Source organism: Streptomyces sp. NPDC001410 (assembly GCF_042895235.1).
Taxonomy (GTDB): domain Bacteria; phylum Actinomycetota; class Actinomycetes; order Streptomycetales; family Streptomycetaceae; genus Streptomyces.
In genome coordinates this window covers 54,237-503,625 of the sequence record NZ_JBIAWE010000003.1, presented here as the reverse complement: position 1 = coordinate 503,625, position 449,389 = coordinate 54,237, and the positions used below count along the sequence as shown (strand labels likewise).

Here is a 449,389-nt window from a genome sequence, read left to right as displayed (position 1 = left end):
GTCTTCCGCGGCGGGCAGGGCAGCTGACTCGGTGACGAGCAGTGCTGTCGTGGTGCCGAGGGCCGGGAAGCTGACCTCGGCGGGTGACGGCTTCGGGATGTGCGTGGTCATGACGCCCCCGTGGTGGTGTGCGGCTTCTGCTGGGTGGAGGCGGGCGGCTGGGCCGGGGCCTGCAGCGCGGGCCCCGTGACGGCCGCTGCCTCCTCGTCGTCCGAAGCGCCCTCCTCGTCGTCTTCCCTGGTTGTGACGGACGTCGTCGGCGGGCTCTGCCCGGATGGGGTGGAGGGCGCTGGGGAGGGTGAACTCCCGGGAATCAGGTGGGTGTAGAGGCCGCCGAGGGCGGCCGTCGCGGCCACGGCGGTGACGGCGAGCCACCGGGTGAGGCGGCGGGTCCGTCGCAGTCCGCGATCACGCGCGCGGGGTGAACCGTCCAGGGGAAGGGAGTGGTCGAAGTCGTCGGGTGAGGGTGCCATGGCAGCGGCTCCTGGTGATTCGGCGGCCCGGATCGGCTGCGTGCACTTCCAGGCTGTGACCGCGGCACCCAGGAACTCGCTCACGTCTCTTTCAGGACTGGTAAAGATCTCGGGGCACCGGGGCGCCGGCCCGAGTCAGTCCTCCGGCCACGGCGGCAGGTCCAGTACGACGGTCAGCCCGCCGCCCGGGGTGTCCTCCAGCCGGGCCGTACCGCCGTTGGAGGTGACCAGCCGGTGCACGATGGCGAGCCCCAGACCGGTGCCCCTGGCCTCCGGATTGCCGAACCGGCGGAAGGCGACCGCCTTGGCCCGGGCGCTCATCCCGGGGCCGTCGTCCTGCACGCGCACTCGGACCAGTCCGTCGGTCGCCCGGTGGCCGAGCGTCACGTTCCCGCCCTCCGGCACGGCGTCCACGGCGTTGGCGATCAGGTTGTCGAGGATCTGCTCCAGGTGGCCCGCGCCGAGCGCGGCGGACAGGGCAGGCCCGGCCGAGGCGGTCAGCCGTACGCCGCGTTCCTCGGCCACCGGCGACCAGGCCGCCACCCGCTCGGCCACCACCTCGTCGACCCGGACGGCGACCGGCCGGGGCGTGGCCTGCTCGGCGCGCGCGACCGCGAGCAGCCCGTCGACCAGCCGGGACAGCCGGGCGATCTCCTCCTGCGCGGCGGCCAGCTCGGTGGCGGTGTCGTCCTCCGCCCCGGCGGCGAGGACGTCGAGCCGCAGCCGCAGCGCCGCCAGCGGGGTTCGCAGCTGGTGGGACACGTCGGCGAGCACGGCCCGGTGACCATGCACGAGGGCCTCGGTGCGGGCCGCCATGGTGTTGAAGGTGGCCGCAAGCCGGCGTACCTCCGGCGGTCCGCCGCCGACCTCGGCCCGCTCGTCGAGGGCGCCCTCGCCCAGCCGCCGGGCAGCGGCATCGAGCCTCGACACGGGTCGGCTCACCCAGCGGGCGAGGCGGACGGACAGCAGCACGGAAGCGGCAAGGCCCGCCGCGCCGATCGCGGCGGACCAGCCCCAGATCGCTGCGATCCGGGCGTTGAGCGGGGCTGCGGAGCGGGCGAGGACGACCGCGCCGGAGGGTGCGCGGACCTCACCGGCCGGTTCCGCGGTCAGCAGTCGGCCCTCGTTCTCCGGTGGTTCTGGCTCCTGCCCGGCCAGCACCCGCTCCACCAGTTCCTCCGCCTCCTCGCCCTGCGCCGCCGTACAGGGTGTAGCGGCGACCAGGCGCGCGGATGCGTCGTACACGGCTGCGCAGTCCCCCGCGCGGGCCGCGGCAGCCAGCTCCTGGCGCATCGTGGTGGCGGGCTTGCGGTCGGAGAGGTGTTCCTCGGCCGCCGCGGCGATCACCCGGGTGGCCGCCCGCTGGCTGTCGCGGAAGGCGACGCGCTCGCGGGCCGTCATCGACACCGCGAGCGGTACGACCGCCAGCACCAGCAGTACGGAGGTGAGGACCAGGAGCGTCCAGGTGATCCGGCGGGTCACGGCCGCTCCCGGGACTCCTGGCCCGCACCGAGCCGGAACCCGTGCCCGTAGACGGTCTCGATCAGCCCCGGCACGGCGAGCTTGCGGCGCAGCGCCGCGATGTGCACGTCCACCACCTTGGTGGGGCCGTACCAGTGGGCGTCCCAGGCTCGCTCCAGGATCTGCTGCCGGCTCAGCACCCGGCCGGGGTCGGCGGCCAGGCATTCCAGGATGCCGAACTCCTTCGGCGTCAGCGCGACCGGGCGGCCGTCGACCGAGACCTGCCGGGTGCGCAGGTCGAGGGTCAGCGGGCCGTGCCGTGCGGTCTCCGGCTCCGCCGGGCGCCTGCGGCGCAGCACGGCCCGGATCCGCGCGAGCAGCTCTGCCAGCCCGAACGGTTTGACCAGGTAGTCGTCGGCTCCCTCGTCCAGGGCCACCACCCGGTCCGCCTCCTCGCTCCGCGCGGTGACGGCGATGATCGCGGCGTCCGACCGCGCCCGCAGCCTGCGGCACACCTCGACGCCGTCGATGTCGGGCAGCCCCAGATCGAGCAGCACGACATCGGGGGTGGGTGCCGACAGCGCCGCCCGCCCGGTCCGGACGCCCTCGGCCGCGTAGCCGGCCTGCCGCAGACCACGCACCAGGGATTCCGCGATGCCCCGGTCGTCCTCGACGACCAGCACCCGCGTCTCCTCGGCCACCCCCGTAGCCTCGGTACTCATGCCTGCCACCCGTCTCCTCGGCGGTGAGGTCATTTGTCCGTACCCCACATCCAGCCTGCTCCGCCCGCCGGATCCGATGGCAGGGCCGTTCGTCCCTGGGCTGAGCTGCTCGAACCACCTCGTTGCGGACATGTCAGTGGTGGCTGCGATGCTGCCGGAATGATCCCCTGGAACCTGCTTGATCTTGACAAGGCCCTGCGAACCAGCTGGGCCGCCGACACCTGCTCGCCCGACAACCAGGCGGACTGGCAGCCAGGCAACCCGGCCTGGGGGCACTGCGACATCACAGCCTTGATCGTCAACGACGTCTTCGGCGGCGACCTCATGGTCGGCGAGGTGCATCTCGACGGGACCCAGTACGGCTTCCACTGGTGGAACAGGCTGCCCAACGGTGTTGAACTCGACCTGACGCGCGAGCAGTTCGAGGACGGCCAGAGCATCACCGCTGCCCGTGTCGTCGAGCGCCCGCCGGGCCCTCTGCCCCGCCGCTGGGAGGAGTACCTCCTGCTGCGTGAGCGCGTCATCAAGCACCTCGGTCATCTCCCGGAGCCCAGCTGAGGGGCCGGGGCAGCCCGGCCGAGGGAAACGTTCGAGGTGCAGGCCCGGATACGCTGGTGGGGTGAACGAGAATCTTCCCCCCTGCCCGAAGTGCTCCTGTGAGTACACGTACGAGATGAACGCCCTGGTGGTGTGCCCCGAGTGTGGCCACGAATGGGTTCCCGCCGAGGCCGCCACCGAGGGTGGCGAGGCCGCCGGAGAGCGTGTCGTCAAGGACGCCGTCGGCAATGTGCTGCAGGACGGCGACTCCGTGGTGGTCGTGAAGGCGCTCAAGGTCAAGGGCAGCCCCTCGGGGATCAAGGCCGGGACCAAGGTGCGCAACATCCGGCTGGTCGACGGAGTCGACGGTCATGACATCGACTGCAAGGTCGACGGTTTTGGAGCGATGCAGCTCAAGTCGAGCGTGGTCAAGAAGGCCTGACCCCGCAGGCACCCCCCTCCGTGGACGGGTTGTCCGGGGTGCAGCAGGATGCTGAATTGCAAAATTTCGCAATTGGTTAGATGCTGTGTTGGCTGTGCCTGCAGGTAGCCGCAGGCACAGCCTTTCGCGTCTGCCCCGGGTGGGCCTTGTATGGAAGTCGAGGGGTCGTGTCGGTTCCGCTGTATCAGGCGAAGGCCGAGTTCTTCCGGATGCTGGGGCATCCCGTACGGATCCGGGTGCTGGAGCTGTTGCAGGACGGGCCGATGCCGGTGCGGGACCTGCTGGCCGCAATAGAGGTGGAGCCTTCCAGCCTGTCCCAGCAGCTGGCGGTGCTGCGCCGCTCGGGGATCGTCGGCTCCACCCGCGAGGGCTCGACCGTCGTCTACGAACTCGCGGGTGGCGACGTCGCCGACCTGATGAAGGCTGCTCGGCGGATCCTGACCGAGATGCTCGCGGGGCGGAACGAGCTGCTGGCCGAGCTGCGGGAAGCCGAGGGTGTCGCGCGATGACCAGGGCATTCAGCCAGGTGTGGGCCTGGATCGTGTCGCTGCTGCCCGGTCGCTCCGACCTCGCGGAGATCCGGCGCGACCCGCGCCGGGACCTGCTCGCCGGCCTCACCGTGGCAATCGTCGCGCTGCCCCTCGCACTCGGCTTCGGTGTCTCCTCCGGGCTCGGCGCCGAGGCGGGCCTGGCCACCGCGGTGGTCGCGGGAGCGCTCGCCGCAGTGTTCGGCGGGTCCAATCTGCAGGTGTCCGGCCCGACCGGCGCCATGACGGTCGTCCTGGTGCCGATCGTGGGCCAGTACGGGCCCACCGGTGTGCTCACCGTCGGGCTGATGGCGGGCGTCATGCTCGTCGGCCTGGCCGTGCTCAGGGCCGGAAAGTACATGCAGTACGTGCCCGCGCCCGTGGTCGAGGGCTTCACTCTCGGCATCGCCTGCGTGATCGGTCTGCAGCAGATCCCGAACGCGCTCGGCGTACCCAAGCCCGAGGGCGACCGCGTGCTCGTCGTCACCTGGCGGGCCGTCGAGGAGTTCGCGAAGAATCCGAACTGGACGGCGGCCGGCTTCGCGGTCGCCGTGGCCGCGATCGTGTTGCTCGGCGCCCGGTGGCGGCCGACCGTGCCGTTCTCGATCGTCGCCGTGATCGCGGCGACGATCGTGGCACAGCTGCCCCACCTGGGCGCGGCCAAGCCGATCGGCGACCTGCCGTCGGGACTGCCCGCACCGTCGCTGTCCTTCCTCGACCTCGGCCCGCTCGGCTCCCTGCTCGCCCCCGCCGTGGCGGTCGCCGCGCTCGCCGCCCTGGAGTCCCTGCTGTCCGCCTCGGTCGCGGACGGCATGACGGTCGGGCAGAAGCACGACCCGGACCGGGAGCTGTTCGGCCAGGGCCTCGCGAACATCGCCGCCCCGCTGTTCGGCGGCGTACCGGCCACCGGCGCGATCGCCCGCACCGCGGTCAACGTCCGCACGGGCGCAAGCTCCCGGCTCGCCGCCCTCACCCACGCCGCCATCCTCGCCATGGTCGTCTTCGCCGCGGCACCCCTCGTCTCGAAGATCCCGCTGGCCGCCCTCGCCGGCGTCCTGCTGGCCACCGCCATCCGCATGGTCGAGGTCGGCTCACTGAAGGCGATGGCCAAGGCCACGCGCTCCGACGCCGTGATACTCGTGCTGACCGCGGTCGCGACCCTCGCCCTCGACCTCGTCTACGCCGTCATCATCGGCCTGGTCGTCGCCGGCGCCCTCGCCCTGCGCGCCGTGGCCAAGCAGGCCCGCCTGGACCAGATGCCCCTCGACCGGGGCGACCACAGCGCCGAGGAACACGCGCTGCTCGCCGAGCACATCGTGGCGTACCGCATCGACGGCCCCCTGTTCTTCGCCGCCGCCCACCGCTTCCTGCTGGAACTGACCGAGGTCGCCGACGTACGCGTCGTGATCCTGCGCATGTCACGGGTGTCGACGATGGACGCCACCGGCGCCCTCGTCCTGAAGGACGCGGTGGAGAAGCTGCGGCGGCGCGGCATCGTCGTCCTCGCCTCCGGCATACGCGAAGGCCAGCGCCAGGTCCTCGAATCCGTCGGCGCCCTTGAACTGCTGCGCCACGAGGGCCGGGAGTACGCCACCACCCCCGAGGCCATCCGCGCCGCCCGCGACCATCTGGAGACGGCCGGAGTCCTGCCCGTCCTTCCCGCCCAGATGCACCGAACCTCCGACGAGAAAGCCCTGCGATGAGCACTTCCCCCGCCTCGCTTCGTATGGTCGAGGTCTCCGGCGCGGAGGCCCTCTGGCTGCTGGAGGGCAGCACGCTGGGTCGGCTGGTGTACGCGCAACGGGATCTGACGGTGATGCGGCCCGCCCGGCACGTGTGGGAGTACGGCCGCCTGGTCGTCCGTACGCCTGCCCCGGCCGCGGCGGTTCCGGCGACGGCGACGTACCACGTCGACGACATCCGCGCCGTGACCGGCACCGGCTGGACGGTCACCGTCTCCGGACCGGCCGAGGTGATCACCGACCCCGACGAGGCCGCCCACTACCGGCGCACCCTCGCGGGTTGGACCCACGGCCCGCACGACACCCTGCTGCGCCTGCACCCCAAGACCGTCACCGGTTTCCGCCTCGCCCGCGCGGAGGCGTGATGTCCACGCAGCTCGAAACCCTGCCCCACCGGCATGTGCTCACACTGCCCACCGAACCGTCCGCCGTACGCACAGCCCGCGAGACGGCCGAGCAGGCCCTGGTCGAGTGGGGCATCGGGCTGCGTCACCCGACGGTGGATCCAGCCCTGCTGATACTCGCCGAGCTGGTCACCAACAGCGTCCGGCACGCCGCGGTCCTCTCCCCGACCGTGACCGTGATCTACGCGGCGGGCCCGGACTGCCTGGCCCTCGCCGTCCATGACCGCCACCCCTACCAGCCACCGCTGTACGGGACGGTCACCGACACCGGCACCAGGACAAGCGGCCTGGCCACCGTCATGGAACTCACGCTCGCCCTGGGCGGAACAGCGGTGGTCCGCGGCGACGCCGACGGCGGTGGCAAGAGCATCTGGATCACCCTCCCTCTCTGAACCAGACGGCAGACCCGACCGGCAACCCGCGCAAGGAAGTTCACCAGCATGACAATCGACTGGCGCTACACCGTCGAGGACAACCTCGGCATCCTGTCCGTCGCCGGCTACCTGGGCCCGGAAGCGGTACGTCGTTTCGGCGGCGCCGTCGGCTGGGTCGTCGCCCGCGGCACCGGACCGGTCGTCGTCGACCTGACCGAGCTGCGCAGCTGGTCCGCCGAAGGCCAGCTGGCCATCACCGAGGCCGCCCGCCGCCTCGCCGATGCCGGCCGCAGCCTGGAGCTGGCCGCCATACCCGCCGACGGGTCCCTCGTCCCCAGCGGGGACTGCCCGCCCATCCCGGTCCACGCCGATCTGGCCGCCGCGCTTGCCGCACACGGCACAGAGGACGGGGAAGAGGCGGAGGGGCGCCAAGAGTGGCGCACCACAGGATGGCCGACCGGAGATCAGGCGGAGTGATCCTCGCGTAAAGCCCCCTCACGACCTCACCAATTGCTAATCTTGGCAATTCCTGAGGTCGTCACCGCTGGATTCGGCCCGGCAGTTGCCGCACGCGAGGATGAGCCGCATGTTCGTGATGAGTGGGTGGATGCGATGCGCCGAGGCCCGGCCGGTGGGGCCGTGCTGCTGTACCGGGGAGGGGACGGCACGGTGAGTACGCCGCTGTACCAACTGAAGGCCGAGTTCTTCAAAACCCTCGGCCACCCGGCCCGCATCCGCGTCCTGGAGCTGCTGAGCGAGCGCGAGCACGCGGTCGCCGAGATGCTCCCCGAGGTGGGCATCGAGCCTGCGCATCTCTCGCAGCAGCTGGCCGTGCTGCGGCGAGCGAACCTGGTGCGGACCCGCAAGGAGGGGTCGAACGTGTACTACTCGCTGGCCACCCCGGAAGTGGCGGAACTGCTGCGGGTGGCGCGCACGATCCTGTCGGGCGTGCTGGCGGGCCAGGCGGAGCTGCTCGCCGACCTGCAGGCGGCCCAGTCGGAGGGGAAGCCGCCGTCGTAGCGACGGCCGTCGGACGGCGATCGCCTCCCGGGAATTGGACAGCGCGCTCTGCGCACCGAGAGGCGATCGCCTTCACCTGCGGTGATATTCCGCAAGCCCAGGCAGTACAGGAAGCGCAGTAACTCCACTCGCGGGCGGTCCGTTGGCCACCTGCAGACACGTCCTCACCGTTTCGGGGAGAGGGTTCATGGGCCTGTTGCGCAAGATCCGCGAGACCGGGCGGGTGGCTGAGCCCGCGCCGCCACTCCCCCAGGGCGACGTGCCGGAGAAGGCACGGGAGTTCGGCGGCTCGGTGCAGGTGCGCTGCGTGGACGCGGGCTCCTGCAACGGCTGCGAGATCGAGATCGCCGCGTCGTTCAACCCGATGTACGACGCCGAGCGGTACGGGGCACGCTTGGTGGCATCGCCCCGGCACGCGGACGTGGCGCTGGTGACCGGGCCGGTGACCCGGAACATGGCCGAGCCGCTGCGCCGCACCGTGGCGGCGATGGGCGAGCCGCGGCTGGTGGTGGCGGTGGGAGACTGCGCCATCGACTGCGGGGAGTTCGCCGACGGGTACGGCGTCGAAGGCGCGGTCGCCGACGTCGTACCGGTGGATCTGGCCGTACCGGGGTGCCCACCCGAGCCGGAAGCGATCGTGGCGGCACTCAGGAGGGTGACCGGGCGGTGAGCGTGATTCCGGCCGCCCTCGCGACGGCCACCGGGCTGGGCGGCGCGGGGGCGCTGGCCGGGTTCGGGCTGTCGTACCGGCTGCGCGTGCCGGTCGTGGGAGTGCTGACGGCAGGCGTGGGGGTCAGTGGTGGTACGGCGGGCGTGGCTGCACTGGGAGGCAGCCGCTGGGCAGCCTCCTTCCCGCGGTTGCTTCCGCTGGCCGGGACGCATGTGGCGGTGGATGCGCTGGCGGGCCTCTTCATGGCGGTGGCGGGGGCCGTCGTGGTCGCGGTCGCGGTGTACGGCATCGGCTACGCGGCCGGGCACGGTCCGCACGGGCTCGGCTCGCGTACGGCGCAGGCGGTGCTGCCGCTGTTCACACTCACCCTGGTGCTGGTGCCGTTGGCCGCGTCGGTGTCCACATTCCTGGTGCTCTGGGAGTTGATGGCGCTCGGCTCGCTGTTGCTGGTCCTCGCTGAACACCGCGAGCGGGCCCCGGTACGGCAGGCGGGCGTCTGGTACGCGGTGATGACGCATCTCGGCCTGGTGCTGCTGCTCGCTGGGCTCGCGCTGTTCGCCGCGCAGGCCGGCGGCGAGACCTTCGCCGCACTGCGGGCGGGTGCGCACACCGTGTCGCCGACGGTGCGCGGGCTCGTGTTCGTGCTGGTTGCGGCGGCGTTCACGTCCAAGGCGGGTGCGGTGCCGCTGCACGCCTGGCTGCCCAGGGCCCATCCCGAAGCACCCAGCCCGGTCTCGGCGCTGATGAGCGCCGCCATGGTCAACCTCGGCGTCTACGGCCTCGTCCGCACGGGCCTCGACCTGCTCGGCGGCGGTCCGGCGTGGTGGTGGCTGGGCGTGATGACGGTCGGCGGGGCCAGTGCCGTGTACGGGATCCTCCAGGCGGCGATGGCCTCCGACCTGAAGCGGCTGCTGGCGTACTCGACGAGCGAGAACATGGGCCTGGTGCTGATCGGCGTCGGGGCGTCCGGGCTGTTCGCCGCCCACGGCAACCGGCCGCTGGCCGCGCTGGCTCTGGCGGCTGCGCTGCTGCACGTGGTCAACCACGCGGCGTTCAAGGCCCTGTTGTTCTGCGCGGCCGGGTCGGTGCTGCGGGCCACCGGCCTCAGGGACCTCGACCGCCTTGGCGGTCTGCGCCCCCGGATGCCCGTCACCGCCGCACTGTTCACCGTGGCCGCTCTCGGCGCAGTGGCACTGCCACCGGGCAACGGGTTCATCAGTGAGTGGCTGCTGCTGCAGTCCCTGATCCACGGACTCCAGGTACCGGGCGTCGCGGTGGCGGTCGTCCTGCCCCTGTCGGTGGCGCTGATCGCGCTGTCGGCCGGTATCGCCGCGGCCGTCTTCGTGAAGGCGCTCGGGGTCGGCTTCTTCGCCCGGCCGCGCAGCTCACAGGCGGCCGCCGCGCGGGAGGCACCACCGCTGATGATCGCCGGGATGGGGTTGCTCGCCGCCGCGTGCGGGGCGCTCGCGCTGGTGCCGGGGCTGCTGGGCGACGGCCTGGACCGGGCGGTGAGCGCGGTCGGGCTTCCGGGCACCGGCGCGGTGTCGGGCGGCGGGGTGCGGGTGCGGCTCGCCGACATCTCCGCGTCGCTGTCCCCGGTGTGGGTCGTCGCCGCTCTCACTGCGGCACTCACCCTGGCCGTCGGGCTGCCCCGGCTGTACGCACGCCGTCGGCGCCGGGCGAACGCCCGGTTGTGGGACTGCGGCGGCGGGGCGCCGACCCCGCGCATGGCCTATACGGCGACCTCGTTCGCGGAACCGCTGCAGCGGGTCTTCGACGACGTCCTCGCACCCGAGCAGGACGTGGACGTCACGCCGGTGCGGGAGTCGACGTATCTGGTGGAGCGGGTGCGCTTCCAGCACCGGGTGCCCGACCGGTTCGAACACCGGCTGTACGAACCGGTGTTGCGGGCGCTGGACAGAGCCGGGCAGGCGGCCCGGCGGCTGGCGGGCGGCAGCGTCCATCTCTATCTCGGCTACGGCTTCGTCGGCCTGGTCGTCCTGCTCTTGGCGTTGACGGTGGGCTGGTGAGAGCGAACAGATGAGTACCGCTGTCGAATACGCGGCCGTGGCCGGCCAGATCGTCGTGGTCGGAGCCGGGGCGCCCCTGGTGACGGGGTGGATGCGGCAGGTACGGGCCCGCCTGGAGGGCCGGGCCGGGGCCGGGGTGCTCCAGCCCTGGCGGGACGCCCGCAAGCTGCTGCGCAAGGAGCCCATCACTCCGGTGGGGACCGGGCCCGCCTTCCGTACGGCCCCCGCGCTGCTGGTCGCCACCACCGTCGTGGCCGCCGCCCTCGTGCCGCTGCTGTCCACCGTCACCCCGGTCAGCTCCCACGCGGACCTCATCCTGGTGGTGGCGCTGATCGCCCTGGGCACCCTGGCGCTCGCGCTGGCCGGCCTGGACACCGGTACCGCGTTCGGCGGGATGGGCGCCTCCCGGGAGATGACGGTGGCCGCGCTGGTGGAGCCGACCATCCTGCTGTCGGTGTTCGCCCTGTCGATACCGGCCGGAACGACCAACATCCCGGCGATCGTCTCCGGCGCGGCCCACGAACCGGCCCGCCTTGCCTCCCCGGCCGGGCTGCTGGCCACGGCCGCGCTCGCGGTGGCGGTGCTCGCGGAGACCGGGCGGATCCCGGTGGACAACCCCTCCACCCATCTTGAACTGACCATGATTCATGAGGCGATGGTGCTGGAGTACGCGGGACCCGACCTGGCTCTGGTCGAACTCGGCGCCCAGATGCGGCTGACCCTGCTGCTCGGCCTGCTGTCCTCCCTGGTCGTGCCCTGGGGCATCGCCACCGGCGCCTCCTGGGCGGCCCTCGCCGTCGCGCTGGTGCTGTTCGCGGCGAAGGTCTGTCTGCTGGGCGCGGTGCTCGCGGCGGCCGAGGTGTTCTGGGCCAAGGTCCGGCTGTTCAGGGTGCCCGAACTGCTCGCCGGGTCCTTCCTGCTGGCGCTGCTCGCGGTGACCGCCTCCTACTTCCTGAGCGGAGCGTCATGAGCAGCGACCTGTACACCCAGCTCCTCGACCTTGCCTGCGGTGCCTTCCTGCTCGCGGCCGTGATCGTGCTGTGGCGGCGCGAGCTGGCCTCGATCGTTCGCGTCTTCGCGCTGCAGGGCTTCGCTCTGGCGGCGATCGCCGTCCTGCTCGGCGCGCACGAGGAACGCTGGGACCTGGTCGCCGTGGGTCTCGGCATCGGGGCCCTCAGGGCCGGCGTCCTGCCGTATCTGATGCGGCGAGCCCTGGCCGCGCTCAGCAGGGACAGGCAGCGGTACGGTGACGAGGGAGCGGAGACACGGGAGACGCAGCCCCTCGTCAACGTGGCCGCATCCCTGTTGACCGCCGCGCTGCTGACGCTGCTGGCCTATGCGGTGGCCCGCCCCCTGACCGAGTTGAACCCGACCCCCGCCACCCGCGCCCTGCCGGTCGGCCTCGCCGTCGTCCTGATCGGTTTCTTCGTCCTCGTCACGCGCAGGCGCGCGCTGGCTCAGGTGGTCGGCTTCCTGCTGCTGGACAACGGCATCACCGCCACCGCGTTCCTCGCCACCTCCGGGGTGCCGCTGATCGTCGAGCTCGGCGTCTCCTTCGACGTACTGCTGGCGGTGCTGGTGCTGCAGATCCTCACCACCAGGATGCGGGAGGCGTTCGGCACCACCGACATCGACGACCTGCGGGAGCTGCACGACTGATGAGCCCTACTGCTTCCGCCCTGCTGCTCACCGCGCCCGCCGCCGTCCCGTTGGCGGTGGCCGGCGCGTATGCACTTGCCGCACTGCGCACCCGCTCGACCGCAGCAGCCCGCGCCGCAGTGCCGTCCGAGGCCCGGCAGCGAGTGTCCGCACGGGGCTCCGTCCTGACGGCGGAGGCGCCCGAGCCGGGCGAGGTGCCCAAGCGGCATTGGCCGGACTGGGTCGGGCTCGTCTCCCCCGCAGTGATCCTCACGTGCGGGAGCCTGCTGGCGAAAGACGTGGTCGACGGCGGGGCTCGGCGGGCGTACTCGGGCCTGCTGCGCGCGGACGCGCTGACCGTGTGGATGCTGCTGGTGGTCGGCGCCGTCGCGCTGATCGCCTGCGGCTCCGCCCCCGCGTATCTGAGAGGCGAGCGCGTCGCCGGGCGTGCGACGGATCAGACGGTGTGGCGCTACCACGTCCTGGTCCAGGCGTTCCTGGGCGCGATGGGCCTGGCCGTCGTCACCGCGAACCTCGGCGTGCTCTGGGTCGCTGTCGAGGCCACCACCATCGTCACGGCCTTCCTCGTAGGCCACCGCCGTACTCGAACGTCGGTGGAGGCGGCCTGGAAATACGTGGTGATCTGCTCGGCCGGGATCGCGCTCGCCTTCCTCGGCACCGTCCTGATCTACTACGCCGCCCGGCAGGCCGGCATCGCCGAGGCATGGGCGCTCGACTGGCCCACCCTCGGCGCGCACGCCGACCGCCTGGACCCGGCGGTCACCCGGCTCGGCATCACCCTCATCGTCCTCGGCTTCGGCGCCAAGGCCGGCCTGATCCCGCTCCACGCCTGGCTGCCGGACGCCCACAGCCAGGCGCCCGCGCCGGTCTCCGCGCTGATGTCCGGGGTACTGCTCTCCGTCGCCTTCGCCGCGATCCTGCGCTACCGGGTCATCGCCGACGCCGCCCTCGGCCCGGACTTCACCCGCGTCCTGCTCGCCGGGATCGCCCTGCTCACCCTTGCCCTCGCCGCCGGACTGCTGCTCGCCCAGCGCGACTACAAGCGGATGCTGGCCTACTCCAGCATGGAGCACATGAGCCTGATCGCCCTGGCCGCGGCGATCGGCAGCCCGCTGGCTCTGTCTGCTGCCCTGCTGCACATCGCAGGCCACGGGCTCGCCAAGTCGGTCGCCTTCTGTGCCTCCGGCCGGATCCTCCAGCTGACCGGCACCGCGAAGATCGGCCGTGTGCGGGGGCTGCTCGCCTGCGCACCCTCTCTGGCGGGCATGTTCGGGTTCGCGGTGGTAGCGCTGATGGCGTTCCCGCCGTTCAGCCTCTTCGCCTCCGAACTCGGCATCGTCCGCGCCGGTTTCCTCGCCGGCAGCGGGCTCTCCTGGGTCACGGCGGCGGCCCTGCTGCTCGTCCTCGTGGCCTTCGCCGCGCTCGCCCTGCGCACCGCCCGGATGCTGCTCGGCCCGGCGTCGGCCCCGCCCGAAGGCCCGGAGGGTACCGCCGTCTGGCCGCTCGCTCTGGGCCTGATCGCCTGCGCCGTCCTCGGCGTGACCCTCGGACCGCTCACCGACCTGCTGCACGCCGCCGCCCAGGCGATCGGAGGCTGAAGCGATGCGCACCACCCACGAAGTCGACGTCACCGAACTGCCGCAGCGGGCCGAGCGGCTGCTGGCCGACGGGCACCGTCTCGCGCTGGTGGCCGCCCACCTCGACGAGGCCGGACCGCGCGTGGTGTACCTGTTCGTGGCCGGCCCGCCCGACACCCGCACCGAACTGCACGTCCGCCTCGACACCGACAGACCGGAAGTGCCCACACTCGCCCATCTGTCCTTCCCCGCCGGCCGGTTCGAGCGCGAGATGCGCGACCTGTTCGGCATCGTCCCCCTCGGCCACCCCCAGCCCCGCCGTCTCGTCCGTCACTTTCACTGGCCGCGCGGCTGGTACCCCATGCACCCCGACGCCGGACCACCGCCGCAGTTCGGCGAACAGGAAGGCCCGTACCCCTTCCTGGAGGTCGAGGGCGAGGGTGTGTACGAGATCCCCGTCGGGCCCGTGCACGCCGGCCTGATCGAACCCGGCCACTTCCGCTTCTCCGTCGTCGGCGAGACCATCCTCAAACTCAAGGCCCGCCTCTGGTTCGTCCACCGAGGCGTGGAAAAGCTGTTCCAGGGACGCTCGGCGGCCGCGGGCCTCCCGCTCGCCGAACGCATCAGCGGCGACACGGCCGTTGGCCATGCCCTGGCCTACTGCCTGGCCGTGGAGGAGGCCACCGGCACCGGGGTCCCGGCTCGGGCGCAGCGCGCCCGCGCTCTCCTCCTGGAGCTGGAGCGGATCCACAATCACGTCGCCGACCTCGGCATGCTCTGCAACGATGTCGGACACGGCATCCTCAACGCCCATGCCCAGCGGGTACGCGAGCAACTCCTGCGCCTCAACAAGGAAGTCACCGGGCACCGGCTGCTGCGCGGAGGCGTCGTTCCCGGCGGCGCGGCCCTGCGCGCGCTGCCCGATCCGGCCCGGCTGAAGGCGATCCGCGAGGACGTCGGAGAGATCGCCGACCTCGCCCTCGGCCACTCCACCGTCCGCGACCGCTTCACCGGAACGGCCATTCTGCACGCCGGCGCGGCCAGGGAGATCGGCTGCCTCGGCTACGTCGCCCGCGCCAGCGGCATCGCCGACGACGCCCGCGTGGCGCATCCGTTCACCGGATACGGTGCGCAGTTCGACGTGCCCGTCCACGACAGCGGCGACGTCCTGGCCCGCTTCCTCGTCCGCGCCGAGGAAATCGAGACCTCTTTCGCCCTGATCGAGGAGTTCGCCGACGGACTGGCTGCCCCCAGGGCGATGGTCGCGGCCCAGCCGCCACCCGGCGCGGGCCCCGGCACGGGCGTGGGCCTGGTGGAGGGCTGGCGCGGCACCATCGCCACCCGTGTCGAACTCGCCCCCGACGCCACCCTTGCCCGGGTCAAGCCGGTCGACCCGTCGTTCTTCAACTGGCCGGCCCTGCCGGTCGCGTTGGCGGACACGATCGTCCCGGACTTCCCGCTGACCAACAAGAGCTTCAACCTCTCCTACGCGGGCAACGACCTGTGACGCGTCAGGGCGTTCTCGTCCCGTGTCATGCGGCCGGCTCCTTCGGGCCACAGGACCTCGACGTCCATGCCGCTGCTGCGGGCGAAGGCCACGAGATGGGCTGTCGCGTCCCGGCCGTCGGTCGGGGAGCCGTCCCACACCGCCAGCAGCCGGGCGCACGAGCGCAGCAGACTCTCGTCCGCGACCACACAGGCACCGCGGTCGGTCGGGTCGTACTCCAGCAGCCGCACCTGCTCCGAGAGCAACAACAGTTCTCCAGCTGCCCTGCGATCGCACGACTCCAGTACGTCGGGCACGCCGTTCCTGGAGGGCAGGACGGTCACCAGCGCCAGTCCCGCGGCGCGGGCAGCCCTTCCGAAGGCGACCGGCAGCCCCTGCCCGACACGCACCAACCCTGCCTTGCCCGCCAGCGCGAACTCGGCCAGACGCCGGCGCAGCTCCTCCTCCAGCATCGCCAGAGTGGGCGCGGTGAGGTCAGGGTGTCCCACAACAGCGATCACTTCAGGCAATCCTTTCTCCGCGCCCATCCACCGGCAGTGGGCCGCTCCGAGGAACGGTCATTCGAGAGGGGCGGAGACAGGGCGCAGCCGCCCGCCCGGACAGCTGATCTTCCCCGGCCGGACGGAGCCGGGTCCTGGTCCGGCCGGGCCGACTTCAGGGCCGGTCGGCCCTTTTCGCATCTACGACGGCATGCCGAACCGCACGAGGACGACCTTGCCGTCATGGTCGACGGCGGGCTCCGCGCTGACGTCGCCGTCGTAGTCGGCGGCCAGTTCGGCCACCATCCGCAACCCCGCTCCCATGGCCTCGTCGCTGAGATCCGGCAGCCTCGGCTCGGCGTCCGCGACGCTGACGACCAGTTGCCCGGCAGCGACCGTGATCCCCACGTCCATCACCGGCGACCGAGGAGCGTGCCGCAGCACGTTGGTGACCAGCTCGCTGGTCACCAACAGCACTGCATCCGCGAACGCGGACCCAGGTGAGACGCCGGCCGCGGGGAGGTACTCAGTCACCGCTTCCCGGGCTCGCCGCACCGCCTCGGGCCCCAATCCGAACGAGGCGATGTGCCGTTGCACCACGGGAGGCACATGCTCGATCGCTGCGGCCGGCTGCCTGGCACGCCGCCACGGCACCCGGAACCCGCCGCCGGTCAACGCGTCGCCTCCGCCGCGCGCAGCTCGTCCAGCATGTCCTGCCGGCCGATCAGCAGGTTGGCCAGGATCCGCCGTGCGGCGGCGAGCAGCTCGGCCACATCGCCCCCGGCCAGCTCGTACACCACCGTCGAACCGGTGCGCGTCGCGGTCACGATGCCCGAGCGGCGCAGCACGGCGAGCTGCTGGGACAGGTTCGACGGCTCGACCTCGATCGCGGCCAGCAGCTCGCGCACCGGCTTGGGGCCGTCCTGCAGCAGCTCAAGTACGCGGATGCGTACCGGGTGGCCGAGCATCCGGAAGAACTCGGCCTTCGCCTCATACAGCGGAACCGGCATCCCGATCACCTCTCGTCCGCCCCTGTTGCCTCGACGTCGAGCCCATGCCGACGTGCCAGTCGTACCGCGTCGTCCAGCTCGTCCTGGGCCACCGCGACGTCGTAGGCGTCCTCGGTGCTCAGGGCGGCCGCCAGCCGGGCCCGCGCGGCGCGTACCCGCGCCGGGAGCGCCTCGGCGACTTCGTTCACTGCGACCTCCGGACGGTCTCTCACTTAGAAACCATGGCAACTAACCAATTGAAGAACTCTTCAATTGAATTGTAGGGCGAAGGAAGGCCGCGACAGACCTTACGGGACCGGGCCGTTGAAGTCGCAGAGGTCACGCATCGGCAAGAAGCTGCGCGCAGAGGCAGAACTCGCGCAGCTCGGCACCGCCGGCGCACTGGCGGAGGAAGCCGGGAACATCGCCCCGCTGCAGCGAGTCCTGGCACAGATCGTCGGTCAGTTCCAGAGCCCGTAGTGCCACCGACCCCAGACTGCTGACCGGCCCGGTCTCCGCTTCACGGCGCAGCTGCGCGAGTTCGCGTACAGCCGGTGAATCAGCGCCGGACGCCTGGAGCTGCGCGAGGAGCACGGACGCCTCTCCGACGAGGTATTGCTGCGTCATTGCGACCACCGCCCCACCGACCTGGGCCCTTCCAGTCTCCCCCTTCGGAACGTTTCAGCGCTTCCGCTGCCGGAGGAGGCGGAAGCCACGCCCGAACGTGCGCCACGGGCAGCTCAGTCCGGCTCCATGTAGGGGCGACGGAACACCGGGGCCTGGCCGGCGCCCCATGGGCGTACGGCTGCGAGGGCCCGGGCGACCGCGGACTCCAAGGAGCCGCTGGTGTCGACCGCGACGGCCTCGGGCCATGGTGGTTCCCTGGCCGCCATGGCGGCGGCGATGTCGGGGCCGGCGTCGGACGGGCCGACGGCGCGCGTGGCCAGGCGGGCGGTCGACACGTCGTCCGGCGCATGGCAGTGCAGGGCCACCAGGTCGGCACTGGTGCGTTCGGCCACGCGCAGGGCCGCCTCGCGCTGTCCCGCATCGGACCAGGTGGCGTCCAGGACGACGGACTCGCCGCAGGACATCAGTGCGGCTGCGCGGCCGAGGAGGGCGGCGTAGGTCTTGGCCGTCCACTCCGGCGTGTAGAGGCCCTCGCCGTAGGCGGCCGCGGCGGACTGTTCCGCGGGGATGCCGGCCAGCTCCTTGCGGAGGCGGTCGCTGCTGAGCAGGGTGACCCCCAGCCGGTCGGCCAGCGCTCCGGAGAGGGTCGACTTCCCGCTGCCGGGCAGTCCGCCGACGAGGGTGAGCGAGACGGCAGAGGTGCGCAGGTGGCGCAGTGCCGTCGAGGCCAGCCGCCGCGACGCCGCCTCCGCGCCGGGCGCGCCCTGCCGGGCCTGGATCAGGGAGACCTTGGCGCGGACGAACGCCCGGTAGGCGACGTAGTGGTGCCTCAGGGAAGAGGGCGCGGGATCGCCGGAGTACTCGCCGTACTGGGCGAGGAAGTACGCGGCTTCCTCCGGGGCGCCGAGCTGTTCCAGGTCCATGGCGAGGAAGGCGGCGTCGTCCAGGCCGTCGACGTAGCGGAGACGGTCGTCGAACTCCAGGCAGTCGAGGACGCGGGGGCCGTCGTCGAGGCAGAAGATGTCCTCGGCGAGGAGGTCGCCGTGGCCGTCGACCACCCGCCCCTGCTCGATACGGGAGTCGAAGAGCCGCTTGCGGCCGGCGAGGTAGCGGCGGACCAGCCGCTCGACCTCGGTCACCTGGTCCGGGACGAAACCCTCGGCGGCGAGTGCGCGGACCTGCGCGAAGCCAGCCTCCCATCGGGCCGAGAGCGCATCCCGCGTGCCCTGTTCGTTCACTTCGCCGCCACGGGGCGCGTCCGCGTGCCAGGCGGCAAGGTGTCGGGCGACGGCCCGCAGGACGTCGTCGACGGCGGCTCCTTCACGTACCAGGTGGGAGAGACGACGGTCCGCCGGCATGCGGCGCATCACCACCAGGGGTTCGGGGGCCTCCGCGTCCGGGCTGCTGAACTCGCCCAGACCCAGGTAGACGTCGGGGGCGAAGCGGCGGTTGAGAGCGACTTCGCGCTCGCAGGCGGCCCGGCGAGCCGCCACTGTGGTGTAGTCCAAGAACTCCAGATCGACGGGTTTCTTGACCTTGTAGGCGCGGTCGCAGGCGAAGAACACGATCGCGGTGTGGGTCTCGAACACCTCAGCGCGTGGCAGCGGCTCACCACCGTGCCCCGCACCGGACCGGAGGACGGACGCATCGGTGGCCCCAGGCACCGGCCGCGCCGATGTCCCGCCGGGGCCGGGCTCAGTCATGAGGGACGACCGCGACGGGGCAGCGCCCGTGATGAACGGCGGCCTGCGCCACGGGCCCCAGGTGCGGCACCAGACCATGGCGATGCCGGCGACGGCCCACAACCAGCAGCGCGGCGCCCTCGGCGGCCTGTACGACGGCCTTGGCGGGGCTTGCCAGACGGACGCTCTCGCTCACATCCACCCGCGGGTACTTCCCCCGCCACAGGTGGAGCGCCTCGCTCAGCTGCCTGTACGCATCCCGGGTGATCTCCTCGGTGACCTCGTGGTCCACGCCCCAGGGCACCCGTGCATGGAGCGGCACGCTGCTGCCGTGGACCGCCAGGAGAGGAAGGCCCCTGGCCGCAGCGGTGTGGAAGGCGAAGTCGAGCAGGGTGTCGGAGGATCCGTGCAGTTTCAGGGCCACGACCACCCGGCTCGCGGGTGCCGGGGGCATTCCTTGCTCCGCGGGTTCGGCACGGACCAGCACCACCGGCCGCTCCGCCCGTGCCACGACGGGCATGCTGATGTCACCCAGGAAGTAGCTCTCGACGGGCTCCAGCCCACGCGAGCCCAGCACCGTCATCTCCGACTCCGACGCGGCCTGGAGCAAGGCGCTCTGGGCGTCGTCGGCAACCAGGTTCCCGACGATGGACAGGCCCGGGTGGCGCGCCTGGAGCTCCGCTCGCGCGGTGTGGACGAGGCGCTTCGCCCAGTAGTTCTGATCGACTTCCGCGGGGACGCGGGCCGGTTCAGGGGCCAGCAGCGGCCACGCGTGCAGCAAGCGCAGGGGCAGCCTGCGCTTCTCGGCCTCGTCGGCGGCCCAGCGGGCAGCGGCAAGGCTCTCGGGTGAACCGTCGAGGCCCACGGTGACGGCTGGTTGCATGGCGGCGGCCTCCGTCTCGTAAGAAGCTGGAAATGACCGGTAGACGTCCGATCCGGTGGCCGGCTCGGACACCACCTGGATGCCGATCGCGGTGCTTCTCTCATTCGAGGATCACCCCGATCCCCTCCGAGACGCATGTGGACCTGTGGAGGCGTGGAATCCCCACGAGAGGAGACACGGTGACGATTCCCGTGGTGGTCGGCGTCGACGGATCCGAGGCGAGCCTGGAGGCGGTCGACTGGGCGGCCGACGAGGCGGTCCGGCACGGGGTACCGCTCCTCATCCTGCACGCGGCCCCCGGGAGCCACGAGGCGTCGGACCTTCTCACCGCAGCCTCGGAACGGGCGAGGCGGGGCGCCCCCACGGTGCGGCTGTCGAGCGAGGTGTCGCGTGAAGACGCGCCCTCCGCCCTGATCGACAGGGGGCGCAACGCCTTCGCTCTGGTGCTCGGGTCCAGAGGGCTCGGAGATCTCGCCGACATGCTTCTGGGCTCGGTCAGCCTCGCCGTGGCCGCGCGAGCCGACTGCCCGGTCGTCGTGGTCCGCGGCGACGCGGCTCACCGGGAGGCGCGGTTCGGGAACATCGTCGTCGGCATCGAGGACGAGCAGAACAGCGGCACGGCCCTGGAGTTCGCGTTCCGCGAGGCCCAGGCGCGGCGCTGCCGGCTGGTGGCGGTGCACGCCTGGGTCGCGCCACCGGGCACTTTCAGTACACCTCAGGCCCCGTCGTGGCCTCTGGAGGCGCACCTCCGGCCACCGGCTCAGGTGCTCGACGACGCCCTGCGTGGGCCGGCGGCGCGGTACGCCGACACCCTGGTCGAGCGGCGGCTGATCGAGGCACCGGCACGACAGGCACTGCTGGAAGCGGCGTCGGAGGCGGATCTTCTGGTCATCGGTGCCCGCCCGCGACGTGTGCGTCAGGGCCTGCAACTGGGCCTGATCAATCATGCGCTCCTGCATCACGCCCCGTGTCCCACCGCGGTCGTACCCCACAGATGAGGGCCGGATGACGGCCAGCGGCTGAGAGGGCCCGTGCCGACCGCCCCCCTTTGGGACCGGACGCCGGTCGGCAGGGACTTTCGGCCCTGTGACCGAGGCGGCCGTTGTCCGATGGTGGACAAGGCGGGGGAATCGAGGCAGGGGAATCGGACCAGCGACGTGCTGGAGGCCGCATCATGAGCACACACGGTTCGCCGTCCGCATCCGGTCCGCCCCGGCCGCACAAGGGGGACGTGCCACGCGAGGCCAACCCGCTCAGGCGTACGTCCGACAGGTACGAATCCTGGTTCCGCCGTGTGCTGATGCTCGTACTCGTCCTCGGGCTGCCGGTGGCCGCGCTCAGCGCGGGGCTGACGGCGTACGAGTCATCCATGCGCACCGTGCATGCCCAGGCCGCGGCACGACACGAGGTCACCGCCCGACTGACGTCCGACGTGCTGGGCGACGGCCTGGTGTCGAAGCGACCGGCGCCGATCCGCTGGACCGAGCGGAACGGCACCGTGCGAACGGGAACGGCCCTCGTGAAAGCAGGCACGCCCAAGGGCGCCGCCGTGCGGGTGTGGGTGGACCGGGACGGGACCGTCACCACTCCGCCTATGAACACGGCCGGCGCGCAGGCCAACGGCTGGTTCGTGGCCGGTATGGCGGCACTCGGTGTGGCCCTCGGGGCGCACGCGGCACGGGCAGCCACGCGCCTGGCGCTGGACCGGAGAAGGTACGCGCAGTGGGAGGCCGAGTGGGACCTGGTGGAACCGCTGTGGTCCGGGCGCTTCCGCCGCTGACCGACGGGCACCCGTGACCCCGCCGGACGGCCCGTCCGAGACCCTGCGGACTCAGGAAGTGGTGGGGAAACGCCCGGCATCGTCCGTCCGGTACGCGATGTGGCAGGCGACCGAGACAACGCCGTCGACACCACGGCACAGCTGCTCGATGACCGGGATCAGGCTCCGGAACTCCACGGAGCCGCCGAGGTCGACCCGCCCGTCGTGGACCTCGACCGTCACCGCCGAGGGATCGAGCCCCATCGTGCGCCGCAGCAACTCCTGAGTGATCTCCTCGCGGATGGCGTCGTCACGGCGCAGGAAGATGCGCAGCAGATCACCACGGCTGACGATGCCCAGGAGCCGGTCCGCCTCGTCCACCACGGGCAGCCGCTTGACGTGCTGTGCCTCCATGAGCCGAGCGGCCTCGACCACGTTCCACTCCGGACGTGCGCACACCGCGGGAGCCGACATCAGTTCCTCGGCGCGGGCCCCTTCGGCCTTGGCCCGCTCCCAGGCCTCCAGGTTCGGGACCGGGACCCTGCCCGACGGATCGGCCTGGTCGGCGCTCTTGCGGAGCAGGTCGGCCTCGGACACCACACCGATGGGACGCTCCAGGTCGTCCACCACGGGCACTGCCGTGACGTCGTTGTCCGTCAGTAGCCTGACCAGCTCCTTGAACGGCGTGTCACGCCGTGCCCGGACGACGTCCCGGGTCATGAGCTCCTCGACCGTTCGGTGGTGCATGTCGCCTCCCTGAGACGGGCAGCCCGCCTCGTGGGTACCGGGTCTCGTCCCGTGCGGCGGTGCGTCCCGCGTGGCAGGTTGGAATACAGCACCATTCTGAGCAGAGGGCGGCGATCATGCGAGCTCACCTCGGCGACCAACTCGTCATCGAAAGTCCGACAACCGGCGGCGCCAAGCGCGACGGCGAGATCGTCGGGCTCCACCACGCGGACGGAACCCCTCCGTACGACGTGCGCTGGTCGGACACGGACGAGGTGACGCTTGTCTTCCCCGGGCCCGACGCGCACATTCACCATCTCGAGCACGAACAGCCCGGGACCACCCATGAGACATGGCCGGGCACGGCCGGGGCAGAGTCTGTGTCCGTGGCCGGCGCTCCGACCGGGACGCGCAACCCCGGCGACATCGGCCGGCGCGTGGGCACCGAACGCCGCAGACGGGGACTCAGCCTGGAGGAAGCGGCCCGCCGCGCGCGCATGTCGCCCCGCTACCTGTCATACCTGGAGGAACAGCCCGCCGACCCCACGATGCCGGCTCTCCTCAGGCTGGCCGACGCGCTGGGTACTTCGGCCACGGCACTGCTCGGCGGCGGCATGGATCTCCCGCCGGGCCAGGGCTACGCACTCCTGCACCCTCAACTGCGGGACCTCAGCCCCGACGAATGCCGCGCTCTGCTCTCCACGCACGGCATCGGGCGCGTCGCGGTGTCGGCGTCCGACGGCCGCCCGGCGGTCGTCCCGGTCAACTACGACGTCGTCGATGACGCCATCGTCTTCCGGACCGCGCCCGACTCCATGGCCGCAGCGGCCGCGGAAACGGAGGTCGCCTTCGAGGTCGACCACGTGGACGAGGCTCTGAGCCAGGGCTGGAGCGTGCTCGCCGTCGGCCGTGCAAGCATCGTGACCGAGCCGGAGGCCGTGCGCAGGCTCGTCCAACTCGCCCACAGCACGCCATGGGCCGGCGGCGAACGCGCGATCTGGGTGTCGATCCGCCCCACGAGCCTCACGGGCCGTCGCATCACTCCGGCCGACCAGTAGACACGGAGCGCTGTTGAGGGGCGCAGCTGCCGCCACTTACCGCGTGGTCTCTGATCCGTCCTGAGCGGCTCCCTCGGGTACGAGCCGTGTCTCGACGCCCACCACACCCTCCAGAGCACGGACGAGGCGCTCGGCGACCCAGATGAGCGAGGTGTCGGGGACGCGCCCGCGGAGCGTGACGACCCCGTCCCGCACGGACACGTGGATGGCGTGAGCGACCGCGGGGAACAGGTACGACACCACGGTGCGGCGGACTTCCTCCTCGATGTCCTCGTCCGAGCGCAGGAAGACCCTCAACAGGTCGCCTCGGCTGACGATGCCCGAAAGCCTGTCCTCGTCATCGACCACGGGAAGCCGCTTGACGTGCTCCTTCGCCATGATCCGGGCTGCCTGGGCCAAGGTGACGTCGGGGCGGACCGTGACAGCGGGCGTACTCATGAGCTCCTCAGCGGTCAGCGCCTCAGCCTTGGCCAGGACCGACCGGTGACGGATCCGGTCACGCCGGGTGAGTCCGTCGTCCCGGAACTCCTCCTTGGGCAGCAGGTCGGCCTCCGAGACGACACCGACCACACGCCCTTGCCCTGCCACGACCGGCACGGCACTGACCTGCCGCTGCTCCATGACCCGCACGATCTCCTTGAACCGCGCATCGCGCCCGACAGCCACCACGGAACGGGTCATCACATCGCTCACGATGTGCGGAGCATCAGGCATGGCATGGTCCTTCAGGGGCGCACCAGAGGAACTGCTCGGCCGCATGCCTCCAGCATCACCGCGCCCCAGCATGCCGCAATCCGGCCGAACGCCGCCCGATCCGGGGCCGTACGGGTAGGTCGCGGCGGTTCTCGGTCGATGCGACGGTATTCACAGGGGGTCTTTCGGTAGCGGCGCGCGCCGCGTGCCCGGTCGCCGTCGTCCCCCAACCGGTCCGAGGCCCGGCCGACGGGCTCGGTCCCGCTGCGGCCCCGGAGGAGAGGTGAGGGCGGCGGATGTCGGACTGGACGTGGGAGTGGACGGGCTACGACCCCGCTGCCGAGCGGTTGCGTGAATCGCTGTGCACGCTCGGAAACGGCTACTTCGCCACGCGGGGCGCGGTGCCCGAGTGCCGGGCGGGCCTGACGCATTACCCGGGAACCTACGCGGCCGGCTGCTACAACCGCCTGGAGTCGGCCCTGGCAGGACGCCAGGTGATCAACGAGGACCTGGTCAACCTCCCGAACTGGTTACTTCTCCGGTTCCGTCTGCGCCGCGCCGAGGGAGCGTGGGGCCCGTGGCTCTCCCCGGACGCACACGCCCTCCTGGACCACCGGCACACCCTGGACCTGCGCCGCGCCACGCTCACCCGTGCCTTCCGCCATCGCGGCGACGGGGCGGGCGTGCTCGGCGTCGAGCAGACCCGCCTGGTGCACATGGGGGACCCTCACCTGGGCGCGCTGCGGACGGTCTTCACCGTCGAGGACTGGTCGGGAGAGGTCGAGATCGAGTCCTGTCTCGACGGCGAGGTGATCAACGGCAATGTGCACCGTTATCGCGCTCTCAACCGCCGTCATGTGACCCATGTGCGGACGGGGGCGCAGGAGCCTCACACGGTCTGGCTGAGCTGCCGGACCAGCACATCGGACATCGCTGTGGCCCTGGCCGCCCGAACGACGGTCACAGCCGGCCCGGCTCCGGTCTCGTCGATGCTTCGCCCAGCCCGCCACCGCGCCGTCCACCGCCTGGTGGTCCCGATCGCTCCCCATTGTCCCGTCACCGTGGACAAGACCGTGGCGCTGCACACCTCGCGCGACACGGCCATCAGCGACCCACTGGGCGAAGCGGTCGACCGGGTGTCCACGGCAGCGGACTTCCCAGGCCTGCTGGACTCCCACGTCGCCGTGTGGGAGCGGTTGTGGCGACGGGCGGACATCCAGGTGCCCGGCGAAGCCGGTCGCATCCTGCGCTTCCACCTCTTCCACGTCCTGCAGACGCTGTCACCGCACACGGCGGACCTGGACGTGGGCGTCCCCGCGCGAGGACTCCACGGCGAGGCGTATCGCGGTCATGTCTTCTGGGACGAGCTCTTCGTCCTGCCGTATCTGAACCTGCACTTCCCGGAGGTCTCCAGGGGGCTGCTGGACTACCGCCACCGGCGTCTCCCGCGGGCCTGCCGGGCGGCGGCCGCGGTCGGCCGGGCCGGGGCGATGTATCCCTGGCAGAGCGGCAGCAACGGCCGCGAGGAGACCCAGGAGTGGCACCTCAATCCCCACTCGGGTCACTGGCTGCCCGACAACTCCCGGCTCCAGCACCACGTGGGCTCCGCGATCGCCTACAACGTGTGGCAGTACTGCGAGGCCACCGGTGACACCGAGTACCTGCACACCAAGGGCGCGGAGATGCTGCTGCAGATCGCCCGTTTCTGGGCGGACCTGGCCGTCTTCGACCCCGGCCTGGGACGCTACCGGATCCGCGGTGTCGTCGGCCCCGACGAGTACCACGACGGCTACCCGGATGCCGCCGTGCCGGGGCTGGACGACAACGCGTACACCAACGTCACCGCGGCCTGGGTCCTGACCCGCACCTTGGACCTCCTGCGCCGCCTCCCCGTGTGGCGCCGTGAGGAACTTTTCGAGCGCGTCCGGCTGGACGGCGGCGAGCTGCCCATGTGGGAGGAGATCTCACGTCGCCTGCGTGTGCCGTTCCACCAGGGGGTCATCAGCCAGTTCGAGGGCTACGACGGCCTCGCCGAACTCGACTGGGACGCCTACCGAACGCGCTACGGCGGCATCCGCCGACTGGACCGCATCCTCGAGGCCGAGGGCGACACGGTCAACCGCTACAAAGCGTCCAAGCAAGCCGACGTCCTCATGCTCGGCTACCTGTTCTCGCCCACCGAGCTGCGGCAGCTGTTCCTGCGCCTCGGATACGAGCTGGACGACGAGGTGTGGCGCAGAACCGTCGACTACTACCTGCAGCGCACCAGCCACGGCTCCACACTCAGCGGACTCGTCCACGGCCTGGTCCTGGCCAGGGCCAGACGAGCCGAGGCATGGCAGTACGTCCATGAGGCGCTGGAAGCGGACATCGCCGATATCCAGGGCGGTACGACCGGTGAGGGCATCCACCTCGGAGCCATGGGGGGCACCCTCGACCTGGTCCAGCGCGGCTTGACGGGTCTGGAGACACGCGAGGACGCTCTGTGGCTGGACCCGGTGCCTCTCCCTGCTCTCTCCGAGTACGGGTTCTCCCTTCGCTACCGCGGTCACTGGGGTGTCGGTGTACGACGCAGAAGCGAGCACCTGGAGATCTGTGTGCCCGAGTCGGAGGAGTCACCGATCCGTGTGGCGCTGGCCGACCGCACCGTGACCATCGCTCCTGGGGAGACGTGCACGCTCGTGCTGCCGTAATGAAGCGGAAGTATGGATTTGCGTGGATTATGACGACAGGGGGCTTGGCTGTACGGAGGAACGGCATGCTTGACAGAGCCCAGGACGCGCCACCAGGGGTCGACGCCGTCAAGGCGATCGGCACCGTGTCGAAGCACGACTACGAAACCGTGATCGAGCCGATCGTCGACGCCGCACGCAGGGAAGGCCGCCGTATCCGGCTCCTGTACGAGTTCGGCCCGGAATTCCGGTCGTTCACCCCCGCAGCCGGGTGGGAGGATTTCAAGGTCGGCATCGGCGCCCTGCGGCTGTTCGAGGGGTGCGCCGTCGTCACCGACATCGGCTGGATCCGGGAGTCGACGCGGTTCGCGAGTTTCCTGATGCCCTGCCCTGTACGCGTCTTCGGCGTACAGGATCGCGAGGAGGCCCTGAGCTGGCTCGTCTCACTGCCTGAAGGACCCGGGGTGTCCCACCAGCTCCTGTCCGACTCCAACGTGCTCGTGATCGAGGTCGAACAACCCCTGCGCACACCGGACTTCGAGGCACTGGCGCAGACAGCCGACAGTTGGCTCGAAAGCCACGACACGCTGGCCGGTGTCGTGGTGCACGCCCGCGCATTCCCGGGATGGGAGAACATCGGAAGCCTGCTCCGGCATGTACGTTTCGTCCGCGACCATCATCGGAAGGTCAGGAGGGTCGCGCTGGCGGCCGACAGCAAGTTCGCCGAGCTGGCACCGCACTTCGCGAAGCACTTCGTCCAAGCCGAAGTAAGGCAGTTCGGATACGCCGAGCTCGACGACGCCGTCGCCTGGGCCGCGAGCCCACCCGACCCCAGCCATGCCGACGCGGGCTGATCCTGGAGTGGCGGGAAGCCGTCAGCGATCCGCAAGCACATCAACCGCAGCGATGATGGCCTGCGACTCGCCCCAAGAGGCAAAGAGCACCAGCCCTCGCGGGTGGGAGGTGGGGCGGCCGTCCTTGAGGGCCCGGGCAGCGAGCGCGACGAGTGTGTGTGTCCGCCATAGCCCGGTCGGCGGATGCGATGATGTCGAACGGCGCCGGCGTCGATATGTTTCGCCAGACCTCGGGTCACCCTATCCGGCTGGGGTATCCGGAAGCCGACGAGCGACCCGGTAGGCGGCGATGAGAGCCGTGAGCTGAGGGTTGAACCCCTCGGCCTCTTGGAGGGCTGCGTCCGGCAGCGGATCGTCGGCGGCACAGCCGAGAGCCGGGCGACCGGCGAGGTGCCCGCACAGGGCGTCCAGGCGGTCGAGGAGGACGGCCATGCGCGCCTGCTCAGGGCTCAGCGACCGCAGCCAGGCAAGGCGTTCCACAGCCGTCTCAGGGCGCGGGGGCAGGCAGCGGCGGATCGCGTCGGCCCGCGCGGCAAGGGTGTTCCACACGGGCACGCGCAGCGTCGCGACCAGCACGTCGGGGACGGCTTCCACGGTAGGGGGCGTCATGTCCCCCACAATCGCAGCGGGCACTGACAACACGGCGCAGCCATGACACCACGTCAGCCGTCCGGGCAACGCGCTGTGATGCAGACGGGTCAGTCCGTGCGGTCAGGCGGGCTGCCACAGCTCGACCCGATTGCCTTCAGGATCGATGACCCAGCCGAATCGACCGACACCGTCCATGTCCTGCGTTTCTTCGGCCACGTCCGCTCCCTTGGCACGCAGTTGCGCGAGCATCGCATCCAGGTCGCGGACCCGGAAGTTGAGCATGGTTTGCTGGGCGCGGGATCCGAAGTAGTCGGTCTCGGACTCGAACGTCGCGAACACCGTCGGGTCGGCGGCCCGCATCAAGTAACCACCGATTCCAAGCACACGTTCCATGCCGCCATCTTGCCGGGACGGCAATCGGGCGGGCCGGCACCACACCATCGTCCGCTTCACCGCCGTCTGCGGCTGAGCGCTCTGGCTCGAAATGCTCAGTCGGACTCCGGCAGCACGAGCCAGATCTCGGAGAGGGAGAGGCCGTGCTCTCGACTCACCACCCCGCAGGGGCAGCCCAACGTGGCTCGACGCCAATCGCAGATCACGGTCCAGGGACCGTCCTTGCCTCCGCATTCTGGGCACTCGATGGTTACGGCTGTCCATACGCCCGTCGCAGGCCTGGTGTGGCGACGGAATCTACCCACGTATCGGGCCTGCCAGGGCTCAACCGGCGGCGTGAGCGGGACAGCGCCGGGCACGCACGTCGCGGCAAGGACGGTGAACAGTATGGTCAGGTCGGGAAGCAGGGCTTCGCCCGCTTCGGTCGGCGGCGCCGCGCCTTCCGTTGTCCCCGGCACGGTCACGTACCTCGGTGCTGCGGCTGCAACGGGTGGGTTCGGGGCAGCGTGCCAGGGCAGCAGGGCGCGGGCGACGGCGGCCAGGAGCGCGGCGGCAGGCGGGCTGACAGCACCGGCGTCCAGGTGGTGGACGGTAGTCCGCAGTATGCGTTGAAGCCGTCTGTCCCGGTCTGTCGCCCGGGTCCGCGCCGCTGTGCCCCGCCGGGCCGGGAGCGGGGCGGTGAGGCGGGCAAGGACAGCCACCGCCGCCTCGGCATCGGCCGACGACAGGCGCCACTCCTCTGCGCCTAGGAGCTGCCGGGCTCGCCCGACCTCCAGGGTGAGAGCGCGTGTCAACAAAGGGAGAGGGCTCGATGCTGCTGCCGGCCGACCGTACATACCTGCCACGCACCCCCTTCTCAACATTGAGCACGATGGCGTACGCGACGTCGGACGGATCAGCCCCACCCGCCCGGCGATTCTCCCAGTTCGCGACCGTTCCGATTCCCCTCCGGGACCAGCCTCGTGGAGGGGCTCATGTCGCTGTCCGTGCCGTAGAAGCGGCCCTGCTCGCACAGGGCGTCGATCTCGGCGCTCTCTTCCTCGCTCAGTTGCGCATCCAGCGCGACGCTGATGACGCGTCGGGCGCTCGCCAATCGCCGAGCGACATCCCAGTCGACGATGAATTGGCCGACGGTGTACTCGTCGGCGGTTCCGGATGCCTGACGGGATCCGAGTCGGTCGAGGGAAACCACGAACTCGTTCAAGTCCTGCAGGACTGCGACGACCTCATGGAGGGGCATGCGGATCTCTCGGGAGGACATGTCCATCGGCCGATTCAACTCCAGTGGTCGCACTCGGGCCCAGATCCTGACCCCGATCAGGCAGTGGCCGCAGGTCACAGCATAGGTCCTGCCCTCTGGCAGGACCTGTTCGATCTGTTGATGAGCAAGGGCGCTGGTGCTCGGGTTGGCAGCCTGTCGACGATCAAAGGCGGTCCTTCAACGCCGCGTATGCTCGCTCGACCTCGCCCAGGTACTGCCCGAGGCGGAAGCGAACCTCGTCGATGGCCCTGCCGTCGAGGCCCGGGTACATCAGGCTGGACCAGATGACTGTCTCGCCCCGGAGCTGGACCCGGATGGTCAGCCTGCCCGGCCCTGGGTCGGGCTGCTCCTCGGCCGCCACATCCACCATGCGCGGCATGTCCGCTGGATAGAGCGGTCCGCCTGGGCGGAGCAGCCACCTCGGGCCGAGGCCCGCCATGCTGCTGTCGCTGCGCGCTACCAAGTCGAGGCCATCGACGAAGAGGTACGTGTGCACGGCAGCACACACCGACGGCCCAGGACACGCGCTGATGAGCAGCGTACTCACCGCACCGTCGCTCTGCTTGTCGGGCACGGTGATCCTCAGCTCGCGCGGGGATCTACGTGGCATCCGCCTGATGTGACGTCATGGGCCGATCGTAGCGGCTTCGCCGCACCACTTCGGAAGACCGCTCATACGGATGATCGGATGAGAGTACCCGCCGGGAGGCTGAGCTCAACTCTTGGTGGGGTCGCGTGGCACCGTCGGGGCCCGACGGGACCGGTCGTGTGCGCCCCATTCCAGGGCTTCGGCGCAGTCGGGTGACGTCCGATTCGTGCTCAAGCGAGGCCGACTTCGACAAGATCAAGACGGTTCACGCAACCGTCATGCCAAGGGAGGCGGCGGCGTCCCGCCACGGTGCGAAACCGCCGCTCACCCTCCGTCCCAGCCCTTGTTTAACCTATCGAATATCGATAGATTCTAATCGCAACTCGATGGAAGGATGGGGTCGTGGGAAAGCTGACAGTGCGTGCGCTCCGCGCCGTGCTCGTGGTGGTGCTCGCCGGCACCGTGTTCGTACAGGCAGGGATGGTGTGGGCGTTGGCCGCCGACCCGGAGGACGGGTCGCTCCCGCTGACCCCGCTGCGCGTGATCACGATTTTGGGCATGGTGTCGGCCCAGGTCGCCCTGGTTTGCGTATGGCGGCTGGTGACGATGGTGCAACGCGGAACCGTGTTCTCCCACGCCGCCTTCCGGTACGTGGACGGCGTGATCGGCGCCTTCGTGGCGGCTGCCCTCCTGTGGTTCGCGGTCACGGCCATCAATGCGCCCGGCCAGCGGGACGACCCGGGCGTCACCGTCATCATGGGCGGGGTCGGCGTGGCCATCCTGGGGGTCGCGCTCATCGTGCTCGTGCTGCGGATGTTGCTCGCCCAGGCCGTCGCGCGCGATGTCGAAGCGGCGCAGATGCAGGCCGAGCTGGACGAGGTGATCTGATGCCGATCGTCGTCGACATCGACGTGATGCTGGCCAGGCGGAAAATGTCCGTGGGCGAACTCGCGGACCGCGTGGGGATCACGCCCGCCAACCTTGCGGTACTCAAGAACGGCCGCGCCAAGGCGGTGCGCTTCGCGACGCTCGCCGCGCTCTGCGAGGTACTCACGTGCCAGCCGGGCGACCTGCTGCGCTGGGAGGCCGAGGACGCCGCGGGCGGATGACGTGCCCCAGGGCGGGCGTGAAAGCGCCTGGCACCACATCGCTTCTTCAGGTGGTAGTCGCGGTTGGGGCCTTCGCGGAAGATGCTGGTCCGGGCGGACTGATGGAAGACTCGACGTAGGCGTCGGCTGTAGCGCTTGGGTCGGTGGAGGTTGTCGGTGCGGCGTCCGGAGTCCCGAGCAACGGGCACGAGGCCGACGACGGAGGCGAGGTGGCCTGCGTCGACGTAGGAGCCTAGATCACCGGCCGCGACGATGAACGCGGCGCCCAAGATGGGTCCACTCCCGCCAAGGATTCGATGAAGTGCGCCTGGGAGTGACGGCAGAAAGTCTGCCGGATCTGCCGGTCTATAAGCTTGATCCGATCGTCCAGGGTGAGTACCTGCGTGGCGATGTCCGCAACGTCCCGGCGGCGACATCTTGGCCCGTCAGCGTGGCGTGCTGAGTTCTGGCGGCCTGCCTGCATGGCTGTGACGGCAGCCGCCTCGGGGGTGCGGACGTTGCGTCCCTTGAGCCAGTGGGTGAGACGGGCTTGGCCGTGGCCGCGTAGGCTGCCACCGCCCGCCGAGCAGATCGCCGAGCGGACGGTCAGCAGCGTCGGCGGGTTCATGGTCGCCGGACAGCGCATCCAGCTCGGCCGCGGCTATGACCACCAGGTCGTCACCGCCCACCTGGACGAGAAAACGATCCGGGTCTTCCACGGCCAAGACCTGATCACCACCGTCCCGCGCGTGACCAGGAAGGAGGTGGTCGTCCGCAAGTCCGGCGAACACAACCGCCGGAAGATCGTCTAGGACAAGTGACCACCCGTGTTGATGTCAGCTGGTGATGTCAGACCGTGGGGTACTTCGTTCGGCAGAGGAGCGCGTACGAACTTGGTGCGTCGCTCGTCGCTCGCCCCCAGAGCACGGAAATTCCTTCGGGCTTCCGTGAGGCTCAGCCGGCCGTTGGGACCGCCCCGAACCCGGTCAGCATCGTCGTCGTCCTGGCCGTCATCCTCCCAGAAGCACACAGGGCAGATCTCGAAGCAGCCACGCTCATCGAGCGTCAGGAAGCCGCAGCAGGGACAGGGGCATGGGCCGTCCTCGGGCTTCCCATGGATGTTGACGAACGGAGTGACCACCACGGCATCCTGCCCTGCTGTGCGGCCAATCGCGAGCCAGTAGTGGGGGCTGTGTCTTGGGCTGGTATGCCTTTCGGCTGCGCTGATGGTCCGCGGATGTCCGTACTCGTCCGTGGCTGTGCTTCGGCGTTGCCACGCAGTCAGACACTCACTGCCGCCGCTGTTCATCGGCTTGCAGGAGCTTCGGAGATCTGTCGTGCCAACTCCTCGACGACCTGGGGCACAACATTCCGAGCGTCCTCGTCTTGCAGGGCTTCGGCGAGTGCCTGATGGACCTCCGCAAACGGCTGCCCCGCATGTGAGGTGCGGGTCCGGTCGACGGCCCGCTCGATCTTCGCAAGGTGGGCTGCTAGGAGTGGAATTGCCTTCTCGTACTCGCTGGGGTCCGTGGCCATGGGGTCAGCCGATCAGGACGGGGCGATGAGGTCAAGCGGCGGTGGGCCAGTAGCTTGGGAAGCTTGGGTTCTCTGACGGGGGTTGCTGCGCTGACCTTCAGCGGGGCGGTGTTGGAGCCCTGGGGGTACGCGTGGCCGGCGAACCCCAGAGGCGAGCTAACCCATTCGACACCGTCCGAGATCGTGGCACGATGTACGGCATGACGACGAACCGAAAGGTCCATGCCGCGTAGACGGCCAGGACGCATCCGGGCCGGCATTCCCCGCCACCGGACGCAAGAAGCAAGGCCGGACATCGACGGCTTGTCCTCGCGTGCAATGTCCGAGATCCTCCGTCTCGAACGCACCCGCAACTATCTGCAGTCAGGAGACGTCGGCGCGGCCATGCGCCTGTGGAAGGACTACGTCCACCGCCCTGAGCGTCAGCTGTGGCATGACTACGAGTGGGGCAACGTGCACTGGTACTGCTGCGGTAGTCCCCTCGAGGCCCGTGCTCTCCTCGATACCGTGATGCAGGCCATGTCACCTCGAAACGCGCGCGAACTTCGCCAGGTCGTCAGCCGGTTCGACGCCGTCTGGAACCAACCGTCACTGCCGTACGACCCGGGCGAAGGTTGAAGAACAAGCTACTAAGCTTGTAGTTGAGCTCTGTTTGGCGGCGGTACCTGCGGATGTCGTTGCAGAGCGGTGCATAGGATCGCCGCATGGCACTGCGACCTGTTCAGGTGAACATAAAGGCCCTTGATGGCTCGGCGGTCGGCCGGTTCTGGGCGGAGGCGCTCGGCTGGAGTGCGTACAGCCCCGGCGTGACCACCTACGTCGGACCCGCCGGCGGCCTCGTTTGGCCGGATCCGGTCGCCGTCTGCATCGACGTCGTTCCCGTCCCGGAACCCAAGACAACAACAAAGAACCGTGTGCACCTCGATCTCGCCACCACCTCTGCGGCCCATCAGGCGGAGTTGGTCGCACGCCTGAAGGCTCGTGGTGCGACGCCGGCCCAGGTGGGCCAGGGCAAAGTGCCGTGGACGGTCCTCGCCGACCCCGAGGGCAATGAGTTCTGCGTGCTGGAGCCTCGGGAGGTCTACCGGGACACCGGGCCGATCGCCGCGGTGGTGGTCGACTGCGCGGACCCGCGGGCCATGGCCCGGTTCTGGGGTGAGGCGATGGACTGGACGCTGCATGAGGTGACTGACGATCATGCGGTGTTGCGCTCCGCCAAGGGTGTCGGCCCGTACCTCGAGTTCCTCCGCACGCCCGACGTGAAGACCGTGCCGGACCGCGTCCATCTTGACCTGCTGCCGTACCCCGGTGACGACAAAGCAGCGGAAGTGGCCCGGCTGCGGGCCCTCGGTGCCACCGACCTCGACCTCGGCCAGGGCGATGTCCCGTGGACGTGCCTGGCCGATCCGGAGGGCCACGAGTTCTGCGTCCTCGCCCCGTCCTGACGCGGAGCCTTGGGCGACACCCCGACCCGTGAGCCGTGTGCGCTCATACGCCGTGTAGCCGGGTGGGTTGGGCTGCGGCGTCTCGGTCGATTCGGGCGGCGAGAGCTTGCGTGTCGGGGGCGAGATCAGCTCGCTCGCCGACCACAACACTCAACTCGCCTACCCAAGCGCTGAGTCACACTGACAACTGGTCGTGCCAGGTCTCAAGAGCACGCACTCATAGGACTTCGTCCCAGACGTCGCCGCCGTCAGCCCACGTCCGCAGCCATTTTCGTAGTGAGGCGGTCGCATGACGCAGGCCCTCGTGAGGGTTTTCACCAAAGGTGTAGCCGTCGGTGTCGTAAAGAAGCACTGGGTTGTCGACCGCGGTCAATGAGACATGCCACTCCATCGTGCAGCCTCCGTAGGTCAGGAAAAGCCATGACGGCGGCATGCCTTCTGACAGGCTGCGTTCGTGGACGCCGGCCGCGCACGGCCAGTCGCGGACGTGCCCTGGAGCCCGGTTGCCGTCGGTCAGGGAGGCAAGGCCGCTATCGGGTCCGAATCCTCCGTTGCCGACCTCGGTGTAGACACGCCGAAGCAGTTCGGGAAGGCGGCGTCCGATTCTGCGCTCTGCCTTATCGACCTCTGACAGGGAGATCGGCGGGAACAGCGGCCCGCGAGGAGCGTCGGCGTAGTAGTCGGTCACCTCCTCGGTCCCGGCCTTGAGCTGGACCGTCCCGTCACTGCCGTACGACACTATGTCGTCTCGATCCCGCGCCAACCGGAGCTTGCCATAACGCTCGACGATCCACGCGACAGGGACGTCCGCGTGGTCGAATCGCAGGCCCGGATCCCATGCGCGAGCCTGCAGCGCTTTGATCAACGCGTCGTCGTCCGCTTCTTCCCTGGGCTCAGGGTCGGGCTCTTGGCAGAGTGGCGCAGGTATGCGCTGAGGAGCAAGGGTCACGCGTCAGGAGCCTACAGCTGCACTTCGGCTTTCAGACGTGTGTGAGGAGGCGTTCCAGCGGCCGGGGAACGCTGTCAAGGCGCAGGTGCGTGACCAGCGCCTGCGCGTAGAGCGCCTTGCGGCCGCTGTGCGTACCCATGAAGCGGCGCAGCTGGTGTTCCACGGGCCGTTCCCGCTGTGCCGGCTGGCCCTGGAAAGTGCGGAAGGGGCGCATCTCGCCCTGGGCCTCGATCACCTGCTGCACGCCGTCGGCCCCGGCAGCGCGGATCAGCTCGTCCTCCAGGTCGGCGACGCACACATGGAACCCGAGTGTCTCCAGTTCGCCGTGCGGGAGATCGGACCCGAGCCCGACCCGCTCGAGATGACGCCGGAAATGCCGCTCCTCGCCGATGTCGTAAAGACCGGCCAGTGGAAGGCCGAGCCCAGGAGGGCCGCACACGTCCAGGAATCGCCCGATGTTCGTCGCGCCGCCGAGCGAAACCACCACGACGCCCTCTGCATCGAGGTCGCGGCCGTAGCGCGTGGCCAGCGCTTCGAGCGCTACCTGATCACTGGTCCCCTCGACGAGTACGATCGTCCGCACACCGCCACCGGCCAGTTCCCGTGCCACCTCGGCGGCCGCATCCGCCTCCGCTCCGCCGGCCGCCCACGCGGTCAGCGCCAGGCGGAATCGCCTCAACTCGTCCACGAGACCTCGCTTCACGTCGCCATCCTGGCACGGCCGAGATCCCGTTCGCACACACGTTTTTCCATCACACGTTTTCCGGGGGCGATGAGTCAAGACGTCGGAGGAGGTGCGGCTTCGGGTGAACGGTCAGGTTCGGATCAGGTTCGAGTGATCTGGTCCGTGGGGGGCACGCCCGCGCGTCACATGGATGACGGATCAGACCCTGCGCCAGGGCTGCGCCGTAGCCGATGTCGATCGCGCGCACGGCGTCGCCGCCCTGCCGGGCTGCCAGGGTTCCGGTGAGGACGCCGGGGACATAGTCGTAGCCGAAGGCGGGCAGCAGCACCGACCCCGTCTCGCGGGCACGGTCGTGGCAGCGGTCGTGCAGTGCGCGGACGAAGCCGACTTCGCCGGTCGAGTCGATGTAGTGTGCGCCGGCGTCGACGGCCGCCCGCGCCACGGGATGGCCGTAGCGTTCGAAGCGGCCGCCCCCCACCTGGCTCTCGCCCCGCACGTCCAGGGCTGGAGTCCTCGGCATGGACGGAGCCGATGCCGACCATGCCGTCGCGTCGGCGCAACGACTCCTTGCGACCTTGCTGCGACCGTACCGGGACAACGGCTGATCAAGCCCAGCGGCGCAGGCTTTCCGACGGCTCGGCGGGACGGCGTTTCCCGCGCCGTCCGGTCCCGTCCGAGGTCTAGGCTCGGCTCGTGGGGCAGCCGGAGCAGCGCGCCGAGGGCGCGGGACCGTTCACTACCAGGCTTTCTTGGCACCCTCCCGGTGGCGGCACCGCGGTGTGGGAATCTCGGATCGCGCGCCGGCGCGGAATGCTCGCCGTCCGTCAGCCCGGTGCGGCGGAGAGTCGGCCCACACGTGCGGATGCCGTTGCCATCGGCCGGCTGCGCAGACTCAATGTCATCGCGGCGACAGCCTTCGTCATCGGCGGGGCCCTCTTCGCCGCCGGCGCGGCCGTAGCCCAGTTCGGCTCAGGCGACGCCACCGAGTGCTCCTCCATCTACTTCGCGGGCGGCTTGTTCTTCAGCACCGGCGGCTACGTCTCGCTGCTTCAGGTGATCAACTCACCCCGCCACGTCGCTGGCGGCGAAGGCCGGCTGGTCACCTGTCGCTGGCGCTGGTGGAGCTACGAGCCGATGCGGGTGGACTGGCTGAGCGCGTTCGTCCTCTTCGCGGGCACGCTCGTCTTCGGCGTCTCGCTGCTGGACTCCTTCCTGCGGGGTCTGAGCGTCCAGCAGGTCAACCGGCTGATCTGGGCACCCGACCTGGTCGGCTGTGTGCTCTTCCTGGTCTCCGGGCACCTGGGCTTCGTCGAGATCTGCCACGGCCGGCTCTGTGCCCGCCCGCACAGCCTCGGCTGGTGGATCGTCGCCGTGAACCAGTTCGGGTCCGTCCTGTTCATGGTCTCGGCAATCGCCGCCTTCACCCGCCCCGCCACCGGAAGCCTGGTCAACGCCGGCATCGCCAACTGGGGCACCCTCATCGGCGCCCTGTGCTTCTCAATCGGCGGCCTCCTCCAACTCTGCGAACACCCTTAGGTGTCGGTGATCGGCGTCGGGACTGGTGAGCTCAGAGGTTGAGGTGTCGGGTATTCGCTGTCGGACAGCGCGTCGAGTAACTCAGAGCAGGGTCACGAGGTGCGTTTCTGCACTGTCGAAGCACACACTTCGCACGAGCCCGGCGAGGTCATGCGCGTGGTGGACGCGCAGGAGACCGCCGAGCAGGTGCGGCCCGCCGCGCCGTAGGCGGCCCGACCGGAGGTTCTGCCGACCCGACAGAGTGTCAGGTCCACTACGTCCGTGCCGAGGCCGCCGACGAAGGTGCGTCAGTGGTGGTGGCCGTGTCGGCCGAGGGTCTCCACAGGGGTCGCGCCGGGGCGGGTCCACTGCGGTACGGGTCGGCTGGTCGGGCCCCAGGTGGCGTTCCCCTCCGCGTCCGAGCGCCAGGACCAGCACGCGTTGCCGCCTTCGGGCCATCCCTCGGGGTTGTCCTCCCACGCCTCGCCGCGGCCGTAGGGCGTCATGTCGAGCAGGCCGAGGGCCCCGTTGACCCGCTCGTTGCCGCGGCCCGTCGTGGAGTAGGTGAGGAACACGCGGTCGCCCGCGCGCAGGAAGCAGGTGAGATGGCCCATGTCGCCGCCGACCGGCGCCTCCACGTCGCGCACCGAGTACCAGGGCTGGGTGTAGCCCATGAACTCGACGTAGGAGGCCACCTCGTCCCACCGGCCTGTGGTCAGGATGGCGAACGAGACGCCGCGGGCGTTGAGGTAGACGGCGTCCTTCAGGTGCCAGGCCGTGGTGGTGCAGCCCTCGCACTGCCCCTGGTGCGGCGCGCCGTCGTACCACATGTGCTTGTAGACCACGAGCTCGTCGCGGCCCTGGAACAGGTCCAGGAACGGGACCGGGCCGTCGGGTCCGACGACCTCGACCGTTCCGTCGAACTCCACCATCGGCAGTCGGCGGCGGGCCGCGGCGAGGGCGTCGCCCTCGTGGGTGTAAGCCTTCTCGCGGACCAGGAGCTCGTCACGGGCGGCCTGCCAGGTGCCCAGGTCGACGACGGGCGGGCGGCCGGGCAGCGCGGTGGTCGGGTCACTGGGCGTGGTCGTCATGGTGTCCTCCGTGGTGTCTCGTGCCGGGCAGCGTCGTACGCCGTCCTAAGACGGTCACCAGAAGAGACTTGCGACCCGGCCGGAACTCATCGCGGCAGGGGGCGTCCTCGGCCGAGCCTGTACGGATCACGTCGGGCTGACGAGTTCACGGACGCGCTCTGACCATGCGGTCGGGGTCCCCGCCGCGAAGCTGAGAGCCCGTATTACGTGCTCTCTCAGCCGGCGTGGAGGATCCGAAAGCGATCGGGTTCCGCCGGATCTCGGTCGACGACTTGGACCGGCGTCCAAGCCCATTGCCAAACGCTGATGCCTGGCGTGCGGGAGAACCGGATCTGCCCGCGGGTGCCCTCGACTGCAACGCGCGGCCAGGATTCGGCAGTGTGCGCCCGGTCCGGGCCGTGAGAACGCAGCACATCGGCGAGGACGGCGACCGTGTCGTACCCCTCGAAGGCGACGAAGGAGGGCGCTTCGGCCAGCCGCTCGCGGAGGGCCGTCTCGACTCGTGCGCCGAGTGGGCTGAGGCGCTCGGGCAGGTAGCGCAAGAACGGGATCGCGGTGCCGTCGTCGCCCAGCAACGTCGCCCATTCGGCGAACTCCGGTTGCCCGGCCGGAGCACCGATCATGATGTCGGCGAGGCGCTGGTCGCGGCGGACGGACTGGACGATCGGCACGGCCGGCTCCGGGTGGCCGACCAGAAGAAGGAGGGCTGTCGCGCGATGGTCGACGAGTTCGTCGCACACGGCCGCGGGGGCGAGCGCGCGCATGTCGAGTTCGATGACGGTGCCGCCGCGTGGAGCGAGGTAGTCCCGCAGAATGCGGGCCCCCGATGCCCAGTAGACACTCGGCTCGGCCGCTACGGCGATTCGGCTGTGGCCCGCACTGAGGAGGAAGTCCGCGTAGATCTGCCAGCCGTGGGATTGCGCCGGGGCGAGGCGCGCAACCCATTCCGTCGACTGTTCGGTGAGCGCGTCGAGGACCGCTGACGAGCAGAGGAACGGCAGACCGAGGGCGTCGGCCCTGGAGGCAGCGGCGCGAGCGACCACGCTGTGATACTCCCCCGCCAAGGCAGCCACGCCCAGGCGAGCCAATTCGTCTACGGCCGCCGCGGCCCTCCGAGGATCAGCCGCGGTGTCTCGGACCACCAGTTCGAGTGGTCTTCCGACGATCCCGCCGGCGTCATTGACTTCGCGAACGGCCAACTCCAGTCCAGCGAGCAAGTGTCGACCCGCCTCGACCCAGCCAGGCCGAGTCAGGGGAACGAGAGCGCCGATCTGGACCATGCCGGACATTGCATCCGCCACCATCGCCGACAGGCAACCGATTATTCCCGGTTGACTGGCACCACCGTACGGAGCCTGGGCGATGGCTCACCTACGGGAAAGCGCTCCCCCGAGTCGAGTGCATCAGGGATCATGAAGCATGCGCCCGGATGACTGGCACCTCACCGAAGACCTTGATGACTTTCTCGCCCGAGCCGGAGACTTCCTGCGTTCGCGACCCGCCCTGCACAACACGCCGCTGACGGTGATCGAGAGACTGAGAACGCGTGGGGCGGACGCATACGGCGCCGAAGCCACAGTCTTCGGCCACCTCGAGCACTCGGGCGAGGTTCGCGCAATCTTCTACCGCCTTGCGACCCGCCGCCTGACCCTCACCCCCCTCTCCCCCGAGCAGGCCGACACCCTCGCCGCCCACCTGGCCGGCCTCGGCCACTCCTTCTCCGGCGTCACCGCGGACCACGACACCGCCACCGCTTTCGCCGAGGCATGGCAGCGGCACACGGGCACAACGCCGGTACGTGACTGGCGAGGACGTCTCTACCGACTCGGCACGCTCACCCCGCCGGAGCCGCGCCCAGACGGCCGGGGTCGCGTCCTGGGCACGCAGCACCATGGGCAACTCATCCACTGGTGCAACGAGTTCGCCGCCGACGTCGGAGAGGCCCCCACCCTGGACACCGACACCTGGGCCAATTCGCGCTTCGCCGACAAGCACTTCACGTTCTGGGAGACCCCGGACGGCACTCCCGTCTCCATGGCCGGCTCGACTTCGATGGTCTGCGGCATGATCCGGGTCGACCCCGTCTACACCCCGGCCCACCTCCGGGGTCGCGGCTACGCGGGCGCCGTGACGGTCGAGGTGACCCGGGCCGCGCTGGCCGCAGGCGCGACGGACGTCGTCCTGTTCACGAACCCGGCCAACGCCACCAGCAACGCCCTCTACCAGCGCATCGGATACGTCCCGGTCGCCTACTTCACCGGGTACAACCTCTCCGACAACGCACCGGAAGCCGGTTAGGAGCACGACCGAGTCAGTGGTCGGCCACGAGTAACCGGTACCCGACGTCGAGGGTGTCGAGCGCGAGCAGCTCGGCGTGCTGTGTGTGCCAGCGGCCGGTCGCCAGGTCCTCCGCGAGGCGGGTCAGGCCGGGCGCGAGGGTGTCTTCGCCGGTCTGGGCGAGCATGGAGATTCCCGCGCGCACCCGCGGGTCGAGGTAGGCGCTGGGGCGGCGCCAATAGGCGGCGCCGAATCCGTCCGTGCAGTCATGGGGGATCCGGACCGGCTCTTGGCGCGCCCCGCCGAGCCGGTCGACCAGCTGGTCGGTCGGGGTGGCGCGGGTGTCGTCGAACGCGGCTGCCTGCGGGAGGTAGTCCCGCACGAGCCAGAACCGTTCACGGAAGATGTGCTGGTCCCACGTCAGGATGACGATGCGGCGGCGGGCGACCCTGCGCAGCTCGCCGATTCCGGCTGCGAGGTCGGACCAGTGGTGGACGGTCAGCAGGGCCATCACGGCATCGGCGGCATTGTCGCGCAGCGGGAGGTGTTCTGCGACCGCCTGCACGGCAGGCGCGGATCCCGACGGGCGCTGGGCGATCATGACCTGGCTGGGTTCGACCGCGAGGGCCGTCTGCGGCGGTTCGTAAGAGCCGGTACCCGCACCGACGTTGATCACGTCGGTCACGTTCCCGAGTGCGGCGTGAACCTGCGCGGCGATCCGCGGATCAGGCTGTCGTGTCCGGGCGTACGTTGCGCCGATCGAGTCATAGGTGGCCATGCCGACCAGTATGCGAAACAGGTACGGTTCCACGCCTGTCCGTCTGCGCGTGAAGTCGCCTTCCTTCCAGGGAAGTTCGAAGATGCTCGTTGGATCCGCGGCTTGGTGCCGACTTCTACTTCTACAAACAGGGATCAACTCGCGTCCCTGCACGGTAATCTCGGCGTGGTGAACGCTCCCGCCCCCATTGGTCCACCGGAGGTCCTCGCGGCGCTTGGTGTGTCCTTCTGGCTGCATGAGCATCCTGACGTGATCAGGCCCGTGGAAGTGTGCACTGCGTTGGGCGTTCCACTGGAGCGGACCGTCAAGACACTGGCATTCGTCACATCCGAGGACCGCCTGCTGCTGGCAGCGCTGCCCGGACATGCACGGCTCCGGTACGGCGCCCTCGCCCGCGCGGCCGGGATCCGCCGGGGCGACCTGTCCCCCGCCGACGCCGGGCGGCTGGCGCGGGCAGGAATGCAGCCGGGCGGGGTGTGCCCGGTGTCCGCGGACCGGGCTGCGGTGGTGGTGTTCGACGAGTCCGTCAGCAGCCTGGGGCGTGTGCACTGCGGCAGCGGCCGGCCCGACAGCAGTATCGAGATCGAAGCGGCGGAGCTCATGGCCGCCGTTCCGGCAGCCAGGACGGCACCGATCGCCGACCTCCCGGCGGACAAACCGGCATGACATGACCATCCGCGACGCCACGCTCTCGGACTCCGACGACATCTACCGTCTGCTCAGCGGCTTCGTGACGAGCTACGCGCCCGACCGGGCCGTCTTCGACGACGTCACGTTCCCCCGGATCATCGAGGCCGCCGCCGGCGGCAGAGCCGAGTTCCTCGTCGCCGAGCAGGACTCGAGCGTGGTCGGGTACCTGCTCGCACTGCGCACGCCCACCCTCTTCGCCGGTGGAACGATCCTCGAACTGCTGGAACTCACCGTGGACACGCCCGCGCGTGGCCGCGGTACGGGTTCCGCGCTGATCCGGGCAGCGCAGGCAAGGGCCCGAGAGGCAAAGGACGTCGAGGTGACCGTGCCGACCCGCAGGGCGGCCGACTTCTATCGCGGTCTGGGGTTCCACGAGACCGCCGTTCATCTCAAGTGGTCCACCACATGCTGGTCAACAACGCCTGAGTCCTGACTGACAGCCACCTGCGATCCCGCCCGACACCGGCGCGTCGGGCGGAAAGCCGGGCTGCACCGCTGTCAGGAGCCGACACTGGAGACGTGGCGGGCCAACTCGGCGGCCAGCCGTCGCATGACCGTGCGGTTGGTGCGCCGCATCGTGGCCCGGACGACTGGTGCCAGCAGACGGTCGGCGAGAGGGGCGCGTACCCAGGCGTACGTGAACGAGACGCGGCTCCCACCGGTTTGCAGCGGTTCGATGGTGTAGGTGCCGTGCGCCAGGCGCCGACCGGCCGCGCTGACGTTGCGTTCGACGATGCGCAGCGGTGGGTCGGCTTCGACGACCTCGATGATGACGTCGGTCTTCGTGCCGGCCAGCGCGGCGGTGACCGTGGCACCCGATCCGACGCCGCGGCTGGGGCCGCTGTAGCGCCAGTGGGTCAGGTAGTGGCTGGTGAATCGCTCGTGGTGAGCCATGACATCGAGGAAGTCGTAGACCTGCTCGGGCGTCTGCGGTACGTCGATGGACACGGTGACAGACTGCATGTACCACACGGTACATTCGTCATGTACCGATCGGTACACTCGCGACGTGGTGAATGACGCGGTGGATGACGTGGTGAATGCGGATGACTCGCGCCCTGCAGACCAGGCCGCGCACGGCACGGGTGGGGACCGACGTGCACGGCTGGTGGACGCGGCCGTCGACCACGTCGCAGCACACGGCATCGCGGACCTGAGCCTGCGCCGCCTGGGCGCCGCGATCGGCGTCAGTCACCGCATGCTGATCCACTACTTCGGCTCCAAGGAACAGCTGCTCGTCGAGATCGTCAGGACGTCGGAGCGGCGCCAGCGCGATCTGCTGTCCCAGCTTCGACTGGAACCCGGTCTCTCACCCGCCGATGCCGCGCGGCGACTGTGGCAGCAGCTGACAGACCCCGGGCTGGCCGGTCAGGAGCGGCTGTTCTTCGAGATCTGCGGCCACGCGCTGCGGGGCCGCCCCGAGGCCGTCCCGGTGCTCGAAGGGCTCGTGACGGACTGGCTGGAGCCGCTCGCGGCCGCCGAGATGGCCGCTGGGGCGAATCCTGCCACGGCCCGCAATCGCGCCAGGCTGGGGCTTGCCACCGTCCGCGGCCTGTTGCTCGACCTGCTCGCCACCGGTGACCGCGCCGGCGTCGACGCGGCGATGGAGGAGTTCCTCCGGCTGTGCTACGGCTCGGAGTCCTCAGTAGCGACGTGAAGGCAATGCGATCCCGCTCACCAGTCGTCCCGACCATGACGACGCTCGTCGACCACCCAGAAGCTGGCCAAGGTGCGGGGGGGCGTGAGTGTCACGGGCACGCCGAAGGCTTCGTCATGGGGCCCAACCACGGCGACGGGAGCACCGCTGTCGCAGACGGAACCGTCGAACACCTCGACGGCACGACGGCTGTCGTTGCGGACGTTCAAGGACGTGGCGTCGTTCAGAAGGACCACGGTGATGCAGTCACCCGGGTGGCTGCTGTACGTCCGCTCGTTGATCTGGATCCGGCCTTCCTCCTCCTCGTGGCCCCTGTTGCGCTCGTTGTTACGGCCGGCGTTACCCACATTGCCGGCAATCCCCCCGACGCCGATGACGCCCTCATTGCCCTTTCCGGCACTGGTGCCGCCAACGACACCGGCGCCACCGATGACGCCGGTGCCGCCAATGACGCCAGTGCCGCCAACATTGCCGGTGCCGCCAACATTGCCGGTGCCGCCAACGTTGCCGGTGCCGCCAACATTGCCAGTGCCGGTGCCACCGCCGGCGATGACGCCGGGAGCGCCGCCAGTGCCGGTGTCGGGGCCGGGAACGCCGCCAGTACCAGCGTCGGTGTCCGTGTCCGTGCCCGTGCCCGCGCCCGTGCCGAGGAAAGACTCGGTGGGGGTATCCGGTTGCTGGGCCGCCGGCGCATGGGCGATCGGAGGGTGGGCGGCCGGCGCGTGGGCTGCCGGTGCATGGGTGGTCGGCCCGGAGTAGGCCGAGGCGTAGGTGATGCCGCCCGCGGCCAGGGCCACGGCGGCCGCGGTGACAGCGGTGGACCGGGTCTTGCGCATGCAACTTCTCCCGTCTGAGAAGGGTCGGCCGGGGCAGTCGGCACGGGACTCAACGCACTCACTATCTCCATGGCCGCCCTATCGCACATACCGGAAAAATGCGCCCAGGGGGCCGAACGAGGGATCGGGGCCTACCCACCCGCCCCGTTGAATGCACATCAAATTCCATGAAAGGAAGGGGAGTTACGCCGAAATGAATCCGGATCATGATTATCTGATTTATCGTCACCCATTCGGCAGCGAACGGCTGCGCAAGGAGCTGAGCGGCTGTCAGAGAACGAGACGCCTCGCGGACACGGTCATGCCCCGATCAGCGGCGACCAGACGCTTCGCAACCGGGCCATTGCCGCAAGGCGCTACCAGATCAGGCACCAGTAAGGGCCGGCCTGCCCGGTGCCCACCGCTGCTAGGCCTCCTGGTAGCAATGCCGGATCCGGCTGGCCGACGGCCGACAGCGAGCAGGCAGGGTCGCCGACCACTTTGGCGGCAGCCATGCGCTGAGCAGCGGCCACTGCGACCGGACTCGTGTACCACCGTGTCGACGGCGCCGTCAGCCGTGCCGGAGGCGATGAGGACGCTGAGGGGGACGGCGGTGACGAGGGTGTCGGCCGTACCGGAGGTGATGACGGTGGTGACGGGGACAGCGGCGATGACGGCGGTGACGCGGGTGTGGTCTTCGGTGCTGTCGTCGCCGACGGCCTGGGGGCCGAGGGCTGCCTCCGTGTCGCCTCCGGCTTGGGTGGGGGCGACGGGGCGGCTGTCGTCGTGCCCGGCGTCGGCTGGGGCCGGCTGGGCGACGGCGCCGACTGCCGGGGCGTGGGGCTCGCCGTAGGCGTCGGCGTGGGTGTAGGCGTCGGCGTAGGTGTCGGCGTGGGCTGTGTCATGCCCGACGGCGGCGGGCGGGACGTGCCGTGGTCCGGCGTCACCAACGCCCAGACGCCGATGCCGCCGAGGATGAGTACGGCGGCACCGCCCGCGATCCACGGGGCCCGACGGCGCCGGCGTCGATGACGGTTCATGGTTCCTACTGTCCGAAAGCGGCCGCAGTACCGCCACTCGGGCTCCGGCCTTCGGCCTTCCGGGTGATGCCGGCAAAACGACCCCCGAGCCGGTCACCGGCCAGGAAGCGTGTTGATGTCGATGACGGCGCGCTGGAGGTCGCCCTGCGGCCGGTGGCCCAGGTCGTCGATCGACACGATGTTCATGTTGCGGGCGAGTTCAGGCGCCCGCCAGTCCGTCCTCAGCTTGGTGACCAGCTGGGGGTTCAGACCATTGGCGAGGTACATGAGGTAGTTGTCCCGGACAGAAGCCGGGAAGAACGGCGAGAGCAACCTGATCAGGAAGAGCTGGGGTATCTGCAGGTCCGGCTGGACGATGCTCGACAGCACGAAGAACCGGCCGGCGTCCGTCCCGGGGTCACGGGCGAGGGCCGCCTGGTTGAGGGACAGCGTCTGGTCGTAGATCTGCTGGGGCGGGCTGCCGTTGAAGAACGCCTTGAGGATCTCCCACCAGGACGGGTCTCCTGCCGGGTAGCTGCCGCGGTCGGAGACGCTGTCCGCGTGCCAGGCCCAGGGCTGGTCGACCACCGCCGAGGAGTCGACGAGCACGACGTTCTTCCTGGCCTTCACGAAGTCACGGTAGGTGGAAGCCGGGGACAGCTCGGTCCGCAGGGCGACACGGGAGCCGAACAGGTCCCGCAACCTGGTCACCGGCTCCGCGGCGTCGGTGCCCGCCGGAACGGCCGCCGACACACTGATGATGACGACTTCCGAAAGGTGCTCGTCGATCCAGCGCTTGAGGGAGGCCGCCTCGCCCGAGGCATCGTCGAAGAACAGTCCTCCCATCGGGGCACTGTGGAAGGTCCTCCACTGCCCACCCTCGAAGCACAGCCGCAGATCGAGGTAGCGGGCGCCCTCGTTGAGCTGGTCGGTGAGGCTGTCGCTCTGGGCTCGCGAGATGCTGGCGGCCAGCCGCGAGTCGAGCTTGGCGACGTTGTAGGACCAGCCGCTGGTGCACAGGGCGGGGTCGGCCGGGATGCTCCAGCTGCCGGAGTCGTGGCTGCCGGGCATCGCGATCCGGTTGAGCGGCTGGTTGTCGAGGTAGCCGTGCATGTCGCCCATCCATCGCGACAGGTCCACCGTCGCGGCCGAGGCCCGACCGGCCGGGGCCGCCTGTGCGGGGCCGCTGCCGGTCACCATGGCCGCGACAGCAAGGATCAGGGCAACCGGACCGGCCGCCGAACGCCGTAAGCCAGTGCCGTCCGTTCCACGTCTCATCTTCGTACGCCCTCCTTGGGGGAAGAGGCCGAGGTCGGGCACAGAGGGTAGAGGGCGGCCGATGCGATGCCCAGTCAGCGGTTGTCACAGATGACCGCGAGAGGCGGCGTGGAGGGCATCTGATCCGATCTGATCCGATCAGGCGACCGTAAGGACGATCTTGCCGGTAGTGCGACCCTGCTCGCCGATCTCGTGCGCCTTCATGGCCTCCTCCAGCGGCAGGACCGTCTCGACCACCGGCCGCAGCGCACCCTGCTCCACCAGAGCGGCGATCTCGCGCAGGCCCAGGTGGTCCGGCTCGACCAGGACCCACGCCGCCTGTACCCCGGCCTGGGCGGCGGGTACGTCGTCCGGGCCGGGCAGGGTGATCAGCCGGCCGCCGGCCCTGAGCACCTTCAGGGAGCGCTCGGCCGTCTCGCCGCCGAGCCCGTCCAGCACCACGTCGATGTCGCCCACGACGTCCTCGAACCGGACCGACCGGTAGTCGACCACCTCATCCGCGCCCAGCCGGCGCACCAGGTCGTGCTTGCCGGCGCTGGCCGTGCCGATCACGTACGCGCCGCGGGCCTTGGCGATCTGCACCGCGAGGTGGCCCACTCCGCCGGCCGCGGCGTGCACGAGCACCCGCTCGCCGGGACGCACGTGGGCCGCGTCCACCAGGGCCTGCCAGGCGGTCAGCGCGGCGAGCGGCAGCGCCGCCGCCTCCACGTGGGACAGGCCCGCCGGCTTCGGGGCGAGATGCCGGGCCGGTGCCACCACGTACTCGGCGTAGCCGCCCGCCTGGCGCGGGAACAGCGGCATCCCGAAGACCTCGTCACCGACCTGGAACACCCCCACGCCGGGCCCGACGGCCTCGACCGTGCCGGACACGTCCCAGCCCACCACCGGCACGGCGCCCCACTCGATCAGGGCACCGCTGGCACGGGTCTTCCAGTCCACCGGGTTCACCCCGGCCGCGTGCACCCGCACCAGGACCTCACCCAGTCCCGGCGCGGGGCGCTCGACCTCGCGCTCGACCAGGCTCTCGGGTCCGCCCCACTGCTCCACGACCACCGCACGCATGCTGTCCGCCTCGCTCTTTCGTCTCGATCGGCTCGTCGCCGGGACGTCCCCGGCGCGACGCAGTCCACGATCCGGCACCCCGGCCCGCCATGGTGTTGGCCGTTTGGCCACTATGTGACAGGATCTGGCCATGAGCGATGTGCGGGGGCCGATCATGGAGGACGAGCGGAACCGGTCGGAGCAGACGCCCCGGCGGCACCGGATCGCCGTCCTCGCCCTGCCCGGCGTCCCGCCCTTCGAGCTCGGCATCCCCTCCCGTGTCTTCGGCAGCGTGCAGGACGCCGAGGGTCGCCCGCTCTACGACGTCACCGTCTGCACCGCCGACGGCGCCCCCGTGCCCAGTGACGCCGGTTTCACCGTGCAGCCCGCCGCCGGACCCGAGGCGCTGGCCGCCGCGGACACCGTGATCCTCCCGCCCACCCACGCCATGCCCGAACTGGGCCAGGGTGGCCCCCTGCCCCCCGAGGTGACCGCCGCCATCGCCGGCATCCGCCCCGGCACCCGACTCGTGTCCATCTGCACCGGGTCCTACGTGCTCGCCGCAGCCGGACTCCTCGACGGCCGGCCGGCCACCACCCACTGGAACCTGGCCCCGGAGTTCCGCCGCGCCTACCCCAACGTCAAGGTCGACGAGGACGTCCTCTTCGTCGACGACGGCGACGTACTCACCTCCGCCGGAGTCGCCGCCGGCGTCGACCTGTGCCTGCACATGATCCGCCGCGACCACGGTGCCGCCGCCGCCAACCGGGCCGCCCGCATGTGCGTCGTACCTCCCTGGAGAGACGGCGGACAAGCCCAGTACATCGATCGCCCCGTCCCCGAGCCCACCACCGCCAGCACCACCGCCACCCGCGCCTGGGCCCTCGAACACCTCGACGAACCACTGCCCCTCACCCAGCTCGCCGAGCACGCCCGGATGAGCCTGCGCACCTTCACCCGCCGGTTCCGCGACGAGGTCGGTATGACGCCGGTGCAATGGCTCACCGCACAACGCCTGGAACTCGCCAAGCAACTGCTGGAAACCACCGACCTGCCGATCGACCTGATCGCGCACCGGGCCGGCTTCGGCACCGCCAACTCCCTGCGTGCGCACATGAGAACGGCCTTCGGGGTCTCACCCGCCACCTATCGCCGCACCTTCAATGCCAACGATCCCGACCCGGCACCCGTGCTTCGGCCTCGAGCGCAGGGGCGACAGCCCTGAAACGCCACGGGTTTCGACTCTCCAGCCGACCCGCAAGCACCATGCCGGTCCAGATCTTCCAGGGCGACCTTGGTCGCGGGGTTGGGTGACGGGCTCTCAGGCGTCGCTGGAAACATCGTCATCCACGCGTACCCGCAACCGTCCTTTCGCCTCCAGCCGCTCCAGCCGTCGCTGCTCCTTCACCACCCACCGCCGCACCCGGTCGGGATCAAGCATGCCGCCGTGGCCCGCGTGCAGCCGCTCGGGTCCCAGGTCGAGCATGCTCCGGAGACTGGCCAGGTTGGCGAGCGGGTCGTCATGGAACGGCGGGTTCCAGGGCCGGCGGGGCAGCAGTCCCAGCAGCGGTGTCGCGATCAGGTCTCCCGCGACGAGGTCGCCCGCCTCGGTGAGGACTGACACCGACCCGGCGGTGTGGCCCGGGGTGGGGACGATGCGTGCGTCGATACCGTAGTCCGCCAGCGGCGTCTCCCCGCGGACGAGGACCTGCGGGGTGAACGGCTCGGCTCGGACATGGAACGGCGGAAGCGGGGCCAAAAGCCTGCCCAGCCTCCCGGTCGGCAGGTAGGGCTCGCGCACCCGGCCGCTGGTGTACTGCCAAAGATCGCCCACGTGCGCGGCGATCGGTGCCCCGGTCAGACGGCTCAGTTCGGCGGCTCCGCCGAAGTGGTCGATGTGGCCGTGGGTGACGACGATCATGGAAATGTCGTTCGGGTCCACCCCCTGCTCGGCGACGCGTTCGCAGACCTTGCGGCCGCTGCCGGGAACACCGGAGTCGACGACGACCGGCCGGCGGCCGAGGAGCAGATAGGCGTTGACGTTCCGCTTCCCGAGGAGCGGGAGGGGGATGACCTTCGTGCCGGGCACGGAGTACTCCGTTCAGAGTGAACAGGTTCGGACATCTCGACGCTACGAGCACCGATTGAGCCGATCCATGCTTGTGATGCGCAGATTCATTGCCGTTCGTCTCATGCGTTCGAGTACGCTGCCGACATGGACACGCTCGCGGATGTCCTCACCGCAGCCAAGGTCGGCGGCACCGTGCTCGCCCGGGTCGACGTGGCAGCGCCCTGGGGTATCGAGTTCCCGAAGCTGCCGATCGCGGTCTTCCACACCGTCATCAACGGCTCCTGCTGGCTGCGCCGCCCAGGGGCCGAGCCGATCCGGCTCGCCACCGGCGACCTGGTCCTGCTGCCCGTCGGCGCCGGCCACGTGATGTCCGGCGCCCCGAGCGGCCCGGCGACCCCCTATGACGACCTCGTGGCCGCACGCCCCGGACACCGGGAGTCGGAGGTCCACATCTCCGGCCCGGGGCCCCGTACCCGGATCATCTGCGGCGGCTACCGCTTCGACGGACGCGTCTCCCGCCCACTGCTCACCCTCCCACCGGTGCTGGTGCTGCGCGCTGTCAAGGGCGAAGCGCCCGAGCGGAGCGAGCTCGCCGACACTCTCCGGATGCTCACAGCCGAACTCGCCGAACCCAGGCCCGGTTCCCAGACGGTCATCGACCGACTGACCGACGTGCTCTTCGTCCACATCCTGCGCCGGTGGACCGCAGATCAGGGCGATCACGGCACCTCCTGGGTCCTGGGCCTGCGAGACCCGCAGGTCGCTGCCGCGATCTCACTCCTGCACGAGGACCCGGCCCGGCCCTGGACCGTCGAGGAACTGGCACACCGGGTCGGTGTCTCCCGCGCCACGCTCTCCCGACGCTTCACGGACCTCGTCGGCGAGCCGCCGCTGGCCTACCTCACCCGCTGGCGCCTGGAACTGGCCGGCCGGCGCCTCCGTGACACCGCCGACGCGCTGCCGGCCGTGGCCAGGAGCGTCGGCTACGGCTCGGTATCGGCGTTCTCCCGGGCCTTCACGCGTCAATGGGGAACCCCGCCGAGCCGCCACCGCACCGACCATCACCTGTGACGGGCGTCCGCGTACCAAGCCGCCTTCCCGCAGCGGGACATGGAGGCGAGAAACGGTTTGTACGACCACTTGAAACATGCCACGGCTACTGATGGGATGCGCGGCACCTCGAACCCGACGGCCCGGAGGTCTCCCGTGGTGCTGCGAACGACCCTGACGGCCGGCGCGGTTGTCGCCGCACTGCTCGCCCCCACGAGCGCCCACGCCGGGCAAGCCGCGGACGGCATTCCCGAACTCACCGACCGGCACGGACGTGTCCTCAGCCTGCGCGGCTGGAACGTCGAGGACAAGACGAACCGGGGCGAAAGAGCCCTGTCGGCCATCACCGAGAACCACTTCCGCGACATGCGGGCCAAGGGCTTCAACTTCGCCCGGCTGCTGGTCTTCTGGGACGACCTGGAACCGCGGCGCGGCCACTACAGCGAGACGTACCTGCGGAAGATCGAACGCATCCTGGACTGGGCCGAACGACACGACATGAAGGTCGTGATCGACGCCCACCAGGACGTCTTCGGACCCGCTTTCGGCCATCGCGGCATCCCCGAGTGGGCGACCAGGACCGATGGACTTCCCTTCACCGCCCACCCGGACGACTGGTTCGCCGAGTACTTCGAGCCCGCCGTCCAGCGCGCCTTCACCCACCTCTACCAGGACCGCGACCTCCAACGCGCCCAGGCCCGGGCGTGGCGGGTCCTCGCGGAACGCTTCGCTCACCACCCGGCTCTCCTCGGCTACGACCTCGTCAACGAACCCATGGGCGAGCTGCGCCAGGGGGAAGACCTGCCGACGGCCGCCCACCGGATCGAGCACGATCAGCTCACCCCCATGTACAACCGCCTGGCCGACTCGGTGCGTTCGGTCGACCCGGACTCCTGGGTCTTCGTCGAACCCACCCCGATCGTCGGCGAGGGCGTACCGACCGGCCTCGGACGCATCGACGATCCCAAGGTGGTGTATGCACCGCACTTCTACAACGCCGCCATGGAGGCGGGCGCCGACTACGATCCCGACGCCGGCTGGATCGAGGCCTACGAGCAGGCCGTCACCGAGTACCCCAAGCAGTACAAGGTCCCGATCGTGGTCGGGGAATGGGGTCCACTCAACAGCTCCCTGCCGAACATGAAGCGCTTCTACCACGACGCGATGGACTCGCTGCGCCGCTACAGCTCCGGCTGGGCGGGCTATGTCTGGTGCTACGGCAGCGGGTACTGCGCCGTCGACAACTCCGGCGCCTTCCGCACCAACAAGGAGCTGACCGCCGAACCGTACGCGGAGGCCGTGGCGGGCGCGATCCGCTCCGCTTCGTACAGCCCCGCCGATGCCGTGTACCGGCTGGCCTACACCGCGGCACGCCACGGCTCCCGGCTGACAGAGATATCCCTGCCTCCGGGCCCTTGGCGCATCACCACCGACGGCAATGCGGTCACGCTACGCAGGACCGCTGGCAAGGCATGGATCCTGGCCGCCCCGGGCAGCGAAGTGACGATCACCGTCGAACGCGACTGACAGGCCGACGGGCCTCGGACCTGTGGATCGTTGAAGTCATCGTCCGATGCTCCGGCGCCAGCGGATCTCGCCTTCGTGCCCGTCAGGCACGACTTGTCACGGTGCCGCCCGGGTCCGGCTACCCGGTCCGTTAACACGACGATCTCTCCTACGCTCGATCGTGTGGACTCCTCGGGGCGTCGGACGCGCCCGCCGAAACGGACCGTGGGCTTCGCAGAGCGCAAAGGTGCCGTTCTCGGGCCGTGTTCGCGCCCGTAGGCCAGAGCGCCAGGAGCGATGACGGGGAGCCTCATGTCCCTAGACTCCGCGCACATGTTGCTCTGGTTGCTCAACCGTTTCAGCACCTTCACCCTGGCCGTGATCACCGTCGGCGGGACCGTCGTCCTGGCCGTCGCCAACGACATGGTCGGAGTGACGCTGGGGATGTTCGGCGCGATCTACGGGATCATCCTGGCCTTCGTCATCGTCACCCTCTGGACGCAGCTGGAGAGTACGGAGACCATCGTCGCCACCGAGGCCACCGATGTCTCGCTCGTCGCCCGCGATGCCGCTGCTTTCCCGCCCACGGTCAGCACCCGCCTCGACGCCGCGCTCGGCGGCTACGTTCACGCGGTCGTGGAGCAGCAGTGGCCTCGGATGCGTGCGGGGCAGCCGAGTTACGGGACCACTGCCGGCAAGCTCACCCGCATCTACCGGCCACAGACGAACGGCAAGGTCGAACGCTTCAACCGCACCCTGCTCGACGAATGGGCCTACCTACGGCCCTACACCAGCAACACCGAACGCACCGCCGCCCTGGCAGACTTCCTCCACACCTACAACCACCACCGCTGCCACACCGCACTCGGCGGCCACCCACCCATCAGCCGCGTGAACAACGCTGCGGGTCAATACACCTAGCGCCCGCCGGCCGCCCGGACCACAGCCTCGACCAGATGATAGTTCTCCAGGCCCGCACCGAATCCTGACGGCATGCCGAAGCGGCGGCGCGTGTACGCGTAGGCCACACCGCTGTCCGGGTCGGCGAGGGCGAGTGAGCCTGTCGCCCCACTGTGGCCGAACGCGTCCGCGCCCAGGACGCGATAGCGGCCACTCAACTCCTCGAAGCCGAGGCCGAAGACGTCCTCGTTCCCGGTGACCAGATCGGTTCCGCGATAGTGGACCCGGGCGAACTCGGTGATGGTCTCCGGCTTCAGCAGCGGCGCCCGGCCGTCCACCTCGGTGATTGCCGCGGCGTACATCCCCGCCACACCCCGTGCGGTGCCGACCCCACCGGATGAGGTGGGCGCGAGCGCTCGCACGGCTCGGGTGTTCGCGAAGGCCACCAGGTCGGTCGGCGGGGTCGCGTTCTGGTTGAACGCGATGCCCCTGACGCTGTCCGGGGCTGCGGCCCTGGCCGCGAGTTGCTCGGCCTCTTCCGGCGTCGGCAGCAGCGGCAGCACCTCGGCATAGCGCGATTCGAGCGCCTCCGGCAGGCCCAGGTGGAAGTCGAGGCCGTACGGCGCCCGGATCCGCTGCTCGTAGATCTCCTGGATCGAGCGGCCGGTCACGCGCCGTACCACCTCGCCGGTCAGGGCGCCGATCACGAAACCGTGGTAGCCGTACGCCGTTCCAGGCTCCCAGAACGGCCGTTGACCGGCGAGTCGCGCGGCCATCAGTCGATCGTCGGCCAACTCGCAGGCGGTGAAGCCGCCATCGACGCCGACGACGCCGGAACGGTGTGCGAGCAGCTCGCGCAAGGTGAGCCGTTCCTTGCCCTCCGCGCCGAACTCGGGCCAGTACGCGGCCACTTCGCGGTCCAGGTCGAGGACGCCATCCTGGACCAGGAGTGCGACCACGAGGTGGGCGGCACCCTTCGTGATGGAGTAGAGGCCGGTCAGCGTGTCCGCCGTCGTACCGGGACCGGCCCACAGGTCGACCACCCGGTGGCCGCCGACGTGAACCACGAGCTGTGCCTCGGGCGCGTCGCGCATCGCGCCGAGCACCGCGGCGAACTCCTCCCGCACCCCCTCGAACCCCGCCCCCACGGTCCCGTGCACCCTGCCGTCGTCGTGCGCCATGACCTGCCCCCGTCGTTGATCATCTACTGTCGGGAGAACACAACAGCCGTACGCGGGCGGTCATTCCCGCGGTGACAGGAGCTTTACGACAGGAGCTCGACGACAGGACCTAAGGCGCTCTCAATCTCCTGGTCCGCGTCGACGTCAACGTCGGGGGGCGAAGCCGGGGGGACAGCTCCTCCGAGGTCCGGCCCAGAGCCTCAGGAACAGAAGTCGGCGATCGTGGCGGTGAGGATGTCGGTGAGGCGGTCCAGCGAGGCGAGGTCGACGTACTCGGTGGCCGCGTGGGCGCCCGCGCCGTCGGCGCCGAAGAGCAGGCAGGGGATGCCCGCCCGGTCCAGGAGAGCGCAGTCGGTCCAACAGGGCTCGGCACGCACTGCGGGGCGGCCCAGGGCTTGCTCGGCGTGGCGGGTGAGCGTGCGCACGATCGGGGCGTCGGGGTCGGCCTCGAAGGGTTCGCGGTGCAGGCCGTGGGTCAGCCGGTAGCGGAAGTCGGGGACTGTGGCGGCCAGGTGGTCGAGCACGGCGGTCAGCTCAGTCTGGACGGTGTCGGCGCTCTCGCCGGGGACGGTGCGGCGCTCCAGGGTGATACGGCAGTGCGCCGGGTAGGTGGAGGGCTCCTCGCCGCCGTGGATGACGGCGGCGTGCACGGTGCCGGTACCCAGGAGGGGGTGTGCCGGACCCTCGGCAAGCCGCCGGCCCAGTTCCTCCAGGGCCACGAGGAAGTGCCCGGCCTTGGCGATGGCGTCGACGCCGAGCTCGGGTCGCGAGCCGTGGGCCGCGCGGCCTTCGATCTCCACTTCGAACCAGGCGAAGCCCTTGTGGGCGAGGGTGACTTCGAGATGGCTCGACTCGGTGACGATCGCCGCGTCGGCCGAGAAGGACTCCAGCACCTCCTCGGTGCCCGCGCTGCCATGTTCCTCATCGGCGACACAGGCGAGGATGACATCGCCGCGCAGGGAGCCGTGGGCAGTGGCGCGGGCGGCGGCGGCCATCATGGCCGCGATGCCGCCCTTCATGTCGAAGGTGCCGCGTCCGTACATCCTGCCGCCGCGGATCTGCGGGTCGAGCGGGTCACCGTCGTAGTCGGCGAGGCTGACCGTGTCGAGGTGACCGTTGAGCATGAGGGAGCGGCCGCCGCCGGTGCCACGGGCGATCGCGACGAGCGAGGGGCGGCCCGGTCTCTTCTCCAGGCTGTGGACCTCGAAGCCGCGGGCGGCCAGCCACTCGCTGCAGAAGCCGACGATGACGGTCTCACCGACCCCGCCGGGAACGAGGTCCGGGTTGACGGAGTCGATGGAGACCAGCCGGGCCAGCAGGCGGCCCGGGGCGGGGTGGTGAGTGAGCACCACTCGGAGGTGGCGGTGGCTGCCGAGCGCTTGCTGTTGTGGGCCGCCGTCGGCGGTCAGTCCTGGTCGGCCAGGCGCAGGAGGGTGGTCGCCAGGACGTCGACGCCGTGCGCGCACACATCGGGGGTGGAGTACTCGCGGGGGTTGTGGCTGATGCCGTCGTACTCTCCACGTACGAAGATCATGGCGGTGGGGCAGAGCGCCGCGATCTCCTGGGCGTCGTGGCCGGCGCCGGAGAGCAGGGAGATGTGTTCCAGGCCGTGGTCGTCGGCAGACTGCGCGATGACCTTCTGCACGCCTTCGTCGAAGGGAACGTAGTCGGTCCTGGCCATCCGCCGGGTGGTCAGCGAGAGGCCCGGCCGGCTGTTCTCAAGGTCGCGCAAGAACGCGGCGAGTGCCTCCTCGGCTCGGGCCATCTGGGCGTCGTCGGGGTTGCGCAGGTCGACGGTCAGCTCGGCGCGGGCCGGGACGATGTTGGTCAGATCGGGGTGGACGATCAGGTGGCCGACGGTGGCCCGCAGGTCGCCGTAGGAGCCGGAGTCGACCAGGGACCGCAGGTGGACGATGACCTGGGCGGCTGCAAGGCCGGCGTCGGCGCGCAGGTGGGTGGGCGTGGTGCCGGCGTGGGCGGCGCGGCCGTGGATGGTGATCTCCTGCCAGGAGATGCCCTGCACGCCAGTGACGACGCCGATCTCGACATCGTTCTCGGCGAGGACGGGGCCCTGTTCGATGTGGCACTCGACGTAGGCGTGCGGCGGGGCGAGGCGTACGTCGGTGGGACCGTCGAAGCCGGTGCGGGCGAGTTCTCCGCCGAGGGTGCGGCCGTCGCGGTCGGTCAGGGCGTGGGCGTACTCCAGGGTGAGGCGGCCGGCGGCGACCGCACTGCCGAGCATGTCGGTGCCGAACCGGACGCCTTCCTCCTCGGTGAAGACGCCGACCTCGATCGGACGGCGGGTGGTGATGCCGCGTTCGTTCAGCGTGCGGACGACCTCGATGCCACCCAAGACACCGAGGCAGCCGTCGAAGGCGCCGGCGGTGGCGACGCTGTCGATGTGCGAGCCCGTCAGGACCGGGGCCGCGGTGGGATCGGTGCCCGCGCGGCGGCCGTAGATGTTGCCCATCCGGTCGACACGTACGGCCAGTCCGGCCTGATCCATCCACCCGATGACCTGGCGGCGGCCGGCCGCGTCCGCATCGGTGAGGGCCAGGCGGTTGACGCCGCGCAGGCCGGTGCGTTCGTCGTCGTACGCGCCGATCTCGGCGAGGTCCATCAGGGACTGCCACAGCCGGTCTGCGTTGACGGTGACCGTGTGGGGGGCGGGATTCGTCATGATCTGTCTCTCTGAGGGTTCCAGGTATTGCGGGTTCAGTGACCGGTGGTGGAGTGCGGGTTGGCAGCGGTGCCCTCGGTGCTCAGCAGCACGACCACCGAGGACGGCCCGAGCCCCAGCGCCGTACGGCGTTCCTCGGCGTCCGCGCCGGTGAGCGCCGCACGCAGACCGGCGAGCGACGCGGCCCCGCAGGGACCCGAGGAGATGCCGAGTGCGGCGAGATCACCGGCAGCGCGGGCGCTGTCGGCATCGGCGACGGCGACAGCGGCGTCCAGCCCGCCGCACAGGTAGGGCCAGGCGATGCTGGACGGGGTGCCGCAGTTCAGCCCGGCCATGGTGGTGTCCCCTGTCGTCACGCTGACGGGTGCGCCGAGGGTGAGGCTCTCCAGGACGCAGGCTGCGGACTCCGGTTCCACCGACAGCAGCGCCGAGGCGCGCCCGGACGGGCGGCTGCGGTAGTGGGTGACCACGGCTTGGGCCAAGGACCCCACGCCCACCGGTATGGAGACGAGGTCGGGGCCCGTGGTGACCCCTTCTGCCGCCAACTGCTCGTCGATCTCGGCGCAGAGGGTGGAGTAGCCCTCTACGATCCACCCGGGGATCTGCTCATAGCCCGGCCAGGCGGTGTCCTGGACCAGGACCGCGTCCGGCGCGGCAGCCTCCTCGGCCGCCAGGCGTACGGCCTCGTCGTAAGGCCCCGGGACCTCGGTGACCTTCGCCTGCTCGGCGACGATGGCCGCCACGGCCTGCGGATGCACACCCTGCGGTACGAAGACGTGGGCGTGCTGCCCGAGGCGGTGTGCCATGCGGGCCACGGCGCGGCCGTGATTGCCGTCGGTGGCGGTCACCAAGGTGACCGGGCCCGGCTCCCTTGCGCTCGCGGCCCGCTCGGCGAGGGCGCGGTGGATCGCCCAGGACGCGCCCAGCGCCTTGAAAGCGGGCAGCCCCAGACGGTACGACTCGTCCTTGACGAAGACCCGGCCGACCTCCAACTCCGCCGCCAGCGACGGGATTTCGGTCAGCGGGGTGGGCGCGTAGTCGGGCAGCGAGAAGTGGAAGCCGCGGACCTCGGCGGGCGCGGGTGCACACCGCCAGGCACGGGCAGCGGGCCGAACAAACCACGGCAACGTACGGGAGGGGCGATCGTTCTCAAACACACGACCAGGGTCCGATGCGCTCCTACGATCGGTCCAGCGAATGTTTTCGACCTATACTCGTCGGAGAAACCGACCATTCAGCCGTCGGGCCCGCGTCGGCGAGGAGAGCGGCTGTCCATGTTCGATCTGCACCGGCTGCGCCTGCTGCGCGAACTCAAGCACCGCGGCACCCTGGCAGCCGTCGCCCAGGCTCTGTCCTACGCTCCCTCTTCCGTCTCCCAACAGCTCTCGCAGCTGGAAGCCGAAGTCGGTGTGCCGCTGCTGGAACCGGTCGGGCGGCGGGTACGGCTGACCGAGCAGGCCGAGATCCTCGTCGCCCACACCGAGGCGATCCTCCAGCGCCTCGAACGAGCGGAGGCCGACATCGCCGCCTCCCTGACCGATCTGAACGGCACCCTGTGCATCGCCTCGTTCCAGACCGCGGCACTCACCCTGGTCCCGACCGCGCTCGGCCTGCTGCGGGAGGTCCACCCCCACCTACGCGTCCACGTCACCCACATGGAACCGGAAAAGGCCCTGCCCGCCCTGCAGGCCCGCGACTTCGACCTGATCGTCGCCGAGGAATACCCCGGCAACCCCAACCCACGGCCGGCCGAACTCCAGCAGGAAGACCTGCTCGACGACACCTTGCACCTCGCCCTGCCGAAACCGGCCGACAGCGCGGAGACCGACGGCCCGATGGCCACGCTGCGCTCACTCGCGGACCACCCCTGGGTGATGGAACCCGAAGGCACGGCCGCGCGGCACTGGGCCATGTCCCTGTGCCGCAACGCCGGCTTCGAACCCGACGTACGGTTCGAGACCACCGACCTCCTGCTCCACGTCCGCCTCGTCGAGCAACACCACGCCGCCGCCTTCCTCCCCGATCTGGTCTGGAGCGGCCGGCCTCCGACCGTCCCGCTCCGGCACCTGCCCCGTGGCCAGCGCACACGCCGCGTCTTCACCGTCGTACGCCGCGGCCGAACCCAACACCCCGCCATCCGGGCATGCCGTGATGCCCTCCGCCGAGCCGCCGCGCTCCACTCCCAGGAGGCATGAAGCAGCGCAGGCCCCATTCGCTCTACTTGACGGTTTGTGCCAACTGCGTGGCGAAACGGAGAAGCTGTTCCAGGGGACCGCGCCGGAACAGTCGGGTCCACACAGTCGCCAGGAGCATGGCGGCTGCGATGAAGCCGAGCAGCGCGGGCAGGGTGTCCCCATCGACCGCCGGCACGTACCACACGTCGCTGAAGAACCAGAGCGCGACGATGTGCAGGACGTACATGGTCAGCGCGGTCACGCCGACCGCGGCAACGGGTGTGGCCAGGCGTGTGAGGCGCGGCATCCGTTCGGCGACGGTCAGGCACGCGGCGACCACGGCGAGGGCGACTCCGGTGTTGCCGACGATGGAGAAGGTCGTCTGGCTGTGCGGTGCGGCCACCAGCAGCCAAGCGAACGGGGTGTGACCCTCGGGCTCGCCGACGGTGTCGGACCACCAGGCCGACGCTGCCGAGCCGCCGTCCGTGGCGGCGGCGACGGCGGACAGAGCGCCGGGGACCAGGCGTAGGGCGAGCCAGGAGCCGCCGTAACCCAGCAGGGCCAGTGCCCCGCCGACGAGTGCGAGCCGGGATCTGATGCCTGGGCGGCTGAGGTCCAGCCGGGCTGCTGCCATGCCCGCGATCAGGAACGGGATCCAGGTGAGCACCGGATACGCACCGGTGAACAAGAGTTCGATGACGCCGTCCGTGCCGGTGATCCGGGCCAAGGGGTCATGGGCGGTGACGGTGTCCGCCCATTTCCCGTCCTCGATGGACGTTCTGATCACGTACAGGACCGGGGGCAGGATCAGCGCACTCGCGGCAGCGACGAGGGCGAGCGTCCCTGCCCGCAGTCGGTGCAGCGGGAGGACGGCCAGGAAGAGCAGCCCGTAGAAGCTGAGGATCACGTCGACGTCGGTGTCCAGGGCGGTCAGCGCGTAGCCGAGCGCCAGCAGGACGACGGCGCGGATCACGATCCTGGCCACTGCTTGACGGCCCGCACGCCCGGTTCGGGGGTGCGGGCGGCCGGTGATGATGACGAGCGAGAAACCGGCGAGCAGCGCGAAGAGGGCGGAGGAGCGGCCACGCGCCGTCTCCAGCAGGAATCCCACCGGGCCGCCGACCGTCACATCGGGCCCGACGTGGGCGGAGTACATGCCGAAGACCGCGAGTCCGCGAGCCAGGTCGATACCGATCAGCCGCCCCGTCGAGGGCCTGTCGGCGGGGGCGCGGAATCGGTCGAGCCCCAGCGGCGGTGACACGTCCGCCGGCTCGGCCGAGAGTGCTTTCGGCGCCATGCCTGAGGGGTTCCCGATGAGCCGCCCGAGCCACCCCGGCGGCCTTCCGAAGGCACCCTGTTGCCCGGCCGGAACCACCCCGGCCGGTCGGCCTGGGCACCTCCGGCCGACCGGCCGGGATCATGCCGCCAACCGGCGGGTATTCCGTGTCGGTCGCTGGACGGGGCTCCCGCGGGGGTACGCATCGAACGGGGTACGCGACGAGCGGAGCGCACGTGATCCGGGTACTGGTGGTCGATGACGAAGCCTTGATCCGTACGGGTTTCACGCACATTCTCAACACCACGAACGACATCGAGGTCGTCGCGGCGGTACCCGGTGGCGAGGCCGTGCGCACGGTGCGGGAACTGCAGCCCGACGTCGTTCTGCTCGACATCCGGATGCCGGACGTGGACGGGCTCACCATTCTGGCCGAGCTGGGCCGCATGCCGCAGGCTCCGGTGGTCGCCATGCTCACCACGTTCGACGCCGACGAGTACGTGGCGACGGCGCTGCGCTCGGGCGCCGCCGGATTCCTGCTCAAGGACACCGACCCGGAGGAGCTTCCGCGCCTTGTGCGCACACTGGCGGAGGGCGGTACCGTCCTGTCGTCCCAGGTCACCCGCCGGGTCGTGGACGGCTACCTCGACCACGGCGTGCGCGAGCCCACCGCCGTCCGCCTCGTCGGCCGGCTGACCGAGCGCGAGCGTGCCGTGCTCGTTCTCATGGCCGAGGGACTCGCCAACACCGACATCGGCGAAAGGCTGCATCTGAGCACCGGCACGGTGAAAGGCCATGTCACCAACGTGCTCGGCAAACTGGAGGTCAGCAGCCGCGTCCAGGCGGTGCTGATCGCCGAGCGCGCGGGCCTGCTCACCGCGGAGCGGGACGAGGGCGCTCGGTGAGCCCCCGACGGCCGCCGGCACTGCTGCTCGACATCGCCCTCGTCGGGTTCGCGCTGGCGGACGCATGGGTCAACGTCATCGGCGTCGGGGATCCACCGGCGACCGCCTGCGCGCTGGTCGGCGCTCTCGCCCTCGCTCTGCGTCGCCGCCTGCCCTTCACGACCTTCGTCCTCACGCTCCCCACCGCCCTGGTCACCGACGCGGTGGTCGCCCCCATGGCCGCGCTGTACACGCTGTCCTCGCTCAGCCGCCACCGTCTCCTGCTGGCCGGTTGTGCGCTGGCATACGCGGTCATCGACTTTCTGCCCTGGCCGTGGTCGTCCATGGACGCCGCGGAGCTGGGCCAGACGAACAACCTGTTCCACCTCAGCTACACGCTGGCCACCGCCGCGGCTCCCGTCTTCCTGGGCCAACTCGTCCAGGCCCGACGCGAACTCTCCCTGCGGCTCGCCGACATCTCCGAGGCCCGTGAGCAGGAACGGCTGCTGACCGCCCAGAGCGTTCTGGCGAATGAGCGCGCCCAGCTCGCCAGGGAGATGCACGACGTGGTCTCCCACCAGGTCAGCCTCATCGCCGTACAGGCCGGAGCGCTCCAGGTGGGCAGCCAGGACGCCGAAACGAGAGAGGCCGCTGCCACGATCCGCCGTCTCAGCGTGCAGACCCTGGACGAGCTGCGGCACATGGTCAGCGTCCTGAGGGCCTCCGGCAGCCGTCCCACGGAACTCACCCCCCAGCCTTCCCTCGCCGACCTGCAGCGCCTGGTCGACGCCAGTGGCATCGAGGCGAAGCTGGAAACCGACCTGCCCGAGGAGCTTCCGCCCACGGTGCAGCGCGCCGTCTACCGCACCGTCCAGGAAGCGTTGACCAACGTCCGCAAACACGCCCCCGGCGCGACGGCAACCGTCCGCATCCGCCACAAGGACGGCGCCCTCCGCACCACCGTCACCAACACCGCCCCCACCCGACGCGCGTACGCCCTGCCGAGCGCCCACCACGGCCTGGTCGGCCTGGCCCAACGAGCCGAGCTCCTCGGCGGCACCGTCACCTCCGGCCCCACGGCCCAAGGGGGCTATGAGCTGTGCCTCGAACTGCCCGTCGAGCGGAACGGGTGAACGCTCCTCCACATCGAGCGACGTGCCACGGGTGACCGATGCCGAGTGCGGCCGGGTGGCGGGGCCGCGCCAGCCGGTCGGCAGGGTGCTTCCGGACACCTGACGGATGGTGCAGCGGGAGGCTTTTCGCCGACTCTGGAGCACATGAGGCACACGACATGGCGTCGGCAGTTTCATCCGCTGCCGGGCCGGTTGCTCCGCCTCGTGCTCGCCTTCGGCAGGGTGGCTGAACGGTGTCGATCCGGCACACGCTCTGACGCCCCCGGGCATGTCGGAGGCCCCTGTCGGTCCCGAGTCACCGGTGGGTGCCCCTCGGGGCTGGGTGATGGAGGTGGCTCGGGGCCGCTCCGCTGTCCTGTTCGCTCCGCCGACAGGGTTGTCAGCCCAACTGATCAAGCAACCGTCGCCTGGTCTCACACCATCCGGGGTCATGCCGGGCCAGAAGGAGGTCGGCCATATGACGATCCGCCTGACGTTTCTGTGCGCGCCCGGTGGTGACGCCACCCGGGATCCGCTCCTCGGCGACGTTCCCCTGAGTGAGCGCAGCCTGCGTATCGCAGCCGCAGCGGGACCAGCTCTCCCGCCCCACGGGGCGGCCGTCCGGGCGCCCTCGATCCGTTGCTCGCAGATCACTGACGCCCTCGGCCTGGTTGCAGTGTCCGAGCCCGCGTTGCGCGATCTCGACCTCGGTAGGTGGTGCGGTCGCACCGTCGACGACATCGCCGCAACCGAGCCCGACGGGTTCACCTCCTGGCTCACGGACCCGGATGCCGCGCCACACGGCGGTGAGTCCGTACGCCGGCTCTGCCGCCGGACTGCGGACTGGCTGAGCACCGTGGCGCCCGACAGCGGCCACACCGTAGCCATCACCGAAGCAGCCGTAATCCGAGCCGCGCTCATTCATGCCCTGGCGGCACCGGCAAGGGCCTTCTGGCATCTCGCTGTACCACCCCTGTCCGCGGTCTCCCTCACCCGGCAAGGCGGCTGCTGGGACATCCGGCTCGCCTCAGTCAGCCCCCGGGAGGGCCAGCGAATGCTCCTCTCGCGATCCGGCGACGGTTGTACGCCCGCGGAGGCCCATCTGGGCGGCTGGAAGCCATCAAGCTCGGTCCGGGAAACGATCTTCGCAGCAGGTCGCTGAGGAGGCGTCGCCGGGACAGGGGGCGGAAAGTTCGGTTCGGGGGTCACGGTCGCCGGCCGCCGGCCGCCGGGGCGAGACCTCCCCGGCCCGCGCGGCCGGCCGCGTCGATCGGCGCGCAGTCGCCGTCTCAGTTGTCTACGGCATCCGCGTCGCCGAGAGCGCGACGCAGGTCAGCGAGGCTCGGAGCCCCTTCGATGCGGCCGTCCGGCCCGCGGTAGAGACGGCAGGACAGAGACGCGGGAGCGCCCGGCACGGCGAAGGGGTCCACCCCGTCGATCAGCACGGTCGGTGATCCGGTCATCCCCAGACGCGTAGCCTGCTCCGGATCGTCGACCTCGATCCGTTCCACCTCCGCGTCGAGGCCGTCGAGCGCCTGGGTGAGCCGTTCGGCGACCACCGGCGCGTGGGGGCAGTCCGGCACGGTCAGCACAGTGATCCGCATGGAATCTCCTCCCAGCTCACGGCCTTCTGGACCGACTGTAGACGCTTCTACGAGCAGACCGGACTCCTGCCCGAGCAGCCGCGCACCCGGTCGGCCGCGGCGCTCACCATCAACGCGCAACGCTGGGGGCCGGAACATCGCGCATGTGGCGGAGCGGGGAGAAGAACACGAACCAGCCGGCCGCCCACGCACCGATGAAGGCCAGCCAGAGTGCGGGCCGGACCCCGATCAGCGTGCCAAGCAGCCCGCCGAGGATGCCGCCGAGCGGCAGTGTGCCCCACACGACCCAGCGCACGGCCGCGTTCATCCGGCCCATCAGCTCCGGCGGTGTCACCGATTGCCGGTAGCTGAGCTGCGCGACGTTGTACACCATCGCGGCGAACTCCGTGATGCCCCAGCCCAGCGGGAACAGCAGCACCCCCCAGCCTCGCCAGGCAGCCGACGCGATGACCTGAGGCGCGCTGAACACCAGCATCGACATCCAGATGATCCGCGCCGAGCCGATCTTCTTGGCGAGCCGGCCGGCGAACACTCCCCCGGCGATCCCGCCGATGGCCGAGACCGCCATGATCAGCCCGGTCAGCGCGGGACGCACGTGCAGCACCCGGATGAGGAAGACCATCGCCAGCGCCGAAGTCATGCCGGAGAACAGGTTCGCGGTGCCCGTGCACGCCACGACCCTCCGCAATATCTTGTGCCCGACGACGAATCTCAGTCCCTCGGCGATCTGGCTCCGCAACGTCTCGCCTTCGCGCCGCGCGGGCGGCGGCTCCTCGCGCGTCCTGATTGCGGATATCGAGAAGACCGAGACGGCGTAGGAGATCGCGTCGGCCGTCATCGCCCCAGCGGCGCCGAACGCCGCGACCAGTCCCCCGCCCAGGCTGGGGCCGCCGAGCTGCGCGAACGCCTGGGTGGACCCCAACTTGCCGTTGGCGTCCATCTGTTGACCGGCTCGGATCAGCGACGGCACATAGCTCTGGTACGAGACGTCGAAGAACACCGTGCACACGCCGGCCGCGACTGCGACGACGTAGAGCTGCGCCATCGTCACGGTGCCGAGGGCGGCCGCCAGCGGTACCGAGCCGATGATCAGCAGGCGGAGGATGTTGCAGACGATCATGATGGAACGTTTGGAGCCGCGGTCCACGAGCGCGCCCGCGGGCAGTGCGATCAGCGCGAACGCCGCCGTGGTGGCGGCGGTCAGCAACCCGACCTGGAACGTGCTCGCGTTGAGCGCGACGACCGCGAGCAGCGGCAGAGCGACCTGGGTGACCGCCGATCCCATCTCGCTGACCGTCTGGCCGCTCCACAGGAGCATGAAATCCCGCTGACGCCACAGACTCGGACCGTCGAACTCCGGCTCGACATCCTGCAGTTCCTTCGCTACTTCTGTCACAGCGTCAACTTAGAGGTCGTCTCGTGACTGCGGCCAAGAGGCCGGGCGAGAGTCGCGGAACGGCGGTAACGACACCCTTTGGAACGGTCGAGCGTACCGCCGTGCCATGGCGCACGCCGAGACCTCGATGCTCGCCCTGCACCTGGTCCAGTTCGCGCTCGTCCACGTCAACACCCTGATGGTCCAGCAGGTCCTGGCCGAACCGTCCTGGGCGAAGAAGTTGAGCGACGAGGACGGTCCGGCCGATCGCACAGCCTGCGGAATCGGCCCCTGATCGTGTGATTGCGCCCGCGCGTTTCCGGGCCGGGGTGACCGCGTGCCCGGATGATCCATCGGGGGCCGCGTCCTGCGGCCCGAGGAAGGATGGTTGCACGTCGATGAGCACAACCAGACGAGGGATTCTGGGCGCGGCCTTGGCTGGTCCGCTGCTGGGCCCGTTCGCCGGAGGGTCCTCCAACGCGGCTGCGGCCGGGTCGCTGGGCACGATCTCCGACGGCTGGATCGAGATCCGCTGGACCCCGCAGGCTCAGGCGTTGCTGGACAAGGTCCAGGGGGTGGTGGAGGCGGTGGCACCGGCGCAGCTGGTGACCGACGCCCGGGGTTCGGCGCTGCGGTTCCCGGTCCGCTCGGGTGAGGGCGATCCGTCGATGACCAACCTGGCGGAGGCTCACGGAGACGGGGCGCTGGACGGCGGGTTCGCGGTGCGCACGTCCAACGGGTACTTCCGGGTGACCGAGCTGCGCGGTGGGTTGCAGGACGGGCTGGTCTCCGGGAAGGCCCTGGTGAACGGCATGGAGGTCGGACACAGCGCGGCGTACCGGCCCGCGCTGGCCGAGGGCCGGTTGACGAACAACAGCGTGCCCCTGGGGCAGCCGATGAAGATCCGCTTGGCGGACGTGCCGCTACGGCCCACTCCCCAGGTCATGGACGCCTACACCGCCACGTTCGGCGAGGCGCCGCCGTTCACCGCCGACTCGGTGCTGGCCCACGTGACCGTCGAGGGCGTGTACACCCCGCCGAAGGGGTGAGCGAGGGCTGGCCCGAGTGGTGTGTCAGCCGGTCCGGGCCAGCTTCGCGGGGCGGGCCCGACCGGGCAGGTCGGCGCCGAAGCGGCGCTGCCGACCCGCGTAGACGGCGACGGCGTTGTACAGCTGGGACAGGCCGAAGTCCGGCCAGAGGACGGGGTCGAAGACGAGCTCGGCGTAGGCGAGCTGCCAGGGCAGGAAGTTGCTGATGCGCTGCTCGCCGGAGGTGCGGATCAGCAGGTCGACGTCGGGCAGCTCCGGGACGTACAGGTGGCGGGCGAGGTCGGCGGGACCGATGTCCTCGGGCCGGACGGTGCCGGCGACCACCTCGGCGGCCAGTGCCCGGGCGGCGGCGGCCAGCTCCTCCCGGCCGCCATAGTCGGCGCAGATGGTCAGCATCAGCGCGGAGTTGTTCGACGTCATGCTCTCCAGCAGCGCCAGTGCGGAGGCGATCGACGGATCGAACCGGTCGCGCTGCCCGCACCAGCGCACCTGCACACCCAGCCGCTGCAGCCTCTCCACGCTCTCGGTGAGGAAGCCGGCCATGGTGTCGAACAGGGGGGCCAGCTCCTCCAGCGAGCGGTTCCAGTTCTCGGTGGAGAACGCGTACACGCTCAGGTGCCGAATACCCAGCCGCAGCGCGGAGTAGATCAGGTGTCCCAGGGCCAACTCGCCGGATCGGTGGCCTTCCAAGGCGGGAAGGCCGCGCTGCTCGGCCCAGCGCCGGTTGCCGTCCATGATCACCGCAACGTGGCCGGGCGCCGGCCCGGCGTTCAGCGGCAGGGGCCGGATCCGTGCGGCACCGGCCGGAAGCATCGGGTCGAGGCCCTCGGCCAAGACCCGGGACCGAAGGATCTCGATCTCGTCGAACCGCAGCCGACCACCGACGAGCGCCTGCACCCCCATCCGGAACTCGGCCCCCACCATCTGCGTCACCAGTGCCGCCTGTGCCAGCAGCTCGCGGCCGCGGCCGACCTGGAGCCGCACCAGTTCGTCCAACGCCTCACTGCCTTTGCCGCTTCCAAGGTGGGCGATCTCCAGGCCGAGCCGCCGCAGATCCGCACGCGGCAGATAGCACCGGCCCTGAGCAAGATCCTCCGGGAGGTCCTCGAAGATATCCACCAGCGCGAGCGCTTCGGCCAGCACGGACAACAACCGCATTGCCTCCGAGTCACGAGCCTCGATCAGTGGGGCGATCAGCTCGAAGGTGGTCCGGAGGCACCCCGCAGGTAGCGGCGCAGGTCCTCGAATTCGGCGAATGCCAGCGGGCCCGCGGCATCGGCGTGAAGGGTTTCGAGACACTCTTCCAGCACCGCAACGTCGAGATCCCACCGCCTCATCGTGTCCACAAATGCCCTCCGCAGCGGGTGCTCGCTGCGGCCGGACCGGACCTCCGCCATGGTTTCGGCCCGCCAGCGGGCGAACGAGCGCTCACGATCGGCCGGCGGCCCCTCGTCGACGATGCGATCGGCCTCCGCCAGGACGGCGCTCACGGCCCAGAAGGGCGGCTGGAACGCGGCGGGCGCCCAGGTAGTCGCTGCCCACCACAAGTAGGAGCGCCGTTGCATCTCCTGCTCACACCGTTCGTACGACTCCCGCAGTTCAGGCGAGTCGGCGAACACCTCGTAGCTTCCCGCTACTCCCGGACCAACCCTTCGACCACACCACGCCAACCGGGCCCACGACCCAGGCCGCGCGGAAGGCAAGCAGCCGTCCCCAGCCTTGACCACCGGGAACCCACGCCCTCACCAACGACGCACCCGCCGACTGGTTGCGACCTCGGCGCCGGGGCAAGTGAAAGGTACGGTCCGGCCGTGGGCCATGGGTCGCTGCAGACAGCTGGACATCTGAAACACCCTCATGGAACAGCCCGGGGTCGTGCGCGACGACTTCAAGCGCGTGGAATCGCACGTGGTTCCGCCTCGTGCCCCAACTCGCCAAGGTGTTGAACGTGCCGACTCCGGCCGTGCCTCGACCACTCGGCAGTCCCTGGACGCGCAGCTCGACTCGCTTGCCGAGGCCGGGCTCACCCACGTCTTCTCGGAGAAGATCTCCACCCGCGCCACCAAGCGTCCCGAACTGGAGGCCACCGCAACGGCGAGCGCGTGACCATCCCGCTACTTTGCGGCTGGTGGCTGAGCCAGGACTCCGGGGCAGATTCGGGCCGTCGCCTCCGTCCAGCCCACAGCAGTGGCACAGGCCGTCAACCGCGCGAACACGCCGCGGGGTTCGGCCTCATCCGCCCCGATCTCACTCCACGGGCGCCATGGCGGACCGGAGGGGTCAGGGCTGACAGCGTACGTGCCGGCTTCCATGAGTACGGGGAGCTGCACCCCGTTGCCCGGTGGTCACCGGCCAACAGCTTTTCTCCACGGTGAACGACAAGCGCGTCGACGAGGCACCCCGCCGCAGTGGGAGCATGATCTGCTTCACCCCAGCACCCAGGAAGGCATGTGCCATGTCCGACCTCGACAGCCAGGTTCCCTACTGGGATGCCGCAGCGGCCACGAAGACGTTCACTCACCCTCTGCATCTGCCCTGGCTCGACGGGATCGGCACAGACGCCGCGATCCTCGACTACGGATGCGGATACGGACGCATCATGAAGGAGCTCGAACAGGGCGGCTTCGGCAACCTCACGGGCGTCGACGCCTCACCTGGAATGATCAATCGGGCACGCCGTCTGCACCCCACCCTGCGTTTTGCCGCCCTGGACGCACCACCGGCCTCGCCCTGCCCGGACGCAGGCTTCGACGTCGTTCTGCTCTTCGCCGTGCTGACCTGTGTCCCCGACGATGAGGCCCAACACCGGTTGATCGGCGAGTTGAACCGCGTCCTCAAGCCCGGCGGGATCCTCTACGTCAGCGACCTTCTGCTGCAGGACGACGAACGCAACCGCAACCGCTACAACCGCCATGCTGGTCACTACGCCGGCTATGGCGTGTTCGAGACCGGCGACGGTGCGGTCTGCCGCCATCATCCCCGCGAGTGGTTCTCCACCCTGCTTGCCGGGTTCCAGACCATCGCCACCCGGACCATCACGGTGCCCACCATGAACGGTCACGAGTCGACCGGGATCCAGATCCTCGCCCGCAAGCCCACGTCGGCATGAACGGAAACCCGGGCGCCAGTTACAGCCGGCCGCGCTGGACCTGCCCGCCCGGCGCATCGTGCACTCGGCACACCTGTGTCGTGATCGGCGAAGGTCTGTCGCCTGCTCGGCACCGACGGACTGACTCAGGCTGCGGCATTCCCGTGAGCGCTGGACGCGAAGGCCAGGATGTGCGGGACCGCCTCGCGCAGACTGACGAAGTGGCGGTGCACACCCTCCACCGCGGCAGCGGCGTTCACACCCCACACTGTCATCCCGGCGCGCAACCCGGACCGCACTCCGGACGGGGCGTCCTCGATGACCAGGCAGTCTCCCGGCTCGGCGCCGAGCTGTGCAGCGGCCTGCAGATACGGGACGGGAGAGGGCTTCCCCTCCGCGACGGCGGCCGCGTCCACGATCACGTCCGGCAGCGGCAAGCCCGTCCGCTCGAAACGGCCGCGCACGCGGTGTTCGTAGTTCGAGGTCACCAGTGCCCAGGACGCCGGTGGCAGGCCGTGCAGCAGCTCCGCCGCGCCCTCGAATGCCGTATAGACGCCGGACCGGACGTCCTCGTCCTCCAGTTCGTGCAGTGTGGCCAGGCACTCGTGCGGATCCTGGTCCGCAGCGACCTGGGCGAACGTCTCCAACGGCCGCGTTCGCAGGGCCACCTGGTAGACCTCGTCCGCATCCAGCCCGTACCGCTCCGCCCAAGTGCCCCAGACCCGGCGCTGGTTGCTCACCGCGTCGATCAACGTGCCGTCGACATCGAACAGGACGTACTTCGTGCGGCCGGACCGCGCAGATTCACTGATCACCCATTGATCATGCCAGGCGCCGAACAGGCCCATCCTCACCACACGGCGGCGCAGCTCGACGGGATCTTCGCCGGATGTGCCATGGCGTGCAGGAGGAGAGCCGGTCATGACTCCGTGTGGGACAGGTGCGAGGTTGGCGCAGCCGCCCCGCGATGCTTGATGTTGATGGCCGAAGCCTTGGCCAGTGCCACGGGGTTCAAGAAGCGCAACGGACCGATCAGGCGGGAACCGAACAGATGCATGTGCCGCGCCATCGACTCGTCGCGCGCTGCCGCGGAAAACATCAGCCGTTCCATGGGATTGAATGGACGGCCCTTGGCGAAGTCGGCAGCCAGGTACTGGTGACCGCGCAGTCGGCGCCGGTGTGTGCGTGCGTACACCACGAGTGACCTGTCGAGGTCGCCCCGACCGGTTGCCGCCGAGGCGACCGCCTCTGCCAACCATTGCGCGGACTGCAGAGCCCACCCGCATCCCACTCCCCACAGGGGATCGCCGGTCAGGGCGGCGTCGCCGATCAACGCGACGCCCGGTGCGGTCGGCTGGCGACTGAGAAGCGGGTAGTTGACAGTGCCGGTGATCTTCGTGATGCGCTCGCCGGAGTCGATGGGCGGCGCCTCGGGCAGGGCGCGGACGAATTCGAAGAAGCTGCCCTCCAGGTCTTCCCGGAAGGCCGGCAGCCGCTTCTTGTCCGGGAGCACCGCGAGGACCGTCACCCCGTCGTCGTTCGGAAGCGCGTACGCCATGTCGGGCTCGAGGAACCAGGCGTGACCGATCCCGCCGTGCAGCGGAAGATTGCGGAAGTGCGCGAGATAGCCGAAGCGCGCGTTCTCGTACAGCCGAGCAGGCACCCCGGCGAACTTCGCCACGGCCGAGTCCTTGCCATCGGCGCCGACCACCAGGCGGGCCCGGATCTCACGCTCGCCCTGTGGAGTCGACGCGCGCACCCCCAAGGTACGCCCGGCTTCCCGGATCAGCCCGGTCACCTGATGCCCGAGGAGCAGATCGACGCCGGGGGTCTTTGCCGCATGGGACCTGATCAACGGGTCGAGGATGCTGCGCCGAACGTTGTACGCGTACGGTAGCTCGGGGCCCGCCGGCGCGGCCTTCGGCTCGATCCATCCCCAGCGGGTGTACCAGCGGGCCTCGTTGCGGACAGCTCCCGCCTGCTCGAGAGCGGGGACGAGGCCGAGTTCGTCCAGCACCGGGTAGGCGCTGGCCTGGAGGGAGTGGGTGCACAGCACTTTGTACGCTTCGGGGTCCGAGCGGCGTTCCAGCAGGGCGACGCGGACACCGTGTCGAGCGAGCAAGATCGCGGCGGCGCTGCCGGCGAGGCTGGCTCCGCTGATGACGACGTCGTAGTCGTATCCCGCGCTCTCAGGCTTGGTCATGCGCTGATCGCCCCCTTCGAGGTGTGGTGCCGTTCGTGGAAGTGATGCAGTGCCACTGCTGTCAGGAACATGATCGGTTGTCAAGAGTTGCGGACCGGGTGGGAGTTCGGCGGGCGAAGGTGATGAAGCAGCGCGCCTGTCGTTGCTGCCAGGCTTCCCCGTCGGCAGCACGTGGTGCAGCTCGTCTCGACCAGCCCACCCGCTGTGGGGTCACGGCTCTGGCTGGGGGCAGGCCGCGCCGAGTCGTGCGGGAGTTCCGGGCCCGGCGTGTCAGCGTCCTCGGCGGGAGTTGAGCCGGGCGGCCTGGCGGGTCAGGTGGTCGCGTTCGGCGAGGTTCGGGGCCTTCTGGGCCGCCTCGGCGTACAGGCGTGCCGCCGTCGCCAGGTCGCCGTCGCGCTCGTGGAGGTACGCCGCCACCGCGGCGTAGCGGGGCAGTGAGGCGTCCAGCGCCGCGAGCGCTGCCAGGCCGGCTCGCGGTCCGTCGGCCTCGCCGACGGCGACCGCCCGGTTGAGCCGGACGACCGGGCTGTCGGTCAGGCGGGTGAGTTCGTCGTACCACTCGACGATCTGCACCCAGTCGGTCTCCTCGGCGGTGGGCGCGTCGGCGTGGAGGGCAGCGATGGCGGCCTCGGCCTGGTACTCGCCCAGCCGGTCGCGGGCCAGGGCCGCCTGCAGGATCTCGATGCCCTCGGCGATCGTGGCGGTGTCCCAGCAGGTGCGGTCCTGTTCGGCGAGCGGTACCAGGCTGCCGTCCGGCGCGGTCCGGGCGGCGCGCCGGGCGTGATGGAGCAGCATGAGGGCGAGCAGCCCTGCCACCTCGGGGTGGTCGATCGCGGCTGCGAGCTGCCGGGTGAGCCGGATGGCCTCCGCGGCGAGGTCGATGTCGCCGGAGTAGCCCTCGTTGAAGACCAGGTAGAGGACGCGCAGCACGGTGGCGACGTCGCCGGGCTGGTCGAAGCGGACGCCGGAGACGGTGCGTTTGGCCCGGCTGATGCGCTGCGCCATGGTCGCCTCGGGCACCAGGTAGGCCTGGGCGATCTGGCGGGTGGTGAGCCCGCCGACGGCACGCAGCGTGAGCGCGACCGCCGACGCCGGCGTCAGCGACGGGTGTGCGCACAGAAAGTAGAGCTGGAGCGTGTCGTCCACCGCGGGCGCGGGCCCGGGCGCCGGCTCCTCGTCGACGAGGTCCTCACGCCGGCGGCGGGCGGCGTCCGACCGGGTCGCGTCGAGAAACTTGCGCCAGGCAACGGTGACCAGCCAGCCCTTCGGGTCCCGCGGCGGGTCGGCCGGCCAGACGCGGAGCGCCTCGACCAGCGCTTCCTGCACGGCGTCCTCGGCCGCCGCGAAGTCGGCTCCGCGGCGGCCGAGGATGGCGAGCACGCTCGGCGTGAGGCTCCTCAGCAGGGCCTCGTTCATCAATGAGGGCACTCCGTGGTGGTGGGCGACGCGGCCAGGAACGGGCGCACCTCGAGCCACTCGTGGATCGGCTTCCCACCGGCCCCGGGGGCGGCCGACAGTTCCCCGGCCAGCTCGACGGCGCGCTCGTAGCTGTCGACGTCGATCACCATCCAGCCGGCGATGAGGTCCTTGGTCTCGGCGAACGGGCCGTCGGTGACCGGCGGGCGCCCCTCACCGTCGTACCGGACCCAGGTGCCCTCCGCGGCGAGCGCCTGACCGTCGACGAACTCGCCGGTCTTCTCGAGCCGGTCCGCGAAGTCCCGCATGTACTGCACGTGCGCCGAGATCTCCTGCGGCGTCCACTGGTCCATGGGCACGTCGTTGACCGCAGCCGGGGCGCCTCGGTAGTGCTTGAGCAGCAAGTACTTGGCCATCGTGTTTCTCCTCAGTGCTCGTGCGACCCATTGTGGTCGCGTTCACCACGGGGACGGAGCAGGTCACGGGTTCTCGACATCGCCGTCCGGATTTTTTTGAGATCTCGTGGATGAGCGCGGATCTTGAGGTCCGTGAAGGCTCACGAGAAACAGCAGCGCGGGCGGGGCTCAGCGTGCCGCGGGGTTGCCCTGGTGGGTGAAGGCGGCCCACAGGTGGATCTCCTGCAGGTCGGCGCGGGCGGCCTCGCGGTGCAGCGGGTCGCCCAGGCCGGGCGGGGGCCGGCGGTCCGGGTCGAGCATCCACAGCTGGGCGCGCGCAGCGCGTCGGCGGGAGCGAGGTCCTGGCTGGTGAGGAAGTGGTGGAAGGCGGCCATCATCAGGGCGGTCGCGCTGTCGTTGACGGCCCAGCGGGAGCCGACCACATCGGCCGCACCCTGGGCGACCAGGGCGGTGGAGAGGGGCAGTGCCTCGTCGTGGTCGCCCGTGCTCAGGTCGGTCTCGCAGGCGCTGAGCACGACCAGCGGGCCGTCCGGGCCGGGCGCGGCCGCGGCGTGGTCCAGTATCCGGGCGACGGTCAGCTCGCCGTCGGCCAGCGACAGCGCCGATCGCGTAGGACTCGGACCGGCCACGCCGTGGCAGGACACGTGCACGACCGCAGCCGGCTCACCGCCGCCGCCCGGCAGTACGGCCAACAGGTCCTCGCAACTCCCCGGCGCATCCGGCACGCCCTCGGCCGCCACGAACTCGCCGTAGCGCCGGGCGTCCGGGTAGCAGGCCGAACGCAGCGCCTCGGTCTCGACCTCGGCCCGTACCAGGCTGAGCCGCGGGTCGGTGACCAGCACCCGGCGCCCGGTGGCGGGCAGCCGGTCGCGGGCGACGGCCCGCAGTAACTGCGCCCCGGACGGGGCGTAGCTGAACACCGCGTCCTGACAGGCGTACCGGTGACCCCCCAGAGGGATGTGCATGCGCGCCGCATGCCAGGGGACGACGCCGAGGGGGCCGCAGGGAATCAGCACGATCCGCGGCGGCCGGCCCAGGGGTTCCGGGGAGTCGAGGACCGGCCCCACGGCAGCGGGCCAGGCCCAGTCGCACAGCTCGCTCAGCGCCGCCTGCCATTCCGTCTCGGCGGCCTCCCGCGACGCACGCGACGCGTCCGGGTCGGCCACCCTGCGGGAACGCTCGGCTGCGGAGCCGAGGTAACGCTCCAGCTGGTGGCTGCCGGGGGAGAGCAGCAGCGGAAGGTCGAGCACGGCGGGCTCGGCGCCGCCGGGGCGCAGGATCGGCGCGTGGCCGGGGATGTGGGGGCGGAAGCCCTCGCCGGGGACCATGTAGACCAGCGCGTCGGCTCCCGAGGCGGCCAGCGCGGCGGTCAGTGTGGCGGCGTCCGGAGTGCCGAGTAACTCCCGCGCGCCGGTGCCGTTTCCCGCCCCCAGCGCGGCGAGCGCCTTGCGCCGCAGGCTGCTCGGCAGCTCAGCGCCGGGGGGCCGGAGCCGCCTCCGCGGCCGCTCTGCTCGGCCGGAGCGGATCCCCTTCAGCCCGACGCCCCTCGCCGGCTTCCCCCTCAGCTGGACGTCCCTCGCCCGCGTCCCCTTCAGCCGGACGCCCCTCGCCCGCGAACCCCTCAACCGCACACCCCTCGCCCGCGACCCCCTCAACCCGATCCCCCTCGCGCGGGCCCGGCTGGAGTGGGTGCCACGGTGCCTGTGCCCGCCACCGCTCGGCCAGGTCGGAGTGACCCCGGTCCGCCAGTAGCCGGGGCACGCCGTGTGCGGCCGCGGCCGTCTGGAGCACGAGGGCCCGACCCAGCTCCAGCGCCTCCACGGCCTCGGCGGGGCGGCGGTCCTCGGCGCACCGCAGGGCCAGCCACAGGACGGTGTCCAGATGCTCGGTCACGAGCCGCAACTCGGCCAGCTGCGGATTCTTCCGCGCGTGGGGCCAGACCTCGTGAGCCTGGCGAACGGCGACGGCGGCCCAGGCCCGGAGCCCCGCGACGTCTCCCTCGCCGTGGTCCCGCTGCTTCTCGCCGGCCATGCATCCCCCTGGTGACCGATGATCCCACCCCCCTCCCCCGCGACGGTCCGCGGCCGGGCAGGGGTGGTCGCTGATCGAGAATCAGGTTAGTGCCCTGGTGGCCTGGCTGATGTCGGGAATCGGTCACGCGCCGTACGGGAAGGTGGGTCGGGCCTGGCAGAGTGTCCCTCATGAGCTCCCAGCCCGCGCACCCCGAACAGGTCCGCCACCACGACCACGGCACGTGGCTGGTCCGGTTCACCAGCCGGGTGCTCGTGGTCTGCCCGAGGTGCGGTGGTCGCGCGCTCGTCGTGCCCCGGCCCGGTCTCGCATCGCCGAAGTACTTCAGTGAACTGCTCTACCAGCCCCGCCGTCTGAGCTGCGCCGGCTGCGGCGCGGTGGCGGAATGGACTGCCGAGCAGCAGGGTGGCGGCCTGGTCGGCGCTGTGGTCGGCGGCACCGAGGACCCCTTCTTCCGGCGGCCGCTCTGGCTTCAGACCCACTGTGCGGGACGGATCCTGTGGGCCTACGACGTGGAGCACGTCGACGCTCTCGCCGCCTATGTGGCTGCCCGGCTGCGCCAGCGTCACGCCTCCCCCACCATGGCGATGTTCGCCCGGCTGCCCGTCTGGATGAAGTCCGCTCGCCTCCGTGACCAGGTGCTGGCCGGCCTGGCGACTCTCCGGGCCCTCGCCCAGCGCACGGCCCCGGCCGACCGCTCCGACGCGGCCCACGAACGTGGCGACCGCCCGCGCCACTACGGCAGCATCCGCTTCCGCGGCGGCGCCTACTAGGGCGTGTCCGACGGGTCGTCATCCGCGGGCCCGTCCAAGACGAGTTGGCGGCGGTGGAAGCAGTCCTGTGCCGCCAGCACGTCGTCTCCGTAGGCCGCTGCCCATGCGCCCAGGGCGCGGATCGGGGTGAGCAGGGCGGTGCCGGCCTCGGTCAGGGCGTAGTCGACGCGGGGCGGGGCCTCGGCGTAACGACGGCGCCGCACCAGGCCGTTGTACTCCAGCCGCCGCAGCGCCTCGTTGAGCACCTTGGGGCTGATCCCGCCGATCCGGGCCAGCAGCGCGCGCGGCCGCATCGGGCCCGACTCGCCGAGGACGTAGATGACCACGCTGTCCCAGCGGTTGGCCAGTACCTCGACGGCGATGCGCGCCCGGCAGTCCGCCGCGAACGGTTCCCCGCCCAGGTCGTCCCCGTCCCCATCCACCTGTCCCATGCGCACATCCTGCCCCGCCCGATGCCTACCAGACGGTGTGCATCGGCTCGCCTAGCGTCCGGGGCATGACATTCCAAGACACGAACGGGAGCAGGGCGATGCGCATCGGCATTCTCGGCACGGGCGGCATGGCAGCAGCATTGGGCGGGGCTTGGGTTCAGGCCGGACACCAGGTCATGGTGGGCGGCCGCAACGCCGCTTCCGCCGCCGCCGTGGCCGCCCGCATCGGGGCCGCCGCGCACGGCGGCCCCGCAGAGACGGCACGGTACGGCGAGGCGATACTGCTCGCCGTCCCCGCTGACGTCGCACCGCAACTGGCCAGGGAACTGGCAGCGGACCTCGCCGGACGGACCGTCCTCGACTGCACGGTGCCGATGCAGCCGTCCAGCGACGGCGGCCCGGTCCTGTCCACTGCCGGAGGTTCGGACTCGGCCGCCCTGCGCATCGCCGCTGCCGCGCCCGACGCCCGTGTCGCCAAGGTGTTCGGCATCTGCCACGAGAGCATCTGGACCCTGCCGCAACCGACTTTCGAGGGTGCTCCGCTGGCAGTGCCCTTCTGCACGGACGCCCCGCCCGCCGAGGCTGTGACCAGGGAGTTGATCACGTCGATGGGCTGCACCCCGCTGCCGTGCGGCGGTCTGGAGCGGGCGGCGCTCCTGGAGGCTGCAGCGGTCTTCGCCATCGGCGTGTGGTGGTCCGGCAGCGAAGTCCGCCACGCCTTCCCCGCTCCAGCACTGGCCCCCGGCGCCGTCGACGACTGAAGCGTGTCCGGCAGGTCGCGTGGCGCGACCTGCCGCCGCGGTAGCGCGGTGGGCACGTGGCGCTCCGGCCTCTGGTCTCTGGTCCCTGGTCCCTGGTTCTCTGGTCGCTTGGAACCGGGTCCTCCACCCGATCGGGCGGTCTTCACCAGGCCGGGTCGTGGGTGATCGGGTCGATGACGCAGCCCCCGTCGGAGGGCTCCGTCGGCGAGGGGCCGGAGCTGCTCCTCTGGATTCCCTGGATGGCTCGTCCGAGCCGGGCCGCGTGCGGATCCTCGCTGTGGAGCAGTTGGGTGACGAGTTCCGTGGGCACGTTGCGTGCGGAGGACACCAGCTCGGCGACTGCGGGATCGGTTTCGTCCATGGCACCTCCGGGACTGTTCGGCTGGGTGGGTTTCGACGCATCGATGTACCGGAGGCGCAAACCTCATCTCATCTGGCCCTCGGGAGGGCGTTACCGGTGGGCGGTTTCTGACAGAAGGTAACACTATGTGTTGTTGATCACATACTCTGCGTCACCATCCTGGAGGAGTGATGGGCAACATCCCGCACACCCCGTACGCCCCGTCCACCACGCGTCGCCGGACCGACCATCCTGGCGGCCCGCACACGTCACCCAGCGCCGGACGTATGCTGGTCGCCGACCTTGATGGCACCCTCTTGGGTGGTGATGACCGCGCGCGCCGAAGACTGCGTCACCTCCTGGGCCTCCACCCGTGCATCACCCTGGTCTTCGCCACCGGCCGGTCCTTGCACTCTGTCCGCTCGGTCCTGCAGAGCGATCCGCTCGTGCCGGCGCCGCGATGGATCGTCGCCGATGTCGGGGCCAGCGTCATCGACGCAGCCGACCTGAGCCATGTCGACGCTCTGGAGGCTCGGCTACGTGCCGGATGGCCCGGCGCGGACCGGGTGCTGTCTGCGTTGGAGAGATGTGACGGGCTGGTCCACCAGGACGGAGTCGTCCAAGAGGGACGATGCTCCTTCTACCTGGCCCCTGAGCACCTGACCGCAGGCCTCGAGGCGGCGGTGGCAGAGCTGGGCTGCTCGTGGACGTACTCCGCAGGGCGCTACTTCGATGTCCTGCCCACAAACGCGAGCAAGGGAGCAGCCGTACGGGAACTCGCACGGACGCTCGGCTGGCCCATCTCCGCCCTGCTCGTTGCGGGCGACTCTCTGAATGACCTCTCGCTGTTCGGCCTCGGCGCACACGGCGTGATCATGGGGAACGCCGAACCCGGCCTGGCCACCAGCGTGCCACTCGACGCACGCGTGCATCGCCCGGCACTGAACGGTGCGGCGGCCATCCTGTCGGCCATGGAGCAGCTCGGCTGGATCGAGCGGCCCTCGCGGGTGGTGGTCGGCTACCACCGCCCGCCCATGCAATGGAGCAACGGCAGATGGCAGGCCCCGGCCAGCCCCAACGGCATCCTTCCCACGCTCACTTCCGCCCTGGGTCCCCGCCGCCGCGACCAGGACGCCGTGTGGGCGGCCGCCCTCGTCACCGACCAGGACACCGCCCCGGCCCCCAGCCCGAACACCCGCTACACACACTGCGCATGTCCGGCGCCGCCCACCCCGCTCCCACTGGCGCTGCTTCCCGTGAGGTCCGACACCTGGGCGGGCTACTTCCACGGCGCGTGCAAGGAGACGCTGTGGCCGGCCCTGGTTTCCGAACCCCAGCTGATCCGTCACGATGCACGTCACTGGGCCGACTTCGAGGAAGTCAACGCCGCCTTCGCCGAGCACATCGACGCCCACGCCGCGCACGGGGCAACGATCTGGCTGCACGACTACAACCTGTGGCTCGTCCCCGGCCTGCTCAAGCCGCGCCGCCCCGACGTGAACATCGGCATCTTCCACCACACCCCGTTCCCCGCCCCGGACACCTTCGGTCGACTGCCCACGGCCGATCAACTGCGCGCCTCGCTCGCGCATCTGGACTGGGCCGGCTTCCACACCGCCGCCTGCGCCGACAACTTCGAACGGCTGCTGGAGGACGCCCCGTGCCCGCCACGTACCGGGGTGCATCCGCTCGGCATCGACCGCCAGGCGGTGGAGGCCCACGCCCGCACACGCTCAGCGCGGTGTCCTCCGCGAAGCGGTGGGCAACTGGTGCTCTCCGTCGAGCGACTGGACTACGCGAAGGCGCCCGTGCTCAAGATTCGCGCCTTGGCGGCTCTGCTGGATCAGGTGCCGGCGCTTCACGGCAACGTACGCTTCCGGCTGATCTGCCCGCCCCCCGAGCCGGGCATCCAGGCCTACGAAAAGACCCGGGTCGAACTGGAGGAGGCGATCAACGGTCTCAACTCCCTTTGGGGCTCCCCCGCCTGGCAACCCGTTGAATACGTGCCCCGGTCACTCCCCTTTCCGCACATCGTGGACAACTACCTTGCGGCGGACGTCTTCTGGGTGACGTCCCTGGCCGATGGCATGAACCTCACTGCGCAGGAATACGTCGCATGCCAGGCTGCGGCCGGACGCAACGGCGTCCTCGTGCTGTCCCGACGCGCCGGCGCCGCCGAACACCTGGGCAGGGCCGCCCTTCTCACCGACCCGGGCACACCGCAGAACCTGGTCGACACCCTCCACCAGGCCCTCACGATGAGCCCCGCCCAGCGTCGCCTCCATACCGCCCGCCTCGCCGCCTGCCTGACCACCCCGACCCCTGCCGACTGGACGCGCACCATCCTGAAAGCAATTCCCGGCGACAGATGAGTACTGCACGTGCCCGTTCTAACCTGGCCCGATGATGTACGAGGGGGACTTCCGGGTCGGTGACGTGCTGTCGGTCGCCTGCCCCTTCACGCCGGCCAGAGTCGAGCGAGGCGTGACGTGGGATCACGTCTCGGTGCGGTGGCCATGGTGGTGCATCGACACCGACAGCGATTTCATTCACTGGAACGGGATCGTCGCCCTGGGCGTGGACAAGATCGGGTGCGCTGCGCCTGAGGTGGAGGCGGAGCTGTTTCGGACCGAGCCGCCGCCCGAGCATCTGAAGGCGGGAGACATCTGCCGGGTAGGAGTGCCGCCGACCGTTGTCCACGTGACGGCTGTCGACCACCACGATCCTCCGCTGGAAACGGGCTGGCTACCACGTCCCCGGCTGACCGTGACCGTGCTGCGTCGCGGCCTGTCCTATCGGGAGTTTCCGGACGAGAGCCATCTCGACGGCTCGGGTTACACCATTCACCCAGGGGACGGGATCCCCTTCTCCTTCGAGCTGTTGATGCGGCCGTACGCGTTTCTCCGGCCGGGTGACGAGGTCGCCGACGCCGCAGGACGGGCATGGCGATTCGACGGACCCTGGGACTGGACCGCCTTCGACGGAGCCGGGACCGGCCCGGGCCCCGAGTGGCCGCTCATCCTTCTGACCCGCGCGGGGGCGCCGTGCTCCGTCCCGGACGCGGAGACAGTGGCCGCAGGCACGGCGACCGGTTCCCACCAGGACACAGTCCGGCACTGGACGTCCCTCACCGAGGCTTCGCCCACGCCCTGGCCGGACGGCGTGAACCGGACGGGCTGGCTCCGACAATGATCCGCTGGACGAACCTAGTCGTCCGAGCCCGCAGCCGACGACGGTACTTCGACGACGAAGAACAGGAAGGTGGTTTTGGTCGAAAGGTCGTGGAAGTCGTCGGGGAACAGGTCGCGGGCGGCCGGGTCGGGCTGCGGCTCGCTGATGGCGGCAATGCGGAAACCGGCGGTGGTGAAGGCATCGGTCATCGCGTGCAACGGCTTGCGCCAGAACCTCATCGGGACGGACCGCCCGTTGAACGTCCAGTCGAAGGTATAGCTGGTGGTCGCAAAGTAGTCGGGCCGAGGATCCTTGATCGTGTAAGCCACGAAAGGGTGGTCCACCGACGCGATCAGCCGGCCGCCGGGCCTGAGCACTCGCCGCAACTCGGCCAGTGTCGGCCCCCAGTCCTCCAGGTAGTGCAGCACCAGCGACGCGACCACGTCGTCGAACGCACCGTCGTCGAACGGCAACGGGTCACTCAGGTCGACCACGTGCAGGTCCGCGTCGTCACCGAGCCGCCGCCTGGCCAGCGCCAGCATCCCCGCGCTGGCGTCGACGCCGGTGACGACCGCGCCGCGGTCGCGTAATGCAGCGGACAAGGGGCCCGAGCCGCAACCGGCGTCCAGGATCCGACGGCCGGCCACGTCTCCGGCAAGCGCCAGCATCGCGGGCCGCTCGTAGTATGCGTTCACGAGGCTTTTCTCGCTCTCCGCCGAGTACGCCTCGGCGAAGCTGTCGTAGTCGTTCACCTGGGCCGGATCCGCAGAGTGGGCGAAGTTCTCGGGCACATCGGTCATCCGTTCCATCGTCGCAGCCTAGTGGTCACATGAGCCGCCGATCACCCCTCCCACCACGGCTCCATGCTCTCCTCGGCGACGAACTCGTGGAAGTCCATGTTGCCGATCTCCAGGTTGCATGCCATCGATCCGACCATGCGGCATGGCAGCACGGCGGTCTGCCCCGGGGTGTCGTACAGATCGACGACGGTCAGCGGTCGGCCGGGCTCGGCGAAGGTCCTGGCGTCGGCGAGCGCGACCAGCGTTGTGTGCTCCTCGGGCGGGATCAGTGCCGGGACCTGGCCCGGCAGGAGGTCCTCGAAGGTCCGATCGTCGACGACCAGCGCCTCCAACGGGTAGAGCTCCACGTCGATCTCGTCCGGGTCCAGATCCGCGCCGACCCAGCCGTCCTCGTCGGCCCCGCCCAACTCGTCGAGCAGGGCGCGCCATCCGTCCTCGTCTTCGAAGGAGGTTCGGACCAGCAGGGCCGCGGCGGTGGAGGGCAGTGCCGGGAAGGATCGGCGCGACGGCGTCGTCGGCGCGGTGAAGGCCGGCCGGCCACCGTCACCTTGGTACATGCCGTACTTGTCCATGTCGCGCACCAGGTCGTCGAACGCGAGCGTGCCGCCCAGCAGAGCGGCCAGGATCTCGCCGAGCCGAGCCGACGGCACCCGGACACCGCGCCCGGGTATCGCTGCCAGGTCCACCAGCAACGGCCCATCCCCGCCGTACACCACAGAGATGTCCGCCAGGACGACGACCGGCGGCACGAGGCCACCGCTCGGGACGAGCGCCGGTACGTTGCCGCCGTACAGGTGGTCCCATCCGTGGTTCTCGGCCAGGCGGAGCCGCACCCCACTGCCCCCGAGGACGAGCACGTCGCCTTCTCGGCGGCCCCCGATCTCGTTGAGCAGTCCGCCCCACAGGGCCTTGCCATCTTTGTGGTACGTGCAGACCAACAGCGTTTCACCGGGCGCGGGCTCGGGAAGCCCGGGAAAGGACATGACTCTCCTTCGAAGGACCGGCGGGGACCAGGACACTAGCCCACCAATCCCGAGCTGGAGCACTTGATTTGGCGGACAGTGCCAACTCAGGTCCTCCCCCGACCGCCGCGCCCTCCGCCGCACGGGGGAGACGGTCTGCCACAGCGGACGAAGCGCGGCTGCCCTGTCCGCGGCCAGCATGTGCGTCATGACGACGAAATCCGCTCCTCTCCCCGCCCCCGCACCTGTCTGGGCCCGTCGTGCCGCGCACGCCATCGCCCTGTGCGCCGTCCCGTCAGGCCTGTGGCGCATCGCCATGGCATCCGGCGTCTACGTCGGCTACAGCGACCAAGTCCTGCGGGACGTCTACGACATCCCGGGTTGGGGTGTGGCGTACGTCGTCGGTCTCTCCGTGCTCACCGAGTTGGTCGCTCTGTTTCCGCTGCTGCTCGTGAGCGACCGGTGGCGACCGCTGCGGCCCCGATCCCTCGCCACGCTGGCCTGGACCGCCTCGGCCGTCCTGGTCCTGGTGACACTGTGGCAACTCGTGGTCGCCTTCACGGTCGAGAGCCGGACGTACATGTCGAGCGGTGCGGCACAGACCGTCTGGGGCGTCGTCTACGCCCCGCTGTTCGCCGTCCCGGCCCTCATGACCGCGGTGACCTGGTCATATGCAAAGCGGTACCGGGGACTTCGCCATGTCACGCGGGTCTGCCCGACGGAAGGATCTGGCAGTCGGTTGCCGCACTCCCCGCCTCCAGGCCTGTGACCCTTGTCATGCACCGGCACGGAACGGAGTACGGCATCGAAGGCGTCTCCTCGCATGCATTTGCTGAACGCTCATTCAGGAAGGACTTCCATGCGAGTTCGTACCGCAGTCGCCGCCGCCACCATGCTCGTCGCCGGGCTGGCCCTCACCGCCTGTCAGGGAGACGACAGCAAGGCCGCCGACAGCCCGTCCAACGCCAGCACCGCCACGGCCACGAGCACGCCGGGCAAGTCCCAGGGCGACACCGCGAGCACCAGCACGGGCGGCAAGGGCACGTCTGGCGGCACGGCCGGCTCCGGCACCTCCGGCGGCAAGGGCACGTCGGGCGGCAAGGGCGGCACGATGGTCGCCTGCACCACGAAGACGACCAGCGTGACGTTCGTGGCGGCCACCAAGCACGCGACCGAGTCCGAGCCCGCTGCCGCCACCGTGAAGATCACCAACACGTCGGGCAAGGCGTGCACGATCGTCGGTGCCACGAGCCTGGTCGCCAAGGACGACCAGGGCAAGAGCGACCCGATCGAGGCCGACAACTCCGCGGCCGGAACCGACGCCGTCGACCTGGCGCCGGGTGCCACGGCGACCGCCGACGTGCTCTACGCCGACCTGAACTTCGAGGGCAGCCAGTCGGCCCGCGAGGTGTGCGGGGTCCAGGCTTCGAAGGTGGAGATCGCTCTGCCCAAGGATGTCGGCCGCACGGTCAAGGTCGTCAACGGCAGCGGCTCGGCAGCCACGTTCAACGTCTGCGGCCCCGACGTGAAGTTCGAGGCGTTCCACGCCTGATCGGGCAGGGCGCACGAGGGGGCTCGGAAAGCCGAGGGGTCAAGGTGGTCGAACAGGCCACGGCTCAAGGACCGCACCGCGCCCCCCATGATTGACGGCCGGGCTGGATTCCTTCCTTCGCATGGCTGCGAGCTGGGGTTCGGCCAGGGAGATGGTGGCGGTCTTGCCATGGCGGGTGGCCAGGCCGCGCCACTGCTTTTGAGCGCGGAGTCGGTACGGAGTGCTCGGTGGCGTCGGATCGCTCGCCGCGCAGCTCGCCCGCTGGGGCGGCGGCGCCGTCATCGGCACCGTGCGCCGAGGCAGCGACAGGTCGGCCGACCGTGTGACCACGGATGGCCTTCGCGCGGCACTCGTCGCTCGGGAACCTTCCTCGACCAAGGATCGTCTACAGTTACGTAGACCGTCTACTCTCCTGTAGTCATCCGCTGCCATCTACCTGCTCACACCAGCTGGGCCGCTCGGAAAGGCTCGTCCCGTATGACCTCTTCGTTGCCACGGACCGGTGGCTGCCCGAGTCCCTGCTTCATCGCAAGTACGAGCTCGGCCGGAGGACCGACGGAGGATCATGCGACCCAAGATCCTTGTTGTTGAGGACGATCACGCCCTGCGGGACGTGCTGCGGCGAGGCCTGCAGGAAGAGGAGTTCGAGCCGGTGCTCGCCGCCGACGGCGCCACCGCCCTGCGGTTGGCGACCGCCGACATCGCGGCGGCCGTCCTGGATGTCGGCCTGCCCGACTCGGACGGGCGGGACGTGTGCCAGGCGATGCGCGCCAATGGCTTCCTCGCTCCCGTGATCTTCCTGACCGCCCGGCACCAGCTCACCGACCGCCTGTCCGGCTTCTCCGCCGGGGGCGACGACTACCTGCCCAAGCCCTTCCATCTCGCCGAACTCGCCGCCAGGCTGCGTGCCGGGGTCAGACGGGCCGCCCCGCGGTCCTCCGCCACAACCGGTGATCTGGTCCTGGACGCGGTGGATCACAGTGCGATCGTGCACGGTACGCGCGTCGACCTCTCCCCCACGGAGTTCCGGCTGCTGGCCACGCTCGTCGCCGCGGACGGGAGCCTCGTGCGCCGTCGTGACCTGGTGCGGGCCGGCTGGCCCGAAGGCGCGCAGGTCAGTGACAACACCTTGGACCAGTACCTGAGCCGGTTGCGCCGCAAACTGCGCGAGGCGAGCAGCCGGCTGACGATCGACACGGCGCGCGGGGTCGGACACCGCCTGTCATGAACAGTGTCCTCCGCTGCTTTCGCCGCTTGGTTCCCCGCACCCTGCGAGGTCGGCTCTCCCTCGTCGCGCTGGCCACGGCCGCCCTGCTGATGACGGTCCTGACCGTGGCGTTCAACGCCGTGATGGACGAGCACCTGCGACACCAGGCGGACGACGAACTGCGCACCAGAGCGGCAGCGGTGACCACGACGGTCGACACCAGCGGTCCACGGGTGCACGTCCTGGAAACCGTCAACGACCACCTCCTCGACGCGAACGTGTGGATCTACGCCGGCACCCGTCTGCTGGAGAGGTCGCCGACCGCCACCGCCGGGAGCCCGCTGACCCGGGCCGCCGGCCGGCTGGCCGCAGAGCCGAAGCATGTGTGCGAGACGGTCGACGGTCGCAGGCCCGTCCGGATGTGCTCCCAGCCCATCCACGGTCGCAACGCCGTAGCCACTGTCGTCACCGCGCTGGACCTGGCTCCGTATCGCAGCTCGGCCGAGACCGTGCTGCTGGGGTCACTCGTCCTGGACGCCGTGATGCTCGGATGCACGTACGTACTTACGCGCCTGTCCGTCGGCCGGGCACTGCGCCCGGTGCGGACGATGACCGACCAGGCCACGCAGTGGAGCGCCGTGGGCTCCGACGACCGCTTCGGCACGGACGATCACCCGGCCGAACTCGCCCGGCTGGGTGGCTCGTTGGACGCGCTTCTTGATCGCATACGCACCGTACTGCGCCACGAACAGCAGCTGACGGGAGAGTTGTCCCACGAACTGCGCACGCCGCTCACCCGCATCATCATGGAACTCGACTGGTGGCGGACCCGCCCGCGCACGGACGCTCAGACCCGGGCCACCCACGAGGTGATCGCCGAGGCCGCGCAGTCCATGCGTACGATCTGCGACACGCTGCTCAACGACGCCCGCGAGAACGCGCTGAACCCGGCGACGGCTGCCGCGACGACGGACGTCGGGCCCGTCCTGAACCGCCTGCTCCAGCACGTCGACCCACCGGATCGGCTGAAAGCCACGGTGGAAACAGGCGTGCACGTGGTGGAGGCGGGCGTCGCACCCGCTCTTCTCGAACGGATCCTCAGCCCGCTGATCGCCAACGCCGTCCGCTACGCCCGCTCCAGTGTGATCGTGTCCGCGCGGCGCCTGCCCGGTTCCGTGCGGATCGATGTCGTGGACGACGGCCCCGGTGTCCCTGAGACGTTCGTGGACGATTTGTTCCAGCCGGGCCGACGCGCCGACACCGGCGACGGGCACGACGGCGCGGGCCTCGGGCTACCGCTCGCGCGACGCCTGGCCCGCGCCGTCGGTGGCGATGTCCACTACGACCCCGGACACGCGCCCGGGGCCAGATTCACGGTCAGTCTCCCTGCGGGGTGACCGGCTCCCGGCCCTCGCCCGCCGGCGCGCCGGCGGTCCGGCGCTCCCGCACCTGGGCGTACGCCATCAGGCCGAACAGCACGATGAGCAGGACGGCGGACGAGCCCGCCGTACCGAGGTTCAGACCGCCCTTGGCAACCGGCTTGGTGAGGAAGTCGCCCGCGGTGGCGCCCAGCGGGCGGGTGAGGACGAAGGCGATCCAGAACAGCAGGACGTTCGACACGGCCGGCACCTTCATCAGGGCCACGAGTACGGCGAGCAGTCCGGTCACGAGCAGCGCGCCACCTGCGTAGCCGAGGCCGGAGCTGTCGGACAGGAAGTCGCCCATCGAGGTGCCGAGGGTGTTCGACACGAGGATCGCCGACCAGAACAGGGCCTCGCCCTTGAAGGTGACGATGTCGCGGATCTGGAAGGTCATCCCGCTCAGCTTCCAGGCGAGGAAGATCGCCAGGAGGATCGAGATCAGGATCGCCGCTCCGGTGGGGTAGCCCAGTCCGAGGCCCTGCGGGCCCCAGCCCAGCTTGGTCGCGCCGTCCGAGAGGAACTTGGCGCTGGCGTCGCGGTTCATGAAGTCGGACATCGTGGTGCCGGCCATGCTGGTCGACAGGATCACGGTCCAGTAGAAGAACGGGTTGTAGCGGCTGGAACGCAGCTGGATCACCAGAGTCACCACGAAGATCACGAACAGCGCGATCGTGGTGAGGAAGTAACCCAGCTTCAGGGTCTGTGCGAAGAGGTCGCCCGCCGTCTCACCCAGGGTCGTCGCTGCGGTCTTCATGATCCAGAAGGCCAGCGTGACCTCAGGCAGTTTCTTCATCACCGACTTGGTCGTACTCGACGTGCTCGCCACGTCGAGGTCGGTGAGGACCTCGCTCTTGTCCAACTGAGCTTCTCCTGTTCGGTCCAACAGCAGGGCGCTCGTCCCCGGAATCGGGACGAGCGCCCTGTGAGATCAGTCGGCCGCCGGCGGCGGCCGTGATCAACGACCGTGGCACAGAGATCCTGAACGCATCCTGAACACGTCCCAAACGCGGACAGGTTGCAGGTCAGGCCGCGTATCGGGGGGCCTGCTCCGGCCCGGTGACGTCCTTTCGGGTCACGCTCAGGTACACGACCACACCGAGGATGACCGCCAGGAACAACGCGCTGGTGATCACGGTGCCCAGTCCCAGACCACCGGCTCCGGTCGGCTGGGAGAGGTAGTCGCCGATCGACGCGCCGAGCGGCCGGGTGAGGATGTACGCGATCCAGAAGCTCCCTACCGCGTTGAGACCGAGCGTGAAATGCGCGACGGCGACTGCGGCGATGCCCAGGGCGAACAGGACGACGGACAGCCAGTAACCGAGGTTCATGCGCTCGGAGACCAGGTCCCCGGCCGCGGTACCCAGGGCAAAGGTGAACAGGACGGCGAGCCAGTAGAAGGACTCGCGGCCAGTGCTGTCGATGCTGTGGATGGACAGCGTCCGCTCCCGGCGGTACCAGACGACGAAAACGACCGCCAGAACCAGGCTGAACACCGTGGTGCTCAGCTCCAGCGGCACACCCATGTTGTCGGTGAGGTTGTCGCTGATCAGGGTGCCTACGACGCTGATCAGGGCTACGGCGAGCCAGTACACGCCCGCCCGGTACGCGCTCGTGCGGAACTGCACCACCAGCACCACGGCCAGCAGGGCGCTCATCAGCACCGACACTCCCGTCAGGCCGAGGCCCGCCTTCTCGTTCAGCAGGTCGGCCGCGGTCTCGCCGACCGTCGTGCACAGCACCTTGATGAACCAGAAGTAGACGGTGACCTCGGGCACTTTGTTCCAGCGCAGCCGGTGCCGTGGAGGAGCGGCGGGCTGGTCGGCCGTGGGGAGGGCGGAATTCCCAGATGTTTCGTAGGTCATGGACAGCGACCGTGCCACCGGATGCCTGAACGCATCCTGAGTGCCGTGCGGCACCCAGGTTCACCGGACGCCGAACCCGGATCGCGGGCCCGAACGCGCTCCACCAATGCCTCCCAAGCCCCGTGCCACAACCCCACACGCGCTCGTTGACCTGCAAGAACACCGAGATCCGGGCATGTGTGGGAGACGACATGAAATCAGATCGCCCCTGGGGCAAGGCAGTTGTCATCGGCGGCAGCTACGCAGGCCTGGTCACCGCACGCGTACTGGCCGACTTCTTCACCGAGGTCGTCCTCGTGGAACGGGACGCCGTCGACGAGGACACCGGCACCCACCCCGGCGCCCCGCAGGGCTACCACGCCCACGCCATGCTGGCCAAGGGCGGCGAAATCCTGGAACGGCTCTTCCCCGGACTGCGCGGAGAACTCCAGGACGCGGGCGCACCGGTCTTCGACTACGGGGAAGGCATCGACTTCCTGCTGCCCGTCGGAATCGCACCCCGCAAACGCACCGGCGTCCGGATCCAGACCTTCACCCGCGACGAACTCGAACGCCGGCTGCGGCGCAAGGTACTGGCACTCCCCCAGGTCAGGCTCATGCCGTCCACCCCGTGCACCGGCCTGACCCGTGACCCCTCCGGTCGGGTCGACGGAGTGACCTGCCGCCCCCTCGGCGGCGACCCCACCGACATCAGCGCCGACCTCGTCGTCGACGCCTCCGGACGCTCCAGCGCACTGACCGACTGGCTGGCCGCGATGGGGGTCTCCGTACCGCCGAAGCGGACCGTGAAGGCCAAGGTCACCTACACGTCGATGAACTTCGACCGGCCCGAGGAGAGTCACCCCGGCCACCCGGACTTCTACATCGCCTACCAGATGCTGTTCGCCCCTCGCGTACCCCGGGCCGGAGTCCTCCTCGCCGTCGAACGCAACCGGTGGACCTGCTCCCTGTTCGCCTTCCAGGACCAGCCGCCCACCGACGACAAGGGCTACCTCGCCTTCGCCGAAGGCCTGGACAACCCCCGGCTGGCCCAGCAGATCGGCCGGCGCACCGTCCAGGAGCCCACCTACCGCTATACCAACGTCGACAACCAGTGGCGGCTCTACCACACCGTCAAGCAATGGCCCGACAGGCTCATCGCCCTCGGTGACGCCGTCTGCGTGTTCAACCCCGTCTACGGCCAGGGCCTGACCGTCGCCGCCATGGAAGCAGAACAGCTGCACAGGATGCTCGCCCGGCGCAGCACCTCCCGCCGGCTGGACGGCCTCGTCGGCGACTTCCAGAAGAAGCTGGGCCGCCTGCTGATCGGCCCCTGGGCACTGGCCACCAACTCCGACCTCATGTGGAACCCCGACCGCCAGCCCCTCGCCGCCCGCTTCGCCCACTGGTACAACACCCGCCTCTTCCACACCGCGGTCAAAGACGCGGCCGTATGGGCGAAGTTCGTCCGGGTGGTGAACATGATCGCTTCCCCCACCCTGCTGTTCCACCCTGCCGTGGTCCTGAAGGTTCTCACCACAACCCGAGCCACACCCACCACACGCCAGGCACAGAAGTGACCAGTCACAGCGACGACTTGGCCGGCACCGCCGAACGGCCCGGTTCCGCAGCCGGGTGCCTCAGCCGCGCGCGGCCACGTACAGGGTCTGGGTGCTGCGGCCGAGCGGTCCCTTCTCGTCGTGCAGGGCGGACTCGGCGAGGCCGATGCCCGCGCCGTCCACCATGGTCCGGGCGTCCAGGCAGACCCACTCGCCCTCGGGGTGGCGGTGCAGGCTGACGGTGAGATCGGCGTTGATGAAGACGTAACGGCGGAAGTCCAGCGCGGAGCTGACGCCGTTGCCCGAGTCGGCTGCCGTCAGCACCCGGCTGAGCGGGGTGATCTCCTCGCCCGCGACCAGGGGGACCCCCATGCGCATCCACGCCGTGGCCGGTCCGGACTCCAGGAACGAACCGGCGGCGAAGCGCACTTCCATGGCGGTGTGATAGCCCTGCTCCCACGGAACCGGGAAGAACGCCTTCGAACGTACGGCCTCAGGACCGGGCACCTGCGGTGCCGGCGACACCTCCGGGACCGAGTCCGGCGCCGTCTTCATCAGCAAGGCCGTCGCCCGCATCACTTCCTGGCCGCCGTCGGGTGTCAGACCGACCTCCACGAGCTCGACACTGCGCCCGGCGCGCAGCACGCGTGTGGTCACGGTCAGCGGCCGTATCGGGACAGGCCGCATGATCTCGTAAGTGAGCCGGGCGACCCGCATGTCCGGCCGGCCATCCGGTCGTTGTTCGACGGCCAGGCCGAGCAGCGCGGCCGGCGGACCGGCGTGCTGGGAGTCGACGTCCCAGGGCCCCCGTGTGTACCCGGTGGGGAGGAACCGGTCGTGAGCCTCCCGCTCGTAGAAGGCCTCGGCTTGAGACGTCGGCAAAGCGGTCCCTTCATGTCGTGCGTTCTACCCGTCGCCATACTACTAAGCGCTTGCTCATATGAACGGAGAGGCGGCCCACAGCGTTCCCGAGCTGCTCATAGGGGGCGAGGCGAAGACCCCAAAAACCCTTCGCACCCGCTCACTTCGCCAGGTACGGTCTCGAGCGTGTTCCCGCTGCGGGGAGTCCAATGGCTCCGCGCGCGACCGCCCCGGCAGTTCCCACGCTGAGAGTAGGTTTCGTCAATGGCATGTCGTATCAGTGAGCTCGTTCTCGGTTGCCGCGATCCCGAGGTGCTGGCGCGGTTCTGGTGCGAGGTCCTGGACTTCGTGGTGCTCGATCGCGAAGGGAACGACTGCATCGAGATCGGGGCGCGCGAAGGGTTCGGCGGCCCACAGCCGACGATCATCCTCAGCCGCAGGGACGAGCCGGAGCCCGGGAAGTCCCGGCTGCACATCGACGTCAATCCCACCGACCGCGATCAGGACGCCGAGCTCGAACGCCTCCTGAAGCTCGGGGCACGCCCGGCCGAAATCGGCCAGACCGGCGAGGAGCAGTGGCACGTTCTCGCCGACCCCGAGGGCAATGAGTTCTGCCTGCTCAAGGGACGCCTCAACCCGCTCTGACGGCTCTAGCCGAGCCCCAACAGCAGCACCCCGGGAATCGCCACGACAGCCGCGAGGCTCACGATCACCAGGCCCAGCAGAAGGGCAGGGACCAAGACCAGCAGGGTGAGCACGGCGTCCCCCCGCGAGAGGGCGCCGTGCTTCGTGCCGGGGACGACGGTGACCGTTCTGGTCTTCGGGGGCTGCGCGTTGCGTGTTGCGGAGCCGGTGGCGTACTCGTGCACCCCGCCGTCCATATCCGTGTACTCATACACCCACCTGTGCCACATCCGGCCGCTGGTGGAATGGCGCAGGTCGGACTTGACGTAGTGGGCCTCCACCTGAATGCCCCGGGCGATGGATGCCCAGGCGGGGCGCGCGAGGGAGACGATGTGGGCCGCCAGGTCGGCGGAGCCCCACCAGGCGAAGAACCCGAAACAGCTCAGAACGGCGGCCAGGTACCGCCCGGTCGCCACGATGGCCAGGAAGTTCAGCACGACAGCGACCAGCAGCACGCGCAGGCCCAGCTCCCCGCGGGTGTATCGCTTCCGCGGGGGCGACGTGCGACGCTCGGTTGTGACAGGCGGGATCGCGCCGGTCGCCGGGAGGATGGCGCGGTGCGCGAGCAGGGCGCGTACAAATGTCTGAGCGGCGCGGGCACCGCACACCAGCTCGTACCCCCCGGGCCGGCCATGGGTACGGTCGGCGACCTCGACATGCAGCCGGATCCGCCGCGCACCGACCGCCTCCGTGCTGGCGTCGAGGACGGCTCGGTAGGGGATGCGCGTGACGGTGGCACGCTCCTCCCACACGACGCCCTCCACCGTCAGCCGGGCCACGGCGTCCGGCGACCGTACGATCAGCGTCGGCGGTCCGCTCTGCTCCGCGATGGCCCCCGCCTCCTCCCCCTTACGGCACCGGCGTGGTGCGTTGGGCTGATGATGGACCGCCGGCGCGGGTGCGTCGATGCCAGGAACGGGCAGGGCCGAACACGGTCTTCCTGCCGGGGTTCGGAAGCGGCACTTCCCCGGTCCGGAGCGTGCGACCGGGAGTGGTTATTCCTGGGCGAGTTGGTCCAGGAACTGGCCGACCAGGTGCAGGCCGGTGCGCAGGATCTGGATGTCGTCGGCGAAGCCGATGCGCACGGTGTGTTCGATGCCGAACGCGGCGCCGGGGGTGAACATGACGCCGGTCTGCTCCAGCAGGCGGGTGCAGAAGTCGTACGAGCCGATCGGGGCGTCGTAGCGCAGGAGTGCGGTGGTGCCCGAGGCGGGCCGGACATAGCTGATGTCGTCGCGGCCGGTGATCCACTCGTCGAGGACGGCGAGGTTGGTGCGGGTGATGTGCCGGGAGCGGGCCAGGATCGCGTCCTTGTTCTCCAGGGCGACGCAGGCGAGCAGGTCGTCTATGCGTCCGACGCTGATCGTGGTGTAGTCCCGGTGTGTGGCGACGTCGGCGAGCAGTCCGGTGGGGCCGACGATCCAGCCGAGGCGCAGGCCGGCCAGGGAGTAGGGCTTGGACATGCTGCCGGTGGAGATGCCGCGTTCGTACAGGTCCGCCATCGAGGTGGTGAATCCGTCGCCGGCCTGGTCCACGCCCCGGTAGACCTCGTCGCACAGCACCCACGCCCCGGCGCGGTCGGCGATTTCGGCGATGCGGGTCAGGCCGGCCTCGTCGATGAGGGCGCCGGTCGGGTTGTTGGGGTTGTTGACGGCGATGAGCTTGGTGTCCGGGGTGACCAGGCGGTCGAGTTCGGTGAGATCGGGCAGCCAGCCGGTCTCCTCGCGCAGCGGCAGGTGGTCGACGCGCGCGCCGTAGCCGTCCGGGATGGAGTAGTGCTGCTGGTAGGTGGGGACCACGGCCACGACGTGGTCGCCCGGCTCGACGAGGGTGGCGTGCACAAGGGCGTTGGCGCCGATCGCCCCGTGGGTGATCAGCACGTTGTCCGGGCCCTGGGCCGTGTACAGGCCGGCGACCAGACCGCGCAGGCGCTGGCTGCCCGGGATCGGCCCGTAGGTGAGCGGGGTGGCGCCCAGCTCGGCCAGTACGTCCTCGCGCCGGCCGGACAGTGCCAGCAACTCGCCGGTGGTGAGCGAACGGACGCAGGTCTCGGCCAGGTTGTACCGGCAGGTCTCCTCGTAGTCGTTCATCCAGCGCTCGACCTCGAACTCGCGGATCTTCATCAGGACCGTCCCTCGGTGGTCTCGTTGTCGTACTCGTAGGCGGCCCAGGCGACAGCCGCGTCCTCGATGCCCAGCCCCACGGACCGGAAGTACACCGGGCGCTGTCCGCTGGGAAGTTGGGCCTTGTCGGCGACCAGGTCGGCCAGGTCACCGCGTACCGCGTCGGGGTCCCATCCGGATCCGGCGGCCTGCACCAGCTCGGTGGCCACGCCGAGGGTGGTGCGCGCGTCCACGTACACCTCGATGTCGGGTACCGCCGCGGGCGGGATCTCGCGCGCTCCGGGAGCGTTGGTCGAGATCGAGGTGACGACGACGCCGGGGGCCAGGTTCCGGGGGTCGATCACGTCGTCGGCTGCCGAGGTGCACAGCATCACCAGGTCCGCGCCTGCCAGGGCCTGCCGGATGTCGGCGACGGCCTCGACGCCGTCGTCCACGTGTTCGGGACGCTGCGGTGCGTATGCGCGAACGGCCATGCCGGGACGGACGTGGCGCAGATAGCGGGCGTGCGCGCGGCCGATGCGGCCGTACCCGATGACGGCCGCGGTGCGGGCGTCCGGCGGAAGCAGGTGGTCGGCGGCGAGCACGGTCGTGGCCGCGGTGCGCTCCACGGTCAGATCCGAGGCGTCGAGCAGGGCGACCGGCTGCCCGGAGGACAGGCTCACCAGCATCGTCCAGGCGGTGACCACGGCTGGGCCGGCCTCCTGTGGCAGGTACGGGGAGACCTTGACCGCGTAGACCCCGGCGCCGGGCAACACGGCCGGGTAGTGGATGACGTCACCGCCGTCGGGCAGGTCGACGACGAACTGGCCGGGACCGGCCACCTCACTGTGGGAAAGATCCCCGAATGCCTCGCGCAGCGCGGCCAGCATGGCCCGCTCGGGCACATGGGGAGTGGTGATCACTCGCATGGTGAGCAATATATTGCTCACATCGGGGGTCAGGCAAGCCTGTTTGTGCACTATAGTGCTCACCATGAGCAGTGAGGTCGCCGTCGGCCGCAGCGCCACGCAGGAGTTCGTCGCCCGTATCGGCGGGCGCATCCGGGCGCTGCGCAAACAGCGTGGTTGGAGCGTGCAGCAGTTGGCCGAGGCCGGCGGGCTCAGCCGGCGGATGCTCACCGATATCGAGCTGGGTCAGGCCAACCCGAGCCTGGCCACCGTCGACCGCGTCGCACGCGCCCTGGACACCGACTTCGCCGCCCTGGCCCTGCCGGAGCGTGACACGGAGGACGAGCAGGTCGAGGGAACGCTCGTATGGCAGGACGCCGACGGCAGCCACGCGCTGCTCCTCGCGGCGACGCAGGACCCGCGGGCCGAACTGTGGCGCTGGACCCTGGCCCCCGGGGGCCACTACGACGCCGAACCCGACCGACCCGGCGCGCAGGAGATCCACCATGTCCTCGCCGGCCGCCTGACCCTGTCGCTGGAGACCGGACCTCACGTGGTGGCACCCGGGCAGAGTGCCGTCATCGCCAGCGACCAGGAGTACGCCTACCGCAACGACGGCACCGAACCGGTCGTCTTCATGCGGGTCGTCACCGGCGCCTGACCCCTACGACACGCTTCAGGACTCCGGCGTGGCCGCCAGCAGCGTGTCGAGCACCGACGCCAGGTAGCGCTCGCCCTCCTCACCGGCCGGAAGCGTCTCCGGCACCGCGTGCACCAGCTGGGTGTGGCCGAGGTAGCCGGTGTACGCCAGCAGCGCGCGGCGGCGCGCATCGTCCGAAGGGAAGCCCAACTCGACGAAGAGCTGCGCCAGGTAGCCGACCCGACGCTCCGTCACCCGGCGCAGTGCGGCGGCGACTCGCGGGTGCCCGGCGGAGGCGGGAAGCGAGACCTCCAGCGGGTCTTCGGCGGCGAGTTCGGACGCCTCCACGAAGAGTCTGCGCAGCCGCACGGCCGGATCCGGCTCGGACTCCAGCCCGGCGATGACACTCTCGGTGGACTTCTGCTCCCAGCGGTCGAGCGCGGCCTCGATCAGCGCCTCACGGTTGGCGAAGTGCCAGTAGAAACTGCCTTTGGTGGTGCCGAGGCGCGTTGCGAGCGGCTCGATGGCGACCGCCGCAAGACCGCCTTCGCCCATCGCCGAAAGGGCCGCGTCCGCCCAGTCCTGCGCGGTCAGTCTCTTCCGCCCGCCCGCGCGGGACCCCTCCGCATGTCGCTGCACCATGTCCATACGCTACCGTATGGTCGACAACATACGGCAGCGTATGGAGGCGCGTTATGCGCAGGTTCCGCACGATCCGCAATGTCCATGAGCGCACCATCGAGGCACCCGCCCAGACGGTCGGGCCCCTCCTCGATCGGCTTGCCTCGCCCCACGACCCGGTCTGGCCAGCGCCGGCCTGGCCCCCGATGCGCTTCGACCGCCCCCTGGGCGTCGGTGCGGACGGCGGCCACGGCTTCGTCCGCTACCGCGTCTGCGCGTACGAGCCCGGCCGCCGCGCCCGCTTCGACTTCAACCCGCCCATGAGCGGCCACCACGAGTTCGTCATCGAGCCGCTGGGGCAGGACCGCTGCCGCGTGCGGCACACCCTGGAGCTGCAACGCCGTGGCCCGATGGTGCTGGGCTGGGCCCTGGCGGTGCGCTGGATGCACGACACGGTGATCGAAGAACTCTTCGACAACATCGAGCGGTCCGTCACCGGGACGGTGCCCAACCCCGTCCGCTGGTCGCCGTGGGTCCGGCTGCTCCACCGGTTGATGTGGGAAAGGGCAACCGGCGGCCCGCTCCCGACCGGCGCCCGCCTGGTCCGTGCCGCCTTCGAGCAGACCGACTACACCGACGCCTGGCGCATGACGATGCGTCCGGGCATGCCGCGGGACCCCGAGCCCTGGCGGGCTGTCCTGCGCGGCGCCTCCTTCCCGGTGGTGGGCAGCGAGGGCGGCGAAGTGCTCCTGGGCGAGGACGCCGGACACCTCGACTTCCGCGCCTCGATCCACGTCGACGACCGTCAGGTCACGCTCAGTACGGTCGTCCGGATCCACAACTGGCGTGGCAGGCTGTACTGGGCGGCGGTCAAGCGCGTCCACCCCTTCATGGCCCGCATGATGCTCCGCCGCATCCACCGCCGACTCGCCCTGACGACTCCGAGCGCTGCCGAACGCGCGCTGCGGGAACCCGCTTCTCGGTGAGCTTGCGGCCGTTGGGACAGGCGGTGTCGGTCTAGATTGGCCGGCATGGGAGTGCCGGGACGGGGATATCGCTATGTCGGGCCCAGTGACCTGAAGGGTCTTGTCCGGCCGGGCGGAGAGGGCGCGAGCATCCGCGCGGCAGCAGACTTCGCCCTGTGGGTGTCGGCCCGCAGCGTGGCGGAGTTGGCTGAACCGTTCACCTTCGTGGTCGATCCCGAGGGCATGCTCCGACTGGCCCCACGCCGCAGCGAGCATGTGGTCTGCGCGGGTGGAGGGACAGTGCTGAGCGCTGGTGAGATGAGTTTCCGCGAGGAGTCCGGGCGGTGGGTGGTCGACGAGGTCAGCAACCTGTCGACCGGATACTGCCCGGACGTCGGCTCGTGGTCGGCCGTTGCCGCTGCCCTTGGCCGAGCCGGCCTTCCTCACCCCGGCGGATTCACCCACGGGGTCGTGTTCCGTCGCTGCGTGTCATGTCAGCAGGTCAACATCGTGCGTGAGGACGACTTCGCCTGCGTCTTCTGCGATGAGAGCCTGCCGTTCGGCTGGAACGTCGATCAGCGCTTGCCGGGGCGGGGCTGATTGAGCGCGGCGGGGCCATCAGGGTGGTCCCAGGCCGTGTCGGGCGGCCGGGATGAGCCCGGTTGGCCATGCTGGGCGGGGTGTGCACCCCCTTCCCGGCGACAAGGAGCACGGTTATGCCGACGGACTCGGTCGAACGATTCCTGGCGGCCCTGGACCCGGAGCACCGGGAGTCCGTCGGCGCCGAACCGCGAGCGGAGCAGGAGCGGCTCGCGGCGGCCTGGGAACGGGAGCTGGAGTCGGACGACGAGCTCGACACCCTCGACGAACTCTCCCCGCCGGCCGCGGAAGCCGAGGCGGCCCGCCGCGTCCTGGAACGCGAAACCGACTGACTCCGTCGGGCGGTTCTTCTGACTGTCGGCGCCCGGCCAGGGCTCGTCCGGACATGACACGAGCTTCTCGCCCGGTCAGGGCCCCATGTGCACATAGGGGGCCCACAGCCATGGGCTGCGTGGATAGCGTTCGCGCAGGTCGCGGGTCACTCGGTGTATCGCCTCGGCCGGCGGGACTCCCTCCGCCAGGAGGCCGTACACGGTCGTGGTGAACTCGGTGGCGTCGCCGTCGGCGACCTCCCACAAGGTGGCTATCACATGGGTGAAGCCCGCCAGCTGGAAGGACGAGGCGACATGCTGGGCTTCGTCGGCAAGGTGGTGGGAGCCGGCAGCGGATCCGCACGAAGCGAGGAAGACCAGCTCGGCGTCGAGGGAGAGCGCCGTGATGTCCGGCAGCGACAGTGAACCGTCCTGCAGCACGAGCTTGTTGGCGGTCCTGCCGAGAATGTCGGCCTGCGTGTGGCAGGCGAAGTGGGCCCAGGAGTGCTGCGTGAGCTCGCGGAGCACAGCCTGCTTCGTTGCGGCATCGCCGGTCAGGACGGTGGTCCGGGGAAACAGCTCCGCCAGTCCCTGTGCGTCCCCGGCGGCGTGTCGCAGTGGTGCTGCTCCGGGCGCTTCTGGCGTGGCGACCACCAGCAGGCGCGGATCACGGTCGGCGCGGGAGCGGCTGGAGCTGTCGTGCGCGGCGGTCTTCGGGCGCAGTGCGTTGAGGGTTGTCGTGTACGACGACATGACGTAGTCGGCGATTCCCTCTGGGGCATCGCCGGTGTACCGCCCGGCCGCGTGCAGGGGCAGGAAGCTCAGGATGCCGGTTGGGCACCACCACAGCTGTGGCAGGTGGTCGACGCCGCGTTCGAGACCCAAGTGGCGGACGACTGGTTCGGCGATCGCCTCCCACAGCCAGGCGAGTGTGTCGAGGACGACGGTGCCTGCCTCCCAGCGGTGCTCCGCAGGCTCGTGCGGGTCGTGCAGCGCGCGGACCGCCGAGCTGAAGGCCATGAAGCGGTCCGACACGGACCTCAGGTCGGCCCGGGGCAACGGCACACATCTCGCCGTGTCCTCGGCGAGGACGATCGCGTCGCTGCGCAGGGTCGCGAGGTTGACGACCACCACGGGGCCGGCCCCGGTCAGTGCGCCGAGGTCAGGTACTCCCGGCCGCAGAAAGGTCTCGAAGCCGGGCAGGCCACGGATGTTGTCGCGTACGCGCTCCCAGGAGCGGACCGTCAGCCGGTGCTCGTCCCTGGTGGGACCGGGCGCGTGGGTCGAGGCACGGTCGGTGTTCGCGCCGAGGGAGGTCATGGCCTCGCTGAGCCGGGTGAACTCATCGGCCATTTCCGGTGCTTGGCGACGCAGGTCCGTCAGGTCGCGACGCGTCTCGGTGAGCTGTCCGAGCAGGATGCCCCGCCCGCGTTCGAGCAGGTCCAATGCCCTCTCGGAATCGCCCAGCTGCAGGGCGCAGGCCGCGGCCTGTGAGGCGAGCAGGAACTCGTCGGCGAGCAGCAGCTCGCGGTCGGAGCGTGCGAGCCGGTGCCCGACCAGGAGCGGCAAGAGGTCCACCGCGGCTTCGTAGTGTGCGGCCGCGGCTTCCCAGTCGCCGACACCGGCGGCCAGGCCACCAGCCGTCTTGGCAGCCTCGATGCGATCTGGGAGAGAGAAGTGGGGAGTTCGGTAGACCTTGCGTCTCAGTTCGAGCACGTCCGCGGCCGACTGCTCCGTGTCGTCGTCGCGTCGGGCCAGGACGTGGGACAGCACCAGCAGCGCTCGCACGTGCCGTACGTCGTCCGGGCTCGTGACGGCCATGGCTTCGCGCGTCGCGGCTTCGGCCTCGTCCAGGTGCGACGCATCCGTGTCGTACCGGTGGACGTCGAGCAGAGCGTTGGCCAGGTTGGTGCCCCAGACCGGCCGGTCCGGGTGGTCGGCAGGGCCTGTCCGGATCGCCTCACGCAGCAGTTCGACGGCTTCGCGGGCGTCCTGCGCCGATGTACGGTCCCGCGCGCGGCCCAGTAGCACCACGGCCAGGTAGGACAGCGAAACGGAGCGCTCCGGACTGCCCGGGGCGCGCAGTGCCAGGGACTTCCGGCAGAGGTCGACGATCGCGTCGAGTTCGCGCTCGTGCGCGGCGAAGGGCTGGGCGAAGAGGTCCGTGAAGATGCGGGGACTGCTCTCTCGGGCCCGGCGGGCCATGTCCATGAAGGGGGCGAACTGACGGGTGTGGTGCAGTCTCGCTTCCGCCAGCCTCGCCATGGCCTGCGGTGTCGTACGCCAGGCCTCGGGACCCGATGCCGCCTCTCCGAGTACGTCGATGGCCTCCAGCAGCGCCGAGCTGTCCCGGGACACCTCGTAGAGGGAGACCAGGCAGACACCCAACTCCAGCAGGGACTGAGCCCGGTCGAAGGAACCTTCCCGGGCGAACCTTACGGCGGCGCGGCAGACGGGAACCAGCTCGTCGAGGAGCCTTCTGTCCTGCGTGCTGTCGTAGGCGGCGGTGAGGGCACCCGCACATCTGCCGAGGAGCAGGCCGCGCTCGTCTTCGTCCAGCGTGGGGTCTTCCAGGTAGCTTCGGGCCAGCCTGAGGGACTCGTCCAGCGCTGCTTCTTCCCGGGTGAGTTGGAACTGGACGCGGTAGGAGTCGATGAGGTTGGACTTCGCGCGGCGCACCTCGGCGTGGTCGGCGGGGAGTTCGGCCACGACCGATTCGAGGAGACGTCTGCCCTCCGCCACGGCCTGCCGGTCCTTGCCCAGTTCGCCTCGCAGAGTCAGCGAGTGGCCCAACTCGACGCGCACAGGAATCTGTTGAGGGTGTCGAGCATTCAAGTGCTCGGCCGCCGTCCGCAGCACGGTCACCGCGTTGTCGGCGTCGGAGTGGTCGCCGGTGACTGTGGCCGACTCCTGGTGGGACAGTCCGGCGTTCATCAGCTGCGCCGCGTAGGCCGGATCGGCCGGATCCAACGCTTGTGCGGCCGCCTGGTTCAGGCGCGCCGACTCTCGCAGGGCCTCCACGTCGCGCAGCAGGAGCGCCTTCACCCGCAGCACATTGCCGAGACAGGACAGCGTTCCGGCTTCCTCCGGGGCCGCCTGACGGGCACGGCGCGCCCACAGTTCGGCCGCCGCGATGTCCTGCCGCGCGCTTTCGCCGGCCCTGGCGTCGACGTCCTCTCTCCGCCCTACGTGCGCACGCGACTTGAGGGCGTTGGCGAGACTGACCATCCGGCTCACGGCATCCGGACCCGACCCGGCCGAACCGGAGAGCGCAGCCTCCAGAACCTCCACCGCCTCGTCCAGCGCGTCGGCCTCGCCCGTGGCAGCGTGCGTCATCCGCAGACACATACCGAGGTCCGCCTGGTACGCGCGACGCTGAACGTCGCTCACCTCGGGGTGCGCGACGAGACGGCGCAGCACGAGGGCTCGTACGCGGAGCAGGACGGGCTCGCCCTGGGCGACGTGCAGCGGTACGACGGTGGTGAGGGTGTCGAGGACGCGACGCGAGCGGGGGTCGGCCGAGGCGTATTCGTCGGGCACACGCTCGATGTGAGCGCCGGCCTGTTGGAGCCACTCGGCGGACGGGGTGCGCAGGTGGCCCTCGATGAGAGCTGCGGCCAGTCGGAGCCGGACCTGTACCCGTGTCTCCTGGTCCGTGGCCTTCTCCTGGACACGGTCCCATGCCGCCACGGCCAGGGAGAGCAGCCGCGGATCGGGGCCCGTGGGGCCGGCCGCACCGTCGCGGTAGGCGTTCAGCAGGTTTGCCCCCAACGGGCCGAGCAGCGGTACGGCCTGTTCGTCGGGGACCGACGCGAGGGAGTCGATCGTGCGCGAGGCCCAGCCGACGGCCTCTTCCAGCGAGCCGGGATCATCGCCTCTCGCATCGCGCTGCAGAAGGACTTCCACCAGGTTGATCTGCAGTATCTCCGGCAGGGCGCCGATCTCCCGCAGCATGCCGATGCCGCGTCGGAGCAGACCGATGGCCTCGCTCAACTGCGCCGGATCGCCGGTGGTTCGGTAGGTGGCGGCGCGGTCGGCTGCCTCGTTGCCGAGTTGCAGGGCTTCTTCGAGCCGTCGAGGTGTGGCGGCCTCCCGCGCGAGTACGGCGCCGATCGCGTCCGGCACCGCGTCCGGCATCCGCGCCCACAGGGGCCGGAAGAGCTCCAGGGCGTGCTGGAAGTCCCTTCCGTCGTACGTCTGTTGGGCCAGGCAGCGGGACCAGTGGAACCAGCCCAGGGTGTGGGCGGCCTCGTCGCTCCAGGCCGTGTGCAGGGACTCGGCGAGGAGCCTGGCCGCCGTGTCGGCCTCGGGTCCGAGCACCTCCTGCGGATCGGCGGTGGACGCGAAACGTCCGAGCCGTGCCTGCAGAGTGGTGAGTGAAGAGTTCCTCATCTGCTCCGTCGCTCCCCCGCGGTGGCTGTTCGGCGTGTGGCGCCCGTACCATCATGCAGCGACGCTGACGCGTCTTCTCCATCAGGGACAAGGGGCAGCATGGAACGTCGGGGGGATGTCGCGGCTTGGTGTGAGGCCCTCCCTCTCCTGCGTCGGCTCGCCGCGGCGCAGGGCCGCGCGGACGAGGTCGCGGAGCTGGTGCACCGGATGCGGACGGATACCGGCATAGTGGCGCAACTCGACGAACTGGGCCGGGAGTTCGGGATTCCGGCCGTCGGTGCCAGGTCGGTGGTCGGGGTGCCCGGGGTGGCTCCGGGGGTGCCGGTCGACGGGCTGTTCGTCTGTCCCGCAGGGCGGTGCGACCGGGACTGGGTACGGGCGCCGGGTGTGGCGACGCCCGAATGCCACCTGTTCGGGGAGCCGTTGGCGCGGGCGACGTCGGAGCGGCGCGCTCGGTGAACTCCTTCCTCAACGAGCTCGCCAAGCAGCTGGCCGGCAAGTGGGTCTCCCTCCTCGTCGTGCCCGGGGCCCTCTTCGTCGCCTCCGTTGTGGTGGGCTGGCGGATGCACTTCGGGTCGTGGCCCGGTAGCGAACACTTCGTGGCGGCGCTTCAGCGGGGCAGGGCCTCGGGTGGTCAACTCGCCGCCGCCGCTCTGGGCGCCGTACTGTTGTCTACCTGGGCGGGGCTGCTGGCACAGGGCGCGGGGAGGGCCGTTCACCGGCTGTGGCTCGGACAGTGGCCCGGACGTACCGGCGAGGCACTGGCCGATCGGCGCCGTCGCCGCTGGGCTCGCGCCCAGGAGCGCTATGAACAGGCGTACCGCCAGGGGCAGTCGGACGAGACCCTGGCCGAGTTGGCGTACCGGCGCAATCGCATCGCGCTGGCACCTCCGACGAGGCCGACGCACATGGGTGACAGCATCGCGGCGCTGAGCACCCGCGTCGGGATCGAGTACGGTCTCGACCTCGAACACGGCTGGCCGCGACTGTGGTTGGTGCTGCCCGAGGAGGCCCGGGCGGTATTGGACGAGAGCAGGGATGCGGTCAACAGGTCGGCCGCGGTGGCTGGTTGGGGTGTTCTGTACATCCTCGCCGGAGCGGTCTGGTGGCCCCTCGGGCCGGCAGGGCTGGGAGCGCTCCTCACGGCCGTTGTCCGAGGCCGGTCGGCCGTCACGAACCTGGCCCAGCTGATGGAGTCGGCGGTCGACCTCCATGGAGCGAGCCTCGCCACCTCGCTCGGCATCCCCGTCCCGGACGGGCGCGTCACACCGGAGATCGGGCGCGAGGTGACTCGGGTGGTGCGCAAGGGAGCGTGACAGGCGGGGGACGACAAGCCCTGCCGCCGGGGAAGCCCCGTGCGAACACCGGCCGACGACGGCGGTTGGCATCGGGCCCGTGATGCACGCACGCTCGTTGTGTGGGTACTCGCGAGGTTGTCCTCCTCGTCTTCGGGCACGTCGGCGGCGGCGGTCCGGGGCGGAGAGCCAGTTCTGGGACGTGATTACGATGGGTTACTCGCACCGAGGCCGCACGGGGCACCGGGGCCACACGGGGCGCGCTGCAGTGGGCACGCTCCTGACCTGCGATGATCTCCACATCAAGATCAGCTGTTGGCGATGGGGGATCCGGCGACTGCAAGAGGCCGCCGCGTCACACGCCGTGACCGACCAGGCGATCGTCATGGCGCCGGTCGGTGGCCGAGCCGCGGTCCCATGGCAGGGCAAGCTCGCGGTGGCGTGAGCAGCAGGAGGGCGGTGTCAGGTGCGTACCGTGGGAGTGGAGGAGGAACTCCTTCTGGTCGACCCCGACAGCGGGGAGCCGAGGGCGGTGTCGGCCGCAGTCCTCGCCCATGCCGCCCAGGACGATCCCGGACAGGGCGTCTTCGAGAAGGAGCTGTTCGGGCAGATGCTGGAGTTCGCCACGCAGCCGCAGTCGGAGATGGTGGACCTCGGCGCCGAGCTCGTGAGCTGCCGCAAGGAGGCGGCACGGCACGCCGGCGAGATCGGATGCGCGGTCGCCGCGCTCGCCACCTCCCCGCTGCCGGTCAACCCGTCGCTGACTGTGAACGAGCGCTACCAGTGGATGGCCGAGCGGTACGGGATCGGTACCCGGGGCCATCTGACCTGCGGCTGTCATGTGCATGTATCGGTGGAGTCCGACGAGGAGGGGGTCGCCGTTCTCGACCGGATCCGGCCCTGGCTGCCCGTGCTCTGTGCGATCAGTGCCAACTCTCCTTACTGGCAGGGCCTCGACACCGGCTACGACAGCTACCGCACCCAGGTCTGGGGGCGCTGGCCGTCGGCCGGACCGGCCGAGCTGTTCGGGTCCGCCGAGCGGTACCACCGGCTGGTGGCGGACATGGTGGCCACCGGCGTCATCCTGGACGAGGCGATGGCGTACTTCGACGCCCGTCTGTGCGCGCACTTTCCGACGGTGGAGATCCGGGTGGCGGATGTGTGCCTGTGCGCGGACACCGCCGTGCTCGTCGCCACACTGGTCCGGGCCTTGGTCGAGACTGCCGCGCACGACTGGCGGGCGGGCAGGCCACCGCTCGATCACGGCGTCAGCCTGCTACGGCTGGCCGCCTGGCGGGCCGCCCGGTCGGGCCTCGGGCAGGATCTGCTCGATCCCGCGACCATGCGGCCACGCCCCGCCGCGGATGTACTGCGCCTGCTGCTGGAACACACCAGGGATGCGCTGATCGACAGCGGCGACGCGGCCCGCGCCGAAAAGGCCGTCGCCGAGCTGCTGAGCCGGGGGAACGGCGCGCGCGAACAGCGGGTGCTCATGCAACGCACGGGCAGCCTTCGGGGCGTCGTCACCGAGTGCGTACAGCGCACCCTGGCGTGAGCGACCAGCCACGCGTCGCTGCGCGGCTGATGGGCGCACAGCGAGGTGGATATCGCCTAACAATGTGGGCATATGCCACTTACAGGGCATCCTGCTGCAGGGATTCCGCCCGTTCCCGGGTGCAGGGAGGAGGCGTGCGTTGCCGTGGACGCTGAAGAGCGGGCACCGAATCATCACGCGATGGGCACAGGCCGACAACCTCGGCTCGTCGTGGAGATACGGCCCGAGGCCCGGACGGACACGGTTGTACTGGTCATGACCGGAGAGGTGGACCACGACTCGGCAGGGCCCCTGAAGGCGGCCCTGGAAGAGGGAAGCGGAGCACGGCGGATCATCGCCGACTGCTCCGGGCTGCAGTTCTGCGACTCGACCGGGCTGAACGTCCTGCTCAAGGCCCGGCTGCGCATGCTGAACCACGGAGGACGCCTGGATCTCGCCGGACTGCGCCCGCCAGTGGACCGCATGTTCGAGATCACCGGCGCTCACAACGTCTTCCGGGTGTTCCAGGACGTCGAGACGGCACTCATGGACGGCGAGGCAGGCACGTGACGCGCGGCGGTCGGAGCCGACGGAGGGATCATGACGACGACGGGCACCGACCATGAGCAGGTCAGACGACTCGCCCTGCGCGGCACAAGCGGGGCGGTGACCCGCTGCCGTGACTTCACCGCGGCGGCGTTGACCGACTGGGGCTGGCTGCCTGTCGCCACTCCGGAGGCACGCGAACAGGTCGAGGATGTGCTGCTGTTGGTGTCGGAGGTGGTCACCAACGCGTGTCTGCACGCCGGGGGCCCGGAGGAACTGGTCCTCCGGCACGCCGGCGAACGGCTGCGCATCGAGGTGTCCGACGCAAGCCCCGAGCATCCGCATGCCAAGGCTCCGCGTTCGCCCGCGCTTCCCGGTGGGCACGGCCTGATGATCTTCGATCGGCTGGCCCGCACGTGGGGATCCGAGGCCAAGCCGGATCACGCCCGCGGCAAGGTCGTATGGGTGGAGGTCACCCGCCCGCCCGAGCGGAAGCCCCTTCGGGCGCGGTCGGCTCGTCGTCGACCAAGCCCGCTCTGAGTTCGCCGAGAATCCGCTTGAGCAGACGCGAGATGTGCATCTGCGACAGTCCGAGACGCTCACCGATCTCCGCCTGAGTGAGTTCCTCGCCGAAGCGCAACGACAGCACGAGGCGATCCCGTTCGCCCAGTCGCGCGATCAGCGGCTTCAGCGACTCGAAGTCCTCGACGAGTTCGTACGACGGCTCCGATGTGGCCAGATGGCGCGTCACGAGACGCAGCGCATCGGCGTCGTCGTCCTCGACCGGCGCGTCGAGGGAGCGGGCGGCATAGCCGTTGGCAGCGCGTTCACCCTCGGCCACGCACTCCTCGGTGACATGCATCTGGGCGGCGAGTTCGCCGCGACTGGGCCGGTGCCCGAGGTGCTGCTCCAGGCGGTCGGCGGACTTCGCCATCTCGATCCGCAGTTCCTGGAGCCGTCGCGGAACCCGCACGGCCCAGGTCGTGTCACGGAAGAACCGCTTCATCTCGCCGACGATCGTCGGCAGGGCGAACGCCGAGAACTCGACGTCGCGGTCGGCATCGAAACGGTTGATCGCCTTGATCAGACCGATCGTGCCGACCTGGATGATGTCCTCCGCGTCCGCGTGGTCTCTGAACCGCCGGGCGGCGAACCTGACGAGACTGAGATTCAGTTCGACCAGGGTGTTGCGCACGTAGGAGTACTCGGGCGTGCCCTCGTCCAGTTCACGCAGGCGGAGGAAGAGGGCCGCGGAGAGGGACCGCGCGTCATCCGTCGAGACCTCGGTCGGCCGCGTGATCTCGGGCAGTCCGGCAAGGGCCGCGTGGCGCATCGCGGCGCTCGCGTCATGGGCGGAGGTCGCAGAGGTCTGGACGGTGGACATGAGGCTCCTTCGACGGTGGCGGTGGGCCTGCGCCGCGGTGAACGCGGTGGGGTCCGTCGGTCGAGCGTCCTGTAGCCATTCTTCCCCTATGGGATGGTTTAACGCGGTATATGCCGGAAAGGCGCAGCGCGTGGCCAGGACCACGGAGCAGCCGACCGGCGACCGCTCGTTGCGCTACGAACTCCCGGCGGAACCCGGAGTGGTCGCCCATTGCCGCGCCCTCACACAGCGGGCGCTGCTCAGATGGTTCGGATCCGCCGGCGGGCCCGGCAGGAAAGCCGCCGACGACGCCGTGCTGCTGGTGTCGGAGGTGGTCACGAACGCGTGCACGCACGGGGGTGCTCCGTCCGCGCTGCACCTCACGGCAACCGATCGGGCACTGTGGGTGCAGATCAGCGACACCAGCCCGGCGGCTCCTCATCCGCACGGCCGGCACAGTGCCTCTCACACCTCGGGGCACGGCCTGTATCTCGTCCAGCGGCTCGCGGCGCGCTGGGGGTGCGTACCCGGCTCTCACGGTGGCAAGACCGTCTGGTTCGAGGTGGACATCGTCCCGGAAGCCGCTGCTCCGGACCGGTCCTAGAGTGGAAACGCGGTGCGTGGCCACTCCGGAGTCAGGGCTGTCGGCCCACGCGTCGCCCGCTCGTACGAGGTGCTCTCATGGCTAAGCGCAGAGCAGCGCGCCTCGGCGCGGCCCCGGCCGCCGCCGGCTCGGATGAGGACGGCCTGCGTCGACTGCTCGCCGGACTCACCGCGGTACGGGACGGAGATCTCTCCGTCCAGCTCCCCGAGGACGCCGCCGGAACCCTCGGCGACATCGCCGTGGTCTACAACGACATGGTCGACCGGCTCTCCCTGCTCACGTCCGAGGTCACTCGGGTCGCCGGACAGGTGGGCGACGAAGGGGTGCTCGGCAGCCGCGTGCACGAACCGCGGACGAGCGGGGCCTGGCAGGAGCTCACCACCGGCGTCAACGCGATGGCGGACAACCTCACTCTGCAGGTGCGTTCCATCGCTCATGTGGCGACCGCCGTCGCCCGCGGCGATCTCACGCAGAAGATCCGGGTGGACGCACGCGGCGAGATCCTGGAGCTCAAGGAGACGATCAACACCATGGTCGACCGGCTGTCGTCGTTCGCGGAGGAGGTCACCCGTGTGGCGCGTGAGGTCGGTACGGACGGCAAGCTGGGCGGTCAGGCCACGGTCCGCGGGGTGTCCGGGACCTGGAAGGACCTCACCGACAACGTCAACTTCATGGCCGACAACCTGACCAACCAGGTTCGTAACATCGCCCAGGTCACCACCTCCGTCGCACAGGGCGACCTGACCAGCCGCATCGACGTCGCCGCACGCGGCGAGATCCTCGAACTCAAGACCACGATCAACACCATGGTGGACCGGCTGTCCTCGTTCGCCGCCGAGGTGACGCGCGTGGCACGCGAAGTGGGAACGGAGGGGAAGCTCGGCGGGCAGGCCACGGTCCACGGAGTGTCCGGGACCTGGAAGGACCTCACCGACAACGTCAACGAACTCGCCGGCAACCTGACCCGGCAGGTCCGGGCCATCGCGGAGGTCACGAGTGCCGTGGCCGAGGGGGATCTCACCCGCTCCATCACCGCCGACGCACCCGGCGAGGTGGGCGAACTGCGCGACAACATCAACGCCATGGTGGAGTCGCTGCGCGCGACGACCCGGGCCAACCAGGAGCAGGACTGGCTGCAGACGAATCTGGCCCGGGTCACCGGACTGCTCCAGGGCACCCGCAGCGTGCCCGAGATAGCCCAGCTGATCATGACGGAAGTGCCGCCGCTGGTCTCGGCCCAGTACGGCGCCTTCTTCGTCGTCGAAGAGGGCGAGCACGGCCCCGAGCTGGTCATGGCGGCCGGGTACGGGCTCGCCGAACCGCCCGAGTCCGGCACGCCACGCCGGTTCCGCGTCGGCCAGGGCCTCGTGGGCCAGGCCGCCCGCGACAGACGGGCCCTCCTCGTCGACACGGTGCCCCCGGGATACGTCACCATCTCCTCCGCCGTCGGATCGGCGGAGCCCACGGCACTCATCGTGCTGCCCATCGTGGTCGAGGACCTGGTGCTCGGCGCCGTCGAACTCGCCGCCCTCCACAGCTTCACCGCCCTGCACCGCGACTTCCTCGGCCGGTTCGTCGTGAGCGCCGGAGCCGTGCTCAGCTCGCTGGTGGCCAATCTGCGCACCGACGCGCTGCTCGCCCAGTCGAGGAATCTCGCCGACGAACTCGGTTCCAAGACGGAGGAGTTGCAGGCCCGGCAGCAGGAGCTCCAGCGGTCCAACGCGGAACTGCAGGAGCAGGCCGCCCTGCTCGCCGAACGCAACAAGGACATCGAGTCGAAGAACCGGGTCATCGAGCAGGCCCGGCAGGAACTGGAGGAACGCGCCCAGCAGTTGTCCCGTACCTCACGGTACAAGTCCGAGTTCCTGGCCAACATGAGTCACGAACTGCGGACACCGCTGAACAGTCTGCTCACCCTGGCCCGTCTCCTCGCCCAGAACCCCGAGGGCAACCTGACGAAGAAACAGGTCAACTACGCGGAGGTCATTCACTCGGCCGGTTCCGATCTGCTCCAGCTGATCAACGACATCCTGGATCTGTCCAAGGTGGAAGCGGGCAAGATGGACGTCCGGCACGAGCCCTTCCTCCTGTCGCATCTTCTGGAGCACCTGACGGCGGCGTTCGGTCCCGTGGCGAGCGAACGCGGGCTCGACTTCACCGTCTTTGTGGCGCGGGAGGTGCCCGAGTCCCTCACCACCGACGAGGCGCGGCTGCGTCAGGTGCTGGGCAACCTGCTCTCCAACGCGCTGAAGTTCACCGACGAAGGAAGCGTCACGCTGAGCGTCGAACCCGCCGACGCCGCCGAGACGCCCACCGATCTGCACGGTGCCGCACCGGTACTCGCCTTCCGCGTCACCGACACCGGAATCGGCATCGCCACCGAACGCCTCCGGCACATCTTCGAGGCCTTCCAGCAGGGCGACGGCACCACTGCGCGCCGCTACGGCGGCACCGGACTCGGTCTCTCCATCAGCCGGGAGGTCGCCACGCTCATCGGCGGCGCCATCGGGGTCGAGAGCACACAGGGACGCGGCAGCCGCTTCACGTTGTACCTCCCCGTGCACACGGAGCCACCCGCACCGGCCGCGCCTGCCACGGGCGAGGACGCCCGGCCCCGGGGGCACACGCTCCCGGAGCCCTCCGCTCCTGACGTCTGCGCGGCGGAGTCCGCCGCGGCCGTGCTGGTCGTGGACGACGACCAGCGCAACGTCTTCGCTCTCACGGAGGTTCTGAAGACCCATGGGCTGCGGGTCGTGACCGCCGACGGCGGACGCCGGGCCATAGAACTGCTGACCGAACGCGACGACATCGAGCTCGTGCTGATGGACGTCATGATGGCCGGGATGGACGGGTACGAGGCGATCGAGCAGATCCGCAGGCTCCCGGACCGCGCGAACCTCCCGATCATCGTGGTCACCGCGAAGGCGATGCCCGGCGATCGTGCCAGCGCCCTGGCGGCCGGCGCCGACGGCTACCTGGCCAAGCCCATCGACGAGACGGAGCTGCTCACCATGATCCATCACCGGCTGGCGAAGTGACGGCTCCCGGGCCCGGCCGGTCCCTCACCCTCGAAGCTCACCGGCGGGACGGGGCGCGCCCTCGCTCCGGTTCGCGGGTCACCGCACCCCGACGGCGACGATGCACGTGTCGTCGTCGGTGTCCCCCATGGCCAGGCCGAGCAGTCCGTCGACCAGCGGCCCCAGCTGCCCGCCGGTCGCGAGTTCGTCGGTCGCGAGTTCGTCCACCGCGGCGACGAGGTGGGCGAGCCCCACGCCCAGCCCGTCGTGCCGCCGCTCGATCAGCCCGTCCGTGTACAGCAGCAGCGTGTCTCCCGGCCGCAGCGCGATGCGGCGCTCCGCATAGCGGAACGACGGGACCGCGCCGAGCAGGATGTCCTCAGGGGTGTCCAACAGCCGCGCGCGACCGTCCCGGAGCAGCAGGAGGGGAAGGTGCCCGGCGCTCGACCAGACGAGGTCCCGCGCGTCCGGGTCGTACAGGGCGCACACCGCTGTCGCGCTGGTCCCGTCGCCGGTGCGCAGCGTGACCTCGTTGAGCCACTCCATCAGCTGCCCGGGCGGCCCACCGGTGAAGGCGAGCGCCCGCTGGGCGTTGCGCAGCGCGACCATGCCGGTGACGGAGTCGATTCCGTGCCCGGCGATGTCACCGACGGCCACCAGCAGCTTGCCGTCCGGCAGCGGCAGCACTTCGTACCAGTCGCCGCCGACCTGGTACTCCTCCGCCGCCGGACGGTATCGAGCGGCGACCACCAGGCCCCCGGGCAGCTCCTGGGGGGCGGGGGTCTCGGGAACGATGGCCTGCTGGAGCTGGAGAGCGAGTCGGTGCCGTAGCTCCGCCTGGCCGCGGACCACGGTCAGGCTGTCGAACGTCGCGTTGAGCGCGAGTTCCGTGCGATGGATCACCGACTCGTCCTGGTACACCCCGACGAAACCGGTGACCGTCTCCCCGTCGAGCAGCGGCTCCGCCGCCACCCGCACATGCCGCACGGATCCGTCCGGGCGCACGATCCGCAGCACGGACTGCGCGCCCGTCCTGCCGTCCATGAGTGAGCGCAGCAGTTCCGTGAGGGCGCCGTCGTCCCCTCGGTGGATCCGTCCTCGCAGCGCCAGCAGGGGCACCGGGGCCTCGTCCCGTCCCATCCCGAACATGTCGTAGGCCTGCTCGGACCACACGGTCTCGCCGCCGGTCAGACTGTCCTGGAAGGTGGCGACGCGCTGCAGCCGGGAAACGGCGCGACCGGTCGCGAGGCCGGAGTCGGTCACGGTGTTCCACAGGAGTACGTACCGAGCGTCCCCGGCCGGCAGGACCCGGACATCCAGCAGCGGTGCGGGCGCCCCGTGCGGCGCCGTGCGGGCGATGGCCGGCAGCCGGGCGGCCCGCTGCGGACGGCGGCTGTGCCGGGCTTGCCGGATCAGCCTGCCGAGGGCCTGGTGGGCCAGCGGGAAGACACGCGACAGGTGCCTGTCGCCTGGCGAGAGCGCTCCCCCGAGGGTGACGACGGCCTCTCCGTTGACGTGTTCGACCATCACGGCTCCGGTCGCGTCGCTCGTCTGCAGCAGTGCCGCAGGCTGGGTGAGAGCGTCGAGAAGGTCGACCATCACGGGCACGGCCGGCATGGGGCTGTCCGGGCGGTCCAGGATGGCTATCGCCATGCCCATCAAGTCGGTGACAGCGCGCCGTAGCGAGGCGTCGAACGGTGTGGGTCCCGGCCAGCCGACCAGCGCCAGGCCGATCAACTCCCCCTGACGCCTCAGGGGCAGCAGGGCCCTGGCCGCGTCCGCCCGTACTCCGGGCATCGGGCAGCCCTCGGCCGGACCGCTCTCCAGCCACAGGGGAACGCTGCCATCAAGGGCGGTGCGAAACGGCTCGGGACAGGCCGGCGAGATCCAGCGCCAGGCCGCGGCCTCCGAGGCCCCGACGCCGGCGTGCCCGGCGAGGCTCAGGCTGCCGGAGTCGGCCGACCGCCACAGCCACAGGCTGTCCGCCCCGAGCGGGCCGAGGGCGCCCTCGAGCAGCGTCCGGGCCGCGTCCCCGACGCTGTCCGTCGCCTCGGCGGCCGCGGCGGTGCGGCGCTGCTGCCGAGCCTGGAGCGGCGGGACCGGACTCGGGACGACGGGCTGGTCGCCCGGCGCCGCGACCGAGTTCACGACGTCCGCGGCGAGATCCGCGGGCGAGAGTCCGGTCGCCCGGGCCAGAGCGTCGAGGTGGGCGGCCGCGTCTGCGACGGAGACCCCGAGCTGCGCGGCGAGAACGCCCGTGGCCAGATCGGTCAGATGGCGGCGCGCGGACTCGGCCCGGAGCCGCTCGATCTCCGCGGCCAGGCCGGTGAATCCGGAATCGGCCCAGTCGGCGGACGCTCCGGCGGGCCCCGCAGACATGGTCAAGGCAACCTCCGTTCCGCCGTCACGCGGGCGTCCCGGAACATGCACTCGTACGTCTCCGGATTTTACCCGCCCATCCCGCAACCGAGGCCTTCCGCTGCCCCGCATGAACGGGGCCCACCGGGGCAGTCGCCAATGAGAGGGCGACGCCGGTGCCCTGTTGCCGGCGCCGGATCCTCGCCGGAGCGGAGGGCGGTCACCGTCGCGTCCCTGGGGCGATGCGGAACGCGAAGACCGCACGGCAGGCTGGAGGGCAGCGCTGGTGACGCGCACGGACGGGCAGCGCGATCGGGGCTCCACGGCCCGGGACGTACGCACTCGGGTCACCGTCCTGTTCGCTCTCGCAGCCAACCTCGTGATCGCCGCGGCCAAAACGGTCGCCGGGCTCTTCGCCGGGTCCCCCGCGCTGCTCTCGGAGGCGGCGCACTCGGTCGCGGACAGCCTGAACGAGGTGTTCCTGCTCATCGCGGTACGCCGCAGCAGGCGCCCCGCCGACGACCGTCATCCGTTCGGCTACGGCAAGGAGCGTTACTTCTGGGCGCTGCTGGCCGCGGTGGGGATCTTCGTCATGGGCGGCTGTTTCTCCGTGTACCAGGGCGTCCAGGCCCTGCGAGTGGACCAGCAGGAATCGTTGAAGGGCTACCTGGCGGGGCTCGCGGTGCTCGGGGTGGCGCTGCTCGCCGAAGGTGGATCCCTGGTCCGCGCCCTGTACCAGACGCGTCGGCACCGGGAGGGCGCGGCCGACCCGGCACTGCGCACGGTGATCGCGGAGGACTCGACGGCCGTGGCCGGTGTGCTCCTCGCGGCGGGCGGCATCTCGCTCCACCTGGCGACCGGCCAGGTGGCGTGGGAGGCGGGCGCGTCCATGGGGATCGGCCTCCTGCTGGTGTGCGTGGCCTATCGGCTGGCCCGGGAGACACGGGACCAGCTGATCGGCGAGGCGGTCGACACGGAACTGCGCGACCGGATCGGTGACTTCCTCGCGTCCCAGGACGAGATCGACAGGGTCGCGGCACTGCTGACGATGCGACTGGGACTGGACTCCGTACTGGTCGCCGCTCGCGTCGATCTCGCACCGGGGCTCGACAGCGAGGAGGTCGAGCTGGTCTGTGTCCGGATCAAGCGGCGGATCAGCGGCGAGTGGCCGCAGGCCGAGCATGTGTTCCTGGACATCACCGAGGCGCCCGGCCCCGACGAGAGCCCACCCTCATCGGCCGTCACCGCCCCTGTCACGGGCCGCCGGCTCTCCCGCGTCCTTGGACGCGGTGGCGCGAGCCCCGGCCCATAGCGGAATGGCGAACCAGCACAGCACGAACCAGAGGAGCATCGCGGTGACGATCCAGCCCGCCACCGCGCCCAGATGTGCCACCCGAAGGATCAGCAGCAGGGCACTCGCCATCGTGCACAACAGCAGGATCAGGCCCGTCATGGCCAGCCGTGCGGCCCAGTCCACGGTCTGCGGCTTGAGATGCCGACCTGCCAGGCTGCGATGCACCGCGACCGGCCCGATGAGAGCGCCGGTCGCGGCCGCTCCGAAGACCACCGTCACCACATAGATGGTCCGTTCGGCGTCCGACAGAGTCGTGAACCGGACTTGGAAGACCACGGTGAGCAGGAAGCCGAAGAGAATCTGGACGCCGGTCTGAGCCACTCGCAGCTCCTGGAGCAACTCGCTCCACCGCCGGTCCGCCCTCTCCTCTTCGGTCTCGTCGCGACCCCGTCCAACGGAATCCGTATGTTGATCCACCACGTTCCCTCCGTAATCACCGCGTCGTACATCCCGGAAGAACCGCAGATACAGGATGCGCCGTGACAGCACGGCGTGCGCCTTCCGGGTCGCCAGCCCCTTGCGTAACTCTTCCGTCCTCAGGTGGATACGCGCGGAGCGAGAGCGCCCTCGGCCAGTTCCTCCTGATGGCCGCTGTGGGCAGGTGGCGGTGGTGTCAGCACGGCAATCCGGCAGGTATGTCCAGTGCGGCTTGCGCTTGCCGTTGCGTCAACTCCTACGGTCACTCGTGTGGCCGGACAGACCGGCCCGGCGAGGAAAGGTGCGGCCATGGCCTGGTCGATTGCGGACGTGGCCCGGATGTCCGGGGTGACGTCCCGGACCCTGCGTCACTACGACGAGATCGGATTGCTTGCTCCCGCGTACATCGGCAGCAACGGCCACCGCTACTACGAGCAGGCTGGACTGCTGCGACTGCAGCAGATCCTGCTGATGCGGGAACTGGGCCTGGGGCTGCGGGAGATCGCGGCGGTCCTGGAGCGCCAGGTTGACCAGGTGGCCGCGCTGCGCGAGCACCAGCGCAGGCTGCTGGCCGAGCGGGACCGCCTGGAGGTGCTCGCCCGCACGGTCGCCCGCACCATCGCCGAACTGGAGGAGGACGAGGAGACACCCGACATGGGAAAGTTCAGCAGGCCGGAGAACATGTTCACTGGCTTCGACACCGCCCGATACGAGTCGCCCGCCCGCGAGCAGTGGCCCGACCAGGCGCAGCAGTCGGCGCAGTTCGCCGACACGCTCACCGAGGCGGAGATGGAGCGGCTACAGGGTGAGGCGACCGCGGCCATGGTCCGTATGGCCGAGTTCATGCAGGCCGCCACACCGGTGACCGACCCCGCCGTGCAGGCCGAGGTCGACGCCCACTACCAGGGCATCTGCCGGATGTGGACCCCGGACGCGGCCGCGTTCAAGGCCCTGGGGCAGAGCTACGTCGACGACGCGCAGTGGCGGGCCGCCTACGACCGGATCGCTGCCGGGCTGGCCGCATACCAGCGGGACGCCATGGTCGCCTACGCCGACGCCCGGCTGAGCTGACCGGTCACCGGTTGCTGGGGGCTGCAGACCTCAGCAACCTGGCGTCCGGGTCATGAACCCGGGGGCACCGGCGGCGTGTGGGGTGGGAACTCTCCATCTGTCTGTGCGCTGTACCGTCTCCGGAGGCGATCACCAGGAGGGGCGGGATGACGAGCGGTCTCCAGTTCAGTTGGGAACTGAGGGGCAGTGGTTGGGCAACCTGCCGCATCAAAGACGACTTCGCGGACCGGAAGGACGTCGTCAGCTACTGCACGGACGCCCCTTGCCGACGTGCTTCACGGTGTGGCCGGCCTCTACGGTCCCACTGCTGTCCAGCGCTTCTCCTTCGATCTTGAGCCAGCCGAAGTGAGGTGGGTACTGCGCGGCAGGGGTGTGGACGTCGACATGGCGATCTACCGCTTTCCTGACATGTCGTCGGCCTTCGATCTGCCCGACGAAGACGGCACGCTCGTCTGGGGTTCCACGCACCCCCGAACCGTCCTCGCTCACGCCGTCTTGGAGGCTGCTCAGTCAGTACTGCGCCTCCACGGTGAGGAGGGTTACCTGGCGAAGTGGGTACGCCACCCCTTTCCCGTCGCTGCACTGCAAGACCTCCGCCGACTGCACCTCCAGCACGACAAGTGTGAACGCCAACACGATGTGGCCTTCTCAGCTGTCGGTAAGTGATCAGGCAGCAGGCCGGCTTCAGGAACGGTTCGTGGATGTCGGTTCGCCGCTCCCAGACGACCTGCGGCCGAGTTCCTCGGTGCGCTCGCCGGCGGCCGTGCGTACGAGCACCCGGTCGTCCAGGTGTGGCTGGACGAAGTTCGCGGCCGTGGCCTCGCCGCGTGTGCCCACGACTCGACAGCTCATCTGCCACGTGTTGTACGCCATGTGGCAGCGGGCCGTGCCGGTGGCGCCGCCCGGGAACTCCAGGTCGGCATACAGCCACTCGTCGACTCCCGAGGCCCGGCTCGCTCTCCGCCGCACGCGGCCACCAGCCGAGGTGGGCCACCGGCCCAGGAAGCGAGCATCCGCAGCGCACGGTCGCCTCCTCGGCGTTGCTCGCGGACGGATTCTCGGTGAGGACGTGTTTTCCGGCCTGGAGTGCGGCCAGATTCCACGGCCCGTGCAGGCCGCTGGCCAGCAAGTTTCTAGACGACCTCGACCTCCGGGTCGGCGATCAGGTCGGCGTAGGAGGCGGTTACTCGTTCGACGCCGTGCTTGGCGGCGAACGCCTCGGCCCGGTCGCGGGCGCGGGCGGCCACCCCGACGAGGCGGTGGCCGCCCGCACGGGCAGGTCCCACGATGGAGAGTTCGGCGATCCGGGCCGCGCCCAGGACGCCGATCCGCAGGGGCTCGTCGGTCATGCCTTGCGTACCTGCACGCATGAGAATCCTGCTCCTTCGATCGAGGCTTCGGGCAACGGCGAGGGCGGCTCAGTCCTGGCCGCTGAAGACGATCTGATCCTCAAGCAGGCCCATGAGTGCTGTGTCCCCCTCAGCGGCACTTGGCGCCGGCCCGCAGTTCCTGGCGCAGCCGCTCGGGGGTCCAGCCCTCGGCCACTGCCTGCCGGACGGTGTCCGCCTGGGACGGCGGTGCGAGTCCGTCGACCGGCGGGTCGAGGTCCAGATTGGTGGGGAAGGGATAGCCCTCGGCGGTGGCGGCGACCACGCGGCGCAGCCAGTCCTCGGACGCACCTTCAGCCTTGCGGCGCAACAGCACCGGGAAGAGCGCGTTGGCCATCGCCTCGCGGTCCACCGTCTCCATCGCGCGCCCGAAGGCGGAGGAGATCTGCAGCAGGTTGGCCATGCGCCGGATGTCGGTCGTGCGGTTGTGTCCGGCGGCGTGGAAGAGCGCCGGGTTGAAGAACACCGCGTCGCCCTTCTCCAGCGGGAGTTGGACGTGGTGGGCGTCGAAGTACTGGACGAACCGCGGGAGTCGCCAGGCGAGATAGCCGGGCTCGTACTTCTGCGAGTGCGGGAGGTAGAGGGTCGGGCCGGACTCGACGGGCATGTCGCAGTGGGCCACGGCGCCCTGGAGGGTGAGCACGGGCGACAGGCGGTGGACGTGCGCCGGGTAGGCGGCGGCGCGGTCCTGGTCGATGAAGCCGAGGTGGTAGTCGCGGTGCACGCTCTGCGCGGCGCCGCCCGGGTTGACGACGTTGACCTGCGAGGTCACCTGGTAGGCGGGGCCGAGCCAGGCTTCGGCGATCAGCGCGAGCATGTCGTTGACGTAGTAGTCGGCGAACGCCTCCGGCGCCCGTACGGCCATCTTGTCCAGGGCGTTCCAGACGCGGTCGTTGGCGCCCGGCTCGGCGAAGTGGTCGCCGTGGACGGCACCGCTGGCGCGCTCCTCCTCGATCAGTGCGTTGAAGGCATCGGAGGCTCGGTCGACGACGTCCGTGTCGGCGAACGCGCCCTTGAGGACCACGATGCCGGGTCCGTCGAGCAGTGCCCGGACCAGTTCGGTCTGTACTGCGCGCCGGCCGCCGGCGGTGGCCGTGAGGCGGCGGAGCCGGTCGCTGTCGTAGAGCAGCACGTTCTGCTCCACACGCTCCGCCGAGGGGTGGTCGGCGGCGCCGGTCTCCTGCTCGACGAGCGAGCGGAACGCGCCGAGATCGCAGTCGGCCTCGGTCAGCCAAGTCCGCACTGGAGTGGCTTTGGAGGGCATCCGGGTCCCTTCGCCGTGCTTGCCTTTCTGCCAGTCTTGAGCCCCTCGAACCCATCATTCAACCCTCAGCACTACATCAAAAGTCCATCATCATTCCCCGGGATCCGTCATGCGCCACCCCTACACGATCAGGGAAATCGCCCGTCAGGCCGGGCTGAGCACGGCCACGGTCGACCGTGTCCTCAACAGCAGGGGCAACGTGCGGGAGAGCACCGTCCGGGAGGTGCACGAAGCCATCAAGGCGCTGGACCGTCAGCGGACCCAGGTCCGCATCGGCGGCCGCACCTTCATGGTCGACATCGTGATGCAGACACCGGAGCGGTTCTCCACCGCCGTACGCGAGGCGCTGGAGGCCGAACTGCCCTCCCTGCAACCCGCCGTCGTACGCTCACGCTTCCACTTCCGCGAGACCTGCCCGCCCGAAGACCTGGTCGGCATCCTGGACAAGATCGCCAAGCGCGGCACACAGGGCGTGATCCTCAAGGCCCCCGACCTGCCGGAGATCGCAGCCGCCGTCGGGCGACTGGTCGCGGCCGGCATCCCCGTCGTCACTCTGGTGACCGACCTCCCCCACAGTGCGCGCCTGGCCTACGTCGGCATCGACAACCGGGCGGCCGGTGCCACCGCCGCCTACCTCCTCGAACAGTGGCTCGGCGACCGGCCCGGCAACGTGCTCACCACCATCAGCCGGGGCTCCTTCCGCGGCGAGGAAGAACGTGACTTGGGCTTCCGCAGCGCGATGCGCCTCGCAGAACCCAGGCGAAACCTGGTCAGGACTTGTGCCGTCTTCATCGCACACGACCTCGACCACGACAACACCCGCCTGCTGCGCGAGCGTCGCCTCTCCGCAGTCCTCCACCACGACCTGCGCCAGGACGTGCGCCGCGCCTGCCAGACCATCATGCGGGCCAACAAAGCACTGCCGGACGACGGGCCGACCCTCCCGTCGGCGATCCAGGTGGTGACGCCGTTCAACCTGCCGCCCGACGTTTCGCCCGTGCCCTTCATGGGGTGAGTCGACCCTCCAGGGCTCTCCGTCGGCGAACTCAGTAGTCACCCATCACGTTGCTCGCCGAGTTCGCAGCGGCCGGATTGCCGTTGCGGCGGCCTTCCAGGTCGTCGAGGATCGCCGCGGTGGCCGTCGCGCCGAAGCGAGTCGCGCCGAGTCGGTGGAGTTCGAGTAGGGCGTCCAGGGTGCGAACACCGCCCGCGGCCTTCACCTGCACGCGGGAGGACACAGTGCGCCGCATCAGGGCAATGTCTGCGGCCGTCGCCCCGCCCGGGGCGAACCCGGTGCTGGTCTTCACGAATGCCGCGCCCGCGTTCTCGGCGGCCTTGTATCCGGCGGTCTTCTGCTGGTCGTCGAGGTAGGCGTTCTCGAAGATCACCTTCACGAGGCGGCCTTCGGCGGCTTGGACGACGGCGGCGATCTCGTCCTGGACGAACGCGACATCACCGTCGCGCAGGCGACCGATGTTGATCACCATGTCGATCTCCTCCGCACCCTGGGAGATCAGCTCGGTGGCCTCGAATACCTTCGCCCGCGCGGTGCCGCTGCCGTGTGGGAAGCCGACGACCGTGCCGACGGCGACCTGGCTGCCACGGAGCGCGTCGACTGCCACCGAGACGTCGGCGGGCCGTACGCACACCGCTGCCGTGCGGTGCTCCAGTGCGGTCGCCAGACCGTCCTGGACTTCGGCCAGGCTCAGTTCGGGTCGCAGCAGCGAGTGGTCGATCATCTTCGCCACTGCGTCGCGCGAGGGCAGGGGCCCCTCCCAGCGCGGGACGTCGATCGAGGCCACGGACATAGCTCTCTCCTTGCAGGTCACCTCGGGTAAGCCAGTAAGCTAGCAGTTGTATATACAGCCTATACAGCTGCGGCGCTGATGTCGATTGGCGTCACACTGGTACCTGCTGACCCACCCGTTCGACCAAGGAGGAACACACCCGCCATGGCCGCGTCGCAACCGCTGTACGAGCGCATCGAGAAGCAGCTGCGCCGACGTCTCGAAGCCGCCGCCGACGGCGACCCGTTCCCCTCGGAATCTCGCGTCGCAGAGGAGTTCGGCGTCTCCCGGATGACAGCGCGCGCCGCCCTGGTCCGGCTGGAACGCGACGGTCTGCTGGAACGAGTGCCCGGGCGGGGCAGCTTCGTGCGCCAGGCTCCCGCGGCCCGTCCCGTCGGCACCCTGCTGAGCTTTCACGATCAGGCCCTGGCCGACGGCCGGACGCCACGCTCCCGAGTCCTGGAGGCCGCGGTACGCACCGCCTCCTCCCAGGAATCCGCCGCCCTCTACCCGGCCGACACCACGCACCCCGCGTCCGTGGTCGCCATCAGCCGCGTCCGGTACTTCGACGACCTGCCCGTGGCCGTCGAACACGCGGTGTTCCCCGCCACCCTCGACGCGCTGCTCACCGCCGACCTGGAGACCGGCTCACTGCACCAGACCCTGCGCCGCCTCGGACTGCACCCGACCCTCGGCTCCTCCGTCCTCACCGCACGCACGGCCGACCAGGACGCACCCGAACTCGACGTCGACCCCACCACGCCGATGCTCGTAGAGACCCGCTCGATCGTCGACCAGCACGGCAACCCCCTCGAATTCACGGTCAGCTCCTACGTCGCCCACCGCTACGCACTCAAGGTCGACTTCTCCGTCGCCGCACCCAGCAGCTCCTCGCACCCGGCCGATGCGACGCCCGCAACGCCGTGATGCTCCTCGACTGAAGCGGGTGGTCCGGGTCCGGCTGTTGGTGTCAGCCCGAACTCAGCCGCCTTGGACTGCGTCGGGGTGCTCGGCGACGTAGTCCTGCACGACCGACAGGAAGCTCGGGTCGGGCTCCAGACCGAGTGCGGCGGCGCGTCTGTTGTCGAAGACGGCGGGCCACGAGGCAACGATGGCCTCGATGGCTGGGTCAGGAGCCAGGGTCACCAGGTCGGCGGCGGTATCGCCGGCCACCTTCCGCAGCGTGGCGAGCATCTCGGCGACCGTGACCGTGAGCGCGGGAAGATTGACAGGCGCTTGGCCTTCGAGCCGCCCCGGCCCGACGCCGCGCTCGGCCTCCGCGATGCGGAGGATTCCCTGGATGGTCCGTCGCGGTGAGGCGAGGGCCACGCGCAGGTCGGGCCGTACCGGGCAGGTCGCCGGGAGTCCGGCGAGCGGTTCGCTGACGATGCCGGAGAGGAAGCCGGAGGCGGCCGCGTTCGGGCGGCCCGGCCGCACCGCGACGGTCATCAGGCGGGCGACGCGTCCGTCGAGGAAGCCGCGGCGCGTGTAGTCCGCGATCAGATGCTCGCAGATGAGCTTCTGTGTTCCGTAACTCGACTGCGGCATGGGCATGGACGACTCGCTGACCACCGGAGGCAGGGGCAGCTCAGGACTCGAACCGTAGACGGCGAGGCTGCTGGCGAACACCACGCGGGGCGTCGGCCCGCCGGCGGCCGCCTGTGCACGGGCAGCGTCGAGGAGGGCGCGGGTGGTGTCCACATTGGCGCGCATGCCGAGGCCGAAGTCGGCCTCGCACTCGGCCGACACCGCGGCGGCGAGATGAAACAGCACATCGACCGGCTCAGCGAACAGGTCGTCGAGGCGGTTGATCAGGTCGCCGTGTACGACGTCCACGAGCGGGTCCGTCGCCGCCGGGACGTCGGGCTGCACGACGCGATCGGCAAGCACCAGTCGGGTTATCGGTGCGCCACGAAACGTGCGTGTCTGCAGCAGTGTGGCGGCCAGCCGGCGTCCCAGGAAGCCGAAGGCGCCCGTGATGACGACCCTCACTTGTCTTCTCCTCGCGTGCGTGCGGGGGCGTGGCACTGTCCAATGCAGCGTCACCCCGCGTCGCCGTACAGGGTGCCGAAGCGCGCGCCGGTCAGCCCCTTCCCGGAACGCGGGACCCGCAAAGCGTCGTAACGCCTGTTCCACCTCTGCGGGGCCGGCCGTCGCTTGTGCAACATCTGGCAAAGTCGAACTCATTTGACATGAAACGAAGTTGTCGGCAGGCCCCATGTGGCGTCGACAGCAGCCCCCGGACGCGGCGGACGGCTGCGGCTTGAGTGGTCGGCGGACGGCTGCGGCGCCGAGTTCGCCCGACGGTACTGTGACGCGCAAACCCAGGTGGACCACCTGCTCATATGACCGACGGCTCCGGCGATCCCGGGGGGCCGGTCGGGCAGGTCGGCTCCCTCCGCGTACGGAAGGTCACCGCCGATGCCCCAGCCCGCCATGGCCACTGCCGCCGCCATCGTCGCCACCCCGGTCCTCGCCGAGGTCGCCCGTTCCGGATTCGTCGAGGGGCGGCACCGCGGCAGCCTGGTGCTGCTCGCCGCGGACGGCTCGGTGGAACTGGCACTCGGTGACGTGACGTCCCCCGTCTTCCCGCGCTCCTCCAACAAGCCGATGCAGGCGGCCGGTGTCCTGCGGGCCGGCCTGGACCTCGCGGGCGAGCGGCTGGCGCTGGCGGCCGCGAGCCACTCCGGTGAGGCCTTCCACCGCGACCTGGTGCGCACGATGCTCGACGAACACGGACTGAGCCCTGAACACCTGCAGTGCCCGCCGTCGCTCCCCCTGGACCAGGAGGAGCAGGAGGCCTACCTGGCAGCGGGCGCACGCCGCGACCGGGTGGCCATGAACTGCTCCGGCAAGCACACGGCGATGCTGGCGGCCACCGCACTGCGGAACTGGCCGCTGGACTCGTACCTCGCCCCCGACCACCCGCTCCAGCAGCTCATCCGCACCGTGGTGGAGGAGGCGGCCGGCGAGCCGGTGGCCGCCGTCGGCACGGACGGCTGCGGGGCGCCGCTGATGGCGATCAGTCTGACCGGGCTTGCCCGGGCCTTCCGCTCCTTCGTCCTGGCCGCGCCCGGCACGCCCGAGCGGCGGGTCGCCGACGCCATGCGCGCCCACCCCGAGTACGTCGCCGGAACCCGCCGCCACGACACCTGGCTCATGCGGGGGATACCGGGCGCCCTGTCGAAGGTGGGCGCCGAGGCCGTGCAGGCCGTCGCCCTGCCCGACGGCCGCGCCCTGGCCCTCAAGATAGAGGACGGTGGCGCTCGGGCCCTGGGGCCGGTCCTGGCCCGTGCGCTTCGTCTGACCGGCCTGACCGCGCCCGTGATCGACCGCGTCGGCCGTATGCCGTTGCTGGGCGGAGGGCTGGAGGTGGGAGAAGTACGGGCCGTGTTCTGAGGCGTAGGCGTTGAGGGAGAAGCCTCTCATCGCCCGTCATCGCTCCTCATTGCTCCTCATCGAACCGCTCTGCTGCCCGGTCCCGGCGCGTTGTGCCGCGTTGGCCCTCGGGGGTCAGTTCACCGCTCGCTTCACCAGCTCGGCGATCCTCGCCTCGTCGGCGGCGGTCAGCTCCTTCAGGGCGTAGGCGGTCGGCCACATGGTGCCCTCGTCGAGGTTGGCCTTGTCGCTGAAGCCGAGTGTCGCGTACCGGGAGTTGAACTTCTGCGCGCTCTGGAAGAAGCAGACGACCTTGCCGTCCTTGGCGTACGCGGGCATGCCGTACCAGAGCTTCGGCGCGAGCTCCGGCGCGCCGGCCTTGATGACGGCGTGGAGCCGTTCGGCCATGACGCGGTCCGACTCCTGCATCTCGGCGATCTTCGCGAGTACGGCGGCCTCGTCCTCGGCAGCCTTGTCGGCACGCGATCCGCGGCGTGCGGACGCCTTCAGTTCCCGGGCGCGCTCCTTCATCGCGGCGCGTTCCTCGTCGGTGAACCCCTCGGACGTCTTGTCGGTCGTGGCGGTGCTCTTGGCGGGCTTCTGTGCGTCCTTCACAGCGGGTTCCTCCTGGTCTACGGATGGATGGGTACATCTTCATGCCGGAGAGGTGCCGCAGGGACAGCTTCTCCGAAGGTGCTGGTCACGGGGTTCACCCGTGAAGACATCGCGGTGTCCGTCAGCCCCGGGCGCCGGCGATCTGGCGGGTGGAGGCGTTGAGCCGGTTGAACAGGTTGGTGACGCCGATCATCAGGATGATCGCGGCCAGCCGCTGCTCGTCGAAGTAGGTGGCGGCCGTGTCCCAGACCTCGTCGCTCACCGCGTCGGGACGGTCGGCCAGTCGCGTCGCGGCCTCGGCCAGCGCGAGGGCGGCCCGCTCCGCCGCGGTGAAGTACGGGGCCTCCCGCCAGGCGGCGACCGTGGCCAGCCGCTCGTCGCTCACTCCGGCCTTACGGGCCGTCCTGGCGCCGCCGTCGACGCAGGCGCTGCAGCCGTTGATCTGGCTGACTCGCAGATGCACCAGCTCCAGCAGCCGGCCGTCGACGCCGGCGGAGTGCGCGGTCTCGAGGATCGCTTGGATGGGCTGCATCGCGTCGGGCAGTACGACGGCGGGGTTCCGCATGCGGGGCTGCATCTCGGTCCGCTCCTCCTCCGTGTCAGTGCCCCTTTCCGTCGGGGCGTGACTCCATGACAGCCGAGCCCGCGTGCCACGGCCACGGCGGTGGGACAGCGTGGGACAGCTGAAACAGCCTTGACCAGCGGCGACTTGACTCGCGAGACTTCAACCGGATCGGGACGGGGAGGCGGGGGAACGGGTGGACATGCACGAACGGACGGCGCAGGACGAGCTGGCGGCCCGGCTGCGCCTGCTGCAGGAACTGTCCGGGCTCGGCGTACGGGCCCTCGCTCGGGACACCGGACTCAGCTCGTCGTCGCTGTCGCGTTACCTCAACGGGCAGACGGTGCCGCCCTGGCCCGCGGTGGTCGCCCTGTGCCGCCTCGTCAAGCGCGACCCCCGCCCCCTGCGTCCTCTGTGGGAGCGGACCTCGAACCCCTTGCCGGCGCCCCCGAAGAGCAGCCGCCAGGTCCGGCCGCCTGCCCGCAACGATCTGCCGCGCGACGCACCCGACTTCACCGGGCGGGAGGCCCAACTCGCCGCCGTACTCGACGCGGTCGACAGCCATCGGGCAGTGTCCGTCGACGGCATGGCGGGCGTCGGCAAGACCTGTCTCGCGGTGCACGCCGCGCACCGGCTCGCCGCCGACTTCCCGGACGGCCAACTCTATGTGGATCTGCACGGGTTCACCGAGGGCCGGGAGCCGATGGACCCGGACTCCGTGCTGCGGATGCTGCTCGGCGCGCTCGACGTCCCCTCCGAGAAGGTCCCGCAGGAGGGAGTCGAGCAGCTCGCCGCCTGCTGGCGGTCGGAACTGGCCCGCCGACGGGTCGTCGTGGTCCTCGACAACGCCGCCGACGCCGACCAGGTACGCCCGCTGCTGCCCGGCGCCGGCGACTCCGTCGCCCTGATCACCAGCCGCAACCGGCTTCTCGGCCTGGACGAGGTGCCCCCGGTCTCGCTCGACGTGCTGAGCCCGCAGGAGAGCGCGGAGCTGCTGGCCCGGGCCAGCGGCGACCCCGGCGGCCCGGACGGCAGGCTGGCCCGTGATCCGGAGTCCGCCGCCGAGGTGCTGCGGCTGTGCGGCCATCTGCCGCTCGCCCTGCGGCTGGCGGCGGCACGGCTGCGGCACCGGCCGGGCTGGACCGTGGGCATCCTCGTCGAGCGGTTGGCCGAGGGTGCGAGCGAGTTCGACACCGCGTTCGCCATGTCGCTGCGGCAGCTGAGCCGGTCCCAGGCCCGCCTGTTCCGGATGCTGGGCCTGCTGCACGGGGCGTCCTTCGACGAGTACGTGGTGGCGGCGCTGGCGGACGTGCCGCTGCGCAGTGCCCGGGAGACGCTGGAGGACCTGGTCGACGCGCACCTCGTGCAGCAGCCGACGGCGGGCCGCTACCGGCTGCACGACCTCGTGCACCAGCACGCGCGCCGGGCCGCGGCGGAACAGGACTCGGCAGCCGAACGCGAGCGGGCCCTGGGCCGGGTGCTCGACTACTACGTGCACGCGGCGGCCGCCGCCGACGCCGCGATGCCGTTCCTCTCCCCCAGCCGTACGGCCTCGGCGGGCCGGCCTCCGGCCGAGCTGCCCCGGTTCCCGGACAAGAACGCGGCCATCGCCTGGCTCGTCACGGAGTACGGAAACCTCATCGCGGCCTTCGAGACGGCGGCCGCTGTCGGCTCCGACGTGCACGTGTCCGAACTGCCGCGCTTCCTGCGGGCGTACTTCGCGCGGCGTTGCGGCACGACGCATCTCAACGTCCTCTTCGAGCGGGCGCTGGCCGCCGCCGAGCGCCTGGGCGATCCTCTGCAACTGGCAGAGGCGCACAGCGACCTGGGCTTCGCGCGCTACAACGCGGGCCGGACGGCGGAGGCCGCGGCCGCGTACGAGGCGGCCGAACGCCACGTGTCCCAGGCCCAGGACACGCAGGTGGAGGCCGAACTGGCCATGCGGCGCGGCTATCTGAGCTGGGATGCGGGGCACGTCGAGGAGCCGCTCGAACTCTTCCGGCTGGCAGGAAAGTTGTACGAGCAGGCCGGAAGTCCGGCGGGCGTGGCCCACGCTGCCGCGTCGGAGGCCTGGGCGATGCTGCAGCTGGGGCACCGCGAGGAGGCGGCGCAGCGCGCCCGGGAGGTGCTCGGCGTTCCACACACCGACCCGGCGTGGCCGCCCGCTCTGACGGCCCGGATCACGCTCGGCGTCGCCATCGCCCACGAGGAACCGGACGAGGCGGCTGAACACCTGCGCCAGGCGCTGGCGCTGGCCCGCGACGACGGGCACCTGCACAACCAGGCGTGGTCTCTCAACTGCCTGGGCGTCGCGCTGCGCCAGATGGGCCGGTACGAGGAGGCACTGGCCAGCCACCGGGAGGCGTTCGCGCTGCTCGACGAGCTGTTCGAGGAGCACTGGAAGCTGCGTTTCCTCAACGGCTACGGCGAGACCTGCCGGCTTGCGGGCCTGCCCGAAGAGGCCCTACGGCTGCACCGGCAGGCGTTGGAGCTGGCGCCGAGGCTGGGAAACCGGTACGAGGAAGCGCTGGCCCACGAAGGCATCGCGATCGTCCTCGACGGGACCGATCCGGCCGGGGCCGCCGAGCACCGTGCCTCGGGGCAGGCCGTCCGGCAGGAACTCAGCCCCGGGGCTTACTGATCGGTCCAGCGAGAAGCCCTTCGCTCGTGCGGGGACCAGTGAACCTGCTCCGTCAGGTGGTACGTCTGCGTCGGCGGGCGGTGTCGATGAGGGTGTGCAGCACCGCCTGGGCCGTGGGAAGCCGGTTCGCCGCCTGGCGCCAGACCAGGGATCGGGGGCCGTCGAGCACCTCCGAGGCGATCTCCTGCCCGCGGACGGCCGGCAGGCAGTGCATGGCCACGGCATCGCGGGGCGCATGGGAGAGCAGGGCGTCGTCGACCCGGTAGGCGGCCAGCTGTTCGGTCCGTTCGGCGCGTTCGTGGTGTCTGTCCATGGGCACCCACACCTCGGCGTAGACGGCCTGCGCGGCGCCGACAGCCTCGATCGGCTCGGCGGTGAGCGTGACGGAACCGCCGGTCTGCGCCATCAGTTCACGGGCCTCGCCGAGGATGTCCTCCTCGGTCTCGTAGCCGGGCGGAGTAGCGACGACGAGGTGCATGCCGGAGGCCGCGCACGCCGCGAGGAACGAGTTGCACGTATTGCTCGTGCCGTCCCCGATGAAGGCGGCGGTCATGCCGGCCAGGGTGCCGAAGTGCTCGCGCAGCGCGAGGAGGTCGGCGAGGGACTGGCACGGGTGGTGGGTGTTGGACAGGGCATTGATGACCGGCACCGTCGAGGCGTCGGCCATCTGCTCCACCGTGGCGTGGTCGAAGGTGCGCACCGTGATCGCGTCGAGGTAGGACGACAGGACGCGGGCGGTGTCGCCGGCCGTCTCGCCATGGCCGAACTGCAGGTCCTCACGGTTCAGCACGATGGCCGCCATGCCGAGGCGCTGGGCAGCCGTGGCCAGGGACACCCGGGTCCGTGTGGACGGCTTCTCGAAGATGCACCCGATGGCGCCCCCTCGCAGATCCCGCTCCCACCCCAGCGGCTCCCGCTTCATGCCCTCCGCCAGGTCCAGCAGCCCCACCAGGGTCTGTGGGTCCAGGTCGCTCACCCGCAGCAGATCGCCGGGGACTTTGCCATTCACAGCCGGACGGTCGGCCTCACAGGTGGGGATCGGCTGGGTCATCGTGGCTCTCCCGCTCCGTTCACGCGGTCGGGGCTCTTTGTCGCCAGTGTGATCGACGGCTGCCATCGGCGCACACCGGCACCTTCCGACGGGTGAACTGCTGCCCGACCCTGGTCGCAATCAGGAAGGCACCGGCGGGCCGGGGGATCAGCCGGTGGCGACGCGCTGCACGACGGGGCGCCAGACCTCCAGATCCGCCACTCGCAGGCCCACCACCTTGCCCGCGTCGTCGGCGCGGCGCAGCGCGATCGCCCCGGAGAAGTCGGGGTCGGCCGCCGGCCCAACCGACCGGCTCCACCGGTGGCTCCTGGGCCTTCTGTCTGCCGAACCCCAATTCCCCTCCACGGCCCGCGCGCCCCACCCGACGGCTCGGCGCGGTCGGCGACTCAGCTCGTCTGGGACGAGGATCGGCGCGGCAGCTTCCAGTTCGGGCGCGGGAAGTGGCAGGTGTAGCCGTTCGGATAGCGCTCCAGGTAGTCCTGGTGCTCGGGCTCGGCCTCCCAGAAGTCGCCCACGGGCTCGACCTCCGTGACCACCTTCCCCGGCCACAGCCCGCTCGCCTCGACGTCCGCGATCGTGTCCACGGCGACGCGGTGCTGTTCCTCGCCGGTGTAGTAGATGGCGGACCGGTAGCTACGCCCGAGGTCGTTGCCCTGGCGGTCCCGCGTGGTCGGATCGTGGATCTGGAAGAAGAACTCCAGGATGTCGCGGTAGCTCGTGGCCGTGGGATCGAAGAGGATCTCGATGGCCTCGGCGTGGTCGCCGTGGTTACGGTACGTGGCGTTCGGCGTGTCACCCCCGCTGTACCCGACGCGGGTGGACTTCACGCCCGGCTGCTTGCGGATCAGGTCCTGCATGCCCCAGAAACAACCGCCCGCCAGTACGGCTCGCTCGGTTCCCACTGTCATCGGTCGCTCCCTCGTGTCGAGCCGCGCTCCGGCACGGCCGTTGACGTGCCGGTTCTCACGTTCATCCAGCTTACTTGCTCGTTCATTGAAACCTTGATCGAGTGGCTGCCCTGCGGTCATCCTCGCGATCGCGGTCAGCGTCTGCCGGCTCGGGCCAGCGCGGCCTCGGCCTCGGCGGCCAGGGTGGCGACCAGATCGGCTGCGGACGGCAGATCGTTGATGAGGTCGACGCCCTCGCCGGCCCACTGCGGCAGCGCGGGGATCTCCCCTGCTGCCACCGCGTCCTGGTACGCCTGCTGGGCATGCGGGTCAGCGGCGAGTGCGTCCTCCCGGCCCCGCCATCCGTCGAGGAACGGATGACCAAGGGTGCGCGCGGTGTACCGGGCCGGCCACCGCGAGCCGCGGGCGATGTCCAGCACCCTGTTGCGCTCTGTGTCCTCTCCGCGTCCCTCGACGATCGCCTTGGCCGTCGCGGGGGCGACCAGGGCTTCGGTCGTGGCTTGGAAGCGGGTGCCGAGCAGTGCTCCGGCAGCCCCCAGTGCCAGGGCGGCCGCCACGCCGCGGCCGTCTGCGATTCCGCCGGCCGCCAGCACGGGCACCGGTGCCGCCAGGTCCACCACGACGGGCACGAACGGCAGTGTGGACCGCCCGTGCCGGGCTCCGTGCCCGCCGGCTTCGGTGCCCTGCGCCACGATCACTTCGGCGCCCAGATCCACCGCCCGTCGGGCCTCTTCGAGGTCGGTGACCTGGAGGATCAGTGGTGTGCCCGCACTGCGGATGCGCTTCACGAACGGACTGGGGTCACCGAAGGACAACATCACCGCCGCCGGCTCGTGCTCCAGCGCCCGCGCGACCACACCGTCGTCGATCGCCCAGGCCTGAAAGCCGATGCCCCAAGGTTTCCCCGCGCTCTCGCCGACCAGGACGGGCAGCTCGCGGCTCAGCCACTCCTGGTCCCCGTTCCCGCTGCCCAGCAGACCAAGCCCACCGCCACGGGAGACCGCCCCGGTCAGGGCACCACCGGCCGACCCACCCATCGGAGCCAGGGCAATCGGATGCTCCACACCGAACAGATCCGTGAACGCCGTCGCCAATCCCATGACGGCAATCCTCACCTACCTGTCGTGCGGGTTGCAGCGAATTCGGCTCACGGACCGTTCACCCAATGGTGTCGACAGACCCGCCAACCAGGCGTCGTTCAGGACCGGTTGCGCCCGGAAGGGAACGCGGACCTCTTTTTTGCATCCGCTGTGTCCCTCGACCCAGCCCTGCAATCAGCTGCCGACCGTGGTCACGTCGTCGCTGTGCTCCGGTCCCGGCCCACCTCGTGCGATCCGCGACAGATCCGTCATCAGCGAGCCCAGCCAGGACACGGTGGAGTAGTACAGCCGCGGCGCGCCGGGCGGCTCCGTGGCGAATCCCGCCAGCGCCGGGTCGAGCGGTGGCAGTGGTGCGGTCGGGGTGTCACCGCCGGGGTCCAGCGCTGCCGAGACGAGCAGCATGCGTCCGGCCACCCGGTCGCCCAGCCCGTCGGCGGACTCGGCTGCCGCCGGCCCCAGGCCGGTGAGCGGCGGCTCCAGGAGCCGCTCCGAGCCCCACAGGGTGTGGTGACCGGCCATCAGCGTGGCCTGCCAGTCCACTTCGGGCAACGCCACCCCGCGCCGCCGCCCTCCGAAGGGTGTCGGCTCGCTCTGGAACTGCGCGTAGGCGGACTCCGCGAGGATGACCGCGTGCTGGAGTGACCGGTGGCAGGTCGCCGCGGGCGGCGCGGCCGTCGCCCCGCCTCCGGCCACCGAGGCGCTGGTCGCCACCACGATCTCGGCTGCCCGGCGCAGGAGCCCGGCCACCGCACGGCACAGTTCGTCGTGGGCACCGCGGGGCCAGGCCAGCAGGCCGAAGACCGCGCCGATGGCGCTGCCGACGAGGACGTCCAGCATCCGGACCTCCGCCAGCTGCCACGTCGGCGGCGCCAGCTGGGCGAAGACGAGGGCCACGAGCACGGTGAACATCCCCTGCGCCCAACCGACACCCTTGACCGGCCCGACCGTGAACGCGACCAGCATCCACAGCGGCAGGAGGACCGCGTACACCGTGGTGTCGGCACCCACCAGGACCAGTGTCCCGGCGGTCACCAGGGCGCCGGCCAGCGTGCCGGCGAGAGCCAGGCGGATGGTGCTCCAGGTCTCGTCCATGGTGGTCCGGGTGAGGGTGAGCGTCGCCAGCATGGCCCAGAACCCGTGGGGCAGCGTGTCCACCCCGGCCACCAGCCGGGCCGCCGTCAGAGCCATGGCGATGCGCACCGCGTTCTGGAAGAACACCGACCGGCGCTCGGCGTGGCCCCGGATCCGGTGCCACCACAGTGACGGGGCCCAGGCCGAGGCGTACCAGAAGCGCCTCGCCGCCACCTCCACCGAGGGCTGCCTGCCTCGTACGGCGAGATCGGCCGCCGTGGCCATGGTCAGTGCGGCGTCGGCGATCTCCAGTACGGCGGCGTGCCGGCGCAGTTCGGCGGGCGGGAAGTCTGCTCCGGGACCGGCCCCGTCGGTGGAGGCGGGAGCCGTCGCGGACGAGGCCGCCAGACGTGCGCGGGCAGTGACCAGTTCCTGGTACGGGGCCGCGGGCGACGTGCCCGCCCTCAGGCAGCTTTCGGTTGCCGTGGCCAGTCGCGCGACCGCGTTGAGTACGGCGATCACGGCTGGGCCCGGAGGGTCGCCCGGCGTCACGGGCAGTTGCGTCAGTCGGTTGAGCAGGGTGCGGGTGGCCAGACCGGTGTGGGTGAGGGCGCGGTCGCGCATCCCCGGTCCCGCCGGGCGCTCCGCCTCCGGCACGGTCAGGGACCGCAGTGCATGGCCGGCCTCGTGGATGGCGCGGATGTCCGCACCGGTCAGGGCATAGGGAGGAGCGGCGAGGAGGGCCGCGCGGCGTGCGGCGGTGTGCGCTGCCTGTGCCGCCCGCTCCTGGTAGGTCGGCGGAGCGGGCCCCGGGAGGATCAGCGCCTCGGCGGCGATGAACAGGGTCAGCCCGGTCGTCGTGCCGATCAGCCGCTCGCCGAGGGAGGCGGGATCGTACGGCGGGAAGGACGGCAGGATGTAGAGGAGTTGCAGGCCAGGCGCCGCTCCTGCCGGTCGCGGTCCGCCCACGGCGGAGAAGGCCAGCGCGAAGCCGACCACGAACATGCCGGTGACGGCGCTCCAGGTCCGCACCGACAGATAGGTGCCGATCACCACCAGCAGCCAGCACACCGGCAGCGCGTGCAGCACCACCGCGGCCCGCTGGCGCCCGGTCCCGGGGATCTTGGAGAGTCCGCCCAGCGCCACGGTGCCGAAGAGGGCGTAGGTGGCTGCGACGGGGCTGTCGAGGCCGTACCGGAAGAGGTAGAAACCGGCCGCGGCGACCACGGTCACGCGCAGCGCGCGGCGGCCCGGGGCGGCGTAGGCTGCCGGGATCCAACCGACTGACACACCACACACCCCTACAGGATCACGCACCACTCGACACCCGGCACCTAGGGCCTGTCCGGCCGGACCGTGGATCAGGTCGACTACGCAGCGCTGTTCGCCGCCACGCCCAGCCCGTATCTGGTGCTCAGTCCCTCTCTGATGATCGTCGGCGTCAACCAGGCCTACTGCCGGGCGACCGGCCGGACCTTCAGGATCTGCTCGGGCAGTACGTCTTCGATGCCTTTCCCGACAACCCCGCCGACCCTCAGGCCAACGGAGTCCGCAATCTCTCCGCCTCCCTGGAGCGGGTGTTGGCCACGAGGGAACCCGACACGATGGCCGTTCAGCGGTACGACATCCCGTCACCGGAGAACCGGGTGCCTTCGAGGAACGCTGGTGGTCCCCGGTCAACACCCCGGTCATCGGGCCGGACCGACAGGTTGCCTGGATCATTCACCGGGTCGAGGACGTGAGCGCCTTCATCTGTGCCCGTCGGCAGCGGCAGCGGGACACCACCGCGGCACCTGCGAACTGCTGGACCGCGCGACGGATCCGCCCCTGGGGGCCAGGCCGGCGCATGTCCCGCGCCCTCAGGCCGGTACCGCCTATCACCCTGGCGACGTTCTCGTCCTCTACACCGACGGCCTCATCGAACGCCGCGACGAGGACATCGACACCGGGCTGCAGCGCCTGACCGACGCCCTGGCCCAGTGCCTGGGGCTCGGCCCCGAGCGCCTGGCCGACACCCTGCTCGCGCGTCTCGGCGTCAGCCATGGTGCTCGGGACGACATCGCTCTGGTCGTCGTCGCGTTGTGAGCCCCGCCCCGTCGTCAGTCCGCAATTCCAACTCGGTCGATCCCACATAGGCTGACCATTGAAAGCTGAACAATACTCATCAGTAGTTGAGTATTGACTCCACAGGCGGCACTGGCGATCCTTGGGCGCACTTTGCAAAGAGCATGACAAACCGGTGTGCGCAAGGGTCTTCGGACCCCGGACGTCCTCGTCCGTCGACCGCGCATCCCGCCTACCGAGGGACGTGGGCCGTGGCCATATCCAGACGCCGGTACTACAGACGCAAGAACGTCACCATGGGGTCACTGCTCCTCCTCGTACTGGCCGTTCTCCTCGGCCCCACCCCGAGTTCGGCAGCCGGGAACGAGTGGTGGGTCCCGACGGCACGCCCCTCGCCGGACTCCCAGATCAACGTCACCGGTGAGCCGTTCACCGGCACCAACTCCAAGGGCGAGGTGCGCGGGTTCGTCGACGCCCACGACCACCTGTTCGCCAACGAGGCCTTCGGCGGGCGCCTGATCTGCGGCAAGACGTTCTCCGAGGCCGGGATCGCCGACGCGCTGAAGGACTGCCCCGAGCACTACCCCGACGGCTCGCTGGCCGTCTTCGACTTCATCACCAAGGGCGGTGACGGCCGACACGACCCGGTCGGCTGGCCCACGTTCAAGGACTGGCCCGCCCATGACTCGCTGACCCACCAGCAGAACTACTACGCGTGGGTGGAACGGGCCTGGCGCGGCGGCCAGCGGGTGCTGGTCAACGACCTCGTCACCAACGGCGTGATCTGCTCGGTGTACTTCTTCAAGGATCGCAGCTGCGACGAGATGACGTCGATCCGGCTGCAGGCGAAGATGACGTACGACCTGCAGGCGTACGTCGACAAGATGTACGGAGGTCCGGGCAAGGGCTGGTTCCGGATCGTCACCGACAGCGCGCAGGCCCGTGACGTCATCAAGCAGGGCAAGTTGGCGGTCATCCTGGGTGTGGAGACCTCCGAGCCCTTCGGCTGCAAGCAGATCCTGGATGTCGCGCAGTGCGACAAGAAGGACATCGACGCCGGCCTGGACGAGCTGTACTCGCTGGGTGTGCGCAGCATGTTCCTGTGCCACAAGTTCGACAACGCGTTGTGCGGAGTCCGCTTCGACTCGGGCGGGCTCGGAACGGCCATCAACGTCGGGCAGTTCCTGTCGACCGGCACCTTCTGGAAGACGGAGAAGTGCGCGGGGCCGCAGCACGACAACCCCATCGGCTCGGCCGCGGCGCCCGGGGCCGAGGCGAAACTCCCGGCGGGCGTGACGGTTCCGTCGTACGCCTCGGACGCGCAGTGCAACGTCCGTGGGCTCACCGACCTCGGTGAGTACGCCGTACGCGGCATGATGAAGCGCAAGATGATGCTGGAGATCGACCATATGAGCGTCAAGGCCGTCGGCCGCGCGCTCGACATCTTCGAGTCCGAGTCCTACCCCGGTGTGATCTCCTCGCACAGCTGGATGGACCTGAACTGGACCGAACGGGTCTACAGCCTCGGCGGCTTCATCGCCCAGTACATGCACGGCTCCGAGGGATTCGTGGCCGAGGCGAACCGCACCAAGGCGCTGCGGGACAAGTACGGCGTCGGCTACGGCTACGGAACGGACATGAACGGTGTGGGCGGCTGGCCCGGACCGCGGGGCGCCGACGCGCCCAACAAGGTCACGTACCCCTTCCGCAGTGTCGACGGCGGCTCCCTCATCGACCGGCAGACCACCGGTGAGCGCACCTGGGACCTGAACACCGACGGTGCCGCGCACTACGGCCTCGTCCCGGACTGGATCGAGGACATCAGGCTCGTCGGCGGCCAGGGCGTGGTGAACGACCTCTTCCGGGGCGCCGAGTCCTACCTCGGCACCTGGGGCGCGACCGAGCGGCACCAGGCGGGCGTCAATCTCGCCAACGGGACCTCGACCACGGCCAGTTCGACCGAGTGGAACCCGTTCGTCAGCTATGCGTCGAGCCGCGCCGTGGACGGCACCCGGGACACCCGCTGGGCCAGTGACTGGAGCGACGACCAGTGGCTGCGGATCGATCTGGGCTCGACCCACCGGGTCGGACGGGTCACGCTCGACTGGGAGCGCGCGTACGGGAAGTCGTACCGTATCGAGCTCTCGACGGACGGCGTGAACTGGAAGACGGCCTGGTCGACCACCACCGGTGACGGCGGCCTCGACACCGCACGCTTCACCGGAACGCCGGCCCGCTACGTCCGCGTCGTGGGCACGGAACGCGGGACGAAGTGGGGGTACTCGCTGTACGAGGTCGGCGTGCACAGCGACTGACGACGGCGCCGTCGGGCGGCTGCGTCCTCGTGTCGTCCACGAGGACGCAGCACAGCACTTCCTACTCGGTCACCTTCAGCAGCTTGTTGGGCGTTCCGCTGCTCGGGTTGGTGATCTTGTCACTGGTCGCCGCGCCGACCAGTGCGGAGGCGACCTGGTCGGGCGTGGCGTCCGGGTGTGCGGCCAGGTAGACGGCGGCGGCTCCGGTGACGTGCGGGGTCGCCATGGAGGTGCCGGAGATCGTCTTGGTCCCCTCGTCGCTGTCGTTCCAGTCGGAGGTGATGTCCGAGCCCGGCGCGTACAGGTCCACGATCTTGCCGAAGTTGGAGAAGTCCGACTGGGCGTCGTCCTTCGTGCTGGAGGCGACCGTGATGGCCTCGGGGACCCGGGCCGGTGAACCCTGCCCCGCGTCCGCCGACTCGTTGCCGGCGGCGACGGCGAACGTGACGCCCGAGGCGATGGCCTTCTTGACCGCCTCGTCGAGAGCGGGGTCGGCGCCACCACCGAGGCTCATGTTGGCCACCGAGGGCCCCTGGTGGTTCTTGGTCACCCAGTCGATGCCGGCGACGACCTGCTCGGTGGTTCCGGAGCCGTTGTTGTCGAGCACCCTGACCGCGACGATCTTGGCCTTCTTGGCCACACCGTGGGCGGTTCCGGCGATGGTTCCGGCCACGTGGGTGCCGTGCCCGTTGCCGTCGTCGGCGTTGTTGTCGTTGTCGACGGCGTCGAACCCGGAACTCGCGCGGCCGCCGAAGTCCTTGTGGCTGATGCGTACACCGGTGTCGATGACGTACGCGGTCACACCCTCCCCGGCCTTGTCCGGGTAGGTGTACTTGTGGTCGCCGGCCGTGTCCGTCTGGTCGATGCGGTCCAGGCCCCAGGACGGCGGGTTGTCCTGGGTGGCGTCGATGTGGAACTTCTTGTTCTGCACCACCGTGGCGACCGCGGGGTCGGCGGCGAGGCGCTTGGCCTCCGTCTCGGTGAGGCTGTCGGCGGAGAAACCGTTCACCGCCGAGCCGAAGGTACGGCTGATCTTGCCGCCGTACTCCGTGGCCAGGTCCTTCTTCTCGGCAGCGGAAGCCTTCTGGTCCAGAAGGACGACGAAGCTGCCGGACACGGCTCCTTCGGCGTGCAGGCCGTAGACCTTGCCTTCCGCGGGCTGTCCGGCCTGGGCGGCAGGGGACACGTACAGAGCCGTGCCTGCGACGGTTGCAACGGCCGCGATCGCGGTGACGGTCTTGGCCTTGCCTATGCGTTTGTGATGCGCCGTCAAGAGGGGTCTCCTCGCTTGCGTGTGGGGGGATTTGCGTTCAGGCGGCAAAGTTCTGCTCGCGCTCAGCGAGAGTGCCCACTTGACGCGGTCAGATCAATCCCCTGGCCGCAGCCCCGAGGCCCTCCGACGGCCGATCTTCACAGGGCTTACGCAGGTTCGAAGCAACCCGGATGCAAACGTGCAGCCCTTTGCGCTGGTTGAATCACCAAGGATCGGTCAAGAATTATCCGTGCCGATCTCTTCACCGACCGTTCACGCAGGTCGGCAGAAGGCGGCCGGAGCGATGGGTATCCGCCATCGCCCCGGCCTGTGAAAAACGCGCGGGCCCGCCCTCGGCCGGTCCGGTCAGGCCCCCTCGGGCAGCGCGAAGACCGCGCAGGTGGTGGTGGCGTGCGCGTAGAGCCTGCCGTCGGCGGTGCCGATGATCCTGGCCTCGGCGGTCGCGGTCGTGCGGCCCGCGTGGATCACGGCGCCCTCGCAGCGCAGGGTCGGGGTGTCCGCGAAGACGGGGCGCACCATGTGCACTCCGAGCTGGATCGTCGTGTACGCGCGCCCCACGGGGAGCGCCGACATCACCGCGCTGCCGAGCGCCGAGTCGAGGAGCGTGGCGAGGAATCCGCCGTGCACCGTGCCCATCGGGTTGAGCAGATGCTCGCCGGGCTCACCCTCGAAGACCGCCCGGCCGTGCTCCACCGCCACGACACGGAATCCGAGCGTCCCACCGATCGGCGCCTGGGGAAGACGGCCCTCGACAATCATCTGAAGCACCTCCAGACCCGAGCGGCCGGCACCGTCGGCATAACTGGTGGGCGGTGCCCACGTGTGGGTGCGGGAGCGGACGGCGGGCCCCGCGCCGCGCCAGGCCTCGGTGTCCGTCGCCGGCGCGGGGGTCGTGGATGTCATGGTCGGTGGATCTCCTGTGCTTCGGGGCTTGGGAGCGCGGTGTGGCGTGCAGGGCCGCGGTGTGGCGTGCGGGGCCGCTCAGGGCAGCTTGACCGCGAGCAGGTCGACGGGCCGGATGTCGGGGGCCGAGGCGAGCATCGTCTCCGCGGCACCCATGAGCGCGGCGGCGATCCGTCCGCGCAGGTGCTCGGTGCGGTCCTCGTCGTTCTCGAAGGTGTCGAAGACACCGAAGGTGGTGGCGTCCTCCCGGAAGGCGAACCAGGTGAGGGTCCGCTGCTCCTCCTCGGCGAGCTTCACGGCCTCGGTCAGCATCCGGGCGATCTCGTCGGCGTGCTCCGGCTTGGCCTCGATACGGGCCAGCAGACCGATCTTGTTCATGGTGGGCTCCTTCTACTCGGTCGTGTGTCCCCTCACCGGGGCACACCCTTCACGCTAGGTCGGTGAGCCCTCCGGCCCCAGTGTCGTAAACGACTCCTCTGATACCGTTTCCGACATGGACGTCTCGGTGCTGGTCTACGACGGCGTGTTCGACTCGGGGCTCTGTGCGGCGCTGGACGTCCTGGAGGCGGCCAACGCGATGCGCGGCGAACTCCCCCAGCCGCCACCGGCCTGGAACGTCACGACGATCGGTTTCAGTCCGCAGGTGCGCACCGGCGCCGGGCACATCGTCACCACCGAGCCCGCGACCACCGCGGATACCGCGGATCTACTGCTCGTTCCCGCACTCGCCGAGCGCCGGCCCGACGCCCTCCTGGAGCGGGTCGCGGGGCCCGATCTGTCCGACGTACGGGAGCTGATCGCCGGCCGGCGCGGCCGGGGCGCACCCGTCGCCTCGGCCTGTACGGGCACCTTCCTGCTGGCCGAGTCGGGCATCCTGGACGGCCACCGGGCGACGACCACGTGGTGGCTGGCGCCCGTCTTCCGCCGTCGCTATCCGGCCGTTGCGCTCGACGAGACGAGCATGGTCACCACATCGCAGGGGGTGACCACGGCGGGGGCCGCCTTCGGGCACGTCGATCTCGCCCTCGCCGTCGTCCGGATGGCAAGTCCGGCCCTGGCCGACCTGATCGCCCGCTACCTGGTCGTCGACGAGCGCCCCTCGCAGTCCGCGTACACGATCCCGAGCGCCCTCGCGCAGAGCGATCCACTCATCGCCGCGTTCGAGCGGTGGGCGCGCCGGCACCTCGACACGCCGAACAGCCTGGCCGAGGCGGCACGCGCGCTGGGTGTCAGTGAGCGCACGCTCCAGCGCACCGTCCGCCGGGTCCTGAACACCACGCCGGTGCGGTTCGTCCAGGACCTGCGCGTCGAGCAGGCGACGCATCTGCTGCGGACCACCGATCTGTCCCTGGAGACCATCGCCCGCAAGGTCGGCTACGAGCACGCCGCCACCCTGCGCACGCTGCTGCGCGATCGCACCGGCGCCACCACGACGGGGCTGCGCACGCGCTGAGCAGCCCCGGACATCCCTGACTCCGGCTCAGAAGGCCGTGTGGCCGAACCAGCGCTGCAGGCTCCCGACGTGCCAGGCGCGCCGTCCGCGGTCCCGCATCATGATCCGCCATCGTCGGCCAGGCCTGCCCAGGTGCCCTGACCAGCTCACCGCCTTCCGCAGCAGTCCACCGAGACGGAGTCTCGTGGACCCCAATCAGTCACCGAGGAAAATTGGTGCGCCATGTTCAACCGTTGTGGGCCACTTGGTGACATGTCCCTACGGATGTCTCCGGATTGCGCTGGGATGGCCGACTCATCGTGAGCCGCGGATCGGGGATGGACATGAGCGACTTGGCCGAGGCGGTGCCGCCCGGTTCCACCCACATGGCGGAGCGGGCGCCATGCGGATGCGGCGGCGGCATGCCCGTGGGCGGGCCCCGGGACGAGGAGGAGCGGTTCCGGGGACTGCTGGAGGCGGCACCGGACGCAATGGTCATCGTCGACGACACCGGCATCATCAGGCTCGTCAACGCCCAGACCGAAGCCCTCTTCGGCTACCGACGCGAGGAACTCCTCGGCCACCCCGTCGAACTCCTCGTCCCCGGCCGCTTCCGCACCCACCACACACAACACCGCAACGGCTACGCCCACAACCAGCAAGTACGCCCCATGGGCGCCGGACTCGACCTCTACGGCCTCCGCAAGGACGGCACCGAATTCCCCGTCGAGATCAGCCTCAGCCCCCTCGAAACCGCCGACGGACTCCTCGTCTCCGCCGCCGTACGCGACGTCAGCGAACGCAAAGCCGCAGAGGAACGTTTCCGGGGACTGCTGGAGGCGGCACCGGACGCAATGGTCATCGTGGACGACACCGGCATCATCAGGCTCGTCAACGCCCAGACCGAAGCCCTCTTCGGCTACCGACGCGAGGAACTCCTCGGCCACCCCGTCGAACTCCTCGTCCCCGGCCGCTTCCGCACCCACCACACACAACACCGCAACGGCTACGCCCACAACCAGCAAGTACGCCCCATGGGCGCCGGACTCGACCTCTACGGCCTCCGCAAGGACGGCACCGAATTCCCCGTCGAGATCAGCCTCAGCCCCCTCGAAACCGCCGACGGACTCCTCGTCTCCGCCGCCGTACGCGACGTCAGCGAACGCAAAGCCGCAGAGGAACGCATCAACGAACTCGCCGCGCTGGTCGAGTCGTCCCAGGACGCGATCCTCGCCAAGACCCTCGACGGCCGGATCACCTACTGGAACGCCGCCGCCCAGCGGCTGTACGGGTTCTCGGCCGCCGAGGCGGTCGGACAGCACGTGTCGATCCTCGCCCCGCCCGACCGGAAGGAGGAGATCCTGCTGCTCATGGACCGGTTGCGCCGGGGCGAGAAGGTCGAGCACTTCGAGACGCTGCGGGTGACCCGATCCGGCGCGATGCTCGACGTCGACGTCACCCTGTGGCCGACCCGGTCCCCGGACGGCACGGTCATCGGCGCCTGTGCGATCGTCCGCGACATCAGTGACCGCAAACGGGCCGAGGCGGAACTGACCGAACTGTACGAGCAGCAACGGCACATCGCGCTGACGCTGCAGCGCAGCCTGATGGGCACACCGCCCGCGATACCCGACCTGGTCACCGCGAGCCGCTACCTCCCCGCCACCCAGGGAGCCGGTGTGGGCGGCGACTGGTTCGACCTGATCCCCCTGGGTGCCGGCCGCGTCGGGGTGCTGATCGGTGACGTGATGGGCCGCGGCCTGGAGGCGGCCGCCGTGATGGGTCAGCTGCGGTCCGCCGCGCACGCGCTGGCCAAGACGGGTATGCGGCCCCGTCAGCTGATGCAGGCACTGGACACGGTCGTGGCCGACCTGAACGTCCCCGACCAGCTGGTCACCTGCTGCTATCTCGTCGTCGCCGCCGACTCCGGCGAAGTGGTCATCTGTTCCGCGGGGCATCTGCCGGTCCTGGTCGCCGTCCCCGGCGAGGGTGCCAGCACCCTGCCCACGCCGGTGAACGCGCCCCTCGGCGTCGGCGGTGTGATCTACGAGCAGCGGACCACGACCATCGCACGCGGCGCCACCCTCGTGCTCTACACCGACGGTCTCATCGAGACCCCGGGCACCGACATCGAGGACCAGCTCACCGAGCTGATCGGCACCCTGGACAAGCTGGTCAGCTCCGGCCTCGACCTGGAGGCCGCCGCCGACCACGTACTGACGACGCTGCTGCCCGACGCGAACGGGCACGACGACGTCACATTGCTGCTCACACAGGTGCCGGCCGCCCCGCTGGCCACGGCGGGGGCCGAACTGTGCGCGGAGCCGCGCGCTGTGCGTGACGGTCGCGGATTCCTCGCCGCGACCCTCTGCACGTGGGGCTTCGTCGAGCGGGCGGACGACGCGTGTCTGCTGCTGTCGGAGATCCTCACCAACGCGGTGCAGCACGCGCAGGGCCCGATCGGCCTGCGCGTGCGCCGCACGGACACCGAGCTGACGGTCGAGGTCAGCGACCCCAGCCCGCAGTTGCCCCAGCCCCGGGTCGCGGCCGAGGAGGAGGAGTCCGGCCGGGGCCTGCAGCTCGTACGGGCCCTCGCCGACGACTGGGGAGTCCGGCCGACCGACGAGGGCAAGACGACGTGGTTCAGCCTCCGGATGGGGCAGCCGGTCGCCCCACGGCCGACAAGGCCGTAGACCCAAGACCGTGGTGCGGGTTGTCGGGTGCCGAGGCAGGAGCGTCGGCACCCGGGGACGGTCAGAAGCGGTGGTCGCCGCGGTGGTTGCGGTCGTCGCCGCGGTAGTGACGGTCGTGGCCAGGGTAGTCGCGATGGTCGTCACGCCCGCCGTCACCCCAGGACGAGACGTCGACGATGCGGCCGTGGTCGTTGCGCAGGGTGGCGGTGTCGGCCTTGCTCCACACGGAGTAGTGGCGGTCCTGGTAGACGTCGGTCGAGCTGTCGCGGCCGACACCGGTGTGGACGCGGACGGTTGCTCCGCTCCCCAGCCAGTAGTTGCGGAAGGTGTAGGTGTTGCCGTCCCGGTCGGACAGGGTCCAGCCGCTCAGGTTCACGTTGCGACGGCTGGGGTTGGTGACGTCGACCCACTCCCGGTTGAGGGCCAGGTTGGATCGCTCGTAGCGGCCATGAACGCTGGACTGCACGTCACCGATGACCACCTGAGCGCGGTCCGGGTACGCGCTCGGTCGGTCCGCAGCGGAGGCGGGCAGCGCCACCGCTCCGACCAGGGCGGCCGCAACGGCGGCAGCTGCAGTCAGACGACGCGGGGTCACAGAAACGGAAGCGGACACAGGGTCCCCCTTGCAGGGTGTGGGCACGTCCGGGCTGCACGGCATCGGGCCGTGGACCGGGGGTGCGGCATGTGAAGAGCGGCCGTGCGGCCGCGCACCCACACCCTCCTGCCCCGGGGAAGAGAAGCGCGGCACACACGAGGCGTGTTACAGATCGTACACATATTGGTGACACTCATATGTATGGCTCACCTATGCGACGAATGCCCTTTTTATGGCCTTCTCAAGCCATTCCTCACATGAGCGCACACCGGCCTGTCACCCGAAAGTGAGCAACAGCCCTCAGGCGTCTGCCACGCGTACGCCGCCGACGGTCGGCCGTGAAGTGGCTGATTTCGAGCCTTACTTCAGGTAGGACTTGCAAGTCCGGTGGGACTATATGATCAAATCTCCCGATGCGTACCCCCCACATACCGACGCATCAACCTGCCCAGTCCGACGGGCATTCCGCCGAGCGGGTTCCATCCAGCCGCAATCCGTACGACGAACTCGCCGCGCTGGCGGACAATCCGCTGGAGGACTTCCTCACCGACGACACCACGCCGACCTCGCAGGACGACGACGCCGAGGAGCCCTGGGCACCGCCCAACCACCGGCGCGGCAGCCGCCGCCGCAACCGCGCCACCGGCCTGCCCACCGTGGTCAGAGTCCTCGCCTGGGCGCTCACCCTCGCCTGCCTCGTCACCCTCGCCGACCGCTGGGCGCTGCTGTATGCCGAGCACAAGGCCTCGGAGCGGCTCAAGGACCAACTGCATCTCGCCGCCGCCCCCGAGGTACGGATCGGCGGTTTCCCCTTCCTCACCCAGCTGGCCGCACAGCGCCTCGACTCGGTCCGGATCACCGTCCCCGGTGTCCCGGCCCGTCGGGTCACCCTCACCCAGGTCACCGCCACCGCACACGACATACGTATCGACGGCGACGGACCCACCGCCGTGCGCGGCGCACTCGTGCGGCAGGTGCACGGTCGGGTCCTGCTGTCCTTCGCCGACATGAACCGCGAACTCGGCGCCTCCCAGGTGTCCTTCACGGCCCGCGGACCGAGCCGCGTCCGGGCCCACGGCGATCTGCGCGTCGCGGGGAACGACCTGCGGGTACGAGCCGACGTCCGCATCCGGCGCGAAGGGGAGCGCGGCATCGCCACCTCCGTGGGCGGCATGCGCCTCGACATCGGTGACCTCGCGACGTATCGGCCCGGCACCGGCCCCGCCGAGGGCCTCCACCTGACCCGCACCTCGGCGCGCCGGCTCACCCGGGAGGCGGAGAAGATCAGGGCCTTTCTGGCCGTGCCGGAGATCGTGCGGCGCCTGGGCGTCCCCGACAGCGCGGTGCGCGCCGCGCTGCACGACGAGGACAGGCTCCATCAACTCACCGGCGCGCCGCGCTTCCTGCACGACCTGACCCGCATGAACCTCGTGGACGTGGCGCTCGCCCACCCGGGGCTCCTCAAGCGGCTGGGCCTCGACCTCTCTCTCCTCACCGCACTGACCAAGCTCACCCGCCCGCAGATCGCCGACCGCTTCTCCTTCTCCTTCCAGCTCCCGAAACCGCCTTCGGGCGCCCTGCGCCTACAGGGCGTGACGGTGCACAAGGACGGCATCCACGCCGACGTCACGGGGTCGGGGCTGCTCCTGGGGCACTGAGCATCCGTGCCGGAAGCACCGACGATGCCTCAATCCACGGGCTTTCCCACCCTGTTGACCCAGGAGCGGATCGCCTGTGCCGTGGTGGGTGCGTGTTCCTCGGCGATGGTCCAGTGGTCGCCGGGGACGTCCACGGTCTCGGACAGCTGGGGCCAGGAGACCCGCCAGTCGTGGCTTCCTGTCTCACGGCTGCCGTGGGTGCGCATCTCCGGCAGCTGGTCGGTGGCGCGTACCAGGAGTGTGGGTACGTCGACCGGTTCGGGGCGCCAGCCGCGGAGCATCCGGGTGTAAGCCCCGAGCGCGGCCAGCGCCATGTCCTCCACCGCGGTGTCGAACCCCTCCCCCATGGCCAGGGCCGCGCGGGCGGGCAGGGCGAGCAGCCATGGCTCGGCCTCCCGCTCGGGGGTCACGTGGTAGGTGTCGACGAGGACCAGGCCGGCGGGCGGGGTGCCGGTCTCCGCCAGCCGTGCGGCGACCGCGTGTGCCGGACAGCCGCCCATCGACCAGCCCAGCAGGACCGGCCGGCGGTCGCCCAGTTGCTCCCGCAGGCCGGCTGCGTGCAGGTCCACCAGTGTCTGCCAGTCGCGGGGCAGCGTGTCGCCGGAGGTGATCCCGGGGTGCCGCATCTCCAGGACGTCCCGGTCGCCTTCGAAGTGCCGCGCGAGCGCGTCGTACCAGGGCCGACCCAGGGCCGGGGAGAAGCCGGGGAAGCAGACCAGAGGTGGCCGGTCGTCAGCGCCCGTGGCCAGCTTGAGTGGTTGCAGGGCGTGCGCGGCACTGTCCTCGGGGCCGAAGCCGGGGACCGCCAGTGAGGCGGTCACGAGGAGGTGCATCGCCGAGACGACGTCGCCGGTACCGCACACGCGGCGGTAGAGGGAGGCCAGGGTCTGTGCGGGGCGTGACGACGGCGCACCGGTGCCCGCCTTCTGACGGGGCAGCTCCTCGTGCAGTTCGGCGAGCAGATGGCTTGTCAGTCGTTCGGTGGTGGGCAGGTCGAAGGTGAGGGTGGCGGGCAGTTCCAGTCCGGTGAGCAGACTCAGCCGGTTGCGCAGCAGAACGGCGGTCAGGGAGTCGAGACCCAGCTCCATGAAGGCGCGGTCGGCCGTCACGGCGGCCGCGCCGGGATGGCCGAGCACCTCGGCGACCGCTTCCCGGACCAGTGTGAGCAGGGCGGAGTGGCGCTCGTCGGCGGGCAGTTGCGCCAACCGCTGTCGCCACGCTCCCGGCGAGTCGTGGGTCGGCCGGGCGATTCCGGCCGCCGGTCCCCGGCCGCTACGGTCCGCGCCCGGGCCCGTTGCCGAGCCGGACGGGCGCAACAGGCCCTGCAGCGGCGGCGGAACCGGCCTGCGCTGCATACCGGCCTTCGGGTCCAACGGCAGCGGTGCCAGGACGGGTTCGTCCGCCGCCAGGGCGGCGTCGAACAGAGCCATGGCTTCGGCGGGTGTGACGGCGCTCAGCACGCCGTCACTGGTCCGGCCGGTGCGGGCCGCCATCCCCTCGGCTCCCGACCACGGGCCCCACACCAGGGAGAGCGCGGGCATTCCCAGGGCGGCTCGGTGCACCGCGAGGGCGTCGAGGAACGCGTTCGCGGCCGCGTAGCCCGCCTGACCGGGATTGCCGAGCAGGCCCGCCGCCGAGGAGAAGAGCACGAACTGCGACAGCGGCAGGTCCTTCGTCAGCTCGTGCAGGTGCCAGGCCGCGTCAGCCTTCGGTCGCATGACGGCCGCGATTCGCTCGGGCGTCTGCGCCTCCAGCACACCGTCGTCGAGGACACCCGCCGTATGCACCACGGCGGTCAGGTCCGCGGCGTACCGGTCGACCACCTCCGCCAGTGCGGACCGGTCGGCCGCGTCGCAGGCGACCACCTCCACCCGGCCTCCGGCCTGCTCGATCTCCGCCTGCAGTTGCCGGGCGCCGGGCGCCTTCGGGCCACTGCGACTGGTGAGCACCAGCCGGCGGACCTTGTGATGCTCCGTCAGGTGGCGGGCCAGCAGCGCTCCGAGAGCCCCGGTGCCCCCGGTGATCAGTACGGTGCCGTCCTCGCTGAACGGAGCCGACGGGGACGGTGTGGCGGGCGCCTGTGTCAGCCGTGGCACGAGCACCTTCCCGGCGTGGATGGCGAGTTGGGGTTCACCCGTCTCCAGGGCCGCCGTCAGCCGGCGCAGCGACTCGGGGTGGTCGTCGACGTCGACGAGGGTCAGGCGGCCGGGGTACTCCGACTGCGCACTGCGCGCCAGTCCCCAGACGGCTGCGGCGGGCAGGTCCGGGGCTGGACCAGTGGCACCGCGGGTCACCAGGACCATGCGCGATCCCGCAGCCAGGGCGGGCAGCCTCTTGTGCAGCAGCTCCAGGGCGCGCGTGACGAGGACACGCGTGTCGGCGGCCGGGGTGGTGGACGGGGTCGGAGCGGCCAGGGAGACGACGACGGCAGGGGCATCGCCTTCGAGGGAGCCGGAGTGCCGTGTCCCGGAGAGCGCGGCCCCCAGGTCCAGGTCGTCCGGGGATGCCACCGAGAGCGCGGAAACGGTGGAGTGGGCGGCGGCCACGGCGGTCCAACTCGGCCGGTACAGCGGTCCTGCCTGCACCCGGTCGGCGGTGCTCGGGACCGCCCGGGTGGTCAGCGCCTCCACCCGCAGCACCGGCCTGCCTGCCGGGTCGGTGAGGTCCACGGCGACCGTGTCCTCCCTGGTACGGCTCAGGCGTACCCGCAGCGCGGTGACGCCGGCCGCGTACCGGCTGACGCCCCGCCAGGCGAACGGTAGCCGGGGCGGGTCGGACTCTCCCTGGTCCCCGGGGACGAGCAGTGGGACGTGGATGGCGGCGTCGAGCAACGCGGGCTGGATGCCGTACCGCTGCGCCTCTGCTACGGCAGTGTCGGGGAGCCGCACATCGGCGAGGAGGTCGTCTCCCTGTCGCCAGACGGCCCGTACACAGCGGAAGGCCGGGCCGTAGGCGTAGCCTTCGCGCGCCAGCCGGTCGTAGGCTCCTGTCACGTCGACCGGTACGGCGTCCGGCGGCGGCCAGGATCCCTGCGGTCCGGGGTTCGGGGCGGGGTCGGTGGCCGACGGTGCCAGCCGGCCGGTGGCGTGGTGGGTCCACGTGCCTACCGGGCCGGAATCCTCGGGGCGCGCGTGGATGTCGACGGTCCTGCGGCCGGCCGGGTCCGGCTCGCCGAGCGCCACCTGGACCTCGACGCGCCCGCCGGAGCTGGACAGTTGGAGCGGCAGCAGCAGGGTCAGTTCTTCCAGGACGTCCAGCCCGCAGGTGCCGCCGGAGTGGAGTGCCAGGTCGGCGAGGGCGGACGCGGGCACCAGCAGGCGGCCGGCGACGACGTGGTCGCGCAGCCAGGGCTGGTCGGCGTCCGACAGATGGCCGGTGCACAGCACGCGGCCCGTGTCCGGGAGGCTGGTCGTGGAGGTCAGCACCGCGTGGCCGCCGGCGGCCGTGCGTGCGGCGGTCGGTGTGGGGTCGACGGGCTCGGTCAGCCAGTAGCGCTCCCGCTGGAAGGGGTAGGTGGGCAGGTCCACCCGCCGGCCTCCCCCGCCTGGGTGTGCTGTCCGGTGCACGGTGGCCCAGTCGATCGCCGTGCCGTGCTCGTGGAGTCGGGCGAGTGCCGCCAGGACGGTGTCGGGCTCCGGGTGGCCGGCCCGCGCCGTCGGGGTGAACACCAGCTCCCCGGGCGCCTCGACCGTTGCCATCGCGGCCGAGGTGAGCTGTGTGCCTGGGCCCACCTCGGCGAATGCGGTCACCCTCGCTTCACGCACCAGATGACGTACGGCGTCCGCGAACCGCACCGTTTCGCGGGCGTGTCGGACCCAGTAGGCCGCCGAGCGCAGGTCGTTTCCCGTGGCCTGACGCCCGGTCAGTGTCGAGACGATCGGGATGCGGGGCTCACGGTAGGTGGCCCGGGAGGCGGCTCGGGCGAACTCCGCGAGCGCCGGTTCGATCAGCGGCGAGTGGAAGGCATGGCTGGTGCGCAGCCGTACGGTGCGACGCCCACGGGCCTCGAAGCGCTCGGCCACCGCCGTCACCGCTTTCTCCGCCCCGGAGACGACGACCGACCGGGGGGCGTTCACGGCCGCGACCGCCACCGGCCCGGCCGCTGCCGGCAGTTCGGCCAGAGCCGCCAGCGCCTCTTCCTCGGTGGCGTCCAGGGACAGCATGGCGCCGCCTGCCGGGAGTTGCTGCATCAACCGGCCCCGGGCGGCGACCAGGTCGACGGCGTCGCTTTCCGAGAGGATCCCGGCGGCATGCGCCACGGCCAGCTCGCCGACGGAGTGGCCGGCCAGGAAGTCCGGTCGCACGCCCCATGATTCGAGCAGCCGGAACAGCGCGACCTCGAACGTGAACAGGCCGGCCTGGGCGACATCCGTCCTGTGCTGTCGCACCTCGGCGAGCGCTGTGCCCGGGCCGTCCCACAGGGCCTCGCGCAGGGGCCGCTCCCCGACGCCGGCGGCGTCGAACCGGCCGCACAAGGCGTCGAAGGCGTCGGCAAAGGCGGGGTACGCGGTGTGCAACTCCCTGCCGAGGTCCGCCCATCCGGCGCCCTGCCCGGTGAAGAGCAGCGCCAGCCGTCCGCCCGTCCGGACCGGGGACGGCACGGCTGCCGGCCCCGCGGCCGAGAGCCGGTCCAGTTCGGTCAGCAGGGCGACGCGGTCCTGGACGGGCAGCGCCGCCCGGTGGCGGAGCGCGGCGCGGGCGACCGCCGAGGAGAACGCCACGTCCCCGAGCGGCAGTTCTGGCCGTTCGCGAAGGAAGGCGGCCGTACGCCGGGCCTGGGCGCGCAGCGCTTCGGCGGTCGCGCCCGACAGGAGGAGCGGCGGTTCCGGGGCGGTCCGGGCACCCTCGCGGTGCGGGGCCTCCTGCTCGTCGACCGCTTCCTCCAGGATCACGTGGGCGTTGGTTCCGCCGATGCCGAAGGCGGACACCGCGGCGCGCCGGGGTTTCCCGGGAGCAGGGCGCCACGGCTGCTCCCGCCGCAGGAGCCGTACGGCGCCGGAGGACCAGTCGACCCCCGGTGACGGCTCATCGGCGTGCAGCGTGCGCGGCAGCACGCCGTGGCGCATCGCGAGCACGGTCTTGATGACTCCGGCGACACCGGCCGCGGCCTGGGTGTGCCCGATGTTGGACTTCAGCGATCCCAGCCACAGCGGTCGCTCCGCCGGGCGGTCGTGCCCGTACGCCGCGAGGAGCGCCCGGGCTTCGATGGGGTCGCCGAGGGGGGTGCCGGTGCCGTGCGCCTCCACGGCGTCGACGTCGGCCGGGGTGAGTCCGGCGGCGGCGAGGGCGTCGCCGATCACCCGCTCCTGGGCGGGCCCGCTGGGCGCGGTCAGGCCGTTGGACGCGCCGTCGCCGTTGACGGCGGAGCCGCGGAGTACGGCCAGCACCGGATGGCCGTTGCGGCGGGCGTCGGCGAGCCGCTCCAGCAGGACCAGTCCGACGCCCTCGCCCCAGGCCGTACCGTCGGCCGCGGCCGAGAACGGCTTGCACCGTCCGTCGGGCGACAGGCCGCGCAGTCTGCTGAACGCGGTGAACGGCACCGGGCTGGCCATGACGGTGGCTCCGCCGGCCACGGCCAGTGAGCACTGGCCCGAGCGCAGCGCCCGTGCCGCCCAGTCCATCGCCACCAGTGACGAGGAGCAGGCCGTGTCCACCGTGACCGCGGGCCCCTCCAGGCCCAGGGTGTAGGCGATGCGCCCGGAGGCCACGCTGCCCGCCGAGCCGAGCGCGAGGTGTGCCTCGTACTCGTGTCCTCCGCGGTGCAGCAGCCGGCCCGCGTAGTCGCCGTGCATCACGCCGACGAAGACGCCGGTGTCGCTGCCGCGCAGGGCGCTGGGGGCGATGCCCGCCCGTTCCACGACCTCCCAGGCGGTCTCCAGCAGCAGCCTCTGCTGCGGGTCGGTGGCCAGCGCCTCCCGGGGCGACATGCCGAAGAAGGCCGCGTCGAAGTCGGCGGCCCGGCGCAGGAAGCCGCCGCGGCGGGTGACCGAGGTGCCCGGCCGGTCCGGGTCGGAGTCGAACAGCCCGGCCAGGTCCCAGCCCCGGTCGGCGGGGAACGCGGAGGTGGCGTCCGTGCCGTCGGCGATCAGCCGCCACAGCTCTTCCGGTGAGGAGATGTCGTCCACGGCTCCCGGGTAGCGGCAGGCCATGGCGACGACGGCCACCGGTTCGTCGGGCTGCGGTGTGTCGCCGGGTGTGCCGGGCCCGGCCCCGCGCGCCGCCGGGGCCGGGGTCGGAGCGCCGAGCAGCATGTCGTGCAGGAACTCGGCCACCGCGTCCGGCGTCGGGCGCTCGAACACGAGGGTCGCGGGCAACTGCAGGCCGGTCACCGCGCCGAGCTGGTCGCGCAGCAGTACGCCTTGCAGGGAGCTGACTCCCAGATCGGTGAAGGCCTGGTCGGGCTCCGGGTCGGACTCCCCGTCGACGCGGAGTTCGGCCATGACGAGGTTCAGCACGGCGCGGCGCCGCTCCTGGGCCGGCAGTGCGCGCAGCCGGGCCCGCAGGGCGGCGGAGGCGTCCTCCCGCTCGGTGACGAGCATCTCGGCCAACTGCCCGGCGAGTACCGCCCGTTGGATCTTGCCGGAGGACGTGCGGGGCAGCGAACCGCTCAGCCGGATCTCGTCCGGCACCTTGAATGCGGACAGCCGTTCCCGGCACGCGGCCCGCAGCGGCGCGAGGTCGACTCCGTCCGGCCCGGGGACGACGAACGCCACCGGAACCTCCCCCAGCACGTCGTGCGGCCGGCCCACGACCGCCGCGTCGGCGACACCGGGACACGCCAGGAGCACCTGCTCCACCTCGACCGGATTGACGTTCTGCCCGCCGCGGATGATCAGGTCGCCCACCCGGCCGGTGATCCGCAGCCCACCGCCCGGCTCACGGCGGCCGAGGTCACCGGTGCGGTACCAGCCGTCCCGGAGGACCTGTGCCGTGCTGTCGGGGCGACCGTGGTAGCCGATCATGACGCCGGGGCCGCGCACCCAGATCTCGCCCTCGTCACCGCAGGCGGTGCCGGCACCGGAGAGCGGGTCGGCCACCCGGACCTCGACTCCGGGCACCGGCTGCGGCACGCGCTGCGGACCCGGCACCTCCGGCCGGTCGACCGCGATCTTGCCGGAGGTCTCGGTGGCGCCGTAGCCGTCCAGCAGCGGCGCGCCCAGCAACTCCTCGACGGAGGAGCGCAGTTCCGCCGGGCAGGGCGCTCCGGCGGTGACGCAGAGCCGGAGCCCGCCGGGTGCCCGCGGAGCGTCGCGCAGTGCGCTCACCAGCAGGTGGTAGGTGGCCGGTACCCCGGCCAGCATCGTGAACGGCCCCCGCAGCGGCTGCTGTTCGAGTGCCTCCAGCACGTCCACGCCGCGGTCCAGGAGGTAGGCGCTCGCACCCGTGGCGACCACCCCGAGGATGCACAGCGAGTACGCGTAGGCGTGGTGCATCGGCAACGGCCACAGCAGCCGGTCCTCCTCGGACATGCCGAACAGCGGGGCATAGGCGGCGGCCGTCGACCACAGCGCGGCCCTCTGGCTCGTCACCACACCTTTGCGCTCGCCGGTGGTGCCCGAGGTGTAGAGGATCCAGGCCGGTTCGTCCAGGCCGAGGCCGTCGTACGGCGGACAGTCCGGATCGGTCCCGGCGAGTTCCTCGTACGAGACCGCACCCGCGGGCGCTCCGGGCGGCAGCGCCTGCGCACCCACGACGACCACCACCCGCGGCGCCTGCCGTCCCGTCGCCACCCGCGCCAGTCGCTCCAGCAGGGACGCCTCGGCCACGATCGCCACCGCGTCGCTGTCGCTGAGGACATGGGCCAACTCGGCGTCGGCGGCCCCAGGATCCAGTGGCACCCCAACGGCCCCCGCGCGCACGGCCGCCAGGCAACTCTCGGCCATTTCCACGCGGTTGGCCAGGCAGAACACCACCCGGTCCCCGCGGCGCACGCCCAGCCGTGCCAGATGCCCCGCGATCCGCGCGGTCCGCCGATCCAGCTGCTCCCAGGTCACGCCCCGACGCGCGTCCTGGAAGGCGGTCCTCTCCCCCGCACGTGCCGCATGCGCCTGGACGGCCTCGACCAACGGACGGACCAGTTCCCCGCGAACCCCCGTCATTCCCACCCCTCTTGTGCGCCCCGTCCCCCGACGCCCATCGACTATAGGGTCACGAACCGTTCACGGCCGTCAGCGCCGACCGGGCCGGGCACGCCGCCGAACGGGTGACGGCTCACCGGGTGAACTGTGCCGAGGAGACGGCACACCATCGCGCGCGCCCGGCTCCGGCCGGTGCACCTCTCCAGGGCGGCGTACTGCAGCGGCGGCATTGCCGCAGGGCTTTGTCAACACGGCTGAGCGGGAAGGACGGCGCTCGCGGGCGGGAGTGACCGGGCCGCGGTACAGGAGAGTTATGAGCCGGTCCCGAATAGCGTCCCATGCGTCCTCCGCCGTCCTCGCGGCCGCCTGTACCCTCGCCGGTCCCGCGACGGCGCCGGCGGCGCCGAGCACCGAGGCCATGCACTCCGAAGCCCTCGACTACGTGGCTCTCGGTGACTCCTATTCGGCCGGTGTCGGAGCCGGCAGCTACTTCACCTCCGCCTCGGACTGCCTGCGCAGCGGCCGGGCGTACCCGGTCCTGTGGGCCGCGGCCCATGCGCCGGCGTCGTTCAGCTTCACGGCGTGCAACGGCGCCCGCACGAGCGACGTCATGTCGAGCCAGCTCGGCCCGCTGAGTCCCCGTACCGATCTGGTCAGCATCACCGTCGGCGGCAGCGACTCGGGTTTCTCCAGTGTGATGGCGACCTGCGTACTGCCCGGCACCAAGGCATGTTTCTCCGCCGTCACCAAGGCGCGGACCTTCATGGACGGGACCCTCCCGGGCAATCTGGACCGTCTCTACTCGGCCATCCGTGGCAAGGCACCCGCCGCGCACGTCGTGGTGCTCGGCTACCCGCACATCTACCAGCTCCACGGCACCTGTTCGGGCGGCCTCGCGGACACCGAGAGGTCGGCGCTCAACGCGGCCGTGGACCAGCTCAACAGGGTGATCGCCAAGCGCGCCGTCGACCACGGGTTCACTTTCGCCGACCCCCGGGCCGCCTTCGCCGGGCACGAGATCTGCTCGTCCACCCCCTGGCTGCACAGCGTCGACTGGCTGGATCTGACCGAGTCGTACCACCCCACGGCACCCGGGCAGTCGCAGGGCTACCTTCCTCTCCTCACCGGCGCGGCCTGATCTCTCCATACATCGGATGTGTCACGGGCTCATGACTGCCTGGGTGGTTGACAGGCACATGCAGCACTCCTAGGTTCCGCCATACACCCGATGTTTCGACGATCTGTCAGCCCGGGAGGACGACGATGACCTCGCAGCCGGAGAAGCGCTCGCCGGTGCCCCGCAGAGCCGTGCTCGGCACCGCGCTGGGCGGAGCGGCAACGGTGGCCCTGACCGGGCCGGCCCACGCCGAGTTACCCGCACAGGCGACGGGATCCGGCAGACCCGGTCCGGCGGACGGGGCCGTCAGGCGCCCATGGCGACTGCGCGACACCATGACGACCGACGACGCCTGGGAAGGGTTCCTGCGCGGTCAGGACCTGCTGTGGACCAGGATGCCCGCCCTGTGGCACGAGGGTCCGTTCCTCGGGGACGGGCTGCTCGGCAGCATGGTCCACCAGGAGCCGGGCGCCAACCAGGTCCGCTTCACCGTCCAGCACGGCCGCGTCCAGGACCACCGGCCCGAGTTCGGCAGCGGGTGGGGCACCTGCCGCCTCCCGGTAGGGCATCTCACGCTCGAACCGGTCGGCACCATCACCGCCGTCGACTGGCGGCTCAGCCTGTGGAACGCCGAACTCACCGGCACCATCACCACCACCGCGGGTACGCTCACCCTCTCCGCCCTCATCCACGACGAGGTCTTGGCCGCCCGGGTGCGAGCCGACGGCGGCGAGCGGGTCACCTGGACCTTCCATCCGGAGGAGGCCGTCAGCCCCCGGCGCATCAGCGAGGCCCCGCCCGCCGGTTACACCGCCAACCCGCCCTGGACCACGCGGACCGCCGCCGACGGCGCCGAACAGGTGCTCCAGGCGCTCACCGGCGGGGGCCAGACCGCCACCGCGTACCGCCGCACCGGGGACGACCTGCTGCTGAGCGTCGGACACAGCTCGCCCTCCGACACCGCCGCCGAGGCCGCCTCGCTGCGCAACCTCCGGCGCGTGACGTCGTACGGCGCCCTCAGGCGACGGCACCTGCGCTGGTGGCACGAGTTCTACCGGAAGAGCTTCGTCTCGTTCCCCGACCAGCGACTGCAGAGCTTCCACTGGATCCAGCTCTACAAGGTCGCCTCCGCCAGCCGCGCGGGCGGCCCCGTCATGGCCACCTCCGGGCCCTGGCTGGAGCCCACCCCCTGGCCCGCTGTCTGGTGGAACCTCAACGTCCAGCTGGAGTACTGGCTCATCCATGGCTTCAACCACCCGGAACTCGACGCCCTCGCCACCACGCTGCGGCAGAGCCAGGAACAGCTCATCGCCAACGTGCCCGCCGCCTACCGCGCGGACAGCTCCGGCATCGGCCGCAGCTCCGACATGTTCGCCGACCGCGGCGTGGGCGTGCCGGGCAGCGGCGCCGAGACCGGTGACCTCACCTGGGCGCTGCACAACGTGTGGCTGTCCTACCGGCACTCCATGGACAAGGCCCTGCTGCGCAACACGATCTTCCCGGTGCTGCGCAGGGCCATCAACTACTACCTGCACTTCCTCACCCCGGGCAGCGACGGCAGGCTCCATCTGCCGAGCACGCTCTCGCCCGAGTACCCCATCGTGCCGCCGCAGGACACCAACTACGACCTGGCCCTGATCCGCTGGGGCTGCCAGACACTGATCGAGTCCGCCCGACTGCTCGGCATCGACGACGAGTTGATGCCACGCTGGCAGGAGGTGCTGGCCAGACTCACGCCGTACCCGGTCGACGACAACGGCTTCATGATCGGCGCGGACACACCGTACGCCCAGTCGCACCGGCACTACTCGCACCTGCTGATGGTGTACCCGCTGTACCTCGTCAACTGGGACCAGCCCGAGAGCCGCGACCTGATCACGAAGTCGGTGACCCGCTGGCACGCACTGACCGGCGCCCACCGGGGCTACAGCTACACCGGGGCCGCCGCGATGTACGCGATGACCGGCGACGGCGACACCGCGATCACCTATCTGCGCAAGTTCTTCGACCCCACGACCCGCTTCCCCTGCCGCGCCAACACGCACTACACCGAGGCCGGTCCGGTCATCGAGACCCCGCTGTCCGCCTCGCAGTCCCTGCACGACATGTTCTGCCAGAGCTGGGGCGGCATGGTCCGCGTCTTCCCGGCCGTCCCGTCCGCCTGGGCGGACGTCACCCTGCACAACTTCCGCACCCAGGGCGCCTTCCTGGTCAGCGCCGTACGAAAGGCGGGGGCGACCCGCTTCATCCGGATCAGGAGCCTGGCAGGCGAACCGCTCAAGCTCCGGCACGGCCTCAGCGGCACCCTCACCGTGCTGCTGGACGACGGTACCCCGGCCCACACCCAGGACCTCGGCGACGGCGCCCTGGCCATCGACCTGCCCCGAGGCCGCGAGGTGCTCGTCCACTCCGGTGCCCGACCCGACCTCGTCATCGCGCCCGTCGCCGGAAGCGAGCCGGGGCCGGCGTGGGGACTGCCGTAGCAGCTTGCGGTGCGGGTACGGCTCCAGATGTCAACCGTGCGCAGGGCGGATGCGCTGTCGAGGGAATCTCCCTGCGCCACGGACTGCCATCGCCGTTTCCTGTGTCAGGCTGCCGCCGAGCGCCCTTCTTCAGGAGTCCGGGCCAGGTTCAGTGCAGGAGGCAGCGACCCTTGACCGCCGGCGATGCCCCCTCGGCTGGGACACCACCGCCGCAGCCGACGCCTACCGGGACCGTGACATGCGGCTGGCCGAGAAGCTGATCTTCCCGGCGGTGCTGCAGCGGCTCGGCCGCAGCCCGGGCCCGGACCGGCTCGTGCTGGACGTCGGGTGCGGCACCGGTGCGATCGCGGCGCAGCTCGCCGGCGGCGGGGAGTGGACGGTCCAGGCGCTCGACCCGTCGGCGGACATGCTGGACATCGCCCTCGCCGACCGCTGGCACCCTCGTGTCTCCTACCGGCTGTTCGACGGCCGCACCGTGCCCTGGCTCGCCTACGACAGCGTCGACGGTGCCGTGTGCGGCCTGGTGTACTGCACCGACCCGGACGACGACCGGCTGGCCGCCCTCACCGCCGAGATCCACCGTGTCCTGCGGCCCGGTGCCCCGTATCTCCTCGCCGACCTCAACCCGGCCACGACCGGTGTCGCCTTCTCCACCTTGCGCCACGGCGAACCAGGAGCCGGGTACGCAGACGGCGACACCGTGCCCACACTGCTCCGGCGCCGCGACGGCACCACGATGACCAGCGTCACCCACGACCGCTCCCTCGATCGCTACCGGTCCTTCCTGACCGAGGCCGGTTTCCCCTCCCCCGCCGTGGACCTGCCCAAGCTCCCCGTCGACGCAGCCGGGCAGGACGACCCGGCGGAGACCAGGACCGCGCCCTACATGATCTTGACGACGCACGTCTGAGGGAGCGCGGCGGCGCGCGGAACCCGCTCAGTACCGCTCGCTGCGTGCACGCATGCGGGCACGTGACGTGAAGGGCGGGGCATGGCGGTCGTTCAAGGATGATGGCGCGTTGGAGCCGAGGTTAGATGGGTCTATGGACCGGCGGCCCGGGCGTCTGCGGTCCTGGCAGGGGCTGCGCACCGTCTCCGGCCAGGTCTTCATCCTGCAGGTCTTCATCATCGTGGTCCTGGTGGCGGCGGCCGTCGTCGCCCTGCTGCTGCAGTCCCGGGCGGACGCCGAGCGCGAGGCCCGCAACCGCACACTCGCCGTGGCCTCGGCCGTCGCCTCGTCCCCGTCGGTACGTCAGGGCCTGGAAGGCCCGAACCCCGCCGCCGCGCTCCAGCCGCAGGCCGAGGAGGTCCGCAAGCGCGCCAAGGTGGACTTCATCGTGGTGATGAGTCCGGAAGGCATTCGCTACACCCATCCGAATCCGGCGCGGATCGGCGAGCACTACATCGGCAGCATCGCGGCGGCGCAGCACGGTGGCATCGTCACCGAGACCACCACGGGGACGCTGGGCCGCTCGGTGCGGACCGTCGTCCCGGTCACCTCGTCCGACGGGAAGGTCATCGGCCTGGTCTCCGCGGGCATCACGGTCAAGCAGGTGAGCGGGGCTGCGGACCGGCAGGTACCGCTCGTCCTGGTCGCGACCGGCGTGGTGCTCCTGGCGGCCACCGGCGGAACCGCGCTGATCAGCAGGCGGCTGCGCCGTCAGACACACGGTCTCGGCCCGGTGCAGATGACACGGATGTACGAGCACCACGACGCCGTTCTGCACGCGGTGCGCGAAGGTGTTCTGATCGTCGATCCGCAAGGCGGTCTGCTCCTGGCCAACGACGAGGCACGACGGTTGCTCGGGCTCGCGGCGGACGTGGAGGGCCGGCCCGTGGAGAGTCTGGGCCTCGAGCCGAGCGCGGAGCGGCTGCTGCTGTCCGCCACCGCGACCACCGACCAGGTGATCAGGGTCGGCGACCGGCTGCTGGCGATCAGCCTGCGCCCCATGGCGCAGCAGCCCGGGCCAGGGGGCGCGGTCGCGACCCTGCGGGACACGACGGAGCTCAGCGCGCTGATGGGCCGCGTGGAGGACGTACAGGAACGGCTCAAGCTGCTGTACGACGCCGGCATCCGCATCGGCACGACGCTCAACGTGACCCGTACGGCCGAGGAGCTGGCCGAACTGGCCGTGCCCAGGTTCGCCGACTACGTGACCGTCGACCTGGCCGACGCCGTCCTGCGGGGTGAGGAACCGAACCTGGCGAACATGGCGGAGTTGCGGCGTGTGGCCCTGCACGGCATCCGGGAGGACACACCGCTGTATCCGCCCGGCCGGCTCATCCACTTCGACGCCTCCACGCCGCAGGCCTCCGGGTTCGGTTCCGGGCGGATGGTGCTGGAGGCCGACATGGCGGCGTTCTCCGGCTGGCAGGTACAAGCCCCCGACCGGGCTCGCAGGCTGGTGGCCTATGGCATTCACTCCATGATCGCGGCTCCGCTGCGGGCCCGCGGGGTGATCCTCGGGGTGGCGACCTTCTGGCGGTCGAAGGAGCCCGCGCCCTTCGGTCCGGAAGACCTCTCGGTTGCCGAGGAGCTGGTCGCCCGCGCCGCGGTGAGCATCGACAACGCCCGCCGCTTCACTCGGGAGCACGCCATGGCCGTCGCACTGCAGCGCAGCCTTCTGCCGCACGCGCTTCCCGAGCAGAGCGCTGTCGAGGTGGCCCACCGCTATCTGCCGGCCGAGGCGGGGCTCGGGGGTGTCGGCGGCGACTGGTTCGACGTCATCCCCCTGCCTGGGGCCCGCGTCGCGTTCGTGGTGGGCGACGTCGTGGGGCACGGTCTGCACGCCGCCGCCACCATGGGGCAACTGCGCACCGCCGTCCACAACTTCTCCACCCTCGACCTGCCGCCCGACGAGTTGCTCTGGTACCTCGACGAACTCGTCACCCGCATCGACCAGGACCGGGACGAGGAGAACGGCGAAGCGCCGACGCTCACGGGTGCCACGTGCCTGTACGCGATCTACGACCCGGTGTCCGGCCTGTGCACCATGGCCAGAGCCGGCCACCTGGACCCCCTGATCGTGCACCCGGACGGCCGCGCAGACCTGGCCGGGGTGCCGGCCGGTCCCCCGCTGGGGCTGGGCGGGCTGCCCTACGAGAAGGCGGAGATACGCCTGCCCGCGAGCAGCGCCCTCGTGCTGTACACCAACGGCCTGATCGAGGAGCGGCATCGTGACATCGACGAGGGGATCGAGCAGCTGCGCCGCACCATCGCACACGCCGGACTGACGCCGGAAGAGATATGCCAGGTCGTGATGGACGCGCTGCTGCCGACGGCACCCCGCGACGACGTGGCCCTGCTGGTCGCTCGCACCCGGCTGCTCGACAGCCACCGTACCGCGGTCTGGGACGTGCCCTCCGATCCCTCGGCCGTCGCCGGCGTGCGGGCCTGCGCCGACAGGCTGATGCACAGATGGGGTCTGGACGAGGAGGCGTTCACCCTGGAACTGATCCTCAGCGAGCTGGTCACCAACGCCATCCGGCACGCGACCGGTCCGATCAGCGTGCGCCTGATCCGCGACCGCACCCTCATCTGCGAAGTGTCCGACGGGAGCAGCGTCTCCCCGCACCTGCGCCGGGCCACCACCATGGACGAGGGCGGCCGCGGCCTCTTCCTCGTGGCCCAGTTCGCCGACCGCTGGGGCACGCGCTACACGCCTGACGGCAAGGTCATCTGGACCGAACAGCAGCTGCCCGTATGACTCGCACGTCGCCCATGGATCTCACCCAAGTCCTCGGCCAGGCACGGCAGGACGGATACGGCATGGTCGAACAGGAACTGGGGCTGGATTTCGTTCCATGGGGCGGTGCCGGTGCACGACGCGCGCGGCAGGGCCGTGGCCGCGCTCGACTGACACGGCCCGAAGCGCTCGCGTGCCTGGCGGCTAGCGGACGGCCACCGCGGGTGGACGTTCCCGGAGTGCGCCGTATCCGATGAAGTACGCGGGCAGGCGTCGCATCCATCGCGATCCGGCGACCCGGCGTGCGAGGCGCTGGGCCCGCTCCGGGCTGCCGAGAGGCGGACGGCCCTGCAGGACGGGGCCGATGAAGAGGGCGTGTGCCGTGCGCTGGAGCGCCTGCGTGGCGACCGTGGTCGGAAGGCGCCGGCGCTGCACACCGCGTACGTCGCGCAGGCCCACGGTCCCCTTGCGCAGTGGCTCGATCAGATGGCGTGCGGCGGCCACGGCGTCCTGGACCGCGAGGTTGATCCCGATACCGAAGACCGGGGACATCGCGTGCGCCGCGTCGCCGATGCACAGCAGCCCGGGACGGTGCCAGCGGCGCAGCCGGTCCAGGCGTACGTCCAGGAGCTTGACCTCGTCCCACGAGCGCAGGGCGTGCGAGCGGTCGGCGATCCACGGGACGGCCGCGGTGAACTGGGCCTGGAAGCGGTCCAGGCCCGCCGCACGGCGCTGTGCGTCGGTGCCCTTCGGAATGAGTCCGGCGCACTGCCAGTAGTCACCGCGGTCGATCATCGCGGTCAGGAAGCGGTCCCCGGCGCTGCCGACGAGACCGCGCGGGTCGCCCTCCTGCCGTGGCAGGCGGAACCACCAGGCGTCCATCGGGCAGGTGAAGCTGCGCAGCCCCAGTTCCGGCAGGGAGCGCGCCAGTGATCCACGGCCGTCACAGGCGACGGTCAGCACAGCCCGCAACTCGCCGGTACGGCCGTCGGCGGTGCGGTAGCGCACCCCGGTGACCCGTCCGGACTCGATCAGGAAGGACGTCGCCTCGGTGTTCATCCTCAGCTGGAAGGACGGCTCGCGCCGGGCCTCGTCCGCGAGCAGGTCCAGCAGGTCCCACTGGGGCACCATCGCCACGTAGTTGTACGGTCCGCGCAGCACCGTGAGGTCGGCGACGGTGACCGTCGAACGGCCGGCTCCGACCGGCAGCTGGACGGTGTTCACCCGGCGCTGCGGCAGCTGGGCGAAGCGCTCGGCCAGCCCCAGGTCGTCCAGAAGAGCCAGGGTGGAGGGGTGGACAGTGTCGCCGCGGAAGTCGCGCAGGAAGTCGCCGTGCTTCTCCAGGACCGTCACCGCGACGCCGGCCCGGGCCAGCAGCAGGGCGAGCACCATGCCCGCGGGACCGCCTCCCACTACACAGCACGTGGTTTGTTCCATCGCGGTCCTGCCCTTCACGATCACGAGAGCAGTAATTCATCAGTCACGTAATTCATCAGACGATGAATACTATACTCCTCACCGCGGCGGCCGACCTGTGAAAGGGCGCGCGGAAACCGCCGATCGGTGTCCGGAAAGCAGTTGCTTCGAGCGCACTCGAACGATCTAGCGTGACGGGCATGAGCAACGCCATCGAACAGATCCGCAAGGTCCAGCTGGGCAACGGCGGCCCCCTCGTGGGCGTGCAGGGCTTCGGCGCCATGGGCATCAGCGACGCGTACGGCGAGACGGACGTCGCGGCGGCCCGCGACACCCTGGAGGCCACTCTCGAGGCGGGTGTCACCCTCATCGACACCGCCGACATGTACGGCTCCGGCGCCAACGAGGAGTTCCTCGCGCCGTTCGTGGCCGCGCACCGCGACGAAATCACTCTGGCCACCAAGTTCGGCATCGAGCGCCGCGCCGACGACCCGCGCTACCGCGGTATCCGCAATGAACCCGCCTACGTGAAGAGCGCGGTCGAGGCGAGCCTGCGCCGCCTGAACGTCGAGGTCATCGACCTGTACTACATGCACCGGCGCGACCCCGCCGTCCCGCTCGCCGAGTCCGTCGGCGCCATGGCCGAACTCGTCCGGGAGGGCAAGGTCAGACACCTCGGCCTGAGCGAGGTCACCGGCGCCGAGCTGCGCGAGGCGCACGCCGTGCACCCGATCACCGCGCTGCAGTCGGAGTGGTCGGTCTTCAGCCGGGACGTAGAGCGCAGCGCGGTGGGCGCGGCCGCGGAGCTGGGGGTCGCGTTCGTGCCGTACTCGCCGCTGGGCCGGGGCTTCCTGACCGGTGCCTTCGTCGACGCGGGCACGGATCTCTCCAGCAGCGACTTCCGCCAGTATCAGCCGCGCTTCACCGGCGACAACGCCAAGGCGAACGCCGCCCTCCTGGAGCCCCTGCGCAAGCTCGCGGCCGACCGCGGCGCCACCACGGCGCAGATCGCCCTCGCCTGGGTGCACCAGCGGGCCCAGGTGCACGACCTGACCGTCGTACCGATCCCCGGGACCCGTAAGCGCAGCCGCCTTCTGGAGAACACCGCAGCCACCCGGATCACACTGACCGCCGACGAACTGTCGCTGCTGGAGCCGATCGCGGGCCAGGTGGCGGGCGACCGCTACCCGGACATGTCGTTCACCTCCGTGGGGCGGGAGGCCTAGCGTCTTTCGTTCGGATCACAAGCCCAGCGGGATCCGAACGAGAGGGCTCGGGTCTGTGACCGGAAGGGTCTGCTCGCGCCGCACGGAACGGGCCCCGCACCCGGCCGCTGTCGAGCGGGGGTGCGGGGCCGGTGGTGGCGGGGCGCGGCCGGGGTTGCGGGGTGGGCCAGTTGCAGCCGGGGCCGGTGCTGGGGTCGTGGCAGACGTTGAGGCCGGGTCCGCCGTCGACGCCACTGGCACCGCCCCCGGCACCTGCCGGGAACGTCCCCTCACCGGCACCGCAGTCGGACCCGTGCTGGCCTGCGGCGCCGGTCGCGGTGACGGAGAGTCCGGTGACGCGGGCCGGGACGACGAGAGGCTGGTCCGCGCCCGCGCCGATGGTCCAGGCCACCGGCGCCGCCGCGGCCGGGCCGGCGGTGGGCAGCACCAGCGTCGCCCGGGCAGCACCGCCATGGCGAGCAACATGCCGGCACGCCGGGCCACGCGAACCCCGACGTGAGCGTCTGTCGGAGAGGCACCAGGCCGTCCATGCGTTGGTCGGGACACCGTGCCGCGTGGATGAGAACGACATCGACAAGATTCTTGACCGGACCCTGGCACATGTCGCCACATCCCCATACAGGTTGACCGGACAGGATGGAGGCCTGACCGGCCTGGCGCACGCTCTTCACCGGGCGGTGGCTCCTCAGCACGAAGGAAATCGATGACTCTCCGCGAGATCAAGCCCGGCAATCGTGGCTTCCTTTACGTCAACTCCCATCCCGAGGGCTGCGCCGCTGTCGTCGACGAGTTGTGGCAGCGCACCCCCGCACCTACCGGCCCGGCCGGCGCGGCGGGGCCGGTTGCCCTGATCATCGGCTCCAGCGCCGGCTATGGACTCGCCGCCACCGTCGCCGCGTTGCGCACCTACGGTATGCGCGGGATCGGCATCGCCTTCGAGGCCCCCGAGACCGAGCGCCGTACCGCCTCCGGCGGCTGGTACCGGACGGCCCGTACCGCAGCACTCGCCGGACCGGACAGCGATTTCGCCTTCCTCAACGCAGACGCCTTCTCCGTCGCGGCCAAGGAGCAGGCACTGGACCACCTCGCTGCCCGGTACGGCAAGGTCGACTACCTCATCTACAGCGTCGCCGCGCCCCGCCGCACCGACCCGGCCACCGGCGAGGTCCACCACTCGGTGATCAAGCCCCTGGGATCCGCCTACCGGGCCAAGACCCTGCAGTTCGACGGCGACACCCCACTCGTCGGCGCCCTGGAACTCGAGCCGGCCGACGACGCGGAGCGCGACTCGACCGTGCACGTCATGGGCGGCGCCGACTGGAAGCTGTGGATCGACGCCCTCGCGGACCGTGGCCTCATCCACGACGGCTTCCACACGGTAGCGCTCTCCTACGTGGGCTCCGACCTGACCGCACCGATCTACCGGGCCGGCACCATCGGCGCGGCCAAGCAGCATCTGGAGGACACCGCGCGCCGCCTCCAGCAGGACTTGGCGCCGCTCGGCGGACAGGCCCACACCGTGGTCGCCGGCGCGGCTGTCACCCAGGCCTCGACCGCCATCCCGTCCATCGCCCTCTACACCAGTCTTCTCCGCGCCGTCCTCGGCAACGACTTCCAGAGCACCGCTCAGCAGGCCGCCACGCTCTGGCAACAGCTCACCGGTGCGGTGCCGCTCCAGCTCGACGAGGAGCAGCGGATCCGCCTCGACGGCTGGGAGATGGACGACAAGGTTCAGGACGCCGTCCACGAACGCTGGGCCGCCGCGGCCACCGACACGCTGGCCGAACTCGCGGACACCGACTGGTTCCAGGCGCAGGTCGGCCGGCTCTACGGGTGGCACGTCCCCGGAACCGACTACGCCGCCCCGGCCCAGACCACGGTTCCCTGGCCGACCACGAACTGAGCCGGCACGTGGTCGTCCGAGCCCACGTGAGGACGGCCGCGAGATGAAGTGCGGCCTGGTGGGCGATGGGCCCAACAGTCCAAGGCCCTGCCGTCGAAGTCGTCTCGGATGGTTCGGCGTTCCCACTGCCGTCGCCGCAATCCGCCCGCATCGGAGGGCACTTGGCCCCGGCGCGGGCGGAAGTCCGGTCGTCACGCGGAGGCCTTGGCGGCGTCGTGTGCGGTGGGAAGCCTGCGGGAGCGGACGAGTACCGGCAGCATGGCCGCGCCTGCAGCCACGGCGGCGGCGTGCAGAACGGCCGCGAACGCGAGGTTCTCCGGCAGCGACACATCGGCGGGGTGCGCGATCGCGACGTACAGCGTGATCGGCAGCCTCCAGCCGCTCCACGCGAACAGCGAGCCGGTCCCCAGCCAGCCGAGTGCCAAGGGGACCCAGCGGGGCAGACGGGCAGGCCGGCGCCGGATGAGCATCCACGTGGCAGCTGAGGCGACGAGCGCCCACATCCCCCACACCCCCGTGAGCAGCCGTCCGCCGGCCTCCTGGTCCGCGGGACGCGCGACACCGGCCGTGCCGCCGAGCGCCCAATAGACCCAGACGATCCCGATCACCGTCGCGATGCCGGCCGCCCACAGCGCGGGCCGTGGGCTGCGCTCGCCGTAGTCTCCGACCCGCCCCGCGAACACCTGAGGCCAACGCCGTCGAAGGTAGGCGGGCAAGGCGAGTGCGAGGCCCAGTCCCATCCCCACGAAGCTGATCTGGATCAGCGCGGCTTCCCAACCCGGCATGGCAGGACTGGAGTCTTCATGGCCGTGGGGCGTGCCGTCCGACAGGCCCAGCAGCGAGTCCAGTACGGCATACGGCAGTAAGGGAACGAGGAACCCCGTGCCCACCCAGGCGACGAACGCCACCAGCGGTCCCGGCATCCGCATTCCCCAGGGCCGTACGAGGGCGAGGGACACGGCGATCCCGATGGCTGCCATGCCGATGGTCGCCGTGTTGAGCGCCGACCACCCGGTCAGGTCGAACCCGTCACCGATGGGGAGCAGCCCCGCCGCCGCCCCGACCACCCATGAGATCTTGATCAACGCGTACGGCGTCATCACCAGAGCCGCCCCGTACGCCGCCAGCCGCCCCGCCCGGTCCAAACGGTCCGTCCGATCCACCCGGTCCATCGAAGGTCCCCCCCCTTTCTCCCCTTGGGAGATCCACCCTCGTCGGCAGACTCACACGCCGCGTCACGCGCAGGTCGTATCCCTCACATCCCTCTCCCCCATCCGGCGGACACCGTCCTCCACCCATGACCCCGGCCTCGCGAACATGCCGCCAAGTGGAGCAATCACCGGTGTGCCGGGACCCCGCACAGGAGGCTGGACCTCTTGCAGGGGTCGTGCGATCAGGAGTCCGGTGTGCGAAGGCCGCGTAAGCCGAACCGTCAGACAAGTCGTCCACCGGCACGGCACGCTTCCCGGGCTGAGTCGGCGGCTCCGGCGACGGGCGCGTGCGGGAGCACCGGGTGAGGCTCGGGCGTACCCGTCGGGAGCCGGAGGCCGGCATGGCCGTACGGACCCAGCTGCCCGCGCCTCCGGCGTGGATGCGCTGGCTTCCGGCGCTGTTCGTCGCGGCCCTTCTGCTGATCGAACCCTTCACGCCGGTGGACTGGCCGGTGAGCTTCGCGCTGATCACCGTGCCGCTGCTGGCCGCCTTCACCCAGGGTCCGCTCGGGGTCGCCGCCGTCACGGTCTTCGCGGTCCTCTTCGAAGGGGTCCTGGCCGGTACCCCTTGCTGTGCGGGCCGGTCCGTCGGCTACCTGTGGGAGCGCCACTACGTGGCCTCCTACATCTGCACCATCCTGGTGGGCGCAATCGGCACGGTCCTGGCCGCCCACCGGACCCGCCGTGAACGCACGCTCGCCGACGTGCGCTTCGTGGCCGAGATCGCGCAGCGTGTCCTGCTGCGGCCGGTGCCGCACCGGATCGGCAACCTTCTGCTGGAAAGCCTCTACCTCTCCGCCGCCGCGGAGGCGCGCATCGGCGGCGACCTCTACGAGGCCGTCCCCACCTCGTACGGGGTCCGGCTGCTCATCGGCGACGTCCGCGGCAAGGGTCTGCTCGCGGTCGAGACCGCCGCCACCCTGTTGGGCGCGTTCCGCGAGGCGGCGCACGACGAACCCGATCTGCCCTCCCTGGCCGACCGCGTGGAGGTCAGCATGGGCCGCAGGGCGATGCTGCTCGGCGGAGGCGAGGTGGGCGAGCGGTTCGTCACCGCCGTCTTCGCCGAGATCCCGACCGAAGGTCATCTCGTCCGGATCGTCAACTGCGGTCATCCGCCCCCGCTCCTCATCCGTTCCGACGAGGTGCGCGAGCTGGACCGGGGGCGGTCGGCTCCGCCGTTGAACCTCGGCGTGCTGGTCGGAGCGCCGTACAACGTCGACGTCTACGACTTCCGGCCCGGCGACCAGCTCCTGCTGTACACGGACGGCATCACGGAGACCCGCGACCCCCACGGCACCTTCTACCCCCTCCTCGAGCGGCTGCGCTCCTGGGGACCCCTTCCGCCGCGGGAGCTGCTGGAACAGCTCCACGGCGACCTGATGGCCTACAGCCACAACCGCCTCCAGGACGACATCGCGGCACTCACCGCCTGCCTGCTCGCCGACCAGCCGGCCGAGCCGGCTCCTCTGTCGGACGCGGCGGGCGGAAGTGTCGGGGCGCCGTGATGCCGCCGCCCAGGGTCCCTACGGCGGCCGCCGTCCAAGGCCCCTGCGGCGTGCACGGCAGGACGTGCGACGACGGCCATGGGCCCCGTCGGACGCCGTGGTAGCGTCCCGTCGGAGGCTCTGACGTGCCTGCCCCGGACGAGATGTGCGCCGTACCCGGCCCGCCAAGACGACGCACGCTCGGAGGCATCGTGGACACTGGCACGCACCTGATCGACTTCAGCAGCGCCCCTCCCCAGGCCCGTCCACTGGACGTGCGGTGGATCCATGGCTCGCCGTCGGCCAAGCACAACACCGACCCGGACATCCAGGTCCATGCCTATGACGAGCACACGTTCATCCTGCGGCAGAACATGGCGGTGCACTATGAGGCGCCGTTCCTGTTCCTGCTGTGCGGCAACGAACGGGCGGTGCTGATCGACACCGGCGCCACCGGGTCCGCCGAGCTCTTCCCCCTGCGCCGGGTGGTCGACGGGCTCCTCGCGGACTGGCTCACCCGGCACCCCCGCGACGGTTACCAGCTGCTGGTGCTGCACACCCACGGGCACGGCGACCATGTCGCCGGCGACGACCAGTTCACCGATCGCCCCGACACGACGGTGGTGGGGGCCGACCGCGCCGGCGCCTGGCGGTACTTCGGGTTCGACGCGGACCCGGACGCCCTGGCCCGCGTCGACCTGGGCGGCCGGGTGCTGGAGTGTCTGGCCACCCCGGGGCATCACCAGGCGGCCGTCACGTACTACGACCCGGCCACCGGCCTTCTGCTCACCGGCGACAGCGTGTATCCCGGGCGGCTCTACATCGAGGACGTCCCCGCCTTCGCCCGCAGCATCGACCGTCTGATCGAGTTCGCCGACCGCCGGCCCGTCACCCATGTGCTCGGCTGCCACATCGAGATGACCACCGAGCCCGGCGTGGACTACCCGGTCCGCACCACCTACCAGCCCGACGAGCCCCCGCTCCAGCTGACCCCGGCTCACCTCCGCAGGATTCGTGACGCGCTCACCGAACTCGGCGCCGACCTCACCTGGCGCGCCTACGCGGACTTCGTGCTGTGCCCCCGGGCCTGAGCCCGGTGGGGCCGGCATCGACCCTCAGGCGGCCGTAGCCTCGTCGCGTCCCTTCTGGCGGTGGTGGATCGGCGTCTTCGTGCCGGTCAGAGGAACGCCCGTCCCGCCGCGTCCGGCGGCAACGATCTCCGCCACGATCGACAGGGCGGTCTCCTCCGGCGTACGGGCGCCGAGGTCGAGGCCGATCGGGGAGCGCAGTCGAGCCAGCTCCCGCTCGCTCACGCCCTCTTCCCGCAGACGCCGATTTCGTTCCTCGTGGGTGCGGCGCGAGCCCATCGCACCGACGAACGCCACCGGCATCGCGAGGGCCGCCTTCAACAGGGGTACGTCGAACTTCGCGTCGTGGGTGAGCACGCACAGGACCGTACGGGCGTCGGTCGCGGTGCGCCGCAGATAGCGGTGCGGCCAGTCGACGACGACCTCGTCGGCGTCGGGGAAACGGGCCCGCGTGGCGAAGACGGGGCGGGCGTCGCAGACGGTCACGTGGTAGCCGAGGAACTTGCCGGCCCGCGCCAGCGCCGAGGCGAAGTCGACCGCGCCGAAGACGATCATCCGCGGGGGCGGCATGTTCGATTCGACCAGCAGGGTGAGGCCGCCGGGACAGTGCGAGCCGTCCGCGGCGACGTCCACCGTGCCGGTGCGCCCGGCCTCCAGCAGGGCCCGGGCCTCGGCCGCCGCCGTCAGGTCCAGCTGGGCGTGGCCGCCGAGAGCGCCCTCGTACGTGCCGTCGGGTCGTACCAGCAGGGCCCGGCCCAGGAGTTCGGCCGGGCCACGGGCGACCCGGGCCAGGGCCGCCGGTTCGCCCCGGACAGCGGCCGACAGAGCCGACGCAAGGACCGTCCGGGCGGGTGCGTGCCCGCCCACCGGCGTGATCAGCACGTCGATCGTCCCGCCGCAGGTCAGTCCCACGGCGAAGGCGTCCTCGTCGCTGTACCCGAACCGTTCCGTGACGCTCTCGCCCGTCCCGAGCGCCCGCCGGCACAGCTCGTAGACCGCGCCCTCCACACACCCGCCGGAGACCGAGCCGATGACGGTGCCCTCGCTGTCGACGGCGAGGGCGGCGCCGGGACCGCGCGGTGCGCTGCCGCCCACCGCCAGCACGGTGGCTACGGCGAAGTCCCGGCCCTCCTCGATCCAGTGGAGCAACTGCTCGGCGATGTCAAGCACTTGGTACCCCGGCCTGGACGACGCGGTCCGGTCGGATGGGCAGGCTGCGGTGGCGTACGCCGGTCGCGTGCCAGACCGCGTTGGCGATGGCGGCCGCGGCACCCACGACGCCGATCTCTCCGATGCCCTTGATCCCGACCGGATCCCTCGGGTCCGAGTCGTCGATCCAGTCGGCCTCGATGTCCGGTACGTCGGCGTGCGTGGCCACGTGGTAGCCCGCGAGGTCGGCTCCGACGTGGCCGCCCGAGGCTCGGTCCCGGATCGCCTCCTCGTGCAGGGCCATGGAGATGCCCCAGATCATGCCGCCGGTGAACTGGCCGCGGGCCGTGAGCGGGTTGACGATCCGGCCTGCCGCGAAGATGCCGAGCATGCGCCGCACGCGCACCTCGCCGGTGGTGACGTCCACGGCCACCTCGGCGAACTGCGCCCCGAAGGAGTGGCGTTCGGCGGGGGCGAGGGCGCCGATGGCCGCGGTGGTGTCCGACCGCACCGTGATGCCCTCCGGCGGGATGCCGGTGCCCAGGCCCAGCCTGTCGCGCAGCTCGTCGGCCGCGGCCGTGACCGCCCACGCCCACGAGCGGGTGCCCATGGATCCGCCGGCGATCATCGCCGGTCCGAAGTCGCTGTCACCGATGCGTACGCGGACCCGCTCCGGAGGCACGTGCAGCGCGTCGGCGGCGACCAGGGTGAGTGCGGTACGGGCCCCGGTGCCGATGTCGGCCGCGGCGATCCGGACGGTGAAGGTGCCGTCCGGGTGCGCGGTCACGGCAGCCGTGGACGGCATGGCACCCGCGTGGAAGGAGGCCGCGGCCGTGCCGGTGCCGAGCAGCCAGCGACCGTCCCGGCGCAGGCCCGGACGCGGGTCCCGGTCCGCCCAGCCGAACCGTCGGGCGCCTTCGCGGAAGCAGGCGGGCAGATTGCGGCCCGCGAAGGGCAGGCCGGAGACCGGCCCCTTGTCGGGTTCGTTGCGCAGGCGCAGCTCGATCGGGTCGATCCCGCACTGTTCGGCGAGTTCGTCGAGCGCCGCCTCCAGCGCGAACGACCCCGATGCCTCACCCGGGGCGCGCATCCACGTCGGGGTCGGTACGTCGAGCCGTACGACGCGATTGGCGGTGTGGTGGGCGTCGGCGTCGTACATCACCCGGGCCACCCCGGCGCTCGGTTCGACGAACTCGTGCACGGTGGAGGTGAGGCTGACCGAGCGGTGCTCCAGTGCGCGCAGCCGTCCGTCGGCGTCGGCGCCGAGCCTGACGCGCTGGACGGTGGGGCTGCGGTATCCGGCGAGCGAGAACATCTGTCGGCGGGTCAGGACCACGCGTACCGGGCGTTGCAGCACGGTCGCGGCCATCACGGCGGCCACCTGGTGGGCGCGGACACCCTTGCTGCCGAAGCCGCCACCGACGTGTTCGGAGCGTACGTGCACCGAGGCCGGGTCGAGCGAGAAGAGGCTCGCGAGTTCGCCGACGACCCAGGTGGCGCCCTGGTTGGAGTCGACCACTTCGAGTCGGCCGCCGTCCCAGCGGACGGTCGCCGCGTGCGGTTCCATCGGGTTGTGGTGTTCTTCGGGGGTGGTGTACTCGGCGTCGAGGGCGACGGCCGACGCGGCGAGTTCGGCGTCGAGGTCCCCCTTCTCCGCCACCGCGGGCATATGGCCGTCCAGCGGGTAGGCGTCCGGGTGTTCACCCGTGAAGTCGATGTCGTGGGGCTCCTGTTCGTAGTGCACCACGAGCGCCTCGGCGGCCTCCCTGGCCTGCTCGGACGTCTCGGCGACGACCAGCGCCACCGGCCAGCCCATGTGCGGCACCCGGTCGTGCTGGAAGACGGCGCAGGTCAAGTCGGGCTTCGATCCCATCAGTCCGGCGTAGTCGGTCTCTACACGCGGGGCGTTGCGGTGGTCCAGGACGGCAAGGACGCCCGGGAGTTCGAGGACGGGAGCGGTGTCGATCTCGCGGATGCGGCCGCGGGCGACCGTGGACAGGACCAGCCAGCCGTGCGCGAGGTCGGCGAAGGGGACCTCGCCCGCGTAGCGGGCCGCTCCGGTGACCTTGTCCCTGCCCTCCACGCGGGTGTGCGCGGTGCCGACGGAAGGCGTCGACGTGGGTGTCCTGGTGGTGACGGTGGTCATCGGGCGGCCTCCTCGGCGAGTTCGGTCAGCAGGGCCACCACGAGGTTGTGCATCAGGGTCACCTTGTAGCCGTTGTGCGGCAGCGGCCGCGCGGCCGTCAGCTCGGCGGCCGCCGCCGCGGCGTAGGTCTCGGCGTCGGCCGGCGCGCCGGTCAGGACGCGTTCGGCCGCGACGGCCCGCCACGGGTGGGAGGCGACCGCGCCGAGCGCCAGACGTGCGTCCCGGACGACGCCGTCACGGATGTCGAGGGCGGCGGCGACCGAGCCGATGGCGAACGCGTACGAGGCGCGCTCGCGCACCTTGCGGTAACGGGAGTTGGCAGCCGTGGGGGTGGGCGGCAGGGTGACGCCGGTGATCAGCGCGCCTGGCGGCAGGGCGGTCTCGCGGTGCGGGGTGTCGCCGACGGGCAGGTAGAACTCGCGGAGCGGCAACTCGCCCGGCCCGTCCGCGGTTTCGTACGAGACGACGGCGTCGAAGGCGGTGAGTGCGACAGCCATGTCCGAGGGGTGTACGGCCACACAGTGGTCCGATGCGCCGAGGATCGCGTGGTTGTGGTGTTCGCCCTCGACGGCGGGGCAACCGCTGTCGGCGGCACGCTTGTTGCAGGGCTTGGTGACATCGGTGAAATAGCCGCAGCGGGTGCGCTGGAGCAGGTTGCCGCCGACCGTGGCCATGTTGCGCAACTGCCCGGACGCGCCGGCCAGCACCGCCTGTGCCAGCGCCGGGTAGCGGCGCCGGACTTCGGGGTGGGCCGCCAGGTCGCCGTTGGTGACGGTGGCCCCGATGCGCAGACCGCCCTGCGGCGTCGACTCGATCTCGTCGAGCGGGAGTTCGCGGATGTCGACGAGGTGGGCGGGGCGTTCGACGCCGGCCTTCATGAGGTCGACCAGGTTGGTGCCGCCGCCGAGGAAGCGCGTGTCCGGATCGGTACCGAGCAGTGCGACGGCGCCGGCGACGTCGGAGGCCCGCTGGTAGCTGAACTCCCTCATGCCACAGCCTCCTTGGCCTCGGCTTCGGAACTGGTGCGCGCCACCGTGGCTGTTCCGGTGTCCGTTCCGGCCTCGGCCGCCCGGGCCACCGCCTCGACGATCGAGACGTACGCGCCGCAGCGGCACAGATTGCCGCTCATCCGCTCGCGGATCTCGTCGGCGCTCAGGGGTGGTGGTCCCGCTTCGGGCCGTACGTCGTCGGTGACCGCGCTCGGCCAGCCCGCCGCGTGCTCCTGGATCATCCCGATCGCCGAACAGATCTGTCCGGGGGTGCAGTAGCCGCACTGGTAGCCGTCGAGGTCGAGGAAGGCCTGCTGCACGCGGTGCAACTGCTCACCGTCGGCGACGCCTTCGATGGTGGTGATCTCGCGGCCCTCGGCGGCCACGGCCAGTTGCAGGCAGGCGACGGTCCGGCGCCCGTCCAGCAGGACGGTGCAGGCACCGCACTGGCCCTGATCGCAGCCCTTCTTGGTGCCGGTCAGATCGAGGCGCTCGCGCAGTGCGTCGAGCAGCGTGGTGCGGTGGTCGACGGGCAGTGTGTACTTCTCGCCGTTGATCTTCAGGGTGATGACACTGGACGTCGATAAAGCCATGAACAACTTCTTTCGCTTTCCAGGACGGTTGTGGAGAGTGCGTCGAGCAGGCCGCTGCCGGAGCGGGAATCGAAGGTGCGGGATGCTTGGGCCGAAGAAGGTGGCAACTGCTGGCTGCCACAGGGCGGTGTCCACGGCTACCGTGGACGCAACCGGACAGCTATCCGCTACCCGAGGAACCTATACGGACAGCTGTCCGGTTAGCAAGGGCGGGGTTCGGCCAGAACCCTTGAGGAGGACGAGTGCCACAGAAGAAGGACGCCCCGCTGCGGTCCGACGCACAGCGCAACCGCGAGCGCATCCTGGAAGTGGCACTCGTCGAGCTGACGCGCAGCGCGGACGCCCCGCTCAGCGTGATCGCCAGGAAAGCCGGCGTCGGGCAGGGCACGTTCTACCGCAACTTCCCCAACCGTGAGGCACTCGTCCTGGAGATCTACCGCCACGAGATGCGGCAGGTCGCCGACAGCGCGGCTCAGTTGCTCGACACGCGGGCGCCCGAGCAGGCCCTGCGTGCCTGGATGGACCGGCTCGCCGAGTTCGCCATGGCCAAGGCCGGCCTGGCCGACGCGATACGCCAGGCCACCAGCGCACCGGGAAGCCCGGCAAAGCCGGCTCACACGCCGGTGACCTCCGCGGCGGAACTCCTGCTCCGGGCCAACGAGAAGGCTGGCACGATCCGCCCCGGAGTCACCCCGGAGGACTTCTTCCTCGCCATCGCGGGCCTGTGGCAGCTCGACCCGCACGAAGACTGGCAGGCACGCGCCGCCTGGCTCCTCGACCTCGTCCTGGACGGCCTGCGGACGGGGGCGCCCGGCCGGTGAGCGACGCACAGCACGCGACGGTCCGGCCGAGGCGGTGTCAGGCGAGGCCCTCGGCCGACATCGCTCCCTGCTCCCGTAGCCGGGCGACCAGGGTGGGGTGGCCGGATCTGTCGGCGGCATCGAGTGCGGTCAGCCCGTCGTGACCGATCCACTCGACGTCACCGCCGCGCTCCAACAGGTAGGCGGCGACCGGCTGTTGTCCACCGTGGCAGGCGCACCACAGCGCGTTGGTGATCTCCTCGCGGCTCGGTGGCTCGGCCTGGGGCGGGAAACAGGCGGTGACGCGGTCGGCTTCACCGAGGGCGGCGGCCTGCCACAGGCTGGTGCGGGCACCGCGGTCCAGCAGACGCCGAGCGGCGTTCCACTGGCCGAAGGCGACCGCGTCGGCGATCGGGGTGCCGCCGCCGATCACCCCGCCGTCGGCTTCGATGTCTGCGCCCAGATCGAGCAGGGCGTCCAGCACGGGCACGTCGTCGTTGCTGGCCGCCCAGTGCAGGGGTGTCTCGCGGTGCGGGCCGATGAAACGTGCGTTCACGTCGGCTCCCGCCTCTACCAGGGCAGTGACGGTGTGCGGGCCGCGCGGGTGGTGGCCGGGCCAGTCCGTGGCGATGTGCAAGAGCGTGCGGGCGGTCTTCGTGTCGCCCAGCCGGGCCGTGACCAGGCCCGGATGCACGGCGAGCAGGTCCTGCAGGGCGGGCACGTCGCCTGCGCGGATCGCCGTCACGGCGGCAAGAGCCTGCGGTGCGGTCATGTCGAGCAGCATGGGGCCACCTCCCGGTTCACCACCTGGTTAGCACGAGCCACTGACAACCGGGACGCCGACCGGAGGCGCGTCCGAACGGGTGACAGCGGAACGCTTCTGCTCCGACGGTCCGCATACGAGGCGCTCGCGGGGAGCAGGGCTGCAGATGACCTTGGTCGTCCTCACGAAACGAGAACTCCGTGCGTCTTTGGAACACCGTCGCCGCCGTTTGCGGTGCCATCGCGCTCACCGCCGTCCTGGCCACGCCCGCCCAGGCCGCCACCGGCGACTTCGGCTACAAGTTCATCGGCCTGAACGGTCGGCCCCAGGCTGCCACCCTGCACGACCCGCCCAGCGGTGAGTGCGTCACCCTGCCCGAAGTCGCGGACCCGGGCGCCTCCGAGCCCGCCTTCGCGCCGCACAACAACACCGACGAGTTCGCGATCGTCTTCACCGAGCCCGACTGCACCGGCGACCCCTGGATCCTCCGCCCCCACGGCAACCCGGCCACGGACCGCCTGAAGCTCCGCTCGGTCGTCTTCCTCAGGCCCTGACCCACCCGACCAGGGCCCCGGCCTGCGGGGCCCTCCCCCATGCCTCCCCATGCCTCCCGCATTGCGACCCGCCGCGGGGTGCGGATCATTCATCTCATGACGGCTCAGGCCGAAATCCCGAGACGGCATCGCCGACGGACACCGAGGGCCCCGACACTTCCGAGGTGAGCAGGAGGAGTTCGACATGGCTGTGGCGAACGCCGAGGTGGAGGTACTGATCGTCGGCGGCGGTCCGGTCGGGCTCACCGCCCGAGCGCTCCTGGAACGCTGGGGCGTGGGGGTGCTGCTGGTCGAGAAACACGCCGAGCTGTCACCGTTTCCGCGGTCCCGGCTGGTCAACGTGCGCTCGATGGAGATCTATCGTCAGCTGGGGCTCGCCGACAGGATCGCGGCCAAGGCATTCGCACCGGAGTACGGCCGCGTCCGCTTCCGCGACACCCTGCACGACCGGGACTTCGCCACGGCGGCGATGGCCGGGGTCAACGCGCCGGTTCCCGAGAGCCCCGTGATCGGCGTGGTCACCTCGCAGGACCGCCTGGAACCCACCCTGCTCGCCGCGGCAGACACGGAGGTGCGGTTCGGGGTCGAACTCGTCGACCTGGCCGAAGGAGCCGAGAGCGTCGTGGCCGTGCTCGCAGACCACCATCGCGGTGAGCAGACGCGCGTCCGTGCCCGTTACGTACTCGCCGCCGACGGCGCGAGCTCCACCGTCCGGCCACTGCTCGGGATCGAGACCGAGGGCCCCGGAGCACTGGGCGGCTTCACCACCGTCGTGTTCGACGCCGATCTCAGCCGCTGGTGCGCGTACCAACCCGCCGGGGTCTACTTCACCCCGCACGGCTCCTTCGCCCCGCTCTACCCCGAAGGAGGCTGGGCGTGGTTCGGTGCCACACCCGAACACACCACGGATGCCGACTGGCCCGACGTCGTCGCACGCGCCCTCGGCCCCGGAGCGGACGTGGCAGCCGAGGTGTTGCGGGTCCAGCGCTGGGTGATGAACGCGTTCGTCGCCGAGCGCTTCCTGCACGGCCGGATCCTGCTGGCCGGCGACGCCGCGCACGCCCTCCCCATCATCGGGGGCCTGGGCATGAACACCGGCCTCGCCGACGTGCACAACCTGTGCTGGAAACTGGCGGGCGTGCTCCGCGGCTGGGCCGAACCAGGCCTGCTGGAAACCTACGAGAGGGAACGCCACCCCGTCGCCCACCGGACACTCCGCCAGGCGGTGGCCAGCACCAAGCTCATGGTCCACGTACTGACCAGGCGCCGCGCCCAGCTCGCCACCGGCGAATCGAAATCGTCCGAGACCGAACTCCCCTGGGCGGAGTGGTACTTCGCCCAACTGGGCCTCGTGCTCGGCGTCACCTACCACTCCCCAGCCGTCCTCACGGGTAACAGCACCCCACCCGAACTGTCCGACGGAGACACGGACTACGTCCCCATCGCAGAGCCGGGCCACCGCATGCCCCACTTCTGGCTCACACCCGACCGCTCCACGCTAGACGCCTTCGGGGAATGGTTCACCCTGCTCACCCCGGACCCCACCCACTGGACCCAGCACACCGACGCACGGTGGCCACTGCGCATCGAACCTCTTCCGAAGGAGCACGCCGACCTCTGCGGCATCACCCCGCAGGGAGCGCTCCTCATCCGACCCGACGGTCACATCGGCGCCCGCTGGCAGGACCGCCCGTCGGCCGACGGCACTCTCCGACACGCGCTCGCCTCGATCACCTGCTCGGCACCCTCCTGACGACCGAGCCTCGCCTGTCCACTCAGGGCTTCAGTAGCCTCACACCACCGCGGAACAAGCACACCGCCGATATTCGCTTGCGTATCAGCGTCACCCGGGTCAACGTCACCTGGCACCCTGACGAAGGCAGAGAAGAATGACCACGCTGACCCACCCCGTCGACCACGAACTCATCCAGGCCGCGGGCGACGTCGCCCGCACGCGCTGCCGGGGCGACAACCACACCATGGCAGCCGCGGCCCGCGCCAAGGACGGCCGGATCGTCACCGCTGTGAACGCCTACCACTTCACTGGAGGCCCCTGCGCGGAACTGGTCCTCATCGGCACGGCAGCCGCCCAGGGCGCCTACGACCTGGAGACGATCGTCGCCGTGGGCGACCGCGACCGCGGGGTTGTTCCCCCGTGCGGCCGGTGCCGTCAGGTCCTTCTCGACTACTTCCCGGCCCTCAGGGTCATCGTCGGCGAAGGCGACCGCATCCGCAGCGTCCTCATCACCGACTTGCTGCCCGAAAGCTACATCTGGGCCGACCACCAGCTCGACGCGGAGTAGACCGCATCAGAGGGGCTGGAGCCGGGTGCGCAGGAGGCAGAATTCGTTGCCCTCCGGGTCGGCCAGGACGTGCCAGCTCTCGGTGCCGGTCTGGCCGACGTCGGCGGGCTTGGCGCCGAGAGCGAGCAGACGCTCCAGCTCGGCGTCCTGGTCGCGGTCGGTGGCGTTGACGTCGATGTGCAGTGGGAGCTTCCCGGTCCGCGGGTCGCTGCTGGGGCTGAGGACGAGGGTGGGCTGCGGGCCGCCGAAGCCGATGCCGGGCGGCCCGATCTCGATGCTTCCGTCGTCCTCCCGGCCGAGTTCGACGTAGCCGAGGACCTCGCTCCAGAAGGCGGCGAGCCGGTCGGGGTCGGCGCAGTCGATGACCAGCTCACTGATACGGCATGCCATGCCCGGCAGTGTAGGTGGACAACACGCGCCACGCGATCGCATTTTGCTCGGCCGTGTCGCTCCTGCCAGGCACTCTCGAGCGGCCGACGATCAGCGGCCGACCCAGTACCGGCCGCCCTCGGCATCAGGCGTCGGTAAGCCCCGCGTCGTGGGCGAGAAGGCCGGCCTGGGTGCGGTTGACACAGCCCAGTTTGTCCAGCATCCGCGAGACATAGCCCTTGATCGTGGCCTCGGAGAGGTACAGCCGCGCCGCGATCTGCGCGTTCGACAGGCCCTCGCCGACACCGGCCAGCACCTGGACCTCACGCTCGGTCAGCGAGCCGACCAGTTCGCGGGCGCGGTCGCGGGCCGAGATCTTGTCCGTCGAGGCGGCGATGAGCCGGCGGGCGGCGGAGGGTGACAGGACGGTGTGCCCCTGGGCGGCGGTCCGCACGAGGCCTATCAGCTCCTCCGGCGGGGTGGACTTGACCAGGAAGCCGGTCGCCCCGGCCCGCAGCGCCCGCAGCACGTACTGGTCGGCGTCGAAGGTGGTCAGCACCACGATGTTCGGCGGGTCGGCCAGCTCGTTGATGCGTTCGATCGCGGTCAGCCCGTCCATGCCCGGCATGCGCAGATCCATCAGGATGACGTCCGGGCGGCTGCGCCGGACCGCCTCGATACCGGCCGCGCCGTCGTGCGCCTCGTCGACGACCTCGATGTCCGGGGCCGAGCCGAGGATGGTGCGCAGGAAACCGCACACCATCGGCTCGTCGTCCACCACCACTACCCGGGCCATGCTCACAACTCCGATTTCGCGGTCGGGACGAACGCGGGCAGCGTCGCCTCGACGCTGAACCCGCCGTCGGAACAGGGTTCGGCACGCAAGGTGCCGTGCACAAGCTCGATGCGCTGCCGTAGTTGGGCGATCCCGAGACCGGAGCCGGTGTCGGCGAGGGCGCTGCGGGGACCGCCGGACGGTGACGTGTTGCGGATCGTCAGCCGCAGCTGTGCGTTGCCGTACTCGACGCGCACGCTCACGCGGGCGCCGCGAGCGTGTTTGCGTACGTTGGTCAGCGCCTCGCGCAGCACGCGGTAGGCGGTGCGGCCGACCACCGGTGAGGCCAGCGCGGGGTCGCCCTGCTCGATCAGCTCGGTCGGTATCCCCACCGCCACGGACTCGGCGACAAGGTCGGCGAAGCCCGTCACCGAGGGGGTCTGGTCGCCCTCCGGCGCGGTGCGCAGAATGCCGACCAGGTCCCGCAGTTCCTCCAGCGCCTGGCAGCCCGCGGCACGCAGGTCCTCCGCCGCTCGCCGGGTGGGCTCGTCCGGTGCCGTCACTTTCATGGCACCGGCCTGCAGCACCATCAGACTCACTCGGTGGGTGACCACGTCATGCATCTCACCGGCGAGCCGGGCGCGTTCGTCGGCGCGGGCCTGCTCGGCCAGCAGATGACGCTCCCGTTCGGCGCGTTCGGCGCGCTCGACCAGTGCTTGCATCAGCCTGCGGCGGGTGTCGAAGTAGAGCGCCAGCAGCGGCCCGACCGCGATCCGCAGCAGCCCGATCGTCATGTTCGGGACGGACAGCTCCCAGGGCTGCATGACGACGAGAGTGAACGCGGCGAGCACCAAGTACGCAGTCCGGCGGCTCCGTTGGTAGAAGAGCGGGCCGTAGGCGGCCGGCATGGTGGAGGGGGAGCCCACAACTGGCCCTCGTGAGCCGGTGTCAGCACGCCCGCCGGCGCAATCAGCAGCGTCACCGCGAGCGTGAACGCGCCGAGCACGCCGACGACGGTCAGCGGGGCGGTGCGGCGGACGGCGAGCGAGGCGCAGGCGAGCGCCTGCACACCCAGCATGACCCAGGCGAGTGTCCCCGGGTGGGCGGGCCACCAGGTGGCACCGGCCATGGTCAGGCCGGTGTCGAGCAGCACGAAGGCGGCCACGATCATCACGTCCAGGGCGAGCCGGTGCCGGCGGTGCCATGGTCCGTCACACGCCCCCCGGTCGTCGGTCATGAGGCTCACCGTAGGCCATCCGCCTCGCGGACCCGCCCCGGCCGGCAGTACTGCACACCTCCGTCTCGGGCGGACCCTACGAAAGTCGTATGCCGCGCTCCGTGAGCAAGCCTTCGTCGGGTGAGGAACCAACCGCCGGCCCTGCCGCGCCGTATGCCCACCGCCGTGGAATGGAGGCATGGATGCGACAGGCAACACCGTCACGACGACGCCCTGGCTCGGTCGCTACACGATCGACACAGACCGTTCGTCCCTCTCGTTCAGGACAAGACACATCTTCGGCCTCCTGCCGGTGCGCGGCACCTTCGCGATCCGCGGCGGCACCATCGAGGTGGCCGAACCGCTCTCCGAGTCACGTCTGCACGCGGAGGTCGTCGCGCCGAGCTTCCGCACGGGCAACGCCCAACGGGACGACGCCGTACGGTCGGTGAAGTTCCTGGACACCGACCGGTATCCGCTGATCACGTTCACCTCCGACCGGGTGGACACCACGACTGTCTCCGCCACCCTGACCGTGTGCGGAGTCTCCCGGCCGACCAGCCTTTCGCTCGTGCACGCCGAGGTGCTCGCGGATGCCTACACCGTCCGTGCCACCACACGGGTCGACCGCACCGAGTTCGGTGTGACGGCGGCCCGTGGCATGGCCGGACGCCACCTCGACCTGACGTTGGAGATCCGTTGCGTCCGCAGCTGACAGCCACGGCCGCGCACCGAGCGATCGGAGGCGGGCCATGGCTGACGCGGTAGTGGTGAAGGACCTCCACAAGCGGTACGGCATGGTGTGGGCGGCGCGCGGGGTGAGCTTCGCCGTCAAGCACGGGGAGAGCTTCGCGCTGCTCGGCCGCAACGGGGCGGGCAAGACCACCACTCTGGAGATCCTGGAGGGTTTTCGGGGCCGGGACTTGGGGCAGGTCGACGTGCTCGGGCTGGACCCGGGTGAGAAGGCCACCGAGCGCACCCTGCGTGAGCGGATCGGGCTGGTGCTGCAGGACATCGCGGTCGAGCCCTGTCTCACCGTCCGCGAGACGATCGCCCGCAACGCCGGCTACTACCCCGCGCCCCGCGACATCGACGAGGTGATCCGCCTGGTCGGCCTCACCGGGCTGGGGAAGAAGAAGGTCAGGTCGCTCTCCGGCGGCCAGAAGCGCCGCCTGGATCTCGCGCTGGGCCTGATCGGCAACCCCAGCCTGCTCTTTCTCGACGAAACGACGACCGGATTCGATCCGAACGCGCGCCGGAACGCCTGGCAGTTGATACGGGACCTGCGCGACGCGGGCACCACCGTCCTGCTCAACACCCGCTACATGGAAGAGGCCCGAGGTCTGGCCGATCGGGTGGCGGTGATCGCCGCCGGCCGGATCGTGGCCGAGGGCACCCCCGCGACCCTGGGCGGACGCGACACCGCATGGCCCCGGATCCGCTTCGCGCTGCCGCCGGGAGCCCCTCGGCCATGTCGTCACGGCCCTGGCCACACAGGCTCCCGCCCTCCGACCCGTGCCAGGCAGTCGGGCGGGCTCCAAGTGCCGGAGGACATGGAATTCACCGTCCGGCCCGGCCAACTGGAACCCGATCGGACTGCGGCCCGGCCGCAGTAGGCCGGTGAGGTGATGCTTCAGTGGTTGTCTGCCCCGACAAGGAGGACCAGCGCGGTAAGAACGGCAGCGAGAGTCATCGCCGCCGCGGCCGGGACTGCGAGAACTCGCCGGTCCGCGGGCCGCTGCTGATGGGCGAGTACGAGTGCCACCCAGGCCGCCTGTGCGAGTACGCCGCCGATGAGGGCGAGCAGCAGTGGCATGAGGCCGTCCGGGATGGGCAAGGCGCTCGTCACGACGGCTCCCGCGACCGGACTCAAGCAGGCCAGCCCGATCCATGGAGCCACGCGCCGCTTCGGGTGGACTCCCAGCAGGGCGGCCAGCGCCAGCCCCTCGCCGGCCGCGTGAACCAGAAGCGCCGCCATCACGGCGACCGACGGGGTCAGTGCCAGGGTCGCCCCCTCCAGAAAGCGGTGCAGAGCGAGCCCCGATGCTGAGCCAATGCCGCCCGCACGACCCCGCTCGCACGGGCAGCCGATACGGGCCACGGCACCCGTCACCCCGTACGAGGCGAGCGCGGCGAGCGGCACTGCCCACTGCGGCACGCCGACCTCTTTCGCTTCATCCCACGCGTCGGGCAGAAGGTCGAGGACCGCGATGATCAGCAAAATCCCTGACGCCGCGGCAAGCAGGAGCTCCGACCGGCCGGATCCGCGCCGTGCCAACCAGGCGCCGGCCGTGGTGGCCACAGCCACCAGGACCACGGCCACCAGCGTTTCGGTGGAGGGCAGCTGCCACCCGGTCCCTTCGCCGGTCTGCGCGCCTGCCCCGCAGAGCACGGAGAGCAGCATGTCATCGGCGGTAGCAGTACGAATCCGAGGAGGCGTCGCCGCCTTGCAGGCGCGTCTGGTGCACGCGCAAGCCCAGGAAGTCCGGGCCGTGCAAGTAGAAGCGGTTGTCGACGGAGAGCCCGCCGTGCGAGGTGTCGGCGTCGAGTTTGACCATCCACGGGTCGATTCCCGCCGGATAGAACTGCGCGTCCCAGGTGCCGTACAAGGAGTTCGTCAGGTACACGCGCCGGCCGTCGCGGCTGAGCTCGACCATCTGTGCTCCGCCGGTCAGCGGAGTGTCCGGCTCGGCGGGACGTGGCTGTTGGCTGACGATGCCGCCAAGACGCACGCACGCGGTCTGCCTCGGATGGAACGGGTCGCTCACGTCGTACTGGTGCAGATCGCCGGTTCCCCATGCTGATGCGTACAGCCACTGGTCGTCCACCGACAGGTCGATGTCGGTGATCAACGGGGGCACGGCGCCGAACGGTTGCAGCGCCGGGGGCAGGTCCTGCGTTTGCGCGGGCTCGGCAGGGATGGTGATCACCTTGTGGACCACGAAGTCCTCGCCCTCCCGGTTCCACACGTACACCGAAGCCGACAGGTCCTCCACGTTGACCACGGTGTGTGCGAACCCCCACATTGCCTCGGGGTCGTGCGCGGGACGCAGCTCCAGCACCATCTGGTTCTCGTCCCCCAGATCGACGCGCTGCAGGTGCCGGCCGGAGTCCAGCTCCCAGAAGTGCAGTGAGTGGCCGTACTGGCGACCCAGCAGCAGTTCGGGGACAAGGCCGTCCTCGAACATCGAGGGGGTGCCCCACTCGCTGGTCACGGCGATGTTCTGGCGCAGATGCCACCAGAGGTCGTAGGCGAGCCGCTGCGGTCCGCGGTCGCTCTCCCAGGCCCGCAGCACTTCGAAGCTTTCGTGGTCCAGCAGCGCGACGCCGCCAGGCCCGTCCGCACCGTCCGCACCGCCCAGGCAGGACAGGAACACTCCGTCGGGGCCACAGTGGAGTGTGTGTGGACGCGAATATCCGGCCTTGGCGGCCAGCTCCTCGGGCTCGACCACCTTGACCAGGCGCGGGCGGGCGGGATCGGGGCTGGTGTCGAAGATGTGCAGCCGGGAGGAGCGCAGTCCCGGGACGATGAGGTAGCGCCGCGCAGCGTGATGATGACCGGTATGCGCCAGCGCGCTCGAGCAGGCGTTCCAGCCGAAGTGGTGCAGTTCGTTGCCCAGGCCGGGCAGCTCGGCGTGGGAGGTCACGCGGCCGTATACGGGGGATGCGGGGTCGGTGTCGACAGTGAACAACGCGTCCGCGCGCTGTGCGGTCGGGTCGAAACCGACGACATAGGCGAGCTTCTCCGGGGGCGCGGCGACGGCATCCGCCGGAGAGCGGTACAAGGTGGGGTCACTGTGATCGTCGCTGTGGTGAGCGTGCTCGGTCGTCGTCATGGCTGTTCCTCACTCCCCGAACGGGAGCCTGGACCCGGGTGGACTCCCGACAGCTCACTCGTTCGAGATCGACGTGCAGACGCGGGATGGATATGTCATAAATCAAGCGTTTCACACCCCTGGAGCCCTGCCAAGGCGGCAGCGCGGACCGCCCCCGGTGCCCCTCGGTAGAGCCGAGGTCTCAGTAAGGAAGCCGGCTCTCGACAAGCTGACTACTGAACTTGATCGGGCGATGTCGGGGCCGTTCGCCTGACGGCGGTCGAGTCCGGCAGCCCTGGGGTCCGTGAAGGACGCGCAGGGCGGTGGGCTGGCCGGTGCACTCAGCGAAGAAGAGCCATACAAACTGGGCCAACGTTATCCGGCTCGACGCCTGTCACCGTCCGCTCTGACCAGTGGTCAGTTCACCGTGCCTCCAACAGCTCGGTCGGAGACTCGAACCCGGATCGGCGGTAGAGCGGAGCACTGCGTTCGGACGGCCAGACGATCAATACGTCCATGCCGCTGCCCTGCGCATGCCTCCTCAGAGCTTCGAGAAGGGCTGCTCCGAACCCTCGATTGCGATGCTCAGGCACCACGTAGAAGTTCGTGACATAGCCGATCGGGGTGTTGTCCTCGTAAGGCTCCGGCATCCTCTCCACCAGGTGGAGGAAGACATGTCCGCAGATCTCGCCGTCGCTTTCGGCGACCCAGGCCAGCCAGCGCTTGCTCGCAAGCCGCTCCCGGATCCAGTCCTCAGCGTTGCTCACGGGCCGCACCGGCTCGGAGAGGTCCCCTTCATGGCCCTCATGCTTGAATGCCCAGCGCAGACCGGCTAGTACCGGAGCATCAGCCGCGTCCGCCTCGCGGACATGGACGTCAGTGATCATCAGGCAAGTGTCGCGCACCCCCGTGTTGTCGCGCTCCCGGATTTCTGGGTCCAGCCCCCATCAGCCTGCCGGTCGGCCATCCATGATCAGGCCGGTGCCGGCCAGGCAGCCGTCGACCAGGTCCGAGCGGTACTGGATCTGCTTGAGCCGACGCTTCACGGCCGTGGTGATCTGGCCCAGGTCGGCGGCGGCAAGGTTGCCGACGTCGCGCTTGACCAGCGACCAGATGCCCTCCTGCGGGTTCAGGTCCGGCGCATAGGTCGGGAGCTGGAACACGGCCCGTCCAGTCGGCGTTCGCCTCGATGAATTCCCGCAGCGGCTTGGTCAGGTGCAGGCGAACGTTGTCCCGGACCAGAACGATCGGACCGCCGAGCTGGATCCGAGCACGAACGATCAGGTCACGGAAGTCGCGCCAGCCGAAGCCCTTCCGCTCGTCCTTGCGGCCCCTGTACTCGCGGACAGCGTAGATCAGCCGGGACCGCTCACCTGACTTGTAGCAGGTCATACCTGCCATCGACACGCGTCCGGCGCCTCGGCTGCGTACTCGCACGACCGGCGTCCGGCCGATCCGGCCCCAAGTTCCGGCACGCGGCGGCGTCAACGGCTGGCCGGCTTCGTCCTCGAAGACGATCCAGACCCCGAGCGCCGCCGCGATGCTCTTACCCGCGGCCAGGTCTCCTTCTTCCACACCTCGACCGCCATGTCGTCGCGCTCGATCGCTCGGCGGACCGGCTGCTGCCACGACCAGCCGTGCCGCTTCAGCAACGTCCAGGTCCCCTCCACCGTGTATGAGACGTGGAAGAGCCGGCCGATCAGCGTCTTCACCCGCGCCAGCGTCCACCGCTGGTCCGCCCAGCCATGGACGAGCGGGCCGCGCTCCAACTCACGCTCCAGCCTGGTGATCTGGGCCGGACCGAGCCGCGGGCGGCCCGGCGATCCCTTGGACAGGAGCCCGGCCTCACCGCGCTCGCGCCAGACCCGGCGCCACCGCTCCACCGACCGCTCGCTCACTCGCAGTGCGCCAGCGATCTCCCTATTCGTCTGCCCGCCCTCGACCAACTACCCTCAGACAAACGGCCCCGACATCACCCAATCAAGTTCAGTAGCCCGCAAGAGCTGAGTTATGTCTCTCACGCCGCCGCTCGCCGCGGACCGTAGATCTCTGCGACGTGGACTGCTGCCGGTAACCGATGGCGAGTTGGTCGATCCCCATTCCGCGCTGCCGCTACTGGAGTCCATGCCGTACGTGACCAGCGTCAGCTGCGCTACAGCGACGGGCATCAGCAGGCAACACCCACGACAGCGAAGGGCTGAAGCCCATGATCGAGGGTCACCAAACGAGACACGACCCCCCAAAACGGCCGGTACTTCAAGCCCCAACGCATGCATACAGCCTTCAACCGAGGAATACAAAGGCTCACTCGCCAACCAGGCAACGGCCGAACCGGTGAACCCCAAACCACGTCAACCCACCCTCACCAGCTAGTCAGCCAATCCCATACAGCGGGGGAACCTCACGGCCGGCATGCGCTGCCTGGATACGCGTGCTACGACTTAGCAATTACGCTGTGCGACACGGGAGCATGGGAGGATCAATATGGCAGATGCGGCTTTCGCCAAGCTCTTGTTTCTGGAGGCGAAAAGGATTCAGGACCCGGATGGCGCGGACGAGATCCTCGTCGGTAGAGGTGACGGCGGTACCTTTGAAAAGGTACGAATGCGACTGGGGGACGTGTTTGAGTTCGACGAGCGGTTCGTGCCGTTCGTCAACCAAGCGCCGATTGACGTTGTTCTGCACGAAGTGAATGAGGATACCGGCCAGGTCAGCTTCATTGGCGGGGCGAAGATCATCCCCTCCGAGGTAGGCCTGGGAGAACGAACGCAGGCAATCGGCGCGCTGTCTTTGTCTCTGTACGAGCTGACGTACAAAGTCCTTTGACGACCCGCCATCGGCCATTGAGCCATTGAGCCTTCTTGCGGTTCTCCGCTCCCGTGCGGCGCCGGATGCGCACGAGGGTGCCGTCGAGCAGCAACACGCCGCAGCCCCTGCTGCAGCGGTGGATCAACGGGCCATGCGCCGCACGTAGATGAGGGTGAACCCCTCCCCTACCCCCAATACCCGGCGTGCACCGCTGCCGCCTCCTCGTACAGGTACGGCCCGGACACCTCCACGGTGTTCCCACCCGACTCGAAGACTTGGCGGCACGGCAGGTCGAGCAGCGGTTCGCTGGGATCCGCTCCGGCGAGGACGTTCAGCTCCGTGGCCGCGAGCGCGTACACCACTCGGCGGATGCCGCTCCAGTAGACGGCGCCGGCGCACATCGCACACGGTTCGGTGTTGGTGTACATCGTGGCCTCGATGAGCTGATTCGGCTCCAGCGTGCGCGAGGCCAACCGCACCAGGTTGATCTCCGCGTGACCGGTGACATCGCGTTCCGTCAGCACCGTGTTCTCGGCCGTGAGCAGGACGTTTCCCGCGGAGTCGGTGAGCAGCGCGCCGAACGGATGGTTTCCGTGCTTCCGCGCGTCGGCCGCGAGTTCGATGGCGGCCAGCAGGTGAGCTCTGTCACGATCGGTCGGCATGTTCGGTGTCGGCTGCATGGCGCGCTCCTCAGCGGTTGAGCGTGGGAGTTGGTTATACGTATGACCACTACTTCACCAGAGCCTTCAGTTGCCCTTGGAGGTCATCTACAGACTCAGCGTTATCGCAGCGGCAACCCCGCCCAGACCGAGGGCGAACCCCGCCTCACCCCAGCCGCCCGTGCCCCAGCGGAAGAAGCGGTCCAGGGCGAGGCGGCCCGGGCCGATGGCTGCTATGGCGATGGCGACCACGGTGATGCAGACGCTGTACTCCACGCCGCCGTCCGCGTCCCACAGGCCATGGGCGCCGGTGACGGTGACCATGGCATTGATCATCATGCCGATGAGGGCGGCGGCCGCGAGTGGAGTGAACAGTCCGAGGGCCAGGCCGAGGCCACCGAGGAACTCGGACAGGCCGCCGATCATGGCGAAGAGCCTTCCCGGTCGGTAGCCGATGCTCGCGAACAACCGACCGGTTGCCGTCAAGCCGTCCCCGCCGAAGATTCCGAACAGTTTCTGCGCGCCGTGCGCGGCCATCAGCAGTCCGAAGGTCAGTCGGACGAGCAGGAGGCCCCAGTCGGCGGCGGAGGCCATGGGTGCGCCGGCGGCGTGCGCTCCTGTGCCTGGAGGGCTCGAAAGACGTCGCAATGTGTGTTTCTTGTCCATGTCAATGCTCCGGTAACAACGCCGGAACGGGCGATACCCCCAGCTCGGACGGGTGCCGAGGCATCGGTCGGTGGTGAGCCCCGCGCTGCGTCGCGGAGTGTGGACCACATGGGCCGACTCTTCTCTGCCGATCTTTCCGCCGCGAGCACGGTCATGCATCTGGGCGGGGGGGGTAGGGAACGGCCCACGGGTCCTGGATGCGGTCGGGCGGTAGCCTGCTCGTGAGGGCAGCCATGGCCGATGAGGTGCACATCCGGCTCCTCGGTGGTTTCGCCGTTGCGGTCGGGGACCGCCCGGTCGCCGCCGGGGCGTGGCGGCTGCGCAAGGCCCGGAGCCTGCTGAAACTGCTCTGCCTGTCACCGGGCCGCCAGATCCACCGGGAACGGCTCTACGACCTTCTGTGGCCGGACCTCGACCGGGCGTCCGCGGCGAACAACCTCCACCAGGTGCTGCACGCCCTACGGCACGCACTGGCCTCCACGGGCGCGCCGGGAGACGTGGTCGTCCTCCGTGACGACATGGTGGTGCTCGCACCCGACGGCGGTGTGCGGATCGACCTCGACGCGTTCGAGCAGGCGGCTCGGCGGGCTTCGGACGGTGGCGGTGCCGCAAACTACCGTGCCGCGCTCGCCCTGGCCGATGCCGGGTTGCTGCCCGAGGACCGGTACGAGCCCTGGGCGAGCGAGGCGGCCGAGGCGCTGGAGGGGCGGTGTACGGCGCTCCGGCTGGGGCTGGGTGAGGCGCTGGAGCGCGACCACCGCACGGCCGAGGCCCTCGACGTACTGCGGGCCCTGATCGCGCAGGACCCGCTGCACGAGCCGGGCCACCGGGCGCTGATGCGGGTCCTGGCCGACGCCGGGCAACGGCGGGAGGCACTGGCCGACTTCGAGCAGTTGCGGAACGTCCTGCGTCATGAGACCGGCGCCGACCCCGACCCGCAGACGCGCCGTCTCTATCGTGAACTGCTGGCCGGCTCCGTCGAGGCGCGGGAGCAGCGGCCGGCGGCGCCACGGCACCGGCTGCCGGCGCCTGCGACCGCCCTCATCGGGCGGGAGCGTGAGATGGCCGAGGTGGAGAAGCTGCTCGGGCGGGGCAGGCTGCTGACCCTCACCGGGGCCGGTGGCTGTGGCAAGACCCGGCTCGCGCTCGCCGTGGCGGCTCGTCGGGGCGATGACTTCCGGGACGGGGCGTGGTTCGTGGACCTCGCCGGGCTTGCGGAACCGCACCTCGTGCCCGAGGTGGTCGCCGCTGCCCTGGAACTGCAGCTGCCACCGTCCGGCGGCGGCCGGGAAGCGCTGCTCGCACAGCTCGGCAGCCGCGAGATGCTGCTGGTGCTGGACAACTGCGAGCACCTGATCGACGCGTGTGCCGCCCTGGCCTCGGAGATCCTGACCCGCTGCCCCGGCGTCCTGGTACTCGCGACCAGCCGTGAGCCGCTCCGCAGCTACGGGGAACGGACCTTCCGGGTGCCCTCCCTGGGGCTGCCGGATCCCCGCACGCTTCCGTCCGTGGAGGAGCTGGGCCGGTTCGCCTCGGTACGGCTGTTCGTGGAGCGGGCCGGGGACGCGGACCCCGGGTTCCGGTTGACCCCCGGCAACGCGGAGGCCGTCGCGCAGATCTGTTTCCGGCTCGACGGCATGCCCCTGGCCCTGGAGCTCGCGGCGGCTCGGGTGCCCGTACTGGCCCCGCGTCAGATCGCCGAACGGCTCGACGACGCCCTGGCCCTCCTCGGCCGGGGAAGCCGGCGCGGCGCGACCCGCCAGGAGACGTTGCTGGCCACCCTGGAGTGGAGCCACCGGCTGCTCGACGAGGAGGAACGACGGCTGTTCCGGCGGCTGGCGGTCTTCGCGGGCGGGTTCTCCCTCGCCGCGGCCGAGGAGGTGTGCGCGGACGGTGCGCAGGGCACCTCGGTGCTGGATCTCCTCGGCCGGCTGGCCGACAAGTCCCTGGTGTGGGCGGAGCCCCGGCAGGACGAGGTCCGCTACCGGCTGCTGGAGACGATCCGGCAGTACGCCGCCGAGCGGCTGCGGGCCGCCGGGGAAGTGACCGCCACCGAAGCCAGGCATCGCCGGTTCTACCTGGAGCTGGCCGAGGCGCAGGACCGAGAGCCGCCCACCGGCATCTCCGGGGCCACCTCGCTCGAGCTGGAGGCCGACTACGGCAATCTCCGGGCCGCTCTGCGCTCTTTCCTGCGCCACGAACCGGACAGTGCGCTCCGGCTGGCCGTGGCCCTGCGCTCGTTCTGGCCCGAACGAGGACGCCTCGCCGAGGGCCGACGCTGGCTGGAGGACGCCCTGGCCGCCGCGCCGGAGCCCACCATCCCTCGGGCGAGAGCGCTGATGGGGCGCGCCGTGCTGGCCATCCGCCTCGGCGACCGCTCCCCGCTGGAGGACATCGGCGAGCAGATCGTAGGCATCCACCAGTCGCGGACGGACCCGGCGGCACTGGCGTACGCCCACTGCCAGCAGGCGATCCTGCTGTGGATGCGGGGTACGTGGGACCGCGCCCGCACCGCCCTCGACCTGGCCCGCACCCTCGCCCACGATGCGGGCGATCCCTCGGTCCTCGCCGCCGCCGCGCACCTGGAGGGCGTCTGGGCCGTCTGCCGGGGCGAGGGCTCTGTGGCGCGCGAGGCCTGCGCGGAGTGTCTCCGGCTGCTGGAGGACGTCCAGGGCGGGAGCGGGCCGTTCTTCCCGGTGATGACACCGGGTTACGTGGTCGAGGACGACGCGGCGGGGCAGGTGTCGCTGTTCTACGAGGAGACGGTGCTCGTCGGCCGTACGGTCGGCCCCGCCCGGGCACTCGGCTACGCCCTGGCGACTCTCGCGTGGGCTTGCCGCGTCGACGGCGACACCGGTGCCGCCGTCGCGGCGGCCGAGCACGGTGTCGACTGCTTCCGCGCGCTTGACGACCCGCACGGTGAGTCCCTCGCCCTCAACACCCTCGGCAACATCCACCGGAGCCACGGCGGCCACGACGCGGCACTGAAGCACCTAGAGGCGGCGCTGGCGATCCGGCGCCGGCTCGGCGACCGCCGGGCGGAGGGCATCACTCTCGGTTGCCTGGGCCTGCTCCACCTGGCCGCCGGGGACACCGACCGCGCGCAGGCCACCCTATGCAACGTCCAAGCGGGCTTCGAAGAGACCGACGACATCCCGGGCACCACCAACACCCTGCTGCACCTAGGGCTCGTGGCCAGGGCCGCGGGTGACTCGGCGCGGGCCCTCGCCCTGCTGACCCGCGCCCAGCGCCTGGAAGACGTCGCCGGGTCGACCTGCGCCGTCGGGTGGCTCGCCCTGATACTGGCCCGCCTACTGTGGGAGACGGGCAACCGCGAGGCGGCCGAGGCGGCGGCAGCCCGGGCGGGTGATCTCTTCGCCGGCCTCGGCGACACGCGCGGCCCGGCCGTCCTGCGGCGCACGCTGCCCTGGTCGCCCTCCGGTCAAAGCGGCTGCTGAGTGGATGCTAAGAGGTGCTGCCTACGGTCCTGAGTGTCAGCCCGACCAACTCACACCGAGGAGCCGACCATGTCGATCGACACGGCAAAGGGCATCCTGGGGGACGCCACCGTCGCCGAACTGGAGGCAGGCCTGCGCGGCACTGTCGTCCGCCCCGACGACGCCGACTACGACCAGGCCCGTGCGGTCTGGAACGCAGCCCATGACAAGCATCCGGCGCTGATCGTGCGGTGCGCCGGGACCGCGGACGTGATGCGCGCCGTCGAGTTCGCCCGCAGTCAGGACCTGCTGGTCGCCGTACGCGGTGGCTCCCACAGCATCGCCGGGTTCTCGACCTGCGACGACGGCATCGTCATCGACCTGTCGCCCATGAAGGGCGCCATCGTGGACCCGGTGCGCCGCCGGGTGGTCGCCCAGACCGGTTTGACCTGGGGCGACCTCGACCACGAGACCCAGGCCTTCGGTCTGGCCGTGACCGGTGGCCTGATCTCCTCGACCGGCATCGCGGGCTTCACGCTCGGCGGCGGGGTGGGCTGGCTGCTGCGCCGCCACGGTCTGGCCTCCGACAACGTGACGGCGGCCGAGGTCGTCACGGCGGACGGCCGTGTCGTGCGCGCGGCCCAGGACGAGAACCCCGAGCTGTTCTGGGCCCTGCGGGGCGGCGGCGGCAACTTCGGTGTCGTGACCTCCCTCGAGTATCAGCTGCACCCCGTCGGGCCGCAGGTCCTCGCCGGCCTGATCATCTATCCGCTGGAGCAGGCCCGTCAGGTGGTCACGGGCTGGCGTGAGCTGACCGGGAACATGCCCGACGAGCTGACGACCCTGATCAACTTCACCACGGCGCCCCCGCTGCCCTTCCTGCCCCCGGAGGTCCACGGCACCCGCATCGTGGTGCTGGCCGGCATGTACGCGGGCGACCCCGCGGCCGGCGAGGCGGCCGTCGCCCCGCTGCGGACGCTGGGGACACCCATCGCCGACCTCATGGGCCCCATGCCGTACACCGGCATGCAGACACTGCTCGACCCGCTGTGGACGGCGGGCGCGCACAACTACTTCACGTCGGCGTTCATCGAGCCGTCCGACGCCGCCATCGACGCCGTACTGCGCCACCACCTGACGACACCCTCGCCCGCGAGCGAACTCCATCTGCACCACCTGGGCGGTGCCTTCGCCCGAGTGCCCGCCGAGGCCACGGCCTTCAGCCAGCGTGATTCGAGCGTCCTGTGCAACGTGATCGCGCGGTCCCCGGACCCGACCGACTTCGACGCGCAGATCGCCTGGGCGCGCGGCGCCCGTGAGGAGATCGCCCGCCACGGCCGCGGGACCATGTACGTCAACTTCACCGGCGACGCGGCCGAGGACAAGGTGCGCGCCGCGTACCCCGACGCGGTCCACGAGCGGCTGGTGCGGGTGAAGGACACCTACGATCCCACGAACCTGTTCCGCCTCAACCAGAACATCCGGCCCTCCAACGCGGCCTGACCGACCCTCTGGGCCGAGGCCCGGCCAGTGGGACGACGAGAGGGTGCCGAGGGCAGTCCGCCGCGCGCTGACCGGGCGCTTCCGCTCGCGACTGTCGGCCCTCGAACGACTCGATCGCGAGTGACCGAGAAGACACAACTTCCCTTATTCCACGGCTAGTTCACACCTTGACGCGATTGGTTCAGACCTTTTACGTTCCAGGTCTGCCGGGTGGGTCCGATCCCGCCCGTCCGCCGACCGTGAAAGGTTGTGAACTCCCCCTTGCCCGCACAACCCCCCACGCCTTCAGCCCCGTTACGTTCCACGCTCGCCGGCGCCGTCCTCGCCGTTTCGACAGCTCTCCTCACCGCGGCCCCGGCCCAGGCCGCCACCGGCACCATCACCGGTCTCGCCGGAAAGTGCCTCGACGTCGCCGGGGCAAGTTCCGCAAACGGCACGGCCGTTCAGCTCTACGACTGCAACGGCACCGCCGCCCAGCAGTGGACGGTCGGCAGCGACGGCACCGTCCGCGCCCTCGGCAAGTGCCTCGACGTCACCGGGAACTCCACCGCCGACGGCGCCAAGATCCAGTTGTGGTCCTGCACCGGCGGCGCCAACCAGAAGTGGACCGTCACCGCCGCCCACGACATCGTCAACCCGCAGGCCGACAAGTGCCTGGACGTCACCGACAACTCCTCGGCCAACGGCGCCCGCGCCCAGATCTGGAGCTGCAGCGGCGGCGCCAACCAGAAATGGAACGCGCCGGCCACGCAGACCACCAACCAGTGCTGGGCGACGCACTACGGCCCCCAGCCGCCCGGCGCCCTCACCGCCAGCGGCGAGCTCTTCGACAACAACGCCGACACGGCGGCGACTTCGCTCAGTCGTCAGCCTCAACTGCCGTTCGGCACACGCGTCCAGGTGACCAACACCGCCAACGGCAGGTCCCTGGTGGTCCGCATCAACGACCGGGGCACCTTCGCCCAGACCCCGCAGGAACCCAAGTGCCTCGACCTGACCGACGGCGCCTTCAACCGACTCGGCGGCAGCCTCAACCCTGACGACGGCCACATCGTCGTCACCCAGACCGTCCTGAACTGAGGGCCTGGTTCTCGCGGAAGGCGGGGAGGAGACGCAAGCGGCGCCGCCGTCGTGCTTCGTCGCGGGCGAGATCAACCAGGAGGCGCTGTTCAGCCCGGTGGCCGCCGTGGTGCACCATGGCGGCGCGGGCACCACGACGGCGGCCACCCGGGCGGGCGCGGCTCAGGTGGTGGTCCCCCGGTCGGCGGACCAGCCCGGCCCGCCCTGTAGGTGGATGCCCAAGGGACGAAACCGATCGGTGATCATGCAGAGTCGGCGTCCTGCGGCCGCTCTCCCTCCGCCTGGGACGGCTCGGTCCTGGGGACGTCCGGGTGCTGCTCCATGGCTGCGCGCTCGGCCGGCTCGTCGCGCTCGCCCTCGGCCTGGGAGGGGGTGTGCGAGTACAGCCAGGCGTCGTAATCCGAGGCTCCGGTCTTCATGACGGGCCCCCTTTGCTCGCTTTTGTTCACTCACCTTCCATACTCCTCCGGGAGGCGCAGCAAGGCGAGAGCAGCTCCTACCCCGGTTCATATGCCACGCCGCGCCCGAACGGGGCATCTCTCGGTGGATGGCGGAAAGGATCAACCGGAATTTCGTCAGTGATCAGCCGATCGAGCCGATCGGCTGCCAGTCGTTCCAGCTCCCGTGCCACCACGCCACGTACACCCGACCGTCCTCCCCGACCGCGCACAGGTCCATCCAGTCGGGGTCACGGGTCACGGTGGCGATGTGGCCGGCCCGGCGCGGCACCGAGATCTTCGCCGAGGAGCTGGCCCACCGGCTGCGGCTGCGGACACCGCCCACAGTGCCGGCTCCGGCGGCGGCCCTGGCGTACCGGGCCATGAACTCCGTACCGGAGCACTGGATCCCGTTCATCCCCGTGCATGTGCCGGGTCAGGACCGGGCGATCCGGTTGCAGCGGGCCGCGATGCCCAGCACCGTCACCGGCCTGCCCGTTCCGCCGCGGACCTCACTGCTGTGGCAGGGCCTCGACCAGGGGCACCAGTACTACGTCAACGAGGAGGAGGTCCCGCAGAGCGGCACCCGGCTGTCCCTCGCCTACAACCGCGCCCGCTGGCGCGACGGCCGGGTCTCGGTCTGGCTCAGCGCCCGCCGGGGCATGGGCCGGGGCGAGGGCTCCAGCGGGCCGGCGTTCGACTTTTCTGGCGGGCACCACGCCACCCGGCACGGGGACGGGTGCGGCAGGGGCCCCGTGACGGCGCATCAGGTGTGGACCTTCTCAGCCCCATCGGGCACCCTGCATCCTCGGAGTCACACCACCCGCCCCAGGCGGCACCCCCCAACTACCGAGGGCTGTCCACATGTCGATAGCACCAGCTGTCCTGCGTCTGGCCGCAACAGCCGCGGGCCTCCTGCTCGTGGCCGCGCAGACGGCAACGGCGTCCGCCACCACACCGCCACCGCGCTCACCCGCCGCTGTGACGGCCTCGGCCACCTGGGCCGCGCCCTTGTCGGCCCAGGGCCGCTACATAGTCGACGCCCAGGGCAACCGCTTCCGCCTCAAGGCGGCCAACTGGGACGGCGCACAAGGCTCGTGGACGGGCAGCGGCAGCATCGCCGACCCCGCCAACCACCACGCCGGCCAGGACTCCTACGGCATTCCGCTCGGCCTGGACCGCGTCCCGCTGGACGGGCTGCTCGCCGACTTCCACCAGCTGGGCATCAACACCATCCGGCTGCCGTTCTCCAACGAGATGATCCACAGCACGACCCCGGTGCCCGACAACGCCGTGAGCGCCAACCCGCAACTGCGGGGCAGGACGCCCCTGCAGATCTACGACGCCGTCGTCGGCGCACTCAGCGACAGCGGGTTCGCCGTCATCCTCAACAACCACACCAACACGTCCCGTTGGTGTTGCGGGGTCGACGGCAACGAGCGGTGGAACAGCGGGCAGTCCACACAGCAGTGGGCCGACGACTGGGTCTTCATGGCCCGCCGCTACGCCGCCGTGCCCCGCGTGGTCGGCGCCGACCTGTACAACGAGGTGCGACGCGACGTCCTGGACGACCCCAACTGGGGCCTGGGCGACAACCACGACTGGTACGCGGCCGCCCAGCTCGCCGCCGACCGGATCCTCACCGAGGCCAATCCCCGTCTCCTCATCGTCATCGAGGGCATCAACTGGACCGGCGTGCCCGTCGACGGGCTACCGCACGGCCGACCGATGCTCACCCCCGCCCGCACCCTCTCGCACACCCTCGTCGACTCCCACAAGCTGGTCTACTCCGCCCACTTCTACGGCTACACCGGCCCCCACCACAGCGGCGCCACCGGCATCGGCGAGACGCACGACCCCCGCTACCAGGACCTGACCCGCGACCAGCTCGCCGCGGCTCTCGACGACGAGGCGTTCTTCGTCGAGGAGAGCGGCCGGCACTACACCGCACCCGTGTGGGTCAGCGAGTTCGGCCTCGGCAGCAACGAGACGAACACGGCAGCGCGAACCTGGTTCGGCAACGTCACCGACTACTTCGCCGACCACGACGCCGACTTCGCGTACTGGCCGCTGGTTGGCTTCGCCGGGCACGACGACTGGGCACTGCTGCGCTACGACACCGCGGGACACCGCGACGGCATCCTCGACCCCGGCGACTGGCGCAGTACGGCATGGCAGCACCTCATGTCCGCGCCGAGCACGGCCGGTCCCGTCGCGGCCGTTCCGGTGTGGCGGATGCTGAGCACCGACCACGCCGACGCGGTGGAGTCCCTGCGCGTACGGGCCACGGGAGACTGGGATTCGGGAGCCTACAAGGCCGCCTGCCCGGACGGGCTGCGGCTGATCGGCCTGAGCCACACCACCGGCCGCGGCCTGTGCACCGACACCGGCACAGCCGACCTGCGGGCCTCCGCCGCCGGTCAGACCGTCGTCGTCGACGAGCGCTACGTCCCCGCGGGCGGCGACTGGGCGTCCGGGTACACCAAACTCCAGTGCCCGCAGGGCGGTTTCCTGATCGGCTACAGCCTGCGCGGGGAGCGTGTGTCGGCGGCGCTGTGCGTGCCGGGCCGCACCGCGCTGTCGGGAACGGGACGCACCGTGTGGTTCGACCGGTCCGACAACCGCCCCGCCAACGGGGCGGGCGGCGACTTCGCCCACGGCGACTACAAGGGCCAGTGCGCGGCGAACGAGTACGCCGCCGGGATCGCCTTCACCACCCGCTTCGGCAGCCGTCCGGGACCCGATGCGCTGCTGTGCCGGACCCTGCCCTGAGGAAAGCCGCGCGAAGAGGCCCTTCAGGATGACGGATAGAACTGGCGGGCCCAGTGGCGGAACAGGCCGATGCCCTCGTCGTTCACCGCGAGGCGAGGGCGCGGCTCGTACCGTTTGGTGTTCCAGTTCCTCAGGTCCTGGCGGACCTTGCCGACCGCGGTCTTCAACATCGCCCGGGCGAAGGCTCGGTGCAGGCCGTGCCGTGGGAGCGACGCTCCGGTGGCTTCCGGTCTGCGGAGGTCCGCGCAGGCCGTCGCGACCAGCATGCGGGTACGGCGGGGCCCGGTGGGTGTGTGCATGGCCCACAGGTAGCTGACGAGACCGAGCGAGGGCATGGGCAGTTCGACCCGGAGGTATCCCAGCCCTGCCATCAGGAACGTGCGGTCGGCCCGGATCCTGTGCCTGAAGGCGGGAGGCCGGTCCGGTCCGAGGCGCGGCCGTGTGTGCAGGAGAGGGCCCTGGGCGTTAGGCAAGTCGACTTCCTGCACGTCCACATGGTGCGGGACGGGCAGATACCGGTGGTCGAGCGTGTTCTCGATGATCTCCTGCGGGTGGGTGCGCACCTCCGTGCTCCAGGCGGCCGTCGGTACGACTCCGGCGTGGGCGGTGTCGGGGACTTCCCAGGTGGGTGCGGCGCCCTCCGGGTCGTACCAGGCGAGGACGAGGCCGTTGCGCTCGCTGAGGGTGTGCTGCTCCAGGCAGGCCCGCGGTGGCGGTCCGTCGGGTGTGCCGACACAGGTGCCGTCGGGGGCGAAGGCGAAGCCGTGGAAGGGGCACACCAGGTTCTCGCCCCGCACGGTGCCGCCCGCCCCGAGATGCGCGCCGAGGTGCGGACAGTGGGGACGCACTGCGCGGAGCCGGCCGCCACGGGTGCGGGAGAGGACGATGTCCTCGTCCAGGAAACGGCGGGTCAGGACACTGCCGGGGGCCAGTTCGCGTGCGCGTGCCAAGTAGAACCAGCCGCTGGGGTAGGGCAGTTCGTCCGTCGTCGTCATGGCCGGCAGCCAAACACGGGACGAGACGTCGAAGATCACATATCCGGCGAGGTCACTCGTATGAGGTAGCTACGGTCATGTCTCCATACCCGGTCATCCTGCCGAGGGCGAGACACGATGGTCGTGTCAGCGGTGTGTCAGGCCCGGGTCAGCGGCTCCTGCCACTCTCATTCATGTGAACGGCACGGGAAACCGGAGGCCGGACACGGGGAGAGGTGCCCGGAGTGGCTTATCGGGGACCTATGAGCACGCCTCAAGGTCGGGCCCCACGGGGCCCACGCAGGTTCGAATCCTGCCCTCTCCGCAGAGTTGCGCTAGCGCCCGACCACGTAGTCGCTGATCGCGTACTCGGCCTCGTCGTCGACGGCCTTCGCCGACCAGTCCAGGGTGATGCGCAGTGGATAGCCTGTGGTCGAGAACTCCGCATCCGCGGTGTCCGCGCCATCACGACGGGCCTGTTCCAGTTCCTTCACCAATCCGCCGATGGTGGGCACCGCCCCGGGCGACTGCTTCACCACCCTGCGGCCCGGCTCGTCCAGCCCCACCGCACGCACCGCCTTCCCCTCCCGCACGGTCACCCGGAAGGTGCCGATCAGGAGCCGTTCTCCCCCGCTCGACTTCAGGGTGTACGTGTACGCCGACGGCTCCTTCCAGGCGTTGCTCTCCGCCTGCGCCGCTCTGTTGACGTCGGCCTCCCCCTGGCACGCGGCGGTTGCCCAGACGAGCCCCGCCATCAGTGCGAGGCGGGGCAGCGCGGACCGGGGAACCAGACGGACGGATGTCATGTTCGGGCCTCTCACCTGTGCGGGCAGTTTCTCCTTCGACGCCGGAGGACCGCGGAACGTTCGCCCGACCGGCCCGAACCTCGGTTCAGGACCGGGCGGTGGCCGGGGACAGGTTCCGTCGCACGCGGATGCCGACCGCCGTCACGAGCAGGACCGCGCACGCCGTGAACACCAGCCCGGCTCCGCGCAGCCCCAGCGCCAGCGTCATGGCGCCCACCCCCACGACCGGCAACGAGATGCCCACGTACGCGACGACGAAGAACGCCGAGATGGTGGCGCCTTGGTGCGCCGCAGGCGCGGCGGTGCTCACCTCGGTCAGCCCGGCGCGGAACGCCATCCCCTGCCCCACGCCACCGGTCACCGCCCCGGCCAGCAGCAACGGGAAGGACTCCAGGAGCAGCGAGGACGCGATGAGGAGGAGGCCGGCGACGAGCACCGTACAGCCCCCGGGCAGGGCGCGGCGCGGACCGACCCGGCCCATGAGCAGCTGGCCACCGGTCGAGGCGCAGAACACGCAGAAGACGACGCCACCGGCGACCGCCAGGTTGTGCTCCCCCAGTGTCTGCGTGAGGAAGGCCGGGGCGACGGCGGTGAACAGGCCGAGCATGGCGAAGCCCGCGAAGGCGGCGAGGGCGCAGGGAGCGAACACCTCGCGCACCTCCGGCGGAACCCTCATGCCCTGCGGCCGCAGCGACGGCCGCGGAACGGTACGGCGCACGGTCTCGGGCAGCAGGCAGACGACCACCATGGCGACGGCCAGGAGCGCCAGATGGGCGGCGAACGGAAGCTTGAGCGGCCACGGGGCGTACTCGGCGAGCAAGCCGGAGATGAGCGGGCCGAGTCCCAGACCGCCCATGTTGGCCGCGGTCGCCGCCAGCCCGGCACGGCCGCGTTTGGCGGGCGGGGCCAGTTCGAGTACGGCCGCGGTGCCCGTACCGCTGAGCAGACCGGCCGAGAAGCCCGACAGCACCCGGCCCGCGTACAGCAGCGGCAGTCCGACCTCGAACAGGAAGCAGACCGCGCTGAGGGCGGCCAGGCCGAGCGCGGCCAGCAGCACCGGCCTCCGTCCCAGCACGTCGGAGAAGCCGCCGGCGACCAGCAGGGCGGTGATGACGCCCACTGCGTAGACGGCGAACACCACCGTCACGATGAGTTCGGAGAACCCGATCTGCTCCCGGTACAACCCGTACAGCGGTGTGGGCAGGGTGGTGCCCATCATTCCGATGGCGAAGACGCCCGCCGCGGACTTGTACCCAGGGCGTCCGCCACCCCGCCGACGAGGCTCTGCGTCGCTGCTGCTCACGTCCCACCATAGGCATCGGCCGTCGGACGCGGTGCGCCTCGCAACGCCGTGCTGCGCCGTCCGGTCCCACCACACCCGGCCGGGGGCTCAGCCCCCGAACGCGGGACATCCCGGCAGGGGCGCGGTCTGCCACCCTCCGGCGACCTTACGCAGCAGCAGTTCCATGGTCTTTGCGAACGCCGGGAACTCCTGGATCCTGCTCGCCATCTCCCAACGGTGTCGCAGTACCTGACGCACCGTCGGTACGGGACGCCGGGTCCGGTGCATCGGCCGGTCCTGCGCGGTGCCATGCGCATGCCGGCCTCCCACACCGTGTCGTCGCGAGGGCGGGATAAGCGGTCACGACCACCGTGCGACAGGCCTGCTCGATCTCCTCGGCCAGTCCCTCCGGAAGCCTGAAGACGCACCAGCAACTGGAGAAGGGCATTCACCGCCCGCCGTCCCGATCCGGGCCGGCTCGGCCGGTAGTTCCGGTGGCGCGGTGATTCCGGCCTCGGCCGGCAGCGGGAGCAGGTCGGCGGCGTTCCGCTCGATCCACGGCTCGTCCGCCCAGGACGGCAGTCCCTTGTCGTACCGGGCAGTCAGCCGGGTGAGGTCGGCTCGCCTAGATCGGCGGCCTTGGAGGTGAACGAGCGCAAGGCGTCCGGCTCGTCGGCGAACGACTTGACGATCGCACTGTCGCCGGCCGCAGTGCGGCAGCGCACCACGGTGCTGCGCCACCGGCCGGCCGGCGCTCGGTTCCGCCCACACCCGGCGCCTGGGCGGCCGGCAGCCCGGATCCGCCCGGCTACACCAGGAAAGCGTTGACGCGGCCCGCCGCGATCTGCTTCTTGCCCGTGACCGGCTGCGCGACCGCGGCCTGCGGCGTGGCGGAGTTGACGCTCCAGCGGTATCCGACGAAGAGGGACGTGTCGGGGTCCGCGTAGAAGATCATGTGCCCGTAGCCCACGCCGCTGTGCTCGGAGTAGGTGGTGTTGTCATCGGCGATCTCGGCGCGGCTGTCCGGGTAGGAACGGTAGCGGTCGATGCTGGACTGGCTGGTGAGGTCGGGTCCGCCGTGGGGGCTGTTGGTGCAGTCGACGATCTGGAAGAGGTGCGGGACGACCCCGGTGATCCCCAGCTTGCTGTCGACGGAGGAGGCGAAGGTGCCGAGGTAGGCACGGATCATCACGGTGTGCCCGGTGTAGGGGCTGCTCTTGGCGTTGGGGTCGTAGTCCCAGGCCACGATGTCGCCGGGACGCAGGTTCACCGGCTTGGTCACCGGGTCGATGTGCGGCACGTCGGAGGCGTTCAGGAAGCCTGCCTGCAGATCCTCGGCGTTGGGGAACGAAGTGGTGCGGGGCAAGGTGTCCTTCGGCGGGAAGTACTGGTTGAAGTAGGCCGTGGTGGCCCAGCCGTACGCGGTGTCGACGCCGTAGGAGCGCTGCAGCAGGCTCGTCATGAACGAGGCGCACTGGGAGAGGTTCTCAAACTCTTCCGGGTGCCCCGGACGGCCCCAGGTCACCTGGGTTCTGCCGAGGTTCTCACCGTTGGTCTGTTCGACGTTGTACCGGTTGTGGTCCCACTGGTTCGCACGCAGCCGCAAGTACTCCACCAGCGTCTCGGCCTCCAGCAGGTGCGGCGGCTTGAGCTGGTAGAGCGCGGCCGTCGCCGGTTCGGCCGCGGCGGCGCGGGTGGGCGCGATCAGGGACCCGGCGGACGCGGCGAGCGCCAACCCGGCGCTCCCGGTCAGCAGGTGACGACGGGACGGACTCGAAAAGGACGTGGACACATGACCCCCCTGGTATGTGAACGGCGAGGACGGTCGGGGCCTCGCCTTCGATCGCCGGACGATACCAGGCAGTCTGATCTTGGTCGGGCCGTCCGCCTTGGCAGTGATCCAGATCGGGCATATGGTCCCGATAAGGCAATATTTGCGTCGCGCGGCCGATGCACAGACACGTCGACGCGTGGATCGGTGGCGCCGCCCGGAAGTGAGCGGAGAGCACGATGCGGCCCGGTGATCTGCCGAAGGGTGGCGGGTCACTGGACGATGCGCTCGGGACGGGTCTGACGGACGTCATGCGCCGTACCGGCGCCGTGATCGGCGGCCTCTATCTGATCGAGGAGTCGGAGCCGATGCTGCGCCTGGTGGCGCTGTGCGGGCTGCCCGTCGAGTTCAGCCAGACCTGGCAGCGCCTGCCGCTCACCGCCCCTGTGCCGGTCGCCGACGCGATCCGTGACGACCAGCTGGTGTGGATCGGCAGCCAGGAGGAGATGGCCCGCCGCTATCCGATCACCGCGGCCGTCCTGCCCTACCGTTTCGCGCTCGCAGCCGCCTCCCTGACCGGCGTGCACCGGTGCTGGGGAGGCATCGTTCTCATGTGGCCCGGCGACCACCCTCAGGAGGCCTCCCCGCGCGAGCGCGGCCACCTCATCGCCAGCGCACACCGGCTGGCCCGCCTGCTGGACGACGCCCCTCGGCCACCCGGCATTCCCGAGCAGCCGAGAATCTGGCCCCTCGAAGCCGTACGCCACCCGACCCAGACCGCAATGGCCGCGGCCGACTACCTCGATCGCCTGCCCGAGGGCGCCCTCGCCCTGGACCTGGAGGGCCGTGTCACCTTCGTCAGCAGCAGCGCCGCCCGGCTCCTCGGGCGCCCCGCTGACCAGCTGCTGGGCGCTCGGCCCTGGCAGGCACTGCGCTGGCTGGACGACCCCGCGTACGAGGACCAGTACCGCACCGCCGTCGTCAGCCGTACGCCACTCTCCTTCGACGCGCTCCGGCCGCCCGACCAGTGGCTGACCTTCCGTCTCCACCCGGACACCAGCGGTATCAGCGTCCGCATCACCCCGTGCGCCCAGCAGCCGACGGGCACGGCGGCGCCCGCGCAGCCGGCGGACTCGGCGGCGCCCGACGCGCGGCGGCCCGCGGCGGCACCGACCGGACGTCTCTACCAGGTGGTCCACCTGGCGGCTGCTCTCACGGAGACGGTGACCGTGCGCGACGTCGCCACCCTGATCGCCGACCAGATCCTCCCCGCCTTCGAAGCCCAGGGCATGGTCCTGTCCGCGGCAGAAGCGGGCCGCCTGAAGATCACCGCCCACCACGGCTACCCCGACGACATCGTCGAGCGCCTCGACGTCCTCCCCCTCGACACCGACCTCACCCCCGCCGGCCAGGTGCTCACCAGCGGCGTGCCCGCCTTCTTCGCCAGCCCCGCCGACATGGCACGCAGCCACCCCCTGGCGCCCGAGATCAGCGGCAAGCAGGCCTGGGCCTTCCTGCCCCTGGTCATCACGGGCGAGCCGGTGGGCTGCTGCATCCTGTCCTACGACCGTCCGCACACGTTCACGGCCGACGAGCGCGCGGTCCTCACGCCGCTGGCCCGTCTCATTGCCCAGGCGCTCGACCGCGCCCGCCTCTATGACGCCCAGCACCGTCTCGTCCACGAACTCCAGCAGACTCTGCTGCCCCGCACCCTGCCCACCCTGCCCGGCCTCGAACTCGCCGCCCGCTATCTGCCGGCCGGGCACGGGCTCGATGTCAGCGGAGACTTCTACGACCTGCTCCCCCTCGACGACACCACGGTCGCGGCGGTCATCGGCGACGTGGAGGGCCACAGCATCGCCGCGGCCACCCTCATGGGACAGGTCCGCACCGCCATCCACGCCCACGCGACCGCCGGGGCGGCACCGGACGAGGTGCTGTCCCGCACCAACCGGCTGCTTGCGCACCTGGAATCCGACCTGCTCGTCACCTGCCTCTACGCCCACGTGGACCTGGCCCAGGGACGGCTGACCCTCGCCAGCGCAGGTCACGTACCCCCACTCCTGCACGATGCTCAGCACGGCGGACGGATTCTGGACATCGAGCCCGGGCCGCCCCTGGGCATCGGCACGGACGTGCACTACCCGGTCACCGCCACCCCGCTGCTCGACGGAGCCACCCTGGCCCTGTACACCGACGGGCTCGTGGAAAGTCCCGGACGCGACGCCGCGGACACCACGTCCGGCCTGCTCCAGCACCTGGCGGGCACGGCCGACCCCGACCTCGAGCACCTCGCCGACAGCCTCATCCGGCACGCGTGGCCGTCCGGGCAGTACACGGACGACGTCACCGTCCTGCTCCTGCGCGCAAAGCACAACCACGCGTCCGGGCATGGGAGTTGATGTGCGAAGCTGTCGTGAACCGTTCGCGGGTGGGGCCGAGGCGGTCGTCGAGAGGAGCGCGGTGTGGGACAGGACGGCGGCTTCAGCGTCGGGGAGATCGACACCAGCAGGCCGCACCCTGCGCGGATCTACGACTACCTGCTGGGCGGCAAGGACAACTACGACGTGGACCGGCGGGCCGGCGACGAACTGGCCGCCGCCGCACCCGAGGTGCGCATAGGCCTGCAGGCCAACCGCGCCTTCCTGCGGCGCGCCGTCCGGTACCTCGTCAGCAGCGGGATACGTCAGATTCTCGACATCGGCACCGGGCTGCCCACCTCGCCGAACGTGCACGAGATCGCCCACGAGCTGGCGCCGGACGCCCGCGTGGCCTACGTCGACAACGATCCGATCGTGGCCGCGCACGCCAACGCGCTGCTCAGCAGCTCCGGCGCGACCAGTGTCGTGCTCGCCGACGTACGCGACCCCCAGGCCATCGTGAACCACCCCGAGGTCCGCCGGGCCATCGACTTCGACCGGCCGGTCGCGCTCCTCCTCGTGGCCGTCCTCCACTTCCTCACCGACGCGGAGAAGCCCGCGCAGGCCGTCGCCGCCCTGCGCGACGCGCTTCCGGCCGGCAGCTTCCTGGTGCTCTCGCACGCCACCGGCGACTTCGCCGACCGCAGCGCCGCCCAGGCCGTCTACAACAAGGCCACCGCCACGCTGAACCTGCGGTCCCGCGCCGAGGTGGAGGGGTTCTTCGACGGCTTCGAACTGGTCGAGCCCGGCCTGGCCCAGGTCCCGTTCTGGCGCCCGGACACCCCGCCTCCGCCGAGGTCGGCCGAGATCGGCTTCTACGGAGGGGTGGCCCGCAAGACCGCGTGATCTCAAGGCGGTTCGGGAAGCATGGGCCGTCCCGGCCGTTCACTGTTCACCGCTGGCGAATCGTCCCCCGGCCTGGGGTGGGTGAGTGATCGTGGGCGGATGATCGAGGACCGACTTGAGCAGGTGTTCGCCGAGGCCGGATGTCAGGGCAGTGTGGCTGTCCTGGACGTCGACGGTCCCGGGCGGGTGGTGTTGGGCGACGACGAGTTGGCGGTCGCCGCGTCCACGTTCAAGATCGCGGTGGCGTTGGAGTTGTTCTGCCAGGGTGCTGAGGGCGAGTTGGACCTGGCCGAGCGGGTCCGGCTGTCGCCGTCGCGGGCCACGCCGGGCGGCCAGGGCTTCTGCATCTTCGAGGACGAGGCCGAGGTCTCGCTGCGCGATGTCGCCCGAATGATGGTGACGATCAGCGACAACACCGCGACCGACGTGGTGATCCGTCGGGTGTCGGTGCCGCGGATTCATGCACGGTTGGCCGCGTTGGGCCTGGACCGGATCCGGTTGGCGGGCACGATCCAGGAGGAGTTCGACGCGATCGGCCGCGATACGGGCTTCGCCGGGTGGGCGGAGATGAACCGCGCGATGCGCGAGGCGGGCTCGCCACGGGATGCCGACCGCATATGGGAGCGCGCGCTGTCCACTCCGTCCCTGCGGCCCGGGCGGATCACGAGCGCGACGGCCGGGCAGATGGCCGCCTTGCTGAGGATGATCTGGCGGGACGAGGCCGGGCCCGCCGACGCCTGCGCCGCGGTACGGACCGTCATCGGTCAGCAGCGGCTGACCCGCAAGATCGCCGCAGGGTTCGGTGCCGAGGTGCGGGTGGCCGCCAAGTCGGGCACGGTTCCCGGATGTGTGAGCAACGACGCCGGAGTCGTGCGGTTCCCGGACGGTTCCCGTTTCGCGGTGGCGGTGTTCACCAGGCCCACCGGGCCCGGTACGGGGACGCCACAGGCGGATTCCGTGATCGGCACGGCCGCCCGGCTGGCCGTCGAGCACCTTCGCCGGCGGAGGCACGCCGGGTGATCAGTCGTCGAGCAGCCGCCATGCGGTGAGGGCGAGCCTGGCCCGCAACAGGCCGGTGGGCTCGGTGAGTTCGATACCCAGGGTCCTTCCGATTTGTTCGAGCCGGCGGGCGACGCTGCTGTGATGCAGATGGAGACAGTCGGCGGCCCGGCGCAGGGAGCCGGTTTCGCAGTAGGCGTCCAGGGTCTCCAGGTCTTCCGGGTTGCCGGCGATACGGGCGATCGCGGCCACGTCGGCGTTGTCCCGCGCGGCGTCCTCGGGTATCCGGGCGAGCAGTGCCAACGCCCCCAGGTCGTCGTGCTGGACGACCGGTCGGCGTGCGGTGGTGAGGCGGAGGGCGGTGCGGGCTTCCCGCCAGGACCGGTCGGGGCTGTCCGCGGCGCCGATGCCGGCGCGTACGTCCGCCGGAAAGCGGTCGGCGTCCACGGTGGTGGCCAGGATGACACCCATGCCGGCGAGCGTCGCCGCCTTCACCGGGCGGGCCGGGCAGACCAGGCCGCCGATCCGGTCGAGCGGAACCCGAGACCGCACGGCGACGACGCGGAGCGGCAGGTCGGCGGCGAACCCCAGGAGCCGTAGCGCCCGGGCCCTGGCGGCCTCGTCACAGTCGGGGCTGACGACCAGTTCGACGAGGGCGGGGTCGGCCATGGTGGTGCGGGCCGGGCCGTACCGCTCGGCCACGGCCGCGGCGGCGATGGCGAGCCGGTCGAGGAGCACTTCGTCGAGCGGGCCGGGCGGGCCGGGGCGCTCCAGCCACACACTGCCGATCTCCTCCTCGTCGAGGACGACCGGCGCCGTGCTGGACGCGGGTGCCGGCGGAGCGGACGCCTCCCTGCCGTCGGGCGCCATGCGGATCGCGCGCGCCGTGCCGTGGAGCCGGATCCCGGCCACGCACTCGGCCAGGGCCGCCGACGCCCGGGCGAGCGCCGGGAGGTCGACGCGGCGGCGCATCAGCGTGTCGTAGAACGTGACGACGCGGATCGCGCCCTGGACGTGCGTGTCCAGGTGCGACAGCCGTTCGGCCAGTGCCTCCATGACGCAAGGATAGGTGCCGACGGGTGCGCCAACCGGCGTGCGTTCGGGGCGAGATGACCGACGTCTGGCGGATGAACCCCGGGGTGGTGGCTGTGAGGATGACCGACATGGATCCCGAACTCGAAGCATTCATCCCGTTGGTCCCCCAGGTCGACCTGAGCGACCCGATCGCCGACCGCAAGAACTACGCGGCGCGCGCCGCCGCGGCACCGATCCCGGACACCACAGGCCTGGACATCGAGGATCGCACCGTACCCGCCGACCCGGACGTGCCGGTGCGGATCTATCGCCCGCAGGGGGCGCAGGGCGCCATCGTCTGGCTGCACGGCGGCTCATGGGTCATGGGCGACCTGGACACCGATCACCCGTGGACCACCCGGCTCGCTGCCGCCTCCGGCACGACGGTGATCTCGGTGGGCTACCGCCTGGCTCCCGAGCACCGGTTCCCGGCCGCCCTGGACGACGCCTACGCCGTGCTGACCTGGACGGCCGAGCACGCGGCCGAACTCGGCATCGACCCGGCCCGGATCGCGGTCGGAGGGCACAGTGCCGGCGGGGCCATGGCGGCCGCGGTGGCGCTGCGGGCGCGTGACCAGCAGGGACCGCCGATCCGCTTCCAACTGCTCAACCAGCCGGGGCTCGACGACCGGCAGGAGACATGGTCGACGGATCCCGTCGCCGCGACGCTCGGAGGCGGCCACGCCCACATGGCCGCAGCGTGGCGACACTGGCTGGGCTCCGCAACCGCCACACCGTACGCCGCCCCGGCACGAGCCACCGACCTGACCGGGCTTCCCCCCGCCCACATCGCCACCGCGGAGTTCTGTCCGTACCGCGACGTGGACATCACCTACGCGCAGCGCCTCCTGCAGGCGGGCGTGTCGGTCGAGCTGCACCAGTGGCCCGGCACGTTCCACGGGTCCCAGGCGATCCTGTCGGCCGAGATCTCGCAGCGGCAGATCGCCGAACTCGCCGCGACCCTGCGGCGTGCCCTGACCGAGTGAGATGAACCAAGCCGGCCGGCGCGGCCTCCGCTTGGATGCCCGCGTACGTGCCAGTCGGTAGAAGGAGAAGATCACCGCAACAAGGGTCACCCCGATACGGACGGGTTTCGCCACACGAACACCTCGGTGCTGGGCCCCCGTTCGCAGAAGCGGCTCTTGGGGGAGGACGTGCGCAGCAGGTGGCGCAGGTCGGCTTCGAAGGCGGCACGGCGCGCGCCGAACAGGCCGGGTGCGGAGTACGACATCGAGAAGGTGCCGGCGACGACGTCGTCCTCGTTGCGTTCCAGTACCTGTCCGCCGGGGACGACATGCCGCCGGGGCCCCAGGAATCCGGCGCGGGCGATGATCGCCGCTTCGCCGCCGGGGGTTCCGTCGGGCAGCACTCCGCGCCCGGCACGGCGGACCGGTCCCAGGTACTGCTTGACCAGTTCGTCGATGGCGCCGTACGGCACACCGGGGTAGGGCAGGCCCTCAATGCCGAGTTGCTCGCCCTTCAGGTCCGAGACGTGCACCAGCGCCCCGCCGGGCCGGAGCATGCCGCGCACGGTGGCCGCCACCAGGTCGCGGTCCATCCAGTGGAAGGACTGGGCGAAGACCGCCACGGTGAAGGTGCCGAGGTCCGCCGGGAGGTCCTCGGCCCGGATCCGTACCCAGCGGGACTTGGCGGCCCCGCCCGCAGCGGCGGCCCGGCGGGCGGCTTCGTCGAGCATGCCGGGGTCGGGGTCCACGCCCACGACTTCGGCGAACAGGGACGCGAGGGGCACGGACAGGGTGCCTGGACCGCAACCCACGTCGAGGAGCCGCCCGGTGCCGTCGAGCCCGAGCGCTTCGGCCAGCACCGGCACGAGAGTGGGGGCGTACGGCAGTCTGCCGCGGTCGTAGTAGGGGGCTGCGCCCGCGAACAGTGTTTCGTCCCACACCCAGTCTTCGGCCACGGGAGGATTTTCCACGTGTGTGGGGCGCGAGGCACGGTGTTTGTCGGTGGGGCGCGGAGCGACACCAGATGGTGAAGGAGACCCTTCTGCACGTCGGGGGACTCCACGACGGTAGGTTGATCGCCATGAGTGACAACGTGTACTTCGACATCAGCATCAACGACGAGCCGGCCGGCCGGATCGTTTTCAAGCTCTTCGACGACGTGGTTCCCAAGACCGCCAAGAACTTCCGCGAGCTGGCCACCGGCGAGCACGGCTTCGGCTACGCCGGTTCCTCGTTCCACCGGGTCATCCCGCAGTTCATGCTGCAGGGCGGCGACTTCACCAAGGGCAACGGCACCGGCGGCAAGAGCATCTACGGCGAGAAGTTCGCCGACGAGAACTTCACTCTGAAGCACGACCGTCCGTACCTGCTGAGCATGGCGAACGCCGGCCGGAACACCAACGGCTCGCAGTTCTTCATCACCACGATCGTCACCGACTGGCTCGACGGCAAGCACGTCGTCTTCGGTGAGGTCGTCGAGGGGCAGAAGCTCGTCGACCAGATCGAGGGCCTGGGCAGCCGGAGCGGCGCGCCCAGCGCGAAGGTCACGATCACCGCGAGCGGCACGGTCTGACCGACGCTCCCCCGCACCGGCGGGTGACGCGAACGCCCCGGTGACGACGCCGGTCGGTTCTCTCCTGGCCGGCCGTCTCACCGGGCGTCGCCCTGTCCGCGGGCCGTCAGTGCGCGAAGACCGTGCTGGCCAGCGTCACATGGACGGCGGTGCCGCCGAGGATGCTCAACAGGGCGTTGCGGCGCCACAGATGCAGGCCGACGGTGACCGTCAGGGCCGCCAGGGGGGCCGCCACTCGGGCGTGGGTCAGCGGCAGGTCGCGCAGACAGTGGACGACCAGGATCACCATGATCCCGGCGGGCATGCGCGTGCTCAGGTACTGGACCGTGCCGCTCGCCGGCAGCGGGGCGAGGGCGGCGAAGGGGAGGGCGCGCAGGGCCCAGGTCACCGCGGCGGATATCAGGACCGCGGCGACGAGGTAGGTCGTGTCAGGCATGGCTCGGCTTCCTGCGGGTGGTGAGGTGTCGGGCCAGGAGCCCGGCGGTGAACAGGGCGAAGGCGACCGGCAGCAGCTGACCGGGGAACAGCAGCCGGGCGGCCAGGGCGCTGAGGAGGGCGAGCAGCGGGGTGGGCAGATCGCCCCGCAGGTCACGTACGGCGTCGAGCGCCAGCACGGTGAACAGGGCGGTCAGCGCGAAGTCCAGCCCGGTGACGCTGTCCGGAATGAGGGACCCGAGCAGGGCTCCGGCGGTGGCACCCCCGGCCCAGTACAGGTGCATGAAGACCTGCAGCCAGAGGATGCGCCGGCTCGGCCAGGAGCGGGCTTGCCGCCCGGCGGTCAGGGCGTACGCCTCGTCGCACAGGGCGAACGTGCTGTACGCCTTCCCGAGACGCCCCTGCACCCGGTCCAGCGGGAAGGACAGGGCGTAGAAGACGTGCCGTAGGTTCACCAGGAACGCGGACACGGCGATGGAGACCAGCGGCGCGGACGCCGCGACCATTCCGATCAGCAGGAACTCTAACGACCCGCCGTAGATGAGCGCGCTGGACAGGCCCGCCCACCACCAGCCGACTCCGGAGCGGGTGACGAGCACCCCGAAGGCGATGCCGAGCGGGACGAAGCCGAGGCCCACGGAGGCGGAGTCCTCGAACGCGGCCCGCGCCTCGGATCGGGGCCGGGGCGGCGGGGTCGGCGCAGGCGAGGCCGGGCTGTCGGCGATGGCAGGGGACGTTCGCATGAAGACATTTTAGGAAATACGTCACGTCATATAGTTGCCGATAATGTCCGTAGGCTGGGCTTATGCGCAATGTTGTGAAACTCGACGCCATCGATCGGGACATTCTGTTTCACCTGCGCCAGGACGGCCGGCTGACCAACGTCGAGCTGGCCCAGCGGGTGGGGCTGACCCCGCCGCCGTGCCTGCGCCGGGTCAAGCGGCTGGAGGAGGCGGGTGTCATCGCCGGGTACCGGGCAGTCGTCGACCCCGAGGCCCTCGGCCGCGGTCTGGAGGTCCTCATCGACGTCGAGGTCAGCGCCAACGACCGGACGACGTTCCTGGAGTTCGAGGACACCGTGGCCGCCTTCGACGAGGTGATCGAGTTCCGGCGCATGTACGGCCGCCCCGACTACTTCGTCCGCGTCGCCGTCGCCGACCACGCCGCCTACGAGTCCTTCCTCACCGAGAAGCTCAGCGGCCTGCCGTGCGTCCTGCGCATCGACTCCCACCTGACCATGAAGACGATCAAGTCGGGTTCCTGAATCCGGGCAGGGCGCAAGAGCCTACTCGGCATGTCCGGCCGGGCGATTCCACGGCTTTCGTCCGATCATGTCTCCAGAGACTCCGCCAGAGACTCATCGAGGGCACGGGAGGAACCCGTGAGGCAGTGGCGGCGCGGCCTCCACCGCGCTTGGGAGTGGCTGCGTCTGCGCGCCCTGCTCGAACACGGCCGTGAACTGGAGCTGATGCACCGGGCCATGGGGTTCGCCACGCTGGCCCTGGTGACGCTGGCTCCGCTGCTGATCGTGGTCGCCGCTGCCGATCCGCTGGTGCGGGGCGGCTTCGCCTCGTGGCTCACCGACGGCATGGGACTGTCGGGGCCGTCCGCCGAGGCGCTCACCGACGTCATCAGTCCCCCGCGCAAGGTCATCGGCACCACCAGTGTGCTGAGCCTGATCCTGCTCGCGGTGTTCGGCATCTCCTTCGCGGGCAGCGTGCAGAACGGGTACGAGCGGATCTGGGACCTCGCGTCGGGGCCCTGGCACCGGGTCTGGCGGCAGGCGACCTGGCTGGCGGTGCTGATGGCCTACCTCTATCAGGAGGTGCAGACGCGGACGGCGATCCACGGTATGCAGCGGATCTCACTCTCCGTGATCAGCGGGGTGCTGTTCTTCTGGTGGGGCCAGCGCTTCCTGCTCGGGGGCCAGGTCCACTGGCGCACCCTGCTGCCGGGCGCGATCGCCACGGTCCTCGGCCTGGTCGGCCTCAGGGCCTTCTCGTTCCTCGTCTTCGCCCCGCTCATCATCACCAACGCACTGAGCTACGGCGCGGTCGGAACCGTGCTGGTGGTGGAGTCGTGGCTGATCGGCGTCGGGTTCGTGGTGTACGGGGGTGCGCTGTTCGGCCGCTGGTTCGTCGAGCACCACTGGATGCCCGCCCACGAGGAGTGAGCGGCCCGTCAGCCGGTCGAGGCCGCGACCGGTGCGCCTTCGAGGTTGCGCGTCATCCGTTCCAGGACGCGTACAGCGGTGCCGTACTCCTCCAGCGAGATGCCCGCGATGACCGCTTCCCGGAAGAAGGCGACCCGTTCGGTGACGGCGGCCAGGCGGGCGTCGCCCTGCGCGGTGAGGGTGAGCAGGCCCGGGGCGGGGCGTGTCGCCCAGCCGTCGGTGACGACGGTCCGGATGGCGGCGGCCAGGGCGACGGTGTCGGCGTTGGCGCCCAGGGTGGTGTGGACCTCGGTGTCGGTGGCTCCGGGTGCGGCGCGGACGACGTTGAGGACCTGCCAGGTCAGGCGGGAGAGGCCGTACTCCGCGAGCAGGGCGTCCATCTGCCGGGTGAGGGCCTGGTCGGTGCGGTTGAGCCAGTAGCCGATGGGCTTCATGACAGGGCGGGTTCCTTCGGGTTAGGGGCGAGCAGGGCGGGCCAGTCCTGGGCGGTGGCCCAGTCGGCGAAGGTGTGCCAGCCGACCTCGGGGTGGTCGCGGCGCAGGGCGGTGACGTCGACGTCGAGGCCGGTGGTGGTGAAGTACGAGAACATCGCCGCGAGGTCGTCGGAGTGGGTGCGGACGTGGGACAGGGGCACCTCACGGTGTGTGACGGGGCGGCCGGTGGCGGCGGACAGGGCCGCGGCGATCTGTGTGGCGGTGAGTTCGTCGGAGGCGATGTCGACACGGCGGCCGGTGAAGGCGGACCGGCGCTGCAGGACCAGGGCCGCGAACGCGCCGATGTCAAAGGCCGGGATGAGCGTGAGGGGGCGGTCGGCCGGCATGGGCCAGGCGAACGTGTTCTCGCGCAGGCCTTCCAGGGTCCAGCCGGAGGAGAAGTTGTCCATGAAGGCCGCGGGGGCGATGACCGTCCAGGGCACGCCCGTCGTCCTGAGGTGGCGCTCGATCTCGTCCTTGCTGTCGTAGTGCGGGATGCCGGTGCCGCGGTCGGCGTGCGCCGCCGACGTGAACACGATGTGGCCGACCCGGGCGGCCGCCGCCGCGTCCAGCAGGGTCCTGCCCTGGCGGACCTCGGTGGCGGTGTCCGTGCCGAACGGGGTGGTCACCGCGAAGAGGGAGTCGGCGCCGGCGAGGGCGGCGTCCAGGGAGGGGCGGTCGTCGAAGTCGGCGTACCGGACGTCCGCACCGAGCCGGCGCAGGGCCTCGGCCGCCGGTCCGGCGGGGGTGCGGGTGAGGGCGCGGACCCGGTGTCCGGCGGCAAGCAAGGCACGGGCGGTGGCTCCGCCCTGGGCGCCGGTCGCACCGGTGACGGCGATGGTGAGCATGTGGACTCCTGAACGTGTACGGGCAGCGCATGTCATGCCTGCGCTGCACATTAACTGCGTCACGAAGACAATAGCCCACATCTTCACTGCGTCGCGCAGATAAAAAGTGGTGAAGTGGATCACCCCTGCGTCGGAGCGACGGTCGCACGGGCGGTTTCGTCGACATGGAGGGTGAAGACGTCCGGGCGGGCGTAGTGGCCGGTGGGGTCGAAGTCGAAGCGGGCTCGGGCGAGGTCGTCGAGGTCGAGTGCGGCGGACAGGATGCCCTCGCCGTCGCGCAGCGGGCCGGCCAGGATCTCGCCGAGCGGGGAGACGATGACGGAGCCGCCGCCGATGAGGACGGTGCCGGGTGCGTCCCCCTGGACGGGGTGGACGTCGGCGGGCAGGGCGTCGCGGCGCAGGTACTGGCAGGCGCCGAGCACGAAGCAGCGGCCCTCCAGGGCGATGTGCCGCAGGGTGGCCTGCCACGAGTCACGGTCGTCCACGGTCGGGGCGCACCACAGGTCGACGCCCTTGGCGTACATCGCCGTACGGAACAGTGGCATGTAGTTCTCCCAGCAGATCGCCGCGCCCAGGCGGGCCGTGCCGGTGTCCACGACGGGCAGGGTGGAGCCGTCGCCCTGGCCCCACAGGTAGCGTTCGGCGGCGGTCGGCATCAGCTTGCGGTGCAGGCCCAGGTAGCCGTCCGGGCCGAAGAACAGGGCGACGCAGTACAGGGTGCCGCGTTGCCGTTCGACCGCGCCGACCACGGCGTGCACACCCAGCTCACGGGTGACGGCGGCCAGCGCCTCGACCTCCGGGCCGGGGATCTCGATGGCGGCGGCGTGGTAGCGGCGGAAGAGGTCGCGGCCTTCCGGGGTGCGGCTGCCGACGGTGATGCCGAAGTCCAGGCCCTTGGGATAGCCACCGAGGAACGCCTCGGGCAGGACGACGACGCCGGCTCGGTGGCTCCCGACCGCCTCACGGATCAGCTGCTCGACGCGGTGCAGCGCGGCGGGTGTGTCGAACAGCGGGGCGGCGGCCTGGACTACGGCGGCGGTCACAGTGGTCATGCCGTCGAGGCTAGAACCGGCCCTCGTTCTCACGCGCGGCAAAGGTGGAGCCTGCTCCCCCGACCGTCCGGCTCTGATCGCCTAGCGTTGCCGTATGGGTAGAGCGTTGCGGCAGGCCGGGCGTGCCACGGTTCACCTGACCCTCGCCGCGGTCATGGTCTTCGGCCTGTATCTCTTCATCACCGTGCTGCTTCTCACGGCCGTCGCCACGCTCGTCGTGGTCGGGGCCTGGATGCTGCCCGAGACCGTGCTGCTGATACGTCGGATCGCCGGAGCCAAGCGGCACATGACCACCGCCTGGACGGGCCGTGAGATCCCGGAGGCGTACCAGCCGCTCACCGGTCCGCTGCGCCAACGCCTGCGCACCGCGGTCCGCGATCCCAGCACCCGTCTCGACGTGCGCTGGATGATCGCCTCGTACGTCTACGGCGCCCTGGTCCTCCTGGCATTGCCGCTGTGGCCGCTGGGTCTGGTCGTCGACGGAGTGCGGAGCGGGCTGCTGCGCCGCGCGCCGGTCGTGCTGCCGCTGATCACCCGGCTCGCCGACCTGGAGGCCGCCTGATCGACGGCCCTGTTGCGGCCTTCGCCCCGGGCCCTGCTCGCCGCCCGTGTCGAGGAGCTGGCCGCGACCCGCGCCGACGCGATCTCCGCGCACGAGGCCGAACTGCGCCGTATCGAACGCGATCTGCACGACGGCGCCCAGGCCCGCCTGGTGGCACTGTCCATGCGGATCGGGCTGGCGCGGCGAGCGTACGACAGTGATCCGGAGACCGCACGCAGGCTGCTGGACGAGGCACAGGACCAGGCTGAGGAGGCGCTCACCGAGCTGCGCCAGGTGGTGCGCGGCATCCATCCGCCGATCCTCACCGACCGTGGCCTGGCCGGGGCCGTACGGGCCCTGGCGGCCAGCAGTGGGCTGGAGGTGACCATGGAGGTGGCGGGCGGTCTGGAGGAGGGGGCCTCGACCCCCGGCCGCCGTCGAGGCTGCCGCGTACTTCGCGGTCGCCGAGGCGCTGACCAACGCCGCCAAGCACGGCGGTGGCCGACGGGCGGTACGACTGGAACGCCTGCGCTCCGGACTGCGTGCCGTCGTACGGGACGACGGCACGGGCGGGGCGGACGAGAGCGAGGGCACCGGGCTGCTGGGCATCCGCCACAGGGTCGCCGCGCTGGACGGCAGCGTCCAGGTGTCCAGCCCGGTCGGGGGTCCGACCGTGGTCGAGGTGCGGCTGCCGTGTGTGTGATGATCGCCGAGGGCGGCGGGCGACTGGCCCGGACCCTCACTTCATGCAGTCCCCCGAGCCCGTGAACTCGGCAAAGCGGCTGTTGCCCTCCCACACGGCGACGGACCAACGGGTGTACCGCCACGCCTTGTTGCTGCTGTACTCGGAGACCAGCTTCCGGCAGGCGGTGGTGGTGACGACGTCCTGGAAGTTGTCCCGCTGGGCGCGGCCGATCAGTGTGCCGTCGGGGTCGTGCATCCACACGTACGCGGCCTTCTCGACGGGATCGAAGCCCAGGCTGATGTCGTTCTCCGCGGCCACCGGATCCACCCCGTTGCCCTCGGCGACCCGGACCTTCCAGGCCGCCGTGACGGCCTTGTCGGTGGCGTCGGCGACGCGGATCTCCGCCCGGTCGCTGCTCGGTATCTGCGCGGTCGCCATACCGGACTCGTCGCCCTGCCACTGCCCGGCGGTCAGGTTGTAGCACCCGTCGGTGGCCTCGCCGAAGCCGAGGACGTTCGGCTCGGGATCGGTGTCGTAGTCCTTCCAGAAGACCGCGTAGCGGCCGTAGGGCCAGGCGGTGGGGTCGTCCGCGAGCCGGCGGGCGAGGGCGGTGCAGGCCGCCATCTCCCCGCTCCTGCGGAACACTTCCTGCTGGTCCTCGGGAAGCTGGGAGATCGGGCCGCCGGTCACCATCAGCGTCTGTGCGCTCTTGCTGAACGTGACCGTGGGCTCCATGAAGGCCATGTCCTTGGTGGCGAGCATGGTCCTCATGTCGTCCCGGACCGTGGTCGCCACGTCCTGCTCGGTCGCGGTGCTCGCTCCGGTACTGACTCGCCACTCGTCGTCACCGGGCTGGGTCTCGTCCCCGGCGCGGGTGAAGGCGGGGTCGGTCACCCCCGCGAGCGGGTCGGTCGGGACGGCTGCCCTGCGGGGATCGACCGCCGGCTGCGCCGGTTCCGTCGTCCCGTCGGGCGCGGCGGATCGGGTGTGCTGTGCGGTGCTGTCCGCCTGCGCGGCCGGGGACGCGCCGGCCGTGGACTCCTTGGTCTTTGCGGCATGGTCGCCTCTGTTGCCGGGGAGGGCGATGACGGCGCCCGCGAGACCGCCGGCCACGGCTGCGGCGACGAGGACGGTCGTGATGGTCCGCTTCCGGGAGGACGGTGCCGCCGGGGCGTGCCAGCGGGGATCGTCCAGGGTGGGCAGGTCCCACTGGGCCATGACCGGTTCACCGGCGCGGGTGGATCCCAGGTCCACCTCGCCGCCGACGACCTGGGTGGCCTGCGCGGCGAGCAACGCTGCACACTTGTCCGCCGCCGTCACGGCGCTTGTCCGTTCGCCGGGTTCCTTCGCGAGGGCCGTCTCCACGATCTCCCGCAACTCCCGCGGAACTCCGTCCAGATCGGGTTCCCCCGACATGACGCGGAACGCGACCGCGTCCGGCGCGCCGGCACCGAACGGGAGACGGCCGGTCGCGGCGTACGCCACCAGCGCGCCCCAGGCGAACAGGTCGCCCTCGGGTCCGGCCGTGCCCCCGCGGTAGTACTCGGGGCTGATCCAGCCGGGGGTGCCGGTCAGGACGCCGGTCCGGGTCACGCTGGTGCCGTCGGCGGCGTGGGCGATGCCGAAGTCCAGCACGCGGGGCCCGGCGGGCGTGAGGATGACGTTCTGCGGCTTCACGTCCCGGTGGACCACACCGGCCTGGTGAATGGCCGCCAGCGCCTGGGCCGTACCGGTCGCGAACGCGTACAGCGTGCCGCCGGTGAGGGGGCCGTACCCGGCCAGGTGCTCGCTGAGGGTGGGGCCGGGCGCGTAGGCGGTCGCCAGCCAGGGTGCGGCGGCCTCGGGATCGGCGGCGAGCAGCGGCAGGAGGCAGGGGCCCTGCACCCGGGCGGAGAGCTGGACCTCACGGCGGAACCGCGCCCGGAACTCCGGGTCCTGGGTCTGCGCGGGGTGGATCACCTTGACCGCGACCCGGAGTCCGTCGTCGGTGAGGCCGGCGTGGACCGTGCCCATGCCGCCGGAGCCGAGACGGCCGATGATCCGGTACGGGCCGATGCGGGCGGGGTCTCCGGGGTGGGCAGGACGCACCCGCCCGCCCGCGCCAGTAGTGCTCACGGAACTCCCCCCAGGAGCATGCCGATGGATCGTGCAGAAGATGTGGAGAATGTGTATATCACGCAGATGGTTGGCGTCGGCACGCGTTGTCGGGGAGCGGGCGGGTCACACGGTCACGGCGATACGCACCCCGTCCGACGCACCGTCAAGCTGCCATTCCCTGGGCGTCATCCCGTACGCGGCGCGGAAGCAGCGGCTGAAGTGGCTGGGGTTCACGAAACCCCAGCGGCGGGCGACCGCTGCCACGCCGCCCGACTGCGCCTCGGGCCTCAGCAGGTCCCGTCGGCAGCGTTCCAGGCGCTGCAGCCGTATCCAGCAGCCCACCGTCACGCCCTCGGAGCGGAACAGCTGGTGCAGGGAGCGGACCGACATGAAGTGTGCCGCGGCGATCCCTGACGGGGAGAGTTCCGGGTCGGACAGGTTGCGCACGATGTGGTCCTTCACGCGCACCAGGGTGGCCGCGGCGGTCTCCGAGGACGGTGGCGCGAGGCGTCCGCGCCGCTCGTCGATCAGCAGCGCCAGCAGGTCGAGCGCCGTGGCGGCGACCTGCCGGCCCGCGGTGTCGTCGAAACTGTCCGCCGCACGCGCCACGCGGGTGAAGTACGTCGACACCAGTGCGGCGCTCGCCTCGTCGGGACGGAACGCGGTCGCCGTCACCGCCCGCAGATCCTCGTCCGGCACACGAAGGGCCTGGCGGGGGAAATGGAAGGACGTGAAGCGGAATCTCTCGTCGAGTCTCTTTCTGAACGGGCGGGAGGAATCCGAGAGGGAGAACTCGCCGGGCCGTATCACGGTCTCCCGGCCGTCCTGCTCCTTGAGTGAGGAACCCCGCAGCTGGAGGCTGAGGGTCAGGAACTCCTGGCCGTCACGGGCGATGAGACGTCTGCTGCGCGTCACCAGTTGCGGGCCCGCCTCGACATGGGCGACCTGGAGTACGCCGACGCGCCGGCCGACGATGCTTCCCGGGGACGGTTCCCGCTCCAGAAAGGTGACGTCGAGCGGGATGAAGGTACGGGACACCGCCTCGTGCCAGCGCTCGGCCCGGGCGGAGGCGGCGAGGGGCGCCGTGGAGAGAACGTCGGACACCAGGCTCCACGAAGAGTCGGAAGGCAAATCAGGTACGGGCTCGGAAGGAAAGTCACGTACGGGCTCGCCCTCCCGCACGGGCGGAAGGGCGAGCTTCGTGGCGTGCGGTCAGCTCGTCGCGCGGACCGCGTCGCGGATCAGTGCGGCGACCTCCTTGGGCTGGGACACGGCGACCGCGTGCGACGCGCCCTCCAGCTCCATGACGATCGCTCCGGCCCGCTTCGCGCCGTAGCGCTCGACCTCCGGGTTGATCGCCTCGTCCGCGCCGGCGATCAGCGCCCAGGCCGGCTTGGTCTGCCACGCGGCGGCGGAGGCGGTCTCCTCGAAGGCCGCGGCGGCGAGCGGGCGCTGGGCCACCGCGAGGACCTTGGTGACCTCGGGGGCCACGTCGGCGGCGAAGACCGACGGGAAGGCGTCCGCCGCGATGGTGACCTCGACGGCGTCCTCGCCGTCCGGGCCGGGGTACGTCCACTGCTTCAGGTTGCTCACCAGCGGCGAGAGCGGGAAGCGGCCCTGCAGCTCACCGAGGCTCTCGCCCTCCTCGAGGACATAGGCGGCCACGTAGACCAGCCCGACGACGTTCTCGACGGTGCCGGCCACGGTGATGAGCGCACCGCCGTACGAGTGGCCGACCAGCACGACGGGGCCGTCGATCTGGGCGGCCGCGGAGGCGATGTAGGCGGCGTCGGAGGCGAGGCCGCGCAGCGGGTTGGGCGGCGCGACGACGGGGATCCCCTCGCGCTGCAGTTCCTCGATTACCCCGGACCAGCTGGTCGCGTCGGCGAACGCGCCGTGGACGAGGACGACCGTGGGAGTGGAGGCGGTCATGTCGGTGCAGTCTCCTCGGCTTCAGGCGGTGTGCAGGGCCGCGTGCAGGGTGCGGACGGCCAGGGTGATGGCGGCCTCGGCGGCGTGGGTGCCGCGCAGGGCGTTGAGCATGACGAAGTCGTGGATGATGCCCTGGAAGCGCACCGCGGTGACGGGCACACCGGCCTCGCGGAGCTTGTTGGCGTAGGCCTCGCCCTCGTCGCGCAGCACGTCGGCCTCACCGGTGATGACCAGCGCCGGGGGCAGGCCCGTCAGCTGCTCGGTGGTGGCGCGCAGCGGGGAGGCGGTGATCTGCGCCCGCTCGGCCTCGTCGGTCGTGTACTGGTCCCAGAACCACTGCATGCCGTCGCGGCGCAGGAAGTAGCCGGTGGCGAACTGGCGGTAGGAGCCGGTGTCGAAGTTCGCGTCCGTGACCGGGTAGAACAGCACCTGCTGGACCAGCGGGAGGCCGCCGCGCTCCTTGGCCATCAGGGTGAGGGCGGCGGTCATGTTGCCGCCGACGGAGTCACCGGCCACGGCCAGCCGGGAGCCGTCCAGGCCCTTGGCGGCGCCCTGCTCGACGACCCACCGGGCGACGGCGAAGTTCTGCTCGATGGCGACCGGGTAGCGGGCCTCGGGCGACAGGTCGTACTCGGGGAAGACGACCGCGGCGTTAGCGCCGACGGCGAGTTCGCGCACCAGGCGGTCGTGGGTGTGGGCGTTGCCGAAGACCCAGCCGGCGCCGTGGATGTAGACGATCACCGGGAGGGTGCCGGTGGCGCCGGCGGGCTTGACGATGCGTGCCCGGACGCTGCCCGTGGGGCCGCCCGAGACGGTGATCCACTCCTCGTCGACGGCCGGCTTCTCGATCTCGCCGGACTGCACCTCGTCGACCGCCTTGCGGCCCTCCGCCGGGGCCAGGTCGAACAGGTACGGCGGGTTGGCGGTCGCGCGGGCGAACTCGGCGGCGGCGGGTTCCAGGACCGGCTGGACCGGTGCTACGGCGTCGGACATCGATTCTCCTCGGATGATCGGGGGCGCCGGATCGCATGGTGAGATGGTGAATCCGCTGAGTACTCCGGCACCGCTGAGCGCCACCGTAGATCCGCTGGGCGGAGGTCAATTGCCTGTGAGCGAACGGCCGGTGTGCCGACAGTGCACGGATGCGCGCGGCACCGCCGAGGGTGCGTGCGCTGGGGGAATGGTTCGGTGCGCCGACGGGAAGCAGCCGGCTACCGGCCAGCGGAGTCCCGCCACTCGCTCGGGGTCATCCCGTACGTGGCCCGGAAGACGCGGCTGAAGTGCGTGGCGCTGGCGAAGCCCCAGTGGCCCGCCACCGCGGCGATGGTCCGGATCCCGCGGGAACGGTCCGTGAGTTCGCGCCGGCACTCCTCCAGCCGGCGCAGCAGGATCCGCCGGCCGACGGTGGTCCCTTCGTCGGCGAAGAGCTTGTGCAGGTAACGCACGGAGATGTGGTGGGCGCGGGCGATCCGCTCGGGGGACAGCTCCACGTCACTCAGGTTCAGGTCGATGAACCTGAGGATCCGGCACACCAGGGCCGACTGGTCGTCGGCGGCCGCCCTCCCGTGTTCCCGCAGATGCTCCGTGGCGAGGGTGGTGAGCAGGTTCACGGCGTTCCAGGCGAGCATCTCGCCGACCGTGGCCCGGGACGTGACGGCGGTGTCGGCGAGGTCGGACAGGAACGGCGAGAGGAGCGAGCCCATCCGGGAGCCGCGGCGCACCGGCACCCTGGTGATCCGGTGCAGGTCGCGGTCCGCGAGCCCCAGCAGTTCGCGTGAGAGCAGGAACGTCTTCGTACGGCATCGCTCGGGGAGGTCCAGCGCGGGCGGGTGGTGCAGGTCGTAGAAGCAGATGTCGCCGGGGCCGAGTTCGCCGTCCACGGAAGGTTCCTGCAGTAACAGCGGCCCGCCGCCCCGCACGCCCACGAAGAGGAACTCGCCGCTGTCCCGGGCGATCCACCTGCGGGGCCCTGCGGTGAGGTCCGGTTGCGCGTGCGGCGAGCGTTCGCGGGGCAGCACGGCGGGGGCCGCGTCCGTGATGAGGATGTCGAGTCCCATGGCCCGTCGCCACACCGGTCCCGGTTGCGGTGACCCCGGGTGTCCGCCGCTCGTCTCGATGCCGGTCGTCGCCGTCATCTTTCGTCGCCTCCGCTCTGTCGTCACGTGAAGCGGCGATGGAGAAGGCCACTTCGCCGCGAGCGTAGGTCGGGAGATGTGCAAAAAGAGTGACAAGGAAGTGAGGGGGCTACTCGGTGAGTTCGGCGGCGAAGGCACGCAGCAGCTCGTGCAGGGCGTAGTGGCCGGGCCCGGCTTCGGTGACGAGGTGCGCCTCGGCCAGCTCGCCCAGGAGGGTCCGAGCCTCGTACACCGGCAGGTCGGCCAGTGCTGCGGCGGCACCGGCCGTGACGAGGGGACCGGTGTGCCGCGGAAGCAGCCGGAACAGCCGGGCGCCCTGCGCCGACAGGGTGCGGTAGGAACAGCCGAACGCGGCGCGGGCGTCGGCCGCCCCCTTGGCGGAGGAGAAGGCGTCGAGGCTGCCGTGGGAGGCGCGGAGTTCGGCGGCGAGGGCGGCCAGCGGGAAGTCTCTGCGGCTGGCGGCGCGCGCGGCGACGACGGCGAGGGCCAGCGGCAGCCGCCCGCACCGTACGACGATCTCCTCGGCCGCCTCGGGTTCGGCGGCCACCCGCTCGGAGCCGATCCGCCGGGCCAGGACGGCGCGGGCGTCCGCCGCGGACGGCAGGTTCAGGCGCAGCGGGCGGGCGCCGGCGGCGATCAGGCCGGCCAGTCCGTTGCGGCTCGTGACCACGGTCAGGCAGTCGGGCGAGACGGGCAGCAGAGGGCGGAGCTGCTCGGCGTCGGCGGCGCCGTCGAGGAGGAGGAGAAGGCGGCGGCCCGCCAGCAGGCCTCGGTAGAGGCCGACGAGCGCGTCGACGCCCTCAGGCATCCGCTGTGCGGGCACTCCGAGGGCGGCGAGGAGCTGCCGGAGCGCCTCGGCGGGTGCCAGGGCGGCCCGGCGCGGGTCGAAGCCGCCCAGGTCCACGTGGAGTTGGCCGTCCGGGAAGCGGTCGGCGGCGCGGTGCGCCCAGTGCACCGCGAGGGTGGTCTTGCCGATGCCCGCCATTCCGCTGATCAGGACGGTCGCGGGCAGGTGGGCGGTCGTCACAGTGGCGTCGGCGAGGGCGCTCAGCGTGTCCAGCTCGGTGCTGCGGCCCGTGAAGACGGCGAGGTCGGGCGGCAACTGGGCGGGCCGGACGAAGGGTTCCGGAGACTTCGCGCGCGCCGACGGCGTGTTCCGCGCGGTGATGTGCCCGGCGGGTTGCACCTCCTGGCGCAGGACGCGGGCGTGGGCGGCGCCCAGCTCGGGACCGGGTGCGACGCCCAGCTGGGTGGCCAGGTCGCGCCGGACGTGCTCGTACGCGGTCAACGCCTCGGCCTGCAGTCCGCAGGCCGCCAGCGACATGACCAGTCGGGCGTGCAACGGCTCGTCGAGCGGTTCGAGTTCGGCGGCTCTGCGCAGGGCGGGGAGCACCTGCTCCGGCCTGCCGCACAGCAGGGCTGCGTCCGCTGCCATCTGCGCGGTGTGCACGATGTCCCGCTCCACGGCCGCGAAGTGCGGGTGCGCGCGTGTGGCCGCGGGTATCCCCGTCGCCACCGGACCGCGCCACAGGGCGAGGGCGTCGGCGAAGTGCCGTACCGCTTCCTCCGGTCGTCCGGTGGCGGCGGCCCGCATGCCCTGCCGGGCGAGGTCGCGGAAGCACAGCAGGTCGACCTCGGCGGTGTCCGCCGCCAGCAGATAGCCACCGGTGCGGCCGAGCAGGCGCTGTCCGGGCACGCGCGGCGGCAGCCCCGGTTCGAGCAGCCTGCGCAAGGCACCGACGTAGCGGCGCACCACGTTCCGGGCACTTGCAGGGGGCTGCCCGGACCAGAGCACGTCGACGATCTCGCTCATCCGCATGGACCGGCCCGTGTGCACCAGCAGCAGCCCGAGCAGGGCCCGTTGCTGCGGAAAGCCGAGGTCCAGCTCGGTCTCCCCCCGTACCACACGCAGGGATCCGAGCACTTCGAACCGCATCACTTCACCGAGCCTCGTCCCGCACGGCCACCGACCGCTGACTGCCGACCACCGCCGCATCGCGCGTGTGCGCGCCGCTCACACCGCGCCCGGCCATTCTTCCCGCCCGTCGAGTCTGGCCCGGACCCGGTCGGCGTCGGGGTGGCCGAGTGCGGTGAGGAGGGTGAGGGCCTCCTCCCAGGCGGCCCGGGCGCCGTCGCGGTCGCCGGTGGCCAGGTGGGTCTCGCCGATGCGGGTGAGCGTGTCGGCCTCCGGGTACGGCGCCCCGAGCGCGCGGTACAGGGTCAGCGCGTTGCGGTAGCCGAGCAGGGCCTGTGGGTGGCGCCCGAGGTGGTGGTAGGCGTAGGCGATGCTGTCCCAGGTCGCGGCCTGGCCGTAGCGGTCGCCCAGGTCCTGGAGCAGGGTCAGGGCTGCGAAGCAGTGGGCGAGCGCCTGCCGGTGCTCGCCGAGCAGGACGTGGTACCAGCCGACGGAGTTGAGGACACTGGCCTGCGCCGGCCGGTGGCCCGCGGTACGGAACAGGTCGAGGGCGAGCCGGTTGTGCCGCAGGGCCCCGGCCAGGTCGCCCTGCTGCTCGCTCGTCCAGCCCAGGCTGCGGTGGGTGCCCGCCCGGCCGACGAGGTCACCGAGGCCGGTGAACAGCTCCAGGGCTCGTTCGAGGTGGGCGCGGGCCTCCTCGTGCAGCCCCAGTCTGCCCGCCGCCCGGCCGAGGCCGCGCAGGGCGCGGGCCTCCAGCGCGGGATCGGCGAGCCGCAGCGCGGCGTCGAGCGCGGTGCGCTGGGCGGCCAGTCCGTCGTGCCAGTGGCCGCGCCGTTGGAAGTACGGCTCCAGGGACCAGGTCAGCAGACACGCGAGCCGGTCGCGTCGGGAGGCCGCCGCCTCCTGGATGACGGCGGGCAGCGCCCCGTACTCGGCACCGAGCCAGGCCAGGGCCTGGCTGTCGTCGGCGAACGGGTCGGCGGGCGTGCCCTCCGGCAGGGGCAGCAGATCCCCGCTGGGATCGAGGAGCGCACCGGCGGCATGGGCGCGTTGCAGGTAGTGCGCGAACAGCCTGTCGCTCGCCTCCTGCCGCTCGGCCTCGTCGTGGTGGGTCCGGAGGAGTTCGGCTGCGTGCGCGCGGAGCAGGTCGTGGAAGGCGTAGCGGCCGGGCGCAGGTTCGTTGACGAGGTGGACGCCGGAGAGTTCGGCGAGCAGGGGACGCACCTGACGGAGCGGCAGTCCGGCGAGCGCGGCCGCGGCGGCCGGGGACACGTCCGGGCCGGGGTGCAGGGCCAGGAGCCGGAAAAGCCGGGCGGCCTCGGCCGACACGGCACGTACGGACCAGGAGAACACCGTGGCGACGTCCGCCGAGGTGTCGGACCGGGTGAAGGCGTCGAGGCTGCCCTGGGCCTCGCGGAGTTCGGCGGCCACGGCGGCCAGCGGGAAGTGCGGACGGAGGGCGGCGCGGGCGGCCACGCAGGCGAGGGCGAGGGGCAGTCCGGCACACCGGGTGATGATCGCGTCGACCGCCCCGGGTTCGGCGGCGATCCGTTCCGCGCCCAGCCGGCCGGCGAGGAACGCCCGCGCCTGGCCGGTGTCGAACGGCCGCAGGGCCAGGGAGCGGGCTCCGTGGGCGGCCACCAGGCCGGTGAGTTCGTCCCGGCTGGTGACGATGGTGAGGCAGCCGGGCGCGCCGGGCAGCAGCGGCCGCACCTGCTCCGCATCGCGCGCGTTGTCGAGCAGGACGAGCACCCGCCGTCCGGACAACACGCTGCGGTAGAGCGCGGCCTGTGCGTCCGGGCCCTGCGGGATGCGCTCGGGCGGCACCCCGAGCGCGTCGAGGAAGCCGCGCAGGGCCTCCCCCGGCTCGGTGATCGCCCCGGACGGAGCGAAGCCGCGCAGGTCGACGTAGAGCTGGCCGTCCGGGTACCGGTCGGCGACCCGGTGGGCCCAGTGGACGGCGAGCGTGGTCTTGCCCACCCCCGCCATGCCGCCGAGCGCGGAGATCAGGACCGTATCGGCGTGCTCCGCGTCGCCCGCGAGCGAGCCGAGCACCTCCGCCAGCTCGGTGTGCCGTCCGGTGAACGTGGGCAGGTCGTGGGGCAGTTGGGCGGGTACGGCGGGGTGCGTGCCCGGGGATTCCGGGTGCGGTGTGTCGGCGCCCTGGCCGGTCGCCTCGTGCAGTGCGTCCCGCAGTTCGGGGCCGGGGTCGATGCCCAGCTCGTCGGCGAGGCGGGCGCAGGCGGTCCGGTGCGTGTCCAGCGCCTCGGCGCGACGCCCGGTGGCCGCGAGGGCCAGGACCAGCCGGGCCAGCAGGGGCTCGTCCAGCGGGTGCGCGGCGGCGGCCTGCCGGAGTTCCGGCAGCACCCTGTCCGGTACACCGGCGTGCAGCGCCGCGTCGGCCGCCTCGCGCACGGCGGCGAGGCGCTCGCGCTCCGGCCCGCCGACCGCGATGCGCTCGCGCACGTCCGGGGAGATCCCGGCGGCAACCGGTCCGTTCCACAGCGACAGCGCTTCGGCGAGCCGCTCCACGGCCCGTGCGGGCGAGCCCTCGGCGGTCGCCCGCCGGGCTTCGTCCCGCAACTCGCGGAAGCGTACGAGGTCCAGGGCGTCGCCGTCGGTGACCAGCCGGTAGCCGCCGGCGCCGCGCACCAGCCGGCGGCCCGACGCCCGCGCGGGCAGCCCCGGCTCCAACAGGCGGCGCAGGGAGCCGACATGGCGGCGGACGACGTTGACGGCGGTGCGCGGCGGGTGCGGTCCCCACAGCGCGTCGACGATCTCGGGTACGGGCACGGGCTGGCCTGCACGAAGCAACAGGAGGGCCAGCAGCGCCTGTTCCTGAGGCCCCCCGAGTTCCAGCTCGCGCTCCCCGCGCCAGACCCGCACCGGCCCCAGCACCGCGAACCGCACGGCCGACTCGTCCGGCATGACGCCCCCCCTCCGGTCTGCCTCCCCGGACTCGAATGTACGTCACCGGATCGGTAACCGAGAGTTACTGCACCGCGAGACCCCAGGAACTTCCGGCATCTCTGCGTGCAACCTTTCGCCATAGTTGCGTGTCTCACCCCATAACAGCATGACTCGACCAAGGGGGACATCATGCGAAGAATTGGGGCAGTGATAGCAGCGCTCCTTCTGGCGGGCGCAGGGTTGGGGACGGCGTCGAGCGCGGCGGCGCAGGCGACGGCCTGTCCGACCGGCTGGGGCAGCCTCGCCAAGGGCGGCCCCACCGCCGGCGCCGTGCCGCTCGACGACATCAGGACCGGTCGGCACGCCTGCTTCGACCGCATGGTCTTCGACGTGCCCGGCGGGGGCCGTTCCCTCGGCTACTCCGTCAAGTACGTCCACCGGCTCTATCAGACCGCCAGCGGCCGGTACATCCCGGTCGGCGGCGGGGCGATCCTCGACGTCCACATCGGCGCGCCGAGTTACGACCCGGAGACCGGCGCGGTGACGTACCCGGGACGGGTGGGCCGCACCCTTCCCGGCGTGAACGTCAGCGGGTACCGCACCTTCCGGGACACCCGGTTCGCCGGCAGCTTCGAGGGAGAGACGCAGATCGGTCTCGGGGTCCGGGCCCGGCTGCCGTTCCGGGTGCTCCAGCTGTCCGACCGTCTGGTGATCGACGTGGCCCACAACTGGACGGGCAGCCGCTGATCACGGGCCGCACGCACGCTTGCCCTGTGTTCCCGCGTCTGGTTGGGTACCCGGCACCCCGTACGCACGGGGGACGGCAGGCGGGAGGGGCGGGCGGCGTGCGGCCGACGGAACGACAGGACACCGAGGGGCTGTTGCCCGAGGGACTCGGGCAGGCGATACGCGGGACCGCCGAGGACATCGCCGCGCTGTTGCGGGGTGTGCCCGACACGGCGGTTCCCGTACCGGGTTCGGAGTGGACCGTCGGCGAGGCGGCCGCGCATCTGGCCCTGGCCAACGAGCTGATGGCCGACCTCGCCGCCGGGCGCGAACGCCCCTACGGCGACGGCACCCCGCAGAGCCTGGCCGCGGCGAACGAGGAGTCGCTCGCCGTCTTCGAAGAGCGCCGGGCGGAGCCGCTGGCGACGATGATCGCGGAGCAGGCCGAGGCCTTCCTGGACGCCATGACGCGGACGGCCGCCCAAGACCCCGCACCGACCACGCCGCTGGGCCCCATGGACCGCGACGTTCTCGCGTCCTACCTGCTCACGCACATGCTGGGCCATGGATACGATCTCGCGCGCGCCCTGGACCGCCCGCACATGGTCGACGGCCCGCGCGTGAGCCTCTGCATGCCGTTCGTGCTCTCGGTCATGCCGCGCGTCACGAACACCGCGGCCACCGCCGGTCTCACGGCTCGCTACACGGTCCGGCTCCGCGGGGGCGAGGCGTTCGGCGTGGCCTTGGCCGACGGTGCCGTGCAGGTGACCCCGGGGACGCCGCAGGACCGCTCGGACTGCACCATCCTCATCGAGCCCACCGCCTTCCTGCTCGTCGCGCTGGGCCGGCTCAACCCGTGGCGTGCCATCGCCCGGGGACAGATCCTCGCCTGGGGATCCAAGCCCTGGCTGGCCCCACGCTTCCCGACCCTGTTCACCGCGCCCTGAGCCGGCTCACCCCTGGGACCGGGTGGCTCCGAAGTGGGTCTCGTGGTTCCAGACGTGGGTGCAGGACGGGCACTGCAGGTGGAGCAGGCTGCCGGTGTTGGAGAGCAGGTAGCGCCAGTGGGAGCGGCACTCACCGCCCTGCGCGCAGGTGGCGCACTGCCGGCGGTCGTCGCAGTTCGGGCAGTCCACCCAGGCACGGCGCCCGATGTCGGCCTGCGGATCAAGCGGCAGCATCGCCGCCCCCGCGCCTGGGGAGCACCCCGGCAGCGACCAGCTCGTCGTAGATCCGCTGCTGCTCCGCGTCGAGGCCGGAGTACAGCAGGTCGTACGCCTCCTCCTCACCGCGCAGCGCCGCGACGGGGTCCCAGTCGGGCCCCAGAGCGGCCAGGGCGTGCGTGCGCCGGAGCATCTCGTGCGCGGTCAGGTCGACGACGAACTCGACCGGCTCGGACTCGCTCACCGCGGCAGGCTCGTCCGGCTCGCCAGGAAGGATGGGGCCAAAGGAGGACATACGACCGAACGTAGGTAACCCTTTCCCGCCACGGCAAGAGCAGGTGGGGGAAGTCACAGCAGGTCACTTCAGGATGTTCACGGCCCGCGCGACCACCAGGACCACGGTCACCAGGGAGACCGAGGACTGCAGCATCATCAGCATCTTCGCCCACCGGGAGAGCGGCATCACGTCGGTCGGGCTGAAGGCGGTGGAGTTGGTGAAGGACAGGTACAGGTAGTCCAGGAACGCCGGCTCCCAGTCCGGCGGGGCGACCTCCGGGCTCTGCATCTGCACGAAGAGGAAGTCGGCGTGCTGCTGCCGGCCGAGGGCCCGCGCCATCGGGCCGCCGCGGTCCCACTCCCAGTACCACAGGGCGAACACGATGACGTTCGTCAGCCAGATGCCGCCGCCGGTCAGCAGCAGCGGCACCGCGTCCTTGCCCGCGCGGCCGCTCACCAGGTCCGCGACGAGCCGGAGGGCCGCCAGGCCGTTGGCCAGGCTGATGACGGAGATCAGGCCCAGGCCGAGCCACCTCAGCCATCGTGTCTGCGGCTCGACCCGCCGGGGGTTCGCGGCGATCAGGCCGGCCAGCAGCACCAGCTCCAGTACGGGCAGCGCCCAGTACGGCTGGAGCGCGAGCCGGTGCGGCAGCATCAGCTGCAGGGCGACCGCCACCAGGATCACGGCGGTCACCGCCCAGCGCGGCTCCCCGCGCGTCGCCCGCCGCCACGCGGGGACCAGATCACGCTCGCCGGTCTCCAGCAGCCGCTCGACCCTGGCCAAGCGGTTCTCGGCGTCGCCCATGTCATCGGTCATGGCGAAGATTGTCCCGGCTGGCGGTCCGCGCGCCGTAGGGGGTGTCGGGCACCGGGCGTACGGGCGCTGACCTGCGGTTCAGCCGCCGATGAGGGCGGTGAACCGATCGGTGTCGATGTTGCCGCCCGAGGCGATGACACCGATCCGCCGCGGAAGGTTCTCGACGCGTCCGGCCAGCAGGGCCGCCAGGCCCGAGGCGCCGCTGGGTTCCAGGACGATCTTCAGGCGCTCGAAGGCGAACCTCATGGCTTGGACGATCTCCTCGTCGCTGACGAGCGTGACGGCGTCGACCAGGCGCTGGTTGACGGCGAAGGTGATCTCGCCGGGGGTGGAGAGCGCCTGGCCGTCGGCGATGGTGCGGGGCACGGGAATGGTGACGCGCTCGCCGCTCTCCAGGGAGCGCTTGGTGTCGTCGCCCGCCTCGGGCTCGACGCCGATCATCCGGACGCCCGGGTGCAGGGCCTTGGCGGTGGTGGCGCTGCCGGCGATGAGACCGCCCCCGCCGACGGGCACGACCAGCGCGTCGAGTTCTCCGGTGTCCTCGAGGAGTTCGAGGGCGGCGGTGCCCTGGCCGGCGATGACGTGGGGGTGGTCGTAGGGCGGGATCAGGGCCAGGCCGCGGTCCTCGGCCAGGGCCTCGCCGAGGGCGGTGCGGTCCTGGGTGTAGCGGTCGTACGTGACGATCTCCGCCCCGTAACCGACGGTGGCCTCCATCTTGGAGCGGGGGGCGTCCTCGGGCATCAGGATGACGGCGCTGGTGCCCAGTTCGCGGGCGGCCAGGGCGGTGGCCTGGGCGTGGTTGCCGGAGGAGTAGGCGGCGATGCCCTTGGCCAGCTGCTCGGGAGAGAGCTGGGCCGCCGCGTTGTAGGCCCCGCGGATCTTGAAGGCGCCGATCCGCTGGAAGTTCTCGCACTTGATGAACACCTCGGCGCCGACGAGGGCGTCGAGCGTGCGTGAGGTGAGGACGGGGGTGCGGTGGGCAATGCCCTTGAGGCGCGCGGCGGCCTCACGGACGTCGTCGAACGTTACGGGCGAAACGGCGGCCATGTGTGTCCTTGCGGTAGGAGGCGGGAGGTGATCGGGGACCTCGGCGGGCGGGCTACCAGCCGCTGACGCGGTTCCAGACCCCCTGGATCGTGGGCGTGGGGCCGTCGGGCCGGCTGCCGTCGACGACGTGGTAGCCGTGGTGCTGGGCCGCTGTGGCGGGTGGTTGGGCAGGACGCGCAGGCGGGTGTGGGGGCACCTCCCACGCCCTTGACGCAGTGAGGGAGCATGCGTGGCGTCGCAGGGCAGACGGGAGTTTGACGGGTGGAGCCGACCCCGATGACGGGCACGGGCGGCCCGCAGTGCGTCGGCCGCGGAGACGGCGGCGTCGCGTTCGTTCTTCGCTGCCAGGCGCTGGTCCTCCGCGGTGTGGGCGAAGCAGGACTCCCCCGCGTGCGTCAGGTCGCCGTCGAGGCCGCCCGCCTCGTGCAGGACGCGGCCGATGGCGACGAGCCCGGGCGCGTCGGGCCTGAGGCCGCCGCGGTGGCCGTCGCAGTCGATCTCGATCTGGGCGGGCAGAGCGATGCCCGCTTCGCGCGCGGCGTCGGCGACGGCTGTCGCCTGTTCGGTGCTGTCGAGCACGTCGACGACGGCGAACGGGGTGTCGGGATCGGCCAGGCTCCGAACGTGCGCCGGTGGTGCGGTGGTCACAGGGTCATGTCCAGCTTCTTCAGAAGGGCCAGGCCCAGATAGAGGTCCTGCAGGCCGATGCCGGAGCTGTCGAAGACCGTGATGTCGTCGTCGGCGCGTCCCGCGACCCGGCCGGTGAGGACCTGGCCGAGCGGGGTGAGCACGGTCTCCTCCGGGGCATGCTGGCTCTCGCCCATGCGACGGGCCTGCTCGGGCAGATCGCAGAAGACGCGCGCCACGGAGAACAGTCCGGGGTCCAGCTCCCGCTTGCCGGGAGCGTCGGCGCCCATGCAGGAGATGTGGGTGCCGGGCCGGACCCACTCGGCCGGGAACAAGGGCGGGGCGTCGGCAGTGGCGTTGGTGGCGGTGACGATGACATCGGCCCGGGCGCAGGCCTCCTCGGCGCCGGTGACTGTCGCCGTTCGGCCTTCCGACGCGAGATCGGCTGCCATCCGTGCGGCGCGGTCCTTGTCGCGGCCCACGACCAGGACCTCCTGCACGGGCCGGACCCGACTGACGGCCCGTACCTCGTAGGCGGCCTGGTGCCCGGTGCCGAACACGGCCAGCGTGGTGGCGTCGGGGCGGGCCAGCAGATCGACGGCGAGGGCGTCGGCTGCCGCGGTCCGGTAGGCGTTGGCCTTGCCGACCTCCAGGACGGCGGCGATCCGGCCGATCGTCTGGTCGAAGAGCAGCAGGGTGGAGTGGTGGCGCGGCAGTCCCTGCTCCGGGTTGCCCGGCCAGTAGCTGCCGATCTTCACCCCGGCGTGCGTGGCGGAGGCCGACGGCTTGAGCGTGAACCGGTTTCTCGGGTCGGATCCGTGCACGGCCAGACTGGGGAAGACCGCGCCGTCGACGGTCGCGGCGAACGCCTCGCGCGCCGCCTGCAGAGCGAGGTCCTCGTCGACGACCGCGGCGGTCTCTTCCTCGGTGATGTGCAGCAGACGGCGGCTCATGAGTGGCCCTTCACTTGGTGTAGTTGTAGACGGTCGCGCGGGACACACCGAGCAGGTCCGCGATCGTCTGGGCGGCATCACGCGAGTCGAAGTAGCCGTCCGAGTGCAGCTGCCGTACGAGCGCCTTCTTGCCCTCCCGGCCCAGCGACCTGGGGGTTCCCCCACGCTCCGCGGCGAGCGCCTCCACCGCCCGGCGCAGTTCCCGGGCGTTGCGGTCGCGCAGGGTCTCCAGCGGCTGTTCGCGGTGCTCGGTGTCGGTGGCGACGAGGTTGGACAGGGCGAGCGTGACCGGTGACAGCACGGAGACGTCGAGGTTCAGGCACAGGGCCGCGATGTACTCGCCGGCGCTGTTCCTGATGCCGATCGACGTGCTCTTGGCCGGGCGGCCGTCCGGGAACTGGTTCGGGTAGTTCTGGATGACGCTCGGATACTGCGGGTCGGCGATGCGGGCCAGCCCCAACTCGGTTGCGGAGTCGCCGACTTGTCGGCCGGAGAGGTTGTTCTCGATCGCCCGGATCGCGTGCTCCGGATCGCGCAGGTCGTGCAGAACCACCTCGCACAGCCCCGGGAACATCCGGCCCAGGGCGACGGCGATCCTCTCCGTCTCGCGGATGAGGTGCTCGTCCGCCTCGGCCGCAGCGGTACCCATGACGTGAGCCTCCCGCACAACGAACTTCGACTCATTTTCCAACTCTGGACAGTAAGGCTAAGCGATTGCACCGTCACCGTCCAGCAGCCGACCGCCAACGCCCCCATACGTCTGGCCGCCCTGCGCACTACCTCCGCTGGGCGGCCAGACGTATGGGGGCGTTGGCGGCGCCGTATCCGCGGTAGCCGCCGGACCGTTGCACGAACTCGAAGAAGACGTGGCCGACCGTCTCCGTGTAGCAGTGCCGGAACTCGCCGCCGTTCTTGTCCCGGTCGTAGAGGATCCCGAGTTCGCGGTACGTCTCCCACTCGCCCTCGCGAAACTCGTACCGCGCCCGAAGGTCGTCGTAGTAGTTGGCGGGCACCTGCAGCAGGCCGGCGCCCGCGGCACGGAAGCGGCGCACCGCCGCGACGATGTCGTCGACGGCGAAGGCCACGTGCTGAGCCCGGGTGCCGGCCTCGTCCGTGGGGCTCGGGGCGAGGTTGAGGACCAGCCGTGGTCCGGCGTGCGCGGCGGACAGGGCGCGGCTGCGGAAGAGGCCGTAGGGATCGGCGAGTTCGACGGTGTCGTGCGGGCTCAGGCCGAGCACCGCGCGATGAAAGAGCACCGCCTCGTCGAAGTGGTGCCAGGGCTGGGTGAGCGCGAGATGGTCGATGCCGGTGACGCCGGAGGTCCGGCTCGCCTCCCGGTGCTCGAAGTCGTCCGTCCAGCTGGGGAGTCCGGGTCGGCGGGTGGCGCAGAAGAGCACTTCGGTGCCGTCGGGTGCGGCGACCGACTCCAGGGGGACGTCCTGCTCGGCGCGGCGCCTGGGGAGGGCGGGGGCGAGCAGGGCCTCGGCGCGGCGGGCGGAGGCCTGCGGATCCGGCGACTCCAGACCGATGGCGGCCAGCCTCGTGCCGGCGCGACGGGTGGCGGCTCCGGCGTTGACCAGGACCCGGGCCTCGCCCTGCTCCCACAGGTCGACGGGCTTGCCGCGGTGCCGGGCGGTGCGGGTGAAGCCGAGCGCGGACAGCAGGTCGCCGACGGGCTGGGGGTCGCCGGCGGCGAGTTCGGCGAAGGCCACGCCGGAGGGTGCGGCCGGTGCCGGCAGGGCGGACACGCCGGCGCTCTCCTCCAGGGCGAGCAGGGACCGCAGACCGTCCACGGCGGTGCGGCCCGCGTCCGCCTGGCGGAACACGTCGTTGAAGACCTCCAGGGACAGCGGCCCCCGGTAGCCGGTGGCGAGCACATGCCGTACCAGGCCGGCGACGTCGAAGCCGCCCTGGCCGGGGAAGCAGCGGTAGTGGCGGCTCCACTGCAGGACGTCCATGGCGAGCAGCGGGGCGTCGGCCAGCTGGAGGAAGAAGATCTTCTCGCCGGGTATGCCCTCGATGCCCTTGGGGTCCGATCCCCGGGAGAGGATGTGAAAGCTGTCCAGGCAGGTGCCCAGCGCCGGGTGGCCGGCGGTCTCGACGATGCGCCAGGCATGGTCGTACGTGTTCACGTGCCGCCCCCAGGCGAGCGCCTCGTAAGCGACGCGAATGCCGAACTCATCTGCCAGATCCGCCAGTTGACTCAGCTGTCGCGCGGCGAGCGCGTCGTCGTCCACCGTCTGCGGGGAGACGTTGGAGCAGACGAGGACGGTGTCGACGCCGAGCCGGGTCATCAGCTCGAACTTGTGCCGGGCGCGGCGGAGGTTGCGGGCGAACTCGTCGGCGGGCACGGCCTCGATGTCCCGCATCGGCTGGTAGAGATCGATGGTCAGGCCCAGGTCCGCCGTGCGGGCGGCGATCTCCTCGGGCGACAGGGGGCTCGCGAGCAGGTCGTTCTCGAAGATCTCGACGCCATCGAAGCCGGCGCGCGCCGCCGCGGTGAGCTTCTCGGTCAGGGTGCCACTGAGACAGACGGTGGCGATCGACTTACGCATGGCCGCTCCCTACACTGATCCAGGTCTGCGGGGAGACCGCTAGGCGGATCACCTGTTCCACTGTGCGGTCAGACTAACCACGCGAAGGGCTTCGAACAAGGGTGCATCGAGCCGGGTCGGAGGCTGCGGAGCCGTCGAGGGCTGCGACAGGATGGTCCGGTGTTGCGGTTTCCCCGGTCCGTACAGCGGACTACGGTCGGGGGTGTCATGGACGGATGGGCGCGACACGCGAGACGGGTCGGCCACAGCGGGGAGGCAGCAGGTGAGCGTGGAAGAGACGCCGACGGGAGGCGACCGGGATCAGCAGCCCACCGGGGTGCGCAGTGTCCGGCGGGCCTTCGACATCCTCAACCTGCTCAGCGAGCAGCGGCCCGTCATCACGCTACGGGAGATCACCGAGGCCACCGGGCTGGCGAAGACCACCGCGCTGCGGCTGGTACAGACCCTGGAGGAGAGCGGTCTGCTGTGGTCGCACCCGGCCGGCTACACCGCGGGGCCGGCACTGTGGCGCTGGGCCTATCTCGCCCGCAACCAGTGGGAGGTGCCGCAGGAGATCCGCAAGGTCATGCGCGACCTCGCCGACCGGCTCGGCGAGACGGTCAACCTCTTCGTCGCCCGGGACGTCCACCGCATCTGCGTCGCCCACGAGGAGAGCCCGCACCCGCTGCGTCATGTCGTCGACGTCGGCGACGAGCAGCCCCTGTGGGCCGGCGCCTCCTCCAAGATCCTCCTGCGCGACGCCTCCGATGCGCTCCTGCAGCGCGTGGCCGCCACTTCCCCCCACGGTGAGGTGTACGCCGATCAGCTGCGGACCTGGGCGGCCGATGCGGCCGAGCGGGGCTACGCGGTCAGCAGCAGCGAGTGGGACGAGGGACTGACCGCCGTGGCGGTGCCCGTCACCGGCCGCACCGGCCGGGTCGTCGGATCCCTCTCGCTGAGCGGTCCCAGCCACCGCTTCCCCTACGAGGCCGTCGAGCGCTTCGCCGCAGAACTCGCCCAGGGCGCCCGGCTCATCTCCGACCAGGGCTTCACCCACCCCCTGGGCAGCGAGGGTTGAGCCGACGGGAGGGTCACGTTCTCCCTCGCCGACGCGACGAAGTGCCGCACGAACTCCTCGCACCCGGTGCCGGGCACGCCCTCGGCTCGGGCACCCGTCAAGGGGCCGTCCCCATCACCGGATACGGGACAAAGGTGCTGGTGTTCTGGTCGATGCTCAATGGGCGGCCGAGGGGCGGTGCCGCGCGCTGGGGGCAGTCGAGGCGTTCGCAGACGCGGCAGCCCATGCCGATGGGGGTGGCTGCGGAGGCGCTGGCGAGGTCGAGGCCGTCGGAGTAGACGAGGCGGTGGGCGTGGCGGATCTCGCAGCCGAGGCCGATGGCGAAGGTCTTGCCGGGTTCGCCCCAGCCGCCGCGGTGCCGGGTGAGGGCGCGGGTCGCGCTCTCGTCCCGTCCCCGGGATCTCAGGGATCCATCTCGCGAAGGAGATCTCCGTGACCACCAAGCCCGCAGCCGCGGCAGCACGGGCCACCGTGTACGGCTACCCCCGTCAGGGACAGAGCCGGGAACTGAAGAAGGCGATCGAGGGCTACTGGACGGGCCGCGTCACCGCGGACGCCCTGCGTGCCACCGCCGCCGAACTGCGCCGCGCCACCTGGCGGCAGCTCGCCGAGGCCGGCATCGACGAGGTGCCGACCGGCGACTTCTCGTACTACGACCACGTACTCGACACCACCGTCATGGTCGGCGCGATCCCCGAGCGGCACCGGGCCGCCGTCGCCGCCGATCCGCTCGACGGGTACTTCGCCATGGCCCGCGGCACCCAGGACGCGGCGCCGCTGGAGATGACCAAGTGGTTCGACACCAACTACCACTACCTGGTCCCGGAACTGGGCCCGGACACGGTGTTCACGGCCGACTCGGCCAGGCAGGTCGCCGAGCACGCGGAGGCCCTCGCCCTGGGACTCACGGCCCGGCCCGTGCTCGTCGGGCCCGTCACCTACCTGCTGCTCGCCAAGCCCGCGCCCGGCGTGGCGCCCAGCTTCGACCCGCTCACCCTCCTCGACCGGCTGCTGCCGGTGTACGCCGAGATCCTCGCCGACCTGCGCGCGGCCGGTGCGCAGTGGGTGCAGCTGGACGAGCCCGCGCTGGTCGAGGAGCGCACCCCGGCCGAACTGGACGCCGTGGCTCGCGCCTACCGCGATCTCGGCGCGCTGACCGACCGGCCCAAGCTGCTGGTCGCCTCCTACTTCGGCCGGCTCGGTGAGGCCCTGCCGGTGCTGGCCAAGGCGCCGGTGGACGGACTCGCCCTGGACTTCACCGAGGCCGCCAACCTGGAGGCGCTCGCTGCGGTCGGCGGGCTGCCCGGCAAGCGCCTGGTCGCGGGTGTCGTCGACGGCCGCAACGTCTGGGTCAACGACCTGGAGAAGTCCCTCGCCACGCTCGGCACCCTGCTCGGCCTGGCCGGCCGGGTCGATGTGTCGGCCTCCTGCTCGCTGCTGCACGTCCCCCTCGACGCTTCAACGGAGCGGGACATCGCACCGCAGATCCGGCGCTGGCTCGCCTTCGCCCGGCAGAAGACCGCCGAAGTCGTCACCCTGGCCCGCGGACTGACCCGTGGCCCGGACGCGATCGCCGCCGAACTGTCCGCAAACCGCGCCGACCTCGCCTCCCGGGTCGGCTCCCCCATCACGCGCGATCCGGCCGTCCGCGCCCGCACCGCCGCCGTCACCGCCGCGGACGCCCGCCGCTCCCAGCCGTACCCCGAGCGGTCCGCCGCCCAGCGCGCCCACCTGCGCCTGCCCTTGCTGCCGACGACGACCATCGGCTCCTTCCCGCAGACCGGCGATCTGCGCACCGCACGGGCCGACCTGCGTGCGGGGCGCGTCGGCACGGAAGGCTACGAGGAGCGCATCAGGGCGGAGATCCGGGAGGTGATCTCCTTCCAGGAGCAGGCCGGCCTGGACGTCCTGGTGCACGGCGAGGCCGAACGCAACGACATGGTCCAGTACTTCGCCGAACAGCTCTCCGGCTACCTCGCCACCCGGCACGGCTGGGTCCAGTCGTACGGCACCCGTTACGTCCGCCCGCCGATCCTGGCCGGCGACATCTCCCGCCCCGAACCGATGACGGTGCGCTGGACGACGTACGCCCAGTCCCTCACCGACCGCCCGGTCAAGGGCATGCTCACCGGTCCGGTCACCATGCTCGCCTGGTCGTTCGTCCGTGACGACCAGCCGCTCGCCGAGACCGCCCGCCAGGTCGCCCTCGCCCTGCGCGACGAGGTGAACGACCTGGAGGCGGCGGGCACTTCGGTGATCCAGGTCGACGAGCCCGCGCTGCGCGAGACCCTGCCGCTGCGGTCCGCCGACCGCCCGGCCTACCTGGAGTGGGCCACGGAAGCCTTCCGGCTCTCCACCAGCGGCGTACGCCCGTACACCCAGATCCACACCCATATGTGCTACGCCGAGTTCGGCGACGTCGTCCAGGCCATCGACGCCCTCGACGCCGACGTCATCAGCCTGGAAGCCGCCCGCTCCCACATGCAGGTCGCCCGTGAACTCGCCGCCTACGGCTACCCGCGCGAGGCCGGACCGGGTGTCTACGACATCCACTCCCCGCGCGTGCCCGGCGCCGCCGAGGCGGCCGACCTCCTGCGCCTCGGGCTCAAGGCCATCCCCGCCGAACGCCTGTGGGTCAACCCGGACTGCGGGCTCAAGACCCGCGGCTGGCCGGAGGTACGGGCCTCCCTGGAGAACCTGGTCGCCGCGGCTCGGACCGTGCGCACGGAGATCTAGTCACCGAGCCCGCCCCGGCCGTACCGACCGGGGCGGGTCTGCACGGCCGCAACGCATGCCCGTACCGTCGTAGGCACGCAGTCCAGGACACCCCGCCCCGCGGCGGAAGCAGGAGGAAAAACCGCGTGACCAGCCGTGTCACTCTCATCTCACCCGCGACCACGCCCTCGCTGCGGCGGGCCCGTTTCGACGACGGCGACTCGATCGAGGACAGCGCGGCGGCACGGGCCAGGTCGGCGGCCGGGTCCCTGCCCGCAGCAGGCCGCCTCCTCGCCTCTCCCAGCGTGCGCTGCCGGGAGACGGCCGCCGCGCTCGGCCTCGACGCCTCGGTGGAACCGGAGCTCTCGGGTCTGGACGTGGGCCGGTGGCGAGGGCGGACGCTGGACGACGTCGGTGCCGTCGAGCCGGAAGCAGTAGCCCGCTGGCTGGCCGATCCCGGGGCTGCACCGCATGGCGGCGAGTCGGTGCGGGAGCTGTGTGCGCGGGTCGCGCGCTGGCTGGAGACGAGTGGGCCGGCGGACGGCAGGACGATCGCCGTGGTGGAGCCCGAGGTCGTACGGGCTGTGGTGGTGCACGCGTTGGGCGCACCCGAGGCGGCGTTCTGGCGCCTCGACGTCCCGCCGCTCACGGCGACGGAGGTCACCGGCCGGTCCGGGCGCTGGAACGTGCGGCTCGGACACGGCCTCGCCCAGCCTGGCGAGTGACAGCGGTCAGAAGGTCGCGTCCCGATGGCGACGCAACAGTGCCGCTATCGCGCACCGCAGGCAGTCGGTGTCCGTGTCGCCGGTCGTGCCGTGGTTGACGTGGCAGTCGGGCATCGCCCGCCGGCCCGGGCCCTCATCCCGGGTGCCGCATACGGTCGTTGGGCCACCGACCAGGGCCTCCAGCTCGTCGAGCAGTCTCTCGGTCCGCTTGACCTGCTGGGCGAGCACCCGTACGCGCGCGCTCTGGCCGCCGATCTGGCGTCGGCTGGCGATGAGTTGGGCGTACTCCTCCATGGTCAGGGCGACCGCCTCACGTCCGCCGAGCGTGATATGGCGCGGTTCGGGACGTTGTCTGGCCACTCGGCTCCTCCGCTCGTCGCCTCCGCCGGTGTCCCGGAAACGCGAGAGGGCCCCCGGACGGTTCCGAAGGGCCCTGTCGTGTCCTGAAGGGATCAGTGCGTGGCGGGAACTCTTCGCCCGGACGCGGCGGTCGCGGGCTTCGGGTTCAGCTGCCGCTCGGCCAACTCGCCGAAGAGCAGGCCGAATCCGCCCCACAGAACGGCCTGGATGGCCAGTGCGGAGAGGCGGAACCGCCACAGCAGGGTGGCCGGGAAGTCCTTCGGCACCTCGTTGACGACCGGCAGGAAGGCGTAGGCCAGGCCGATCGCGACGGCGAAGGCGGCGACCGCGAGGACAGTCGCGTACCAGGTGCCCAGGGTGGGTGCGAGGCGCTTGCCCAGGATGGTGGCGGCGACCGCCAGGAGCACGCTGAGCAGCATCATCAGGAAGTACAGGGTCGTCCGCCTGCCGATGGTGTCGGGCTCGCCGACCGACGGCGGGTTGGCCGGGTACTTCAGGAACGGGACGACGTACACGGCGAGCAGCGCGCAGCCGGACAGCAGCAGTGCGGTCGCCCGCGGGCTGAAGCGGCCGACACGGCCGAGCGCGACGCAGAAGGCGAGCGCGGCGATGCCGCCGAAGGCGACCCCGTAGACGAGGACACCGGTGGCGAGGCCCAGGGTGGACTGCAGGGAGCGGGAGACGACCTCCATCCCGTGCTCGTGAGTGTGGGCGTCCTCGAAGCTGATCGCGCTGTCGACGTTCGGCTCACCCAGGAAGTAGGCGGCGACCAGGGCGAGCACGCCGGCGGCCAGGCCGGCGAGCATGCCCCGGACGAGAAGGTTTCTCACGGTTGCGGAGTTCATGGCTGAGCGGCGTCCCTCGCGTCAGTGGCAGGGGAAGCCGAGCAGGTGGCGTGCGTCGTGCACCCACTCGTGGACGTCCGTGCCGTTGAACACGGAGGTGGCGCCCTGCTCGGCACCGACGAAGTACAGCAGGACGAGCATGAGGATGCCGAAGAAGACCGCCCACGGAGCGATCGCCTTGAGCGGCAGCGTGGCGGGAACGGCGGGGGTGGTGGCTGTCGGCTGGGCGACGGTCTGCGCCATGGCAGGACCTCCTCTGGGAGTTCGCGTCCCATCTCGGTGGTGCACATGACGACGGCCACGGGTCTGACTCACGGGACACCCAGGGGTGTTCCGCATACAGTGGCGCGACCGTTCCGGATTCCCACCGGCTTCCGTCTCGCCGTCGTCGATATCGGACAGACCGTACCGCGTGGCGCGTGCATGGCCAAGACCGCGTCGTCCTTCGTGATCTTCCTCTCGCGTCGGCCGCTGCGATGACGGCGGGTCGGGTCTGCCGGGCTGTGCGGCCCGGCAGACCTGCTCCGTCCTCGTGCCGCTAGCCGCGGCGGCCCGACGGATCGGGTGCAACCGTGTCCCGGTTCTGGCCGGGAACCGAACCGGTGTCAGGCGATCCGGCACCGGCCGCTTCCCGTGCCTGGTCCCCGTGGCCCGGCCACCACGCCGCGTGGCCGATCAGCGCGGTGAGGCTCGGCGTGAAGAACATCGCCATCACGAAGGCGGCGACCGCGATGCCGAAGGAGACCGCGAAACCCATCTCCGTCAGCAGCGAGTTGCCCGCCAGCATCATGGTGGCGAAGGTAGCCGCCAGGATGAAGCCGGCCGCCGCCACGGTCGGCCCGGCGTGCCGGAGCGCCATGCCGGCCGCCTCGCGGGGCTCGCGGCCCTCGCGGGCCTCCTCGCGGAGCCGGGCGATCATGAGGATGTTGTAGTCGGTGCCGATGGCGACCACGAACAGGTACATGATCACCGGGAGCATGAACATCAGACCCGAGTGCCCCTGCCCCTCCTGGAAGATCCAGACCGTGGCACCGAGGGTGGCACCGAAGCCGAGGCCCACCGAGGCCATCAGGTACCAGGGGGCGACCACACTGCGCAGCAGCAGCCCCAGGATGATCATGATGAGGAGGGCGGCGACGGGGAAGACCGTCCGGTAGTCGTGATTGACGGCCGTGGCGATGTCCTTGTAGATCGAGGACATGCCGCCGACGACGGCTTCGGTGCCCTTGGGGGCGTCGGAGTGCGCGACGTCGCGCACCTCGCCCACGGCATCGATCGCCTTGTCCGTCGACGCCTCGTACTTGAGCGTGACGGTGAAGTCGGCGGTGGTGCCGCCCTTGTTCAGCTGGGTAAGGCGGGCGTTCGCGACGCCGTCCACAGCCCCGAGCTTCTGCGCGTACGCGTCCAGGCCGGACTTGTCCAGCTGCTGGCCGTCGGTGCTGGACAGGAAGACGTCGGTGGGTGCGGCGGCGCCCGCCGAGTACGCCTTCTGCATCTCGTCCTGGACGACCATGGACTCCTTGGTCTTGGGCATGGAGCCCGCCGCCAGGTCGAACGTGGCGTTGAAGCCGAGGGTGCCGAGCGACAGTGCGACCAGGACGAGGCCGGACACCGCGGCGGTCAGCGCCGGACGGCGCTGCACGCCGCGGCCGAGGGCGGCGAACCGGGCGTTCTCCGGCTCCCGCTGCCAGGACTTGGAGGGCCAGAAGACCTTCGGTCCGATGAGCGAGACCACGGCCGGGATCAGGGTCAGGCCCGCGACCAGCGTGGCGGCGACCGCGATGGCGAGTGCCGGGCCCATCTGCTTGAGGAAGCCGAGCGTGGACAGCACCAGCGCGAGGAAGGCGATGATGACCGCTCCGGCGGCCGAGGCGATGGCCTCGCCGACCCGGTCGACCGCGTTGATCATGGCCTGTTTCGGCTCGTCGCCGGCGCGCAGGCGCTCGCGGTAGCGGAACATCAGGAAGAGGAAGTAGTCCGTGCCCACGCCGAAGAGCACGACGATCAGGATCGACGAGATCGAGCTGTTGGCCTGCAGGTCGAACAGCTTGGTGGCGTAGGCGATCAGGCCGTTGGCGACGGCCGACACCAGGCCGATCAGGACCAGGGGGAGGATCGCAAGGATCGGCGCACGGAAGATGATCAGCAGGGTGACCAGGATGATCGCGAAGGTGCCGATACCGATCAGTGCCTGGCCCCGCTTGGACGAGTCCTGCTGGTCCAGGGCCTGCGCGGCCGAGCCACCGAGCTTGACGTCGAGGTTCGTGCCCTTGGCCAGTTCCTTGACGTCGTCGCGCAACACCTTGGCCGCGTCGATCTGTTTGGGCTGGCCGGCGTTCTTGCTGTCCATCTGCACCAGGGTCAGGTCATACCTGCCGTCCTTGGACGGCTGGCCGGGGACGACCTTCTGCACCTGGTCGATGTGCTTGTTGCCCAGCTGTGAAGTGATCCGGGCGATGTCCTGTTTGTCGGCGGCGGTGAGCTTGCCGCCGTCGGTGCGTTGGTACAGCGCGATCGCGGACGGGGTGAAGGCGCTGGGGAACGCCCTCTCCTGTAGCTCCGCCGCTTTGATCGACTCGTAACTCTTTGGCAGGAAACTGCTCTCGTCGCTGTTCGAGGGCAGGCTCGGCGCGGTGGCGACGATCGCCACCGCCGCGATGAGCCATGCCACGATCGTCCAGACGGGATGACGGACGACGGCATTCCCAATGCGTCGGAACATGCGGAAGGTCCTCCTGGACAGGAAGATCACCGCAGCCCGGGGAGCGGACCCTGGCATCGGCGACCCTGACCGGCCGTCACTTTAGGGGCCGGTCGAATGGTTGTCTTGAGATGCGATCGTAGTGACCGCACGCCGAGATCATTCCATCGTGTGACGCCCGACCGAGAAAAACCCTTCTCTTTTCAGTCATGGCTGTTCATTCGGGGCTTGAGACGTGAACTCCCGCCCGATGGGTGGGAGTTGGAACACCTTGCTGCTCGCGCACAGGGACGCCCCATAGTCGTGCCTACCGCACGCCACTGTCCGGATCCGCTTCCGGCGTACGGACTCCCCCAGCGCTCACATGCCGTGCGCCGTCGGCGCCCGTGAGGCATGCGCACTCGCCGGGGACCAGGCATCAGGAGTCACCAAGCGAGTACTCGTCGACGAAGCCATCGGAGTCGTCGGCCGCGCCCTTGTGCCGCAGTCCTGCGTCGGGCGGGCGCGAAAGCCGTCGTCGCCGACGCCCATGGCGAGCGCATCTACAAAGAGTTCACCAGAGAGCACGTTGAGCAGGCCGTGGAGCAGCGCCGAACCTCGCGTGCATAGGAGTTTGGGCATCGACGCACGCGACTACGGATATTGCCAGCCTGATCGGGCGTCATACCATGGCGGCAGTCTCGCCGAACCCCGGCGCACAGCGTCGTCACTTTGCCGCCCCGGTCGCTCGCAACGTCGCCGCATTCCGGCAGCCCGCGGTGAGGGCGCAGGAACTCGTGGGCTTCTGCGCCCTCATGGGTCACCTCCAGTCCCCGGGCCGCTCGGCCCGCTGATCGCTCTGCGGCAGGCGGCACAGAGCAAGCCCCAGCAGCATCACCGTGTACGCACACAGCACAGCGATCCCGGCCCACCACGGAAGCGGGAAGTATCCGGCGGAGGGCGCATAGTGGGCGACGACCTGCGGATATTCGATGAGGGTCTGCTGGGCGGCGAATCCGGCGGCCGGAGTGGCCCGCAGCAGCCACTGTGACAGGCCGTCGGTCAGCAGCGGGAAGGAGGTCACAACGTATGGGACCACGATCGCGAGGACGGCGGCGAGGACCGCGAGCCAGGCCCGCCGGAGCAGGGCGCCGAGCGCGAGAGCGAGCACAGCGGCGAGGGCGAGCACAGCGGCCGTGCCGACGACGACCCGCACTCCGGTGAGCGCGGACATTCCGACGACAGGGATCCCGTTCCCCTTCAGGATCGCCAGGCCGGTCGGGATCACCGTGCCCACGGCCAGGAGACCGGTCACGAACGTGACGGCTCCGACGACGATCGCCTTCGCCGCGAGCTCCCGGCGGCTGACCGGAGCGCCGCCCGTGGGTCCGCGGCGGTACGCGGAGGTGATGAACCGCACCGCGACCACGAGCACGATGAGCAGCCCGAGGGCCAGGCCGCCGAGGGTACGCTCCACTGGGCGGCCGCCGTTCTCGGTACCTCCCGGCCCGATGTCGCCGGTGCCGGTGACGGTGATCGTGCCGTTCGCCTCAACCGCCCCGGACGCCTTGTGGTACTTCTCCCAGTCGGTCTGGTTCATCTCGCCGACGGCGTCGCTGTTCCAGCCCCGGGCGGAGGCCGCACCCTTGAGGCCGACGTGGTCGAAGACACCGCCGGCCTGCGTGAAGCGCACCTCTTCCGTGGCGCCGCCGAGGCCGACACGCCGCAGCGTCAGGTCGCCGGGAGAGGTGGCGAACAGTCCGACTTGCATGGTCTTGGGCAGCCCGGACAGCTGCGCGGTGCCGACCTTCGCCCACCGCTCGCCGTCGGCGGACTCATAGCCGGTGACGGTGTCGCCCGACCGCGTCAGCCGCAGCCAGCGCGGCGACTTGGCCGAGACCCCACCGTCGCTGCCTGCGGTGTCATGGCGGTAGTCGTACTGCATCCGCACGCCGTGGCTGCCCGTGAGCATCAACGCCGCGTAGGAGGATCCCTGGCGGACACCGTCCTTGATGATGATCCCGGCCTTCGCCCACGGCACCAGGCCCGGGACGATCTGGTCATGGTTCGGCGGCGGGTAGGTGATCGTGCCCGTCATGGACGTCATCCGGACCGTGATGCTGCCGTTCTCACCCAGATCGCGATGCAGGAAGTAGAACTGGTCGTTGACGAGGGAGCCGTCCGGCCCGGTTGGTTCAGCCGGGCACGGGCCTTCGCAGGACGCATGGTTGCCGAACGCGTAGAGCAGACCGATGGTGACGACGACCAGGGCCGCAACCGCCATCGCGATCAGTCGGCCCGGACGTCGGAACCTGGTCCACTCACGTCGGAGCAGTTCGTTGGTCGTCAGCATGGACCCGGTTCTACGGATTCGGCCGTAACGTGGTCCGAACTGCCCCTGTCATGTCGCTGTTAGGTGCGGCGGGGCATCCTGAGTCCGGCCGGACCTGAGCGGGAAGAGGAACATGGGCAAGGTGCGGAGCGGGACCGTCGGACGGCGATTCACGATCTTGTACGCTGCGGGATTCCTCGGGTCCGGAATCGTGCTGCTCGCCCTGACCTACCTGATGTCCGGTGTCCGGGTGACCAGCGTCGCTCCCGAACAGCCCCCGACCGGCCAGTCGAGCCTCGCCGCCACCGAGCAGCAGATCCGGGATCTGGAGAGGCAACTCTCGGACGTGCATGGGCAGCAGGACCACCAGCTGATGGTCGGCTCGCTGATCGCGCTGGTGGTGATGGTGGGCGTCTCGCTCCTGCTCGGCCGGGCCCTCGCCGGCCGAGTGCTGCGCCCGCTGCGGCTGATCACCACGGCGACGCGGCGGATCTCCGCAGAGAACCTGCATCAGCGGCTCGCCGTGGCCGGACCCGTCGACGAGGTCAAGGAGCTCGCCGACACGGTCGACGGTCTTCTGGAACGCCTCGAAGCCTCGTTCGTCGCGCAGCGCCGGTTTGTCGGCAACGCCTCGCACGAACTGCGTACGCCGCTGGCGACGATGCGGGCGTCGCTGGACGTGGCCGTCGCCAAACCGGAGCCCGCGGCGCAGACTGTCGCGCTCGCCGGCCGGTTGCGGACCGAGCTGGACCGAGTGGATCACCTGCTGGACGGATTCCTCGTCCTTGCCCGGGCGCAGCACGGCACCCTCACCGACCGGACCCCCGTGTCGCTCGGCGAGCTGGCGCGGGAGGCGCTGACCGCCCGGGCCGCCGACATCGCCGCGAAGACGCTGACCGTCGACGACGAGGTACGGCCGAACGCCTGGACGCGGGGCAGCCCGGCGCTGCTGACCCGGTTGGTGGAGAACGTGGTCGACAACGCGATCGTGCACAACCAGGAGAGCGGCTGGATCCGGATCACCACCGAACACGACGACACCGAGGCACGCCTCGTCGTCGAGACCGGCGGGCACGTCCTCGACCAGGGCCAGGTAGACCGGCTGACGCAGCCGTTCGAGCGGCTCGGCGCCGACCGGACGGGATCGGAGGGGAGTTCCGGCCTGGGGTTGTCGATCGTCGCAGCGATCGTCGCAGCCCACGGCGGCCGCCTCGCCCTCCTGGCCCGGTCGGAGGGCGGCCTGTGCGTTGCGGCGGCGCTGCCGTCGGCGGCCGGGTCGGAAAGGTGACATCGTGAGGGTTCTGGTCGTGGAGGACGCGCGGTCGCTCGCCGAGGTCGTCGCCGAGGGACTGCGGGATCAGGGGATGGCCGTCGACGTCACGCACGACGGTCTGGCTGCCGCTGCCAAGCTCGACCTGAACGCGTACGACGTGGTGGTCCTCGACCGCGACCTGCCCGGCATCCACGGCGACACGCTCTGCCAGATGATCACCGAGCGGGACGATCGCGCGATGGTGCTGATGCTGACTGCGGCTGGGGCGCCCGGCGACCGGGTCAGCGGTCTCACCCTCGGCGCCGACGACTACCTTGCCAAGCCCTTCCACTTCCCGGAGCTGATCCTGCGCATTCGGTCCCTGGCCCGCCGCAGGCCGGCCGCCCGGGCCCGCACGCTGCGCGCCGCCGGCCTCGAACTCGACCCGATACGCCGGACCGCCCTCCGCGACGGCCGTCCGCTGGAGCTGTCCGTCAAGGAGTTCGCCGTCCTGGAGGCGCTGCTGCGCGCCAGTCCAGGCTTCCTGAGCACGGAGGCCCTCCTGGAACAGGTGTGGGACGAGAACGCCGACCCGTTCACCAACACGGTGACCGTCACCATCGGCCGGTTGCGTCGCAAGTTGGGCAGCCCGCCGGTCGTCACGACGACGCCCGGGGTGGGCTATCGCATCGCCGAGGCTCCGACCGTCTGACAGACCTCTGATCGGCCGGAATCACAGCGGTCCGGATCCCTCCGGGCCCCGTCGCTGTCCTGGATTTCCTCGCCCAGTCCCTTCCCGCGCCCCGCTCAACGACCGTCCGGACTGCAGGGCAGGGGCCACCTGCAGCCCGTACGTAGTCTCCTCGGCGGGGCCGGGGCCAGCGCTGCGGCAGCGCCCGTCGCTCCTCTCCGTCGTCGTCACGTCGAGCTCGACCGCATCCAGGTCACGCAGAGGCCGCAGCCCATCGCGGGACAGGGACGTGAAGCTGCAGCGGCCCAGCACATTGAGGTTCTGGTGCTTCAGCGGCGACAGCCGCGCGATCTCCTCCTCGCGGATCTCGTGGCCCTCGGGGCGGAGCTGGGCGACCGCGGCGTCGATGTAGCGGGTCGTCGACAGCACCACTCAGAGCCGGCGTGGTGCCGGGATTCACGACCTGCTCGAGGGTCGGCCTGCCCATCAGCGAGGGCACCTGGGATGATGCTGCCGCTGCGCACAGCCTCGGGCCCGAGCGCCGCACTGCCGACGCCAAGTAGGCGACGTCAGTATGCGGTCCGCTCCCGGCAGAGAGCGGCACCACACCGCGCAAGCTTTTTGCGGGAACGGTTCTGTGTGGCTAGTCGCGGGTGCCGACGAGCTGAACCGTCCTGGCGCGCAGTGCCGCGCTGACGGGCAGCACGGTTCCGGCCACGGCGAGCAGCGTGGACATGACAGTGATGCCAGTGATCGCTGCGTAGGGCACCGTGATGGGGGTTGTGCCGAACAGCTGGTGCAGTGCGCCCCCCAAACCGGTGAGGTTGAGCGCGGTCGCGATCAGTGCCAGTGCCACCCCGATGGCGGTCACCAGGAGCGATTCAGCAATGAAGAACCGCATGACCTGTTTCGGGGTGGCTCCGGCCATCCGGAGCACCGCCAGATCGCGTCGCCGGTCGGCGGTCGCCATGAGCAGGGTGTTGAGGATCGCGATGAAGCAGAACATCACGACGATCACGGTGATGGAGCGCTGCCGCACCTCGGTCAGGTGGCGCGTGTAGGCGCTCTCCGAGGCGACCAGCTGGTCCCTGGTGATGAGGCGGGCTCCGGTTCCGGCGACCGCCTGGCGGATTGCCGTGGTCGCGGCGGTGCGGTCGGTGCCGGACTCCAGTGAGATGTAGGCGCGCCGCGCGAGTCCGTCGCGGGCGTAGACGGCGGTCTTGGCGAACCGCTGGGGCAGATAGGCGACGTCCTCGCCGCGCAGCGCATGGTAGGTGGCCGCGATGCGCAGGTCGGCCTCTTCGCCGTCGGCCATCAGGACCTTGAGCGTCGAGCCGACCTTCATGCCCCACAGATCGGCCACGACCGTACTGTTGTCGTCCAGGGCGTCCAACGAGCCGTCGACCACCTTCAGGTCCATCATCCGCTTCAGCGCGGCACTGTCCACGACGAGCCCGTCGTTCACCTCCAGCCGGTCCTCGTCGTGGGTGTAGATGGTGGTGAGGATGGGGGCCGCGACCTGCACGCCGTCGATACGGGAGACCTTCTCGACGACCTGCGGGCTGATACCCGAAGTGCCGTCGGGGGCGAGCACATACTCCGACCTCACCTGGTTCTGCAGTCCGTTCTCGCGTGCCGCACCGAGCGCGTCGGTGGCGGCCAGCAGCGAAAATGTCAGGCCGACGGTGAGCAGGACGGGCGCGGCTGTAGCAGCGGTGCGCCGCCGCGAGGTCAGCACGCTCTCCCGTACGAGCATGGCGATGGGTCCCGAGAAGCGGCGCAGCGGCCACATCAACAGCCGGGTGAACGGTCCGACGGCGAGCGGTGCGAGTACAGCGGCGGTCACAACCGGAACCAGCAGCGAGAGAGCGTAGGCGCTGGGCGAGAGGACCATGGCGGGGTCGCCGAGCGCGATCCAGGCAGTCAGCCCGGCTCCGCAGACCAGCCCGATGGCGCCGAGCAGCAGTCGCCCGGGAGTCATCCCGGAGTCGTCGACCGCCGCCTCGCGCAGCGCCTCGACGGGACGGATGGTGCCGGCCCGCCGGGCGGCGACGGTCACACCGCAGAGCGCCACCAGGACGCCGACCAGGAAGGCGGCGGCGAGAGGCGCCAGCACGGTCCAGTGCAGCGAGGGTTCGATGCGGAACCAGGGTGGTGAGACACCCATCCCGATGAGCATGTCGGCGAGCAACTGCGCGCCGAACAGGCCGAGTACCGTACCCACCACCGACGCGAAGCCGCTGACCAGCAGCGCCTCGTTCCGTATCATCCGGCGCACCTGTCGGGGGGTGGCACCCACAGTGCGGAGCAGGGCGACCTCGCGGCGGCGCTGAATCACTGCGAAGGCGAAGGTGGAGGCCACCACGAACACCGCTGTGGTGCCCGCCACACTGGCCATCACCGGCACCAGGGTGATGGTGTTGTCCAGCGCCTCGCGGTCGCGGTCCTCGCTGGCGTCGGCCTTGTGACGGTCCTGTCCGGTGAGCACCTCGGCGTCCTTGCCGACTGCCTCGCGCAGCTTGTCGATCGCACCGAGTGCGACCAGAGCGTCGATCCGTGGGGCCAGGCGGGCCGCTTCGGCGTCGGTGAAGAAGACCGCGTCCTCCCAGTCGACCGGAGTGACGGTGCCGCTCACTGTGTACGATCCGACGCCCGCGGCGGTCAGCACGGTCACCTTGTCTCCGGTCCGCGCCTGGCCGGAAGCGACGACGATCTCCCTGTCGGAGGCGGGCGCGCGGCCCTCCTGCAACGTGTACCCGCCGAACCGTGCCACCGGCCAGGGATGCCCGACCTGGTCCTTGGGGCCGCCTTCGAGCTGGGCGTAGAAGGCCCGGTCCACCACGGTGCCGCCGGTGCCGGAGACCTTCCGCAGCAGATCCTGCGATACGCCCTTGGCCTGCGGCAACGAGCGGACGCCGAGGTCGTGGTGGGCGGGATTCCACGCCGAGTCGGAGGGCATCACCACGGCCGGGGCGTCGGCGAACCGCTCCACAGGTCGGTCCGGCAGATCGAGCGTGGTCGTCAGCAGCAAGCCCATGGCCGCGACCTGGGCGACCCCGAGTACCAACGCCACAACGGTGCCGAGGAACGACACCCAGCGACCCCGCAGGGTCTGGAAAGCCACTCCTAGCACTTCGGCACCGCCAGCTCGGTCATCCGCGCGGCGACCGCTTCGGACGTGGGAGAGATCAGTTCGCCGACCAGGCTGCCGTCGGCGAGGAACAGCACCCGGTCCGCAAACGAGGCCACGTTCGGATCGTGCGTGACCATCACCACCGTGCTCAGTCCGTCGTCCGCCGGTCTGTCGACCAGTTTCCGCAGTACATCCAGCAGTTCGCGTCCCGTGGTGAGGTCGAGCGCGCCGGTGGGTTCGTCGGCGAAAAGCACGGCTGGGCGGGTCACCAGCGCGCGGGCGACGGCGACACGCTGCTGCTGGCCGCCGGAGAGCTGACTGGGACGGCTCCCTGCCTTCTTCTCCAGCCCCACCTGGGCGAGTGCCTGCTGCACCGTCCGCCGATCGGGCTTGCGCCCGGCCAGCCGCACCGGCAGCGCCACATTCTGCTCGGCGGTCAGCGAGGGCAGCAGGTTGAAAGCCTGGAAGACAAAACCGGTCGACTCCCGGCGAAATTCGGTGAGTTGGGTCTCGCTCAGCCCCGCGATATCCGTCCCGTCGATGAACACCCGGCCCGACGAGGGCCGGTCCAGGGCGGCGGCACACTGCAGCAGCGTCGACTTCCCCGAGCCGGACGGCCCCATGACGGCGGTGAAGCTCCGCTTCGGAATGGAGATGTGGATGTCGCGCAGCGCGGTCACCGCACTGTCGCCCGATCCGTAGGTCTTGGTCAGCGACTCAAGCCGTACTGCATGGTCCATGGATCCCCCGTCAATGACTGTGATGGCGGGATCGCTGCCGGTCCGCACAGTGCCGCGGAACGGACGATCCAGCTGCTCAATGCACCTTGTGTACGATGTCCACATTGCGGCGCCGCAGCGGGCACCACACCGTGAGGGCGGACGCTTCGCAGGTTACACAGCTATGTGGACGACGTCCACAAAAGGAGTGGCGATGACCGGGACCGGCGCAAGGAAGCGCGACACCTACCGGCACGGCAATCTGCGGAACGCACTCATCCAGGCCGGACTCGAACTGGTCCGCGACGGCGGGCCGGACGCGGTGGTCCTGCGCGAGGTCACCCGGCGGGTGGGCGTGGTCCCCAACGCCGCCTACCGCCACTTCGCCGACCGCAACGCCCTTCTGCGCGCCATCCGCCAGGCCGCGCTGGCCCAACTGGCCGCCGCCATGGAGACGGAGCTGGCGGCCCTGCCTCCGGCCGACGACCCGGTCGAGTCCGCCCGCGCCCGCATCCGCGCCCTCGCCACCAGCTACCTGCGCTTCGCCCAGGCCGAATCGGGGCTGTTCCGCGCCGCGTTCTCCACCACCGACATGGCCGACACCGAAAACGAATCCGCCGACGGCCCCGGCGGCTTGACCGCGTTCCAGCTTCTGGGCGCGGCCCTGGACGACCTCGTCGAGAGCGGCGCCCTGCCCCCCGGCCGCCGCCCCGGCGCCGAATACTTCGTCTGGTCCGCCGTGCACGGCCTGGCCGTACTCCTCATCGACGGCCCCCTGCGCGGCCTGCTTCCCGTACAAGCCCAAGAAGCCGGACAACGGCTCATGGACTCGATCGAACGCGGTATCTGATCCGGACCCGCGGGACTCAAGAACTTTTGCTCCACAGTCGCCTGACCGGGCCGGCGCTCACCCCCTGTACCGCGCTTGGCGGGCTCGCCTTCACCGTGGGCGGCGTACGGCTGCGTCTGCGCCGCGAGAAAGACCGGGCCCGCGGCCGCCAACCTCGTCTTCATCGCCCCCTCGACGACTGGTCCGCACGCGGCCTCCAGTCCCGCGAGATGCAGGTCAACCTCGGCCCCTGCAAGGGCAAGGACACCGCCACCACCCTCGGCCCGTACCTGGTCACCGCCGACGAGCTGGAGCCGTACCGGGACGCGGACGGCTTCCTGCGGCTCGCGCTGACCGCCTCGGTGAACGGCGAGGTCGTGGGCGAGGACCTGCTGTCGAATATGAGCTGGACTTTCGAGGAGATGGTCGCCTACGCCTCCCGGGGCACGTGGGTGCGCCCAGGAGACGTGCTCGGCTCCGGCACCTGCGGCAACGGCGGCTGCCTCGCGGAGCTGTGGGGCCGGCGCGGGGAGCGCATTCCGTCCCCGCTGAAGCCCGGCGACACCGTCGCCCTCACCGTCGAGGGTCTCGGCTCGGTGTCCAACACCGTGGTCGCGGGCGACGATCCGGTGCCGCTGTCCACCGCCCGTCGCCGCACCCGGGAGCGGCCGTGACCGGCCCGCGCGGCAGGGGGCTCCTGGGCAAGGTGGTCGTCGTTCCGGGAGCCCGGGGGCAGGGTGCCGCCGAGGCCGAGGCGCTCGCCCGCGAGGGCGCGCTGGTCGTCGCGACAGACATCGAGCCGGTGGGCGGCTGCCGCCGCCTCGACGTCACCAGAGACGAGGAGTGGGCCGAACTCGCCGCCGAGCTGCGGGAGTCGTACGGCGGTGTCCACGGCCTGGTCAACAACGCGGGCGTCACCTGGCGGGCCCGCCTGGGCAAGGTGCGCCCGGAAGACCTCGCCCGGGTGCAGGCGGTCAACGTCACCGGCCCGCTGCTCGGCATCCAGCACCTTTCCCCGCTGATGCCGCCCGGCTCGTCCATCGTCGACATCGGCTCCTCCGCCGCGCTCACCGGTCACTACCCGGTCGCGTACACGGCCTCCAAGTGGGCACTGCGGGACCTGTCGAAGGCGGCGGCGACGGAACTCGGCCCGCGCGGCATCCGGGTGAGCACCGTCCACCCCGGGTTCGTCGAGACCGGGATGACCGCCTCCGCGCCGCCCGCCTTCCGCGAGGCGCACGTCCGCGAGACCCCGCTCGGCCGCACTGGTTCCGTGGCCGAGGTCACCCCGGTCGTGGTGTTCCTGCTGTCCGACGAGGCGTTCTTCATCACCGGCGCAGAGATCCCCGTGGACGGCGGTGTCACCGCGCACGGTGGCGTCGAGTCCGTCTCGGACGCGCTGCGCTCGTGAGGCGTTTCACCGTGGAGCGGCGGCTCTGCTGGTCTCCGGGGCGTCCGCGCAGTGTGCGTGGGCGCCCCGGAGCATGTGACTCAGCGGCTGCGCAGAGCGGTGAGCGTGGCGTCGAGGTCGGCCGCGCGGGGACGGTTGTGCGGCAGCTTGCCGAGCAGGGCGGCCATGCCGCAGGTGTCGGTGAGCGCGGAGAAGACGAGACCGCCCGCGACGCCCGCCGACAGGATCTGGAAGGCCGGGTGCACAAGCAGCCCGAGGCCGATGCCCACGAGGACCAGTGCGCCCGCCGTGAACCGGACCTGCCGCTCCATGCTCCAGCCGGCCCGGGTGTCACAGGCGGCGGGCTGCTCCAGGTCGTAGCCCGCCGCCGCCCAGCCGCTGGTGCCACCGGCCAGGGTGGCGGTGGGGATCCCCTGCTCCACGAGCAGCTTGCATGCGTTCTCGGAGCGGGCTCCGGAGGCGCACACAACCAGGACGTCGCCGCGGTCGGCGGCATGCCGGATCTCGGGCAGGGCGCGCCGGATCTGGTCCAGGGGGATGTTGAGCGCGCCGGGCAGGTGGCCCGAGGCGTACTCACCGGGGGTGCGTACGTCGATGACGGTCAGCTCCTGCAGCCGGGTGCGGGCCTGGTCGGTGCGGAGGGTGATGGGGGCGAGTGGGGTGCTCATGGCAGATGTGATCCTTGCTGTTCGACGCCGTCCCGTAGCGGGACGTACAGTACCCCTAGGGGTATTTATGGAGGAGTGATCGTGGAACTGGACCTCGCGAGTGCGGAGCTGAAGTCCGTCCTGAACCGGCTGCGCCGGGCGCAGGGCCAGATCTCCGGCGTGATCCGGATGATCGAGGAGGGGCGCGACTGCGAGGACGTGATCACGCAGCTCGCCGCCGCGTCGCGGGCGCTCGACCGCGCGGGTTTCGCGATCATCGCCACCGGCCTGCAGCAGTGCATCACCGACATGGAGTCCGGCCGGAAGAACGGCGAGGACCCGGAGCAGATGCGGGCCCGTCTGGAGAGGCTCTTCCTGTCGCTGGCGTGAGGGGGGGCCGGCGCGGGGTTGTGGTCGCGAGCGCATCACACCACCGTGTCGATCATCATGTACGCGGCCACGGCCAGCAGTACCAGGGCGAAGGTCCGCTGCAGCGCGTGCCCCGACACCTTCGCTCCGAGCCGCTTCCCGTCCCACGCGCCGAGGACCGCGGCCCCGGCGAAGGGCCCGATGACGGCCCAGTCCAGACCGTCGGCCGTACCGGCGCGCATCGCCAGCGCGGCCAGGGAGTTGGCGGTGATCACCAGCAGGCTGGTGCCCACCGCGTCACGCATCCGCATGCCGAGCACGCTCACCAGCGCGGGCACGGCGAGGAAGCCGCCGCCGACGCCGAGGACGCCGGTGATCGCGCCGAGCCCGGCACCCGCGGCCGCCGCCCGGTCCTGTCGCACCGGTACCGCTGTCTCCGCCGCGGCTCGGGGACGTAGCATCCGCACCGCGGCCGTTCCCGCCACCACGGCGAAGGCGGCCGTCAGAGCACCGGCGGGCAGCCGTCCGGCGAGCGCACCGCCCAGCATCGCGGGAACGATCCCGGCCGCTGCGAACAGCAGCCCGGTCCGCCATCGCACATGACCGTCCCGGGCGTGCGCGGACAGCGCCGTGGCCGAGGTGACCGTGACGATGACGAGGCTGGCGGTGGTCGCCGCGACCGGGGTGAAACCGAGCAGGTAGATCAGGGCGGGGACGGCCAGGACGCTGCCACCGCCCCCGAGCGCGCCGAGCGCCACGCCGATGACGGCACCGGCGGCCAGGGCGAGTACGACAGCGCTCACGCGACGGTCCCGTTCCCGCCCCGCGAGTCCACCATGGGCAGTCCTGCCGCTTCCCAGTCCCGCATGCCGCCTATCACGTCCACGGCCTCGGCACCGCGCGCCGCGAGCAGAACGGCCGCCTGCTGGGAGCGGTTCCCCGAGCGGCAGATCACGACGAAGGGGCCCGCCTGCGCGCCCGTGGGCAGCCCGGCCCCGGCGGCCAGCGCGGACAGCGGCAGGTGCACGGCCCGTGGCGCGTGCCCCGCCTGCCATTCATCTGGTTCGCGGACGTCCAGCAGTACGGCGTCGGCGCCGCCCTCGGCGGCACTGCCGTGACCGGTGCGGGCGGCGGCCTCCTGGACGGTCACCCGGCCCGGATCGCGCCGGTCTCGTCGGAAGATGCTCATCTTGGCTTGTCGCTCCTGTCTTGCGCTCAGGCGGTACGGACCGTGAGCCCGGCGTCCCCGGCCGCGTCGAAGCCGTCGTCCACGGCGACGACGTCGCGGCCGGCAGCGTCCAGCAGGGAGGCGGCGATGGCGGCGCGCATACCGCCCGCGCAGTGCACCCACACCGTGCCGTCGGGGATCTCGTCGACGCGGCGGTGCAGGGTGTGGACGGGTATGTGGACCGAGCCCTCTATGAAGCCGCCCGCCCGCTCCGCGGTACGCCGGACGTCGAGGACGACGACGCCGTCCGCCGGGTACTGGCGGGCGAGGTCCGCGAAGGTGGCCCGCGGAAAGGAGGCGAGGGTCTCGTTCTCACGGACCCAGTCGCCCGGTTCCCCGGTGGCGGCGGCGGCCGGCCGGTCGATGCCCACGCGGACCAGCTCTCGCTGCGCCGCGGCGAGCTGCTCGGCGGACTCGGCGAGCAGCGTGACCGGCTTGCCCCACGGAATCAGCCAGGCGAGATAGGTGGCGAGCTGTCCCTCGGCCTCGAAATTGAACGAGCCCGACACGTGCCCGGCGGCGAACGCGACCCGGTTGCGCAGGTCCACCACCCACTCCCCCGCGGCCAGCCGGGCGGCGATCTCGTCCGCGTCGGCCACGGCGGACGGGGTCAGGTCGACCGGCGCGGGCCCCGCGGCGTTGGCCGGACCCATGTGTGCGTAGTACGCCGGGATGTCGCTCAGACCGGCCAGCAGGTCGGCGACGAAGGCTTCCACGTCCCGGGTGAGGGCCGCGTTGGACGCCTTCTCCTTGCCGATCGTGCTGTGCTCCCCCTCCGTCTGCGCCGACGCGCAGAAGCTGCCGAAGCCGTGCGTGGGCAGCACGTCGGTGTCGTCGGGCAGCTCGGTGGCCAGGCGGTGCGCGGAGGCGTACTGCGCACGGGCGAGGCGCTCGGTCAGCCGCGGCTCCACGAGGTCGGGGCGGCCGACGGTGCCGATCAGCAGGGAACCGCCGGTGAACACCGAGACCGCCGTTCCGCCCTCCTCCAGCACGTAGGAAGTGTGGTGCGGAGTGTGCCCGGGCGTTGCCACGGCACGCAGGGTCAGCCCGGCGGCGGCATCGATCACCGTACGGTCGCCGTCCTCGACCGGCACGCGCTCGAAGGAGACGGCGGCCAGGGCGGGAACCAGATAGGCGGCGCCCGTGACCCGGGCCAGCTCCAGGCCGCCGGTGACGTAGTCGTTGTGGACGTGCGTCTCGACGACGTGCGAGATCCGCACCCCGCGCCGGGCCGCCGCCGCGATCACCTGGTCGATGTCACGCGGCGGGTCGACCGCCACCGCCGTCCGCTCGCCGCCCGCCAGATAGCTGCGGTTGCCGAGCCCCGGCACCTCGATCGTGTCGACGAAGAACACGAGGTACTCCCTTCCATCGAACATCCCTCGGTGAATTACCCCAGGGGGTATGTCTTCGACAGTACACGATTACCCCCGGGGGTATCTTCAGGGAGGTCGACTCGACCGATCCACCCCCTCCCGGCAGGGCCGGGTGAAACCATGGAGGCGTACGAGGGGAACGGGGGGCGAGTGGCGAGCGACGGACGTACGGCCCTGCTGGTCGGCGTGGGCGACAATCCAGGGGCGGAACACCGTCTGCCCTCGCTGGGGGCGACGGTCGACGCGGATCTTCGTGTCATGAGTGCCGCCCTGCGCGGAAGCGGCTACGCGGTGCAGACACTGCGCAACCCCACCCGCAACGAGATCACCGAGCGCATCTCCGACCTCTCGGCGAGCACACCGGCCGGGAGCACGCTGCTGCTCTACTTCTCGGGGCACGGCGTGCGGATCGGCACCACCGACTACCTGGTCCCCGCCGATGCCCGTGCCCCTGCCGACGGCGGCGACGATCCGGCCGGATGGGACCGGCCCCACGTACGGGAGTCCCTCCTGGAAGCCGACATCAGCCGGTATCTGGGGCACTGCCGTGCCGGCACCGTGCTGTGGCTGATCGACGCCTGCCGCGGGCCGGAGGGCGCACCGGACACCGCCTTCGGCAACAACGTCGTCAAGGGTCCGCCGCACAGCGGTTTCGCCATGATGACGAGCTGCAGCCCCGGTGAGCGCAGTGGCTTCGCGGAGACGGGCAGCTTCTTCACGCTGGCGCTCGCCCGCGCCTTCGACCCGTTGACCGAGGCCACGACCGTGGAGCAGGTGTACGAGACGGCCAAGCGGGAGACACGGGCGCGGGCGTTACGTGCGCGGGCCGAGCCGCAGGCCGTGCTGATCCACTACGGAGTCGACCTGGCGGCGCAGACCAGGTCCCTGGAGGTCGCCAGGGGCAGACGGCTGCTGGAGGCGTGGCAGGACGCCGTGCGCACACCGGCGCTCTGGGAACGCGTGCCGGAGTGCGACACGGCAGCCGTCGCCCGCATGCAGGACTGCCTGGCGTCCCTGGCCACGCAGGCGGCCCGCCAGGTCCACCGTGCGCAGGAACGCCTGCCCGATCCGTGGGCCGACGACGACTACCCGGTACGGCTGCTCACCGAACGACTCCCCCTGCTCCTGCCCAAGGGCGTCGAATTGTCCGCCCTGGAAGTCACCGCACTGATCGCCGGAGTCCTGCTGCACGAGGCGGCCTGGGCCGAGCGGCTGAGCCAGGCCTCCGAGTTCCATCCCCAGTTCGTCCGGCGCGACAGCGAGGCCGACGACCTGCGGCGGCACTACGAGCAGATCACCGAGCACTATCCCCAGATCACCGAGAAGCTCGGGAACTGGTACCTGTGGGTGGACACACCCACGGACGACCGTCACGCCGTCGCACTGTGGCTGGTGCACCGTTGGATCGCGGAGCGGTTCGCGACCGACGAGGAGGCCGTGCCCGCGGCCCTGGCCGACGACTTCGTGACGCGGCTCCTGGACGTGGCTCCGCCGGCGGCGGGCGAGAGGCTCGGTGGACGGGCGGGGGCGCTGTCCGCGGCCCTGCGTACGGTCGCCGCGGGCCTCGTCCTCGGCGCTCCGCCCGAGGGCCAGCGGCTGTCCCTGCCGGACCGTCACGTCGTACGAAGGACTCCGTGGCGCCTGCGCGTACGGCCCCTCGCGGCCGTACTACGGCTCGCCGGGCTGCTCGCCTTCGACGCCCGGTGCCTGCCGGAAGTCCTCGCCGAGCATCTCGCCGTGTCCGATGCGGTGGTGCCACGCGAGGTGATCACCGTGCTCCGCGACGCCTTGTGGGACCCCGACCAGGACGGGACCACGCCGTCGCATCTGCATCTCGACGCGGTCTGCCCGCACCCGGCGATCCACGCGGCGCTCGCCTCGGTCGTCGAGGACGCCGACGACCTCGGGCATGTGCTGCGCGAGTCGGCCCGCCGCCTGCCGGAGGACGAGGCCGCGCTGCTCAGGGGAGTGCCCGCGCGGGTGACCGACCACCGGCTTCGACCGGACACCGAGCGCGGGACGGACGCCTACGACGTCCCGCTCGCGCGTTTCTCGCTGGCGCAGACGGAGATCCGCCGGCTGCTGATGGGCGAGAAGCTGTACGACGGCGAGCCCGAACTCGCCCTGCGGGAGCTGTACCAGAACGCCATGGACGCCTGCCGCTACCGGGAGATGCGCGTCCGCTACCTGCGCGGCCTCGGCAAGGAACCCGCGCAGTGGGCCGGCCGGATCCGCATCGAGGTGGGCGAGGACGACCAAGGGCGTTACGTCGAGTGCGTGGACAACGGCGTCGGCATGACCGTCGACCAGCTGAAGAACACCTTCACCCGGGCCGGTCGCCGCTTCGACCAGTCGCACGCCTTCCGCCGGGAACAGGCCGCCTGGCTGCGCCACGACAGATCGCTGCGGCTGTACCCCAACAGCCGTTTCGGCATCGGTGTCTTCAGCTACTTCATGCTCGCCGACCGGATGACGATCGTGACCAGGCCCGTCGGCACGGACGGCCGCCCGGCCGATAAGGCACTGCGCGTCGAGATCCCGGTCAGCGGCAGCCTCTTCCGGGTGCGGGAGGACGACGGGCGCGACGGCACAGCGCTGCCCGAGGGGGGCACACGCGTCCGGCTGCACCTGCGCCGTGCGAGGGCGCTGGCCGGGGACTTTGCCGTGTCGGTGCTGAGGACACTGATCAGGGTCACCGAGTTCCGACTGGACGTGCGCGGCGAGGACGGCACCGAGGAGGTCTGGCTGCCCGGGCTCCTCAAGTCCGGCGAGGGTCCGCGCGTGGTGTCCGCGGAGTCGGCCGTCGAGGCGGTGCCGGGCACCCTGTGGTGGGTGCGGGGCGACGGGGCGATCGTGTGCGACGGGATCGCCACCGACGAGCGGCCCTTCGGCTACGTGCTCAATCTGTCGGGCGCACACGCGGGCGAACTCAGCGTGAACCGCAAGAAGTTGGAGAGCTACGACCGGACGTGGGCGAAGCAGCAGATCCGGCTGGGCGCCCAAGCATCCGGGATCCGGACCTGGTTGAGCCTCGCATGGCTACGGAAAATGGAAGCGCGCGAGCCTGCGATCGCCCGCACCCTGTGGCGGGCGTGGCAGGGACTGGGGGTTCGTGCATGGACCGAGCACGGTCAGCAGGTGAACCTCGACGAGGTCGGCTGGTTCAAGCTGGACGGCTCCATCGGCGAGCGGTCGAACAGGCCGGACGACCAGCACGTGGAGGCTGTCCGGCCCTGGCGGCTGGCCGTCCTCGGACCCGATCGCGCGGCCGGGCAGCAGGCGGCGCCGTTGTCCCTGTCGGGTCATCCCGTGCCCTGCCCGGGTTGGTCGGACATCGCGGCGGATGTCCGGGGTGACTGGCGGCGTGCGGTCCTGGCCGCCCACGAGCAGACGACGACCGTGGCAGAGGTGATCCGCGCGACGCGGGGCCTGCGCATCGTCCATCCCCGGCTGGCGGGTCCGGCCGTCCGGGGCGGCGGCGACCTGGACTGGGAGCCGACCTTCACCGACTGGTGCGTCATGACCGGGCTCCTGGGCAGCAAGCGCGACCCGATGGAGGACCTCCCGGAGTCCATCCGGGGGCGCCGGGCGTCGAGGCGGAACTTCGCCACGCGGATCTACTGTGAGCACGCGCCCGAGGATCTCTCGGGCCTTGCCCGCGCCTCCGCGAGGTTCCAGACGGCACTCGGCGAGCTGGCCGAGGCCTGCGCCCGGTACGCGCCGTTCGTGAGCGGACAACTGCCCCCTGTCCCGGACCGCCATCGCGACCACGTCTGCACCGACACCGAGCTGAAGCTGCTCTACCTCCAGGAGGACGAGAGCCACTGGCGGCCCGCCACGCACCCCTGGGATGTGCCGGTGGTGGCCGCCGCGGCGGACCTCGACGCAGGCGAGGCCCAGCGGCGGCTGGCCGAGTTCGCGTGGCTGGGCCGCCCCGTGCCCGACCCCGCCCTGGTCGCCCGGTGGGCTGCCGTGCCGGTCGACGTGTCCGCCCTGCTGCGCCACTACGTCGCCCACGGCCCCGACGGCCGCGCCGTGCTCCCGTGGGCCGCCACTGTCGAACTGGCCGCGGAGCACGAGATCTCCGTCTGGGAGGCGGAGCGCCTGCTCGCCCGCGAGGCGGAGGCCCTCGGGCTGGTCCACCCTCGGCGCTACACGCGGCGCTCGCCCGGACGGGACCTGGTCCCCTCGCCCGAGACCGGTTCGCTGGCGCGGTGGCTGCACGCCACAGACGTACGTCTGGAGGACGGCGTGTCACTCCGGGACCTCGCGTTCGTGCGACCGCACGCGATGTCGTGGGAAGAGATGTCCCGGTTCGCCGACGAGCTGCGGGAGGCCGGCGTGTCGCTCCCGGACGCGGCGCCCCTGCTCCAGGCCTGGGACGATCTGCCCACGCCCAGCCGCTATGCCTTCTCCGGGGAGGATCCGAGCTGGGACGGCGCCGACTATCCCGTACCGGCCACGTCGGCCGTGCTGTTCACCGCGAGCCAACGGCTCCGGCAGGAGCTTTCGTTCCTGTGGCACACCGCGCACGAGGAAGCCCGGAGACTGGAGCTGGACGCCGACCTGGTCGCACCGCGCCCGCCCGAGGTGCTGAGCACGTTCCGCCCGTCGTGGGACGAGTGCGCGGCGCTGGTCGACCAGGGCATGGACGAGGACGGCGGCGAGTGGTTCGAGACCCCGCACTGGGTCCCCCTCACGGCACAGCGTCTGGTGGAATACGCCCGTGGCGTCAGCCTCGGCTCACGGGAGGCGTACCGGAAGCTGGCGCCCCTGCGAGCCATCGGCGCCCTGGTGCCTGAGCTGTCCGACGACGCCGTGGCCGCGCTGCCGGACGACGTACCCACCCCGCACGACGCCGTGGCCGTCGACCCGGCCTTCCGCGTCTCCGAGCCGGGATCCCCGCTGCTGCCCCTCGACCTGGTCAGCATCGCCGGGCGTCTCGGCGAGTCGGTGCGGCACACCTGGCAGTGGCGGATCATCCCGTATCTGGCGCTGGGGGAGATTCCTCCGTCGATCGCCGACGTGCCTGAGGTCGTGCCCGGCTGGCAGGATCTGACGATCCTCTCCGAGGGCCTCGACGGCAGACTGCCCGCGCTGACCGGCCCGGTGAGCCGGGAGCGGGTCGAGCAGTGCGCCCGGGCGGTCGATGCCACACCCGAGTGGGTGCGTGAGCGTCTGGAGGTGTACGCGGGCATGTTCGGATTCCGGATCGAGAGCGTCGGCGAGCAAGAGGAGGGGCAATGACACGGGCCGTCCGGCACGATCACGGCAAGCCGTACGCCGACGAGGATCTCGGCGAGGTCGATGGCGCCCTGTTCACCGGGCGGCCCGCCCCGGACGGGCGAGGAGTGATCGTCACCGGGACGTGTCCACGCTGCCACGGCCCCACCAGGACGCTGTTCCCGTGGGCCCGGCCGGGAACCGGGGCGAAGGGGGTGCTGAGCCTGCTGTTCGGGAGTGGACAGACACCGAGAGCCGAGGGTGAACCGGACCCCCTGCTCACGGAAGTACACCTGTGCGAATGCGGTCACGCCCATCCGCAGTGCCCGCCGGACACGTCGTACGTCGGCTGTGGCGCGAGCTGGCGGATCCGGCGATGAGCACCCGTTCCGACCGCCGCTGGGCCGAACTCGCCCGTGAACTCGAGTTCACCAGACTGCCGGAACTGCGCAGACAGGCCGAAGGGTGGCGCAACGGGCTGACGGGGCTGACAGCACTGCTGGCGGTCCTCGTACTGTTGAAGGGCCGCGACGACCTCACCGGCCTGCCCGCCTGGGCTCGCGGCACCGCGACCGGACTGCTGGTGGCGGCCTTCGTGCTGTTGACCACGGGATCGCTCTTGGCCGTACGGGCGGCGCACGGGACTCCGGAACGCGAGATCCTGCTGGGCGGGCAGGCCCTGCGCCGTTGGACCGAGCAGGAGGTGGCACGGGTTACCCGGGCACTGGCCTGGGCCTCCGTGTGTTGTGTCCTGGGAGTGATCCTGGTAGTCGGGGCGCTGGTCGTCGCCTGGGTGACGACCAGCGATTCGGCCACGCATCGGGTCCAAGTGAGGACGAACACCGGTGTGATGTGCGGTGAGTTGATCCTGGTCGACCCACAGCAGGTGGCGATCCGTACGGAGACGGGCGGCCAGATCTCGCTGCCACGAGCGACCGTCCAGAGCGTGCAACCGGCCAAGAGCTGCTAGAACGACGCATGCAGCGTGCGCGGGCCCGCCTTCGTCGGGTCAGCCCTGTACCGCCCGCACCGGCCCGCTCGTCCCTCGCACCACCAGCTTGGGGTCCAGCACCGCCTCGCGTGGCTCCCGCTCCGGGTTCTCCAGCCGCTCCACGGCGAAACGCACCGCATGCTCCGCCATGAGCATGGCGTCCTGGCGGACCGTCGTCAGGCCGATCGGCATCAGATGGGAGAGATGGCTGTCGTCGTAGCCGATGACCGACAGGTCGCGCGGGACCTCTACACCGGCCCGGGCCAGGGCCATCAACAGGCCCATCGCGCAGCGGTCGTTGCCCGCCAGGACGGCCGTGGGCAGGGATGCGCCGTTCTCCCGCTCGGCGAGCAGCAGCCGGCCGGTCTCGATGCCCGACTGTTCCGTGTGGTCGCCCGGGATGACCCGCATCTCGGAGTCCAGCCCGTGGCGACGCATCGCCGCCCGGTAGGCGCGCCGCCGCTCGGCCGAGCCGGGGCCGCGACCGCCGTCGATGTGCACGATCCGCCGGTGGCCCAGCTCCACCAGGTACTCCATGGCCTGCCGGACGCCCTTGCCCTCGGCCGTGTGCACGCTGTCGACGTGGGCATGGGGTACCCGGCGGCCCACCGAGACGGTGACCGTGCGCTTTCCGAGTACGTCGAGAGCAGCGGCGTCGGCGTGGGTTCCGAGCAGGATCACCGCCTCGCAGCGGTGGCTGAGCAGCGCCTCGACCGCCTTGGCCTCGCCGCGCCCCGGTGCCGTGGCCGACAGCAGGACCTCGTAGCCGAGCCGTTCGGCCTCCGCGTAGTGCCCTCGACGAGGTCGGCCCGGAAGGCGGTGAACATCACGCCGAGCGTGCGGCTGCGCCCGCGGGCCAGCAGTCGGGCCGCACTGTCGGGCCGGTAACCGATCTCGTCGGCGACCCGCAGCACCCGCTGCCGGGTCTCCTCGCTCGCCCCCGGCTGCTTGCGGAACACGATGGAGACGAGCGCCCGCGAGACGCCCGCCTTCGCCATGGTGCGCACCGTCGCCGAACTCGGCTACGAATACATCGAGTTGTCGCCCCGCGACGACTTCATGCCCTTCTTCCTGCACCCGCGCGCGGACGACGCGCGCATCGCCGAGCTGAAGCACTCCCTGCGCACGCACGGCGTGCAGCTGTCCTCCGTGCTGCCGCTGTACAAGTGGTCCTCGCCGGACGAGGCCGAACGGCAGGCCGCCGTCCGCTACTGGAAGCGGATGATCGAGATCACGGCCGATCTCGAATGTCCGCTGATGAACAGCGAGTTCAACGGCCGCTCGAAGCAGGCCGCCGAGAGCGAGGCCGCCTTCTGGCGCTCGTTGGAGGAGCTGTTGCCGCTGTTCGAGCGGGGGGCATCGCTCTCAACCTGGAGGCGCACCCGGACGACTTCTGCGAGGAGGACACCTCGGCGGTCGACCTGGTCCGGGCGATCAACAAGCCCTGGGTGAACTACCTCTACTGCGCCCCGCACTCCTTCCACCTCTCGGGCGCCGACCCGACGGCGGACATCGCGGCGATGATGCGCTACGCCGGTGACAGGCTCCAGCACGTGCACATCGCCGACTCCTTCAACCACAAGGGGTCCAGCGGGCTGCGGTACATCCTCAACCCGCCCGGCATCGCGGCCCGTATCCACCAGCACCTGGACATCGGTCAGGGCGAGGTCGACTGGGACGCCTTCTTCGGCACGCTGCGTGAGCTGGACTTCGACGGCGTCGCCACGGCCTGTGTCTTCGCCTGGGAGGAACGGGCCCGGGAGTCCTCCGCGTTCATGCTGGACCGGATCACCAAGGAACTCTCCGCCTAGGGGAAGAGCGCGCATGAGGCCGGCGCACCGAGGCTCAGGGCGAGCTCCTCGGCGCGTCGGCCGTCGCCATGTCCAGGGCACGTGGCCTGCAGTCACCGGGAGTAAGGCGTTCGCCGGTCGTATGCGGCCGGCGCCGCCAAGGCGACCAGGGTCGGATGGTAGCGATTGGCGAAGGCACTGCTCGCGTCGTCCGCATGCCGGGGGTGCGGCGGCATACCGCTGCCGCGTTCCGCGACGGCGGCAAGGGCTTCCGCTTCTGGCCGTCGACCCGGAAGACCACATTCCGGTAGTCCTTCCACGACCAGCAGGCCTGGCGCGATCTCCAGCAGTTCCTGCCCGCCCGCCTGCGTCTGACCGACGACACGGCGCCCGAGGAGGAGTTCTGGACCTGGCGCGGACACCGCGTCCATCTCGACCGCTACCCGAACCCGAAGGCCGGGGCCAAGGTCGTCCTGCACCGCGGCGTCGGCACCAACGGACGCCAGATGTCACTCATCCTGGGCGCCCCACTCGCCCGGCGCGGCTTCGAGACCGTCGCTCTCGACAACCTCGGCTACGACCTCACCCAGGTAAGGCCGGGCACGACACCCTCCTACGACGACTGGGGCGACCTCGTCGTCGACTTCCTCGCCCACGAGCAGTCACGCGACGACCGCCCGATCGTCCTGTCCGGGCTGAGCGCCGGCGGCATGCTCACCTACCACGTCGCCGCCAAGGCCCCTCGCGGCACGCTGCGCGGCATAGTCGGAATGACCTTCCTCGACCAGCGCGACCAGCAGGTCCGCGACGAGACCGCCCACGACAGACTCACCGCCCGCGCCGGCGTCCCCTTCATGGGCCTGCTCGCCAACGACCCCGCCGCCATGAAGGTCCTCATGAAGGACCGCACCTCCGCCGCCAACTGGGGCAGCGTCCGCTTCCTGGACCGCTACATGAACTACGCCCCCGCCGTGGAGCCGGAGGACTTCGACGCCTGCCCGGTCCTGCTGACCCAGCCCGCCGAGGACCGCTGGACCCCGCCCCATCCGAGCGTGCCGGTGCTGTCCCGCATCACCAAGGTGCCTGTCGACACCGTCATGTTGGACAACGCCGGTCACTATCCGCTCGAAGAACCGGGCCTGGGGCAGATGCAGGACGCCATCGCCGACTTCGTCACCAAGCACACCCGCTGACGCGGAGAGCCGGCAACGGCTCAGGAACCCTCGGCCCGTGCGGCCAGTGCCGCTGCGCGCTGGTCGAGCCGCTTCAGAGCGACCTCGCCCCACCGGAGGTTGTCGTGCTCCAGTGACAGGCCACGCAGCAGGGTGAGGTAGGGGCCGATCCGTTCGGCGGTGGTGAAGTACTCGTCCTCGGTGCGGCCGGCCAGCAGGCGCTCCCGCATCCGCTCGAAGCGGACGACCTTGGCGGCGGCCAGTTCCATGCGCTGGGAGATCGCCGCGCGGACGGCCTGGAGATCGCCGACGTCGACGCATTGGACCTTGACCAGCAGTTCGTCCCTGATCGCGGTCGGCTTGGCCGGAGGTTCGGTGGTGTAGGCGTGCACGGCCGCGTACCCGGCCTCGGTGAGCGAGAAGAGCCGCTTGTTGGGCCTGCGCTCCTGCAGGACGAAGCGCGCGGCGACGAGACCCTCGCTCTCCATGCGCTCCAACTCGCGGTAGATCTGCTGCGGCGTGGCCATCCAGAAGTTGGCGACCGAGGACTGGAACCCCTTCGCGAGGTCGTACCCGGACGCCTCACCCTCCAAGAGCGCGGCCATCACCGCGTTGCGCAGAGCCATGGAGGTCAATTTAGCACCGGATGGGAATATTCAACTGGTTGCATATTCCCATCCGGTGCCGGGTCGAGGGGCAGTGGTCGCGTCCAGCTGTGGTCACTGCCGGGAACGTCGAGCGCGTGCGCAACAGCGGCGGCGATGAGCGCGTGGCCTTGGGGGCCGGTGTGCAGCCGGTCCGCGCTCCTCATGCGCGGATCTGTCACCACGGTGTGGTGCCAGGCGTCGACCGCTACGACGTCGTGACGCCGAGCGGCCTCCCGGATGCGGTCGTGTCGGCCCAACCGCGCAGCCCGGTGGCGTCGTCACCGTCGCCCAGCCCCTCCGTCCGGCCCGGAGGCGGCCTGTCAGCGGAAGGCGGCGTGGCCCGTCAGCGCCTGGCCGAGCGCGAGTGTGTGCATTTCCGTGGTGCCTTCGTAGGTGAGGACGGACTCCAGGTTGTTCATGTGCCGGATGACGGGGTACTCCAGCGAGATGCCGTTGGCGCCGAGGACCGTACGGGCGGTGCGGCAGATCTCGAGGGCTTCGCGCACGTTGTTGAGCTTGCCGAAGCTGATCTGGGCGGGGTGGATTCCCGGCCCGTCCTTGAGGCGGGCCAGGTGCAGCGCCGTGAGCATGGCTTTGTGCAGTTCGAGGGCCATGTCGACGAGCTTCTGCTGGGTGAGTTGGAAGGCGGCGAGCGGCCTTCCGAACTGCTCACGCTGGGCCGCGTACCCGGCGGCCGCCTGCCAGGCCGAGCGCGCCGCGCCCGTGACGCCCCACACGATCCCGTAGCGAGCCTCGTTCAGGCAGGTCAGCGGCGCTGAGACACCGTGCGCGCCGGGCAGCAGCGCGCTCGCGGGCAGCCGTACGCCGTCCAGGACCAGTTCGCTCGTGACGCTCGCCCGCAGCGACATCTTGTGCTTGATCTCGGGAGCGGAGAAGCCGGGCGTCGCGGTGGGGACGACGAAGCCGCGGATGCCGTCGTCGGTGCGCGCCCAGACGATAGCGACCTCGGCCACCGAGCCGTTGGTGATCCACATCTTGCGGCCGTCGAGGATCCAGTCGCCTCCGTCGCGGCGGGCCCGGGTCCGCAGGGACGACGGGTCCGAGCCGTGGTCGGGCTCGGTCAGGCCGAAGCAGCCGACGGCCTCGCCCGCCGCCATGCGCGGCAGCCACTCCTGCTTCTGTTCCTCGCTCCCGAACCGGTGGACGGCGAACATCGCGAGGGACCCCTGCACGGAGACGAACGACCGCAGCCCCGAGTCACAGGCCTCCAGTTCGCGGCAGGCGACGCCGTACGCGAGGGCGGACATGCCGGCGCAGCCGTATCCCTCCAGGTGCATGCCGAGCAGGCCGAGCTTGCCGAAGCCCCGGGCGAGTTCGGGCAGGTCGGGCAGCTCGCCGCGCTCGAACCAGTCGGCGATGTGCGGCTCGATCCGCTCGGCGCAGTACTGCCGGACCGTGTCGCGGACGGCCCGCTCCTCGTCGCCGAGCAGGGCTTCCAGACCGAGCGGGTCGGCCGGATCAGGCAGGGTGAAGGGCATCGTCAGTCTCCCTGGGGGTGCAGGAGGCGGGCGATCTCCGCCTCGTCGTAGCCGAGTTCGGCCAGTACGTCCTGGCTGTGCTGGCCCAGCGTGGGTGGCGCGGTCCGCACGGGCGGGCGCTCGCCGCTGAAGCTCACCGGGAAGGCGACCTGCTGGAGCGGGCCGACGAGCGGGTGGTCCGCCTTCTGGACGATGCCGAGCGCCTCGGTCTGCGGGCAGTCGTAGACCTCGTCGAGGGTGCGGATGGGGGTGACGGGCACACCCGCGTCCTTCAGCAGGCCGCACCAGTGGGCCACGGTGGCGCCGGCCAGGACGGCGTTCAGTTCGGTGTTGAGGGCGCGGCGGTTGTCGACCCGGTCGCGGTTGGTGGCGAACCGCGGGTCGTCGGCCCACTCGGGGTGGCCGAGGACCGCGCACAGCTTGCGGAACTGGGCGTCGTTGCCGACCGCGATCACGAAGTGCCCGTCGGAGGCCGGATACGCCTGGTACGGCACGAGGCTCGGATGCCCGGAGCCGAGGCGGGCGGGCCGCTCACCGGTGGCGAAGTATCCGGTGGCCCAGTTGACGTGCAGGGCGAGCAGCGACTCGTACAGCGAGGTCGTGACGTACTGCCCGCGTCCGGTCCGCTCGCGCTCGACGAGCGCCGAGGTGACGCCGATGATCCCGAAGAGCGCGGCACCGAGATCGCCCATCGCGTAACCGGCGCGCACGGGCGGCCCGTCGGGCTCGCCGGTCAGGGACATCAGGCCGGCGGCGGCCTGCGCGACCATGTCGTAGCCGGGTTCGTCGCGCAGCGGGCCACTCTCGCCGAAGGCGGAGATGTGCAGCACGACCAGGCGCGGGTAGCGCTCGCTCAACTCGCGGTGGTCGAATCCGCGGGCCAGCGAGCTGCCGGGGCGGAAGTTCTCGACTACGACGTCCGCGGTGGCGATCAGCCGGTGCGCGGCCTCCTGGCCCTCGGGGGATTTGAGGTCGAGGGTGACGGAGCGCTTGTTGCGGTTGGCGGCCAGGAAGTACGTGGCGTCGGGGCCTTGGAACGGCGGGCCCCAGCCGCGGGTCGGATCACCGCCGTCGGGGTGTTCCACCTTGATGACGTCGGCGCCGAGGTCGGCGAGGGACATGGTGACGTACGGTCCGGCGAGGATCTTCGACAGATCCACGACCCGCACTCCGGACAGGGGCTCAGGCATCTGCGGCCTCCTTGGCGTCGGTCAGCGGCACCTGTCCACCGTCGGCCACCTCGGCGAGACGGTCCAGGGCGGGACGGGGCAGCGCGCCCGGGTCGTCGAGGAGCGCGCGGTAGGTGTGGGCGACGAGCAGCTTGCGGGCGTTGCCGCTGGTCCACCACTCGTGGTCGCCCTGCTCCAGGAGCAGGGTCGCCATGACGGCGCGGCTCAGCTCGTCCGCGTACCGTCCGATGCGCATCTCCTGTTCGTCCTCGGGGAGTTCGAGGATCGCGTCGCCCTTGGAGCGCAGGGCGTGCCACAGGTCGCCGAGCCGGTTGCCGTAGGTGTCGGCGAGGGTGTGGTGGGCGTCCGTCCGCCGCAGGCAGCGCAGGACGTCGAGCGCGATGACGTTCGAGGAGCCCTCCCAGATCGAGCCGAGGTGGGCGTCGCGCAGCAGCCTGGGGTCGACCCAGTCCTCGATGTAGCCGTTGCCGCCGCGGATCTCCATCGTCTCCCCGGTGACGGAGCGGGCCCGCTTGCACAGGGTGTACTTGGCGAGCGGCGTGAGGATCCGCACCAGTTCGCGGGCCGTGCCGTCTCCCGCGTCCGCGGCGTCGAGGCGGGCGGCGGCTTCGAGTACGAACCCCAGCGCGGCCTCGGCGTCGAGCAGCAGGGGCAGCAGGGTGGCCCGCATCAGCGGCTGTTCGAACAGCGGCCGGCCGAACACCTCGCGTCGGCGGGTGTGCTGCACGGCTTCGCGTACCGCGCGGCGCATGAGCGCGGTGGCCCTCATCGCGTTGGACAGCCGGGAGACGTTGAGCATCTCGGCCATCTGCGCGAAACCGCGGGTGAGTTCACCGACGGGAGTCGCGTACGCGTCCTCCAGGGTGACCTCGCCGCTCGGGATGGACCGGGAGCCGAGCTTGTCCTTGAGCCGGTCGATGCGGATCGCGTTGCGGGAGCCGTCCGGGCGCAGCCGCGGTACCAGGAACATGCCGAGCCCTCGGGTGCCCTCGCCCTGCCCGGGCACACGCGCCAGGGTGAGGACGAGGTCCGCGGCCGGGTTGGAGGCGAACCACTTGCGGCCGCTGAGCGTCCAGTGCGTGCCGTGGTCGGTGGCGACGGTCGCCGTCAGGCCGACATCGGTGCCACCTTGCCGCTCGGTCATGAACATCGCCCCGGTGGCGCGCCGTTCGGGGTCGGTGGACGTGAGCGCCGTGATCTCGTCGGCGTACCGCTCGGGGTCGAACAGACGCAGCACCCGCGCGGCCGAGTCGGTCATCGACAGCGGGCAGGCCATGCCGAACTCCGACTGGACATAGACGTACGACAGCGCGTACTTGACGGTGTGCGGGGTCTTGGTGGGCCAGCCGTGGACGCCGGGGCGGTGGGACATGGCGGCGAGACCGAAGCGTTCGTAGGCGATCTCGGCCAGCCGGTCGTGGGCCGGGTGGACGTCGATCGCGTCGATGCGCTCGCCATCCGGGGCGTACGGGCGCAGGCGCGGCGGGTTGGCGTCGGCCAGCCTGGCCTGCCGGTCGATCTCGCCGGCCGCGAGCGCACCCAGCTCGACGAGCAGCGGTTCGATGCGTGCGCGGTCGTCGGAGTCGAGGACCCGGTCCAGCAGCGGGCGCAGGGCCGGGTCCTGTTCTGCGAAGTTCATCGCGGTGGTTCTCCTGGAGAGAGGGGCCTGCTCAGGCGGGGGTTGCGGCGGGTTCCGGGGAGAGCGCCGGGGCAGTCCGACCGGTGCGGGCGAGCAGCGGGAGCACGCCCACGACCGTGATCACGACGTAGCCGAGACCGAGGGCGACGACGGACCAGATGGAGCCGGTGGCGGTGAGCAGGTACTGGGAGACGATCGGGGCGGTCCCGGCGAACAGGGCCGTGCACGCCTGGTACGAGAGGGACATGCCCGTGTAGCGGACCTCGACGGGGTAGACGCGGGCGAGGATGCCGGCGAGCGCCGCGTAGTACATGGCGTGCGGGAAGGTGGCGAGGCCCATGCCGAGGACGGCGAGCCAGAAGTTCCCGGTGCCGACGAGGACGAACATCAGCGGCAGCAGCACGAATTCGGGCAGCAGCATCCACAGCACGGCCTTGCGCAGCGGCCACCGTGCAGCGAGGACCGCGCCGAAGGGCTGTACCAGCACCTGGACGACGAGGGCGAGCGAGATGACGGTGAGGAAGGTGGACTTGTCGAAGCCCAGATCGGTGGTCGCCCAGGACAGGGCGAACGTCGTCTTGACGTAGGTGATCGCCACGCCGGCGGTGCCCGCGAGCACACCGAGGACGACGAGCAGCGGGTAGGTGGACAGAACGTCCTTGACGGGGAGCTTGGACGTCCGCTTCCGCGCCAGGACGGCGGCCATCTCGGGGGTCTCGGCGAGTCGCAGCCGGATGAACAGGCCGACGGCGACGAGAACGGCGGAGGCGAGGAAGGGGACGCGCCAGCCCCAGGACTCGAAGGCGGCGTCGGGGAGCTGGGCGATGCCGAGGAAGGCGAGCGTGGCGAGCAGGTTGCCGACAGGGGATCCCTGCTGGGCGAAGGCGCCGTAGAGCAACTTCCGTCCAGGCGGGGCGAATTCGGTGGCGATGAGCACGGCGCCGCCCCATTCGCCGCCCATGGCGACGCCCTGGATCAGCCGCAGCAGCACCAGCAGGATCGGGGCGGCGGCGCCGATCTGCGCGTATCCGGGGAGCAGCCCGACGCAGAAGGTGGCGCCGCCCATCATGGTCAGGGTGACGACGAGGGCCTTCTTACGGCCGCGGCGGTCGCCGAAGTGTCCGAAGACCAGGCCGCCGAGGGGGCGGGCGAGGAAGCCGATCCAGAAGGTGGCGAAGGCGGCGAGGGTGCCGACGGCGGGCGAGGCGTGGGCGAAGTAGACCTTGCCGAGGACCAGCGCGGCGGCCGATCCGTAGATGTAGAAGTCGAACCACTCGATGGTGGTGCCGATGAAGGCGCTGATCCCGGCGCGACGCGCTTCACGGGTGGAGGGCCGAGCGGCAGGGGTTCTATGGGCGGGGGTGTCTTGCTGCATGACGAGCGTCCTCTCGTAGCGGCAGATCCCGCCGCTACGTCGGGGCCGAGCGGCCGTCCCCGGTCCTGGGCGGGATGCAGGCCACTGTGCACCCCGGGATTAGGACATGTCCAAGACCAAAAGTCCCCTCCGTTGAGACGTCATCCATCACAATCGCGGTCATCCGTCGTAACCCGGCGGGGTGGGCAGCACGCGCTCGGCGACGCGCAGTACCGCCTTGAGCGCCGCCGAGGGATTGCCCGTCCGCCACCCGAGGGCGATCGGCAGCACCGGCACGTCGTCCCCGGCCAACGGCCGGAACACCACATGCTCCAGACGGATGGCCCGCGCCGACTCGACCACGACGGCGAGACCGACCCCGGCACCGACCAGGGCCAGCAGGTTGTACGAGTCGGGGGCCTCCTGCACGATCCTGGGTGCGAATCCTGCCTCGTGACAGGCCTGCACCGTGGCGTCGCGCACCGCGGATCCGCGCGAGACCGGGAAGGTCACGAAGGGTTCGTGCGCCAGGTCGGAGAAGGAGACGTCCACGCGCTGCGCGAGCGGATGGCTGTCCGGGAGGGCGATCATCAGCCGCTCCATCCGGACGACCCGGGTGCTGATCCCGCGCCGCACGGGCAGGGCCACGAAGCCGACGTCCAGTGAGCCCTCCGCGATCCGGCCGAGCGCCTCACCGGCGTACGTCTGGCCCTCCAGGACCAGCTCGATGCCGGGCAGTTCGGAGGTGACGGCCCGGGTGAGGACGGGCAGCACCGAGTAGCTGCTGGCGCCCGCGAAGCCGATCGTGACCCGGCCGACCTCGCCCAGATGGGCGGCCTGCACGGTACGGCGCACCGCGGACGCCTCGGCCAGCAGGTGCCTGGCCGGCTCCAGCAACGCCTGCCCGGCTGCGGTCAGCCGCACGGAACGGGTGGTGCGCTCGAACAGCGTGACCCCGAGATCCCGCTCCAGCAGCCTGATCTGCTGGCTGAGCGGCGACTGGGCGATGTGCAGCCGCTCGGCGGCCCGCCCGAAGTGCAGTTCCTCGGCGACGGCGACGAATCCGGAAAGGTGACGTAGCTCCACCCCACAGACAATGCCAGGGGGTGGGCGCCTCGGTGCCTCGGCGGCCGGAGAATGCCTCCGCCACTGGGTGCGACCGACCCCGGGTGGAGTCACCGGCGGGCGGGCCGGGGCCGCACTGCCCGGGTCCGTCGGCTGATGTCCGTGATCAGTCGTCCTCGATGGGGCTGATCCGTCACCCCCGACCCGCGGCAGTCAGGCGCGGGCCGGGGGCCACGCCCCCGGGCGATGGGCACGCGCTACCGACAGCGCCACGCCTTCCTCGGCGCCCCACCCCCACGGCCCACTCCGAACCGCCGGCCGAGGCAACGCATGAGGAGGCGTACTACGCGGCGGGCCGCTCGATCGTCGGCCACGCCGGCCGGTCCCCGTCGGGACGGCCGCCCGGTCCGCGGTCTCGACGGCACCGGCGTCGGCGTAACGCGCGGCGCACCGGCGTTGCGGTGACGGGACTGAGGGGAGCTGGGCGTGCGGCGCGCCAGGGATGCGGCCCCGCGCGAGTGGAACGCCCACCGTGCACCATGTCCTGCCAGGCCAGCGACTACAGTGGCTCGGCGATGGCTCGGCGCGCCTGCCAGTGAGCGCGAGCGGTGCGCAGCCCCGTGGCGAGGCTCAGCCCGTATGGGACGGCGGCGAGGGCCCGCCGGGACGTGGCTGTCGAGGCGTACCGCCGGCATCGCGGCGCCGGTGAACAGCGGCAGAGCGACCAACTGACCACGCACGGCACGAATGGATTGCGCTCGTACCAGGCAAGCTGCCTCAGGAACCGGTCCCGCAGGTAGACGTCCCCGCACACCGCGAACGGCCCGCCCCACACCCCCAGTTCCGGCATCACGCGTGGCTTGTCGACCCGGACGCGTCCAGAGGCACAAGGTAGGAAATCTTGCCTCTCGCCCTCTCCGTGGATCTCCAGGAAGGGCTAGCTGCGTCAACACGTCACGGGCAAACCGCGAGATCCCCAGTGTGTTCCGGCCTAGAGCAGGATGCGGAGGTCGAGCACGGGCCCGGTGGCGTCGACCGACGTCGCGTCCAGTTTCCCCAGGACATGGAGCATCGGCTTGTTGCTCGCCGCCACCGCGGCGGCCAGCGCGTGGTGTCCCTCGCGGCGGGCTACGGTTGCCGCATGTTCGGCCAGCGCGGTGCCGAGCCCCCTGGCCTGCCACGCGTCCTCGACCAGGATCGCGAGTTCGCCCAACCCTTGCTGATCGGTGCGCATGACGTTGGTCATGGCGATGATGTGGTCCGTCTGCTCGGCCGGAGTGGTCACCAGCGTGGTGCCGCGCTCCGGGCTGGACAACTGAAGCCATTCGGCGGGTGAGAGCCCGGACTTGCCTGCGTGGTATCGCAGGGCTCGGCTGCCCAGCGAGCAGCGGCGGTGCAGTTCCTGGACCGGCACCAGGTCGACGGGGACCGCCTCACGGGTCCGCGTGGCGGTGCCGTCGGTCAGCGTGATCGAGTGTGCGGCGTCTCGACGGCCGGCGTCGGGCATCGACGTTCTCCTCACATTGCAATCGTGACTGCTGTGCCGCGGCTTCGGGGACGCAAGCGCGGCCTTACTACCGCAGCAGTCTTTTGCCGCCTCGAGGCCGTCTCAAGAGGACTTCGCGCCACGTCGATTGCGCTGCGCACACGTTCAACCACGCAGCGGAACGAAAACAATGAGGAGTCGTGGTCCTCCTCGGCGCCGATGCTGGGCGTTGCTCACGTCATCGCTCAAGGATTTACGCAGAGGCCGCCTGAACCCTCGCCACCAGGACAGGCCGATGAACGTCCGCACTTCGCGTAAGTGACCCACTTCCAAGAGCTCCTACTGACCTTTTCGAAGGGTTGTCGGGGGTGACGCTGAGCCATCTTCGCGGTATGCCGGTGCTATGCGGTACGCGCAAGGGGGCGGGCTCCGGCGTCCTGAACAGGCGGCGCGAGAGCGGATTCGCATGCTGGCTGCGAAGGGTTTTGAGCGTGGTGAGAAGAGCATGGTCATCGCGAAAGACCTGCGCGTCAGCCGGCGTTCGGTGGAACGCCGGAGGCGGTCCTGGCGCGAGAACGGCGTTGACGGCCTGCGCTTTTCCCGGCCGGCCAAGGCCCGCAAGGTGGGCTAAGTCCTGTCCCGTAAATGATCTCTGCCCTGATGTGGACGCGGTCGGCCGAGGGTACTGCTTCCAGGCAGGCAGGTCCTCGACCTTGTTCCGGCGGCGGTGCGGGATGACCAACCCGGTCCCCCGGTAGCCGCCGTCGGCAATGGTGGTCGTGGCGCCGACAGCGTCCCTCGCGCCGGACTCGCCCCAGCGCGAGCAGCGGGCCGACGTGATCGATGATCCGGTCCGCCGACGACTTCGACACCCCGAACAGCGGCGCCCATTGGAGCATGGTCAGGTTCGTGCGCCAGTACACCGCCACCAGTAGCACCCGGTCTTCCAACGGAAGACTCCACGGCCGTCCCCGGCGTTGCATCGGAGCCCGATGTTCCGGGGATTTCCGACGAGCCCTGCCGACGGGAAAGCCAGGGACGGCCGAGGCGACGGCCGAGAAGGGCCGGGGAAGGCCAGAAAGAGCCAGGAAAAGCCAAGTAAGCGCCTGGTAAGGCGCCGTGAGAAAGCCACGACGTGCGGAACCCGTGGCATTCGGGGTCCCTCTAGTGGAGTGACGCCGTGCGGTGCCCGGGTCCTCGGCCGTCCCGCCGGAGGCGGGCGGAGGGGAAGGACGGAACGTGCGGAACCGGGAGACGGCGCGAGCCGTGCCCAGGGGCGGAGCGCGCATCGGCCGGATCGGGCGCTCTCCGGTGCGGTGGCACAACGCGCTGCTGACCCTGTGGACGGCCGCCTGGTTCGTCGTGGCCGAGCGCCATGGGGCCGTGTCCTGGCACTATCTGAGAACCGGTCAGCAACTGCTGTTCAGTCAGATCCCCGGCGGTGGCCTCGCGCTCTACGCCAACCACCCCGAGCTGCAGATCGGCCCGGTCAGCTTCCTGTTCGCCGCGCTGTTCGAGCCGTTCCCCGCCGAGGTGGGCGAGAAGCTCGCCGACGCCTTCATGTCGGGCCTTGGCCTGTACATCCTGGTGCTGGTCGGCCGTGCCGCCGCCGATCACTACCGGGGCGCCGGGCTCAACCACAAGCGCCTCCAGCAGCGGGTGCTGGTCGCCGGGACAGCCTTCATCCCGATGTGGGTGGAGGTCTCGGTGCGTTTCGCGCATCTCGACGACGTCCTGGCGCTGTTCTTCACCACGCTGGCCGTGCGGGCACTGGTCCGCTCCAACGCGACCTGGGTCGGTGTCCTGCTGGCACTGGCGGTCGACTCCAAACCCTGGGCGGTCGGCTTCCTGCCCCTCCTCCTGGCGCTGCCGCGCCCCGCACGGCTGCGCTCCGCCGCCTGGGCGGCCGGTCTGGTGGCCGCGGCCTGGCTGCCCTTCTATCTCACTCACATGGAGACCCTGGCCGCGGCCCGCTTCGCCATTCCCAACCAGCCGGCGTCGTCCCTGCGCTGGTTCGGCGTGTACGATGCCGCCACCCCCTGGTGGGACCGCCCCGCCCAGATGGCCCTGGGGATCGCCCTGGGCGCGCTGGCCGTCCGCCGGCACCGCTGGCCGGCGGTCGTGCTGCTCGCCGCCGACGCCCGGATCGTCCTGGACCCGAGCGTGTACACGTACTACAACGCCTCGGTCCTCCTCGGCACCCTGATCTGGGACTCGATCGGCCAGCGCCGCCTGGTCCCCTGGGTCAGCTGGGTCGCCCTCATCTCCCTGTACGGCAGCGCCCTGCTGGTCCCCTCCGACTCGGCACAGGGCTTCATCCGCCTCGCCTTCGCGGTCGGCTCCGCCGCGTACGTCCTGTGGTGGCCGCAGCGCGCACCCCGGGGTGAACGCAGGGGCCGACGGTCACGGAGCCGACCGCCGTCGCCGTCCGACGGGGGCGCCATGGAAGTACCTCACCAGAGAGCCGAAACACCCCTCATGGAGACAACTTAGGGTGATGGTGCGATTACTCTTTGCGTCGTGAGGGTTTGCCCGGGTCACCCCAGCAGCCGCTCGGCGTTGCGCGCCGTGGCGGCTGTCACGGTGCTCCTGGCCGCCCTGATGCACCTGCTGGCCTGTGCCCACGGACCCGCGTCGCCGGCCTCGGCGCGGTCGGACACCGTCCCGACCGCCCGCATCGACTTCGCTCAGGCCGGTGCCCTCTCGCCGGACCCCGCCTGCCGGCCGTCGGACCCGGACCACGACGACGACTCGCACTGCTGCGGCGCAGACGAACCGACGATCCAGGCACCGCGGGGCGCGGCCCGCTCCCTGCAGACGGTGCACGAGGCGCTGGCGGTCACCGTGGCCGCCTCCCGTCCGGCGTGCGTGGTGCCGTCGGCGCACCCTCCAGCCGCCGGAACGGCCGACTCCTCCCTGGGACCCTCACCGGCTCGCCTGGGCGTGTGGCGGACCTGATCGCCCCTCGGCCACGCCCGGCTTCCCCGCTGGTGCCGGGCGTGGCAGCCGATCACCGTCCTCCCCCTACCCACGGCCGGTGGCCGCCCGCGGCCCGGCCGCAGGAGAAGCACGCCATGAACGACCCCACCAGCAGTCTCCCCGGACTCGTCGGGGACACCCCGGTCCTGTGGATCGGCGAACCCTTCACCGCGGCCGGACGCGGTTTCTGGGCCAAGCTCGAAGGACACAACCCCGGAGGCATCAAGGACCGCGCCGCCCTGTACATGGTGCAAGCGGCCCGCGGACGTGGCGAGCTGCGGCCCGGCGCCCGGATCGTGGAGTCCACCTCCGGCACCCTCGGCCTCGGCCTGGCCCTGGCCGGCGCCACCTTCGGGCATCCCGTCACGGTCGTCACCGACACCGGCATGGAGCCCCTGATGACCGGCCTCCTCACCGCCCACGGCGCCGAGGTCGAGGTGGTCCGGGCCCCGCACCCCACCGGCGGCTGGCAGCAGGCCCGACGCCACCGCGTCGCCGAACTGCTGGCCGCACATCCCGGCTCGTGGTGCCCGGACCAGTACAACAACCCCGACAACGTCACCGCCTACGCCCCTCTCGCCCGTGAACTGGCCGCCCAGCTCGGCCGTGTCGACGTCCTCGTGGTCTCCGTCGGAACGGGCGGGCACTCGGCCGGCATCGCCTCCGTACTGCGCCGCCACTCCCCCGGGCTGCGCGTCGTCGGGGTCGACGCGACCGGCTCGACGATCTTCGGGCAGCCCGCCGCACCACGCCTGATGCGCGGCCTGGGCAGCAGCATCCACCCCCGCAACGTCGCCTACGGCCTCTTCGACGAGGTCCACTGGGTCGCCGCCCCGGAATCGGTCTGGGCCGCCCGCCGCCTGGCCCGCGACCACTACGCGACCGGCGGCTGGAGCGTCGGCGCCGTCGCCCTCGTCGCGCGCTGGCTGGCCCGCACCCGGCCGGCCGGCGACCGGATCGTCGCCGTCTTCCCCGACGGCCCGCAGCGCTACGTCGGCACGGTCTACGACGACACCTACTGCCGTACGCACGACCTGCTCGGCCCCCCGCCCGCCGACGATCCCGACGAGATCGCCCACGCCGGCGTACGGGCCGTCACCCGCTGGACCCGCTGCACCCAGGTCGTCGACCCGCTCGCCACCGGCGACGCCACGCGGCCGGCCGGGGCCGCCCGATGAGGCAGCTGTGGCGGCAGACCCGCTCCTTTCCGCCCGCCGTACGGCTGCTGATGGCCAACCAGTTCGGCATCAACCTCGCCTTCTACATGCTCATGCCCTACCTGGCCGCTCATCTCTCCGGCCAACTGGGCCTGGCCGCCTGGGCGGTCGGGCTGGTGCTCGGCGTGCGCAACTTCTCCCAGCAGGGCATGTTCCTGATCGGGGGCACCCTCGCCGACCGCTTCGGCTACAAGGCGCCGATCATGACCGGGTGTCTCCTGCGCACCCTGGGCTTCGGCCTGCTCGGCTGGGTCGACAGCCTGCCCGCCCTGGTCGCCGCCTCCGCGGCCACGGGCTTCGCCGGCGCCCTGTTCAATCCGGCCGTGCGTGCCTGCCTCGCCGTCGAGGCGGGCGACCGCCGCGTCGACGCCTTCGCGACGTTCAACGTCTACTACCAGGCGGGCATGCTGCTCGGCCCGGTGGTCGGACTCGCACTGCTGGCGGCCGACTTCAGCCTGGTGTGCGCGGTGGCCGCGGCCGTGTTCTGCGCACTCACGCTGCTCCAGTGGAGGGCCCTGCCCGCCCGGCACGTCGAGGCGGACGGCGCCGGGCGGGACCATGTGCTGACGCAGTGGCGCACGGTCGTCGCCAACCGGCCCTTCCTGCTCTTCGCCACGGCGATGATCGGCTCGAACGTGCTGACCTTCCAGATCTACCTGGCCCTTCCGCTGACCGCGGCCCACGCTCTCGGCTCGCACGGCACGACGCTGACCAGCGGGCTCTTCGTGGTCTCGGCCGCCGTGGCCGTCGCGGGACAGCTGCGCCTGACCGGCTGGGCGAAGGAGCGGTGGGAGCCCGCCGAGGCGCTGGTGCGGGGTCTGGTCGCCATGGGGCTGGCCTTCCTTCCGCTGGCGCTCACCCCGCACGGCTCGTCGGTCGGGGTGCCGGCCGCGTTGTTGGTGGCCGTGGTGCTGCTCTCGGCGGGAGCGGCGGTGACCTATCCGTTCGAGATGGACACGGTCGTCGCCCTGTCCGGAGGCCGTCTGGTCGCCACGCACTACGGCCTCTACAGCACCGTCTCCGGTCTGGGCATCACCCTCGGCAACCTCGTCACCGGCGCCCTGCTGGACTTCGCCGCGCGACAAGACGCGTTCTGGCTCACCTGGACGGCCCTGACCGGCACCGGGCTCGCCTGCGCCGCCGCCGTCAGCGGCCTCGCCCGCGCCGGACACCTGGCGCGACGACTGCCGCAGCCCCTCCCGGCACAGCAGGCGTGACACCCCACACCCGATGCAGACTCGACCCGAGACAGGCCGCCGCCACGAAGGGTGCGCACATGCATGCGATCGGCCACGCACTGGCCATTGCCGGCTCGATGACCTGGGCGATCACCTGGGCGCTGATCCTGGGCTTCGCCCTGTCGGCCGTCGTCCAGGCGGTGGTGCGCCGGGCGACGATCCGGATGATGGGCGGCTCACCGGAGCACGCGGAAGTCGCGTGACCTGTGCGGGGGCCGCGCGTTCAGCCGGCGGCGGCACCGAACCACTTGGGCAGCACGCCGAGCAGCTCCTGCTGGTCCTCGCCGGCCCACGCCACGTGGCCGTCCGGCCGCAGCAGCACCGCGGGCACGTCCAGCTCCTCGCTGACGTCGACGACGTGGTCGACCCGGTCCGCCCAGCCCGCCACCGAGAGCCGGCCGGTCTGGTCGAGCAGCAGTCCGCGGCCGTCGTGCATCAGCTCGTAGAGGCGCCCCCGCTTCAGCCCCACGTCCCGCATCCGCCGGCCGAGCAGTTCATGCCCCTCGCCGAAGTCGTAACGGATCTCGACCGCGGTGATGAGCCCGGTCACGTACCGATTCACCTCCTCGAAGTCCATCAGCTTCGCGAACAGCTGCCGCAGCGCGGTCGCACCCGGATCGGTCCCCAGCAGGGTGATCTGCGCACGGGTGTTGTCCAGCACGGCGGCGCCCACCGGGTGCCGTTCGGCGTGGTAGCTGTCCAGCAGTCCCTCCGGCGCCCAGCCGTCGACCGCGGCGGCCAGTTTCCAGCCGAGGTTGAACGCGTCCTGGATGCCGAGGTTGAGACCCTGCCCGCCGGTCGGCGGGTGGATGTGCGCCGCGTCGCCGGCCAGCAGCACCCGGCCGACCCGGTAGCGCTCGGCCTGCCGGGTGGCATCGCCGAACCGGGACAGCCAGCGCGGCGAGTGCACGCCGAAGTCGGTGCCCGCGAAGGCACGCAGCTGCCGCTTGAACTCCTCCAGGGTCGGCGCGGTCGCACGGTCCTCGGCCACACCGTCGGCCGGGACGACGACGCGGTACACCCGGTCCCCGCTGGGGCTGACGCCGAACCGCAGCTGAGTCCTGCGGACCTCCTCGACCACGGCGGCGATCACCGCCGGATCCTCGGTCACCTCCATTTCGCCCAGCAGCGTCTCGACCTTGGCGGGTTCGCCGGGGAATCCGACGCCGAGCCGCTTACGCACCGTGCTGCGGCCGCCGTCGCACCCGACGAGGTAGCGCGAGCGCAGCTGCGTACCGTCCGCCAGCTCGACGGTCACCCCGTCCGCGTCCTGGCTCAGCCCGACCACGTCGCAGCCGCGCCGGATCTCGGTACCGAGTTCGAGGGCACGCTCCTCGAGCAGCCGCTCGGTGACCGGCTGCGGGGTGGCGACGCCGTACGGGTGAGCCGTGTCCAACCGGTCCGGCCACGGCTTGGCGATGCCGCCGAAGAGGCCGCCGACCTGGAATTTCTCGCTGACCGCCAGGAACCGGTCCAGCAGGCCGCGCTGGTCCAACAGCTCGACGCTGCGCGCGTGCAGGCCCTGCCCGCGGGACTGCTCGGTCGGCTCGGTCAGTCTCTCCAGCACGACCACGTGCACGCCGTGCAGCCGCAACTCGCCGGCCAGCATCAAGCCGGTCGGTCCTCCGCCGACGACGATCACGTCGATCATCACTGCCCCCATGTGTGTGCGCAGGTTGTGGCTTCGGCCGGTGATTCTGCGGCACGACGGGGGCCTTGCCGCAAGCCCCCCGGTGCGCTATACGTTGAGAGTGGCAAGGAGTGGTCGACCTCCTTGCCTTTCTCTATGCCGTCCGGCCTCTTCTGCCCGGCCCCCTTTTTCCTCAGGTACCCCCACCGGGTATGCTCGTAGCGCTGACCACGCTCCGGTGATCAGCGGCTGCTGGAGGGAGGACAGGTCTTCATGGGCGGCGAACACATCCGCAGGCCGGGCATCACCCGGCTGCTGACGTTGTGCGCGATCCTGCTCGGTCTGTTCCTCATGCACGGCTCCCCGGCCACGGCCGTCGACGGCTGTCACGGTCGGACGGATCCGGCCGTCGTCATGCACGACGGCCACGAGTCCGCGGCGGCATCGGCGGAGCCCGCAGGGACCCAGCCCGCCACACTCCGGGCCGCGGACGACATGGCCCCGCACGGGACACTGTGCGTCGCCACTCCCGCCGAGCAGCGCATCCCGCTGCCCGTGGCGCCGCTCGCCGCCCTCTTCGCACTCGCCGCACTGGGGACCTGGGCCGTGCACCGCGCATGGCGTCCCGGCGGGACCGGGCGGCGCGGGCCACCGGGCGGGCGTCGTCTCCTCCTCCAGGTGTGCATCGCGCGGACGTGACAGGACAGCGCCGGAGCAGGCCCCTCCGGGCTGCCCGGCCGCAGCGTCCTGATCACCCCGCGCGCCACCCGGCGTGGTGCGCCACCCGGAAAGACACCCCAGCGATGTTCGCTTCCACCCGTTCCACCGTCCGTCGCCGTGCCCTCGCGGCCGTCGGCACCGCAGCCGCCCTCGCCCTGACGCTGGCCGCCTGCGGGTCCTCCGACGACTCCGCCATGCCCGGCATGCACCACAGCGCCAAGCCGACCGCGACCTCCGCGGCCGGAGCCGGCACCTCGATGAGCGACATGCCCGGCATGGACCACGAGGCCGACGGCAACGGCCTGGCCGCCGCCAAGGACGGCTACCGCCTCACCAGCTCCGACACCACCCTGACCGCCGGGAAGCAGACGCCTTACCGCTTCACGGTCACCGGACCGGACGGCAAGCCGGTGACCGGCTTCGCCCTCGACCAGACCAAGCGGATGCACTTCTATGCCATCCGCTCCGACCTGACCGGGTTCCAGCACATCCACCCGACGATGGCCTCGGACGGCACCTGGACGGCCGGCCTCTCCTCCCTCGACTCCGGCTCATGGCGCATGTTCGCCTCCTTCACGCCGGAGAGCGGGAGCGGCAAGGGCAAGGACTTCGTGCTCAGCCGGACGGTGTCGGTCCCGGGCACGGCCGCCAGGACCCGGCTGCCCGCCGCGGCCGACAGCACGACGGTCGACGGATACACGGTCACCGTGGACGGCGAGCCCATGGCCGGCATGGCGCATCCGCTGACCGTACGGATCACCAAGGACGGCAAGCCCGTCACCGACCTCCAGCCCTACCTGAACACCTACGCCCACATGACCGCCTTCCACGAGGGCGACGCGGCGTTCGCCCACCTCCACCCCACGACCAAGGTCGACGGCGACCACGGCGGCCCCGACCTGTCCTTCCACGCCGAACTGCCCACCGCGGGCAACTGGCGGCTCTTCCTGCAGTTCCAGACCGGGGGCAAGCTCCACACGGCCGCCCTGACGCTGCGCGTGGGCTGACCTCACGCCACGTAGGCCGCCGGCACCTCCTTCGGGGGTGCCGGCGGGCCGGCCCTGGCCGTCGGGGCGGGCATCCAGCGCTTGATCTGCTTGCCGCGCTCGTTCAGAGTGTGGCAGTCTTCGGGGAGTTGATCTCCATTCACTCATGCACGACGAAGGACTGAAGCCATTGATCGCGGCGTCCCACAGCGGCCGCCGTCGGCACTGACCCCGCCCGCTTCCGCGGCAGCGGCCATCGGTGCCCTCGCGTCTCCTCACGGCGGCCCCACGTACATCCCGTGTTCCCGGCTGACAGGCCGGTCCCGCAGCCCTCGTGGCTGCCATCCAACGTGAGGTCATCTTCATCGTGCACACCGATGTCCAGAATTTCGCCGTCGCGAACCTGCTGCGCCGTCCGGCGACGGTCGAAGTCGGAGGCTTCGTCGTGGGAATCGATCCCACGACGACCAGCCCGTACGTCAACTACGCAACCCCGGTCCCCGGCGCCGAGCCGACCGACCGGGACGTCAGCGCCCTGATCGGGGCATTCCGCGAGCGTGGCCTGAGGCCCCGCCTGGAGTTCGCCCCGGACACCGCACCCGCCGTCGAACCGGCTCTGCGCCGGGCAGGCTTCGCGACGGAGGCGGTCCATGAGTACATGGTCTGCACGCCCGCCACGCTGGCGGTGCCGACCGGGAGCATCGAGGTGGCGACACCGGACACCGACGAGGACTACACGGCGATCGACGCCGCCCTCTCCGAGGCGTTCGGCGGCGAGTTCCCCGCTTCTCCGGAGGGCGCGGCCCGGCTGCGGCGCACCCAGGAGAGCGGCGGGGCGGTGCGGTTCGTCCGTGCCGCCGACGGCGGCTGCGCCGGTGCGGCCGTCTGCTCGGCACCCGCCCATGGCACGGCCGAGCTGGCGGGTGTGGGCACCCGGTCCGCGTACCGCGGTCGGGGCATCGCGGCCGCGGTCACTGCGGCCCTGGCCGAGACCGCGTTCGGCGGCGGGGCGTCGTCCGTCTGGCTCGAGTACTCGGGCGAAGGGTCGCGCCGCGTGTATGAGCGGGTCGGATTCCAGCCCCGGGGCACCCGCCTCTACCTGACGCTCGAAGGGTGACCCGCACCCGGCGGGGGCCGAGCCGTGCTCAGCCCTCGCCGGGCAGCGGGTGCTTCTTGACGAAGCGGCGGATCTCCGCGGTGAGGGCGGCCGGGTTGTCCAGCTGGACCAGGGTGCGGGCGTCGGGGATCTCCACATAGCGCGCGTCGGGCAGCAGCTCGGCGAGGCGACGGCCGGTGGCGGGAGGCATCATGCGGTCCTCGGCGCCCCAGGCGACCAGGGCCGGACGCGTGAAGGAGGGCAGGTTTCCGGCCGCCTTGACGTAGCATTCCGGGTCCACCTCGCGGCAGAACTTGGCGAAGTCGCGGCGGATGTCACGGCTCGTCAGCAGAGGGCCGTACCAGCGGGCGATCAGTTCCTTCGGCAGCGGCTTCTTCGCCATCCCGCCGAGGGACGTCTCCATGCGGGCGAGGAAGGGGAAGCGGAAGGACTGGATGAGGAGGAAGAGTCCGCCAGGGACCTTGCTCGCCCGGTGCAGCAGTTTGCCCTGCGTGCCGGGCGGGTAGTTGTCCAGGGCCTCGCAGGAGGTGAGGACCAGGCGGGCGATGCGTTCGTCGCGTACACCGACGAGGAGTTGGGCCGTCCCGGTGTCGTTCTGGACGAGGGTGACGTCCCGCAGGTCCAGGCGGTCCATGAACTCGGCGAGCAGCCGGGCGATGCCGTGCGCGGAGAGGTCCGCGTCCGGGTGCATCGGGCGCCGGTGGCTGCCGAGGGGCAGGACGGGGACCAGGACGCGGAAGTCCGACCGCAGATCCGTCACGACCTCGGACCACACCGACTCGTCGAAGCCGAGGCCGTGGACCAGGACCACCACCGGGCCCTCGCCTCCCGAGTCCTCGTAGTCGATCGTCCCCGCGCTCAGCTCGATCTGCGGCATGGCCCCGCCTCCGACCCCTCTGTCACTAGATAGAGCGTTCTAGTGACAGAATAGACACGGAAGGGCACACAGCACCAGCGGCTTCCCGGAGGCTCCCGCCGTGAGCGACAGCAAGGCTCCCAGCACCCACGAGACCAGGCAGCGCATCGTGAGCGCCGGCACGGAGCTGTTCCGGCGCACGGGCTACACGGGCACCGGCATGAAGCAGATCGCGGCGGCCGCCGGTGCGCCCTTCGGGTCGATCTACCACTTCTTCCCCGGCGGGAAGGCCCAGTTGGGCAAGGAGGTGATCCGCACCTCGGGAGCCGTCTACCTGGGGCTCATCACCGCGCTGATGACGCCGTACGAGGACCGCGTCGCGGCCACCGCCGACGCCTTCACGGCCGCGGCCGGCACCCTCGCCGAACTCGACTTCGCCGACCCCTGCCCCATCGCCACGGTCGCGATGGAGGTCGCCAGCACCAACGAGCCGCTGCGCCGGGCCACTTCGGAGGTCTTCGACAGCTGGGCCGGCCATCTCGCCGCGTACTACGCCGAAGGGGGCATCGCCGAGCCCGCCGCCCGGGAGACGGCAAGCTCGGTCATCGCATTGCTGGAGGGCGCCTTCATGCTCGGCCGGGCCGCGCGCAGCACGGCGCCGGTCCTCGCGGCGGCCAAGGCGGCGGCGGCGATCGTACGGGCGGCACTAGCAGGCGAGTGACGGGCCCGCAGCCGCCTTCCCGGACGGGCTCACAGCCGCTTTCTTAGCGGCATGTTAGATCTGCGCGGCAGATCTTGTCCGGGTGCGGCGGCGGCCCGCATGCTCGGGCGCACTCAGGTTCCGGGGGCACTCTCCCGCTCCCCGATCCCACCGGATTTCCCCACCTGGAGCCGCCATGTCATCGTCTGCCGCCCTGCCCGGAAAGCCGCCGTCGGCCTCCCCCGGAAACCGCCGTCTCGCCCTCGTCGGCGGGTCCCTGGGCAACCTCGTCGAGTGGTACGACTGGTTCGTCTACGCCAGCTTCGCGATCTACTTCGCCGACGCGTTCTTCCCCGGCGACAACCCGACCACCAAGCTGCTGAACACGGCGGGCATCTTCGCCGTCGGCTTCCTGATGCGTCCGGTCGGCGGGTGGATCCTCGGGCGGGCGGCGGACCGGCACGGGCGCAAGAGCGCGCTCACCCTCACCGTCACCATGATGTCGGTGGCCGCCCTGCTCATCGCCGTCGCGCCCACCTACGGCCAGGCCGGCTACTTCGGCGCCGTGGTGCTGCTGCTGGCCCGGCTGCTGCAGGGCCTGAGCATCGGAGGCGAGTACGCCGCCAGCGCCACCTATCTGACCGAGGCGTCCGCCCGCGACCGGCGCGGGCTCGGCTCCTCGTTCCAGTACGTGTCGATGACGTGCGGCCAACTCCTCGGCCTCGCCATCCTCATCACGATGCAGCACACCCTGACCACGGACCAGCTGGAGAGCTGGGGCTGGCGGATCCCGTTCGTGCTCGGTGCGCTGTTCGCCGGGGTCGTGTTCTGGCTGCGGCGCCGACTGACCGAGACCGAGGCGTTCACCGAGGAGTCCGGGGCGGACGACCGTACGGACACCGCGCGCGGCACGCTCGGGGCGCTGTGGCAGCACCGCCGCGAGGCCGGGCTGGTCATGGCGCTCACCCTGGGCGGCACGGTGGCGTACTACACGTACACCACGTACCTCACCAAGTACCTGATCGGCAGCGCCGGCATGGCCAAGTCCACGGCCACCCTGGTGAGTTTCACCGCGCTCACCGTCTTCGCGCTGCTCCAGCCCTTCGCCGGGATGCTCTCCGACCGGATCGGCCGCCGGCCGCTGCTGATCACCTTCGCGGTGGGCTGCACGGTGGGCACGTACCCCATCATGACCGCCCTCGGCTCGGCGTCCTCGTACTGGCCGGCGCTGGGGCTGTCCCTGCTGGCCCTGGTCATCGTCACCGGGTACACCTCGATCAACGCGGCCGTGAAGGCGGAGCTGTTCCCCACCCGGGTCCGCGCCCTCGGGGTGGCGCTGCCGTACGCCGTCGCCAACGCGCTGTTCGGCGGGACGGCGGAGTACGTGGCCCTGTGGTTCAAGGACAGCGGTCACGAGAAGGTGTTCTTCTGGTACGTGTCGGGGTGCGCGCTCGTGTCGCTGGTCACCTACGTGCTGATGCCGGACACCCGTGACGCGGCGCTCAGCCGCGCCGAGGTCGAGGCGGACACCGGACGCGACCGGTCTCCCGCGAAGGCCGCCGGCTGACGCGGTGGTGACCCGGGCAGTGCCGCTTCCGTAAGCTGCCGCCCAGGTCACCACGGCACGAGGACTTCACATGCACGCGCTGCTCGTCGAGGACGACGACCGTATGGCCCAGGCTCTGACCACGGCCCTCGCCCAGCGCGGGCACACGGTGCGCAGGGCCGGCCGGGCCCTGGACGCCCTGCGGTACGTCCACGCGGCCGAGTTCGTGCTGCTCGACCTCGGCCTGCCCGACCTGGACGGGCTTGAGCTGCTGCGGCGCCTGCGCACGGTGTGCGACGCGCCGCTGATCGTGGTGACGGCCCGCTGCGAGGAGCGCGACATCGTGCAGGGGCTGCGGGCCGGCGCCGACGACTATGTGGTCAAGCCGTTCCGGATGAACGAGCTGATGGCCCGGATCGACACCGTGCGCCGCCGCACCGGGGCGGCGGCGGCCCGTGGCACGGACGGCGGCTCAGGTCCCGTGCGCACCGGCGATGTGCAGATCGACATCGCGGGCCGTACGGTCACGGTCGACGGCGCGGAAGTACGGCTCACCCGGCGCGAGTTCGACGTCCTCGCCTTCCTCGCGGCCCGGCCGGACGAGGTGCACTCCCGCGAGGAGATCCTGGACCGGATCTGGGGCGACGCCTTCCTCGCCGCGTCCCGGTCCCTGGACGTGCACGTGGCGGGCATCCGCGCGAAGACGGGCCGCGCCGAACTGGTGCGTACGGTGCGGGGCTTCGGATATCAGCTCGGCACCGACGGCCGGGACGGCCGCCGGCCATGAGGCGCAGGCTGCTGGCCGTGCTGATGGTCCTCATCGGGGCCGCGACGCTGCTGTTGTCGGTTCCGCTGGCCGGCTCCTACGCCGGCGGGCGGACAGAACATCTGCTGCTCCAGCGGCGCGCCGACGCCGTGCGGTTCGCCGACCTCGCCGACCGGGTGCGCACCGCCGCCGACCGTGCCGAACTGTCCACCGAGATCCGCCGGTACGCCGAGCTGTACGGCGCCTCGGTGACCGTGGTGGACTCCGCGGGGCGGACCCTCGCGCAGGCGGGGGCCGGCGTCTCCCCGTCCGCCGCGGACGATGTCCTCGGCCGGGCGCTGACCGGGCGGTCCACCGAGCGGCTGCCGACCGTACGGCCGTGGGGGCCGGACCGGGTGGTGCTCGCCGAGCCGGTCGGCCGGGACGAACGGGTCAGCGGCGCGGTCCTGCTGGCCGTCCCGACCACCGCGGCCCGGTGGGACGTGACCGTGCGCTGGGCGCTCATCGCCTGCGGGGCGCTCACCGCCTTCGCGGCCGCGGCCCTCGTCGCGGCCGGCATCACCCGCTGGCTGATGCGCCCGGTCCGTGACCTCGACCGGGCCGTCGCCGGACTGGCGTCCGGCAGCCTGGAGACCCGGGCCGTCTCCGACACGGGACCGCCCGAACTGCGCAGCCTGCGCCTGCACTTCAACGGCATGGCCGAGGCGGTCGCCGACTCGCTCGGCCGCCAGCGCGCCTTCGTCGCCGACGCCTCGCACCAACTGCGCAACCCGCTGGCCACCCTCGTGCTCCAGCTGGAGAACGTCGAGCCGCATCTCGCGCCCGGCCCCGGCCGGAAGGAGCACGCGCGCGCCCTGGACGAGGCGGAGCGCCTGGAGGAGCTTCTGGATGGCCTGCTCGCGCTTGCGCGGGTGGAGTCGGGTACGGCGGAGCGGACCGAGCAGGACGTGTCCCGCGGGGTGCGTGAGCGGGTGGCCGCGTGGCAGCCGGTGTTCGAGGCGACCGGGGTGACGCTGAGCGCCGCTGCCGTGCGGGAGGGGTTGCGGGCGCCGGCCGTGCCGGACGCCGTCGGCCGGATCCTCGACGCGGTCCTCGACAACGCGGTCAAGTTCGTCCCCTCCGGCGGGCGGGTCGCGGTGACGGCCGCGCTCGCGGACGGTGAGGTCGTGGTGCGCGTCGCCGACGACGGGCCGGGGGTGCCGGACGATCAGCTCCCGCTGCTCACCCGGCGTTTCGCCCGGGCGCCCGAGCATCAGAACGTGCCCGGCAGCGGCCTGGGCCTGGCCATCGCCGACGAGATCGCCCGCCTCAGCGGGGGCCGGCTCACCACGGCCGGCAACCGTCCCCACGGCCTGGTGGTGGAGCTGCGCCTGCCGGGTCCGGTGCCGGATCAGCCGTAGACCGAGCGGTAGTAGGCCACCGCGCCGGGGTGCAGGGGCACGGCCCCCGTGGCGACGGCGAACCTGGGTTCGAGCCGGGCGCCCGCCGTGACTTCCCGCAGCAGCACACGCCACCGGTCGAACACCACCTGGAGCACCTCGCGCACCGCCTGCTGCGGCACCTGGGAGCGGGCCAGCAGATAGTTGCCCACGCCGACGGTGCCGATCGGCTCGGTGAGCCCGTACACGCCGGCCGGGAGGGTGACCGCCGTGTAGACGGGGCCGTACGTGTCGCGCAGGACGGCGGCCTGTTCCTCCAGCGGCAGGAAGCGCAACGGGAATGCGCGGGCGAGCGCCGACAGGGCGGGGGTCGGCACTCCCCCGGCCCAGATCAGCGCGTCGACGGTGCCCGTGCGCAGCGCCTCCACCGAGGCGGCGAGGCCGAGCTGTCGTTGCCGTACCGACCGCTTTCCGGTCAGACCCGTCACCCGCAGCAGCCGGTTCGCCAGCACCTGTCCGCCGGAGCCCGCCGCGCCGGTGGCGACCGAGCGGCCCGCGAGATCCCCCACGGACCGCACGGGTCCGTCGGCCGGTACGACCAGGTGCGTGTAGTTGACGTAGACGCGGGCGAGAGCCGTCACGGCGGCCCGGCCGGCGAACGGCTCCCGCCCCTGGACGGCGTCCTCGGCGGCGTCCGCCATCGCCAGGCCCAGGTCCGCCGATCCTGCGCCGAGTCTGCGGAGGTTGTCCACGCTGGCCGAGGTGCTGAGCGAGGTGATGTGCAGCCGGGGGACGGCCTGTGCGGCCTGGACGGCCAGTGCCTTGCCGAAGGCGTTGTAGGGCCCGCCGGGCGCTCCCGTCGCGAGCCTGAGCCGCCAGTCGGGTCCGCCGTCGCCGGCGCAGCCGGCCAGGGCGAGGGCCGGGGCGCCGAGGAGCGCGGCCTCCAACAGGCCGCGGCGGCTCATCGGTCGACCGGTCACGCCCGCAGCGTAGCGGCTCCGCGCAAACCGGACGGCTCCACTCCCGCGTGGCTCGTGCGCGGAACCTGGCACTATCCTTGCGCCCTCGAACACGGGTAGGGAGAAGGGACATCGGCGTGGCGATGAAGGCCTTGCGTTCGGCGTTGGAAGCGGTCTATGTACGGCGCCTGAACCGCAAGCTGGAGGGCCTGCCCCGGCCGCGGCACGTGGCGATCATGCTGGACGGGAACCGGCGCTGGGCCAGGGGTGCGGGACATCAGGACGTCCGGGAGGGGTACCGCGTCGGCGGTGCCAAGGTCACGGACTTCCTCCACTGGTGCACCGACGCCGGCATCAAGCACGTCACGCTGTGGATGCTGTCGGACGACAACCTCCACCGGCCGGCCGACGAACTCGGTCCCCTGCTCGACATAATCGAGGAGACCGTCCGGCGCATCTGCGCCCCCGGGGAGCCCTGGGAGATCGAGATCATCGGCGCGCTCGACCTGCTGCCCGGGAACACCGCCCGCGTCCTCAAGGAGGCCGCCGCCCTCACCCAGGGCCGCGGCGGGCTGAAGGTCGACGTCGCCGTCGGCTACGGCGGCCGCCGGGAGATCGTCGACGCCGTCAAGGCGGCCTTCGACAAGCACATCAGCGCGGGAGGCGACCCCACGGAGCTGGCCGCCGACTTCGATCTGGAGCACATCACCGACAACCTGTACTCGCCGGCCGGGCACGACACCGACTTCATCATCCGTACCTCCGGCGAACAGCGCCTCTCCGGCTTCCTGTTGTGGCAGTCCGCCTACGCCGAGGTGCACTTCGTGGACGTCCTGTGGCCGGCGTTCCGCGAGATCGACCTGTTGCGGGCCCTGCGGTCGTACGCGGCCCGGGAGCGGCGTTACGGCCGCTGACGGACGCGGCGTGGTGCGCGCCCGGGTCATTCCCCGCCGACCGTCGCGAGAAGATGGGCGACCAGGGGGTTCGGGTCGGCCGTGCGCCAGGCCACGGCGACCCGGGTGCGTGCGGCGGCGGGGACGATCCCGCGGAACGCGACGCCCTTGAGGCGGATGCGCCGGATGCCGGCCGGGGCCAGGGAGACGCCCAGACCGGTCCCCACGAGGGCGCACACGGTCTGCCATTCCACCGCATGCTGGGCCGTCCGGGGTGTGAAGCCCGCGTCCGCGCACAGGCCGGTGATCCGGTCGTACAGTCCGGGGCCGACCGCCCGGGGCAGGAGCACGAACGGCGAGTCGGCCAACTGCGCGATTCGTACGGTCCGTTGGGTGGCCAAGGGGTGGGTGGCCGGGAGCACGGCCACGAAGGGCTCGCTGAGGACCGTCCGGAAGCCGATATCCGGCTCGTCGGCGGGTGGTTCGCGCAGCAGGCCGATGTCGATGGTCCTGTCGTGCAGGGCCGCGATCTGCGGCGCGGTGGTCATCTCGTGGATGTCCAGGTGCACATCGGGGAACCGCTGCCGGAAGGTGCGCAGCAGTCCGGGCAGGACGGTCAGGGCGAGGGAGGCGGCGAATCCGATGCGCAGCCGGCCGGTCCGGCCGCTGCCGACGGCGCGGGCCGCGGCCAGGCCGTCCGCGAGGTCGGTGAGGGCCCGCCGGGCGGCCGGGAGCAGTTCGCGGCCGGCCGCAGTGAGCGCGACGTGTCCCGGCTCGCGGCGGAACAGCGCATGTCCGACCTTGTCCTCCAGGCGGCGGATCTGCTGGCTCAGCGGTGGCTGGGCGATGCCGAGCCGGGCGGCAGCGTGGCCGAAGTGGAGTTCCTCGGCGAGCACGACGAAGGCGTGCAGCTGCGCGAGGGGAAGTTCGGGTCGCATCATACGCCCAGAGATATCAGGTCATGCTCCTCACAGTATTAGACGTATCGATGCAGGTCACCTAGCGTTCGGCGCATGACAGAGCGACGTGCGATCCTCAGCGGCTCGGCCTTCGAGGAGCAGATCGGGTATGCCCGTGCCGTGGTGGACGGCGACTGGGTCCATGTCTCCGGGACGACCGGGTTCGACTACGCCACCATGACCATCTCCGACGACGTGGTGGAACAGGCCGAGCAGTGCCTCCGCACCATCGGTGCCGCGCTGTCCGAGGCGGGCTGCGGCTTCGCGGACGTCGTACGGGTGCGCTACCTGCTGCCCGACCGCGAGGACTTCGAGCCCTGCTGGCCGGTCCTGCGCCGCTGCTTCGGCGAGGTCCGCCCGGCCGCGACGATGCTCGTCTGCGGCCTCGCCGACCCTCGGATGAAGATCGAGATCGAGGTGTACGCGCGGCGGCCGCTCACCTGAAGGGCCGTAGGATCGAGGCGTGTTCGAGTACCACGGCTGGATCACGGTGCGGGAAAGCGCGGGCGAGGAGGACGACGACTCGCGGCTGCGGCAGATCGTCGACGAGCTGCGCGAGCGCATCGCCGCGATGGACAGCCCCTACCTCCTCGACCTCCGGTGGATGAACGGCGAGCCGTTCATCCACCTGGGCGGGCATTCCAACCACCGCTCCGCGCCGGATGTCTTCGAACTCTTCGCCCATGTGGCGACGATCGCTCCCGGCTCCTACGGGCTCCTCCACGTGCGCGACGACGAGGACCCGCGGCACGAGAACGAGGCCCGCGTCCTCAGGCTCGTCCGGGGCACCCTCAGCGAGCACACGGAGCAGCTTCTTTCCCCGTGCATCCCCACGCTGGAAGACCCGTTCACCGGCTAGGCCTCGTGCGGCTCCCGGTGGTGCCGATACGCCGGCCAGTCAGGCGTCGACAGCTCACTTCCGGTACTTGTCCGTGGCCGCCACCAGTGCCTCCGCCACACCGGGTGCCCCGGTGGTGTGGCCGGCGTCGTCCACCGTGACCAACTCGCTGCCGGGCCAGGCCTGGCGGAGGCGCCAGACGATGCCGAGAAGGTTGCCGAAGTCGAGCGATCCCTGCACGAGGGTGCCGGGGATGCCGGCGAGGAGGTGGGCGTGGCGCAGGACCACGCCCCCGTCGCCCTCCTCGCCCAGGAAGTGGTCGTTGCCCCAGTAGTGGGTGACGGTGCGGGCGAAGCCCATGCGGTACACGGGGTCTTCGAAGCGGGCGACGGAGCGCGGCGGTGCGGGGATGGTCGCCGTCTCCCAGTCGGTCCAGGCCCGTGCCGCCCGCTCCCGTACGGCGGGGTCGGGGGACTCCAGGAGCCGGCTGTAGGCTGCGGCGAGGTTGCCGTCGCGCCCGGCGGGCGGCAGCTCGGCCAGGAACCGGTCGAAGGCTTCCGGGAAGATCCTGCCGAGTCCCCTGGTGAGCAGTTCCACCTCGGCGTTGGAGCCTGTCGCGACTCCGGTCAGCACCAGCTCGGAGACGGACTCCGGATGAGTCTGCGCATAACGCAGGGCGAGCACCGAGCCCCACGACACGCCCCACACCAGCCAGCGTTCGATGCCGAGGTGCTGCCGCAGCAGCTCCAGGTCGGCCATGACGTGCGCGGTCGTGTTGACGCTCATGTCGGTGCCGTAGCTGCTCGCGTGCGGTGTCGAGCGGCCGCTGCCGCGCTGGTCTAGCAGGACGATCCGGTAGGCGGCCGGTCGAACAGGCGCCGGGGGTAGGGGCCGCACCCGGATCCCGGACCGCCGTGCAGCACGACCGCCGGCTTGCCCTCGGGGTTGCCGCAGGTCTCCCAGTACACGAGGTTGTGGTCACCGACGTCGAGCATGCCGTGTGCGTACGGCTCGATCTCCGGATAGAGAGGCATCAGGGCACCGTAGCGTCGCCTCGGCCCCGCGTCGTCCTCATTTCGCGCCGGACAGGTCGATCGCCCGGTCGACGTCCTGCGGCTGCAGGACGCGCAGGATGCCTTCGAGGAAGTAGTAGTCGGCGTACGGGAGGGAGATCTCGATCCCGTCCTCGGCTGGGCGGTTGCGGGTGCAGCGGGCGACGACGGCCTCGGCACGCGTGGAGTTCCTGGTCAGGCAGGTCTTCGCCAGCGCGGTCAGCAGCCGCAGGGCGGCTTCCCGGTACTCGGGTCTGCCCGTCGCCGCGGACAGGTCCAGCAGACCGCAGGCCATGATCGCGCCGGCGGAGGCGTCCTTGACGTCGTACGGCTGCTGGGGCGCCCGGTAGTCCCACACGGGGACGTGGTCCGCGGTGAGGGCGCCCAGCGCGTAGTCGGCGAGTCGGCGTGCGGTCGTCAGGAACTGCTGGTCGCCGGTGCGGCGGTGGATCGTGGTGAAGCCGTAGATGCCCCAGGCCTGTCCGCGCGCCCAGCAGGACGTGGGGCTGTAGCCCTGCACGGTGTTGGGGCCGATCGGCGCGCCGGTGGCGGGGTCGAAGTCGTACACGTGGGGGGTGGATCCGTCCGGGCGCGGGAACACCCGCTGGGCGGTGTTCGCGTGTTCCGTGGCGATGTCGAGGTACTTTCCGTCGCCCGTCTGCTCGCTCGCGAAGGCCAGCAGGTCGAGGTTCATCATCGTGTCCATGATGACGCGGCCCGCGTTGTTCGGATCGTTCAGCGCGCCCCAGGCCCGGATGAAGCGGCCGTTGGAGTTGTAGCGCCGGATCAGCGAGTCGGCCGCCCGCACGGCGCCGGCCCGCCAGGTGTCGTCGCCCGTCAGGCGCCAAGCGGTGACCCAGGAGGGGTAGAAGAGGAAGCCGAGGTCGTGGGTGGTGGTGTCGGTCTGGCGGGCAGCGAGCTTCTTGGCGGAGTCGAGCGCCAGTGTGCGGAAGGTGTCGTCGCCGCTGTGGAGCCAGGCCATCCAGAGCGTGCCGGGCCAGAAGCCGCCGACCCAGTCGCCGTTCTGCGAGTACACCCACTTCTCGGCCTTCGTGCCGACGGGAAAGGCCGTCACGCCCGGGGCGACGGTGCGGAGTTTCCCGATCGCGTAGTCGGCGGCGGCCCGGAGCGTACGGACGACCGAGGTGGGGGTCTGCTCGGCCGCCTGGGCCGCTGTCGTCGGCACCGCGTACAGGGCAGCCGCGCCGGCCGCCGTGGTCAGCACGCTACGTCGGGAGATCTCCATCGGCCCGCATCCTCCAACTCGGCACAGCGGAAGGGAAGTTGATCGAGCCTTGCACAGCCCGCCCCGCCACGTACACCCACGTGAGCGATGTTCAGGTAAGTGAACAAGACGGGAGTGGACCTAGTTGAGCAGCCAGTAGATGGAAGCCGTGACGCGGCGGCGCATCAACAGGGCATAGGGGGCGAGAGGCGAAATCCGGCCCAGGGGAGCGAGGGGTTCCGGTGGGGCCGCTCGGACACCTGTCCCAGAAGTACCCCGGAATTGTCCGTGATCTGTAACAGACGGATCCCGCAGTCAACTTATCCCGTCCTGACAGGTGCACGGGGGGACCCACCAACACGGCGAAGAGCGGGGCGGACATGGCACGGCATGGCGGGCGGGGATGGTACGGCCGGGTGGTCGCGGCGGCGGTCGGAGTGACGGCGGTGGCCGCCGCCACGTCGGTGTGGACCGCGCAGGCCGGCCAGACCGGTGGACATCAGGCGGCGCACCCCGCCGCCAAGAAGGCGGTGCCCGTGTCCGCCACGATCGTCCACGCCTCCGACGGCGGCGACCACGCGGTCAACATCACCATCGACGACGGCCCTGACCCGCAGTGGACCCCCCAGGTGCTGCAGGTACTCAAGGACAACGGCGTGAAGGCGACGTTCTGCATGGTCGGCACCCAGGCGGAGGCCCACCCCGACATGGTCAAGAAGGTGGTGGCGGCCGGGCACCGGCTGTGCGACCACACGGTGTCGCACGACACCACCATGGACAAGAAGTCCGAGGCCTACCAGTCGCAGCAGATCCTGGACGCCGAGCGCCAGATCACGAAGGCGTCCGGGGGCGTACGGCCGATGTACTACCGGGCCCCGGGCGGCGCGTTCACCCCGTACAGCCGGCACCTCGCGGCCTCGCACGGGATGCGGCCGCTGGGCTGGAACGTCGACTCCAAGGACTTCGAGCGGCCCGGCACCGACGCCATCATCACCACCGTCAAGGGCGAGTTGCACAACGGCCCGACCGTGCTCTTCCACGACGCCGGCGGCGACCGCTCCCAGACCGTGGCCGCGCTGCGCACCCTGCTGCCCTGGCTGAAGCAGCAGGGGTACTCCTTCGGTTTCCCCGTTCGCTGAACAGGGCGCGGCTTCCCGCTTCTTCAGGCCTCGGCCCCGGCGACGACGGTCCGCAGCGCCTCGGTCACCACGGGCCAGGCCGCCGAGTCGGGGTCGATCACGTCGAAGTGACCGGCTCCGGGCAGCTCGTGGAGTGTGGCGCCCGCCCGTGCGACGTACCGGCGGGCCATGGCGACGGGCAGCGCCTCATCCAGGTCGCCGTGGACCACGACCGTACGGGCCGGCGGGGACGCCGAGGGCTGCCGGATCCGCGGCGGCATACCGCTCCGGGACCTGCCCCCTCCCACCACCGAGAAAGGCGGCGACGGCGCCCCGGCCGCTGCCCCGTTCGTCGGCCCACGCCAGGTCCGCGGTGGGGGCGAGGGCGAGCACACCGAGCACGGCGGGCGGGGTTTCCGTCCGGCCGGGTGCGCCGTCCGGCATGCGATGCCGGAGCGCGGCCCACAGGGCGAGGTGACCGCCGGCCCAGTGCCCGGCGTAGACCACGCGCGCCGGGTCGACACAGCCGGGGGCGGCTTGCGCGGCGAGGTGGGGCAGCCGGTCGACGGCCTCCGCCGTGTCGGTCAACGTGACCGGCCAGCCCCCGCCGCCACCGACGCGGCGGTACTCGACGCCGGCGACCGCACAGCCACTCTGCGCCGCCAAGGCCCGACGGCAGCCGTCACTGCGCAGCCCGGCACAGCGGCCGGTGTCGTAGCGACCGGGCGGGGCGGGACGACCGCCGGTGAACCCGGGGGGAATTCCTGGTCAATGAATCGTTGGGACGGCTGTTCGGGTGCGAAGGGCTGCCTACCATGAGGCCGTCCCACCGGCGTTCGCACAGTCGTTGCGCTCAGCCGCGTGGACGTCTGCGTACGTCGTTCCGGAAAGGCTCGCCATGCCGTTGCCCCGCCTCGGCTCGCGGCCGGTCGCTCTCCGAACGGCTGGAGTGCTGCTCCTCGCCTTCGCCCTCGCCGTGGGAGGGACCCTGCTGGCGCTCTCCCTCATGGGCGGGCGCCCCGCTCGGGCCGCGCGGTCCGTCACGGTCGAGGTCTCGCCGAGCCGCTGCGGCCGCGGCTGGACCCGGCCGGCGTCCGGGGTGCAGACCTTCGACCTGCACAACGCCTCCGACGGCGCCGCCGAGGTCTACCTCGAGGACCCGGGCAGCCAGGTGGTGTACGGCGAGGTGGAGGGCATCGGCCCGGGTACGACACGGCAGTTGACCGTCCGGCTGGGCAAGGGCACGTACGCCTTCAGGTGCGTGCCCGACGACGCCGACGCCGTCACCGGGCCCAGCGTCCGTGTCACGTCGGGGCGGCGCGGCCCGGGGGCGGCCCCCGTCACCGAGCACGACCTGATCCCGCCCGCGCTCGCCTACCAGAAGTGGGTCGGCGGCGGTCTGGACGAGCTGGTCCGGCTGACGACGAAGCTCGGCCGGGACATCGACCGCGGCGACCTCGCCGGCGCCCGGTCGGCCTGGCTGCCGGCCCATCTGGAGTACGAGCGGCTGGGGGCGGCGTACGACGCCTTCGGGGACGCGGACGGGCAGATCGACGGCACGGACGCGGGGCTGCCCGGCGGGGTGGGCGACCGGGGCTTCACCGGGTTCCACCGCGTCGAGTACGGGCTGTGGCACGGGCAGTCCGCGGGCCGCCTGCGCGCCCCGGCGGCGGCGCTGGTCAAGGCGGTGACCCGGCTGCGGGACAGCTGGTCGCAGACCCGCATGGATCCGGCCCAGCTCGGTCTGCGCGCGCACGAGATCCTGGAGAACACCGTGCAGTTCGAGCTGACCGGCCGGACCGACTACGGCAGCGGCAGCAACCTCGCCACCGCCCGTGCCAACCTCGACGGCACCCGCGAGGTGTTGTCCCGGCTGCGTCCCCTGCTCACCACGCGGTACGCCGACCTGCCCGGCCTCGACCGGGACCTGGACCACGCGCAGCACCTGCTCGACGGGTTCCGGCACGGCGGCGGCTGGACCGCGCCGGCCGCCCTGCCCCGCGCCGGGCGGGAGCGCGTCGACTCGGTCTTCGGCGACCTGGTCGAGCGGCTCGCGTCGGTGGCGACCCTCTGCGATCCGCGGAGGACGGCGTGAGCGGAACGGACCGACCCGGCTCAGTGGGCAGGCGCGGCTTCCTGCGCGGTGCCGCCCTCGCGGGAGCCGGGCTCGCCACCGGTGCCGCCGCGCCCACAGCGGCCGTCGTCCCCGTCGTCCCCTTCCACGGTGCCCACCAGGCATCCGTGCTCGCGCCCTCGCGGCGGACCAGCGTGTTCGTGTCGCTCGACGTGACCGCCGAGCACCGCGCGGACCTGACCGACCTGCTGCGCACGCTCACCGACCGGGCCCGCTTCCTGACCTCGGGCGGGACGCCGTCCCCGGTGGGCATCACCGGGCCGCCCGCGGACTCGGGCATCCTGGGCGACCGGCTGCCCTCGGGCGCGCTGGGCGTGACCGTCGGGGTCGGCGCCTCGCTCTTCGACGACCGGTTCGGGCTGGCCGCGCTGCGGCCCCGGCGGCTGACCGCCATGCCCGCCTTCCCGGACGACGACCTGCGGCCCGATTGGTGTCATGGCGACCTCAGTCTCCAACTGCACGCCGACGACCCGGACACCGCCCTGCACGCCCTGCGCGACATCGCCCGGCACACCCGGGGCGGCATGCAGGTCCGCTGGCGCCTGGACGGCTTCTCCGGTCCGCCCCGGCCCTCCGGCACCCCGCGCAATCTGCTCGGGTTCAAGGACGGCACCGCCAACCCGGACGCGAACAGCGCCGGTGAGATGGACCGCCTGGTGTGGGTGGGCAGGGGCACGGGCGAGCCGGACTGGACGGTCGGCGGCAGCTATCAGGTCGTCCGGCTGATCCGGATGCTGGTGGAGTTCTGGGACCGGGTCTCGCTGAGCGAGCAGGAGCGGATGTTCGGCCGGGCCCGCTCCTCCGGCGCACCGCTGGACGGCGACCACGAGCACGACACGCCGAAGTACGCCGACGATCCCAAGGGCGACGTCATCCCGCTGGACGCCCACATACGCCTCGCCAACCCCCGCACGGCCGCCACCGCCCACCAGCGCATCCTGCGCCGCGCCTACAACTACGACCGGGGCATGGACGGCAACGGCAACCTCGACATGGGCCTGCTGTTCACCTGCTACCAGCAGGATCCGGTACGGCAGTTCGAGACCGTGCAGCACCGGCTGGCGGGCGAGCCGCTCACCGACTACATCTCCCCGTTCGGCGGCGGCTACTTCTTCGCACTGCCCGGCGTGCGGGACGCGACGGACTGGTACGGGCGCGCCCTGCTGGGCTGAGCCTGTCCGGACAACTCGGCGGGCAGGCGGGTCAATTCACCGTCAAGGTTTGCCCCAGCGTCCCTGACCCGGTGTTCACTCCCGCGCCACCGCCCCTCCGCCGCCGCGCCCCGTCGCTCGCGCAGCATCCGTGCTCGTACGACGCACAGACGTTCCCGCCCGGAGGGTGAACCACCATGGCCAGCAGAGGAAGACGAGCGGCGACGCGGAGCATCACGGCGCTCGCCGGAGCGGCCGCGCTCACGGTGCTCGGCAGCAACGCGCCCGGCTGGGCGGCGGTGCCTTCCGGGCCGTCCTCGACCGCGACGCCCATCAAGCACGTCGTCGTGATCTTCGACGAGAACATCTCCTTCGACCACTACTTCGCCACGTACCCGAAGGCCGCCAACACGGACGGCACGAAGTTCAAGGCGTCGAGGAACACCCCCAAGAACATCGACACCCTCGCCCACGCCGGGCTGCTCAGGACGAACCCCAACCAGTACACGCCGAAGCGGCTCTCCCCCGCCCAGGCGATGACCTGCGACCAGAACCACTCCTACGGAGCCGAGCAGTACGCGGCGAACGGCGGCAGGGCCGACCAGTACGTGCAGAACACCGAGGTCGACAAGTGCAGCGGGGGCCTGTTCGGCGAGCCCGGCCTCGTCATGGACTACTACGACGGCAACACCGTCACCGCGCTGTGGAACTACGCCCAGCACTACTCCCTGTCCGACCGCGCCTTCAGCTCGGTCTACGGCCCCTCCACGCCCGGTGCGCTCAACCTGATCTCCGGTCAGACGCACGGCGTGGTCTCCGTCGACCCGGCCACCGGCAAGCGGACGGCGACGCCCGACCCGTACACCGTCAAGTCGCCCGACGCGAAGGGCGTGGGCACTGTGATCAACGACCCCGACCCGGCCTTCGACGACTGTTCCGGCAAGGACCACACCAGCACCAACGCGCTGGCGGCCATGCAGGGCGCCAACATCGGTGACCGGCTGAACACGAAGAAGGTGTCCTGGGGCTGGTTCCAGGGCGGCTTCCGGCCCTCGACCGCGTGGAACGGGACGTCCGGGTCGTACGCCAAGTGCGACACCACGCACACCAACGTGGACGGCGCGGCCGTCACCGACTACAGCCCGCACCACAACCCGTTCGCGTACTACAAGTCGACGGCCAACCCGCACCACCTGCCGCCGAAGAGCGTCTCGGAGATCGGCCACAACGGGCAGGCCAACCACAACTACGACCTGACCGACTTCACCGCCGCCGTCAAGGCGGGCAAGCTCCCGGCCGTCAGCTTCGTGAAGGCCGGTGAGTACCAGGACGGCCACGCCGGCTACTCCGACCCGCTCGACGAGCAGCACTTCCTCGTCAAGCAGATCAACGCGATCCAGCGCTCGCCGCAGTGGAAGTCGACCGCGGTCGTCGTCGCCTACGACGACTCGGACGGCTGGTACGACCACGCGTACGCCGCCCCGCGCAACGGCTCGAAGGACACCTCGCTCGGCTCCAACGGCAAGGCCACCGACAGCCCGGCCTGCCAGAACGGCCCGAAGGCGTCCGGCGGTTACGCCGACCGCTGTGGTCCTGGCACCCGCCAGCCGCTGCTCGTGATCTCCCCGTACAGCAAGGTGAACAAGGTCGACCACACGCTGACGGACCAGGCGTCCATCACCCGGTTCATCGAGGACAACTGGCACACGGGCCGCATCGGCGACCACTCCTTCGATGCGACGGCCGGCTCCCTGGCGGGCATGTTCGACTTCGGGCACCCGAACAACAAGCAGGTGCTGCTGAACTCGGACGGCTCGGTGAAGTCCGTCGGACCCGTCAAGTACGTCGCCCCGGTGGCCACGAGCATCACACCCGGCCCGGCGATGCAGAACACGGCTGCCACCACCGGCACTTCGGGGATCCCGGCCCTCCCGGTCGGCCTCGGTGTGGGCGCCCTGCTGGCCGCCGGCGTCACGGGCACGTACCTCACACTGCGCCGCAGGCGGCAGGCCTGACCGACACCGCTCCCCAACGAGTGCGCCCCCGGCCGACGTCCGGGGGCGCACCCGGTTCAGGCTCTGACGGATGGCCGGGGGTCGCTCATGCTGCTCGCTCTGCCCATCAGCTGCAGCAGCGGACCGGTCATGAGGGTGGTGACCAGCGCCATGAGGACCAGGACGGCGTACAGGTCCTGGCCGATCAGCCCCGCCGACCTGCCGACGTCCAGCACGATCAGCTCGGTGAGCCCGCGGGTGTTCACCATGACGGCGACCAGGGCCGACTGCCGGGTGTCCAGGCCGTGCACCCGGGCCGCCCCGTAGGCCGGTACGACCTTGCCGGCGGTCGCCACCACCAGGAGCACCCCCAACAGGCCGAAACCGTCCGCGCCCACCGTGCCGATGTCGACCGACAGCCCGGTGGACACGAAGAACAGCGGCAGCAGCATCCCGGAGGTCTGCTCCATCGGCCGCAGCACGTCGGCGCCCGGCACACCGTCGCGGCGCGGCATGGCCAGCCCGGCGAGGAACCCGCCGAAGACGGCGTGCAGGCCGAGTGACTCGGTGACCCACGCACTGCCCAGGGCGAGGACCAACGCCACCGGGACGGGATTGCTCAGCAGCGTGGCCGGCCGGTTCAGCCACCAGCGCAGCGCGGGCCGGACCACGCCGAGGACGAACGCGGCGAAGGCCGCCAGCAGCGCCAGGGCGACCGGCCAGGACCAGCGGGTGGCCTGCGCGGAGTCGCTCCCGGAGTCGCTGAGCACCGCCGCCAGCACCAGCCAGGCCGCCACGTCCATGAAGCCGGCCGCCGCGATCGCCACCGTTCCCGCGGGAGTGCCGGCGGCCCCGCGCTCGCGCACGATGGCCGCCAGCACCGGCAGGGCGGTGATCGAGAGCGCCACCGCCATGAACATCGCGAACGAGTGCTGGCCCGCGTGCCGGGGGTCCACGGCGGAGAACAGTCCGCCGCACAGTTCCACGGCCCCGACGGCGAGCGCCATCGGGGTCAGCAGGGCCGCCACCGCGACGCTCACCGCGGTGCGTCCCGCCCGGAAGGTGCGGAACTCGATCTCGTAGGCCGCGACGAACAGGAACAGGACCACGGCGATCTGAGCCAGCACCGACAAAAACGGCCGTGCCTCAGCGGGGAACAGCCGCGCGGACGGGTCCCCGGGGAGCCGGCCCAGCAGGGTCGGTCCCAGGGCGATCCCGGCGAGGATCTGGCCGATCACCGCCGGCTGCCCCAGACGCCGGGCCAGGCCCCCGAACACCCAGGACACCAGGACGACGAGGGCCACGTCCCCGAGAACGGTGGCTACGAGATGACTCACGAGGGCACCTCTCTCGCGGAGTGCCGGAGCAGACCCGTGCTAGAACAGACCCTTGTACGTGCCCCAGCCCGTGCCGACCTTCGTGCGGGCACCGAAGGAGCCCTTGCCGGTGCCGTTGGTGCGCCACAGCGCGCCGGAGGTGTCGCGGGCGACGAGGTCCGCCTTGCCGTCGCCGGTGATGTCGCCGACGCCGATGACGGTGTTGTAGGAGGAACCCCAGTCGTCGAAGAGCTTCACCCGGGCCTTGAACGTGCCCGAGGCGGTGCCGCTGTAGCGCCACAACTTGTTCGACTTGTCCTGGACCAGCAGATCACCGCGGCCGTCGCCGTCGAGGTCGCCGGTGCCGACGACCTTCTTGTAGCCGGACCAGTCCGCGTACAGCTTCACCCGCGCCGCGAGCTTCCCGGAGCTGGTCGCCTTGTACAGGTAGACCGCACCGGTCCTGGCGTTGCGTGCGACGAGGTCCGCGCGCCCGTCACCGGTCACGTCACCCGGCGAGGTGAGGACGTCGTACTGGTCGAAGCCCGTCCCCAGCACGGTCTTCGCGGTGGACGGCGTCACGGCCTTGCCGCATCCGGGCCGGTAGGCGCGCAGGGTGCCGTCGGCGAACCGCACCAGGACGTCGTTGCAGCGGTCGCCGTCGAGGTCGCCGAACGGGACGGCCTTGACGGAGGCCGCCCAGCCCGAGCCGGTCACCTTGCCCAAGAAGCCTCCCTTGCCGTCGCCCTTCTGGATGCTCAGGGCGCCGGAGGAGGTGAGGGTCAGCAGGTCGCCGATGCCGTCGGAGCCCGCGTAGTCGCGCTGTACGGCCGCTGCGCCGGTCACCTTGACGGTGCCGGAGGTGGAGAGTGCGGATCCGATGCCGTCGGCCGGAGTGGCGGTGAGCGTCCAGGTGTAGGCGCCGTTGGGCACCAGTGCTCCGCTCTGCGCCTTGCCGTCCCAGTTCACCCGTACGGCGCTGCGGGTGGGCCCGCCGTTCCAGGTGCGCAGGACCTTTCCGGTGGTCTTGCTCTTGAGGGTCACCTGCCAGGAGGCGGCCGGCTTGGACAGCCACCAGCGGCCGTCCCACCGCGCCGCACCGCCGGCCGCCGCGAACGACGTGGGAGCGGTGGAGTCGGGGGCGGTCAGCCTGGACGCCAGCCAGGTGTAGTCGTAGGCGCCGACGACATGGACGGCACTGTCCGTGTCCACGTAGGCGACCTTGTTGGAGCGGCGGTCGACGGTCCAGGTGACCCCGCGGGTGTCGGCGGACGTCGTGGACGCTAGGCCGGTGATCTCGCCGAGGGAGTCGGTGACGTCGTTGAGGACCTCGGTCAGCCGGATCGACTTCTTGGCGGGGTCGTAGTAGCCGTAGAAGCCGTCGCCGAGGAGCACGTCCCCGACCGGGGCGTCGTACGTCTTGTCCATGTAGGCGAGATTCTTGATCCCGGCCTTCTTCTGGGCGGCACAACTCCAGTACAGAAGCGTGCCGTTGGCCCGCAGGTCGTTCGGTGTGCAGCCGCCGCCGGTGTCGACGGTCCGCACCGCCTTGCCCGTGCGCAGGTTGGTCGCGACCACCTGGCCCGCGGTGCTGGACGGTGTCCACAGCGTGCCGTAGTCGAGGACGGCCGCCTGGGCGGTCAGTTCGCGTACGACCTTGCCGGCGGCGATGTCCACGACGTACTGCTTGCCGCCGCCCGCGTACAGCACGTACTGCGGGGACACGTCGAGGATGCGGCCGTCGGCGGCGGGCAGCGCGATGTCGCCGTTGGGGTCGTCGGCCGTGGTGAGGACGTCCTTGCCGGTGGCCGGGTCGGCGGTGAGCTGGGCGAGGCCTTCGTCGCCGCCGTCGGCGAAGCGGCTCGCACCGGTGCTGCCGGAGGTGACGGCCGGGGTCAGCGGCGCCCCGTCGGCCGGTGTCAGGGCGGTCCCGATGTCCTGGCTGTGGAGGGTGCGGGTGCCCCGCAGGGAGTTGAGGAAGCGCACGGTGCCGCGATCGAGGCCGAGCGCGCCGACCGAGCCGTCGTAGTGGACGGGAGCGATCGACTGCCAGGGCGTGACGGAGACGCCGCCGCTGTCGTCGCCGGCGAGGAAGTACAGGGTGCGCGGGCTGTCGGCGGTGGCCCGTCCGATGACGGCCACCGACTCGCCGGTCTGCCAGGCCTGTTCGACGTCGGCGAGGACCGTGGCCGCGTCCCCGCCGAGCGACAGCTTGTGCAGTGCACCGCCTGAACCCTCGTACCACAGCAGGTTGTTGCCGACGACGAACGAGGTGACGTCGCTGTCCGGCGACGAGGTCGGCACGGTGCGGACGCCGGGCGTCTCGCCCGCGCTGGCGCGCGCCCGGATCCGGATGCCGGCCCCGTCCTCGCGGGTGTACCACGACACCCAGGAGCGGGTGAGCCGGAAGCTGCTCGCCGGCCCGGTCACCTGGAGTGCGGTGACGGTGCCGGAGAGGGCGTTGACGATGCCGTAGGCGGCGCGGCCGTCCTTCTGGTAGCGGATGACGAAGTCCGCGCCTCCGTCGGCGGTCGCGAGGATCCGCGGTTCGGCCTCCGCGGTCGCGCCCTCGGGCAGCTGCACCTGGACGTCGTAGGAGCCGCCCGAGCCGTTGGGCCTGAGGACCCGGTACTCGTGGGTGCCGTCGGCGAGTTGGTGCGAGGCGAGCGCGAAGCCGCCGCTCATCTGCGGGTGTTGGTAGCCGCTCGGCAGGTTGAAGGAGTACGTGTAGCCGGTTTCCAGGTTGTACGCGGTGATGGTGATGCTGCCGTCGTCCGCGGTGGTGGAGTAGAAGACCCGGTTGTCGTAGTCGTACGTGTCGAGGATGGACTGCGCCGGTACGCCGCCCAGGGCCGGTACGACCTTTCTGCTGCTGCTCCAGACGTATCCGTCGGTGCCCTCCTGCTGGTACAGCACGCCGAGGCGGCCACTGGTCACCACCGTGAACGGGCGGTCGACGTCGGCGTCGGGCGCGGCGATAGTGACTCCGGTGGTGACGGCGTACGCGGACGCGACCAGTGGCGAGGCCAGTCCCGCGGTCGTGACGAGCGCCGTGGCGACGGTGACGACGGCGCTCCCCGCGCGCGTCAGCCGGTGATGCCGTGCAGGCACGGTTCCCCCCTGTATGCGGCTCTGGTGTCAGAGCTTCTCTGTCATGTCTCCCCAGACATGTGTTCGTGAGCATACAAGTGGCCGATGAATCAGGTGTGTTGTGCGATCGGGTTACCGGAAGTCGAGGCCACGGCCGCACCATGAGCCTCCCAAAAAGCGCTGGTCGATCTCCGGTCCGGATGCTGGGATGGCCCGATGTACGATCTTGCGTCGCCGACCGTGGACCGGGGCCGGTACGCGGACGCGGTGACTCCCTGGGAGCAGGAGTCCTGGCGGACCGCGGCCCTCGACTGGGTGGAGGCCGGGCTTGCGGCACACGGGCTGCGGGTGACCGGCCCGCTGAGGGTGCGGCTGCGGCCGTGGTCCGTCCTGGTGCGGGTGCCCGTGGCCGGGCGTGCGGCCGTGTGGTTCAAGGCGAATCCGCCGGCCAGCGGCTTCGAGGGCGCGCTGACCGCCGCGCTGGCCCGCTGGGTGCCTGAGCACGTCCTGGAGCCGCTCGCGGTCGACGCCGGCCGTGGCTGGTCCCTGCTGCCGGACGGGGGTGACCTCTTCCGGGACGTGCTGGAGCGGGAGACCGTGGAGCCCCGCGTCTGGGAGGACCTTCTCCGCCAGTACGCGAGCATGCAGCAGGCCCTGGTCCCGCACGCGTGCGCGATCGAACGGCTGGGCGTCCCGAGCGCCCGGACCGCGGAACTGCCAGGAATCTTCGACGAGTTGCTCGCCGAGGACACGGCACTGCGGCCGGACGAACGCGCACGGCTCGACGCGCTGCGGCCCCGCCTGGTCGACTGGTGCGCCGAACTCGCGGCCTCGGGCATCGCCGACTCCCTCGACCACTCGGATCTGCACGACGGCCAGCTGTTCAACCCGGAACCGGGCCGGTACACCTTCTTCGACTGGGGCGACGCCGCCGTCTCCCACCCGTTCTGCAGCCTTCAGGTCACCGCCCGGCGGGCCTGCGACCGGTACGGGTCCGACGTGCTGGCGCGCCTGCGCGACGCCTACCTGGAGCCGTGGACGGGAGCCGGACGCACGTCAGCGGAACTCCGGCGCGCGGTGCGCCTCGCGTGGCGGCTGAGCGCCCTGGGGCGTGCCCGCGCCTGGGGCCGCCTGTTCCCGACCGCGCCCGGAACCGCTCCCCTGGCCGCGCAGAGCGCCCGCACCCTGCTGGAACTCACCGAGGATCCTCCGCTGTAGACGGCCGGACACCACTCGTACGGCACAACGCCCGGCGCCCCGCCCCGGGTGCCGTCGTCACGGTGTCCCGCTGCGACCGTCCCCGCCGGTGCCGGCGCCCCGGAGTCGTCGTGCGGTTGCGGGAGGCGGAGCCGGATCGGGAGCCTGGGCGAGGGACGAACCGGGCCGGATCCGGGAGGCGTGGTGATTCCAGCGCACGGCATACCCACCGTGGACCGCCGACGCTTCCTGGCCCTGTGCGCGGGCGCGGGCCTGGGCATGGCCGCCGCCTGCGCGCCCGCGCACCCGCCCGCGCACCCCCGCCGGAACAGCGGGCTGCTTCCGGAGGCCGAACAGGACGCGCCGGGCACCGCCGACTGGCGGATCCGCTCGGCGGGCCCGCCGGACGCCGTGACCGGCTACACGGACCAGGTGAGCGTCGCCCCCGGCCAGGAATGCGGCCTGCACGTGTCGACCACCGCCGCCTCGTTCCGGGTCTCGGCGTTCCGCGTCGGCTGGTACGGCGGCAGGCAGGCCCGCCTCATCTGGGCCTCACCGCGCATACCCGGCCGCACTCAGCCGCCCCCGCACCTGCTGCCCGCCACCCGTACCGTGCGCGCCGACTGGCCCGCCGCGCTGAGCATGGACACCACCGGGTGGCCGGAAGGCGCCTATCTGCTGCGGCTGGAGGCCGACACCGGTCACCAGCGTCACATCCCGCTGATCGTCCGCTCCGCCGAGGGTGCGGGCCGCACCGTCCTGCTGCACGCCCCGGCCACCTGGCAGGCCTACAACCGCTGGGGCGGCTACAGCCTCTACGCGGGCGCCTCGGGCGCGTACGCCACCCGGTCGCTCGCGGTCAGCTTCGACCGCCCCTACGAGGGCAACGGCGCCGAGAAGTTCCTGGTCCACGAGTGGGCCCTGGTGGTGCTGGCCGAACGCCTGCGCATCCCGCTCGCCTACACCACCGGCGTCGACGTGCACCGGGACCCGTCGGTGCTCCACGGAGCGCACACCGTCGTCTGTCTGGGGCACGACGAGTACTGGACGCCCGAACAGCGGGCGCAGGTCACCCGCGCCCGGGACGCCGGGACGAACGTGGCCTTCCTCGGCGCGAACACGTGCTTCCGCCGGGTCCGCCTGGAGGACGGGGAGGGGGCGGGCGACCGTACGGTGGTCTGCTACAAGACGTCCTACCGCGCCGACCCCCGCTATGCGTCCGACCCGGCGCTGGTGACCACCGACTACCGCAGCCCGCCCGCCGCCGACCCGGAGTCCTCGCTCACCGGCGTCCTGTACGAGGGTTATCCGGTCGACGCCCCTTATGTCGTGCACGCCGCCGATCACTGGCTGTACGACGGCACCGGCGTGCGCCCCGGCGAGGCCTTCGCCCATCTGGTGGGCGTCGAGTACGACCGTGTCACGCCCGTCTCCCCCGCTCCCGGCCCCCTGGAGATCACCGCGCACTCCCCCGTCGTCTGCGCCGGCCGCCCCAGTCACAGCGACTCGGCGTACTACACGGCCCCGAGCGGTGCCGGGGTGTTCGCGACCGGCACCATGCGCTGGGTGGAGGGGCTGCTCGCCGGCACCGGGGAACTCGGCCGCGACCACGGCATGGACGGCCGCACGCGCGGGTTCGTCACGCGCAGCACGGAGAACCTGCTGCGCACCTTCGCGCAGGGCCCGGCCACCCGCACCGGCCGGCCACCGCGTCCGAACGTGGACGAGGTGTACGGCGGCACGGTCTGACGGCGGCCGGCGGGCCCCGGCGTCACTGTGCCGGGTGCCCCGTGGCGCGGAGCCGGTCCCTGCGGGCGAGGTTGTAGAGCCGCAGCAGGTGCTTGGCCACGGCACAGGGCGCGGCGTCGGCGTAGCACTGGCGGCACGTCTGCACGTGCTGCTCGTAGGTGAAGCGAGCGCTTTCCAACGGATCGTTGTGCGCGTCATTGACAGATGACATGGAGATCTCCGGGCAGGGCGCGTCCTGGGAACCGCGCCGAGTTGACTGACTGGTACACCCAGAGCAAAGGTCATCATGTTACTTGCGGTACTGGGAAACTGGCCGGTAACTACGTCCGACCTGGCCGGGACCGTGCGGTCAGTGGCCACCCGAGGGCTGGTCGCACCCATCGTGGTCGGGGTAGCCGCCGAAGGCGTCCGCCTTGGTCGTGGCGCCGTCCAGGTTCCCGGCCAGGCTGCCTTCCACGCACACCGGGTAGTCGTCGACCTGGACGAGGAAGCCGACGCCGCCCCCGCCCGGGTACACCTGCACCTGCCCGCCGGAGTACCCAAGGTCGATGAGGGCCTTGCGGACGCTCTCGGGACTGAACTGCCCGCGCCTGCGCTGTGGTTCGAGCGCCTCCCGGACGCGCGCGACGGCCGCGAGGCCCTGGCAGCGGCGCTTGCCGTGCAGCTCGAACGGGATCATGAATCCGTGGTTCTCGGCGTAGTGGTCGGTCGGTGGTGCGGTGGGGCTCGGGGTGGCCGTGGACGGCCGCGGCGAGGCGGTGGGGCTCTCGCCGGGGCACGGAAAGTCCTTGGGTGTGCTCGGCGTCGCCACCGCGCTGCGCGAGGACCCGCCCGCGCCGGCGTCGCCCCCGGCCCGCTGTGTGCCGCATCCGGCCGCCAGCAGCGCCAGCAGGACCGTCCCGGCCCGGACCCCCGTCGTCCTGATCTTCGTCATGCGCCGATCCTGACCCGATGCCTGGGTCGGTGTCATGAGTTCTCATACTCAGAAGACGAGCCGTCTCAGCCGACGTCGGCCCGCTGCTCCCGCAGGGGTAGGGCGTGGTTCATGAAGGCGGTCGGGCCCACCTCGAAAGCGGCGCGGAGGCGGTGTGCGACGCCGAGGGCCGGCCCACCGGCCACCTCGTCGAGCATGCCGCGATGGACCTCGTGGCGGACGTCGCACCGCGGCCGTCGCACGCCGAGCGGCGCACCCGGCTTCTGGACGGGCGGCCACGTGGGGCGCCGGGGCGGGTGACAGGGCACCCCGTCAGCGGCGCATCAGTCCCCCGTCAGCGACTCCTGCCACTCTCATTCATGTGAACGGCACGGGAAACCGGAGGCCGGGAACAGGGAGAGGTGCCCGGAGTGGCTGATCGGGGACCTACGAGCACGCCTCAAGGTCGGGCCCCACGGGGCCCACGCAGGTTCGAATCCTGCCCTCTCCGCCAGAATGTGCGGGTGAACGACTGTTGCCCGGCCCAGCGGGACCCCGCTCCGGAGTGGTACGGACGGCTTCACGTCCGTACCACCGACCTCTCCCCGGCCTCGTGGCTCACCGAGTCCACCCCTGGGTACGCCATGGGAACGGTCGCGGGAGTCGCCGCGCCCGGCTTCGCGGCCTACGCGAGGGTCCTGCATCCGGCCTCCCTGGACGAGCGGCCGGTGCGCTGGTCGACGGTGGCCGCCGCGCACGGCACCCGGGTGACCCCGACCACGCGCTGGCACGAGGTCATCGGGGTGGGCGAGGACTACCTGAACCGCTCCGACCTCGGCCTGCCCGGCGTGTGGGACGAGCATCCCGGCGAGGGACCGACCCCGCCCGATGTCGCCAGGGCCCTGATCCCTGTGCTGGGCCGGCACACCCGGACCCCGGAGCGCTGCTGGTTCGGTCTGTGGTCCGGGTACGGGCGGTGGGAGTTCGACGGGATCCCCACGTTCGCGACGCCCGGCCGGGACGAGGTGCTGCTCGCCGGAACCCTGGCCGACGCCGTCTCTCCGCCGGCCCTGGACGAGTTCGCCGAACTGCCCGACCTGTGGTGGCCCGAGGACCGTGCCTGGTGCGTGGGCGGTGACGTGGACCTGGTCAGCACATACGTCGGCGGATCCCCCCAGCTCATCACCGAGTTGCTGTCCGACCCGGAGCTGGAGGCCCACGCCGTGGGGGCGGGCGACCCGGTCGGCTGAGCATCACGCCTCCTGCCCTTTCGTGCTCTTTGGCCACTGCCAGGCGAAACATTTCGACGTCAACTCCGAATGATGCGAGAGGTATTGACGCCACCTCCACCCCTTCTATCATCCGGATCGCCCGGCATGACGATCGGCGTTCGATTCTCTGAACAGCATGAGGCAGGGCTTCTTGCTGGAAATGTCATGCCCCCGACAGCAACCCGCAGCATCCGACCGTACGAGGAGAACCATGAAGTTTCCGACCAGGCCCGACCGGCGCCGCGCCTCTCTCTTAGGTCTGCTGATCGCCGGCACGCTCCTGGCGACCGGCACGGCCGGCGCCGTGCCCACGGCCGTGAAGGCGAGCACTCTCGGCGCTCAAGCCGCCCGGTCGGGGCGGTACTTCGGGACCGCCGTGGCGGCGGGCAAGCTCGGCGACGGGACCTACTCGGCGATCCTGGACCGCGAGTTCAACATGGTCACGCCCGAGAACGAGATGAAGTGGGACACCGTCGAGCGGTCCCGCGGCTCGTTCAACTTCGGCCCCGCCGACCAGATCGTGAGCCACGCCACCGCGCACGGACAGCGCGTGCGCGGCCACACGCTGGTCTGGCACTCCCAACTGCCCAGCTGGGTCAGCGGTATCACGGACGCGAACACCCTGCGCAGCGTGATGAACCACCACATCACCACCGTGATGAACCACTACAAGGGCAAGATCTACGCCTGGGACGTGGTCAACGAGGCCTTCGCCGACGGCGGCAGCGGGCAGCACCGCAGCTCGGTCTTCCAGAACCTGCTGGGGGACGGCTTCATCGAGCAGGCGTTCCGCACCGCCCGGTCGGCCGACCCGTCGGCCAAGCTCTGCTACAACGACTACAACATCGAGAACTGGACGGACGCCAAGACCCAGGGCGTCTACCGCATGGTCCGCGACTTCAGGTCCCGGGGCGTGCCCATCGACTGTGTCGGCTTCCAGAGCCACTTCGGCAGCTCCGGGCCGCCCGCGAGCTTCCGGACCACGCTGGCGAACTTCGCCGCACTCGGCGTGGACGTGCAGATCACCGAGCTGGACATCGCACAGGCGCCCCCGACGGCGTACGCGAACACCGTCAAGGCCTGCATGAACGTGTCCCGCTGTACCGGCATCTCGGTGTGGGGCATCAGGGACAGCGACTCCTGGCGCAGCGGCGAGAACCCGCTGCTCTTCGACGGCTCGGGCAACAAGAAGGCCGCGTACAGCTCGGTGCTGTCCGCGCTCGGCTGAGCACGGGAGCCGGCCCGCGCGCGTGCCTGCGCGGGGCCGGCTCACGGGTCGGCTACGGCGTGACGACAGCGCCGCCGAACGTCACCACGAGATGGCCGTCCGAGGCGTAGGACCAGCCCAGGGCACCGGAGTACGAGGTACACCGGGAGCCGTTGGTGCCGGACCAGAACTGGTTGGAGCTGTCGGCGTCACCGACGGTCTTGTCGTTGGAGCCGCTGACGGAGAACCGGCACGAGGTGTTGGTGCGGAACACCGAAGTCCCCGCGTCGAAGGAGAAGTTGCGCTCCGCGTTGTCGACGCTGACGTTGTTCGAGATCGCCATCGTGCCGGGGTTGCTGTTGTAGGTGAACCCGTGATGGCCGTTCTTGTAGGCGATGCTGTGCCGGACGACATGGTTGACCGCGATGTCGTCGCCGCCGAGCTTGTAGCCGTTGCGGTCGCCGTTGGCGTTCACGGTGCCGTCGGAGAGGGTGCCGTTGCCGTAGGAGAGGGAGTTCTCGATGGTCACCGGGCCGATCGCGCCGGTGTCGGTCTTGGTGTAGAGGTCCCAGCCGTCGTCGATGTTGTTGTGGGAGACGTCGTACCGGAAGACGTTCCCGGTGCCGGTGGTCAGCTTCGCGGCGAAGCCGTCGGCGTCCTCGCCGTCGGAGTCGGCGTTGTCGTGCGACTCGGAGCTGACGATCAGGTTGTTCGACGGCCACTGGCTGCTCGGGGTGCTGGAGGAGATCCGGCCGAGCTGCAGCCCCGTGTCGCGGTTGTACGCCGTCACCGCGCGCTCGACGACGTTGTTGCTGCCGCCGACGTAGATCCCGTTGTCACCGGCGTGTTGCACGGTGAGGCCGTAGAGGTGCCAGTACGAGGCGTTCAGCTGGATCCCGCGGTTCGACGAACTCTCGCTCTGGGCCGAGAAGTTCAGCACCGGGGTCTCGCCGGGGTAGGCGGACAGCGTGGTGCGGGCGGCGGCCGTGCCGTCGTTGCCGGCCGGGATGGTCACCGTCGACGCGTAGGTGTACGTCCCGCCGCGCAGGTAGATCGTGCCGCCGGACGTGATGCGGCTGATGGCCGAGGTGAGCGTCGTCGGGGCCGACTCCGTGCCAGCCGCGCCGTCGGTGCCGCTCGGCGAGACGTAGAGCACGGTGCCGGTCGGCGCCGTGGAGACGTCGGCGTCCACGTAGTCGATGTTGGGCAGGCCCGCGGAGGTGGTCGGGTTGAACCGGATGGTGTTGCTGCCCGCGGTGACCGGCACGGTGAGTGTCTTGATCACCCATGTCCCCCAGGCGCCGGTGGCCTCGAACGACGCCGAGCCGGCCGCCGAGCCGTTCACAGTGACGTCGGCCGGGCGCGCGGTGGTGGTTCCGTTGGCGAAGCGGACCTGGAGGGTCGCCGTGCCCGCGCCGGCGGCGTTCACGGTGAACTGGGCGTAGGCGCCGCTCGCGTTGGCGCCGTTGCAGAATCCGCTGCCGGAGTAGCCGGTCCAGTCGGAGTCGATGGTGCCGGTGCAGACCGCGGGGGAAGTCTCGGCCTCGATGGGGGTCCCCCCGCTCGAGCGAAGCCGAGAGTGGGGGAGGGTGGTCGCGGCCTGTGCGGTGGTGCCGGACAGCGCGACGAGCGTGCCGGCGATCAGGCTGGCGCACGCGATGGCTGGTCTCAGGTGCATCGGCTTGTCTCCAGGGGTCGGTTCGGCTGGGCGGGTGCGGTGCCGGGGTGCCGTGGTGCGACGATGCTGAGGTTCGAGTGCGTGAACTCCACTGCCGGGCGATTGCGGCAACCCGGCAGTGGAAAGCGCTTTCACCGACCGTAGGGAGGTGCCATGAGTGCGTCAATAGCCTTGTACTTGATCAGAATTCAGTGACCTGAACCGGCCGGAGGGGACTGCCTGGCCTACTCGCCGGGGGCGAGGGTGCGCGCCAGGACGCGGGCCGTGTCGGCGACCAGGGCGTCGTCCACCGGTGCGTCCTTGGTGGCCTTCGTGGACAGCACGGCCAGCACGATCGGTGTCCCCCTGGTCGTCCAGGCGACGCCGATGTCGTTCGCGGTGGCGTAGTCCCCGGTGCCGGTCTTGTCGCCGAGGACCCAGCCCCGGGGCAGCCCGGCGCCGAACCGTTTGGCGCTGGTGGTGTTGCCCTTCAGCCAGGTGACGAGCTGCTCGCGGCCGGCGTCGGCCAGGGCCCGGCCCAGGGTCAACCGCTCGAAGCTCCGCCCGACGGCCTCCGGCGTCGTCGTGTCGCGCAGGTCGCCGGGGATCGCGGTGTTGAGGTCGGTCTCCCAGCGGTCGAGCCGGCTCACCCGGTCGCCGAGCGACCGGAAGAAACGGGTGAGGCCGGCCGGGCCACCGATCTGGCGCAGCAGGAGGTTGCCGGCCGCGTTGTCGCTGTACTGGATCGCGGCCGCGCACACGTCGCCCACCCGCATGCCGGTGGCGAGGTGCTCCTCTGTCTTCGGCGAGTTCGCCAGGATGTCGTTCGGCGGGTAGTGGATCACCTTGTCCAGCGGTGCGCAGCCACCGTGGTCGCGCAGTACCGCCGCCGCCGCGAACGCCTTGAACGTCGAGCACATCGCGAACCGCTCCCCCGCGCGGTACGCGACGACCCGACCGGTGCGCACGTTGTGGGCGTACACGCCGAGCCGCGCGCCGTACCGCTGCTCCAGATCGCTCAACTCGGTGTGCGGATCGGCCGTTCCGGCGCCCGGGGCGGCTGAGGCGGTCGGCACCCCTGCGGCGGGGGCCACCACGGCGGCGGTGGTGAGGGCGAGACCGGCCTTGAAGAGGCGGCGGCGCGGCATCGGATGGGCACTGGTCATGTGCGGAGTTCTCCCTGGTCGTCCGTCGTCGGCTTGGTGGATCTTCGACGGGGACCAGCGAAACAGCCGGGCTCCACTCATGTCCAAGAGGGAACTTTGAACGCCTCATAACTTATTGATATGACTGCTGGATGGATCTCCTCGCGCACCTCGAGGCGTACGTCGCGACCGTCGACGAGTCGAGCTTCTCGCGCGCGGCCGACCGGCTCGGGATCGCCCAGCCGCTCCTCAGCCGCCGCATCAAGACGCTGGAGGCCCACTTCGGGGGCCTGTTGTTCGACCGTTCACGGCGGCAGGTCACGACGACGGAGCTGGGTCTGCTGCTGCTTCCGTACGCGCAGGACGTGCTGGACCGGGCCCAGCGGCTGGGGCAGGTCGCCCGGTCGGCCCGCCAGGCCCAGATGCGTGTCGTGGGGGTGCCCACGGGCTGCGCCCCGGTGGCGCTGGCGCGCGTCATCCGCGCGGGCACCGAGCGCGGGATCACGCTCGGCATGCGCGAACTGTCCCCGGCGGAACGGGTCTCCGGACTCGCCGACGGTTCGCTCACGTACGCTCTGATGCGCGTTCCCCCGGAGCACGCCGGGGTCCGGGTACCGCTCGGGCTGGCGTCGGCGGCACCGCCCGACGCGCCGGAGCCGGCGACCACCGGAGCGAGCGGCAGGCGGCGCGCGATCCATCTGGAGGACCTGCGGCCACGCCGGAGCCGGGCCACGACCGGTGAACTGCCCGCCGCGCTGCCCATCCTGACCCTGACCGAGGACGAAGTGCCCTACGCACAGGACCGATTGATCCGCGCCGCCGCCCGCGCCGGGCTGCCGGAGGGCCTGCTCAGGCCGGCCGGACCGGCGGCCACGGCCCTCGCCGAGACCCTGGCCGGCGGGGCGGTGCTGCTGTGTGCCGAGCCTTTCGCCCGGCAGCACGGGGCGAGTTGGGCGCCGCTGGCCGACGCCGCACTGCACCGGGGGTACGACATGCAGGGGGCCCGAGGCCGGCGCGGGCCGCTGGACGTACCCGGCTGGCTGGCCGTGCTGCTCGCCGCGGCGGCCGGTGCCGCGACCGGGGCGCCTGACACGGCACGGCCCGGGTCGGCTGCTGCGGACGCCTCGGCGCGGCTGGCGGCACGCGGATGAGCGCGGAACCGGTGTACCGCCCGGCCTACGTGGCCGGGGACGGCGCCCTGCTCGACGTCGCCGAGGCGATCGCGGCGGACTGGGCGGCGCTCGGGGTCCGTGGCTCGTTCCTCGCCCGCAACCTGGACTCGGGTGAGCAACTCGGCTTCGACGTCGACGAGATGATACCCCTCGCGTCGGTCGTGAAGGTACCGCTCGCCCTGGTCGTGCTGGACCGGATCGCGGCCGGGGAACTCGACCCGGCGCACCCGGTCACGGTGGACCCGGCCACCAACAGCGTCGGCCCCACCGGGCTCGCGGCGTTCCGGCACCCGGCCACCGTGGCCGTCGGCGACCTCCTCCTCCTGATGCTCTCGGTGAGCGACAACGCCGCCGCCGACGCGCTGTTCGGCCTGGTGCCGGTGGCGGACGTCGACACCCGCCTGCGTGCGTGGGGGTGCGGCGGTATCCGGGTCAGGCATCGCATGAACCACATGTACGAATGCGCGGCCGGAGCCGCCGGCAACGACTTCTCGCTCGCGCTGGAACTGGCCGTCCGCGACGAGCGTGCCGGACGGCACACCATCGAGACCCTGGATCCGGCCCACGCCAACGTCGGGTCGGCCTCGGCGCTGGTGGACCTGTTGCAGCGCGTGTGGGCGGACGAGATCTCCCGGCCCCGGGCGACGGCCGAGCTGCGCCGCCTGATGGGCTTCCAGGTCTTCACCCAGCGACTGGCGAGCGAACTGCGCGCGGACACGCTGCGGTGGAGCGGCAAGACCGGCACCTTCCTCCATCTGCGGCACGAGATCGGGGTGGTGCAGGCCGAGTCCGGCGATCGGATCGCCATGGCCGCGCTCACCCGCGCGGACCGGCGGGCCGGCCAGGCCCCGGACATCGACCTCGCGATCGGGATCGGCGCCCGACAGGCGTTCGAGGCGTTGCGCGGCTGAGGCGGCGGGGCCTGACGGCCGACGGGCGCCGGATCAGTCCCCGCCGAAGAGACGGGCACCGGATCAGTCTCGCCGAAAATGAGACGGCCACCTGGAGTTCCCGGTCTCGCCACCGTACGTAGGCGCGCGGGTGCGTTCGGTAACCCGCAGGTGGTGCAGCCGGGCCCAAGCACCCCCGGCGGGACCGAGCGACCTGTTGTGGGCGGGCCCGGACGAGCACAGGCTGGGAGCAGGAGTCCCACGGTCGCGAGGGCTACGGGTCTCGAGCGAAGGGAGCCGGAGCGATGACCTCCGTCACCACCATGAGCGCGGCCCTGCCCGCCGAGCATCGTGTACGGCTGATGCAGCTCGCCCGTGAGGTCTCTTTCGCGGCCGGGACGCGGTTGTTCGAGGAGGGCCGGCGCGCCGACCGCTTCTGGATCGTGCGGACCGGGACCGTCGCCCTCGACCTGCGTGTGCCCGGCCGTCGTCCCGCCGTCATCGAGTCGCTCGAACACGGCGAACTGGTCGGCTGGTCCTGGCACTTCCCGCCCCACCTGTGGCAGCTGGGGGGCGAGGCGCTGACTCCGGTGCGGGCCTGGGAGTTCGATGCGAAGGCGGTCTTGGAGCTGTGCGCCGCCGATCCCGAGTTCGGGCGGGCGATCGCGGTCTGGGTCGGGCTGGTCGTGGCACAGCGGCTGCACGCCTCCCGGGTCCGGCTGCTCGACCTCTACGCCCCCTACGGCAGCGGTGGCCTGGAATGACCGCTCCTCCACCGGCATCGTCGGCCCGGCCTGCGGAGACCATGGCCGGCGGCCCGCGCCACGTCGGCGACGTGATGACGCGAGCCGTCGTCACGGTGGGCCGGGCGGCCCTGTTCAAGGACATCGTCCAGCGGATGGCGCAGTGGCACGTCGGTGCCCGTACTGGAGGGTGACGGCCGGGTCGTCGGTGTGGTGTCCGAGGCCGATCTGCTGCCCAAGGAGGAGTTCCGGGAGAACGATCCGGACCGGTTGACGCAGCTGCGCCGGCTGTCCGACCTGGCCAAGGCCGGCGGGGTCCGGGCCGAGGAGCTGATGAGCGCCCCGGCCGTGACCGTCCGCGCCGACGCCACGCTCGCCGAGGCGGCGCGGATCATGGCCCTGCGGCACGTCAGGCTGCTGCCCGTGGTGAACGCCGAGGGTGTTCTGGAAGGCGTGGTCGGCCGTGGGGACCTGCTGACGGTGTTCCTGCGCCCGGACAACGACCTCGCCGACGAGGTCCGGCGGGACGTGGTCGACGTCCTCTTCCCCGCTCCGGTCGAGCCCGTGCACATCACCGTCGCCGAAGGGGTCGTGACCCTGACGGGACGGGTGCGCGACGCCACCCGGATTCCGCTCGCGGAACGCCTGGTACGGGGCGTGGAGGGTGTGGTGGGCGTGGACTGCCGGCTGACCGTGGCCGACAAGGACTGACATCACCGCCGCTGCTCAGGTTCCGCCGCTGCTGTAGTTCCGCCACTCGGGGCCGATCCGCTTCCATTCCTCGTCCCACTCGGACATGCGCCGGCGCATGCGCCAGGTGCGGACCAGCCAGCCCCCGGTCCAGACGGCCACGCCGGCCGAGGAGGCGGCGAGCACGCCGGTCAGGGTCGACTGCAGGGCCGCCTCCGTGGTGGAGAGGGGCGGCGACACCATCCGGTTCGTGCTGTCCGTCCACACCGTGAGCCGGCTGCCGGCCGGGGCGCCCGGGTAGACCTTGGCCCGGTCGGTGTGCACCGAGCCGTCCGGGGCCGTCCAGCGCACACTGGCCCACACCCGGCCGTCGTCGTAGCCGCTGCCGTTCGGCGGGGTCCTGGCCGCGTCGTCGGTCAGCACCGCGGACACCGCGTGCACCTGGGCCCGCCGCGCGGAGAACGCCGAGTCCACCGATACGGCGGCCGCCGCGCCCGCGACGGCGCCGCCGACGAGCACGAGGATCCAGATGACGAGCACGATCCAGGCCTCGACGACGTCGCTGTGCCGCCGCAGCGGGTTGCGACGCCATCGCCACCAGCGCACCCGGGTCACATTCGTGGGAGGTGTCCGCGTCATCGGTCGCCGCCTCCTCTCGCATACCGGCGGCCACCGGGCAGGGCGTGCGCTCCCGCTCGGCGTCCGGTTCCGGGCCGAGGTCCGGGTGACGGGGCTGACCGGGCAGCGCCCACCGCGGGCGGTGAGCGACACGGCACGGTGTGGTGCACCCGGCCGACAAGCGTCACCCCACCATCGTGCACCTCGAAACGGATCGGTGCCGCCCGCAGAGACAAAGAGTCTTACGACGACGCAGATCTGGTCGGCACGGTGTCCCGGACAGTCCCGGGGTAGGGGCCGATCGGCCCTTCCTCGCATCCCGGGAGACCGATTGGCTGGTGTCATGTCCGAGAATCAGCCGGTACCGGCACAGGTGGCCACGCACCACCCGCCCCACGGGGCGGTCGTCGTACCGCTGCACGGCGAGATCGACCTGCTGACCCTGCCCGCGCTGTCCCAGCGGCTCGACGCACTGACCGAGGACCCGCGCCCGGACCTGGTTCTCGATCTGCGGCCGGTCGCGTTCATCGACTGCGCCGGGCTCGGGGTCCTGTGCCGGGCCCGGAACCGGACGCTGGCCCGGCAGGGCCGGCTGCGGCTGGTCTCCGACACCCCGGGCTTCCTGGGGTTGCTGCGGGCGACGGGCCTGTCGGGCGTCTTCGAAGTGCTTCCGAGTCCCCCGCCGGCCTCGGTGCCGGACCCGGACGGCACCTCCCGCTAGCTCGGGAGGTGCCGTGTGACGGGGGTGCGCCGGCGGCTGCTGGAGCGTGCCGCGGGACGACGGGGCCGGTTCAGCTGTGCCAGCTCCAGTCGGCGACCTCCGGCAGGTCGGTGCCGTGTTCGCGGATCCAGTCGTGGTGGCGGGTGCGGACGTCGGCCATGGTCTGGCGGACGCCGGCGGCGCGCATCGCGAGGCCGGGCACGCGGTCGATGACGTCCATGACGAGCCGGTAGCGGTCGAGATCGTTGCGCACGACCATGTCGAACGGGGTGGTCGTGGTCCCGGACTCCTTGTAGCCGCGCACATGCAGGTTCTTGTGGCCCGTGCGGCGGTAGGCGAGGCGGTGGATCAGCCACGGGTAGCCGTGGTAGGCGAAGATCACCGGCTTGTCGGCGGTGAACAGCCCGTCGAACTCGAAGTCGCTCATCCCGTGCGGATGCTCCTCGCGCGGCATCAGCCGGGTCATGTCGACCACGTTGACCACCCGCACCGCGAGCTGGGGCAGGTGCCGGCGCAGCAACTGCGCGGCGGCCAGCACCTCTTGAGTGGGCACGTCACCCGCGCAGGCCAGGACGACGTCCGGTTCCTCGCCGTTCTCGGTGCCGGCCCACTCCCAGATCCCGGCGCCGCGGGCGCAGTGGACGCGGGCCTGGTCCAGGGACAGCCAGTCGTAGCAGGGCTGCTTGCCGGCCACGATCACGTTGACGTAGTCCCGGCTGCGCAGGACGTGATCGGTCACGGACAGCAGGGTGTTGGCGTCCGGCGGCAGATAGACGCGCACCACCTCGGGGCTCTTGTTGAGGACGTGGTCGACGAAGCCGGGGTCCTGGTGCGAGAAGCCGTTGTGGTCCTGCCGCCACACGTGCGAGGTCAGCAGGTAGTTGAGGGAGGCGACGGGGGCCCGCCAGGGCAGCCGGCGCGAGGTCTTCAGCCACTTGATGTGCTGGTTGACCATGGAGTCGACGATGTGCACGAACGCCTCGTAGCAGGAGAACAGTCCGTGCCGGCCGGTGAGCAGATAGCCCTCCAGCCAGCCCTGGCAGAGGTGTTCGGAGAGGATCTCCATCACCCGGCCGTGCCGGTCCAGGTGTTCGTCGACCGGGAGCGTCTCGGCCTGCCAGGCCTTGCCGCTGGCCTCGAAGACGGCCTGGAGCCGGTTGGAGGCGGTCTCGTCCGGTCCGACGAGCCGGAAGTCCCGCCGCGCGCCGGTGTCCCGCATGACCTGTTCGAGCAGGTTGCCCAGGACCCGGGTGGGTTCGTGCAGGGTCGTGCCGGGCTTGTCGACGGGTACGGCGACGCCGTCGAGGGCCGGCAGGGGCAGCTCACGGACGAGGAGGCCGCCGTTGGCATGCGGGCTCGCGCCGAGCCGCTTCGTCCCCTCGGGGACACAGGCGAGGACGTCCGCGACGGGCCGGCCGTCGGGGCCGAACAGTTCCTCGGGCCGGTACGAGCGTAGCCACTCCTCCAACTGCCGCAGATGCTCGGGGTTTTCCCGGACTCCCGCCAGCGGGACCTGGTGGGCGCGCCAGGTGCCCTCGACGGGTACGCCGTCCACCTCGGCGGGCCCGGTCCAGCCCTTGGGGGTGCGCAGCACGATCACCGGCCAGTGGGCCCGCTCGGCGCCGCCCGCCTCGCGGGCGGTGCGCTGGATCCGGGCGATGCGGTCCAGCGCGTCGTCCATCGCCGCGGCCATGGCCCGGTGCACCTGCTGCGGATCGTCGCCCGTCACGTGCAGGGGTTCGTGGCCGTATCCCCGTAGCAGGGCGTCGAGTTCGGGCTCCGGCAGGCGGGACAGCACCGTCGGGTTGGCGATCTTGTAGCCGTTGAGGTGCAGGATCGGCAGTACGGCCCCGTCGTGCACCGGGTCGAGGAGCTTGTTGGAGTGCCAGGAGGCGGCCAGTGGTCCGGTCTCCGCCTCGCCGTCGCCGATCACGCACGCCACCAGCAGGTCCGGGTTGTCGAGGGCGGCGCCGTAGGCGTGGGCGAGCGAGTAGCCGAGTTCGCCGCCCTCGTGGATCGAGCCGGGGGTCTCGGGGGCCACGTGGCTGGGCACCCCGCCCGGGAAGGAGAACTGCCTGAACAGCCGTTCCATGCCCGGCGCGTCCCGTGACACGTCCGGGTACGTCTCGCTGTAGCTGCCCTCCAGCCAGGAGTTGGCGAGGACCGACGGCCCTCCGTGCCCGGGACCCCACACGCACAGCGCGTCGAGGCCGCGCGCCCTGATGACCCGGTTGAGGTGGGTGTACACGAGGTTCAGGCCGGGGGACGTGCCCCAGTGGCCCAGCAGCCGGGGCTTGATGTGCACCGGCTTCAGCGGCTCGGTCAGCAGCGGGTTGGCCATGAGATAGATCTGGCCCGCCGCGAGGTAGTTGGCGGCGCGCCAGTGCGCGTCCAGGGTGCGCAGTTCCTCGTCGGTCAGTGCGGGGGCGTCCGGGTGGGCGGCCTGGGGCATGAGGACTCCGGAGATCATCGTCGGTTGCCGGCAAGTTTGCCGGGAATGTCAGGAAAGTTCGGGTACCACGGCCACCGGGCAGGCCGCGTGGTGCAGCACCCCGTGGGCGACCCGGCCGAGCTGCGGGCCGAAGTGCCCCGGGCGGCGCCGGGCGCCCACGACCAGCAGGGCGGCATCGCGGGAGGCGGCCAGCAGGGCGTCGCGGGGGCGGCCGGAGACGGTGCGCCGCAGCACCTCAAGGCCGATCGGGACGTCCCGCAGCGCCTCGTCCAGTGCCAGGGCGGCGTCCGGCTCCCGCTCGCCACTGCCCAGCAGGGTGCCGGTGACCCCATGGCGCGACACGTGTACGGCCTCCAGGGGCACCCCGCGCAGGCCGGCCTCCTCCGCGGCGAACCGCAGGGCCGCCGAACCCGCGGGTTTCTCGTCGACTCCCAGGACGATCCGGCCGGGGGTCCCGGGGCGGTCCTGGTCGTCGTCATGGCGCAGCACGACGACCGGGCAGTGCGCTTGCTCGGCCACCGCGACGCCGACCGAGCCGAGGATCGCCTCGGTCATGCTGCTGCGGCCGCGGTGCCCCAGGACCACCGCGAGCGCGGAGTGGCTCTCCCGCACCAGCGCCTGTTCCGGTTCCTCGGGCAGCACGTCGGTGGTGACGTGCACGTCCGGTTGTCTGCGGTGGGCGCGCCGCTCGGCGGTCTCCACGATCTCCTCGGCGATCACCTGTTCGGACGGCCGGTCGACGCCCTGGGCGAGAGAGAACCCCTCGTAGCGCTCCCAGAGGGACGCGTACACCAGCCGCAGCGGTGTACGGCGCAGGGCCGCGTTGTCGGCCGCCCAGTCCACGGCCCTGAGGCTCGATTCGGACCCGTCCACGCCGACGACGATGCGCATGGCCGCTACCTCCCGGAGAGGGGAATCGGATTCCAGCCTGGTCGTGCGGGGCACCCGGTGCAAGGGCCCCTCGGCCCCGCCCGGTTCCCGAACGCCCTACGAGGGGAGTCACCATGTACGGCACCCCGTACATCGTCAGCGATGTCATGACCCACACGGTCGCCGCCGTCGGCCGGCGGGCTCCCTTCAAGGAGATCGTGCAGCTGATGCGGGACTGGCGGGTCAGCGCCCTGCCGGTGCTTGAGGGAGAGGGCCGGGTCGTCGGTGTGGTCTCCGAGGCCGACCTGCTGCCCAAGGAGGAGTTCCGGGACACTCCGGAGGAGGGGTACGTCCGGCTGCGCCGCCCCTCCGACGTGGCCAAGGCCGACGCGCTCACCGCGGACGACCTGATGTCCTCCCCCGCGGTCACCGTCCGGCCGGGCGCCACGCTCGCCGAGGCCGCGCACCTGATGGCGCGGGCCGGGGTCAAGCGGCTGCCCGTGGTCGACGAGGTCGGGCTGCTCGAGGGTGTCGTCAGCCGCGCCGACCTCCTCAAGGTCTTCCTGCGGGGGGACGAGGAGATCGCCGAGCAGGTGCGGCACGAGGTCGTGGCCGAGCTGTTCCCGCCGCCGGACTCGGCCCTGCACGTGGAGGTGGAGGACGGCGTCGTGACGCTCGTCGGCCGCGTGCGGGACCCGGGCCTGGTTCCCGTGGCCGCGCGCCTGGTGCGGGCCGTGGAAGGGGTGGTGGACGTGGCGTTCGACCTGGCTCCCGACCCGGAGCACCGCACGAGTTCGCCCTGACGGCGCCCCGGCCTCAGGCCGTCCCGGGACGCACGATCACCACCGGGCAGGTGGCGTGGTGCGTCACGTGCGAGCTGACGGAACCGAGCAGGGCGCGGGCGAAACCGCCCCGCCCCCGGCTCCCGACGACCAGGCACTCGGCGCCCTCCGCGGCCCGGAGCAGGACGTCCGTGGGATTGCCCTGCACGACCAGCGGCCGTACCGAGGCGGCTGCCTCGGCGCCGAGCGCCTCGGTCAGTTCCTGTGTCATCCGGTCCCGGGCCTCCGCCTCGTCGACGTCCATGTCCACCGGCGGCCCCGACCAGCTGTACAGGCCCGGCAGCTCCCAGACGGCCACCGCGTCCACCGTGGCGCCGATCAGCCCGGCGTAGCGCACGGCCCAGCGCAGGGCCGCGTACGAGGACGGCGACCCGTCGACACCGGCCACGATCCGGGGCCGGGATTCCTCCGTGTCCATGTGTCCCACCTCTCTCGCGGCCAGAGCACCGGCCTCGCCGTTGGATCCCCCATGCCCCACGCTGCGCGAGGTCGCGCCGCGCCGCCACAGCAGCGCAGCCGGGGGCATGACGGCCTCAGGGCAGCAGCCGCTGTTCCTTGGCCACGGCCACGGCGCCCGCCCGGGTGTCCACGCCGAGCTTGTCGTAGATGCGGCGCAGGTGGGTCTTGACCGTGGCCTCGCTGATGTACAGGGCTCGGGCGATGGCGTGGTTGGGCAGGCCCTGGGCGAGGTGGGCGAGGATGTCGCGTTCGCGCGGGGTGAGGGCGGGGCGGGGGTTGCGCAGCCGGGACATGACGCGGTCGGCGACCGGCGGTGAGAGGGCGGGGCGGCCCAGGGCGGAGGCGTGGATCGCGGTGAAGAGGTCCTCGGCGCGCTCCGCCTTGAGCAGGTAGCCGGTGGCTCCGGCCTCGATGGCGCGGGTGACGTCCGCGTCGGTGTCGTACGTCGTCAGGACCAGGACGTGCGGGGCGGGGGTGAGGGCGCGCAGTCGGCGGGTGGCCTCGACGCCGTCCACGCCCTCGCCCAGCTGCAGGTCCATGAGCACCACGTCCGGCGTCGTCCTGCGGGCCAGCGCCAGCACCTCCTCGCCGCTGCCGGCCTCGCCGACGACCTCGATGTCCGGGGCGCTGTGCAGGAGGGCCAGCAGGCCGGCGCGTACGACGGCGTGGTCGTCGCAGACGAGGATGCGGACGGGGGCCTTGGCGGCGGGCTCGGGTGTCCCGGTCATCTGGGCTCCAGTGGGATCGCGGCGGACAGGGCCGTGCCCTCGCCCGGTGCCGACTCGATGGTCAGGGTGCCGCCCAGCTGGCGCAGGCGGGCGCGGATGGCGGGGAGGCCGTGCCCGCGGCCTTCGGCTTCCGGGACCGTACCGGTGTCGAAGCCCCGGCCGTCGTCGGTCACGTCCAGGACGATCTGGTCGTCCAGGCAGGTGAGGGTGAGGGTCGCGGTCGTGGCGGCTGCGTGTTCGCGGACGTTGGCCAGGGCTCCCTGAGCGATGCGGAGCAGGGCGGACTCCACGGGGGCGGGCAGTGCGGCGGGCGGAGCGCCCTCCGTGTGGACGCGGACGGTGAGCGTGGGTGTCGTCTCGCGCTCGGCGACCGCCCGCAGCGCCTGGAGCAGGCCGCCGCCCTCGGCCAGGTCGGCCGGGGTCAGGTCGTGGACGAAGCGGCGGGCCTCGGCGAGGTTGCGTTCGGCGATCGACGCCGCCGTGCGGACGTGGTCGCGTGCGGTGTCCGGGGAGGTGTCCCAGAGGCGGTCCGCGGCCTGGAGGAGCATGCGCTGGCTGGACAGGCCCTGGGCGAGGGTGTCGTGGATCTCCCGGGCCAACCGCTCGCGTTCGGCGAGGGTGCCCTCGCGGCGCTCGGTGGCGGCGAGTTCGCGGCGGGTGCGGACCAGGTCGTCGATCAGGGCGTCGCGGCGGGCGGACTGGCGCTGCATGACGACGTAGACGGTGGTGGCCACGGCGGCCACGGCCGGGGGCGCGAGCAGCACGTTGGGGTCCGGCCAGCCCGCGAGGCTCAGCTGGGCCGCGACGGCCAGCGCGGTCAGCAGCGCCACCAGCGAGATCGCGGCGCGCGCGGGGAGGGTGCGCAGGCCGGTGTAGAAGAGCGGGACCGCGCTCCAGGCGAAGCTGGGCGCCAGGACCACGAGGAGCGCCCAGGTCGCCACCACCAGGCCCAGCCAGGCCAGCCGGCGCGGGGTGGGGCGGGTGCCGAGGGCCGGGCCGAGCACGTACAGCACCGCCAGCAGGGCGGAGAGGGCGATGATCCAGGGGGTGCGCGGGCCCTCGGCGTGCCGGGCCAGGTAGCGGGCGAGGGACGCCGCCAGCAGCACGAAGAACGCGGTGTGCATGACGACGGTGAGGGCGCGGGTGTCGTCGCGTTCGGGTACGGCCACCGGTGAATCCTCCCTTGTCATCGCGCTGAGCTGGGCAAACACCCTCCATTGTTCCCTGGCCCCGCGGGTTGGGGGTCATCCGATCGGATGACCCCCGAGGCAACCGGTCCGTCGACCTCCTCGGCCCGGATCCGGGCCGAGGATCGGTACGGGAGCGACTCCGCCCCCGAATCCGACCGCAGAGAGGTCCTTCGTGATGCCCAGCCGCAAGAAGCCGTCCGGCCGTACCCGCGTCCTCGTCGGCGGCGCCGTCCTCGCCGTCGCCGGTGCCGGTGTCGTCGGTACGGTCGCCGCCAGTGCCGCCGACTCCACGGGTACCGCGCCCGCCGCCGTGTCCGCCCGGAGCGGCAACCTCACCGAGACCACGCACCTGACCCTCGACGCGGCCACGAAGGCGGCGCAGGCCGCGGTGGACGCCGCCGAGAAGGACGGCCGACAGGTGTCGGTGGCCGTCGTCGACCGCAACGGGAACACCCTGGTCACCCTGCGCGGCGACGGTGCCGGACCGCAGTCGTACGAGTCGGCCGAGCGCAAGGCGTTCACCGCGGTGTCCTGGAACGCGCCCACGTCCGAGCTGGCCAAGCGGCTGGAGCAGGCGCCGAACCTCAAGGACATCCCGGGCACGCTGTTCCTCGGGGGCGGTGCCCCGGTGGCCGCCAAGGGTGCCCCGGTCGCGGGCATCGGCGTCGCGGGCGCACCGTCGGGCGACCTGGACGAGCGCTACGCCCAGGCGGGCGTGGCGGCACTGGGCCGCTGACACAGGCCCGGGACACCCGCCGCCGTACGGCGCGGCTAGGGTCCGTCTGGTGAGCGACTACTACGACCTGTTCCTGGCCGTGGATCTCCGGCCGGATCTGCCCGAAGCGTTCCTGCGAGAACTTTCCTGGCTGGCCGGACAGTCCGACCCGCCGCCGGCCTTCGAGTCGGCGGACTGGGCACTCTGGGGCGATCCCTGGCAGGTGCTGGCCGGTGGGGAGGCGAGCCACTCCTTCGACGGGGCGGACACCTCCCTGCTGGTCAGGGCCGAGAACGGGCAGGACGCGGACGGCGGGGTCCCATGGGCCCTGACCGCCCGCGTCTGCATCCACGAGGACGAGTTCGGGGTGCTGATGGAGGTCCTGGAGTGGGTGCTCCGGGAGGCGGTCACGGAGGGCTGGGCGGGGTTCCTGCGCAACTCCGGGACGGAGGAAGTCCAGCACATCGTGCGCTCCCGGGCCGGATTCGACATCGTGAACATGCGCGCGGCCGGCCGGCAGATCCAGGTGTCCTGGGCGTAGGGACGCCGAAGGCGCCCGGGCCGGCCCGTGCGGGGCCGGTCCGGACGCCTTCAGGGGTGTCGGTCAGACGAGGTCGAACCGGTCGAGGTTCATGACCTTGCCGAACGCGGCGGCGAAGTCCTTGGCGAACTTCTCCTTCGCGTCGTCCGCGGCGTAGACCTCGGCGAGCGCGCGCAGCTCGGAGTTCGAGCCGAAGACCAGGTCGGCACGGGTGCCGGTCCACTTGACCTCGCCGGTCGCGTCGTCGCGGCCCTCGAAGGTGGTCTGGTCCTGCGAGGTGGACTTCCACGTCGTGCCCAGGTCGAGCAGGTTGACGAAGAAGTCGTTGGTCAGCTTGCCCGGGGTGTCGGTGAGGACGCCGTACGAGGTCTGCTGGTGGTTGGCGCCGAGGACGCGCAGGCCGCCGACGAGGACGGTCATCTCGGGCGCGCTCAGGCCCAGCAGGTTCGCCTTGTCGAGCAGCAGGTACTCGGCCGGCAGGCGGTTGCCCTTGCCGACGTAGTTGCGGAAGCCGTCGGCGGCGGGCTCCAGCGCGGCGAAGGACTCCGCGTCGGTGTGCTCCGCCGTGGCGTCCACCCGGCCCGGTGTGAAGGGCACCTCGACGTCGTGACCGGCGTCCTTGGCGGCCTTCTCCACGGCGGCGACGCCGCCGAGGACGATCAGGTCGGCCACGGAGACCTTCTTGGCGCCGGAGTTGAACTCCGCCTGGATGCCCTCCAGGACGCGCAGCACCTGCGCGAGCTGGTCGGGCTCGTTGACCTCCCAGCCGGCCTGCGGCTGCAGGCGGATGCGGGCGCCGTTGGCACCGCCGCGCTTGTCGCTGTTGCGGAACGTCGAGGCCGACGCCCACGCGGTGGACACCAGCTGGGACACGGACAGGCCCGAGTCGAGCAGCTTGGCCTTCAGGGCAGCGACGTCGGCGGCGTCGATGACCTCACCCTCGGCCTGCGGCAGCGGGTCCTGCCACAGCAGGGTCTCCTCCGGGACCTCCGGGCCGAGGTACAGCGACTTCGGGCCCATGTCACGGTGGGTCAGCTTGTACCAGGCGCGGGCGAAGGCGTCCGCGAACTCCTCCGGGTTCTCGTAGAAGCGACGCGAGATCTGCTCGTAGATCGGGTCGAACTTCAGCGAGAGGTCGGTGGTGAGCATCGTCGGCAGGTGCGTCTTCGACGCGTCGTGCGCGTCGGGGATGATCGCCTCGGCGTTCTTCGCCACCCACTGGTTGGCGCCGGCCGGGCTCTGCGTGAGCTCGTACTCGTACTCGAAGAGGTTCTTGAAGAAGCCGTTGCCCCACTGGGTCGGCGTGGCGGTCCAGGTGACCTCCAGGCCGGACGTGATCGCGTCGCCGCCCTTGCCGGTGCCGTAGGTGCTCGCCCAGCCCAGGCCCTGCTGCTCGATCGGGGCGGCCTCGGGCTCGGGGCCGACGTTCTCGGCCGGGCCGGCGCCGTGGGTCTTGCCGAAGGTGTGACCACCGGCGATGAGGGCGACGGTCTCCTCGTCGTTCATCGCCATGCGGCGGAAGGTCTCACGGATGTCGCGGGCCGCGGCGATCGGGTCCGGGTTGCCGTTCGGGCCCTCCGGGTTGACGTAGATCAGGCCCATCTGGACCGCGCCGAGCGGGTTCTCCAGCTCGCGGTCGCCGGTGTAGCGCTGGTCGTCGAGCCAGATCTGCTCGGGACCCCAGTAGACGTCCTCCTCCGACTCCCACACGTCCGCACGGCCACCGCCGAAGCCGAAGGTCTTGAAGCCCATCGACTCCAGCGCCACGTTGCCGGCGAGGATCATGAGGTCGGCCCAGGACAGGCTCTTGCCGTACTTCTTCTTCACCGGCCACAGCAGACGGCGGGCCTTGTCGAGGTTGCCGTTGTCCGGCCAGCTGTTGAGGGGAGCGAAACGCTGCTGGCCGGCGCCGGCGCCACCACGGCCGTCACTGATGCGGTAGGTGCCCGCGCTGTGCCAGGCCATACGGATCATCAGCGGGCCGTAGTTGCCGAAGTCGGCGGGCCACCAGTCCTGGGAGTCGGTGAGCACCTCGGCGATGTCCCGCTTCACGGCGGGGAGGTCGAGGTTCTTGAAGGCCTCGGCGTAGTCGAACTCCTCACCGAGCGGGTTGGCCACGGCGGGGTTCTTGGCAAGGATCTTCAGGTTGAGCCGCTCCGGCCACCACTGGCGGTTCCCGCCGCCCTGGGTCGGGTGCGCGGCACGGTCGTGCGCGACCGGGCACTTCGCCTCGGCAGGGGTGTTCTCGGACATGGAGGAATCCTTCCGAACTGAGGGGTTCACGGTGCTGCGGTAGCGGCGCTGGAACAGTCGGGGCACAGGCCCCAGTAGATGACCTCGGCCTCGTCGATCGAAAAGCCGCGGTCGTCGGCCGCCGTAAGACAGGGGGCGTGACCGACCGCGCAGTCGACGTCTACGACGACGCCGCACGACCGGCACACGAGGTGGTGGTGGTTGTCCCCGACGCGTCCCTCGAACCGGGCCGGGCTGCCGGGCGGTTCGATACGGCGTACGAGTCCGGCCGCGGTGAGCGCGTGGAGCGCCTCGTACACGGCCTGGACGGAGATGTGGCCCACCCGGTCGCGTACGCCGGACGTGATCGCCTCGACATCGAGGTGATCGCCGTGGCGCACGGTCTCGAGCAGGGCGACACGCGCGGCCGTCACCCGCAGGCCGGCACCGCGTAGCTCCTCGGCGGTGGTCGGAGTCTGGGATGCGGTCATGACCCCGAACCTACCCTCATAAACACGAAAGATTCAAGAAAACGAATGATGCAATTCTGGCCACGTGTCGTCGGCCGGAGTCCGACCGACCGGCACCGACGCATCATCCGGCCGCGAGTCCGGGGCGGCCGCGCGCCGAGCCGAGGGGTCACCCGAACGGGTCGGCGCGCGGTTCCGGGCCTGCGCGTCAGCCGCGGGACGCCTCGCTCGCGTACCGGCGGGCCAGGGCGTGGAAGGCCGCCTTGGGTTCCCAGTGCCGGGGGGAGGCGGGGTCGAACGGGCGGTCCTCGAGGGTCTTGGTGATGGCACAGGTCGCCAGGTCAAGGTCGTGCCGGGGGTCGCCGGGGCGGTGCGGGGCGTCCAGGGCCACGAACTCGAAGGCCATCGCGGCGTACAGGTTCAGCGAGGAGAAGACGTCGAGGAGCCGCATGAGGTAGTCGGCCTGGGTGCGCTCACTGCGGACCAGGTGGCCCTTGATCCGCTTGTCCTGGTCGATGATGTTCCAGCCCATGCCCCGGGTCTCGGGCGCGCCGACGTAGGCGTAGGTGCCGAACTCGGTGATCGCCAGCGGTTTGCCCCAGCGCAGGTACCTGCGCAGCTCCCGTACGTAGTCGGCGCGGCGCGGGAAGTACGAGTAGTAGTCGATGCCGATGATGTCGAAGAGCCGCCAGTCGACCGTGTCCTCCTGGGCGGCCGCGTAGCTGAGCCGGCCGTGGAAGACGGAGCGGCCGACCACGGCCGCCTTGGCCGTGAAGCGGTCCAGCTGGCGTTGCATCCTGACGGGGTCGACCTTGCCGTCCAGCAGGTTCTGGATGCGTTCGAAGACGTTGTCGCCCGGGACGATGCCGGGCACGAACAGCCAGAACTCGCAGCCCACGCTGAGGTCGACGCTCGCGCCCTGCCGGCGCAGCCGCTCCGCGGACCGGCCGGTCTCGGCGAGGTGGTCCAGGATGTCCCGTTCGGGGACGTCACCGAGGGTCGGCTGCAGCCAGACGTGCATGCCCCGCTCTGCGGCCTCCGCGGCGGTGGCCGTGAGCCGCTCCACGCCGTCCCCGGTGACGTCCACGGTGTCCGCGTGCAGCTGGTCGCGGATGGCGCGGATGTCCTTGCGCATCCGGGCCGTGCGGAAGCCGGTGGCCGGCGTCTCGCCCTTGCCGACGGTGTAGACGACACCCCGGTGGCGCAGTCCCTGCCGCCGCTGCCCCGCGTGGGCCGAGCCTGCGGTGAGCGCCGTCGCGGCGAGCCCGGCGGACGCCATCCCGGCGAGGAACTGTGCGCGGTTGATTCCTTGCTTCTTCTCCATACGGCCACCCTGTCGGGCGCGCACCCGCCGGCGCCGTCCCCCGATGGTCTACGACGAGGGGCCGAAGGGAGCGGATCGTTTGGCGAAAGTCGCGCCGGGCGTCGCGAGTCGGCGGCGAGTGGCCCGGCTGTTCGCGGAGAAGGTGGTCAAGGACGGCGGCTACCGGGGCTGAGGTGCGGGAGCCGGAGCCGGAAGACCATGCGGTCGACGCCCGGGCCGTCGTGGTCGCGGACGGGGCCGGCGACCGTGAAGCCCATCGCGGTGTGGAAGGCGATGGAGCGCTCGTTCTGCGGAGAGGTGATCGCCCTCACCTCGGTGCGGTGCTCGGCCGCTGCCATGTCGAAGAACCGCTCGTACAGGCCACGGGCCAGCCCTTCCCCGCGGGCTCGTGGTGCCACTCCCACGAAGTGGATGTACGCGGCATCGGGCACCGACGGGGACATCAGCCCGACCAGGAACCCGGCCAGGCCGTCGCCGTCCTCGGCGACCAGGCTCGTGCGGTGGAAGTGGTCCAGGAACAGCCGGGGCAGAACCGAGCGGATCGGTCGCTGCCACCACTCGTCCACCACCGCGACGATGCGGTCGTAGTCCTCGGGCTCGGCCTGCCGGACGTGCGCGCTCCGCTTCATGATCACGCGTCCTTGACCCGGCCGAAGAGCCGGCCGGCCAGGTCGACGCCGATGACCGTGCCGTCGCCGTTCAGGGTGAAGAAGCCGCGCTGCCCCTTCAGACCGCCCTCGGTGATGATGTACTCGTGCCCGTCGCCCGGCAGGAAGCCCATGGCGGCCGGCGGGTAGTCCGGGGGCATCTCGGTCTGCGAGGCCGCACGGATCTCCGGCTTGATCCCGACCGCGAGCGTGATCCCGGACCCGTCGGTGGCGATGTCCAGGTTCATGGCGTCGATCTCGTACCGGCCGGCGACCGCCCGGGCCTGCGCCGCGTCGTACGGGACCGGCTCCGGATCCCGCTCCACCACGCCGAGGTGGTGCTCCAGGGCCCAGCCGGCGACGGCCTGGTTGAACTGGTAGCCGTCCGGACCCGCGTTGGCCAGGGAGACGACGGCGAAGTTCCGTTCGGGCACGAGGAGCAGCTCGGCGAACTGACCGTTGCCCGAGCCGCCGTGGCCGATCGTGCGGACACCGTCCACCCCGCGCAGGAACCAGCAGATCCCGAAGCCGTCCCCGAGCGTGCTGCCACGCAGCTCGACCGTCTGCGTCCGCATGGCTCGCAGGGCCTCGGCGGACAGCACACCGTCTCCGGTACCGAGGTGGAAGCGGGCCCAGCGCAGCAGGTCGGCGGCGCAGGACACCATGCCGCCGCCCGGGTTGTTGCCGCGCGCACCCGCCTTGAAGGCCTTCCACGGCCGCGCGGGCCGCAGGGCCCCGTCCTCGTCGCGGTTGTACCCCACGGCGAACGGCCGGATCATGACGTCGTCCAGGTCGAAGAACGTGTCCGACAGCCCCAGCGGCTCCAGGACCAGTGCGGCCACGGCCTGCTCGAAGTCCTGGCCCGTGACCTTCTCGATCACCCGCCCGGCCAGGTTGTACCCGGCCTGGCTGTACGAGGCCCGGGCGCCGGGCGGCGCGATCATCGCCAACTCGGCCATCTTGTCGACGAACGCGGCCAGCGAGGTGTCGTCCCCGTCGGCGTCGATCAGGTTCCAGTCGAGCCCCGCGGTGTGGTTGAGCAGGTTCAGCACGGTGATCCGTTCCGCGGCCGACTCGTCGACGAGCTTCAGCTCAGGAACGTACCGGCGCACCGGCGCGGTCAGCTCCACCTTGCCCTGCTCCGCCAGGCGCATGAGCGCGGTCGCGGTGACGGTCTTGGTGACGGACGCGACCGGGAACAGCGTCCTCTCGTCGACGGGCAGCGGCTGACCCACGCTGGTCACGCCGTGGGAGACATACACCTCCTGACCGTCCATCAGCACCCCGACGGACACACCGGGAATGCCGAACTCCTTGGCCCTCGCCGCTACGAACTCCGACAGCGCATCCTGCGACATCGTCACCTTCTCCCCGTGACTTGAACTTAGTGCAATGGAGCCTAGACGGCTTCCTGAACTAAGTGCAAGAGGGCGACTTGAACTAAGTTCACCTACACTTGCGGCCATGCCGCGAGACACCCTGACCGCAGACCAGATCGTCCGTGCCGCCATCGAGTTGCTGGACGAGGGCGGACTGGACGGGCTCAACATGCGCAGCCTGGGGCAGCGGCTCGGCTCGGCCGCGACCGCGATCTACTGGCACATCAAGACCAAGGACGACCTGGTCAGGCTTGCCGGGGACGCGATCTGGGACGAGGTCGAGCTGCCCGAGCTCGACGCCACCGACTGGCGGACGGCCGCCGTCGCCACGGCGGCCGGCATGCACGCGATGCTCCTGCGACACCCGTGGCTCGGCCAGGCGTTCGGCAGCCATCTGCTGTACGGCCCCCACAAGTCCCGCTACGACGACCACACCCTCGCCCTCTACGAGAAGGCAGGCTTCAGCGCCACAGAGGCCGACCGGGCGGCCGCCACGGTGTTCGTCTTCGTCCTCGGCAGCGCCTTGGGCTCGGCCGCGCAGGTCTCCCTCACCCGCCGCCTGAACAGGGGCGGCGGGGACGCCGAGGAGCAGCTGGCGGCCGCCATGACCCAGGCCGGCGAGATCGCGATGCGCTTCCCGCGGTTGCGCGAGCGCCTCGGCACACAGGCCGCCACCGATTACTCGGCGGCACCCGAGGACACCTTCGCGTTCGGCCTCCGAAGCATCCTCGACGGCTTCGAGGCCCATCTCACCGACCGCAAGAACGGCGCATACAGCGCATAAAGCCCACCAGGTGGGAGACTCGGAGTCCGTCACGGGGGGCGTTCGAGAGGGACGCCGGTGGATCTCGACGCCGTCGCCGATGAGCTGTACGGGCTGCGGCCGGAGGAGTTCGTCGCCGCCCGCGACCGGTATGCCGCGCAGGCCCGTACGTCCGGCGAGCAGGACCTCGCCAGGGAGATCGCCGCGTTGCGGCGCCCGAGTCTGGCCGCGTGGGCCGGCAATCTCCTGGTCCGCGGACTGCCCGACGAGGTCCAGCCGCTGCTCGTGCTCGGTGAGGAGCTGCGGCGGGCGCATCGCGAACTGGACGGTCCGCAGCTGCGCCTGCTCGCTCGCAGACAGCGTGAGGTGATCGGTGCGCTCGGGCGCCAGGCGCGGCGGCTGGCCGCCGAGGCGGGTCATCCGGTCGGCGAGGGCGTTCAGCGCGAGGTCGAGGAGACCCTGCACGCCGTCCTCGCCGACCCGGAGGCCGCCCGGGAGTGGGCGGCGGGCCGCCTGGTGAAGCCGCTCGGCGCCGCGATCGGGTTCCCGGAGGCCGACGAGGCTGCCGTCGGGCGCCGCTCCGCGCCCACGCCGAAGCCGGAGCCGAGGCCGAAGGCGATGCGACGCGGCGGTGGCGAGCAGCGCCGCCGGCAGCTCGCCGAGGCCCGGGCGGAGGCCCGGGACGCCGAGCGTGAGCTGCGTGCCCTGCGGGCGGAGGCGGCGGACGCTGAAGCGAAGGCGGAGGACGCCGCCCGGCGGTCGGCCGAGGCGGAGGAGCGGCTGCGGGAGCTGCGGGAGAAGGCGCGGCGCGTCCAGGAGGAGCAGGGGCGGGCCCGCGCCGACGAGCAGAGCGCCCGTGAGCGTGCGCTGAGGGCCGACCGGGACGTCCGCGAGGCCGGGCGCCGCGCCCGGGCAGCGGCCGCGCGGGTCGAACGACTGGCCGAGGACGCCGAGGAGTAGCAGTCGTACGGCACCGGCTGGAACTCGCCCCGCAAGGCGACGAGTTCACCGTGAACCCGCACCGCCCGCAGCGATCGACGCGAGGGACCGGGGCGTTCACTCGTAAGGGTGCACCAGGTCCGGCCGTCCGTGGCATACCGCGGGTTCCGTCGTTCGGCAGCAGTGTGATGTTTGCAACTCGATGTGATGGAGAGGGGGCGAACGGGCAACGCTCCCCTTCATGCCCCACGCGAACCTCCTGCGGCAGGTGATTGGATGAGCACGGCGACGACCCGGGCGCCCCGGACGCCGCCCGTACGAACCGACGCGTCCCCGGCCTCGGCGAGATCCTCCCCGCCCGCCGCCATGTCCTCCTTGCCGTCCCTCACCGGGCTGCGCTGGGTCGCGGCGCTGCTGGTGTTCGGGCTGCACGTGAACAACTTCGGCTACTTCGGAGGCGGCGCCGGTCGCATCGTGACCTGGGCGTTCGGGGCCGGCGCGACGGGCGTGTCGTTCTTCTTCGTGCTGTCGGGTTTCGTGCTCACCTGGTCCGCGCGGCCACGTGACCGTGCGTTCGCCTTCTGGCGGCGGCGCATCGCGCGGATCTACCCGGTGCACCTGGTCACCCTGGCCGTCGCGTTCGTCATGACGTACACGCTGGCCCATCAGGCGAAGCCGACGCCCAGGCAGGCGCTGGCCAACGTCTTCCTGCTGCACTCCTGGTGGCGTCCCTGGTGGCAGACGCTGAACCCGGTCAGCTGGTCGCTGGCCTGCGAGGCGTTCTTCTACGCGGCCTTCCCGCTGCTGATCCTGCTGCTGCGCCGGCTGGGCGCACGGGGCGCGACGGCACTCGGCGGACTGTCGGTCGTGGCGGTACTGGTCCTGGCCTGGGCGGACGCACACCACTGGATGGACGAGTCGATCTACTCCCTGCCCGCCGCCCGGCTGCCGGAGTTCGTCCTGGGCGCCGTCACGGCCCGGCTGGTGCTGCTCGGCCGCTGGCGCGGCCCCGGCCTCGAGGCCTCGCTGGCCCTCGCGATCATCGGCTACTTCCTGGTCCCGCAGGTCACGCCCGGCTACTCCGCCACCGTCTGCACCATCGCCGGGTTCACTCTCCTCATCCCGGCCGCGGCGGTCGCGGATGTGCACGGGCTGCCCTCGCTGTGGCGGCACCGGCGGATGGTGCGGCTGGGGGAACTGTCGTTCGCCTTCTACATGATCCACCTGCTGGTCCTGCGGGCGGGCACCAATCTGCTCGGTACGAAGCCGCACTTCGGGGTCCTGGCGGGCCTGGCGGTCACCACCGCCGCCTTCGCCCTCGCCCTCGGACTGTCCTGGCTCCTGTACGAGGCGGTGGAACGCCCGGCGAGACGCCTGCTGCTGCGCCGCCGACGGACCGGTACCGGGTCCGCTCCACAACGGGACGCTGCGCCCGCCAGGCGTGAGGCTCCGGCGGCGCGTGACTGAACCGGTCCGGACAGCCGTGCGCCGGCCCCCAGGGGAGGGACCGGCGCACGGGATGGTGTCAGCCGTTGGTGCAGTAGTTGGCGAAGGCCGGGTCCAGCAGCGCGATGATGTCGATGGTGTTGCCGCACACGTTGGCGTCGAGGTCCAGCGGGATCTGGATGACGTTGCCGGAGACGACGCCAGGGCTGTCGGTGGCGACGCCGACCGGGTCCGGGTCGGCCGCGTAGGCGGCCGTCGTGCCGGCCAGGGCAAGGGCACCCGCGAGAACTGCTGTGGTAACAAAGCTGCGCATACGCATGAGTTGCCTCACTGGTTGAGGTAGGGACCCTTCCATCTCAGCGGCAGCGGACGGCGGCCGCCTGCTCTGGTACGCCGTTCGGGACTACGGGAACTGAGTGACCTTGGAGGGGACGGTGTCCGTGCCCGAGGTGGGGGCTCCCGTGGTGTTGACGACGTGGGCGTACTGGCCCTTGCCGCCGAGGGAGATCACCAGCAGGTCGTGCATCTTGATGCCTGCCGCGGTCGGGACCTGGAAGCCGTGGGCCTGGACGATCGAGGGATCGGCCGTGTAGTTGCAGTAGCTGCCCAGCCCCCATGCCTCGTGCGTGGTGACGGAGTCCGCGACCTTGTAGGCCGCGTAGCCGACGATGCCGTCGTGGGTGATGGCGGCGGCGTTCGGGGCGTCGTACGCCTTCTCGTTCTGGAAGAAGATCGTCCGGCCGCGTTCTCCGTTCCAGTACACGTCGTACTTGTTGAAGTGCTCGACGAACAGGCCGGTGGCGAGGACGTCGTCGCCGTTGACGCGCAGGCCGTAGTCGGCGCGGTTGGTGTCCCAGCCGACGCCGCTGCCGTGGTCGGCGCGCCAGTTCCAGGTGTGGTCGATGATGACGTCGTCGCTGTTGACCACCACCGAGTTGGTGGCGAGGCCGGGTCCGGCGCCGCCGATGCGGACGAACACGTCCTGCATGGTGGTGGGGTTGGCGGAGTGGTCGGCGGTGGAACCGGGGGTGCCGATCCGCAGGAGGGTGTCGGAGTTGACGGGGCCCGCGTCGATCAGGAATCCGGCCAGCTTGACTCCGTCGACGTCGGCCACGTGCATCGCGTCGATGCCGTTGTCCGGGACGAGGGTGGCCAGGCCGAGGCCGAGGACGACGGTGTTGGCGCGGGTGATGTCGATGGTCCGGTCGAGGTGGTAGACGCCCGTGACAGCGGGGTGTCGACCGCGGCGGCCGGTGGATGGGTGGTGGGCAGGGCGATCAGCGCTGCCGTGGCGGCGAGCACGATGCCCAGGGATCTCAGTTTCATGTGGCGGCTCCATGCGGCTGCGGAGGTCAAGAAGCTGACCCCATGGCTTAGTTCATGTTTTGATTTAAGTGGTGAGGCAACTGGGCGGCACGCCTTCGGAAGTCGAAACCTCCGAAGGCGTGCCGGGTCGCTACGCCTGCTGCCGCAGCTGGTTCCCGACCATCTCCAGCAGTGCGGCGTGCGTCTCCGGGTCGGCGGCCACGATCAGCCCGCCCGCGCCGGTGTGCAGGGGCTGGCCGTGGATGCCGGTGACCGTGCAGCCGGCGGCCCGGCACAGGGCGATGCCGGCGGAGAAGTGCACGCTGTCGCGCAGGTCGCCGTCGGTGACGTAGGCGGCCCGGCGACCGGCGGCCACCCAGGCGACCGCGAGGGTCGTGGAGACCACCCGGGGCCGGAACCGCCGCACGAACCCCGGGTCGGCCAGGAGGCGGGCCGCCTGGAAGCCGGGGGCGTTGGGGAACGGCGGGTCGAGATTGACGTCCACCAGCTGAGAGTCGGGCGAGGGCGCCAACTCCTCGTCCCTGCAGTCGCTTCGGACCCGGGCCCGCTGCCCGTCGGTCCAGAACACCTCGCCGTTGAACGGGTCGGCCGTCGCAGCCGCCGTGATCTCGTCGCCCGCCCGCAGGGCCACGTTCACCCCCACCAGCATGTTCCGCACGGCGTAGTTGAGGGTGCCGCACAGCGGGTCGACGAGCCAGCGGCGCCGCGCCGCCTCGGCACCGGTGCTGCCGCTCTCCTCCCCCGTGACGGCGTCGTCGGGCCGCGCGTCGCGCAGCACCTCCAGAATGGCCTTCTCCGCCGCGAGGTCGGCCGCCGTCGCGAAGTCGCCGGCGGACTTCTCGAAGCGGGCGAGGGATTCCCCGTACATGTCGCGTACCACGTCCGCGCCCGCCTGGGCGGCCGCCAGGGCCAGGTGGGCGTCGGACTCCCCGTTGTCGATCAGCATGCGAGCAGGATAGGTCCGGGGCCCGCCGGGTCGGCGGGCCCCGGAGTCGATCACCGTGTGCGGGCCGGTCCGGTCGGGGTGAGGGACAGGGTCTGTTCGGCCGCGGTGCGGCCGCCGCCGACGGAACTGCCGCTCGTGTCCGTCCAGTTGCGTGCCGGAGTGGTCTCGGCGCGTCGGCCGGAGGTCCCGGACAGGGCGAGGACGAGGCCGCTGTAGCGGTTGACGAGACGGTAGCCGCCGTCATCGCAGGCGCAGCGGATCAGGAACCACTGCTGGCCGACGGTCGGCCCGCCGGCCGGTGCCGCGGTGACGGTCGGCCGGGCGCCCCAGGCGCGGCCGGCGGTGGCGGCGGAGTCGACGCCCAGCAGACGGCCACTGGCGGCGTTGGCGAGGGTGAAGGCGCCGTCGCCGGTGGGGGTGAAGGTCCACGACTCGCGGGCGGAGCCGGTGGGGGACGCGACGGATGTCGTGCCGGCGCCGCCGGAACTCTGGGCGAGGACCCGGCCCGTGCCGCCGGAGATGCGGTAGCGGCGGGTGGTGTCCACCGGTGGCGCGGCGGCCCGGTCGGAGTCGATGGTGACGTCGACGTACTCGCCGGAGGAGTCGTGGGAGCAGCCGAAGGAGCAGTACGAGCGGAAGGTCCTGCCGACGACGGCGGAGCTGGTCCGGTTGGCAGGGTCGAGGAACCAGCGGTACCAGGACGCGTTGGTGTAGCCGCCGGTGTCGCCGATGAGGCGCCACTTCTGGGAGGCCAGGTCGTCGGTGGCGTAGAAGTACTGCGGTGAGTCGCCGCTCTGGTCGACGGCCTGCGGTTCGCCGATGTACAGGCCGAGGTGGGCGTCGTAGGCGATGTTCATGACGAACAGCGGCGAGGTCGGGGGCATCTTGCCGGCCGCGATCTGCTCGGCGGCGGTCCCGGTGTTGGCCGGGTCGTACTCGTCGGAGACGGGGGTGTAGCCGGTGGGGTGGTCGGCGTCGACGGGCACGATGTTGCTCTCCCGGCCGCCGGTGCCGGGCTGGGACCAGGAGCCGTCGTACCACTTGCGCCAGGAGCCGGGCGCCATCTTCGCGGAGATCGGGGCGCGGGCCACGTGTTCGTAGAAGGCCTTCCAGCCGCCCTTCTTGTCCACGATCCGGGAGCCGTAATAGACGTAGAAGTACCCGGAGGCGGTGTCCGCGTAGAGGCGCTGGTCGCCGTCGCCGTAGGAGTACGTCTGGTTCGGGAAGGCCGTCGAGTCCCCACGCTGCGTGCTGTACGGAGAGGTCAGGACGTGGTCCTTGATGGTCCAGGTGCGGCCCCGGTCGGTGGAGACGGCGTAGTCGATGGCGTCGTAGTGCAGTCCGTCCCCGAAGGGCTGCGGGGTGAACTCGTTGTGCACCAGGCCGTACCAGTCACCGGTGTCGGGGTCGACCCACACCCCGGACAGGTCGCAGTAGTTCTTCTGGGCGTAGCCGGAGCCGCTCGGGGCGTATGTCGCCTCACGGCCGGTCGGGCTGTTGTTGCAGCGCCAGGTGGTGTCGTCGTTGCGGTCGGCGGAGTTGGCCGGATCGACGGCCTTGCTCAGCGCCTTGTCGAAGGTGGCGGTGTCGAAGTCCTTGCCGGTGTAGAAGTCCCAGGTGCGCGGGTCCTTGGCGCCGTAGAGGGCGGCGGACTGTTGGTAGTGGAACGTGCCGTCCTTGTCGGTGTACGGGGTGGCGGGGGTGTCCGTGGGGTGGGTGAACGGCACCGGTGTCCCGACGCTCACGGTGTAACTCGCGTCGAGGGACGGGGGCGCGGCGGACGCCGGGGCCGGTGTGCCGCCGCCCAGCGTCAGGGCGGCGGCCGCGGCCAGGGCGCCGCCTGCTCTGCTCAACAGTCGCACGGGTGCTCCTTGTTGCCGAAGGGCCGGTTGCACCGGAACGATCCGGGCCCGGTGGTTGCTCCGGCAATGGACTCCCATGCTCCGCCTCTTGCACTTTCGCGGCGGAGTGCTGCTCAGCGCTGCCCCTCGACGCCGGCCGGGAGCGGTGTCTCCCAGGCCAGTTGGCGGATCAGCGCGTCATCGACACGTTTGGCGCCGGGCGCCGCGGAACCGGCGCGTGAGGGGGTGTGGGTGCCGCGGGAGATGCCGCCGCTGACGGTGATGTTGTGCTCGACGCGCGGGCGGCGGTGCTGCTCGTAGACGGCGAACGCGGTGCGTGGGTCGGGGGTGTCGCGCAGGGCCTTGGCGAGGACGACGGCGTCCTCGAGCGCCATCGAGGCGCCCTGCCCGGTGGCCGGGGAGGCCGCGTGGGCCGCGTCGCCGATGAGGAGGACCCGGCCCAGGTGCCAGGGGGTGCCGAGCGGCATCTCGGCGGCGTTGACGACCATCATGCGGTCGGCGCTCGCCTCGACGATGTCGCCGGCCGGGCCGGCGTCCTCGCGCAGCAGGGCGAGCAGTTCCTCGCGCCGGCCGCCGGCCGCGCGGTGGGCGGGAGGGCCGGCGGGCAGCGGGTCGCCGGCGACGCGGGCGAACCAGTACGTCTCCCCCGCCGGCGAGACCGCGTACCCGAAGGCGGATCTGCTGCCGCGCACCATGGTGATGGCGCCGGTGTCCTCGGCCGCGGGACTGCCGTCCGTGTAGCCGTAGAAGACGCGCTGGCCCGCGTACCGGGGCTGAGCCGCGAGGGCCGCGACACGGCCGCGCACGGCCGAGTTGAGGCCGTCCGCGCCGATCAGCAGGTCTCCGGTGGCGGTGCTGCCGTCCGCGAAGTGCGCGGTGACGCCGTCGGGGCCGTCGTCCACGGACACCAGGCGGGCGCCGTGGACGACGGCCATGCCGCGCCGGGCCGCCTCCGCCTGCAGGGCCGCGTTCAGCTCGCCGCGGCGCAGACAGCGGTAGCGCAGGGCGGGGTCGTGCGTCCCGGCGAGGGGGGCGTGTGTCACCTCGGTGCCCGTGCCGTCGAGCAGACGCAGCGAAGTCAGCGGAAAACCGACGGCCGTGACGGCGTCCGTGGCGTCGAGCTGGGCCAGGGCACGCATGCCGTTCGTCGCCAGGGTCAGGAAGGCGCCGATGTCCTCGGCGGTGTCGGGGTGCGCCTCGAAGAGGGCGACGTCGTGTCCGGCCTTCTGCAGGCCCAGCGCGGCCGCCGTGCCCGCGATGCCGCCGCCGATCACCAGTGTGCGTGCCATCGGATCCACCCCACCGTCCCGTTCCGGTACCTCGGCCGGTGGCACAGGTACGCCATGGACGGCGGGGCGGGCAAGAACGAGGTGTCACATCCGGACGCGCCCGGGGCCTGACCTGGGCCACACCCCAACGGCCCGGACTCCGGGCTTACTTGGCGAACTGCTGGTACATCGACGCGAGGTCCTGCGAGAGGACCGACTTGACCCAGCGGGTGGTGTCGTCGCCGAGCACCTCGTGCGCTCCCGACTCGATGCCGTCGAGGGCGGCCGCCGCGATGTCGTGGGCATTCGCCTTCGGGGCGTCGATTCCGGCCGTCATGTCGGTGTCCACGAACGCCATGTGAAGGCCCGTCACCTGGATGCCGCGGGACTGGAGTTCCAGGCGCAGGCTGTTGGTCTGCGACCACAGGGCGGCCTTGGTGGAGCTGTAGCTGCTGCCGTCGGCGAGCCAGGACAGCGCGGAGTGGACGTTCAGGATGTGGCCGCCGCCGTTGCGCTCGATGACCGGCACGAAGGCGCGGGTGAGCAGCAGCGGGCCGTAGTAGTTGATCTCGAACTCGCGGCGGACGTCCTCCAGCGGCGAGGTGAGCACCCGGGCGCCGGTCGAGATACCGGCGTTGTTGATCAGCACGGTCACGTCCGGCGCCTGCTCGGCCAGGGCCGCCACCGAGGCGGGGTCGGTGACCTCCAGGGGCAGTGCGACGGCGTCGGGGTGGGTGATGGTGCGCGGGTCGCGGGCGGTGGCGTACACCTTCCCGGCTCCCCGCTCGTACAGCTCTTCGACGAGGGCCTTTCCGATGCCCCGGCTGCCACCGGTGACGAGGACGACGGAGTTCTTGAGTGCGGTCACGGCAGTCTCCAGACAGGTGAAACCGATCGGTTTCCAGCATCGTAAACCGATCGGTTTCCATGCTCAAGGCGAGGGTGACTCAGGCGTGCGGGGTGAGCGGCTCCCCGGTCAGGTCCGACAGGAGCCGGGCGGCGGTCACCGTGGGGTCGTCCTTGTGGGCGTGCCGGCGGTCGAAGGCCTCGGCCGCGGCTTCGGCGAAGGTGCCGCCGGGCAGTCCGGTGTCCCGCCAGGCCCGGGCGATCTCCCGCATCTCCGGCTCCCGGCGCGGGCCCGGCACTCGCCAGGTGTTCCGGCCGCGCCGGCGGGGTGCCGGGCAGCAGGTGGTCCGCCAGGTCCAGCAGGTCGTCCAGCACACCGTGGCCATGGCCGTCGGCGAGGGCGCAGGCCCGGGCGGCCAGGGCGTACGAGATCTTGTTGCAGGCGGCGAAGGCCGGCTTCAGCGCGGACGCCCGCCCGAGGGGCCGTCCAGCGCGACCGGGGTGAGCAGCGTGCCGAGGAGCAGCGCCGAGACCTCCTCGACGGCTGCCGCGCCTCCCGAGAGGTAGAGCCTGGTCCGCCCCGCCGCACGGGGAGGCGGGCCGGTGATTCCGCCGTCCACCACGGTGACCGCGCCGCCCCGGAAGAGGGCGCCGGTCTCTGCCGCCGCCCGGGGGCTGATCGCGTCGGCGTCGACGTGGATCCCTTCAAAGCCGGTGGCCGCGATCTGCCGGGCCACGTCGAGCGCGGCGGCCAAAGGACACACGCTCAGGACGACGCCGCACGTCCCCGCCGGCTCCGCCAGGCTGCCGACGGGGCGCAGCCCGGCCTCGGCGGCCCGCTCCCGGGTGGCCGCCGAGCGCCCTTCCGGCACCCACCACAACTTGCTCCCGCAATCACGGCCTGCGCCGCCACGCCCGCACCCATGGCGCAGGGGTGCACGATCCCCACGTCTCGCCCAATCATGCCGGGACCCCAACACCCCCACAGCGCTTCACTTTTCTTCAAAGCTCGACGAAAACCACCACCCGCATGTAGCGATCATGACAAACACGGGTACGCATGCCCGTATGGCGTTACGTCGATCACGATCGGGACGAACCAGGTTCGCGGCGGTCATCGCCGCCGTGGCACTCATCCTCGCGGGCTGTGAGAGCGCGGGCTCCTCCTCCGACCACGGCCGGCAGGAGCTGACCGTGGCGGCTCTGCCGCTCACCGACTCGGCGGCCCTCTATCTCGCCCGGGACCGGGGACTGTTCGCCAAGGAGGGTCTGGACGTGCGCATCCGGCCCGTGCAGCAGAGCATCCAGGCGCTGCCCGCGCTGATCAAGGGCCAGGTGAGCGTGATCGCGAGCGCGAACTACGTCACCTACCTCCAGGCGTACGAGAAGGGCACTCTGGACCTGCGCATCCTCGCCGAGGGCGTCCGGATCGCCCCGCACATGATGGACGTCCTGGTGCCCAAGGACTCGGCGGTCAGGACTCCGGCGGACCTCGCGGGCAAGAAGGTCGCCGTCGCCGTCCTCAACAACATCCAGTCGCTGACCCTGAACGCGATCCTCGACGCCAAGGGCGTCGGCCGGCCGGTCTACCGGCAGATCCTCTTCCCGCAGATGGGCCCCGCCCTTGAGCAGGGCCAGGTGGACGCCGTCCACGCCGTCGAGCCCTTCGACAGCGCGATCCAGGGCGAGTTGGGCGCCCGGGTGCTGCTGGACGGCGACTCACCGCCGGTGCAGGGCCTGCCGGCCAGCGGATACGTCACCACGCGGGACTTCGTGCAGAAGCACCCGAAGGCGGCAGCGGGCTTCCGGCGCGCCATCGAAGCGGCCTCGAAGATCGCCGCCCGGGACCCGGGCGGCGTACGCGCGGAGCTGCCGAAGTACACCAAGGTGACCGCGGACCAGGCCAAGTCGCTCCACCTGCCGACGTACCCGGTGACCGCCGACCCCGCGCAGCTGCGCCGTCTCGTCCGGCTCATGCGTGACCAGGGCCTGCTGAAGAAGGACGTCGACCCGGCGCCCCTGCTGGCCCGATGACACGGCGTCAGGAGTTCCTGCTCGGCGTCCTCGGCGCGGCTGTGGCCTTCGGCGCCTGCGAGACGGTCAGCCGGGCCGGGATCGTCCGGCGCAGCTATCTGCCGCCCGCCTCCGAAGTCCTGGCCCGGGCCGCGCGGTTGGCGGGCGACGGGACCTTCCTCGACGGGATCGGGGCCACGCTGCGGGCCTGGGCACTGGGCCTCGGCCTCGCCTGTGCGATCGCCGTACCGCTGGGGCTGCTGCTGGGCACGGTACCCGTCCTGGAGGCCGCCCTGCGCGCGGTCGTGGAGTTCCTGCGGCCGCTGCCGTCCGTCGCACTGATCCCGCTGGTGTCGCTGCTGCTCGGGTCGGGCACCGGCGCGGAGGTGACGCTGATCGCGTACGCGTCCGTGTGGCCGGTGCTGTTCAACACCGTGTACGGCCTCGCCGAGACCGATCCGCTGGCCAAGGACACCCTGCGGGCCTTCGGCTTCGGGCGACTCGGGGTGCTGCTACGGGTGGACCTGCCGGGCGCCGCCCCGTTCATCGCCGCCGGGGTGCGGATCTCCGCCGCGGTCGCCCTCATCCTGGCCGTCGCCTCGGAGATCCTCTCCGGGTTCGGCGAGGGGCTGGGCATCTTCATCGCCCAGGCGCAGACGGCCACGGACGGCGCCCGGGACGTCCTGGCGGGAGTCCTGTGGGCGGGGACCCTCGGTCTGGTGATCAACGGCCTTCTGGTCGGCGCGGAGCGGCGGTTGTTCGCGTGGGCCCATGAACCCCGGGGCGGACCGGGGCGGTTCGGGCCGGGACGGCAAGGGGCCGGCGCATGACGGCGGACGCACAGCTCGGCCGCCGGACCCTGCGCGGCTCGGCGACCCACCGGGCCCGGACCGCCGTACCCTTCCTGCTGCGCTGGTCGGTACTGCTGCTCGCCGTCGCCTGCTGGGAGGCGGCCGCCCGCGCGCACGGCAGCGTGTACTTCCCGCCCCCGCTCCGCATCGCCCGCCACGCCCACGACCTGTGGTTCTCCGGGCCCGTCGGGCATCTCTTCCTCACCACCGCGGCCGTCGACGACATCCTGCCCAGCCTCGGCCGGATGGCGGCAGGCTTCGTGATCGCGGCGGTCTCCGGAATCCTGCTGGGCATCGCGGTGGGCCACTCGCGACGGGCGTACGCACTGTGCAACGCAGTGCTCCAGTTCGCGCGCGCCGTCCCGCCGCCCGCCCTGGTGCCGGTGTTCGTCGTCGTCTTCGACTTCGGCACGCCGATGCAGGTGGCGTCGATCGCGTTCAGTGCCGTGTGGCCGGTGCTGGTCAACGCGGCGGAGGGCGCCCGGGCCACGGATCCGCTGCGGCTGGAGGTGGCGGCGGTGCTGCGGCTGACGGGGCCCGAGCGGCTGTGGTTCCTCGTCCTGCCGTCCGCGCTGCCCCGGATCTTCGCCGGGCTCCGGCTGAGCCTGTCGCTGTGCCTGATCCTGATGGTCTTCTCGGAGCTGCTGCCGGGCACAGCCGACGGGATCGGCTTCACGCTCACCGACGCCCAGTCGCGTTCCGACCTGCTCACCGTGTGGGCTGCGCTGATGCTGCTCGGCGTGCTCGGGTATCTCCTCAACACCGGACTGCTCGCGGTCGAGAGGCGGATCGTCGGCCCAAGGAGGGCTTCGTGACGGCAACGGTGCGCGACGCGGTGGTCCGGTTCCTGCGTGACACCGGCATGACCACCGTCTTCGGCAATCCGGGCTCCACGGAACTGCGCATGTTCCGTGACTGGCCGGACGACTTCACCTACGTACTCGGCCTGCAGGAGTCGACCGCCGTGGGCATGGCCGCCGGACACGCCCTCGGCACCCGGCGCGCGGCCTTCGTCAGCCTGCACTCGGCGGGCGGGGTGGGGCACGCGCTCGGCGCCGTCTTCAACGCCTTCCGCGACCGGGTGCCCCTGGTCGTCGTGGCCGGCCAGCAGGCACGCTCGCTGATCCAGCTGCGGCCGTTCCTCGGCGCCGACGAACCGGCCCTGTTCCCGCGCCCGTACGTGAAGTCCGCCCGCCAGCCGGAGCGGGCCGAGGACGTGCCGGGCGTGCTCGCCGAGGCGTACCGGATCGCGATGACGCCGCCACGTGGCCCGGTCTTCGTCTCCGTCCCCGAGGACGACTGGGACCGGCCCGCCGAGCCCGTCAAGCCCCGCACGGTGCACTCCGCGTTCACGGCCGACCCGGAGGCCCTCGCCGCGCTCGCCGCCCGGCTCGGCTCGTGCGCCCGCCCGGCCCTGGTGGTCGGCCCCGGTGTGGACGACGAGGACGCGCTGGAGGAGGTCCGGGAGCTGGCCGAGCGGATCCGCGCCGGGGTGTGGATCAGCCCCCTGTCCGGCCGCTCCGGGTTCCCGGAGTCGCACCCGCTGTTCCAGGGGTTCCTGCCCCCGGTCGCCGGGCCGCTGGCCGCGCGCCTGGCCGCGTACGACGCGGTGGTGGCCCTGGGCGCCCCGGTGTTCACCTACCACGTGAGCGACGACGGGCCGCCCCTGGCGCCGGGCACCGACCTGTTCCACCTGGACTGCGATCCGGGCCAGGCCGCCTGGCTGCCCACCGGCACCAGCATCCTGACGACCCTGCGGCCCGCCCTGACCCGGCTCACGCAGCTGCTGAAGGAGCTGAAGGAAACGGACCGCGACCCGCCGCCGCCCCGCCCCGCGTCCCCGGCCGCCCGTGCCACCGAGCACATCACACCGGAACTGTTCTTCGACCTGCTCGCCGCCCGGCTGCCGCGCGACCGGGTGCTCGTCGAGGAGGCCCCCAGTCACCGGGACGCCCTGCACGCGCGCGTGCCCGTCGACCTGAGCGGCGGCTTCCTCACCACGGGCAGCGGCGCGCTCGGCTGGGGTCTGCCGCTGGCGGTGGGCCGCGCCCTCGCCGACCGGCGCAGGCTGGTGTGCGTGGTCGGCGACGGTTCGGCGCTCTACTCCGTGCAGGCACTGTGGAGCGCGGCCCGGTACGCGGCGCCGGTCACCTACGTCCTCCTGGACAACGGCGGTTACGCGGCCGTCCGCGCGCTGGGCCGCCGGATCGGTGTCGAGCCCGTCCCCGGCACGGACATCGGCGGCATCGACTTCGCGGCCCTCGCCGAGTCGTTCGGCTGCCCGGCGGCCCGCGCCGAGCACCCCGACGAGCTGCCGGCCGCCCTGGACCACGCCCTGGGCCGGGGTGACGACGCGGGCCCGTTCCTGCTCCGGCTGCGGGTGGCCGGCAGCGCGGGCACCCTGTACGAGCCCTGGGCCGGGTGACGGATGCTGCGCCTCGACTCGATGACCCGCCGCTTCGGCGACCATCTCGTACTGGACCGCGTCGACCTCACCGTGCCCGAGGGCCAGCTGCTGTGCGTGGTCGGGCCGTCGGGCTGCGGAAAATCCACACTGCTGCGGACCATCGCCGGGCTGCTGCCCGCGGACGAGGGCACGATCACGATCGACGGCGCACCGGTGACCGGCGTGCCCGACCGACTCGCGGTCGTGTTCCAGGAGTACGGCCGCTCGCTGCTGCCCTGGCTCAGCGTCCGCGACAACGTGGCCCTTCCGCTGCGGCGCCGTGGCCTCGGCCGGGCCGCGCGGCGCGCCGAGGCCGAGGCCATCCTGGAGCGCGTCGGCCTGCACGGGGTGGCCCGCCGGCATCCCCGGCAGCTCTCGGGCGGCATGCAGCAGCGCGTCGCCATCGCCCGCGCGCTGGTCTGCCGCCCCTCCCTGCTGCTCATGGACGAGCCGTTCGGCTCCCTGGACGCCCGTACCCGCGAGGACCTGGAGGACCTGCTCCTCGAAGTGCACCGCGCCGACGGCACGACCATCGTGTTCGTCACCCACGACATCGACGAGAGCGTGTACGTCGGCGACCGTGTCGTCGTCCTCTCCTCCGGCCCCGGCTCCCGCGTCGTGCGAGACCTGCCGGTCGACCTGCCCGGCAAGCGCGACCAGATCAGCACGCGGAGCCTGCCCGGGTTCGTGGCGCTGCGCACGGAGGTGGGCCGGGCGGTGCGGCAGGGTGACTGAGGCGGGGGCATCCTGGGAGACGTACCGAGAGGCCGGGAGGTGTGGGCATGCGGTGGTGGGCCGGTGGGTGCGTGGTGGCCGCGGTCGTCGTGCTGGCGGGGTGCGGGGCGCCGGCCGGCGGGGCCGGGACAGCGGGTACGGGGGCGTCCGGGAGTGGCTCGCCGCGGCCGTCGTCCCCGGCACGCGCCTCCGAATCGTCCGGTGGCGCGGCCACGCCCACGGCGGCTTCCTCCGCGTCGGCCGGAAACTGTGCCGCCGGGCACGTGGAGGTCACCGTCTCCCCCGGTGACCGGGTCCGGGAGCTGTGTGTACGGCCCGGCACCGTGGTGACGCTTCTCCTGCGGCCGCGGCTGGACGACAAGCGCTGGACGGCTGCGCTGAGTTCCCTGCCCGCCCTTGTCGTGCCCGCAGGCTGGCGCGTGGACCCGGACGGCACCGCGCACGCCACCCTGCGCTGCGCGGGCACCCGGGGCGGTGCCGCCCGGGTCACCGTCTCGGCGAAGGCGCCGGACATCGCGGGTGCCCCGCGCGGTGTCTTCACGCTGGACGTGAACGTGGTGCCGTATACGCAGAACGGGTGACCCCCAGGGTCAGCGGGGTCACCCGTTCCGCACGCGTCCGCGTCGCTCAGTCGAGGTCGCGGAGCCTGATGGTGTAGATGCCCCGGCCGTGGGTGGCCGCGTACAGGGTGCGGCCGTCGGGACTCGTTTTCAGCTGGAGGACGGCGACGGCCGGGAGGTCGCCGACGCGCTGCCACGTCGTACGGCCCGGTGCGCGGTAGACGACGCCGAGGTCGGTGGCCACGGCGAGGCCGCCGTCCGCCGTCACCAGGGCGGAGTCGGTCGGCACGTCCGGGAGGTTCACCGAGACGTCCTTCCAGGTGGTGCCGCCGTCCGTGGACTCGAAGACATGGCCGACGCCCGCGCCCGGGCCCTCGGTCCAGTGCCGGGAGAAGCCGTTGACCGCGAGGAAGACGTGGTCGGCGTTCTTCGGGTCGACGGCGAAGCCGCTGAGGTAGCGGTTGGGTACGGTCCCGTCCACCGGCAGGGTGATGTCGTGCCAGCCGGTGCCGTCCGCGTTGCCGACGGCGATGCCACGGGCGAAGCCCTGGTTGTTGCACGGTCCGCACCAGGCGGCGTAGATCTTCCCGCCGGAGGCGGCGACGGCGGTCGCGACGCGTCCGGCGCCGAAGTCGTGCACGCTCGTCCACTCGGAGCCGCTGCGGATGGCGTAGCCGTGGGTCTGCACCCAGATGTGGCGGCCGCCGGCGATCCAGGTGGAGCCGTTCTTCAGGTCCGTCGCGAGCGGGGCGATGAAGCGGGCCTCACTGGTGGCGTTGTCGGGCGGGGCGACGCCGTACGAGGTGGCCTTGCTCGCGTCGGTGGTCCAGCTGCCGTCGTTGACCGCGCAGTTCTGGGTGACCTGGACGGCGAGGTAGACGTACTCCTCGGCGATGTTGCAGCCGTTGGCGGGATCGGTCAGGGTGTCGCCGCCGTCGCCGCCGAAGTTGGAGCCCATCACCTTGTCGTTGCCCCGCAGGACGGACTGGCCGTTGTCCTGCAGGCCGCCGGTGACGGACAGGCCGCCGTGGTCGAGGTCCTTGCCGATGCCGACGGAGTAGTACTGGAGGGTGTCGATGGTGCCGTCGTTGAGCGAGGTCCAGTCGGTGGCGTGGCCGGAGGCGTCCTGGGAGCCGTCGGCCGGGCGCTTGTAGACACCGCCGTCGTTGCCGACGTACACGAAGCTCTTGCCGTGGTAGCGGCCGATCGCCACGCCGTGCTGGTCGGAGTGGGTGGTCTGGTGGCAGTCACCGGTCTGCTTGGCGGGGTCGATGCTCCAGCAGGAGAAGGTGAAGTTCCAGTACGGGCCGACGGTGGACCAGTTGGCGCCGCCGTCCTTGGTCTCGTAGACCTCCTCGAGACCGGCGTACACGTGCTGCGGGTCGCTCGGGTCGACCGTGAGGAACTGGTTGTACCAGGCTTGGACGCCCGGCATGTAACCCGGGGAGGTCAGCGCCGAGTTGTCGGCGGCCAGTCCCTTGTAGTCGGCGATCTTCGTCCAGGGGCCGGTCGGTGAGCCGGACTTGGAGACGAAGATGCCCTCCAGGCCGCTGTCCGGGTTGGTGTTCAGCTGCTCCGGTGACTGCTCGATGGCGTAGTAGCGGGAGCCGTCGGCGGAGCGGGCGAAGGTGACGTTGCCGACGTTGTCGGCGTCGCCGGGCAGGTCACCGAGGCCGCTGGTGATCCGCGTCCAGGTGCCGCCGGTCTCGGTGTAGAAGCCGTTGTAGTCGTCGCCGCTGCGCCAGCCGACGGCCAGGACCACCTTGGACGGGTCCTTGGGGTCGATGGCGATGTCGTTGGCGATGTTCTTGTACGGGGCGCTCGGGTCGCCGGCCTTGGAACCGCCCGGCAGATAGTCGGGGTTGGGCGCGAACTCCAGCTTCCAGGGGCCGCTCAGCTTCTTCGTGGAGTGGCTCCAGACACCCGCGCTGGTGGCCGCCCACACCTTGCCGCCACCGAAGCGCAGTTCGTGGATGGTGGTGCTCTCCAGTTCGTCGCCGCCGACGCGGCGGCGCGGGGAGAACGTGCCGTGGTGCGGGTGGGACAGGACGTACACGCCACTGCCGAGGTAGGCGTCGGCATTGGTGGTGGCCTCGCCGGTGCCCAGCCACAGCCGGCCTCCGCCGTCGAGGGCGAGGGCGCCGGTGGACTGCGCGGGCAGCCGGTCGCTGATGGGCTGCCAGTGGCCGCCTCCGCTGCGCGAGCGCCAGACGCCGCCTCCGGCGCTGCCCGCGTAGACGTAGCCGCCGCCGTCGGCCGCGATCGCGGCCATCCGGCCGGTCACATTGCCCGAGCCACCACTGGAGTTGGAGTCGATGTCGCGGTAGCGCGGGTCATCGGAGTTGTACGGCAGGCCGGTGATGTGGCGCCACCTGCCGTCCGTGCTCGGCAGGTTCCTGAGGTCGCGCCAGGCGGCGCCGTACGCGCCCGGTGCGACGACACCGGGTGAGGTGCGGGCCTCCGCGTACTGGTCGGCGCCCTCGGCGATCTCGTCCGCCTCGTTGCCGTCGTCGTCATCGGCCTTGAGGTGCGGCGACATGGCACCCACCGACTGCACTCGCTCCTTGGCGAGTTGGCCGAGCGTACGGACTCCGAAGGGGCTGATGCCGCCGCGGCCGGAGGCGGCGGACGGGGGTATCGCGACGAGCGCGGCGGACGCGGTGAGCGCACAGACGGTGAACCACCGTCTTCTGCGGGTGGGCACGGACAACGGGGACCTCCCAGAGGGGCATCGATTGCCGTCGCAGGAGACCCGACCACGCGGACGGGGAATCGTCCGCAACTTGACGCACTTTTGACACGAACCTGCCAGTAGATAAGGGGCCGGCCCGCAAATTTTCAGCGCGGTCGGCGCCGGGTGACGTCCCTCCGCGTCACTCCCTGCGACCTGACGCGTCTGACAGGCCCTGGGTGCGCAGTCGGCCGGCGGTCTTCAGGAGGCGGTCGGCGGGCTCGCGCAGCCGGGGATGGGCGAGGACCGTGTTGCGCAGGCCGCGTACCGGTCTGCGCCACAGCCGCTGCGCCATGGCCACGGGGTGGGCGCGGGCGGCGAAGCCCTCGCCGACCCGCAGTTCACGGGTCTTGAGCCAGTCCTTGTACTCCTTGTCGCCGCGCCCCAGGTCGACCAGGGTCACCCCGTTGCGGGCGGCCGCCTCGGCGGTCCTCAGGTGCATCATCAACCCGGGCGAGTAGTAGTGCAGTTCGGGGTCGTACGCGGTGAACCAGGCCGCCAGGACGGTGCTGGAGCGCGGGCCGAAGTGGGCGGCGACCGGGCGGTCCCCGGCGTACAGCACGGACAGCACCCCGGTGAAGTGCTCCTCGCGGACATGGAAGAGGTGGTCCACCAGGTCCACGATCCAGGGCCGTGAGAACCGGTCCATGCGTCCCGTCCGGCGGTACTGGGCGGACTTCCACTCCATGAGCGTGCGCAGGGCCATCGGGTCCCGCTCGTCGAACTCGAACCGCACCTCGCCGATGTCCCGCCCGAGCCGGCGTTCCTTCTTCAGCGTCGTCTTGGCCAGCCCCGGGTAGGCGCCGCGCAGCCACTGCGCATAGCTGGCGTCACCGGGCTTCACGTCGATCACCGGTGAGGCGAAGGTGCCGGTGACATGCGGGGCGAACGGCCGCTGTTCCTGGACGAGATGGTCGAACTCGAAGATGCTGAGCCCGCAGGCGCGCAGCAGCTCCGCGGCGTCCCAGGTGACCCCGGGCCGGTGCACCAGGGCCTGGCAGTCGGACAGCCCGAGTCCGATGGCCCGGCCGGTGCCCAAGGGCCCTCTTTCGTACGGGAAGAAGCCGACGGGTTCCCCGCCCTCCCGCAGGATCGCCACCCGGGCTCCGCCCCGCTGACGGCCCACCCCGATGGTGAACTCCGGTGCCAGGAACGGGTTGGCGTACTCGGGTGACTCGTCCATCGCCCGGTGCCAGGCGGCGCGCAGCGCGGAGGTCAGGTCACCGGGTCTGTGGATCGTGATCTCCACGTCAGCTCGACCGCCCTTCCGCCGGCTCCGCGAGTGATCTCTCGCGTACGGCACAGGCCGGCCTGGCGTGTGGAACTTCGTGTGGGCCATGGCTCATGGATCGCATGGGCGATCACTCCCCCCCCCATGACGCGCCGGGCGCGTCCTGCCATCTCTTCTGCTGACTCCGACTCCCCACCGTGCGCCAGTGCTCAAACGTCGCGAAACCGTACGCACACTGTCAAGGGTGCCTCGGGCGACGGATGGTCCGCCACGGGTCTGCGGACATCGGTGACGAGTCAGGACGCATGGCGTGAACCGTGCGCCCCCCTTGCCTCAGCCCGGCCGGCGCTCCGACCGGTCCGCGCCCGCCGTCATGTCCTGGGTGCCGATCACCGACAGCAGTTCCAGCTGCGCGGCGCCCTCGGTGCCGGGCGGCGCGCTGAACCACAGCAGGCGCTGGCGGCCGTCCTCGCTGAACAGGTTGTGGCAGTCGAGTTCGATGACGCCGAGCGCGGGATGGACGATCCGTTTGTGGTCGGTGCGGCGCAGAGCCACGTCCCGCTGCTCCCAGAGCGCGGCGAACTCCTCGCTGCGCCGGCGCAGCGCGGCCACCATACGGGCGACCTCGGCGTCCTTGGCCCGGCGGGCGGCGACCGCCTGCAGGTCGGCGACGAAGACCCGGGAGTGGTGCGGGTGGTCCTCGACGGGGTAGACGGCGCGGGCGGCGGGGTCGGTGAACCAGCGGTGGACGAAGCTCGCCTCGGGCCCCCGGGTGGCCGGGGGCGGGCCGAGGAGCGCCAGGGCGAGCGGGTTCTGGGCGAGGGTCTCGTGCAGGTCGTTGATGATCTGCGCGGGGGTGGTGGTGAGCCGGTCCAGCAGGCCCAGCAGGGCGGGCTGGGCGTGTACCGCGGTGCTGTGGGCGGTCGGCACGGGGCGCTCGGCGAGGTGGAAGAGGTGGTCGCGCTCGTCGCCGCTCAGCCGCAGGGCGCGGGCGAGGGCGGCCAGCACCTGTGCGGAGGGCTGGGCGCCGCGGCCGCGCTCAAGCTCGGTGTAGTAGTCGGCGGAGAGCCCGGCCAGCTGCGCGACCTCCTCGCGCCGCAGTCCCGGGACCCGGCGGCGGGGCCCGGCGGGCAGGCCGACGTCGGCGGGACGGACCCGGTCACGGCGGGACTTCAGGAAGGCGGCCAGCTCCGAGTGGTTCACGCCCCCATCGTCACCCCTGCCACGGTGCGGAACCAGGGGTTGCCGACCCCAGGGTGAGGCGAGCCGTGGCTGCCGCACGGACCTCGGCCCAGGCTGGAGGCGCACCCAGGAACCGCCCCTCCGGCACTCAGGAGTCCCCCATGTCCACGCAGGAAACCGCAGCCCCCCGTGTCGCCGTCGTCACCGGCGGCTCCCGCGGCATCGGCCGCGAGACGGTGACCCGGCTCGCCGCCGACGGCTATGCCGTGGTGGTCGGGTACGCGGGCAACCGCGACCTGGCCGAGGCCGCCGTCAAGGACGTCACCGCGGCCGGCGGCCGTGCGGTCGCCGTCCGGGCCGACGTCGCCGACGAAGGACAGGTCGGCAAGCTGTTCGAGACGGCGGCCCGCGAGTTCGGCGGAGTCGACGTCGTGGTGCACGCGGCCGGCCGGATGTACCTCGCGCCGATCGCCGAGCTGGACCTCACGGAACTGGACGCCCTGCACCGCACCAACATCCGCGGCACCTTCGTGGTCGCCCGGCAGGCGGCCCGGACCCTGCGCCGGGGCGGCTCGTTCATCGCCTTCTCCACCTCCGTGGTGGGCCTGTCCTTCCCGGCCTACGGCGCCTACAGCGCCAGCAAGGGCGCGGTCGAGGCGATGATCATGGTGCTGGCCCGGGAGCTGCGCGGCCGGGACATCACCGTGAACGCCGTCGCCCCCGGGCCCACGGCGACCGATCTGTTCCTGGACGGCAAGGACGAGGAGACGGTCGCCAGGCTGGCCGCCCAGCCCCCGCTGGAGCGGCTCGGCACGCCCGCCGACATCGCCGAGGTGGTGGCCTTCCTGGCCTCCCCGGCCGGCCACTGGGTCAACGGGCAGGTCGTACGCGCCAACGGCGGCATCGTCTGACCCCCCCACCTCACCTCCGCTCCTCTCCCTTTCTCTGCGAGGAATCATGACCACCGACACTCCCCTGACCGTCCTGGTCACCGGCGCCTCCAGCGGATTCGGCGCGCTGACCGTGCGCGCGCTCGCCGACGCCGGTCACTCCGTCTACGCGGGCATCCGGCAGACGGCCACCCGCAACGCGCCGGCCGTGGCCGAACTGGACCGGTACGCGGCCGAGCACGGCGTGGCTCTGTACGCGGTCGACCTCGACGTCACCTCCCAGGACTCCGCGGACGCCGCCGTCGCCCGGGTCCTGGCCGCCGAGGGCCGCCTGGACGTGCTCGTGCACAACGCGGGCCACATGGTCACCGGACCCGCCGAGGCCTTCACCCCCGAGCAACTGGCCCAGTCGTACGACGTCAACGTGCTCGGCGCGCAGCGCGTGAACCGGGCCGCGCTCCCCCACCTGCGAGAGCGCGGCGAGGGCCTGCTGGTGTGGATCGGCAGCTCCAGCACCCGGGGCGGCTGCCCGCCGTTCCTGGCGCCGTACTTCGCCGCGAAGGCGGCGATGGACGCGCTGGCGGTCAGTTACGCCGCCGAGCTGGTCCGGTTCGGCATCGACACGGCGATCGTGGTCCCGGGCGCCTTCACCTCCGGGACGAACCACTTCGCGCACGCGGGCACGCCCGCCGACACCGGGCGCGCCGCCGCCTACGACGAGCGTTACGGCTCCCTGCTGGCGGGCCTGGACAAGCGGCTCGGGGCGCTCGTCCCGCCGGACGCGGACGTGGCCGAGGTCGCCGAGGCGGTCGTACGTCTGGTGGACCTGCCCGCCGGCCGGCGGCCGCTGCGCACCCACGTCGACCCGAGCCGCGACGGCAGTGAGGTCGTGTCCGCGGTCGCCGACCGGATCCGCGTCGACTTCTTCCGCCGCGCCGGACTCGAGGGCCTGCTCACTGCCGGCAGCTCGCTCTGACACCCCGTCAACCAAGGAGATCCACCATGCCGTTCGCGAACTTCAAGGTCCCCGCCGGAAGCCTGGACGAGAAGCAGAAGGAGCTGATCGTCACCCGCACCACCGAGCTGTACGCCGAGATCTACGGCGAGCGCGCCCGCGCCACCACGATGGTCCTGGTCGAGGAGGTCGCCGACGGCGGCTGGGGCATCGGGGGCGGGGTGCTGACCCTGGCCATGATCCAGGAGTCGTCCGAGGACTGACTGGCGCACCCCGCCCCGCGGCACCACAGTGGATCACCGTCCGCGGCACCAAGGCACCCACGAAAGGCGGTACTACATGTCCCCCTCCGAGCCGGTCGTCCCGAAACCCGGTGATCTGCTGGCCGTCATGCCGTTCGCGGCCGGGCTGGGCATCGAGTTGCGGGAGGCCACGGCCGAGCGCACCGTCGGGAGCCTGGCCTGGTCACCGGACGTCTGTACGGCGGGCGGTGTGCTGCACGGCGGAGCGCTGATGGCGCTGGCGGACAGCGTCGGCGCCGTGTGCGCCTACCTCAACCTGCCCGAGGGGGCGTCCGGCACCTCGACGGTGGAGTCCAAGACCAACTTCCTGCGCGCGGTCACCACCGGCCACGTCCGTGCCACGGCTCGCCCCCTGCACCTCGGCGGCACTCTGCTGGTGGTGCAGACGGACCTGCACGACGACCGGGACCGGCTGGTCGGGCAGACCACGCAGACCCAGATCGTGCTCCGGAAGAACACCGACTGAGCGTCACCGACACGAAGGCCGGCTCCCGCGGATGGTGGGGCCGGCCTTCGTCGTTCCCGGCCGCGATCCGCATCGCCGTATTGACATGAACCTGCGTCAACCCCGAGGCTTCGTGCGTGAAGTTGCTCGATTGAACCTTGTTTCGAGCGCTTCCGAGCAGCAAGTCCAAGGACAGTCAATCCGCAATGGTGCGATGGGAGCTGTTCCGCCGTGCGAAGAATCCGACACCGTGTGCCGTGGCCGGCCTGGGTTCCGCTGGGGCTGGCGACCGCCCTGGCCGGTACCGTGCTCACCGCCCCGGCACCCGCCGCGGCCGCCGCGACAGCGGCCGGCGCCGTACTCGACTCCGCCCACAGCAGCGTCGACTGGCAGAGCCCGGTCTACGCCAAGGGCACCGGCGGCGGCCCCGAGAGCTGCCCCGGTGCGGCCGACGACCCCGACAGTAAGGTCTGCGACCGCTTCGACCTGACCGTCTCGGTGCCGGGCGGCTACTGGGACGACAACCCCGAGGGCGGGGTGCCGCTGTCGATCAAGTGGGAGAAGCCCTCCGACGACTTCGACCTGTACGTCTACGACGACCACGGCAAGCAGGTGGCGTCCAGCGCCGGCACCGCCAACCCCGAGGCCACGGTGATCCCGCGCGCGTCGGGGACGTACCACGTCCTTGTCGTGCCGTACGACGTGCACGACAACTCCTTCACGGGCACCGCCTATCTGCCCGCGACCACGGACGCCGGCGATCTCACGTCCTTCTCGGGCCGCGACGGGAGCTACACGATCGGCGCGGGCGCGCTCACCGCCCGCGCCGACTTCCTGACGGGAGGCCGGCTCCGGCTCCAGGCGGACCCGTCGGGCTCGCTGAGCGATCCGGCCGGCACGGCCATCGTGCGCAAGCAGCCCGCGCTCCAGCGGCACACCTCGTCCTTCGACGCGGGCGACTACTACGGCATCCGCTCCCGCGAAGCCGTGCTGCGCGTGTACAAGAAGCCGCTGCGGTTCGGGCTCTACAAACCCGACAACCGCACCCGGATCTGGCAGGAGGACAAGCCGCTGCGCTGGTCGACCGGCGGGATGCGGCAGAGCCTCACGCGGGGCACGGACGAGCAGTTCTTCGGCGGCGGCGAGCAGAACGGCAGCTTCTCGCACCGCGGGCAGACCATGTACGTGTCCAACAGCTTCGACTGGAACGAGGGCGGCTACAACAACTCCCAGCCGTTCTACCTCTCCAGCGCGGGCTACGGCGTCTTCCGCAACACCTTCGCGCCGGGCGTGTACACCTTCGGCTCGCCGGTCACCACCGGGCAGCAGGAACGGCGCCTGGACGCCTACTACTTCCTCGGCGACGCGAAGCAGGTCATCGGGAAGTACACGGAGTTGGTGGGCAAGCCCTTCATGCCTCCGGTCTACGGTCTCGAACCCGGGGACTCGGACTGCTATCTGCACAACGCCAACCGGGGCGAGCGGCACACCCTGGACGCCCTGAAGATCGCCGACGGCTACACCGAGAACCAGATGCCGCTCGGCTGGATGCTGGTCAACGACGGCTACGGCTGCGGGTACGAGAACCTGGAGCAGACCGCCAAGGGTCTGCAGGACCACAACGCCCAGCTCGGTCTGTGGACCCAGGACGGCATCGACAAGCTCGCCGACCAGGTCAAGGCCGGCCAGCGGGTGGCCAAGCTGGATGTGGCCTGGGTCGGCAACGGCTACAAGTTCGCGCTGGACGCCTGCGACGCGGCGAAGAAGGGCATCGAGGACAACAGCGACGCGCGCGGCTTCGTGTGGCTGCCGGTGTCCTGGGCGGGCGCCCAGCGGTGCGGGGTGCTGTGGAGCGGCGACCAGAAGCTGTCCTGGGACTACATCCGCTGGCAGATCCCGACCTACGCCGGGGCGACCATGTCCGGCATCGCCTACAACACCGGTGACGTGGGCAGCATCTACCGGCACGACGCCAAGATGTACGCCCGGGACCTGCAGTGGAAGGCGTTCCTGCCGGCCATCATGACGATGGACGGCTGGGCGAGCGACATCACCACCGGTAAGCCCGCCGACCAGCAGCCGTGGCGGGACGGGGAGCCGTACACCTCGGTCAACCGCAAGTACCTGCAGCTGAAGGAGCGGCTGCTGCCGTACATGTACACCCTGTCCGCCGAGGCGGCGAAGACGGGTGTGGGCGCGGTGCGTCCGCTGTGGCTGGAGTACCCGGACGACCCGAACACGCTGGGCGCGCAGGCCAAGTACGAGTTCCTGTCCGGCCGTGACTTCCTCGTCGCCCCGGTCTACCAGGACTCCGACACGCGTGACGGCATCTACCTGCCCAAGGGCACCTGGACCGACTACTGGACCGGCCGCACCTACCAGGGTCCCACCACCCTGAACGGCTACCACGCCCCGCTCGACACGCTCCCGCTGTTCGTGCGAGAGGGCGCGATCGTCCCCATGTGGCCCAAGAGCACGACGAGTTGGCAGACCCGCGACCGGCACGAGCTGGACTGGGACCTGTATCCGTCCACCCACGGCACCAGCCGCTACACGCTGTACGAGGACGACGGCGTGACCCGCCACTTCACCGAGGGCGCGGCCGCCACCCAGCGTGTGTCGGTGCGCGCCGGCACCGGGGGTACGACCGTCTCGGTCGGCGCGAGCAAGGGCGACTACGCGGGCAAGGCGGACGCGCGGACGTACCGGTTCACGGTGCACGGCGACACGGCGCCCGACCACGTCTTCCTCGACGGGCGGAAACTGCCGGACTCCGCCTGGTCGTTCGACAGCGACAGCCGGGTGACGACCATCCGCACCCCGAGCCTGCCGCTCGGCCGCGGTTTCACCCTTCGCCTCACATGAGCAGCATCGAGTAAAGAACTCGTATGGTCTAGTCCAAAGAGACGCTTTGGACTAGACCAACCCATTGACGTGACCGCATCAGCCCCCTGAGGCTGGGGCACCTCCCCACCCCACACCCCTCTGGAGGCACGAAGTGAGACGTCTTCGGGCATGCCTGGGAGCGGCGGCCGCCGTCGGACTGGCCGCCGCGGGCACGACCGCGCTCGTCGCGGGCAACGCCTCGGGCGCGACCACCGCACTGAGCAACCGGTGGTACGCCGCAGCCCCTTACCTGATGCCGCTGGACAACGACCCGCCGGACGCGGCCACCATCATGGACGCCACCGGCCTCAAGGCCTTCCAGCTCGCCTTCATCCTCGCGCCCAACGGCGGCGGCTGCTCCCCGACCTGGGGCGGCACGGCCGCGGTCTCCTCCGACACGGCGGTCCAGGCGGTCATCGACACCATCCGGGCCAAGGGCGGTGACGTCTCCGTCTCCATCGGCGGGTACGGCGGCACCAAGCTCGGGCAGGCCTGTTCGGACGCCGCGTCCACGGCGGCCGCGTACCAGCAGGTCATCACCAAGTACGGGCTGCACGCCATCGACTTCGATCTGGAGGAGCCGGAGTACGAGAACAGCGCGGCGATCAGGAACGAGATCGGCGCCGCGAAGATCCTGCAGCAGAACAACCCGGGTCTGTACGTGTCCGTGACCACGGCCGGCACGGCGGACGGCACCGGCTGGTTCGGCAAGCAGATGCTGCTGGAGGCCAAGTCGCAGGGGTTCACCCCGAACAACTTCTCCATCATGCCCTTCGACGGCGGCTTCAACGGTGCGGCGAGCCAGACCGGCGCGCTGACCAACTTCAACTCGATCCTGCAGTCCACCTTCGGCTGGGACCAGGCGACCGCCTACGCCCACGAGGGCTTCTCGGGCATGAACGGCCGCAGCGACACCGGCGAGTACTTCACGCAGGCCGACTTCCAGACCGTGCTGGACTACGCCACCAGCCACAACATGGACCGGTTCACCTTCTGGTCCCTCAACCGCGACCGCCAGTGCACGCCGGCCGACAACGGCGGCCGTACGTCGGGCACTTGCTCCAGCGTCGCCCAGAACTCCTGGGACTTCGCGAAGTACTCGGTGAAGTTCGCCGGGGTCACCCCACCGACCAACACGCCCACCCCCACGCCCACCCCGACCCCGACCCCGACGTCCTGCAAGACCGCCTGGAGTTCGACGGCGGTGTACACCTCCGGGAACGAGGTCTCGTACAACAAGCACAACTGGAAGGCCAAGTGGTGGACCCAGAACGAGGTGCCCGGCGCCTCCGAGTGGGGTCCGTGGCAGGACGAGGGCGCCTGCTGAACCTCTTGACGTGTCTGGTTCAGACCTCTGGCTTCACGGCTCACCGATGACCAAGGATGCATTCAGTGTTCAGCATGGTGAACGACTCGGGCTGACCGTCCGGCACCCGTGACACGCGGCGCGACCTGCGCGACTGGTGCAACAGGGCGGACGGTCGTAGCGTCGATGTGCACGCGGTCGGACACGGCACGACGGGTGGGAGCGACCATGCGCGGATCTGTGGTGGGAACGGCGGTCACCCTCGCGGCAGGGGCCCTGCTGACAGCGGCCATGACCACGGCCTCGGCGAGCCCGCCCGCCACGGCGCCGAAGGCCGATCCTCCCAAGCCCGTGCTGGTCGACTGCTTCTGGAACCGCCACGTCCGCCCGGCCGACTTCATCCTGGCGTGCGGCGACGGCAACAGCCGCCTGCTCGGGCTCCACTGGTCGCAGTGGGGCTCGCAGGCGGCGACCGCCGTGGGCCTGAACGCGGTCAACGACTGCAAGCCGTACTGCGCGGCGGGCACCTTCCACTCGTACCGGGTGACCGTCCGGCTGGACCGCCCGCGGCCGTGGACGAAGCACCCGGACGTCGAGCACTACACCCGGATGAGCCTCATCTACGAGGGTGCCCGGCCGGAAGGCTTCAAGCAGGTCATGACCTATCCGCTCTGGGACTGACCGCCCACGGCCCGTCACCCGCGCGGGCCGCTCACGGCGCCATGTCGTGGGCCGCGCGGGCGACCCCGCGGCCCGGCTCCCCTTCCCGGTGACCGGCACCCGGCCATCTTTGTGTGACCCCGCACTCCGGTGCCCTGCGCGCCGTACGAAGAGAGGTCACATGCCCCGACTCCCCCGCCCGGCCGGTGCGGCCGCGGCCGCGCTCGCGCTCGGCCTGATCGCGGCGCCGCCCGCCAGCGGCCACGAGCCGACCTTCACCGATGTACGCGTCGTCGCCCACTTCGGCCTGGCCGCCGGGCAGACGCCCGAGAACATCGCGCTCGAACCCGACGGCTCCGCCGACCTCACCTTCGCCCTCGCCCGGCAGGTCGCCCACGTGACGCTCGACGGGGACACCCGGATCCTCGCGACCCTGCCGGCCGTGGCCCATCCGAACACGCCCGTCCTGCACAGCGCCGTCGTCACCGGCATCGCCCGCGGGTACGACGGCACGCTCTACGTCAACTACGCGACCGGAACCCGGGAGACCGGCATCTGGCGGATCCCGGCCGACGGCGGCGCACCCCGGCAGATCGCCCAACTGCCGCCGGACGGACTGCCCAACGGCCTGGCCCTCGACTGGCGCGACGGCGTGCTCTACGCCGCCGACTCCGCGCTGGGCACCGTCTGGCGCGTCCCCCAGTCGGGCGGCACTCCCACGGTGTGGGCGCGGGGCACGCGACTCGATCCGCGCACGGTGCCGTCCGGGGCCGGGTACGGCGCCAACGGCATCAAGGTGCACCGCGGCGCGGTGTGGGTGTCCAACAGCGACCGCGGGACGCTGCTGCGCTTCCCCTTCGCCCCGGACGGCTCCGCGGGCCCGGTCGAGACCCGGGCCACCGGGCTCACCGGCATCGACGACTTCGCCTTCCCCGGGCACGGGAGCAGCGTGCTGGCCGCGCTGAACGGCTCCAGCGAGCTGGTCCTGGCGCTCCGCGACGGCACCCACTCGGTGGCCCTCACCCGTCAGGACGGGCTGTCCAACCCGACCTCGGTGGCCGTGCGCGGCCGGACCGTCTACGTGCCCGGCGCCGCGTACTCGACCCGGCGGGACCCGAATCTGCTCCTGGCCCGTCTGCGGCAGCTCTTCAACCGCTTCTAGCCCGCTGTGCGCTCGCCGCGGCCGGGTGCGGTGTCCCCCGGCCGCGGCGAGCGGTGTCTCAGGCGATCTCGACCAGCAGGTCGCCGCCCTCCACCTGCTGGATCCGGTTGATGGCCAGCCGGGAGACCCGGCCCGCCTTGGGCGCGGTGATCGTGGCCTCCATCTTCATCGCCTCGATGGTGGCGACCGTCGCGCCGGCCGCGACCTCGTCGCCCTCGGTGACCGCGAGCGTCACCACACCGGCGAACGGCGCCGCCACGTGGCCCGGGTTCGCGCGGTCGGCCTTCTCGGTCACCGGCACGTCCGAGGCGGCCGCCCGGTCACGGACCTGGATGGGTCGCAGCTGGCCGTTGAGCGAGGACATCACGGTGCGCATGCCGCGCTCGTCGGCCTCGCCGACCGCCTGCAGCTCGATCAGCAGCCGTACGCCGGGCTCCAGGTCGACGGCGTACTCCTTGGCGGGCCGCAGGCCGTAGAAGAAGGCCTTGCTGTCCAGGACGCTGGTGTCGCCGAAGCTCTGGCGGTGGGTGTCGAACTCGCGGGTCGGACCGGGGAACAGCAGGCGGTTCAGGGTCGCCCGGGGCTCCTTCGCAAGACCGTCGCGGTCCTCGGCGGACAGTTCGGGGGCCGGCTTGGGCTCGCCGCGGCCCTGGAGGGCCTTGGTGCGGAACGGCTCGGGCCAGCCGCCGGGCGGGGTGCCCAGCTCGCCGCGCAGGAAGCCGATGACCGAGTCGGGGATGTCGAACCGGTCGGGGGTCTCCTCGAAGTCCGCCGGGGAGACTCCGGCGCCCACCAGGTGCAGGGCGAGGTCGCCGACCACCTTGGACGACGGGGTGACCTTCACCAGGCGGCCCAGGATGCGGTCGGCGGCGGCGTACATGGCCTCGATGTCCTCGAAGCGGTCGCCGAGACCGAGGGCGACGGCCTGGGTGCGCAGGTTGGAGAGCTGGCCGCCGGGGATCTCGTGGTGGTAGACGCGTCCGGTCGGGGAGGCGAGGCCCGCCTCGAACGGGGCGTAGATCTTCCGCACGCCCTCCCAGTACGGCTCCAGGTCGCCGACGGCCTGGAGGTCGAGCCCGGTGGGCCGCTCGGAGTGATCGGTGGCGGCGACCAGCGCCGACAGCGACGGCTGCGAGGTCGTGCCGGCCATGGAGGCCACCGCGCCGTCCACCGCGTCGGCGCCCGCCTGGATCGCGGCGAGGTAGGTGGCGAGCTGGCCGCCCGCCGTGTCGTGCGTGTGCAGATGCACCGGCAGGTCGAACTCGCGGCGCAGCGCGGACACCAGCTTGGCGGCGGCCGGGGCGCGCAACAGTCCGGCCATGTCCTTCACCGCGATGACATGGGCGCCGGCCTCGACGATCTGCTCGGCGAGGCGCAGGTAGTAGTCGAGGGTGTACAGCCGCTCGGCGGGGTCGTTGAGGTCGGCCGTGTAGCAGAGGGCGACCTCGGCGATCGCGGTGCCGGTCTCGCGGACGGCGTCGATGGCGGGCCGCATCTGGCCGACGTCGTTGAGGGCGTCGAAGATCCGGAAGATGTCGATGCCGGTGGCGGCGGCCTCCTTCACGAAGGCGTCGGTGACCTCGGTCGGGTACGGGGTGTAGCCGACGGTGTTGCGCCCGCGCAGCAGCATCTGGAGGCAGATGTTGGGGACGTCCTCGCGCAGGGCGGCCAGCCGCTCCCACGGGTCCTCGGCGAGGAAGCGCAGCGCCACGTCGTACGTCGCACCGCCCCAGCACTCCAGGGAGAGCAGCTCGGGCAGGGTGCGGGCGACGACCGGGGCGACGGCGAGGAGGTCCCTGGTGCGTACCCGGGTGGCGAGCAGCGACTGGTGGGCGTCGCGGAAGGTGGTGTCGGTGACGCCGATGGTCGGCGACTCGCGCAGGTGCCGGGCGAAGCCCTCGGGGCCGAGGTCGACCAGCCGCTGCCGGGAGCCTGCCGGGGGCTCCCCGGCGGGCAGCGGCGGCAGCTTGGTGACCGGGTCGAGCAGGTCGGGGCGGTTGCCGTGCGGCTTGTTGACGGTGACGTCGGCGAGGTAGGTGAGCAGCTTGGTGCCGCGGTCGGCGGAGCTGCGGGCGGTCAGCAGGTGCGGGCGCTCCTCGATGAAGGAGGTGGTGACCCGCCCGGCCTGGAAGTCGGGGTCGTCCAGGACGGCCTGAAGGAACGGGATGTTGGTGGCCACGCCGCGGATGCGGAACTCGGCGACGGCACGCCGGGCGCGCCCGATGGCGGCCCTCAAGTCACGGCCCCGGCAGGTGAGTTTGACCAGCATCGAATCGAAGTGCGCGCTGATCTCCGTACCCGCGTGGGTGGTGCCGCCGTCCAGGCGGATGCCGGAGCCGCCGGGCGAGCGGTAGGCGCTGATCCGGCCGGTGTCCGGGCGGAAGCCGTTGGCCGGGTCCTCGGTGGTGATCCGGCACTGCAGGGCGGCGCCGCGCAGGGTGACGGTGTCCTGGGACAGGCCGAGGTCGGCGAGGGTCTGGCCGGAGGCGATGCGCAGCTGGGCCTGGACCAGGTCGACGTCGGTGACCTCCTCGGTGACCGTGTGCTCGACCTGGATGCGCGGGTTCATCTCGATGAAGACGTGGTTGCCGTCGCGGTCCAGGAGGAACTCGACGGTGCCCGCGTTGCGGTAGCCGATCTCGCGGGCGAAGCGCACGGCGTCGTCGCAGATCCGGTCCCTGAGGGCCGGGTCGAGGTTGGGTGCGGGCGCCAGTTCGATGACCTTCTGGTGGCGGCGCTGCAGCGAGCAGTCGCGCTCGTAGAGGTGAATGACGTTGCCCTCGCCGTCGGCGAGGATCTGCACCTCGATGTGGCGCGGGTCCACGACGGCCTTCTCCAGGAAGACGGTCGGGTCGCCGAACGCGGAGGCGGCCTCGCGGGACGCGGCCTCGATGGACTCGCGCAGCTGGGCGGGGCCCTCGACCCGGCGCATGCCGCGACCGCCGCCGCCCGCGACCGCCTTGACGAAGACGGGGAAGCCGATCTCCTCGGCGGCGCGGACGAGTTCGTCGACGTCGGTGGAGGGCTCGGACGAGCCCAGCACGGGTACGCCGGCCGCCCGGGCCGCGGCGACCGCGCGGGCCTTGTTGCCGGTGAGCTCCAGCGTGTGCGCGCTCGGCCCGACGAAGGTGATGCCCGCCTCCTCGCAGGCGCGGGCGAGTTCGGGGTTCTCGGACAGGAATCCGTAACCGGGGTAGACGGCGTCGGCGCCCGCCCGGCGAGCGGCGCCCACGATCTCCTCGACGGAGAGATAGGCCCGCACGGGATGTCCCGGTTCCCCGATCTCGTAGGCCTCGTCGGCCTTCAGCCGGTGCAGCGAGTTGCGGTCCTCGTGCGGGAACACGGCGACCGTGCGCGCGCCGAGTTCATAGCCCGCCCGGAACGCGCGGATCGCGATCTCTCCACGGTTGGCGACCAGCACCTTGCGGAACATCCTGGATTCCCTTCAGCTGCCTGCCGGCGACGAACACCATGGTGTCAGCCATGTCCTGCCGTACGTCGCGGCAACATTAGGGGTTGCCCGCACGTGTCGAAGTGCGAAAAGCGTCACATTGACGTGGTCCGGACATGCACACCGCCGGCCTGGCGTTCGAGGGCGGTCAGCACGGCCTCGGGGGCGGGTTGCGCCGACCGGGGGCGGTCCGGTTGCGTGGGAACCGGTACCGGCACGGCTTCCGCCGGAGCGGGCTCGGTGGTCCGGGTCGCCGGCCGTGAGGGCACGAAGGACCGCAGCCGCTCACGGCGGCCGTGCAGGAGGCCCAGCACGATCGAGGCGACCACCGCGATCAGGTGCTCGCGTCCGGCGAGGTTCGGCACCGCGACGGACTCCCACACCATCGAGCCGCCGGTCAGCGTGAACAGCACGGGTGCGCGCCGGACGACCGCAAGATAGGTGAACAGGCCGACCACGGCCGCCGATGGTCCGGTATCGAGCACCTTGCCGCACTCGGGCGGCAGTCCGAACCCCCACCAGCCCGGGCCGAGCGCGATCATCAGGCGGGCGGTGAGCGTGCCCGCCAGGGTGGTGCCGTAGGCGAGCGCCAGGGTCCGGGCCCGGCCGAGGGTCAGTTCGGCGAGGGCGAAGGCGAGGAACAGCTGGGTGATGCCTGCCCACACCGGCAGATCGAGCGCCGGGACGTACAGCGACACCGGGGTGCGCAGCAGGGCCAGCCACAGCGGCAGGTCGGCCTTGACGCCGCCGAGCCGCTCGACCCACAACGCTCCGGTGGGGTGCTGCGCGACGTCGTGGCAGAAGATGACGGCGAACGCGGCGACGAACGCCAGGAGAAGCCCGGACGGTCCGCGCCGGGCGAGCAAGCGCACCGGGTCGACGACGACGGCGTGCCACTCCCCGCGCAGCGTGCGCCAGGTGAACCGGGCGAGGCGCGCGAGCACGGCACGGACCCGGTCCGCGCGCCCGGCGGTACGCCCGTCAGCGCTCATGAGGCACGGCAGCCCATCGCCCCTCGATCCCCCGTCATCCGCATCGGCCCCTCCACCCGCTCCCCCGCACCTCGGCCATGTGGGAAGTTTGCTCACTTTCCACCCGTTCAGCCGCCATCGCACTGATGTACGGTTCTGCCCTCTCCGTCTGGGCCGCCCCGTTCCGGCCGCTCACAGTTCAGCGAGCCCGGGCCGGGGGTCAAGGCCCCTCCGGCCTGCGTCGCAGTGACAAGAATCAGGCGCACGAGAGGCAACCTGCCCGGCTTCTGACACGTCGTCGGCCGGGAGGGGCGGGTGCCCGTACGGCCCCGAGACACCCGGCGTCCCGGTCAGCGCACAGGTTCGACCGCCCACTTCGTGGAAACACACCTGAACCATCCAGATTCGATCACCAACTCTCGTATAGTGACCGCCAGTTCACGCTCGATAGCCGCTCCGTCACCCGCCGACCCCTGCTCGCCCCCTCTGCCGCGAGGATCACACCGGACCGATGACCGTGCCCACGCATCCCGGCGAACGACCTTCCCTCCGTACGCTCACCGCGGCCGTCGCCGTGTCCGGTGCGCTCTCGGCGCTCGTGGTCCTCGCGGCCGTGTCGGTGGCGCCGGACTCGGTGCGCGCGCCGCTGGCCTGGGGTGCGGGTACGGCGGCGGTCGTGCTCTGTGCTGCCGTGGCCACGGCAGCACACGCCGGGCACACCGCACGCGGCACCCGGCGCAGGCTGGACGGCGCGACTCAGGAGATCGGCCGGCTTCTGCAGCAACAGGCTCGCACGATCGAGGAGCACCGTCGGGAACAGCAGCGGCTCATCGACGAACTGGCCGCGCAGCAGGCGGAGTTCACGGCCGACCGGACGCGGCTCACCCAGGCAGGCGCACAGGAGCTGGACCAGGTCCGCGGCGAGAACACGCAGCTGGCCGAGGAGTTGCGGCAGGCTCGGCGCGAGCGGGCCGCGGCGGTCTCCGCGACCGCCAACGCGGCAGCCCGGATGCAGGCCCTCGCCACGGCGACGCTCGCCGATCTGCGGGCGATGGAGGACCGGCACACCGACGAGGACGTCCTGGCCGACCTCCTCCACCTGGACCACCGCACGGCCCAGGCCGGCCGGCTCGCCGACTCCGTCGCCGTCCTGACCGGGTCGCGTTCGGGGCGCAGGTGGGCGCGGCCCATAGGGATGGAGTCCCTGCTGCGCGGCGCGCTGGGCCGGATCGCCGGATACCGGCGGGTGCGGGTCCACTCGGTCAGCGAGACCGCCGTCGCCGGACACGCGGCCGAGGGCGTGATGCACGCGCTCGCCGAACTCCTCGACAACGCCACGAAGTTCTCGCCACCGACGGCCGAAGTGCACGTCTACGTCGAGGAGGTGGCGGCCGGCGTGCTCGTGTCCGTGGAGGACAGCGGCCTGGTGATGGGGGACGTGCAGCTGCGCCGGGCCGAGCGGGCCGTCGCCGGTGACGTCTCCGGGCTGGGCGGCCTGACGGGGACCCGGCTCGGGCTCACCGTGGTCGGCCGGCTGGCCCGCAAGCACGGTCTGAAGGTGTCGTTCCGGCCGTCGGCGCGCGGCGGCACCGGCGTGCTGATGCTCATCCCGCAGGAGATACTCATCGGCCCCGCCACGCGTCCGGACGCCGGACGGCCGGCCGGGCCGACGGTCACCGCGGGACCCTCCCCGGTCCACGAGTCCCCCGCGCCTCCCCCGGGCGAGGTCCCGGCCGGGCTGCCCAGGCGGCGCCGCGGCCGCACCCTCGCCGAGGCCGAGCGGTCCCGCCCGGAGCTCCCGAGCAGCGCGCCACGCCCCGCGGCGGGCACCGGCGAGGCCGAGACCCGGGCCACCCGCTTCAGCGCCTTCCGGCAGGCCGTCCGCCCCGCTCCCGGGTCGGCCGACGACCCCGAGCACAGCTCCCCCTCCTCCCACCCGCACGCGCACCCGGAAGGCGACGCCACCTCATGAACGGCCCGAGCACCGCCGACGAGACGCTCACCTGGCTCCTGGAGGGGCTGCTGGAGAGGACACCGGGGGCGCGGCACGCGCTCGTGCTGTCCCGGGACGGGTTAAGGCTGTGCCGGTCGCCTGAGCTGAGCCTGAACCAGGCCGACCAGCTCGCCGCGATCGCCGCCGGGATCCAGTCGCTGTCGCGCGGGGCGTCGGCCGAGTTCGGCGACGGCAGCGGAGGTGTGCGCTCGGCGATGACCGAGTTCTACGGGGGCGTGCTCTTCATCGTCGAGGCGGGCGCGGGCGCCCACCTGGCCGTCGTGACGACGGAGGAGGCCGACCCCGGGGTCGTCGGGCACCACATGACCGAACTGGTCGAGCAGCTCGGCGAACACCTGACCGCTCGACCCCGTACCTCATGAGCCGGCCCGGCAGGGACGACGCCCCCGACCGTCTCTACACCCTCACCCAGGGACGCAGCCGGACCGGCCCCGACAACCCCTTCGACCTGGTCACGCTGGTCGTCGCGGAGTCGGAGCCGATGGCCGGCATGCAGTCGGAGCACGCGGCGATCCTGCGGATGACCGAGTTCCCCGCGTCGGTGGTCGAGATCGCCGCCGAGCTGCGCCTGCCCGTCGGCATCACCAAGGTGCTGCTGTGCGACCTGCTGGCGGCGGGCCGCGTCAGCGCCCGTCATCCGCGCCCCCCGGCCGTCGCCGACCCCGACATCCTGGAGCAGGTGATCGTTGCACTCCGCAACCTCTGACCGACAGGAGTTCGTGTGATCCCCGAAGGCGTCCCGCTGACCGGCGCCCGCTTCCAGGCCGAACCGGCCCGCCTGTACCGGGAGATGCGGCGCCAGCACGGCGCCGTGGTCCCTGTGCTGCTCGACGGCGGCGTGCCGGCCTGGCTGGTGCTCGGGTACCGCGAACTGCACCAGGTGACCGGCGACCCGGTGCTGTTCAGCCGGGACTCCGAGCTGTGGAACCAGTGGGCGAACATCCCGGACGACTGGCCGCTGCTGCCGATGATCGGCCACCGCCGGCCGTCGGTCCTCTACACCGTCGGCGAACGGCACCGGCAGCGCGCCGCGATGATCAGCGACGCGCTGGAGGCGGTGGATCCCTCCGAACTGCGCGGCCACGCCGAGCGGTTCGCCGACGAGCTGATCGACGCGGTCTGCGCCACGGGCGAGACCGACCTGGTCACACACTACGCGACGCTGCTGCCGGTACGGGTCCTCGCCCGCCTGTACGGCTTCCCGGACGAGGACGGTCCGGGTCTGGTCACCGCCCTCAATGACATGATCGACGGACGCGAACGCGCTCTGGCCGGTCAGTCTCATCTGGCCGCCTCCATGCGGCAGTTGCTCACCGACCGCGAGAAGAAGCCGGCGGACGACGTGGTCTCCCGGATGCTCGCCGACGACGGCGGCTTCACCGACGAGGAGATCGCGCAGGACCTGATGGTGATGATGGCGGCCGGGCACCGGCCGACCGTCGACTGGATCGGCAACTCGCTGCGACTGATGCTCACCGACGACCGTTTCGCCGCCTGCCTGTTCGGCGGGCAGGGCAGCGTCGCCGAGGCGATGAACGAGGTGCTGTGGGAGGACACGCCCACGCAGAACGTGGCCGGCCGCTGGGCCGCCCGCGACACCCACCTCGGCGGCCGCCCGGTCCGGGCCGGCGATCTGCTGCTGCTCGGGCTGCAGGGCGCCAACTCCGATCCCCAGGTCCGCACCGACGCCTCCGCGCTGACCGGCGGGAACAGCGCGCACTTCTCGTTCGGCCACGGGGAGCACCGCTGCCCGTTCCCCGCGCAGGAGATCGCCGAGGTGATCGCGCGGACCGGCATCGAGGTCGTACTGGACCGGCTCCCTGACATCGACCTGGCGGTGCCCGCCGAGTCCCTCACCCGCCGTCCCTCGCCCTGGCTCGGCGGACTGACCCAGCTCCCCGTCCGGTTCACGCCCGTACCCGCCCGCTGATCCCACGGCGCCCGGCCGACCCGCTGATCCGCCGGGATCCGGAGTGCCCCGCGGACCGGCGCGGTACCCCCGCCCCCTGCCCTGGGAGGCACGCCACGATGACGACCGGAACCGACCACACCCGGATCGCCCTCGACCCCTTCGTCACCGACCTGCACGGCGAGAGCGCGGCGCTGCGCGCGGCCGGCCCGCTCGCCGCCGTGGAACTGCCGGGCGGCGTCCCGGTGTGGTCCGTCACCCACCACGCCGAGGAAGGCTCTGCTCACCGACCCGCGCCCGCTTCCCCGCCCTGCAACTGGTTCCGGCTGAACGGCTGAGTTGACTTCGAGAGCGCTCCAAGGCCTAGCGTCGTGGACATCCCGACGCACGAAGGTCATGTCGCCCGGCCTCCCCCACGGGATGCCGGGCGACGGAATCCGTCGCTAGATGGATGGGGGCCTCCGTGCCGTACGGAACGACGATCGAACATGCAGGAAAGGCTGGGACACCTCATGCGACAGCGCAGTCTGCGGGATCTCCAGGTATCGGCCATCGGCCTCGGGTGCATGGGCATGTCGGCCTTCTACGGCACCACGGACCAGGACGAGGGCATCGCGACCATCCGGCGCGCCCTGGAGCTCGGCATCGACTTCCTCGACACCGCGCAGCTCTACGGCCCGCTCACCAACGAGTCGCTGGTCGGCGAGGCGATCCGGGGACACCGCGACGAGTACGTCATCGCCACCAAGTTCAACTACCGGATGGACAACGCCGTACCGGGGGACATGACAACGGTGGGCCGGCAGGACGGCTCGGCCGAGCACGTCCGCAGCTCCATCCACGGCTCGCTGCAGCGGCTCGGCACGGACCACATCGACCTTTACTACCAGCACCGGGTCGACCCCGACGTGCCCATCGAGGAGACGGTCGGCGCCCTGGCCGAGCTGGTCGCCGAGGGCAAGGTGCGGCACATCGGGCTGAGCGAGGCCAGCGCGGACACCATCCGGCGCGCCCACGCCGTCCACCCGATCACCGCCGTGCAGACCGAGTACTCGCTGTGGACGCGGGACCCCGAGGCCGAGGTGCTGCCGACCTGCCGTGAACTCGGCATCGGCTTCGTCCCCTACTCCCCGCTCGGCCGCGGCTTCCTCGCCGGCCGTTTCTCCTCCCCCACCGAGCTGGACGAGAACGACTACCGGCGCACCAACCCCCGCTTCACGGACACCAACTTCGAGGCGAACCTCCGGCTCGCCGAGAAGGTGAAGGAGATCGCCGCGGAGAAGGACGTGACGCCCGCGCAGCTGGCCATCGCCTGGGTGCTGGCCCAGGGCGAGGACCTGGTCCCGATCCCGGGCACCAAGCGCCGTACCTACCTGGAGCAGAACGCGGCCGCGGTCGACATCGAGCTGTCCAAGGAGGACCTCGCCCGCATCGATGCCGAACTGCCCGAGGTGGCGGGCGCGCGCTACGACGAGGCCGGGATGCGCTCGGTGAACCGCTAGCCGATCCGGCCGCTCGCGCTGCGGACCGAGCGTGCGTCCGTCGTGACGTTCCGTTCCTGCTCTTCCACGTGCCGTGCGGCTCGTCCGGGAGCACGCTGGTAGGCATGAGGCTCCGGCAGAGGGGGGCGGGTGTGCAGCAGTCGTGGCAGTCGACGCATGCGCTGCTGCTGCTCCCGGTCGTGCTCATCGTGGTGATCACCGTGGTGGACATCCGCTCCCCCGAGAGCATCCATCTGGGCCCGGCCCTGGTCATCGCCCCGGCGCTCACGCCGTCCTTCGCCGGGCCCCGGACCACGGCGTTCGTGGGGGCGCTGGCCCTGGCCGCCCAGACGCTGATCGCCTTCCTGCACGGGGGGATCACCACCTCGAACCACATCGTGCAGCTCGTCACCCTCGCGGTGCTCTCGGTGATGTGCGTGGTCTACAGCGCGGTACGTGACCGCCGCCAGGCCCAGCTGGCGCAGGTGCGCACGGTCGCCGAGGCCGCGCAGCACGTGCTGATGTGGCCGCTGCCCGAGCACATCGGCCCGCTGCGCATCGCCTCCCTGTATCTGGCCGCCGAGGACGAGGCACAGATCGGCGGCGACCTGTACGCGGCGACCCGCTGCGACGGGTCGGTGCGGGTGCTGATCGGCGACGTACGGGGCAAAGGGCTGCCGGCCATCGGGGAGGCGGCCCTGCTGCTCGGCGCGTTCCGGGAGAGCGCGCACCGGCACGTCGCGCTGGCGGACCTGGCCGCCGGTCTCGACCAGAGCATCAGCCGCTACGCCACCGAGCTGGAGACCGAGGAGGAGGCGGGTGAGCGCTTCGCCACCGCCCTGCTGGTGGAGATCCCGGACCAGGATCCGGTCACCCTGATGACCAGCTGCGGCCATCCCCCGCCGCTGCTGCTGAGCCCGGGGCACGCGGTCACGGTGCCGAGCCTGCACCCGTCGCCGCCCCTCGGCGTGCACGGGGCCACCGATCACACGCTGGACGTGTTCTCCTTCGAGCCCGCTGACACGCTGTTGCTGTACACCGACGGTGTGGTGGAGGCCCGGGACGCACGCGGGCGGTTCTATCCGCTGGCGGAGCGGGTCGCGCGCTGGACGGACGACAGTCCGGAGGCGCTGATGCACCATGTGCGGCGCGACCTGCTCGCCCACGTGGGCGGCCGGCTGGACGACGACGCCGCCCTCATCGCCCTGTACCGCACGCCCGTCGACCGGCGCCGCCGCCACCACCTCCACGGACGCGAAGGCGCAAGGCTGCTGACCCATGACTCCTAGAAGCCCCTGAGACTCCTAGAAGCTCCTGACGCTCCGCTCCTGAGCGTTCGCGCGATGGTTCGCCCATGGGCCCGGCCGAGGTGCCGGCGCCGCACACGTTCAACAGCCTTTGCGCCAATGTTCAGTTCCGGAGGTGGTCCACCCCGGCCGGTCGTTGCGAGAATCTCGGGCGCCCCGAGAACAGGGAGTTCCGATGTCCTTACGACACCTGCTCGCCGGCCTCGCCCTGCTGCCGGCGCTCGCGTTCCCCGCCACCGCCGCGCAGGCGGCCCAGACCGACCCGCCTGAGGCCCGCTTCGACCTCCAGGCCCACCGCGGCGGCATCGGCATGACCACCGAGGAATCGCTGGAAGGCTTCGGCAAGGCGATGCGGCTCGGGGTGTCCACGCTGGAGCTGGACACCCACGTCACCAAGGACCTGAAGGTGGTCGTCAACCACGACCGGCAGATCAACGGCGTCAAGTGCCGCGACACGGGCCCGGTCACGCCCGGCGACCCGATGTACCCGTATGTCGGCAAGTACATCAAGGACCTGACGCTCGCTCAGATCAAGACCCTGGACTGTGGCTACCAGCAGCTGCCCGGCTTCCCCGAGCAGGAGGTCGTCAAGGGCTCCCGGATGGTCGAGCTGAAGGACGTCCTGGACCTGGTCAGGAGCTACCACGCCAGGCAGGTCAAACTGAACATCGAGACCAAGGTGGAGGCGGGCGCGCCCGAACAGACCGCGCCTCGCGAGGTGTTCGTCCACCGGGTGTACGAGGAGATCCACCGCTCCGGCATCGAGCGGCAGGTCACCATCCAGTCCTTCGACTGGGGCGCGCTGAAGCTGATGCACCGACTGGCGCCGCGCTGGCCGCTGGTGGCGCTGACGAACTACGACTTCCTGCAGGTGGGTCAGCCGGGTGCGTCCCCGTGGCTCGGCGGGATCGACGCCGACGACTACGGCGGTGACTTCGTGAAGGCGGCCGCCACCATGCCCAGGGTCACTACCCTCTCCCCCAACTACGGCTTCCCGCAGAGCGGGAAGATCGGCGACCCCGGCTTCCGCTTCTACTCGGACGCGGCGATGGTCACCGAGGCGCACGCCCGCGGCCTGAAGGTGGTCCCCTGGACCTGCGACGACCCGGCGACGGTGGAGGCGCTGATGGACTTCGGCGTCGACGGGATCATCACCGACTACCCCAACCACGTACGGCAGATCATGGCCGACCGCGGGATGCGACTGCCCCGGCCGTACTACCCGCACGACCGGTCCTGACCGGCCCTGACCGGCACAGAAAGCCGCGAGCCCCGCCCCGAGTGGGGGCGGGGCGGGACTGCGCCCGGCAGCCGGTCAGCGGGCCGGCTTGAGGTCGGTGATCTTCAGGGTCGTCAGGTCGGACCGGACGTCGATCCTGGTGACCTCGGCGTGGGGACCGTCGCCCCAGGTGAGGGTGACCCTGCTGGTGGCGTGGCCCGCGCCGGAGCCGGTGTAGGCGACCTTCCACTTCACCGGCACGTTCTGCGCGAAGAGGATGCCGTCGGCATGGTTCTTCTTCTCGTACGCGGCGACCTTCTTCTGGGCGGCGGAGGACAGGTAGAAGGCGCGCAGGGCCTTGGCGTTGGGGCCGGCCGCCGGGTCCTCGGTGGCCCACACGGAGTCGATGTAGGCGCCGTAGAGGTCAGCCACGTGCTGGGTGACGTTGCGCGGGTCGCCCTGGGCGGAGGACACGGCGGCGGCGCGCGGGGCGTGGCTCGCGCCGGAGCCGGCCAGGGCGGGGGTCACGGCGGCCAGGGAAAGCCCGGCGGTGAGGGCGACTGCGGTCAGGAGGGTCTTGCGGCGACTCACGGACATTTTTCTCGTTCCCCCGGTTTCTTCGCGACCGGCTCCATCCCGGCCGTCGGCGGACTTTAAGACCGCATTTCCCTCCGCCCGGTTCCGCTTCTCCAGTACTTCCTTGCCCGCATTTCCGGGTGCCTGACACGTCGGCAAAGGTTGTGCCGAATTCCGGACCGCTTTCCCCGTCTTTTTGGCCAGATCCGTTCAGGCCGTCGGCGGATTCCGCTCCTCGACCAGCCGGGCGAGGTGATCGAGGGCCATCCGGGTGCCGAGTTCGTTGTCCTCTCGGGGGATGTCGTCCGGGATGCCCTCGTGCAGGATCTCGACGTCCGTCGCGCCGTCCCTCTCGGTGAGCGTCGTCGTCATGGTCATGGTGCCGCGCAGGGTCTCGTCGTCCGTCTCGAACGCGAAGACCTCGACGACCTGGACGCCGGGGACCAGTCTCGCGAAGTGCCCGCGGTAGGTGTCCGTGCGCCCACCGGACTTGCCGGGGCCGAGCGGGTCGTCGTACGTGAGGGACACCCGGAAGGCACCACCTTCGCGGGCCTCGAAGGTGTGGACACGGGCGGTCATGTTCTCGGGGACCCGCCAGACCGCAAGGGCGTCCGGATCGACCAGCGCCCGATACACGTCCTCCGCCGGCGCCTGCACACGCCGGGTGACTCGCGTGGCGTACATGGCCTCACGCTACCGGCCCTCGAAGAACGCGTGGGCCTCGTCGATGGTGCGCAGCCGCATCGGCATGTTGCACCCCCGGCCTCGGCCGGCCCCACACCACCCGCCCCCTCCCCCGGACCCTCCCCCACTCGTCCGAAGGAGCCCCACCCCATGCCCCAGCCGACCCTTGTCCCTGAGCTGTCCCCCGCCCCCTGCTGGACCCGGACCCGCCCGAAACCGGGTCCGGACGACCCGGCCGAAGGCCATCAGCCGTAAGAAGCCGGTGCCCTCAGCCGAGACGTCGGCCGGAGGTAGCCACCCCCACCCGATTCCTCGGTAGATTCACCCCGATGCGAGCCGTTCGCATCCGTCGGCGGGACCGGCTCCCCGTAAGGGTCCGGACCGTCCGCCGCGCAGCGGTTCCATCGGGGGGGTTCCATGGTCTGGTCACTCGTCCGCCGGAGACGGGCCGTGTCCCGGCTCCCTGTGCCCGGGCGGTGCCAGCCGGGCCGGCACGTCCTGGCCACCGAGCGGCTGTTGCTGTTCACGCCCCGGACGCACCTCGACGTGGCCGCGGCGCTCGCCGCCAGCGCGGACGCCGAGGCCCAGCGGTGGCTCGGCAACCATGCCGACCGGATCGCGCCCGACCCCGGCACCCGGCGCGCCCTGCTGGAGTGGCGGCCCGCCGGCGACGACGGCCGCCGCGTCCCCCGCGTGCTGGCGAAGCCCTTCTCCCCCGACCCGGACATCCCGGTGTTCCTGGTCTGTGTGCGCAGGGCCGACCTCAGCTATGCCGGCGGTCTGCAACTGGAGCACCACGCGGGCGAGGTGGGCGGCTGGCTGGCGCCGCGCTGCCGCGGGCAGGGCCTGGGTGCGGAGTTGTTCCGGGCCGGGGCGCTGCTCGCGCACACGCACTTCGGCATGGCCCGGGTCCGTGCGGGCGCGGAGAGCGGGAACACCGCGAGCCGCCGGGCGCTGGCCCGGGCGGGCTTCGTCCCGGACGAGGGCCCGGCCCGGCACACCCTGCCCGACGGGCGTGTGGTCGAGTCCGTCTGGGTCCGCCACGACGCTTCGACGGCCACCCGCTGCGCCTGACCGTCCGCCTACGGCGCCGACGCATGCCCCCGTTCGGGCACGCGCTGCGAACACCGCGCCGAAGGGGAGCGCCCTGGCCGACGCCCCGCCCACCCCCGAGTCGGCTCGGCTCCGAGCACGTCGCCCGTCCCGTCGAGCCCGGCCACCAGGGGTCTAGACGGCGTGGGGGTCGTCGCCCGGCGGTGCGTCGGGCAGTACATGGAAGCCGGTCAGGCCCTCGGGCTCCTCGGCGACGCCCGTGCAGTGGGTCACCTGGGCCGCCGGTGGGCCCTGGGCCGCCCAGCGGGCCATCTCGGTGACGTCGTCGGACCGCCCCTCGAAGACGGCTTCCACGTCGCCGTTGTAGAGATTGCGCACCCAGCCCGCCACTCCCCGTTCCTCGGCGAACCGTCGGCATGTGTCGCGGTAGAACACGCCCTGGACGCGGCCGCTGACGTGCACGTGCTGCCGTACGGTCATTCCTGTGGGCTCCCGTTCTCTCGCCGGCGTGCGGTGATGCGGCGCCGCTGCGGCCAGCGGACGTCGTAGGCCCAGCCGAGGCGCTCGAACCAGCGGATCAGCCGGGCGCTGGCGTCGAGTTGGCCGGTGAGCACGCCGTGCCGGGCGCTGGTGGGGTCGGCGTGGTGGAGGTTGTGCCAGGACTCGCCGAACGACAGCGGGGCCAGCCACCACACGTTGCCCGAGCGGTCCCGGCTGCGGAAGGGCCGGGAACCGGCCGCGTGGCAGATGGAGTTGATGGACCAGGTGACGTGGTGGACGAGGCAGATCCGCACCAGCCCGGCCCAGAAGAAGGCGCTGAGCGCCCCCTGCCAGGACCGGGTCAGCGCCGCGCCGAGCACCGCGGGCAGGGCGACGGAGGCCAGGACCACGAGTCCGAAGCGCTTGGAGATCAGCATCAGCGTGCGGTCGCGGACCAGGTCGGGAGCGTAGGTGCGGGGCGAGGCGTGCTCGGTCTCGAAGAGCCAGCCCAGGTGGGCGTAGAGCATGCCCTTGGCCAGGGCGCGCGGTGAGCGGCCGTACCGCCAGGGCGAGTGCGGGTCCCCGTCGCGGTCGGAGAAGCGGTGGTGCTTGCGGTGGTCGGCCACCCAGGTGAGCAGCGGGCCCTGTACGGCGAGGCTGCCGGCCAGGGCGAGGGCGATCCTGAGCGGCCGCCTGGCCTTGAAGGAACCGTGGGTGAAGTGCCGGTGGAAGCCGACGGTGATGCCGAGTCCGCTGACGAGGTAGAAGACGACGGCGAGCACCAGGTCCGTGGGGCTCAGACCGTGCCGCCAGGCCAGCGGCACGGCGGCGAGGAGCGCCAGGAACGGTACGGCGACGAACACGCCGATCATGAACTGCTCGCCGCTGGGCCAGGACCGTGCTCTGCCGGCCAGCGGGGTGGATTCCGAGAACTCCGACAACAGGGGGACCTTTCGGCTCGGGGTCAGATGCGGAGTGGCTGCTAGTCGACGGCGGTGAAGGCGAGCACGGCGTTCTGGCCGCCGAAGCCGAAGGAGTTGCTGACGGCGGCTCGTATCCGCTGCGGGCGGGGCGCCTTGGTGACGACGTCGAGGTCCATCGCCGGGTCGAGGGTGTCCAGGTTGGCGGTGGGCGGGATCAGCTGGTGGCGCAGGGTCAGCACGGTGCAGGCCGCCTCGATGGCGCCGGCGCCGCCGATGGCGTGCCCGATGGTGCCCTTGACGGCGGTGACGGGCGGGGGCCGGCGGAAGACCTGGTACAGCGCGTTGTGCTCGGCCGTGTCGCCCTGCGGGGTTGAGGTGCCGTGCGCGTTGACGTGGTCGACGTCCTCGGGGGCCAGGCCGGCGTCGGCGAGGGCGCCGCGGATGGCGCGGGCGGCGCCGTCGCCGTCCGGGTGCGGGGCGGTGAAGTGGTGGGCGTCGCAGGAGGCGCCGAACCCGGAGAGCAGGGCCGCGGGCCGGGCGCTGCGGGCGCGGGCGTCCTCCACGCGTTCCAGGACGAGGACGGCGGCGCCCTCGCCGAGGACGAATCCGTCGCGATCGCGGTCGAACGGCCGGGAGGCCTCGTGCGGGCTGTCGGCGCGGCGGGACAGGGCGCGCATCTGGGCGAAGCAGGCCGCGGTCATCCGCAGCCGGGCGGACTCGCTGCCCCCGGCGAGGACGAGGTCGCAGGCGCCGGACAGCAGCCAGTCGCGGGCCAGTCCGAGCGCGCTGGTGCCGGAGGCGCAGGCGGTGCTCACCACCATGTTGGGTCCCTGCGCACCGAGGTCGAGGGCGATCTCGGCGGCGGCCATGTTGGGCACGCTGCGCGGCAGCGCGAGCGGCGAGACGCGCTCCGGGGTGCTGTGGGCGAGCCGGTCGAACTCGGCCTGCCAGCCCTGCATGGACCCGGTGCCGACCCCCATCACGACGCCGATGCGGGCCCCGTCCCAGCCTCCGGGTGTGAGCCGGGCGTCGGCGACGGCCTCCCGGGCGGCGAGCAGCGCGAAGGTGGTGAAGCGGTCCAGGCGGCGGCTGAGCCGGTGCCCGAGCAGTCCGGCCGTGTCGAGGTCGGGCACCCGGCAGGAGAAGGCCACGGGCAGCCCGTCGAGACCGGGGTCGACGGTCGCGGTGGACTGTCCGGCGCACAGGCCCTCCCACGCCGCGTCGCGGCCGATCCCGGCCGGTGTGACCAGTCCCAGTCCGGTGACGGCCACGGGGGCGCGCCGCGCCGGGACGCGTGCTTTCACGAGCTGCATGAGCCGTGATTATCCGGGCCGAAAGCGGCTGTTCCGGGCTACGACAACTCGTTCGGCCCAGGACGGCGCCCGCTACCACCCGGATGTGCGAACGTCACTGACGAACGGTCACTCCCGGCGTCCGCACCGCGCACGACCAGGCGTCGGCGAGGGCGGTCTCCAGGTCGTCCGGCGGCCCGGGCGAGTCGGCCGACGGCCAGCGGGACGGCGGGACGGATGTGCACATGGACGGGGGCGGCGGACGGGGCGGTGGTCCGTCCGGCGGGCGGTCGTGCGAGGCGTCGTAGCGGGGCAGGCCGACCTCCGCATGGATGAGCACGCTGCTGCCCATCGAGATCCGCGGCTTCTCCGACCTGGTGCACCGCAATCTGCCGCAGAACAAAGGGCGCTACTTCATCTCGCGGTCAGGCCCGCAAGTGGGCGAGCAACGCCTCGGCGGCGGTGCGCAGTTGCTTCGCCGCAGTGCCGCAGGCGGCCGCCTGCTCTTCCAGGGTGGGGCGGCTCCACTGGGGTGCCGCCCAGCAGGCGGACAACTCGGACGCGGTGGCGAGCAGTCGCCGGGCGTAGCCGTCCATCAGGTCGGCGTCGGCGCGCAACCTGCTTGCCCGGTCGAGGAGTTCGTCGGTCGACGGCAACGCGCGGAGGGACTCGGTGACCATGGTGGCTCCCAGTGACGGGGGTGCGTGCGGGGTCAGCGCGGCAGGACGGCGCCGGCGCTGCGGTGGAAGACGAACTGCGGGCAGGACAGCGCGAAGAGCGGCCGGGCCGCGTCGATGCCGAGCCGGCGCAACTGCCCGGCCATGGGTTCGGCCGCGGCGATGTCCAGGTGCAGCCGCACCCCGGTTCCGGTGTGCAGCCGCAGCCGGCCGTGGGCCCGGACCAGGGTGCGCACGGTGCTCTCGCCATGTCGGCCGTAGAGGATCCAGTCCGCCTCGGGGCAGCGCAGGCCCCGGCCGAGGCGGCCCTTGACGGCCAGCCCGAGTCCCGGAGCGGTGACACCGAGGTCGCGGCTCATCAGATCGGCCTCGGCGGCCATACGGACCGCGGGCTGGCCCCAGATCTGCTGGGACACGACCCGCGCCTCCTCGCTGCTGACGGCGAGGGAGAGGATGTACCGGCCGGTGCGGCGCAGGTCGACGCGGCGCAGCAGGTCGGCGGCGATGTCGTACGGGCGCGGCCGCCACAGGTCGTCCACCAGCACCGACAGGGCGATCTCGGCGTAGGGGCCGATCGTGGAACAGCGGTGCTCGTACAGGGACAGCAGCGCGAGCGCCCGTCGGCCCAGCCGGCTCGGCACCATCCAGGTCGCATCGGGCAGCAGGCCGCGCGCGGCCACGGCGTCGACGGCGAAGCAGAGGTGGGCTGCGGAGGAGTCGTAGTAGCGCACCGGGACGTCGACGGGGCCGGTCGTGGTGGGGAGTGGGGTGGTGGGGACGGTGAGGAAGGGGTAGCCCTCGGGCGGGTGGGCGCGGTCCTTGAGCCGGTAGGCCTGGGTGCGCACCACGGGGCCGCGGTAGGGGGCGAGCGCCTCGTCGACGTTCTTGCGGGCCTCGGGGATGACGGTGCGCAGATGCTCGATGTACTCGCGGAGCATGTGGCACAGCGGGAACTCGTGGGTGGGCCCGGTGTAGTCGACCTCGTACCGGTTGGGGTGCGGGTCGGAGGCGGAGCCGGCGTCCCGGCCGGCGAGGACGGGCACGATGTCGTGCTGGTTGGTGATGCGGGCGACCCAGGTGCGCGGGTCGGCGGGCCTCTTGTCGTCGAGCGGGGCACCGACCGCGATCACGTGCGTGACCCGGTAGGCGCGGCAGAACTCCTCGTCCTGCGCGAGGTTCATCAGCGCGACCCCGCCCTCGCCGTGCCCGATCAGGGCGAGGTCGGCGCCGCGCGGGATGCCGTGGTCCGCGAGGGCGAGCAGGATCGAGCGGGTGTGGGGCGAGTCGGTCAGGAAGAGGTTGCGCCAGGCGCCGGCGAAGTCCTGCGGGGAGTCGTTGCGGGGGCGGCCGGGCGCCGTGCCGGGGGCCTGGACGACGTACCGGACGACGCCGTCGGGGCCGCGCACGTTCTGCACCAGGATCCGCCCGTTGGCGGACACCACCTCGATGTTGCGCAGGAAACCGAGGAGGGAGCCTTCGGTGGCTACGGTCTGCCGCTCCTGGTCGCAGAGGTCGACGGCCTCGGCAGCTCCCTCGCCCCGGTCCTGGCCCGCGAGATGGGCGGCGCTGATGCCGTACACCGGATCGGCGGACGGGCCGCGGCCGGCGGCCGGCGGACGGCCGGGCTCGTCGTTCTTCGGGTCCTCGTCCAGCAGGGCGCGGACGGCGAGGAGTTCGGCCATCAGGGGCGCGAGCCCGGACAGGGCGCGCTGGGCGCCCTGGTCCCTGAACAGGGCACGCAGGGCGCGTACGGCCTCCAGATCGCGGTCGGCGGTGACCGCGGCCATCAGTCGGCGCATGCCCGGGTCGCGTTCGAACTCGGGGTGGTCGAACAGCACGGCGGCGATCCTGAGGCGCAGGGAGGTGACGGCCACCAGCGCGGCCAGGCTCTCCCGGCCGAGCACCTCGCCGGCCACGCCGAGCACCTGGCCCATGCCCTTCGGCGCCCTGATCGCGGAACCGCCGAGGCCGTCCTTGTTCGTCAGGGCCCGCAGCAGTGCCCACCGGGCGGCGAGAGCGGTACGGGGACGGCGTCGCGCCGAGGCGGTGAGGGCCGGCGCGAACAGCGCGGTGCTGGTGCGTGTGGACACCTCGCGGATGCCTTCGGCGACGTCCATCACGTCCCGTGCGCACCGGCGCAGCAATTCCTTGGTGTCCTGCTCGTCCTGGACGGTCCGTCCGCGTATGTGGCCGTCCGCTCCCATGCGGCGCTCCCTCGGCTCGACGACGTTCGACGGTGCACGACCGCGCCCCGGGGACGCGGTCTCCCTCCTCATCGTCGGCCAGCGGCACCGCGCCCGCACCTTCGTCCGTCCAGGTAGACGATGTGTGCCGGGTCCGGTATCACCGCGCGCGGCTGGGCCTGGACCGGGTGCCGTGACCACGTCCGCCCGACACCCGAATGGCCTACGGGCTCCGCTCCCGGGCAGCGTTGCGGTGCGCACCGGTTACCTGCTCACGCTCACCCTCAGTCCTCGGCCATGAGCCCGGCCGCGACCGTGGCGCCCAGCTCCCAGCAGGCCTGCACATCGGCCTTGCCGGGTTCGCCGGTGACGGTCACCGCCTCGGTGGCGCGGCGCCAGCCGAGGCCGGTGGTGAGGGCCTCGATGGCGCGGACGGCGCCGGTGACGTCGTTGCCGCCGTGGACGTAGTAGCCGAAGGGCCGGCCCCGGGTCTCGTCCAGGCACGGGTAGTAGACCTGGTCGAAGAAGTGCTTGAGCGCGCCGGACATGTAGCCGAGGTTCGCAGGGGTGCCGAGGAGGTAGCCGTCGGCCTCCAGGACGTCGGAGGCGGTGGCGGCGAGGGCGGCCCGCCGTACGACGCGGACGCCCTCGATCTCCGGCGTGGTCGCGCCGGAGACGACGGCCTCGAACATGGCCTGGCAGTTGGGCGAGGGGGTGTGATGCACGATCAGCAAGGTAGGCACGTTCCGAACCCTGCCCTGCGGGTGCCGCGGTCAGCAAACGGCGCCCGGCGCGCGGCATTGTGGGCTGCGGGACGGCAGTGCGACGATGCCGGGCACCTGGTGGGACACGGGAGGAGCGGTCTTGGGCGAGGACGATCAGCGGGCACCGGCAGCCGTGGTGTTCGACGCACTGGGTCTCGACTACGAGAAGGCGTTCGCGTCGTCCGAGGCGCACCGGGCCTCGCTCCGCTGGCTGCTGGACCGGCTGGAGCCGGGCAGCCGGGTGCTGGACGTGGGCTGCGGGACGGGACGGCCGACCGCGCAGACCCTCGCCGAGGCGGGGCACAGCGTGTTGGGCGTCGACGTCTCCCCGGTGATGGTCGAGATCGCCGCCCGGCAGGTGCCCGGGGCCGAGTTCCGGCTGGACGACATCCGTGAACTGCCGCTCGCGGAGGGCTCGTTCGACGCGGTGTGCGGGTACTTCTCGCTGCTGCAGATGTCCCGTGCCGAGCAGTCGGACGTCGTGGGCCGCATGGCGCGTGCCCTGCGGCCCGGCGGGCTCGCGGTGCTGGCCACCGTGCCCCTCGACGTGGAGGCCGTCGAGGCGGTGTTCATGGGGCAGTCGGTGCGGGTGACGAGCTTCGCCGCCGGGGACTTCACGCAGCTGGTGACCGGGGCGGGCCTGACGGTCCTGTCCGAGGAGCACGCCACGTTCTCCCCGGCCCATCCCGGCGCCGTACCCGAGCCGCATCTGTTCCTGCACTGCCGGCGCGACGGGGACTGAGCACCCCTCCCTTTTCACTGCCCCCCTTTATTGCGTACGGCTGTGTCGGCGCCCTCGGTTACAGTGGCCGCGCTCAACAGGAGGGGAGTAGACAGTGCAGGTCAGGGTGGGGTCCGTGCGAGGCCGGGTGGTCCAGGCGGTGGTGCTTGCGGCGGTACTGGGAGGTTGCTCGCAGTCGCCGGACGGGGAGGCGAAGGCGTCGGGGAGCCCGTCGGCCGCCGGGAGCGCGGGGGCGAAGAGCGCGGTCGCGGCGCGCGGCGGCACCGTCGGCGCCGCCGGGTCGGCCTGCGAACTGCCCGTCAGCTTCGACATCGCCAAGAGCTGGAAGCCCAAGGGGATCGACGCCGAGAAGGAGCTGTCGAAGGCGTCGAAGGGCTCGGACGGCGACGTGAACGGAGCGCTCGCGGACGCCTTCCTCCGTCAGGGCCCGGTCACCACCGCCTGTGAGATCGACGCCAAGCCCGCCGGCAAGATCGGCTTCCTGCGGGTGTGGACCGGCGAGCCCGGCAACGCCGACGCGCGCACCGTCCTGCGGCAGTTCGTCGCCGCCGAGGACAACACCAGCAAGGAGAAGTACCGCTCCTTCAGGACTGCCACCGGCCTGTCCGGTGTGGAGGTGGAGTACCTCTACACGAGCAAGCTGCTGGAGGAGACGAAGAAGGAGAGCGCCCTGGCGGTCTCCACGCCCGAGGGCCCGGTCGTGCTGCACCTCGGCGGGATGGACACCGAGGAGCACAACGCGATGCTGCCCGCGTACGAACTCGCCAAGCAGACCCTGCGCGCCCTCTGACGGGCACCGCCGGGCGGGTTCTCAGTCCGGGGTCGTGGCCCGGCCCAGATACGTGAGCGGGCCGGGGTCCGCGACCGGGATCTCGTGGAAGCCGAGCCGGTCGTAGAACGCGCGGGCGGCCGTGTTGACGGTGACCATGCCGAGGTGGACGGCCGGAACGCCCTGTGTGTGCAGGGCGTTCAGCAGCGTGTGCATCAACCGGCGGCCGTGTCCGCGCCCCTGCCAGGGCGGCAGCAGGTCGATGTGCAGGTGGGCGGGGTAGGCGGTGAGTTCGGGTACGAGCATGCGCTCCGGGCGGTGCAGGAGGCCGACCATCTCCTCTGTGGGCGTGCGGGGCTGCGCGGTGGGTTCCGGGTAGCGGTCCACCAGTCGGGGGATCCAGATCCGCCGGAAGTCCTTGACGAACCGCTCGGTGTCCGCCGTACCGACGACGTACCCCACCGCCCGGCCTTCGCCGTCGTCCAGGACGAAGGCGAGGTCCGGGTCCAGGTGGCAGTAGGGCTCGGCGAAGATCGACGGCATCAGGCGAAGGTCCGGATAGAGCGCGCGGGAGTCGCCGCCGTTGTGCGCGGTACGGACGCAGGTGTCGGCCACCGCGTCGCGGTCGGTGGGACGGTAGGGGCGGATCGCGGGGCGGGTGTTCGTGGGTGGCATGTGGACATCCTCATGCCGATGGGAGCGCTCCCACAAGGGGCCGACGGGCTCCGGACGACGCAACGGCGGCCCCGCCGCTGGAGGGTGGGGCCGCCGTTGCGTCGTTCCGTGACGTGCGGTCGGTAGCGATCAGTACCGCAGGCGCTTGGCCCGGAGCAGCATGACGAGGCCGGAAAGGGCCAGCAGCGTGCCGATGGCCGCGGGCCACAGGTGTGCGCCGGTCTCGGCGAGGCCGCCCTGGACGGCCTGGGGTTCGGTCTGGCCGGCGGGGGGCTGCGCCTGTGCGGCCTGACCGCCGGCAGGGGTCTGGGTGGCCTGGCCGACCTCGCCGGCGCCCGAGTCGGACGGTGCGGTCGAGGCGGCCTTGTCGGCCTTGGCGGGAGCGGTCTGCTTGCCCTCGCTGTCCTGCGTGGTCCGGCCGTCCTGCTTGGTGGACTGGCTGTCCTGCTTGGCGGGCTTGTCGTGCTTGGTGGTGTTCGCGGGCGAGGTCGTCGTGTAGGTCCTGGGCTCCTGCGTCGAGTCGGAGGAGGCCGGGGCGGGGTCGGCCGGAGCGCTCGTGGCGGGGTCGGCCGTGGCGCCGCCGGTTCCCGTGCCCGGGGCGTCCGTCGCACCGGTGTCGTCGCTCGGGCTCGGGGCCGTGGTGGCACCGGAGTCGTCACCGCCGCGGGCTCCGCAGGTCCGGCCGGAGTTGATGCAGTCGACCATCTCGCGCATCAGGCCCTCGTCGAAGACGTTGATGAAGTCGCCGTGGTCGGTGACCGGCTTGTGCAGCTGCTCGGGGAAGGAGTCCACCGCGAAGAACGGCACCGTCCGCCCGCCGTCGTTCAGGCTCGGCGCGGCAACGCCGTAGACGATGCGCTGGACCAGCTGCGGGATCGCCCGGAAGCCCTCGGGGCAGGAGCCGTCAGGGCCGGCGAAGGCCACGTGGGTGCGGTGGTTGGCGCTGTCGATGTTGCGGCCGTCCCAGCAGCTCTGGAAGCGGAAGGTGCGCACCACGTCGCTGCCGGACGGGCACAGCGGGTACTTGTCCTTCAGCTGCCTGTCCTCGAAACCGGTGCAGCTCCACGAGGCGTTGGCGTTGGCGGGGCCGTTGACGAAGGCCTTGGCGTCGCCGGTGATGATGCGCAGCAGCCGCGGCATCTCGGTGACCTTGCCGCGCGGGCTGCCCACGAAGGTCAGCGTCACCTGCTTGGCCGTGACGATCTGGCCCGCGTTGCCCTCGGTGCCGCCGCCCGGGGCGCCGGCGTCCCGTTCCTGCTTGCCGTTCTGCAGCCGCAGCACCGGCCAGTAGTACGTGGATTTGTCGCCCTGGTCCACACAGCTGGTCTCGGCGTCGGCCAGGTCCTCGTCGCTGGCGAAGGCGTTGTTGGACTGGTTGCCGATGTAGTCGTGGAAGTGGTGGGCGCCGTTGGAGACACCGGGCGCGACGATCACGTTGTCGGAGTTGAACAGCCCGTTGGCGTTGACACCGCACTCGGAGGTGAACGTGCCGCGCGAGGCGTCGTCCTGCTGGGGCGGGTTCGGCACGTTCGGCTGTACGGAGGTGATGTCCGCGTAGTCGGAGGCGACGGGTCCGTTGCCGCCCTGGCCGGCGCCGTTCTGACCCTGGCCGGTGCCCTGTTGGGCTCCGTCGCTCGGGGCGGCGCCGACCTGGCCGGCGTTGCCGGCCTGGGCGGGGCGCAGGGTGCAGGCGGCCAGGGATTCCAGTCCTTCCGGCCGGTCACCCACCTGGTCGATGGCGACGGCGATCCGCTCGATCGTGGCCGCCCGCTTCTCCTTCAGCGGGTTCATGATGGGCTCGTCCGCGGCCGTGGGGTCCTGGCGGACGGACTCGGCCGACGCCTGGAGTTGCTGGTACGCGGCCGCGATCTGCTGGTCCAGCTGGGCGAGTTCGCCGTCGACGGCCTCACGGGCGCCGTCCGGCACCGTCGTCAGCCGGCTGCCGACGTCCGGGCAGTCGATCGTGGCCATGCCCGCGGAGCGGACCTGCCCGGTCGCGTCGGTGCCGCCGCCCCCGCCCCACGTGCCCTCGCTGGCCGAGGCGTAGACATTGGCCGCGACGAGCCCGCCTCCGCCCAGCATCAGGGCGACCGCTGCGAAGGTCGCGCGTCGTGCACGGGTCGGGCGTCTGCGCGTGTTGCGTCCCACGGAAGTACCTCTGAGTCTGTCGAGCGGCTCGGCATGGAAATCCCCCGCCCCATACGGATCCGAGCGCCCGAGTGTTCAGGCGTCCCGAGGATTCACCAGAATCTCATAGGCACCGCGCCACCCGGAGAGTGACTCATCTCGAATGGCAAGACGAACATCACATATCTGTATCGGACATTGCGCACTTCAACCTTCACACGGGCCACACAAATTGGCTAGGTTGACGACCAGGCCGCACGGCTCCCCCGGCGAACCACGCCGGGCCGCGTGGCCTCCGCCGAATCCGGTGCACCGTGGAGTGCAGCCGGAGCCGGGGACCCGACCGACTTCGGGGTGAATCGGCCAACGCCCTTGCGGGCGGCGGCCGTAGGGCACGCCTTCCGGAACCGACCGCCCGAACCCGACAGCTGACTCGGTAGGCGGAGCACGGAAGGAGTGCGTCCCTTCATGGCGACGGACAGCCGCGACGAGGTTCGGCAGCGGATCAACTCCCTCTACGACCGGGCCGAGGACGAGACGGGGAACTTCAACGCGACACGGGCCATGGCGGGGGCGACACGGAACCGTGGTGTTCCGCTGGCCAAGCGGCCGGCCCGGCGCTCGGATCCGGCCCTCGACGAGGTGGCCAAGCAGTGGTTCGAAGGGGCGCGGGCCAAGCTCGGCCCGTCCGTACCCGCGGTCCTGCCGGCGGACCGGATGCCCGACCGGCAGGCCGCCCCGGCTCGCTCCTCGGACCGAGCCGACCGCGATCGCCCCGGTGGTGACGGGGGGACACCGGGACGGGGTCTGCCGGAGTTGCCCGCCGGACCTTCGGGGCGGACGGGTGCCCGTGCGCTGCCGGAGCTGCCGAGTGGGGGCGCCGCAGAGCTGACCGCGCGGCCCGTGCCCGAACTGACGAGCCGCGCCCTTCCCGAACTGACGAGCCGGGTCATGGAGGTAGCGGCCGACCGCACCGCTCTGGAACTCCCCGGCCGAGCCGCTGCCGAGCTGCCGAGCCGAGCCATGCTGGAACCGGCGGGCCGCACCTCGGTGCAGCCTGCCGCCCTGTCTCTCCCCGCTCTCCCCGCCGCCCCGTCGACCCCGCAGCAGGAGTCCCGGGCACTTCCCGCCCCCGCCACCGGGTCCCGACGTCCTGCCCCAGCCGTGTCCAAGGCGGAGAACCGGCGCAAACTCGCCGCGGCCCGGGACGTGTTGTCCCGCGGCATCGCCCTGCGCACCGCGGCCGCCCAGCCCACTCCCACGCCGGACGCCCTGGGCACCGCGGCGGGTCAGGCACCACAGCCGACCGAGGACCAGTGGCGGGCACCGCAGTGGGCGGCACCCGGTGTGTTCCCGGCGCAGGAGACGGCCACCGTGCTCGGCGCGACCGCGCTTCCCGCCGGCACCGAGCCCTTCAGCCGTCCGGCCGCGACAACCCCTCTGACCGACACGGGCTCCTTCACCGCGCCGCTGCCTGCGGGCCTTCCGGCCGACACGGGGTCCTTCGCAGCGCCCCTTCCGACCGACACCGGGTCCTTCGCTGCGCCCCTTCCGACCGACACCGGGTCCTTCGCTGCGCCCCTTCCGACCGACACCGGGTCCTTCGCTGCGCCCCTTGCGACGACTGGCACCGGCGCCTTCGCCGCGCCGCTCACCGTCGACACCGGGTCCTTCGCCGTACCGCTTCCGACCGATGCTGAGGCTTTCGCCGCGCCTCTTCCAACCGACACAGGCTCCTTCGCCGCGCCTCTTCCCAGCGACACCGGGGCTTTCGCCGCACCCCTTCCGACCGGCACCGGCGCCTACGCCGCACCGCTCACCGTCGACACCGGATCCTTCGCCGTACCCCTCCCGACCGACACCGGGGCTTTCGCCGCGCCCGCCATCACCGACACCGGGTCCTTCACCGCACCCGAGACCGCCGGCGCCGCCACCTTCACCCCGCCCCCAGCCGCAGCCGCCCCCCTCCCCACCGACACCGGCTCCTTCACCTCACCCATCACCACCACCCCGACGACCGTCGCCGCCACCCCCACGACCGACACAGGCTCGTACGCACCCGCACCCGCACCCGCACCCCCCACCCCCCAGTCACCCCGCGCCCTACGCGCCGAGAAGGCCATCGCCTTCGCTCGGGCGCAGATCGGGAAGCCGTGTGTGTGGGGTGCGACGGGGCCGGACTCGTACGACTGCTCCAGCCTCACCCAGGCGGCATGGAAGGCGGCCGGGGTCACGCTGCCGCGGGCCGCGCACCAGCAGGCACTCGGGGGCGCGCCGGTCACGCTGGCCGCTCTCGAACCCGGTGACCTCGTCCTCTTCTTCGACGACGACCGGCATGTGGGCCTGCACACCGGCGACGGAATGATGATCCATGCGCCGGGCCCGGGGTCGTACATCCGCGAGGAGTCGATCTACGGCGCCGGGGAGGCGGCGATCCACCGGGTGATCCGGCCGGCGTGAGGCCGCGGGCGGGCGCCCGCCTCAGCCCGGCCGGCGCCGTCGCGCGCGCCAGCTCTCGTAGTGGTCCAGCAGGGTCTGTGCCACCGGCCGGTAGGTGAGCCCCAGTTCGTCGATGCCGCGGCGGTTGTCGACGCGGAAGCGGATGCCGAGGTGCTTGCGTATGTAGTCCTGGGTGAGGCCGAAGGAGGGCCCCAGGATGCGTACCGGCCAGTGCGGGAGCGCGGTGCGCGGCAGGCGCGGGTCGTAGGGGTGGCGGGTGCGGATGATGCGTGCCATCTCGTGGAACGACGTCATCGTCTCGGCCGCCACGATGTAGCGGCCCTTGGCCCGGGGGTTCTCGGCGGCGGCGATGTGCGCGTCGGCCACGTCCCGTACGTCGGCCGTGGTGAAGCTGAAGTCTGGGGCGCCGTAGCAGAAGTAGCCCTTGAACAGCTCGTCGAGGAGGAAGAGGCTGCCGGACTCGGAGGCGGGGGTGAGGGAAGGGCCCAGTATCAGGCCGGGGTTGACGGACACCATGCGCCAGCGGTCCTGTGCCGTCTCGGCGTCCCAGGCCGCGCGTTCGGCGACGGTCTTGGCGTAGTGGTAGGGGTTGTTCTCCGCCGTGCTGGTGGTGTTGAAGTACCGCTCGGAGAGCACTTGGCCGTCCATCTGCAGGACGTCCGCGTAGTCACCGAACACCGCGCCCACGGTGGAGGTGAACACCAGGGTCCGGACCTCCGGGGTCCGCTCGATGCTCGCCAGGACGTTGCGGGTGCCGAGCAGCGCCGGGTCCACCACGTCCCGCCGGGCGTCCCTGATCCGCTCCGGCATGAGGAACGGAGAGGCCACGTGGAAGACGACCGGGCAGCCGCGGAACGCCTCGTCGAACGAGCCCTCCTTCAGCAAGTCCGCCTCGAGCACCGTCAGTTGGTTCGGAAACGCCTCCTGCATCACCCACACCGGCCGCATCTTCGCCGCGTTCGCGGTGCTGCGTACAGTGGTGCGGACCTGGTAGCCACGCTCCAGCAGTCGTCGTACGAGATGACTGCCGACGAAGCCGCTGCCGCCGGTCACCACGACGGTCGTCTCCCCGTGTCCGCCCACGCGCCCTCCTCCGCAAGAGACCCCGGGCAGCGAACCCGGGCACGCGACCCCCATAAGAGACCCCTGGGGAAGTCATAAGATCCACTTATGAGGTCATAGACCGGACCCGTGTACTAACTTAGGTCTGCCTTAGTCTAGGCTTCCCACTCGAGTATCTGATCACGCTCGAAGGGAACTGATCATGCCGCGCCCCCTGCGGGTAGCCATCGTCGGAGCCGGCCCCGCCGGGATCTACGCCGCCGACGCCCTGCTCAAGTCCGAGGTGGCCGCCGAACCCGGCGTCTCCATCGACCTCTTCGAGCGGATGCCCGCCCCGTTCGGCCTGATCCGGTACGGCGTGGCGCCCGACCACCCGCGCATCAAGGGCATCGTCACCGCCCTGCACCAGGTGCTCGACAAGCCCCAGATCCGACTGTTCGGCAACGTCGACTACCCGAACGACATCAGCCTGGACGACCTGCGGTCCTTCTACGACGCGGTGATCTTCTCCACCGGCGCCACGGCCGACCGGGATCTGCCGGTCCCGGGCATCGAGCTGGACGGCTCGTACGGCGCCGCCGACTTCGTGTCCTGGTACGACGGCCACCCGGACGTGCCCCGCACCTGGCCGCTGGAGGCCGAGAAGGTCGCCGTGCTCGGCGTCGGCAACGTGGCGCTCGACGTGGCCCGGATCCTCGCCAAGACGGCGGACGAGCTGCTGCCGACCGAGATACCCGCGAACGTCTACGACGGTCTGAAGGCGAACAAGGCCGTGGAGATCCACGTCTTCGGCCGCCGTGGCCCGGCGCAGGCCAAGTTCAGCCCGATGGAGCTGCGCGAGCTGGACCACTCCCCCAACATCGAGGTCATCGTCGACCCCGAGGACATCGACTACGACGCGGGCTCCATCGAGACCCGGCGCGGCAACAAGCAGGCCGACATGGTCGCCAAGACCCTGGAGAACTGGGCGATCCGGGACGTCGGCGACCGGCCGCACAAGCTGTTCCTGCACTTCTTCGAGTCGCCCTCGGAGATCCTCGGCGAGGACGGCAAGGTGGCCGGCCTGCGCACCGAGCGCACCGCCCTCGACGGCACCGGCAACGTCAAGGGCACCGGCGAGTTCAAGGACTGGGACGTCACCGCGATCTACCGCGCCGTCGGCTACCTCTCCGACAAGCTGCCCAAGCTGCCGTGGGACATCGAGTCCGGCACGGTCCCGGACCAGGGCGGCCGCGTCATCGAGGAGAGCGGCAACCACCTGCAGTCGACGTACGTCACCGGCTGGATCCGGCGCGGCCCGGTCGGCCTGATCGGCCACACCAAGGGTGACGCCAACGAGACCGTGTCCAACCTGCTGGACGACTTCGCCAACGGCCGTCTGCACACCCCGGACTCCCCCGCGCCTCAGGCCGTGGACGCGTTCCTCGCCGAGCGTGAGATCCGCTTCACCACCTGGGAGGGCTGGTACAAGCTGGACGCCGCCGAGCGGGCGCTGGGCGAGCCGCAGGGCCGTGAGCGCGTGAAGATCGTCGAGCGCGAGGACATGCTCCGGGAGAGCGGAGCCTGATTCCCGGGAGTGCCCTGGGAGGCCTCGGTCACGAGTCCAACGAGGCCTCCCAGGGCCCCTGTTAGGGTCCTGAGGTGTTCTCGCTACGTGAGCCCCTCATCTTCACCCGCCTGCGCGAGGCGCGCCGCATCCTCGTCGCCGGTGCGGGCGGCGGTTTCGACGTCTACGCCGGACTGCCGCTGGCGTTCGCGCTGCGGTCGGCCGGAGCGGAGGTCCATCTGGCCAACCTGTCCTTCTCCGACCTGTACGGCCTGAGCCTGGACAGCTGGGTGGAGGAGGACGTCGCCGCCGTCCGCCCGGACACCCCGCTGCGCGGCGACTACTTTCCCGAGCGCGCGCTCGCCCGGTGGCTCGAGGCGCAGGGGATGCCCGACACCGTGTACGCCTTTCCCCGTACGGGCGTCGAGCCGCTGCGCGCCGCCTACCGGAGGCTCCTGGACCATCTGGGCGGCGTGGACGCCGTCGTGCTGGTGGACGGCGGTACCGACATCCTGATGCGCGGGGACGAGCACGGGCTCGGCACGCCGGAGGAGGACATGGCGAGCCTGGCCGCCGTCGCCGGTCTCGACGAGGTCCCGCACCGGCTGGTGGCCTGCCTGGGCTTCGGGGTGGACGCCTACCACGGCGTCAACCACGCCCTGTTCCTGGAGAACCTGGCCGCCCTGGACCGCGAGGGCGCCTATCTGGGGGCGTTCTCGCTCCCCAGGGAGAGCCAGGAGGGCGCGCTCTATCTCGACGCGGTGGCGCATGCCCAGCAGAGCCACGAGAGCCACCCGAGCATCGTCCACGGCTCGGTCGCGGCCGCCGTGCGCGGGGACTTCGGCGACGTGCGGTTCACCGAGCGCACCCGGGACAGCGAGCTGTTCGTCAACCCGCTGATGTCCCTCTACTTCTGTGTGGACCTGCCCGCGCTGGCCCGTGCGAACCTCTACCTCGACCGGCTGGAAGGCACGGTGCTGATGCGGCAGATCAGCTCGGTGATCGCCGGGTTCCGTGAGGAGCTGCCGCGTCAGCGGGCGCCCCGGTCGTTCCCGCACTGAGCCGGGGCGCACCGGTCACGACAGGCCGGGCTCGGCCGCGACCAGGTCCCGGCGGCCGACCACCGCGAGCGTCACGGTCAGCAGGGCGAGCGCGGCCGTCTGCACGAGAGCGCCGCCGAGGTAGGCGGCGGGCACGGGCAGATGGAGCCAGGGGTAGAGAGCCGCTACCCGGACGGCAAGGATCAGCAGGCCGAGAGCGGCCAGGGCGAGCGCGCCGCCGGGCGTCGTACGGTCACCGCTCCGGCTCTGCCACAGGAGCCAGCCGAGCGCGCCGATGACGAAGCAGCTCGCGGGGGCCCACGCCAGGTCGGGGAGGGCGGGCAGCACCACGACGGACGCGCCCATCACCACACAGGCAGTCATGAAGACCAGCCCGGGTGTACCGGCGGGGAGCCGGGCCGGGGGTGCGTCCCGGTGGTGGGAGGCGCAGAGCGCGAGGGCCGGCAGCCAGGCCAGGAGCCCGAAGGAGGCGGCGAACGCCGGGTCCGCCGGGACCATCGCGCCCGTCAGCGGGCCGAGCAGCGGCCAGAGGGTGGGCAGCGCGGCCCCCAGCGCGGCCGTCCGGGCGAGGCGTCGACGGTCGTGGAGGAGGGCGAAGTACGCGACCGTCCACAGCAGCGGAAGGATCCACTGGGCGGCGGTGACCACCGCGGTGAGCAGTCCGTGGTCGGTGAACTGAGACAGGAACAGGTGCCGCCCCGAGCCGCCCCGGCCGACGGCCCAGGTCAGTTCGAGGACCAGCTCGACGACCCCCGCGGCCGCCTGGATCAGCACGGCGAACAGGGCGAAGAGCCGGACGGTCGAGCCGAGGAGGACGTAGCGGCGCGGCGCCCCGGGCGCTCCCAGCCGGCTGCGCACGGCGAGGGCCGCGATGCTCGCCACCTCGCCCAGGGTGGGCCGGCTCTGGTCCTGTGTGTCGCGGTCGACGTCCCACAGGTACGTCTCGACCATCTCCTCCTCCCGTTCGCGCCGGTAGTAGGCGGGGAGCAGGCGCAGGACGGTGCGGTAGCGGGATTCCAGGAGCGTGGTCATGCGAAGCCTCCCGCGAGTCCGGGTGCCGTGGGGGGTTTGGGGGCGGTGTCGGCCGGTGCGGCGGCCCGGCGGCCCTCGGCGATGCGCCGCTTGGCGGCCCCGGCACCGGCGGCCATGCGCTCCGCCTCCGCGTCGAGGGCCGCCACTCCGTCCTCGGTGAGCCGGTAGTAGCGCCGCAGGCGGCCCTGCTGCACCTCCTCCCGGTCCAGCACGATCAGTCCGTCGGCGGTCAGCCGGTCCAGCACCCCGTAGAGGGTGCCCACCCTGAGCTGCACCTCTCCGTCGGACAGCTCCTCGACCTCGCGCAGGATGCCGTAGCCGTGCCGCGGCTGGTCGGCCAGCGCCGTGAGGACGAAGAACGCCGCTCGGGTCATGTTCCTCGATGCCATGCGAGCAGAATATATCGGCAGCCGATATATATCGAGCTACATGCGGGGGGCGTGGTGGACCTCCTGCGCGAGACCCGGCAGGTTCGCCGCACATGGTGAACGGGGCCTACCCCTAAGCGGATGGGAGGGCGGACCCCGTTCGACGGACAGTTTTCGGTACCGAGGGACGGTCCGGGGACGCGTGAACAGCGCTCACGTGATGTGTGCGGCGCGCGCCCCGGGTGCGGGGCGCACACCCCGTGCGCGGGGCGCGACGGCGCGGCGGCGCGCCGCCCCCGGACCCCGCCCGGCGTGTGCCGTGCCCGGGCGGTGATACTGGAGGGCGCACCCGCCCCCATCAGCAGATTGGCCCATGTCGAACTCCGCCACCGACCGCGCCACCATCCCGCAGACCCTCTGGGCGGCCCGAGGCCGCCACACCGGTCCCGCCGCCGAGGACGTCGTCCGTCGCACCCTGCGCCGGCACAAGGAGAGCGGGGACATCGACGACTTCGCCGAGCTACCCGTAGCCGCGGAATCCCCCGAGGACTCCGCCAAGGACTCCCCCGAACGGATCTTCGAGGCACGCTGGCGGGCCGGCGGCACCGAAACCGTGCGGGCCCGGCTCACTCTCGTACCCCTGCAAGGCCGGCCGGAGGGGCGGCAGTGGACGCTCGTCGCGGAGGCGGAGCGCCCGTGGGACGAGGCGTGGCCCTCGCCGGCGACGCTGTTCTGGCCCGAGGCCGGGCCGGCGGAGGGCGCCGACGGCGCCTGGGACCACCACCCCACCGTCGCGGGCCTGCGCTTCCGGCAGGTGAACGCGCTCCCCGAGGACGACAAGGAGATGCGGCGCCGGCTGCGGGACGCGGCTCGCGAGGCCTGGTGCGTGAACCTCGTCGTGCACGAGGCGATGACCCCGGACGAACGCGGCCGGCTGCCGCTGGCCCAGCTGCTGCCGCCCGGGCTGCGGCACCGCGTGCTGGAGCACCGGGCCGCGCCGCAGCAACTGCGCGCCGTCAACTGGGCGCTGAAGGACCTCGGCGTCGAGGTGCCGCGCGGCGGCGCCGTCCTGCTGCCCCCCGACCCCGCGCCGCAGGGCTACGACCGCCGGGAACACAGCGTGCGCACCGTCTTCCTGGACGGCTCCGAGCCGGCCGAACTCGTCGCGGCCCTGCGGCACTTCGCCACCCTGCCCCGGCCCCTGCCACAGGGTGCGGCGCAGGCGCTGGCGGACCTGCGGGACAACTGGACCCTGCTGACCCTCCAGGAGGAGCTGGACCGCGAACGGCGGCTGGTCGCCATGTACGCCGAGGCGCTGGAGGCCATGACGAAGTCCCGGGACCTGTACCGGGAGGCCGCCGAGCAGGCCCACCAGGCCCTGGCCGCCTACCGCGACGCGCCCGCCCCGCACGCATTGCCCCACCAGCAGGAGCGGCCCGGCGCCCGGACGCCCTCCGCGCTGCAGCAGTTGACACGGACCTTCGAACGGCTGAAGTTCAGCACGAAGGGTTCGCGCCCGGACGCCTCCCCCGGTGGCGACGGCACGGACACCACCGACCCGGCGTGAGCCAGGACGGACAGGAGGCCGCATGGATTCCACCACGACCCTGCTGGTGATCGTCGGCGTCGTCGCGGCGCTGCTGCTCGGCGTGGCCGTCTGGCTGCTGGTGCGGCTGGTGCGCGCCCGGCGGACCCTGCAGCGGGCCGGGCTGCCGACGGGGCCGCGCTGGGTGTTCTGGGGCGCGATCCTGTACCTGGTGCTGCCCGCCGACCTGCTGCCCGATCCGGTCTACCTGGACGACATCGCCGTCCTGCTCCTCGCGCTGCGCAGCCTGCGCACCGCCCGCACGCTGCCGCCCGGACCCTCGGAGTACTGAACTTCCGCTGTACGAGGACAGGTGGTCGGTACGGGCCCCCTCCCCACGGCCGCAACCCTGCAGTACCGTCTCCTCCCGCCCAGGTGCAATACGGCACCGACGTGGCGCATTCTTGTGTCATCCACCCGGCGGTACGGGACGAGGTAGGGCCCATGGCTGGGAGCGGAGAGCCGGCGGTCCGTACGCGGGCGCGGCTGACCACACTGCTGGTCGACGCCTCGACCGGCGCGCTCGGTGCGGCCGGAGCGCGTGTGGCGGGCGTGTACCTGCGCTCCAGCACCCCGGGGCTGCTGCGCCTCGCGGTGCTCGTCGGGCTGCCCGGCCCACTGTTCCGGCCCTGGTGGCGACTGCACGTCGGCCGGCCCTTCCCGGTGGCCGACGCCTACCGGCTCGGCGTCCAAGTGGTGTTGCCCAACGCCACGGAGACGGTGCGCCGGTACCCCCAGTTCGCGGCGGGTCTGCCCTTCCCGTTCGGGTCGGTGCACGTGCCCGTGCCGGGCGGGACCGAGCCCCTCGGGGTGCTCACCGTGCTGCGCCCCGCGGCGACGGACACCGTGGACGAGCTGCTGGACCGCGAACTGCTCGCGCGGCTCGCCGAGGGTCTTGGAGCCGAGCTGCTCGCGCTCGCCGACGGGGACGAGGCGGTCATCGCCTGGGACGGGGAACCCCATTGCGTACGACCGCCCGCGACCCGGCCCGCCCAGGCGCGCGTGGGCCGGTTCACCTGGGATCCGGAGACCTCGGCGGTGCACCTGGACGACCGGCTGTACGCGCTGCTCGGACTGGATCCGGCCGAGTTCGCGGGGACCGGCCCGGCGCTCGCGGACGCCGTGTCCCCGGCCGAGGCGCACCGGATCCTGGCCGCGCTGCGCGATGCGGGCGCCGGGAAGCCGCCGGCCGCGCCCCTGAACCTGTGGTCGGAGGAAGGGACCCCGCGGCTCCTCGACCTGTCCCCGGCGGCAGAGGCCCGCGAGGCGTCCCTGGTCGACGGAACCGTCTTCGACCCCGGCCCGGGCGTCTCCGCGGACGGCGCGGCCGACCTGCTTCCGCAAGGGGTGTTCTGCCTGGACCGGCTCGGGCTGCTCGTGTACGTCAACCCGGCCGCGGCACGCATGGCGGGCCGGGAACGGGCCTGGCTGCTCGGCCGTCCGCTGTGGGAAGCGATGCCGTGGCTGACCGGGCCGCCGTACGACGACCATCTGCGCAGCGTGCTGCTGTCCCAGGAGCCGGTGCACGTGCACGTCCGGCGTCCGGCTCCCGGGTGTGCCGCAAACGGTGAGGGCGACTGGCTCGCCCTCTCGGTGCATCCCGGCCCCGACATCCTGACCTGCACGCTCGTCCCGGCCAGCCGTGTCGACGCGCCCGCTGAACCCTCCCCCGAAGCCCCGGCCGAGGCCGAGCCGCACACGCCGGAGGACACGGTGCCCGGCGATCACTCGCTGACGCCGCTGTACCGGCCCATCGCCCTCGCCATCGCGCTGACGGACGCCGTGACCGCCCGGCAGGTGTCGGCGGTCGTGATGCAGGAGCTGCTGCCCGCGTTCGGCGGCCGCCGCCTGGCCATCTACCTGCTCCAGGACCGGCACCTGTACCTGGCCTGGGAGACCGGGTTCCCGCAGGGCTTCCTCGCCCCCTTCGAGGGCGTCGGCCTCGAAGCGCACCTGCCCGGCGTGGAGACCCTCACGACCGGCCGCCCGATCTTCTTCGAGTCCATGCACCAGCTGGCGGCCACCTACCCGGGCATCCCCCTGGACGCGGAGGAGGGTGCCCGCGCCTTCCTGCCGCTGATCGCCTCCGGCCGGCCGGTCGGCTCCTGCATCCTCGGCTTCGACCGGCCGCGCAGCTTCAGCACCGAGGAGCGGACGGTCCTCACCGCGCTCGCCGGGCTGATCGCACACGCGATGGAGAAGGCACAGCGCTACGACACCGAGGCCGCGCTCGCCCGCGGCCTGCAGCAGGCCCTGCTGCCCCGGAGGCTGTCGGCGCACCCGCAGGTGGAGACGGCGGGCCGCTATCTGCCGGGCACGCAGGGCATGGACGTCGGCGGGGACTGGTACGACGTCGTCGAGGCCGGGGACGGGCTGGCGCTGGTCATCGGCGATGTGCAGGGGCACGGGGTGCAGGCGGCGGCCACCATGGGCCAGCTGCGCAGCGCCGTACGCGCCTTCGCGCTCGGGGACCGGCCGCCCGACGAGGTGCTGAGCGGCACGAACCACCTGCTCATCGACCTCGACCCGGGCCAGTTCGCCAGCTGCTGCTACGTCCGTCTCGACCCGGCCACCGGGCAGGCCCGGGCCGCCCGGGCGGGACATCCGCCGCCGCTGCTGCGCCACCCCGACGGACGCACCGAGGTGCTGGACATCCCGGGCGGTGTCGTCCTCGGGGTGGATCCGTGCGCCCAGTACCCGGAGACCGACCTGCGGTTGGAGCCGGACGCGATCCTCGCCCTGTACACCGACGGCCTCGTGGAGCGGCCCGGCGCCGACATCGACGAGGGCATCACCGCGCTGCGCCTCGCGCTCGCGAAGGCCGGCGGGGTCGCCGGACGGCGCGGCGGCCGGTCCCTGGCCGGGGTCGCCGACCGGATCACCGCCACCGCCCGGCACGCCGCCGCCCGCCCCGACGACGTGGCGCTGCTGCTCGCCACCCGCCGTACCCCGCACCGCCGGTGACCGGAGCCCGCCGCCAAAACGGGCGGCTGTCACCTCGGGCGACGGCCTCGCCTGACGGGGCCGGGCAGTGTAGACATGGGCACATGGTGCGTCTGCCCGGCCGGTCCGCGACCCGGCCGCCCCGTCCTTCCGGGCAACCGCGCGCACCGCAGGGCCCGCGGAAGGACACTTCGGGCGCGAACGGCGGCCGTCCGGGAGTGCTGCGGTCGGTGACCGGAGGCAGCGTCGCCGGGCAGGTGTTCGTCCTCCAGGTGGTGATCGTGCTGCTGCTGGTCGTGTCGGCCGTGGTGGCACAGGTGCTCCAGGTGCAGCACGACAGCAGCAGGGAGGCCTTCAACCGCTCCCTGGCCGTCGCCGAGACGTTCGCCCACGCGCCCGGCACGGCGGCCGCGCTGCGCGCCCCGGATCCGACGGCCATCCTGCAGCCGAAGGCCGAGGCCGCCCGCAAGGGGTCCGGCGTGGACTTCATCGTGGTGATGAACACCGACGGCATCCGCTACACCCACCCCAAGCCGGACCGCATCGGCAAGAAGTTCGTCGGGACCATCGCGCCGGCGCTGGCCGGCGGCACGGTCGTCGAGAAGATCCACGGGACGATCGGCGAGCTGGTGCAGGTCGTCGTGCCGGTGAAGGACTCCGGCGGCAAGGTGGTCGGCCTGGTCTCGGCCGGCATCACCACCGAGCACGTGGGCGGGACCGCCGACCAGCAACTGCCCCTGCTGCTCGCGGCGGCCGCGGCGGCACTCGCGCTGGCCACCGGGGGCACGGCCCTGGTCAGCCGGCGTCTGCTGCGCCAGACGCACGGCCTCGGCCCGTACGAGATGACGCGGATGTACGAGCACCACGACGCGGTGCTGCACTCCGTCCGGGAGGGCGTGCTCATCGTCGGCGGCGACGGGCGGCTGGTGCTCGCCAACGACGAGGCGCAGCGGCTGCTGGACCTGCCCGAGGACGCCGAGCAGCGTCATGTGCTGGAGCTGGGTCTGGACGACGACACGGCCGGGCTGCTCTCCTCCGGGCGGGTCGCCACGGACGAGGTGCATCTGGTGAAGGACCGGCTGCTGGCCATCAACCAGCGCCCCACCGACCTGCGCGGCGGCCCGGCCGGCAGCGTCACCACGCTGCGCGACTCCACGGAGCTGCGCGCCGTTTCGGGCCGTGCGGAGGTGGCGCGCGAGCGGCTGAACATGCTGTACGACGCCGGCGTGGGCATCGGCACCAGCCTGGACGTGGCCCGCACGGCGCAGGAGCTGGCGGAGCTGGCCGTGCCGCGGTTCGCGGACTTCGTCACCGTGGACCTGTTCGATCCGGTGCTGAACGGGGAGGAGCCGAGGCCCGGGACCGCGCTGCGCCGGGCGGCCTGCAGCGGCATCCGCAAGGACGCCCCGCTGTACCCGGTGGGCGAGCGCATCCGGTTCGTGCCGACCTCGCCGCAGGCCCGGAGCCTGACGACCGGGCAGTCCGTGGTCGAGCCGGTACTGAGCGAGGCGCCCGGCTGGCTCGCCCAGGACCTGGAGCGCACCGAACAGATCGTGACCTCCGGCATCCACTCGCTGATCACCGTGCCGCTGCGGGCCGGCACCCTGGTCCTCGGTCTGGCCAACTTCTATCGTTCGGAGAAGCCGCAGCCGTTCGACGCCGAGGAGCTGGCGCTCGCCGAGGAACTGGTCGCGCGGGCCGCCGTGTCCATCGACAACGCCCGCCGCTACACCCGTGAGCACAGCATGGCGGTGACCCTCCAGCGCAGCCTGCTGCCGCGCTCCCTGCCCGAGCAGGGCGCCCTGGAGATCGCCTACCGCTATCTGCCGGCGCAGGCGGGGGTGGGCGGCGACTGGTTCGACGTACTGCCGCTGTCCGGCACCCGGGTGGCCATGGTGGTGGGGGACGTCGTGGGCCACGGCCTGCACGCGGCGGCGACCATGGGCCGGCTGCGCACGGCGGTGCACAACTTCTCCTCGCTCGATCTGCCGCCCGACGAACTCCTCGGCCTGCTCGACGAGTTGGTGGGCCGGATCGACCAGGACGAGACCCCGGCCGACGGCGCCGCCGCGGTCACCGGCGCGACCTGCCTGTACGCGGTGTACGACCCGGTGTCCCGGGTCTGCACGGTGGCCCGGGCCGGCCATCCGCCGCCCGCGCTGGTGCACCCCGACGGCCGCGTGGAGTTCCCGGACGTGCCCGCCGGTCCCCCGCTGGGCCTCGGCGGGCTGCCGTTCGAGACGGCCGACCTGGAACTCGCGGAGGGCAGCCGCCTGGTCCTGTACACCGACGGCCTGGTGGAGGACCGGGACCGGGACATCGACGAGGGCCTGGAACTGCTGCGCGACGCCCTCGGCCGGGCGCCCGACGCCTCGCCCGAGGACGCCTGCCGGGCGGTGCTCGACAGCCTCCCGAACCGGCCCAGCGACGACGTCGCGCTGATCGTGGCCCGCACCCGCGTCCTCGGCGCCGACCGGGTCGCCGAGTGGCAGGTGCCGTCGGATCCGGTGGCCGTCTCTCAGGTACGGGCCTCGGTCACCCGGCAGCTGGCCGAATGGGACCTGGACGAGCTGTCGTTCACGACGGAGCTGATCCTGAGCGAGCTGGTCACCAACGCCATCCGCTACGGACGCGGACCGATCGGCGTACGGCTGCTGCGCGACCGCACGCTGATCTGCGAGGTCTCCGACCGCAGCACGACCTCCCCGCATCTGCGGTACGCGGCCACCACTGACGAGGGCGGCCGGGGCCTGTTCCTGGTCGCCCAGCTCGCCGAACGCTGGGGCACCCGCTACACCCACAACGGCAAGATCATCTGGGCGGAGCAGCCGCTGCCCTGAGCGCAGGGTGGTCAGCCCAGGGCGCGGTCCAGGTTGAACGCGGCGCTGATGAGGGACAGGTGGGTGAACGCCTGCGGGAAGTTGCCCTGTTGCTCACCGGTGCGGCCGATCTCCTCGGCGTACAGGCCGAGATGGTTGGCGTAGGTGAGCATCTTCTCGAAGGCCAGCCGGGCCTCGTCGAGCCGGCCGGCCCGGACCAGTGCCTCGACGTACCAGAAGGAGCAGATGGAGAAGGTGCCCTCGTCTCCGCGCAGTCCGTCGGGGCTGGCCTGCGGGTCGTAGCGGTAGACGAGGGAGTCGGAGACCAGGTCCTCGGAGAGGGCGTCCAGGGTGGACAGCCACTTCGGGTCGGTCGGCGCGATGAACTTGGCCAGCGGCATCATCAGCAACGACGCGTCGAGCACGTCGGCGCCCTCGTACTGCACGAAGGCGCCCCGGCGCTCCGACCAGCCGCGCTCCATGATCCGCCGGTAGATGGCGTCCCGGGCCTGGCGCCAGCGGCGATGGTCGGCGGGCAGCCCGCGGTGGGTGGCGAGGCGGATGGCCCGCTCGATGGCGACCCAGCACATCAGCCGCGAGTACAGGAAGTTCTTGCGGCCGCCGCGGGTCTCCCACACGCCCTCGTCGGGCTGGTCCCAGTTGTCGCACACCCAGTCGACGAGGTGGCACACGTCGTCCCACTGGCCGCTGGAGATGGGCTCGGCCCACTTGTCGTAGAGGTAGATCGAGTCGATCAGGGCGCCGTAGATGTCCAGCTGGAGCTGGTCGGCGGCGGCGTTGCCGACCCGGACCGGGGCGGAGCCGAGGTGTCCCTCCAGGTGGGGCAGTTCGCGCTCGGGCAGGTCGGCACGGCCGTCGATGCCGTACATGATCTGCAGCGGTCCTGCGCCGTCGCCGCAGCCGGGGCTGATGTGCGTGGTCAGGAACTTCATGAAGGCCGCGGCCTCGCCGCTGAAGCCGAGCCTGAGCAGCGCGTAGACGGCGAAGGCGGCGTCGCGGACCCACACGTAGCGGTAGTCCCAGTTGCGCTCGCCGCCGAGCTGCTCGGGCAGGCTGGTGGTGGGCGCGGCGACGATGGCGCCGGTGGGGGCGTAGGTGAGGAGCTTGAGGGTGAGGGCGGAGCGGTGCACCATCTCGCGCCAGCGGCCGCGGTAGCGGGACTGGTGCAGCCAGCGCCGCCAGTAGGCGACGGTGGCGTTGAACTCATGCTCGGCCTCGGCGTGGGCGCAGCCGCGGGGGGCCACCTCGGTGCCGACCTGGTCCAGGGCGAACACCGCCGTCTCGCCCTCGCTCAGCTTGAAGTCGGCCCGCGCGTCCCGGCCGTCGCACTCCACGACGACGGTGGAGGTGAGGGCGAGGGACAGCTTGGCGGACTCGAAGACGACGAGGCCGTTCAGGGTGCGCAGGGTGTGCGGGTCGGATCCGTAGTCGAAGCGCGGGGCGATCAGGGCCCGGAAGGGCACGGTGCCGCGGACGCACACCACGCGCCGGATGAGCCGGTGCCGGCCCTCGACATGTGACTCCTCTCCGCTGACCGGCATGAAGTCCTGGACCTCGCCGACACCGTCCTCGGTGAAGAACCGGGTGATCAGCACGTTGGTGTCCGGGAAGTAGAACTGTTTGGTGCGCGCCGGTACGGCGGCGGCCAGCTCGAATCGGCCGCCGCGCTCGGCGTCGAGGATGGCCGCGAAGACACTGGGTGCGTCGAAGGACGGGGAGCAGTACCAGTCGATCGTGCCGTTGGTGCCGACCAGGGCGACGCTGCGCAGATCGCCGATGAGGCCGTGTTCGGCGATCGGCAGGTAGCGGGGGCTCCCGGACAGGTCCTGCGGGAAGGGGATCTCGGCCATCGCTCGGGCCTCCCGGTGCGGTGTGCGGGCTGCATTCCAGCTCGGGCTGCATTCCAGCTTAGGGCGAGTGCTTCGGCTACGGCCGGGCAGACGCCTGTCACCCGACGCCGATGCGCCTTCCGGATGCAGGGTGCGCAAAGGCGCGGAATGGTGAGAGTGTGCCCCGTTCGGCGGCACCGGCACGGATGCGGTCATCCGGACCGAGGAGGAGGCATCATGTCGACATCCACACCCGAAGAGTCCCGTGCGTCCGACGACCACTGCACCCCGGACGCCCTGCTCCACTCCGCTCCGCCGAGGGACGTCACCGCGGAGGACCTGGTGATGGCAGCGGGCAGGGACGTCACTCCGGCGAACCTCGACTGGGCGCGCCGCAAGCTGGAGACCGAGGGCCAGGCAGCCGTCGAGAAGCTGCTGCCCTAGGGCGGTCCGGGGAATCCGGGGACACCAACGGGGAGGCGCCGGGCAGGGGCGCGCGGGTCGTACGGCACCGCGCCCGCCCGGCGCCCGGTGCTGCCCGCACGCGTCGTCGCCACGTATTGCCCGCAGGTGCTCAGGCCTGCCGGGTGCCGCCCCGTCCGTAGCCGACGGCGAGGAGCAGCGCGGCGAGAGCGGTCAGGGCGGTGCCCTGCCAGCCGAGGGTGCTGAGCAGGGGTGCGGCGAGGCTGGTGCCGACGGCGCCGATCGTGAAGTACAGCACGAGGTAGACGCTGCTGAGGCTGCCGGAGCGCCCGGGGTCGAGGGCGATGACGCGGCTCTGGTTGGCGGCCTGGGCGGCGAAGCAGCCGGCGTCGCAGAGCGCGAGTCCGGCTGCCGTGACCAACGGGGTGTTCAGGCCGGTGACCAGGAGGGCGACTCCGGCCGCGGCGGCCGCCATGGAAGCGGTGATCACGGCACGGGGACCGTACCGGTCGGCGAGGCGTCCGGTGAGCGGGAGTGCCGCGAAGCCGAGGAGTCCGGCCAGGCTGTACAGGCCGATGGTGGTCGGGCCGAGGGAGTAGGGCGGCTGGGCCAGGGCCAGGGCGAGGGCGACCCAGACGAGGTTGAAGGCGAAGTACCACAGCCCTCCGGTGGCCACCGCGCGGCGCAGCTGCGGATGGTGGCGCAGGAGCGGGGGAAGCGAGCCGAGGGTGGCGCGGTAGCTGCGGCGGGAGTGCGGCCGCTGCCGAGGCAGGAGCGTGGCGGCGGCGATCGCGCCGAGCAGGGCGAGGGCGGCGAAGACGAGGAGCATCCGCCGCCAGCCGAGGACGTCCGCGAGGGTTCCGCCCGCCAGGCGGCTGAGCAGGATGCCGGCCGACATGCCGGCGGCCACGGTGGCGACGCCGGTTCCCCGGCTCCCGGGCGGGGCGTGCCGGCCGGCGATGCTGCCGGCCTGGGCTGCGACACTGGCGGCCGCGCCGATGAGCAGGTAGGCGGCCAGGAGTGCGACCGCGCCGGGTGCGTCCGCGGCGAGGGTGAGGGCGGCGGCCAGGGCGGTGAGCTGCGCGGCCACCAGGCGGTTGGGGGCCAGGTGGTCGGTGAGCGGGAGCAGGAGGGCGAAGCCGGTCATGCAGCCGGCGAGCGCGGCGGTCGGTACGAGGCCGATCACGGAGAGGGGGACGCCCAGGTCGGCGGCGACCGCGGTGAGCGCGGGCTGCAGGGCGTAGTTGTTGGCGATCGCCGTCCCGGCTATGGAGGCGAGGAGGAAGGTGCCGTCTCGGGGAAGGGGTCGGGTCACGGCTGTGCGCCGCGGGTGAGGACGACGGCGTAGCGGCACTCGGCGTCGGTGGTGTTGGCGAAGACGCGCTCGGCGGGCTCGCCGAGTTCGATGGTGTCGCCCGTGTCGAGTTCGTGGACCGTGTCGCCGTCGTGGAAGGTCAGCCGGCCGTCGAGGACCCAGACGACCTGGCGTACGAAGGCGAAGGCCGCGGCCGGATACGGCACCCGGGCACCGGCGGGCAGGCGGATCTCGGCGATCTCCGCGGGGAAGTGCGGGCCGGTGATCTGGCGGCGCCGGTAGCCGGTGCCGGGGTCGCGCCACTCGGGCGCGTCGTCCCGGCGGCGCACTCCCGCGGCGCCGTCCGCGTGGCCCTGCGTTCCCTCGTCCTCCTGCGCTCCTTCGGCGAGGGCGAGCAAGGAGGCCACACTGAGCTGGAAGGCGGCGGACAGCTTGCCGAGGACGACGGCGGTGGGGCTGCTCTCGCCGCGCTCGATCCTGCTGATCATGGCCTGGGAGACACCGGAGGCGTCCGCGAGCTGGGCCAGGGTCCAGCGGCGGCGCTCCCGCTCGGTGCGGACGCGGGCCGCGATCTGCCCCACCAGAGGATCTACTATGTTGGACATGAATCCAATATACGAGAGAAGCCGGGCCGTGACGGTACGGCCGGCACACTCCGGCGACGCGGAGGCGATCCGCGCGATCCGCAACCACGCGGTCGAGCACTCGACGGCCCTGTGGACGCAGACCCCGCAGTCCCCCGCCGAGGGGGCGGCCTGGCTGGCCGCCCACCTGGAGCGCGGCTCGGTGTTCGTGGCCGAGGTGGAAGGCGAGGTGGCCGGGTTCGCGACCTACGGCCCGTGGCGGAGCCTGGACGGGTACCGGCACACGGTGGAGGACTCGGTCTACGTCCGCGAGGACCGGCACGGGCTCGGCATCGGCTCGGCGCTGCTCGCCACCCTCATCGCCGCTGCCCGCGAGGCCGGCCACCACGTCGTCATCGCCGGCATCGAGGCCGGGAACACCGCGTCGGTCCGGCTGCACGAGCGGTTCGGGTTCCATCACGTCGGAACGGTCCCGGAGGTCGGCACCAAGTTCGGCCGCTGGCTCGACCTGACGATCATGCGGCTGCCCCTGACCTGAGCCACCGGCAGCCGCCGCGGACGGGGCTGAACGCCCACCCCGGAGGGCAGGCGCTCAGCTCGACGGATCAGGGCACCCGGGTACGACCCATGGCTCCCTGCGCGGGTGAGGTCAGGGGACGAGCCGCACGATCTGCGGGTCGTGGTCGCTGGCCTGGTCGGTGAACTCGGCGTTGGTGTGGACGATGTCGTAGTCGTACGAGGACAGCGCCGGGCTGGTCAGGATGTGGTCCAGGACCTGGGAGTTGCCCTGGTACACGTAGGTGTAGCGCTCCGCCACGGGCAGCGTGACGGGGAGGTCGGTGAGGCCGGTGCCCGAGGTCAGGGTGGACAGGGTGCCGGAGAACTCGTAGTCGTTGAGGTCGCCGAGGACCACGACCCGGGCGCTGGGCTGGACGGCCAGCAGCTGCTTCACGAAGCCGTTGACCTGGGTGGCCTGCTGGGCGCGCTGGGTCTCCGAGCTGCGGGTGGGCGGCTGGACGCGGGCGTAGAGGGGCTGGTCGCCGCCCTTGGAGTTGAAGTGGTTGGCGATCACGAAGACCGTCTTGCCCTGGAAGGTGAACTCGCCGGCCAGCGGCTTGCGGCTGCTGTTCCAGGCGGAGTTGGTGGGGTTGATCCGGCCGGGCGAGTAGGACAGCGCCGCGGTGCCGCCGTTGTCGACCACGGACACCGCGTTGGTGGAGGTGCCGCCGGGGCGGTCGGTGAAGCCGACGCGCGCGGGGTTGTAGAGGAAGCCGACGCGGATGTTGCCGCCGGGCTCGCCGCCGTCCGAGTCGTTGACCGGGTTGATCTGGCGGTAGGCGTAGGTCGGGCCGCCGGCCGCGGTGATGGCGTTGATCAGCTTGGTGTAGGTCTGGTCGGCGGCCACCACGCCGTTGTCGGTCGGGCCGTTGTTGTCCTGGATCTCCTCCAGCGTCACGATGTCGGGCGAGGAGAGGTTGGTGACGATGCCCGCCGCGAGCCGGTCGAACTTGGACTGCGGGTCGGTCGGGTCGAGGTTCTCCACGTTGTACGTGGCGACGGCCAGCTCGCCAGCGTTCTGGGCGCGGGTCGTCTCGCGGGCGAGGTTGTTGTCGGTGAGCGTGCCGAGGGTGGTGGCCTGGAGGGTGTAGCCGCCGAAGTTGTCGTAGTCGAGCGGGCCCGCGGTGCTGCCGCCCAGGACGTCGCCGACGTCGGCGGCCGGGAAGGTGCCGGTCAGCGACATGACCTTCACGCGCCCGGTGTTCTGCGAGGTGTACGAACCGTAGACGGTGCCGCCGCGCGGGCTGGGGTTCTCGGCCGGCTTGGCCGTGACGAACAGCTCGTTGTACGTGTTACTGGCCCCGACGACACGGGCGTTGTCGACCTGCACGCGCATGCCCTCCAGCGACTCGAACCGGTCGAGGGCGTAGGTGGAGGGGGCCAGGGTCTGGCTCTCGAGGTTGCCGCTGTTGGTGTAGGCGGCGGGGATCGAGGCGGCGTCGAGCACGAAGGGCGCGGGCAGCGGGTTGCCGGTCGAGGCGGTCGACTGGATCTGGGGGGAGGTCAGCTCGGTGAGCGACTGACCGCCGACCGAGGAGCCGCCCGGGTAGTACTCGGAGACCGTGCCCCGGACGGTGATCTTGTTGCCGACCATGGTGGTGATCGAGGCGGACCCGGCGTACGCGAAGATGGCGTCGCTGGTGGCCGGGTTGCCGTCGCCGACCGGGTCCTGGATCCAGTAGCCACGCGAGGAACCGGTGGTGCGGATCGCGGTGACGATCCCACTGACCGTCACCTGCTGACCGCTGTACGGGGACTTGCGCGTGCTGCCCTGCACGGCGGAGATGGTGACAGTCGCGGCCGAGGCCGGTGCGGGCAGGGCGAGCAGCGTGCCCGTCAGGGCGCCGGTGAGCGCGGTGGCCGTCAACAGGCTGATGCGCGAGGGGCGGTGAGTTCTCGGGCCAGACGTCATGAGGGTGCCTTTCGCGAGCGGAACGGACAGATCGCGAGCACCGCTCCGGGGCGTCTGGGGGAACGCGCCGTGGCGGCATGGAGGTTGTAGTGGCGCCAGGTTGCGACGCGGCGACCGGAAGGTGTTCTACGCGCGTCAGATGCGGACGACCGGTGGTGCACGACGGCCGCGCGCCGGTCGGCGGCACCCGTGCACGCCCAGCGGTGCCGCGGGCCTTCCGCGCGGTGCCCGGCGGCTGTCAGACTCCGGAAGATGCCCGACTTCGACATGCTCGTCATCGGATCCGGACCCGGCGGGCAGAAGGCCGCCATCGCCGCGGCCAAGCTCGGCCGCCGGGTCGCCGTCGTCGACCGCCCCGACATGCTCGGCGGGGTCTCCCTGCACACCGGCACCATCCCGTCCAAGACCCTGCGCGAGGCCGTGCTGTACCTGACCGGTCTCACCCAACGCGACCTGTACGGGCAGAGCTACCGGCTGAAGGAGGACATCACCGTCGCCGACCTGACCGCGCGCACCCGGCACGTGGTCGGGCGCGAGGTGGACGTCGTCCGCAGCCAGCTCTCCCGCAACCACGTGGCCGTCCACTCGGGCACCGGCCGGTTCACCGACCCGCACACCGTCGCCCTGCGCGACGAGGCCACCGGTCATGAACGGCTGCTGAGCGCCGAGCACATCGTCATCGCGACCGGCACCCGGCCGGCCCGCCCGGACAGCGTGGCGTTCGACGGGCGCACGATCATGGACTCGGACAACGTGCTCTCGCTGGAGCGGGTGCCGCGCTCGATGGTGATCGTGGGCGCCGGTGTGATCGGCATGGAGTACGCCTCGATGTTCGCCGCGCTCGGCAGCAAGGTGACGGTCGTGGAGAAGCGGCCCGGGATGCTGGATCTGTGCGACGTCGAGGTCGTGGAGTCGCTCAAGTACCACCTGCGGGACCTTGCCGTCACCTTCCGGTTCGGGGAGACCGTCGCCGCCGTCGAGCGTCATGCCCGGGGCACGCTGACCGTGCTGGAGAGCGGCAAGAAGATCCCCGCCGACACGGTGATGTACTCGGCCGGCCGGCAGGGCCTGACCGCCGGGCTCGACCTGGACAGGGCGGGTCTGAGGGCGGACGCGCGCGGCCGGATCGAGGTGGACGAGCACTACCGCACCGAGGTGCCGCACATCTACGCCGTCGGTGACGTCATCGGTTTCCCGGCGCTCGCTGCGACCTCCATGGAGCAGGGCCGGGCGGCGGCGTACCACGCGTGCGGGGAGCCGGTCGGGCAGATGCACGGCCTCCAGCCGATCGGGATCTACACGATTCCGGAGATCAGCTTCGTCGGCCGGACCGAGGACCAACTCACCGAGGACTGCGTCCCGTTCGAGGTGGGCGTCGCCCGCTACCGGGAGCTGGCCCGGGGCCAGATCATCGGGGACTCGCACGGCATGCTGAAGCTGCTGGTCTCCCCCGTGGACCGCACCCTGCTCGGCGTGCACTGCTTCGGCACCGGCGCCACCGAGCTGATTCACATCGGCCAGTCGGTGATGGGCTGCGGCGGCACGGTGGACTATCTGGTGGACGCGGTCTTCAACTACCCGACGCTGGCGGAGTCGTACAAAGTGGCCGCCCTGGACGCGACGAACCGGCTGCGCCAGATCGACCATCTCGCCGACTGAGAGGTATCAGAACAGGTCAGTGGACGTTACCGGTTGGTCATCTTGAAACGTCAATGAGTGACGCTATAGTCACACCCACACACGGTGACCGTCCGCCGACGCTCGGCAGCACGGTGTGTCCATCCACCCCCCGTTCTTCCTGGCCGGCTCCTGACCCGAGGCCATCCCTTCTCGGGTACGAGGCGGGTCCACCCCCCACCTGCACGCCGTAGGGCCGGGCGCCCGTGCGCCGTGCACAACCGGAAAGCGGCACGACCATGAGCAACAACAGGGGCAGAGGGCTGCAGGCCAATGTCCTCGGCACGTTCGACACCGTGGTGATGGCGGTCGCCGGCAGCGCTCCGGCGTACTCGCTCGCCGCGACCACCGCCGTCCTCGTCGGCGCGGTGGGACTGGCCAGCCCGGCCGCCCTGCTGTACTGCGCGATACCCATGCTGGGCATAGCCCTGGCGTTCAGCTACCTCAGCCGGATCGACGTCAACGCGGGCGCCAGCTACTCCTGGGTGGGCCGCACCCTCCACCCGTTCCTGGGCTTCATCAGCGGGTGGGCGCTGGTGATCTCGGCGACCATCTTCATGGTGGCCGGTTCGCTGCCCGCCGGGTCGATGACGCTGGCCCTCTTCGACGACAAGCTCGCGGACAACACGGCGCTGTCCACGGTGGTCGGCGCGGCGTGGTTCCTCGTCATGCTGGGCGTGGTGCTCGGCGGGGCCCGGCTCACCGTCCGCGCCCAGCTGCTCATGTCCGGTGTGGAGCTGGGGATTCTGGCGCTGTTCGCGGTGCTCGCCGTCTTCCACACGGACAACGCCCGCGCCTTCGACTGGTCCTGGCTGGGCTTCTCCCACTTCGACGGCATGGCCGGGTTCGCGTCCGGCGCGCTGCTCGCCGCGTTCTACTACTGGGGCTGGGACGTCACCAGCAACCTCAGTGAGGAGACCCGCAACAGCCGTCGTACGACCGGACTCGCCGGCCTGATCGGGGTCGGGATCGTCTTCCTGCTGTTCGAGGTGTTCACCATCGCGGTGAACGTCATCCTGACCTCGAAGCAGATCGAGCAGAACGACGCCAACGTGCTCGCGGTGCTGGGCGAGGAGATCTGGCCGGGCTGGGGCGGCAAGCTGCTCATCGTGTCCGTGATGCTGTCCACCATCGCCACGCTGGAGACCACGCTCATCCAGGTCACGCGCTCGCTGTTCGCGATGGGCCGCGACCGTACGATGCCGACCGCGCTGGGCCGGGTGCACCGCACCTGGAACACGCCGTGGGTGGCGATCGTGGTGGTCGGCGCGGTCGCGCTGGCGATGTTCATCGCCTCCAACGCGCTCGGCTCGGTGGGCGAGATCCTCTCCGACGCGATCTCGGCGATCGGCCTGCAGATCGCCGTCTACTACGGCCTCGCCGGCCTCGCGGTGGTCGTCGCCTACCGCAAGATGCTGCTGAAGTCGCCGGCCAACTTCCTGCTCGGCGGGCTGTGGCCGCTGTTCGGCGCCGTGTTCATGTTCTGGATCTTCGTCGAGTCGCTGGGCGAGCTGAACGGCGCGGCGATCGCGATCGGCATCGGCGGACTGGCCGTCGGACTCGTCCCGATGCTCTGGTACTGGCGGCAGGGCAGCGACTACTACCGGCCCGCGAAGCTGGACGCGACCCGGACCGTGGCGGCGGAGTACGTTCCCGACGACGCCGGAGCGCCGTCCCGGCCCCACGAGGGTCTCCCCACCGACTTCTGAGGGAGATCCCGATGGTGCGAGACCGTTTCACGCCCGATTTCGACCCCGACTGCGGGGACGCGCGGCTCACCTCCGCCCGGCAGGACATCGTCATCGGCCGCTGGCAGGGCCTCAGGGACCTGCTGTGGGTCACCGGCGAGGACCCGACGCTGCGCGGCCACCGGGTGCGGCTGCTGGCGCAGGCCTGCACGGGCAGTTCGACGGTGGAGTCCTGGCTGGCCGCCGAGCCCGGCAACGCGGACGCGCAGGTGCTGCGCGCGGCGACGGAGACGGCCCGGGCGTTCCACCTGGCCATCTCCGCCGGGCGGGGTGTGCCGATCGACCGGGACCGTATCGACACCGCGGTCCTGGCCTGCCTGCGCGCCGCCGAGGCCTGCCCCGAGGACCCGACTCCGTGGGTGTCCCTGATCTCCGTCGCCCGGCTGTATCCCACGGGGGTACGGCGGCAGGAACTGGCCCGCTGGTGGGACGAGTTGCACCGACGGGACCCGTTCAGCGTGGAGGGCCACCTGCAGGTCCTGCACTACTACTCGGCCCGCTGGCACGGGACGCACGGCCTGATGTACGACTTCGCCCGCGACGCGGCCGGAGTGGCACCGCCCGGCTGCCCGCTGCCGGTGCTGGTCCAGTACGCCCGGGTCGAGGAGTACCGCTACGCCCTCGACGCCCTCCGCGGCCGGCAGGGCTCGGTCGGCCTCGGTCAGCACTGGGACCACGACGGCGCGGTCAACGACGTACGGCGCACCTGGGAGCGCTGGGTGCGGGCCCGCCCGGACAGCAATCCGGCCCCGACCGAGCTGCGCGACCTCAACCACTTGGCGCACGCGGCCTGTCTGGCCGGCACGGCTGACGTCGCCGCGTCCCTGCTCCGCCTGCTCGGCCGCCGCGCCACCCGCACGCCGTGGTCGTTCACGGGCGATCCGGCCCAGCAACTGACCAAGTGGCGCAAGGAGTTGGGGGTGCGGTCCTAGACGCGGCTGCGGAGCAGGACGAGGCCGGCTGCGGCCACTGCGGCCGCGGCGGAGCAGAGAATGCCGGCCGTCATGTAGCCGAAGACGGTGAAGGTGACGGACAACAGGGCCGCGAGGGTGGCCAGGGCTGCGCAGACGCGGGGCAGGCCGCCTGCCGTCCAGGCCTCCTGGAGGAAGTCGTTGGTGCGCCAGGCATGTGCCGCGACGAGCAGCACGGCCACGATCATGACGGCTGCGAGGACCGGGGAGAGGCCGGACGTCCGGTGGAACACCGTGGGACGCTCCGGCCCCTTCAACTCCAGCAGATGGTGGATCCCCTTGATCGCCTCCACCGGGCCCACCACCGCGAACACGCCACCGGCCACGCGGCTCGGCCAGACCTTCCCGCCGTTGCCCCGCCGCAGTGCGATCCATTCGAGGATGCCGCGCGGATTGATCAGCGCCACCCAGCCGATCGCGGTGGCCCCCAGCCCCCACATGAGGTCGAACAGAGCCGAGTCCGGCGCCGACATCTGCTGCGACGCGAGCGTGTACATCCCTGGTCCCTCCCGAAGCGCCGGCACCGAACACTCCGGCAGCGCAGTGTGACGCCGCACGGGAGCCGCGCACCATGGCTGACGTGGGGATTTGATGCGATCTTGACGGAGCGCTAGTCCGCGGACCCCTCCGCCAGGCCCGCCAACCCCGCCGACCCCGCCGACCCCGCCGACCCCGTCGACCCCGTCGACCCCGTCGTCCACTTCTCCTCGATGCGACCCGCCTTCCACACCAGCAGGGCGATCGCCCAGGTGGCGAAGAACAGGCCGACGATGACGAAGCCGACCGTGTTGAGGTCGAGGCCCGAGATCCAGTCCCAGAACGCGCCGTGCAGGTCCAGCTCGTCGGCGAGCAGGCCGAGGAGTTCTACGGTGCCGATGACGAGGGCGACGGCGACGGACAAGCCGGTGATGGTGAGGTTGTAGTAGACCTTGCGGACCGGCTTGGAGAACGCCCAGCCGTAGGCGAAGTTCATGAACGAGCCGTCGATGGTGTCGAGCAGCGACATGCCCGCCGCGAACAGGACGGGGAGACAGAGGATCGCGTACCAGGGCAGGCCCGAGGCGGCGCCCGAACCGGCGAGGACCAGCAGGGCGATCTCCGTCGCCGTGTCGAAGCCGAGGCCGAACAGCAGGCCCAGCGGGTACATCTGCCACGGCTTGGTGATCGAGCCCGTGACCCGGCCGAGGAGGCGGTTCATGAAGCCGCGGTTGTCGAGCTGCGCCTCCAGGGCGGCCTCGTCGAACCGGCCGGAGCGCATCTGCCGGAACACCTTCCAGATGCCGGCCAGGATGACGAGGTTGATCCCGGCGATGAGGTAGAGGAAGGCGCCAGAGACCGTCGTACCGATGAGGCCGGTGACCTCGTGCAGCCGGGAGTTGTCGTCACGGACCGGTCCGGCCAGGGCTTTCATGCCGAGGGAGAGCAGCAGGGTCAGGCCGAAGACGATGCTGGAGTGGCCGAGCGAGAACCAGAAGCCGACCGACAGCGGGCGTTGCCCCTCCCCCATCAGCTTGCGGGTCGTGTTGTCGATCGCCGCGATGTGGTCGGCGTCGAAGGCGTGCCGCATGCCCAGCGTGTAGGCGGTCACGCCGATGCCGATGCCGAAGGTCGCCGGTGTTCCGGCAGATCCGGCGCCGACGCTGAAGTGCTGCGGGGCGACGATCCCGACCAGCGTGCCCCAGCCGATCACGTGCAGCGCGAGCACGAAGGCGGCCATACCGCCGACCCTGGTCCACTCCTGCCGCGTCATGGAGCCACGGACGCGGTGCCGGGCCGAACGCGGGGCGTCGGCCTGAGCGGGGAGGGACGGAGCGGAACCAGGGGCGGCGGCCGTCATGGGGGAGGGTGTTCCTTCGGTGCAGCGGCTACGGCTGCGCTGCACAGCCTTGTGCCATCCTCCCGTAGTTGCAACTCATTTGCAGTAAAGCCCGCGGCAGGCCTTTCCCATGGGGAGGGAAAGGCCGTGGCCGAGAGGACGGGTCAGGCGGCGAGCAGGCCTCGGCCGAGCCAGTCCCGCCCGTCGCGCACGCCGGGCAGCGCGAAGAAGTAGCCGCCGCCCGTCGGGGAGATGTAGTCGACCAGGGGTTCGTCGATCAGCCGGGTCTGTACGGCCTCGAACTGGCGCTTCACGTCCTGCTGGTAGCAGCAGAAGGCGAGGCCCATGTCGAGGTTGCCGACCTTGTCCACGCCCCGGTCGTAGTTGTAGCCGCGGCGCAGGATGCGGGAGCTGTCGGTCTTCGCGGTGCGCGGGTTGGCGAGGCGGATGTGGGCGTCCACCGGGATCGCGGTGCCGTCCGGGTCCTTGGTGTAGTCGGGGATGTCGGTCTCCTTGGCTCCGTCGAGCGGGGCGCCGGTGTCCTTGCGCCGGCCGAACATCTTCTCCTGCTCGGTCAGCGAGACCCGGTCCCAGAACTCCACGAGCATCCGGATGATCCGGATCACCTGGTAGCTGCCGCCCTTGGCCCAGGCCGGCTCGCCCTGCCCGTCGCCGACCCAGATCAGCCGGTCGGTCTCGCGGGCCGAGGTGACGTCCGGGTTGGCGATGCCGTCCTTGAAGCCGAGCAGGTTGCGCTGGGCTCCGGTGGGGCGCGGGGCGTTCTGGAAGCCGTCGATGCGCCACTTGATCTGCATGGCGCCGCGGGTGTGCCGGGCGATGTCGCGCAGGGCGTGCAGCACGGTGTCCTGGCTGCCCGCGCACAGCTGGAGGGACAGGTCGCCGTGGCACTCGGCCGCGTTCAGGTTGTCGTTCGGGAAGGTCCGCATCGGGGTCAGCCGGGCGGGCCTGGCCTTGGCGAGGCCGTAGCGGTCGTCGAAGAGGGAGGCGCCGACGCCGACCGTGACGGTCAGGGCGTCCGGGGGGACCTCGGGGCCGAGGATGCCGTTGTCGGAGGGCGGCGCGCCGACGCCGAGGTCGGCGGGGGTGCCGCCGGAGGTGAGGAAGCGAGCCCGTTCGGTGATGGTGCGCAGCAGGTCGGCGAGGCCCTTGCGGTCGTCGGCGATGACGTCGAAGGAGACGAAGGTGGCCGCGGCCGGCGCCGGGGTGACGATGCCGGCCTGGTGGGCGCCGTGAAAGGGGACCTTCGCACCGCTGTCCGCGCCCGTGTCCTGTGCCCGGGCCGTGCCGCCGCTCTCGGCGAGCGCGAAGCCGCCGCCGGCCAGGACCGCGCCGGCGGCTCCGGCGCCCAGCGCGGTCCGCACGAAGGAGCGGCGGGCCGGGCAGACGGGGGTGTCGGCAGAGGACATCGGAGGGTTCCCTTCGGGGTGCGGGTGCTCGGTGGTCATCAGGCGGACTTCCGGATCTCGAGGAGGTCCGGGACCGGGGCGAGGTCTTCCAGCAGCTGCCCGGTGGCTCCGTCGAGGCGCTGCCGGTCGGTGGCGGCGAGCCGGTCGACGGGGGTCCAGTGGGTGCCGTCGTGGGCCGCGTCCAGGAGCTTCTGGAGCCGGGCGACGTCCACGTCGACCGTCGGAAGCAGCCGGGGTGCGCGGCTGGTCAGCAGCGGCTGGAGGACGGTGAGCAGTTCGCGGGTGCCGGCGAGGTTGGCGTCGGCGGTGGCGAGGCCCGTGCCGCTGCCCTGGTCGGTGTCGCCGGTCAGCTCGAACTGGAGGGTGTTCTCCAGGATCTCGTGGGCGCGCAACGGCAGGTCGCCGGGGTCGAATTCCTGGGTCGGGAAGGCCTTTTGCAGTCCCGCGGCCGCGTCGGCGAGCTGCTGGGCGGGCGCGCGCAGGTTCTTGGCCGGCTCCCCGTGCCACAGACCGTGCTCCAGGCGCAGGAAGCCGGTGAAGTCCTTGTCCTGGACGCCGTTCGGCAGTCCGTCGGGCCGCCCGTCGATCTTCTGGTCGAAGTCCTCGAAGGTGCCGTAGGCGGCGCCTAGGGAGGCGTAGGTGCGGTGGGCGGTGAGCCAGTCGGTGCGGGCCCGGTCGAGGTGGCCGCCCTCGATGTCGTCGTCGAGGGTGCGGGTCTGGGCGACGAGCGTGGCCAGGCCCTGCTCGACGTAGGTCCGGTACGCCTTCAGGGGTGCAGTGAGGTCCTGTGCGGAGACGGGGACGACCGGCTTGGCCGCTCCGCCGCCGCTGACCCGTACCGCCTTGGACGTGACGGCCTTGCCGCCGGTCGGGACGCAGCGCCAGGCGTACGTGCCGCCGGCGACGATGGCGACCAGGTCGCGGGTGGTGCCGGGGGCCAGGCCCTCGATCTCGCCGTAGACCGCGCTGGTCGACGGGTCGATCAGGTACACCTCGGAGGTCTTGCCGCCGGTGTTGTGCATCTGGAAGGTCTGCCGGCCGGGCCTGGGTGCGGTGAAGCCCTTGCCGCACTCGGTCTCGGAGACGGCGACGGTCTGGTCGCCGGCGGGCTTGGGCCGGGAGAGGGCGACGACGAGTCCGGCGAGCACGGCGGGTACGGCCACCACGGCGGCCGGGATCACCCACACGGGGCGGCGCCGCTGCGGGCGGACCGCCTTCGGCTCGGGCGCGGACCGTTCGGCGGCCGGCTTCGGGGTGGTGGCGCGGACCCCGCGGACGAACAGGGTCATCACCACGGCGAGGTAGGCGACGTAGGCCACGACCTGCAGCCAGGTCATGGCCGGGGTCAGGTTGAACACGCCCTGGACCAGGGTGCTGTACCAGGAGCCGGCGTCGACGCTGCCGGTCAGGTCGACCGCGTACGCGGTGCCGCCGGGCAGCACCCCGCCCTCCTGGAGGTCGCGCAGGCCGTAGCCGAGGACTCCGGCCGCGATGACGATGAGGACGGCGCCGGTGACGGTGAAGAACCTGGTCAGGTTGATCTTCAGGACCCGGCGGTACAGGCCCCAGCACAGGCCCGCCGCGAGGACCAGGCCGATGGCGGCGCCGGTCAGCGGGCCGGCCGACTCGCCGGCCGCCCGGGCGGTGGTCCACAGGAACAGGGCCGTCTCCAGGCCCTCGCGGCCGACCGCGAGGAAGGAGGTGAGGACCAGCATCCCGGAGCCCATCGCGAGCGCGCCGGTGACCTTCTCCCTCAGCTCACCGGAGAGGCTGCGGGCCGAACGGCGCATCCAGAACACCATGGCGGTGACGAACGCGACGGCGATCACGCCGAGGGTGCCGCCGAACGCCTCCTGGGCGGTCGCCGACAGGGACGCGGCGGTGAAGGTGAGGACCGCGCCGAAGCTCATCGCGACGGCGATCGCGGCCAGGACACCCGTCCACACCTGCGGCAGCCGCGAGCGCGCCTCGGCCCGCACGAGTGTGGCGATGAGGATGGAGACGATGAGTCCGGCTTCGAGTCCCTCCCTCAGTCCGATCAGGAAACTCGGAAACGCGTCGTCCCACATGCCCTGCGACCCTCCCAACTTAGTGAAGGCATGCCTTACCTTCGTGGACCATCATGACTACAGGGATGTAGTCAGTCAGTCATGAAGCAGCAATAGGCGGGCAAAGTCCGGGAACTTTGCACACACTCGAATCGTCTACAGTTCGGTAGACGGTCTACACATGTGTAGTCGGAAGCATCCGAGTCAGAAGCAGTCGAGTCAGAAGCAACCGAGGAAAGGGCGTGCGGCGATGGCCACTCCCTCAGACCTGTCGTCGCAGCTCGCGGTCAACGTGCTCGACGCGCACTCCCTGCTGGCCGCCTTCGGGGTGATCGGCGTCGGGGTGGTGCTGTTCGCCGAGACGGGCCTGCTGATCGGCTTCTTCCTGCCCGGCGACTCCCTGCTGTTCACGGCGGGGCTGCTGTGCACGGGCGCGTCCGACCGGGGTGTGCACCTCTCGCTCGGGCCGCTGCTGGCCGCCGCGGCCGTCGGCGCGCTCGCGGGTTCGCAGTGCGGGTATCTGATCGGCCGCAAGGCGGGCGGCGCCCTGCTGGCCCGCAGCCGGTCGGCCCGGCTGCACGAGGGCGCGCAACGCGCCGAGGAGCTGCTGGAGCGCTACGGACACGCGAAGGCGATCGTGCTGGCCCGCTTCGTGCCGGTGGTGCGGACGGTGCTGAACCCGATGGCGGGCGCGCTGGGCGTGCCGGCCCGGACGTTCACCCTCTGGCAGGCGGCGGGCGGGCTGGTGTGGAGCCTCGGCCTCACCCTGGCCGGATACGCGCTGGGCTCCTCGATCCCGAACGTGGACAAGTACCTGCTGCCGGTGATCGCGCTGATCGTCGTCGTGTCGCTCCTCCCGCTCGCCGCCGAGGTGCTGCGCTCCCGCCGGGCGGCCAAGGAGGCCCGCGGATGATCCTGGCGCTCACGGGCTCGTCGGTCGACGGGCCGCTCTACCGGGACGTGGTGGATCTCGCCCACCGCTCCCCCGGCCGGCTGGACGGCGTCGTCACGCTGTGGTCGACGTACGGCCTGGCGGTGTTCGCGCTGCTCATGGTCGTGGGCTGGTGGCGGGCCCGCAGGGTCGACGCCGCGGCGGGGACGACGGCGCTGTGCGTTCCGGTGGCGGTGCTGGTGGCCTTCGGCGCGGACGCCGGGCTGAAGGCGCTGGTCCGGGAGGACCGGCCCTGCCGGGGTCTGCCCTTCCCCACCCTGGAGGCGTGTCCGGCGCCGGGTGACTGGTCGTTCCCCAGCAATCACACCGCGATCGCGGTGGCGGCGGCGGTCGCCCTGTTCTTCGTCTCCCGCCGGCTGGGACTCCTCGCCTCCGGGTTCGCCGTCGCCATGGCGGCCTCCCGGGTGTGGGTGGGCGTCCACTACCCGCACGACGTCCTCGTGGGAGCCCTCGTCGGCGGCCCGGTCGCCTTCCTGGTGATGACCCTGCTCCGGCACTGGCCGCGGGGACTGTCCGGACGGCCGGCGGCGACCCGGCTGCGTCCACTGCTGGTGTCATGAACAGCAAGACCCTCGCCGTACTGGCGGGCAGTCTCGCGCTCAGCGCCTGGGCGGCGTTCGGCGTGCTGGCGATGGCCGTCCACAGCCGGCACGGCGCCCCGCTGTTCTTCGACCACGCCCTGCTGACCTGGTCCGTCGAGCACCGGCCGCCGATGGCCGTCGCCGTCACCCGCGGACTGACCGCCACCGGCGCCGGAGTCTTCCCGTACGCGGTGGTCGTCGTGGCCGGGCTGCTGACGGGCCGCAGCCGGCGGCAGCGGCTGGTCGGTGCAATGCTCATGGCCGCCTGCCTCGCCACCGGCCAGGCCGTGCGGTACGGCGTCATGGAGCTGATCGGCCGGGCCCGCCCGCCCTCCTTCGACTGGCAGACGCACGCCTCCGGTTGGTCGTTCCCGTCGGGGCACAGCACCACGGGGGCCCTGACGGCCGGTCTGGTGATCCTCGCGCTGTGCCTGCGCGCCACGCATGGCCGCATACCGCTCTGCCTCGGGGTCGCCTGCTGGGGGGTGGGGGTGGGCCTGACGCGGGTCTTCCTCGGCGTGCACTGGTTCACCGACGTGCTCGGCGGCTGGCTGTTCGCCATCGGCTGGCTCGGGCTGTGGCTGTGCGCGGCGGCCTGGTGGCTGCCCCTGCGCCTGAGCACCGACACCGACACCGACGAACCTGGGTCGGGGGTGAACACGTCCTGATGCGTCCCGAGTGAGCGGGCCCAGGGTCAGGCGGCGGCGTGCGGGCCGTCCGGGCGGCCGCTGCGCTGCCGGACCGTCTCGCGGCTCAGCTCCTCGGTCTCGGCCGCGGGCAGCCGCTCGAAGCCGTCCTCGGTGATGGCCGAGACCACCGGGAAAATACGGCGGTTCAGGTCGGGGCCACCGGTGGCCGAGTCGTCGTCGGCGGCGTCGTACAGCGCCTGGAGCGCGGCCAGGGCGGCCTCCCGGCGGGTGAGGTCCGGCCGGAACAGTTTCTTCAGGGCGCCCCGGGCGTACGGAGAGCCGGAGCCCTCGGCGTGGAAGTGCCGTTTCTCGTACAGTCCGCCGGCCGCGTCGAAGGAGAAGATGCGGCCGCGGCCGCCCTCGGGCGCGGTGCTGTCGTAACCGGCGAGCAGCGGGACGACGGCGAGGCCCTGCATGGCCTGGGCGAGGTTCTGCCGGATCATGGCCGCGAGGCGGGTCGCCTTGGCAGCCAAGGACATCGGGGTGCCCTCGATCTTCTCGAAGTACGTGAGTTCGACCTGGTAGAGCCGCACCATGTCGAGGGCGAGGCCGACGGTTCCGGCGAAGGCGACGGCGGTGTGGTCGTCCGCCGGGTGCACCTTCTCCAGGTCACGCTGGGCGATGAGGTTGCCCATGGTGGCCCTGCGGTCTCCGGCGATCAGCACGCCGTCGCGGAAGGTGAGGGCGAGCACCGTGGTGCCGTGCGGGATGCTGCCATGCGCGGCGCGGACTCCGTCCGGGAACGGCGGCGCGGTGGGCAGCAGGCCGGGCCGGTGTGCGGCGAGGAACTCGGTGAAGGACGAGCTGCCGGGCGTGAAGAACTCCTCCGCCGGCCGCCCCGCGATGTGACGCTCCGTCATACCGTTCCCCCTCCTGTGCCGCCAGGCCCCGTTCGTCTCCTACCTGGCGCGGGCGTCCGGGAAACTCCCGCCCGGTCACAGGGCTTTGCGCCGGACGAGCACCGCCAGCACGAGGAGGCCCGGGAGCAGCGGCAGCCATACGGTGAGCAGCCGGTAGCCGAGTACGGCGGAAGCCGCGGTCGCGGCGGGGGCGCCGGACACGGTCAGCGCGAGGGCGAGGGCGGCGTCCAGGGAGCCGAGCCCGCCCGGGGTGGGCAGCAGCGCGGCCGCGCAGCTGGCGGTGAGGTACAGCAGGGCCACCTGGAGCGGGGGCAGGGGCAGCTGGACGGCCTGGGCGACGGAGATGAGCACCAGGGAGTGCAGGGCGGCGAAGGCCAGCGAGCCGCCCCACAGGGCGGCGGCACGGGCCGGGCAGGCGTGCACGGTACGGATGTCGGCCAGCACGCACGCCAGCGCGCGGCGGCAGCGCGGGCGCAGCGGACCGGCCAGGAGCGCCACGAGCAGGGCGGCGGCGCCGAGCACGGCCGCGACCGCGGCCGGGGAGACGTGCGGGACACGCAGCAGGCCCGGGCAGAGCGGGGCGAGCACCGCGATCAGGGCGAGGCGGACGACGGCTCCGGCGGTGGCCTTGACGGCGAGCGCACCGGCCGAGCGGCCCGCCGGCAGTCCGCAGCGCATCAGGAAGCGCAGGTTCACCGCGCCGGCGCCGAGCCCGGCGGGCAGCAGGTGGTTGGCGGCGCAGGCGGCGAACTGGGCGGCGAGCAGCCGCGGTCCGGGCAGCCGCCGGGCGACCGCGCCCTGCTGGGCGAGCGCCGAGGCCGCCCAGGTGCCGGCGGCCGCCACCGCGCCGAGCAGCAGCCACCCCTCGTCGGCGACGGCCAGCCGCAGCGCCCCGGTCTCCACCGTCGGCCAGTGCCGCCGGGCCACGTAGGCCGCGCCCAGCAGGACGGCGAGGCAGACCAGCGTGTGCCAGTAGGCCCGGCCGCGGCCGACGGCGGGGTCCGCGGGAGCGGTCGGCAGCGGGCCGGCGCCTGGGTGCAGCGCGTCCTGGGGCGCCTCCTGTACGGCGTGCTGGGTCATCGGCCGCCTCCCCCGTGTCTGCCACGGCGCCAGGTCATGAACCGGCCTCCGGTACGGCGTAGTAGAGGCGCAGTCCGTCGAGCGGCACGGAGGGCCACGAGCGGGCGTACCGCGGTGGCCGGGAGCCCGCGGGCACCAGGGTGGCGACCGGGGTGTGGCGCGCGGTGCGGGTGATGGCCTGTGCCGTGCTGTTGGCGTTGTGCCCGGTCGTCGCCGCCGAGGAACAGCCGGCGTAGAACGCCACCGGGATGGCCTCGTGCCCGGTGACCAGACAGGGCTGACGGACGCCCAGCCCGTGCAGGGCGGCAGCCGTGCGGGACCAGTCGCGGTGGGCGGCGGTGGTGCGGTTCACGGCGCCCGTCAGGACGGCGAGTTGCACCGCGAGGTGGGCGGCGAGCCCGAGCGCCAGCAGGGTGACGACCACCGGCCGCCAGGCACGGGCGGGCACGGTCACCAGATGGAGGAGCGCGACGGCGACGGGGATCGACAGCAGGGCGTAGGCGGGGAGCAGGAAGCGGGGCGCCGCGTAGCCGATCAGGAACAGGTAGGGGACGGCGGCCGTGGCCGCGCAGGTGAAAGGCAGCAGGGTGGGCGCCGTGCGCCGGGCCCGGACTGCGACCGTGAGACCGAGCGCGGCGAGCACGGGCAGCACGAACCACCAGACGATGACCACCGGGTGGGGCAGCGCTCCCGTGCACGGCCGGCACAGCGCCCGTCCGCCGAGGCTGCGCAGCTGGTCGACGACGGCGAAGTGCAGGCCGAGTCCGCCCTGGATCGCGGAGCCGTCGGCGAGGCGCTGGGCAAGGCCGCCGTAGCTGACGTAGGCCTCGATCACCCACTCGAGCGCCCCGGCGGCGAGCCCGGTGAGAAGGACGAGGAGGGGCCGCCAGTGGCGGCGCACCAGGCCGAACGCGAGGAGCGGCAACGTGACCCAGACGGCGTCCACGGGGCGCATCCAGGCCATCAGCGCCGCGCTCGCACCCAGGCCCCACAGTGCGGCATGGTCGGCCCGGTCGGCTCGGGCGCGCAGGAAGCAGGCCACTGCGGCGAGGGCTCCGACGGCCACCCAGTAGTTGGGCATGGCCTGGGGACCGTAGAACAGGGTCACCCACAGGGAGGCGAACAGGGCGCCGGCGAGGGCGAGCACGCGGACGGGGAACAGGCCCCGCCAGGCGCGCAGGGCCAGGAAGAGGGCGAGGCCGGACAGAAGCGCGAGGTAGACCCGGAGCAGCGCGGTCGAGGAGGACCGGGCGGCGACTGGTGCGACCAGCAGGGAGACGCCGCGCGCGCGGGGTGCGCTGAAGAAGGCGGCCGGAGCGTGTCCGCTGACCTGGCTGACGTACACCGTCTCGTCCCAGCCGAGGCCCATGCCGGGCCGGACCAGGAGCAGTTGGGCCAGCGTGAAGGTTGCCGCGACGGCCGCGAGCGGCCAGTAGGCGCGGGCCCGTCCGGGGCCGGCGGACGGGCGGCGCGAGCGCTCGCGCCGGGCCGCGTCGGCTGTGGCGTGCGCGCTGCCGATCATGATCACCCCTATTCCCCCTACAGCTCGTAGGGTCGACTTGTACCCTACAGCCCGTAGGACCTAAAGGTGGGATCGGGGAAAACACCGACAAACTAACGCGGATCACAGGCCGGTGTCGGGCGAACAGGACCATCCGGCTGACGGCACTACGCGCTGTAAGGTTGGGGCATGGCTGGCACAGGGTCCCGCAACAGGGCGGAGCGGCGCAGCGCCGGGGAGCTGGAGAGCGAGGTACTGGCCGCACTCTGGGCCACCGAACGGCCGCTGACACCGGCGGAGATCCAGACCGAGATCGGCGGCGGGCTCGCCTACAACACCGTGCACACCATCCTCAAACGCCTGTACGACAAGGGCTTGGTGCTGCGGGACGCCCACGGGCGGCGCGGCGCGTACCGTCCCGCGAAGAACGCGGCGGAGCTGACCGCCGAGGCGATGCACGAGGCCCTGGACCGGGGCCCGGATCCGATCGCGGCGCTCCAGCAGTTCGTGACCGGCCTGAGCCCCGAGGAGGAGCGGGCGCTGCGGGAACTCCTCGCCGGAGGCGGCGCATGAGGTTCGACGTCTACACCCCGCTGCTGCTGTCGCTGCTGCTGTCCGGCGTCGCGCCGGTGATCGGCGGCCGGGTGGCGCCGGCGCTCGCCGCGCGCGTGCTGACGTCGGCGGCCGTACTGACCGCCGCGGCCACGACCTGGACGCTGGTGCTGCTGGCGGCCGCGCTGGTCGGGGACGCGCCGCCGGTGGTGCGGGAGGCCCGCGAGGACGGGCGTCGGCTGGTGGATCCGGTGCCGGAGGTGATCGGCGTCGCCGCGGCGGTGGCGCTGGCCGTCGTCGTGTGGCGGGTGCACCGGGCGGTGCGCGCCGAGCGGCGCACCCGGCGGGCGCTGCGGCGGCTGTGCGCGGGGCAGCCCGCGGACACGGAGTTGATCGTCGCCGCCTCCGACGTGCCGCAGGCGTTCGCGATCCCGGGCCGGCCGGGCCGGATCCTGGTCACCTCGGCGATGCTGGGCGCGCTGGCGCCGGACGAGCGGCGGGTGCTGCTCGCCCACGAGCGCGCGCATCTGACGCACCGCCACGGGCCCCTGGTGACCGCGGCGACCCTGGCCGTGGCGGCCAACCCGCTGCTCGCACCGGTCCGTTCGGCCGTGGTCTTCCTCGTGGAGCGCTGGGCGGACGAGCAGGCGGCGACCGCCGTCGGGGACCGGCGGACCACCGCCCGCGCCCTGGCCCGGGCCGCCCTCACCGCCGGACGGGCCCGCCCGGCGTGCACCCTGAACTTCACCGACCGCGCGGTCTCCCGCCGGATCGCGGCGCTCCAGACGAGCCCGCTCCCGCAGCTGTGGTCCGCCGCAGTGGCCGTCCTCGCCCTGGGCACCCTCTCCGCCCTGCTCGCCGCCGACGCGACGGGCGACCTGCTCGGCCTGCTGTCCGGGACGCCGAGCTGACGCTCAGCCGGCGTTCGGCGCCCGGTGCAGGGGCTGCTCCGGGGCCGGGCGGGGGCTGACCGGGGGTACGGAGCGGACGGCGGGCTCGTCCGCGCTCACCCGCAGCGCCTCCCCGTGGTGGTGCAGCGTGAGCGGCTCCCCGTCCAGCAGCGTGTACGTCGCCTTGTCCGCGCCGATCTCCACCCTGAGGCGGCGGCCGCGGAACTGGAGGCTGAAGGCCAGGCGGCGCAGCCGCTCGGGCAGGCGCGGCGCGAAGCGCAGTCCCCCGCCGTCGCGGCGCAGTCCGCCGAAGCCCGCGACCAGCGCCATCCAGGTCCCGGCCAGCGAGGCGATGTGCAGTCCGTCCCGGGTGTTGTGCTCCAGGTCCTCCAGATCCATCAGGGCCGCCTCGGCCGTGTAGTCGTAGGCGAGCCGCAGATGGCCCGCCTGGGCGGCGATGACGGCCTGGCAGCAGGCGGACAGGGACGAGTCGCGTACGGTCAGCGGCTCGTAGTAGTCGAAGTTGCGGGCCACCTGCTCGTCGTCGAAGCGGTCGCCGCACGTGTACATGGCCAGCACCAGGTCGGCCTGCTTGACGACCTGTTTGCGGTAGAGGTCGAAGTAGGGGAAGTTCAGCAGCAGCGGGTACTGCTCGGGTCGGGTCTGCGCGAAGTCCCAGCGCTGGTAGCGGGTGAATCCGGCGTGCTGCTCGTGGACGCCGAGTTCGTCGTTGTACGGGACGTGCACGGCCTCGGCGGCGTCCCGCCAGGCCGCGCTCTCCTCCGCGTCCACGCCCAGGCGCTCCGCCTCGCGCGGGTGCCGTTCGACGGCGTCGGCGGCGGCCAGCAGGTTCTGGCGGGCCATCAGGTTGGTGTACGTGTTGTCGTCGGCCACCGCGCTGTACTCGTCGGGGCCGGTGACGCCGTCGATGTGGAAGACCCCGTGGTGGTCGTGGTGGCCGAGCGAGCGCCACAGGCGGGCGGTCTCCACCAGCAGCTCCACTCCCGCCTCCCGCTCGAAGCGGGTGTCGCCGGTGGCCTCGACGTAGCGGACGACCGCGTCGGCGATGTCGGCGTTCACATGGAAGGCCGCGGTGCCGGCCGGCCAGTACGCCGAGCCCTCCGCGCCCTGGATGGTCCGCCAGGGGAACGCGGCCCCGCCGAGCCCCAGTTGGGTCGCACGCTCGCGTGCCTCGTCGAGGGTGTTGTACCGCCAGCGCAGCGCCTCGGCGACGGCCTCCGGGGCGGTGTGGGTGAGGACGGGCAGCACGAACATCTCGGTGTCCCAGAAGGCGTGCCCGTCGTAGCCGGAGCCGGTCAGGCCCTTGGCGGGTATCGCCCGCTGCTCGGCGCGGGCGCCGGCCTGCAGGACGTGGAAGAGGGCGAACCGTACGGCCTGCTGGATCTCCTCGTCGCCGTCCACCTCGACGTCCGCGCCGGACCAGAAGTCGTCCAAGTAGGCACGCTGCTCGTCCAGGAGTCCCTGCCAGCCGTCGTGCGCGGCGGCCGCGAGGGCGGCGTCGACCTGGTCGGCCATCGCGGGCAGCGAGCGGGTGCCGGACCAGCCGTGGGCGACCAGCTTCTCCACCCGCAGCGTCTGGCCCGGCTCCAGGACGGAGGTGACGGTGAGTCGGGCGACGTCGCCGCCGCTCTCGCTGCGGGTCGTGGTGCGCTCGGGACCGGTGACCACATGGTCGGCGGCCACGGCCACCCGCAGGCCGCTGCGCCGGGTGCGGTGCACCAGCCGCAGCCGGTTGCCGGCGGCGAGGTCGTCCTCCCGCTCCAGCGGCGACTGCAGCGCCATCGCGGCGCGCGGGTCGCCGTTCGAGCCGGGCAGCTGTTCGTTGGCGACCAGCTCCGACTGGATCACCACCCGGCTGCGGCGGCCGACGGCCTCCACCTCGTACGCCACCGCGGCCACCGCCCGCTGGGTCAGCGACACCAGCCGGGTCGAGCGGACCCGGACCGTGGAGCCGGCCGGGGACGTCCACTCGACGGTCCGCTCCAGCACTCCGCGGCGCAGGTCAAGGACGCGCTCGTGGGCGACGAGCCGGCCGTAGCGCAGGTCGAACGGCTCGTCGTCCACCAGGAGCCGCAGGATCTTGCCGTTGGTGACGTCGATGACCGTCTGCCCGGACTCCGGGTAGCCGTAGCCGGCCTCCGCGTACGGCAGCGGGTGCACCTCGTGCACCCCGTTGAGGTAGCTGCCGGGCAGGCCGTGCGGTTCGCCCTCGTCCAGGTTGCCGCGCCAGCCGACATGGCCGTTGGACAGCGCGAACACCGACTCGCTCTGGGCGAGGACGTCGAGGTTCAGGTCCGTCTCGCGCACGGCCCACGGCTCGACCGTGTACGACCGGTGGGTGATCACTGCTTGCCTCCCAGCTCGGCGAGATCCTTGACGACGATGCTCGCGCCGTGTGCGTACAGGGCGTCGGTCTGTCCGACGCGGTCGACGCCGACGACGTAGCCGAAGGCGCCCGAGCGGCCCGCGTCCATGCCGGCCAGCGCGTCCTCGAAGACGGCCGCCTGGGCCGGCTCGACGCCCAGGTCGTGGGCGGCGGCCAGGAAGGTGTCGGGGTGCGGCTTGCCCGGCAGGTTCCGCTCGGCGGCGACCACGCCGTCGATGCGGACGTCGAAGAAGTGCTCGGCGCCGACGGCCCGCAGCACGTCCCGGCAGTTGGCGCTGGAGGAGACGATCGCGGTGCGCAGCCCCTGCGCGCGCACGGCCTCCAGATAGCGCAGGGTGCCCTCGTAGGCCTCCACGCCGCCGGTGCGGATCCGCTCCAGCAGCAGGTCGTTCTTGCGGTTGCCGAGGCCGTGCACGGTACGGGCGTCGGGCGGGTCGTCGGGGCCGCCCTCGGGCAGGTGGATGCCGCGCGAGTCGAGGAAGGAACGGACACCGTCGGCGCGCGGGCGTCCGTCGACGTACTCGTCGTAGTCGGCGATCTCGTCGAACGGCCGTGCCTGCGGGCCCTCGTACTCGCGCAGGAACGCGTCGAACGTCTCCTTCCAGGCGGCCGCGTGCACGACGGCCGTCTTGGTGACGACCCCGTCGAGGTCGAACAGACAGGCCAGGATGGTGTCGGGCAGACCGAGCTGAGTCATACTCAGCACCATTCCCCATGGAGTGCGCTCCAGTGGGTGGCGAGCGCCACATGAGCCGGACTTTCGAACCTTCCGGCCCGGCTCTCACCGTCGTCGCCTCCGGTGACACACTCTGCTGTGTGCCGCTGACCTTCGACGACCTGCTCACCCGCGCCCGTGCCCTGGCCGGGGGCGGGCGGCGCGCGCTCCTCGGCATCGCGGGCGGCCCGGGCTCGGGAAAGACCACGCTGGCCGAGCATCTGGTGCGCGCCCTGAACGCCGACGGCCCGCCCTGGGTGGCGCACGTCCCCATGGACGGCTTCCATCTGGCCGACGTCGAACTGGACCGGCTCGGCCGCCGGGACCGCAAGGGCGCGCCGGACACCTTCGACGCGGCCGGGTACGCGGCTCTGCTGCGGCGGCTGCGCGAGGAGAGCGGCGAGGTGGTGTACGCGCCCGGGTTCGAGCGGGTTCTTGAGCAGCCGGTCGCGGGCGCGATCCCCGTGCCGCCGACGGCGCGGCTGGTGGTGACGGAGGGCAACTACCTGCTGCTGGCGGAGGGTTCGTGGGCGCGGGTGCGGTCGTGCCTGGACGAGGTGTGGTACTGCGAGATCGACGAGCAGGAGCGCATCCGCCGGCTGGTCGCCCGGCACGAGGAGTTCGGCAAGGAGCGCGAGGCGGCCGTGGCCTGGGTCCTGGGGACGGACCAGCGCAACGCCGACCTGATCGCCACGACGCGGGACCGGGCGGACCTGGTCGTGCCGCCCGGCGCGCTGCCCTAGGGTCCTCAGGCGCTCAGCGTGAGCACGGGTTCGCCGGTGGCATCGCCCGCCGGATCCCCGAGCACCGCGGTGAACGCCTCGGTGCGTACCGTCAGCCCCTGCTCGTCGCTGTCGAAGGCGGGTGCGAAGGGGCCGCCGGGCCCGTAGCGTACGGCGAACACGTGCAGGCCCTGCGGAGCGCCCGGTGCCGGGGCGGCCTCCAGTGCGGTGGAGTCGACCAGGTGGCGCCAGCCCTCGTCGGGGTTGCCGTAGCCGCGCGGGTCGGCCGCGAGCGCGAACGCCGCCTGTTCCTGGGTGAGTTCGGCGCGGGCGTCGAAGTGGTCGGGGCCCGGGTCCGCGGGATGCGTGAGGCGCAGCCCGCCCGCGGCGACGGCCTCGCCCTCGGCGACGCGGCGCACCCGGTCGCCGTCGTCGGCGGCGTACGGCAGCCCGGACAGCAGGTACGGCGCCCCGTCGAGCCGCTCGACGGCGACCGTCACCCACAGGCTGGTGCCGTCGGTGACGTACAGCGACCGCACATGGCGCAGCACATGGTCGCGGCCGACGACCGGCTTGGTGACCAGCTTGGCCGCGAGCCCGTCGGCGCGGACGTCGCGGACGCGCACCTCGCCCATGGGACGGCACAGCAGGAAGCCGTCCGTGACCGGGCCGAACCCGTGCTGGCGGCGCACGGCGGCGGGCAGGTAGTAGGTGCCGGCCGCCTCGACGAGCGAGGGTGTCATGCGGCTGTCGAAGGCGACGGAGACCGTGCCGGAGCGCAGTTGGTGGCGGGCGGGTGCGGTCGACGGGACGCGGTGCCAGCGGGTGGTGTCCTGGATCTGCCAGACCAGCATGAAGGCGAAGTGCCCGTCGATGCGGCCGTCGCGCTGGACCGCGTGCCGTCCCGTGGGGGTACCTCCCACGCCGTTTAGGCAGTGGGGGAGGGTGTCGCCCCGGTAGCGGCCCAGGTCCGCGCCGATGCGTGCGCCGAAGTAGCGCAGGCCCAGGACGGATTCGAACCCGGAGTGCTGTTCGCTGTAGCGGGGGCCGCCGTTGTCGAAGCCGCCGCTCGTCAGACGGGCGTCGATGTAGCGGGCGAGCGCCTCTCCGTCCTCGGCGAACACCTCCTCGCCGCTGACCCGGTGGGCCTGGGCGAGGAAGGAGAGGGAGATCGGGCCGTAGTTGTTGTCGTACGCCCCGCCGTGCTCGGGCGGCAGCAGGGCACCCCGGTCGCGGACCCGGTGGGCACGGATCTCGTCGGCGTACAGGGCGAGCGCGCGGGCGCGGACCTGGTCCCCCTGCCCGTCGGGGAGATGGCGGGCCAGCATCAGGCCGCCGACCACGCAGCCGACGGCCTGGTTGCCCGCCTCCTGCGGGTTGAAGAAGGTCGCCTCGGTCAGCCGGCGCCAGTAGCCGTGGGCCAGATCCGTGAGGGCGGTGCGCTGTTCGTCGTCCAGGAGGCCGTCGGCCGCGTCGAGGACGTTGACAGCCTGGAGCAGCGCCCACACCGTGCTCGGCCAGTCGCCGATGGGGTGCGCGCCCGCTTCCAGTACGTAACGGGCGTACGGCAGGCCCGAGTCGGTGGTGCGCAGGTTCGGGTAGCCGGGGTTGTCGTCGGTGTAGACGCGCTCGCGCAGATGGAAGGCGAGGCTGCGGCGCACCGCTTCCGGCAGTCGCGGGTCCCGGCCGCGCTGCCAGGCGAGGGCGAGCAGGGAGGTGATGCCGAGGGAGGTGTCGCCGATGTCGTCGCCGGCGTCGGGGTGTTCCAGGCTGCCCTCGGGGGTGAGGCGGGCGAGGGCCTGCTCGGTGACGTCGGCGAGGACCGCGTCGTACGCCTCGGGGGTGTCCGGGAGGTCGTGCAACGGGCCGCGCTGGTGAGGGAGATACACGGGTGGATCAGCCCTTCATGCCGGAGGTCGCCATGCCTTCCACCAGCCTCTTCTGGAAGACGAGGAAGCAGATGAGCGTGGGCGCGAGCGCGATGGTCGACATGGCGAACATCGCGCCGTACGAGGAGCCGCTCGTCTGGTCCAGGAACAGGGTCAGCCCGAGCGGGACCGTGAACTTGTCGTTCTGCTGGAGGTAGACGAGCTGGTGCAGGAAGTCGTCGTACGTCCAGATGAACGTGAAGATCGTGGTGGTGATCAGGGCCGGCTTCATCAGCGGCAGGATGATCTTCCAGTAGATCTGCAGGGGGTTGGCTCCGTCCATCATGGCCGCCTGGTCCAGCTCGCGCGGGATGGAACGGATGAACTGGACCATCAGGAAGATGAAGAACGCGTCCGTGGCCAGGAACTTCGGCACGATCAGCGGGAGGTAGGTGTTGATCCAGGTCAGGTTGTAGAAGATCGTGTACTGCGGGATCAGGACGGCCTGCGTGGGCAGCATCAGCGTGCCGAGCATCAGGCCGAACCAGATCTTCTTGCCCCGGAACTCGAAGCGCGCGAACGCGTAGGCGGCCAGCGAGCAGGAGATGACGTTCCCGATCACCGCGCCGATCGTGACGATCAGCGAGTTGGTGACGTAGAGGGAGAAGGAGTTGCCGGAGCCGCTCCAGCCCTCGGAGTAGTTCTGCGGGTGCAGCCGGTCCGGGATCAGCCCGGGGTGGGTGAAGATCTCGGTGTCGGGCTTGAGCGAGCTGCTCAGCATCCACAGCAGCGGGTACAGCATGACGACCGCCACGCCGATGAGCACGGTGTGGAGGAAGATGCGGCGGGTGCCGGTGGCCGAGCGGAGCTTCTGCAGCGGCGGCATCGAGGATCGGGGCGGGGTGATGGCGGACATGGGGTGTGAGGACTCCTCGCTCAGACGTCGAATCGGACTCTGACGACGTCAGTCGTCGTAATGCACCCAGTAGCGACTGGCGACGAAGTTGACCGCCGTGAAGCCTGCGATGACCAGGAACAGCACCCAGGCCAGCGCCGAGGCGTACCCCATCTGCAGGTCGGTGAAGCCCTTCTTGTACAGGTAGAGGGAGTACAGCATGGTCGAGTTGAGCGGTCCCCCGGTGCCGTTGCTGATCACGAAGGCGGGGGTGAACGTCTTGAACGCGTCGATGATCTGCAGGACCACGTTGAAGAAGACGATCGGCGTGAGCAGCGGAAGGGTGATCCGGAAGAACCGGGTGACGGGCCGGGCGCCGTCGATCGCCGCTGCCTCGTACACGTCCTTCGGCAGCTGCTTGAGCCCGGCGAGGAAGATGACCATCGGGGTGCCGAACTGCCAGACGGCGAGCAGCACGAGCGTGTAGAGCGCGGAGTCGGGGCTGGAGATCCAGTCCTGGCCCTCGATGCCGAACCAGCCGAGGAAGTCGTTGAACAGGCCGTCGCCGCCGAAGACCTGGCGCCACACGATGGCGACGGCCACCGCTCCGCCCAGCAGCGAGGGCAGGTAGAAGGCGGCCCGGTACAGGCCTATCCCCTTGAGGTCCCGGTTGAGGAGCATCGCCACGCCGAGCGCGAGCGCCAGCTTCAGCGGCACGGAGACGAGGACGTACAGCAGGGTGGCGTGCACCGAGTCCCAGAACACCGGGTCGTCGGTGAACATGTGCGAGTAGTTCTCGGTGCCGACCCACTGGGCGGACGAGAGCAGGTCGAAGTCCGTGAAGGACAGGTACAGCGAGTCCAGCATCGGGTAGATCGTCAGGCCGAACAGTCCGACGAACCAGGGGGCCAGGAAGAGATACGGCCACCATCCCGCCCGCCACCCGCCACCACCCTTCAGAAGAAGCGCTTCGCGCTGCCCCTCCTGATTGCGCCGTCTGGCGGCGCGCCGGCGCATCCGTTCCCGGTCGCGCTGGTCGGCGGGGGTCGCCGGGGCCGCCGGCGCCTCCCCCACGACCTCGTCGGACTTGGTGGTGGTCATGCTCATCTTCTCCCTGGCCCTCTCCCGGTGCCTGACTGTGCTGGGGCGGGCGGTCAGCCCGCGAGGATGGACTGCGCCTGGTCGAAGAACTCGTTCAGCTGCGCCTTGATGGACTTCTTGCCGAAGGCGACCGCCAGGTTGGACTGGAACAGCAGGTCCCAGATCTGGTCCGCACCCTTGGGCGGGGGCACAGGCGCGGGCAGCGCGTCAGCGGCCTTCGAGACCCGCTGGGAGATGTAGTCGGCGTTCGCCATGTTCAGCTTGTCGGTCTCGGTCAGCCCGCCGGAGATCAGCGAACGGGCCTTCTGGGTCGGCGGGATGCCGCGCAGCAGCTGCATGTCCTTGATGGCGGTGGCGTCCTGGGCGAAGAAGTCCATGATCTTCACCGAGTCGGCGACCTGCTTGCTGGCCTTGGTGGCGCTCAGCAGCACACCGCCGTTGACGAAGTTGCCCTCGCGGGCGCCGGACCAGTCGCCCTGCGGGGTGGGCAGGAAGTCCAGCTGGGCGTCGGTGATCGAGCCGCCGGCGCCGTAGACACCGGAGTCGAAGGTGAACAGGGCCTTGCCGATGACGACGGCGTTCTTGGTGAGGTCGTTGTGCGCGGCCGAGGTGACGGCGGGCGGCGGGGAGGCGTGGTCCTTCCGCATCCCGGCCCAGAACTCCCACCACTCCTGCAGGGTGTCGGCGGTGAAGCCGAGCTTCTTGCCGTCGTCGGAGAAGAACTGCTGGCCCTTCTCGCGGGCGAAGATCTCGAAGCACTGCAGGGTGGAGCCGCCGCCGTCGTCGACGCCGTACTGCTTGCCGCCGCTCTTCTTGTAGACGTCGGCCGCGATCTTCTTCAGGTCGTTCCAGGTCCACTCGCGGTCGGGCAGCTTCAGGCCGAGCTGCTCCAGGCCGGAGCGGTTGACGGTGAGCTGGTTGACGCCGATGCCGGACGGGACGCCGTACAGCCTGCCGTCGACGGTGCCGGCGGCCAGGAGCGTCTTGGAGAAGCCGGTCAGGTCCAGGGACTTGCCGACGTAGGAGTCGAGCGGGGCGAGGATGCCCTTGCGGGCGTACTGCGCGACCAGCGCGGTGTCCATCTGCAGCAGGTCGGGGGCGCTGCCGCCGGCGACCTGGGTGTTGAACTTGTCGAAGTAGCCGTCGTAGCCCTGGTAACGGGTCTCGATCTCGATCTTCGGGTTCTTCTTCTGGAAGGAGGCGAGGGCCTTCTTGTACGCGGCGTGCCGGTCGTCGCTGCCCCACCAGGTCATGGTCAGCTTGCCGCTGTCGCTGCCCGCGCCGGTGCCGCCGGCACAGGCGGCGAGCGTGGAGCCGAGCGCGCCGGCGACGGCCAGCCCGCTCGCGGTGCGGAAGAGGGTTCTGCGCGAGATCTGGTGACCCACCGGGTCCTCCCTGAAGGTGCGTGACGGATCCCGGAGCCGGTCAACTCGGCTCGGGCGCCTTGGTGTTGGAATCGCTTTCCGGTGCGCGGCCTCGCCCGGCCGCGTACCCCTGACGGGTGCGGGTCCCCGGCCCTGACGGCCGTTGCCCAGCGAGCACGCCCTCGCGTGGCTGCCGTACGTCGCGTACGGTCGGGACGCCCACCCCTGAGCCGGGGTCCCGCCCGGCTTAGAAAGCGCTTGTCCGGACATTGGCAGACCGAGTCGGAGGCCGTCAATCCTTCGCCCGCACGGCCTCGGTCACGGTTTGGACTCCTCGTGCGACCGCGAGCCCGGCCGCGCCGGTGACGGTGCCGAGGTCCCCGACCGTGCTGCTGACCACCTCGGTGGGCCAGCTCAGCCGCTCCAGTTCGGCCCGGACACCGGGCAGGAGCTGCGGGTCCGCGCCGGTGCTGCCGCCGAGCACGATCAGCCCGGGGTCCAGCACGGCAGCCACGGCGGCGGCGAGCCGGCCCACGTCGGCGGCATGGCGGGCGACGACGGCGCGAGCCGTCGCCCGGCCCTCGGCGGCGAGGGCGAAGAGCTGCTCGGTGGTGCGGGGGCAGGGGCCGTCGGCGGACTGCCAGGCCTTGGCGGCCCGGTGCAGCAGGGAGTGCGCACCGACGTACTCCTCCAGGGCCTCGCGGCGCGGCTCGCGGTCGTCGTCCCAGGGGTAGGGCAGCCGGGCCAGCTCGCCCGCGGCGCCGTTGGCTCCGCGCAGCACCCGGCCGCCGACGACGATGCCGAGGCCGATGCCCACGCCGATCCGCAGATAGCCGAAGGTGTGGCGGCCGCGGGCGGCGCCCTCGTGCAGCTCGGCGAGCGCGGCGCAGTTCACGTTGTTCTCGAGGTGGACGGGGACACCGGGCGGCAGCGCGACGGCCATCGCGTCGTAGGCGGGCCCGGCCTTGGCGGTCGCGGGCCGCATGCCGGTGCCCTCCCGGTCCTGTGCGGTGACGTCGCCGACGGCGACGACGATGGTGCGCAGCGGGGCGTCGGCGGGCAGCGCGACGAGGGTCTCGCGCACGGCGTCGGCGGCATCGGCCCGGGAGGTGGTGGCCTCGGCGAGCAGGCTGCCGTCGAGGGCGCAGCCGCGTACCCGGGTGTGGGCGGGGCCGAGGTCCACGGCGAGCACGGTCCCGGCGGCCGGGCCCAGACGGTAGACGGCGGCGGTGCGGCCGACGCCGCCGGAGGCCGTACCGGAGTGGGCGGCGAGCCCCGCGGCCTCCAGCTCGGCCACGGCTGCGGAGACCGTCGGTTTCGACAGGCCCGCGTCGGCCGCCAGCCGGGGGCGGGTGGCGGAGCCGGCCGTGGCCAGGACGGCGAACACCGCGCGGGCGCTCTCGCTCAGGATCATGCTCTCCCCCAGATTCGGGCCGCAGTCTGCTGGTGAGGGGCGCTGGGATGGCGTGCCTCTTGACGCACTCTACTTCGTTAGTTAATTTCCTAACGAACTCACGGTACTCGCCTGCCGTGGCCGCCCCCGAAGCCCGTCCCGGGGCTTCCCGACACCTTCTGCAGCCGTTCATCCAGGCGCGGTTCACCCGCCGTCGCAGCACAGCACCAGGGAGCACGGCTCCTGCAGCGCAGCTCCCTGCGGACGACGAAAGAGGATCCGTGCAGGACGTTCCGTATCCCCTCGTGGTCGGAATCGACGTGGGCGGCACCAAGACCCGTCTCCGGGCTCTGGCCGGAAGCGAGCTGGTCGCCGACCATGTCCGTTCCAGCAGCGGCTGGCGGCCGCACGCCCCGGCTGCCGCCGCGGCCTGGCTGGCCGCGCTGCTCGACGACGTCCTGCCGGCCGGTCTCCGTCCGGCCGCCCTCGCCGTGGGCGGGCACGCCTGCGAGACCCCGCGCCAGTGCGCCGCGATCCGGGCCGCCCTGGGCGACGTCCTGGACGCGCCCGCGCTGATCGTCGGCGACGCCGAACTCCTCGTCCCCGCCGCCGGGCTGGCGAAGGGGGTCGGTCTGGTCGCGGGCACCGGCTCGGTCGCGGTCGGCCACGCGGCCGACGGCACGCCGGTGCAGGTCGGCGGCTGGGGCGCGGTCCTCGGCGACGAGGGCGGCTCGGCCGGGCTGGTCCGGGAGGCCGCGCGGGCCTGCTGGGCCGCCCACGACCGCGGCGCGGCACCCGACGCGCTGGCCGACGCGCTGCTCGCCGCGTTCGAGGTGCCCGAAGTGCCCGCGCTCGGCGCGGCGTTGGAGAGCGCCACGGACGTCTCCGCCGAGTGGGGCCGGCACGCCCCGGCCCTCTTCTCGGCCGCCGAGGCGGGTTCCCGGCTCGCCCACGAGGTGATAGCCGCCGGGGGCCGCTCCCTCGCCACGCTCGTCGTCCGGCTCGCCGACCGCGGCCTCGCCGTGGACGACGTGGTGGTCGCGGGCAGCACCGTCCTCGCCCAGCCGCTCCTGTTCGACGCCTTCACCGCCGCGCTCGCCGACGCCCTGCCCGGAGCACGGCCGCGTCCGCTGCGGGTGCCGCCCGTCAACGGGGCGGTGGCGCTGGCGCGTTCGATCCTGTGAACGGCGCGCCCCGCGTTCACCTGCCGCACATGCCCTCGTCGCCGGGGACTCCCCGACGGGACACGACCCCGCCCTAGATATTCACTCGTTCAACTTCTTTCCCACGGGATCGCACAATCCGGCACATCGCGGCCGGGCGTCCTGCCCGTGCGCGCCGGGTGGTCCCGTGGGCCACTCCCCGGCCGCCGTCCGGCCGAAGAACTCAAGAGAGGCACACGTATGCCGTCACCCGCCGGGCTCCGCTCCTCCTCGCCGGCCCGTGGAACCGCCCTGGGCCGACGCGGCTTCCTCAAGACCTCGCTGGGCGCGTCGGCGGGTGTGCTCGCCGCCCCGACCTTCGCCGCGTGGCTGTCCGCCGCCGACGCCGAGGCCGCGACCGCCCCCGCCGCGTTCGTCGACGACTACCGGACCAACGTCCTCGCCAACCTCACCCCCGAGACCAACGCGGTGGTCCGGATCCTCGGCGGTTTCGCCCAGGTGTGGAAGACCGGCTCGGCCTGGAACTCCGGCACCCCGCTGCGCCCCGAGGTGCTGCGCGCCAACATGCTCTACTGTGCCCGGATCACCACCGAGCGCACCGACGCGCAGGCGAAGGAGGCGTTCGTCTACGACCGCCAGCACCAGAGCTACGCGATGATCGCCGGCCTCGGCCCGCTGGCCGACTTCTACCGGGCGGGCGCCAAGGCGGTCACCTCGATCACCGGCGCGCCCGACGGCACTCCGGCGACCACCGTCAGCGACACGGTGCCCGCGAACGCCCCGGCCGGCTCGGCGCTCGGCGCGGGCGCCCACGACTCCGCGCTCGGCAAGGTCGCCGAACTGGTCGACACCGTGCGCGGCCCGTACGCCTCCGGCAACCCGGCCAAGTACGCCTACCAGTACCCGCGTCCGTGGCGCATGAACGAGGACAGCGAGGTCGTCGACACCGGCGCGAAGGACGCGCTCGGCTACCCGGTGTACGAGTCCGACGTGGTGGTCGCCCCGCAGTTGCTGCGCCAGCGCGGCACCTCCGCGGCCGACGACGGCGGCTTCCCGAGCGGCCACACCAACGCCTTCCACCTGGCCGCGCTCGCCTACGCGTACGCGGTGCCCGAGCGGTTCCAGGAGCTGGTGACACGCGCCTTCGAGCTGAGCCACACCCGGATCGTGGCGGGCATGCACAACACCGTCGACGTCATCGGCGGCCGCGTCATGGCCACCGCACTGGCCGCGGCCACCCTCGCCGACCCGGCCAACGCCGGGCTGAAGGCCGCCGCCCGCGCCCAGGCCCTCGCCTACTTCACCGTGCAGACCGGCACCACCGCCGACACCCTGTACGCCTACGCGCACCCGGACACCGACCCGTACGGCGACCGGGACGCCAACGCCCGCTCGGTCCGGCCCCGGCTGACGTACGTGCTGACCCGGCAGGGCCGCGGCGCGCCGCTGACCGTGCCGAAGGGCGCCGAGGTGCTGCTGGAGACCCGGCTGCCGTACCTGGACGCGGACCAGCGCCGCGAGGTGCTGCGCACCACCGGGCTGCCCGCCGGGTACGTGCTGCTCGACGGCGTCGAGCAGTGGGGGCGGCTGAACCTGTTCGCCGCCGCCGACGGCTACGGCGCCTTCGACTCCGACGTCGCCGTCACCCTGGACGCCGCCGCCGGCGGCTTCTCGGCGGCCGACAGCTGGCGCAACGACATCGACGGGTGCGGCGGCCTGACCAAGCGGGGCACCGGCACGCTGACGCTGACCGGCCGCAACCGGTACACGGGCGGGTCGGTGCTGGAGTCCGGTGCGCTGACGGCCGGTTCCGAGGACGCCCTCGGCCACGGGGACGTGCGAGTCTCGGGCGGCACCCTGCGGATCGACGAGCGGCTGCGGGTGCGTGGCGGGTACGCCCAGGACTCCGGAACGCTGGAGGTCACCCTGGGCGCGGGCCGCAAGGCGCCGCTGACCGTGAAGCACCTCGCGGTACTGGGCCGTTCGGCCGTGCTGTCGCTGCGGCTGGACACCGAACGGCCGCCGGCCGCGGGCAGCACGCTGCCGGTCCTCGACGTGCCCCGGCTGCGCGGGCAGTTCGACCGCGTGGAGGTGAACTCCGACGCACTGCGGGCCGTACCCGTGTACACGGCAGAAGGTCTGTCGGTACGACTCGTGGAGCGGTGACACCCCGGTGGCGGGAGCGGTGCGACAGTAGGGCCATGATCCGGCCCGCTCCCGCTCCCGCCACCGCACGGCCGGTGCCACCGTGGGGCGGATGATGGCGCGCGCACAGCACACGGCCCAGGTCCTCGTAGCCGAGGCCCCCACGGACGACAGCCCCCGGCGGAGTACGGCCCGGGACCGTCTGCACGCCGGACTGCGCCGCCGGCGGCGGTGGCTGGTGCCGCTCGTGGTGGCGCTGTTGCTGGCCCAGACGGCCGCCGCGATGGTCACCACGGCCGTCCGGCAGACGCCCACCATCGACGAACCCGTGTACGTGGCCACGGCCACCGACTATGTGCATGAGCACCGGCTGCGCTACAACCCCGAACACCCGCCGCTCGGCAAGCTGCTGATCGCGGCCGGGGTGGCGGTGGCCGACCCGCACTACGACCCGTCGTACACCGGCACCCAGGGCGAGGTGGGCCGGCATCTGCTGTACGAGTCGGGCAACGATCCGTGGCGGCTGATGCTGTGGGCACGGCTGCCGGTGATCGCGCTGACCCTGCTGTTCGGGCTGGTGGTGTTCGCGTTCGCACAGGAGCTGACGGGCACGGCGGGCGGGCTCGCGGCGCTCGCGCTGTACGCCTTCTCGCCGGACGTGATCGCGCACGGCTCGCTGGCCACGCTGGACCTGCCGGCGGCCGGGTTCGCGCTGACGTCCGCCTGGCTGGTGTGGCGGGCCCGGGACCGGCCCCGGTTGCACCTGCCGCTCTCCGGGGCGGCCCTCGGGGCGGCGGTGGCGACGAAGATGAGCGCGCTGCCCGCGATCCCCGTGGTGATGCTGCTCGCGGTGGTGTCGGTGTGGGCCGCCCGGCGGGGTGCCGAGCGGCGCCGGAAGGTGCTCCTGGGGCTCGCGGGGGCGGCGGTCGTGGCGCTGGTGGCGGTCGCCGTCGTGTGGGCCGCGTATCTGGCGGTCGATCCCCGGCTGCGGTTCACGCCCGCCGAGGCGGTGCCGGCCGTGCACGGGCTGCGCGGGCGCGTGACGGACCTGTTGCCGCTGCCGGAGGCGTACCGGGCCGGGATGCGGGTGCAGTTCGGCCTGGAGGACTACCCCTGGCAGGGCTACCTGTTCGGGCACCTGTACACGGGCTCGCTCTGGTACTACCTGCCCGCCGCCCTGCTGGTGAAGACACCGCTCGGGCTGCTCGCGCTGGGCGCGGCCGGTGCCGTGGCCGTACTGACGGTGCGACGGCTGCGGCCCGCCGCGCCGTATCTGCTGCTGCCGCCCGCGGTGCTGCTGGCGGCGGCGATGACGGGCTCGCGGGACTTCGGGACCCGGTACGCGCTGTTCGTGCCGGTGTTCCTCGCGGTGGCGGGCGCGTGCGTGCGCGCGCTGCGATGGCGCTGGTCGGGTGTGCTGACGGGGCTGCTGGTGCTGGGGGTGGCGGTGAGTTCGCTGCGCACGTTCCCGTACTACCTGCCGTACGCGAACGAGGCGTTCGGCGGGCCGGCCAACACCCACCGGCTGCTGCACGACTCCAACGTGGACTGGGGCCAGGACCTCGGCCGGCTCGCCGACCGGCTTCGGCAGCGGTACCCGGGCGAGCGGGTGTGGCTGGTCTACAAGGGCAGCGGTGTGCCGTCGTACTACGGCATCCGTGCCACCGATCCGCGCACGGTGCCGTCCGGCCGGGTACACGGACTGCTCGTCGTGTCGGACTCCGCGGTGGCCAAGGCACGTGGCCGACTGGCCGAATTGATCGAGTCGAGCCGTCCAATCGATCAAGTGGGTCATTCGATCACCTTGTACCGGCGGTGAGCCTGCCTGCCCGTTACAGCCCCTGGTCATGACGGTCGGTGAGCTATGTTGAGTGGTCGTGGGAGACAAAGAAGAAGGGTCGGCGCCCTCGCCGCAGCAGGCACGCGCCCAGGCATCAGCGATCACCTCGGGCAAGACCGCGCCGGAGGCCGGGGCCGCACCGACCTCCCAGCTCAGGGAACTCTTCGACGGCCCCCGGCTGTCCCCGGGCCAGCGCCGCGTCGCCCAGTACCTGATCGAGCACATCACCGAGGCGGCGTTCCTGTCGATCACCGAGCTGGCGGACCGGGTGGGCGTCAGCCAGCCCTCCGTGACCCGCTTCGCGGCCGCCGTCGGCTTCAGCGGCTACCCGGCGCTGCGGGAGAAGCTCCAGTCGATCGCGCTGAGCACGCTGGCGGGCGGGCCCGGCGAGGTGGACCGCGCCAACGAGCTGCAGGCGGCCGTCGACGCCGAGATCCAGAACCTGGAGAACATGCGGCGCGACTTCGCCGACCCGGACCGGGTGATCCAGGTCGGCCGCGCGCTGTCCCGCTCCACCCCGCTGACCGTGCTGGGGCTGCGCATCTCCGTGTCGCTGGCCGAGTACTTCGGCTATGCCGCCCGCCGCATCCACCCCGACGTACGGCTGGTGACGCGCGGCGGCAGCGTGGCCTACGACGCGCTGCTGCAGTCGCGCGAGGCCGGCGGCACCTGGGTGCTGGCGTTCGCCATGCCCCGGCACGCGCAGGAGACGCTCACCGCGCTGCGGGTCGCGCGCGAGGCGGGCCTGAAGGTTGCGCTGATCACCGACCTGGCGCTCGGTCCGCTGGCCGACGAGGCCGACGTCACCTTCGCCACCGGGACCGGCTCCCGCCTGGTCTTCGACTCCTACGCGGCGCCCGGAGTGATGGCCGCGGCCCTGCTGCAGGCCATGACCGACGCCGATCCGGAGCGCACGCAGGCCCGCCTGGAGAAGTACGAACAGGTCGCCGACCAGCAGCAGTTCTTCCTGAAGGACTGAACCTTCCGCCCGCGGGAGACCCTTCCCGCAGTTCTTCCTGTCACCCGCACCCCGCACGGGGATCTTTCGCCGTCAGGGGATCATTCAACGCATATCCCGCATGAATGTTTTCATACGTCTTGCAAACCCGTCGGTATATATAAATACTGCTCACGGATCTCGCCCGGCCGGCTCCGGGCGCGTTCCATACCCGCGGGACTCACCGCTCGCACAACCGCCCCGAGAAAGCCGACGGACCGCCCATGCGCACGCAAGCACTCCAGCCGCGCAGGTCCTCCGCGCCCGGGGCCCCCGCACGGACACCCTCTGCCGCCGTCCCCTACCCACGTCGGCGATCAGGGTGTTCGGTGGCGCACCGCCCAGGCGATGCGCCCGTGGCGGCCCCGGTCATCCCCTAGGCCGGGGCCGCCCCAAACCGTCGGACCACCCTCACGACGCCGCACACCGGAAGCGATGCTCATGTCAGTGACCACCACCACGCGCCTCAGCCCCGACTGGCCCTGCCAGGTCAAGATGCCCGGCAGCTACGACTGGGAGCGCTCGGCGGCCAAGTGGCTGCGCGAGCTGGTCCCTGCGCGCTACGCCAGCTACCCGGCGCTGATCCGGCACCCCGTCCTGCTCGCCCGGCACGCGCAGATCCAGGTCCAGCAGGAGATCCGGGTGGCCCGGACGGCCCTGCAGACCGCGCGGGCCGAGCTGCCCGTCCTCGGTCTGCCCGAGTCGGTCATCGAGCACACGATCAAGCTGTACGCGGCCGAGGTGCTTCAGCTGCAGCACATCGCGCGCAGTGTCCGCGCGGTCAGTGAGGCGCTGGCAGCCCGCGGCATGCCCCGCTGAAGCACGTCGCCGGCCGTCGTCGGTCGTCACTCTGTCGCCACTCGTCACCGTGTCGTCAGTCGTCGTTGCGGTGTCGCCAGTACCAGAGGACGCCTACGGCCAGGGCCAGCAGGAAGACGGCGGGCAGGAGCAGGCCCGGGATACGGGAGCCGGTCATCGGCGTGGCCTTCGGTCGTGGTGCGAGGTGCGCCCGGCGGCAGGCCGCAGGGTGAGCCCATGGTGGGGCCTGCCGGCCGGTCGTCCACGATGTTTTTCCGAGGCGTTGCCCGGTGTTCGAGCCCGGCAGCTCAGCCACTGCCGTCGAAGCTCATCCGGGATTCCAGTGCGCGGCGCGTGTCGTTGCCGTAGACGCCGGTCTCGTCGCCACTGATGCCGTACCAGAGCTGGAAGCGGGCCACGGCCTCCGTGAGGACGGCATCGTAGGTGCCGTCGGTCGAGCCGTCCCGGTAGACGTCGGGCACCCGCAGCAGGCGCTGCTGCAGCTCGGCGACCTCGGGGCCGGTGTCGCCCTGCCGGAGGGTGCCCGCGCCGTCGGGGTCGGCGGCCGGGGTGGTGGCGGGCGCGGCCGGAGCGGTGGTCGTCGGTGTGGTCGTGGTGGTGTGGGACGGCTGTGGGCTCGCGTCTGCCTCCTGCCGCGTGGGGAGCAGGAGGGCGCAGCCGAAGCCGACCACCGCGGCCGCTCCGACCGCCACGGCGACGGCGGCACGGCGGAGCCCCGGGGCCGAGCGGCCGGTGCCGTTCGGCCGGGGCTGCGAGGCGGCCGGGAAGTGGGGCAGCTCCTGGGTGTCGTCCTCGGTGGCGGATGTCCGGGGCGTGCCGGCACCGGGTGGGGGTGCCGTGCCGAAGGACTCGAAGGTCTCGAACGTCTCCCGCTCCGGGAGCATCTCGCGCATCAGCTCCGCGAGGGCGTCGAAGCGGCGCAGTCGCACGACGCGGACGGGTTCGAGGACCGGTCCGGGGTGCGGCTGTTCAGGGTCGGACGGTGTCGGCACCCTGTTCTCCTTCCGTCCCGTGCGTACGGGATCCGCGGTCCCCGTGCTGAGATACGGCGCACACGCCGCACCCGTTCAGCCCCACCCCTCTCCCCCAGACGATCGAAACACTCAACTCGGTAAGAAGCATTGGGCGTTTGAGCGAGTGCATGCTAGGAGCCGCCGTCATGACGGCTCCTTGGTCACGCCGTGGTTTCCTGACCGCTTCCACGGACACCGCTGTCGCCCTGGGGCTCGGCTCCCAGGCGTTCGCGGCCGCGGACGAGTTCGCGACGTTGCGTGCGAGTCTGGCCCTGACCTGGCGGCGGCCGGTCGCGGTGGTGGTGTCCGCGCCGGCCACGGTCGCCTCGGCGACGACCGGCTCCGCGCTGACCCTGGCCTTCGGGGATCTGACCGCGACGGCGGGCGCGACGCAGCGGATCACCGTCAGGCTGGGGTGAGGGCCCCCTGGACGAACCGGCTCAGGGACGCTGTCAGCGCGGTGACGAAGGCGTCCCGGGCCTCCTCCGGGAGGGCGTCCAGGGACAGGTAGGGGTTGAGGTCCTCCAGCTCGACCAGCAGCAGCTCGCCGTCCGGCGTGCGGCAGGCGTCGACGCGCTGGATGCCGTGGCCGAGGCCGTTCCAGTCGATGAAGTGGCGGGCGAACTCCAGGTCGGCGGCGGTGGCGGCGTACGGTCGCAGTTCCCAGCGGCGCGCCGGGTCGGGTGCGTGGAGGGCGTACTGGAAGTCGTCGTCGACGAAGTAGAAGGACACCTCGTAGGCGAAGTCGACGCACGGCTGGACGAGGACGGTGCCGTCGGCGAGGCCGGCGAGGCCGTCGGCGGGCAGGATCCGCAGGCCGAGGGAGTCGGCGCCGATCTTGGGCTTGACGACGTAGCGCTCGGCCGCCGGCAGCCTGTGCAGGTCCTCGGCACGGTCGACGGTGGGGATGACCGGGAAACCGGCGGCGCTCAGGTCGAGCAGGTACTGCTTGCCGGCCATGTCCGCCTTGCCGCTGAGCGGGTTGTACACCAGCGCCCCGCTGTCCAGCGCACGCGCGCGGAAGGCGTCGTACTCCTTCTGGTAGCCGAGGACGGGCCCGCTGTTGCGGACGACGACCACGTCGTAGGCGTCCATCAGCGCGGCCGCGTCCAGCGGATGACACAGGGCGAGGTCGAAGCGCTCACGCAGCCGCGAGGTCAGGAAGACGTCCTCGTCGCCGTAGCGGCGCCCGCTGGCCGGGTACGCCAGGTCGGTGACGTAGAGGACGCGGGGACGTGCGGCGGACATGCGGATCTCCTCGGACTGCTGGGGTGCAGAAAGGTTACGTCCAGGGGTGGCCGCTCCCGTCCCCGGCCCGGTTCTCCGTACAATTTGAGGCCGAACGATCTCCCGTGGCCGGGACCCGGCCGTGGGTGTCCCGCTCAGCGACCCGAGGAGCGCCCGTGCCCGGCCAGCGATCCATCACCGAAGCCGAACGGCTCG

General features: G+C 71.4%; 404 protein-coding genes, 22 pseudogenes and 3 riboswitches (2 of these 429 only partly in view). Of the genes and pseudogenes, 209 read left to right on the top strand and 217 right to left on the bottom strand.

The genetic code is table 11. The annotated features are described in order from the left end of the window. The 4 genes from ACFY3C_RS09000 to ACFY3C_RS08985 form a co-directional block, all read right to left on the bottom strand. Window positions 1-111, bottom strand: partial view of an FAD:protein FMN transferase gene (locus tag ACFY3C_RS09000; protein WP_390770297.1) — the beginning only. 855 nt of this gene lie to the left of the window's left edge; 111 of the gene's 966 nt are visible here — the first part of the coding sequence; it begins with the start codon at window positions 109-111; its stop codon lies beyond the left edge, outside the window. After that, complete coding sequence (locus ACFY3C_RS08995) at window positions 108-473, bottom strand: hypothetical protein (RefSeq protein ID WP_386577312.1); 366 nt, start codon at window positions 471-473, stop codon at window positions 108-110. Before ACFY3C_RS08995 ends, ACFY3C_RS09000 begins: the two co-directional genes overlap by 4 nt. 135 nt (window positions 474-608) lie before the next feature. Beyond that, a complete protein-coding gene (locus ACFY3C_RS08990) occupies window positions 609-1,955 on the bottom strand; it encodes a sensor histidine kinase (RefSeq protein WP_390770296.1) in 1,347 nt (448 codons plus the stop codon). After that, on the bottom strand, window positions 1,952-2,656 hold the full coding sequence (locus ACFY3C_RS08985) for a response regulator transcription factor (protein ID WP_386577314.1): 705 nt from the start codon (window positions 2,654-2,656) through the stop codon (window positions 1,952-1,954). The genes ACFY3C_RS08990 and ACFY3C_RS08985 overlap by 4 nt, the downstream gene beginning before the upstream one ends. Before the next feature lie 159 nt (window positions 2,657-2,815). Here ACFY3C_RS08985 and ACFY3C_RS08980 point away from each other — a divergent pair, with 159 nt between their 5' ends. The 14 genes from ACFY3C_RS08980 (at window position 2,816) to ACFY3C_RS08915 (ending at window position 15,145) form a co-directional block, all read left to right on the top strand. After that, complete coding sequence (locus tag ACFY3C_RS08980; protein WP_386577316.1) at window positions 2,816-3,214, top strand: hypothetical protein; 399 nt, start codon at window positions 2,816-2,818, stop codon at window positions 3,212-3,214. Between the two features lie 61 nt (window positions 3,215-3,275). Next, complete coding sequence (locus tag ACFY3C_RS08975) at window positions 3,276-3,635, top strand: zinc ribbon domain-containing protein YjdM (RefSeq protein WP_386577317.1); 360 nt, start codon at window positions 3,276-3,278, stop codon at window positions 3,633-3,635. Between the two features lie 167 nt (window positions 3,636-3,802). Then, entirely contained in the window at window positions 3,803-4,144 is a 342-nt protein-coding gene (locus ACFY3C_RS08970; RefSeq protein ID WP_390770295.1) for an ArsR/SmtB family transcription factor, read from the top strand. Beyond that, window positions 4,141-5,865, top strand: coding sequence for a SulP family inorganic anion transporter (locus ACFY3C_RS08965; protein WP_390770294.1), 1,725 nt, complete (start codon window positions 4,141-4,143; stop codon window positions 5,863-5,865). The genes ACFY3C_RS08970 and ACFY3C_RS08965 overlap by 4 nt, the downstream gene beginning before the upstream one ends. Next, the gene (locus ACFY3C_RS08960; RefSeq protein ID WP_390770293.1) at window positions 5,862-6,269 is read left to right on the top strand and encodes a pyridoxamine 5'-phosphate oxidase family protein; all 408 of its coding nucleotides are present in this window, start codon (window positions 5,862-5,864) and stop codon (window positions 6,267-6,269) included. Before ACFY3C_RS08965 ends, ACFY3C_RS08960 begins: the two co-directional genes overlap by 4 nt. After that, entirely contained in the window at window positions 6,269-6,700 is a 432-nt protein-coding gene (locus tag ACFY3C_RS08955; protein ID WP_386577321.1) for an ATP-binding protein, read from the top strand. The genes ACFY3C_RS08960 and ACFY3C_RS08955 overlap by 1 nt, the downstream gene beginning before the upstream one ends. A 48-nt stretch (window positions 6,701-6,748) precedes the next feature. Beyond that, window positions 6,749-7,159, top strand: coding sequence for an STAS domain-containing protein (locus ACFY3C_RS08950; protein WP_386577322.1), 411 nt, complete (start codon window positions 6,749-6,751; stop codon window positions 7,157-7,159). Window positions 7,160-7,351: 192 nt separating this feature from the next. Then, window positions 7,352-7,702: an ArsR/SmtB family transcription factor gene (locus ACFY3C_RS08945; protein WP_389173704.1), complete on the top strand. Its 351-nt coding sequence runs from the start codon at window positions 7,352-7,354 to the stop codon at window positions 7,700-7,702. Between the two features lie 187 nt (window positions 7,703-7,889). After that, window positions 7,890-8,372 carry an NADH-quinone oxidoreductase subunit B family protein gene (locus tag ACFY3C_RS08940; protein ID WP_386577324.1) on the top strand — a complete coding sequence of 161 codons (483 nt, stop codon included), beginning with the start codon at window positions 7,890-7,892 and terminating at the stop codon, window positions 8,370-8,372. Beyond that, window positions 8,369-10,402, top strand: a complete 2,034-nt coding sequence (locus ACFY3C_RS08935) for a proton-conducting transporter membrane subunit (protein WP_390770292.1) — start codon at window positions 8,369-8,371, stop codon at window positions 10,400-10,402. Before ACFY3C_RS08940 ends, ACFY3C_RS08935 begins: the two co-directional genes overlap by 4 nt. A gap of 10 nt (window positions 10,403-10,412) precedes the next feature. Beyond that, window positions 10,413-11,372: a respiratory chain complex I subunit 1 family protein gene (locus tag ACFY3C_RS08930; protein WP_386577326.1), complete on the top strand. Its 960-nt coding sequence runs from the start codon at window positions 10,413-10,415 to the stop codon at window positions 11,370-11,372. After that, window positions 11,369-12,061 (top strand): hypothetical protein, encoded by a 693-nt coding sequence (locus ACFY3C_RS08925; RefSeq protein ID WP_390770291.1) that lies wholly within the window; start codon window positions 11,369-11,371, stop codon window positions 12,059-12,061. The genes ACFY3C_RS08930 and ACFY3C_RS08925 overlap by 4 nt, the downstream gene beginning before the upstream one ends. Then, window positions 12,061-13,659 carry a proton-conducting transporter membrane subunit gene (locus ACFY3C_RS08920; RefSeq protein ID WP_390770290.1) on the top strand — a complete coding sequence of 533 codons (1,599 nt, stop codon included), beginning with the start codon at window positions 12,061-12,063 and terminating at the stop codon, window positions 13,657-13,659. Before ACFY3C_RS08925 ends, ACFY3C_RS08920 begins: the two co-directional genes overlap by 1 nt. A gap of 4 nt (window positions 13,660-13,663) precedes the next feature. Further along, the gene (locus ACFY3C_RS08915; RefSeq protein ID WP_390770289.1) at window positions 13,664-15,145 is read left to right on the top strand and encodes an NADH-quinone oxidoreductase subunit C; all 1,482 of its coding nucleotides are present in this window, start codon (window positions 13,664-13,666) and stop codon (window positions 15,143-15,145) included. Here ACFY3C_RS08915 and ACFY3C_RS08910 read toward each other — a convergent pair. From ACFY3C_RS08910 to ACFY3C_RS08880, 7 genes are all read right to left on the bottom strand, one after another. Beyond that, the gene (locus tag ACFY3C_RS08910; RefSeq protein WP_390770288.1) at window positions 15,124-15,645 is read right to left on the bottom strand and encodes a hypothetical protein; all 522 of its coding nucleotides are present in this window, start codon (window positions 15,643-15,645) and stop codon (window positions 15,124-15,126) included. The two genes, ACFY3C_RS08915 and ACFY3C_RS08910, sit on opposite strands and share 22 nt — an antisense overlap. A 180-nt stretch (window positions 15,646-15,825) precedes the next feature. After that, window positions 15,826-16,179, bottom strand: a complete 354-nt coding sequence (locus ACFY3C_RS08905; protein ID WP_390770363.1) for an ATP-binding protein — start codon at window positions 16,177-16,179, stop codon at window positions 15,826-15,828. A 116-nt stretch (window positions 16,180-16,295) separates the two neighbouring features. After that, window positions 16,296-16,634 (bottom strand): ArsR/SmtB family transcription factor, encoded by a 339-nt coding sequence (locus ACFY3C_RS08900; RefSeq protein ID WP_390770287.1) that lies wholly within the window; start codon window positions 16,632-16,634, stop codon window positions 16,296-16,298. Between the two features lie 5 nt (window positions 16,635-16,639). Next, complete coding sequence (locus ACFY3C_RS08895; RefSeq protein ID WP_390770286.1) at window positions 16,640-16,846, bottom strand: hypothetical protein; 207 nt, start codon at window positions 16,844-16,846, stop codon at window positions 16,640-16,642. 106 nt (window positions 16,847-16,952) lie between these two features. Next, on the bottom strand, window positions 16,953-17,240 hold the full coding sequence (locus ACFY3C_RS08890) for a hypothetical protein (RefSeq protein WP_386577334.1): 288 nt from the start codon (window positions 17,238-17,240) through the stop codon (window positions 16,953-16,955). 113 nt (window positions 17,241-17,353) lie between these two features. Next, complete coding sequence (locus ACFY3C_RS08885; protein WP_386577462.1) at window positions 17,354-18,829, bottom strand: AAA family ATPase; 1,476 nt, start codon at window positions 18,827-18,829, stop codon at window positions 17,354-17,356. A gap of 106 nt (window positions 18,830-18,935) precedes the next feature. Further along, window positions 18,936-19,805 (bottom strand): universal stress protein, encoded by an 870-nt coding sequence (locus ACFY3C_RS08880; RefSeq protein WP_390770285.1) that lies wholly within the window; start codon window positions 19,803-19,805, stop codon window positions 18,936-18,938. A gap of 179 nt (window positions 19,806-19,984) precedes the next feature. Between ACFY3C_RS08880 and ACFY3C_RS08875 the strand changes: the two genes are divergently transcribed. Further along, complete coding sequence (locus tag ACFY3C_RS08875; protein ID WP_386577336.1) at window positions 19,985-20,803, top strand: universal stress protein; 819 nt, start codon at window positions 19,985-19,987, stop codon at window positions 20,801-20,803. A gap of 176 nt (window positions 20,804-20,979) precedes the next feature. Then, window positions 20,980-21,585 carry a hypothetical protein gene (locus ACFY3C_RS08870; protein ID WP_390770284.1) on the top strand — a complete coding sequence of 202 codons (606 nt, stop codon included), beginning with the start codon at window positions 20,980-20,982 and terminating at the stop codon, window positions 21,583-21,585. 51 nt (window positions 21,586-21,636) lie between these two features. Here ACFY3C_RS08870 and ACFY3C_RS08865 read toward each other — a convergent pair whose 3' ends face one another. Next, window positions 21,637-22,311 (bottom strand): CBS domain-containing protein, encoded by a 675-nt coding sequence (locus ACFY3C_RS08865; RefSeq protein WP_390770283.1) that lies wholly within the window; start codon window positions 22,309-22,311, stop codon window positions 21,637-21,639. A 116-nt stretch (window positions 22,312-22,427) separates the two neighbouring features. On the opposite strand from ACFY3C_RS08865, the gene ACFY3C_RS08860 reads away from it, so the two are divergent. Next, window positions 22,428-23,348: a pyridoxamine 5'-phosphate oxidase family protein gene (locus ACFY3C_RS08860; protein ID WP_390770282.1), complete on the top strand. Its 921-nt coding sequence runs from the start codon at window positions 22,428-22,430 to the stop codon at window positions 23,346-23,348. A 36-nt stretch (window positions 23,349-23,384) separates the two neighbouring features. Here ACFY3C_RS08860 and ACFY3C_RS08855 read toward each other — a convergent pair whose 3' ends face one another. After that, window positions 23,385-24,062 carry a CBS domain-containing protein gene (locus ACFY3C_RS08855; RefSeq protein WP_386577340.1) on the bottom strand — a complete coding sequence of 226 codons (678 nt, stop codon included), beginning with the start codon at window positions 24,060-24,062 and terminating at the stop codon, window positions 23,385-23,387. A 275-nt stretch (window positions 24,063-24,337) separates the two neighbouring features. On the opposite strand from ACFY3C_RS08855, the gene ACFY3C_RS08850 reads away from it, so the two are divergent. Next, window positions 24,338-26,734: a glycoside hydrolase family 65 protein gene (locus tag ACFY3C_RS08850; RefSeq protein ID WP_390770281.1), complete on the top strand. Its 2,397-nt coding sequence runs from the start codon at window positions 24,338-24,340 to the stop codon at window positions 26,732-26,734. A gap of 65 nt (window positions 26,735-26,799) precedes the next feature. Beyond that, on the top strand, window positions 26,800-27,567 hold the full coding sequence (locus tag ACFY3C_RS08845; RefSeq protein ID WP_390770280.1) for an STAS/SEC14 domain-containing protein: 768 nt from the start codon (window positions 26,800-26,802) through the stop codon (window positions 27,565-27,567). A 240-nt stretch (window positions 27,568-27,807) separates the two neighbouring features. On the opposite strand, the gene ACFY3C_RS08840 is transcribed toward ACFY3C_RS08845, so the two are convergent. The 4 genes from ACFY3C_RS08840 to ACFY3C_RS08825 all read right to left on the bottom strand — a co-directional run bounded on the left by ACFY3C_RS08840 (window position 27,808) and on the right by ACFY3C_RS08825 (window position 30,386). Further along, window positions 27,808-28,176 carry a hypothetical protein gene (locus tag ACFY3C_RS08840; protein WP_386577343.1) on the bottom strand — a complete coding sequence of 123 codons (369 nt, stop codon included), beginning with the start codon at window positions 28,174-28,176 and terminating at the stop codon, window positions 27,808-27,810. A 102-nt stretch (window positions 28,177-28,278) separates the two neighbouring features. Beyond that, entirely contained in the window at window positions 28,279-28,551 is a 273-nt protein-coding gene (locus ACFY3C_RS08835) for a VOC family protein (RefSeq protein WP_390770279.1), read from the bottom strand. A gap of 895 nt (window positions 28,552-29,446) precedes the next feature. Then, complete coding sequence (locus ACFY3C_RS08830) at window positions 29,447-29,818, bottom strand: hypothetical protein (protein ID WP_390770278.1); 372 nt, start codon at window positions 29,816-29,818, stop codon at window positions 29,447-29,449. A gap of 157 nt (window positions 29,819-29,975) precedes the next feature. Then, window positions 29,976-30,386 (bottom strand): hypothetical protein, encoded by a 411-nt coding sequence (locus ACFY3C_RS08825; protein WP_390770277.1) that lies wholly within the window; start codon window positions 30,384-30,386, stop codon window positions 29,976-29,978. A 417-nt stretch (window positions 30,387-30,803) separates the two neighbouring features. Between ACFY3C_RS08825 and ACFY3C_RS08820 the strand changes: the two genes are divergently transcribed. Further along, window positions 30,804-31,289, top strand: a complete 486-nt coding sequence (locus ACFY3C_RS08820; RefSeq protein ID WP_390770276.1) for a DUF2975 domain-containing protein — start codon at window positions 30,804-30,806, stop codon at window positions 31,287-31,289. After that, entirely contained in the window at window positions 31,289-31,510 is a 222-nt protein-coding gene (locus ACFY3C_RS08815) for a helix-turn-helix transcriptional regulator (RefSeq protein WP_317441155.1), read from the top strand. Before ACFY3C_RS08820 ends, ACFY3C_RS08815 begins: the two co-directional genes overlap by 1 nt. A 125-nt stretch (window positions 31,511-31,635) precedes the next feature. Here the strand turns inward: ACFY3C_RS08815 and ACFY3C_RS08810 are convergent. After that, window positions 31,636-31,926, bottom strand: a pseudogene (locus ACFY3C_RS08810) (transposase); the annotation flags it as partial. Between the two features lie 96 nt (window positions 31,927-32,022). On the opposite strand from ACFY3C_RS08810, the pseudogene ACFY3C_RS08805 reads away from it, so the two are divergent. Beyond that, window positions 32,023-32,301: pseudogene (locus ACFY3C_RS08805) on the top strand (IS481 family transposase); the annotation flags it as partial. Here ACFY3C_RS08805 and ACFY3C_RS08800 read toward each other — a convergent pair. Both ACFY3C_RS08800 and ACFY3C_RS08795 read right to left on the bottom strand, forming a co-directional pair. Beyond that, window positions 32,298-32,798, bottom strand: a complete 501-nt coding sequence (locus ACFY3C_RS08800; RefSeq protein ID WP_390770275.1) for a CPCC family cysteine-rich protein — start codon at window positions 32,796-32,798, stop codon at window positions 32,298-32,300. The pseudogene ACFY3C_RS08805 and the gene ACFY3C_RS08800 sit on opposite strands and share 4 nt — an antisense overlap. Beyond that, complete coding sequence (locus ACFY3C_RS08795; protein WP_390770274.1) at window positions 32,795-33,025, bottom strand: hypothetical protein; 231 nt, start codon at window positions 33,023-33,025, stop codon at window positions 32,795-32,797. The genes ACFY3C_RS08800 and ACFY3C_RS08795 overlap by 4 nt, the downstream gene beginning before the upstream one ends. 318 nt (window positions 33,026-33,343) lie before the next feature. Between ACFY3C_RS08795 and ACFY3C_RS08790 the strand changes: the two genes are divergently transcribed. Continuing rightward, complete coding sequence (locus ACFY3C_RS08790) at window positions 33,344-33,643, top strand: hypothetical protein (protein ID WP_390770273.1); 300 nt, start codon at window positions 33,344-33,346, stop codon at window positions 33,641-33,643. 86 nt (window positions 33,644-33,729) lie between these two features. Then, complete coding sequence (locus ACFY3C_RS08785; protein ID WP_386577352.1) at window positions 33,730-34,470, top strand: VOC family protein; 741 nt, start codon at window positions 33,730-33,732, stop codon at window positions 34,468-34,470. Window positions 34,471-34,687: 217 nt separating this feature from the next. Here ACFY3C_RS08785 and ACFY3C_RS08780 read toward each other — a convergent pair whose 3' ends face one another. From ACFY3C_RS08780 to ACFY3C_RS08770, 3 genes are all read right to left on the bottom strand, one after another. Beyond that, window positions 34,688-35,419, bottom strand: coding sequence for an SMI1/KNR4 family protein (locus ACFY3C_RS08780; RefSeq protein WP_390770272.1), 732 nt, complete (start codon window positions 35,417-35,419; stop codon window positions 34,688-34,690). 31 nt (window positions 35,420-35,450) lie between these two features. Continuing rightward, window positions 35,451-36,107, bottom strand: coding sequence for a TOPRIM nucleotidyl transferase/hydrolase domain-containing protein (locus ACFY3C_RS08775; protein WP_390770271.1), 657 nt, complete (start codon window positions 36,105-36,107; stop codon window positions 35,451-35,453). Window positions 36,108-36,171: 64 nt separating this feature from the next. Continuing rightward, window positions 36,172-36,624 carry a hypothetical protein gene (locus tag ACFY3C_RS08770; RefSeq protein WP_390770270.1) on the bottom strand — a complete coding sequence of 151 codons (453 nt, stop codon included), beginning with the start codon at window positions 36,622-36,624 and terminating at the stop codon, window positions 36,172-36,174. A 173-nt stretch (window positions 36,625-36,797) separates the two neighbouring features. On the opposite strand from ACFY3C_RS08770, the gene ACFY3C_RS08765 reads away from it, so the two are divergent. Beyond that, a complete protein-coding gene (locus ACFY3C_RS08765) occupies window positions 36,798-37,640 on the top strand; it encodes a hypothetical protein (RefSeq protein WP_390770269.1) in 843 nt (280 codons plus the stop codon). 287 nt (window positions 37,641-37,927) lie between these two features. Here the strand turns inward: ACFY3C_RS08765 and ACFY3C_RS08760 are convergent, their stop codons facing one another. Further along, a complete protein-coding gene (locus ACFY3C_RS08760; protein ID WP_390770268.1) occupies window positions 37,928-38,710 on the bottom strand; it encodes a DUF899 family protein in 783 nt (260 codons plus the stop codon). A gap of 215 nt (window positions 38,711-38,925) precedes the next feature. Beyond that, window positions 38,926-39,999 (bottom strand): ABC transporter substrate-binding protein, encoded by a 1,074-nt coding sequence (locus ACFY3C_RS08755; RefSeq protein WP_390770267.1) that lies wholly within the window; start codon window positions 39,997-39,999, stop codon window positions 38,926-38,928. Between the two features lie 130 nt (window positions 40,000-40,129). Between ACFY3C_RS08755 and ACFY3C_RS08750 the strand changes: the two genes are divergently transcribed. Then, window positions 40,130-41,008, top strand: coding sequence for a GNAT family N-acetyltransferase (locus ACFY3C_RS08750; RefSeq protein WP_390770266.1), 879 nt, complete (start codon window positions 40,130-40,132; stop codon window positions 41,006-41,008). A 13-nt stretch (window positions 41,009-41,021) separates the two neighbouring features. Here the strand turns inward: ACFY3C_RS08750 and ACFY3C_RS08745 are convergent, their stop codons facing one another. After that, window positions 41,022-41,765: a class I SAM-dependent methyltransferase gene (locus ACFY3C_RS08745; RefSeq protein WP_390770265.1), complete on the bottom strand. Its 744-nt coding sequence runs from the start codon at window positions 41,763-41,765 to the stop codon at window positions 41,022-41,024. Window positions 41,766-41,933: 168 nt separating this feature from the next. Here ACFY3C_RS08745 and ACFY3C_RS08740 point away from each other — a divergent pair, with 168 nt between their 5' ends. Together ACFY3C_RS08740 and ACFY3C_RS08735 are read left to right on the top strand one after the other, a co-directional pair. Next, a complete protein-coding gene (locus ACFY3C_RS08740) occupies window positions 41,934-42,431 on the top strand; it encodes an aminoacyl-tRNA deacylase (protein ID WP_390770264.1) in 498 nt (165 codons plus the stop codon). 1 nt (window position 42,432) lies between these two features. Beyond that, entirely contained in the window at window positions 42,433-42,888 is a 456-nt protein-coding gene (locus tag ACFY3C_RS08735) for a GNAT family N-acetyltransferase (protein ID WP_390770263.1), read from the top strand. A 65-nt stretch (window positions 42,889-42,953) separates the two neighbouring features. Here the strand turns inward: ACFY3C_RS08735 and ACFY3C_RS08730 are convergent, their stop codons facing one another. Further along, window positions 42,954-43,418 carry an SRPBCC family protein gene (locus ACFY3C_RS08730; RefSeq protein WP_390770262.1) on the bottom strand — a complete coding sequence of 155 codons (465 nt, stop codon included), beginning with the start codon at window positions 43,416-43,418 and terminating at the stop codon, window positions 42,954-42,956. On the opposite strand from ACFY3C_RS08730, the gene ACFY3C_RS08725 reads away from it, so the two are divergent. After that, complete coding sequence (locus ACFY3C_RS08725) at window positions 43,417-44,112, top strand: TetR/AcrR family transcriptional regulator (RefSeq protein WP_390770261.1); 696 nt, start codon at window positions 43,417-43,419, stop codon at window positions 44,110-44,112. The two genes, ACFY3C_RS08730 and ACFY3C_RS08725, sit on opposite strands and share 2 nt — an antisense overlap. 17 nt (window positions 44,113-44,129) lie before the next feature. On the opposite strand, the gene ACFY3C_RS08720 is transcribed toward ACFY3C_RS08725, so the two are convergent. After that, window positions 44,130-44,948 (bottom strand): hypothetical protein, encoded by an 819-nt coding sequence (locus ACFY3C_RS08720; protein ID WP_390770260.1) that lies wholly within the window; start codon window positions 44,946-44,948, stop codon window positions 44,130-44,132. A 525-nt stretch (window positions 44,949-45,473) separates the two neighbouring features. Here ACFY3C_RS08720 and ACFY3C_RS08715 point away from each other — a divergent pair. Beyond that, window positions 45,474-45,959 carry a hypothetical protein gene (locus tag ACFY3C_RS08715; RefSeq protein ID WP_390770259.1) on the top strand — a complete coding sequence of 162 codons (486 nt, stop codon included), beginning with the start codon at window positions 45,474-45,476 and terminating at the stop codon, window positions 45,957-45,959. Between the two features lie 101 nt (window positions 45,960-46,060). Here the strand turns inward: ACFY3C_RS08715 and ACFY3C_RS08710 are convergent, their stop codons facing one another. Together ACFY3C_RS08710 and ACFY3C_RS08705 are read right to left on the bottom strand one after the other, a co-directional pair. After that, the gene (locus ACFY3C_RS08710) at window positions 46,061-47,224 is read right to left on the bottom strand and encodes a hypothetical protein (RefSeq protein ID WP_390770258.1); all 1,164 of its coding nucleotides are present in this window, start codon (window positions 47,222-47,224) and stop codon (window positions 46,061-46,063) included. Window positions 47,225-47,362: 138 nt separating this feature from the next. Beyond that, the gene (locus ACFY3C_RS08705; RefSeq protein WP_390770257.1) at window positions 47,363-48,286 is read right to left on the bottom strand and encodes an NADP-dependent oxidoreductase; all 924 of its coding nucleotides are present in this window, start codon (window positions 48,284-48,286) and stop codon (window positions 47,363-47,365) included. A 154-nt stretch (window positions 48,287-48,440) separates the two neighbouring features. Between ACFY3C_RS08705 and ACFY3C_RS08700 the strand changes: the two genes are divergently transcribed. Beyond that, window positions 48,441-49,490, top strand: coding sequence for a GlxA family transcriptional regulator (locus ACFY3C_RS08700; protein WP_386577464.1), 1,050 nt, complete (start codon window positions 48,441-48,443; stop codon window positions 49,488-49,490). A gap of 96 nt (window positions 49,491-49,586) precedes the next feature. Here ACFY3C_RS08700 and ACFY3C_RS08695 read toward each other — a convergent pair whose 3' ends face one another. Then, window positions 49,587-50,354 carry an MBL fold metallo-hydrolase gene (locus ACFY3C_RS08695; RefSeq protein ID WP_390770256.1) on the bottom strand — a complete coding sequence of 256 codons (768 nt, stop codon included), beginning with the start codon at window positions 50,352-50,354 and terminating at the stop codon, window positions 49,587-49,589. Window positions 50,355-50,480: 126 nt separating this feature from the next. Between ACFY3C_RS08695 and ACFY3C_RS08690 the strand changes: the two genes are divergently transcribed. From ACFY3C_RS08690 to ACFY3C_RS08680, 3 genes and pseudogenes are all read left to right on the top strand, one after another. Beyond that, entirely contained in the window at window positions 50,481-51,407 is a 927-nt protein-coding gene (locus tag ACFY3C_RS08690; protein WP_390770255.1) for a cupin domain-containing protein, read from the top strand. A gap of 138 nt (window positions 51,408-51,545) precedes the next feature. Next, a complete protein-coding gene (locus tag ACFY3C_RS08685) occupies window positions 51,546-52,913 on the top strand; it encodes a cellulase family glycosylhydrolase (RefSeq protein ID WP_390770362.1) in 1,368 nt (455 codons plus the stop codon). A gap of 681 nt (window positions 52,914-53,594) precedes the next feature. Beyond that, window positions 53,595-53,813 (top strand): annotated as a pseudogene (locus ACFY3C_RS08680) (integrase core domain-containing protein); the annotation flags it as partial. On the opposite strand, the gene ACFY3C_RS08675 reads toward ACFY3C_RS08680, so the two are convergent. From ACFY3C_RS08675 to ACFY3C_RS08660, 4 genes are all read right to left on the bottom strand, one after another. Further along, the gene (locus ACFY3C_RS08675; RefSeq protein ID WP_390770254.1) at window positions 53,810-54,973 is read right to left on the bottom strand and encodes a serine hydrolase domain-containing protein; all 1,164 of its coding nucleotides are present in this window, start codon (window positions 54,971-54,973) and stop codon (window positions 53,810-53,812) included. The pseudogene ACFY3C_RS08680 and the gene ACFY3C_RS08675 overlap by 4 nt on opposite strands. A 200-nt stretch (window positions 54,974-55,173) precedes the next feature. Further along, window positions 55,174-56,322, bottom strand: coding sequence for an ArgE/DapE family deacylase (locus ACFY3C_RS08670; protein ID WP_390770253.1), 1,149 nt, complete (start codon window positions 56,320-56,322; stop codon window positions 55,174-55,176). Window positions 56,323-56,378: 56 nt separating this feature from the next. After that, a complete protein-coding gene (locus ACFY3C_RS08665; protein ID WP_390770252.1) occupies window positions 56,379-57,653 on the bottom strand; it encodes a M20 family metallo-hydrolase in 1,275 nt (424 codons plus the stop codon). A gap of 35 nt (window positions 57,654-57,688) precedes the next feature. Further along, a complete protein-coding gene (locus tag ACFY3C_RS08660; protein ID WP_390770251.1) occupies window positions 57,689-58,810 on the bottom strand; it encodes a diaminopropionate ammonia-lyase in 1,122 nt (373 codons plus the stop codon). Window positions 58,811-58,927: 117 nt separating this feature from the next. On the opposite strand from ACFY3C_RS08660, the gene ACFY3C_RS08655 reads away from it, so the two are divergent. After that, the gene (locus tag ACFY3C_RS08655) at window positions 58,928-59,848 is read left to right on the top strand and encodes a LysR family transcriptional regulator (RefSeq protein ID WP_390770250.1); all 921 of its coding nucleotides are present in this window, start codon (window positions 58,928-58,930) and stop codon (window positions 59,846-59,848) included. A gap of 22 nt (window positions 59,849-59,870) precedes the next feature. Here ACFY3C_RS08655 and ACFY3C_RS08650 read toward each other — a convergent pair whose 3' ends face one another. Continuing rightward, window positions 59,871-61,124, bottom strand: coding sequence for a DUF418 domain-containing protein (locus tag ACFY3C_RS08650; RefSeq protein ID WP_390770249.1), 1,254 nt, complete (start codon window positions 61,122-61,124; stop codon window positions 59,871-59,873). Between the two features lie 215 nt (window positions 61,125-61,339). Between ACFY3C_RS08650 and ACFY3C_RS08645 the strand changes: the two genes are divergently transcribed. The 3 genes from ACFY3C_RS08645 to ACFY3C_RS08635 all read left to right on the top strand — a co-directional run bounded on the left by ACFY3C_RS08645 (window position 61,340) and on the right by ACFY3C_RS08635 (window position 64,261). Next, window positions 61,340-62,008, top strand: a complete 669-nt coding sequence (locus ACFY3C_RS08645; protein WP_386577374.1) for a response regulator — start codon at window positions 61,340-61,342, stop codon at window positions 62,006-62,008. Continuing rightward, a complete protein-coding gene (locus ACFY3C_RS08640) occupies window positions 62,005-63,120 on the top strand; it encodes a sensor histidine kinase (protein ID WP_386577375.1) in 1,116 nt (371 codons plus the stop codon). The genes ACFY3C_RS08645 and ACFY3C_RS08640 overlap by 4 nt, the downstream gene beginning before the upstream one ends. 430 nt (window positions 63,121-63,550) lie before the next feature. Then, entirely contained in the window at window positions 63,551-64,261 is a 711-nt protein-coding gene (locus ACFY3C_RS08635) for a histidine phosphatase family protein (RefSeq protein WP_390770248.1), read from the top strand. A gap of 127 nt (window positions 64,262-64,388) precedes the next feature. Here the strand turns inward: ACFY3C_RS08635 and ACFY3C_RS08630 are convergent, their stop codons facing one another. Both ACFY3C_RS08630 and ACFY3C_RS08625 read right to left on the bottom strand, forming a co-directional pair. Beyond that, complete coding sequence (locus ACFY3C_RS08630; protein WP_390770247.1) at window positions 64,389-64,703, bottom strand: thioredoxin family protein; 315 nt, start codon at window positions 64,701-64,703, stop codon at window positions 64,389-64,391. A gap of 109 nt (window positions 64,704-64,812) precedes the next feature. Next, the gene (locus ACFY3C_RS08625) at window positions 64,813-66,099 is read right to left on the bottom strand and encodes an MFS transporter (RefSeq protein WP_390770246.1); all 1,287 of its coding nucleotides are present in this window, start codon (window positions 66,097-66,099) and stop codon (window positions 64,813-64,815) included. Window positions 66,100-66,205: 106 nt separating this feature from the next. On the opposite strand from ACFY3C_RS08625, the gene ACFY3C_RS08620 reads away from it, so the two are divergent. Then, the gene (locus tag ACFY3C_RS08620) at window positions 66,206-66,373 is read left to right on the top strand and encodes a hypothetical protein (RefSeq protein ID WP_390770245.1); all 168 of its coding nucleotides are present in this window, start codon (window positions 66,206-66,208) and stop codon (window positions 66,371-66,373) included. Between the two features lie 103 nt (window positions 66,374-66,476). Continuing rightward, window positions 66,477-67,127, top strand: coding sequence for a hypothetical protein (locus tag ACFY3C_RS08615; protein ID WP_390770244.1), 651 nt, complete (start codon window positions 66,477-66,479; stop codon window positions 67,125-67,127). Window positions 67,128-67,151: 24 nt separating this feature from the next. Here the strand turns inward: ACFY3C_RS08615 and uppS are convergent, their stop codons facing one another. Both uppS and ACFY3C_RS08605 read right to left on the bottom strand, forming a co-directional pair. After that, complete coding sequence (uppS, locus tag ACFY3C_RS08610) at window positions 67,152-68,285, bottom strand: polyprenyl diphosphate synthase (protein ID WP_390770243.1); 1,134 nt, start codon at window positions 68,283-68,285, stop codon at window positions 67,152-67,154. A 35-nt stretch (window positions 68,286-68,320) separates the two neighbouring features. Further along, complete coding sequence (locus ACFY3C_RS08605; protein ID WP_390770242.1) at window positions 68,321-68,617, bottom strand: squalene/phytoene synthase family protein; 297 nt, start codon at window positions 68,615-68,617, stop codon at window positions 68,321-68,323. Between the two features lie 367 nt (window positions 68,618-68,984). Here ACFY3C_RS08605 and ACFY3C_RS08600 point away from each other — a divergent pair, with 367 nt between their 5' ends. After that, entirely contained in the window at window positions 68,985-69,233 is a 249-nt protein-coding gene (locus tag ACFY3C_RS08600) for a hypothetical protein (RefSeq protein ID WP_390770241.1), read from the top strand. Between the two features lie 349 nt (window positions 69,234-69,582). Further along, entirely contained in the window at window positions 69,583-70,236 is a 654-nt protein-coding gene (locus tag ACFY3C_RS08595) for a class I SAM-dependent methyltransferase (protein ID WP_390770240.1), read from the top strand. Between the two features lie 125 nt (window positions 70,237-70,361). Here ACFY3C_RS08595 and ACFY3C_RS08590 read toward each other — a convergent pair whose 3' ends face one another. From ACFY3C_RS08590 to ACFY3C_RS08570, 5 genes are all read right to left on the bottom strand, one after another. After that, window positions 70,362-71,030, bottom strand: coding sequence for an HAD family hydrolase (locus ACFY3C_RS08590; RefSeq protein ID WP_390770239.1), 669 nt, complete (start codon window positions 71,028-71,030; stop codon window positions 70,362-70,364). Window positions 71,031-71,134: 104 nt separating this feature from the next. After that, window positions 71,135-72,418, bottom strand: coding sequence for an NAD(P)/FAD-dependent oxidoreductase (locus ACFY3C_RS08585; protein WP_390770238.1), 1,284 nt, complete (start codon window positions 72,416-72,418; stop codon window positions 71,135-71,137). 270 nt (window positions 72,419-72,688) lie between these two features. Then, window positions 72,689-73,834: an RNA polymerase sigma factor gene (locus ACFY3C_RS08580; RefSeq protein WP_390770237.1), complete on the bottom strand. Its 1,146-nt coding sequence runs from the start codon at window positions 73,832-73,834 to the stop codon at window positions 72,689-72,691. After that, a complete protein-coding gene (locus ACFY3C_RS08575) occupies window positions 73,834-74,250 on the bottom strand; it encodes a YciI family protein (RefSeq protein ID WP_389173170.1) in 417 nt (138 codons plus the stop codon). The genes ACFY3C_RS08580 and ACFY3C_RS08575 overlap by 1 nt, the downstream gene beginning before the upstream one ends. Window positions 74,251-74,390: 140 nt before the next feature. Further along, window positions 74,391-75,875: a CHAT domain-containing protein gene (locus ACFY3C_RS08570; protein WP_390770236.1), complete on the bottom strand. Its 1,485-nt coding sequence runs from the start codon at window positions 75,873-75,875 to the stop codon at window positions 74,391-74,393. A gap of 139 nt (window positions 75,876-76,014) precedes the next feature. Here ACFY3C_RS08570 and ACFY3C_RS08565 point away from each other — a divergent pair, with 139 nt between their 5' ends. Together ACFY3C_RS08565 and ACFY3C_RS08560 are read left to right on the top strand one after the other, a co-directional pair. Further along, a complete protein-coding gene (locus ACFY3C_RS08565) occupies window positions 76,015-76,296 on the top strand; it encodes a hypothetical protein (RefSeq protein WP_390770235.1) in 282 nt (93 codons plus the stop codon). Between the two features lie 155 nt (window positions 76,297-76,451). Continuing rightward, entirely contained in the window at window positions 76,452-77,054 is a 603-nt protein-coding gene (locus ACFY3C_RS08560; RefSeq protein WP_390770234.1) for a hypothetical protein, read from the top strand. Here ACFY3C_RS08560 and ACFY3C_RS08555 read toward each other — a convergent pair. After that, window positions 77,051-77,485, bottom strand: a complete 435-nt coding sequence (locus ACFY3C_RS08555; protein WP_386577388.1) for a winged helix-turn-helix transcriptional regulator — start codon at window positions 77,483-77,485, stop codon at window positions 77,051-77,053. The two genes, ACFY3C_RS08560 and ACFY3C_RS08555, sit on opposite strands and share 4 nt — an antisense overlap. A gap of 65 nt (window positions 77,486-77,550) precedes the next feature. Here ACFY3C_RS08555 and ACFY3C_RS08550 point away from each other — a divergent pair, with 65 nt between their 5' ends. Further along, window positions 77,551-78,246: an NAD(P)-binding domain-containing protein gene (locus tag ACFY3C_RS08550; RefSeq protein WP_386577389.1), complete on the top strand. Its 696-nt coding sequence runs from the start codon at window positions 77,551-77,553 to the stop codon at window positions 78,244-78,246. A gap of 142 nt (window positions 78,247-78,388) precedes the next feature. Here the strand turns inward: ACFY3C_RS08550 and ACFY3C_RS08545 are convergent, their stop codons facing one another. Further along, window positions 78,389-78,607 (bottom strand): hypothetical protein, encoded by a 219-nt coding sequence (locus ACFY3C_RS08545; RefSeq protein ID WP_386577390.1) that lies wholly within the window; start codon window positions 78,605-78,607, stop codon window positions 78,389-78,391. A gap of 170 nt (window positions 78,608-78,777) precedes the next feature. Here ACFY3C_RS08545 and ACFY3C_RS08540 point away from each other — a divergent pair, with 170 nt between their 5' ends. Together ACFY3C_RS08540 and ACFY3C_RS08535 are read left to right on the top strand one after the other, a co-directional pair. Then, window positions 78,778-80,958 carry a trehalose-6-phosphate synthase gene (locus ACFY3C_RS08540; RefSeq protein ID WP_390770233.1) on the top strand — a complete coding sequence of 727 codons (2,181 nt, stop codon included), beginning with the start codon at window positions 78,778-78,780 and terminating at the stop codon, window positions 80,956-80,958. A gap of 31 nt (window positions 80,959-80,989) precedes the next feature. Further along, on the top strand, window positions 80,990-81,778 hold the full coding sequence (locus ACFY3C_RS08535; RefSeq protein WP_390770232.1) for a hypothetical protein: 789 nt from the start codon (window positions 80,990-80,992) through the stop codon (window positions 81,776-81,778). A 14-nt stretch (window positions 81,779-81,792) separates the two neighbouring features. Here the strand turns inward: ACFY3C_RS08535 and ACFY3C_RS08530 are convergent, their stop codons facing one another. Both ACFY3C_RS08530 and ACFY3C_RS08525 read right to left on the bottom strand, forming a co-directional pair. After that, window positions 81,793-82,566 carry a class I SAM-dependent methyltransferase gene (locus ACFY3C_RS08530; RefSeq protein ID WP_390770231.1) on the bottom strand — a complete coding sequence of 258 codons (774 nt, stop codon included), beginning with the start codon at window positions 82,564-82,566 and terminating at the stop codon, window positions 81,793-81,795. Between the two features lie 32 nt (window positions 82,567-82,598). Continuing rightward, complete coding sequence (locus ACFY3C_RS08525; protein WP_390770230.1) at window positions 82,599-83,540, bottom strand: DUF6924 domain-containing protein; 942 nt, start codon at window positions 83,538-83,540, stop codon at window positions 82,599-82,601. Window positions 83,541-83,718: 178 nt separating this feature from the next. Between ACFY3C_RS08525 and ACFY3C_RS08520 the strand changes: the two genes are divergently transcribed. From ACFY3C_RS08520 to ACFY3C_RS08505, 4 genes are all read left to right on the top strand, one after another. Next, on the top strand, window positions 83,719-84,288 hold the full coding sequence (locus ACFY3C_RS08520) for a hypothetical protein (RefSeq protein WP_390770229.1): 570 nt from the start codon (window positions 83,719-83,721) through the stop codon (window positions 84,286-84,288). Between the two features lie 90 nt (window positions 84,289-84,378). Then, window positions 84,379-85,071 carry a DUF4232 domain-containing protein gene (locus tag ACFY3C_RS08515; protein ID WP_390770228.1) on the top strand — a complete coding sequence of 231 codons (693 nt, stop codon included), beginning with the start codon at window positions 84,379-84,381 and terminating at the stop codon, window positions 85,069-85,071. 565 nt (window positions 85,072-85,636) lie between these two features. Further along, a complete protein-coding gene (locus tag ACFY3C_RS08510; RefSeq protein ID WP_390770227.1) occupies window positions 85,637-86,299 on the top strand; it encodes a response regulator transcription factor in 663 nt (220 codons plus the stop codon). Then, on the top strand, window positions 86,296-87,675 hold the full coding sequence (locus tag ACFY3C_RS08505; RefSeq protein ID WP_390770226.1) for a sensor histidine kinase: 1,380 nt from the start codon (window positions 86,296-86,298) through the stop codon (window positions 87,673-87,675). Before ACFY3C_RS08510 ends, ACFY3C_RS08505 begins: the two co-directional genes overlap by 4 nt. On the opposite strand, the gene ACFY3C_RS08500 is transcribed toward ACFY3C_RS08505, so the two are convergent. Beyond that, window positions 87,656-88,558, bottom strand: a complete 903-nt coding sequence (locus tag ACFY3C_RS08500; RefSeq protein WP_386577400.1) for a hypothetical protein — start codon at window positions 88,556-88,558, stop codon at window positions 87,656-87,658. The genes ACFY3C_RS08505 and ACFY3C_RS08500 overlap by 20 nt on opposite strands. Before the next feature lie 163 nt (window positions 88,559-88,721). Next, on the bottom strand, window positions 88,722-89,561 hold the full coding sequence (locus ACFY3C_RS08495) for a hypothetical protein (RefSeq protein WP_390770225.1): 840 nt from the start codon (window positions 89,559-89,561) through the stop codon (window positions 88,722-88,724). A 191-nt stretch (window positions 89,562-89,752) separates the two neighbouring features. Here ACFY3C_RS08495 and ACFY3C_RS08490 point away from each other — a divergent pair, with 191 nt between their 5' ends. After that, the gene (locus tag ACFY3C_RS08490) at window positions 89,753-91,120 is read left to right on the top strand and encodes an FAD-dependent oxidoreductase (protein WP_390770224.1); all 1,368 of its coding nucleotides are present in this window, start codon (window positions 89,753-89,755) and stop codon (window positions 91,118-91,120) included. Between the two features lie 60 nt (window positions 91,121-91,180). On the opposite strand, the gene ACFY3C_RS08485 is transcribed toward ACFY3C_RS08490, so the two are convergent. Beyond that, on the bottom strand, window positions 91,181-91,981 hold the full coding sequence (locus ACFY3C_RS08485; RefSeq protein ID WP_390770223.1) for a thioesterase family protein: 801 nt from the start codon (window positions 91,979-91,981) through the stop codon (window positions 91,181-91,183). A 243-nt stretch (window positions 91,982-92,224) separates the two neighbouring features. Here ACFY3C_RS08485 and ACFY3C_RS08480 point away from each other — a divergent pair, with 243 nt between their 5' ends. Next, window positions 92,225-92,605, top strand: a complete 381-nt coding sequence (locus ACFY3C_RS08480; RefSeq protein WP_390770222.1) for a VOC family protein — start codon at window positions 92,225-92,227, stop codon at window positions 92,603-92,605. A gap of 5 nt (window positions 92,606-92,610) precedes the next feature. On the opposite strand, the gene ACFY3C_RS08475 is transcribed toward ACFY3C_RS08480, so the two are convergent. The 3 genes from ACFY3C_RS08475 to ACFY3C_RS08465 all read right to left on the bottom strand — a co-directional run bounded on the left by ACFY3C_RS08475 (window position 92,611) and on the right by ACFY3C_RS08465 (window position 95,675). After that, window positions 92,611-93,423, bottom strand: a complete 813-nt coding sequence (locus ACFY3C_RS08475) for a hypothetical protein (protein WP_390770221.1) — start codon at window positions 93,421-93,423, stop codon at window positions 92,611-92,613. A 216-nt stretch (window positions 93,424-93,639) separates the two neighbouring features. Continuing rightward, complete coding sequence (locus tag ACFY3C_RS08470) at window positions 93,640-94,767, bottom strand: aminotransferase (protein ID WP_390770220.1); 1,128 nt, start codon at window positions 94,765-94,767, stop codon at window positions 93,640-93,642. Next, on the bottom strand, window positions 94,767-95,675 hold the full coding sequence (locus ACFY3C_RS08465) for an ornithine cyclodeaminase family protein (RefSeq protein ID WP_390770219.1): 909 nt from the start codon (window positions 95,673-95,675) through the stop codon (window positions 94,767-94,769). Before ACFY3C_RS08465 ends, ACFY3C_RS08470 begins: the two co-directional genes overlap by 1 nt. Before the next feature lie 64 nt (window positions 95,676-95,739). On the opposite strand from ACFY3C_RS08465, the gene ACFY3C_RS08460 reads away from it, so the two are divergent. Continuing rightward, window positions 95,740-96,315 (top strand): helix-turn-helix domain-containing protein, encoded by a 576-nt coding sequence (locus ACFY3C_RS08460; RefSeq protein WP_390770218.1) that lies wholly within the window; start codon window positions 95,740-95,742, stop codon window positions 96,313-96,315. Window positions 96,316-96,330: 15 nt separating this feature from the next. Here ACFY3C_RS08460 and ACFY3C_RS08455 read toward each other — a convergent pair whose 3' ends face one another. Then, on the bottom strand, window positions 96,331-96,942 hold the full coding sequence (locus ACFY3C_RS08455; RefSeq protein WP_390770217.1) for a TetR/AcrR family transcriptional regulator: 612 nt from the start codon (window positions 96,940-96,942) through the stop codon (window positions 96,331-96,333). A gap of 47 nt (window positions 96,943-96,989) precedes the next feature. On the opposite strand from ACFY3C_RS08455, the gene ACFY3C_RS08450 reads away from it, so the two are divergent. From ACFY3C_RS08450 to ACFY3C_RS08440, 3 genes are all read left to right on the top strand, one after another. After that, a complete protein-coding gene (locus ACFY3C_RS08450; protein WP_390770216.1) occupies window positions 96,990-97,901 on the top strand; it encodes a DUF2867 domain-containing protein in 912 nt (303 codons plus the stop codon). A gap of 45 nt (window positions 97,902-97,946) precedes the next feature. Continuing rightward, window positions 97,947-98,480, top strand: coding sequence for a hypothetical protein (locus ACFY3C_RS08445; protein WP_386577409.1), 534 nt, complete (start codon window positions 97,947-97,949; stop codon window positions 98,478-98,480). Between the two features lie 116 nt (window positions 98,481-98,596). After that, a complete protein-coding gene (locus ACFY3C_RS08440; RefSeq protein WP_390770215.1) occupies window positions 98,597-98,812 on the top strand; it encodes a hypothetical protein in 216 nt (71 codons plus the stop codon). 75 nt (window positions 98,813-98,887) lie between these two features. Here the strand turns inward: ACFY3C_RS08440 and ACFY3C_RS08435 are convergent, their stop codons facing one another. Next, a complete protein-coding gene (locus ACFY3C_RS08435; protein WP_390770214.1) occupies window positions 98,888-103,183 on the bottom strand; it encodes a CHAT domain-containing protein in 4,296 nt (1,431 codons plus the stop codon). 99 nt (window positions 103,184-103,282) lie between these two features. Between ACFY3C_RS08435 and ACFY3C_RS08430 the strand changes: the two genes are divergently transcribed. The 5 genes from ACFY3C_RS08430 (at window position 103,283) to ACFY3C_RS08410 (ending at window position 107,098) form a co-directional block, all read left to right on the top strand. Beyond that, the gene (locus ACFY3C_RS08430) at window positions 103,283-103,642 is read left to right on the top strand and encodes a hypothetical protein (protein ID WP_390770213.1); all 360 of its coding nucleotides are present in this window, start codon (window positions 103,283-103,285) and stop codon (window positions 103,640-103,642) included. Further along, on the top strand, window positions 103,639-104,499 hold the full coding sequence (locus ACFY3C_RS08425; protein ID WP_390770212.1) for a hypothetical protein: 861 nt from the start codon (window positions 103,639-103,641) through the stop codon (window positions 104,497-104,499). The genes ACFY3C_RS08430 and ACFY3C_RS08425 overlap by 4 nt, the downstream gene beginning before the upstream one ends. Window positions 104,500-104,944: 445 nt before the next feature. Beyond that, window positions 104,945-106,033, top strand: a complete 1,089-nt coding sequence (locus ACFY3C_RS08420; RefSeq protein ID WP_390770211.1) for a glutamate--cysteine ligase — start codon at window positions 104,945-104,947, stop codon at window positions 106,031-106,033. Window positions 106,034-106,213: 180 nt separating this feature from the next. Further along, window positions 106,214-106,582 (top strand): STAS domain-containing protein, encoded by a 369-nt coding sequence (locus ACFY3C_RS08415; protein ID WP_386577415.1) that lies wholly within the window; start codon window positions 106,214-106,216, stop codon window positions 106,580-106,582. A gap of 30 nt (window positions 106,583-106,612) precedes the next feature. Beyond that, window positions 106,613-107,098: an ATP-binding protein gene (locus ACFY3C_RS08410; protein ID WP_390770210.1), complete on the top strand. Its 486-nt coding sequence runs from the start codon at window positions 106,613-106,615 to the stop codon at window positions 107,096-107,098. Here the strand turns inward: ACFY3C_RS08410 and ACFY3C_RS08405 are convergent. Further along, window positions 107,031-107,942 carry a SigB/SigF/SigG family RNA polymerase sigma factor gene (locus ACFY3C_RS08405; protein ID WP_386577468.1) on the bottom strand — a complete coding sequence of 304 codons (912 nt, stop codon included), beginning with the start codon at window positions 107,940-107,942 and terminating at the stop codon, window positions 107,031-107,033. The two genes, ACFY3C_RS08410 and ACFY3C_RS08405, sit on opposite strands and share 68 nt — an antisense overlap. A gap of 130 nt (window positions 107,943-108,072) precedes the next feature. Between ACFY3C_RS08405 and ACFY3C_RS08400 the strand changes: the two genes are divergently transcribed. Together ACFY3C_RS08400 and ACFY3C_RS08395 are read left to right on the top strand one after the other, a co-directional pair. Continuing rightward, the gene (locus tag ACFY3C_RS08400; protein ID WP_390770209.1) at window positions 108,073-108,525 is read left to right on the top strand and encodes an ATP-binding protein; all 453 of its coding nucleotides are present in this window, start codon (window positions 108,073-108,075) and stop codon (window positions 108,523-108,525) included. A 77-nt stretch (window positions 108,526-108,602) separates the two neighbouring features. Further along, window positions 108,603-111,563, top strand: a complete 2,961-nt coding sequence (locus tag ACFY3C_RS08395; protein ID WP_390770208.1) for a HAMP domain-containing protein — start codon at window positions 108,603-108,605, stop codon at window positions 111,561-111,563. 78 nt (window positions 111,564-111,641) lie between these two features. Here ACFY3C_RS08395 and ACFY3C_RS08390 read toward each other — a convergent pair whose 3' ends face one another. Then, entirely contained in the window at window positions 111,642-113,921 is a 2,280-nt protein-coding gene (locus ACFY3C_RS08390; RefSeq protein ID WP_390770207.1) for a GAF domain-containing SpoIIE family protein phosphatase, read from the bottom strand. A 265-nt stretch (window positions 113,922-114,186) separates the two neighbouring features. Here ACFY3C_RS08390 and ACFY3C_RS08385 point away from each other — a divergent pair, with 265 nt between their 5' ends. After that, window positions 114,187-115,212 (top strand): cation diffusion facilitator family transporter, encoded by a 1,026-nt coding sequence (locus tag ACFY3C_RS08385; protein WP_390770206.1) that lies wholly within the window; start codon window positions 114,187-114,189, stop codon window positions 115,210-115,212. On the opposite strand, the gene ACFY3C_RS08380 is transcribed toward ACFY3C_RS08385, so the two are convergent. Next, window positions 115,132-115,674: a DUF6328 family protein gene (locus ACFY3C_RS08380; protein ID WP_390770361.1), complete on the bottom strand. Its 543-nt coding sequence runs from the start codon at window positions 115,672-115,674 to the stop codon at window positions 115,132-115,134. The two genes, ACFY3C_RS08385 and ACFY3C_RS08380, sit on opposite strands and share 81 nt — an antisense overlap. 306 nt (window positions 115,675-115,980) lie before the next feature. Between ACFY3C_RS08380 and ACFY3C_RS08375 the strand changes: the two genes are divergently transcribed. Both ACFY3C_RS08375 and ACFY3C_RS08370 read left to right on the top strand, forming a co-directional pair. After that, the gene (locus ACFY3C_RS08375; RefSeq protein WP_390770205.1) at window positions 115,981-116,742 is read left to right on the top strand and encodes a MerR family transcriptional regulator; all 762 of its coding nucleotides are present in this window, start codon (window positions 115,981-115,983) and stop codon (window positions 116,740-116,742) included. A gap of 282 nt (window positions 116,743-117,024) precedes the next feature. Beyond that, complete coding sequence (locus ACFY3C_RS08370) at window positions 117,025-117,408, top strand: hypothetical protein (RefSeq protein ID WP_390770204.1); 384 nt, start codon at window positions 117,025-117,027, stop codon at window positions 117,406-117,408. Window positions 117,409-117,462: 54 nt separating this feature from the next. Here ACFY3C_RS08370 and ACFY3C_RS08365 read toward each other — a convergent pair. After that, window positions 117,463-118,091, bottom strand: a pseudogene (locus ACFY3C_RS08365) (Gfo/Idh/MocA family oxidoreductase); the annotation flags it as partial. 130 nt (window positions 118,092-118,221) lie between these two features. Further along, window positions 118,222-119,394, bottom strand: a complete 1,173-nt coding sequence (locus ACFY3C_RS08360; RefSeq protein ID WP_390770203.1) for a phytanoyl-CoA dioxygenase family protein — start codon at window positions 119,392-119,394, stop codon at window positions 118,222-118,224. Between the two features lie 109 nt (window positions 119,395-119,503). On the opposite strand from ACFY3C_RS08360, the gene ACFY3C_RS08355 reads away from it, so the two are divergent. Beyond that, entirely contained in the window at window positions 119,504-120,409 is a 906-nt protein-coding gene (locus tag ACFY3C_RS08355; RefSeq protein ID WP_390770202.1) for a LacI family DNA-binding transcriptional regulator, read from the top strand. Window positions 120,410-120,440: 31 nt separating this feature from the next. Here ACFY3C_RS08355 and deoC read toward each other — a convergent pair whose 3' ends face one another. Next, window positions 120,441-121,202: a deoxyribose-phosphate aldolase gene (deoC, locus tag ACFY3C_RS08350; RefSeq protein WP_390770201.1), complete on the bottom strand. Its 762-nt coding sequence runs from the start codon at window positions 121,200-121,202 to the stop codon at window positions 120,441-120,443. Window positions 121,203-121,346: 144 nt separating this feature from the next. On the opposite strand from deoC, the gene ACFY3C_RS08345 reads away from it, so the two are divergent. Further along, window positions 121,347-122,108, top strand: a complete 762-nt coding sequence (locus tag ACFY3C_RS08345; RefSeq protein ID WP_386577423.1) for a GntR family transcriptional regulator — start codon at window positions 121,347-121,349, stop codon at window positions 122,106-122,108. A gap of 54 nt (window positions 122,109-122,162) precedes the next feature. Here the strand turns inward: ACFY3C_RS08345 and denD are convergent, their stop codons facing one another. After that, complete coding sequence (gene denD, locus ACFY3C_RS08340) at window positions 122,163-123,173, bottom strand: D-erythronate dehydrogenase (protein ID WP_390770200.1); 1,011 nt, start codon at window positions 123,171-123,173, stop codon at window positions 122,163-122,165. Between the two features lie 429 nt (window positions 123,174-123,602). Between denD and ACFY3C_RS08335 the strand changes: the two genes are divergently transcribed. Further along, window positions 123,603-124,580: an asparaginase gene (locus ACFY3C_RS08335; RefSeq protein ID WP_390770199.1), complete on the top strand. Its 978-nt coding sequence runs from the start codon at window positions 123,603-123,605 to the stop codon at window positions 124,578-124,580. Window positions 124,581-124,694: 114 nt separating this feature from the next. On the opposite strand, the gene ACFY3C_RS08330 is transcribed toward ACFY3C_RS08335, so the two are convergent. After that, a complete protein-coding gene (locus ACFY3C_RS08330) occupies window positions 124,695-125,090 on the bottom strand; it encodes an iron chaperone (RefSeq protein ID WP_386577470.1) in 396 nt (131 codons plus the stop codon). Between the two features lie 205 nt (window positions 125,091-125,295). Beyond that, window positions 125,296-125,751, bottom strand: a complete 456-nt coding sequence (locus ACFY3C_RS08325) for a carboxymuconolactone decarboxylase family protein (protein ID WP_390770198.1) — start codon at window positions 125,749-125,751, stop codon at window positions 125,296-125,298. Between the two features lie 187 nt (window positions 125,752-125,938). Between ACFY3C_RS08325 and ACFY3C_RS08320 the strand changes: the two genes are divergently transcribed. Further along, on the top strand, window positions 125,939-128,377 hold the full coding sequence (locus ACFY3C_RS08320; RefSeq protein ID WP_390770197.1) for an ATP-binding protein: 2,439 nt from the start codon (window positions 125,939-125,941) through the stop codon (window positions 128,375-128,377). A gap of 52 nt (window positions 128,378-128,429) precedes the next feature. Here ACFY3C_RS08320 and argF read toward each other — a convergent pair whose 3' ends face one another. The 5 genes from argF to ACFY3C_RS08295 all read right to left on the bottom strand — a co-directional run bounded on the left by argF (window position 128,430) and on the right by ACFY3C_RS08295 (window position 133,797). Further along, window positions 128,430-129,386 carry an ornithine carbamoyltransferase gene (gene argF, locus ACFY3C_RS08315; protein ID WP_386577428.1) on the bottom strand — a complete coding sequence of 319 codons (957 nt, stop codon included), beginning with the start codon at window positions 129,384-129,386 and terminating at the stop codon, window positions 128,430-128,432. Window positions 129,387-129,575: 189 nt separating this feature from the next. Beyond that, a complete protein-coding gene (locus ACFY3C_RS08310) occupies window positions 129,576-129,773 on the bottom strand; it encodes a hypothetical protein (RefSeq protein WP_390770196.1) in 198 nt (65 codons plus the stop codon). Between the two features lie 41 nt (window positions 129,774-129,814). Beyond that, window positions 129,815-130,336 (bottom strand): peptide-methionine (S)-S-oxide reductase MsrA, encoded by a 522-nt coding sequence (gene msrA, locus ACFY3C_RS08305; protein ID WP_390770195.1) that lies wholly within the window; start codon window positions 130,334-130,336, stop codon window positions 129,815-129,817. A gap of 134 nt (window positions 130,337-130,470) precedes the next feature. Then, window positions 130,471-131,436: an NAD(P)H-dependent flavin oxidoreductase gene (locus ACFY3C_RS08300; protein WP_390770194.1), complete on the bottom strand. Its 966-nt coding sequence runs from the start codon at window positions 131,434-131,436 to the stop codon at window positions 130,471-130,473. Window positions 131,437-131,610: 174 nt separating this feature from the next. Then, entirely contained in the window at window positions 131,611-133,797 is a 2,187-nt protein-coding gene (locus tag ACFY3C_RS08295) for an FUSC family protein (RefSeq protein ID WP_390770193.1), read from the bottom strand. A gap of 51 nt (window positions 133,798-133,848) precedes the next feature. On the opposite strand from ACFY3C_RS08295, the pseudogene ACFY3C_RS08290 reads away from it, so the two are divergent. Continuing rightward, a pseudogene (locus tag ACFY3C_RS08290) lies at window positions 133,849-134,592 on the top strand (SpoIIE family protein phosphatase). A gap of 275 nt (window positions 134,593-134,867) precedes the next feature. Continuing rightward, window positions 134,868-136,886: a discoidin domain-containing protein gene (locus ACFY3C_RS08285; protein ID WP_390770360.1), complete on the top strand. Its 2,019-nt coding sequence runs from the start codon at window positions 134,868-134,870 to the stop codon at window positions 136,884-136,886. A gap of 61 nt (window positions 136,887-136,947) precedes the next feature. Here ACFY3C_RS08285 and ACFY3C_RS08280 read toward each other — a convergent pair whose 3' ends face one another. The 3 genes from ACFY3C_RS08280 to ACFY3C_RS08270 form a co-directional block, all read right to left on the bottom strand. Continuing rightward, entirely contained in the window at window positions 136,948-138,159 is a 1,212-nt protein-coding gene (locus ACFY3C_RS08280) for a S8 family serine peptidase (RefSeq protein ID WP_390770192.1), read from the bottom strand. A gap of 345 nt (window positions 138,160-138,504) precedes the next feature. Next, window positions 138,505-139,062 carry a PaaI family thioesterase gene (locus tag ACFY3C_RS08275; RefSeq protein WP_390770191.1) on the bottom strand — a complete coding sequence of 186 codons (558 nt, stop codon included), beginning with the start codon at window positions 139,060-139,062 and terminating at the stop codon, window positions 138,505-138,507. Window positions 139,063-139,140: 78 nt separating this feature from the next. Next, entirely contained in the window at window positions 139,141-139,440 is a 300-nt protein-coding gene (locus tag ACFY3C_RS08270; protein ID WP_386577435.1) for a putative quinol monooxygenase, read from the bottom strand. Between the two features lie 115 nt (window positions 139,441-139,555). Between ACFY3C_RS08270 and ACFY3C_RS08265 the strand changes: the two genes are divergently transcribed. Together ACFY3C_RS08265 and ACFY3C_RS08260 are read left to right on the top strand one after the other, a co-directional pair. Next, complete coding sequence (locus tag ACFY3C_RS08265; protein ID WP_390770190.1) at window positions 139,556-140,515, top strand: GlxA family transcriptional regulator; 960 nt, start codon at window positions 139,556-139,558, stop codon at window positions 140,513-140,515. A gap of 365 nt (window positions 140,516-140,880) precedes the next feature. Continuing rightward, on the top strand, window positions 140,881-143,187 hold the full coding sequence (locus tag ACFY3C_RS08260) for a PAS domain S-box protein (protein ID WP_390770359.1): 2,307 nt from the start codon (window positions 140,881-140,883) through the stop codon (window positions 143,185-143,187). A 61-nt stretch (window positions 143,188-143,248) separates the two neighbouring features. On the opposite strand, the gene ACFY3C_RS08255 is transcribed toward ACFY3C_RS08260, so the two are convergent. Next, window positions 143,249-143,800 (bottom strand): lamin tail domain-containing protein, encoded by a 552-nt coding sequence (locus tag ACFY3C_RS08255; RefSeq protein WP_386577437.1) that lies wholly within the window; start codon window positions 143,798-143,800, stop codon window positions 143,249-143,251. A gap of 395 nt (window positions 143,801-144,195) precedes the next feature. Between ACFY3C_RS08255 and ACFY3C_RS08250 the strand changes: the two genes are divergently transcribed. Then, window positions 144,196-145,440: a DUF2993 domain-containing protein gene (locus tag ACFY3C_RS08250; protein WP_390770189.1), complete on the top strand. Its 1,245-nt coding sequence runs from the start codon at window positions 144,196-144,198 to the stop codon at window positions 145,438-145,440. A gap of 29 nt (window positions 145,441-145,469) precedes the next feature. Here ACFY3C_RS08250 and ACFY3C_RS08245 read toward each other — a convergent pair whose 3' ends face one another. After that, window positions 145,470-153,539 carry a type I polyketide synthase gene (locus ACFY3C_RS08245; protein ID WP_390770188.1) on the bottom strand — a complete coding sequence of 2,690 codons (8,070 nt, stop codon included), beginning with the start codon at window positions 153,537-153,539 and terminating at the stop codon, window positions 145,470-145,472. A 292-nt stretch (window positions 153,540-153,831) separates the two neighbouring features. Between ACFY3C_RS08245 and ACFY3C_RS08240 the strand changes: the two genes are divergently transcribed. The 4 genes from ACFY3C_RS08240 to ACFY3C_RS08225 all read left to right on the top strand — a co-directional run bounded on the left by ACFY3C_RS08240 (window position 153,832) and on the right by ACFY3C_RS08225 (window position 160,825). Next, window positions 153,832-154,656 (top strand): SGNH/GDSL hydrolase family protein, encoded by an 825-nt coding sequence (locus ACFY3C_RS08240; protein ID WP_390770187.1) that lies wholly within the window; start codon window positions 153,832-153,834, stop codon window positions 154,654-154,656. A 125-nt stretch (window positions 154,657-154,781) separates the two neighbouring features. After that, window positions 154,782-157,118: a Tat pathway signal sequence domain protein gene (locus ACFY3C_RS08235; RefSeq protein WP_390770186.1), complete on the top strand. Its 2,337-nt coding sequence runs from the start codon at window positions 154,782-154,784 to the stop codon at window positions 157,116-157,118. Window positions 157,119-157,269: 151 nt separating this feature from the next. Further along, complete coding sequence (locus ACFY3C_RS08230) at window positions 157,270-158,028, top strand: class I SAM-dependent methyltransferase (protein WP_390770185.1); 759 nt, start codon at window positions 157,270-157,272, stop codon at window positions 158,026-158,028. Between the two features lie 133 nt (window positions 158,029-158,161). Beyond that, window positions 158,162-160,825, top strand: coding sequence for a SpoIIE family protein phosphatase (locus ACFY3C_RS08225; RefSeq protein WP_390770184.1), 2,664 nt, complete (start codon window positions 158,162-158,164; stop codon window positions 160,823-160,825). 183 nt (window positions 160,826-161,008) lie between these two features. On the opposite strand, the gene ACFY3C_RS08220 is transcribed toward ACFY3C_RS08225, so the two are convergent. After that, window positions 161,009-162,241 carry an FAD-dependent oxidoreductase gene (locus ACFY3C_RS08220; RefSeq protein ID WP_390770183.1) on the bottom strand — a complete coding sequence of 411 codons (1,233 nt, stop codon included), beginning with the start codon at window positions 162,239-162,241 and terminating at the stop codon, window positions 161,009-161,011. A gap of 179 nt (window positions 162,242-162,420) precedes the next feature. Between ACFY3C_RS08220 and ACFY3C_RS08215 the strand changes: the two genes are divergently transcribed. The 3 genes from ACFY3C_RS08215 to ACFY3C_RS08205 all read left to right on the top strand — a co-directional run bounded on the left by ACFY3C_RS08215 (window position 162,421) and on the right by ACFY3C_RS08205 (window position 165,349). Next, complete coding sequence (locus ACFY3C_RS08215) at window positions 162,421-163,446, top strand: aldo/keto reductase (protein WP_390770182.1); 1,026 nt, start codon at window positions 162,421-162,423, stop codon at window positions 163,444-163,446. A gap of 196 nt (window positions 163,447-163,642) precedes the next feature. Further along, a complete protein-coding gene (locus tag ACFY3C_RS08210; protein ID WP_390770181.1) occupies window positions 163,643-163,945 on the top strand; it encodes a hypothetical protein in 303 nt (100 codons plus the stop codon). A 204-nt stretch (window positions 163,946-164,149) separates the two neighbouring features. Beyond that, window positions 164,150-165,349, top strand: a complete 1,200-nt coding sequence (locus ACFY3C_RS08205; RefSeq protein ID WP_390770180.1) for an enoyl-[acyl-carrier-protein] reductase FabV — start codon at window positions 164,150-164,152, stop codon at window positions 165,347-165,349. Window positions 165,350-165,540: 191 nt separating this feature from the next. On the opposite strand, the gene ACFY3C_RS08200 is transcribed toward ACFY3C_RS08205, so the two are convergent. Next, complete coding sequence (locus ACFY3C_RS08200; RefSeq protein WP_390770179.1) at window positions 165,541-166,521, bottom strand: hypothetical protein; 981 nt, start codon at window positions 166,519-166,521, stop codon at window positions 165,541-165,543. 380 nt (window positions 166,522-166,901) lie between these two features. On the opposite strand from ACFY3C_RS08200, the gene ACFY3C_RS08195 reads away from it, so the two are divergent. Next, complete coding sequence (locus ACFY3C_RS08195; RefSeq protein WP_390770178.1) at window positions 166,902-168,065, top strand: PP2C family protein-serine/threonine phosphatase; 1,164 nt, start codon at window positions 166,902-166,904, stop codon at window positions 168,063-168,065. A gap of 111 nt (window positions 168,066-168,176) precedes the next feature. Beyond that, window positions 168,177-168,244: riboswitch (guanidine-III (ykkC-III) riboswitch) on the top strand. A gap of 12 nt (window positions 168,245-168,256) precedes the next feature. After that, entirely contained in the window at window positions 168,257-169,135 is an 879-nt protein-coding gene (locus tag ACFY3C_RS08190; RefSeq protein ID WP_386577450.1) for an MBL fold metallo-hydrolase, read from the top strand. A gap of 24 nt (window positions 169,136-169,159) precedes the next feature. Here the strand turns inward: ACFY3C_RS08190 and ACFY3C_RS08185 are convergent, their stop codons facing one another. The 4 genes from ACFY3C_RS08185 to ACFY3C_RS08170 are packed head-to-tail and all read right to left on the bottom strand — an operon-like array spanning window position 169,160 to window position 174,009. Then, window positions 169,160-170,302, bottom strand: coding sequence for an XdhC family protein (locus ACFY3C_RS08185; protein ID WP_390770177.1), 1,143 nt, complete (start codon window positions 170,300-170,302; stop codon window positions 169,160-169,162). Further along, window positions 170,295-172,427 carry a xanthine dehydrogenase family protein molybdopterin-binding subunit gene (locus ACFY3C_RS08180; protein ID WP_390770176.1) on the bottom strand — a complete coding sequence of 711 codons (2,133 nt, stop codon included), beginning with the start codon at window positions 172,425-172,427 and terminating at the stop codon, window positions 170,295-170,297. The genes ACFY3C_RS08185 and ACFY3C_RS08180 overlap by 8 nt, the downstream gene beginning before the upstream one ends. Then, a complete protein-coding gene (locus tag ACFY3C_RS08175; RefSeq protein ID WP_390770175.1) occupies window positions 172,424-173,416 on the bottom strand; it encodes an FAD binding domain-containing protein in 993 nt (330 codons plus the stop codon). Before ACFY3C_RS08175 ends, ACFY3C_RS08180 begins: the two co-directional genes overlap by 4 nt. Then, a complete protein-coding gene (locus ACFY3C_RS08170; RefSeq protein WP_390770174.1) occupies window positions 173,413-174,009 on the bottom strand; it encodes a (2Fe-2S)-binding protein in 597 nt (198 codons plus the stop codon). The genes ACFY3C_RS08175 and ACFY3C_RS08170 overlap by 4 nt, the downstream gene beginning before the upstream one ends. A gap of 242 nt (window positions 174,010-174,251) precedes the next feature. Between ACFY3C_RS08170 and ACFY3C_RS08165 the strand changes: the two genes are divergently transcribed. Continuing rightward, on the top strand, window positions 174,252-174,830 hold the full coding sequence (locus tag ACFY3C_RS08165; protein ID WP_386577455.1) for a TetR/AcrR family transcriptional regulator: 579 nt from the start codon (window positions 174,252-174,254) through the stop codon (window positions 174,828-174,830). Between the two features lie 37 nt (window positions 174,831-174,867). On the opposite strand, the gene ACFY3C_RS08160 is transcribed toward ACFY3C_RS08165, so the two are convergent. Continuing rightward, window positions 174,868-175,593, bottom strand: coding sequence for an ankyrin repeat domain-containing protein (locus ACFY3C_RS08160; RefSeq protein ID WP_390770173.1), 726 nt, complete (start codon window positions 175,591-175,593; stop codon window positions 174,868-174,870). 179 nt (window positions 175,594-175,772) lie between these two features. Between ACFY3C_RS08160 and ACFY3C_RS08155 the strand changes: the two genes are divergently transcribed. The 3 genes from ACFY3C_RS08155 to ACFY3C_RS08145 all read left to right on the top strand — a co-directional run bounded on the left by ACFY3C_RS08155 (window position 175,773) and on the right by ACFY3C_RS08145 (window position 178,429). Further along, complete coding sequence (locus tag ACFY3C_RS08155; protein ID WP_390770172.1) at window positions 175,773-176,126, top strand: hypothetical protein; 354 nt, start codon at window positions 175,773-175,775, stop codon at window positions 176,124-176,126. 184 nt (window positions 176,127-176,310) lie between these two features. Further along, window positions 176,311-177,879, top strand: coding sequence for an FAD-dependent monooxygenase (locus ACFY3C_RS08150; protein WP_390770171.1), 1,569 nt, complete (start codon window positions 176,311-176,313; stop codon window positions 177,877-177,879). A gap of 136 nt (window positions 177,880-178,015) precedes the next feature. Then, on the top strand, window positions 178,016-178,429 hold the full coding sequence (locus ACFY3C_RS08145; protein WP_390770170.1) for a cytidine deaminase family protein: 414 nt from the start codon (window positions 178,016-178,018) through the stop codon (window positions 178,427-178,429). 6 nt (window positions 178,430-178,435) lie between these two features. Here ACFY3C_RS08145 and ACFY3C_RS08140 read toward each other — a convergent pair whose 3' ends face one another. The 4 genes from ACFY3C_RS08140 to ACFY3C_RS08125 form a co-directional block, all read right to left on the bottom strand. Next, entirely contained in the window at window positions 178,436-178,819 is a 384-nt protein-coding gene (locus ACFY3C_RS08140) for a VOC family protein (RefSeq protein WP_390770169.1), read from the bottom strand. Between the two features lie 124 nt (window positions 178,820-178,943). Further along, window positions 178,944-179,594 carry a response regulator gene (locus ACFY3C_RS08135; protein WP_386577689.1) on the bottom strand — a complete coding sequence of 217 codons (651 nt, stop codon included), beginning with the start codon at window positions 179,592-179,594 and terminating at the stop codon, window positions 178,944-178,946. A gap of 2 nt (window positions 179,595-179,596) precedes the next feature. Beyond that, the gene (locus ACFY3C_RS08130) at window positions 179,597-180,397 is read right to left on the bottom strand and encodes a sensor histidine kinase (RefSeq protein ID WP_390770168.1); all 801 of its coding nucleotides are present in this window, start codon (window positions 180,395-180,397) and stop codon (window positions 179,597-179,599) included. Then, the gene (locus ACFY3C_RS08125; RefSeq protein ID WP_390770167.1) at window positions 180,364-180,810 is read right to left on the bottom strand and encodes a hypothetical protein; all 447 of its coding nucleotides are present in this window, start codon (window positions 180,808-180,810) and stop codon (window positions 180,364-180,366) included. Before ACFY3C_RS08125 ends, ACFY3C_RS08130 begins: the two co-directional genes overlap by 34 nt. 178 nt (window positions 180,811-180,988) lie before the next feature. Here ACFY3C_RS08125 and ACFY3C_RS08120 point away from each other — a divergent pair, with 178 nt between their 5' ends. Both ACFY3C_RS08120 and ACFY3C_RS08115 read left to right on the top strand, forming a co-directional pair. Beyond that, on the top strand, window positions 180,989-181,504 hold the full coding sequence (locus tag ACFY3C_RS08120) for a YceI family protein (RefSeq protein ID WP_390770166.1): 516 nt from the start codon (window positions 180,989-180,991) through the stop codon (window positions 181,502-181,504). 37 nt (window positions 181,505-181,541) lie between these two features. Then, complete coding sequence (locus ACFY3C_RS08115) at window positions 181,542-182,405, top strand: ABC transporter ATP-binding protein (RefSeq protein WP_390770165.1); 864 nt, start codon at window positions 181,542-181,544, stop codon at window positions 182,403-182,405. A gap of 17 nt (window positions 182,406-182,422) precedes the next feature. Here the strand turns inward: ACFY3C_RS08115 and ACFY3C_RS08110 are convergent, their stop codons facing one another. The 5 genes from ACFY3C_RS08110 to ACFY3C_RS08090 form a co-directional block, all read right to left on the bottom strand. Continuing rightward, window positions 182,423-183,193: a hypothetical protein gene (locus ACFY3C_RS08110; RefSeq protein ID WP_390770164.1), complete on the bottom strand. Its 771-nt coding sequence runs from the start codon at window positions 183,191-183,193 to the stop codon at window positions 182,423-182,425. A 1-nt stretch (window position 183,194) separates the two neighbouring features. After that, window positions 183,195-184,625: a selenium-binding protein SBP56-related protein gene (locus tag ACFY3C_RS08105; protein ID WP_386577684.1), complete on the bottom strand. Its 1,431-nt coding sequence runs from the start codon at window positions 184,623-184,625 to the stop codon at window positions 183,195-183,197. A gap of 401 nt (window positions 184,626-185,026) precedes the next feature. Next, window positions 185,027-185,491, bottom strand: a complete 465-nt coding sequence (locus ACFY3C_RS08100) for a GNAT family N-acetyltransferase (RefSeq protein WP_390770163.1) — start codon at window positions 185,489-185,491, stop codon at window positions 185,027-185,029. Between the two features lie 60 nt (window positions 185,492-185,551). Then, a complete protein-coding gene (locus ACFY3C_RS08095; RefSeq protein ID WP_386577706.1) occupies window positions 185,552-185,767 on the bottom strand; it encodes a hypothetical protein in 216 nt (71 codons plus the stop codon). A 321-nt stretch (window positions 185,768-186,088) separates the two neighbouring features. Next, on the bottom strand, window positions 186,089-186,550 hold the full coding sequence (locus ACFY3C_RS08090; RefSeq protein WP_390770162.1) for a winged helix-turn-helix domain-containing protein: 462 nt from the start codon (window positions 186,548-186,550) through the stop codon (window positions 186,089-186,091). Between the two features lie 221 nt (window positions 186,551-186,771). Here ACFY3C_RS08090 and ACFY3C_RS08085 point away from each other — a divergent pair. Next, window positions 186,772-186,883, top strand: a pseudogene (locus ACFY3C_RS08085) (IS5/IS1182 family transposase); the annotation flags it as partial. A gap of 205 nt (window positions 186,884-187,088) precedes the next feature. Beyond that, window positions 187,089-187,430 carry a hypothetical protein gene (locus ACFY3C_RS08080; protein WP_390770161.1) on the top strand — a complete coding sequence of 114 codons (342 nt, stop codon included), beginning with the start codon at window positions 187,089-187,091 and terminating at the stop codon, window positions 187,428-187,430. 167 nt (window positions 187,431-187,597) lie between these two features. Here ACFY3C_RS08080 and ACFY3C_RS08075 read toward each other — a convergent pair whose 3' ends face one another. Both ACFY3C_RS08075 and ACFY3C_RS08070 read right to left on the bottom strand, forming a co-directional pair. Next, a complete protein-coding gene (locus ACFY3C_RS08075; RefSeq protein ID WP_386577681.1) occupies window positions 187,598-188,092 on the bottom strand; it encodes a nucleoside deaminase in 495 nt (164 codons plus the stop codon). An 87-nt stretch (window positions 188,093-188,179) separates the two neighbouring features. Beyond that, window positions 188,180-188,665 carry a DoxX family protein gene (locus ACFY3C_RS08070; protein WP_390770160.1) on the bottom strand — a complete coding sequence of 162 codons (486 nt, stop codon included), beginning with the start codon at window positions 188,663-188,665 and terminating at the stop codon, window positions 188,180-188,182. Between the two features lie 305 nt (window positions 188,666-188,970). On the opposite strand from ACFY3C_RS08070, the gene ACFY3C_RS08065 reads away from it, so the two are divergent. The 4 genes and pseudogenes from ACFY3C_RS08065 to ACFY3C_RS08050 form a co-directional block, all read left to right on the top strand. Beyond that, window positions 188,971-192,195, top strand: coding sequence for a BTAD domain-containing putative transcriptional regulator (locus ACFY3C_RS08065; RefSeq protein ID WP_390770159.1), 3,225 nt, complete (start codon window positions 188,971-188,973; stop codon window positions 192,193-192,195). 69 nt (window positions 192,196-192,264) lie between these two features. Further along, a complete protein-coding gene (locus ACFY3C_RS08060; RefSeq protein ID WP_390770158.1) occupies window positions 192,265-193,677 on the top strand; it encodes an FAD-binding oxidoreductase in 1,413 nt (470 codons plus the stop codon). 261 nt (window positions 193,678-193,938) lie between these two features. Next, window positions 193,939-194,757 carry a lectin gene (locus tag ACFY3C_RS08055; RefSeq protein ID WP_390770157.1) on the top strand — a complete coding sequence of 273 codons (819 nt, stop codon included), beginning with the start codon at window positions 193,939-193,941 and terminating at the stop codon, window positions 194,755-194,757. Window positions 194,758-194,764: 7 nt separating this feature from the next. Further along, window positions 194,765-194,953, top strand: a pseudogene (locus tag ACFY3C_RS08050) (nucleotide disphospho-sugar-binding domain-containing protein); the annotation flags it as partial. 46 nt (window positions 194,954-194,999) lie between these two features. On the opposite strand, the gene ACFY3C_RS08045 reads toward ACFY3C_RS08050, so the two are convergent. Both ACFY3C_RS08045 and ACFY3C_RS08040 read right to left on the bottom strand, forming a co-directional pair. Further along, window positions 195,000-195,176 (bottom strand): hypothetical protein, encoded by a 177-nt coding sequence (locus tag ACFY3C_RS08045; protein WP_386577677.1) that lies wholly within the window; start codon window positions 195,174-195,176, stop codon window positions 195,000-195,002. 163 nt (window positions 195,177-195,339) lie between these two features. Continuing rightward, window positions 195,340-195,612, bottom strand: a complete 273-nt coding sequence (locus ACFY3C_RS08040) for a hypothetical protein (RefSeq protein WP_390770156.1) — start codon at window positions 195,610-195,612, stop codon at window positions 195,340-195,342. A gap of 446 nt (window positions 195,613-196,058) precedes the next feature. On the opposite strand from ACFY3C_RS08040, the gene ACFY3C_RS08035 reads away from it, so the two are divergent. Further along, window positions 196,059-197,966 carry a cellulase family glycosylhydrolase gene (locus tag ACFY3C_RS08035; protein WP_390770155.1) on the top strand — a complete coding sequence of 636 codons (1,908 nt, stop codon included), beginning with the start codon at window positions 196,059-196,061 and terminating at the stop codon, window positions 197,964-197,966. 23 nt (window positions 197,967-197,989) lie between these two features. On the opposite strand, the gene ACFY3C_RS08030 is transcribed toward ACFY3C_RS08035, so the two are convergent. Further along, window positions 197,990-198,961: an aromatic ring-hydroxylating dioxygenase subunit alpha gene (locus tag ACFY3C_RS08030; protein WP_386577674.1), complete on the bottom strand. Its 972-nt coding sequence runs from the start codon at window positions 198,959-198,961 to the stop codon at window positions 197,990-197,992. 209 nt (window positions 198,962-199,170) lie between these two features. On the opposite strand from ACFY3C_RS08030, the pseudogene ACFY3C_RS08025 reads away from it, so the two are divergent. After that, window positions 199,171-199,265 (top strand): annotated as a pseudogene (locus ACFY3C_RS08025). A gap of 10 nt (window positions 199,266-199,275) precedes the next feature. On the opposite strand, the gene ACFY3C_RS08020 reads toward ACFY3C_RS08025, so the two are convergent. The 3 genes from ACFY3C_RS08020 to ACFY3C_RS08010 form a co-directional block, all read right to left on the bottom strand. Continuing rightward, complete coding sequence (locus ACFY3C_RS08020) at window positions 199,276-199,746, bottom strand: DUF6174 domain-containing protein (RefSeq protein WP_390770154.1); 471 nt, start codon at window positions 199,744-199,746, stop codon at window positions 199,276-199,278. 85 nt (window positions 199,747-199,831) lie between these two features. Continuing rightward, window positions 199,832-201,049 carry an MFS transporter gene (locus ACFY3C_RS08015; RefSeq protein ID WP_390770153.1) on the bottom strand — a complete coding sequence of 406 codons (1,218 nt, stop codon included), beginning with the start codon at window positions 201,047-201,049 and terminating at the stop codon, window positions 199,832-199,834. A gap of 787 nt (window positions 201,050-201,836) precedes the next feature. Further along, the gene (locus ACFY3C_RS08010; RefSeq protein ID WP_390770152.1) at window positions 201,837-202,763 is read right to left on the bottom strand and encodes a hypothetical protein; all 927 of its coding nucleotides are present in this window, start codon (window positions 202,761-202,763) and stop codon (window positions 201,837-201,839) included. Window positions 202,764-203,038: 275 nt separating this feature from the next. Between ACFY3C_RS08010 and ACFY3C_RS08005 the strand changes: the two genes are divergently transcribed. The 3 genes from ACFY3C_RS08005 (at window position 203,039) to ACFY3C_RS07995 (ending at window position 207,085) form a co-directional block, all read left to right on the top strand. Next, on the top strand, window positions 203,039-205,201 hold the full coding sequence (locus ACFY3C_RS08005) for a SpoIIE family protein phosphatase (RefSeq protein WP_390770151.1): 2,163 nt from the start codon (window positions 203,039-203,041) through the stop codon (window positions 205,199-205,201). Window positions 205,202-205,264: 63 nt separating this feature from the next. Next, on the top strand, window positions 205,265-206,065 hold the full coding sequence (locus ACFY3C_RS08000) for an SAM-dependent methyltransferase (protein ID WP_390770150.1): 801 nt from the start codon (window positions 205,265-205,267) through the stop codon (window positions 206,063-206,065). Between the two features lie 99 nt (window positions 206,066-206,164). Further along, window positions 206,165-207,085, top strand: coding sequence for a serine hydrolase (locus tag ACFY3C_RS07995; RefSeq protein WP_390770149.1), 921 nt, complete (start codon window positions 206,165-206,167; stop codon window positions 207,083-207,085). On the opposite strand, the gene ACFY3C_RS07990 is transcribed toward ACFY3C_RS07995, so the two are convergent. Continuing rightward, window positions 207,086-208,120, bottom strand: a complete 1,035-nt coding sequence (locus ACFY3C_RS07990) for a PucR family transcriptional regulator (RefSeq protein WP_390770148.1) — start codon at window positions 208,118-208,120, stop codon at window positions 207,086-207,088. Window positions 208,121-208,227: 107 nt separating this feature from the next. Here ACFY3C_RS07990 and ACFY3C_RS07985 point away from each other — a divergent pair, with 107 nt between their 5' ends. Then, the gene (locus ACFY3C_RS07985; RefSeq protein ID WP_390770358.1) at window positions 208,228-209,124 is read left to right on the top strand and encodes an alpha/beta hydrolase; all 897 of its coding nucleotides are present in this window, start codon (window positions 208,228-208,230) and stop codon (window positions 209,122-209,124) included. Between the two features lie 86 nt (window positions 209,125-209,210). Here ACFY3C_RS07985 and ACFY3C_RS07980 read toward each other — a convergent pair whose 3' ends face one another. Further along, window positions 209,211-210,059: a class I SAM-dependent methyltransferase gene (locus ACFY3C_RS07980; protein WP_390770147.1), complete on the bottom strand. Its 849-nt coding sequence runs from the start codon at window positions 210,057-210,059 to the stop codon at window positions 209,211-209,213. Between the two features lie 125 nt (window positions 210,060-210,184). Between ACFY3C_RS07980 and ACFY3C_RS07975 the strand changes: the two genes are divergently transcribed. Beyond that, window positions 210,185-210,676 (top strand): peptidylprolyl isomerase, encoded by a 492-nt coding sequence (locus ACFY3C_RS07975; protein WP_386577664.1) that lies wholly within the window; start codon window positions 210,185-210,187, stop codon window positions 210,674-210,676. A gap of 106 nt (window positions 210,677-210,782) precedes the next feature. Here ACFY3C_RS07975 and ACFY3C_RS07970 read toward each other — a convergent pair whose 3' ends face one another. After that, window positions 210,783-211,112, bottom strand: a complete 330-nt coding sequence (locus tag ACFY3C_RS07970) for a branched-chain amino acid transporter permease (RefSeq protein ID WP_390770146.1) — start codon at window positions 211,110-211,112, stop codon at window positions 210,783-210,785. Then, entirely contained in the window at window positions 211,105-211,854 is a 750-nt protein-coding gene (locus ACFY3C_RS07965; protein ID WP_390770145.1) for an AzlC family ABC transporter permease, read from the bottom strand. The genes ACFY3C_RS07970 and ACFY3C_RS07965 overlap by 8 nt, the downstream gene beginning before the upstream one ends. Window positions 211,855-211,916: 62 nt before the next feature. Here ACFY3C_RS07965 and ACFY3C_RS07960 point away from each other — a divergent pair, with 62 nt between their 5' ends. Together ACFY3C_RS07960 and ACFY3C_RS07955 are read left to right on the top strand one after the other, a co-directional pair. Further along, entirely contained in the window at window positions 211,917-212,375 is a 459-nt protein-coding gene (locus ACFY3C_RS07960; RefSeq protein ID WP_390770144.1) for an Lrp/AsnC family transcriptional regulator, read from the top strand. A gap of 117 nt (window positions 212,376-212,492) precedes the next feature. Then, window positions 212,493-213,284: a ribonuclease BN gene (locus ACFY3C_RS07955; protein WP_390770143.1), complete on the top strand. Its 792-nt coding sequence runs from the start codon at window positions 212,493-212,495 to the stop codon at window positions 213,282-213,284. Between the two features lie 8 nt (window positions 213,285-213,292). Here the strand turns inward: ACFY3C_RS07955 and ACFY3C_RS07950 are convergent, their stop codons facing one another. From ACFY3C_RS07950 to ACFY3C_RS07940, 3 genes are all read right to left on the bottom strand, one after another. Further along, complete coding sequence (locus tag ACFY3C_RS07950; protein WP_390770142.1) at window positions 213,293-213,718, bottom strand: MarR family winged helix-turn-helix transcriptional regulator; 426 nt, start codon at window positions 213,716-213,718, stop codon at window positions 213,293-213,295. After that, the gene (locus ACFY3C_RS07945; RefSeq protein ID WP_390770141.1) at window positions 213,715-214,605 is read right to left on the bottom strand and encodes an NmrA/HSCARG family protein; all 891 of its coding nucleotides are present in this window, start codon (window positions 214,603-214,605) and stop codon (window positions 213,715-213,717) included. The genes ACFY3C_RS07950 and ACFY3C_RS07945 overlap by 4 nt, the downstream gene beginning before the upstream one ends. Before the next feature lie 119 nt (window positions 214,606-214,724). Further along, window positions 214,725-215,657 carry a nitrilase-related carbon-nitrogen hydrolase gene (locus ACFY3C_RS07940; protein WP_390770140.1) on the bottom strand — a complete coding sequence of 311 codons (933 nt, stop codon included), beginning with the start codon at window positions 215,655-215,657 and terminating at the stop codon, window positions 214,725-214,727. A gap of 94 nt (window positions 215,658-215,751) precedes the next feature. Between ACFY3C_RS07940 and ACFY3C_RS07935 the strand changes: the two are divergent. Then, a pseudogene (locus ACFY3C_RS07935) lies at window positions 215,752-216,901 on the top strand (histidine kinase). 36 nt (window positions 216,902-216,937) lie between these two features. Here ACFY3C_RS07935 and ACFY3C_RS07930 read toward each other — a convergent pair. The 7 genes from ACFY3C_RS07930 to ACFY3C_RS07900 all read right to left on the bottom strand — a co-directional run bounded on the left by ACFY3C_RS07930 (window position 216,938) and on the right by ACFY3C_RS07900 (window position 227,890). Continuing rightward, window positions 216,938-218,998, bottom strand: a complete 2,061-nt coding sequence (locus ACFY3C_RS07930) for a protein kinase (protein ID WP_390770139.1) — start codon at window positions 218,996-218,998, stop codon at window positions 216,938-216,940. A gap of 105 nt (window positions 218,999-219,103) precedes the next feature. Then, window positions 219,104-220,084 (bottom strand): helix-turn-helix domain-containing protein, encoded by a 981-nt coding sequence (locus tag ACFY3C_RS07925; protein WP_390770138.1) that lies wholly within the window; start codon window positions 220,082-220,084, stop codon window positions 219,104-219,106. A gap of 108 nt (window positions 220,085-220,192) precedes the next feature. Further along, complete coding sequence (locus ACFY3C_RS07920) at window positions 220,193-220,912, bottom strand: alpha/beta hydrolase (RefSeq protein WP_390770137.1); 720 nt, start codon at window positions 220,910-220,912, stop codon at window positions 220,193-220,195. A gap of 21 nt (window positions 220,913-220,933) precedes the next feature. Then, entirely contained in the window at window positions 220,934-221,905 is a 972-nt protein-coding gene (locus tag ACFY3C_RS07915; protein WP_386577653.1) for an alpha/beta hydrolase, read from the bottom strand. Window positions 221,906-222,123: 218 nt separating this feature from the next. Beyond that, window positions 222,124-223,047, bottom strand: coding sequence for a helix-turn-helix domain-containing protein (locus ACFY3C_RS07910; RefSeq protein ID WP_390770136.1), 924 nt, complete (start codon window positions 223,045-223,047; stop codon window positions 222,124-222,126). Between the two features lie 109 nt (window positions 223,048-223,156). Further along, on the bottom strand, window positions 223,157-224,983 hold the full coding sequence (locus ACFY3C_RS07905) for a BTAD domain-containing putative transcriptional regulator (protein WP_390770357.1): 1,827 nt from the start codon (window positions 224,981-224,983) through the stop codon (window positions 223,157-223,159). Between the two features lie 78 nt (window positions 224,984-225,061). After that, window positions 225,062-227,890, bottom strand: coding sequence for a BTAD domain-containing putative transcriptional regulator (locus ACFY3C_RS07900; protein WP_390770135.1), 2,829 nt, complete (start codon window positions 227,888-227,890; stop codon window positions 225,062-225,064). Between the two features lie 171 nt (window positions 227,891-228,061). Between ACFY3C_RS07900 and ACFY3C_RS07895 the strand changes: the two genes are divergently transcribed. Further along, entirely contained in the window at window positions 228,062-228,619 is a 558-nt protein-coding gene (locus tag ACFY3C_RS07895; protein ID WP_390770134.1) for a hypothetical protein, read from the top strand. Between the two features lie 98 nt (window positions 228,620-228,717). Continuing rightward, window positions 228,718-229,545: a maleylpyruvate isomerase family mycothiol-dependent enzyme gene (locus ACFY3C_RS07890; protein ID WP_390770133.1), complete on the top strand. Its 828-nt coding sequence runs from the start codon at window positions 228,718-228,720 to the stop codon at window positions 229,543-229,545. Window positions 229,546-229,551: 6 nt separating this feature from the next. Here the strand turns inward: ACFY3C_RS07890 and ACFY3C_RS07885 are convergent, their stop codons facing one another. From ACFY3C_RS07885 to ACFY3C_RS07850, 8 genes and pseudogenes are all read right to left on the bottom strand, one after another. Then, complete coding sequence (locus tag ACFY3C_RS07885; protein WP_145884255.1) at window positions 229,552-229,779, bottom strand: hypothetical protein; 228 nt, start codon at window positions 229,777-229,779, stop codon at window positions 229,552-229,554. Continuing rightward, window positions 229,766-230,056, bottom strand: a complete 291-nt coding sequence (locus tag ACFY3C_RS07880; RefSeq protein ID WP_386577648.1) for a DUF6400 family protein — start codon at window positions 230,054-230,056, stop codon at window positions 229,766-229,768. Before ACFY3C_RS07880 ends, ACFY3C_RS07885 begins: the two co-directional genes overlap by 14 nt. 63 nt (window positions 230,057-230,119) lie before the next feature. Further along, a complete protein-coding gene (locus ACFY3C_RS07875; RefSeq protein WP_386577647.1) occupies window positions 230,120-230,854 on the bottom strand; it encodes a hypothetical protein in 735 nt (244 codons plus the stop codon). Window positions 230,855-230,932: 78 nt separating this feature from the next. After that, window positions 230,933-231,901 (bottom strand): threo-3-hydroxy-L-aspartate ammonia-lyase, encoded by a 969-nt coding sequence (locus tag ACFY3C_RS07870; protein WP_390770356.1) that lies wholly within the window; start codon window positions 231,899-231,901, stop codon window positions 230,933-230,935. A gap of 306 nt (window positions 231,902-232,207) precedes the next feature. Further along, window positions 232,208-232,480, bottom strand: a pseudogene (locus tag ACFY3C_RS07865) (alanine racemase); the annotation flags it as partial. A gap of 65 nt (window positions 232,481-232,545) precedes the next feature. Next, window positions 232,546-233,481, bottom strand: a complete 936-nt coding sequence (locus tag ACFY3C_RS07860; RefSeq protein WP_390770132.1) for an ornithine cyclodeaminase family protein — start codon at window positions 233,479-233,481, stop codon at window positions 232,546-232,548. A gap of 10 nt (window positions 233,482-233,491) precedes the next feature. Beyond that, on the bottom strand, window positions 233,492-234,130 hold the full coding sequence (locus ACFY3C_RS07855; RefSeq protein WP_386577645.1) for a transcriptional regulator: 639 nt from the start codon (window positions 234,128-234,130) through the stop codon (window positions 233,492-233,494). Between the two features lie 127 nt (window positions 234,131-234,257). Then, entirely contained in the window at window positions 234,258-236,036 is a 1,779-nt protein-coding gene (locus ACFY3C_RS07850; protein ID WP_390770131.1) for a bifunctional sugar phosphate isomerase/epimerase/4-hydroxyphenylpyruvate dioxygenase family protein, read from the bottom strand. Between the two features lie 262 nt (window positions 236,037-236,298). Here ACFY3C_RS07850 and ACFY3C_RS07845 point away from each other — a divergent pair, with 262 nt between their 5' ends. Continuing rightward, window positions 236,299-237,093, top strand: coding sequence for an IclR family transcriptional regulator (locus ACFY3C_RS07845; RefSeq protein WP_390770130.1), 795 nt, complete (start codon window positions 236,299-236,301; stop codon window positions 237,091-237,093). Between the two features lie 97 nt (window positions 237,094-237,190). Here the strand turns inward: ACFY3C_RS07845 and ACFY3C_RS07840 are convergent. Continuing rightward, window positions 237,191-237,466 (bottom strand): annotated as a pseudogene (locus ACFY3C_RS07840) (short-chain fatty acyl-CoA regulator family protein); the annotation flags it as partial. Between the two features lie 59 nt (window positions 237,467-237,525). Here ACFY3C_RS07840 and metE point away from each other — a divergent pair. After that, the gene (gene metE / locus ACFY3C_RS07835) at window positions 237,526-239,829 is read left to right on the top strand and encodes a 5-methyltetrahydropteroyltriglutamate--homocysteine S-methyltransferase (RefSeq protein ID WP_390770129.1); all 2,304 of its coding nucleotides are present in this window, start codon (window positions 237,526-237,528) and stop codon (window positions 239,827-239,829) included. Window positions 239,830-239,954: 125 nt separating this feature from the next. After that, entirely contained in the window at window positions 239,955-240,533 is a 579-nt protein-coding gene (locus ACFY3C_RS07830) for a histidine phosphatase family protein (protein ID WP_390770128.1), read from the top strand. A gap of 6 nt (window positions 240,534-240,539) precedes the next feature. Here ACFY3C_RS07830 and ACFY3C_RS07825 read toward each other — a convergent pair whose 3' ends face one another. From ACFY3C_RS07825 to ACFY3C_RS07805, 5 genes are all read right to left on the bottom strand, one after another. Beyond that, window positions 240,540-240,893, bottom strand: coding sequence for a hypothetical protein (locus ACFY3C_RS07825; protein WP_390770127.1), 354 nt, complete (start codon window positions 240,891-240,893; stop codon window positions 240,540-240,542). A gap of 92 nt (window positions 240,894-240,985) precedes the next feature. Next, the gene (locus tag ACFY3C_RS07820) at window positions 240,986-241,738 is read right to left on the bottom strand and encodes a CbtA family protein (protein ID WP_386577640.1); all 753 of its coding nucleotides are present in this window, start codon (window positions 241,736-241,738) and stop codon (window positions 240,986-240,988) included. Between the two features lie 21 nt (window positions 241,739-241,759). Continuing rightward, window positions 241,760-241,981, bottom strand: coding sequence for a CbtB-domain containing protein (locus ACFY3C_RS07815; RefSeq protein ID WP_086692985.1), 222 nt, complete (start codon window positions 241,979-241,981; stop codon window positions 241,760-241,762). 36 nt (window positions 241,982-242,017) lie between these two features. Next, window positions 242,018-242,160, bottom strand: a riboswitch (cobalamin riboswitch). A 116-nt stretch (window positions 242,161-242,276) separates the two neighbouring features. After that, window positions 242,277-244,460, bottom strand: a complete 2,184-nt coding sequence (locus ACFY3C_RS07810) for an MMPL family transporter (protein ID WP_386577639.1) — start codon at window positions 244,458-244,460, stop codon at window positions 242,277-242,279. Between the two features lie 778 nt (window positions 244,461-245,238). Then, window positions 245,239-246,771, bottom strand: coding sequence for a hypothetical protein (locus ACFY3C_RS07805; RefSeq protein ID WP_390770126.1), 1,533 nt, complete (start codon window positions 246,769-246,771; stop codon window positions 245,239-245,241). A 157-nt stretch (window positions 246,772-246,928) separates the two neighbouring features. On the opposite strand from ACFY3C_RS07805, the gene ACFY3C_RS07800 reads away from it, so the two are divergent. Both ACFY3C_RS07800 and ACFY3C_RS07795 read left to right on the top strand, forming a co-directional pair. Then, the gene (locus ACFY3C_RS07800; protein WP_390770125.1) at window positions 246,929-248,038 is read left to right on the top strand and encodes a sensor histidine kinase; all 1,110 of its coding nucleotides are present in this window, start codon (window positions 246,929-246,931) and stop codon (window positions 248,036-248,038) included. A 4-nt stretch (window positions 248,039-248,042) separates the two neighbouring features. Then, window positions 248,043-248,714, top strand: coding sequence for a response regulator transcription factor (locus ACFY3C_RS07795; RefSeq protein WP_390770124.1), 672 nt, complete (start codon window positions 248,043-248,045; stop codon window positions 248,712-248,714). A gap of 210 nt (window positions 248,715-248,924) precedes the next feature. Here ACFY3C_RS07795 and ACFY3C_RS07790 read toward each other — a convergent pair. The 3 genes and pseudogenes from ACFY3C_RS07790 to ACFY3C_RS07780 all read right to left on the bottom strand — a co-directional run. Further along, window positions 248,925-249,125 (bottom strand): annotated as a pseudogene (locus ACFY3C_RS07790) (Tn3 family transposase); the annotation flags it as partial. Between the two features lie 211 nt (window positions 249,126-249,336). Next, a complete protein-coding gene (locus ACFY3C_RS07785) occupies window positions 249,337-251,817 on the bottom strand; it encodes an FtsX-like permease family protein (protein WP_390770123.1) in 2,481 nt (826 codons plus the stop codon). A gap of 2 nt (window positions 251,818-251,819) precedes the next feature. Next, the gene (locus tag ACFY3C_RS07780) at window positions 251,820-252,566 is read right to left on the bottom strand and encodes an ABC transporter ATP-binding protein (protein WP_390770355.1); all 747 of its coding nucleotides are present in this window, start codon (window positions 252,564-252,566) and stop codon (window positions 251,820-251,822) included. Window positions 252,567-252,759: 193 nt separating this feature from the next. Between ACFY3C_RS07780 and ACFY3C_RS07775 the strand changes: the two genes are divergently transcribed. The 3 genes and pseudogenes from ACFY3C_RS07775 (at window position 252,760) to ACFY3C_RS07765 (ending at window position 254,785) form a co-directional block, all read left to right on the top strand. Beyond that, complete coding sequence (locus tag ACFY3C_RS07775; RefSeq protein WP_390770122.1) at window positions 252,760-253,395, top strand: TetR/AcrR family transcriptional regulator; 636 nt, start codon at window positions 252,760-252,762, stop codon at window positions 253,393-253,395. A gap of 173 nt (window positions 253,396-253,568) precedes the next feature. Continuing rightward, window positions 253,569-254,048: pseudogene (locus ACFY3C_RS07770) on the top strand (fumarylacetoacetate hydrolase family protein); the annotation flags it as partial. Further along, a complete protein-coding gene (locus tag ACFY3C_RS07765) occupies window positions 254,045-254,785 on the top strand; it encodes an SDR family NAD(P)-dependent oxidoreductase (protein WP_390770121.1) in 741 nt (246 codons plus the stop codon). The pseudogene ACFY3C_RS07770 and the gene ACFY3C_RS07765, both read left to right, overlap by 4 nt. Window positions 254,786-254,865: 80 nt before the next feature. On the opposite strand, the gene ACFY3C_RS07760 is transcribed toward ACFY3C_RS07765, so the two are convergent. Continuing rightward, window positions 254,866-255,453, bottom strand: a complete 588-nt coding sequence (locus ACFY3C_RS07760) for a rhodanese-like domain-containing protein (protein WP_386577638.1) — start codon at window positions 255,451-255,453, stop codon at window positions 254,866-254,868. Window positions 255,454-255,534: 81 nt separating this feature from the next. Between ACFY3C_RS07760 and ACFY3C_RS07755 the strand changes: the two genes are divergently transcribed. Beyond that, a complete protein-coding gene (locus ACFY3C_RS07755; protein WP_389172933.1) occupies window positions 255,535-255,822 on the top strand; it encodes a metal-sensitive transcriptional regulator in 288 nt (95 codons plus the stop codon). Window positions 255,823-255,857: 35 nt separating this feature from the next. Here ACFY3C_RS07755 and ACFY3C_RS07750 read toward each other — a convergent pair whose 3' ends face one another. Genes ACFY3C_RS07750 through ACFY3C_RS07740 form a run of 3 tightly spaced genes read right to left on the bottom strand, consistent with a single transcriptional unit; the run spans window position 255,858 to window position 258,384 of the window. After that, the gene (locus ACFY3C_RS07750) at window positions 255,858-256,604 is read right to left on the bottom strand and encodes a sulfite exporter TauE/SafE family protein (protein ID WP_390770120.1); all 747 of its coding nucleotides are present in this window, start codon (window positions 256,602-256,604) and stop codon (window positions 255,858-255,860) included. Further along, window positions 256,601-256,990: a rhodanese-like domain-containing protein gene (locus ACFY3C_RS07745; RefSeq protein WP_390770119.1), complete on the bottom strand. Its 390-nt coding sequence runs from the start codon at window positions 256,988-256,990 to the stop codon at window positions 256,601-256,603. Before ACFY3C_RS07745 ends, ACFY3C_RS07750 begins: the two co-directional genes overlap by 4 nt. Window positions 256,991-257,016: 26 nt before the next feature. Further along, the gene (locus ACFY3C_RS07740) at window positions 257,017-258,384 is read right to left on the bottom strand and encodes a rhodanese-like domain-containing protein (RefSeq protein WP_390770118.1); all 1,368 of its coding nucleotides are present in this window, start codon (window positions 258,382-258,384) and stop codon (window positions 257,017-257,019) included. A gap of 171 nt (window positions 258,385-258,555) precedes the next feature. Here ACFY3C_RS07740 and ACFY3C_RS07735 point away from each other — a divergent pair, with 171 nt between their 5' ends. The 3 genes from ACFY3C_RS07735 to ACFY3C_RS07725 are packed head-to-tail and all read left to right on the top strand — an operon-like array spanning window position 258,556 to window position 264,598. Beyond that, a complete protein-coding gene (locus tag ACFY3C_RS07735) occupies window positions 258,556-263,652 on the top strand; it encodes a caspase family protein (RefSeq protein WP_390770117.1) in 5,097 nt (1,698 codons plus the stop codon). Continuing rightward, window positions 263,649-264,008, top strand: a complete 360-nt coding sequence (locus ACFY3C_RS07730) for a hypothetical protein (protein WP_390770116.1) — start codon at window positions 263,649-263,651, stop codon at window positions 264,006-264,008. Before ACFY3C_RS07735 ends, ACFY3C_RS07730 begins: the two co-directional genes overlap by 4 nt. Beyond that, window positions 264,005-264,598, top strand: coding sequence for a hypothetical protein (locus ACFY3C_RS07725; protein WP_390770115.1), 594 nt, complete (start codon window positions 264,005-264,007; stop codon window positions 264,596-264,598). The genes ACFY3C_RS07730 and ACFY3C_RS07725 overlap by 4 nt, the downstream gene beginning before the upstream one ends. Before the next feature lie 39 nt (window positions 264,599-264,637). Here ACFY3C_RS07725 and ACFY3C_RS07720 read toward each other — a convergent pair. Continuing rightward, window positions 264,638-265,617 (bottom strand): annotated as a pseudogene (locus tag ACFY3C_RS07720) (LacI family DNA-binding transcriptional regulator). Here ACFY3C_RS07720 and ACFY3C_RS07715 point away from each other — a divergent pair. Together ACFY3C_RS07715 and ACFY3C_RS07710 are read left to right on the top strand one after the other, a co-directional pair. Continuing rightward, a pseudogene (locus ACFY3C_RS07715) lies at window positions 265,580-266,430 on the top strand (sugar phosphate isomerase/epimerase family protein). The pseudogenes ACFY3C_RS07720 and ACFY3C_RS07715 overlap by 38 nt on opposite strands. A gap of 332 nt (window positions 266,431-266,762) precedes the next feature. After that, window positions 266,763-267,602: an alpha/beta hydrolase gene (locus tag ACFY3C_RS07710; protein ID WP_390770354.1), complete on the top strand. Its 840-nt coding sequence runs from the start codon at window positions 266,763-266,765 to the stop codon at window positions 267,600-267,602. Window positions 267,603-267,622: 20 nt separating this feature from the next. Here the strand turns inward: ACFY3C_RS07710 and ACFY3C_RS07705 are convergent, their stop codons facing one another. The 7 genes from ACFY3C_RS07705 to ACFY3C_RS07675 all read right to left on the bottom strand — a co-directional run bounded on the left by ACFY3C_RS07705 (window position 267,623) and on the right by ACFY3C_RS07675 (window position 276,482). After that, the gene (locus ACFY3C_RS07705) at window positions 267,623-268,207 is read right to left on the bottom strand and encodes a PadR family transcriptional regulator (protein ID WP_390770114.1); all 585 of its coding nucleotides are present in this window, start codon (window positions 268,205-268,207) and stop codon (window positions 267,623-267,625) included. Window positions 268,208-268,548: 341 nt separating this feature from the next. After that, window positions 268,549-269,727 carry an acyl-CoA dehydrogenase family protein gene (locus ACFY3C_RS07700; protein ID WP_390770113.1) on the bottom strand — a complete coding sequence of 393 codons (1,179 nt, stop codon included), beginning with the start codon at window positions 269,725-269,727 and terminating at the stop codon, window positions 268,549-268,551. 2 nt (window positions 269,728-269,729) lie between these two features. Continuing rightward, the gene (locus ACFY3C_RS07695; RefSeq protein ID WP_390770112.1) at window positions 269,730-270,917 is read right to left on the bottom strand and encodes a CaiB/BaiF CoA transferase family protein; all 1,188 of its coding nucleotides are present in this window, start codon (window positions 270,915-270,917) and stop codon (window positions 269,730-269,732) included. After that, window positions 270,910-272,556, bottom strand: a complete 1,647-nt coding sequence (locus tag ACFY3C_RS07690; RefSeq protein ID WP_390770111.1) for an acyl-CoA dehydrogenase family protein — start codon at window positions 272,554-272,556, stop codon at window positions 270,910-270,912. The genes ACFY3C_RS07695 and ACFY3C_RS07690 overlap by 8 nt, the downstream gene beginning before the upstream one ends. Before the next feature lie 31 nt (window positions 272,557-272,587). Then, window positions 272,588-273,931 (bottom strand): MFS transporter, encoded by a 1,344-nt coding sequence (locus ACFY3C_RS07685; protein ID WP_390770110.1) that lies wholly within the window; start codon window positions 273,929-273,931, stop codon window positions 272,588-272,590. A gap of 159 nt (window positions 273,932-274,090) precedes the next feature. Beyond that, window positions 274,091-274,996, bottom strand: a complete 906-nt coding sequence (locus ACFY3C_RS07680) for a LysR family transcriptional regulator (RefSeq protein ID WP_390770109.1) — start codon at window positions 274,994-274,996, stop codon at window positions 274,091-274,093. Between the two features lie 970 nt (window positions 274,997-275,966). After that, window positions 275,967-276,482: a GNAT family N-acetyltransferase gene (locus tag ACFY3C_RS07675; protein ID WP_390770108.1), complete on the bottom strand. Its 516-nt coding sequence runs from the start codon at window positions 276,480-276,482 to the stop codon at window positions 275,967-275,969. Between the two features lie 382 nt (window positions 276,483-276,864). Between ACFY3C_RS07675 and ACFY3C_RS07670 the strand changes: the two genes are divergently transcribed. Further along, on the top strand, window positions 276,865-277,092 hold the full coding sequence (locus ACFY3C_RS07670) for a helix-turn-helix domain-containing protein (RefSeq protein ID WP_390770107.1): 228 nt from the start codon (window positions 276,865-276,867) through the stop codon (window positions 277,090-277,092). Window positions 277,093-277,146: 54 nt separating this feature from the next. On the opposite strand, the pseudogene ACFY3C_RS07665 reads toward ACFY3C_RS07670, so the two are convergent. Next, window positions 277,147-277,549 (bottom strand): annotated as a pseudogene (locus tag ACFY3C_RS07665) (transposase family protein); the annotation flags it as partial. Between the two features lie 151 nt (window positions 277,550-277,700). Here ACFY3C_RS07665 and ACFY3C_RS07660 point away from each other — a divergent pair. From ACFY3C_RS07660 to ACFY3C_RS07640, 5 genes are all read left to right on the top strand, one after another. After that, on the top strand, window positions 277,701-278,954 hold the full coding sequence (locus ACFY3C_RS07660) for a hypothetical protein (protein ID WP_390770106.1): 1,254 nt from the start codon (window positions 277,701-277,703) through the stop codon (window positions 278,952-278,954). Window positions 278,955-278,981: 27 nt separating this feature from the next. After that, complete coding sequence (locus tag ACFY3C_RS07655) at window positions 278,982-279,419, top strand: hypothetical protein (protein ID WP_390770105.1); 438 nt, start codon at window positions 278,982-278,984, stop codon at window positions 279,417-279,419. Window positions 279,420-279,535: 116 nt separating this feature from the next. Then, window positions 279,536-280,618: a PLP-dependent cysteine synthase family protein gene (locus ACFY3C_RS07650; protein WP_390770104.1), complete on the top strand. Its 1,083-nt coding sequence runs from the start codon at window positions 279,536-279,538 to the stop codon at window positions 280,616-280,618. Further along, window positions 280,615-281,874 carry an MFS transporter gene (locus tag ACFY3C_RS07645; RefSeq protein WP_390770103.1) on the top strand — a complete coding sequence of 420 codons (1,260 nt, stop codon included), beginning with the start codon at window positions 280,615-280,617 and terminating at the stop codon, window positions 281,872-281,874. Before ACFY3C_RS07650 ends, ACFY3C_RS07645 begins: the two co-directional genes overlap by 4 nt. A 59-nt stretch (window positions 281,875-281,933) precedes the next feature. Next, on the top strand, window positions 281,934-282,098 hold the full coding sequence (locus ACFY3C_RS07640; RefSeq protein ID WP_390770102.1) for a hypothetical protein: 165 nt from the start codon (window positions 281,934-281,936) through the stop codon (window positions 282,096-282,098). A gap of 20 nt (window positions 282,099-282,118) precedes the next feature. Here ACFY3C_RS07640 and rox read toward each other — a convergent pair whose 3' ends face one another. Continuing rightward, window positions 282,119-283,546, bottom strand: a complete 1,428-nt coding sequence (gene rox / locus ACFY3C_RS07635) for a rifampin monooxygenase (RefSeq protein WP_390770353.1) — start codon at window positions 283,544-283,546, stop codon at window positions 282,119-282,121. Window positions 283,547-283,798: 252 nt separating this feature from the next. On the opposite strand from rox, the gene ACFY3C_RS07630 reads away from it, so the two are divergent. The 3 genes from ACFY3C_RS07630 to ACFY3C_RS07620 all read left to right on the top strand — a co-directional run bounded on the left by ACFY3C_RS07630 (window position 283,799) and on the right by ACFY3C_RS07620 (window position 286,348). Further along, window positions 283,799-284,224 carry a hypothetical protein gene (locus ACFY3C_RS07630; protein WP_390770101.1) on the top strand — a complete coding sequence of 142 codons (426 nt, stop codon included), beginning with the start codon at window positions 283,799-283,801 and terminating at the stop codon, window positions 284,222-284,224. A 104-nt stretch (window positions 284,225-284,328) separates the two neighbouring features. After that, entirely contained in the window at window positions 284,329-285,252 is a 924-nt protein-coding gene (locus tag ACFY3C_RS07625) for a hypothetical protein (protein WP_390770100.1), read from the top strand. A gap of 346 nt (window positions 285,253-285,598) precedes the next feature. Next, window positions 285,599-286,348, top strand: coding sequence for a GNAT family N-acetyltransferase (locus tag ACFY3C_RS07620; protein WP_386577700.1), 750 nt, complete (start codon window positions 285,599-285,601; stop codon window positions 286,346-286,348). A 28-nt stretch (window positions 286,349-286,376) separates the two neighbouring features. On the opposite strand, the gene ACFY3C_RS07615 is transcribed toward ACFY3C_RS07620, so the two are convergent. Next, window positions 286,377-287,225: an alpha/beta fold hydrolase gene (locus tag ACFY3C_RS07615; RefSeq protein WP_390770099.1), complete on the bottom strand. Its 849-nt coding sequence runs from the start codon at window positions 287,223-287,225 to the stop codon at window positions 286,377-286,379. 100 nt (window positions 287,226-287,325) lie between these two features. Between ACFY3C_RS07615 and ACFY3C_RS07610 the strand changes: the two genes are divergently transcribed. The 4 genes from ACFY3C_RS07610 to ACFY3C_RS07595 all read left to right on the top strand — a co-directional run bounded on the left by ACFY3C_RS07610 (window position 287,326) and on the right by ACFY3C_RS07595 (window position 291,616). After that, complete coding sequence (locus tag ACFY3C_RS07610; protein WP_390770098.1) at window positions 287,326-287,925, top strand: TetR/AcrR family transcriptional regulator; 600 nt, start codon at window positions 287,326-287,328, stop codon at window positions 287,923-287,925. Window positions 287,926-288,100: 175 nt separating this feature from the next. Continuing rightward, window positions 288,101-289,471 carry an MFS transporter gene (locus ACFY3C_RS07605; RefSeq protein WP_390770097.1) on the top strand — a complete coding sequence of 457 codons (1,371 nt, stop codon included), beginning with the start codon at window positions 288,101-288,103 and terminating at the stop codon, window positions 289,469-289,471. Between the two features lie 70 nt (window positions 289,472-289,541). Further along, window positions 289,542-290,237 (top strand): response regulator transcription factor, encoded by a 696-nt coding sequence (locus tag ACFY3C_RS07600; RefSeq protein ID WP_386577617.1) that lies wholly within the window; start codon window positions 289,542-289,544, stop codon window positions 290,235-290,237. Beyond that, window positions 290,234-291,616 (top strand): ATP-binding protein, encoded by a 1,383-nt coding sequence (locus tag ACFY3C_RS07595; protein WP_390770096.1) that lies wholly within the window; start codon window positions 290,234-290,236, stop codon window positions 291,614-291,616. The genes ACFY3C_RS07600 and ACFY3C_RS07595 overlap by 4 nt, the downstream gene beginning before the upstream one ends. Here the strand turns inward: ACFY3C_RS07595 and ACFY3C_RS07590 are convergent. Beyond that, complete coding sequence (locus ACFY3C_RS07590; protein ID WP_390770095.1) at window positions 291,607-292,575, bottom strand: TAXI family TRAP transporter solute-binding subunit; 969 nt, start codon at window positions 292,573-292,575, stop codon at window positions 291,607-291,609. The two genes, ACFY3C_RS07595 and ACFY3C_RS07590, sit on opposite strands and share 10 nt — an antisense overlap. Before the next feature lie 122 nt (window positions 292,576-292,697). Here ACFY3C_RS07590 and ACFY3C_RS07585 point away from each other — a divergent pair, with 122 nt between their 5' ends. Then, on the top strand, window positions 292,698-293,468 hold the full coding sequence (locus ACFY3C_RS07585; protein WP_386577699.1) for an isoprenyl transferase: 771 nt from the start codon (window positions 292,698-292,700) through the stop codon (window positions 293,466-293,468). A gap of 26 nt (window positions 293,469-293,494) precedes the next feature. On the opposite strand, the gene ACFY3C_RS07580 is transcribed toward ACFY3C_RS07585, so the two are convergent. Further along, entirely contained in the window at window positions 293,495-294,388 is an 894-nt protein-coding gene (locus ACFY3C_RS07580) for a LysR family transcriptional regulator (protein ID WP_390770094.1), read from the bottom strand. Between the two features lie 72 nt (window positions 294,389-294,460). Here ACFY3C_RS07580 and ACFY3C_RS07575 point away from each other — a divergent pair, with 72 nt between their 5' ends. Both ACFY3C_RS07575 and ACFY3C_RS07570 read left to right on the top strand, forming a co-directional pair. Next, on the top strand, window positions 294,461-294,850 hold the full coding sequence (locus ACFY3C_RS07575; RefSeq protein ID WP_390770093.1) for a RidA family protein: 390 nt from the start codon (window positions 294,461-294,463) through the stop codon (window positions 294,848-294,850). A gap of 19 nt (window positions 294,851-294,869) precedes the next feature. After that, window positions 294,870-295,265, top strand: coding sequence for an Imm7 family immunity protein (locus tag ACFY3C_RS07570; protein WP_386577612.1), 396 nt, complete (start codon window positions 294,870-294,872; stop codon window positions 295,263-295,265). Between the two features lie 54 nt (window positions 295,266-295,319). On the opposite strand, the pseudogene pip reads toward ACFY3C_RS07570, so the two are convergent. Then, a pseudogene (gene pip, locus ACFY3C_RS07565) lies at window positions 295,320-296,278 on the bottom strand (prolyl aminopeptidase). Between the two features lie 37 nt (window positions 296,279-296,315). Then, window positions 296,316-297,542, bottom strand: coding sequence for a glycoside hydrolase family 88 protein (locus tag ACFY3C_RS07560; protein ID WP_390770092.1), 1,227 nt, complete (start codon window positions 297,540-297,542; stop codon window positions 296,316-296,318). Between the two features lie 359 nt (window positions 297,543-297,901). Between ACFY3C_RS07560 and ACFY3C_RS07555 the strand changes: the two genes are divergently transcribed. Then, window positions 297,902-298,660 (top strand): polysaccharide deacetylase family protein, encoded by a 759-nt coding sequence (locus ACFY3C_RS07555; protein WP_386577610.1) that lies wholly within the window; start codon window positions 297,902-297,904, stop codon window positions 298,658-298,660. Between the two features lie 23 nt (window positions 298,661-298,683). Here the strand turns inward: ACFY3C_RS07555 and ACFY3C_RS07550 are convergent, their stop codons facing one another. Both ACFY3C_RS07550 and ACFY3C_RS07545 read right to left on the bottom strand, forming a co-directional pair. Further along, window positions 298,684-298,869, bottom strand: a complete 186-nt coding sequence (locus tag ACFY3C_RS07550) for a hypothetical protein (RefSeq protein ID WP_390770091.1) — start codon at window positions 298,867-298,869, stop codon at window positions 298,684-298,686. After that, window positions 298,847-299,332, bottom strand: coding sequence for an alpha/beta hydrolase (locus ACFY3C_RS07545; RefSeq protein ID WP_390770352.1), 486 nt, complete (start codon window positions 299,330-299,332; stop codon window positions 298,847-298,849). Before ACFY3C_RS07545 ends, ACFY3C_RS07550 begins: the two co-directional genes overlap by 23 nt. A 205-nt stretch (window positions 299,333-299,537) precedes the next feature. Here ACFY3C_RS07545 and ACFY3C_RS07540 point away from each other — a divergent pair, with 205 nt between their 5' ends. The 3 genes from ACFY3C_RS07540 (at window position 299,538) to ACFY3C_RS07530 (ending at window position 303,939) form a co-directional block, all read left to right on the top strand. Then, window positions 299,538-300,734 carry an imelysin family protein gene (locus tag ACFY3C_RS07540; RefSeq protein ID WP_390770090.1) on the top strand — a complete coding sequence of 399 codons (1,197 nt, stop codon included), beginning with the start codon at window positions 299,538-299,540 and terminating at the stop codon, window positions 300,732-300,734. Next, window positions 300,731-301,945, top strand: a complete 1,215-nt coding sequence (efeB, locus tag ACFY3C_RS07535) for an iron uptake transporter deferrochelatase/peroxidase subunit (protein WP_390770089.1) — start codon at window positions 300,731-300,733, stop codon at window positions 301,943-301,945. Before ACFY3C_RS07540 ends, efeB (ACFY3C_RS07535) begins: the two co-directional genes overlap by 4 nt. 176 nt (window positions 301,946-302,121) lie before the next feature. After that, complete coding sequence (locus tag ACFY3C_RS07530; RefSeq protein WP_390770088.1) at window positions 302,122-303,939, top strand: phospholipase C; 1,818 nt, start codon at window positions 302,122-302,124, stop codon at window positions 303,937-303,939. A gap of 56 nt (window positions 303,940-303,995) precedes the next feature. Here ACFY3C_RS07530 and ACFY3C_RS07525 read toward each other — a convergent pair whose 3' ends face one another. Further along, entirely contained in the window at window positions 303,996-305,255 is a 1,260-nt protein-coding gene (locus ACFY3C_RS07525; RefSeq protein ID WP_390770087.1) for a cation:proton antiporter, read from the bottom strand. 39 nt (window positions 305,256-305,294) lie between these two features. Next, entirely contained in the window at window positions 305,295-308,345 is a 3,051-nt protein-coding gene (locus ACFY3C_RS07520) for an FG-GAP-like repeat-containing protein (RefSeq protein ID WP_390770086.1), read from the bottom strand. Window positions 308,346-308,540: 195 nt separating this feature from the next. On the opposite strand from ACFY3C_RS07520, the gene ACFY3C_RS07515 reads away from it, so the two are divergent. Together ACFY3C_RS07515 and ACFY3C_RS07510 are read left to right on the top strand one after the other, a co-directional pair. Next, window positions 308,541-309,542 (top strand): phosphotransferase, encoded by a 1,002-nt coding sequence (locus ACFY3C_RS07515; RefSeq protein ID WP_390770085.1) that lies wholly within the window; start codon window positions 308,541-308,543, stop codon window positions 309,540-309,542. Window positions 309,543-309,800: 258 nt separating this feature from the next. Then, on the top strand, window positions 309,801-311,270 hold the full coding sequence (locus tag ACFY3C_RS07510) for a N,N-dimethylformamidase beta subunit family domain-containing protein (protein WP_390770351.1): 1,470 nt from the start codon (window positions 309,801-309,803) through the stop codon (window positions 311,268-311,270). 22 nt (window positions 311,271-311,292) lie between these two features. On the opposite strand, the gene ACFY3C_RS07505 is transcribed toward ACFY3C_RS07510, so the two are convergent. From ACFY3C_RS07505 to ACFY3C_RS07495, 3 genes are all read right to left on the bottom strand, one after another. Beyond that, complete coding sequence (locus ACFY3C_RS07505; RefSeq protein ID WP_386577602.1) at window positions 311,293-311,481, bottom strand: hypothetical protein; 189 nt, start codon at window positions 311,479-311,481, stop codon at window positions 311,293-311,295. 138 nt (window positions 311,482-311,619) lie between these two features. Then, on the bottom strand, window positions 311,620-312,204 hold the full coding sequence (locus ACFY3C_RS07500; RefSeq protein WP_390770084.1) for a hypothetical protein: 585 nt from the start codon (window positions 312,202-312,204) through the stop codon (window positions 311,620-311,622). Between the two features lie 65 nt (window positions 312,205-312,269). After that, window positions 312,270-312,446 (bottom strand): hypothetical protein, encoded by a 177-nt coding sequence (locus tag ACFY3C_RS07495; RefSeq protein ID WP_390770083.1) that lies wholly within the window; start codon window positions 312,444-312,446, stop codon window positions 312,270-312,272. A 153-nt stretch (window positions 312,447-312,599) separates the two neighbouring features. Between ACFY3C_RS07495 and ACFY3C_RS07490 the strand changes: the two are divergent. The 3 genes and pseudogenes from ACFY3C_RS07490 to ACFY3C_RS07480 all read left to right on the top strand — a co-directional run. Next, window positions 312,600-312,697, top strand: a pseudogene (locus ACFY3C_RS07490). 10 nt (window positions 312,698-312,707) lie between these two features. After that, the gene (locus tag ACFY3C_RS07485; RefSeq protein ID WP_390770082.1) at window positions 312,708-313,433 is read left to right on the top strand and encodes a hypothetical protein; all 726 of its coding nucleotides are present in this window, start codon (window positions 312,708-312,710) and stop codon (window positions 313,431-313,433) included. A 232-nt stretch (window positions 313,434-313,665) separates the two neighbouring features. Beyond that, window positions 313,666-314,679 (top strand): annotated as a pseudogene (locus ACFY3C_RS07480) (endo-1,4-beta-xylanase); the annotation flags it as partial. 55 nt (window positions 314,680-314,734) lie between these two features. On the opposite strand, the gene ACFY3C_RS07475 reads toward ACFY3C_RS07480, so the two are convergent. Beyond that, a complete protein-coding gene (locus ACFY3C_RS07475; protein WP_390770081.1) occupies window positions 314,735-316,339 on the bottom strand; it encodes a carbohydrate-binding protein in 1,605 nt (534 codons plus the stop codon). Between the two features lie 224 nt (window positions 316,340-316,563). Next, window positions 316,564-317,484 (bottom strand): class A beta-lactamase, encoded by a 921-nt coding sequence (gene bla, locus ACFY3C_RS07470; RefSeq protein WP_386577597.1) that lies wholly within the window; start codon window positions 317,482-317,484, stop codon window positions 316,564-316,566. Between the two features lie 131 nt (window positions 317,485-317,615). Between bla and ACFY3C_RS07465 the strand changes: the two genes are divergently transcribed. The 4 genes and pseudogenes from ACFY3C_RS07465 to ACFY3C_RS07450 all read left to right on the top strand — a co-directional run bounded on the left by ACFY3C_RS07465 (window position 317,616) and on the right by ACFY3C_RS07450 (window position 320,979). Next, complete coding sequence (locus ACFY3C_RS07465; protein ID WP_390770080.1) at window positions 317,616-318,614, top strand: LysR family transcriptional regulator; 999 nt, start codon at window positions 317,616-317,618, stop codon at window positions 318,612-318,614. Then, window positions 318,611-319,546, top strand: a complete 936-nt coding sequence (locus ACFY3C_RS07460) for a serine hydrolase (RefSeq protein WP_390770079.1) — start codon at window positions 318,611-318,613, stop codon at window positions 319,544-319,546. Before ACFY3C_RS07465 ends, ACFY3C_RS07460 begins: the two co-directional genes overlap by 4 nt. A 284-nt stretch (window positions 319,547-319,830) precedes the next feature. Beyond that, complete coding sequence (locus ACFY3C_RS07455; protein WP_390770078.1) at window positions 319,831-320,289, top strand: cyclic nucleotide-binding domain-containing protein; 459 nt, start codon at window positions 319,831-319,833, stop codon at window positions 320,287-320,289. Between the two features lie 41 nt (window positions 320,290-320,330). Continuing rightward, window positions 320,331-320,979: pseudogene (locus ACFY3C_RS07450) on the top strand (CBS domain-containing protein). Between the two features lie 15 nt (window positions 320,980-320,994). Here ACFY3C_RS07450 and ACFY3C_RS07445 read toward each other — a convergent pair. Beyond that, window positions 320,995-321,597, bottom strand: a complete 603-nt coding sequence (locus tag ACFY3C_RS07445; RefSeq protein WP_390770077.1) for a hypothetical protein — start codon at window positions 321,595-321,597, stop codon at window positions 320,995-320,997. Between the two features lie 322 nt (window positions 321,598-321,919). Between ACFY3C_RS07445 and ACFY3C_RS07440 the strand changes: the two genes are divergently transcribed. Further along, on the top strand, window positions 321,920-322,297 hold the full coding sequence (locus ACFY3C_RS07440; RefSeq protein ID WP_390770076.1) for an STAS domain-containing protein: 378 nt from the start codon (window positions 321,920-321,922) through the stop codon (window positions 322,295-322,297). 70 nt (window positions 322,298-322,367) lie between these two features. On the opposite strand, the gene ACFY3C_RS07435 is transcribed toward ACFY3C_RS07440, so the two are convergent. Further along, a complete protein-coding gene (locus ACFY3C_RS07435) occupies window positions 322,368-324,749 on the bottom strand; it encodes a phosphoketolase (RefSeq protein ID WP_386577591.1) in 2,382 nt (793 codons plus the stop codon). Window positions 324,750-324,797: 48 nt separating this feature from the next. Further along, window positions 324,798-325,640 (bottom strand): universal stress protein, encoded by an 843-nt coding sequence (locus tag ACFY3C_RS07430; protein WP_390770075.1) that lies wholly within the window; start codon window positions 325,638-325,640, stop codon window positions 324,798-324,800. Window positions 325,641-325,753: 113 nt separating this feature from the next. Here ACFY3C_RS07430 and ACFY3C_RS07425 point away from each other — a divergent pair, with 113 nt between their 5' ends. Then, window positions 325,754-326,422, top strand: a complete 669-nt coding sequence (locus ACFY3C_RS07425; protein ID WP_386577589.1) for a CBS domain-containing protein — start codon at window positions 325,754-325,756, stop codon at window positions 326,420-326,422. Window positions 326,423-326,435: 13 nt separating this feature from the next. Here the strand turns inward: ACFY3C_RS07425 and ACFY3C_RS07420 are convergent, their stop codons facing one another. The 3 genes from ACFY3C_RS07420 to ACFY3C_RS07410 form a co-directional block, all read right to left on the bottom strand. After that, complete coding sequence (locus tag ACFY3C_RS07420) at window positions 326,436-326,879, bottom strand: universal stress protein (RefSeq protein ID WP_390770074.1); 444 nt, start codon at window positions 326,877-326,879, stop codon at window positions 326,436-326,438. Window positions 326,880-326,994: 115 nt separating this feature from the next. Further along, window positions 326,995-327,648 carry a response regulator gene (locus tag ACFY3C_RS07415; protein WP_390770073.1) on the bottom strand — a complete coding sequence of 218 codons (654 nt, stop codon included), beginning with the start codon at window positions 327,646-327,648 and terminating at the stop codon, window positions 326,995-326,997. Continuing rightward, window positions 327,645-328,838 carry a sensor histidine kinase gene (locus ACFY3C_RS07410; protein ID WP_390770072.1) on the bottom strand — a complete coding sequence of 398 codons (1,194 nt, stop codon included), beginning with the start codon at window positions 328,836-328,838 and terminating at the stop codon, window positions 327,645-327,647. Before ACFY3C_RS07410 ends, ACFY3C_RS07415 begins: the two co-directional genes overlap by 4 nt. A 175-nt stretch (window positions 328,839-329,013) precedes the next feature. Here ACFY3C_RS07410 and ACFY3C_RS07405 point away from each other — a divergent pair, with 175 nt between their 5' ends. Next, complete coding sequence (locus ACFY3C_RS07405) at window positions 329,014-329,574, top strand: heme-binding protein (RefSeq protein ID WP_386577585.1); 561 nt, start codon at window positions 329,014-329,016, stop codon at window positions 329,572-329,574. A 49-nt stretch (window positions 329,575-329,623) separates the two neighbouring features. Then, window positions 329,624-330,094, top strand: a complete 471-nt coding sequence (locus ACFY3C_RS07400) for a hypothetical protein (protein WP_390770071.1) — start codon at window positions 329,624-329,626, stop codon at window positions 330,092-330,094. A 63-nt stretch (window positions 330,095-330,157) separates the two neighbouring features. Here the strand turns inward: ACFY3C_RS07400 and katG are convergent, their stop codons facing one another. The 5 genes from katG to ACFY3C_RS07375 all read right to left on the bottom strand — a co-directional run bounded on the left by katG (window position 330,158) and on the right by ACFY3C_RS07375 (window position 336,125). Then, window positions 330,158-332,347: a catalase/peroxidase HPI gene (katG, locus tag ACFY3C_RS07395; protein ID WP_390770070.1), complete on the bottom strand. Its 2,190-nt coding sequence runs from the start codon at window positions 332,345-332,347 to the stop codon at window positions 330,158-330,160. Window positions 332,348-332,373: 26 nt separating this feature from the next. After that, a complete protein-coding gene (locus ACFY3C_RS07390; protein WP_386577582.1) occupies window positions 332,374-332,817 on the bottom strand; it encodes a Fur family transcriptional regulator in 444 nt (147 codons plus the stop codon). 187 nt (window positions 332,818-333,004) lie between these two features. After that, the gene (locus ACFY3C_RS07385) at window positions 333,005-334,120 is read right to left on the bottom strand and encodes an abortive phage infection protein (RefSeq protein WP_390770069.1); all 1,116 of its coding nucleotides are present in this window, start codon (window positions 334,118-334,120) and stop codon (window positions 333,005-333,007) included. Window positions 334,121-334,266: 146 nt separating this feature from the next. After that, window positions 334,267-334,749, bottom strand: a complete 483-nt coding sequence (locus tag ACFY3C_RS07380) for a GNAT family N-acetyltransferase (RefSeq protein WP_390770068.1) — start codon at window positions 334,747-334,749, stop codon at window positions 334,267-334,269. A 2-nt stretch (window positions 334,750-334,751) separates the two neighbouring features. Continuing rightward, window positions 334,752-336,125 (bottom strand): serine hydrolase domain-containing protein, encoded by a 1,374-nt coding sequence (locus ACFY3C_RS07375; protein WP_390770067.1) that lies wholly within the window; start codon window positions 336,123-336,125, stop codon window positions 334,752-334,754. Window positions 336,126-336,231: 106 nt separating this feature from the next. Here ACFY3C_RS07375 and ACFY3C_RS07370 point away from each other — a divergent pair, with 106 nt between their 5' ends. The 3 genes from ACFY3C_RS07370 (at window position 336,232) to ACFY3C_RS07360 (ending at window position 339,315) form a co-directional block, all read left to right on the top strand. Next, window positions 336,232-336,930 carry a TetR/AcrR family transcriptional regulator C-terminal domain-containing protein gene (locus tag ACFY3C_RS07370; RefSeq protein ID WP_390770066.1) on the top strand — a complete coding sequence of 233 codons (699 nt, stop codon included), beginning with the start codon at window positions 336,232-336,234 and terminating at the stop codon, window positions 336,928-336,930. A gap of 57 nt (window positions 336,931-336,987) precedes the next feature. After that, window positions 336,988-337,869, top strand: coding sequence for a hypothetical protein (locus ACFY3C_RS07365; RefSeq protein ID WP_390770065.1), 882 nt, complete (start codon window positions 336,988-336,990; stop codon window positions 337,867-337,869). 255 nt (window positions 337,870-338,124) lie between these two features. Next, the gene (locus ACFY3C_RS07360) at window positions 338,125-339,315 is read left to right on the top strand and encodes an acyltransferase family protein (RefSeq protein WP_390770064.1); all 1,191 of its coding nucleotides are present in this window, start codon (window positions 338,125-338,127) and stop codon (window positions 339,313-339,315) included. Window positions 339,316-339,373: 58 nt separating this feature from the next. Here the strand turns inward: ACFY3C_RS07360 and ACFY3C_RS07355 are convergent, their stop codons facing one another. The 8 genes and pseudogenes from ACFY3C_RS07355 to ACFY3C_RS07320 form a co-directional block, all read right to left on the bottom strand. Further along, the gene (locus ACFY3C_RS07355; RefSeq protein WP_386577575.1) at window positions 339,374-339,607 is read right to left on the bottom strand and encodes a chaplin; all 234 of its coding nucleotides are present in this window, start codon (window positions 339,605-339,607) and stop codon (window positions 339,374-339,376) included. A gap of 90 nt (window positions 339,608-339,697) precedes the next feature. Continuing rightward, window positions 339,698-340,516: pseudogene (locus ACFY3C_RS07350) on the bottom strand (sialidase); the annotation flags it as partial. Between the two features lie 234 nt (window positions 340,517-340,750). After that, window positions 340,751-341,566 (bottom strand): inositol monophosphatase family protein, encoded by an 816-nt coding sequence (locus ACFY3C_RS07345; RefSeq protein WP_390770063.1) that lies wholly within the window; start codon window positions 341,564-341,566, stop codon window positions 340,751-340,753. 50 nt (window positions 341,567-341,616) lie between these two features. Further along, on the bottom strand, window positions 341,617-343,428 hold the full coding sequence (locus tag ACFY3C_RS07340; protein WP_390770062.1) for an RICIN domain-containing protein: 1,812 nt from the start codon (window positions 343,426-343,428) through the stop codon (window positions 341,617-341,619). 113 nt (window positions 343,429-343,541) lie between these two features. After that, entirely contained in the window at window positions 343,542-344,717 is a 1,176-nt protein-coding gene (locus ACFY3C_RS07335) for an FAD-dependent oxidoreductase (protein WP_390770061.1), read from the bottom strand. 145 nt (window positions 344,718-344,862) lie between these two features. Beyond that, entirely contained in the window at window positions 344,863-345,564 is a 702-nt protein-coding gene (locus ACFY3C_RS07330; protein ID WP_390770060.1) for an SDR family oxidoreductase, read from the bottom strand. A gap of 79 nt (window positions 345,565-345,643) precedes the next feature. Next, the gene (locus tag ACFY3C_RS07325) at window positions 345,644-345,928 is read right to left on the bottom strand and encodes a hypothetical protein (protein ID WP_390770059.1); all 285 of its coding nucleotides are present in this window, start codon (window positions 345,926-345,928) and stop codon (window positions 345,644-345,646) included. Window positions 345,929-346,000: 72 nt separating this feature from the next. Then, window positions 346,001-346,414, bottom strand: coding sequence for a hypothetical protein (locus ACFY3C_RS07320; RefSeq protein ID WP_390770058.1), 414 nt, complete (start codon window positions 346,412-346,414; stop codon window positions 346,001-346,003). Window positions 346,415-346,667: 253 nt separating this feature from the next. Here ACFY3C_RS07320 and ACFY3C_RS07315 point away from each other — a divergent pair, with 253 nt between their 5' ends. The 6 genes from ACFY3C_RS07315 to ACFY3C_RS07290 are packed head-to-tail and all read left to right on the top strand — an operon-like array spanning window position 346,668 to window position 352,168. Next, window positions 346,668-347,576, top strand: coding sequence for an ABC transporter substrate-binding protein (locus tag ACFY3C_RS07315; RefSeq protein WP_390770057.1), 909 nt, complete (start codon window positions 346,668-346,670; stop codon window positions 347,574-347,576). Continuing rightward, window positions 347,573-348,385 (top strand): ABC transporter permease, encoded by an 813-nt coding sequence (locus tag ACFY3C_RS07310; protein WP_390770056.1) that lies wholly within the window; start codon window positions 347,573-347,575, stop codon window positions 348,383-348,385. The genes ACFY3C_RS07315 and ACFY3C_RS07310 overlap by 4 nt, the downstream gene beginning before the upstream one ends. Then, complete coding sequence (locus ACFY3C_RS07305; RefSeq protein WP_390770055.1) at window positions 348,382-349,221, top strand: ABC transporter permease; 840 nt, start codon at window positions 348,382-348,384, stop codon at window positions 349,219-349,221. Before ACFY3C_RS07310 ends, ACFY3C_RS07305 begins: the two co-directional genes overlap by 4 nt. Next, window positions 349,218-350,831 (top strand): benzoylformate decarboxylase, encoded by a 1,614-nt coding sequence (mdlC, locus tag ACFY3C_RS07300; protein WP_390770054.1) that lies wholly within the window; start codon window positions 349,218-349,220, stop codon window positions 350,829-350,831. Before ACFY3C_RS07305 ends, mdlC begins: the two co-directional genes overlap by 4 nt. Window positions 350,832-350,834: 3 nt before the next feature. Next, window positions 350,835-351,587, top strand: coding sequence for an ABC transporter ATP-binding protein (locus ACFY3C_RS07295; protein ID WP_386577563.1), 753 nt, complete (start codon window positions 350,835-350,837; stop codon window positions 351,585-351,587). A gap of 47 nt (window positions 351,588-351,634) precedes the next feature. Further along, window positions 351,635-352,168 carry a hypothetical protein gene (locus tag ACFY3C_RS07290; RefSeq protein WP_386577562.1) on the top strand — a complete coding sequence of 178 codons (534 nt, stop codon included), beginning with the start codon at window positions 351,635-351,637 and terminating at the stop codon, window positions 352,166-352,168. 46 nt (window positions 352,169-352,214) lie between these two features. On the opposite strand, the gene ACFY3C_RS07285 is transcribed toward ACFY3C_RS07290, so the two are convergent. The 3 genes from ACFY3C_RS07285 to ACFY3C_RS07275 all read right to left on the bottom strand — a co-directional run bounded on the left by ACFY3C_RS07285 (window position 352,215) and on the right by ACFY3C_RS07275 (window position 357,312). After that, window positions 352,215-354,857, bottom strand: a complete 2,643-nt coding sequence (locus ACFY3C_RS07285) for a WD40/YVTN/BNR-like repeat-containing protein (protein ID WP_390770053.1) — start codon at window positions 354,855-354,857, stop codon at window positions 352,215-352,217. A gap of 163 nt (window positions 354,858-355,020) precedes the next feature. Next, window positions 355,021-356,127: a GNAT family N-acetyltransferase gene (locus ACFY3C_RS07280; RefSeq protein WP_390770052.1), complete on the bottom strand. Its 1,107-nt coding sequence runs from the start codon at window positions 356,125-356,127 to the stop codon at window positions 355,021-355,023. A gap of 315 nt (window positions 356,128-356,442) precedes the next feature. Then, on the bottom strand, window positions 356,443-357,312 hold the full coding sequence (locus ACFY3C_RS07275; RefSeq protein ID WP_390770051.1) for a helix-turn-helix transcriptional regulator: 870 nt from the start codon (window positions 357,310-357,312) through the stop codon (window positions 356,443-356,445). Between the two features lie 140 nt (window positions 357,313-357,452). Between ACFY3C_RS07275 and ACFY3C_RS07270 the strand changes: the two genes are divergently transcribed. The 8 genes from ACFY3C_RS07270 to ACFY3C_RS07235 all read left to right on the top strand — a co-directional run bounded on the left by ACFY3C_RS07270 (window position 357,453) and on the right by ACFY3C_RS07235 (window position 365,897). Beyond that, window positions 357,453-358,202, top strand: coding sequence for an SDR family oxidoreductase (locus ACFY3C_RS07270; protein WP_390770050.1), 750 nt, complete (start codon window positions 357,453-357,455; stop codon window positions 358,200-358,202). Window positions 358,203-358,248: 46 nt separating this feature from the next. Then, window positions 358,249-359,157, top strand: coding sequence for an SDR family oxidoreductase (locus tag ACFY3C_RS07265; RefSeq protein ID WP_390770049.1), 909 nt, complete (start codon window positions 358,249-358,251; stop codon window positions 359,155-359,157). A 26-nt stretch (window positions 359,158-359,183) separates the two neighbouring features. After that, the gene (locus tag ACFY3C_RS07260) at window positions 359,184-359,399 is read left to right on the top strand and encodes a tautomerase family protein (RefSeq protein WP_097258166.1); all 216 of its coding nucleotides are present in this window, start codon (window positions 359,184-359,186) and stop codon (window positions 359,397-359,399) included. A 76-nt stretch (window positions 359,400-359,475) separates the two neighbouring features. After that, window positions 359,476-359,904 (top strand): PaaI family thioesterase, encoded by a 429-nt coding sequence (locus ACFY3C_RS07255; RefSeq protein ID WP_386577556.1) that lies wholly within the window; start codon window positions 359,476-359,478, stop codon window positions 359,902-359,904. 681 nt (window positions 359,905-360,585) lie between these two features. Further along, entirely contained in the window at window positions 360,586-362,748 is a 2,163-nt protein-coding gene (locus ACFY3C_RS07250) for a TIM-barrel domain-containing protein (protein WP_390770350.1), read from the top strand. Window positions 362,749-362,881: 133 nt separating this feature from the next. Continuing rightward, window positions 362,882-364,096 (top strand): chitinase, encoded by a 1,215-nt coding sequence (locus ACFY3C_RS07245; protein WP_386577554.1) that lies wholly within the window; start codon window positions 362,882-362,884, stop codon window positions 364,094-364,096. A 207-nt stretch (window positions 364,097-364,303) separates the two neighbouring features. Then, on the top strand, window positions 364,304-364,756 hold the full coding sequence (locus ACFY3C_RS07240) for a hypothetical protein (protein ID WP_386577553.1): 453 nt from the start codon (window positions 364,304-364,306) through the stop codon (window positions 364,754-364,756). Window positions 364,757-364,916: 160 nt separating this feature from the next. After that, window positions 364,917-365,897 (top strand): hypothetical protein, encoded by a 981-nt coding sequence (locus tag ACFY3C_RS07235; protein WP_390770048.1) that lies wholly within the window; start codon window positions 364,917-364,919, stop codon window positions 365,895-365,897. 58 nt (window positions 365,898-365,955) lie between these two features. On the opposite strand, the gene ACFY3C_RS07230 is transcribed toward ACFY3C_RS07235, so the two are convergent. Next, on the bottom strand, window positions 365,956-369,330 hold the full coding sequence (locus ACFY3C_RS07230; RefSeq protein ID WP_390770047.1) for a pyruvate carboxylase: 3,375 nt from the start codon (window positions 369,328-369,330) through the stop codon (window positions 365,956-365,958). Between the two features lie 113 nt (window positions 369,331-369,443). Then, window positions 369,444-370,340, bottom strand: a complete 897-nt coding sequence (locus tag ACFY3C_RS07225) for a hypothetical protein (RefSeq protein WP_390770046.1) — start codon at window positions 370,338-370,340, stop codon at window positions 369,444-369,446. A gap of 490 nt (window positions 370,341-370,830) precedes the next feature. Here ACFY3C_RS07225 and ACFY3C_RS07220 point away from each other — a divergent pair, with 490 nt between their 5' ends. The 8 genes and pseudogenes from ACFY3C_RS07220 to ACFY3C_RS07185 all read left to right on the top strand — a co-directional run bounded on the left by ACFY3C_RS07220 (window position 370,831) and on the right by ACFY3C_RS07185 (window position 378,270). After that, complete coding sequence (locus ACFY3C_RS07220) at window positions 370,831-372,291, top strand: ATP-binding protein (RefSeq protein ID WP_390770045.1); 1,461 nt, start codon at window positions 370,831-370,833, stop codon at window positions 372,289-372,291. Next, window positions 372,288-372,695: a roadblock/LC7 domain-containing protein gene (locus tag ACFY3C_RS07215; protein ID WP_386577548.1), complete on the top strand. Its 408-nt coding sequence runs from the start codon at window positions 372,288-372,290 to the stop codon at window positions 372,693-372,695. The genes ACFY3C_RS07220 and ACFY3C_RS07215 overlap by 4 nt, the downstream gene beginning before the upstream one ends. Beyond that, window positions 372,692-373,039, top strand: a complete 348-nt coding sequence (locus ACFY3C_RS07210; RefSeq protein ID WP_386577547.1) for a DUF742 domain-containing protein — start codon at window positions 372,692-372,694, stop codon at window positions 373,037-373,039. The genes ACFY3C_RS07215 and ACFY3C_RS07210 overlap by 4 nt, the downstream gene beginning before the upstream one ends. 15 nt (window positions 373,040-373,054) lie before the next feature. Continuing rightward, entirely contained in the window at window positions 373,055-374,263 is a 1,209-nt protein-coding gene (locus ACFY3C_RS07205) for a cytochrome P450 (RefSeq protein WP_390770044.1), read from the top strand. A gap of 98 nt (window positions 374,264-374,361) precedes the next feature. Further along, window positions 374,362-374,539 (top strand): annotated as a pseudogene (locus tag ACFY3C_RS07200) (cytochrome P450); the annotation flags it as partial. Window positions 374,540-374,754: 215 nt separating this feature from the next. Next, the gene (locus ACFY3C_RS07195; protein ID WP_386577545.1) at window positions 374,755-375,744 is read left to right on the top strand and encodes an aldo/keto reductase; all 990 of its coding nucleotides are present in this window, start codon (window positions 374,755-374,757) and stop codon (window positions 375,742-375,744) included. 104 nt (window positions 375,745-375,848) lie between these two features. Continuing rightward, complete coding sequence (locus ACFY3C_RS07190) at window positions 375,849-377,012, top strand: PP2C family protein-serine/threonine phosphatase (protein WP_390770043.1); 1,164 nt, start codon at window positions 375,849-375,851, stop codon at window positions 377,010-377,012. A gap of 193 nt (window positions 377,013-377,205) precedes the next feature. Further along, window positions 377,206-378,270 carry a glycerophosphodiester phosphodiesterase family protein gene (locus ACFY3C_RS07185; RefSeq protein ID WP_390770042.1) on the top strand — a complete coding sequence of 355 codons (1,065 nt, stop codon included), beginning with the start codon at window positions 377,206-377,208 and terminating at the stop codon, window positions 378,268-378,270. 75 nt (window positions 378,271-378,345) lie between these two features. Here the strand turns inward: ACFY3C_RS07185 and ACFY3C_RS07180 are convergent, their stop codons facing one another. Continuing rightward, on the bottom strand, window positions 378,346-378,846 hold the full coding sequence (locus ACFY3C_RS07180; RefSeq protein WP_390770041.1) for a hypothetical protein: 501 nt from the start codon (window positions 378,844-378,846) through the stop codon (window positions 378,346-378,348). Window positions 378,847-379,035: 189 nt separating this feature from the next. Continuing rightward, window positions 379,036-379,509 carry an SRPBCC domain-containing protein gene (locus ACFY3C_RS07175; protein WP_390770040.1) on the bottom strand — a complete coding sequence of 158 codons (474 nt, stop codon included), beginning with the start codon at window positions 379,507-379,509 and terminating at the stop codon, window positions 379,036-379,038. Window positions 379,510-379,959: 450 nt separating this feature from the next. Between ACFY3C_RS07175 and ACFY3C_RS07170 the strand changes: the two genes are divergently transcribed. Continuing rightward, the gene (locus tag ACFY3C_RS07170; RefSeq protein ID WP_390770039.1) at window positions 379,960-380,583 is read left to right on the top strand and encodes a GNAT family N-acetyltransferase; all 624 of its coding nucleotides are present in this window, start codon (window positions 379,960-379,962) and stop codon (window positions 380,581-380,583) included. A gap of 153 nt (window positions 380,584-380,736) precedes the next feature. On the opposite strand, the gene ACFY3C_RS07165 is transcribed toward ACFY3C_RS07170, so the two are convergent. The 7 genes from ACFY3C_RS07165 to ACFY3C_RS07135 all read right to left on the bottom strand — a co-directional run bounded on the left by ACFY3C_RS07165 (window position 380,737) and on the right by ACFY3C_RS07135 (window position 386,860). Beyond that, window positions 380,737-381,042: an acylphosphatase gene (locus ACFY3C_RS07165; RefSeq protein WP_390770038.1), complete on the bottom strand. Its 306-nt coding sequence runs from the start codon at window positions 381,040-381,042 to the stop codon at window positions 380,737-380,739. Next, entirely contained in the window at window positions 381,039-381,983 is a 945-nt protein-coding gene (locus ACFY3C_RS07160) for an acyl-CoA desaturase (RefSeq protein ID WP_390770037.1), read from the bottom strand. The genes ACFY3C_RS07165 and ACFY3C_RS07160 overlap by 4 nt, the downstream gene beginning before the upstream one ends. Before the next feature lie 41 nt (window positions 381,984-382,024). Beyond that, a complete protein-coding gene (locus ACFY3C_RS07155; RefSeq protein ID WP_386577537.1) occupies window positions 382,025-383,278 on the bottom strand; it encodes a beta-ketoacyl-[acyl-carrier-protein] synthase family protein in 1,254 nt (417 codons plus the stop codon). 94 nt (window positions 383,279-383,372) lie between these two features. Next, a complete protein-coding gene (locus ACFY3C_RS07150) occupies window positions 383,373-383,609 on the bottom strand; it encodes a hypothetical protein (RefSeq protein ID WP_390770036.1) in 237 nt (78 codons plus the stop codon). 73 nt (window positions 383,610-383,682) lie between these two features. Further along, a complete protein-coding gene (locus ACFY3C_RS07145; protein WP_386577535.1) occupies window positions 383,683-383,937 on the bottom strand; it encodes a hypothetical protein in 255 nt (84 codons plus the stop codon). Window positions 383,938-383,969: 32 nt separating this feature from the next. Next, on the bottom strand, window positions 383,970-386,138 hold the full coding sequence (locus tag ACFY3C_RS07140) for a hypothetical protein (RefSeq protein WP_390770035.1): 2,169 nt from the start codon (window positions 386,136-386,138) through the stop codon (window positions 383,970-383,972). A gap of 263 nt (window positions 386,139-386,401) precedes the next feature. Further along, a complete protein-coding gene (locus ACFY3C_RS07135; protein WP_386577533.1) occupies window positions 386,402-386,860 on the bottom strand; it encodes a flavodoxin family protein in 459 nt (152 codons plus the stop codon). An 85-nt stretch (window positions 386,861-386,945) separates the two neighbouring features. Between ACFY3C_RS07135 and ACFY3C_RS07130 the strand changes: the two genes are divergently transcribed. After that, window positions 386,946-387,623: a class I SAM-dependent methyltransferase gene (locus tag ACFY3C_RS07130; protein ID WP_390770034.1), complete on the top strand. Its 678-nt coding sequence runs from the start codon at window positions 386,946-386,948 to the stop codon at window positions 387,621-387,623. A 94-nt stretch (window positions 387,624-387,717) separates the two neighbouring features. Then, window positions 387,718-388,413, top strand: coding sequence for a lipoprotein (locus ACFY3C_RS07125; RefSeq protein ID WP_390770033.1), 696 nt, complete (start codon window positions 387,718-387,720; stop codon window positions 388,411-388,413). Between the two features lie 21 nt (window positions 388,414-388,434). Here ACFY3C_RS07125 and ACFY3C_RS07120 read toward each other — a convergent pair whose 3' ends face one another. Together ACFY3C_RS07120 and ACFY3C_RS07115 are read right to left on the bottom strand one after the other, a co-directional pair. Beyond that, on the bottom strand, window positions 388,435-389,067 hold the full coding sequence (locus ACFY3C_RS07120; RefSeq protein ID WP_390770032.1) for a GNAT family N-acetyltransferase: 633 nt from the start codon (window positions 389,065-389,067) through the stop codon (window positions 388,435-388,437). A 129-nt stretch (window positions 389,068-389,196) separates the two neighbouring features. Continuing rightward, the gene (locus ACFY3C_RS07115) at window positions 389,197-391,149 is read right to left on the bottom strand and encodes a DUF1996 domain-containing protein (protein ID WP_390770349.1); all 1,953 of its coding nucleotides are present in this window, start codon (window positions 391,147-391,149) and stop codon (window positions 389,197-389,199) included. A gap of 331 nt (window positions 391,150-391,480) precedes the next feature. Beyond that, a riboswitch (cyclic di-AMP (ydaO/yuaA leader) is annotated at window positions 391,481-391,652 on the top strand. A 10-nt stretch (window positions 391,653-391,662) separates the two neighbouring features. Between ACFY3C_RS07115 and ACFY3C_RS07110 the strand changes: the two genes are divergently transcribed. Then, window positions 391,663-393,654, top strand: coding sequence for an NlpC/P60 family protein (locus tag ACFY3C_RS07110; RefSeq protein ID WP_390770031.1), 1,992 nt, complete (start codon window positions 391,663-391,665; stop codon window positions 393,652-393,654). A 21-nt stretch (window positions 393,655-393,675) separates the two neighbouring features. On the opposite strand, the gene ACFY3C_RS07105 is transcribed toward ACFY3C_RS07110, so the two are convergent. Beyond that, window positions 393,676-394,737 (bottom strand): NAD-dependent epimerase/dehydratase family protein, encoded by a 1,062-nt coding sequence (locus ACFY3C_RS07105; protein WP_390770030.1) that lies wholly within the window; start codon window positions 394,735-394,737, stop codon window positions 393,676-393,678. Between the two features lie 181 nt (window positions 394,738-394,918). On the opposite strand from ACFY3C_RS07105, the gene ACFY3C_RS07100 reads away from it, so the two are divergent. Beyond that, the gene (locus ACFY3C_RS07100; RefSeq protein WP_390770029.1) at window positions 394,919-396,283 is read left to right on the top strand and encodes an FAD-dependent oxidoreductase; all 1,365 of its coding nucleotides are present in this window, start codon (window positions 394,919-394,921) and stop codon (window positions 396,281-396,283) included. A gap of 74 nt (window positions 396,284-396,357) precedes the next feature. Then, the gene (locus ACFY3C_RS07095) at window positions 396,358-397,323 is read left to right on the top strand and encodes a DUF1152 domain-containing protein (RefSeq protein WP_390770028.1); all 966 of its coding nucleotides are present in this window, start codon (window positions 396,358-396,360) and stop codon (window positions 397,321-397,323) included. A 15-nt stretch (window positions 397,324-397,338) separates the two neighbouring features. Here the strand turns inward: ACFY3C_RS07095 and ACFY3C_RS07090 are convergent, their stop codons facing one another. Then, the gene (locus ACFY3C_RS07090; RefSeq protein ID WP_390770027.1) at window positions 397,339-398,355 is read right to left on the bottom strand and encodes a hypothetical protein; all 1,017 of its coding nucleotides are present in this window, start codon (window positions 398,353-398,355) and stop codon (window positions 397,339-397,341) included. Beyond that, window positions 398,352-398,729 (bottom strand): PadR family transcriptional regulator, encoded by a 378-nt coding sequence (locus ACFY3C_RS07085; protein ID WP_386577694.1) that lies wholly within the window; start codon window positions 398,727-398,729, stop codon window positions 398,352-398,354. Before ACFY3C_RS07085 ends, ACFY3C_RS07090 begins: the two co-directional genes overlap by 4 nt. A gap of 367 nt (window positions 398,730-399,096) precedes the next feature. Here ACFY3C_RS07085 and ACFY3C_RS07080 point away from each other — a divergent pair, with 367 nt between their 5' ends. From ACFY3C_RS07080 to ACFY3C_RS07065, 4 genes are all read left to right on the top strand, one after another. Continuing rightward, window positions 399,097-400,290, top strand: coding sequence for a hypothetical protein (locus ACFY3C_RS07080; RefSeq protein WP_390770026.1), 1,194 nt, complete (start codon window positions 399,097-399,099; stop codon window positions 400,288-400,290). 22 nt (window positions 400,291-400,312) lie between these two features. Then, window positions 400,313-400,600 (top strand): YkvA family protein, encoded by a 288-nt coding sequence (locus ACFY3C_RS07075; protein ID WP_386577523.1) that lies wholly within the window; start codon window positions 400,313-400,315, stop codon window positions 400,598-400,600. Between the two features lie 152 nt (window positions 400,601-400,752). Continuing rightward, window positions 400,753-403,272 carry a SpoIIE family protein phosphatase gene (locus tag ACFY3C_RS07070; protein ID WP_390770025.1) on the top strand — a complete coding sequence of 840 codons (2,520 nt, stop codon included), beginning with the start codon at window positions 400,753-400,755 and terminating at the stop codon, window positions 403,270-403,272. 83 nt (window positions 403,273-403,355) lie between these two features. Further along, window positions 403,356-406,091, top strand: a complete 2,736-nt coding sequence (locus tag ACFY3C_RS07065; protein WP_390770024.1) for a SpoIIE family protein phosphatase — start codon at window positions 403,356-403,358, stop codon at window positions 406,089-406,091. Between the two features lie 11 nt (window positions 406,092-406,102). Here ACFY3C_RS07065 and ACFY3C_RS07060 read toward each other — a convergent pair whose 3' ends face one another. Continuing rightward, entirely contained in the window at window positions 406,103-407,941 is a 1,839-nt protein-coding gene (locus tag ACFY3C_RS07060; protein ID WP_390770023.1) for a glycoside hydrolase family 15 protein, read from the bottom strand. Between the two features lie 216 nt (window positions 407,942-408,157). Between ACFY3C_RS07060 and ACFY3C_RS07055 the strand changes: the two genes are divergently transcribed. Beyond that, window positions 408,158-408,364: a hypothetical protein gene (locus ACFY3C_RS07055; RefSeq protein WP_386577519.1), complete on the top strand. Its 207-nt coding sequence runs from the start codon at window positions 408,158-408,160 to the stop codon at window positions 408,362-408,364. A gap of 130 nt (window positions 408,365-408,494) precedes the next feature. On the opposite strand, the gene ACFY3C_RS07050 is transcribed toward ACFY3C_RS07055, so the two are convergent. Both ACFY3C_RS07050 and ACFY3C_RS07045 read right to left on the bottom strand, forming a co-directional pair. Beyond that, window positions 408,495-409,658, bottom strand: a complete 1,164-nt coding sequence (locus ACFY3C_RS07050) for an MFS transporter (RefSeq protein ID WP_390770022.1) — start codon at window positions 409,656-409,658, stop codon at window positions 408,495-408,497. Then, window positions 409,655-410,263: a helix-turn-helix domain-containing protein gene (locus ACFY3C_RS07045; protein WP_386577517.1), complete on the bottom strand. Its 609-nt coding sequence runs from the start codon at window positions 410,261-410,263 to the stop codon at window positions 409,655-409,657. The genes ACFY3C_RS07050 and ACFY3C_RS07045 overlap by 4 nt, the downstream gene beginning before the upstream one ends. Between ACFY3C_RS07045 and ACFY3C_RS07040 the strand changes: the two genes are divergently transcribed. Continuing rightward, the gene (locus ACFY3C_RS07040; RefSeq protein WP_386577516.1) at window positions 410,262-410,780 is read left to right on the top strand and encodes a GNAT family N-acetyltransferase; all 519 of its coding nucleotides are present in this window, start codon (window positions 410,262-410,264) and stop codon (window positions 410,778-410,780) included. The genes ACFY3C_RS07045 and ACFY3C_RS07040 overlap by 2 nt on opposite strands. 111 nt (window positions 410,781-410,891) lie before the next feature. Here the strand turns inward: ACFY3C_RS07040 and ACFY3C_RS07035 are convergent, their stop codons facing one another. Further along, window positions 410,892-412,712: an endonuclease/exonuclease/phosphatase family protein gene (locus ACFY3C_RS07035; RefSeq protein ID WP_390770021.1), complete on the bottom strand. Its 1,821-nt coding sequence runs from the start codon at window positions 412,710-412,712 to the stop codon at window positions 410,892-410,894. Window positions 412,713-412,964: 252 nt separating this feature from the next. Between ACFY3C_RS07035 and sthA the strand changes: the two genes are divergently transcribed. The 3 genes from sthA (at window position 412,965) to ACFY3C_RS07020 (ending at window position 417,069) form a co-directional block, all read left to right on the top strand. Further along, entirely contained in the window at window positions 412,965-414,371 is a 1,407-nt protein-coding gene (gene sthA, locus ACFY3C_RS07030) for a Si-specific NAD(P)(+) transhydrogenase (RefSeq protein ID WP_390770020.1), read from the top strand. 257 nt (window positions 414,372-414,628) lie between these two features. After that, the gene (locus ACFY3C_RS07025; RefSeq protein WP_390770019.1) at window positions 414,629-416,098 is read left to right on the top strand and encodes an APC family permease; all 1,470 of its coding nucleotides are present in this window, start codon (window positions 414,629-414,631) and stop codon (window positions 416,096-416,098) included. Window positions 416,099-416,109: 11 nt separating this feature from the next. Further along, window positions 416,110-417,069, top strand: coding sequence for a hypothetical protein (locus ACFY3C_RS07020; RefSeq protein ID WP_390770018.1), 960 nt, complete (start codon window positions 416,110-416,112; stop codon window positions 417,067-417,069). On the opposite strand, the gene ACFY3C_RS07015 is transcribed toward ACFY3C_RS07020, so the two are convergent. The 4 genes from ACFY3C_RS07015 to efeU all read right to left on the bottom strand — a co-directional run bounded on the left by ACFY3C_RS07015 (window position 417,066) and on the right by efeU (window position 422,420). Further along, window positions 417,066-417,605: a hypothetical protein gene (locus ACFY3C_RS07015; RefSeq protein ID WP_390770017.1), complete on the bottom strand. Its 540-nt coding sequence runs from the start codon at window positions 417,603-417,605 to the stop codon at window positions 417,066-417,068. The two genes, ACFY3C_RS07020 and ACFY3C_RS07015, sit on opposite strands and share 4 nt — an antisense overlap. Window positions 417,606-417,718: 113 nt before the next feature. After that, entirely contained in the window at window positions 417,719-418,858 is a 1,140-nt protein-coding gene (locus tag ACFY3C_RS07010) for a HoxN/HupN/NixA family nickel/cobalt transporter (RefSeq protein WP_390770348.1), read from the bottom strand. 230 nt (window positions 418,859-419,088) lie between these two features. After that, on the bottom strand, window positions 419,089-420,351 hold the full coding sequence (gene efeB, locus ACFY3C_RS07005; protein WP_390770016.1) for an iron uptake transporter deferrochelatase/peroxidase subunit: 1,263 nt from the start codon (window positions 420,349-420,351) through the stop codon (window positions 419,089-419,091). Window positions 420,352-420,389: 38 nt separating this feature from the next. Then, window positions 420,390-422,420, bottom strand: coding sequence for an iron uptake transporter permease EfeU (gene efeU / locus ACFY3C_RS07000; protein ID WP_390770015.1), 2,031 nt, complete (start codon window positions 422,418-422,420; stop codon window positions 420,390-420,392). A gap of 229 nt (window positions 422,421-422,649) precedes the next feature. Between efeU and ACFY3C_RS06995 the strand changes: the two genes are divergently transcribed. Genes ACFY3C_RS06995 through ACFY3C_RS06985 form a run of 3 tightly spaced genes read left to right on the top strand, consistent with a single transcriptional unit; the run spans window position 422,650 to window position 424,600 of the window. Then, the gene (locus ACFY3C_RS06995) at window positions 422,650-423,312 is read left to right on the top strand and encodes a DedA family protein (protein WP_386577508.1); all 663 of its coding nucleotides are present in this window, start codon (window positions 422,650-422,652) and stop codon (window positions 423,310-423,312) included. Then, window positions 423,309-423,911 carry a phosphatase PAP2 family protein gene (locus ACFY3C_RS06990; protein ID WP_390770014.1) on the top strand — a complete coding sequence of 201 codons (603 nt, stop codon included), beginning with the start codon at window positions 423,309-423,311 and terminating at the stop codon, window positions 423,909-423,911. Before ACFY3C_RS06995 ends, ACFY3C_RS06990 begins: the two co-directional genes overlap by 4 nt. Further along, window positions 423,908-424,600, top strand: a complete 693-nt coding sequence (locus tag ACFY3C_RS06985; protein ID WP_390770013.1) for a phosphatase PAP2 family protein — start codon at window positions 423,908-423,910, stop codon at window positions 424,598-424,600. The genes ACFY3C_RS06990 and ACFY3C_RS06985 overlap by 4 nt, the downstream gene beginning before the upstream one ends. Window positions 424,601-424,626: 26 nt before the next feature. On the opposite strand, the gene prcB is transcribed toward ACFY3C_RS06985, so the two are convergent. The 3 genes from prcB to ACFY3C_RS06970 form a co-directional block, all read right to left on the bottom strand. After that, window positions 424,627-425,481, bottom strand: a complete 855-nt coding sequence (prcB, locus tag ACFY3C_RS06980; protein WP_390770012.1) for a proteasome subunit beta — start codon at window positions 425,479-425,481, stop codon at window positions 424,627-424,629. Window positions 425,482-425,556: 75 nt separating this feature from the next. After that, window positions 425,557-426,561, bottom strand: a complete 1,005-nt coding sequence (locus ACFY3C_RS06975) for a lysylphosphatidylglycerol synthase domain-containing protein (protein WP_390770011.1) — start codon at window positions 426,559-426,561, stop codon at window positions 425,557-425,559. A gap of 34 nt (window positions 426,562-426,595) precedes the next feature. Beyond that, a complete protein-coding gene (locus ACFY3C_RS06970) occupies window positions 426,596-428,083 on the bottom strand; it encodes a hypothetical protein (RefSeq protein WP_390770010.1) in 1,488 nt (495 codons plus the stop codon). 168 nt (window positions 428,084-428,251) lie between these two features. Between ACFY3C_RS06970 and ACFY3C_RS06965 the strand changes: the two genes are divergently transcribed. Then, entirely contained in the window at window positions 428,252-428,635 is a 384-nt protein-coding gene (locus ACFY3C_RS06965) for a BlaI/MecI/CopY family transcriptional regulator (RefSeq protein ID WP_390770009.1), read from the top strand. After that, window positions 428,632-429,525: a M48 family metalloprotease gene (locus ACFY3C_RS06960; RefSeq protein ID WP_390770008.1), complete on the top strand. Its 894-nt coding sequence runs from the start codon at window positions 428,632-428,634 to the stop codon at window positions 429,523-429,525. Before ACFY3C_RS06965 ends, ACFY3C_RS06960 begins: the two co-directional genes overlap by 4 nt. 3 nt (window positions 429,526-429,528) lie before the next feature. Here the strand turns inward: ACFY3C_RS06960 and ACFY3C_RS06955 are convergent, their stop codons facing one another. Both ACFY3C_RS06955 and ACFY3C_RS06950 read right to left on the bottom strand, forming a co-directional pair. Further along, window positions 429,529-431,871, bottom strand: a complete 2,343-nt coding sequence (locus tag ACFY3C_RS06955; RefSeq protein ID WP_390770007.1) for a glycoside hydrolase family 65 protein — start codon at window positions 431,869-431,871, stop codon at window positions 429,529-429,531. Next, window positions 431,868-432,608: a beta-phosphoglucomutase family hydrolase gene (locus ACFY3C_RS06950; protein ID WP_390770006.1), complete on the bottom strand. Its 741-nt coding sequence runs from the start codon at window positions 432,606-432,608 to the stop codon at window positions 431,868-431,870. The genes ACFY3C_RS06955 and ACFY3C_RS06950 overlap by 4 nt, the downstream gene beginning before the upstream one ends. A gap of 119 nt (window positions 432,609-432,727) precedes the next feature. Between ACFY3C_RS06950 and ACFY3C_RS06945 the strand changes: the two genes are divergently transcribed. Beyond that, window positions 432,728-433,369 carry a nucleoside/nucleotide kinase family protein gene (locus ACFY3C_RS06945; RefSeq protein ID WP_386577692.1) on the top strand — a complete coding sequence of 214 codons (642 nt, stop codon included), beginning with the start codon at window positions 432,728-432,730 and terminating at the stop codon, window positions 433,367-433,369. Between the two features lie 5 nt (window positions 433,370-433,374). On the opposite strand, the gene ACFY3C_RS06940 is transcribed toward ACFY3C_RS06945, so the two are convergent. The 5 genes from ACFY3C_RS06940 to ACFY3C_RS06920 form a co-directional block, all read right to left on the bottom strand. Then, a complete protein-coding gene (locus ACFY3C_RS06940) occupies window positions 433,375-435,237 on the bottom strand; it encodes a hypothetical protein (protein WP_390770005.1) in 1,863 nt (620 codons plus the stop codon). 7 nt (window positions 435,238-435,244) lie between these two features. Next, on the bottom strand, window positions 435,245-436,132 hold the full coding sequence (locus ACFY3C_RS06935; protein WP_390770004.1) for a carbohydrate ABC transporter permease: 888 nt from the start codon (window positions 436,130-436,132) through the stop codon (window positions 435,245-435,247). A 48-nt stretch (window positions 436,133-436,180) separates the two neighbouring features. Then, a complete protein-coding gene (locus tag ACFY3C_RS06930) occupies window positions 436,181-437,212 on the bottom strand; it encodes a carbohydrate ABC transporter permease (protein ID WP_390770003.1) in 1,032 nt (343 codons plus the stop codon). A gap of 53 nt (window positions 437,213-437,265) precedes the next feature. Next, complete coding sequence (locus ACFY3C_RS06925) at window positions 437,266-438,597, bottom strand: ABC transporter substrate-binding protein (protein ID WP_390770002.1); 1,332 nt, start codon at window positions 438,595-438,597, stop codon at window positions 437,266-437,268. A 271-nt stretch (window positions 438,598-438,868) separates the two neighbouring features. Further along, window positions 438,869-439,990 carry an ROK family protein gene (locus ACFY3C_RS06920; RefSeq protein ID WP_390770001.1) on the bottom strand — a complete coding sequence of 374 codons (1,122 nt, stop codon included), beginning with the start codon at window positions 439,988-439,990 and terminating at the stop codon, window positions 438,869-438,871. Between the two features lie 260 nt (window positions 439,991-440,250). Between ACFY3C_RS06920 and ACFY3C_RS06915 the strand changes: the two genes are divergently transcribed. From ACFY3C_RS06915 to ACFY3C_RS06895, 5 genes are all read left to right on the top strand, one after another. After that, window positions 440,251-441,153 carry an N-acetylglucosamine kinase gene (locus ACFY3C_RS06915; RefSeq protein WP_390770000.1) on the top strand — a complete coding sequence of 301 codons (903 nt, stop codon included), beginning with the start codon at window positions 440,251-440,253 and terminating at the stop codon, window positions 441,151-441,153. A 219-nt stretch (window positions 441,154-441,372) separates the two neighbouring features. Then, complete coding sequence (locus ACFY3C_RS06910) at window positions 441,373-443,298, top strand: phosphatase PAP2 family protein (protein ID WP_390769999.1); 1,926 nt, start codon at window positions 441,373-441,375, stop codon at window positions 443,296-443,298. A gap of 91 nt (window positions 443,299-443,389) precedes the next feature. Continuing rightward, window positions 443,390-445,096 carry an ArnT family glycosyltransferase gene (locus ACFY3C_RS06905; RefSeq protein ID WP_390769998.1) on the top strand — a complete coding sequence of 569 codons (1,707 nt, stop codon included), beginning with the start codon at window positions 443,390-443,392 and terminating at the stop codon, window positions 445,094-445,096. 52 nt (window positions 445,097-445,148) lie between these two features. Continuing rightward, window positions 445,149-446,096 (top strand): MurR/RpiR family transcriptional regulator, encoded by a 948-nt coding sequence (locus ACFY3C_RS06900; RefSeq protein WP_389172670.1) that lies wholly within the window; start codon window positions 445,149-445,151, stop codon window positions 446,094-446,096. Between the two features lie 459 nt (window positions 446,097-446,555). Next, window positions 446,556-446,933: a hypothetical protein gene (locus tag ACFY3C_RS06895; RefSeq protein WP_386577489.1), complete on the top strand. Its 378-nt coding sequence runs from the start codon at window positions 446,556-446,558 to the stop codon at window positions 446,931-446,933. Window positions 446,934-447,220: 287 nt separating this feature from the next. Here the strand turns inward: ACFY3C_RS06895 and ACFY3C_RS06890 are convergent, their stop codons facing one another. After that, complete coding sequence (locus tag ACFY3C_RS06890) at window positions 447,221-447,925, bottom strand: peptidoglycan-binding protein (RefSeq protein ID WP_390769997.1); 705 nt, start codon at window positions 447,923-447,925, stop codon at window positions 447,221-447,223. 167 nt (window positions 447,926-448,092) lie between these two features. Here ACFY3C_RS06890 and ACFY3C_RS06885 point away from each other — a divergent pair, with 167 nt between their 5' ends. Then, window positions 448,093-448,365, top strand: a complete 273-nt coding sequence (locus tag ACFY3C_RS06885; RefSeq protein WP_390769996.1) for a twin-arginine translocation signal domain-containing protein — start codon at window positions 448,093-448,095, stop codon at window positions 448,363-448,365. Here ACFY3C_RS06885 and ACFY3C_RS06880 read toward each other — a convergent pair. After that, complete coding sequence (locus ACFY3C_RS06880) at window positions 448,352-449,194, bottom strand: hypothetical protein (protein ID WP_390769995.1); 843 nt, start codon at window positions 449,192-449,194, stop codon at window positions 448,352-448,354. The two genes, ACFY3C_RS06885 and ACFY3C_RS06880, sit on opposite strands and share 14 nt — an antisense overlap. 155 nt (window positions 449,195-449,349) lie before the next feature. Between ACFY3C_RS06880 and ACFY3C_RS06875 the strand changes: the two genes are divergently transcribed. Beyond that, window positions 449,350-449,389: the 5' end (the start) of a MarR family winged helix-turn-helix transcriptional regulator gene (locus ACFY3C_RS06875; RefSeq protein ID WP_390769994.1), read on the top strand. Its footprint extends 533 nt past the window's final position; the window shows 40 of its 573 coding nt (coding positions 1-40); the start codon lies at window positions 449,350-449,352; its stop codon lies off the right edge, out of view.

Excerpts from the sequence above, each read along its gene's own strand:
- ACFY3C_RS08260 (WP_390770359.1), top strand. The coding sequence starts at position 140,881 with ATGGCGGAGCGGGCGCCATGCGGATGCGGCGGCGGCATGCCCGTGGGC.
- ACFY3C_RS08795 (WP_390770274.1), bottom strand. The coding sequence starts at position 33,025 with ATGGCCACGGACCCCAGCGAGTACGAGAAGGCAATTCCACTCCTAGCA.
- ACFY3C_RS07815 (WP_086692985.1), bottom strand. The coding sequence starts at position 241,981 with ATGGCGCAGACCGTCGCCCAGCCGACAGCCACCACCCCCGCCGTTCCC.
- ACFY3C_RS08135 (WP_386577689.1), bottom strand. The coding sequence starts at position 179,594 with ATGGCCCGGGTAGTGGTGGTGGACGACGAGCCGATGGTGTGCGGTTTC.
- ACFY3C_RS07110 (WP_390770031.1), top strand. The coding sequence starts at position 391,663 with ATGGCGACGGACAGCCGCGACGAGGTTCGGCAGCGGATCAACTCCCTC.
- ACFY3C_RS08460 (WP_390770218.1), top strand. The coding sequence starts at position 95,740 with ATGAGCAGTGAGGTCGCCGTCGGCCGCAGCGCCACGCAGGAGTTCGTC.
- ACFY3C_RS08655 (WP_390770250.1), top strand. The coding sequence starts at position 58,928 with ATGTTCGATCTGCACCGGCTGCGCCTGCTGCGCGAACTCAAGCACCGC.
- ACFY3C_RS08530 (WP_390770231.1), bottom strand. The coding sequence starts at position 82,566 with ATGGAACGGATGACCGATGTGCCCGAGAACTTCGCCCACTCTGCGGAT.
- ACFY3C_RS08330 (WP_386577470.1), bottom strand. The coding sequence starts at position 125,090 with ATGAAGGAGCGCGCCCGGGAACTGAAGGCGTCCGCACGCCGCGGATCG.
- ACFY3C_RS07075 (WP_386577523.1), top strand. The coding sequence starts at position 400,313 with ATGGATTCCACCACGACCCTGCTGGTGATCGTCGGCGTCGTCGCGGCG.
- ACFY3C_RS08515 (WP_390770228.1), top strand. The coding sequence starts at position 84,379 with ATGCGAGTTCGTACCGCAGTCGCCGCCGCCACCATGCTCGTCGCCGGG.
- ACFY3C_RS08725 (WP_390770261.1), top strand. The coding sequence starts at position 43,417 with ATGTACCACACGGTACATTCGTCATGTACCGATCGGTACACTCGCGAC.
- ACFY3C_RS08195 (WP_390770178.1), top strand. The coding sequence starts at position 166,902 with ATGGCCGTACGGACCCAGCTGCCCGCGCCTCCGGCGTGGATGCGCTGG.
- ACFY3C_RS07015 (WP_390770017.1), bottom strand. The coding sequence starts at position 417,605 with ATGTACACGCTCGCGTCGCAGCAGATGTCGGCGCCGGACTCGGCTCTG.
- ACFY3C_RS07085 (WP_386577694.1), bottom strand. The coding sequence starts at position 398,729 with ATGACCCGAGCGGCGTTCTTCGTCCTCACGGCGCTGGCCGACCAGCCG.
- ACFY3C_RS06930 (WP_390770003.1), bottom strand. The coding sequence starts at position 437,212 with ATGACCACCACCAAGTCCGACGAGGTCGTGGGGGAGGCGCCGGCGGCC.
- ACFY3C_RS08675 (WP_390770254.1), bottom strand. The coding sequence starts at position 54,973 with ATGGCGCACGACGACGGCAGGGTGCACGGGACCGTGGGGGCGGGGTTC.
- ACFY3C_RS08005 (WP_390770151.1), top strand. The coding sequence starts at position 203,039 with ATGCGGCCCGGTGATCTGCCGAAGGGTGGCGGGTCACTGGACGATGCG.
- ACFY3C_RS07475 (WP_390770081.1), bottom strand. The coding sequence starts at position 316,339 with ATGCACCTGAGACCAGCCATCGCGTGCGCCAGCCTGATCGCCGGCACG.
- ACFY3C_RS08415 (WP_386577415.1), top strand. The coding sequence starts at position 106,214 with ATGGGCACAGGCCGACAACCTCGGCTCGTCGTGGAGATACGGCCCGAG.
- ACFY3C_RS07410 (WP_390770072.1), bottom strand. The coding sequence starts at position 328,838 with ATGACAAGGGAGGATTCACCGGTGGCCGTACCCGAACGCGACGACACC.
- ACFY3C_RS07065 (WP_390770024.1), top strand. The coding sequence starts at position 403,356 with ATGGTGCGTCTGCCCGGCCGGTCCGCGACCCGGCCGCCCCGTCCTTCC.
- ACFY3C_RS08560 (WP_390770234.1), top strand. The coding sequence starts at position 76,452 with ATGAGCTCCCAGCCCGCGCACCCCGAACAGGTCCGCCACCACGACCAC.
- ACFY3C_RS07265 (WP_390770049.1), top strand. The coding sequence starts at position 358,249 with ATGACCACCGACACTCCCCTGACCGTCCTGGTCACCGGCGCCTCCAGC.
- ACFY3C_RS07695 (WP_390770112.1), bottom strand. The coding sequence starts at position 270,917 with ATGCCTGAGCCCCTGTCCGGAGTGCGGGTCGTGGATCTGTCGAAGATC.
- ACFY3C_RS08035 (WP_390770155.1), top strand. The coding sequence starts at position 196,059 with ATGTCGATAGCACCAGCTGTCCTGCGTCTGGCCGCAACAGCCGCGGGC.
- ACFY3C_RS08635 (WP_390770248.1), top strand. The coding sequence starts at position 63,551 with ATGCCGGGCCAGAAGGAGGTCGGCCATATGACGATCCGCCTGACGTTT.
- ACFY3C_RS07965 (WP_390770145.1), bottom strand. The coding sequence starts at position 211,854 with ATGCGAACGTCCCCTGCCATCGCCGACAGCCCGGCCTCGCCTGCGCCG.
- ACFY3C_RS06970 (WP_390770010.1), bottom strand. The coding sequence starts at position 428,083 with ATGATCGGCAGCGCGCACGCCACAGCCGACGCGGCCCGGCGCGAGCGC.
- msrA (WP_390770195.1), bottom strand. The coding sequence starts at position 130,336 with ATGACAGTGGGAACCGAGCGAGCCGTACTGGCGGGCGGTTGTTTCTGG.
- ACFY3C_RS07290 (WP_386577562.1), top strand. The coding sequence starts at position 351,635 with ATGCGGTGGTGGGCCGGTGGGTGCGTGGTGGCCGCGGTCGTCGTGCTG.
- ACFY3C_RS08455 (WP_390770217.1), bottom strand. The coding sequence starts at position 96,942 with ATGGACATGGTGCAGCGACATGCGGAGGGGTCCCGCGCGGGCGGGCGG.
- ACFY3C_RS08850 (WP_390770281.1), top strand. The coding sequence starts at position 24,338 with ATGTCGGACTGGACGTGGGAGTGGACGGGCTACGACCCCGCTGCCGAG.
- ACFY3C_RS08750 (WP_390770266.1), top strand. The coding sequence starts at position 40,130 with ATGCGCCCGGATGACTGGCACCTCACCGAAGACCTTGATGACTTTCTC.
- ACFY3C_RS07345 (WP_390770063.1), bottom strand. The coding sequence starts at position 341,566 with ATGCTGATCGACAACGGGGAGTCCGACGCCCACCTGGCCCTGGCGGCC.
- ACFY3C_RS07185 (WP_390770042.1), top strand. The coding sequence starts at position 377,206 with ATGTCCTTACGACACCTGCTCGCCGGCCTCGCCCTGCTGCCGGCGCTC.
- ACFY3C_RS08125 (WP_390770167.1), bottom strand. The coding sequence starts at position 180,810 with ATGACCGACGACCGGGGGGCGTGTGACGGACCATGGCACCGCCGGCAC.
- ACFY3C_RS08735 (WP_390770263.1), top strand. The coding sequence starts at position 42,433 with ATGACCATCCGCGACGCCACGCTCTCGGACTCCGACGACATCTACCGT.
- ACFY3C_RS08595 (WP_390770240.1), top strand. The coding sequence starts at position 69,583 with ATGTCCGACCTCGACAGCCAGGTTCCCTACTGGGATGCCGCAGCGGCC.
- ACFY3C_RS08115 (WP_390770165.1), top strand. The coding sequence starts at position 181,542 with ATGGCTGACGCGGTAGTGGTGAAGGACCTCCACAAGCGGTACGGCATG.
- ACFY3C_RS07425 (WP_386577589.1), top strand. The coding sequence starts at position 325,754 with ATGTACGGCACCCCGTACATCGTCAGCGATGTCATGACCCACACGGTC.
- ACFY3C_RS08180 (WP_390770176.1), bottom strand. The coding sequence starts at position 172,427 with ATGACCACCGTCACCACCAGGACACCCACGTCGACGCCTTCCGTCGGC.
- ACFY3C_RS08440 (WP_390770215.1), top strand. The coding sequence starts at position 98,597 with ATGCCGACGGACTCGGTCGAACGATTCCTGGCGGCCCTGGACCCGGAG.
- ACFY3C_RS07990 (WP_390770148.1), bottom strand. The coding sequence starts at position 208,120 with ATGGAGGCACTGGCCGAACGGCTGTCGCACCTGGACACGCACGTCCAG.
- ACFY3C_RS08445 (WP_386577409.1), top strand. The coding sequence starts at position 97,947 with ATGGGAGTGCCGGGACGGGGATATCGCTATGTCGGGCCCAGTGACCTG.
- ACFY3C_RS08020 (WP_390770154.1), bottom strand. The coding sequence starts at position 199,746 with ATGACATCCGTCCGTCTGGTTCCCCGGTCCGCGCTGCCCCGCCTCGCA.
- ACFY3C_RS08790 (WP_390770273.1), top strand. The coding sequence starts at position 33,344 with ATGTCCGAGATCCTCCGTCTCGAACGCACCCGCAACTATCTGCAGTCA.
- ACFY3C_RS08800 (WP_390770275.1), bottom strand. The coding sequence starts at position 32,798 with ATGAACAGCGGCGGCAGTGAGTGTCTGACTGCGTGGCAACGCCGAAGC.
- ACFY3C_RS07180 (WP_390770041.1), bottom strand. The coding sequence starts at position 378,846 with ATGTCCGTGAGTCGCCGCAAGACCCTCCTGACCGCAGTCGCCCTCACC.
- ACFY3C_RS07080 (WP_390770026.1), top strand. The coding sequence starts at position 399,097 with ATGTCGAACTCCGCCACCGACCGCGCCACCATCCCGCAGACCCTCTGG.
- ACFY3C_RS07595 (WP_390770096.1), top strand. The coding sequence starts at position 290,234 with ATGAGGCGCAGGCTGCTGGCCGTGCTGATGGTCCTCATCGGGGCCGCG.
- ACFY3C_RS08550 (WP_386577389.1), top strand. The coding sequence starts at position 77,551 with ATGACATTCCAAGACACGAACGGGAGCAGGGCGATGCGCATCGGCATT.
- ACFY3C_RS08860 (WP_390770282.1), top strand. The coding sequence starts at position 22,428 with ATGCGAGCTCACCTCGGCGACCAACTCGTCATCGAAAGTCCGACAACC.
- ACFY3C_RS07540 (WP_390770090.1), top strand. The coding sequence starts at position 299,538 with ATGCCGTTGCCCCGCCTCGGCTCGCGGCCGGTCGCTCTCCGAACGGCT.
- ACFY3C_RS07575 (WP_390770093.1), top strand. The coding sequence starts at position 294,461 with ATGACAGAGCGACGTGCGATCCTCAGCGGCTCGGCCTTCGAGGAGCAG.
- ACFY3C_RS08175 (WP_390770175.1), bottom strand. The coding sequence starts at position 173,416 with ATGAGGGAGTTCAGCTACCAGCGGGCCTCCGACGTCGCCGGCGCCGTC.
- ACFY3C_RS07960 (WP_390770144.1), top strand. The coding sequence starts at position 211,917 with ATGCGCAATGTTGTGAAACTCGACGCCATCGATCGGGACATTCTGTTT.
- ACFY3C_RS07260 (WP_097258166.1), top strand. The coding sequence starts at position 359,184 with ATGCCGTTCGCGAACTTCAAGGTCCCCGCCGGAAGCCTGGACGAGAAG.
- ACFY3C_RS08870 (WP_390770284.1), top strand. The coding sequence starts at position 20,980 with ATGAGCACACACGGTTCGCCGTCCGCATCCGGTCCGCCCCGGCCGCAC.
- ACFY3C_RS07915 (WP_386577653.1), bottom strand. The coding sequence starts at position 221,905 with ATGTCCGACGCCGTAGCACCGGTCCAGCCGGTCCTGGAACCCGCCGCC.
- ACFY3C_RS07390 (WP_386577582.1), bottom strand. The coding sequence starts at position 332,817 with ATGACCGCATCCCAGACTCCGACCACCGCCGAGGAGCTACGCGGTGCC.
- ACFY3C_RS07120 (WP_390770032.1), bottom strand. The coding sequence starts at position 389,067 with ATGCCACCCACGAACACCCGCCCCGCGATCCGCCCCTACCGTCCCACC.
- ACFY3C_RS07820 (WP_386577640.1), bottom strand. The coding sequence starts at position 241,738 with ATGAACTCCGCAACCGTGAGAAACCTTCTCGTCCGGGGCATGCTCGCC.
- ACFY3C_RS08880 (WP_390770285.1), bottom strand. The coding sequence starts at position 19,805 with ATGCAACCAGCCGTCACCGTGGGCCTCGACGGTTCACCCGAGAGCCTT.
- ACFY3C_RS08555 (WP_386577388.1), bottom strand. The coding sequence starts at position 77,485 with ATGGGACAGGTGGATGGGGACGGGGACGACCTGGGCGGGGAACCGTTC.
- ACFY3C_RS07975 (WP_386577664.1), top strand. The coding sequence starts at position 210,185 with ATGAGTGACAACGTGTACTTCGACATCAGCATCAACGACGAGCCGGCC.
- ACFY3C_RS08535 (WP_390770232.1), top strand. The coding sequence starts at position 80,990 with ATGATGTACGAGGGGGACTTCCGGGTCGGTGACGTGCTGTCGGTCGCC.
- ACFY3C_RS08665 (WP_390770252.1), bottom strand. The coding sequence starts at position 57,653 with ATGACGAATCCCGCCCCCCACACGGTCACCGTCAACGCAGACCGGCTG.
- ACFY3C_RS08160 (WP_390770173.1), bottom strand. The coding sequence starts at position 175,593 with ATGCTGCTCGACATGACCGCACCGCAGGCTCTTGCCGCCGTGACGGCG.
- ACFY3C_RS08405 (WP_386577468.1), bottom strand. The coding sequence starts at position 107,942 with ATGTCCACCGTCCAGACCTCTGCGACCTCCGCCCATGACGCGAGCGCC.
- ACFY3C_RS08470 (WP_390770220.1), bottom strand. The coding sequence starts at position 94,767 with ATGAAGATCCGCGAGTTCGAGGTCGAGCGCTGGATGAACGACTACGAG.
- ACFY3C_RS07600 (WP_386577617.1), top strand. The coding sequence starts at position 289,542 with ATGCACGCGCTGCTCGTCGAGGACGACGACCGTATGGCCCAGGCTCTG.
- ACFY3C_RS07210 (WP_386577547.1), top strand. The coding sequence starts at position 372,692 with ATGAGCCGGCCCGGCAGGGACGACGCCCCCGACCGTCTCTACACCCTC.
- ACFY3C_RS06910 (WP_390769999.1), top strand. The coding sequence starts at position 441,373 with ATGCCGTCACCCGCCGGGCTCCGCTCCTCCTCGCCGGCCCGTGGAACC.
- ACFY3C_RS07375 (WP_390770067.1), bottom strand. The coding sequence starts at position 336,125 with ATGTCGCAGGATGCGCTGTCGGAGTTCGTAGCGGCGAGGGCCAAGGAG.
- katG (WP_390770070.1), bottom strand. The coding sequence starts at position 332,347 with ATGTCCGAGAACACCCCTGCCGAGGCGAAGTGCCCGGTCGCGCACGAC.
- ACFY3C_RS07555 (WP_386577610.1), top strand. The coding sequence starts at position 297,902 with ATGGCACGGCATGGCGGGCGGGGATGGTACGGCCGGGTGGTCGCGGCG.
- ACFY3C_RS07905 (WP_390770357.1), bottom strand. The coding sequence starts at position 224,983 with ATGCGGTTCGAAGTGCTCGGATCCCTGCGTGTGGTACGGGGGGAGACC.
- ACFY3C_RS08705 (WP_390770257.1), bottom strand. The coding sequence starts at position 48,286 with ATGCGTGCGGTGGTCGTGGAGCAGTGGGGCGGACCCGAGAGCCTGGTC.
- ACFY3C_RS07055 (WP_386577519.1), top strand. The coding sequence starts at position 408,158 with ATGTCGACATCCACACCCGAAGAGTCCCGTGCGTCCGACGACCACTGC.
- ACFY3C_RS08540 (WP_390770233.1), top strand. The coding sequence starts at position 78,778 with ATGGGCAACATCCCGCACACCCCGTACGCCCCGTCCACCACGCGTCGC.
- ACFY3C_RS08270 (WP_386577435.1), bottom strand. The coding sequence starts at position 139,440 with ATGAACAAGATCGGTCTGCTGGCCCGTATCGAGGCCAAGCCGGAGCAC.
- ACFY3C_RS07195 (WP_386577545.1), top strand. The coding sequence starts at position 374,755 with ATGCGACAGCGCAGTCTGCGGGATCTCCAGGTATCGGCCATCGGCCTC.
- ACFY3C_RS07580 (WP_390770094.1), bottom strand. The coding sequence starts at position 294,388 with ATGATGCGACCCGAACTTCCCCTCGCGCAGCTGCACGCCTTCGTCGTG.
- ACFY3C_RS08960 (WP_390770293.1), top strand. The coding sequence starts at position 5,862 with ATGAGCACTTCCCCCGCCTCGCTTCGTATGGTCGAGGTCTCCGGCGCG.
- ACFY3C_RS08690 (WP_390770255.1), top strand. The coding sequence starts at position 50,481 with ATGGACACGCTCGCGGATGTCCTCACCGCAGCCAAGGTCGGCGGCACC.
- ACFY3C_RS08835 (WP_390770279.1), bottom strand. The coding sequence starts at position 28,551 with ATGGAACGTGTGCTTGGAATCGGTGGTTACTTGATGCGGGCCGCCGAC.
- ACFY3C_RS07230 (WP_390770047.1), bottom strand. The coding sequence starts at position 369,330 with ATGTTCCGCAAGGTGCTGGTCGCCAACCGTGGAGAGATCGCGATCCGC.
- ACFY3C_RS08130 (WP_390770168.1), bottom strand. The coding sequence starts at position 180,397 with ATGCAGCCCTGGGAGCTGTCCGTCCCGAACATGACGATCGGGCTGCTG.
- ACFY3C_RS07775 (WP_390770122.1), top strand. The coding sequence starts at position 252,760 with ATGACCGGGACCGGCGCAAGGAAGCGCGACACCTACCGGCACGGCAAT.
- ACFY3C_RS07025 (WP_390770019.1), top strand. The coding sequence starts at position 414,629 with ATGAGCAACAACAGGGGCAGAGGGCTGCAGGCCAATGTCCTCGGCACG.
- ACFY3C_RS06905 (WP_390769998.1), top strand. The coding sequence starts at position 443,390 with ATGATGGCGCGCGCACAGCACACGGCCCAGGTCCTCGTAGCCGAGGCC.
- ACFY3C_RS07465 (WP_390770080.1), top strand. The coding sequence starts at position 317,616 with ATGGATCTCCTCGCGCACCTCGAGGCGTACGTCGCGACCGTCGACGAG.
- ACFY3C_RS08585 (WP_390770238.1), bottom strand. The coding sequence starts at position 72,418 with ATGACCAAGCCTGAGAGCGCGGGATACGACTACGACGTCGTCATCAGC.
- ACFY3C_RS07855 (WP_386577645.1), bottom strand. The coding sequence starts at position 234,130 with ATGGGTACCGCTGCGGCCGAGGCGGACGAGCACCTCATCCGCGAGACG.
- ACFY3C_RS08925 (WP_390770291.1), top strand. The coding sequence starts at position 11,369 with ATGAGCAGCGACCTGTACACCCAGCTCCTCGACCTTGCCTGCGGTGCC.
- ACFY3C_RS06985 (WP_390770013.1), top strand. The coding sequence starts at position 423,908 with ATGAACAGCAAGACCCTCGCCGTACTGGCGGGCAGTCTCGCGCTCAGC.
- ACFY3C_RS08995 (WP_386577312.1), bottom strand. The coding sequence starts at position 473 with ATGGCACCCTCACCCGACGACTTCGACCACTCCCTTCCCCTGGACGGT.
- ACFY3C_RS08250 (WP_390770189.1), top strand. The coding sequence starts at position 144,196 with ATGCGTACCCCCCACATACCGACGCATCAACCTGCCCAGTCCGACGGG.
- ACFY3C_RS07605 (WP_390770097.1), top strand. The coding sequence starts at position 288,101 with ATGTCATCGTCTGCCGCCCTGCCCGGAAAGCCGCCGTCGGCCTCCCCC.
- ACFY3C_RS08360 (WP_390770203.1), bottom strand. The coding sequence starts at position 119,394 with ATGCCCTCCAAAGCCACTCCAGTGCGGACTTGGCTGACCGAGGCCGAC.
- sthA (WP_390770020.1), top strand. The coding sequence starts at position 412,965 with ATGCCCGACTTCGACATGCTCGTCATCGGATCCGGACCCGGCGGGCAG.
- ACFY3C_RS08465 (WP_390770219.1), bottom strand. The coding sequence starts at position 95,675 with ATGCGAGTGATCACCACTCCCCATGTGCCCGAGCGGGCCATGCTGGCC.
- ACFY3C_RS08900 (WP_390770287.1), bottom strand. The coding sequence starts at position 16,634 with ATGCCGGTTCCGCTGTATGAGGCGAAGGCCGAGTTCTTCCGGATGCTC.
- ACFY3C_RS08700 (WP_386577464.1), top strand. The coding sequence starts at position 48,441 with ATGGAGGACGAGCGGAACCGGTCGGAGCAGACGCCCCGGCGGCACCGG.
- ACFY3C_RS08060 (WP_390770158.1), top strand. The coding sequence starts at position 192,265 with ATGTCGATCGACACGGCAAAGGGCATCCTGGGGGACGCCACCGTCGCC.
- ACFY3C_RS07805 (WP_390770126.1), bottom strand. The coding sequence starts at position 246,771 with ATGCTGACGACCAACGAACTGCTCCGACGTGAGTGGACCAGGTTCCGA.
- ACFY3C_RS07165 (WP_390770038.1), bottom strand. The coding sequence starts at position 381,042 with ATGACCGTACGGCAGCACGTGCACGTCAGCGGCCGCGTCCAGGGCGTG.
- ACFY3C_RS08710 (WP_390770258.1), bottom strand. The coding sequence starts at position 47,224 with ATGAGACGTGGAACGGACGGCACTGGCTTACGGCGTTCGGCGGCCGGT.
- ACFY3C_RS07310 (WP_390770056.1), top strand. The coding sequence starts at position 347,573 with ATGACACGGCGTCAGGAGTTCCTGCTCGGCGTCCTCGGCGCGGCTGTG.
- ACFY3C_RS08630 (WP_390770247.1), bottom strand. The coding sequence starts at position 64,703 with ATGCGGATCACTGTGCTGACCGTGCCGGACTGCCCCCACGCGCCGGTG.
- ACFY3C_RS08220 (WP_390770183.1), bottom strand. The coding sequence starts at position 162,241 with ATGGAACAAACCACGTGCTGTGTAGTGGGAGGCGGTCCCGCGGGCATG.
- ACFY3C_RS08395 (WP_390770208.1), top strand. The coding sequence starts at position 108,603 with ATGGCTAAGCGCAGAGCAGCGCGCCTCGGCGCGGCCCCGGCCGCCGCC.
- ACFY3C_RS08815 (WP_317441155.1), top strand. The coding sequence starts at position 31,289 with ATGCCGATCGTCGTCGACATCGACGTGATGCTGGCCAGGCGGAAAATG.
- ACFY3C_RS07115 (WP_390770349.1), bottom strand. The coding sequence starts at position 391,149 with ATGCTGGGCGGAGGCGGGCTCGTCGCGGCCAATGTCTACGCCTCGGCC.
- ACFY3C_RS08145 (WP_390770170.1), top strand. The coding sequence starts at position 178,016 with ATGACCACGCTGACCCACCCCGTCGACCACGAACTCATCCAGGCCGCG.
- ACFY3C_RS07325 (WP_390770059.1), bottom strand. The coding sequence starts at position 345,928 with ATGGCCACGGTGTGCTGGACGACCTGCTGGACCTGGCGGACCACCTGC.
- ACFY3C_RS08510 (WP_390770227.1), top strand. The coding sequence starts at position 85,637 with ATGCGACCCAAGATCCTTGTTGTTGAGGACGATCACGCCCTGCGGGAC.
- ACFY3C_RS07255 (WP_386577556.1), top strand. The coding sequence starts at position 359,476 with ATGTCCCCCTCCGAGCCGGTCGTCCCGAAACCCGGTGATCTGCTGGCC.
- ACFY3C_RS08080 (WP_390770161.1), top strand. The coding sequence starts at position 187,089 with ATGGCAGATGCGGCTTTCGCCAAGCTCTTGTTTCTGGAGGCGAAAAGG.
- ACFY3C_RS07615 (WP_390770099.1), bottom strand. The coding sequence starts at position 287,225 with ATGCCGCAGATCGAGCTGAGCGCGGGGACGATCGACTACGAGGACTCG.
- ACFY3C_RS07435 (WP_386577591.1), bottom strand. The coding sequence starts at position 324,749 with ATGCCCCAGGCCGCCCACCCGGACGCCCCCGCACTGACCGACGAGGAA.
- ACFY3C_RS07745 (WP_390770119.1), bottom strand. The coding sequence starts at position 256,990 with ATGAGCATCTTCCGACGAGACCGGCGCGATCCGGGCCGGGTGACCGTC.
- efeB (WP_390770016.1), bottom strand. The coding sequence starts at position 420,351 with ATGTCCTCTGCCGACACCCCCGTCTGCCCGGCCCGCCGCTCCTTCGTG.
- ACFY3C_RS07225 (WP_390770046.1), bottom strand. The coding sequence starts at position 370,340 with ATGAGCGCTGACGGGCGTACCGCCGGGCGCGCGGACCGGGTCCGTGCC.
- bla (WP_386577597.1), bottom strand. The coding sequence starts at position 317,484 with ATGACCAGTGCCCATCCGATGCCGCGCCGCCGCCTCTTCAAGGCCGGT.
- ACFY3C_RS07585 (WP_386577699.1), top strand. The coding sequence starts at position 292,698 with ATGAAGGCCTTGCGTTCGGCGTTGGAAGCGGTCTATGTACGGCGCCTG.
- ACFY3C_RS07760 (WP_386577638.1), bottom strand. The coding sequence starts at position 255,453 with ATGAGCACCCCACTCGCCCCCATCACCCTCCGCACCGACCAGGCCCGC.
- ACFY3C_RS08450 (WP_390770216.1), top strand. The coding sequence starts at position 96,990 with ATGCGCAGGTTCCGCACGATCCGCAATGTCCATGAGCGCACCATCGAG.
- ACFY3C_RS07560 (WP_390770092.1), bottom strand. The coding sequence starts at position 297,542 with ATGGAGATCTCCCGACGTAGCGTGCTGACCACGGCGGCCGGCGCGGCT.
- ACFY3C_RS07405 (WP_386577585.1), top strand. The coding sequence starts at position 329,014 with ATGCCCAGCCGCAAGAAGCCGTCCGGCCGTACCCGCGTCCTCGTCGGC.
- ACFY3C_RS06885 (WP_390769996.1), top strand. The coding sequence starts at position 448,093 with ATGACGGCTCCTTGGTCACGCCGTGGTTTCCTGACCGCTTCCACGGAC.
- ACFY3C_RS08345 (WP_386577423.1), top strand. The coding sequence starts at position 121,347 with ATGGCCGCGTCGCAACCGCTGTACGAGCGCATCGAGAAGCAGCTGCGC.
- ACFY3C_RS08325 (WP_390770198.1), bottom strand. The coding sequence starts at position 125,751 with ATGCAGCCCCGCATGCGGAACCCCGCCGTCGTACTGCCCGACGCGATG.
- ACFY3C_RS08580 (WP_390770237.1), bottom strand. The coding sequence starts at position 73,834 with ATGAACGAGGCCCTGCTGAGGAGCCTCACGCCGAGCGTGCTCGCCATC.
- ACFY3C_RS07685 (WP_390770110.1), bottom strand. The coding sequence starts at position 273,931 with ATGCAGCAAGACACCCCCGCCCATAGAACCCCTGCCGCTCGGCCCTCC.
- ACFY3C_RS07010 (WP_390770348.1), bottom strand. The coding sequence starts at position 418,858 with ATGACGCGGCAGGAGTGGACCAGGGTCGGCGGTATGGCCGCCTTCGTG.
- ACFY3C_RS07040 (WP_386577516.1), top strand. The coding sequence starts at position 410,262 with ATGAATCCAATATACGAGAGAAGCCGGGCCGTGACGGTACGGCCGGCA.
- ACFY3C_RS08205 (WP_390770180.1), top strand. The coding sequence starts at position 164,150 with ATGACTCTCCGCGAGATCAAGCCCGGCAATCGTGGCTTCCTTTACGTC.
- ACFY3C_RS07945 (WP_390770141.1), bottom strand. The coding sequence starts at position 214,605 with ATGCTCACCATCGCCGTCACCGGTGCGACCGGCGCCCAGGGCGGAGCC.
- ACFY3C_RS07970 (WP_390770146.1), bottom strand. The coding sequence starts at position 211,112 with ATGCCTGACACGACCTACCTCGTCGCCGCGGTCCTGATATCCGCCGCG.
- ACFY3C_RS07650 (WP_390770104.1), top strand. The coding sequence starts at position 279,536 with ATGAACGACCCCACCAGCAGTCTCCCCGGACTCGTCGGGGACACCCCG.
- ACFY3C_RS07130 (WP_390770034.1), top strand. The coding sequence starts at position 386,946 with ATGCCGGGCACCTGGTGGGACACGGGAGGAGCGGTCTTGGGCGAGGAC.
- ACFY3C_RS07900 (WP_390770135.1), bottom strand. The coding sequence starts at position 227,890 with ATGCCGGACGAGTCGGCCGTGCGGTTCGCGGTGCTGGGGCCGGTGCGG.
- ACFY3C_RS07215 (WP_386577548.1), top strand. The coding sequence starts at position 372,288 with ATGAACGGCCCGAGCACCGCCGACGAGACGCTCACCTGGCTCCTGGAG.
- ACFY3C_RS08865 (WP_390770283.1), bottom strand. The coding sequence starts at position 22,311 with ATGCACCACCGAACGGTCGAGGAGCTCATGACCCGGGACGTCGTCCGG.
- ACFY3C_RS07985 (WP_390770358.1), top strand. The coding sequence starts at position 208,228 with ATGGATCCCGAACTCGAAGCATTCATCCCGTTGGTCCCCCAGGTCGAC.
- ACFY3C_RS07940 (WP_390770140.1), bottom strand. The coding sequence starts at position 215,657 with ATGACCACTGTGACCGCCGCCGTAGTCCAGGCCGCCGCCCCGCTGTTC.
- ACFY3C_RS07020 (WP_390770018.1), top strand. The coding sequence starts at position 416,110 with ATGGTGCGAGACCGTTTCACGCCCGATTTCGACCCCGACTGCGGGGAC.
- ACFY3C_RS07920 (WP_390770137.1), bottom strand. The coding sequence starts at position 220,912 with ATGACCGCCTCCACTCCCACGGTCGTCCTCGTCCACGGCGCGTTCGCC.
- ACFY3C_RS07675 (WP_390770108.1), bottom strand. The coding sequence starts at position 276,482 with ATGCCCGACGCCGGCCGTCGAGACGCCGCACACTCGATCACGCTGACC.
- ACFY3C_RS07810 (WP_386577639.1), bottom strand. The coding sequence starts at position 244,460 with ATGTTCCGACGCATTGGGAATGCCGTCGTCCGTCATCCCGTCTGGACG.
- deoC (WP_390770201.1), bottom strand. The coding sequence starts at position 121,202 with ATGTCCGTGGCCTCGATCGACGTCCCGCGCTGGGAGGGGCCCCTGCCC.
- ACFY3C_RS08840 (WP_386577343.1), bottom strand. The coding sequence starts at position 28,176 with ATGACGCCCCCTACCGTGGAAGCCGTCCCCGACGTGCTGGTCGCGACG.
- ACFY3C_RS06995 (WP_386577508.1), top strand. The coding sequence starts at position 422,650 with ATGGCCACTCCCTCAGACCTGTCGTCGCAGCTCGCGGTCAACGTGCTC.
- ACFY3C_RS07860 (WP_390770132.1), bottom strand. The coding sequence starts at position 233,481 with ATGAGCCGCCGTCTGCTGCACATCACCGAGGAAGAGACCGCCGCGGTC.
- ACFY3C_RS07415 (WP_390770073.1), bottom strand. The coding sequence starts at position 327,648 with ATGACCGGGACACCCGAGCCCGCCGCCAAGGCCCCCGTCCGCATCCTC.
- ACFY3C_RS07880 (WP_386577648.1), bottom strand. The coding sequence starts at position 230,056 with ATGTCCTCCTTTGGCCCCATCCTTCCTGGCGAGCCGGACGAGCCTGCC.
- ACFY3C_RS07385 (WP_390770069.1), bottom strand. The coding sequence starts at position 334,120 with ATGGAGAAGAAGCAAGGAATCAACCGCGCACAGTTCCTCGCCGGGATG.
- ACFY3C_RS08335 (WP_390770199.1), top strand. The coding sequence starts at position 123,603 with ATGCCCCAGCCCGCCATGGCCACTGCCGCCGCCATCGTCGCCACCCCG.
- ACFY3C_RS07305 (WP_390770055.1), top strand. The coding sequence starts at position 348,382 with ATGACGGCGGACGCACAGCTCGGCCGCCGGACCCTGCGCGGCTCGGCG.
- ACFY3C_RS08120 (WP_390770166.1), top strand. The coding sequence starts at position 180,989 with ATGGATGCGACAGGCAACACCGTCACGACGACGCCCTGGCTCGGTCGC.
- ACFY3C_RS08615 (WP_390770244.1), top strand. The coding sequence starts at position 66,477 with ATGAGCACAACCAGACGAGGGATTCTGGGCGCGGCCTTGGCTGGTCCG.
- ACFY3C_RS08480 (WP_390770222.1), top strand. The coding sequence starts at position 92,225 with ATGGCATGTCGTATCAGTGAGCTCGTTCTCGGTTGCCGCGATCCCGAG.
- ACFY3C_RS07460 (WP_390770079.1), top strand. The coding sequence starts at position 318,611 with ATGAGCGCGGAACCGGTGTACCGCCCGGCCTACGTGGCCGGGGACGGC.
- ACFY3C_RS08745 (WP_390770265.1), bottom strand. The coding sequence starts at position 41,765 with ATGGCCACCTATGACTCGATCGGCGCAACGTACGCCCGGACACGACAG.
- ACFY3C_RS08150 (WP_390770171.1), top strand. The coding sequence starts at position 176,311 with ATGGCTGTGGCGAACGCCGAGGTGGAGGTACTGATCGTCGGCGGCGGT.
- ACFY3C_RS07705 (WP_390770114.1), bottom strand. The coding sequence starts at position 268,207 with ATGGCTCTGCGCAACGCGGTGATGGCCGCGCTCTTGGAGGGTGAGGCG.
- ACFY3C_RS07455 (WP_390770078.1), top strand. The coding sequence starts at position 319,831 with ATGACCTCCGTCACCACCATGAGCGCGGCCCTGCCCGCCGAGCATCGT.
- ACFY3C_RS08070 (WP_390770160.1), bottom strand. The coding sequence starts at position 188,665 with ATGGCCTCCGCCGCCGACTGGGGCCTCCTGCTCGTCCGACTGACCTTC.
- ACFY3C_RS06965 (WP_390770009.1), top strand. The coding sequence starts at position 428,252 with ATGGCTGGCACAGGGTCCCGCAACAGGGCGGAGCGGCGCAGCGCCGGG.
- ACFY3C_RS08355 (WP_390770202.1), top strand. The coding sequence starts at position 119,504 with ATGCGCCACCCCTACACGATCAGGGAAATCGCCCGTCAGGCCGGGCTG.
- ACFY3C_RS08830 (WP_390770278.1), bottom strand. The coding sequence starts at position 29,818 with ATGGACATGTCCTCCCGAGAGATCCGCATGCCCCTCCATGAGGTCGTC.
- ACFY3C_RS07690 (WP_390770111.1), bottom strand. The coding sequence starts at position 272,556 with ATGAACTTCGCAGAACAGGACCCGGCCCTGCGCCCGCTGCTGGACCGG.
- ACFY3C_RS08300 (WP_390770194.1), bottom strand. The coding sequence starts at position 131,436 with ATGGGATTGGCGACGGCGTTCACGGATCTGTTCGGTGTGGAGCATCCG.
- prcB (WP_390770012.1), bottom strand. The coding sequence starts at position 425,481 with ATGACGGAGCGTCACATCGCGGGGCGGCCGGCGGAGGAGTTCTTCACG.
- ACFY3C_RS08980 (WP_386577316.1), top strand. The coding sequence starts at position 2,816 with ATGATCCCCTGGAACCTGCTTGATCTTGACAAGGCCCTGCGAACCAGC.
- ACFY3C_RS08770 (WP_390770270.1), bottom strand. The coding sequence starts at position 36,624 with ATGCCGAGGACTCCAGCCCTGGACGTGCGGGGCGAGAGCCAGGTGGGG.
- ACFY3C_RS06960 (WP_390770008.1), top strand. The coding sequence starts at position 428,632 with ATGAGGTTCGACGTCTACACCCCGCTGCTGCTGTCGCTGCTGCTGTCC.
- ACFY3C_RS07270 (WP_390770050.1), top strand. The coding sequence starts at position 357,453 with ATGTCCACGCAGGAAACCGCAGCCCCCCGTGTCGCCGTCGTCACCGGC.
- ACFY3C_RS08845 (WP_390770280.1), top strand. The coding sequence starts at position 26,800 with ATGCTTGACAGAGCCCAGGACGCGCCACCAGGGGTCGACGCCGTCAAG.
- ACFY3C_RS08215 (WP_390770182.1), top strand. The coding sequence starts at position 162,421 with ATGAGCAACGCCATCGAACAGATCCGCAAGGTCCAGCTGGGCAACGGC.
- ACFY3C_RS08600 (WP_390770241.1), top strand. The coding sequence starts at position 68,985 with ATGGAACAGCCCGGGGTCGTGCGCGACGACTTCAAGCGCGTGGAATCG.
- ACFY3C_RS08200 (WP_390770179.1), bottom strand. The coding sequence starts at position 166,521 with ATGGACCGGGTGGATCGGACGGACCGTTTGGACCGGGCGGGGCGGCTG.
- ACFY3C_RS07240 (WP_386577553.1), top strand. The coding sequence starts at position 364,304 with ATGCGCGGATCTGTGGTGGGAACGGCGGTCACCCTCGCGGCAGGGGCC.
- ACFY3C_RS08920 (WP_390770290.1), top strand. The coding sequence starts at position 12,061 with ATGAGCCCTACTGCTTCCGCCCTGCTGCTCACCGCGCCCGCCGCCGTC.
- ACFY3C_RS08140 (WP_390770169.1), bottom strand. The coding sequence starts at position 178,819 with ATGGCATGCCGTATCAGTGAGCTGGTCATCGACTGCGCCGACCCCGAC.
- ACFY3C_RS08720 (WP_390770260.1), bottom strand. The coding sequence starts at position 44,948 with ATGCGCAAGACCCGGTCCACCGCTGTCACCGCGGCCGCCGTGGCCCTG.
- ACFY3C_RS07190 (WP_390770043.1), top strand. The coding sequence starts at position 375,849 with ATGAGGCTCCGGCAGAGGGGGGCGGGTGTGCAGCAGTCGTGGCAGTCG.
- ACFY3C_RS07885 (WP_145884255.1), bottom strand. The coding sequence starts at position 229,779 with ATGCTGCCGCTTGATCCGCAGGCCGACATCGGGCGCCGTGCCTGGGTG.
- ACFY3C_RS07700 (WP_390770113.1), bottom strand. The coding sequence starts at position 269,727 with ATGCCCTTCACCCTGCCTGATCCGGCCGACCCGCTCGGTCTGGAAGCC.
- ACFY3C_RS08915 (WP_390770289.1), top strand. The coding sequence starts at position 13,664 with ATGCGCACCACCCACGAAGTCGACGTCACCGAACTGCCGCAGCGGGCC.
- ACFY3C_RS07440 (WP_390770076.1), top strand. The coding sequence starts at position 321,920 with ATGTCCGAGAATCAGCCGGTACCGGCACAGGTGGCCACGCACCACCCG.
- ACFY3C_RS07295 (WP_386577563.1), top strand. The coding sequence starts at position 350,835 with ATGCTGCGCCTCGACTCGATGACCCGCCGCTTCGGCGACCATCTCGTA.
- ACFY3C_RS08730 (WP_390770262.1), bottom strand. The coding sequence starts at position 43,418 with ATGCAGTCTGTCACCGTGTCCATCGACGTACCGCAGACGCCCGAGCAG.
- ACFY3C_RS06880 (WP_390769995.1), bottom strand. The coding sequence starts at position 449,194 with ATGTCCGCCGCACGTCCCCGCGTCCTCTACGTCACCGACCTGGCGTAC.
- ACFY3C_RS07420 (WP_390770074.1), bottom strand. The coding sequence starts at position 326,879 with ATGGACACGGAGGAATCCCGGCCCCGGATCGTGGCCGGTGTCGACGGG.
- ACFY3C_RS07670 (WP_390770107.1), top strand. The coding sequence starts at position 276,865 with ATGCGGTACGCGCAAGGGGGCGGGCTCCGGCGTCCTGAACAGGCGGCG.
- ACFY3C_RS07045 (WP_386577517.1), bottom strand. The coding sequence starts at position 410,263 with ATGTCCAACATAGTAGATCCTCTGGTGGGGCAGATCGCGGCCCGCGTC.
- ACFY3C_RS07850 (WP_390770131.1), bottom strand. The coding sequence starts at position 236,036 with ATGCGTAAGTCGATCGCCACCGTCTGTCTCAGTGGCACCCTGACCGAG.
- ACFY3C_RS08265 (WP_390770190.1), top strand. The coding sequence starts at position 139,556 with ATGGACGTCTCGGTGCTGGTCTACGACGGCGTGTTCGACTCGGGGCTC.
- ACFY3C_RS07510 (WP_390770351.1), top strand. The coding sequence starts at position 309,801 with ATGGCCGCCGCCTGCGCGCCCGCGCACCCGCCCGCGCACCCCCGCCGG.
- ACFY3C_RS08100 (WP_390770163.1), bottom strand. The coding sequence starts at position 185,491 with ATGATCACTGACGTCCATGTCCGCGAGGCGGACGCGGCTGATGCTCCG.
- ACFY3C_RS07175 (WP_390770040.1), bottom strand. The coding sequence starts at position 379,509 with ATGTACGCCACGCGAGTCACCCGGCGTGTGCAGGCGCCGGCGGAGGAC.
- ACFY3C_RS08065 (WP_390770159.1), top strand. The coding sequence starts at position 188,971 with ATGGCCGATGAGGTGCACATCCGGCTCCTCGGTGGTTTCGCCGTTGCG.
- ACFY3C_RS08030 (WP_386577674.1), bottom strand. The coding sequence starts at position 198,961 with ATGACGACGACGGACGAACTGCCCTACCCCAGCGGCTGGTTCTACTTG.
- ACFY3C_RS07060 (WP_390770023.1), bottom strand. The coding sequence starts at position 407,941 with ATGGCCGAGATCCCCTTCCCGCAGGACCTGTCCGGGAGCCCCCGCTAC.
- ACFY3C_RS07630 (WP_390770101.1), top strand. The coding sequence starts at position 283,799 with ATGGGCGGCGAACACATCCGCAGGCCGGGCATCACCCGGCTGCTGACG.
- ACFY3C_RS08245 (WP_390770188.1), bottom strand. The coding sequence starts at position 153,539 with ATGACGGGGGTTCGCGGGGAACTGGTCCGTCCGTTGGTCGAGGCCGTC.
- ACFY3C_RS07140 (WP_390770035.1), bottom strand. The coding sequence starts at position 386,138 with ATGGGAGCGGACGGCCACATACGCGGACGGACCGTCCAGGACGAGCAG.
- ACFY3C_RS07500 (WP_390770084.1), bottom strand. The coding sequence starts at position 312,204 with ATGACGAAGATCAGGACGACGGGGGTCCGGGCCGGGACGGTCCTGCTG.
- ACFY3C_RS08275 (WP_390770191.1), bottom strand. The coding sequence starts at position 139,062 with ATGACATCCACGACCCCCGCGCCGGCGACGGACACCGAGGCCTGGCGC.
- ACFY3C_RS07505 (WP_386577602.1), bottom strand. The coding sequence starts at position 311,481 with ATGTCATCTGTCAATGACGCGCACAACGATCCGTTGGAAAGCGCTCGC.
- ACFY3C_RS08940 (WP_386577324.1), top strand. The coding sequence starts at position 7,890 with ATGGGCCTGTTGCGCAAGATCCGCGAGACCGGGCGGGTGGCTGAGCCC.
- ACFY3C_RS07155 (WP_386577537.1), bottom strand. The coding sequence starts at position 383,278 with ATGCAGCTCGTGAAAGCACGCGTCCCGGCGCGGCGCGCCCCCGTGGCC.
- ACFY3C_RS07875 (WP_386577647.1), bottom strand. The coding sequence starts at position 230,854 with ATGACCGATGACATGGGCGACGCCGAGAACCGCTTGGCCAGGGTCGAG.
- ACFY3C_RS08320 (WP_390770197.1), top strand. The coding sequence starts at position 125,939 with ATGCACGAACGGACGGCGCAGGACGAGCTGGCGGCCCGGCTGCGCCTG.
- ACFY3C_RS06950 (WP_390770006.1), bottom strand. The coding sequence starts at position 432,608 with ATGACTCAGCTCGGTCTGCCCGACACCATCCTGGCCTGTCTGTTCGAC.
- ACFY3C_RS08045 (WP_386577677.1), bottom strand. The coding sequence starts at position 195,176 with ATGAAGACCGGAGCCTCGGATTACGACGCCTGGCTGTACTCGCACACC.
- ACFY3C_RS07335 (WP_390770061.1), bottom strand. The coding sequence starts at position 344,717 with ATGGCACGCACACTGGTGATCGGCGGCGGCATCGCGGGCACGGCGGCC.
- ACFY3C_RS07370 (WP_390770066.1), top strand. The coding sequence starts at position 336,232 with ATGCCGCGAGACACCCTGACCGCAGACCAGATCGTCCGTGCCGCCATC.
- rox (WP_390770353.1), bottom strand. The coding sequence starts at position 283,546 with ATGATCGACGTGATCGTCGTCGGCGGAGGACCGACCGGCTTGATGCTG.
- ACFY3C_RS07235 (WP_390770048.1), top strand. The coding sequence starts at position 364,917 with ATGCCCCGACTCCCCCGCCCGGCCGGTGCGGCCGCGGCCGCGCTCGCG.
- ACFY3C_RS07995 (WP_390770149.1), top strand. The coding sequence starts at position 206,165 with ATGATCGAGGACCGACTTGAGCAGGTGTTCGCCGAGGCCGGATGTCAG.
- ACFY3C_RS08495 (WP_390770225.1), bottom strand. The coding sequence starts at position 89,561 with ATGACCTACGAAACATCTGGGAATTCCGCCCTCCCCACGGCCGACCAG.
- ACFY3C_RS07515 (WP_390770085.1), top strand. The coding sequence starts at position 308,541 with ATGTACGATCTTGCGTCGCCGACCGTGGACCGGGGCCGGTACGCGGAC.
- ACFY3C_RS07100 (WP_390770029.1), top strand. The coding sequence starts at position 394,919 with ATGCCGCGCCCCCTGCGGGTAGCCATCGTCGGAGCCGGCCCCGCCGGG.
- ACFY3C_RS07640 (WP_390770102.1), top strand. The coding sequence starts at position 281,934 with ATGCATGCGATCGGCCACGCACTGGCCATTGCCGGCTCGATGACCTGG.
- ACFY3C_RS08435 (WP_390770214.1), bottom strand. The coding sequence starts at position 103,183 with ATGAGGAACTCTTCACTCACCACTCTGCAGGCACGGCTCGGACGTTTC.
- ACFY3C_RS07070 (WP_390770025.1), top strand. The coding sequence starts at position 400,753 with ATGGCTGGGAGCGGAGAGCCGGCGGTCCGTACGCGGGCGCGGCTGACC.
- ACFY3C_RS06895 (WP_386577489.1), top strand. The coding sequence starts at position 446,556 with ATGTCAGTGACCACCACCACGCGCCTCAGCCCCGACTGGCCCTGCCAG.
- ACFY3C_RS07725 (WP_390770115.1), top strand. The coding sequence starts at position 264,005 with ATGAGCACCCGTTCCGACCGCCGCTGGGCCGAACTCGCCCGTGAACTC.
- ACFY3C_RS08760 (WP_390770268.1), bottom strand. The coding sequence starts at position 38,710 with ATGACGACCACGCCCAGTGACCCGACCACCGCGCTGCCCGGCCGCCCG.
- ACFY3C_RS08110 (WP_390770164.1), bottom strand. The coding sequence starts at position 183,193 with ATGCTGCTCTCCGTGCTCTGCGGGGCAGGCGCGCAGACCGGCGAAGGG.
- ACFY3C_RS07360 (WP_390770064.1), top strand. The coding sequence starts at position 338,125 with ATGAGCACGGCGACGACCCGGGCGCCCCGGACGCCGCCCGTACGAACC.
- ACFY3C_RS07870 (WP_390770356.1), bottom strand. The coding sequence starts at position 231,901 with ATGGCCGCCGTTTCGCCCGTAACGTTCGACGACGTCCGTGAGGCCGCC.
- ACFY3C_RS06935 (WP_390770004.1), bottom strand. The coding sequence starts at position 436,132 with ATGTCCGCCATCACCCCGCCCCGATCCTCGATGCCGCCGCTGCAGAAG.
- ACFY3C_RS07090 (WP_390770027.1), bottom strand. The coding sequence starts at position 398,355 with ATGACCACGCTCCTGGAATCCCGCTACCGCACCGTCCTGCGCCTGCTC.
- ACFY3C_RS08040 (WP_390770156.1), bottom strand. The coding sequence starts at position 195,612 with ATGAACGGGATCCAGTGCTCCGGTACGGAGTTCATGGCCCGGTACGCC.
- ACFY3C_RS07625 (WP_390770100.1), top strand. The coding sequence starts at position 284,329 with ATGTTCGCTTCCACCCGTTCCACCGTCCGTCGCCGTGCCCTCGCGGCC.
- ACFY3C_RS08965 (WP_390770294.1), top strand. The coding sequence starts at position 4,141 with ATGACCAGGGCATTCAGCCAGGTGTGGGCCTGGATCGTGTCGCTGCTG.
- ACFY3C_RS08235 (WP_390770186.1), top strand. The coding sequence starts at position 154,782 with ATGACCTCGCAGCCGGAGAAGCGCTCGCCGGTGCCCCGCAGAGCCGTG.
- ACFY3C_RS08950 (WP_386577322.1), top strand. The coding sequence starts at position 6,749 with ATGACAATCGACTGGCGCTACACCGTCGAGGACAACCTCGGCATCCTG.
- ACFY3C_RS07910 (WP_390770136.1), bottom strand. The coding sequence starts at position 223,047 with ATGACGGCGACGACCGGCATCGAGACGAGCGGCGGACACCCGGGGTCA.
- ACFY3C_RS07355 (WP_386577575.1), bottom strand. The coding sequence starts at position 339,607 with ATGCGCAGCTTTGTTACCACAGCAGTTCTCGCGGGTGCCCTTGCCCTG.
- ACFY3C_RS07780 (WP_390770355.1), bottom strand. The coding sequence starts at position 252,566 with ATGGACCATGCAGTACGGCTTGAGTCGCTGACCAAGACCTACGGATCG.
- ACFY3C_RS08650 (WP_390770249.1), bottom strand. The coding sequence starts at position 61,124 with ATGGCGCCGAAAGCACTCTCGGCCGAGCCGGCGGACGTGTCACCGCCG.
- ACFY3C_RS07150 (WP_390770036.1), bottom strand. The coding sequence starts at position 383,609 with ATGGGCAGCAGCGTGCTCATCCATGCGGAGGTCGGCCTGCCCCGCTAC.
- ACFY3C_RS07645 (WP_390770103.1), top strand. The coding sequence starts at position 280,615 with ATGAGGCAGCTGTGGCGGCAGACCCGCTCCTTTCCGCCCGCCGTACGG.
- ACFY3C_RS07145 (WP_386577535.1), bottom strand. The coding sequence starts at position 383,937 with ATGGTCACCGAGTCCCTCCGCGCGTTGCCGTCGACCGACGAACTCCTC.
- ACFY3C_RS07730 (WP_390770116.1), top strand. The coding sequence starts at position 263,649 with ATGACACGGGCCGTCCGGCACGATCACGGCAAGCCGTACGCCGACGAG.
- ACFY3C_RS08785 (WP_386577352.1), top strand. The coding sequence starts at position 33,730 with ATGGCACTGCGACCTGTTCAGGTGAACATAAAGGCCCTTGATGGCTCG.
- ACFY3C_RS08890 (WP_386577334.1), bottom strand. The coding sequence starts at position 17,240 with ATGACGCAGCAATACCTCGTCGGAGAGGCGTCCGTGCTCCTCGCGCAG.
- ACFY3C_RS08575 (WP_389173170.1), bottom strand. The coding sequence starts at position 74,250 with ATGGCCAAGTACTTGCTGCTCAAGCACTACCGAGGCGCCCCGGCTGCG.
- ACFY3C_RS08620 (WP_390770245.1), top strand. The coding sequence starts at position 66,206 with ATGGCGCACGCCGAGACCTCGATGCTCGCCCTGCACCTGGTCCAGTTC.
- ACFY3C_RS07380 (WP_390770068.1), bottom strand. The coding sequence starts at position 334,749 with ATGAAGCGGAGCGCGCACGTCCGGCAGGCCGAGCCCGAGGACTACGAC.
- ACFY3C_RS08170 (WP_390770174.1), bottom strand. The coding sequence starts at position 174,009 with ATGGCTTTATCGACGTCCAGTGTCATCACCCTGAAGATCAACGGCGAG.
- ACFY3C_RS08390 (WP_390770207.1), bottom strand. The coding sequence starts at position 113,921 with ATGTCTGCGGGGCCCGCCGGAGCGTCCGCCGACTGGGCCGATTCCGGA.
- ACFY3C_RS08075 (WP_386577681.1), bottom strand. The coding sequence starts at position 188,092 with ATGCAGCCGACACCGAACATGCCGACCGATCGTGACAGAGCTCACCTG.
- ACFY3C_RS08240 (WP_390770187.1), top strand. The coding sequence starts at position 153,832 with ATGAGCCGGTCCCGAATAGCGTCCCATGCGTCCTCCGCCGTCCTCGCG.
- ACFY3C_RS08930 (WP_386577326.1), top strand. The coding sequence starts at position 10,413 with ATGAGTACCGCTGTCGAATACGCGGCCGTGGCCGGCCAGATCGTCGTG.
- ACFY3C_RS08225 (WP_390770184.1), top strand. The coding sequence starts at position 158,162 with ATGGACCGGCGGCCCGGGCGTCTGCGGTCCTGGCAGGGGCTGCGCACC.
- ACFY3C_RS08520 (WP_390770229.1), top strand. The coding sequence starts at position 83,719 with ATGTGCGTCATGACGACGAAATCCGCTCCTCTCCCCGCCCCCGCACCT.
- ACFY3C_RS07430 (WP_390770075.1), bottom strand. The coding sequence starts at position 325,640 with ATGCGCATCGTCGTCGGCGTGGACGGGTCCGAATCGAGCCTCAGGGCC.
- ACFY3C_RS08505 (WP_390770226.1), top strand. The coding sequence starts at position 86,296 with ATGAACAGTGTCCTCCGCTGCTTTCGCCGCTTGGTTCCCCGCACCCTG.
- ACFY3C_RS08955 (WP_386577321.1), top strand. The coding sequence starts at position 6,269 with ATGTCCACGCAGCTCGAAACCCTGCCCCACCGGCATGTGCTCACACTG.
- ACFY3C_RS07895 (WP_390770134.1), top strand. The coding sequence starts at position 228,062 with ATGCGAAGAATTGGGGCAGTGATAGCAGCGCTCCTTCTGGCGGGCGCA.
- ACFY3C_RS08755 (WP_390770267.1), bottom strand. The coding sequence starts at position 39,999 with ATGTCCGGCATGGTCCAGATCGGCGCTCTCGTTCCCCTGACTCGGCCT.
- uppS (WP_390770243.1), bottom strand. The coding sequence starts at position 68,285 with ATGCGGTTGTTGTCCGTGCTGGCCGAAGCGCTCGCGCTGGTGGATATC.
- ACFY3C_RS08490 (WP_390770224.1), top strand. The coding sequence starts at position 89,753 with ATGAAATCAGATCGCCCCTGGGGCAAGGCAGTTGTCATCGGCGGCAGC.
- ACFY3C_RS07530 (WP_390770088.1), top strand. The coding sequence starts at position 302,122 with ATGGCCAGCAGAGGAAGACGAGCGGCGACGCGGAGCATCACGGCGCTC.
- ACFY3C_RS08285 (WP_390770360.1), top strand. The coding sequence starts at position 134,868 with ATGGGGTCACTGCTCCTCCTCGTACTGGCCGTTCTCCTCGGCCCCACC.
- ACFY3C_RS08855 (WP_386577340.1), bottom strand. The coding sequence starts at position 24,062 with ATGCCTGATGCTCCGCACATCGTGAGCGATGTGATGACCCGTTCCGTG.
- ACFY3C_RS07445 (WP_390770077.1), bottom strand. The coding sequence starts at position 321,597 with ATGACGCGGACACCTCCCACGAATGTGACCCGGGTGCGCTGGTGGCGA.
- ACFY3C_RS06920 (WP_390770001.1), bottom strand. The coding sequence starts at position 439,990 with ATGATCCTGAGCGAGAGCGCCCGCGCGGTGTTCGCCGTCCTGGCCACG.
- ACFY3C_RS06975 (WP_390770011.1), bottom strand. The coding sequence starts at position 426,561 with ATGACCCAGCACGCCGTACAGGAGGCGCCCCAGGACGCGCTGCACCCA.
- ACFY3C_RS08430 (WP_390770213.1), top strand. The coding sequence starts at position 103,283 with ATGGAACGTCGGGGGGATGTCGCGGCTTGGTGTGAGGCCCTCCCTCTC.
- ACFY3C_RS07035 (WP_390770021.1), bottom strand. The coding sequence starts at position 412,712 with ATGACGTCTGGCCCGAGAACTCACCGCCCCTCGCGCATCAGCCTGTTG.
- ACFY3C_RS08105 (WP_386577684.1), bottom strand. The coding sequence starts at position 184,625 with ATGACGACGACCGAGCACGCTCACCACAGCGACGATCACAGTGACCCC.
- ACFY3C_RS07220 (WP_390770045.1), top strand. The coding sequence starts at position 370,831 with ATGACCGTGCCCACGCATCCCGGCGAACGACCTTCCCTCCGTACGCTC.
- ACFY3C_RS06990 (WP_390770014.1), top strand. The coding sequence starts at position 423,309 with ATGATCCTGGCGCTCACGGGCTCGTCGGTCGACGGGCCGCTCTACCGG.
- efeU (WP_390770015.1), bottom strand. The coding sequence starts at position 422,420 with ATGTGGGACGACGCGTTTCCGAGTTTCCTGATCGGACTGAGGGAGGGA.
- ACFY3C_RS08410 (WP_390770210.1), top strand. The coding sequence starts at position 106,613 with ATGACGACGACGGGCACCGACCATGAGCAGGTCAGACGACTCGCCCTG.
- ACFY3C_RS08375 (WP_390770205.1), top strand. The coding sequence starts at position 115,981 with ATGGCCTGGTCGATTGCGGACGTGGCCCGGATGTCCGGGGTGACGTCC.
- ACFY3C_RS08545 (WP_386577390.1), bottom strand. The coding sequence starts at position 78,607 with ATGGACGAAACCGATCCCGCAGTCGCCGAGCTGGTGTCCTCCGCACGC.
- ACFY3C_RS08985 (WP_386577314.1), bottom strand. The coding sequence starts at position 2,656 with ATGAGTACCGAGGCTACGGGGGTGGCCGAGGAGACGCGGGTGCTGGTC.
- ACFY3C_RS08525 (WP_390770230.1), bottom strand. The coding sequence starts at position 83,540 with ATGTCCTTTCCCGGGCTTCCCGAGCCCGCGCCCGGTGAAACGCTGTTG.
- ACFY3C_RS07950 (WP_390770142.1), bottom strand. The coding sequence starts at position 213,718 with ATGAAGCCCATCGGCTACTGGCTCAACCGCACCGACCAGGCCCTCACC.